The 461373-nt window shown below is 63.5% G+C and carries 375 protein-coding genes, 2 tRNA genes, 37 pseudogenes and 2 riboswitches (2 of these 416 running past the window's edge); of the genes and pseudogenes, 211 read left to right on the forward strand and 203 right to left on the reverse strand.

The features are described 5' to 3' along the window. The 5 genes from rplI to CSV86_RS22190 form a co-directional block, all read left to right on the forward strand. Positions 1-307, forward strand: partial view of a 50S ribosomal protein L9 gene (rplI, locus tag CSV86_RS22170; protein ID WP_003249568.1) — the 3' portion only. Its footprint begins 140 nt before the window's first position; only the last 307 of its 447 coding nucleotides appear in the window; its start codon lies off the left edge, out of view; it ends in the stop codon at positions 305-307. 111 nt (positions 308-418) lie between these two features. Then, the gene (gene dnaB / locus CSV86_RS22175; RefSeq protein WP_009403885.1) at positions 419-1816 is read left to right on the forward strand and encodes a replicative DNA helicase; all 1398 of its coding nucleotides are present in this window, start codon (positions 419-421) and stop codon (positions 1814-1816) included. 105 nt (positions 1817-1921) lie between these two features. After that, complete coding sequence (locus CSV86_RS22180) at positions 1922-4225, forward strand: YgiQ family radical SAM protein (protein ID WP_009403884.1); 2304 nt, start codon at positions 1922-1924, stop codon at positions 4223-4225. A gap of 216 nt (positions 4226-4441) precedes the next feature. Continuing rightward, a complete protein-coding gene (locus tag CSV86_RS22185; protein WP_009403883.1) occupies positions 4442-6907 on the forward strand; it encodes a circularly permuted type 2 ATP-grasp protein in 2466 nt (821 codons plus the stop codon). Beyond that, positions 6907-7812: a transglutaminase family protein gene (locus CSV86_RS22190; protein WP_009403882.1), complete on the forward strand. Its 906-nt coding sequence runs from the start codon at positions 6907-6909 to the stop codon at positions 7810-7812. The genes CSV86_RS22185 and CSV86_RS22190 overlap by 1 nt, the downstream gene beginning before the upstream one ends. Here the strand turns inward: CSV86_RS22190 and CSV86_RS22195 are convergent. Then, on the reverse strand, positions 7797-8384 hold the full coding sequence (locus tag CSV86_RS22195; RefSeq protein ID WP_009403880.1) for a cytokinin riboside 5'-monophosphate phosphoribohydrolase: 588 nt from the start codon (positions 8382-8384) through the stop codon (positions 7797-7799). The two genes, CSV86_RS22190 and CSV86_RS22195, sit on opposite strands and share 16 nt — an antisense overlap. Before the next feature lie 350 nt (positions 8385-8734). On the opposite strand from CSV86_RS22195, the gene azu reads away from it, so the two are divergent. Beyond that, positions 8735-9184 carry an azurin gene (azu, locus tag CSV86_RS22200; RefSeq protein WP_009398619.1) on the forward strand — a complete coding sequence of 150 codons (450 nt, stop codon included), beginning with the start codon at positions 8735-8737 and terminating at the stop codon, positions 9182-9184. A gap of 117 nt (positions 9185-9301) precedes the next feature. Here the strand turns inward: azu and nadE are convergent, their stop codons facing one another. Together nadE and pncB are read right to left on the reverse strand one after the other, a co-directional pair. Continuing rightward, entirely contained in the window at positions 9302-10129 is an 828-nt protein-coding gene (gene nadE / locus CSV86_RS22205; protein WP_009398620.1) for an NAD(+) synthase, read from the reverse strand. 3 nt (positions 10130-10132) lie between these two features. Continuing rightward, the gene (pncB, locus tag CSV86_RS22210) at positions 10133-11338 is read right to left on the reverse strand and encodes a nicotinate phosphoribosyltransferase (protein WP_009398622.1); all 1206 of its coding nucleotides are present in this window, start codon (positions 11336-11338) and stop codon (positions 10133-10135) included. A 475-nt stretch (positions 11339-11813) separates the two neighbouring features. On the opposite strand from pncB, the gene CSV86_RS22215 reads away from it, so the two are divergent. From CSV86_RS22215 to CSV86_RS22245, 7 genes and pseudogenes are all read left to right on the forward strand, one after another. Further along, entirely contained in the window at positions 11814-12950 is a 1137-nt protein-coding gene (locus tag CSV86_RS22215) for a branched-chain amino acid ABC transporter substrate-binding protein (RefSeq protein ID WP_009398624.1), read from the forward strand. Positions 12951-13113: 163 nt separating this feature from the next. Beyond that, on the forward strand, positions 13114-14028 hold the full coding sequence (locus CSV86_RS22220; RefSeq protein ID WP_009398626.1) for an ABC transporter permease subunit: 915 nt from the start codon (positions 13114-13116) through the stop codon (positions 14026-14028). A 2-nt stretch (positions 14029-14030) separates the two neighbouring features. Continuing rightward, positions 14031-15319, forward strand: a pseudogene (gene livM / locus CSV86_RS22225) (high-affinity branched-chain amino acid ABC transporter permease LivM). Further along, a complete protein-coding gene (locus CSV86_RS22230; protein WP_009398628.1) occupies positions 15316-16191 on the forward strand; it encodes an ABC transporter ATP-binding protein in 876 nt (291 codons plus the stop codon). Before livM ends, CSV86_RS22230 begins: the two are co-directional and overlap by 4 nt. Further along, positions 16188-16904: an ABC transporter ATP-binding protein gene (locus tag CSV86_RS22235; RefSeq protein WP_009398629.1), complete on the forward strand. Its 717-nt coding sequence runs from the start codon at positions 16188-16190 to the stop codon at positions 16902-16904. The genes CSV86_RS22230 and CSV86_RS22235 overlap by 4 nt, the downstream gene beginning before the upstream one ends. A 188-nt stretch (positions 16905-17092) precedes the next feature. Continuing rightward, positions 17093-17422: a hypothetical protein gene (locus tag CSV86_RS22240; protein WP_009395328.1), complete on the forward strand. Its 330-nt coding sequence runs from the start codon at positions 17093-17095 to the stop codon at positions 17420-17422. 572 nt (positions 17423-17994) lie between these two features. Beyond that, on the forward strand, positions 17995-18756 hold the full coding sequence (locus CSV86_RS22245; RefSeq protein WP_009395324.1) for an SDR family oxidoreductase: 762 nt from the start codon (positions 17995-17997) through the stop codon (positions 18754-18756). A gap of 91 nt (positions 18757-18847) precedes the next feature. Here CSV86_RS22245 and CSV86_RS22250 read toward each other — a convergent pair whose 3' ends face one another. The 3 genes from CSV86_RS22250 to CSV86_RS22260 all read right to left on the reverse strand — a co-directional run bounded on the left by CSV86_RS22250 (position 18848) and on the right by CSV86_RS22260 (position 21150). Next, complete coding sequence (locus CSV86_RS22250; RefSeq protein ID WP_009395323.1) at positions 18848-19948, reverse strand: AGE family epimerase/isomerase; 1101 nt, start codon at positions 19946-19948, stop codon at positions 18848-18850. Positions 19949-20016: 68 nt separating this feature from the next. Then, positions 20017-20649, reverse strand: a complete 633-nt coding sequence (locus CSV86_RS22255; RefSeq protein WP_009395320.1) for a TetR family transcriptional regulator — start codon at positions 20647-20649, stop codon at positions 20017-20019. A 132-nt stretch (positions 20650-20781) separates the two neighbouring features. Next, positions 20782-21150, reverse strand: coding sequence for a hypothetical protein (locus CSV86_RS22260; protein ID WP_009395319.1), 369 nt, complete (start codon positions 21148-21150; stop codon positions 20782-20784). 264 nt (positions 21151-21414) lie between these two features. Here CSV86_RS22260 and CSV86_RS22265 point away from each other — a divergent pair, with 264 nt between their 5' ends. After that, positions 21415-23484, forward strand: a complete 2070-nt coding sequence (locus CSV86_RS22265; protein WP_009395316.1) for an AsmA family protein — start codon at positions 21415-21417, stop codon at positions 23482-23484. A 90-nt stretch (positions 23485-23574) separates the two neighbouring features. On the opposite strand, the gene CSV86_RS22270 is transcribed toward CSV86_RS22265, so the two are convergent. The 3 genes from CSV86_RS22270 to osmE form a co-directional block, all read right to left on the reverse strand. After that, positions 23575-24941 (reverse strand): IS3 family transposase gene (locus CSV86_RS22270; RefSeq protein WP_085982835.1). Its coding sequence is split into 2 segments (ribosomal slippage): positions 23575-24476 and positions 24476-24941, totalling 1368 coding nucleotides; the frame shifts between segments, so codons are not numbered across the junction. A 105-nt stretch (positions 24942-25046) separates the two neighbouring features. Further along, positions 25047-25577 (reverse strand): ferritin-like domain-containing protein, encoded by a 531-nt coding sequence (locus CSV86_RS22275; RefSeq protein ID WP_009394328.1) that lies wholly within the window; start codon positions 25575-25577, stop codon positions 25047-25049. 91 nt (positions 25578-25668) lie between these two features. Beyond that, positions 25669-26007 (reverse strand): osmotically-inducible lipoprotein OsmE, encoded by a 339-nt coding sequence (osmE, locus tag CSV86_RS22280; protein ID WP_009394326.1) that lies wholly within the window; start codon positions 26005-26007, stop codon positions 25669-25671. Positions 26008-26141: 134 nt separating this feature from the next. Here osmE and CSV86_RS22285 point away from each other — a divergent pair, with 134 nt between their 5' ends. The 3 genes from CSV86_RS22285 (at position 26142) to CSV86_RS22295 (ending at position 28530) form a co-directional block, all read left to right on the forward strand. Then, positions 26142-27032, forward strand: a complete 891-nt coding sequence (locus CSV86_RS22285) for an esterase/lipase family protein (protein WP_009394324.1) — start codon at positions 26142-26144, stop codon at positions 27030-27032. Positions 27033-27111: 79 nt separating this feature from the next. Next, on the forward strand, positions 27112-27396 hold the full coding sequence (locus tag CSV86_RS22290; RefSeq protein WP_009394323.1) for a PsiF family protein: 285 nt from the start codon (positions 27112-27114) through the stop codon (positions 27394-27396). 126 nt (positions 27397-27522) lie between these two features. Continuing rightward, positions 27523-28530 (forward strand): AI-2E family transporter, encoded by a 1008-nt coding sequence (locus tag CSV86_RS22295; protein ID WP_009394322.1) that lies wholly within the window; start codon positions 27523-27525, stop codon positions 28528-28530. Positions 28531-28619: 89 nt separating this feature from the next. Here CSV86_RS22295 and CSV86_RS22300 read toward each other — a convergent pair whose 3' ends face one another. Next, positions 28620-29888 carry an Hsp70 family protein gene (locus tag CSV86_RS22300; RefSeq protein ID WP_009394321.1) on the reverse strand — a complete coding sequence of 423 codons (1269 nt, stop codon included), beginning with the start codon at positions 29886-29888 and terminating at the stop codon, positions 28620-28622. A gap of 160 nt (positions 29889-30048) precedes the next feature. Here CSV86_RS22300 and cbpA point away from each other — a divergent pair, with 160 nt between their 5' ends. Continuing rightward, complete coding sequence (gene cbpA, locus CSV86_RS22305) at positions 30049-31014, forward strand: curved DNA-binding protein (protein ID WP_009394320.1); 966 nt, start codon at positions 30049-30051, stop codon at positions 31012-31014. Between the two features lie 2 nt (positions 31015-31016). Beyond that, positions 31017-31319, forward strand: a complete 303-nt coding sequence (locus tag CSV86_RS22310; protein WP_009394319.1) for a chaperone modulator CbpM — start codon at positions 31017-31019, stop codon at positions 31317-31319. 118 nt (positions 31320-31437) lie between these two features. Here the strand turns inward: CSV86_RS22310 and CSV86_RS22315 are convergent, their stop codons facing one another. From CSV86_RS22315 to CSV86_RS22395, 17 genes and pseudogenes are all read right to left on the reverse strand, one after another. Next, a complete protein-coding gene (locus CSV86_RS22315; RefSeq protein ID WP_009394318.1) occupies positions 31438-31959 on the reverse strand; it encodes a GNAT family N-acetyltransferase in 522 nt (173 codons plus the stop codon). 34 nt (positions 31960-31993) lie between these two features. Beyond that, positions 31994-32692 carry an urea ABC transporter ATP-binding subunit UrtE gene (gene urtE, locus CSV86_RS22320; protein ID WP_009394316.1) on the reverse strand — a complete coding sequence of 233 codons (699 nt, stop codon included), beginning with the start codon at positions 32690-32692 and terminating at the stop codon, positions 31994-31996. 139 nt (positions 32693-32831) lie between these two features. Continuing rightward, positions 32832-33683 (reverse strand): urea ABC transporter ATP-binding protein UrtD, encoded by an 852-nt coding sequence (urtD, locus tag CSV86_RS22325; RefSeq protein WP_009394315.1) that lies wholly within the window; start codon positions 33681-33683, stop codon positions 32832-32834. Then, positions 33680-34759, reverse strand: coding sequence for an urea ABC transporter permease subunit UrtC (gene urtC, locus CSV86_RS22330; RefSeq protein ID WP_009394314.1), 1080 nt, complete (start codon positions 34757-34759; stop codon positions 33680-33682). The genes urtD and urtC overlap by 4 nt, the downstream gene beginning before the upstream one ends. Further along, complete coding sequence (urtB, locus tag CSV86_RS22335) at positions 34759-36258, reverse strand: urea ABC transporter permease subunit UrtB (RefSeq protein ID WP_009394313.1); 1500 nt, start codon at positions 36256-36258, stop codon at positions 34759-34761. The genes urtC and urtB overlap by 1 nt, the downstream gene beginning before the upstream one ends. Before the next feature lie 135 nt (positions 36259-36393). Further along, positions 36394-37658, reverse strand: a pseudogene (gene urtA / locus CSV86_RS22340) (urea ABC transporter substrate-binding protein). Positions 37659-37871: 213 nt separating this feature from the next. Continuing rightward, positions 37872-39283, reverse strand: a pseudogene (gene cycA / locus CSV86_RS22345) (D-serine/D-alanine/glycine transporter). 96 nt (positions 39284-39379) lie between these two features. Beyond that, positions 39380-40768 carry a PepSY-associated TM helix domain-containing protein gene (locus tag CSV86_RS22350; RefSeq protein WP_009394309.1) on the reverse strand — a complete coding sequence of 463 codons (1389 nt, stop codon included), beginning with the start codon at positions 40766-40768 and terminating at the stop codon, positions 39380-39382. A gap of 49 nt (positions 40769-40817) precedes the next feature. Next, positions 40818-42896, reverse strand: a complete 2079-nt coding sequence (locus CSV86_RS22355; protein WP_009394307.1) for a TonB-dependent copper receptor — start codon at positions 42894-42896, stop codon at positions 40818-40820. A gap of 81 nt (positions 42897-42977) precedes the next feature. After that, positions 42978-43403 carry a DUF2946 domain-containing protein gene (locus CSV86_RS22360; protein WP_009394306.1) on the reverse strand — a complete coding sequence of 142 codons (426 nt, stop codon included), beginning with the start codon at positions 43401-43403 and terminating at the stop codon, positions 42978-42980. Positions 43404-43422: 19 nt separating this feature from the next. After that, complete coding sequence (locus tag CSV86_RS22365; RefSeq protein ID WP_009394305.1) at positions 43423-43896, reverse strand: copper chaperone PCu(A)C; 474 nt, start codon at positions 43894-43896, stop codon at positions 43423-43425. A 49-nt stretch (positions 43897-43945) separates the two neighbouring features. Next, positions 43946-44332 carry a DUF2946 domain-containing protein gene (locus CSV86_RS22370; RefSeq protein ID WP_009394303.1) on the reverse strand — a complete coding sequence of 129 codons (387 nt, stop codon included), beginning with the start codon at positions 44330-44332 and terminating at the stop codon, positions 43946-43948. 197 nt (positions 44333-44529) lie between these two features. Then, on the reverse strand, positions 44530-45384 hold the full coding sequence (locus tag CSV86_RS22375) for an SPFH domain-containing protein (protein WP_009394300.1): 855 nt from the start codon (positions 45382-45384) through the stop codon (positions 44530-44532). 37 nt (positions 45385-45421) lie between these two features. Continuing rightward, complete coding sequence (locus CSV86_RS22380; protein ID WP_009394299.1) at positions 45422-45859, reverse strand: NfeD family protein; 438 nt, start codon at positions 45857-45859, stop codon at positions 45422-45424. Positions 45860-45932: 73 nt separating this feature from the next. After that, the gene (locus tag CSV86_RS22385) at positions 45933-46664 is read right to left on the reverse strand and encodes a cobalt-precorrin-6A reductase (RefSeq protein WP_009394298.1); all 732 of its coding nucleotides are present in this window, start codon (positions 46662-46664) and stop codon (positions 45933-45935) included. Continuing rightward, entirely contained in the window at positions 46661-47755 is a 1095-nt protein-coding gene (locus CSV86_RS22390) for a cobalt-precorrin-5B (C(1))-methyltransferase (RefSeq protein WP_009394297.1), read from the reverse strand. Before CSV86_RS22390 ends, CSV86_RS22385 begins: the two co-directional genes overlap by 4 nt. Continuing rightward, entirely contained in the window at positions 47748-48953 is a 1206-nt protein-coding gene (locus CSV86_RS22395) for a bifunctional cobalt-precorrin-7 (C(5))-methyltransferase/cobalt-precorrin-6B (C(15))-methyltransferase (protein ID WP_009394296.1), read from the reverse strand. Before CSV86_RS22395 ends, CSV86_RS22390 begins: the two co-directional genes overlap by 8 nt. Positions 48954-49056: 103 nt before the next feature. On the opposite strand from CSV86_RS22395, the gene cobG reads away from it, so the two are divergent. The 4 genes and pseudogenes from cobG (at position 49057) to cobJ (ending at position 53443) form a co-directional block, all read left to right on the forward strand. Continuing rightward, positions 49057-50400, forward strand: a complete 1344-nt coding sequence (gene cobG / locus CSV86_RS22400; RefSeq protein ID WP_080604698.1) for a precorrin-3B synthase — start codon at positions 49057-49059, stop codon at positions 50398-50400. Then, positions 50393-51019, forward strand: coding sequence for a precorrin-8X methylmutase (locus tag CSV86_RS22405; RefSeq protein WP_009394293.1), 627 nt, complete (start codon positions 50393-50395; stop codon positions 51017-51019). Before cobG ends, CSV86_RS22405 begins: the two co-directional genes overlap by 8 nt. Continuing rightward, positions 51016-51749 (forward strand): annotated as a pseudogene (locus CSV86_RS22410) (precorrin-2 C(20)-methyltransferase). The gene CSV86_RS22405 and the pseudogene CSV86_RS22410 overlap by 4 nt, the downstream one beginning before the upstream one ends. Further along, positions 51749-53443, forward strand: coding sequence for a precorrin-3B C(17)-methyltransferase (gene cobJ, locus CSV86_RS22415; protein ID WP_009394289.1), 1695 nt, complete (start codon positions 51749-51751; stop codon positions 53441-53443). Before CSV86_RS22410 ends, cobJ begins: the two are co-directional and overlap by 1 nt. A 98-nt stretch (positions 53444-53541) precedes the next feature. Here cobJ and CSV86_RS33535 read toward each other — a convergent pair. Next, a pseudogene (locus tag CSV86_RS33535) lies at positions 53542-53658 on the reverse strand (hydrolase); the annotation flags it as partial. A gap of 117 nt (positions 53659-53775) precedes the next feature. Between CSV86_RS33535 and CSV86_RS22420 the strand changes: the two are divergent. Both CSV86_RS22420 and CSV86_RS22425 read left to right on the forward strand, forming a co-directional pair. Continuing rightward, positions 53776-54720: a hypothetical protein gene (locus tag CSV86_RS22420; protein WP_009394288.1), complete on the forward strand. Its 945-nt coding sequence runs from the start codon at positions 53776-53778 to the stop codon at positions 54718-54720. After that, a complete protein-coding gene (locus CSV86_RS22425; RefSeq protein WP_009394286.1) occupies positions 54717-57917 on the forward strand; it encodes a T6SS effector BTH_I2691 family protein in 3201 nt (1066 codons plus the stop codon). Before CSV86_RS22420 ends, CSV86_RS22425 begins: the two co-directional genes overlap by 4 nt. Before the next feature lie 263 nt (positions 57918-58180). Here the strand turns inward: CSV86_RS22425 and CSV86_RS22430 are convergent, their stop codons facing one another. Both CSV86_RS22430 and CSV86_RS22435 read right to left on the reverse strand, forming a co-directional pair. Further along, positions 58181-59458, reverse strand: coding sequence for an ISL3 family transposase (locus CSV86_RS22430; protein ID WP_000610830.1), 1278 nt, complete (start codon positions 59456-59458; stop codon positions 58181-58183). A 12-nt stretch (positions 59459-59470) separates the two neighbouring features. After that, positions 59471-60475 (reverse strand): permease, encoded by a 1005-nt coding sequence (locus tag CSV86_RS22435; RefSeq protein WP_040363373.1) that lies wholly within the window; start codon positions 60473-60475, stop codon positions 59471-59473. A 141-nt stretch (positions 60476-60616) separates the two neighbouring features. Between CSV86_RS22435 and CSV86_RS22440 the strand changes: the two genes are divergently transcribed. Both CSV86_RS22440 and CSV86_RS33065 read left to right on the forward strand, forming a co-directional pair. Then, positions 60617-60931 (forward strand): ArsR/SmtB family transcription factor, encoded by a 315-nt coding sequence (locus CSV86_RS22440; RefSeq protein WP_000349485.1) that lies wholly within the window; start codon positions 60617-60619, stop codon positions 60929-60931. A 236-nt stretch (positions 60932-61167) separates the two neighbouring features. Then, positions 61168-61503 (forward strand): annotated as a pseudogene (locus CSV86_RS33065) (DUF6708 domain-containing protein); the annotation flags it as partial. A 235-nt stretch (positions 61504-61738) separates the two neighbouring features. On the opposite strand, the gene ycaC reads toward CSV86_RS33065, so the two are convergent. Beyond that, positions 61739-62365, reverse strand: coding sequence for an isochorismate family cysteine hydrolase YcaC (gene ycaC, locus CSV86_RS22450; RefSeq protein ID WP_009398691.1), 627 nt, complete (start codon positions 62363-62365; stop codon positions 61739-61741). Between the two features lie 282 nt (positions 62366-62647). On the opposite strand from ycaC, the gene CSV86_RS22455 reads away from it, so the two are divergent. The 5 genes from CSV86_RS22455 to CSV86_RS22475 all read left to right on the forward strand — a co-directional run bounded on the left by CSV86_RS22455 (position 62648) and on the right by CSV86_RS22475 (position 65312). Further along, positions 62648-62875, forward strand: a complete 228-nt coding sequence (locus CSV86_RS22455; protein ID WP_279896446.1) for a type II toxin-antitoxin system RelE/ParE family toxin — start codon at positions 62648-62650, stop codon at positions 62873-62875. 1 nt (position 62876) lies between these two features. After that, positions 62877-63191: a helix-turn-helix domain-containing protein gene (locus CSV86_RS22460; RefSeq protein WP_009398693.1), complete on the forward strand. Its 315-nt coding sequence runs from the start codon at positions 62877-62879 to the stop codon at positions 63189-63191. A gap of 109 nt (positions 63192-63300) precedes the next feature. Continuing rightward, positions 63301-63996: a hypothetical protein gene (locus CSV86_RS22465; protein WP_009398694.1), complete on the forward strand. Its 696-nt coding sequence runs from the start codon at positions 63301-63303 to the stop codon at positions 63994-63996. A gap of 42 nt (positions 63997-64038) precedes the next feature. Continuing rightward, entirely contained in the window at positions 64039-64680 is a 642-nt protein-coding gene (locus tag CSV86_RS22470) for a hypothetical protein (protein ID WP_009398696.1), read from the forward strand. 11 nt (positions 64681-64691) lie between these two features. Next, positions 64692-65312 (forward strand): hypothetical protein, encoded by a 621-nt coding sequence (locus CSV86_RS22475; RefSeq protein WP_009398698.1) that lies wholly within the window; start codon positions 64692-64694, stop codon positions 65310-65312. Here CSV86_RS22475 and tspR read toward each other — a convergent pair whose 3' ends face one another. From tspR to prmA, 8 genes are all read right to left on the reverse strand, one after another. Further along, positions 65313-65909 (reverse strand): type III secretion system genes modulator TspR, encoded by a 597-nt coding sequence (tspR, locus tag CSV86_RS22480; protein ID WP_009398700.1) that lies wholly within the window; start codon positions 65907-65909, stop codon positions 65313-65315. Positions 65910-65947: 38 nt separating this feature from the next. Next, entirely contained in the window at positions 65948-68725 is a 2778-nt protein-coding gene (locus CSV86_RS22485; protein WP_037060011.1) for a hybrid sensor histidine kinase/response regulator, read from the reverse strand. A 135-nt stretch (positions 68726-68860) separates the two neighbouring features. After that, positions 68861-70156 (reverse strand): phosphoribosylamine--glycine ligase, encoded by a 1296-nt coding sequence (purD, locus tag CSV86_RS22490; RefSeq protein WP_009398704.1) that lies wholly within the window; start codon positions 70154-70156, stop codon positions 68861-68863. A gap of 108 nt (positions 70157-70264) precedes the next feature. Beyond that, the gene (gene purH, locus CSV86_RS22495) at positions 70265-71866 is read right to left on the reverse strand and encodes a bifunctional phosphoribosylaminoimidazolecarboxamide formyltransferase/IMP cyclohydrolase (RefSeq protein ID WP_009398706.1); all 1602 of its coding nucleotides are present in this window, start codon (positions 71864-71866) and stop codon (positions 70265-70267) included. A gap of 78 nt (positions 71867-71944) precedes the next feature. Beyond that, a complete protein-coding gene (fis, locus tag CSV86_RS22500) occupies positions 71945-72265 on the reverse strand; it encodes a DNA-binding transcriptional regulator Fis (protein WP_003186237.1) in 321 nt (106 codons plus the stop codon). After that, positions 72262-73275 (reverse strand): tRNA dihydrouridine synthase DusB, encoded by a 1014-nt coding sequence (gene dusB / locus CSV86_RS22505; RefSeq protein ID WP_009398710.1) that lies wholly within the window; start codon positions 73273-73275, stop codon positions 72262-72264. The genes fis and dusB overlap by 4 nt, the downstream gene beginning before the upstream one ends. A gap of 175 nt (positions 73276-73450) precedes the next feature. After that, positions 73451-74728 (reverse strand): DUF3426 domain-containing protein, encoded by a 1278-nt coding sequence (locus CSV86_RS22510; RefSeq protein WP_009398712.1) that lies wholly within the window; start codon positions 74726-74728, stop codon positions 73451-73453. A gap of 40 nt (positions 74729-74768) precedes the next feature. Beyond that, on the reverse strand, positions 74769-75647 hold the full coding sequence (gene prmA, locus CSV86_RS22515) for a 50S ribosomal protein L11 methyltransferase (RefSeq protein WP_009398714.1): 879 nt from the start codon (positions 75645-75647) through the stop codon (positions 74769-74771). A 160-nt stretch (positions 75648-75807) separates the two neighbouring features. On the opposite strand from prmA, the gene CSV86_RS22520 reads away from it, so the two are divergent. Further along, complete coding sequence (locus tag CSV86_RS22520) at positions 75808-79752, forward strand: hypothetical protein (RefSeq protein ID WP_009398717.1); 3945 nt, start codon at positions 75808-75810, stop codon at positions 79750-79752. 191 nt (positions 79753-79943) lie between these two features. Here CSV86_RS22520 and accC read toward each other — a convergent pair whose 3' ends face one another. The 6 genes from accC to CSV86_RS22550 all read right to left on the reverse strand — a co-directional run bounded on the left by accC (position 79944) and on the right by CSV86_RS22550 (position 88105). Further along, entirely contained in the window at positions 79944-81287 is a 1344-nt protein-coding gene (accC, locus tag CSV86_RS22525) for an acetyl-CoA carboxylase biotin carboxylase subunit (RefSeq protein ID WP_009398719.1), read from the reverse strand. A gap of 17 nt (positions 81288-81304) precedes the next feature. Then, positions 81305-81772: an acetyl-CoA carboxylase biotin carboxyl carrier protein gene (accB, locus tag CSV86_RS22530; RefSeq protein ID WP_009398721.1), complete on the reverse strand. Its 468-nt coding sequence runs from the start codon at positions 81770-81772 to the stop codon at positions 81305-81307. Between the two features lie 84 nt (positions 81773-81856). After that, positions 81857-82306, reverse strand: coding sequence for a type II 3-dehydroquinate dehydratase (gene aroQ / locus CSV86_RS22535; protein ID WP_009398724.1), 450 nt, complete (start codon positions 82304-82306; stop codon positions 81857-81859). A gap of 176 nt (positions 82307-82482) precedes the next feature. Further along, entirely contained in the window at positions 82483-84255 is a 1773-nt protein-coding gene (locus CSV86_RS22540; protein ID WP_009398726.1) for a protein-disulfide reductase DsbD, read from the reverse strand. Between the two features lie 163 nt (positions 84256-84418). Further along, the gene (locus CSV86_RS22545) at positions 84419-86380 is read right to left on the reverse strand and encodes a methyl-accepting chemotaxis protein (RefSeq protein WP_009398728.1); all 1962 of its coding nucleotides are present in this window, start codon (positions 86378-86380) and stop codon (positions 84419-84421) included. A gap of 108 nt (positions 86381-86488) precedes the next feature. Then, the gene (locus tag CSV86_RS22550) at positions 86489-88105 is read right to left on the reverse strand and encodes a response regulator (protein ID WP_009398730.1); all 1617 of its coding nucleotides are present in this window, start codon (positions 88103-88105) and stop codon (positions 86489-86491) included. Between the two features lie 287 nt (positions 88106-88392). On the opposite strand from CSV86_RS22550, the gene CSV86_RS22555 reads away from it, so the two are divergent. The 4 genes from CSV86_RS22555 to speA all read left to right on the forward strand — a co-directional run bounded on the left by CSV86_RS22555 (position 88393) and on the right by speA (position 92619). After that, on the forward strand, positions 88393-89463 hold the full coding sequence (locus tag CSV86_RS22555) for a DUF2333 family protein (protein ID WP_009398731.1): 1071 nt from the start codon (positions 88393-88395) through the stop codon (positions 89461-89463). Position 89464: 1 nt separating this feature from the next. Continuing rightward, the gene (locus tag CSV86_RS22560; protein ID WP_009398732.1) at positions 89465-90001 is read left to right on the forward strand and encodes an NUDIX hydrolase; all 537 of its coding nucleotides are present in this window, start codon (positions 89465-89467) and stop codon (positions 89999-90001) included. A gap of 196 nt (positions 90002-90197) precedes the next feature. Continuing rightward, positions 90198-90569, forward strand: coding sequence for a translation initiation factor Sui1 (locus CSV86_RS22565; RefSeq protein ID WP_009398733.1), 372 nt, complete (start codon positions 90198-90200; stop codon positions 90567-90569). A 136-nt stretch (positions 90570-90705) separates the two neighbouring features. After that, positions 90706-92619, forward strand: a complete 1914-nt coding sequence (speA, locus tag CSV86_RS22570; RefSeq protein ID WP_009398734.1) for an arginine decarboxylase — start codon at positions 90706-90708, stop codon at positions 92617-92619. Positions 92620-92821: 202 nt separating this feature from the next. Here the strand turns inward: speA and CSV86_RS22575 are convergent, their stop codons facing one another. Beyond that, positions 92822-94171: an MATE family efflux transporter gene (locus CSV86_RS22575; RefSeq protein ID WP_009398736.1), complete on the reverse strand. Its 1350-nt coding sequence runs from the start codon at positions 94169-94171 to the stop codon at positions 92822-92824. 197 nt (positions 94172-94368) lie between these two features. On the opposite strand from CSV86_RS22575, the pseudogene CSV86_RS22580 reads away from it, so the two are divergent. After that, positions 94369-99266: pseudogene (locus CSV86_RS22580) on the forward strand (alpha-2-macroglobulin family protein). 73 nt (positions 99267-99339) lie between these two features. Here the strand turns inward: CSV86_RS22580 and CSV86_RS22585 are convergent. Then, positions 99340-99633, reverse strand: a complete 294-nt coding sequence (locus tag CSV86_RS22585; protein ID WP_009398740.1) for a hypothetical protein — start codon at positions 99631-99633, stop codon at positions 99340-99342. Positions 99634-99713: 80 nt separating this feature from the next. Between CSV86_RS22585 and pbpC the strand changes: the two are divergent. The 3 genes and pseudogenes from pbpC to CSV86_RS22600 all read left to right on the forward strand — a co-directional run bounded on the left by pbpC (position 99714) and on the right by CSV86_RS22600 (position 106187). Beyond that, a pseudogene (pbpC, locus tag CSV86_RS22590) lies at positions 99714-102067 on the forward strand (peptidoglycan glycosyltransferase PbpC). A 295-nt stretch (positions 102068-102362) separates the two neighbouring features. Then, entirely contained in the window at positions 102363-104375 is a 2013-nt protein-coding gene (locus tag CSV86_RS22595) for a collagen-like triple helix repeat-containing protein (protein ID WP_205346355.1), read from the forward strand. 143 nt (positions 104376-104518) lie between these two features. Beyond that, positions 104519-106187: pseudogene (locus tag CSV86_RS22600) on the forward strand (ShlB/FhaC/HecB family hemolysin secretion/activation protein). 45 nt (positions 106188-106232) lie between these two features. On the opposite strand, the gene CSV86_RS22605 reads toward CSV86_RS22600, so the two are convergent. Beyond that, positions 106233-106649 (reverse strand): response regulator, encoded by a 417-nt coding sequence (locus CSV86_RS22605; RefSeq protein WP_009398748.1) that lies wholly within the window; start codon positions 106647-106649, stop codon positions 106233-106235. Between the two features lie 74 nt (positions 106650-106723). Continuing rightward, complete coding sequence (locus CSV86_RS22610; RefSeq protein WP_009398750.1) at positions 106724-106906, reverse strand: Flp family type IVb pilin; 183 nt, start codon at positions 106904-106906, stop codon at positions 106724-106726. Positions 106907-107224: 318 nt separating this feature from the next. On the opposite strand from CSV86_RS22610, the gene cpaB reads away from it, so the two are divergent. Continuing rightward, the gene (gene cpaB / locus CSV86_RS22615) at positions 107225-108154 is read left to right on the forward strand and encodes a Flp pilus assembly protein CpaB (protein ID WP_009398752.1); all 930 of its coding nucleotides are present in this window, start codon (positions 107225-107227) and stop codon (positions 108152-108154) included. 22 nt (positions 108155-108176) lie between these two features. Then, positions 108177-108782 (forward strand): pilus assembly protein N-terminal domain-containing protein, encoded by a 606-nt coding sequence (locus CSV86_RS22620; protein WP_170395004.1) that lies wholly within the window; start codon positions 108177-108179, stop codon positions 108780-108782. Positions 108783-108846: 64 nt separating this feature from the next. Here CSV86_RS22620 and cadR read toward each other — a convergent pair. Beyond that, positions 108847-109255, reverse strand: a pseudogene (gene cadR / locus CSV86_RS22625) (Cd(II)/Pb(II)-responsive transcriptional regulator). A gap of 95 nt (positions 109256-109350) precedes the next feature. Between cadR and CSV86_RS22630 the strand changes: the two are divergent. Genes CSV86_RS22630 through CSV86_RS22640 form a run of 3 tightly spaced genes read left to right on the forward strand, consistent with a single transcriptional unit; the run spans position 109351 to position 112074 of the window. Further along, positions 109351-110247, forward strand: a complete 897-nt coding sequence (locus CSV86_RS22630; RefSeq protein ID WP_004364974.1) for a cation efflux transmembrane domain-containing protein — start codon at positions 109351-109353, stop codon at positions 110245-110247. A 3-nt stretch (positions 110248-110250) separates the two neighbouring features. Then, positions 110251-110763, forward strand: coding sequence for a signal peptidase II (lspA, locus tag CSV86_RS22635; RefSeq protein WP_003821921.1), 513 nt, complete (start codon positions 110251-110253; stop codon positions 110761-110763). A 21-nt stretch (positions 110764-110784) separates the two neighbouring features. Further along, positions 110785-112074, forward strand: a complete 1290-nt coding sequence (locus CSV86_RS22640) for an ISL3-like element ISPpu12 family transposase (protein WP_004574636.1) — start codon at positions 110785-110787, stop codon at positions 112072-112074. 57 nt (positions 112075-112131) lie between these two features. Here CSV86_RS22640 and CSV86_RS31460 read toward each other — a convergent pair. Then, positions 112132-112263, reverse strand: a pseudogene (locus CSV86_RS31460) (helix-turn-helix domain-containing protein); the annotation flags it as partial. A gap of 315 nt (positions 112264-112578) precedes the next feature. Here CSV86_RS31460 and CSV86_RS22645 point away from each other — a divergent pair. The 9 genes and pseudogenes from CSV86_RS22645 (at position 112579) to CSV86_RS22685 (ending at position 120089) form a co-directional block, all read left to right on the forward strand. After that, positions 112579-112929, forward strand: coding sequence for a DUF2958 domain-containing protein (locus CSV86_RS22645; RefSeq protein ID WP_009405759.1), 351 nt, complete (start codon positions 112579-112581; stop codon positions 112927-112929). 344 nt (positions 112930-113273) lie between these two features. After that, positions 113274-114043 (forward strand): annotated as a pseudogene (locus tag CSV86_RS22650) (DUF2285 domain-containing protein). A 126-nt stretch (positions 114044-114169) separates the two neighbouring features. Then, the gene (locus CSV86_RS22655; RefSeq protein WP_432212813.1) at positions 114170-114439 is read left to right on the forward strand and encodes a helix-turn-helix transcriptional regulator; all 270 of its coding nucleotides are present in this window, start codon (positions 114170-114172) and stop codon (positions 114437-114439) included. A 26-nt stretch (positions 114440-114465) separates the two neighbouring features. After that, positions 114466-115308 (forward strand): replication initiator protein A, encoded by an 843-nt coding sequence (locus tag CSV86_RS22660; protein WP_009405763.1) that lies wholly within the window; start codon positions 114466-114468, stop codon positions 115306-115308. 265 nt (positions 115309-115573) lie between these two features. Next, complete coding sequence (gene parA, locus CSV86_RS22665; RefSeq protein ID WP_004350845.1) at positions 115574-116212, forward strand: ParA family partition ATPase; 639 nt, start codon at positions 115574-115576, stop codon at positions 116210-116212. Continuing rightward, positions 116209-116484 carry a hypothetical protein gene (locus tag CSV86_RS22670; RefSeq protein ID WP_009405765.1) on the forward strand — a complete coding sequence of 92 codons (276 nt, stop codon included), beginning with the start codon at positions 116209-116211 and terminating at the stop codon, positions 116482-116484. The genes parA and CSV86_RS22670 overlap by 4 nt, the downstream gene beginning before the upstream one ends. Next, positions 116481-117026, forward strand: coding sequence for a DUF2840 domain-containing protein (locus CSV86_RS22675; RefSeq protein ID WP_009405767.1), 546 nt, complete (start codon positions 116481-116483; stop codon positions 117024-117026). The genes CSV86_RS22670 and CSV86_RS22675 overlap by 4 nt, the downstream gene beginning before the upstream one ends. After that, a complete protein-coding gene (locus CSV86_RS22680) occupies positions 117023-117634 on the forward strand; it encodes a S26 family signal peptidase (RefSeq protein WP_009405769.1) in 612 nt (203 codons plus the stop codon). Before CSV86_RS22675 ends, CSV86_RS22680 begins: the two co-directional genes overlap by 4 nt. Positions 117635-118094: 460 nt before the next feature. Continuing rightward, positions 118095-120089 (forward strand): relaxase/mobilization nuclease domain-containing protein, encoded by a 1995-nt coding sequence (locus CSV86_RS22685; protein ID WP_009405771.1) that lies wholly within the window; start codon positions 118095-118097, stop codon positions 120087-120089. A gap of 83 nt (positions 120090-120172) precedes the next feature. On the opposite strand, the gene CSV86_RS22690 is transcribed toward CSV86_RS22685, so the two are convergent. The 4 genes from CSV86_RS22690 to CSV86_RS22705 form a co-directional block, all read right to left on the reverse strand. Beyond that, positions 120173-120691 carry a flavin reductase family protein gene (locus CSV86_RS22690; RefSeq protein WP_079381939.1) on the reverse strand — a complete coding sequence of 173 codons (519 nt, stop codon included), beginning with the start codon at positions 120689-120691 and terminating at the stop codon, positions 120173-120175. 3 nt (positions 120692-120694) lie between these two features. Then, positions 120695-121582, reverse strand: a complete 888-nt coding sequence (locus CSV86_RS22695) for a sugar phosphate isomerase/epimerase family protein (RefSeq protein WP_004350834.1) — start codon at positions 121580-121582, stop codon at positions 120695-120697. Further along, positions 121566-122549 (reverse strand): LLM class oxidoreductase, encoded by a 984-nt coding sequence (locus tag CSV86_RS22700; protein ID WP_004350831.1) that lies wholly within the window; start codon positions 122547-122549, stop codon positions 121566-121568. Before CSV86_RS22700 ends, CSV86_RS22695 begins: the two co-directional genes overlap by 17 nt. Positions 122550-122618: 69 nt before the next feature. Further along, positions 122619-123224 carry a TetR/AcrR family transcriptional regulator gene (locus tag CSV86_RS22705; protein WP_009405777.1) on the reverse strand — a complete coding sequence of 202 codons (606 nt, stop codon included), beginning with the start codon at positions 123222-123224 and terminating at the stop codon, positions 122619-122621. 141 nt (positions 123225-123365) lie between these two features. Between CSV86_RS22705 and CSV86_RS22710 the strand changes: the two genes are divergently transcribed. The 5 genes and pseudogenes from CSV86_RS22710 (at position 123366) to CSV86_RS22730 (ending at position 130564) form a co-directional block, all read left to right on the forward strand. Beyond that, positions 123366-124568, forward strand: coding sequence for an efflux RND transporter periplasmic adaptor subunit (locus CSV86_RS22710; RefSeq protein WP_037062053.1), 1203 nt, complete (start codon positions 123366-123368; stop codon positions 124566-124568). 19 nt (positions 124569-124587) lie between these two features. Then, positions 124588-127755, forward strand: coding sequence for an efflux RND transporter permease subunit (locus tag CSV86_RS22715; protein WP_004350825.1), 3168 nt, complete (start codon positions 124588-124590; stop codon positions 127753-127755). 64 nt (positions 127756-127819) lie between these two features. Continuing rightward, a complete protein-coding gene (locus CSV86_RS22720) occupies positions 127820-129349 on the forward strand; it encodes an efflux transporter outer membrane subunit (RefSeq protein WP_037062057.1) in 1530 nt (509 codons plus the stop codon). 14 nt (positions 129350-129363) lie between these two features. Further along, positions 129364-130307: pseudogene (locus CSV86_RS22725) on the forward strand (LysR family transcriptional regulator). Between the two features lie 2 nt (positions 130308-130309). Beyond that, positions 130310-130564 carry an EexN family lipoprotein gene (locus CSV86_RS22730; protein ID WP_024718240.1) on the forward strand — a complete coding sequence of 85 codons (255 nt, stop codon included), beginning with the start codon at positions 130310-130312 and terminating at the stop codon, positions 130562-130564. A 91-nt stretch (positions 130565-130655) separates the two neighbouring features. Here CSV86_RS22730 and CSV86_RS22735 read toward each other — a convergent pair whose 3' ends face one another. Next, on the reverse strand, positions 130656-131933 hold the full coding sequence (locus CSV86_RS22735) for an ISL3 family transposase (RefSeq protein WP_009405783.1): 1278 nt from the start codon (positions 131931-131933) through the stop codon (positions 130656-130658). 231 nt (positions 131934-132164) lie between these two features. Further along, the gene (locus CSV86_RS22740) at positions 132165-132479 is read right to left on the reverse strand and encodes an ArsR/SmtB family transcription factor (RefSeq protein ID WP_000349485.1); all 315 of its coding nucleotides are present in this window, start codon (positions 132477-132479) and stop codon (positions 132165-132167) included. A gap of 141 nt (positions 132480-132620) precedes the next feature. Here CSV86_RS22740 and CSV86_RS22745 point away from each other — a divergent pair, with 141 nt between their 5' ends. Further along, positions 132621-133625, forward strand: a complete 1005-nt coding sequence (locus CSV86_RS22745) for a permease (protein WP_040363373.1) — start codon at positions 132621-132623, stop codon at positions 133623-133625. A gap of 12 nt (positions 133626-133637) precedes the next feature. After that, positions 133638-134915 carry an ISL3 family transposase gene (locus tag CSV86_RS22750; protein ID WP_000610830.1) on the forward strand — a complete coding sequence of 426 codons (1278 nt, stop codon included), beginning with the start codon at positions 133638-133640 and terminating at the stop codon, positions 134913-134915. Positions 134916-135479: 564 nt separating this feature from the next. Here the strand turns inward: CSV86_RS22750 and CSV86_RS33070 are convergent. From CSV86_RS33070 to CSV86_RS22765, 3 genes are read right to left on the reverse strand one after another with little or no spacing between them, the layout of a single operon-like run. Then, positions 135480-137009 carry a carbohydrate porin gene (locus tag CSV86_RS33070; RefSeq protein ID WP_079281432.1) on the reverse strand — a complete coding sequence of 510 codons (1530 nt, stop codon included), beginning with the start codon at positions 137007-137009 and terminating at the stop codon, positions 135480-135482. A gap of 38 nt (positions 137010-137047) precedes the next feature. Beyond that, entirely contained in the window at positions 137048-138370 is a 1323-nt protein-coding gene (locus tag CSV86_RS22760; protein WP_009394374.1) for a spinster family MFS transporter, read from the reverse strand. Between the two features lie 3 nt (positions 138371-138373). Continuing rightward, the gene (locus tag CSV86_RS22765; RefSeq protein WP_009394376.1) at positions 138374-139675 is read right to left on the reverse strand and encodes a metallophosphoesterase family protein; all 1302 of its coding nucleotides are present in this window, start codon (positions 139673-139675) and stop codon (positions 138374-138376) included. Between the two features lie 419 nt (positions 139676-140094). Between CSV86_RS22765 and CSV86_RS33075 the strand changes: the two genes are divergently transcribed. Next, positions 140095-141156: a TetR/AcrR family transcriptional regulator gene (locus CSV86_RS33075; protein ID WP_042930316.1), complete on the forward strand. Its 1062-nt coding sequence runs from the start codon at positions 140095-140097 to the stop codon at positions 141154-141156. A 278-nt stretch (positions 141157-141434) separates the two neighbouring features. Here CSV86_RS33075 and CSV86_RS22775 read toward each other — a convergent pair whose 3' ends face one another. The 8 genes from CSV86_RS22775 to CSV86_RS22810 form a co-directional block, all read right to left on the reverse strand. Next, on the reverse strand, positions 141435-142112 hold the full coding sequence (locus CSV86_RS22775) for a methyl-accepting chemotaxis protein (protein WP_411910972.1): 678 nt from the start codon (positions 142110-142112) through the stop codon (positions 141435-141437). Continuing rightward, on the reverse strand, positions 142024-143325 hold the full coding sequence (locus tag CSV86_RS22780) for a cache domain-containing protein (protein WP_009394381.1): 1302 nt from the start codon (positions 143323-143325) through the stop codon (positions 142024-142026). Before CSV86_RS22780 ends, CSV86_RS22775 begins: the two co-directional genes overlap by 89 nt. Positions 143326-143335: 10 nt before the next feature. Continuing rightward, a complete protein-coding gene (locus CSV86_RS22785; RefSeq protein ID WP_009394383.1) occupies positions 143336-144145 on the reverse strand; it encodes an ABC transporter ATP-binding protein in 810 nt (269 codons plus the stop codon). Next, complete coding sequence (locus CSV86_RS22790) at positions 144142-144942, reverse strand: ABC transporter ATP-binding protein (RefSeq protein WP_009394385.1); 801 nt, start codon at positions 144940-144942, stop codon at positions 144142-144144. The genes CSV86_RS22785 and CSV86_RS22790 overlap by 4 nt, the downstream gene beginning before the upstream one ends. Then, the gene (locus tag CSV86_RS22795) at positions 144939-145805 is read right to left on the reverse strand and encodes a branched-chain amino acid ABC transporter permease (protein WP_009394387.1); all 867 of its coding nucleotides are present in this window, start codon (positions 145803-145805) and stop codon (positions 144939-144941) included. Before CSV86_RS22795 ends, CSV86_RS22790 begins: the two co-directional genes overlap by 4 nt. Positions 145806-145934: 129 nt before the next feature. After that, entirely contained in the window at positions 145935-146222 is a 288-nt protein-coding gene (locus CSV86_RS22800; RefSeq protein ID WP_205346356.1) for an ABC transporter permease subunit, read from the reverse strand. A 27-nt stretch (positions 146223-146249) separates the two neighbouring features. After that, positions 146250-147527 (reverse strand): ISL3 family transposase, encoded by a 1278-nt coding sequence (locus tag CSV86_RS22805; protein WP_000610830.1) that lies wholly within the window; start codon positions 147525-147527, stop codon positions 146250-146252. A 12-nt stretch (positions 147528-147539) separates the two neighbouring features. Further along, on the reverse strand, positions 147540-148544 hold the full coding sequence (locus CSV86_RS22810; RefSeq protein WP_040363373.1) for a permease: 1005 nt from the start codon (positions 148542-148544) through the stop codon (positions 147540-147542). Positions 148545-148685: 141 nt separating this feature from the next. On the opposite strand from CSV86_RS22810, the gene CSV86_RS22815 reads away from it, so the two are divergent. Then, positions 148686-149000, forward strand: coding sequence for an ArsR/SmtB family transcription factor (locus tag CSV86_RS22815; protein WP_000349485.1), 315 nt, complete (start codon positions 148686-148688; stop codon positions 148998-149000). Between the two features lie 134 nt (positions 149001-149134). Here CSV86_RS22815 and CSV86_RS22820 read toward each other — a convergent pair whose 3' ends face one another. Further along, the gene (locus CSV86_RS22820; RefSeq protein WP_170395007.1) at positions 149135-149353 is read right to left on the reverse strand and encodes a hypothetical protein; all 219 of its coding nucleotides are present in this window, start codon (positions 149351-149353) and stop codon (positions 149135-149137) included. A gap of 35 nt (positions 149354-149388) precedes the next feature. Here CSV86_RS22820 and CSV86_RS22825 point away from each other — a divergent pair, with 35 nt between their 5' ends. From CSV86_RS22825 to CSV86_RS22885, 13 genes and pseudogenes are all read left to right on the forward strand, one after another. Next, a complete protein-coding gene (locus CSV86_RS22825; RefSeq protein WP_008294936.1) occupies positions 149389-151386 on the forward strand; it encodes a conjugal transfer protein TraG in 1998 nt (665 codons plus the stop codon). Then, the gene (locus tag CSV86_RS22830) at positions 151383-151871 is read left to right on the forward strand and encodes a ribbon-helix-helix protein, CopG family (RefSeq protein ID WP_008294937.1); all 489 of its coding nucleotides are present in this window, start codon (positions 151383-151385) and stop codon (positions 151869-151871) included. Before CSV86_RS22825 ends, CSV86_RS22830 begins: the two co-directional genes overlap by 4 nt. Further along, a complete protein-coding gene (gene trbB / locus CSV86_RS22835) occupies positions 151868-152938 on the forward strand; it encodes a P-type conjugative transfer ATPase TrbB (protein WP_022960601.1) in 1071 nt (356 codons plus the stop codon). The genes CSV86_RS22830 and trbB overlap by 4 nt, the downstream gene beginning before the upstream one ends. Next, positions 152935-153321 (forward strand): TrbC/VirB2 family type IV secretion system protein, encoded by a 387-nt coding sequence (locus tag CSV86_RS22840; RefSeq protein WP_022960600.1) that lies wholly within the window; start codon positions 152935-152937, stop codon positions 153319-153321. The genes trbB and CSV86_RS22840 overlap by 4 nt, the downstream gene beginning before the upstream one ends. Next, on the forward strand, positions 153318-153587 hold the full coding sequence (locus CSV86_RS22845; RefSeq protein ID WP_003462917.1) for a VirB3 family type IV secretion system protein: 270 nt from the start codon (positions 153318-153320) through the stop codon (positions 153585-153587). The genes CSV86_RS22840 and CSV86_RS22845 overlap by 4 nt, the downstream gene beginning before the upstream one ends. 12 nt (positions 153588-153599) lie before the next feature. Continuing rightward, positions 153600-156049 (forward strand): annotated as a pseudogene (trbE, locus tag CSV86_RS22850) (conjugal transfer protein TrbE). Continuing rightward, a complete protein-coding gene (gene trbJ / locus CSV86_RS22855) occupies positions 156046-156789 on the forward strand; it encodes a P-type conjugative transfer protein TrbJ (protein ID WP_009398081.1) in 744 nt (247 codons plus the stop codon). Before trbE ends, trbJ begins: the two are co-directional and overlap by 4 nt. 12 nt (positions 156790-156801) lie before the next feature. Next, a complete protein-coding gene (locus CSV86_RS22860; protein ID WP_009398080.1) occupies positions 156802-157116 on the forward strand; it encodes a hypothetical protein in 315 nt (104 codons plus the stop codon). Continuing rightward, positions 157113-158501 carry a P-type conjugative transfer protein TrbL gene (gene trbL, locus CSV86_RS22865; RefSeq protein WP_009398079.1) on the forward strand — a complete coding sequence of 463 codons (1389 nt, stop codon included), beginning with the start codon at positions 157113-157115 and terminating at the stop codon, positions 158499-158501. The genes CSV86_RS22860 and trbL overlap by 4 nt, the downstream gene beginning before the upstream one ends. A 17-nt stretch (positions 158502-158518) precedes the next feature. Next, entirely contained in the window at positions 158519-159223 is a 705-nt protein-coding gene (gene trbF / locus CSV86_RS22870) for a conjugal transfer protein TrbF (protein WP_009398078.1), read from the forward strand. Further along, entirely contained in the window at positions 159220-160212 is a 993-nt protein-coding gene (gene trbG / locus CSV86_RS22875; RefSeq protein ID WP_009398076.1) for a P-type conjugative transfer protein TrbG, read from the forward strand. The genes trbF and trbG overlap by 4 nt, the downstream gene beginning before the upstream one ends. Before the next feature lie 2 nt (positions 160213-160214). Beyond that, on the forward strand, positions 160215-161492 hold the full coding sequence (locus CSV86_RS22880) for a TraB/TrbI/VirB10 family type IV secretion system protein (RefSeq protein ID WP_009398074.1): 1278 nt from the start codon (positions 160215-160217) through the stop codon (positions 161490-161492). Continuing rightward, positions 161489-161734: a DUF2274 domain-containing protein gene (locus CSV86_RS22885; protein ID WP_009398072.1), complete on the forward strand. Its 246-nt coding sequence runs from the start codon at positions 161489-161491 to the stop codon at positions 161732-161734. Before CSV86_RS22880 ends, CSV86_RS22885 begins: the two co-directional genes overlap by 4 nt. Positions 161735-162086: 352 nt before the next feature. On the opposite strand, the gene CSV86_RS22890 is transcribed toward CSV86_RS22885, so the two are convergent. The 5 genes from CSV86_RS22890 to CSV86_RS22905 all read right to left on the reverse strand — a co-directional run bounded on the left by CSV86_RS22890 (position 162087) and on the right by CSV86_RS22905 (position 168741). Beyond that, positions 162087-163580: a surface lipoprotein assembly modifier gene (locus CSV86_RS22890; RefSeq protein WP_009398070.1), complete on the reverse strand. Its 1494-nt coding sequence runs from the start codon at positions 163578-163580 to the stop codon at positions 162087-162089. A 78-nt stretch (positions 163581-163658) separates the two neighbouring features. Beyond that, a complete protein-coding gene (locus CSV86_RS22895) occupies positions 163659-164483 on the reverse strand; it encodes a Slam-dependent surface lipoprotein (RefSeq protein WP_009398065.1) in 825 nt (274 codons plus the stop codon). 57 nt (positions 164484-164540) lie between these two features. Then, entirely contained in the window at positions 164541-166568 is a 2028-nt protein-coding gene (locus tag CSV86_RS32130) for a TonB-dependent receptor domain-containing protein (protein WP_311985882.1), read from the reverse strand. A gap of 86 nt (positions 166569-166654) precedes the next feature. Beyond that, complete coding sequence (locus CSV86_RS32135; protein ID WP_240160540.1) at positions 166655-167653, reverse strand: TonB-dependent receptor plug domain-containing protein; 999 nt, start codon at positions 167651-167653, stop codon at positions 166655-166657. Between the two features lie 206 nt (positions 167654-167859). After that, positions 167860-168741, reverse strand: coding sequence for a helix-turn-helix transcriptional regulator (locus CSV86_RS22905; protein WP_009398063.1), 882 nt, complete (start codon positions 168739-168741; stop codon positions 167860-167862). A 239-nt stretch (positions 168742-168980) separates the two neighbouring features. Here CSV86_RS22905 and CSV86_RS22910 point away from each other — a divergent pair, with 239 nt between their 5' ends. The 17 genes from CSV86_RS22910 to CSV86_RS22975 all read left to right on the forward strand — a co-directional run bounded on the left by CSV86_RS22910 (position 168981) and on the right by CSV86_RS22975 (position 188695). Next, a complete protein-coding gene (locus CSV86_RS22910) occupies positions 168981-170030 on the forward strand; it encodes a class I SAM-dependent methyltransferase (protein WP_009398062.1) in 1050 nt (349 codons plus the stop codon). Between the two features lie 4 nt (positions 170031-170034). After that, a complete protein-coding gene (locus tag CSV86_RS22915) occupies positions 170035-171315 on the forward strand; it encodes an MFS transporter (RefSeq protein WP_009398061.1) in 1281 nt (426 codons plus the stop codon). Continuing rightward, the gene (locus tag CSV86_RS32140; RefSeq protein ID WP_240160541.1) at positions 171312-171929 is read left to right on the forward strand and encodes a hypothetical protein; all 618 of its coding nucleotides are present in this window, start codon (positions 171312-171314) and stop codon (positions 171927-171929) included. Before CSV86_RS22915 ends, CSV86_RS32140 begins: the two co-directional genes overlap by 4 nt. After that, the gene (locus CSV86_RS22920; RefSeq protein WP_240160542.1) at positions 171926-173683 is read left to right on the forward strand and encodes a thiamine pyrophosphate-binding protein; all 1758 of its coding nucleotides are present in this window, start codon (positions 171926-171928) and stop codon (positions 173681-173683) included. Before CSV86_RS32140 ends, CSV86_RS22920 begins: the two co-directional genes overlap by 4 nt. Continuing rightward, entirely contained in the window at positions 173683-176202 is a 2520-nt protein-coding gene (pigE, locus tag CSV86_RS22925; RefSeq protein WP_009398057.1) for a prodigiosin MAP biosynthesis aminotransferase PigE, read from the forward strand. The genes CSV86_RS22920 and pigE overlap by 1 nt, the downstream gene beginning before the upstream one ends. A 226-nt stretch (positions 176203-176428) precedes the next feature. Continuing rightward, positions 176429-177601 carry a molybdopterin-synthase adenylyltransferase MoeB gene (gene moeB / locus CSV86_RS22930; RefSeq protein ID WP_009398055.1) on the forward strand — a complete coding sequence of 391 codons (1173 nt, stop codon included), beginning with the start codon at positions 176429-176431 and terminating at the stop codon, positions 177599-177601. 10 nt (positions 177602-177611) lie between these two features. After that, the gene (locus CSV86_RS22935) at positions 177612-178022 is read left to right on the forward strand and encodes a M67 family metallopeptidase (protein ID WP_009398054.1); all 411 of its coding nucleotides are present in this window, start codon (positions 177612-177614) and stop codon (positions 178020-178022) included. 23 nt (positions 178023-178045) lie between these two features. Then, the gene (locus tag CSV86_RS22940) at positions 178046-178318 is read left to right on the forward strand and encodes a MoaD/ThiS family protein (RefSeq protein ID WP_009398053.1); all 273 of its coding nucleotides are present in this window, start codon (positions 178046-178048) and stop codon (positions 178316-178318) included. A gap of 84 nt (positions 178319-178402) precedes the next feature. After that, complete coding sequence (locus tag CSV86_RS32145; protein ID WP_240160543.1) at positions 178403-179368, forward strand: CoA transferase; 966 nt, start codon at positions 178403-178405, stop codon at positions 179366-179368. Then, a complete protein-coding gene (locus CSV86_RS32150; RefSeq protein ID WP_240160544.1) occupies positions 179344-180192 on the forward strand; it encodes a CoA transferase in 849 nt (282 codons plus the stop codon). The genes CSV86_RS32145 and CSV86_RS32150 overlap by 25 nt, the downstream gene beginning before the upstream one ends. After that, positions 180189-181838: a class I adenylate-forming enzyme family protein gene (locus CSV86_RS22950; RefSeq protein WP_009398050.1), complete on the forward strand. Its 1650-nt coding sequence runs from the start codon at positions 180189-180191 to the stop codon at positions 181836-181838. Before CSV86_RS32150 ends, CSV86_RS22950 begins: the two co-directional genes overlap by 4 nt. 3 nt (positions 181839-181841) lie before the next feature. After that, positions 181842-183005, forward strand: coding sequence for an acyl-CoA dehydrogenase family protein (locus tag CSV86_RS22955; RefSeq protein ID WP_009398048.1), 1164 nt, complete (start codon positions 181842-181844; stop codon positions 183003-183005). Further along, on the forward strand, positions 183002-184180 hold the full coding sequence (locus CSV86_RS22960; protein ID WP_009398047.1) for an MFS transporter: 1179 nt from the start codon (positions 183002-183004) through the stop codon (positions 184178-184180). Before CSV86_RS22955 ends, CSV86_RS22960 begins: the two co-directional genes overlap by 4 nt. Next, the gene (locus CSV86_RS32155) at positions 184164-184610 is read left to right on the forward strand and encodes a hypothetical protein (RefSeq protein ID WP_240160545.1); all 447 of its coding nucleotides are present in this window, start codon (positions 184164-184166) and stop codon (positions 184608-184610) included. The genes CSV86_RS22960 and CSV86_RS32155 overlap by 17 nt, the downstream gene beginning before the upstream one ends. A 59-nt stretch (positions 184611-184669) precedes the next feature. Continuing rightward, positions 184670-185194 carry a hypothetical protein gene (locus tag CSV86_RS32160; protein WP_240160546.1) on the forward strand — a complete coding sequence of 175 codons (525 nt, stop codon included), beginning with the start codon at positions 184670-184672 and terminating at the stop codon, positions 185192-185194. Positions 185195-186116: 922 nt separating this feature from the next. After that, positions 186117-187130: an extracellular solute-binding protein gene (locus CSV86_RS22970; protein WP_009399557.1), complete on the forward strand. Its 1014-nt coding sequence runs from the start codon at positions 186117-186119 to the stop codon at positions 187128-187130. Continuing rightward, a complete protein-coding gene (locus CSV86_RS22975) occupies positions 187130-188695 on the forward strand; it encodes an ABC transporter permease (RefSeq protein ID WP_009399556.1) in 1566 nt (521 codons plus the stop codon). Before CSV86_RS22970 ends, CSV86_RS22975 begins: the two co-directional genes overlap by 1 nt. Here CSV86_RS22975 and CSV86_RS33850 read toward each other — a convergent pair whose 3' ends face one another. The 13 genes and pseudogenes from CSV86_RS33850 to CSV86_RS23035 form a co-directional block, all read right to left on the reverse strand. Then, positions 188696-189580 carry a methyl-accepting chemotaxis protein gene (locus tag CSV86_RS33850; protein ID WP_446532481.1) on the reverse strand — a complete coding sequence of 295 codons (885 nt, stop codon included), beginning with the start codon at positions 189578-189580 and terminating at the stop codon, positions 188696-188698. A 21-nt stretch (positions 189581-189601) separates the two neighbouring features. Continuing rightward, positions 189602-190294 (reverse strand): annotated as a pseudogene (locus tag CSV86_RS33855) (methyl-accepting chemotaxis protein); the annotation flags it as partial. 477 nt (positions 190295-190771) lie between these two features. Further along, complete coding sequence (locus CSV86_RS22985; protein WP_009399554.1) at positions 190772-192064, reverse strand: adenylosuccinate synthase; 1293 nt, start codon at positions 192062-192064, stop codon at positions 190772-190774. A gap of 56 nt (positions 192065-192120) precedes the next feature. After that, complete coding sequence (locus CSV86_RS22990) at positions 192121-193308, reverse strand: ATP phosphoribosyltransferase regulatory subunit (RefSeq protein ID WP_009399553.1); 1188 nt, start codon at positions 193306-193308, stop codon at positions 192121-192123. A 278-nt stretch (positions 193309-193586) separates the two neighbouring features. Beyond that, the gene (gene hflC, locus CSV86_RS22995; protein WP_009399552.1) at positions 193587-194456 is read right to left on the reverse strand and encodes a protease modulator HflC; all 870 of its coding nucleotides are present in this window, start codon (positions 194454-194456) and stop codon (positions 193587-193589) included. Further along, positions 194456-195631 (reverse strand): FtsH protease activity modulator HflK, encoded by a 1176-nt coding sequence (hflK, locus tag CSV86_RS23000; protein ID WP_009399551.1) that lies wholly within the window; start codon positions 195629-195631, stop codon positions 194456-194458. The genes hflC and hflK overlap by 1 nt, the downstream gene beginning before the upstream one ends. A gap of 97 nt (positions 195632-195728) precedes the next feature. Then, a complete protein-coding gene (gene hflX, locus CSV86_RS23005) occupies positions 195729-197030 on the reverse strand; it encodes a ribosome rescue GTPase HflX (RefSeq protein ID WP_009399550.1) in 1302 nt (433 codons plus the stop codon). A gap of 12 nt (positions 197031-197042) precedes the next feature. Beyond that, complete coding sequence (hfq, locus tag CSV86_RS23010) at positions 197043-197303, reverse strand: RNA chaperone Hfq (RefSeq protein ID WP_009399549.1); 261 nt, start codon at positions 197301-197303, stop codon at positions 197043-197045. Positions 197304-197395: 92 nt separating this feature from the next. Beyond that, entirely contained in the window at positions 197396-198370 is a 975-nt protein-coding gene (gene miaA, locus CSV86_RS23015; protein ID WP_037060280.1) for a tRNA (adenosine(37)-N6)-dimethylallyltransferase MiaA, read from the reverse strand. A 4-nt stretch (positions 198371-198374) separates the two neighbouring features. Continuing rightward, positions 198375-200257: pseudogene (gene mutL, locus CSV86_RS23020) on the reverse strand (DNA mismatch repair endonuclease MutL). Continuing rightward, positions 200254-201698: pseudogene (locus CSV86_RS23025) on the reverse strand (N-acetylmuramoyl-L-alanine amidase). The pseudogenes mutL and CSV86_RS23025 overlap by 4 nt, the downstream one beginning before the upstream one ends. A gap of 2 nt (positions 201699-201700) precedes the next feature. After that, positions 201701-202171, reverse strand: a complete 471-nt coding sequence (gene tsaE / locus CSV86_RS23030; protein ID WP_009399545.1) for a tRNA (adenosine(37)-N6)-threonylcarbamoyltransferase complex ATPase subunit type 1 TsaE — start codon at positions 202169-202171, stop codon at positions 201701-201703. After that, positions 202159-203018, reverse strand: a pseudogene (locus CSV86_RS23035) (NAD(P)H-hydrate dehydratase). Before CSV86_RS23035 ends, tsaE begins: the two are co-directional and overlap by 13 nt. Positions 203019-203082: 64 nt before the next feature. Here CSV86_RS23035 and queG point away from each other — a divergent pair. Continuing rightward, on the forward strand, positions 203083-204162 hold the full coding sequence (gene queG / locus CSV86_RS23040) for a tRNA epoxyqueuosine(34) reductase QueG (RefSeq protein WP_009399543.1): 1080 nt from the start codon (positions 203083-203085) through the stop codon (positions 204160-204162). Here the strand turns inward: queG and CSV86_RS23045 are convergent. Continuing rightward, positions 204144-204755 (reverse strand): trimeric intracellular cation channel family protein, encoded by a 612-nt coding sequence (locus tag CSV86_RS23045; protein ID WP_009399542.1) that lies wholly within the window; start codon positions 204753-204755, stop codon positions 204144-204146. The genes queG and CSV86_RS23045 overlap by 19 nt on opposite strands. A 156-nt stretch (positions 204756-204911) precedes the next feature. Further along, positions 204912-205454, reverse strand: coding sequence for an oligoribonuclease (gene orn / locus CSV86_RS23050; protein ID WP_009399541.1), 543 nt, complete (start codon positions 205452-205454; stop codon positions 204912-204914). 96 nt (positions 205455-205550) lie between these two features. Between orn and rsgA the strand changes: the two genes are divergently transcribed. Together rsgA and CSV86_RS23060 are read left to right on the forward strand one after the other, a co-directional pair. Then, positions 205551-206582 (forward strand): small ribosomal subunit biogenesis GTPase RsgA, encoded by a 1032-nt coding sequence (gene rsgA / locus CSV86_RS23055; RefSeq protein ID WP_009399540.1) that lies wholly within the window; start codon positions 205551-205553, stop codon positions 206580-206582. Between the two features lie 139 nt (positions 206583-206721). Then, entirely contained in the window at positions 206722-207192 is a 471-nt protein-coding gene (locus CSV86_RS23060; RefSeq protein ID WP_009399539.1) for a toll/interleukin-1 receptor domain-containing protein, read from the forward strand. A gap of 214 nt (positions 207193-207406) precedes the next feature. On the opposite strand, the gene motB is transcribed toward CSV86_RS23060, so the two are convergent. Continuing rightward, entirely contained in the window at positions 207407-208426 is a 1020-nt protein-coding gene (motB, locus tag CSV86_RS23065; protein ID WP_009399538.1) for a flagellar motor protein MotB, read from the reverse strand. A gap of 3 nt (positions 208427-208429) precedes the next feature. Continuing rightward, positions 208430-209281, reverse strand: coding sequence for a flagellar motor stator protein MotA (motA, locus tag CSV86_RS23070; protein WP_009399537.1), 852 nt, complete (start codon positions 209279-209281; stop codon positions 208430-208432). Positions 209282-209412: 131 nt separating this feature from the next. Here motA and CSV86_RS23075 point away from each other — a divergent pair, with 131 nt between their 5' ends. From CSV86_RS23075 to asd, 3 genes and pseudogenes are all read left to right on the forward strand, one after another. Continuing rightward, on the forward strand, positions 209413-210951 hold the full coding sequence (locus tag CSV86_RS23075; RefSeq protein WP_009399536.1) for an HDOD domain-containing protein: 1539 nt from the start codon (positions 209413-209415) through the stop codon (positions 210949-210951). 46 nt (positions 210952-210997) lie between these two features. Continuing rightward, positions 210998-211807, forward strand: a complete 810-nt coding sequence (locus tag CSV86_RS23080; protein ID WP_009399535.1) for a rhodanese-like domain-containing protein — start codon at positions 210998-211000, stop codon at positions 211805-211807. Between the two features lie 3 nt (positions 211808-211810). Next, positions 211811-212685, forward strand: a pseudogene (gene asd / locus CSV86_RS23085) (archaetidylserine decarboxylase). Between the two features lie 76 nt (positions 212686-212761). On the opposite strand, the gene serB reads toward asd, so the two are convergent. After that, the gene (gene serB / locus CSV86_RS23090) at positions 212762-213973 is read right to left on the reverse strand and encodes a phosphoserine phosphatase SerB (RefSeq protein ID WP_009399533.1); all 1212 of its coding nucleotides are present in this window, start codon (positions 213971-213973) and stop codon (positions 212762-212764) included. Between the two features lie 135 nt (positions 213974-214108). Between serB and CSV86_RS23095 the strand changes: the two genes are divergently transcribed. Further along, entirely contained in the window at positions 214109-215617 is a 1509-nt protein-coding gene (locus CSV86_RS23095) for a HAMP domain-containing protein (protein WP_009399532.1), read from the forward strand. Positions 215618-215642: 25 nt separating this feature from the next. Here CSV86_RS23095 and CSV86_RS23100 read toward each other — a convergent pair whose 3' ends face one another. Further along, a complete protein-coding gene (locus CSV86_RS23100) occupies positions 215643-216983 on the reverse strand; it encodes an aryl-sulfate sulfotransferase (RefSeq protein WP_009399531.1) in 1341 nt (446 codons plus the stop codon). A gap of 66 nt (positions 216984-217049) precedes the next feature. Further along, entirely contained in the window at positions 217050-219422 is a 2373-nt protein-coding gene (locus CSV86_RS23105) for a TonB-dependent receptor (protein WP_009399530.1), read from the reverse strand. Between the two features lie 153 nt (positions 219423-219575). On the opposite strand from CSV86_RS23105, the gene CSV86_RS23110 reads away from it, so the two are divergent. After that, positions 219576-220520: a LysR family transcriptional regulator gene (locus tag CSV86_RS23110; RefSeq protein ID WP_009399529.1), complete on the forward strand. Its 945-nt coding sequence runs from the start codon at positions 219576-219578 to the stop codon at positions 220518-220520. Between the two features lie 142 nt (positions 220521-220662). Beyond that, positions 220663-222279 carry an alkaline phosphatase family protein gene (locus CSV86_RS23115; RefSeq protein WP_037060275.1) on the forward strand — a complete coding sequence of 539 codons (1617 nt, stop codon included), beginning with the start codon at positions 220663-220665 and terminating at the stop codon, positions 222277-222279. A 292-nt stretch (positions 222280-222571) separates the two neighbouring features. Here CSV86_RS23115 and CSV86_RS23120 read toward each other — a convergent pair whose 3' ends face one another. Both CSV86_RS23120 and CSV86_RS23125 read right to left on the reverse strand, forming a co-directional pair. Beyond that, positions 222572-223477, reverse strand: a complete 906-nt coding sequence (locus CSV86_RS23120; RefSeq protein WP_009399527.1) for a TauD/TfdA dioxygenase family protein — start codon at positions 223475-223477, stop codon at positions 222572-222574. Positions 223478-223685: 208 nt separating this feature from the next. Continuing rightward, complete coding sequence (locus tag CSV86_RS23125; protein ID WP_009399526.1) at positions 223686-224708, reverse strand: ABC transporter substrate-binding protein; 1023 nt, start codon at positions 224706-224708, stop codon at positions 223686-223688. Positions 224709-225060: 352 nt separating this feature from the next. Between CSV86_RS23125 and CSV86_RS23130 the strand changes: the two genes are divergently transcribed. Genes CSV86_RS23130 through CSV86_RS23140 form a run of 3 tightly spaced genes read left to right on the forward strand, consistent with a single transcriptional unit; the run spans position 225061 to position 229093 of the window. After that, positions 225061-226656: an ABC transporter permease gene (locus tag CSV86_RS23130; protein ID WP_009399525.1), complete on the forward strand. Its 1596-nt coding sequence runs from the start codon at positions 225061-225063 to the stop codon at positions 226654-226656. Next, positions 226653-227468, forward strand: a complete 816-nt coding sequence (locus CSV86_RS23135) for an ABC transporter ATP-binding protein (RefSeq protein ID WP_009399524.1) — start codon at positions 226653-226655, stop codon at positions 227466-227468. The genes CSV86_RS23130 and CSV86_RS23135 overlap by 4 nt, the downstream gene beginning before the upstream one ends. Positions 227469-227482: 14 nt before the next feature. Next, complete coding sequence (locus tag CSV86_RS23140) at positions 227483-229093, forward strand: arylsulfatase (protein WP_009399523.1); 1611 nt, start codon at positions 227483-227485, stop codon at positions 229091-229093. A 25-nt stretch (positions 229094-229118) separates the two neighbouring features. Here CSV86_RS23140 and CSV86_RS23145 read toward each other — a convergent pair whose 3' ends face one another. The 9 genes and pseudogenes from CSV86_RS23145 to CSV86_RS23185 form a co-directional block, all read right to left on the reverse strand. Next, positions 229119-229832 carry a PqiC family protein gene (locus CSV86_RS23145; protein ID WP_009399522.1) on the reverse strand — a complete coding sequence of 238 codons (714 nt, stop codon included), beginning with the start codon at positions 229830-229832 and terminating at the stop codon, positions 229119-229121. 171 nt (positions 229833-230003) lie between these two features. Beyond that, complete coding sequence (gene parC / locus CSV86_RS23150) at positions 230004-232262, reverse strand: DNA topoisomerase IV subunit A (protein WP_009399521.1); 2259 nt, start codon at positions 232260-232262, stop codon at positions 230004-230006. Between the two features lie 10 nt (positions 232263-232272). Further along, positions 232273-232791, reverse strand: a complete 519-nt coding sequence (locus tag CSV86_RS23155) for a retropepsin-like aspartic protease family protein (RefSeq protein ID WP_009399520.1) — start codon at positions 232789-232791, stop codon at positions 232273-232275. Beyond that, a pseudogene (locus tag CSV86_RS23160) lies at positions 232788-233773 on the reverse strand (esterase-like activity of phytase family protein). The gene CSV86_RS23155 and the pseudogene CSV86_RS23160 overlap by 4 nt, the downstream one beginning before the upstream one ends. Next, complete coding sequence (parE, locus tag CSV86_RS23165; RefSeq protein ID WP_009399518.1) at positions 233770-235674, reverse strand: DNA topoisomerase IV subunit B; 1905 nt, start codon at positions 235672-235674, stop codon at positions 233770-233772. The pseudogene CSV86_RS23160 and the gene parE overlap by 4 nt, the downstream one beginning before the upstream one ends. Positions 235675-235710: 36 nt before the next feature. Continuing rightward, positions 235711-236319, reverse strand: a complete 609-nt coding sequence (locus CSV86_RS23170; RefSeq protein WP_009399517.1) for a YqiA/YcfP family alpha/beta fold hydrolase — start codon at positions 236317-236319, stop codon at positions 235711-235713. A gap of 104 nt (positions 236320-236423) precedes the next feature. Further along, on the reverse strand, positions 236424-237236 hold the full coding sequence (gene cpdA, locus CSV86_RS23175) for a 3',5'-cyclic-AMP phosphodiesterase (protein ID WP_009399516.1): 813 nt from the start codon (positions 237234-237236) through the stop codon (positions 236424-236426). An 84-nt stretch (positions 237237-237320) separates the two neighbouring features. Continuing rightward, positions 237321-237773, reverse strand: a complete 453-nt coding sequence (locus tag CSV86_RS23180) for a DUF1249 domain-containing protein (RefSeq protein WP_009399515.1) — start codon at positions 237771-237773, stop codon at positions 237321-237323. Next, complete coding sequence (locus tag CSV86_RS23185; RefSeq protein ID WP_009399514.1) at positions 237764-238381, reverse strand: NUDIX domain-containing protein; 618 nt, start codon at positions 238379-238381, stop codon at positions 237764-237766. Before CSV86_RS23185 ends, CSV86_RS23180 begins: the two co-directional genes overlap by 10 nt. Positions 238382-238594: 213 nt before the next feature. Between CSV86_RS23185 and CSV86_RS23190 the strand changes: the two genes are divergently transcribed. Continuing rightward, positions 238595-239335 carry an RsiV family protein gene (locus CSV86_RS23190; RefSeq protein WP_009399513.1) on the forward strand — a complete coding sequence of 247 codons (741 nt, stop codon included), beginning with the start codon at positions 238595-238597 and terminating at the stop codon, positions 239333-239335. Here the strand turns inward: CSV86_RS23190 and cytX are convergent. Both cytX and thiC read right to left on the reverse strand, forming a co-directional pair. Continuing rightward, entirely contained in the window at positions 239304-240587 is a 1284-nt protein-coding gene (gene cytX / locus CSV86_RS23195) for a putative hydroxymethylpyrimidine transporter CytX (RefSeq protein ID WP_009399512.1), read from the reverse strand. The two genes, CSV86_RS23190 and cytX, sit on opposite strands and share 32 nt — an antisense overlap. A gap of 93 nt (positions 240588-240680) precedes the next feature. Continuing rightward, on the reverse strand, positions 240681-242570 hold the full coding sequence (gene thiC, locus CSV86_RS23200) for a phosphomethylpyrimidine synthase ThiC (RefSeq protein WP_009399511.1): 1890 nt from the start codon (positions 242568-242570) through the stop codon (positions 240681-240683). Positions 242571-242721: 151 nt separating this feature from the next. Next, a riboswitch (TPP riboswitch) is annotated at positions 242722-242826 on the reverse strand. A 143-nt stretch (positions 242827-242969) separates the two neighbouring features. On the opposite strand from thiC, the gene CSV86_RS23205 reads away from it, so the two are divergent. Beyond that, positions 242970-244403 carry a TolC family outer membrane protein gene (locus CSV86_RS23205; RefSeq protein WP_009399510.1) on the forward strand — a complete coding sequence of 478 codons (1434 nt, stop codon included), beginning with the start codon at positions 242970-242972 and terminating at the stop codon, positions 244401-244403. A 46-nt stretch (positions 244404-244449) separates the two neighbouring features. Here the strand turns inward: CSV86_RS23205 and waaA are convergent, their stop codons facing one another. Together waaA and CSV86_RS23215 are read right to left on the reverse strand one after the other, a co-directional pair. Further along, entirely contained in the window at positions 244450-245766 is a 1317-nt protein-coding gene (gene waaA / locus CSV86_RS23210) for a lipid IV(A) 3-deoxy-D-manno-octulosonic acid transferase (RefSeq protein WP_009399508.1), read from the reverse strand. Between the two features lie 125 nt (positions 245767-245891). Then, on the reverse strand, positions 245892-246782 hold the full coding sequence (locus CSV86_RS23215) for a LysR family transcriptional regulator (RefSeq protein ID WP_085982843.1): 891 nt from the start codon (positions 246780-246782) through the stop codon (positions 245892-245894). Between the two features lie 91 nt (positions 246783-246873). Between CSV86_RS23215 and CSV86_RS23220 the strand changes: the two genes are divergently transcribed. From CSV86_RS23220 to CSV86_RS23235, 4 genes are all read left to right on the forward strand, one after another. Next, positions 246874-247206 (forward strand): DMT family transporter, encoded by a 333-nt coding sequence (locus CSV86_RS23220; RefSeq protein WP_009399408.1) that lies wholly within the window; start codon positions 246874-246876, stop codon positions 247204-247206. 62 nt (positions 247207-247268) lie between these two features. Next, positions 247269-248444, forward strand: a complete 1176-nt coding sequence (locus CSV86_RS23225; RefSeq protein WP_009399405.1) for an NAD(P)/FAD-dependent oxidoreductase — start codon at positions 247269-247271, stop codon at positions 248442-248444. Beyond that, complete coding sequence (locus tag CSV86_RS23230) at positions 248441-249253, forward strand: aldo/keto reductase (protein ID WP_009399403.1); 813 nt, start codon at positions 248441-248443, stop codon at positions 249251-249253. Before CSV86_RS23225 ends, CSV86_RS23230 begins: the two co-directional genes overlap by 4 nt. A gap of 40 nt (positions 249254-249293) precedes the next feature. Further along, entirely contained in the window at positions 249294-250253 is a 960-nt protein-coding gene (locus CSV86_RS23235; RefSeq protein ID WP_009399401.1) for a hypothetical protein, read from the forward strand. Between the two features lie 64 nt (positions 250254-250317). Here the strand turns inward: CSV86_RS23235 and hldE are convergent, their stop codons facing one another. Both hldE and msbA read right to left on the reverse strand, forming a co-directional pair. Continuing rightward, on the reverse strand, positions 250318-251739 hold the full coding sequence (hldE, locus tag CSV86_RS23240) for a bifunctional D-glycero-beta-D-manno-heptose-7-phosphate kinase/D-glycero-beta-D-manno-heptose 1-phosphate adenylyltransferase HldE (protein ID WP_009399399.1): 1422 nt from the start codon (positions 251737-251739) through the stop codon (positions 250318-250320). Between the two features lie 130 nt (positions 251740-251869). Beyond that, a complete protein-coding gene (msbA, locus tag CSV86_RS23245) occupies positions 251870-253675 on the reverse strand; it encodes a lipid A export permease/ATP-binding protein MsbA (protein ID WP_009399397.1) in 1806 nt (601 codons plus the stop codon). Positions 253676-253830: 155 nt separating this feature from the next. Between msbA and CSV86_RS23250 the strand changes: the two genes are divergently transcribed. Both CSV86_RS23250 and CSV86_RS23255 read left to right on the forward strand, forming a co-directional pair. Next, entirely contained in the window at positions 253831-255675 is a 1845-nt protein-coding gene (locus CSV86_RS23250) for an O-antigen ligase family protein (protein ID WP_009399396.1), read from the forward strand. A gap of 11 nt (positions 255676-255686) precedes the next feature. Continuing rightward, entirely contained in the window at positions 255687-256895 is a 1209-nt protein-coding gene (locus tag CSV86_RS23255; RefSeq protein ID WP_009399395.1) for an acyltransferase family protein, read from the forward strand. A gap of 6 nt (positions 256896-256901) precedes the next feature. On the opposite strand, the gene CSV86_RS23260 is transcribed toward CSV86_RS23255, so the two are convergent. The 9 genes from CSV86_RS23260 to putP all read right to left on the reverse strand — a co-directional run bounded on the left by CSV86_RS23260 (position 256902) and on the right by putP (position 267422). Then, positions 256902-257516 carry a CatB-related O-acetyltransferase gene (locus tag CSV86_RS23260; protein ID WP_009399393.1) on the reverse strand — a complete coding sequence of 205 codons (615 nt, stop codon included), beginning with the start codon at positions 257514-257516 and terminating at the stop codon, positions 256902-256904. Positions 257517-257522: 6 nt separating this feature from the next. Then, positions 257523-258407: a glycosyltransferase gene (locus CSV86_RS23265; protein WP_009399392.1), complete on the reverse strand. Its 885-nt coding sequence runs from the start codon at positions 258405-258407 to the stop codon at positions 257523-257525. Beyond that, the gene (locus CSV86_RS23270; RefSeq protein WP_009399391.1) at positions 258404-259558 is read right to left on the reverse strand and encodes a glycosyltransferase; all 1155 of its coding nucleotides are present in this window, start codon (positions 259556-259558) and stop codon (positions 258404-258406) included. The genes CSV86_RS23265 and CSV86_RS23270 overlap by 4 nt, the downstream gene beginning before the upstream one ends. Then, positions 259555-261021, reverse strand: coding sequence for a PIG-L family deacetylase (locus tag CSV86_RS23275; RefSeq protein WP_009399387.1), 1467 nt, complete (start codon positions 261019-261021; stop codon positions 259555-259557). The genes CSV86_RS23270 and CSV86_RS23275 overlap by 4 nt, the downstream gene beginning before the upstream one ends. Continuing rightward, positions 260988-261884: an antimicrobial resistance protein Mig-14 gene (locus CSV86_RS23280; RefSeq protein ID WP_009399385.1), complete on the reverse strand. Its 897-nt coding sequence runs from the start codon at positions 261882-261884 to the stop codon at positions 260988-260990. Before CSV86_RS23280 ends, CSV86_RS23275 begins: the two co-directional genes overlap by 34 nt. After that, on the reverse strand, positions 261884-263014 hold the full coding sequence (locus CSV86_RS23285) for a glycosyltransferase (protein WP_009399383.1): 1131 nt from the start codon (positions 263012-263014) through the stop codon (positions 261884-261886). Before CSV86_RS23285 ends, CSV86_RS23280 begins: the two co-directional genes overlap by 1 nt. Next, a complete protein-coding gene (locus CSV86_RS23290; RefSeq protein ID WP_009399381.1) occupies positions 262998-264755 on the reverse strand; it encodes a carbamoyltransferase family protein in 1758 nt (585 codons plus the stop codon). Before CSV86_RS23290 ends, CSV86_RS23285 begins: the two co-directional genes overlap by 17 nt. Positions 264756-264976: 221 nt before the next feature. After that, positions 264977-265813, reverse strand: a complete 837-nt coding sequence (locus tag CSV86_RS23295) for a 23S rRNA (adenine(2030)-N(6))-methyltransferase RlmJ (RefSeq protein ID WP_009399377.1) — start codon at positions 265811-265813, stop codon at positions 264977-264979. A gap of 124 nt (positions 265814-265937) precedes the next feature. Further along, positions 265938-267422 (reverse strand): sodium/proline symporter PutP, encoded by a 1485-nt coding sequence (gene putP, locus CSV86_RS23300; RefSeq protein WP_009399376.1) that lies wholly within the window; start codon positions 267420-267422, stop codon positions 265938-265940. Between the two features lie 354 nt (positions 267423-267776). Between putP and putA the strand changes: the two are divergent. Beyond that, positions 267777-271729, forward strand: a pseudogene (gene putA, locus CSV86_RS23305) (trifunctional transcriptional regulator/proline dehydrogenase/L-glutamate gamma-semialdehyde dehydrogenase). Between the two features lie 106 nt (positions 271730-271835). Here putA and CSV86_RS23310 read toward each other — a convergent pair. Next, positions 271836-272435, reverse strand: coding sequence for a hypothetical protein (locus CSV86_RS23310; protein WP_009399369.1), 600 nt, complete (start codon positions 272433-272435; stop codon positions 271836-271838). A 262-nt stretch (positions 272436-272697) separates the two neighbouring features. Here CSV86_RS23310 and CSV86_RS23315 point away from each other — a divergent pair, with 262 nt between their 5' ends. The 7 genes and pseudogenes from CSV86_RS23315 (at position 272698) to yccS (ending at position 283869) form a co-directional block, all read left to right on the forward strand. Continuing rightward, complete coding sequence (locus tag CSV86_RS23315; protein WP_009399368.1) at positions 272698-274500, forward strand: acyl-CoA dehydrogenase; 1803 nt, start codon at positions 272698-272700, stop codon at positions 274498-274500. 33 nt (positions 274501-274533) lie between these two features. Continuing rightward, positions 274534-275976: a TldD/PmbA family protein gene (locus CSV86_RS23320; RefSeq protein WP_009399366.1), complete on the forward strand. Its 1443-nt coding sequence runs from the start codon at positions 274534-274536 to the stop codon at positions 275974-275976. Beyond that, on the forward strand, positions 275976-277307 hold the full coding sequence (locus tag CSV86_RS23325) for a TldD/PmbA family protein (RefSeq protein WP_009399364.1): 1332 nt from the start codon (positions 275976-275978) through the stop codon (positions 277305-277307). Before CSV86_RS23320 ends, CSV86_RS23325 begins: the two co-directional genes overlap by 1 nt. Positions 277308-277434: 127 nt before the next feature. Further along, positions 277435-278862, forward strand: a complete 1428-nt coding sequence (gene mdtD / locus CSV86_RS23330; protein WP_009399361.1) for a multidrug transporter subunit MdtD — start codon at positions 277435-277437, stop codon at positions 278860-278862. 105 nt (positions 278863-278967) lie between these two features. Continuing rightward, positions 278968-280304: pseudogene (dbpA, locus tag CSV86_RS23335) on the forward strand (ATP-dependent RNA helicase DbpA). A 96-nt stretch (positions 280305-280400) separates the two neighbouring features. Next, on the forward strand, positions 280401-281579 hold the full coding sequence (locus CSV86_RS23340) for a BaiN/RdsA family NAD(P)/FAD-dependent oxidoreductase (protein WP_009399357.1): 1179 nt from the start codon (positions 280401-280403) through the stop codon (positions 281577-281579). A gap of 109 nt (positions 281580-281688) precedes the next feature. After that, the gene (yccS, locus tag CSV86_RS23345) at positions 281689-283869 is read left to right on the forward strand and encodes a YccS family putative transporter (RefSeq protein ID WP_009399355.1); all 2181 of its coding nucleotides are present in this window, start codon (positions 281689-281691) and stop codon (positions 283867-283869) included. On the opposite strand, the gene CSV86_RS23350 is transcribed toward yccS, so the two are convergent. Beyond that, entirely contained in the window at positions 283850-284596 is a 747-nt protein-coding gene (locus tag CSV86_RS23350) for a substrate-binding periplasmic protein (protein WP_037060238.1), read from the reverse strand. The two genes, yccS and CSV86_RS23350, sit on opposite strands and share 20 nt — an antisense overlap. Before the next feature lie 206 nt (positions 284597-284802). On the opposite strand from CSV86_RS23350, the gene CSV86_RS23355 reads away from it, so the two are divergent. Then, complete coding sequence (locus tag CSV86_RS23355) at positions 284803-285255, forward strand: GNAT family N-acetyltransferase (protein ID WP_009399351.1); 453 nt, start codon at positions 284803-284805, stop codon at positions 285253-285255. Positions 285256-285392: 137 nt separating this feature from the next. Here the strand turns inward: CSV86_RS23355 and CSV86_RS23360 are convergent. From CSV86_RS23360 to tkt, 9 genes and pseudogenes are all read right to left on the reverse strand, one after another. Then, positions 285393-285688 (reverse strand): annotated as a pseudogene (locus tag CSV86_RS23360) (winged helix-turn-helix domain-containing protein). A 17-nt stretch (positions 285689-285705) separates the two neighbouring features. Beyond that, positions 285706-286206 carry a M48 metallopeptidase family protein gene (locus CSV86_RS23365; protein ID WP_009399347.1) on the reverse strand — a complete coding sequence of 167 codons (501 nt, stop codon included), beginning with the start codon at positions 286204-286206 and terminating at the stop codon, positions 285706-285708. Between the two features lie 41 nt (positions 286207-286247). Next, positions 286248-288368, reverse strand: a complete 2121-nt coding sequence (locus CSV86_RS23370) for a putative bifunctional diguanylate cyclase/phosphodiesterase (RefSeq protein WP_037060230.1) — start codon at positions 288366-288368, stop codon at positions 286248-286250. A gap of 206 nt (positions 288369-288574) precedes the next feature. Beyond that, on the reverse strand, positions 288575-289639 hold the full coding sequence (fba, locus tag CSV86_RS23375; RefSeq protein ID WP_009399343.1) for a class II fructose-bisphosphate aldolase: 1065 nt from the start codon (positions 289637-289639) through the stop codon (positions 288575-288577). Between the two features lie 104 nt (positions 289640-289743). Beyond that, complete coding sequence (locus CSV86_RS23380; RefSeq protein ID WP_009399342.1) at positions 289744-290061, reverse strand: MliC family protein; 318 nt, start codon at positions 290059-290061, stop codon at positions 289744-289746. Between the two features lie 50 nt (positions 290062-290111). Further along, positions 290112-290330 (reverse strand): hypothetical protein, encoded by a 219-nt coding sequence (locus tag CSV86_RS23385; RefSeq protein WP_009399340.1) that lies wholly within the window; start codon positions 290328-290330, stop codon positions 290112-290114. 32 nt (positions 290331-290362) lie between these two features. Beyond that, positions 290363-291526, reverse strand: coding sequence for a phosphoglycerate kinase (locus CSV86_RS23390; RefSeq protein WP_009399338.1), 1164 nt, complete (start codon positions 291524-291526; stop codon positions 290363-290365). A 12-nt stretch (positions 291527-291538) separates the two neighbouring features. Continuing rightward, positions 291539-292609 (reverse strand): erythrose-4-phosphate dehydrogenase, encoded by a 1071-nt coding sequence (epd, locus tag CSV86_RS23395; RefSeq protein WP_009399337.1) that lies wholly within the window; start codon positions 292607-292609, stop codon positions 291539-291541. Positions 292610-292757: 148 nt separating this feature from the next. Next, a complete protein-coding gene (gene tkt / locus CSV86_RS23400; protein ID WP_009399336.1) occupies positions 292758-294755 on the reverse strand; it encodes a transketolase in 1998 nt (665 codons plus the stop codon). A 259-nt stretch (positions 294756-295014) separates the two neighbouring features. Here tkt and CSV86_RS23405 point away from each other — a divergent pair, with 259 nt between their 5' ends. The 4 genes from CSV86_RS23405 to CSV86_RS23420 all read left to right on the forward strand — a co-directional run bounded on the left by CSV86_RS23405 (position 295015) and on the right by CSV86_RS23420 (position 299495). Beyond that, positions 295015-296010, forward strand: a complete 996-nt coding sequence (locus CSV86_RS23405; protein ID WP_009399335.1) for an ArsR/SmtB family transcription factor — start codon at positions 295015-295017, stop codon at positions 296008-296010. 18 nt (positions 296011-296028) lie between these two features. Then, positions 296029-297219 carry a methionine adenosyltransferase gene (gene metK / locus CSV86_RS23410; RefSeq protein WP_009399333.1) on the forward strand — a complete coding sequence of 397 codons (1191 nt, stop codon included), beginning with the start codon at positions 296029-296031 and terminating at the stop codon, positions 297217-297219. A gap of 150 nt (positions 297220-297369) precedes the next feature. Then, positions 297370-299043, forward strand: a complete 1674-nt coding sequence (gene ligB / locus CSV86_RS23415; RefSeq protein ID WP_009399326.1) for an NAD-dependent DNA ligase LigB — start codon at positions 297370-297372, stop codon at positions 299041-299043. A gap of 56 nt (positions 299044-299099) precedes the next feature. Beyond that, complete coding sequence (locus tag CSV86_RS23420) at positions 299100-299495, forward strand: DUF1090 domain-containing protein (protein WP_009399324.1); 396 nt, start codon at positions 299100-299102, stop codon at positions 299493-299495. 126 nt (positions 299496-299621) lie between these two features. Here CSV86_RS23420 and CSV86_RS23425 read toward each other — a convergent pair whose 3' ends face one another. Further along, entirely contained in the window at positions 299622-300071 is a 450-nt protein-coding gene (locus CSV86_RS23425; RefSeq protein WP_037060289.1) for a c-type cytochrome, read from the reverse strand. 125 nt (positions 300072-300196) lie between these two features. Here CSV86_RS23425 and mltA point away from each other — a divergent pair, with 125 nt between their 5' ends. Beyond that, a complete protein-coding gene (mltA, locus tag CSV86_RS23430; RefSeq protein WP_009399320.1) occupies positions 300197-301354 on the forward strand; it encodes a murein transglycosylase A in 1158 nt (385 codons plus the stop codon). A 106-nt stretch (positions 301355-301460) separates the two neighbouring features. Here the strand turns inward: mltA and CSV86_RS23435 are convergent, their stop codons facing one another. Continuing rightward, positions 301461-301844, reverse strand: coding sequence for an MAPEG family protein (locus tag CSV86_RS23435; protein WP_009399318.1), 384 nt, complete (start codon positions 301842-301844; stop codon positions 301461-301463). A gap of 35 nt (positions 301845-301879) precedes the next feature. After that, complete coding sequence (locus CSV86_RS23440) at positions 301880-302713, reverse strand: EamA family transporter (protein ID WP_009399316.1); 834 nt, start codon at positions 302711-302713, stop codon at positions 301880-301882. Positions 302714-302907: 194 nt separating this feature from the next. On the opposite strand from CSV86_RS23440, the gene CSV86_RS23445 reads away from it, so the two are divergent. Further along, positions 302908-304149 (forward strand): cation:proton antiporter, encoded by a 1242-nt coding sequence (locus CSV86_RS23445; RefSeq protein ID WP_009399314.1) that lies wholly within the window; start codon positions 302908-302910, stop codon positions 304147-304149. A gap of 111 nt (positions 304150-304260) precedes the next feature. On the opposite strand, the gene CSV86_RS23450 is transcribed toward CSV86_RS23445, so the two are convergent. After that, entirely contained in the window at positions 304261-304662 is a 402-nt protein-coding gene (locus CSV86_RS23450) for an acyl-CoA thioesterase (RefSeq protein WP_009399312.1), read from the reverse strand. A gap of 219 nt (positions 304663-304881) precedes the next feature. Further along, positions 304882-304985: riboswitch (S-adenosyl-L-homocysteine riboswitch) on the forward strand. 21 nt (positions 304986-305006) lie between these two features. On the opposite strand from CSV86_RS23450, the gene ahcY reads away from it, so the two are divergent. The 4 genes from ahcY to rhlE2 all read left to right on the forward strand — a co-directional run bounded on the left by ahcY (position 305007) and on the right by rhlE2 (position 310306). Then, positions 305007-306416: an adenosylhomocysteinase gene (gene ahcY, locus CSV86_RS23455; protein ID WP_009399309.1), complete on the forward strand. Its 1410-nt coding sequence runs from the start codon at positions 305007-305009 to the stop codon at positions 306414-306416. 108 nt (positions 306417-306524) lie between these two features. Then, positions 306525-307370, forward strand: coding sequence for a methylenetetrahydrofolate reductase [NAD(P)H] (metF, locus tag CSV86_RS23460; RefSeq protein ID WP_009399307.1), 846 nt, complete (start codon positions 306525-306527; stop codon positions 307368-307370). Between the two features lie 70 nt (positions 307371-307440). After that, positions 307441-308226, forward strand: a complete 786-nt coding sequence (locus tag CSV86_RS23465) for a substrate-binding periplasmic protein (protein ID WP_009399305.1) — start codon at positions 307441-307443, stop codon at positions 308224-308226. A gap of 187 nt (positions 308227-308413) precedes the next feature. Next, on the forward strand, positions 308414-310306 hold the full coding sequence (gene rhlE2, locus CSV86_RS23470) for an RNA helicase RhlE2 (RefSeq protein ID WP_037060209.1): 1893 nt from the start codon (positions 308414-308416) through the stop codon (positions 310304-310306). Positions 310307-310475: 169 nt separating this feature from the next. Here the strand turns inward: rhlE2 and CSV86_RS23475 are convergent, their stop codons facing one another. The 3 genes from CSV86_RS23475 to CSV86_RS23485 form a co-directional block, all read right to left on the reverse strand. Next, complete coding sequence (locus tag CSV86_RS23475; protein ID WP_170395011.1) at positions 310476-311054, reverse strand: YceI family protein; 579 nt, start codon at positions 311052-311054, stop codon at positions 310476-310478. Between the two features lie 31 nt (positions 311055-311085). Continuing rightward, a complete protein-coding gene (locus tag CSV86_RS23480) occupies positions 311086-311637 on the reverse strand; it encodes a cytochrome b (protein WP_037059831.1) in 552 nt (183 codons plus the stop codon). Between the two features lie 285 nt (positions 311638-311922). Then, complete coding sequence (locus tag CSV86_RS23485) at positions 311923-313716, reverse strand: flavin monoamine oxidase family protein (protein WP_009397814.1); 1794 nt, start codon at positions 313714-313716, stop codon at positions 311923-311925. Positions 313717-313941: 225 nt separating this feature from the next. Here CSV86_RS23485 and CSV86_RS23490 point away from each other — a divergent pair, with 225 nt between their 5' ends. The 3 genes and pseudogenes from CSV86_RS23490 to CSV86_RS23500 all read left to right on the forward strand — a co-directional run bounded on the left by CSV86_RS23490 (position 313942) and on the right by CSV86_RS23500 (position 316894). Next, entirely contained in the window at positions 313942-314478 is a 537-nt protein-coding gene (locus CSV86_RS23490) for a hypothetical protein (protein WP_009397813.1), read from the forward strand. A gap of 159 nt (positions 314479-314637) precedes the next feature. Next, positions 314638-316043, forward strand: a pseudogene (locus CSV86_RS23495) (adenosylmethionine--8-amino-7-oxononanoate transaminase). A 131-nt stretch (positions 316044-316174) separates the two neighbouring features. Then, complete coding sequence (locus CSV86_RS23500) at positions 316175-316894, forward strand: 16S rRNA (uracil(1498)-N(3))-methyltransferase (protein WP_009397807.1); 720 nt, start codon at positions 316175-316177, stop codon at positions 316892-316894. On the opposite strand, the pseudogene CSV86_RS23505 reads toward CSV86_RS23500, so the two are convergent. The 6 genes and pseudogenes from CSV86_RS23505 to CSV86_RS23530 form a co-directional block, all read right to left on the reverse strand. Then, positions 316891-317348: pseudogene (locus CSV86_RS23505) on the reverse strand (chemotaxis protein CheW). The gene CSV86_RS23500 and the pseudogene CSV86_RS23505 overlap by 4 nt on opposite strands. Beyond that, positions 317341-322590 (reverse strand): hybrid sensor histidine kinase/response regulator, encoded by a 5250-nt coding sequence (locus tag CSV86_RS23510; protein ID WP_009397802.1) that lies wholly within the window; start codon positions 322588-322590, stop codon positions 317341-317343. Before CSV86_RS23510 ends, CSV86_RS23505 begins: the two are co-directional and overlap by 8 nt. 116 nt (positions 322591-322706) lie before the next feature. Continuing rightward, positions 322707-324755 carry a methyl-accepting chemotaxis protein gene (locus CSV86_RS23515; RefSeq protein WP_009397800.1) on the reverse strand — a complete coding sequence of 683 codons (2049 nt, stop codon included), beginning with the start codon at positions 324753-324755 and terminating at the stop codon, positions 322707-322709. Between the two features lie 18 nt (positions 324756-324773). Next, positions 324774-324898, reverse strand: a pseudogene (locus CSV86_RS23520) (chemotaxis protein CheW); the annotation flags it as partial. A gap of 30 nt (positions 324899-324928) precedes the next feature. Beyond that, complete coding sequence (locus tag CSV86_RS23525; RefSeq protein ID WP_000610830.1) at positions 324929-326206, reverse strand: ISL3 family transposase; 1278 nt, start codon at positions 326204-326206, stop codon at positions 324929-324931. A 12-nt stretch (positions 326207-326218) separates the two neighbouring features. Further along, entirely contained in the window at positions 326219-327223 is a 1005-nt protein-coding gene (locus tag CSV86_RS23530) for a permease (RefSeq protein ID WP_040363373.1), read from the reverse strand. A gap of 141 nt (positions 327224-327364) precedes the next feature. On the opposite strand from CSV86_RS23530, the gene CSV86_RS23535 reads away from it, so the two are divergent. Continuing rightward, positions 327365-327679, forward strand: a complete 315-nt coding sequence (locus CSV86_RS23535) for an ArsR/SmtB family transcription factor (protein WP_000349485.1) — start codon at positions 327365-327367, stop codon at positions 327677-327679. Positions 327680-327813: 134 nt separating this feature from the next. On the opposite strand, the gene CSV86_RS23540 is transcribed toward CSV86_RS23535, so the two are convergent. Genes CSV86_RS23540 through pilG form a run of 3 tightly spaced genes read right to left on the reverse strand, consistent with a single transcriptional unit; the run spans position 327814 to position 329138 of the window. Beyond that, positions 327814-328305, reverse strand: a complete 492-nt coding sequence (locus CSV86_RS23540; RefSeq protein WP_170395138.1) for a chemotaxis protein CheW — start codon at positions 328303-328305, stop codon at positions 327814-327816. A gap of 11 nt (positions 328306-328316) precedes the next feature. After that, entirely contained in the window at positions 328317-328682 is a 366-nt protein-coding gene (pilH, locus tag CSV86_RS23545; RefSeq protein WP_009397798.1) for a twitching motility response regulator PilH, read from the reverse strand. Between the two features lie 45 nt (positions 328683-328727). Continuing rightward, complete coding sequence (pilG, locus tag CSV86_RS23550) at positions 328728-329138, reverse strand: twitching motility response regulator PilG (protein WP_009397797.1); 411 nt, start codon at positions 329136-329138, stop codon at positions 328728-328730. 204 nt (positions 329139-329342) lie between these two features. Between pilG and gshB the strand changes: the two are divergent. The 14 genes and pseudogenes from gshB (at position 329343) to CSV86_RS23620 (ending at position 343349) form a co-directional block, all read left to right on the forward strand. Next, positions 329343-330295, forward strand: a pseudogene (gshB, locus tag CSV86_RS23555) (glutathione synthase). A gap of 100 nt (positions 330296-330395) precedes the next feature. Beyond that, positions 330396-331297: pseudogene (locus tag CSV86_RS23560) on the forward strand (TonB family protein). 48 nt (positions 331298-331345) lie between these two features. Continuing rightward, positions 331346-331915 (forward strand): YqgE/AlgH family protein, encoded by a 570-nt coding sequence (locus tag CSV86_RS23565; RefSeq protein ID WP_009397794.1) that lies wholly within the window; start codon positions 331346-331348, stop codon positions 331913-331915. Beyond that, complete coding sequence (gene ruvX / locus CSV86_RS23570; protein ID WP_009397793.1) at positions 331915-332349, forward strand: Holliday junction resolvase RuvX; 435 nt, start codon at positions 331915-331917, stop codon at positions 332347-332349. The genes CSV86_RS23565 and ruvX overlap by 1 nt, the downstream gene beginning before the upstream one ends. Positions 332350-332393: 44 nt before the next feature. Further along, a complete protein-coding gene (gene pyrR, locus CSV86_RS23575; protein WP_009397791.1) occupies positions 332394-332912 on the forward strand; it encodes a bifunctional pyr operon transcriptional regulator/uracil phosphoribosyltransferase PyrR in 519 nt (172 codons plus the stop codon). A gap of 12 nt (positions 332913-332924) precedes the next feature. Continuing rightward, on the forward strand, positions 332925-333929 hold the full coding sequence (locus CSV86_RS23580) for an aspartate carbamoyltransferase catalytic subunit (protein WP_009397789.1): 1005 nt from the start codon (positions 332925-332927) through the stop codon (positions 333927-333929). Further along, entirely contained in the window at positions 333926-335197 is a 1272-nt protein-coding gene (locus CSV86_RS23585) for a dihydroorotase (protein WP_009397787.1), read from the forward strand. The genes CSV86_RS23580 and CSV86_RS23585 overlap by 4 nt, the downstream gene beginning before the upstream one ends. Before the next feature lie 377 nt (positions 335198-335574). Next, positions 335575-336105, forward strand: a complete 531-nt coding sequence (gene hslV / locus CSV86_RS23590) for an ATP-dependent protease subunit HslV (protein ID WP_009397786.1) — start codon at positions 335575-335577, stop codon at positions 336103-336105. A gap of 76 nt (positions 336106-336181) precedes the next feature. Continuing rightward, complete coding sequence (gene hslU, locus CSV86_RS23595) at positions 336182-337519, forward strand: ATP-dependent protease ATPase subunit HslU (protein ID WP_009397785.1); 1338 nt, start codon at positions 336182-336184, stop codon at positions 337517-337519. 75 nt (positions 337520-337594) lie between these two features. Next, positions 337595-337972 carry a gamma-butyrobetaine hydroxylase family protein gene (locus tag CSV86_RS23600; protein ID WP_009397784.1) on the forward strand — a complete coding sequence of 126 codons (378 nt, stop codon included), beginning with the start codon at positions 337595-337597 and terminating at the stop codon, positions 337970-337972. A 354-nt stretch (positions 337973-338326) separates the two neighbouring features. Next, on the forward strand, positions 338327-340006 hold the full coding sequence (phaC, locus tag CSV86_RS23605) for a class II poly(R)-hydroxyalkanoic acid synthase (protein ID WP_009397783.1): 1680 nt from the start codon (positions 338327-338329) through the stop codon (positions 340004-340006). A gap of 58 nt (positions 340007-340064) precedes the next feature. After that, a complete protein-coding gene (phaZ, locus tag CSV86_RS23610) occupies positions 340065-340916 on the forward strand; it encodes a poly(3-hydroxyalkanoate) depolymerase (protein WP_009397782.1) in 852 nt (283 codons plus the stop codon). 123 nt (positions 340917-341039) lie between these two features. Beyond that, on the forward strand, positions 341040-342722 hold the full coding sequence (gene phaC / locus CSV86_RS23615) for a class II poly(R)-hydroxyalkanoic acid synthase (RefSeq protein WP_009397781.1): 1683 nt from the start codon (positions 341040-341042) through the stop codon (positions 342720-342722). Between the two features lie 12 nt (positions 342723-342734). Next, positions 342735-343349, forward strand: a complete 615-nt coding sequence (locus CSV86_RS23620) for a TetR/AcrR family transcriptional regulator (protein ID WP_009397780.1) — start codon at positions 342735-342737, stop codon at positions 343347-343349. 288 nt (positions 343350-343637) lie between these two features. Here CSV86_RS23620 and CSV86_RS23625 read toward each other — a convergent pair whose 3' ends face one another. The 3 genes from CSV86_RS23625 to CSV86_RS23635 form a co-directional block, all read right to left on the reverse strand. Next, positions 343638-344468 (reverse strand): phasin family protein, encoded by an 831-nt coding sequence (locus CSV86_RS23625; RefSeq protein ID WP_009397777.1) that lies wholly within the window; start codon positions 344466-344468, stop codon positions 343638-343640. 10 nt (positions 344469-344478) lie between these two features. Further along, positions 344479-344898, reverse strand: a complete 420-nt coding sequence (locus CSV86_RS23630) for a phasin family protein (protein ID WP_009397775.1) — start codon at positions 344896-344898, stop codon at positions 344479-344481. Positions 344899-345031: 133 nt separating this feature from the next. After that, positions 345032-345307 carry a polyhydroxyalkanoic acid system family protein gene (locus CSV86_RS23635; RefSeq protein WP_009397773.1) on the reverse strand — a complete coding sequence of 92 codons (276 nt, stop codon included), beginning with the start codon at positions 345305-345307 and terminating at the stop codon, positions 345032-345034. 126 nt (positions 345308-345433) lie between these two features. Here CSV86_RS23635 and ubiE point away from each other — a divergent pair, with 126 nt between their 5' ends. The 11 genes and pseudogenes from ubiE (at position 345434) to CSV86_RS33545 (ending at position 353475) form a co-directional block, all read left to right on the forward strand. Continuing rightward, on the forward strand, positions 345434-346204 hold the full coding sequence (gene ubiE, locus CSV86_RS23640; RefSeq protein ID WP_009397771.1) for a bifunctional demethylmenaquinone methyltransferase/2-methoxy-6-polyprenyl-1,4-benzoquinol methylase UbiE: 771 nt from the start codon (positions 345434-345436) through the stop codon (positions 346202-346204). Further along, positions 346204-346826 (forward strand): annotated as a pseudogene (locus CSV86_RS23645) (ubiquinone biosynthesis accessory factor UbiJ). Before ubiE ends, CSV86_RS23645 begins: the two are co-directional and overlap by 1 nt. Then, positions 346823-348427 carry a ubiquinone biosynthesis regulatory protein kinase UbiB gene (ubiB, locus tag CSV86_RS23650; RefSeq protein WP_009397767.1) on the forward strand — a complete coding sequence of 535 codons (1605 nt, stop codon included), beginning with the start codon at positions 346823-346825 and terminating at the stop codon, positions 348425-348427. Before CSV86_RS23645 ends, ubiB begins: the two are co-directional and overlap by 4 nt. A 73-nt stretch (positions 348428-348500) precedes the next feature. After that, on the forward strand, positions 348501-348893 hold the full coding sequence (hisI, locus tag CSV86_RS23655; RefSeq protein WP_009397765.1) for a phosphoribosyl-AMP cyclohydrolase: 393 nt from the start codon (positions 348501-348503) through the stop codon (positions 348891-348893). Positions 348894-348895: 2 nt separating this feature from the next. Then, positions 348896-349231 carry a phosphoribosyl-ATP diphosphatase gene (locus CSV86_RS23660; protein ID WP_009397764.1) on the forward strand — a complete coding sequence of 112 codons (336 nt, stop codon included), beginning with the start codon at positions 348896-348898 and terminating at the stop codon, positions 349229-349231. Positions 349232-349256: 25 nt separating this feature from the next. Further along, complete coding sequence (locus tag CSV86_RS23665) at positions 349257-349529, forward strand: twin-arginine translocase TatA/TatE family subunit (protein ID WP_009397756.1); 273 nt, start codon at positions 349257-349259, stop codon at positions 349527-349529. A 4-nt stretch (positions 349530-349533) separates the two neighbouring features. Next, a complete protein-coding gene (tatB, locus tag CSV86_RS23670; protein ID WP_009397755.1) occupies positions 349534-349929 on the forward strand; it encodes a Sec-independent protein translocase protein TatB in 396 nt (131 codons plus the stop codon). Next, complete coding sequence (gene tatC, locus CSV86_RS23675; protein WP_009397754.1) at positions 349926-350717, forward strand: twin-arginine translocase subunit TatC; 792 nt, start codon at positions 349926-349928, stop codon at positions 350715-350717. The genes tatB and tatC overlap by 4 nt, the downstream gene beginning before the upstream one ends. Next, positions 350714-351421 (forward strand): 16S rRNA (uracil(1498)-N(3))-methyltransferase, encoded by a 708-nt coding sequence (locus tag CSV86_RS23680; protein ID WP_009397753.1) that lies wholly within the window; start codon positions 350714-350716, stop codon positions 351419-351421. The genes tatC and CSV86_RS23680 overlap by 4 nt, the downstream gene beginning before the upstream one ends. A gap of 149 nt (positions 351422-351570) precedes the next feature. After that, positions 351571-352620 (forward strand): annotated as a pseudogene (locus CSV86_RS33540) (methyl-accepting chemotaxis protein); the annotation flags it as partial. A gap of 141 nt (positions 352621-352761) precedes the next feature. Continuing rightward, complete coding sequence (locus tag CSV86_RS33545; RefSeq protein ID WP_376699772.1) at positions 352762-353475, forward strand: methyl-accepting chemotaxis protein; 714 nt, start codon at positions 352762-352764, stop codon at positions 353473-353475. A 207-nt stretch (positions 353476-353682) separates the two neighbouring features. On the opposite strand, the gene CSV86_RS23690 is transcribed toward CSV86_RS33545, so the two are convergent. The 17 genes and pseudogenes from CSV86_RS23690 to hutC form a co-directional block, all read right to left on the reverse strand. After that, complete coding sequence (locus CSV86_RS23690) at positions 353683-354417, reverse strand: amino acid ABC transporter ATP-binding protein (RefSeq protein ID WP_009397751.1); 735 nt, start codon at positions 354415-354417, stop codon at positions 353683-353685. After that, positions 354410-355372, reverse strand: a complete 963-nt coding sequence (locus tag CSV86_RS23695; protein ID WP_009397750.1) for an amino acid ABC transporter permease — start codon at positions 355370-355372, stop codon at positions 354410-354412. Before CSV86_RS23695 ends, CSV86_RS23690 begins: the two co-directional genes overlap by 8 nt. Before the next feature lie 77 nt (positions 355373-355449). Then, complete coding sequence (locus tag CSV86_RS23700) at positions 355450-356250, reverse strand: transporter substrate-binding domain-containing protein (protein ID WP_009397749.1); 801 nt, start codon at positions 356248-356250, stop codon at positions 355450-355452. 188 nt (positions 356251-356438) lie between these two features. After that, complete coding sequence (gene mdoH, locus CSV86_RS23705) at positions 356439-359012, reverse strand: glucans biosynthesis glucosyltransferase MdoH (protein ID WP_009397748.1); 2574 nt, start codon at positions 359010-359012, stop codon at positions 356439-356441. Continuing rightward, positions 359005-360747, reverse strand: a complete 1743-nt coding sequence (locus tag CSV86_RS23710) for a glucan biosynthesis protein G (RefSeq protein ID WP_311985864.1) — start codon at positions 360745-360747, stop codon at positions 359005-359007. Before CSV86_RS23710 ends, mdoH begins: the two co-directional genes overlap by 8 nt. Before the next feature lie 265 nt (positions 360748-361012). Further along, positions 361013-361450: a D-aminoacyl-tRNA deacylase gene (gene dtd / locus CSV86_RS23715; RefSeq protein ID WP_009397746.1), complete on the reverse strand. Its 438-nt coding sequence runs from the start codon at positions 361448-361450 to the stop codon at positions 361013-361015. Further along, complete coding sequence (pip, locus tag CSV86_RS23720; RefSeq protein WP_009397744.1) at positions 361447-362418, reverse strand: prolyl aminopeptidase; 972 nt, start codon at positions 362416-362418, stop codon at positions 361447-361449. The genes dtd and pip overlap by 4 nt, the downstream gene beginning before the upstream one ends. A gap of 297 nt (positions 362419-362715) precedes the next feature. Then, positions 362716-363516 carry an N-formylglutamate deformylase gene (hutG, locus tag CSV86_RS23725; protein WP_009397742.1) on the reverse strand — a complete coding sequence of 267 codons (801 nt, stop codon included), beginning with the start codon at positions 363514-363516 and terminating at the stop codon, positions 362716-362718. 9 nt (positions 363517-363525) lie between these two features. Further along, a complete protein-coding gene (gene hutI, locus CSV86_RS23730) occupies positions 363526-364731 on the reverse strand; it encodes an imidazolonepropionase (protein ID WP_009397740.1) in 1206 nt (401 codons plus the stop codon). Positions 364732-364746: 15 nt separating this feature from the next. Next, positions 364747-366282: a histidine ammonia-lyase gene (gene hutH / locus CSV86_RS23735; RefSeq protein WP_009397738.1), complete on the reverse strand. Its 1536-nt coding sequence runs from the start codon at positions 366280-366282 to the stop codon at positions 364747-364749. A 21-nt stretch (positions 366283-366303) separates the two neighbouring features. Beyond that, on the reverse strand, positions 366304-367827 hold the full coding sequence (gene hutH, locus CSV86_RS23740) for a histidine ammonia-lyase (RefSeq protein WP_009397737.1): 1524 nt from the start codon (positions 367825-367827) through the stop codon (positions 366304-366306). Between the two features lie 8 nt (positions 367828-367835). Beyond that, positions 367836-368666 (reverse strand): quaternary amine ABC transporter ATP-binding protein, encoded by an 831-nt coding sequence (locus tag CSV86_RS23745; RefSeq protein WP_009397736.1) that lies wholly within the window; start codon positions 368664-368666, stop codon positions 367836-367838. Beyond that, a complete protein-coding gene (locus tag CSV86_RS23750; protein WP_009397735.1) occupies positions 368663-369514 on the reverse strand; it encodes an ABC transporter permease in 852 nt (283 codons plus the stop codon). Before CSV86_RS23750 ends, CSV86_RS23745 begins: the two co-directional genes overlap by 4 nt. 30 nt (positions 369515-369544) lie before the next feature. Beyond that, entirely contained in the window at positions 369545-370513 is a 969-nt protein-coding gene (locus CSV86_RS23755) for an ABC transporter substrate-binding protein (RefSeq protein WP_009397734.1), read from the reverse strand. 116 nt (positions 370514-370629) lie between these two features. Continuing rightward, on the reverse strand, positions 370630-372309 hold the full coding sequence (gene hutU, locus CSV86_RS23760) for a urocanate hydratase (RefSeq protein ID WP_009397732.1): 1680 nt from the start codon (positions 372307-372309) through the stop codon (positions 370630-370632). A 320-nt stretch (positions 372310-372629) separates the two neighbouring features. Beyond that, a pseudogene (locus CSV86_RS23765) lies at positions 372630-373207 on the reverse strand (HutD/Ves family protein). Continuing rightward, positions 373204-373914 (reverse strand): histidine utilization transcriptional repressor HutC, encoded by a 711-nt coding sequence (gene hutC, locus CSV86_RS23770; protein ID WP_167654034.1) that lies wholly within the window; start codon positions 373912-373914, stop codon positions 373204-373206. Before hutC ends, CSV86_RS23765 begins: the two are co-directional and overlap by 4 nt. Before the next feature lie 142 nt (positions 373915-374056). Here hutC and CSV86_RS23775 point away from each other — a divergent pair, with 142 nt between their 5' ends. Both CSV86_RS23775 and CSV86_RS23780 read left to right on the forward strand, forming a co-directional pair. Further along, positions 374057-375421 (forward strand): formimidoylglutamate deiminase, encoded by a 1365-nt coding sequence (locus tag CSV86_RS23775; protein ID WP_009397726.1) that lies wholly within the window; start codon positions 374057-374059, stop codon positions 375419-375421. Between the two features lie 425 nt (positions 375422-375846). Next, entirely contained in the window at positions 375847-376812 is a 966-nt protein-coding gene (locus CSV86_RS23780; RefSeq protein ID WP_009397694.1) for an IS110 family RNA-guided transposase, read from the forward strand. A 310-nt stretch (positions 376813-377122) separates the two neighbouring features. On the opposite strand, the gene CSV86_RS23785 is transcribed toward CSV86_RS23780, so the two are convergent. The 5 genes from CSV86_RS23785 to CSV86_RS23805 all read right to left on the reverse strand — a co-directional run bounded on the left by CSV86_RS23785 (position 377123) and on the right by CSV86_RS23805 (position 382348). Further along, complete coding sequence (locus CSV86_RS23785; protein WP_009396125.1) at positions 377123-377686, reverse strand: lipocalin family protein; 564 nt, start codon at positions 377684-377686, stop codon at positions 377123-377125. Beyond that, positions 377686-377940 carry an outer membrane protein assembly factor BamE domain-containing protein gene (gene bamE / locus CSV86_RS23790; protein WP_009396124.1) on the reverse strand — a complete coding sequence of 85 codons (255 nt, stop codon included), beginning with the start codon at positions 377938-377940 and terminating at the stop codon, positions 377686-377688. The genes CSV86_RS23785 and bamE overlap by 1 nt, the downstream gene beginning before the upstream one ends. Before the next feature lie 199 nt (positions 377941-378139). Next, on the reverse strand, positions 378140-378736 hold the full coding sequence (locus CSV86_RS23795) for a DUF924 family protein (protein WP_009396123.1): 597 nt from the start codon (positions 378734-378736) through the stop codon (positions 378140-378142). Positions 378737-378742: 6 nt separating this feature from the next. Continuing rightward, positions 378743-379753 (reverse strand): class 1 fructose-bisphosphatase, encoded by a 1011-nt coding sequence (locus CSV86_RS23800; protein ID WP_009396122.1) that lies wholly within the window; start codon positions 379751-379753, stop codon positions 378743-378745. 144 nt (positions 379754-379897) lie between these two features. Next, positions 379898-382348: a glycogen/starch/alpha-glucan phosphorylase gene (locus tag CSV86_RS23805; protein ID WP_009396121.1), complete on the reverse strand. Its 2451-nt coding sequence runs from the start codon at positions 382346-382348 to the stop codon at positions 379898-379900. A 210-nt stretch (positions 382349-382558) separates the two neighbouring features. Between CSV86_RS23805 and CSV86_RS23810 the strand changes: the two genes are divergently transcribed. Then, positions 382559-382963 carry a YkgJ family cysteine cluster protein gene (locus tag CSV86_RS23810; RefSeq protein WP_009396120.1) on the forward strand — a complete coding sequence of 135 codons (405 nt, stop codon included), beginning with the start codon at positions 382559-382561 and terminating at the stop codon, positions 382961-382963. Positions 382964-383120: 157 nt separating this feature from the next. On the opposite strand, the gene typA is transcribed toward CSV86_RS23810, so the two are convergent. Together typA and thiI are read right to left on the reverse strand one after the other, a co-directional pair. Continuing rightward, positions 383121-384944: a translational GTPase TypA gene (gene typA / locus CSV86_RS23815; RefSeq protein ID WP_009396119.1), complete on the reverse strand. Its 1824-nt coding sequence runs from the start codon at positions 384942-384944 to the stop codon at positions 383121-383123. A gap of 115 nt (positions 384945-385059) precedes the next feature. Further along, positions 385060-386514: a tRNA uracil 4-sulfurtransferase ThiI gene (gene thiI / locus CSV86_RS23820; RefSeq protein WP_009396118.1), complete on the reverse strand. Its 1455-nt coding sequence runs from the start codon at positions 386512-386514 to the stop codon at positions 385060-385062. A 330-nt stretch (positions 386515-386844) separates the two neighbouring features. On the opposite strand from thiI, the gene glnA reads away from it, so the two are divergent. From glnA to ntrC, 5 genes are all read left to right on the forward strand, one after another. Then, positions 386845-388251: a type I glutamate--ammonia ligase gene (gene glnA, locus CSV86_RS23825; RefSeq protein ID WP_009396117.1), complete on the forward strand. Its 1407-nt coding sequence runs from the start codon at positions 386845-386847 to the stop codon at positions 388249-388251. Between the two features lie 144 nt (positions 388252-388395). After that, entirely contained in the window at positions 388396-388839 is a 444-nt protein-coding gene (locus CSV86_RS23830) for a cupin domain-containing protein (protein ID WP_009396116.1), read from the forward strand. A 330-nt stretch (positions 388840-389169) separates the two neighbouring features. Further along, entirely contained in the window at positions 389170-389646 is a 477-nt protein-coding gene (aroQ, locus tag CSV86_RS23835) for a gamma subclass chorismate mutase AroQ (protein WP_311985865.1), read from the forward strand. Between the two features lie 258 nt (positions 389647-389904). Continuing rightward, positions 389905-390990 carry a nitrogen regulation protein NR(II) gene (gene glnL, locus CSV86_RS23840; RefSeq protein ID WP_009396106.1) on the forward strand — a complete coding sequence of 362 codons (1086 nt, stop codon included), beginning with the start codon at positions 389905-389907 and terminating at the stop codon, positions 390988-390990. Next, on the forward strand, positions 390987-392423 hold the full coding sequence (ntrC, locus tag CSV86_RS23845) for a nitrogen regulation protein NR(I) (RefSeq protein ID WP_009396104.1): 1437 nt from the start codon (positions 390987-390989) through the stop codon (positions 392421-392423). Before glnL ends, ntrC begins: the two co-directional genes overlap by 4 nt. Before the next feature lie 295 nt (positions 392424-392718). Here ntrC and CSV86_RS23850 read toward each other — a convergent pair whose 3' ends face one another. After that, the gene (locus tag CSV86_RS23850) at positions 392719-393159 is read right to left on the reverse strand and encodes a hypothetical protein (RefSeq protein WP_009396102.1); all 441 of its coding nucleotides are present in this window, start codon (positions 393157-393159) and stop codon (positions 392719-392721) included. On the opposite strand from CSV86_RS23850, the gene trmL reads away from it, so the two are divergent. Then, positions 393158-393613, forward strand: a complete 456-nt coding sequence (gene trmL, locus CSV86_RS23855) for a tRNA (uridine(34)/cytosine(34)/5-carboxymethylaminomethyluridine(34)-2'-O)-methyltransferase TrmL (protein WP_009396100.1) — start codon at positions 393158-393160, stop codon at positions 393611-393613. The two genes, CSV86_RS23850 and trmL, sit on opposite strands and share 2 nt — an antisense overlap. Before the next feature lie 145 nt (positions 393614-393758). Here the strand turns inward: trmL and secB are convergent, their stop codons facing one another. The 3 genes from secB to CSV86_RS23870 are packed head-to-tail and all read right to left on the reverse strand — an operon-like array spanning position 393759 to position 394951. After that, a complete protein-coding gene (gene secB / locus CSV86_RS23860) occupies positions 393759-394238 on the reverse strand; it encodes a protein-export chaperone SecB (protein WP_009396097.1) in 480 nt (159 codons plus the stop codon). 40 nt (positions 394239-394278) lie between these two features. After that, on the reverse strand, positions 394279-394533 hold the full coding sequence (gene grxC / locus CSV86_RS23865; protein WP_009396096.1) for a glutaredoxin 3: 255 nt from the start codon (positions 394531-394533) through the stop codon (positions 394279-394281). 1 nt (position 394534) lies between these two features. Continuing rightward, complete coding sequence (locus CSV86_RS23870) at positions 394535-394951, reverse strand: rhodanese-like domain-containing protein (RefSeq protein WP_009396095.1); 417 nt, start codon at positions 394949-394951, stop codon at positions 394535-394537. Positions 394952-395165: 214 nt separating this feature from the next. Here CSV86_RS23870 and gpmI point away from each other — a divergent pair, with 214 nt between their 5' ends. The 4 genes and pseudogenes from gpmI to CSV86_RS23890 all read left to right on the forward strand — a co-directional run bounded on the left by gpmI (position 395166) and on the right by CSV86_RS23890 (position 400364). Further along, positions 395166-396701 carry a 2,3-bisphosphoglycerate-independent phosphoglycerate mutase gene (gpmI, locus tag CSV86_RS23875; protein WP_009396094.1) on the forward strand — a complete coding sequence of 512 codons (1536 nt, stop codon included), beginning with the start codon at positions 395166-395168 and terminating at the stop codon, positions 396699-396701. 180 nt (positions 396702-396881) lie between these two features. Then, complete coding sequence (locus CSV86_RS23880) at positions 396882-398189, forward strand: murein hydrolase activator EnvC family protein (protein WP_009396092.1); 1308 nt, start codon at positions 396882-396884, stop codon at positions 398187-398189. 83 nt (positions 398190-398272) lie between these two features. After that, positions 398273-399597 (forward strand): annotated as a pseudogene (locus tag CSV86_RS23885) (S41 family peptidase). Further along, entirely contained in the window at positions 399597-400364 is a 768-nt protein-coding gene (locus CSV86_RS23890) for a divergent polysaccharide deacetylase family protein (RefSeq protein ID WP_009396087.1), read from the forward strand. Before CSV86_RS23885 ends, CSV86_RS23890 begins: the two are co-directional and overlap by 1 nt. Here the strand turns inward: CSV86_RS23890 and CSV86_RS23895 are convergent. From CSV86_RS23895 to CSV86_RS23925, 7 genes are all read right to left on the reverse strand, one after another. Beyond that, a complete protein-coding gene (locus tag CSV86_RS23895) occupies positions 400355-401083 on the reverse strand; it encodes a substrate-binding periplasmic protein (protein WP_009396085.1) in 729 nt (242 codons plus the stop codon). The genes CSV86_RS23890 and CSV86_RS23895 overlap by 10 nt on opposite strands. Positions 401084-401204: 121 nt before the next feature. Further along, complete coding sequence (hisF, locus tag CSV86_RS23900) at positions 401205-401975, reverse strand: imidazole glycerol phosphate synthase subunit HisF (protein ID WP_009396083.1); 771 nt, start codon at positions 401973-401975, stop codon at positions 401205-401207. Between the two features lie 10 nt (positions 401976-401985). Beyond that, positions 401986-402723, reverse strand: a complete 738-nt coding sequence (gene hisA / locus CSV86_RS23905; protein ID WP_009396081.1) for a 1-(5-phosphoribosyl)-5-[(5-phosphoribosylamino)methylideneamino]imidazole-4-carboxamide isomerase — start codon at positions 402721-402723, stop codon at positions 401986-401988. Positions 402724-402764: 41 nt separating this feature from the next. Continuing rightward, positions 402765-403025 (reverse strand): DUF2164 domain-containing protein, encoded by a 261-nt coding sequence (locus CSV86_RS23910; RefSeq protein ID WP_009396079.1) that lies wholly within the window; start codon positions 403023-403025, stop codon positions 402765-402767. After that, positions 403025-403663 carry an imidazole glycerol phosphate synthase subunit HisH gene (gene hisH / locus CSV86_RS23915; RefSeq protein WP_009396077.1) on the reverse strand — a complete coding sequence of 213 codons (639 nt, stop codon included), beginning with the start codon at positions 403661-403663 and terminating at the stop codon, positions 403025-403027. The genes CSV86_RS23910 and hisH overlap by 1 nt, the downstream gene beginning before the upstream one ends. Next, positions 403663-404256 (reverse strand): imidazoleglycerol-phosphate dehydratase HisB, encoded by a 594-nt coding sequence (gene hisB / locus CSV86_RS23920; protein ID WP_009396076.1) that lies wholly within the window; start codon positions 404254-404256, stop codon positions 403663-403665. The genes hisH and hisB overlap by 1 nt, the downstream gene beginning before the upstream one ends. Before the next feature lie 219 nt (positions 404257-404475). After that, a complete protein-coding gene (locus CSV86_RS23925; RefSeq protein ID WP_009396075.1) occupies positions 404476-406134 on the reverse strand; it encodes an OFA family MFS transporter in 1659 nt (552 codons plus the stop codon). A gap of 332 nt (positions 406135-406466) precedes the next feature. Between CSV86_RS23925 and CSV86_RS23930 the strand changes: the two genes are divergently transcribed. The 6 genes from CSV86_RS23930 to CSV86_RS23955 all read left to right on the forward strand — a co-directional run bounded on the left by CSV86_RS23930 (position 406467) and on the right by CSV86_RS23955 (position 411991). Next, positions 406467-408704, forward strand: coding sequence for an AsmA family protein (locus tag CSV86_RS23930; protein WP_009396074.1), 2238 nt, complete (start codon positions 406467-406469; stop codon positions 408702-408704). Further along, entirely contained in the window at positions 408701-409768 is a 1068-nt protein-coding gene (mutY, locus tag CSV86_RS23935) for an A/G-specific adenine glycosylase (protein WP_009396073.1), read from the forward strand. Before CSV86_RS23930 ends, mutY begins: the two co-directional genes overlap by 4 nt. Beyond that, complete coding sequence (locus CSV86_RS23940) at positions 409765-410037, forward strand: oxidative damage protection protein (protein ID WP_009396072.1); 273 nt, start codon at positions 409765-409767, stop codon at positions 410035-410037. Before mutY ends, CSV86_RS23940 begins: the two co-directional genes overlap by 4 nt. A 91-nt stretch (positions 410038-410128) precedes the next feature. Next, positions 410129-410204 (forward strand) — tRNA-Phe (locus CSV86_RS23945). A 306-nt stretch (positions 410205-410510) separates the two neighbouring features. Next, positions 410511-411422 carry a polyphosphate kinase 2 gene (ppk2, locus tag CSV86_RS23950; RefSeq protein WP_170395141.1) on the forward strand — a complete coding sequence of 304 codons (912 nt, stop codon included), beginning with the start codon at positions 410511-410513 and terminating at the stop codon, positions 411420-411422. Positions 411423-411556: 134 nt separating this feature from the next. Further along, a complete protein-coding gene (locus CSV86_RS23955) occupies positions 411557-411991 on the forward strand; it encodes a hypothetical protein (RefSeq protein WP_170395015.1) in 435 nt (144 codons plus the stop codon). A gap of 84 nt (positions 411992-412075) precedes the next feature. Here the strand turns inward: CSV86_RS23955 and gabP are convergent, their stop codons facing one another. After that, on the reverse strand, positions 412076-413470 hold the full coding sequence (gene gabP, locus CSV86_RS23960; protein WP_009396069.1) for a GABA permease: 1395 nt from the start codon (positions 413468-413470) through the stop codon (positions 412076-412078). Positions 413471-414075: 605 nt separating this feature from the next. Between gabP and CSV86_RS23965 the strand changes: the two genes are divergently transcribed. From CSV86_RS23965 to CSV86_RS24035, 15 genes and pseudogenes are all read left to right on the forward strand, one after another. After that, positions 414076-414849, forward strand: a complete 774-nt coding sequence (locus CSV86_RS23965) for an ABC transporter ATP-binding protein (RefSeq protein ID WP_009396068.1) — start codon at positions 414076-414078, stop codon at positions 414847-414849. 13 nt (positions 414850-414862) lie between these two features. Next, positions 414863-415615, forward strand: a complete 753-nt coding sequence (locus CSV86_RS23970; RefSeq protein WP_009396066.1) for an ABC transporter substrate-binding protein — start codon at positions 414863-414865, stop codon at positions 415613-415615. A 55-nt stretch (positions 415616-415670) separates the two neighbouring features. Beyond that, entirely contained in the window at positions 415671-416366 is a 696-nt protein-coding gene (locus CSV86_RS23975) for an ABC transporter permease (protein WP_009396064.1), read from the forward strand. Next, entirely contained in the window at positions 416363-417052 is a 690-nt protein-coding gene (locus tag CSV86_RS23980; protein WP_009396062.1) for an ABC transporter permease, read from the forward strand. The genes CSV86_RS23975 and CSV86_RS23980 overlap by 4 nt, the downstream gene beginning before the upstream one ends. Before the next feature lie 100 nt (positions 417053-417152). Beyond that, positions 417153-418396: pseudogene (locus tag CSV86_RS23985) on the forward strand (methyltransferase). Positions 418397-418981: 585 nt separating this feature from the next. Then, positions 418982-419057, forward strand: a tRNA-Thr gene (locus tag CSV86_RS23990). A gap of 163 nt (positions 419058-419220) precedes the next feature. Continuing rightward, the gene (locus CSV86_RS23995; RefSeq protein WP_009396060.1) at positions 419221-420540 is read left to right on the forward strand and encodes a tyrosine-type recombinase/integrase; all 1320 of its coding nucleotides are present in this window, start codon (positions 419221-419223) and stop codon (positions 420538-420540) included. Between the two features lie 927 nt (positions 420541-421467). Beyond that, positions 421468-422448: an integrase domain-containing protein gene (locus tag CSV86_RS24000; RefSeq protein ID WP_037059072.1), complete on the forward strand. Its 981-nt coding sequence runs from the start codon at positions 421468-421470 to the stop codon at positions 422446-422448. After that, complete coding sequence (locus tag CSV86_RS24005) at positions 422445-422711, forward strand: hypothetical protein (protein ID WP_009396058.1); 267 nt, start codon at positions 422445-422447, stop codon at positions 422709-422711. Before CSV86_RS24000 ends, CSV86_RS24005 begins: the two co-directional genes overlap by 4 nt. Positions 422712-423084: 373 nt before the next feature. Continuing rightward, positions 423085-424293, forward strand: coding sequence for an N-6 DNA methylase (locus tag CSV86_RS24010; protein ID WP_158487702.1), 1209 nt, complete (start codon positions 423085-423087; stop codon positions 424291-424293). Between the two features lie 9 nt (positions 424294-424302). Further along, positions 424303-425391, forward strand: a complete 1089-nt coding sequence (locus tag CSV86_RS24015) for an ORC-CDC6 family AAA ATPase (protein ID WP_170395017.1) — start codon at positions 424303-424305, stop codon at positions 425389-425391. A 979-nt stretch (positions 425392-426370) separates the two neighbouring features. Continuing rightward, the gene (locus CSV86_RS24020) at positions 426371-426901 is read left to right on the forward strand and encodes a hypothetical protein (protein WP_170395019.1); all 531 of its coding nucleotides are present in this window, start codon (positions 426371-426373) and stop codon (positions 426899-426901) included. Between the two features lie 574 nt (positions 426902-427475). Then, the gene (locus CSV86_RS24025) at positions 427476-427955 is read left to right on the forward strand and encodes a hypothetical protein (protein WP_100228088.1); all 480 of its coding nucleotides are present in this window, start codon (positions 427476-427478) and stop codon (positions 427953-427955) included. Positions 427956-428115: 160 nt separating this feature from the next. Continuing rightward, the gene (locus CSV86_RS24030; protein ID WP_009396056.1) at positions 428116-428805 is read left to right on the forward strand and encodes a DUF421 domain-containing protein; all 690 of its coding nucleotides are present in this window, start codon (positions 428116-428118) and stop codon (positions 428803-428805) included. An 89-nt stretch (positions 428806-428894) separates the two neighbouring features. Then, positions 428895-429215: a helix-turn-helix domain-containing protein gene (locus CSV86_RS24035; protein WP_009396055.1), complete on the forward strand. Its 321-nt coding sequence runs from the start codon at positions 428895-428897 to the stop codon at positions 429213-429215. On the opposite strand, the gene CSV86_RS24040 is transcribed toward CSV86_RS24035, so the two are convergent. Then, on the reverse strand, positions 429212-429559 hold the full coding sequence (locus tag CSV86_RS24040; RefSeq protein ID WP_009396054.1) for a type II toxin-antitoxin system RelE/ParE family toxin: 348 nt from the start codon (positions 429557-429559) through the stop codon (positions 429212-429214). The two genes, CSV86_RS24035 and CSV86_RS24040, sit on opposite strands and share 4 nt — an antisense overlap. Positions 429560-429770: 211 nt before the next feature. On the opposite strand from CSV86_RS24040, the gene CSV86_RS24045 reads away from it, so the two are divergent. Then, positions 429771-430814, forward strand: a complete 1044-nt coding sequence (locus CSV86_RS24045) for a DNA topoisomerase IB (RefSeq protein WP_037059068.1) — start codon at positions 429771-429773, stop codon at positions 430812-430814. A 19-nt stretch (positions 430815-430833) separates the two neighbouring features. Here the strand turns inward: CSV86_RS24045 and CSV86_RS24050 are convergent, their stop codons facing one another. Next, positions 430834-431148, reverse strand: coding sequence for a DUF3077 domain-containing protein (locus CSV86_RS24050; protein ID WP_009396051.1), 315 nt, complete (start codon positions 431146-431148; stop codon positions 430834-430836). Positions 431149-431698: 550 nt separating this feature from the next. On the opposite strand from CSV86_RS24050, the pseudogene CSV86_RS24055 reads away from it, so the two are divergent. Next, positions 431699-431896 (forward strand): annotated as a pseudogene (locus CSV86_RS24055) (DUF4172 domain-containing protein); the annotation flags it as partial. Positions 431897-432018: 122 nt separating this feature from the next. After that, positions 432019-432471 carry a DUF2846 domain-containing protein gene (locus CSV86_RS24060; RefSeq protein ID WP_009396046.1) on the forward strand — a complete coding sequence of 151 codons (453 nt, stop codon included), beginning with the start codon at positions 432019-432021 and terminating at the stop codon, positions 432469-432471. A gap of 104 nt (positions 432472-432575) precedes the next feature. Here CSV86_RS24060 and CSV86_RS24065 read toward each other — a convergent pair whose 3' ends face one another. The 6 genes from CSV86_RS24065 to CSV86_RS24090 all read right to left on the reverse strand — a co-directional run bounded on the left by CSV86_RS24065 (position 432576) and on the right by CSV86_RS24090 (position 438063). Next, a complete protein-coding gene (locus tag CSV86_RS24065) occupies positions 432576-432980 on the reverse strand; it encodes a type II toxin-antitoxin system HicB family antitoxin (RefSeq protein ID WP_009396044.1) in 405 nt (134 codons plus the stop codon). A gap of 13 nt (positions 432981-432993) precedes the next feature. Then, positions 432994-433128 carry a type II toxin-antitoxin system HicA family toxin gene (locus tag CSV86_RS24070; RefSeq protein ID WP_311985866.1) on the reverse strand — a complete coding sequence of 45 codons (135 nt, stop codon included), beginning with the start codon at positions 433126-433128 and terminating at the stop codon, positions 432994-432996. A gap of 419 nt (positions 433129-433547) precedes the next feature. Further along, positions 433548-434837 (reverse strand): hypothetical protein, encoded by a 1290-nt coding sequence (locus CSV86_RS24075; protein WP_009396040.1) that lies wholly within the window; start codon positions 434835-434837, stop codon positions 433548-433550. Between the two features lie 19 nt (positions 434838-434856). Then, entirely contained in the window at positions 434857-435246 is a 390-nt protein-coding gene (locus CSV86_RS24080) for a nuclear transport factor 2 family protein (protein ID WP_009396038.1), read from the reverse strand. 66 nt (positions 435247-435312) lie between these two features. Further along, positions 435313-436614 (reverse strand): NAD(P)/FAD-dependent oxidoreductase, encoded by a 1302-nt coding sequence (locus CSV86_RS24085; protein ID WP_009396036.1) that lies wholly within the window; start codon positions 436612-436614, stop codon positions 435313-435315. 33 nt (positions 436615-436647) lie between these two features. Then, positions 436648-438063 carry an APC family permease gene (locus CSV86_RS24090; RefSeq protein ID WP_009396034.1) on the reverse strand — a complete coding sequence of 472 codons (1416 nt, stop codon included), beginning with the start codon at positions 438061-438063 and terminating at the stop codon, positions 436648-436650. Positions 438064-438290: 227 nt separating this feature from the next. Between CSV86_RS24090 and feaR the strand changes: the two genes are divergently transcribed. Then, positions 438291-439229 carry a transcriptional regulator FeaR gene (gene feaR, locus CSV86_RS24095; protein ID WP_009396032.1) on the forward strand — a complete coding sequence of 313 codons (939 nt, stop codon included), beginning with the start codon at positions 438291-438293 and terminating at the stop codon, positions 439227-439229. 229 nt (positions 439230-439458) lie between these two features. On the opposite strand, the gene CSV86_RS24100 is transcribed toward feaR, so the two are convergent. From CSV86_RS24100 to CSV86_RS24115, 4 genes and pseudogenes are all read right to left on the reverse strand, one after another. Next, a complete protein-coding gene (locus CSV86_RS24100; RefSeq protein WP_009396030.1) occupies positions 439459-440742 on the reverse strand; it encodes an OprD family porin in 1284 nt (427 codons plus the stop codon). A 390-nt stretch (positions 440743-441132) separates the two neighbouring features. Then, a complete protein-coding gene (locus CSV86_RS24105; protein ID WP_037059064.1) occupies positions 441133-441333 on the reverse strand; it encodes a hypothetical protein in 201 nt (66 codons plus the stop codon). Between the two features lie 197 nt (positions 441334-441530). Next, positions 441531-442640, reverse strand: coding sequence for an agmatine deiminase (aguA, locus tag CSV86_RS24110; RefSeq protein WP_009396026.1), 1110 nt, complete (start codon positions 442638-442640; stop codon positions 441531-441533). A 142-nt stretch (positions 442641-442782) separates the two neighbouring features. Continuing rightward, a pseudogene (locus CSV86_RS24115) lies at positions 442783-445682 on the reverse strand (aminotransferase). A 213-nt stretch (positions 445683-445895) separates the two neighbouring features. Between CSV86_RS24115 and rfbB the strand changes: the two are divergent. The 7 genes and pseudogenes from rfbB (at position 445896) to CSV86_RS24150 (ending at position 452955) form a co-directional block, all read left to right on the forward strand. Further along, on the forward strand, positions 445896-446978 hold the full coding sequence (rfbB, locus tag CSV86_RS24120; RefSeq protein ID WP_009396022.1) for a dTDP-glucose 4,6-dehydratase: 1083 nt from the start codon (positions 445896-445898) through the stop codon (positions 446976-446978). Further along, positions 446975-447849 (forward strand): annotated as a pseudogene (rfbA, locus tag CSV86_RS24125) (glucose-1-phosphate thymidylyltransferase RfbA). Before rfbB ends, rfbA begins: the two are co-directional and overlap by 4 nt. Beyond that, positions 447846-448391, forward strand: coding sequence for a dTDP-4-dehydrorhamnose 3,5-epimerase (gene rfbC, locus CSV86_RS24130; protein WP_009396018.1), 546 nt, complete (start codon positions 447846-447848; stop codon positions 448389-448391). The pseudogene rfbA and the gene rfbC overlap by 4 nt, the downstream one beginning before the upstream one ends. Beyond that, positions 448388-449248 (forward strand): dTDP-4-dehydrorhamnose reductase, encoded by an 861-nt coding sequence (gene rfbD / locus CSV86_RS24135; RefSeq protein WP_009396016.1) that lies wholly within the window; start codon positions 448388-448390, stop codon positions 449246-449248. The genes rfbC and rfbD overlap by 4 nt, the downstream gene beginning before the upstream one ends. 37 nt (positions 449249-449285) lie before the next feature. Next, positions 449286-451100, forward strand: coding sequence for a sensor histidine kinase (locus tag CSV86_RS24140; protein ID WP_009396015.1), 1815 nt, complete (start codon positions 449286-449288; stop codon positions 451098-451100). After that, positions 451097-452500 carry a sigma-54-dependent transcriptional regulator gene (locus CSV86_RS24145; protein ID WP_009396014.1) on the forward strand — a complete coding sequence of 468 codons (1404 nt, stop codon included), beginning with the start codon at positions 451097-451099 and terminating at the stop codon, positions 452498-452500. The genes CSV86_RS24140 and CSV86_RS24145 overlap by 4 nt, the downstream gene beginning before the upstream one ends. Then, the gene (locus CSV86_RS24150) at positions 452500-452955 is read left to right on the forward strand and encodes a YiiD C-terminal domain-containing protein (protein ID WP_009396013.1); all 456 of its coding nucleotides are present in this window, start codon (positions 452500-452502) and stop codon (positions 452953-452955) included. The genes CSV86_RS24145 and CSV86_RS24150 overlap by 1 nt, the downstream gene beginning before the upstream one ends. Here the strand turns inward: CSV86_RS24150 and cysQ are convergent. Together cysQ and nudE are read right to left on the reverse strand one after the other, a co-directional pair. Beyond that, positions 452944-453770 (reverse strand): annotated as a pseudogene (gene cysQ / locus CSV86_RS24155) (3'(2'),5'-bisphosphate nucleotidase CysQ). The gene CSV86_RS24150 and the pseudogene cysQ sit on opposite strands and share 12 nt — an antisense overlap. Then, positions 453767-454333 carry an ADP compounds hydrolase NudE gene (gene nudE, locus CSV86_RS24160; RefSeq protein WP_009396011.1) on the reverse strand — a complete coding sequence of 189 codons (567 nt, stop codon included), beginning with the start codon at positions 454331-454333 and terminating at the stop codon, positions 453767-453769. The pseudogene cysQ and the gene nudE overlap by 4 nt, the downstream one beginning before the upstream one ends. Before the next feature lie 73 nt (positions 454334-454406). On the opposite strand from nudE, the gene yrfG reads away from it, so the two are divergent. Continuing rightward, complete coding sequence (gene yrfG, locus CSV86_RS24165) at positions 454407-455069, forward strand: GMP/IMP nucleotidase (RefSeq protein WP_009396010.1); 663 nt, start codon at positions 454407-454409, stop codon at positions 455067-455069. A gap of 119 nt (positions 455070-455188) precedes the next feature. On the opposite strand, the gene lysM is transcribed toward yrfG, so the two are convergent. Then, entirely contained in the window at positions 455189-455629 is a 441-nt protein-coding gene (lysM, locus tag CSV86_RS24170; RefSeq protein WP_009396009.1) for a peptidoglycan-binding protein LysM, read from the reverse strand. Between the two features lie 82 nt (positions 455630-455711). On the opposite strand from lysM, the gene CSV86_RS24175 reads away from it, so the two are divergent. The 3 genes from CSV86_RS24175 (at position 455712) to CSV86_RS24185 (ending at position 459867) form a co-directional block, all read left to right on the forward strand. Further along, on the forward strand, positions 455712-456599 hold the full coding sequence (locus tag CSV86_RS24175) for a LysR family transcriptional regulator (RefSeq protein WP_009396008.1): 888 nt from the start codon (positions 455712-455714) through the stop codon (positions 456597-456599). Positions 456600-456697: 98 nt separating this feature from the next. Next, a complete protein-coding gene (gene fdhD / locus CSV86_RS24180) occupies positions 456698-457534 on the forward strand; it encodes a formate dehydrogenase accessory sulfurtransferase FdhD (protein WP_009396007.1) in 837 nt (278 codons plus the stop codon). Beyond that, positions 457531-459867 carry an FdhF/YdeP family oxidoreductase gene (locus CSV86_RS24185; protein ID WP_009396006.1) on the forward strand — a complete coding sequence of 779 codons (2337 nt, stop codon included), beginning with the start codon at positions 457531-457533 and terminating at the stop codon, positions 459865-459867. Before fdhD ends, CSV86_RS24185 begins: the two co-directional genes overlap by 4 nt. Before the next feature lie 99 nt (positions 459868-459966). Here CSV86_RS24185 and tauD read toward each other — a convergent pair whose 3' ends face one another. Beyond that, positions 459967-460800, reverse strand: a complete 834-nt coding sequence (gene tauD, locus CSV86_RS24190) for a taurine dioxygenase (protein ID WP_009396005.1) — start codon at positions 460798-460800, stop codon at positions 459967-459969. Positions 460801-460824: 24 nt separating this feature from the next. Further along, positions 460825-461373, reverse strand: partial view of a taurine ABC transporter permease TauC gene (gene tauC, locus CSV86_RS24195; protein ID WP_009396004.1) — the 3' portion only. 282 nt of this gene lie beyond the right edge of the window; only the last 549 of its 831 coding nucleotides appear in the window; its start codon lies off the right edge, out of view; its stop codon occupies positions 460825-460827.

Here is a 461373-nt window from a genome sequence, read left to right on the forward strand (position 1 = left end):
CGAAGAGCGTCGTGCCGAGCTGGAAAAAGCTGCTGCCGACAAGAAAGCTTCGGCTGAAAGCCGCGCTGCCCAACTGGCTGAACTGGAAGTCACCATCACCGCTACCGCTGGTGATGAAGGCAAACTGTTCGGTTCGATCGGCACCCACGACATCGCTGACGCACTGACCGCCTCCGGCGTTGAAGTTGCCAAGGCTGAAGTTCGTCTGCCGAACGGCACCATCCGTCAGGTTGGCGAATACGACGTAGCCGTGCACCTGCACAGCGACGTCGAAGCCACCGTACGCGTGGTCGTCGTAGCAGCCTAAGCTGTATCGATCGGCTGGTTCCTTTGGAAACAGCCGGTTAACATCGGGCACGATCCTGCATCGCAGGTCGTGCCCTTTGTCTTTTTCACCCTCCAGATTTCCCAGGTGGCCATGAACGAGATAACCGCCCCCGAGCAATATGATCTGCAAACTGCCGCGCTGAAGGTGCCGCCACATTCCATCGAGGCCGAACAGGCCGTGCTCGGTGGCCTGATGCTGGACAACAACGCCTGGGAGCGTGTGCTCGATCAAGTCTCCGACGGCGACTTCTACCGGCATGACCACCGCCTGATCTTCCGCGCCATCCACAAGCTGGTTGACCTGAACATCCCGTTCGACGTGGTCACCCTGCACGAACAGCTGGACAAGGAAGGCCTGAGCTCGCAGATCGGCGGCCTCGGCTACCTCGGCGAGCTGGCGAAGAACACCCCGTCGGTGGCCAACATCAAGGCCTATGCGCAGATCATTCGCGAGCGCGCGACCTTGCGCCAGCTGATCAGCATCAGCAACGACATCGCCGACAGCGCCTTCAACCCGCAGGGCCGCAATGCCGAGGAGATCCTCGACGAAGCCGAGCGGCAGATCTTCCAGATCGCCGAGGCTCGCCCGAAGACCGGCGGCCCGGTAGGCGTCAATGAACTGCTGACCAAGGCCATCGACCGCATCGACACGCTGTTCAACTCCGACAGTGAGATCACCGGCCTGTCCACCGGCTATACCGACCTCGACGAGAAGACCAGCGGCCTGCAGCCGGCCGACCTGATCATCGTCGCCGGCCGTCCATCCATGGGCAAGACCACATTCGCCATGAACCTGGTGGAAAACGCTGTGTTGCGCAGCGACAAGGCGGTGCTGGTGTACTCCCTCGAGATGCCAGGCGAATCGCTGATCATGCGTATGCTTTCGTCCCTCGGTCGCATCGACCAGACCAAGGTGCGCTCCGGCCAGCTGGACGACGATGACTGGCCGCGCCTGACCTCGGCGGTCAACCTGCTCAACGACCGCAAGCTGTTCATCGACGATACCGCCGGCATCAGCCCGTCGGAAATGCGTGCACGGACCCGTCGCCTGGTCCGCGAGCATGGCGATATCGCCATGATCATGATCGACTACCTCCAGCTGATGCAGATCCCCGGTTCCAGCGGCGACAACCGGACCAACGAGATCTCCGAGATCTCCCGGTCCCTCAAGGCCCTGGCCAAGGAATTCAACTGCCCGGTCATCGCCCTGTCGCAGCTCAACCGCTCCCTGGAGCAGCGTCCGAACAAGCGCCCGGTGAACTCCGACTTGCGGGAATCGGGAGCGATCGAGCAGGACGCCGACGTGATCATGTTCGTGTACCGCGACGAGGTGTATCACCCCGAGACCGAGCACAAGGGCATTGCCGAGATCATCATCGGCAAGCAGCGGAACGGCCCGATCGGCTTTATCCGCCTGGCCTTCATCGGCAAGTACACGCGCTTCGAGAACCTTGCCCCGGGCAGCTACAACTTCGACGACGACGAGTAATGCCCGCGCCCGACCAATTCCGACCTTCGCCGTCGGAATTGGTTAAATTTTGTGCTATATTCCGCGCCCGCGATTTTCCTGCACTCAAAAAAACCGGTCACTGACATGCAAGCAGCCAAACCACTCTTCGACTATCCCAAGTACTGGGCCGAATGCTTCGGACCAGCGCCGTTCCTGCCGATGAGCAGGGAGGAGATGGATCAGCTCGGCTGGGATTCCTGCGACATCATCATCGTGACCGGCGACGCCTACGTCGACCATCCGTCGTTCGGCATGGCCATCATCGGCCGCCTGTTGGAGGCCCAGGGCTTCCGCGTCGGGATCATCGCCCAGCCGAACTGGCAGTCGAAGGACGACTTCATGAAGCTCGGCGAGCCCAACCTGTTCTTCGGCGTCGCCGCCGGCAACATGGACTCGATGATCAACCGCTACACCGCCGACAAGAAGATCCGCTCCGATGACGCCTATACCCCGGGTGGCCTGGCCGGCAAGCGCCCGGACCGTGCGAGCCTGGTCTACAGCCAGCGCTGCAAGGAAGCCTACAAGCACGTGCCGATCGTTCTCGGCGGCATCGAGGCGTCGTTGCGCCGCATCGCGCACTACGACTACTGGCAGGACAAGGTCCGCCACTCGATCCTGATCGACGCCTGCGCCGACATCCTCCTGTACGGCAACGCCGAACGCGCCGTGGTCGACATAGCCCAGCGCCTTGCCGCCGGCGAACGCATCGAGGACATCACCGATATCCGCGGTACCGCCTTCGTCCGCCGCGATACCCCGCAGGGCTGGTACGAGATCGACTCGACCCGCATCGACCGTCCGGGCAAGGTCGACAAGATCATCAACCCCTATGTCAACACCCAGGACACCCAGGCCTGCGCCATCGAGCAGCAGAAGGGCGAGGTGGAAGATCCGAACGAGCCGAAGGTCGTGCAACTGCTCGACAGCCCGCGGATGACCCGGGAAAAGACCGTGATCCGCCTGCCGTCGTTCGAGAAGGTGCGCAATGACGCGGTGCTCTACGCCCACGCCAACCGCGTGCTGCACCTGGAAACCAACCCTGGTAACGCCCGGGCCATGGTGCAGAAGCACGGTGAAGTGGATGTCTGGTTCAACCCGCCGCCCATTCCGATGACTACCGAGGAAATGGACTACGTATTCGGCATGCCCTACGCGCGGATCCCGCATCCGGCCTACGGCAAGGAGCGCATCCCTGCGTACGAAATGATCCGTTTCTCGGTGAACATCATGCGCGGCTGCTTTGGTGGCTGCACCTTCTGCTCCATCACCGAGCATGAAGGGCGGATCATCCAGAACCGTTCCCACGAGTCGATTATTCGCGAGATCGAGGAGATCCGCGACAAGGTCCCCGGCTTCACCGGCGTTATTTCCGACCTCGGCGGCCCGACCGCGAACATGTACCGGATCGCCTGCAAGAGCACCGAGATCGAGACCCACTGCCGCAAGCCGTCCTGCGTGTTCCCGGGGATCTGCCCGAACCTGAACACCGACCACTCTTCGCTGATCAAGCTGTACCGCAGCGCCCGGGCCCTGCCGGGGGTGAAGAAGATCCTGATCGCTTCCGGCCTGCGCTACGACCTTGCCGTGGAGTCGCCCGAGTACGTGCGCGAGCTGGTGACCCACCACGTTGGTGGCTACCTGAAGATTGCCCCGGAGCACACCGAGGAAGGCCCGCTGAACCAGATGATGAAGCCTGGTATCGGCACCTACGACCGCTTCAAGCGCATGTTCGAGAAATATTCGAAGGAAGCGGGCAAGGAGCAGTACCTGATTCCGTACTTCATCGCCGCTCACCCGGGCACCACCGACGAAGACATGATGAACCTGGCCCTGTGGCTCAAGGGCAACGGCTTCCGCGCCGACCAGGTGCAGGCGTTCTATCCGTCGCCGATGGCCTCGGCCACCGCCATGTACCACTCGGGCAAGAACCCGCTGCGCAAGGTCACCTACAAGAGCGAAGGGGTGACCATCGTCAAGAGCGAGGAGCAGCGCCGCCTGCACAAGGCTTTCCTGCGCTACCACGATCCGAAGGGCTGGCCGATGCTGCGCGAGGCCCTTGAGCGCATGGGCCGTGCCGACCTGATTGGCCCGGGCAAGCATCAGCTGATTCCGGCGCACCAGCCGGCGACCGACAGCTACCAGAGCGCCCGACGCAAGAACTCCACCCCTGCGGGCAGCCACAAGGTGGCCAAGGAACAGAAGATCCTTACCCAGCACACCGGCCTGCCGCCGCGCGCCAGCAATGGTGCCAAGCCCTGGGACAAGCGCGAGGAGGCCAAGGCTGCCGCGTTCGCCCGCAACCAGGAGGCGGCCAAGGCGCGCAAGGACGCGGCCAAGGGCGGCAAGGGCAAGGGCAAGACCAAGCGCCAGCCGGTCCTGCCGCGCTAAGCCCCATGACGGGGCTTGCGCCCCGTCATGAAGCCCCTTGTTGCACCTCCTCGGTGCGAGGCGCCAAGGGCTTCATCGCTGGCAGCGTGCACCGCAAAACCTGTGGGAGCTGGCTTGCCAGCGATGAGGCCAGACCTGGCGCCATCATTTCCTACCAGAAAGCCACTGGCATAACTCTTGCCGCATCCCGCCCACCACTCCCCTGTGAGCGCCCCGATGCCCGACCTGCTGGATGCCCTGACCCCAAGCCCCGCGACCTGGCATGAAATGCTCGCCGTCGATGGCAGCGTGCGTCCGCACTGGCAGGAACTGCTGGCCCACCTGCAACGCAGTGGTCCGCAGCAACTGACCCAGCGCCAGGCCCTGCTTAACCGGCAACTGCGGGAAAACGGCGTCACCTACAACATCTACGCCGATCCCGACGGTGCCGATCGCCCTTGGGAACTGGACCTGCTGCCCCAGGTCATCCCCGCCGCCGAATGGGACGTGCTGGCCCGCGGCATTGCCCAGCGGGCGCAGGTGCTCAATGGCGTGCTGGCGGATATCTACGGGCCGCAGCAACTGATCGCCGAGGGGCTGCTGCCGGCCGAGCTGGTCTTCGGCCACAACAACTTCCTGTGGCCTTGCCAAGGCATCGAAGTGCCGCAACAGACCTGGCTGCATGTCTACGCCGCCGATCTGGCCCGCAGCCCGGACGGCCGCTGGTGGGTCACCGCCGACCGTACCCAGGCCCCCTCCGGTGCGGGATACGCCCTGGAAAACCGCACCGTGGTCTCCCGCGCCTTCCCCGAGCTGTATCGCGATCTGCACGTGCAACACCTGGCCGGCTTCTTCCGTACCCTCCAGCAGAGCCTGGCACGCCTGGCGCCCAGCGGTCGGGAAACGCCGCTGGTGGTGCTGCTGACCCCCGGGCGCTTCAACGAAAGCTGGTTCGAACACCTGTTCCTTGCCCGTCAGCTGGACTACCCGCTGGTGGAGGGCTGCGACCTGACCGTGCGCGACGGCACGGTCTACCTGAAGACCTTGAGCGGCCTGCGCCGGGTCCACGCGATCCTGCGTCGGCTCGACGACGATTTCTGCGACCCCCTGGAATTGCGCACCGACTCGGCGCTGGGCGTCCCCGGCCTGCTGGACGCCGTGCGCCAGGGACGGGTCCTGGTAGCCAACGCCCTGGGCAGCGGCGTGCTGGAATCTCCCGGTCTGCCGGGCTTCCTGCCGGCGATCAATGAGCGGTTGCTGGGTGAGCCATTGATCCTGCCGTCCATCGCCAGTTGGTGGTGCGGCGAACCGGCCGCCCTGGAGCAGGCGCTGGAAAAGATGCCCGATCTGCTGTTCAAGCCCGCCTTTCCCTCGCAAAGCTTCCAGCCCTTGCTGGGGCGCGACCTCGACGACGCCCAGCGCCAGGCATTGGCCAAGCGCCTGCGCGCGCGGCCCTATGCCTATGTTGCCCAGGAACTGGCGCAGCTGTCCCAGGCTCCGGTCTGGCAGGGTGCAAGGCTGGAAGACCGGCCCGTGGGCATGCGCGTCTACGCCGTGGCCGACGCCGACGGCTGGCGGGTCCTGCCGGGCGGGCTGACACGGGTGGCGGCGCAGGCCGATGCCGAGGTGGTGTCGATGCAGCGCGGCGGTGCCAGCAAGGACACCTGGGTCCTGGGCGAGCGCCCGGCCCGGGGCGAACAATGGCAGGTCAGCCGCAGCCTGGGCGTCGCCGACCTGGTCCGCGCCGACCCCTACCTGCCATCGCGGGTGGTGGAAAACCTGTTCTGGTTCGGCCGTTATTGCGAGCGTTGCGATACCAGCGCGCGCCTGCTGCGGATCCTGCTGGGGCGTTACCTGGATGGCGACTCGCCGCAAGCGCTGGAAGCGGCGGTGCAACTGGCCGAAGAGCTGGAGCTGCTGCCGAAGCAGGGCACCCTCGACACCCGTCTTCGCACTGCACTGCTGGACCCCAACTGGGGCTTCAGCCTGCGGGCCAATCTGCAGCGTCTGCAATGGGCGGCCGCGCAGGTGCGCGGCACGCTGTCGCGGGAAAACTGGCAGGCGCTGAGCGAACTGCAACGAGAGGCGCAGCGCCTTGACGATCTCTCGGCCGATTTCACCGAACTGCTGGACTTTCTCAACCGCCTGATCCTGTCCATGGCGGCATTGTCCGGCTTCGCCATGGACGACATGACCCGCGACGAAGGCTGGCGCTTCCTGCTTACCGGGCGCCGCATCGAGCGCCTGCACGCGTTGAGCAGCAGCCTTGCAGGCTTCCTGCGCGGGCCGGCGCCCAGCGACCAGGCTGGTCTGGAGTGGTTGCTGGAACTGGCCAACAGCAGCATCACTTACCGTTCGCGCTATCTGGCGGTGGCGCAGCTGGTTCCGGCGCTGGACCTGCTTCTGTTGGACGAGCAGAACCCCCATGGCGTGCTGTTCCAGTTGCGTTCGCTGCTGCGGTCGCTGGAACGCCTGCGCAGCCCGGCAGAGGCCGAGTTGGGCGAGCTGGCCGAGCGCCTGAAGCATTTCGATCTGCGCAGCCTGGAGGCGTCGTTGTTCGGGGAAGCCAGCCTGACTGCGGTACTGGAAGGGCTGGCGGCGATGCTCGAACGGATCGCGGCAGGCGCCGAAGCGGCGGCCGAGCGCCTGGCCCTGCGCCATTTCGCCCATGTCGATGTCAGCCAGCAGACGGTGTCCGCCTGATGAGTGCGCATTACCAGATTCTTCACGATACCCATTACCGCTATGCCAGCCCGGTCTCCCTGGCCCAGCAATTGGTGCACCTCTGGCCGAGGGACTGTGCCTGGCAACGTTGCCAGGAACGTGTTCTGGAGGTGACCCCGGTGCCGACACGGCGCCGCGACGAGCTGGATGTGTTCGGCAATCCGCTGACCCGACTCGGCCTGGAGTACCAGCATGACGAGTTGCAGGTCAGTACGCGCGTGCGCATCGAAGTGCTACCGCGCAAGCTGCCATCGCTGTGCGCTTCACCCGCCTGGGAGCAGGCCCGGGATGCCCTGGCCTATTCGCGCAGGGCGCTGTCGCCGGCGTTTCTCGAGGCCAGCCGCTATCGCTTCGAGTCACCGTTCGTGCGCCTGAAAAGGCGCTTCGTGGAATTCTCCGAACCCTGCTTCGGCGCCGGCGTACCGCTGCTGGAAGCGGTACGGGCGCTGATGGAAAAGATCCACCGGGAGTTCACCTTCGATGCCGGCGCAACCCAGGTCGCCACGCCGTTGGTGGAGGTGCTGGCGCGGCGTCGCGGGGTCTGCCAGGACTTCGCCCACCTGATGCTTGCCTGCCTGCGCTCGCGGGGGCTGGCGGCGCGCTACGTCAGTGGTTACCTGCTGACCCGGCCGCCGCCCGGGCAGGCCCGGCTGATCGGTGCCGACGCTTCCCATGCCTGGGTCTCGGTGTACTGCCCGACCCATGGCTGGGTGGATTTCGATCCCACCAACAACCTGCTGCCGGCGCTGGAGCACATCACTCTTGGCTGGGGCCGGGACTTTGCCGATGTCTCGCCGTTGCGCGGAGTGATTCTCGGCGGCGGCAGCCATGATCCCGAGGTCCGGGTGACGGTGCTGCCAGTGGAGGATCAGCTCGGCGGCTGATCGACCCACTTCGGCTGCACCACCGGCTCCCAGGCGTCCAACGCATCGAGCAGGGCGTCCGGTGCCTCGTTCATCTGCAGCATCGAGCGGTGCTGCGGGCGCACGAAGCCCTGTTCGACGACATGATCGAGGAAGCCGCTGAGCTTCTCGTAGAACCCGTTGACTTCGAGCAGGCCCAACGGTTTGCCGTGGTAGCCGAGCTGGCCCCAGGTCCAGACTTCGAACAGCTCCTCGAAGGTGCCGAGCCCGCCAGGTAGGGCGATGAAGGCGTCGCTCAGCTCGGCCATGCGCGCCTTGCGCGCGTGCATGCCGTCGACCACCTCCAGGCGCGTGAGGCCAGGGTGGGCGATTTCGGCGCGTTGCAGGCTCACCGGGATGATCCCGATCACCTCGCCTCCGGCGGCCATGGCGGCATCGGCAACGATCCCCATCAGGCCCACCGCACCACCACCGTAGACCAGCGTCAGGCCGCGCCCGGCGATCGCCTGGCCGAGGGCGATGGCGGCTTCACGATAGACCGGGCTGGCCCCGGTGCTGGCGCCACAGAAAACACAAACGGAACGTAGGGACATGACTTTCTCCGGGTCGAAAACGGCCACAGGGTACGGTCATGCAGCGGCGGTTCCAAGCCTTGCAGCTACTCCGGACGGGAGAATTCGCAGGCGGTGCCGGCAGCGCCGCAGGCGTAGGCGGCCAGAAGACTTTGCATGAAATTACCGAGGGACATGGCGGACTACTCCTAAATGAGAGGTTGTCCCATCCTCGGTCATAGGGGCATGATGGCGCACGTTGATTGTCTTGATGGACACCATAGAGAATTTCACTGCCGATTCAGGGTCTTAACCCTTGACCCATGTCACCGGTCCGTTGCGCTGGATGGGGCAGTCTGATTTCAATAAAAAACCTGCCATGGAGATTCACGATGTTTGCCAAGTTCGTTGCGGTATCCCTGCTGACCCTCGCCGCCAGTGCCCAGGTAATGGCCGCTGATTGCAAGGTCACCGTCGATTCCACCGACCAGATGTCCTATAACACCAAGGAAATCACCATCGACAAGAGCTGCAAGCAGTTCACCGTCGAGCTGACCCACTCCGGCAACCTGCCGAAGAACGTCATGGGCCACAACCTGGTAATCAGCAAGACTGCCGATGCCCAGGCCATCGCCACTGCCAGCATGGGCAAGGGCCTGGACGGCGGTTACCTGGATGAAAGCGATGCGCGCATCGTTGCCCACACCAAGCTGATCGGCGCCGGTGAAACCAGCTCCGTGACCTTCGATGTGTCCAAGCTGGAAGCGGGCCAGGACTATCAGTTCTTCTGCACCTTCCCAGGCCATATCGCCATGATGAAGGGCGCTGTTGTACTGAAGTAATCCTTCAGGGGCCTCCAGGGCCCCATCGCTGGCAAGCCAGCTCCCACAAGGTCCGCGTGCACCGCTGAACCTGTGGGAGCTGGCTTGTCGGACCGCCGCACCGCAGCGATGCTCTCTTCAGGGCGCGAACGGCATTTCCCGCTTGTGCTGCGTCTTCTCGTACGTCCGCTTGATGATTTCGAACGCTTCCTCGCTTACCGGCTCGCCGTGCAGGAAGGCGTCGATCTGCGCATAGGTGACGCCGTGCGCAGCCTCGTCCGGCTTGCCCGGCTCAAGATCTTCCAGGTCCGCGGTCGGGACCTTCTCCACCAGTGATTCCGGCGCGCCAAAGCTGCGCGCGATGGAGCGCACCTGGTTCTTTACCAGGCCGCTGAGCGGCGCCAGGTCGCAGGAGCCATCGCCGAACTTGGTAAAGAAGCCCATCACTGCCTCGGCGGCATGGTCGGTACCGATCACCAGGCCACCACGGGCACCGGCGATGGTGTACTGGGCGACCATGCGCATCCGCGCCTTGGTATTGCCCACCACGAAGTCCACCATGGCCGGCTTGCCACCTTCCAGCGCCTTGACCTCCGCCGCCAGGGCACGCACCGCCGGGGCGATATCCACCGTGTGCAGTTCGTCGGGCTTGATGAAGTCGAGGCAGGCCTGGGCGTCGTGCTCGTCGTGCTGCACATGGTAGGGCAGGCGCACGGCGATGAAGCGGTAGGCCGGGTCGCCGGTCTGTTCGCGCAGTTCATTGACCGCACGCTGGGCGAGCAGGGCGGCAGTGAGCGAATCGACGCCACCGCTGATGCCCAGCACCAGGACTTTCAGCCCGGCGTTCTTCAGGCATTGCTGGATGAAGGCGACGCGCCGGGCGACTTCGGCGTCGAGTGCGGCGCGGTCGGCGAATGGTGGCTGGACCTTGAGCTGCTGCGCGATTTCTCGCTGGACGGCTTGCATGGGTTACTCCTCGCTGGGAACTTGGAAAACGTGACGCAGGTAGGAAACGAAATTGGCGTCGCGGCACTGGGTCTTGGCGGCTTCGTCGGAAATCTTCGCGACGGGCTGGCCGTTGCAGTCGGTCATCTTCAGCACGATGCTCATCGGTGCGACGCCGGGGATATCACAGGTCAGGTTGGTGCCGATGCCGAAGCTGACATTTATTCGTCCACGCAATGCCCGGAAGATTTCCAGGGAGCGGGGCAAGTTCAGACCATCGGAAAACACCAGGGTCTTGGTCATCGGATCGATCCCGAGCTTGCGATAGTGGGCGATGGCCTTTTCCGCCCAGAGCACCGGGTCGCCGGAGTCGTGGCGCAGGCCGTCGAACAGCTTGGCGAAGTACAGGTCGAAATCGCGCAGGAAGGCATCCATGGTGATGCAGTCGGTCAGCGCGATGCCGAGCAGGCCACGGTACTCGCGGACCCAGCAGTCGAGGGCGGCGATCTGGCTGTCGATCAGGCGCGGGCCGAGTTGCTGGTGGGCCATGATCCATTCATGGGCCATGGTGCCCAGCGGCTTGATATCCAGTTTCCATGCCAGGTGAACGTTGCTGGTACCGACGAAGCGTGCCGGAAACGCGTCCTTGAGCACCTTGACCACTTCCTCCTGCACGCCGAAGGAGAAGCGCCGCCGGGTGCCGAAGTCGGCGACCTGCAGTTCGGCCAGTTCGTCCTCGTCGGCATTGGCCCGCAGCCAGTCGAACTTGCGCAGCAACTGCTCGCGGGCCTCGCCCAGCCGGACCTGTGGATAACGGTTGCGGTTGCGCACCTCGCTGATGATCGCCAGCAACGGCACCTCGAAGAGGATCACATGCAGCCATGGGCCCTTGAGGCGCAGGAAGAACTGGTCGTTTTCGACGCCCATCTTCAGGTAGCGCAGGTTGAAGCGGAACAGGCCCAGAAAACGCAGGAAATCCGGCTTCATGAAGCTGATCTGTTCGAGAAAGCCGAGCTGCGCGTCGCTGATGCTCAGGTCGCTGAGGCGCGCGACCTGTCCGCGTATCTGCCCCAGATAAGGGCGCAGGTCCTCGCCGTTGCGGCAGCGGAACTCCCATTCCACGTCGACGTTGGGGTAGTTGTGCAGCACTGCCTGCATCATGGTCAGCTTGTAGAAATCGGTGTCCAGCAGGCTTTGCACGATACGGTCGGCGAAAGCGCTATCGCTCATGGTTTGCTCCAGTTCCGGCAGGTGCCATCAAGGCTGTCCATTGTGCCAGTGAATCGGGTCGGGCGTGGCTGCGGATTCGCGGGTCGTTCGGTAGCACACTACCTATAGCAGCGTTTTTCCCGGGGCGGTCTAGCCTCTTATGGTGCTTGCTGTAGCAGTTGCGCACCACGAATGTGCAGTTCCGTTACGCAGGCTGTTACAGGGCGGTTGCACGTAAACACGCACAGGGGTTGCAATGATGGCATCAAGTGGTTGCGCCTTACTTGTCCGGAAGGTAGCTCTTTGTGTCTGGCAAGCGGTTGCACGACCCGGAAAGAAGGCACGCGATCGCGAGCCGGAAAACCGCACTGCGCGTTTTATTCGAATAAAAAACCGATGGCACGGCCCTTGCTCTACGCAAATTGCTGAAACAAGTTGCTGAAGTCTGCTTTGAAAAGAGTCACGCCAATCAAAAAAACATCAGGAGCACCACCACATGTCGCAGACGTTTTACAAGAAAGGCTTTCTTGCCCTCGCCGTGGCCGCGGCGCTGGGCGTTTCTTCGTATGTCCAGGCCGATCTGAAGATTGGTGTCGCAGGTCCCATGACCGGTGCCAACGCAGCCTTCGGCGAGCAGTACATGAAAGGTGCCCAGGCTGCGGCCGATGCAATCAATGCCAAGGGCGGCGTCAACGGCGAGAAGATCGTCCTGGTCAAGGGCGACGATGCTTGCGAACCCAAGCAGGCCGTGGCCGTGGCCAACCGTCTGGTAGACCAGGACAAGGTAGCTGGCGTAGTGGGTCACTTCTGCTCGTCCTCGACCATCCCGGCTTCGGAGGTCTACGACGAAGCGGGCGTGATCGCCATCACCCCGGGCTCCACCAACCCGCAGGTCACCGAGCGCGGCCTGGGTGCCATGTTCCGCATGTGCGGCCGTGACGACCAGCAGGGTATCGTTGCTGGTGACTACATCATCGATGTGCTCAAGGGCAAGAAAGTGGTGGTCCTGCACGACAAGGACACCTACGGCCAGGGCCTCGCCGATGCCACCAAGGCACAGCTGGAGAAACGCGGCGTCAAGCCCGTGCTGTACGAAGGCCTGACCCGTGGCGAGAAAGACTTCAGCGCCGTGGTCACCAAGATCCGCGCCGCCGGTGCCGATGTCGTCTACTTCGGTGGCCTGCACCCTGAAGCCGGCCCGCTGGTTCGCCAACTGCGTGAGCAGGGTCTGAAAGACGTGGCGTTCATGTCCGACGACGGCATCGTCACCGACGAACTGGTCGCCACCGCCGGCGGCGCGCAGTACACCAACGGCGTGTACATGACCTTCGGCGCCGACCCGCGCCTGCTGCCCGACAGCAAGGAAGTGGTGGAGCAGTTCCGCAAGGGTGGCACCGAGCCGGAAGGCTACACGCTGTACGCCTATGCCTCGATCCAGGCCCTGGCCGCCGGCTTCGAGGGCGCCAAGTCGAACAAGGGCGAAGACGCCGCCAAATGGCTCAAGGCCAACCCGGTGAAAACCGTGATGGGCGAGAAGAAGTGGGACAGCAAGGGCGACCTGACCGTCTCCGACTACGTGGTCTACCAGTGGGACGCCAACGGCAAATACCACCAGCTGGAAAAACAAAAATAACAATGGCAACCGGCCCGGGCGCCTCCTGCCCGGGCCGCTGCCCGGTTCAGCGCCGTACCTGTCTTTTCTCGTAGATCTGCACAAACCTGCGCTGCGAGGGCCGCTTCGCCCGGGGCCCGCCGTAGTCGGCGCTTGTGCAATCTCAAATACGTGAGATTGCGTTATGGATGGAATTTTCCTGCAGCAACTGATCAATGGACTGACCCTCGGGTCCGTCTATGGTCTGATCGCCATCGGCTACACAATGGTCTATGGCATCATCGGCATGATCAACTTCGCGCACGGCGAGGTGTATATGATTTCCGCCTACCTGGCGGCGATCAGCCTGGCATTGCTGGCCTATTTCGGTATCGAGTCCTTCCCGCTGCTGATGCTGGGAACGCTGTTGTTCACCATCGTCGTCACCGGGGTCTACGGCTTTACCATCGAACGCATCGCCTACAAACCCCTGCGCAACTCCACCCGGCTGGCGCCGCTGATCAGCGCCATCGGTATCTCGCTGATCCTGCAGAACTACGCGCAGATCAGCCAGGGCGCCCGCCAGCAAGGCGTGCCGACCCTGCTCGAAGGTGCCTGGCGTTTCGACGTCGGTACCGGCTTCGTGCAACTGACCTACACCAAGATCTTCATCCTCATCGCCGCGTTCGCCGGCATGGCCCTGCTCACCTATGTGATCAAGTACACCAAGCTCGGCCGCATGTGCCGTGCCACCCAGCAGGATCGCAAGATGGCCTCGATCCTGGGGATCAACACCGACCGGGTGATTTCCTACGTATTCGTCATCGGTGCGGTGATGGCTGCCCTGGCCGGGGTGCTGATCACCATGAACTACGGCACCTTCGACTTCTATGCCGGCTTCATCATCGGCATCAAGGCGTTCACCGCCGCGGTACTCGGCGGTATCGGCTCGCTGCCAGGCGCCATGCTCGGCGGCATCGTGCTGGGCATCTCGGAATCGCTGTTCGCCGGCCTGGTCAACTCCGACTACAAGGACGTGTTCAGCTTCTCCCTGCTGGTGCTGATCCTGATCTTCCGTCCCCAGGGCCTGCTGGGTCGCCCGCTCGTGGCTAAGGTGTGAACATGTCCACTGCCAAGACTGCTTCTTCCGGTTTCGATATCAAACGCACCTTGATCGACACCATCGTTGCCGGCCTGCTTGCCCTGATCGTCTTCGGTCCGGTGGTGGGCGTGGTCCTCGATGGCTACAGCTTCAACGCCGAGCCGAGCCGCGTGGCCTGGCTGGTAGGTGGAGTGATGGCTGGTCGCCTGCTGATCAGCCTGTTCCTCCAGACCGACGCCGGCAAGCGCATGGCCCATGGCTTCGAAAGCGGTGGCTCGGGGTGCATGTGCTGGCGCCGGACTACAAGTCGCGCCTGCGCTACATCATCCCGGCGTTGATCGTCATCGCCATCGTCTTCCCGATCTTCGCCAACAAGTACCTGCTGACCGTGGTCATCCTCGGCCTGATCTACGTGCTGCTGGGGCTCGGGTTGAACATCGTGGTGGGCCTCGCCGGCCTGCTCGACCTGGGTTACGTGGCGTTCTATGCCATCGGCGCCTACGGCCTGGCCCTCGGCTATCAATACCTCGGCCTGGGCTTCTGGAGCGTGCTGCCGCTGGCGGCCATCGCTGCGGCACTGGCGGGCTGCATCTTGGGCTTCCCGGTGCTACGGATGCACGGTGACTACCTGGCGATCGTGACCCTGGGCTTCGGCGAGATCATCCGGCTGGTGCTGAACAACTGGCTGTCGTTCACCGGCGGCCCGAACGGCATGCCGGTGCCTTCGCCGACCTTCCTCGGCCTGGAGTTCGGGCGCCGGGCCAAGGATGGCGGAGTACCGATCCACGAGTTCCTCGGTATCGAATACAACGCCAACCTCAAGTTCATCTTCATCTACGCCGTGCTGTTCATGGTCGTGCTGGCCGTGCTGTACATCAAGCACCGCCTGACGCGCATGCCGGTCGGCCGTGCCTGGGAAGCCCTGCGCGAAGACGAAATCGCCTGCCGTTCCATGGGCCTGAACCATGTGCTGGTCAAGCTCTCGGCCTTCACCCTCGGCGCCTCCACCGCCGGGCTGGCTGGGGTGTTCTTCGCCAGTTACCAGGGCTTCGTCAACCCGTCCTCGTTCACCTTCTTCGAGTCGGCGCTGATCCTCGCGATCGTGGTGCTCGGCGGCATGGGCTCGACGGTCGGCGTGGTGATCGCCGCCTTCGTCCTGACCGTGGCCCCGGAACTGCTGCGCAGTTTCTCCGAATACCGGGTGCTGCTGTTCGGCGTACTGATGGTGCTGATGATGATCTGGCGACCGCGCGGACTGATCCGCATCAGCCGCACCGGTGTGGTCCCGCGTAAAGGAGTGGCGCCATGAGCGACGACGTGATTCTCTCGGTCGATAACCTGATGATGCAGTTCGGCGGGATCAAGGCGCTGAGCGATGTCAGCCTGAAGGTCAAGCGCAACGATATCTTCGCCCTGATCGGCCCCAACGGCGCGGGCAAGACCACCGTGTTCAACTGCCTGACCGGGTTCTACAAGGCCAGTGGCGGCAGGATCGAACTGAACGTGCGCGGCTCGCACACCAACGTGATCCAGTTGCTTGGCGAGCGTTTCCAGTTGGGCGACTTCGTCTCGCCGAGCCGCTTCCTCACCCGGCTGCGCTACAAGATGTTCGGCGGAACCCACCTGGTCAACCGCGCCGGCCTGGCGCGGACCTTCCAGAACATTCGCCTGTTCCGGGAAATGTCGGTGGTGGAAAACCTGCTGGTGGCGCAGCACATGTGGGTCAACCGCAACCTGCTGGCCGGCGTGCTCAACACCAAGGCCTATCGCAAGGCGGAAAGCGACGCCCTCGACCATGCCTTCTACTGGCTGGAAGTGGTGGACCTGGTGGATTGCGCCAACCGGCTCGCCGGCGAACTGTCCTACGGCCAGCAGCGCCGCCTGGAAATCGCCCGGGCCATGTGCACGCGGCCGAAGATCATCTGCCTGGACGAACCGGCTGCCGGCCTCAACCCGCAGGAAACCGAGGCCCTGAGCCGGATGATCCGGGTGTTGCGCGACGAACATGACATCACCGTGGTGCTGATCGAACACGACATGGGCATGGTCATGAGCATTTCCGACCATATCGTCGTGCTCGACCACGGCAACGTCATCGCCGAAGGCAAGCCGCAGGACATCCGCAACAACCCGACCGTGATCGCCGCCTACCTGGGTGCTGACGAAGAGGAGCTGGTATGAGTGCACCCATTCTCGAACTGCAGGACCTGGACGTGTTCTACGGGCCGATCCAGGCGCTGAAAAAGGTCTCGCTGCACATCGACGAAGGCGAGACGGTCAGCCTGATCGGTTCCAACGGCGCCGGCAAATCGACCCTGCTGATGTCGATCTTCGGCCAACCGCGGGCGGCGGCCGGCAAGATCCTCTATCGCGGTACCGACATCACCCACAAGTCTTCGCACTACATCGCGTCCAACGGCATCGCCCAGTCGCCGGAAGGACGGCGGGTGTTCCCCGACATGACCGTCGAGGAAAACCTGATGATGGGCACCATCCCCATCGGCGACAAGCATGCCGACGAAGACATGCAGCGCATGTACGAACTGTTCCCGCGGCTCAAGGAGCGGCGCAACCAGAGGGCCATGACCATGTCCGGCGGCGAGCAGCAAATGCTCGCCATCGCCCGGGCGCTGATGAGCCGGCCGAAGCTCTTGTTGCTGGACGAACCATCGCTGGGGCTGGCGCCGATCGTGGTCAAGCAGATCTTCTCGACCCTGCGCGAGCTGGCGAAGAGCGGCATGACCATCTTCCTTGTCGAGCAGAACGCCAACCATGCGCTGAAGCTGTCGGACCGGGCCTATGTGATGGTCAACGGGCAGATCCGCCTGAGCGGCACGGGACAAGAGTTGCTGGTCAACGAGGAGGTGAGGAACGCCTATCTCGGCGGGCACTGATAGTGCTGTGTCGTTCTTGATGGCCCCATCGCCGGCAACGCCGGCTCCCACAGGTTGGACTGCACCGCAAACCTCGTGGGAGCCGGCGTTGCCGGCGATGGGGCCTTCAGGTTATGCAAGGAACTCAAGGCAAACCCGGACAGTCGTACCCCGTGTACCGTTTCGACGCTGCACAAGGAACCCATGCGATGTCCCACCGTTCCCCGATTTTCCCCGCGATCCTCGCCTGCGGCCTGCTGTTCGGCAGCCTGGCGGCGCAGGCCGAGGAAGCGGCCAAGGTCCAGATCGATTCTTCCGCTTCGTCTTCCGACAACCTCGCCGCGATCCACCGCGAATCCGGCATGACCCATTCACTGCACGACTCCGGGGTCAGCGTGGCCGACCTGAAGAAGATGCGCGACACCCTCAACCAGAACGCCAGTGACCTGCAGGACCTGCGCCGCACCGTGGACGAGCAGACCCGGCAGATCGGCGAGCTGCAACGGCGCCTGGAAGACACCAACCGCAAGGTGCAATAGGGTTTCCAAGGAATGTGGAAAAGTCCCTCTGACAGAGGGTGGCGATACGCCATAACTGCGCGGCAAACCCTTGTTTTCACTGCAATTGAAGTTGTCCACGATTCGTGTGGAAGTGCTTGTGGGTAACTTGGTGATGATCGTCTGGAGGCCTTGTAAAACGAGGCCTGTGCGGCATTGCTCGTTTTTTGTACAGTTGCGCGACAAGACCTTGAACAGGCTTTTGTCAAGGCGTTTTCAGAAGATTGAAGGAGCATTTCGCTATTATCCAAAGCCTGTGGATAACTCTGTGAACAAGCCTTGGAAAGACCCATCCGGGTCCCAGCGCTGAAGGGTTTTGCCCACAGCAGCAGCGTTTCCCATGCGCGCTGATGATGCAGTGCTGCACAGTTGCCCCCAATCTGTGTGGAAGGCCCTGTGGATAAGGTGCGCATAGCCGCGCCGGACCCTTCTGGCATAAGGTTTTGCGGGCGTTGTTCAGTTTTTGAGCAGTGGCAGGATCACTTGCTCCATGGCCATTGGCCGGGCATGCTGCATGGCCTGCCGTCCTCTTGCCGTGATCCAAGGAGATACCCATGACTTCCACCGTATTCATCACCGGTGCCACTTCCGGCTTCGGCGAAGCCTGCGCCCGCCGTTTTGCCGAGGCCGGCTGGTCGCTGGTGCTGACCGGTCGCCGCCAGGAGCGTCTCGACGCGCTGTGCGCAGAGCTCTCGAAAAAGACCCAGGTGCATGGCCTGGTCGTGGATGTGCGTGACCGCAAGGCCATGGAAGAGGCGATTGCCGGCCTGCCACCGGCCTTCGCCAAGCTGCGCGGACTTATCAACAACGCCGGCCTGGCCCTCGGCGCCGACCCTGCGCCGCAGTGCAACCTGGACGACTGGGAAACCATGGTCGACACCAACATCAAGGGCCTGATGTACAGCACCCGCCTGCTGCTGCCGCGGCTGATCGCCCATGGCCGTGGCGCGACCATCCTCAACGTCGGTTCGGTGGCGGGCAATTACCCGTATCCGGGCAGCCATGTGTATGGCGGGACCAAGGCCTTCGTCGGGCAGTTCTCGTTGAGCCTGCGCTGCGACCTGCGCGGCACCGGGGTGCGAGTGACCAATATCGAGCCGGGACTGTGCGAGAGCGAATTCTCGCTGGTGCGCTTCGGTGGCGACCAGAGCCGTTACGACGCCACCTACGCCGGCGCCGAAGCGATCCAGCCGCAGGACATTGCCGAAACCATCTTCTGGATTCTCAACCAGCCGGCGCATATCAACATCAACAACCTCGAGCTGATGCCAGTGAGCCAGGACTGGGCCGGGTTCTCGATTACCCGCAAGGACTGAGTTGCCCTTGAGGGCCTGATCGCTGGCAAGCCAGCTCCCACAGGTACGGTGCATGCAGAACCCTGTGGGAGCTGGCTTGCCAGCGATAGCGTCAGATCAGGCGCTGCAAGCCTTGCAGACAGGTCACCAGGTGATAGGGCGTAGTCGAAGGCATATCACTTCTGCTCACTACACCTTGAGCATCCCGACACTCATACCACCCCCCCTCATGCAGGAACCGCTGGCGCAGTACCTCAAGCTGCCCCACCAGCTTCTCCCCGCCATCCGCCCGCAAGGTCAGCGCCCGCATGTACTCGGCCTGGGCCCAGATGCGCTGGGTGGCATCATGCACCTCGCCATCGGCATCAAGCATCGCCAGTACCGCACCGTCCTTCACCCCGCGCTCCTCGGCAAAGGCAAAGGCCCGCTCCAGCGAAGCATGCAGCTCCGTGCCCTTGAGCAAAGGTGAAGTTTCCAGCAACCAGTACCACTCGAACTGGTGCCCCGGTTCGAACCAGTTATCCACAGCCCCGCGCGGTTTTTCCAGCATCACCCCGTGCGACGGGTCGATGAACTGCGCCTGCATGCCATCGGCCAGGGCCAGCAGCGCGGCCTGCACTTGCGCATCCTCACGCACGGCCAGGGTGGCAAGGAACGCCTCGGCCAGATGCATCAACGGGTTCTGCAACGGGCCGCTGCCCAGGCCAGACCAGTCTTCGCCGAGGCTTGCCTCATACAACCCGTCGTTATTGGTGAAGCGCTCGGTCACGACACTGAGGGCGGCGTTCAGGGTCGATTCCGCCAGGCTGTCACGGCTTTTGTCCCAGTAGTGGGCACAGGCGAAGACGATGAACGCGTGGGTGTACAGGTCCTTGCGCCGGTCCAGCGGCTTGCCCTGGGCATCGACGCTATAGAACCAGCCGCCATGCTCGGCGTCGTGGAAATGCCGGTTCAGCGAACGGAACAGCGCCGCAGCGCGTTCACTGGCGCCGGGCTGGTCGATACGGCTGCTGAACAGGTACAGCTGGCGGGCGCAGGCCATGGCCCGATAGCGCTGCACCGGCATCGGCCGGTGTGCGGGGTCGAGCGCCTCGAAGGGCAGGGCCATGTCCGGGTTCCAGCCCGGGCCTTCCCAAAGCGGCACGATGTGCCGGTCGAAGTGTTGCTGGGCTTCAGCGAGCAGGGAAGACAGGGCGGGGGAAAGTTCGGACATGGAAAAGGCTCGTCGCCGTCATTGCGTTGGCGCGCATGGTAGCAGGAAATTTCCCCGTGGCGCCGGGGTCAGGCCGGGTTGCCCAGGCCTTGCCAGTGCCGTGCGCCAACGAAGATGAAGCGCAATTGCTGGACGATCTTGGCCTCTGCGCTGAGCTGGCCCTCATCCAGGACCGCAGGTGGATCGATCAGCTCCGGCAGGGTGGCGAACACGGTTTTCACCACCAGGTCAGCCATGACGGCCAGGGCCGGCGCATCCAGGTGCTGCCAGCGCTGCATGCTGCCGAGGTCGGCGGCGAGGTCGGAGGCGATGCCTTCGCGCAGGCGGGCAATGGCCTGGCGTACGGGCTGCGAACCGCCGTACTGCTCACGGGCGAGAAACAGGAATTGCGCCCGGTTGGCCGCGACCACGTCGAGAAAGATGCGCACCGAGGCATCGGTGATGCCGCCCAGTTCGATTTCGTTGTAGCGAACGCGGCGGATGGTCTGGCGGAAGGTTTCGTTGACCTCGCGGACCAGTGCCAGGCCCAGTTGGTCCATATCCTCGAAGTGCCGGTAGAAGCCGGTGGGCACGATGCCGGCGGTGCGGGCCACTTCGCGCAGGCTGAGGCTGCCGAAACCACGGCCGCTCTCCATCAACTGGCGGGCTGCGTCCAGCAGTGCGTGGCGGGTCTGTTGCTTCTGTTCGGCGCGCGGCAGCATGGCGGGTTCGTTCGTGTGAAACGGGCCCTGCACTCTAAAGGCCGGGGCCGGAAAAACAAAGCCCGGTCAGTTGACCGGGCCTCGGAGGGGAGAGGACTGCGCGCGGGTAGCTGTTGTTTTCGCGCATAGGCATCAGCTCACCCGGTTGTTGCGTTCGATCACTCGGTCGGAACCGCCTTCGGCAACGCGGTTGGCACGTTCGATGGCACGGTCGGAACCGCCTTCGGCGACACGGTTGGCGCGGTCGATCACACGGTCACCACCACCTTCGGCAACCCGGTTGGCACGTTCGATGGCGCGGTCGGAGCCGCCTTCGGCAACCCGGTTGGCACGTTCGATCACACGGTCCGAACCGCCTTCAGCCAAGGTGTTCAACGGCTGGGAAACAGTGGCCGAACTGGAACGGGCTTCGGCGGACAGGTGTTGATCGGCGGCCGGTACGGCGAAGGCACTGGTGGCCAGGACAGAGAGAGCAAGGCTGAGCAGCAATTGGCGTTTCATGGTTCGGATCTCCTTGGGGAGGGCAACTAAGTGGGTACGGGGCCAATGCTACTCTTGGAAATTGGATAGAAAAGTTCATAAAGATAATGGTAACAATCAACGGCATTGATATATTCCCCCGGCCGCTCTAGCCCGCGCCTTTCCCGAGTGTGTTAGTAGGAATTGACCAGGCCATTCGGGCGAAACCCCTCGCCGTTTCGTCAGTCCCAAGTACAAGTGCGTGGTTCACGCACCCCTGCCTTGCTGTCACAGGAGAACCGTGCAATGACGCGCCCCGCCAAAATCGCCACCTGGATCCTGGCCAGCCTTGCGCTGATCCTGGTGCTGCTGGTGATCTTCATCGCCACTTTCAACTGGAACCGGGTCAAGCCGTTTCTCAACGAAAAGGTCTCGGAGGCCTTGCACAGGCCCTTCGCTATCAATGGCGATCTCTCCGTGCACTGGCGCCGCCAGCCCGAGGAGGGCGGCTGGCGGGCCTGGGTGCCGTGGCCGCAATTCACTGCCCAGGACCTGACCCTGGGCAACCCGGAGTGGCTCAAGGAGCCGCAGATGGTCGGTCTGCAGCAGGTGGATTTCCGTCTCTCGCCGCTACCGCTGCTGGCGCAGCGCATCGTCATTCCGCGCATCGACCTCAAGCTGCCCACCGCCAGCCTCAAGCGCCTGGCTGATGGCCGGGCCAACTGGACCTTCGATTTCGGGCCCAAGGATGAAAACGCCGAGCCATCCAGTTGGGTGCTGGATATCGGTGCCATCGGTTTCGACAAGGGCCAGGTGGCCTTCGATGACGCCACCTTGAAGACCAATGTCCAGGTGCAGGTCGATCCCTTGGGCAAGCCGATCCCGTTCGGCGACATCGTCGGCAAAAGCGCCGCCGAGAAGACCGCCAAGGAGCACGGCAATGCCCAGGACTACGCCTTCGGTTTCAAGGCCAAGGGCACCTACAAGGGCGAGGCGTTGACCGGCGAAGGCAAGATCGGCGGCCTGCTGGCCCTGCAGGATGCGACCCAGCCGTTCCCGGTGCAGGTGGACGTCAGCATCGGCAAAACCCGCGCTATCGTGGCCGGTACCCTGACCGATCCACGTAATCTCGGGGCGCTCGATCTCCGCCTGAAGCTCTCCGGCGCCAGCCTCGCCAATCTCTATCCGTTGACCGGCGTGACCCTGCCGGACACCCCGCCGTACCAGACCGACGGGCACCTGATTGCCAAGCTGCACGAGCCGGGCGGAGCGCTGTTCCGCTATGAAGGCTTCAATGGCAAGATCGGCGACAGCGACATCCATGGTGATCTGGCCTTCGTTTCCAGCCAGCCGCGGCCCAAGCTCAGTGGCAAGCTGGTGTCGAATCAACTGCTGTTCAAGGATCTCGCGCCGTTGATCGGTGCCGATTCCAACGCCCAGCAGAAAGCCCGTGGCGGCGCGGCGAAGCAGCCGGGTGACAAGGTGCTGCCGGTCGAGGAATTCCGCACCGAGCGCTGGCGGACGATGGATGCCGACGTGGCCTTCACCGGCAAGCGCATCGTGCAGACCGAGGAACTGCCGTTCACCGACCTCGACACCCATGTAATCCTCGACGACGGCCTGTTGCGCCTGGAGCCGCTGTCGTTCGGTGTTGCCGGTGGCAAGCTGGCGATGCAGGTGCGCCTCGACGGACGCACCACGCCCATGCAGGGCCGGGCGAAATTGACCGCGCGGGATCTCAAGCTCAAGCAACTGTTCCCGACCTTCGAACCCATGAAGACCAGCTTCGGTGCATTGAATGGCGATGCCGATATCAGTGGTCGCGGCAATTCGGTGGCAGCCCTGCTGGGTACCGCAAACGGCGATCTGAAACTGCTGATCAACGACGGTGCGGTGAGCCGCAGCCTGATGGAGATTGCCGGCCTTAACGTTGGCAACTACGTGGTTGGCAAGCTGTTCGGTGATAACGAAGTCAAGATCAATTGCGCCGCTACCGATGTGGGGATCAAGAACGGCCTGGCGACTACCCGGCTGTTCGTATTCGACACCGAGAACGCGGTGATCTACGTCACCGGCACGGCCAACTTCGCCACCGAGCAACTGGACCTGAAGATCAATCCGGAATCCAAGGGCCTGCGCCTGTTTTCGCTGCGTTCGCCGTTGTACGTACGCGGTTCGTTCGCCAATCCGTCGGCAGGCGTACAGGCCGTGCCGCTGGCCTTGCGCGGGGCAGGAATGGTGGCGCTGGGCGTGGCGGCGGGTCCGGCGGCCGGGTTGCTGGCGCTGATCGCTCCGAGCAGTGGCGATGAGCCGAACCGTTGCACGCCGTTGCTGGAGCAGATGCGGGCCGGGAAAGCGCCCAAGACGGTGAAGTAACCGAGGGCCCTATCGCTGGCAAGCCAGCTCCCACAGGTCCGGTGTATGCAGTTGAGCTGCGCCCCGGATGTTGGACACTTTTGTCTAAAGCTATGCGGCTTGTGCTCTGTACGCTACAGGGCTCAGGCCGCCGAGCTTCATCTTGATACGTTCGTGGTTGTAGTAGCGGATGTAATCATCAATCCCAGCGCGTAATTGCTCGATGCTCTCAAATTTCTCGCGGTAGAAATACTCCGACTTCAGCGTGCCGAAAAAGCTTTCCATCGCCGCATTGTCCAGGCAGTTGCCCTTGCGCGACATGCTCTGTTCCAAGCCCGCTTCTTTCAAGCGCTGGCGGTAATCCGGATAGCGATAATGCCATCCCTGATCTGAGTGCAGCATCGGCTTACTGTCAGCCGGCAGCTTCTCCAGCGCTCGTTCAAGCATCGTTCCCACCAGGGTGTAACGCGGCCGAGTATCCGTTTGATAGGCCACGATCTCCCCGTTGTACAAGTCCAGAACTGGCGACAGATAAAGCTTTTCTCCAGCCACCTTGAACTCGGTAACGTCTGTCACCCATTTCTGATTCGGCTGATCAGCAGCGAACTCCCGGTTCATGGTGTTCGGCGATGCTTCGTCCATCAGCCCTCTGTACGACTTGTATTTCTTCGGTCGTACCGTGCACTTGAGGTCCAACTCGCCCATGAGGCGGCGCACTTTCTTGCCGTTGATCACGTGCCCTTTCTGGCGCAGCGCAGCGGTCATGCGACGATAACCATACCGGCCCCTGTGGTGCTCCTGAATGCCCCGCATCGCCTGTTTCAGTGGAGCGTACTTATCCTCGGCGCCCTCGTCCCCGAAGTAGGTGTAGTAAGTGCTACGAGGCAAACCAGCAGCGATCAGCAGGTATTTCAGCCTGAACTGTCGGCGCAGCGCGGTAATCAGCTGGGCTTTTTCCTTGCTGCCCGGATCTGCCTGAGCTTCGCCTCCTCTAACTCCTCGAGCTTTTTTAGGTAGGCGTTCTCCGCTTCAAGCATGCGAACTTTCTCTAGTAACTCTTTGGGCGAGAGGTCCTCGTTACGCACGGCTGCAGGCTTGGAGGACTTGGCGGAAGGCTTAGGCATGGTGCGGGTTGAACTCTTTTCTACAGAAAGCTGGTTTGCGAGCCCGTCACTGTAATACTGGCGCAGCCATCTGCCCAGCTGACTAGAGTTACCTAGGTTGAACAACGCTGCGGCGGCGCGCTGAGAAAGACGGTCATTTAGCATGCGGTGAAGCACCGTAATCTTGAATTCGGCGCTGTGGCGCTGATGGCGACGCTCAAGGCTGGACCTGCCGTGTTGCTGATAGGCCACGACCCAACGGCGAAGCAAGGTGGGATCTATCTGGAACTGGTTCGCCACATGACGGAAACCTCGGCCTCGCTTGAGGAAGGCTTCGATGGCGGACAACTTGAACTGCTTTGAATACTTGGTCATGCAAAACACCCCGGTGTTGGATTTTTTGTCCAACATCCGGGGCGCAGCTCAAGTACCTGTGGGAGCTGGCTTGCCAGCGATGAGGCCCTCAAGGGCAATAGAGAATCAGAGGCCTTGCAGCAGGTCCGCCATGTCATCCGCATGCTCTTCTTCCTGAGCCAGGATGTCCTCGAAGATGCGCCGCGTAGTCGGATCGCTGTCGCCAATGAAGCGCACGATCTCACGGTAGCTGTCGATGGCGATCCGCTCGGCCACCAGGTCCTCCAACACCATTTCCTTCAGGGTGGTTCCCGCCACGTACTGGGCATGGGAATTCTTGCTCAGGTTGTCCGGGTTCAGGTCCGGCTCGCCGCCCAGTTGCACGATGCGCTCGGCCAGCTTGTCGGCATGCTCCTGCTCCTGGTTGGCATGCTCCAGGAACTCCGCCGCCGCGACGCTCGCCTTGATCCCGCTGGCCATGTAGTAGTGGCGCTTGTAGCGCAAGGTGCAGACCCACTCGGTGGCCAGCGCTTCGTTCAGCAGGCGCAGGATGGTCTGGCGGTCGGCGGTGTAGCCCTCGGTCACGGCGCCTTGCTCCACATGCTGGCGGGCGCGTTCGCGAAGGGTTTGGACATCGGTCAGTTCTACGGTGCTCATGATTTTCTCCAGGCTGGAAAACGGGCGCGCCGCGCTCTGGGGGCGCGGTCGCTACATCAGGTACGAGTACGGCGAAGCGGCAAAAGTTTTATCAGCCGCGGCCTTCGCGTCGGTCTTGTTCGCGTTGTTCGCAGGTTTTGAAGCCCTTGTCGTCGACATGCCCGGTGGCGTCGAAGCGCACGTAGTAGGGCTGTTGATGGCCTTCCTTGTTGAGGATGTAGTTATTGCAGGTACCGCCGTTGGGCAGGTCGATGACCGTGGACGGGCTGCCGCCGATAGCGATGACCTTCTGCATGGTCATGCCGTTTTCCACTTGCTTGACCAGCGGCTGGTCACGGTAGGTGACGTGATCCACCGGATTTTCCGGATTGCTGCTGCAACCGATCAGGGTGGCGCTTGCCAGAAGTGCTGCCAGGGCGTGCTTGTACATGGTCGTGCATCCTCGTGGTGGGCCGTCGTGGGCCGATATCGGTTTGGAACCGCAAGCGGCGACGGGAGTTCGATTGCGATTGCCATCGTTTCGCCTGTAGGGTTGGCCGATCACTTCACGAACCGGGAGCCGTCATGTCGCAAGCGCTCGCCACGCGTTATCCCCTGGTGCTGGTGCCGGGCATGCTCGGCTTCGTTCGCCTGCTGCTGTATCCGTACTGGTTCGGCATCGTCAGGGCCTTGCGCCGCGGTGGGGCGCAGGTTTACCCGGTCCAGGTGTCGCCGCTGCACAGCACCGAGGTGCGCGGCGAGCAGTTGCTGCGAATCATCGAGGACCTGCGCCAGCGTACCGGGGTGGACAAGGTCAATCTGCTCGGCCACAGCCAGGGCGCCCTGACTGCTCGCTATGTCGCGGCGAAACGCCCGGAGTGGGTGGCCTCGGTGACCTCCATCGCCGGGCCCAACCATGGCTCGGAACTGGCCGACCATATCGAGCGCGAGTACCCGGGCGATTCGCCGCGAGGACGCGTGCTCAAGGCCGTGCTGCATGGCCTGGCCTGCTTGATGGGCGTCCTGGAAACCGGCTGGAAGGGCCCCAGGTTGCCCATCGACGTGCATGCCTCGCACCTGTCCCTGACGTCCAGCGGCGTCGCCCGTTTCAACCAGCTTTATCCACAGGGCTTGCCGGATACCTGGGGCGGAGAAGGCGCGGCCGAGGTCAATGGTGTGCGCTATTACTCCTGGTCCGGGGTACTCAAGCCAGGCATCACCGATCGCGGGTTGAACCGCCTGGATGGCAGCAACCGTTTCTGCCGCCTGTTCTCACGCACTTTCGTACGTGAGCGAGGGCAGTGCGACGGCATGGTCGGGCGCTTCAGTTCACATCTGGGGCAGGTGATCGGCGACGACTATCCCCTCGACCACCTGGACATCGTCAACCAGTCCCTCGGTGCGGTGGGCAAGGGCGCACAGCCGGTGAAGCTGTTCCTTGAGCACGCCGCGCGGCTCAAGGCGGCGGGCTGCTAGGCCTGGCGAGAGATGTAAAAAATCTTGTCTAAACTCCACTGACGGCCGCGCCTCCATCGCGGCGATCAGGAGAGTCACCATGAAGATGTTGCGTGTGCCGTTGCTGTTGCTGGGCCTGCTCATGGCGTCACAGGGCTTCGCCGCTACCGCCCAACAGGAAAAGATGAAGACCTGCAACGCCGACGCGACCGCCAAGGCGCTCAAGGGCGATGAACGCAAGGCGTTCATGAGCGACTGCCTCAAGGCCAAGGCCCCTGCGACCCAGCAGGAAAAGATGAAGACCTGCAACGCTGACGCCACCGCCAAGGCGCTCAAGGGCGATGAGCGCAAGACCTACATGAGCGACTGCCTGAAAAAGAAATGACCTGACCCGCCCGCGCGCCATTGCTCTGGAGCAATGGCGCGCTGCTCGCCGTCGCCCACCCCCTATGCCTGTTCACAGAAGGCTGGCAGACTGCCGCCTTTGTCGTCTTCGGCTGTCTGAGGTTGTATGACTTTTACCCAGCGTCAGGTCGTGCTGGCCAGTTGGATCATCATATTCACCGGCTTGCTGCTGGTATTGCCACTCAAGTTATTGCCGAGCCTGCTGGCCGGATTGCTGGTGTTCGAGCTGGTCAACATGCTCACGCCCAAGCTCCAGCACGTGATCGCCGGGCCGCGTGCGCGCTGGCTGGCGGTGGCCCTGCTTGGCACCTTGGTAGTCAGCACCCTTACGCTGATCTTCGCCGGGGCCATCAGCTTCCTTTTGCACGAGGCGGAAAACCCCGGGGCCTCCCTGGACCGCTTCATGCTCCTGGTAGACCAGGCTCGCGGCCAGTTGCCGCCGTTCATCGACGCCTATCTGCCGGCGAGCGCCGCAGAGTTCAAGGTCGCCATCGGCGACTGGCTCAAGACTCACCTGGGCGAACTGCAACTGGTGGGCAAGGGGGCGGCGCATATGTTCGTCACCCTGCTGATCGGCATGATTCTCGGCGCCATCGTTGCCTTGCAGCGGATTCCCGATATCTCCCGGCGCAAACCGCTGGCGGCGGCGCTGTTCGAGCGCCTGGCGCTGCTGGTGCAGGCGTTTCGCAACATCGTCTTCGCGCAGATCAAGATTTCCCTGCTCAACACGGCATTCACCGGGGTGTTCCTTGCCGTGGTGCTGCCACTGTTCGGCGTGCATCTGCCGCTGACCAAGACCCTGATCGTGCTGACCTTTCTGCTTGGCCTGCTGCCGGTGATCGGCAACCTGATGTCCAACACCCTGATCACCATCGTCGGCCTGTCGCTGTCGGTATGGGTGGCGGTGGCGGCGCTGGGCTACCTGATCGTCATCCACAAGGTCGAGTACTTCCTCAACGCGCGGATCGTCGGCGGGCAGATCAGTGCCAAGTCGTGGGAGCTGCTGCTGGCGATGCTGGTGTTCGAGGCGGCGTTCGGGCTGCCCGGGGTGGTGGCGGGGCCGATCTACTATGCCTACCTGAAGAGTGAGTTGAAGCGGGTGGAGCTGGTCTGAAGCCTTGTGCTGACTGACCCGGCCCTATCGCTGGCAAGCCAGCTCCCACAGCCTGTGGGAGCTGGCTTGCCAGCGATGAGGCCCTCGAGTCAGGCGCCGTAGCGCTTGCGCGCCTCGATCGCCAGCCCGCTGCCGATGCTGCCGAAGATGTTGCCTTCCACATGCCGCGCGTTCGGCAGCATCGCCGCCACGCTCTGGCGCAGTGCCGGGATGCCGCTGGAACCGCCGGTGAAGAACACCGTGTCCACCTGGCCCACGCTCACGCCGGCCTTGAGCAGCAGCTCGTCGACGCTGCCGCGTACGCGCTCCAGCAGGTTGTCGATCGATGCTTCGAACAGTGCCCGGGTCAGGTCCACGTGCAGGTCCTTCTCGATCCGGCTCAGGTCCACCAAGCGATTGTCGGCATGGGTCAGCTCGATCTTGGTCGCTTCCACTTCCATTGCCAGCCAGTGCCCGGCGCGCTGGTCGATCAGCTTGAACAGGCGATCGATGCCCAGGGTGTCCTCGATGTCATAGCGCATGCTGCCCAAGGCCAGTTGCGATTTCTGCGAGTACACCGAGTTGATGGTGTGCCAGGTGGCCAGGTTGAGGTGGTAGCTGGTGGGCATCAGCGCCTGGCTTTTCATCCGGCTGCCATAGCCGAACAGCGGCATCACGCCTTGCAGGCTGAGCTGCTTGTCGAAGTCGGTACCGCCGATGTGCACGCCGCCGGTGGCGAGGATGTCGTCGTGGCGATCGTCGAGCATATGACGCTCGGGGGCCAGGCGAATCAAGGAAAAGTCCGAGGTACCACCGCCGATGTCGACGATCAGCACCAGTTCCTCGCGCTCGATCCCCGACTCGTAGTCGTAGGCCGCCGCGATGGGCTCGTACTGGAAGGACACGTCCTTGAAGCCGATCTTGCGTGCCACTTCGGCCAGGGTGTCCTCGGCCTCCTGGTCTGCAGCCTGGTCGTCATCGACGAAATGTACCGGACGGCCCAGCACCACCTGCTCGAACGCGCGGCCGGCATTGGCTTCGGCGCGCTTTTTCAGCTCGCCGATGAACATCCCCAGCAGGTCCTTGAACGGCAGGGCAGTGCCCAGCACGCTGGTGTCATGCTTGATCAGCTTTGAACCGAGCAGGCTCTTCAGCGATCGCATAAGACGACCCTCGTAGCCTTCCAGGTATTCGTGCAGGGCCAGGCGACCATAGACCGGGCGGCGTTCCTCGATATTGAAGAACACCACCGAAGGCAGGGTGATCTTGCCGTCCTCGAGAACGATCAGCGTCTCTTCGCCGGGACGATGCCAGCCGACGGTGGAGTTTGACGTGCCGAAGTCGATACCACAGGCACGGGCCGGGGATGCGTGATTCATGGAAACGGTTCCGGGGGAAAAACGGCCGCGCAGTGTATGCCAGTTGCGCACAGAATCAAGACCGATTATCTGCCGCGCGACAACACCCCGGGCACCTTGAAAGGCTATGCTTGACCCCAATCTTCAGAGGCAGTGCATTTAACCGACGGTGATTCCTTCGATGGATTTCAAAGACTATTACAAGATACTGGGCGTCGAGCCGACGGCGGACGACAAGGCGATCAAGACCGCCTACCGCAAGCTGGCCCGCAAGTATCACCCGGACGTCAGCAAAGAGCGTGACGCCGAAGAGAAGTTCAAGGAGGCCAACGAGGCCTACGAAGTGCTCGGCAGCCCGGACAAGCGCGCCGAATACGATGAGATCCGCAAGTACGGCGGCCAGCATGGCCGGCCGTTCCAGGCCCCGCCCGGCTGGGAAAGCCGTGGCGGCGCCGGTGGCGGTGGCTTCGGTGGTGGCGATTTCTCGGATTTCTTCAGCTCGATCTTCGGATCGGCCGGTCGTGGCAACGGCAATCCGTTCGGCCGTGGTCAACAGCAGCGCAGCAGCGGTCGGCGAGGTCAGGACGTGGAAATGGAACTTGCAGTGTTCCTTGAGGAAACCCTGGCCAACGAATCGAAGAAGATCAGCTTCCAGGTGCCCCAGTACAACGCCATGGGCCAGCGCACCGGCGACACCACCAAGACCCTCAACGTCAAGATCCCCGCCGGGGTGACCGACGGCGAGCGCATCCGCCTCAAGGGCCAGGGCGCGCCGGGTGTTGGAGGCGGGGCGAATGGCGACCTGTACCTGGTCATCCGCTTCGCACCTCACCCGCTGTTCGATGTCGAAGGTCATGACCTGATCATCACCGTGCCCCTGGCGCCGTGGGAAGCGGCTCTGGGCACCAAGGTGGAAATGCCGACCCTCACCGGCAAGGTCAACCTCACCATCCGCCCGGACAGCCAAAGCGGCCAGCGCCTGCGGATCAAGGGCATGGGCCTGGCCAACAAGCAGGGCCAGCGCGGCGACCTTTACGCGCAGCTCAAGGTGGTGATGCCGGCGCAATCGGATGCCGCCACCCGTGAACTGTGGAACAAACTGTCGGAGAAGGCCGGGTTCAACCCGCGAACTCAATGGAGTAAGTGACCATGAGTAGCACCCTGATCGTTCAGCTGGACATGCGTACCTTTTGCCAGGAGGCCGACCTTACGGCCGATTGCGTGATGCAAATCGTCGAACACGGCATCGTTGAACCATCGGGGCGAACGCCTGAGGAATGGCTGTTCGACGACCGCTCGCCGGTTCTGGCCAAGCGCGCCGCGCGGTTGCACGCGGAGCTGGAACTGGAATGGGAAGGCGTTGCGCTGGCGCTGGAGCTGCTGGAGGAAGTGCAGCAACTGCGCAGCGAGAACGTCATGTTGCGCCAGCGTCTGGGGCGGTTCGTGCAGTGATCTTTCGGGCCTCATCGCTGGCAAGCCAGCTCCCACAGGTTCAGCGGTGCACGCGGTCCCTGTGGGAGCTGGCTTGTCGGATCGCCGCACCGCAGCGATGAGGCCCTGAAGAACACCATCAATTGGGCGGCAAAGCCCCCGGATTCAACACCAACTGCATAAAGGTCAGATCCAGCCACCGCCCGAACTTCACCCCCACCTGCGGCATCTCGCCGGTCACCCGGAATCCCAGCCGCTCATGCAGCCGGATCGAAGCAGCATTGCCGCTCTCGATCGCCGCCACCATCACATGCTTGCCACACTGGCGCGCCCGCTCGATCAGGGCTTCCATCAACGTCGGCCCCAATCCGTGCCCACGCTGGTCGGCGCGGATATACACCGAATGTTCCACGGTATGCCGGAACCCTTCGAAAGGCCGCCAATCGCCGAACGAGGCGTAGCCAGCAACTTCTCCCGCGTCGTCCACGGCGACGATGACCGGGTATCCCTGCGCCTGTCGCCCGTCGAACCAGGCCTGCCGGTTCGCCAGGTCCACCGGCTGTTCGTTCCAGATCGCCGTGGTGTTGAGCACGGCGTCGTTGTAGATGGCGCGGATACCCGGCAAATCGGCGGGGCTGGCGTCGCGGAAGGTGTGAGGCATGGCAGTTGTCCACAGGGTAGGGCAGGGCGCCAGATTAAATGGTTACCAGCCCGCGCACACCTTCGGCTTCCATGTTTTCGCCACGGCCCTGCTGGACGATCTCGCCCCGCGACATCACCAGGTACTGGTCGGCCAGCTCGGCGGCGAAGTCGTAGAACTGCTCCACCAGCAGGATCGCCATGTCGCCGCGGGCCGCCAGTTTGCTGATCACCGCGCCGATTTCCTTGATCACCGAGGGCTGGATGCCTTCGGTGGGTTCGTCGAGGATCAACAGCCGCGGACGACTGGCCAGCGCCCGGCCGATGGCCAACTGTTGCTGCTGGCCGCCGGAGAGGTCGCCGCCGCGCCGGTGTTTCATCTGCAGCAGCACCGGGAACAGCTCATAAATGAACTCGGGCACTTTCTTCGCCTCGCTGGCGCCGAAGCGCGACAGGCCCATCAGCAGGTTTTCCTCGACGGTGAGGCGCGGGAAGATCTCGCGGCCCTGGGGCACGTAGGCGATCCCGGCCTGGACCCGCTGGTGCGGCTTGAGCTGGGTGATAGCCTGGCCTTCCCAGCTGACGCTGCCGTCGCGGGCCGGCACCAGGCCCATCAGGCAGCGCAGCAGGGTGGTCTTGCCCACGCCGTTGCGCCCGAGCAGGCAGGTGACTTCACCGACCTTGGCCTCGAACGACAGGCCGCGCAGGATATGGCTGCCGCCGTAGTACTGGTGCAGGGAATCGATTTTCAGCATGTGTTATTCCTTGGGAACTGTGTGGAACCCATCGCTGCGGTTCGGCGGTCCGACAAGCCAGCTCCCACAGGTCCGGTGCATGCAGGACCCTGTGGGAGCTGGCTTGCCAGCGATTGGGGGCAACTCGGTCCAAAGCCGGTCACCGCCCTAGATAAACCTCGATCACCCGATCATCCGCCTGCACCTGTGCCAGCGACCCTTCCGCCAGCACACTGCCCTGGTGCAGCACGGTGACGTGGTCGGCGATGCTGCCGACGAAGCCCATGTCGTGCTCCACCACCATCAGCGAGTGCTTGCCGGCAAGGCTCTTGAACAGTTCGGCGGTGAACTCGGTCTCGGCGTCGGTCATGCCGGCCACCGGCTCATCGAGCAGCAGCAATTGCGGGTCCTGCATCAGCAGCATGCCGATCTCGAGGAACTGCTTCTGCCCGTGGGACAGCAGCCCCGCCGGGCGATTGCGCGAAGGCTCCAGGCGAATGGTGGCCAGCACCTCGTCGATCCGCGTGCGCTGCTCGCCGCTGAGCCGCGCGCCGAGGCAGGCCCATACCGACTTGTCGGTCTTCTGTGCCAGCTCCAGGTTCTCGAACACCGTCAGCGCCTCGAATACCGTGGGCTTCTGGAACTTGCGGCCGATCCCGGCCTGGGCGATCTGCACTTCGCTCATGCGGGTCAGGTCGAGGGTGTCGCCGAACCAGGCCTTGCCGCTGGTGGGGCGGGTCTTGCCGGTGATCACGTCCATCATGGTGGTCTTGCCGGCGCCATTGGGGCCGATGATGCAGCGCAGCTCACCGACGCCGATGTACAGGTTGAGGCCGTTGATGGCCTTGAAACCGTCGAAGCTGACGTTGATGTCTTCCAGGGTCAGTACCGTGCCATGGCGGGCATCGAGGCCCGGCGAAACCACCTGGCCAAGGCCGATGGCGTCGCGGCCGCTGCCTTCGTCAATGATCGGCTCCAGCATGAATTCGGGATGGATCGACGGGAATCTCATTGTTCGCCCCTTTTCTTCAACAGGCCGACCACGCCCTTGGGCAGGTACAGGGTGACCAGGATGAACAGCGCACCCAGGAAGAACAGCCAGAATTCCGGAAACGCCACGGTGAACCAGCTCTTCATGCCATTGACCAGGCCGGCGCCGAGCAGCGGGCCGATCAGGGTGCCGCGTCCGCCGAGCGCGACCCATACGGCCGCTTCGATGGAGTTGGTCGGCGACATTTCGCTCGGGTTGATGATGCCCACCTGCGGCACGTACAACGCACCGGCCAGGCCGCAAAGCACGGCGCTCAGCACCCAGATGAACAGCTTGAAGCCGCGCGGATCGTAGCCGCAGAACATCAGGCGGTTTTCGGCGTCGCGCAGGGCGGTCAGCACCCGCCCGAACTTGCTCCGGGCCAGGCGCCAGCCCAGGTAGAGGCTGGCGACCAGCAGCGCCACGGTAAGCAGGAACAGCACCGCCCGGGTGCCCTGCGCGGTGATATCGAAGCCGAGCAGGGTACGGAAGTTGGTGAAACCGTTGTTGCCGCCGAAGCCGGTCTCGTTGCGGAAGAACAGGAGCATCCCGGCGAAGGTCAGGGCCTGGGTCATGATCGAGAAGTACACGCCCTTGATCCGCGAGCGGAAGGCGAAGTAGCCGAACACCAGGGCCAGCAGCCCGGGTGCCAGCACCACCAGGCACATGGCCCAGGCGAAGTGCTGGGTGCCGGCCCAGTACCAGGGCAGCTCGCTCCACGACAGGAAGCTCATGAACGCCGGCAGCCCGTCGCCGGCGGCTTCGCGCATCAGGTACATGCCCATGGCGTAGCCGCCGAGGGCGAAGAACAGGCCGTGGCCGAGGGACAGCAGCCCGGCGTAGCCCCAGACCAGGTCCAGGGCCAGGGCGACGATGGCGTAGCAGAGGATCTTGCCCACGAGGGTCAAGGTGTAGGCCGAGACCTGCAGGGCGTGGCCGTCCGGCAGCAGCGAAAGCAGCGGCAACGCGACCAGTACCAGCAGGACGACGGCGCCGATGGCCAGGGACAGTTTCGGTCCGGCTTTTTGCGTGGCGGTGACAAGCAGAGGCTGGTTCATCAGTCGATTACCCGTCCCTTGAGGGCGAACAGGCCTTGCGGGCGTTTCTGAATGAACAGAATGATCAGCGCAAGGATGAGGATCTTGCCGAGCACCGCACCGATCTGCGGTTCCAGCAGCTTGTTGGCGATGCCCAGGCCGAACGCGGCCCAGAGGCTGCCGGCCAGTTGCCCGACGCCGCCGAGTACCACCACCAGGAAGGAGTCGATGATGTAGCTCTGGCCGAGGTCAGGGCCGACGTTGCCGATCTGGCTCAGGGCCACGCCACCCAGGCCGGCGATGCCCGAGCCGAGGCCGAAGGCGAGCATATCGACGCGCCCGGTCGGTACGCCGCAGCAGGCTGCCATGTTGCGGTTCTGGGTCACGGCACGCACGTTGAGGCCCAGGCGCGTGCGGTTGAGCAGCAACCAGGTCAGCAGCACCACGAACAGGGCGAAGCCGATGATGACGATGCGGCTCCACGGCAGGACCAGGTTCGGCAGCACCTGAATGCCGCCGGACAGCCAGGCCGGGTTGGCGACTTCCACGTTCTGCGCGCCGAAGACCAGGCGGATGGCCTGGATCAGGATCAGGCTGATGCCCCAGGTCGCCAGCAGGGTTTCCAGTGGACGGCCATACAGATGGCGGATCACCGTGCGTTCCAGGGCCATGCCGACCCCGGCGCTGACGGCGAAGGCCACCGGCAGCGCCAGCAGCGGATAGAACTCCAGCGCGCCGGGGGCATAGCGCTGGACCATGATCTGCACCACATAGGTGGTGTAGGCACCGAGCATCAGCATCTCGCCGTGGGCCATGTTGATCACGCCGAGCAGGCCGAAGGTGATCGCCAGGCCAAGGGCCGCGAGGAGCAGGATCGAACCAAGGGACAGCCCGCTGAAGGCCTGGCCGAGGATCTCGCCGACCAGCAGCTTGCGCTTGACCTGGGCCAGGCTGGTTTCCGCGGCGGTGCGCACTCCGGCGTCACTTTCCACGGCCGGGTCGAGCAGGGCTTCGAGGCGGGTGCGGGCCATGGGGTCGCCGGTCTCGCCGAGCAGGCGCACGGCGGCGAGGCGCACCGAAGGCTCGGCGGCGGCCAGTTGCAGGTTGGCCAGGGCCAGGCCGAGAGCGGCGTGGACGCTGTCGTCCTTTTCCGTGGCGTACTGGCGGTCGAGGAAGGCGACCTGGGCCGGTTGCGCGGTTTTTTGCAGCTGCTGCGCGGCCTGCAGGCGGGTAGCCGGGTCGCCGCTGAGCAACTGATGGCTGGCCAGGGCGTTGTCCACCAGGCCGCGCAGGCGATTGTTCAGGCGCAGCTTGCGGTTGTCGTCGGGGCTGATGCGGCCTTGCTGCAGGGAGGTGAGCAGGGCCAGCCGGGCAGGATCGGGTTGCGCTGCCCATTCCTGGAGCAGGCGGGCCTGGTCGTTGGGCTTGGCGGCGGCGAAGTATTCGGCTTCGCTGGCGTGCGCGGCCAAGGGCAGCAGCAGGCACAGGGAAAGCAGGAGTCGGTAGAGGGCCTTGGGCATGGAGCGGGGTCCCTTTTTTGGTAGGGGGAGGTGCGGTGTTCTTCCGGGCCTCATCGCTGGCAAGCCAGCTCCCACAGGTCCGGTGCATGCAGGACCTTGTGGGAGCTGGCTTGCCAGCGATTGGACCTCAGGGGATCAGTTGCCCTTCACGGCATAATCCGGCCGCTTGTCATTGCCCTGGATGAACGGACTCCACGGCTGCGCCCGCAGTGGCTGCTCGGTCTCCCAGACCACGTTGAACTGCCCGTCATCCTGGATTTCGCCGATCATCACCGGCTTGTGCAGGTGGTGGTTGGTCTTGTCCATGGTCAGGGTGAAGCCGGACGGCGCCTTGAAGGTCTGCCCGGCGAGGGCTTCGCGGACCTTGTCGACATCGGTGCTGCCGGCCTTCTCCACGGCCTGCGCCCACATGTGGATGCCGACGTAGGTAGCTTCCATCGGGTCGTTTGTCACCGCCTTGTCGGCGCCCGGCAGGTTCTTCGCCTTGGCGTAGGCCTTCCAGTCGGAAACGAATTGGGTATTGACCGGGTTGTCCACCGACTCGAAGTAGTTCCAGGCGGCAAGGTGACCCACCAGCGGCTTGGTATCGATGCCGCGCAGCTCCTCTTCACCCACCGAGAAGGCCACGACCGGTACGTCGGTGGCCTTCAGGCCATGGTTGGCCAGTTCCTTGTAGAACGGCACGTTGGAGTCGCCGTTGACCGTGGAGATGACCGCAGTCTTGCCGCCGGCGGAGAATTTCTTGATGTTGGCGACGATGGTCTGGTAGTCGCTGTGGCCGAACGGGGTGTAGACCTCTTCGATGTCCTTGTCCGCCACGCCCTTGGAATGCAGGAAGGCGCGCAGGATCTTGTTGGTGGTGCGCGGATAGACGTAGTCGGTACCGAGCAGGAAGTAGCGCTTGGCCGCGCCGCCTTCCTCGCTCATCAGGTACTCAACGGCCGGGATCGCCTGCTGGTTCGGCGCCGCACCGGTGTAGAACACGTTCGGCGACATTTCCTCGCCTTCATACTGCACCGGGTAGAACAGCAGGCCGTTGAGCTCCTCGAACACCGGCAGCACCGACTTGCGCGACACCGAGGTCCAGCAGCCGAACACCACCGCGACCTTGTCCTGGGTCAGCAGCTGGCGACTTTTCTCGGCGAACAGCGGCCAGTTCGACGCCGGGTCCACCACCACCGGCTCCAGCAGTTTGCCGTTCACCCCGCCCTGGCGTTGATCTGCTCGATGGTCATCAGCGCCATGTCCTTGAGCGAGGTCTCGGAAATCGCCATGGTCCCGGACAGGGAATGCAGGATGCCGACCTTGATGGTCTCGGCGGCCTGGATGCTCCAGCTCAGGCCCATCGCGGCGATGGATGCGCTGAGGGTAAAGGCCTTGATCAGACTGCGACGCTTCATGGGTGCTCTCTCCGTTGAGTTCGTATTGGCGGTAAGGCAAATGGCGACTGCGCGGATAGAGCGATAGCAAAGGCTATGCCGGATTGTGTACAGGCTCTGGAACAAGGGTTTCGGCGGATTGTGCGCTGGCGGTGCACCGCCCTGGAGCCCAAGGCGGTGGCACGGTGCAGGCTGTTGCGCCCAGATGGTGCGCAATAGCCAGCAAGGGAAGGATCAACCCCGGGGAGCGTCGATCTGGCCGCGCGGGTGGCGGCGGCTGCGGACGAACTGATAGGTCACGGTGAGGATCAGGAACCAGATCGGGGTGACCATCAGTGCCTGGCGGGTGTCGGTCTCGAAGCTCAGCAGCACCAGGATGAAGGCGAAGAACACCAGGCATGCCCAGCACATGAAGCGGCCGCCGGGCATCTTGTATTTCGATGCCGCGTGCAGTGCTGCGCGCTGTTTGCGGTAGGTCAGCCAGGACAGCAGGATCAGCGACCAGACGAACATGAACAGCACCGCCGATACGGTGGTGACCAGGGTGAAGGCTTCGACCAGGTCGGGGATCAGGTACATCAACGCCGCGCCCAGCAGCAGGCAGGTGCAGGAGAAGTACAGGCCGTTGGCCGGCACGTCACGGTTCGACAGCTTCTCGAAGGCTTTCGGTGCATCGCCTTCCTGGGCCAGGCCGAAGAGCATGCGGCTGGTGGAGAACACGCCGCTGTTGGCCGAGGACGCGGCCGAGGTCAGCACCACGAAGTTGATCACCGCCGCCGCGGCCGGCAGCCCGGCCAGGACGAACAGCTCGACGAACGGGCTCTTGTTCGGCACCACGTCGCGCCACGGAGTGACGGCCATGATGGCGATCAGGGCGAACACGTAGAACATGATGATGCGCAGCGGGATCGAGTTGATCGCCCGGGCAGGGTGCGCTCCGGGTCCTTGGCTTCGGCGGCGGTGGTGCCGACCAGCTCGATGCCGACGAAGGCGAACACGGCGATCTGGAAGCCGGCGAAGAAGCCCATCAGGCCGTGGGGGAACATGCCCTGGTCGTTCCACAGGTTGCCCAGGCTGGCGGTATCGCCATTGGGCGACTGGAAGCCGCTGACCACCATATACAGGCCGGTGCCGATCAGGCCGAGAATGGCAACGATCTTGATCATCGCGAACCAGAACTCGATCTCGCCGAACAGCTTCACGGTGATCAGGTTCAGCGACAGCAGCACGCCGACGCAGAGGATCGCCGGTATCCACTGCGGCAGGTCGGGAAACCAGAACTGCGAGTAGGAGGCGATGGCGATCACATCGGCGATGCCGGTGATGACCCAGCAGAACCAGTAGGTCCAGCCGGTGAAATACCCGGCCCAGGGGCCCAGCAGGTCGGCGGAGAAGTCGATGAAGGATTTGTAGTTGAGGTTCGACAGCAGCAGCTCGCCCATTGCCCGCATGACGAAGAACAGCATGAAGCCGATGATCATGTAGACGAAGATGATCGAAGGTCCGGCCAGACTGATGGTCTTGCCCGAGCCCATGAACAGACCGGTCCCGATGGCACCGCCGATGGCAATCAACTGGATGTGTCGATTGGTCAGGTTGCGTTGCAGGTGATGTTCCTGCGCGTCCTTTGTAATGTCTTGATTCATTGCGTGCATTCCATAAATCGCAGTCTTCTTGTATGTGAAGCGGCGGCTAGGCTAACACGCTAGCCTGCGGGGCAGCCGCGACAAGATGACTCGACTTTAGGCGGACGCCTTGTGGGAGCTGGCCCTGGCCACCAGCAGGCGCTTGCCGAACACCCGGTCCAGTCCCCACACCACCAGCATCGACAGCCCCACCAGCGGGAACGCTACGCCCAGCACGATCATCACCACCGTCGCCACCTTCCAGCGCGGCAGGTCATGACGCAGCGGCGGAACACCGAGGCCGCCTTCGGGCCGACGCTTCCACCACATGACCAGCCCGCTCACCGAGCCGAGCAGGACCATCACGCAGATCAGCAGGATCAGCATCTGGTTGAGCCAACCGAACATCTTCCCTTCATGCAGCATCACCCCCAGCTCCGTGGCCCGGGCGACGGTGCTGTAGTCCTGCCAGCGCACATCCACCAGGACCTTGCCGGTGTACTGGTCGATATGCAGGGTGGCATCGTTGCGCGGGTCGTCGGCGAACACGGCAATGGTGAACACGCCGCTGCCGGTGCTTGGCAGGGTGATGCTGTAGCCCGGCTCGACGCCGCGTTCAGTGGCGATGTCCTCGACCTTCTGCAGGCTGACCTCGGGCGCCGCCGGGCCGCTGTCCAGGTGCATATGACCCTGGTGTTCGGCATGGGCGCCACCAGACTGCGGCATCGGCGTGTTTTCCACCGCCCAGGGCACGGTCTGCCGCGCAGCGGTATTGAGCGTGCGGGCTTCCTGGTCGGATTTCGGTACGTCATTCCACATCGCCGCCGGAAAGCGGTTCCACAGGTCGGCGTACTGCTTGCCCCAGAACCCGGTCCAGGTCATGCCGCTGAGCAGCATCAGCAACAGGACCAGCGAGCCCCAGAAACCGCTGACCGCATGCAGGTCGCGCCACAGCAGCCGTCCACGGGCATTCATCCGCGGCCAGAAGACCCCGGCGAAGCGTCCGCCACGTGGCCACCATAGGTAAAGGCCGGACACCACCAGGACGATGCCCCAGCCGGCCGCCAGTTCCACTACCCGGTCGCCGACGGTGCCGACCATCAGTTCGCCGTGCAGGGCCCGGGCCACGGCCTGCAGGTTGCTTTTGGCGTCCTGCTCGCCAAGTACCCGGCCGTTGTACGGATCGACGAACACGTTGAGTTCCTGCCCTTCGCGCTTGACCACGAACTGCGCGCTGCGGTCGGCCGCGGGTGCCGGCAGGTACTGGCTGACCTGGCCGCCCGGGTAGGCCGCCTGCACCTGCTGCAGCAGGTGATCGGCCGGATGCCGGTGATGGCCGGCCTCGACCACCATCAGCGAGCGGTACATCAGCGGATCAAGTTGTGGCTTGAACAGGTAGATGATCCCGGTGACCGCCAGCAGGATCATCACTGGCGCAACGAACAGGCCGGCATAGAAGTGCCAGCGCCACGCCAGGTTGTAGAAGGAAAACGATGGCTTGCTCATGGAACGCTCCCGAATGAGGGGCGCGGCACGCGGCCGCGCCCGGGCTGGATCAGAAACTCAGGTCGACCTTGGTCCAGAAGGTGCGTCCCGGCTCGTTCACCGTTTCCGTGCCGGAGTAGCCGAAGCCGGCGTTGCCCGCCAGGTTCAGGTGCTCGGCATAGGCTTTGTCGAACAGGTTGTCGACACCGGCACTGAGCTTGAGGTTCTTGCTCACGCGGTAGGCACCGTTGAGCGAGAACACGCCAAAGCCGCCGGACTTGTCGAAGTCCTTGCCGACGATGTTGCCCTGGTTCTCCGACACCCGGTTCTGTGCCGACACCAGGCGCCACAGGGCTCCGGCGCTCCAGGCGCTTTCGCTGTAGGTCAGGCCGAGGCGGCTTTCCAGGGGCGGCATCTGCGGCAGGGCCGAGCCGTCGCTGCTGTTCTTGCCCCAGGCGTAGGCGAGGGTGGCGTCGGCCTTCCAGTTGGAAGTCAGCTGGTAAGCCACGCCCATCTCGCCGCCCATGATCCGCGCGTCGATATTGTCGGCACGCGAGACATTGGCGCCGCCGCTGTAGTCGTAGAGGATGTAATCGCGAACCTGGCCGATGTAGCCGGAGGCCCAGGCTTCGAGGACCTCGGTCTTGTACTGGATGCCGAAGTCTAGCTGGGTGGTTTTCTCCGGCTTGATTGCATCGAAGGCATTGACCGAACCCGTCGGGCCGTAGGTCGGCGAGAACAGCTCCCAGTAGTCCGGGAAGCGCTGGGCATGCCCCAGGCCGACATAGGTGGTGGCGGGAATATCGACCAGGTCATGTTCGTAGCGCAGGAATCCGCTGGGCAGGGTATCGGCGCGGGTATCGCCGGCGGTCGGGTTGGGCATGCTCATCATTCCCGAGCCGGTGCGCTGGCGGAAGTCCTTCGCCGAGGCGCGGTCCAGGCGGGCACCGCTGACCAGGCGATCCTGGCTATTCAGCTCCCAGGTCAGCTCGCCGAACACGCCGTAGTTGTGGAAATCGGCGTCCTTGGTCCAGGGCAGGTTGCCGTAGGTGTTGACCCCCATGCTGCTGCGCTGGCGGTGCTCGTTGGTCTGCGCGTCGATGCCGCTGACCAGGGTCACGTCCTCCCAGCGCCAGGTGCCCTTGATCCGTGCGCCCAGGGTGCGGCGGTCGACGTTGGCCGCCATCGGGCCGGCCATCATCCCGGTGCCGGACGGCGTGCGCAGGCTGTAGTTGTCCATCACATGGTCGGCGTAGTTGTAGTAGACCTGGGCCTCGATCTTGTCGAAGACCTCGCCGATGTTCGACTTCTCGAAGCGCAGGCCGAGGCTCTCCCGTTTGAACTGCGAGCCATCCATGCCGCGTCCGGCGTAGCGGGCCTCACCATCGCCGCGGCCGGCGGTGAGTTCGAGCAGGGTGTCGCTGTCCGGGGTCCAGCCGATGGCGACATCGCCGTTCCACTTGTCCCACTTCGACGGCACGGTGTCGCCATGACCGTCCTCGTAGTCGTCGGAGCGCGACTGGTTGCCGACGAAGCGTACATAGCCTTCCTGGCCGCCTGCAGCCGCATCCAGCACCTTGTCGAAGCGCCCGTTGGAGCCGGCCAGCAGGCTGGCGTTGACCCGGGTGCCGAGTTCACCGAACTTTTCCGGCTCTCGCTCGAAGAGGATGGTCCCGGCCGATGCGCCCGGGCCCCACTGCACCGTTTGCGGCCCCTTGATCACGGTCAGGCGATCGTAGGTTTCCGGGGAGATATAGGAGGTCGGCGCGTCCATGCGATTCGGGCAGGCACCGAGCATCACGCCGCCGTTGGTGAGGATGTTCAGGCGCGAGCCGAACATGCCGCGCAGCACCGGGTCGCCGTTGGTGCCGCCGGAGCGGATCGCCGAGAAGCCGGGGATGGTCTTGAGGTAATCGGCGCCATCGCTGGCCGGTACCGGCTGGCGCGGGTCCTTTGGGTTGGTGACGATGGTCAGCGGCGAGCTGGGCGCCACGGCGGTGATGACGGTGGGGCCGAGTTCGGCCGGCTCGTGGTCATGGCCCTCATGGCCGGTTTCCGCAGCCAGGGCGACCGGGGCGAGCAGGCTGCCGCAGAGCAGCGCGATGGTCCCGCGCAGGGACAAACGATAGACAGGGGTGGAGCTGGACATAGGTTTTCCAACATCGATCGGTCATGAAGGTGCACACGGGCACGGCAGGCTGCCGTCCGCGAAGCACGTTGTTGTCGGTGGTCAGGCGATCGATGTGGCGGGTGGCGCGCGGCTGCGGGCGCCGGGGAAGAAAGCCGGGCGCGGGTGGCCCTGGCGCGGCTGGACGACCAGGCGATTGCCGGTCGCGAGGGGTTCGCTGTTGAGCAGGCTGAGCTGTTGCGGCAGGGCCGGGCAGTGGAAGAACAGGCTGCAATAGCCGCATTTCTCCCACATCACGTGCAACGAGGCATCGCCGCCGTGGTGGTTGTCGCCGTGGTGCCCGCCATCCATGTGCATGCCCGTGCCCATATCCATTTCCATGGGCATGGACGTGCCGTGCTGCATCGGCATCGACTGGGAAACCAGCGGACCGACGAAGATCATCAGCATGGCGAACAGGCTCAGCCAGCCCGCGCGCCTGTTTCCAGGGCGCAGTGGCCGGTGCTGTTCGCTACGGGCGAGGCTCATGGCGAGCGGTAATCAGCGATCAGTGCTGGTGCGCGGAGGTCCCTTCCGGTGGCTGTTTCTGCACCGCAACTTCCACGGTGATGTCGCCGGCCTTCTCGAAGTGCAGGGTCAGCGGGAAGCGCTTGCCGTCGGTCAGCAGGCTGCGAACCTTGGGCTGCATGATCATGACGTGATAGGCGCTGGGGCTGAAGGTCACCTGGCCGTGGGCCGGCACGGCGACGTTCGGTACCTGCTGCATGCGCATCACATCGCCGTTCATCACGTGCTCATGCAGTTCGGAACGGTCGCTCACCGGCGTATCGACGCTGAGCAGGCGGTCGGCCTCGGCACCCTTGTTGTCGATGACGAAATAGGCCGCGACATTGGGCGCGTTCGGCGGCAGCGCCAGGGACCACGGATGGGCGATATGCAGGTTGCCGACGTTGTATTCGTGGGCGCTGACAAAACCTGCGGGCAGCAACAGGGCGGCCAGCAGCAGGGCGTTCTTGAACATGGGACATCTCCGGTCGATTCAGATTGTGCGCGTAAAGAGCGTAGGTGAATCAGACCGAAGGAGAGGCGCGGGGATTGAGCGACGGCCAGCGTTCGCGGGGCGTTGGCTGGGCCGGAGGGCGTGAATCGAGGGCGCTGGCCACGGCATGTTCGGGTAGCGTCAGCTGGGCTGGGGTACCGGGCAGGGCCAGGGCCGGGGCGGCGCCGGAGCAGCACCAGCAATGCTGCATGGCGGCGTGGTCATCGTTGCTCTGGCTGGGGTCGAGCTGGCCGATGGACACGGCGACCAGCTTGGTGCCACCGGTGGAACAGAAGGCGCCCCACAACAATTGCTCGGCGGGTGCCCTGGCGGCGGAGGCGGACAACGGCATGGCCAGCAGATTGAACAGCACTGCGAAGCAGGCGATCCAGGCATGGGCAAGCCGGTGTGCGGGCATGGGGTTGATCCGGTTGGATTTGGATGATGGCTATTTAGCCAGAAGATCCGGGGGAAGTAAAAAACGGGGTGCGATGAAGTGCCGCACTTTGGTGTGGATCTTGAGGGCCCTATCGCTGGCAAGCCAGCTCCCACAGGTCTTGCATGCACCACAAAACCCTGTGGGAGCTGGCTTGCCAGCGATGAGGCCATTGAGGCTCAGGACTTGGTCCGGCCGAGCATCCCTCGCACAGCCTCCTGCAGATCCGCCGGCAGCACCACCATCTTGGCGTTGTCGCTTGCCGCCAGGTTCTCCATGGCATTGATGTAGCGCTCGCCCAGCAGGTACATGGCCGGGGTCACATCCGAGCCGACGGCATTCTTCACCAGGGTGATGGCCTGGGCCGAAGCCTCCGCCAGGTTGACCTGGGCCGCGGCATCGAGCTTGGCCGACTCCTGGCGGGCCTGGGCTTCGAGGATCGCCGCCTGCTTGGCACCTTCGGCACGGGTCACGTCGGCCTTTCGTTCACGTTCGGCGGCCGCCTGGCGTTCCATCGCTGCCTGCATGCTTGGCGACGGCTTGATGTCCTGGATTTCCACCGAGCGCACGGTGATGCCCCAGTCTTCTGTCTGCTCCGACATCGCTTCGCGCAGCCGCGCCTTGATCTGCTCGCGGCTGGACAGCGCTTCGTCCAGGTCCATGGCCCCGACGATGGCCCGCAGCGAGGTCATGGTCAGGCTGGTGACGGCATAGGCGTAGTTCACCACGCCGTAGGAGGCTTTCTGTGGATCGACCACCTTGGCGAAGCACAGTGCGTTGGCGACGATCACCGCGTTGTCGCGGGTGATGATTTCCTGCTGCTGCACGTCGAGGATGATGTCCTTGGTCGGCAGGCGGTAGGCGACCACGTCCATGTACGGAACGAGGATGTTCAGGCCGGGCTTGAGGGTGGTGTGGTAGCGCCCCAGGCGCTCGACGATCCATTCCTCGCCCTGTGGCACGATGCGCACGCCCTTGAACACCGTGACGAGCACGAACAGGGCGATGGTTGCGGTGATGATCAGGCTGGTCATGTCGATTCTTGCTCCTTGATGATGTCCTTGAACCCTGTCAGGCCCTGGCGACCCGCACGGTATTGCCCTCGATGGCGACGATGCGCACCCGCTCGCCGGCAGCGATGTCGCTGCTGGCGACGCATGTCCATTCCTCGTTGCCCAGGATCGGTTTCTGGAAGCGCACGCGGCCCTTGTGGAACTCGGATACCGCCGTGGTCAGCAGGCCGACTTCGCCGAGCACTTCGTCGGCGGTCCAGCGCCTGTCGGCCCGGCGCGGCTTGAACACCTTGAACCAGAGGCCCACGGTCAGCGACGAGAGCACCACCCAGATCACCAGTTCGCTGGCCAGCGACAGCCCCGGCACCAGGCCGGCGATCACCCCGACGGCCACCGCGCCGATGCCGAACCAGATGATAAAGAAGGTAGGCAGCACCAGTTCCAGCAGGATCAGGCCGAAGCCCAGTACCAGCCAGATCCACCATTGCAATTCCATAGTCTGCAGCCTTGCGTTGTGAGGGGATGCCGCATTGGAAACGCTTGCCCGGGTATTGGCAATAGCCGGGCGATTACAGCAAGTGTTCTGTGCCGAGCGCCGCCAGCAGGCTGGCGGGATCGGAAAAGTGCCGGTCGACCACGGGCAGTGCCGGGCGGGCCAGGATCAGCACCGGGACCCCGCGTTCCCGGGCCACCTGCAACTTCGGCTCGGTGGCGCCGCTGCCGCTGTTCTTGCTGATCAGCACGTCGATCCGACGGCGCTCGAACAGCGCTCGCTCGTCCTCCAGGTGGAACGGCCCGCGGGCGCCGATCACCTCGCAGCGTTCGTTGCCGGGGCAGGCGTCCAGGGCACGCAGGGTCCAGAACTGCTCCGGCGGGATTTCGTCCAGGTGTTGCAGTGGCTCGCGACCGAGGGTGAACAGCGGACGTTGGAACGGGCGCAGGGCGTCGATCAGTCCGGCCCAGTCGTGCACTTCGCGCCAGTCGTCGCCCGGCTGCGCCTCCCAGGCCGGACGGCGCAGGGCCCAGCAGGGAATCCCGGCGAGGGCTGCCGCCCGGGCGGCATTGGTGCTGATCTGCGCGGCGTAGGGATGGGTTGCGTCGACCAGCAGATCGATGCCCTCGTTGCGCAGGTAATCCGCCAGCCCCTCGGCTCCACCAAAACCACCCACCCGTACCTGGCAGGCCAGATCGTCCGGTACCCGGCCGACCCCGGCCAGGCTGTAGACATGCCGTGGCCCCAGGCGGCGGGCGATCCGCAGCGCCTCGGCCACGCCGCCCAGCAACAGCAAGCGCCGGCTCATTGCACGCCCGCCTTGCCGACGATGCCGCCCTGGCGGTCGATGGCGAAGACTTCCACCTGCACCTGCGCCGGCACCACGCTGCGGGCGAAGGCCAGGGCATGGGCGCAGACCGCATCGCCCAGTGCTATTCCGGCGGCATGGGCCAGGGCCAGGGCCTGCTGGCTGGTGTTGGCCTGGATGATGGCAGCCTGCAGGTGGTCATCGGCGCCCACCGCAGCGGCCCATCCGGCCAGTTGCGGCAGGTCGATGCTGGAATGGCGGCTGTGCAGGTCCATGTGCCCGGCGGCCAGCTTGCTGATCTTGCCGAAGCCGCCGCACAGGCTGAGCCGCGCAACCGGCACCTTGCGCAGGTGCTTGAGCACCGCGCCGACGAAGTCGCCCATCTCGATCAGGGCGATTTCCGGCAGGTTGTAGACCCGGCGCATGGTGTCTTCGCTGGCGTTGCCGGTGCAGGCGGCGATGTGTTCGTAGCCGTTGGTCTTGGCCACATCGATGCCCTGGTGGATCGAGGCGATATAGGCCGAGCAGGAGAAGGGCCGGACGATGCCGCTGGTGCCGAGGATCGATAGCCCGCCGAGAATGCCCAGGCGCGGGTTCATGGTTTTCAGGGCCAGGCTTTCGCCGTCCTGCACGTTCACCGTCACCTCGAACCCACCGGCGTAGCCACATTCATCGGCAAGCTGCTGCAGATGCGCGCTCATCATGCTGCGCGGCACCGGATTGATCGCCGGCTCGCCCACCGCCAGCACCAGGCCGGGACGGGTCACGGTGCCCACGCCCTTGCCGGCGACGAAGCGTACGCCAGGCTGGTCGAGCAGGCGCACGCGGCTGTAGAGCAGGGCGCCGTGGGTAACGTCCGGGTCATCGCCGGCATCCTTCAAGGTCCCCGCTTCGGCGCCATCGTCATGCAGGCGGCAGAACTCCAGGCGCATCTGCACCTGCTTGCCCTTGGGCAAGGTGATCTGCACGGCATCGTGGGCCTGTCCGGTCAGCAGCAGGCGCGCGGCGGCAAGGCTGGTGGCGGTTGCGCAGCTGCCGGTGGTCAGGCCGCTGCGCAGCGGTGCCGGTTGTTCGGCGCTTTCTTCACGCATCCTTGATGGCTTCGAGCAGGGTGATCGGCAGGGCCTGGCGCCAGGTATCGAAGGCGCCGAGGGGCTGGGCCTGGGCTACGTGGATGCGGGTCAGCTCGCCGCCGTGGCGCTCGCGCCAGTCCATCAGGCGTACCTCGCTTTGCAGGGTCACGGCGTTGGCCACCAGGCGACCGCCCGGGCGCAGTTGCTCCCAGCAATGTTCCAGCACGCCGGGAAGGGTGACGCCGCCGCCGATGAAGATCGCGTCCGGCTGTTCCAGCCCCTGCAGCGCCTGCGGCGCGCGGCCGCGGACCAGTTGCAGGCCAGGAACGCCGAGGGCGTCGCGGTTGAGTTCGATCAGTTGCTGGCGGCCCTCGTCGGCTTCGACGGCCAATGCCCGGCACGCTGGATGGGTGCGCATCCACTCGATGCCGATGGAGCCGCTGCCGGCACCGACATCCCAGAGCAGTTCGCCCGGACGCGGGGCGAGGCGGGCCAGGGTGATGGCACGGACATCGCGCTTGGTAATCTGGCCATCATGGCGGAAGGCGCTGTCCGGCAGCCCGGCCAGTGGCGACAGGCGAGGCGCGCTGGCATCGGCCAGGCATTCGATGGCGAGCAGGTTGAGGTCGGCGGCCGGCCCGTGGTTCCAGTCGTTGGCACTGCCATGCAACTGGCGTTCGGCGGGGCCGCCCAGGTGTTCCAGCACCGTCAGCCGGCTCGGGCCGAAACCCCGTTCGCGCAGCAAGGCGGCAATGGCGGCGGGGCTGCTGCCATCGTTGCACAGCACCAGCAGGCGCTGGCCGCTGTAGAGATGGGCGGCGAGCCGGGCGAGAGGACGGGCCACCACCGAGACGATCACCACCTCCTGCAACGGCCAGCCAAGCCGGGCGGCGGCGATGGAACAGGAGGAAGGCGCGCTTATCACGTCCAGCTCTTCGGCCGGCACCTGCCGCGCCAGGCTGGCGCCGACACCGTAGAACATCGGGTCGCCACTGGCCAGTACGCACACCGGCTCGCCGCGCAGGGCCAGGACGGGCGTCAGGGAAAACGGACTGGGCCACGGCAGGCGCTCGGCTTTCAGGCAGTGCGGCAGCAATTCCAGCTGGCGCGCACTGCCGAACACCTTCACGGCGCCCAGCAGCGCCCGCCGGGCCTGCTTGCCGAGGCCGCCGAAGCCGTCTTCGCCAATTCCTACTACGGTTAACCAGGGCGCCATGCCGATCCTCGTTTGCGGGGCAATCCGACCGGCAGGCTTGGCCCGCCGCCGGGCAAAGCAGGCATAATACCGCGCCTTCCGGCACCCGGCGCCTTTTCCACGATTGACGGACCACCCCTTGAACCCATCCAGCCCAACCCCAGCCCTTCGCCCCTCGGCCTGCCCGGGGTTGTGGCGCATCGTCCAGGCGCTCGATGGCGGAATCTCGCGGATCAAGCTCGATGCCGGGCACCTCGAGGCCGACCAGGCCGAGGCCGTCGCCGCGGCTGCCGGGCATTTCGCCGGCGGGGTGATCGAGGTGACCAACCGCAGCAACCTGCAGATTCGCGGCGTAGGTGACGATCATCAGGGCCTGGTCGCCCGCTTGCTGGACGCCGGCCTCGGCCCGCGGGACGCGGCCGGCGACGATGTACGCAACCTGATGCTCAGCCCCGCCGCCGGCCTGGATCCGGCAATGCTGCTGGACACCCGGCCGCTGGGGGCGCGGATCCTCGATCTGCTGCAGACCACGCCGCGTTTCCATGAGCTGTCGGCCAAGTTCGCCGTGCAGCTCGACGGCGGCGAGAACCTGGCGATGCTCTGGCATCCCCACGACCTCTGGCTATCGCCGCTGCTCCTGGACGACCAGCTGTGGCTGGCCTTCGGCCTCGCTGGCTGTCCCGGGCATGACGCACCGCTGGCGGCGGTACCCCTGGACGATGGCCTTGCGCTGGTGCGGGCGGTGCTGGAGCGTTTTCTCGACCTGGCCGACGCCGGGCAGTCGCGAATGCGCCAGCTCCTTTCGAGCCTGGGCGTGGAGCCATTCCTCGATGGCCTGGCGCTGGACCTGCGCCGCGATAGCGCCGTGACCAGCTGGCGCCGCCAAGGGCTTGACCGTGCCCTGCACCTGGGAATTTATCCGCAGCGACAGCCCGGGCGTGTCGCCGTCGGTGCCTTGGCGCCACTCGGACGCCTGGACGCCGTACAACTGCGTGGGATCGCCGCGCTGGCCCGCGAGCTGGGCGACGGCAGCCTGCGCATGACCCCCTGGCAAAGCGTGCTGCTGCCCAATGTGTCAGCGGCGCAGGCCGAGCGGGTGCTGGCAGGCCTGGCTTGCCTCGGGCTGATCATAGATCCCGCCGCGCCGTTGGCCGGTGTGGTCGCCTGCACCGGCTCGGCCGGCTGCGCCAAGGGCCTGGCCGATACCAAGGCGGATGCCGTGCTGCTTGCCCACGCGCTGTATCGGCGCGGCCCGGTGGGTGGCGTCCACCTGAGCGGCTGCAAACGTTCCTGCGCCATGGCCCACACTGCGCCGAGCACCTTGCTGGCGGTCGGTCCCGGGCGCTACGACCTGTATTTTCACGACCCGGCCCAGCCGGGCCCCGGCACCCTTGCCGGGCGCAACCTGACATTGGAAGAAGCGGGCGCCACCCTGGACGCCCGCCACGGAGCAACCCTCGATGATTGATTACATCCGCGACGGCCAGGAGATCTATCGCAACTCCTTCGCCATCATTCGCCAGGAGGCCCGCCTGGAGCGGATTCCGGCCGACCTGGAAAAGCTCGCGGTGCGGGTGATCCATGCCTGCGGCATGGTCGAGGTGGTGGACGCGCTGCGCTTCTCCGAAGGCGCCGGCAAGGCCGGACGCGAAGCCCTGGCCAAGGGCGCGCCGATTCTTTGCGACGCACGGATGGTCGCCGAAGGCATCACCCGCGCGCGCCTGCCGGCCAATAACGAAGTGATCTGCACCCTGCGCGACGAAAGCGTGCCGGACCTCGCCCGGGAGCTGGGCAACACCCGTTCCGCCGTGGCCCTCGAACTGTGGCGGCCACACCTGGAAGGCAGCGTGGTGGTGATCGGCAACGCTCCGACAGCACTGTTCTACCTGCTGGAAATGATCGATGCCGGCGCGCCGAAACCGGCGCTCATCCTTGGCTTCCCGGTGGGCTTCGTTGGCGCCGCCGAATCCAAGGCGATGCTTGCGGCGGACAGCCGCGGCGTGCCGTTCGTGATCGTCGACGGTCGTCTGGGTGGCAGCGCCATGGCCGCCGCCGCAGTCAACGCCCTCGCCACGGAGGTGGAATGATGCAGGCCCGCGGACGTTTGCTCGGCCTGGGCGTCGGCCCGGCGATCCCGAACTCATCACCCTCAAGGCCTTGCGCTTGCTGCGCGAGGCGCCGGTGGTGGCTTACTTCGTCGCCAAGGGCAAGCGCGGCAATGCCTTCGGCATCATCGAGCAGCACCTGCAAAGCCAGCAGACCCTGCTGCCGCTGGTCTACCCGGTGACCACCGAAGCCCTGCCGGCGCCGTTGTCCTATGAGCAGGTGATCAGCGATTTCTACGACGAAGCCAGCGTGACCGTGGCCGAACACCTGGATGCCGGGCGCGACGTGGCGGTGATCTGCGAGGGCGATCCGTTCTTCTACGGCTCCTACATGTACCTGCACGACCGACTCGCCGAGCGCTACCAGGCCGAGGTGATCCCCGGCGTGTGCTCGATGCTCGGTGGCGCCTCGGTGCTCGGCGCGCCGCTGGTGTATCGCAACCAGAGCCTCTCGGTGCTTTCCGGCGTGCTGCCGCACGACGAACTCAAGCGGCGCCTGGCCGATGCCGATGCGGCGGTGATCATGAAGCTGGGACGCAATTTCCCCAAGGTCCGCGCGGTGCTTGCCGAGCTGGGGCTGGACCGGCGCGCGCTGTACGTCGAGCGGGCGACCATGGCCAACCAGAAGATCGTCGCGCTGGATGAAGTCGATCCGCAGTCTTCGCCCTACTTCTCGCTGATCATCGTTCCCGGCGAAAGGTGGCAAGGCTGATGACCCGACGCGCACCCGCCATTGTCGTGCTCGGCAAGGGCAGCCTGGACACCGCCCGGAAGATCCAGCGCTTCTATCCCGACGCCCTGATCCATGGCCTGGCCGGCCGGGTCGAGGAAGTCGACCGCAGTTACCAGGAGTTCGGCACCACCCTGCGCCAGCTCTACCAACAGGACACGCCGATCATTGCCTTGTGCGCTGCTGGCATCGTCATCCGCAGCCTCGCCAGCGTATTGCTGGAGAAAGGCGCCGAGCCGCCGGTGCTGGCGGTGGCCGAGGATGGCAGCGCGGTGGTGCCGCTGCTCGGCGGGCTGGGCGGAGTGAACGTGATGGCGCGGGAGATCGCGGCCGGGCTGGGCGTCGCTGCGGCGATCACCACCAGCGGCGAGCTGCGTTTTGGCACTTGCCTGCTCAATCCACCGAGCGGTTATGCGCTGGCGGACCTGGAGCTGGGCAAGCGCTTTGTCTCCGACCTGCTGGCCGGGGAAAGCGTGCGGATCGAAGGCGCCGCACCTTGGCTGGACGAGGCCCGTCTGCCGCAGAGCGACGCGGCGCAGTTAACCATCCATGTGGGATGTGGCGAACGTGAGGCAGCGGCCAATGAACTGCTGATCCACCCGCGCTGCGTGCTGGTCGCAGTATCGGCGGTGGTGCCGGAACTGGCGGCCGCGGTGCGGGCTGCCTTGCACCAGGCGAAGATCGCCGAAGCGTCGTTGGCTTGCCTGCTGGCCAACGAGGAGGAGATGGCCGACGCGGCGTTGCACGCTGCGGCTGCCGAACTGGGCGTGCCGTTGCGTTTCGCTGCCGGGGCTTCGACCAGCGACCTGGCCGCCCGGGCCTTGCCGCAATTGCTAGCGCCACAGGCGATCGGCGATGGCCTGGCGCTTGCCGTGGCGGCCGAGCCCATCGACCCGGCAAGTATCGGCCGCGCCCGTGGCCGGGTGGCGGTGATCGGCCTCGGCCCTGGCGCTGCCGAACTGATGGCGCCGGCGGTCAAGGCCGAGCTGGCCCGGGCCAACGATGTGCTGGGCTATGAAACCTATGTGCGCATGGCCGGGCCGTTCCGTGAAGACCAGGTGCTGCACTGCACCGACAACCGCGAAGAACTGCTGCGTGCCCGCCATGCCTTCGAACTGGCGGCGCAAGGGCGGTCGGTGATCGTGGTGTCGTCCGGCGACCCGGGCGTGTTCGCCATGGCCGCGGCGGTGCTGGAAGCGCTGGAAGCGTCGGACGATCCGGCCTGGCACCGGGTAGAGCTGGAGATGCTGCCGGGGATCTCGGCATCGCTGGCGACCGCAGCCCAGGCCGGAGCGCCGCTGGGGCATGACTTCTGCGTGATCTCGCTGTCGGACAACCTCAAGCCCTGGTCGATCATCGAGAAACGCCTCGACCTTGCCGCCCAGGCCGACCTCGCGATGGCCTTCTACAACCCGATCTCCCGTTCCCGTCCGTGGCAGTTGGGGCAGGCGCTGGATATCGTCCGTCGGCATCGCGACCCCGCCACGCCGGTGGTGCTCGGCCGCGATATCGCCCGGCCGGGACAGTCGCTGAAGGTGGTGTCCCTGGGCGAGCTTGTGCCGGAGATGGTGGACATGCGCACGATGGTGCTGGTGGGGTCTTCGACGACCCGGACTTTTGCCCGGGCTGACGGTGGCGAGTGGGTGTATACGCCGCGGTGGTATCCACAGGATTGATGTCGCCTGCTCCGGCCTCATCGCTGGCAAGCCAGCTCCCACAGGAACCGCATGCACCGTGGAACTTGTGGGAGCTGGCTTGCCAGCGATGAGGTCAGTAGCAACAACAGGGTCGGGAAGGCCACGCACACATCGGTTACCACGCCGGCGATGATCAGTTCTGGACGTGGGATGTAGGGGTGTCCGGGAACAAATTCGAGGCGTGGCTTCTGCGGAAAAGTCCACCAGCAAATGCTCAGCAGTTTCACACCTTGCCCTGGGACTTTTCCTATATCCGTCACTGTTGACCAGCATTCAGGATCCCAACGGAATTTCTTCCTCAGGAGATCCGCATGGCCAGCGGCATCGAACTCGTCGCCAATTTTGCCGAGCAGTACCGTACCCAGGACGACTACCTTTACTTGCTGGTGGACGGACAGGCTGAGTGCGCACTGGATCATCTCAGTGTCCCGTCCCTGATCGAGTCGCTGGGTGCCGACGCTGTCACGCGCGTTCTGCGCCCCGACCTGGCCCATAGCCCGGACTACTGTCCCGCGCTTGTCCAACTGGCGAAACCCGGTGAGGCGGCGGCACGGCGCTATCTTGAACTCAGCGCCGACTATGCCGAGTGGGATCTCGTTTACCGCAAGCGTTACATCTGTGGCTGGCTGCTCAGCCCCCAGCCTCTCGACGTCATCGCAAAGCATATCGCGACCCGCTGCGACACTACCGCTGGCGACGATCAAGACCCCTCACCCTGGTTCGAACCGCTGAGACTGGAACTGCTGTTTGCGGCCATGAACACCCGGGCCGGTGAGCTGCTGAGCCCGGTGGGATTCTGGCTGCTCCCGCTCAGTTGGGGTGGTTTTACCCCACTCGCCGGGAGAGCCTGTTGCGGCGAACCGGAGCTCTCGCCAACGGCCAGGCAAAGCCAGCAACTGGCTCCGGTGGTCAACAGGTTCCTCGCCGTCTGGCGTCATGCCCTGCGCAAGCCTCCACGCTTTGCCCCCTGGCTCTGGAAAGGCCCCTCCCTCCTGCCACCCCAGGCTGCCATTCATGGCTTTCGCCTGATCCGCGACGCCCGCCGGCTTGGCCTTGAAGCCAGCAGCGATCTCATCTCCCTCAGCCTGCACCGGGTGTTCTTCCACCCGAATCTGCCCCAGCACCCGGACATCCAGCACGACATCGCCCAGGCGCGAGCCGGGACCCTGGGCCTGCAAAGTCATTTTGCAAGCTACAGCGAGGCCACCTGGCGGCGCATCGTCTATGACCTGCCCCGTGCGGAGGACTACACATGAGTTTCGATCTTCAATTCAATTTCGGCCTCGATCTCGATGCATCGACCCGGGAAGCCGATCCCTTGTCCAGCGGGGGCTGCCGCCTCTGCGAGCGGCAGGGCCTGCCAATCCTGCCCCTGCGTGCGGCCTATGCTCCGGAACCTTGGCATACCCAGGCACTGCCGCTGACCCGCGGTTCCGAGGTCAAGGCCGTACGCATGCATATCGGCCAGCCTCGTACCCTGCGTCGCGGTTTTCTCTATGTGCTGCTCGACCGACGGGAGTGGCAGGCCTACCAGATCACCCCGGAGGGCATGCTGCGTCAATTCCCTCCGTACGAGATCCCCCGGGAGGAGCCAGCCCCGATTCCGTTGCGCTGCATCCGGGCCGACCACGATATGCCCGCCGCCTTCATCAATATCGACACCGACAAGTTTTCCACCGCCTGGCTCGCCATCGCCAACGATCCCTGGCCCGAGACGGTGCTGGATGCCTACTTGCGCGATGGTGCGGCCGGCGGCAGGAAGTTCGGCGAGCGCTTCTACAAGCTCGACCTCAAGACCGCACGGGACGACCCTGCCAGCGTCGGTTTCGCCATGACCGAGCTCAACCTGCAGACCGAGAAGATCCTCGAATACGCCCAGTCGATAGCCGGGGACTTTCGCAGCGTGCACGGCTTTTACGGACGCAACCAACGGCTGCGGGCCTTCAGGGGCTATATCCGTACGCTGATCCAGCGGGAGAAACTGCCCAACGGCGTGCTGGCCCTGGTCCTGCCCGATCCTGTCGGCATGGTGCAGGAGCTCAATGCCCAGCGCCTGGCCCGCTGCCAGGCCATGCAGGAGTGGCGCGCCGAGCCGCAGCGCAACCTGGAGTTCTTCACCTCCCAGGCGTTGCTCGGGATCCGTGACGTACAGCTCGAAAGGGCTGAAGAGCGGGCCATCGAGGAGGCAACGGCAGCCGTCGAGGCACGTAACCAATATAACGCCTCGCCCCAGTCCTACAGGTCACCCTTGCCGAGCCTCGATCTCGAGCAGGAAAAGCAACGCCGGATCGCCGAAGCGCAGACCGATGCAGGCGAGCGGCTCGGGGACCGCTACGACGAACCGGCCCGTAAGCACTTCCAGGACCACTACCAGAAGACCCTGGCGGACTGGCAACGAATCATCGACGACGTCGGCCGGCCCTATGCCGAGCATCACGATGGCGCCGCCTTCCAACTGGCTGCGCTCAACGACTACAGCATTTCTACCCAGGAATCGACCAAGGCCTTTACCCGCATGTTGGCCATGTGTCAGGTCGGCGGCCCGACCGATCTGGTCGAAGATGGCAGGATCGGCCCCACCCAGCGCCTGTGGAAGAACCAGCTGGAGAACCGCGACAGCCTTTACTACCAGGCGCTGCTTGCCAAGGACACGGTGCTGCTCGAGCAACTGACCGATGATTTGCTCAAGGACGAGCGGACCCGCATCTACCACAGCATCAAGAGCTACATCGACACCCCGCAGGGCAGGCAGCTCATGGTCGAGCCCGTGCAGAACGCCATCGGCGACTTGCTCGCGGCCGGTGCCACGGCCAGCTATGCCCTCGGCAAGCAACTGTCGAAGGAGGCCAGGGCACTGGTGGGGCACTTGCATCGGGAGGCCTTGCTGCGTTTCAACGGTGTGCAGGTCACGCAATTGACCATTTCGCTCAAGGTGGGCGAATACCTCAGCTTGCTCAATGAGGTGTTGTACGAAGGAACCGAGCGTGTCATCGCGCAGCTCGACCGGCAATTCCGCAAGCCGGCCGAGCGCAAGGTGCGGGCGATGCTGCTGAAAGGGCAGTTCACGCCGGCACTGGCGAACAGCCATTCCAGGCTGATCGATATCAAGGTCTGGACGCTGGAGAGCGCAGAGTCGCTGCAATCGCGGCTGGATACGTTGCGGGTCGGCCTGGGTGATGGCATCGACGACGCCCTTCGCCACGTCAGCATTGGCAGCACCGCGCTCACGGGAACGATGGATGACCTGGCGCGCAACCTGACCGTCAACGCCGAGGTCGCCCGCCTGCTGGCGCGGGATTCGATGCGCAGCCTGCGCACCGCCGCGCAAGCCACCGGCAACGGCAAGGTGAATCTGGCCCTGGCCCTGGGCAGCCTGTGGTTCCAGCAGGATGCCCTGCTCAGAAGTTACGAAGGCCTGCTCAAGTCGGTGGGCGATGGGGATGCCGAGGCCGCGGCGGCGGTGATGTCGGCTTCGGTCGGAGTGATGGGGGCCGGGGTGGAGGTTGTCGGGGCGACGGTTCATATCCTGCGGCCTGACCTGACCACCCGGGTGATTGGAGTGACAGGGGCTGTGGAACAGCTCGCGATGGGCGCGCGGATCGTGCAGTACGGCGGGGCGTTGGTGGCGATGGCGAGTGCGGTGGAGGGGGTGCAGTATGCGTTGGCGGCTGGGCGGGCAGGGAAGGTTGGTGATCAAGAGGCAAGTGAGGTTTATAGCGGCGCCGCCGTTTCAGCAGGACTTTCAGCCGTACTTGGGATTGGAGGATCCCTGGCTCCGGCTTCACTGGCGTTAGCGCCGCTTGGGTTCGCCGTGCTGTTAGGTCTTGTTGCTTACGGGTTGGCCGTCTTGGCGAAAAAATTGGAGTCAGACCCTGTAGAACTGTGGGCTCGATGTTCCCTCTGGGGGCTTCCAGAGGCACAACGTCGCTGGGCGAAACCAGAGGATATGGACATAGCGACCGCCGCACTTAATGCGGCCTTGTTGGGTATGACCGCAGATGCGGCGATTAACATCAATACAGAGCAGACTGGCGGAGTTCCTGTCGGAGATGCGGTTCCTGCAGGCATCTTCCTGGATTACAAGGTTGTTCTGCCTGGCTACAAAGCTAATGCGTCGAATTACGAGTGGACGTTACAGGTGTTTCGAATTGGAGCCCACTCGGGGGAGATCATCGCACGCGGCCGAGAAGGAGGAGTGAGTGAGCCCTTGCCGGCTCCGGCTTCGAAGAATCCTGACTATCACCCAGAAACTTCGGCGCCGGTCATTCGATACGATGCGGAAGCGGAAACCCTAGAAATCAAAGGCTCCATCAGCTTTTTCGGATCTCTCAGTATTCATGCTCTTGAGCTTGAGGTGTCTTACTGGCCCGACAAGAGTGATGAAGCAGGTGTTGCTCGACTGATTGTAAAGGAAGACAAGATCAGCAAATGGCGGGGATGGAGCTTCGTATGACAGAGCCCAGACTCATCCCTCCATGCCCTGGGTGGCAGGAGGATCTACCCGGCCCTCACGACGTACCGGTCTTGGCCCCGGCGCTAGGGCTTGATACCCCGAATCATCAAGATGAGGTTTTTCTGGAGTTGCCACGCTCGGCGGCTCTTGTTAGGGGAGTGGTGATCTGGTTCGTGCCGGTCACCATTGTTGCCCTTATCTTTTTGGGTATACGGATTTAATGGTTGATGGGGCACCTTTACCCCACCAACCTGATACCATTATCAGATGGTTGATAGATCGACTCCGTAGTTGAGTTCCTCTGCGAAGTCCGGCAGTCCGTAACCGATGGTTTTCTTGTAGAAAGGAGAGACCTTCGCAGTCGGTGCCTTCTTCTTGTGCTTCGTGGTGTAGAGCATTCGTGCCCGCATCACCTCGAAGGAGTAACCGCGCCCTTCACGGTTCTTGTCCTTGGCCAGTCGGTTGATGGACTCCGTGTAAGCGTTGGTGACGGGCATGTCCGTCTCGAAGTAGGTCATGGTCTCTTCGCGCCAGTTTCCCACTGCCCTGACCAGATCGCTCCAGACTTCCTTTTGGCCCTTCGGGATGGTGGCTATCCACTCGTCCAGGGCGGCTTCTGCCTGGAGCCGTGTGGTGGCGTCCCAGATGCCGTAGAAGCGCTCCTTGTGCTCGTAGGCGGCCAGCAGTTGCGGGAACGCGCCTGTCCAGGTCTCCATGATGAGGCGCTCCCGGTCTGAGACTTCGTGAGCGCGTTTCAGCAGGATTTTCCGGTCTCCCTTGAGAGTCCGGCTCTGGGACGGTTTCAGCTCCTTTCTGAGGCCCTTGCGCACTCTCTCTAGGGCATCGTTGGCCATGCGCACCACATGGAACTTATCGACCACGATACGGGCCTGGGGCAGCACAGCCTTGACCGCTGCCCGGTAGGGGTTCCACATGTCCATGCTGACGATCTCGACCTTCTGCCGGTCTTTCAGCTTCATCAGGTAGTTGGTCACCACGTCCTGGCGGCGGGTGGCCAGCAGGTCGAGCAGGGTTCGCTCCTCAATGTTGGTCAGAATGCAGCGGTAGCGCTTGTTCAGGTATAGCTCGTCAATGCCCAGGATGCGGGGCGTCTCGAAGCGGTGCCAGCGCCCCAGGAACTCGGCGCGGGCGTTGAAGATGTCGCGCACCGTCTTCTCGTCCAGGCCGGTCTGTGCCGCCACAAAGGTGTAGGGGTGGTTGAAGGATTCCTTCTCCACGTACTCATGCAGCCGCAGTGTCATACGGAATCCGTCCACCATCTCCGGTAGCTGGGGCCTGAATGTTGTCTTGCAGGCCCGGCAGGTGTATCGGCGGCGGACCACCCAGAGAGTGACCCGCTTGCCGTGGATGGGCAGATCACGATAGGGAACGTCACGCTTGCCGAACCGCACGAACTCACCCTGCACGCCGCACCCCTCGCAGGCTACTGGTGTAGGTGCTTCAAGCCGAAAATGTATGTCTTCATTCTGCTCATCAGAATCCACCAACTGGTACCCAGGAAGGCTTAACGAATTAATCATCTCCCGCCTTGATCAGAAAAACAGGTAGGTGGCGTAACCGGCAATCATCGCCATAGCAAAAATGACTGCTAAAAACGCCGCTAAAAGCTTCAGCGTGAACAAAGAGCGCAACAGAATGAGCTCAGTCAGGCTGGCTCCGGCACTGCCGATGATCAACGCTAGCACCGTCCCGGCACCCACGCCTTTGGCCATCAGAGCCGCTGCCAGAGGTATGACGGCTTCAGCGCGAATATACAACGGCACGCCGATGACAGCGGCAACTGGAATGGCAAAGGGATTATCTGGGCCTGCATACTGCTCCAATAAGTCAGTGGGCATGAAACCATAGATCACGCTGCCAATCGCAATACCGATGAGCAGGTAAGGCAACACATCGATAAAGTCCGACCAAGCTTCCCGCCACACACCACTGTACTTCCCTTCTTTCTTAACCGTGACAGTGGGTTGACTGTCACAGCATTCGCTAGACGTAGAGACTGTTGTCTTCCTATCAGCCCCGCAAGAAGCCGTCTTCGGAGTGGTGTCGCAGCTGTTGGTGCCGCAACTCGATGCGGTCGATGTAGCACTGCACGGGCTTGCTGATGAACTACATCCACTGCTCTCTTGTGTCGCCGTCCGGCGCACATAACGCTCGAAGCCAAGCGTGTGAAGCAGCCATCCGGCACCTACCGCGACCACCAAAGCGGCGAGCACATAGATAGCAGTAAGTGTCCATCCAAACGTGGCAACCAGCAGGCCGACGACGATAGGATTCAGCAACGGAGATGAGAAAAGAAACACCATCATCGGCCCAAAACCGGCCCGTGCCCGAATCAACCCTTTCAACATGGGGATAGTCGAGCAACTACAGAAGGGCGTTATAGCTCCTAAACCAGCAGCAAGAAAATAGCCTCGCTTCCCACTGGAAGTCAGTAACGCTTCCACCTTGGATGGTGGGATGTGACGTTGAAGAACTCCGACCAGCAAGCTAATGCCAATGAATAAAACCGATAGCTCGATAGCGAGAAAGGCGAACATGCCTAGAGCGTCTTGGAGTTGAGATGACATTCAATATTACTCCTATATTTCTAGTATTGTCGAAATGATGTACGCAGCCTACTTGCGTTTATCCGACCTGTCAACTATAATTCTAGAAACATCGAATTATTGGGGCGTGCTATGGATCACGAAAAGGTTGCAGCCAGCTTAGCTGAGCTAGGGAATAGTCACCGACTGTCCGTGTTCCGCTTTCTGGTCAAAGCTGGCCATGATGGGGCTTCGGTCGGAGATATCCAGAAGGGGCTGGGTATTCCTGCTTCGACGCTATCACATCACCTTGCGCGCATGGCCAAGGTAGGGCTGATCCGGCAGGAGAAACATAGCCGCACGATTGTCTGTATACCCGAGTATGGGCACCTAGAGAATTTGATCGGTTTCTTACAAGAGGAATGTTGTGCAGGTGTCCGGATTGCGCATGAACCAGAACCGCTTTGACGCTTGCCCAGCTCTCGCTGTCCTCCCTAGTCAGCATCGCTATGAAGACTCAGGCGAAGGTGGAAACAGAAAATTGGCAGTAGAGTAGGCTGAAGAGGATCAATCAGATAATCCGCTGAGAAAGATTTTCTTCTTTACATCTTTGGCATTTTATCAACCAGAAATTCCGGATACCCATCTTTTTCACGTGGCCATTTCTGACAATTGATCGGGCGCGTAGCGCCGAGATATGGGTAATGTTTGTATCAATATTGTTCATCGGTACTTGGTCAACCTTGTATTTCTGGAAGTCTGATGTCGCTCCACCCCGTGACTTGCCTCTTCGCTTCAACCGAGCCCGCCAACGCCTCTACGCCTACAACTTCAAATACCGCTGGTGGAATCCCTTCGAACGCTGGCAAGTAACCCCAGTAGCCTACGACTGGTCCCAAGTCCGCGCCGAACGCTGGAGCAGGCGTCATGCCACCGCCCAAGGCGGCATCATCTTCCAGTGGGGCGTCGAGCTTTCCATCGTCAAGCCCGGCACCAACGAAGTAATCGACCGCTTCCCCCTTACCGCCATGGGCGCCGACGCCCATGCCTGGGCCTACGTCTGCACCTTCATGCAACAAGGCCCCGAGGCGCTGCCGCCCCCGGCCCGCCTTGGGATCACAACGATGTGCTGTGGTGCAACATCGCCATGCGGCTGGCACCAAAGGTCGAGTGGCCTGCCGATATGGATCTGGAATCGAGAACAGCTCCTTGACCGTAATTGCTCTAAAAACGAAGAAGCCCGCTCTGACCGAGCGGGCTTTCTTCATTCAGCGATCACTTGGCAGTCAATGCCGCGTAGCTGTTCATCAGGTTGCGGTAGTTGGGAATCCGCTGCGACAGCAGGTTGCCCAGCCCTTCGATGTCGTTGCGCCAGTCGCGGTGCAGCTCACAGGCCACCGAGAACCAGTTCATCATCTGCGCACCGGCCTGGGTCATGCGGTTCCATGCGGCTTGTTGCACGGTGGTGTTGAAGGTGCCGGAAGCGTCGGTCACCACGAACACGTCGAAGCCTTCGGCCAGCGCCGACAGGGTCGGGAAAGCCACGCACACATCGGTTACCACGCCGGCAATGATCAGCTGCTTGCGGCCGGTGGCCTTGATCGCCTTGACGAAGTCTTCGTTGTCCCAGGCGTTGATCTGGCCTGGGCGCGGGATGTACGGGGCGTCCGGGAACATTTCTTTCAGCTCTGGCACCAGCGGACCGTTCGGGCCCTGCTCGAAACTGGTGGTGAGGATGGTCGGCAGCTCGAAGAATTTCGCCAGGTCGGCCAGCGCCAGCACGTTGTTCTTGAACTCGTTCGGCGAGAAGTCCTGCACCAGGGAAATCAGGCCGGTCTGGTGGTCAACCAGCAGGACTACGGCGTCGTCTTTGTTCAGGCGGTTGTAGGTGGCGTTGGTCATGGTGGAAATCCTTTTGTTTGAGAAGTGTGTTTTGGGTGGTTGCCGCTAGGTGTGGCCAGATTAGGGGTTTCTCGAAAAGGGATAAATCACGTGGAAACGGTATGACTGTCTGCTTACGGTGGACAATTAAGAGTGCCGGTCAGACGCATCTTGAAACGAACGACCGGGCCAGCCATACTCCCGCAAAGTACGGGACTCCCGTACTCTCCGGCGATGCGAACAGTCATAGAAACACCCACGTTTCAGAAAAATGCCGCCAAGCTGTGGTCTGACGATGAGCGGGTGGCATTCATCGACTGGATAGCACTGAATCCATTAGCTGGTGATGTCGTTCCCGGAGCAGATGGCGCACGCAAGGTTCGCTGGTCCAGGAACGGTTCCGGCAAGTCTGGCGGTACCCGAGTGATCTATTTCAACCTGACTGATGATGAAATCGTTTTGCTGGTCACCCTCTATGCAAAGGCTGAGCGTTCCAACATGAGCCCCGCTGAAATCGGCAAGGTGGTGTGATATGCGTGACATTGATATCGAGGCGGTTGCCAAGGCCATCGAGGCCGATGCTGGCGAGCTCATTCCAGACCTTCGCCAAGCCCTTCAGGAAGCCAAGGCCGGAGCAGGGCGAGTCACGACTCCCGAACAGATGCTGGTGCGTCAGGCGCGAGAGCGTTCTGGCTTGACGCAGGCTATGTTCGCCAAGCGCATCGCTACGCCGGTAGCGACGCTCCGTGACTGGGAGCAAGGGCGCCATGTTCCGCCAGGTGGAGTGCTTTGCTTGATGCGTCTTATCGTCAGGCATCCCGAGCTGTCGCACGAGCTGGCTCATTGACCCGGCGACCAGGCCTTTAGGGGAAAGACTTCGTTCCTGACCCCCCGCCCGTTGCAACGTACCTTGGCCTTCCCTCCACCTGGAGGGCACAGCCAAGAAGGACTTTGCAATGACCCAAGACACCAACCAACCCCTCGACCTCAGCTCCGCCGCCGTGGTGGAAAGTTCCCTGCTGGCCTTCGGCGCCGGCATGACCGCGCAGAACCGCCAGGACGTGAAGAACAGCTACCTGTTCGCCTCCCTGGTCGCCAATAAACGACATAACCAGCTCACCCTGAGCGAAGCCTGGTTCGATTATTTCCTCGAAGCCATGACCGACTGCGGCTGGGCCGTGGCCCGGCGCACCCACGAAAAGGCCAGTGATACCGCTCAGTCCTTAAAGCTCTCCAACGTGGCGGTCCAGGCCGTGCAAGTGGCGGCTTCCAGCCTGCTGGGCGGCGGGCCGGTGGTCCAGGCCCTGGGGCTTTTCGCGGAGAAGGCCATCGACGGGCTGGGCAAGAACGAAGAGGCGCTGACCCTGTTCAAGCGCAGCCTGTACCGTCAATCCAACGTGATGGTCGGTGTGGCCTCGTGCATCGAGACCAAGGATGGCGAGGTAGTCATGGCCCTGGGTGCGATCCAGCGCACCGTACGCAAGGAAGACCTCGATACCGTGCTGTTCGACTGGGACAGCAACACCTCGGCAACCTACCGCAGCACGGCGGCCCTGTCGTTCAACACCCAGATCTACGCCAAGGCACGGGACCTGGTGGAGCAGCGTCTGGGTGAGCGGGCGGTGTCGCGGATCATGGACTACGACATCTAACCCGGCCGGCTTGCCCCCGGCGATTTTATGGAGTGAACGGACATGGATGTCGACGGCTATACGATGTGGATCACCGGGGGCAGCCTGGTTTTGGTCGCCCCGCAGGTCAGCGAGCTGGAGTGCAACCATGCGCTCGGCTCATTGCGTCACGCGCAACTGCTTGCCGACGGGGTCATGGCATCGCGTTTCGACCAGTATCGGCGCTGGTACCGCGCCTATCGCAATGCTTTCGGGCGACGCGGCTGGCGGGTTACGCACAGTTGCCAGAGCGTGGAAACTGCCGGCGGCCGCACCCTGCTGTCGCCGACCCAACCCTTGTTGCTGTGGCTGGGCAGCCAGCATGGCGAATTGGGCGAGTTGCTGGAACTTGGCATCGATTCGCTGCTGCTGAACCCGCCGGGGCTGGCACAGCTTTCGTGCAGCGCCTTGCAGGCGCGCGGCGGTATCACACGGATGGTGCTGGAACTGGGCGTGCTACGTCCCGGTTCGCAGCTCAGCCTATGCAGCATCGCCCTGGAAACCAGTGCGACCCTCGACCAGCAGTGGCTGAAGGCGCCGCTGGCCGGTGCGACCCTGCGCGGCGACCTTTATTTCCAAAGCCTGCTGGCCGAGCCTGCACCCGAGATGCGCGACAGCGAGCGCGACGGCTATGCCCGGCTGTCGGCCGGCCATACCCTTCATTGAGGAAACCAAGCATGACAGAACAACTTCGGGCGGCCGTGGTCGGCAATGCCCTGATGTCCTTTTTCCCGGATATCGACAAAGACATGCGTGAACGTGTGCAGACCGCCATGCTATTCGCCCAGCGGGCAACCCGGGAGGTGGTCGGCAGCGGGCAGGTCAGCGACGGCTATGACTACTATCGCCAGCAACTGAAATTCCTGGGTTGGGACGCGACCTCGCCGCGCGAGCCGTTCGACCCCGACCTGGAGCGGCGCTCGGTACACGAGGCCATGCTCGGACGCATCGGCGCTGCCGCTGGCCCCGAGTACTCCGAGATCACCCGCTGGTCCATCGATGCTCTGGGGCTGGTCCAGCCGGCGCTTTTCCGCTTCGAACAGCGCTCGCTTGAGGTGACCTCGTTCCAGTTGCTGCCGTGCCGGGTGAACCGGCCGGGATACGTCGACATGGTCCTGTACCACGAGGACCTCAACCGTGAGGAACTGGGCAACGGCTTTCTCTATCGCGAGCGCACCAGCCGCCGGGTACGTGCCGAACTGGTACGGTTCAATGCCAGGCTCTTCGAGCAGCAGTTCGGCGACAAGGTCCGGCAACGCCTGCTCAAGACCTTGCAGGAAGAGATCTACGAACTGTGATCAGGACACCAGGTAACCCTTGATCCCGGTGAAGATGATCTGGGCCGCAAGGGCGCAGACGAACAGGCCCATCAACCGGCTGACGATCTGCAGGCCCTGGTCGCCGAGGATCTTCTCGATGCGGTTGGAGAGGTACAGCACCAGGCCGACGGTGGCACTGGCCAGGGCGATACTGACGATGGCCAGCGCCTTGTCATCCCAGTGCGGCTGGCTAACCCCCATTACCAGCAGGGCCCCGATGGTACCCGGGCCGACCGTGAGGGGAATGGTCAGCGGCACGATGGTCACATCCTGCTGCACGTTGTCGGTCTGCACCGCCGACTTGCCCTGGGCCATGCCCAGCGCCGAAATGAACAGTACGCTGCCGGCGCCGATGCGGAAGGCGTCCGGGGTGATGCCGAACACGCCGAAGATCACTCGCCCGAACAGGTACAGCAACACGCTGGCGATCAGCACGCCCATCGCCACTTTCCAGGCCAGGTGCTTGCGCTCCTTGCTGGAATACCCGCGGGTCAGGCTGATGAAGCAGGACAGCACGAAGAACGGGCTGTAGAGCACGAGCATCTTCAGATAAACGCTGAACAACTCATGGAGCATGGTCGGGGCTCGCGAAAGGGCAGAGGCGGGCAAGTGTATCAGTGTGACAGCGGCGCATCCGCCGGTGGGTGTGTCTGTTCGCGACGGGCCACCCAGTATTCGATCTGCTCGCGCAATTGCGACAGTTCCACCGGCTTGGACATGTGCCCGTCCATTCCCGCCTGGCGTGCACGCTCCTTGTGTTCGGCGAGGATGTGGGCGGTCAGTGCTACCACCGGCGTGTGCGGCCGCCCGCTCGCCGCCTCCCAGGCACGCAGTTGCTGGGTTGCCGAGAAACCGTCGAGTATCGGCATCTCGCAATCCATCAGCACCAGGTCGTATTGGCGGGCTTTCATCGCTTTCAGCGCTTCCTCGCCGTTGCTGGCGGTGTCCGGTTCGATGCTGAGCTTGCCGAGCATGCCGCGGATGACCTTGGTGGAGATGCTGTTGTCCTCGGCAACAAGGATGCGGAAATCCGCTGGCAATTCGATCGGCATCGGCTTGGGCGGCGGCGCCAGGCTCGGCGGCGGGGCCAGGCTGCGCTGGGCCAGTTCTTCGGCCAGGGTGGTCTTGAGGGTGTAGCCGGCCACCGGCTTGGCGAGGATCCGCTTGACCCCGGCATTGCGCGCGATGATCTTGCTCGGCGCGTTGCTAATGCCGGTGAGCATCACCAGCAGGATGTCGTGGTTGAGACTCGGGTCTTCCTTGATCTTCGCTGCCAGTTGCATGCCGGTCATGCCCGGCATGTTCTGGTCGAGCAGGACCGCGTCGAAGTAGTCGCGCAGGTGCGCCTTGGTGCGCAGCAGGGCCAGGGCTTCCTTGCCCGAGGGCACGGCACTGACGTTCATGCCCCAGGCGCCGCATTGCTGGACCAGGACCTTGCGGCAGGTGTCGTTGTCGTCCACTACCAGCACCCGCGCGCCACGCAGCGAGGCGTCCAGGTCGGTGGCCGGCTGTTCCAGGCGCTGGGCGTCGAGGGGCAGGGTCAGCCACAGGGTGTTGCCCTGGTTGTGGCTGGTCTTGATGCCGAATTCGCCATGCATCAGGTTGACCAGTTGCTTGGCGATGACCAGGCCGAGATGACCGCCCAGCTTGTTGCTGGAAAGGAAATGCTTGCTGTGCAGCTCGGCCTGTAGCAAGGCATCGCGCTCGGCGGCCTGCATGGCTTCGCCGTTGTCCTGTACGGCAATGCGCAGGCGCGGGCTGTCGCCGCGCTGGTCGAGGGCCACCACCAGAAGGATCTCGCCGTGGTCGGTCTTCTTCAGGGCGTTGTCCAGCAGGCTGAGCATGGCCTGGCGCAGGCGCGTCGGGTCGCCGCTGATGACCCGCGGCACCTGGGGCTGGGTGAAGCTGATCAGCTCGATGTTCTGCTGCTCGGCCTTGGCCCGGAAGATGCCCAGGCAGTCTTCGATCAGCGCATTGAGATCGAACTGCACGTCGTCCAGCTCGATCTGCCCGGACTCCAGCTTGGAGATGTCGAGGATCTCGTTGATCAGCGTCAGCAACTCGTTGCCGGCGCTGTGGATGGTTTGCACGTAGTCGCGCTGCTTGACCGACAACGGCGTGCCCAGGAGCAGTTCGGTCATGCCCAGCACGCCGTTCATCGGGGTACGGATTTCATGGCTGATCTTGGCCAGGAACTCGGCCTTGGCGTTGATCTCGGCGTTGCTCGCCGCCTGTTCGCGACTCGCGCTGACCCGTTGCTCGTTGATGCTGCGCAGGCGCTCGCTGACCGACAGGTTGAGCAGCAGGCCGCTGACCACGTTCAGGCCCAGGAGAATGAACATCAACCATTGGGTCGGTGTGCGGGTGAGGCCGAGCAGGGCCGGCAGCACCACCAGGCAGCCAAGATTGAAGATCAGCATGGCCAGGGCGAACAGCCGTGCCGGGGCGAAGCCCTTGTACCAATGCCACGCGGCGATGACCAGCATGCTCAGGCAGCCAAGGGCGACCAGGACATAGGTCATCAGGTTCAGCGGCAGGGTATCGACGAACAGCAGCAACAGGCCGCAGAACACCACCAGCAACATCTGGCCGTGCAGCAGGCGATTGACCGGTGACGGCCCCAGCGGGGCGAAGAAGCGCTGGGTAAAGGCCAGGCCGCAGAGGGTGGCGAGCATCACCGTAAGGTAGGCCGCCGGGGTCCGCGCGCTGTGCCAGAGACTCCACGGGCCGCTCAGGTTGAGCAGGATCAGGGCGCTGAGCAGCATCAGCAGATGGTAGCCGGCCAGCCACAGGCTGGTGGCCGAGCGCGAATAGGCAAAGCGGGCCAGGTTGTGCAGGACCAGCATGCCCAGGCAGCCGATCAGCAGGCCGAACAGTAGCGGCCGGCGCTGGTCGGCGGCGGCTTCGACGGCAGGCAGCAGGGTGATGCCAGGGCGCAACTGGTGTTCGGAAACCAGTCGCAGGTAGACGTCCAGGGCCACCGGGCTGGCGGGCAGGGACAGCAGGTGGTCGCTGCTGCCCAGGGTCAGCAGGCCGCTGTCGCTGCGCCGGCCGTCATGGCTTTGCTGGAGCAGGTTGTTGCCGTCCAGGACATAAAGATCCAGACGGGAAAGATCGGGGGCGAAGATGCGAATGACCTGTTCCTGCTGCCCGGGGGGCAGGCGCAGGTGCAGCCACAGGGCCTGGTTGGGCGCGGCGGCGTTGAGCTGGGCGGGTTCGATGGGGCTGAACTGGTTGCGGTAGCGCTCGGAGCGGATATCGCCAAGTTGCAGGTTGCCTTGGGTATCGAGCAGAACGGCCCAGCCGCTGCCGGAATCGGCGGACGCCGGTGGCAGGCAGAGCAGGGTCAGCAAGCTGACGACGATTCCAATGGCAGTCCTGAGCCAACGCACGAAATATCCCTTCCTAGCGTGATGCCGGTGCACAACTATGCGCGGCGTGCCAAGTCCAAGGCAAGGCCCCTGGCGGGGCCCTGCCGACCGGCCGCAAGGCGCGCCAGAGAGGCGCTGCGCCTGCGTGCCGACGGATTACTCCTGATGCTCGCCCCGCTCGCGGGCAATGGCACGGTAGCCAATGTCCTTGCGGTAGAAAGCGCCTTCCCAGTCGAGTTCCGCAGCCAGGCGATAAGCCTGCTGCTGGGCGGCCTCGACGGTATCACCCAGGGCGGTAGCGCAGAGCACGCGGCCGCCGCTGGTGACGACCTGGCCGTCCTTCAGTGCGGTACCGGCATGGAACACCTTGCCTTGCAGCGCGGCAGCGGCACCCAGGCCCTTGATCGGCGCGCCCTTGGCGTAATCACCAGGATAGCCGCCGGCCGCCAGGACGATGCCCAGGCTCGGACGCGGATCCCAGACCGCTTCGACCTTGTCCAGGGCCTTGGCCAGCGCGGCCTCGACCAGCAGCACCAGGCTCGACTCCAGGCGCAGCATCACCGGTTGGGTTTCCGGGTCGCCGAAGCGGCAGTTGAACTCGATGACCTTCGGGTTGCCGGCTTTGTCGATCATCAGGCCTGCATAAAGGAAGCCAGTGTAGACGTTGCCTTCGGCAGCCATGCCGCGCACGGTCGGGTAGATCACCTGGTCCATGACGCGCTGGTGCACCTCGGCGGTGACCACCGGCGCAGGGGAGTAGGCACCCATGCCGCCGGTGTTCGGGCCGGTATCGGCGTCGCCGACACGTTTGTGGTCCTGGCTGGTGGCCATTGGCAGCACGTTGGCGCCGTCGACCATGACGATGAAGCTGGCTTCCTCGCCGTCGAGGAATTCCTCGATGACCACGCGCGAGCCGGCTTCACCGAAGGCATTGCCGGCGAGCATGTCGCGCACGGCGTCTTCGGCTTCGGCCAGGGTCATGGCGACGATCACGCCCTTGCCGGCGGCCAGGCCGTCGGCCTTGATCACAATCGGTGCGCCTTTTTCGCGCAGGTAGGCCAGGGCCGGCTCGATCTCGGTGAAGTTCTGGTAGTCGGCGGTCGGAATCCTGTGGCGGGCCAGGAAGTCCTTGGTGAAGGCCTTCGAGCCTTCCAGCTGGGCGGCGCCGGCGGTCGGGCCGAAGCAGTCCAGGCCACGCTTGCGGAACAGATCGACGACACCGGCGACCAGTGGTGCCTCGGGGCCGACGATGGTCAGCGCGACGTTCTTCTCGGCGAAGTCGGCCAGTTGCTCCAGGGCCAGCACGTCGATAGCGACGTTCTCGCACTTGGCTTCGGTGGCGGTGCCGGCGTTGCCGGGGGCGACGAAGACTTTCTCGACCCGTTGGTCCTGGGCGACTTTCCAGGCCAGGGCGTGCTCACGGCCGCCGCTGCCGATGATCAAAACGTTCATGTGCAAACCTCGATGACGCTAATGCTGTTGGCTTTCATGGGAAAGGCCGGAGGGCAGGGTGTCTGCTCCGGCCTCATCGCTGGCAAGCCAGCTCCCACAGGGGGCGAATCAATGGCGGAAATGGCGCATTCCGGTGAAGACCATGGCGATGCCGGCTTCGTCGGCTGCTGCGATCACTTCGGCGTCGCGCATCGAGCCGCCTGGCTGGATCACGGCGGTAATGCCCACTTTCGCGGCATTGTCGATGCCGTCACGGAACGGGAAGAACGCATCCGAGGCCATGACCGCACCCTGCACCTGCAGGCCGGCGTGCTCGGCCTTGATCGCGGCGATGCGGGCGGAGTTGACGCGGCTCATCTGGCCGGCGCCGACGCCGATGGTCTGGCGGTTCTTGGCGTAGACGATGGCGTTGGACTTGACGAACTTGGCCACTTTCCAGGCGAAGATCAGGTCGTTGATTTCCTGCTCGCTCGGGGCGCGGCGGGTCACGACCTTGAGGTCGCCCTCGGTGATCATGCCGATATCGCGGCTCTGTACCAGCAGGCCGCCGGTGACGCGCTTGTAGTCCCAGGCAGCGGCACGTTCGGCCGACCATTCGCCGCAGGCCAGCAGGCGCACGTTGGCCTTGGCCGCGACCACGGCACGGGCTTCCTCGCTGACGCTCGGAGCGATGATGACCTCGACGAACTGGCGCTCGACGATGGCGCGGGCGGTTTCGCCGTCCAGCTCGCGGTTGAAGGCGATGATGCCGCCGAAGGCCGATTCGGTGTCGGTGGCGTAGGCCAGTTCGTAAGCCTGGCGGATGCCGCCTTCAGGGCTGACCGCAACGCCGCACGGGTTGGCGTGCTTGACGATGACGCAGGCCGGCTTGACGAAGCTCTTCACGCATTCCAGCGCAGCGTCGGTGTCGGCCACGTTGTTGTACGACAGTTCCTTGCCTTGCAGTTGCACGGCGGTGGCAATGCCGGCTTCCGACGGCTTGGCCTCGACATAGAACGCCGCGCTCTGGTGCGGGTTCTCGCCGTAGCGCATTTCCTGGGCCTTGATGAACTGGCTGTTGAAGGTGCGCGGGAACTCGCTGCGGCCTTCGGTACTCAGGGTTTCGGCGGCCTGGTTCACGGTGCCCATGTAGTTGGCGATCATGCCGTCGTAGGCTGCGGTGTGCTCGAATGCCTTGAGCATCAGGTCGAAGCGCTGGGCGTAGGTCAGGCCACCGGCCTTGAGGTTTTCCAGGACGCTGGCGTAGTCGCTGGCGTTGACCACGATGGCCACGTCCTTGTGGTTCTTCGCAGCGGAACGGACCATGGTCGGGCCGCCGATGTCGATGTTCTCGATGGCGGTCGGCAGGTCGCAGCCCGGCTTGGAGATGGTGGCTTCGAACGGGTACAGGTTGACGGCGACCAGGTCGATCGGCTTGATCCCGTGTTCCTGCATGATGGCGTCGTCGGTGCCGCGACGGCCGAGGATGCCACCGTGGATTTTCGGGTGCAGGGTCTTGACCCGGCCGTCCATCATTTCCGCGAAGCCGGTGTAGTCGGCGACTTCGACCGCGGCGATGCCGTTGTCCTGGAGCAGCTTGAAGGTGCCGCCGGTAGACAGGATCTCGACGCCCAGGCCTTGCAGCTCACGGGCGAATTCGATGATCCCGGTCTTGTCGGAAACGCTGATCAAGGCACGGCGGATCGGCAGGCGGGTAGTCTGGTCGGTCATTTCAGATTCCATAACGCGGTGGAGTCAGCAAAAAAGGCGACCTCACGAGGAGTCGCCTTTTCTGGTTGGGGTTCATGCTTACAACAGGTCGTACTGCTTGAGTTTCTTGCGCAAGGTGCCGCGGTTCAGTCCAAGCAGCTCGCTGGCCTTGGTCTGGTTGCCCTTGACGTAGTTCATCACGCTTTCGAGCAGGGGCGCCTCGACTTCCGAGAGCACCAGGTTGTACACGTCCGTGACGGCCGCGCCCTCGAGGTGGGCGAAGTAGTTGTGCAGCGCCTTCTCCACGCTTCCGCGAAGGGTCTGGCCCTCTTCGCTCGGGGTATTGAGGTGCTGTTTCAGGTTGACGTTGTCGCTCACGGGCGTTGTTCCACTCACTAAAGTCTCGGTCATCATCGTCATGCGGCCACCCCTTGTCCGTCCTCTGTCTCAAGGCTCTGTTCGCGTTCGCGGAAGAACTGGCGAACGTCGGCGCATTGCGCGTGCGTGTCTTCCAAACGATTGAACCGGGCACGGAATTCACGGGCTCCCGGTAACGTTGCCAGGTACCAGCCAACGTGCTTGCGGGCGATTCGCACGCCCATTACATCGCCGTAGAAGGCATGCAGCGCTGCCAGGTGTTGCAGCAGAATCCCTTCCACTTCGCCCAGCTGTGGCGCCGGCAAGGTTTCGCCGGTGCGCAGGTAATGCTCGATCTCGCGAAAGATCCAAGGTCGCCCCTGGGCGGCCCGACCGATCAGCAGGCCGTCGGCGCCGGTGCTGTCGAGTACCTGGCGGGCCTTCTGCGGCGAAGTGATGTCACCGTTGGCGAACACCGGGATCGACACCGCTTGCTTGATCATCGCGATGGTTTCGTACTCGGCTTCGCCGGTGTACAGGTCAGCGCGGGTCCGGCCATGCACGGCCAGGGCCTGGATCCCGGCCTGCTCGGCGATCTTCGCCACGGTCAGGCCGTTCTTGTTGTCCCGGTCCCAGCCGGTACGGATCTTCAGGGTCACCGGCACCTCCACCGCGGCGACCACCGCGTGGAGGATTTCACTGACCAGCGCTTCATCTTTCAATAAAGCAGAGCCTGCGGCCTTGTTGCAGACTTTTTTTGCCGGGCAGCCCATGTTGATGTCGATGATCTGGGCGCCCAGCTCGACGTTGGCACGTGCCGCCGCCGCGAGCATCTGCGCGTCGCCGCCGGCGATCTGTACCGAGCGTGGCTCGGGATCGCCTGCGTGGATCATGCGCAGGCGCGACTTGCGACTGTTCCACAGGCTCATGTCGCTGCTGACCATCTCGGACACCACCAGGCCAGCGCCCATTCGTCGGCAAAGCTGGCGAAAAGGCTGGTCCGTGACGCCGGCCATGGGGGCCAGGATCAGGTTGTTCTGCAGTTCGTAAGGGCCGATGCGTACCGCCGACATAGGAGTTCCCTGTTGTGGGGCCGGATCATTAGAGTTCGAAAAAGGGTGGGCATGATACCCGCTCTCGATGACCGGATAAAGATGAATCTGGATAAAATCTGAACAGTTACGACGCGAGGACGGGACGCGGGCAACCCGCCGCCGACGCCACAACACTGGCGCCGAAGGCCGGGAATCACTCGGGAGAGCGGAAGCTCAGGCTGTAGTTGACCGCTTTCGGGCCCGGATCGAGGATGTCCAGGGCGATGTGGATCGGCGTCTGGCTGGGCATCTCGTCCTTGCCCGCCAGCTCGCCGCCGAGATACTCGGCGGGCTTGAAGCGCCGGCTGGCGATCAACTGGCCGTTGAGGTCGGCGAAGCGCAGCTCCAGCAGAGGGAAAGGCTGGGAGAACGGCGCACGATTGTAGATGATCGCGTCCACTACCAATGCGCCCTTGAAGTCCGGATGGCTGCGTACCACCAGGTTGCTGCTCTTGATCCGGGCGATATCCACCTTGGACGGCACCTCGCATCCAAGGCTCGGGCACAGCTGCTGGAACCACGGACGGTATTGGTCCTGACGGGCCAACTCGTCGAAGTGATACCAGATGTACTGGCCCGCCAGGCCTGCGGCAGCCAGCAGGATCAACAGGCTCCACAGCAGTTTGCGGCCCAGGGTGCCCTGCGGTTTCTGCCAGTCGAGCTGGATCGGGTCGTCGACCAGATCGACCAGGGATTCCTTGCGTGGCGTACTGCCAGCCGGGGGCAGGGCGCCCAGTTCCGGCTCGCGACGGTCGCTGCTGTCCTGGCCTGCCTCTTCCGGCTCGTCGTCGCGGGCCGACAGGCCGGCGCCGCTGTCGAGAGGCTCGTCGCGCTCTTCTTCGATCGCCAGCGAGCGCACCGGCGGGGTGTCATCGGGCCCCGGCAGGTCCAGGGACAATGAAGGTTCGGTGCGGGCCTGCCGCTCCTCGACATCGTCACCCTCCGCTTCCAGCGGCGGTTCGTCGAGCGTCGGCGCCAGGGGATCGTGCTCCTCGGTGGTGGACAGGCCATCTTCCAGGCGCTCGTCGGGGTCGGCTTCGTCGCGCTTGGCGCTGAGGCTGTCGTCACGACGCGGGGAGGCATTGAACGACAGGCTCGGCTGGATCTCGCGCTGTTCCAGGCGGGCCAGTTCGCTGTCCAGGTCGAGCTGGTCCAGGTCGACCTCGCCCCAGGCCGGCAGCGCCGGGCCTTTTTCAGCGGGCACCGGATCGCTCGCGGGTGTCTCGATGGGCGGCGCGGCCGGTGCTGCCCCGGCAGGCGGCATCAGCACCGATTGCAGCGACGCGTTCTGCTCCAGCAATTGCTTGGCGGCATTGAAGACCTGCAGGCAGTTGCCGCAGCGCACGACCCCGCGGGCCACGCTCAACTGGTTGTGGCTGACGCGAAAGCTGGTCTGGCAATGCGGGCACTGGGTGACGAAACTGTCGGTCATGCGGAGATCCGGGGTGGGCTGAGGTGAAGTCTAGGTGCTGTTAGCGGCGGCGACCACTGATGCGAACCCAGCCATCGCGCACGACGATCGGGTCCAGATCGAAGTCCGCCGCGTAGGCCGCAGCCACTTCCTCGCCCTGCTCGGCAAGGATGCCCGAGAGCGCCAGCAGGCCGCCCGGGCGGACCAGGCCGCTGAGTTGCGGCGCCAGCGAGACCAGCGGGCCGGCGAGGATATTGGCGACCAGCACGTCGGCCTGCATCGCCGGCATCTGCTCCGGCAGGTACAGGTCGAAGTCAGCCTCGGCGATACCATTGCGCCCGGCGTTGTCGCGTGAGGCTTCGAGGGCCTGGACATCGATGTCGGTACCGGTGGCTCGGCGCGCGCCCAGCAGCAGGGCGGCGATGGCGAGGATGCCCGAGCCGCAGCCGAAGTCCAGCAGATTGACGCCCTTCAGGTCCTGGGCGTCCAGCCATTCCAGGCACAGGGCGGTGGTCGGGTGGGTGCCGGTGCCGAAGGCCAGGCCCGGGTCGAGCAGCAGGTTGACGGCGTCCGGCTCCGGCGCCGCGTGCCAGCTCGGCACGATCCACAGGCGCTGGCCGAAGCGCATGGGCTGGAAGTTGTCCATCCAGCTGCGCTCCCAATCCTGGTCGGCGATCACTTCTGCATGGTGCTCGGGCAGCTCGGCGCCGGTCAGCAGTTGCAGGTGCGCGAACACCGCCTCGGGCTCGGCATCGGCCTCGAACAGGGCCAGCAGGTGGGTATTGGACCACAACGGCGTGGTGTTCAGGTCCGGCTCGAAGATCGGCTGGTCTTCGGCGTCCATGAAGGTCACGGAAACCGCGCCCACTTCCAACAGGGCGTCTTCATAGGTTTCGGCCTGTTCCGGAGTGATGGCCAGACGAACTTGTAACCAGGGCATGGGGGTACCTTCACCAGGGGATTCAGCGCAGTGCTGCGAAAGCCCGCCAGTTTACGCCAGGCGCACGGCAAAGTGGATAACAACCCGGCTAACTATCTATCACCCCGTCGTGCCAAGGCTCGTGCAACCTGAGCTGCCTCATTCAACAAGGAGTCAGATGATGAGCATGAAGCTGGAGGATGGCGCGGCACGCTTGTCGCTGCTGCAACTGACACGCTGGGAGCTATGGATCGACGGTTTTTTTGACCGGCGGCCGTATTTCGCAGACTTCGCCCTTGAGCGGCTGATGGTTCACCTGCGTACCTATTACCCGGAAGGCGATATCGCGCCCGGCTTCCCCCAGGCGCTGCTGCGAGCATTGTTGCAGCGCCTGATCGACGGGCATTTGCCGGATTTCGACGCCGACCTGCACGGTCCCTTGCGCTGGCTCGCGCAAGCGGACCCGGAGGACACGCAGGAGGACTGGAACGAGCGCCAGCAGACCGTGGCGCAGATCATCGAAGGTGCGGCGACCGGTGTGCTGGAGGATTATTGCCAGGCATTGCGCCGGCAATGGACGCAGCGCCCCGCCGGCCTGGACGGTGCCAGTGCGGTGGGCGAGCGTTTCCTGGATCGACTGGAAGCGCATTGCTCGGCGCTGAAGACGCTGTTCTGTGCCGAAACCCTCAAGCGCTTCGATGGCGACAGCCTGCTGCAGTACATCCAGGACCTGGACGCCCGCTGGCGCTCGCTGTTCGACGGTACTGGCAGCGTGCCTGAGGCCGAGCGGCAGCAGATCGATGCGCTGGTGCGTGTAGCGCTTGGCGATTGGTTCGGCGCCCTGAGCGCTGAAGAGTTGGAAGTGCTGCGCCATTTCCAGCGCCACCATGGCCTGCTGCGCGAGCAGCTCAGGTTGTTGCTGTACGGAGTGGACTCCCTGGAAGCCCATGCCCGCCTGGCGATCATCGACTACTGCCGGCTTGCCCACGGCCTGGATATCGACCCCGACGAAATGCAGGTCCGCACCAGCGTGGAGCACCCCCGGTACCCGGTGGCACGCACCCTGCGTCTCGCCGCACTGGTGGCGGAAGGTCCCTTCGCCGCCAGCCCGGACAAGATCCGCACCCTGCTGCGCGATCCCGGCGCGCTCAACCAGGTACTGCCAGCCGGTTTCCTCGACGAGTTGCTGCTGAATGTCGATCCGCGCGCCGGTTATCACCAGGCACTGGCCGAGCGTTATGCCAATCCGGACGTGTTCTCGGCCCTGCTCGACCTGAACGACATGCGTCTCCAGCAGAGCGCTTTCATCGCGCGGTGCAAGGGCCACCTGGGGGCCGACAGCTATGCGCGGGTGCTGCGGGTGCGTGCCGGAAACGGTGTGGGGCGGGACGAGCCCGGTGACAAGGTTACCGGGGTCTCCCAGTTTCCCGATGAGCCGCTGGCACAACTGATGCTGTTCTATCACCAGGACGACGCTGGCCAGTTGTCCGGGCTGGTGTTGTATGCGCCCGGCAAGCCCGATGGCCAGGAATGGATAGAACTGGCCTCGCTGCGTGCCCTTGCCGTGGAGTTGGGGCAATGGCTGGCTGATGAGGCCGGAACCCGTTACCTGCTGGACCGGATCAACGTACGCGGGCAGCGCAAGGCCGAGCAGTTCTACGCCGGGGTGCGTGAGCGGCCGGATGCCTGGGACCTGACCCGCGACCATCGTGGCCCGCAGCATGGCTATGCCCAATGCTGCCGTTACCTGATCGAGCTGGGGCGGGACAACCATCTGGAGCAGGTCGCCTGGTACGAGGCGCCGCGTTGGTTCGCCGAGCTGACGCTGAAAGAGCGCCAAGTCATCGCCGGGCTCAACGAGGACCTGCGCCTGCTCGACCTGGCGATGCAGCAGCAGGTCTCCGAGCAGGAAAGCCTGCTGGCGTTTTCCCGGCGCACGGTCAAGGCGGCGATCGCCGATTACCTCCGTCAATGTGGGGTCACCGGTGAGGTCGACCCGGAAACCATCCTCTTCGATTTCTTCCCGGGGCTCATCGCCTCGGGAAAGACCACACGCACCCTGCTCGATCTGGCCATTTATGGCTATGACGACAATTGGGGCCTGGACAATCCGCGGATGCCGGTGCGCTCGTCCGTCGGCCAGGACCTGGGCAGGGTGCGCGCCGCCGAGCTGGTGGCTTATGTGCGCAGCGCCTATATCGGCCAGGCTTATGCGGACTCGATTCGTGCGCGGTTCCTCGACCCTGCCGATCCTGAATATGCCAAGAGGCGGGCCCTGCATTTCGCCCTGGCGCAGACCACCTTGCGGCGCGATGTGCATGCCACCCATGGCAAGCGAATGATCAATGACGGCGAGCGTGACTGGTTGCTCGAGGTCGTCGAGCAACTGGGCGAGGTGCGCGAGCCACAGGGCGAGTCGGCGGACAATATTGCCGGCAGCGGGCTGTTCCGCTTCACGCTCAACGGGCGCAGGAGCACCGGGTTGTATGTGTTCCGGCGTATCGTCGGTGGCGTGGCCCAGGACTGGCTGTATACGCCGCAGGCCCCCGACGGCCTGACCTTGCGCAAGTACCGGGGTTTCGTTGGTGCCGGCCGCGGTGCTTTGCACGACTGGTACCTGCAGCATGTGCGGTTCGTCGACCGGCCAGAGGTTTCCGAATGGCTGATGCAGCTGGCGAAGGGCGAGCGGACCCGCGACACCCTGCGCGAAGGCAACCGGATCGTCGACTTCAAGGCCGAGTACGACGCGTTCCTGGAGAGTCATGCCAGCGATATCGAGGCGGTGACCCGCAGTCGCCACGAGGTGATCGTCGAACAGGTGACCAAGGGCCTGTTATACGCGGCCTTTCCCCTGAGCCTGGCGTTTCCGCCGCTGGGCTTCGCCCTCGATGCCGTATTCATCGCCATCGGCAGCTACAAGGCGATCGCCAGTGATATCGCCGATGACGATTCGGCGGCACTGAATCACTGGGTGGGGGTGGCGATCGCCTTGTGGGGCATTGCCTTGCCGGGGGCCTGGGGAGCGCTGACCCATGCCTCGCGGGCGGGTCTGCGCAAGGCCAGCGAGGCTAGCCGCTGGACTCAGCTGACCGACCAGGCCCGGCCGGGTATCCGCCAGGGCGAGCGGGCGGCGGTCAGCGTCATGGACGAGCAACGAGCCTTGAGGAAGGTCCCGGACAACCTGCGCAGCATGGAGCGGGGCGGCATCTGGCGCGGGGTCTACAGCCGGGTCGGCGAAGACGGACGGGAAGCGTTCTACGTCAATGACCGCGGACGCTACTTCCAGGTGATCCACGACCCCGACCTGGATACCCTGCGTTTGCTCGATCCCCGCTACCCGCGGGCCCAGTACCGCGTGCCGATCCGCCTCGGGCCGGGCAACCGCTGGCAGTTCAACGAGCGGGTCGGACTGCGCGGCGGGGCGCCGAGCCAGTATCTCGGGCGAGTCTGGGACGTGGCGGATGCCTTTGCCGCGCGGACCAATCCACTGCCGCAACGTGGCGTCTTGCAGGGCGAGGGGCTGATCGCGCGGTTCAATCCGACGGGCAGCGACAATTACCTGTACTCGCTGAATATCGAGTCCTGCGTCGCGGTCTGCCTGTACAACCCGGCGACCCGAGGCGGGGCACTCATCCATGTCGACCACAATATTGGCCGGCTGGTTGAGGACGCACTGGATTCCGCCTTGCACGGCATTCGTCGTGGCGGGGAAGAAGGGCGGATCAGTGCGGTGCTGGTGGGCGGTGACTGGTTGTCCACGGCGTCGGATATCGGCGGACCGCTGCGTTCGGCCCTGGCGCGCCGGGGGATCCAGCCGCAGTGGGATCATTGGTCGTACTCGTCGTGCCTGGGCAATATCTACGGCGTACGGTTCGACCTGGCGGACGGCGCGACCAGCGTGTTTACCTCGACCCGGTCCAGTGTGCAGAAGGTGCTCGATCCGATCCTGCTGGAGGCTTCGCTGGGCGGCAGCAGCGATATCGCCGTGCGTGCCCGGCGCTTCATGCAGCGGTTCCGCCAGGAGGTGCTGGTGCAGCGGCGTGACGGGCAGGTCACCACCCTGGCCGGCCGGCCGGCGACAGCGCAGCAGATCGAGGCGCAGGCATTGCAATTAACCAACCTCTAGCAAGCGGCGCTGATCCCTGTGGGAGCTGGCTTGCCAGCGATGAGGCCGGCTTGGGCAGTGATGTTGTCTGGTCTGGCCTATCGCTGGCAAGCCAGCTCCCACAGGGTCCGTGTTGTTCTCCAGAACAACAAAAAAGCCCCGAACCTGGGTTCGGGGCTTTTCGCATTCACCGTGAAGCAAAACCGTCCGGATTACTCCGAGGCCAGCTTGTGCTCCAGGTAGTGAATGTTGACGCCGCCCTTGCAGAAGGCTTCGTCACGGACCAGCTCGCGGTGCAGCGGGATGTTGGTCTTGATCCCGTCGACGACGATTTCATCCAGGGCATTGCGCATGCGTGCCATGGCTTCGTCGCGGTCCTTGCCGTAGGTGATCAGCTTGCCGATCAGCGAGTCGTAGTTCGGTGGAACCGCGTAGCCGCTGTACAGGTGCGAATCGACGCGAACGCCGTTGCCGCCCGGCGCGTGGAAGTGCTTGACCGTGCCAGGGCTCGGAATGAACTTCTTCGGGTCCTCGGCGTTGATCCGGCACTCCAGGGAGTGACCGCGGATCACCACGTCGTCCTGGGTGAACGACAGCTTGTTGCCTGCGGCGATGCTGAGCATCTCCTTGACGATGTCGATACCGGTGACCATTTCCGAAACCGGGTGCTCTACCTGCACGCGAGTGTTCATCTCGATGAAGTAGAAACGACCGTTCTCGTAGAGGAACTCGAAGGTACCGGCGCCACGGTAGCCGATTTCGACGCACGCCTGGACGCAACGGGCGAAGACTTCCTGGCGGGCCTTCTCATCGATGCCCGGGGCCGGGGCTTCTTCCAGCACTTTCTGGTGACGGCGCTGCAGCGAGCAGTCACGGTCGCCCAGGTGCACGGCGTTGCCCTGGCCATCAGAGAGCACCTGGACTTCCACGTGGCGTGGGTTGGTCAGGAACTTCTCCAGGTACACCATCGGGTTGCCGAACGCAGCACCGGCTTCGGTACGGGTCAGCTTGGCCGAGGAAATCAGGTCCTCTTCCTTGTGCACCACGCGCATGCCGCGACCACCGCCGCCACCGGCGGCCTTGATGATCACCGGGTAGCCCACCTCGCGGGCGATGGCCAGCGCGGTTTCCTCGTCTTCCGGCAGCGGGCCGTCGGAGCCCGGTACGGTTGGTACGCCGGCCTTGATCATGGCGTCCTTGGCCGACACCTTGTCGCCCATCAGGCGGATGGTGTCGGCGTTCGGGCCGATGAAGGCGAAGCCGGATTTCTCGACCTGCTCGGCGAAGTCGGCGTTTTCCGCGAGGAAGCCATAGCCAGGATGAATGGCCGTGGCGCCGGTGACTTCGGCAGCGGCGATGATCGCCGGGATATGCAGATAGGAATCCTTCGACGAGGCCGGGCCGATGCACACGGACTCGTCAGCCAGGCCCAGGTGCATCAGCTCGCGGTCGGCCGTGGAGTGTACGGCGACGGTCTTGATACCCAGTTCCTTGCAGGCACGCAGGATACGCAGGGCAATTTCGCCGCGGTTGGCGATCAGAACTTTTTCCAACATCGCAGGCTCTCCGCGGTTCAAACGATGGTGAACAGCGGCTGGTCGAACTCAACCGGCTGACCGTCTTCCACCAGGATGGCGTCGATGACGCCGCCGATATCGGCTTCGATGTGGTTCATCATCTTCATGGCTTCGACGATGCACAGGGTGTCGCCCTTCTTCACCGCCTGGCCGACTTCGACGAAGGCTGGCGAGGTTGGCGAAGCCTTGCGGTAGAAGGTACCGACCATTGGCGAACGGATCACGGTGCCTTTGAGCGCAGGAGCAGCAGCGGCAGCCGGAGCAGCGGCAGCAGCAGCGGCTGGAGCCGGTGCGGCAGCTGGAGCGACGGCGGCGGCAACCGGGGCCGGCGCGTAGTACTGCTGGGCTGGAGTCTTGCTGTGGCGGCTGATGCGCACCGACTCTTCGCCTTCCTTGATCTCCAGCTCGTCGATGCCGGACTCTTCCAGCAGTTCGATCAGTTTCTTGACTTTACGAATATCCATTAATCATCAACTCCCAATATTTGGTCAGGGTCGTATGAACGTGATTCAAACGTTCCGGTAAGCCCGGCGATGGCCGGGCTCGCGTTATTCGGATTTGGCGGCCAGGTGTTCCAGGGCGGACTCCAGGGCCAGGCGATAACCGCTGGCGCCCAGGCCGCAGATCACTCCTACCGCGACATCGGAAAAGTAGGAGTGGTGACGGAACGGCTCGCGCTTGTGCACGTTGGACAGGTGCACTTCGATGAATGGGATGCTCACCGCCAGCAATGCGTCACGTAATGCGACGCTGGTATGGGTGAAAGCCGCCGGATTGATCAGGATGAAGTCCACGCCTTCGTTACGCGCGGCGTGGATCCGGTCGATCAGTTCGTACTCGGCATTGCTTTGCAGGTACTGCAGATGGTGGCCGGCGGCGCGGGCACGCTGCTCCAGGTCCTGGTTGATCTGCGCCAGGGTCACGGCGCCGTAGACGCCGGGCTCGCGCGTGCCGAGCAAGTTCAGGTTGGGGCCGTGCAGCACCAGTAGGGTCGCCATCTGCGCATCCTTTGATTTTTGTAGGACATGAATACAAGCGCGGCGACTATGCCGCAAAGAGCGGAGCACTGTCCAGTTAACTGCAATAGCCAGCACGATGTCCGAGGTTCGCGCGAAATATGTGACTATTTTGTTAATCCCGGTCATTGGCCGCATGTTTGCGCGGCCCCGAGAAGTTATAGGCGCAGATCGCCACGGATGCGCTGCAGATGTTCGGCGAATTCGCCAGCGTTGGTCTCGCCTACCACGCGTGCGGCGGTGTTTTCGCTGCCGTTCGAGGCAAAGAACAGCAGCGCCGGCGGGCCGAACAGCTGGTAGCGGTCCAGCAGGGCACGCTGTTCGGCGCTGCTGCGGGTGATATCGAAGCGTACCAGCCGGTATTCCCCGAGCAATGGCAGCACGTTCGGTGCATTAAGCACCTCGCGTTCGATCACCTTGCAACTGATGCACCAGTCGGCATACCAGTCGAGCACCAGCGGTTGGCCGGCAGCCTTGGCTTCGGCGAGGACGCGGTCGAGTTCGGCAGGGCTGTCGATGGTTTGCCAGGTGTCGCTCTTCACCTGGCTGGCGACTCCGGCGTTGCCTGCGGCGGGCAGGGGACGCAGCGGATCGCTTTGCCCGCTCAGCGCGCCATACCAGCAGGCCACGGCGTAGACCAGCAGGAACAGGCCGAGCAACTGGGCCAGGCGCTGGCGCGGCGCCTTGTAACCGAATTCCAGGGCGCCGAGGAACAGCGCCACCCCGGCGGCCAGCAAGCCGACCAGCAGCAGGGTGACCTGCCCCGGCAGCACCCGGCTGAGCAGGCCGATGGCCAGGCCCAGCAGCAGTACGCCGATGGCGTTCTTCACCGTTACCAGCCATGGCCCGCTTTTCGGCAGCCAGGCTGCGCCGCCCGTTGCCACCAGCAGCAACGGCGCGCCCATGCCCAGGCCCAGGGCGAACAGCTTCAACGCGCCGCCCAGGGCATCGCCGCTGGCGCTGATATACAGCAGGGCCCCGGCCAGCGGCGCGGATACGCAAGGCGAAACCAGTAGGCTGGACACCACGCCAAGGATCGCGGCGCCGAGCAGCGAACCGCCCTTGGTGTTACCGGCGACGCGGTCCAGGCGGTCGTTTAGGGCGCGCGGCAGTTTCAGTTCGAACAGGCCGAACATGGCCAGGGCGAAGATGGCGAAGAACATCGCGAACGGCACCAGCACCCAGGCAGATTGCAGGCGTGCCTGCAGGTTCAGGCTGGCGCCGAACAGGCCCATCAATGCACCGAGCAGGGCGAAGCACGCGGCCATCGGCAGCACGTAGGCCAGCGACAGGGCCAGGCCGCGCAGGCCACCGACCTGGCCACGCAGGACCACCCCGGAGAGGATCGGCAGCATCGGCAGTACGCAGGGGGTGAAGGTCAGGCCGACCCCGGCAAGGAAGAACAGCAGCAGGCTGTTCCAGGTCCAGGCTTGCTTGGTGGTCGCTGCCGGTGGGGTTGCGGTTTCGCTGCCGGCAATGCTCAGCCGTTCGGTTTCCGGTGGGTAGCAAAGGCCCTTGTCGGCGCAGCCCTGGTAGGTCACCACCAGGGTGAAGGGGCGTTGATCGTCGGTGCGTGGCAGGTCGATATCGAGGATGCCGTGGTACACCTCGACATCACCGAAGAACTCGTCGTGCTTGGCTTCGCCGGGCGGCAACTGCGGTGCGCCCAGGGCGATATCGGCCGGCTCGGTGCGGAACTGGAAGCGGTGGCGGTAGAGGTAATAGCCTTCGGCGGGGACGAAGCGCAGCTTGATGGTCTTGCTGTCGCCGTCGATCAGGTTGAGCTTGAAGGCTTCGCGCACCGGCAGGAAATCGGCGCTGTTGTTCAGGGACGGTGCGCCGAGGGTGGCGCTGGGGCGGCTGTCGAACAGGCCGGCGCCCATGGCGGGCAGGGCAAGGGCCAGCAGCAGGAGGCAAAGCAGACGACGCATGGTGGGCTCGCGGGGTGGGGCGGAAATTCCCGCATCATAGCCGACTCGGGGATTTGCTGCGTTGCTGATGGCCTCATCGCTGGCAAGCCAGCTCCCACAGGGTTCTGCAGCGACTCGGACCCTGTGGGAGCTGGCTTGCCAGCGATGAGGCCGGAAAGAGCACCTACAGACGGAAAGCCCGAACCGCTGTATTCAGTTCCCCACCCAAGCGCAACAACTGCTCGCCCTGGTCGCGCCCTTCGCCGATGCGCTGCAGGTTGTCCTCGCCCAGGCCATGAATCCGTTCGCTGTGGTCGCGAATCTCGCTGACTGCGCCGCTCTGCTGCGCCGTGACATCGGCGATGCGCTCCGCCGTGTCGGCGATGGTCTGGATCGCCATGACGATTTCATCCAGCGCACCATCCGCTGCCTGGGCCTGGCTGGCCGTGGCTTCGGCGTGCTCCAGCTGGGCGCGCATGCCTTCCACCGACTCCTGGGCGGCTTGTTGCAGGCGGCTGATCAGGGTCTGGATCTCGCCCGTGGCGCCGGTGGTGCGTTGCGCCAGGGAGCGCACTTCCTCGGCCACCACGGCGAAGCCGCGGCCCATTTCCCCGGCTCGCGCGGCCTCGATCGCCGCGTTGAGGGCCAGCAGGTTGGTCTGCTCGGCAATCGCGCGGATCACCGTCAGTACCCCGCCAATGGTCGCCGACTCCCGGGCCAGTTCCTCGACCACCTGGGCGTTGCCCTGTACCTCGTCCACCAGCTTGCGCAGCCCGGTCAGGCTTTGGCCGATCACCGCCTGGCCTTGTTGCACCGCTTCACCGGCCTGGCGGCTGGCGTCGGCGGCCTGGCTGGCGTCGCCGGCGACCTGGACGATGGTGGCCTCCAGTTCGCCAAGGGCATCGCGGATCTGCGCGGTATCCCCGGCCTGGCGCTCGGCGCCATCGTGCAGGGCACTGCTCATGCCGGCCAGGGCGTGGCTGCTGCCGGCAACCTGCTCGGCGTTGTGGCGGATGGTCCCGACCAGTTCCACCAGGTAATCGCGCAGGCGGTTGAGCGAGTTTTGGATATCGTGCATTTCGCGGTTGCTCGGTGGCAGGTCGATCGCGCTGCTGAAGTCACCGCCCGCCCAGGCCGACAGCGCCGGGTCGAGGGCCGTAAGGACCCGCGCCAGACGTCGTTGCAGGCGATCGATCAGCAGCGCGATCAGCAGGATCAAGGCAATCATTACCCCCTGCATCAGGCGCACCTCGCTCTGGATCTGGCCATGCTGGCTGCGCACGCCGGGCTCAAGGTCGGCGATGGCCTGCTGTACGGCGGCAATGCGCGAACTGGTGGTCGCCGCCAGTTCGCCACGACGCTGGATCAGTTCACGGGTGCGTTGCAGCTCGGCCGGGTAGCGGCCGATCAGGCTGTTAAGTTCGCGGCGCAGGCCGATGGCGGTGTCTTCGGCCTCGCTCTTGGTTTGGCTTTCCAGGCCCATCATCGCGGCGAAATCGTCGGAGCCGGAGGCGCTGGCCTGTTTGACCCCCAGCAACGGCAGGGCATCGAGGATCCTGGCCTGTTCGGCCATGAGGTTCAGCTCGCGCTCGACTTCCTCGGCCAGTTCCGCACGACCGCTGCTGACCAGCTTGTCGCGGGCCAGGGACAACCGGCTCAGGTGCAGCCCGGCTTCGAACAGCGGGGTGGTGTAGCGCGCCCCTTCCGGGTTGTTGCCGCTCTGCGCGTAGCGCAGCCATTGCTCCAGGTTGGCGCCCAGCTCGCGCTCGGCCTGTAGCAGCAGGGCCTGCGGGTCGCCCGCCAGTTTGCCGGCGGCCAGCAACTCGTTGCTGGTGAAGGAGGCCAGGCTGTCCAGGCTCGGGCGTACGCGCTGGGCCAGGTCTTCCGGCATGTGCTTGAGCTCTTCCTGAAGAGCCTGGGTGGCCTGCAGCGCGGTAGCGTGCTGCAGTGCATCGCCACTGCCGAGGTAGGTCTGGATGTTGCGTGCCACCTGGTTCTGGAATTGCTGGGACAGGCCCAGGTAGCGCTCCATCAACAGGTAGGGGCGCTCCAGAGCCTGTTGCGACCACCAGAGGGTGGCGCCGAGGGCCAGGCAGACCAGGACCAGTAACAGGGTATTGAGATTGGTGAGCAGCTTCAGGCGCATGTGCTTGACTACCGACGGCTGGAAGGCAAGGCACTGAAGTTATTGCGATTTTATGACGCGGTTATGACGACGCGGTCGGTCAGGTCAAAAAAAAGTGGCCATTTGACTTCACGGCTCGACCCGCACCACCCGATTGCGTCCGGCACCTTTTGCGCGGTACAGCGCTTCGTCGGCAGCGGTGGCCATGCTCAGGGCGTCGAGCGCCTCGCTAAGGGCCACGACCCCGGCGCTGAAGGTGCAGAACAGGTCCTGCGGCTGGGCCGGATAGTGGATTTCGGCAAAGCGCTTGCGGATCTCGTCGAGGACCTTGTGCGCGGCGTCCAGATCGGTGTTGGGCATGACGATGGCGAACTCCTCGCCGCCGTAGCGCCCGATGAAGTCGGTCTTGCGCAGGCGCTGCTTGAGAAACAGCGCCAGGCTCTTGATCACCCGGTCGCCCATGGGGTGGCCGTGGCTGTCGTTGACCTTCTTGAAATGGTCGATATCGAGCATGGCGAAGCTCAGCGGCCGGTTCTCGCGGCGGGCGCGAAAGCTGCAATCCTCGAGCAACTGAAGGATATGGGTGTGGTTGTACAGCCCTGTCAGGCTGTCGCGGACCATCCGTGCCTTGAGGTTGCGCGCCCTGGCGGCGCGATTGCGCACGGTGGTGATGAGGTGGCGCGAGCGGATCGGCTTGGTCAGGAAGTCGTCGCCGCCTTCGCTCATGGCGTCCAGTTGCTTGTCCAGGTCGTCCTCGGCGGACAGGTAGATGATCGGCACGCTGACATAGCGGTCGTTGTGGCGGATCACCTTGGCCAGTTCGGTGCCGGTGCAGGCCGGCATGTACATGTCGAGGATGATCAGGTCGGGCTGGAAATCCGCCAGCTCGACCATGGTCTGGATCGGGTCGGTAAGGGTGCGGGTGACGATCCCGGCATTGTTCAGCAGGCGCTCGGTGTGCAGTGCCTGGGCCCGGGAGTCGTCGATGATCAGTACGCGAAAGGGCTCGTACTGGGTGACGCTGGTCAGCAGTTCGACCTTTTCCAGCAGGCTCGAGGCTTCCAGGGTTCCGGTGAGGAATTCCTGGCCGCCGGCGCGCACGGCGGCCAGGCGGGTCGGGGTGTCGGTTTCATGGAGGCTGAAGAACAGCAGCGGTACCCGCTGCTCCAGGCCCTGTTGCGCCTGTCCGGCGAGCAGCAGGCCCTGGCCCTGGCCGCCAAAGTCCACGTCCATGACGATGGCCGACGGCAGGCGCTCGCCCATCGAGGCGCGGAAGGCATCGGCGGTGTGCAGCGCTTCGACGCCCAGCCCGAAGAACTCCAGTTGCTTGGCCAGGCGTTCGGCGCGGTCGTGGTCCTGGAGCATGATGTAGACCGGTTTGCGCAACGGCGGCAGGGTGGTCTGTTCCAGGCGGTCGCCCTGGCGCAGGCCGGTGCGCGACAGGCGCTGCATCAAGCGGTTGAGTTCGCTGATCAGGTTGCTGCTCAGGCGCGCGCTGTTGGCCTCGACCGCGTCCAGGGTCTGGCCGATGGCTTCGGCCAGTTGTGTGTGTTCCGGTTGCTCGAAGCGCTCGGCGTAGCGCTGCAGGCGCAGGTTGGCCTCGCACAGTTCGCCCAGGTCGCCGGTGGACCACTCGCTACGCTGCAGGCGTTGCCAGATTTCCAGGATCTGCCGGGCCTGATGGATGACCCGCTGGGCAAAGTGTTGCTTCAGTCGCTCACGATTGGGGTCTTCTGGCTCGGTCATGTCCTGACTACTTCTTATTAAAAGGTGAGGCAGTTCGAGTGATGGCTCTATGCTAGCACCACTTTCGAAGCAATCGAGTGCCCTGCATCAATTTTTTGACGCCGGAGATTCATTCAGTTCGTGACCCTATGGTCGCTTATGCGATCCTGCGCCCTTGCTTTATAGTGGCCGACACCCGGACCGCCCCTGGCAGCAGTGCATCCGCCGAGTTTCGCGATGCGCTGGCACCAATGCCCGGCCGCTGCGGTCGAACCCTGCACATGCCCTGACTGAATAAGGACAACGCCATGCTGGACTGGAAAAACCGTAAAGGTGGCGCCGAGGCGCGCGAGGAACGCAGCGCCAGGCGCGAATCGGCGAGCGGCAGTTACTTCCGTGGCCTGCTCAGCCGTTCGCTGGGCGCGCTGGTCGGCCTTTACCTGGTGGTCACCATCGCCCTGGGCTGGTACTGGAGCGAGGAGCCGGACCTGTTCCCGGTCCAGCAGAACGCCCAGTCTGCCGCCGAGCGCAACGGCCAGCAGATGGTGGTCGGCTACACCACTATCGAAACCCTCAAGACCGTCGCCGGTACCCTGCTCAACAAGCCGGGTGGCTACATTTCCAACGACCGTTTCCCGCCGGGCCTGTGGATGGACAACATGCCGAGCTGGGAATACGGCGTGCTGGTCCAGGTCCGTGACCTGTCCCGCGCCTTGCGCAAGGACTTCGCCCGTTCCCAGTCTCAGTCCACCGAGGATGCCGACCTGGCCAAGGCCGAGCCGCGCTTCAACTTCGACAACAAGAGCTGGATCCTGCCATCGAGCGAATCCGAGTTCGAGGAAGGCATCAAGTCGCTCAACCGCTACCAGACCCGCCTGGCCGCCGGCGACTCGGGCGCCATTTTCTACACCCGTGCCGACAACCTGAACAACTGGCTGGGCGACGTCGCCACCCGCCTGGGTTCGTTGTCGCAGCGGCTGTCGGCCAGCGTCGGCCGGGTCAAGCTGAACAGCAACCTGAAGACCGAAGTGGTGGTGCCGGGCCAGGCGCCGCAGGTCGATGAGGAGCTTGTGGAAACCCCATGGCTGCAGATCGACAACGTCTTCTATGAAGCCCGTGGCCAGGCCTGGGCCCTGTCGCACCTGCTGCGCGCCATCGAGGTGGACTTCGCCGACGTGCTGGCGAAAAAGAACGCCACCGTCAGCGTGCGCCAGATCATTCGCGAACTGGAAGCCTCCCAGGAGCCACTGTGGAGCCCGATGGTGCTGAACGGCAGCGGCTTCGGCATGTGGGCCAACCACTCGCTGGTCATGGCCAACTACATCTCCCGGGCCAACGCGGCGGTCATCGACCTGCGCCAGCTGCTGTCGCAGGGCTGATATGACCATCAGCGCGAAGGAGGCGGCGCATCGCGCGGCCTCCGACCGGGAACAGGTCGCCTGGGTCGATGCCGACGACACCCTGCTCGGCGCCTTGCCGCGCGCCGAGCTACGCGAGCGCGGCCTGATCGGGCGCTGCACCTTCATCCTCCTGTTCAACAGCGCCGGGCAGTTGTGCATCCACAAGCGCACCCTGAGCAAGGCGCTGTATCCCGGCTACTGGGACGTGGCCGCGGGTGGCATGGTCGCGGCCGGAGAAGCGTACGCCGAATCGGCGGCGCGGGAGCTCGCGGAGGAGTTGGGCGTCAGCGGCGTTGCACTGCGTGCGCACGACCGTTTCTTTTTCGATGTACCGGGCAACCGCCTATGGTGCGCGGTGTTCTCGGCGGTGTGGGACGGCCCCTTGCAGCTGCAGCCCGAAGAGGTCAGCGAAGCCCGTTTCGTCAATCCGGAAGTGGTCTGGGAAGAGTCCCTGAGGCTGCCGTATTGTCCTGACTCCCTGGCCGCGCTCGCCAGGGCGCTCGACCGCCAATCCTGACGTCGCGAAATTTGTCCAAATTGGCGCAGTTCTGTACTTAGCAAGCGGCACATTTGCCGTTACACTGCGCGGCCTTTTTACCCTGCCGGGGGCGTCCTTCCCGGCAGGTGCGCTGCCCCTGCCAGAGTGGGGCTTCGCGGTCGTGGCCCGCCCGGGTCGGCGACCAGTTTTTTGTCCTCAAACGTGAGGATCAAAAGTGGCCAAGAAAGCCTCGTCATTCTCCGCCCTCGGCGGCCTGGTGTTTTCCACCGATGCAGGTCGGCACTGTCCGGACTGCAGCCAACCCATCGATGCCTGCACCTGCAAGCAGACGGTCATCCCCGAAGGTGATGGCATCGCCCGCGTGCGCCGTGAAAGCAAAGGTCGCGGCGGCAAGACGGTGACCACCATCAGCGGCGTCCCGCTACCCCTGGAACAGCTCAAGGAACTGGCCAGCACCCTGAAACGGCGCTGCGGTACCGGCGGCGCGCTGAAAGACGGCGTCATCGAGATCCAGGGCGACCATGTCGAGCTGCTGCTCGGCGAACTGGTCAAGCAGGGCTTCAAGGCGAAGAAATCCGGCGGCTGATCGCCTGCACCCAGCGTCTAAACTCGTTGCCTTGGGAAGGGTCCAAACCCGAACAGGGAAAATCGTCATTTTCATTTTCTACACTGCGCCATCCCGCATGGCCGGTGTTATCCGACTTTCTTTATAGGGGACTTCGATGTCCGTACGACGCACACGCAAAGACGATGGCAGCCAATGGACCGTGGCCGACAGCCGCAGTGTTTACGGGATTCGCCATTGGGGCGCGGGTTATTTCGCGATCAATGAAGCCGGGCGTGTCGAAGTACGCCCGAACGGTCCGGGCAGCGCGCCGATCGACCTGTACGAGCAGGTCGACGAACTGCGCAAGAGCGGCCTGTCGCTGCCGCTGCTGGTGCGCTTCCCCGACATCCTGCAGGACCGCGTGCGCCAGTTGACCGGTGCCTTCGATGCCAACATTGCGCGCCTGGAATACCAGAACCAGTACACCGCGCTGTACCCGATCAAGGTCAACCAGCAGGAAGCGGTGGTCGAGAACATCATCGCCACGCAGAACGTCTCCATCGGCCTGGAAGCCGGCTCCAAGCCGGAACTGCTGGCGGTGCTGGCGCTGGCGCCGAAAGGCGGCACCATCGTCTGCAACGGCTACAAGGACCGCGAGTTCATCCGCTTGGCGCTGATGGGCCAGAAGCTTGGCCACAATGTCTTCATCGTCATCGAAAAAGAGTCGGAAGTGGCCCTGGTGATCGAGGAAGCCGCCGAACTCAAGGTCAAGCCGCAGGTTGGCCTGCGCGTGCGCCTGTCGTCGCTGGCGTCGAGCAAGTGGGCGGATACCGGTGGCGAGAAATCCAAGTTCGGCCTGTCGGCGGCGCAACTGATCTCGGTGGTCCAGCGCTTCCGTGATGCCGGTCTCGACCAGGGCATCCGCCTGCTGCACTTCCACATGGGCTCGCAGATCGCCAACCTGGCCGACTACCAGCACGGCTTCAAGGAAGCCATCCGCTACTACGGCGAGCTGCGCGCCCTTGGCCTGCCGGTGGACCACATCGATGTCGGTGGCGGCCTGGGCGTGGACTACGACGGTACCCACTCGCGCAATGCCAGCTCGATCAACTACGACATGGACGACTACGCCGGTGTCGTGGTCGGCATGCTCAAGGAGTTCTGCGACGCCCAGGGCCTGCCGCACCCGCACATCTTCTCGGAAAGCGGCCGCTCGCTCACGGCGCATCATGCCGTGCTGGTGATCCAGGTCACCGACGTCGAGAAGCACAACGACGAAGTGCCGACCATCGAGAACAAGGAAGCCTTGCCGGAGACCGTGCAATGGCTGGTCGATCTGCTCGGTCCGACCGATATCGAGATGGTCACCGAAACCTACTGGCGCGCCACCCACTACATGAGCGACGTGGCCGCCCAGTATGCCGACGGCAAGATCAGCCTGTCCGAGAAGGCCCTGGCCGAGCAGTGCTATTTCGCCGTGTGCCGGCGCCTGCACAACTCGCTCAAGGCCCGCCAGCGCTCGCACCGCCAGGTGCTGGACGAGCTCAACGACAAGCTGGCCGACAAGTACATCTGCAACTTCTCGGTGTTCCAGAGCCTGCCGGACACCTGGGCGATCGGCCAGGTGTTGCCGATCATCCCGCTGCACCGCCTCGACGAAGAGCCACTGCGCCGCGCGGTACTGCAGGACCTGACCTGCGACTCCGACGGCAAGATCAACCAGTACGTGGATGAGCAAAGCATCGAGACCAGCATGCCGGTGCACGCGGTCAACGAAGGCGAGGACTACCTGCTGGGCGTGTTCCTGGTCGGCGCCTACCAGGAGATCCTCGGCGACATGCACAACCTGTTCGGTGACACCGACTCGGTGAACATCTACCAGAACCCGAACGGCAGCGTGTACCACGCCGGCATCGAGACCCACGACACCATCGAGGACATGCTGCGCTACGTGCACCTGTCGCCGGAGGAGTTGATGACTCACTACCGTGACAAGGTAGCCAGCGCCCGGCTCAGCGAACGTGAGCGCACGCAGTTCCTCGATGCCTTGCGGTTGGGGCTGACGCGGTCTTCCTACCTGTCGTCGTAAGGCTTTGCCGATGTAGAAAAGGCCCGCTCCCGGGATTCCGGGGGCGGGCCTTTTTCGTGGGCTGATCAGGGATCGGCATTGCTCCTGCCGGCCTCATCGCTGGCAAGCCAGCTCCCACAGGGTTTTGCCAGCCACAAAAACCGACTCGACGCGGGACATTGTGGGAGCTGGCTTGCCAGCGATGAGGCCATCAGCAGCACACTCAATTCCCGCCCTGCGCAAACCACCCATCCCGCCGCTGCAACCGCCACCCCATCACCCCGAGCGTTACTCCGCGCACCGCCATGAACAACAGGAATGCCAGCCACAACCCATGGTTCCCCAGGTCCCGCGCCATCCAGGCGAAGGGCAGGGCAATCACCACGCTGAGCAACATCGCATCGCGCATTTCCCGCGCCCGCGTGGCGCCGATGAACAAGCCGTCGAGCACATAGCTCCACACCGCGATCAACGGCAGTAGCGCCAGGTACGGCAGGTACTCGAACGCCGTCTCGCGCACGCTGGGGATATCGGTTTGCAGCGCGATGAACAGGTGCCCGCCGAACAGAAACAACAGCGCAAATCCAAGGCTGGCAATCAGCGACCAGCCACTGGCCACGGTCAGCGAGCGCCGCAGCGCGTCTCGGTTTCCCGCGCCGATGGCGTGTCCGCATAGTGCTTCCACTGCGTGGGCCAGGCCATCCAGCGCATAGGCCGTCACCAGCAAGCCGTTGAGCAGCAGTGCATTGGCCGCCACCGTGGCTTCACCCAGCCGCGCGCCCTGCACCGTGATCAGGAAGAACACACCCTGCAAGGCCAGGCTGCGGATAAAGATGTCGCGGTTGACGCTGAGCATCGGCCGCCAGTTCTGCCAGCGCGCCAGCAGCGGCCACACCACCCGCCCCGGATGGGCGCGCAGCGAAGGCCGTGTCAGCGCCAGGCCGAGCAAGGCCGCGGCCCATTCCGAGATCACCGAGGCGCGCGCCGAGCCGACCACGCCCCAGTCCAGTCCGAGGACGAACCACAGGTTGAGGACGATGTTCAGCAGGTTGGTGGTCAGCAGGATCAGTAGTGGTGCCCGGGCGTTCTGCGTGCCGAGGAACCAGCCGACCAGGGCGTAAGTCGCCAGTGCGGCAGGCAGGCCGAGCAGGCGGGTGGTGAAAAAGTCCCGCGTGCCCTGTGCCAGTTCCGCGCCTGGTTGCATCAGGCCAAGGGCCAGGTGGCTGAGGGGGATCGCCAGCAGGCCAAGGGCGAGGGCGAAGAACAGGGCCAGACCCAGGCCCTGCACCAGCACCTGGCGCAGGCCGTCGCCGTCCGAGCGGCCGGCAGCCTGGGCGGCGAAGCCGGTAGATCCCATGCGCAGGAAGCCAAGTACCCCCACCAGCAGGGTGTACAGGCTGGCGCCGACCGCCACCGAGCCGAGCTGGTGGGCATGGGGCAGGTGGCCGATGACCGTGCTGTCGACCAGGGCCACCAGCGGCACCGAGATGTTCGACAGGATCATCGGCGCGGCCAGGGCCCAGACCTTGTGGTGGGTGGGGCGGTGGCGCCAGTCGGTCAACAGAAGAGACATTCGCGAGGTCCTTGTGAGTATCGGGACCGCGAGGCAGCCGCAAAAGGACCACCGCGCAACCCAAGCCGACCATTCTACCCAGCTGACGGCACTTTGCTCGGTGAACCCTGTCTCACCTCGGCAGCGTTCCCCGGTGAAACCGTGGACCTTGATATATAGTTTCCCGTCTGCCCCTGTTGCCCCGAGAGCTTTCTCCCATGCTGAACAAAGGATTGTGGCTGGCCTGCGCGCTGGCGTTGCTGAGTGCCTGCGACTCGTCTTCCCCCGACAAACCTGCTCCCGCGCCTGCCGAAAAAGCCGCCGGCCCGGCAGCCAGTGCGCCGAAGGTCGATGAGGCGACCCTGGCCCAGCGCTACGCCGGCCGCGAGCTGAACGTGGTGGACGTCTCGGAGGTCCAGGTCGATGGCGCCAGCGCCCTGTCGGTCACCTTCTCCGCACCGCTCGAAGCCGACCAGCGCTTCGCCGAACGCCTGCACCTGGTGGACACCACCAAGGGCAAGGTCGATGGCGCCTGGGAACTGTCCGAAAACCGCATGGAGTTGCGCCTGCGCCACCTCGAGCCGCAGCGCAAGCTGGTCTTGACCATCGACGCCGGCCTGCGCAGCATCAATGGCAACCAGTTGGCCAACGAATACATCAGTCGCCTGGAAACCCGCGACATGCAGCCGAGCATCGGCTTCGCCAGCCGTGGCTCGCTGCTGCCGACCCGCCTGGCCGAGGGCTTGCCGGTGATCGCGCTGAACGTGAACAAGGTCGAGGTAGAGTTCTTCCGTATCAAGCCCGAGTCGCTGCCGAGTTTCCTCGGCGCCTGGGGCCGCAACAGCTCGTTGCAGAGCTATGAAGCCAACGACCTGCTGCCCATGGCCGACCTGGTCTATGCCGGCCGCTTCGACCTCAACCCGCCGGCCAATACCCGCGAGACCCTGCTGCTGCCCATGGCCGGGATCAAGCCATTGCAGGAAGCCGGGGTGTACCTGGCGGTGATGCGCGAGGCCGGCACCTACAACTACTCGCAGCCGGCAACCTTGTTCACCCTCAGCGATATCGGCCTCTCGGTGCACCGCTACAGCAACCGCCTGGATGTCTTCACCCAGGCCCTGGAAGGCGGCAAGGCGCTGGGTTCGATCGACCTCGACCTGCTCGACCACGATGGCAAGGTGCTCGCCCAGGGCAAGACCGACAGTGACGGCCACGCGCAACTGCCGCTGCCGCCCAAGGCCGATCTGCTGCTGGCGCGCCAAGGCGCCAACACCACGCTGCTGCGCCTGAACAGCGCCGCCCTCGACCTCTCCGAATTCACCGTCACCGGCCCTCAGGCCAACCCGCTGCAGTTCTTCGTGTTCGGCCCGCGTGACCTGTATCGTCCAGGCGAAACCGTCCTGCTCAACGGTCTGTTGCGCGACCAGGATGGCAAGCCGGTGAAGAGCCAGCCGATCAATGTGGAAGTGCGTCGCCCGGATGAGCAGGTCAGCCGCAAGTTCGTCTGGGAGGCGGATGCCAACGGCTTTTACCAGTACCAGTTGCAACTGGCCGGCGAAGCGCCGACCGGGCGCTGGCAATTGCTGTTCGATCTCGGTGGCAACCGTCAGCAGGTCTATGAAGTGCTGGTGGAAGACTTCCTGCCCGAGCGCCTGGCCCTGGAACTGAAGGGCAGCGACACCCCGTTGAGCCCGGATGCAACCGCAGAGATCCGCGTCAATGGCCGTTACCTCTACGGCGCTCCGGCGGCGGGCAATCGCCTTAGCGGCCAGGTCTACGTTCGGCCGCTGCGCGAGGCGGTACCGGCGCTGCCCGGCTACCAGTTCGGCTCGGTCACCGAAGAAGACCTGAGCCACGATCTGGAGCTGGAAGAGTCCACCCTCGACGCCGACGGCGAAGCCACCATCGCTATCGCCAGCGAATGGGCCGAGGCCCGTTCGCCGCTGCAACTCACCGTGCAGGCCAGCCTGCAGGAATCCGGTGGCCGTCCGATCACCCGACGCCTGGAGCAGCCAATCTGGCCGGCGGACCGCTTGCCGGGCCTGCGCGGCCTGTTCGATGGCGAGGAAACCGACGGCGATGCACCGGTGGAAGTCGAACTGCTGGTGGCCGACCGCGACGGCAACAAGCTGGCCGCCGACAACCTGCGCGTGCGTCTGGTCCGCGAGCGCCGCGACTACTACTGGAACTATTCACAGAGCGATGGCTGGAGCTACAACTTCAACGAAAAATACCTCACCGAAAGCGAGCAGAGCGTCAGCGTGCCGAAGGGCAGCACCACCAAGCTCAGTTTCCCGGTGGAGTGGGGCCCGTACCGGGTCGAAGTGGAAGACCCGGAAACCGGCGTCACCAGCAGCCTGCGCTTCTGGGCCGGATACCGCGCCCAGGACAACGCCGACGGTGGCGCGGTGCGTCCCGACCAGGTGCGCCTGGCCCTGGACAAGCCGGCCTACAACGACGGCGACACTGCCAGCGTCACCGTCACCCCGCCAGCGGCCGGCAAGGGCTACCTGATGGTGGAAGGTGGCGACGGTCCGCTGTGGTGGCAGGAAATCGACGTGCCTGCAGAGGGCAAGGCCTTCGACATCAAGCTCGACCCGAAATGGGCCCGGCATGACCTCTATGTCAGCGCCCTGGTGATCCGCCCCGGCGAGCGCAAGGCCAATGTCACGCCCAAGCGTGCCGTGGGCGTACTGCACCTGCCGCTGGACCGCGCGCAACGCAAGCTGGCCGTGACCCTCGAAGCTCCCGAGAAGATGCGTCCCAAGCATCCGCTGACCGTGAACATCCAGGCGCGCAATGCCGACGGCAGCGTGCCGAAGCAGGTTCAGGTTTTGCTGGCGGCGGTGGATGTGGGCATCCTCAATATCACCAGCTACGTCACCCCGGATCCATTCACCGGTATGTTCGGGCGCAAGGCCTATGGCGCCGACCAACTGGATATCTACGGCCAGTTGATCGAGGCCGGCCAGGGTCGCCTGGCCAGCCTGGCCTTCGGCGGTGACGCCGGCATGGCCAAGGGCGGCAAGCGCCCGGACACCAGCGTGACCATCGTCGCCCTGCAGAGCGCCCCGGTGAGCCTGGACGCCGATGGCAAGGGCCAGGCCACGGTGGACATCCCCGATTTCAACGGCGAACTGCGCCTGATGGCCCAGGCCTGGAGCGAGGACCGCTTCGGCGTGGCGGAAGCCAAGACAGTGGTTGCCGCACCGCTGATCGCGGAGCTGTCGGCGCCACGCTTCCTCGCCGGCGGCGACCGCACCAGCCTGGCCCTTGACCTGTCCAACCTGTCCGGTCAGGACCAGACCCTCGCCGTGGCCCTGGCCACCGAAGGCCAGCTGGACCTGCTCGGCTCGTCGCATCAGTCGCTCAAGCTCAAGCAGGGCCAGCGCGTCACCTTGAAGATCCCGGTGCAGGCCACCGGCGGCTATGGCCAAGGCCGGGTCACCGTGCGCGTCGATGGCCTGGTGCTGCCGGCGAAACCGATACCGGCTTCTCCCGCGACTGGACCCTGGGCATCCGCCCGGCCTACCCGGCGCAGCTCAAGCATTACCGCGTGGCGCTGAACGGCGGCGAGCCCTGGACCCTACCCGAGCAGGACCTGGCGACCTTCGAACCGGCCGGCCTTGAGGGCACCCTGGCGCTGTCCAGCCGTCCGCCGCTGAACCTTGCGGAGCAGATCCGCGCACTGAAGGCCTACCCCTATGGCTGCGCCGAGCAGACCACCAGCGGCCTGTACCCGTCGCTCTACGCCGATGCCGCGACTCTCAAACGCCTGGGCATCACCGGCGAGCCGGCGGACGAGCGCAAGCGCAAGATCGAAATCGGCATCGAGCACTTGCTGGGCATGCAGCGCTACAACGGCAGCTTCGGCCTGTGGAGCTCCGACGGCGAGGAAGAATACTGGCTGACCGCCTATGTCACCGACTTCCTCCTGCGCGCCCGCGACCAAGGCTTCGCCGTGCCGCCCGAGGCGCTGAAGAAAGCCAGCGAGCGCCTGCTGCGCTATGTGCAGGAGCGCAACCTGATCGAGGTCAACTACAGCGAGAATGCCGAGCACAGCCGCTTCGCCGTGCAGGCCTACGCAGCGCTGGTGCTGTCGCGCAGCAAGCAGGCGCCGCTGGGTGCCTTGCGTAGCCTGTTCGAGCGCCGTGCCGATGCCCGTTCCGGCCTGCCGCTGGTACAACTGGCGATCGCCCTCGACACCATGGGCGACAAGCCGCGGGCCGAGCAGGCGTTGCTTGCCGGACTTGCCGCAGGTCGCGGTAAGGGCTGGCTGGCCGACTACGGCAGCTCGCTGCGTGATCAGGCGCTGATCATCGCCCTGCTCGACGAATACAAGCTGGCGAGCAAGGACATCCCGGACCGCTTGTTCAAGCTGTCCGATCAATTGGCTGGCAGCCAGTGGCTCTCGACCCAGGAACGCAATGCCCTGTTCCTTGCCGGTCGTGGCCTGGCGCAGCAGCCGGAAGGCAAGTGGAGCGCGCAACTGGACAGCGCCGGGCAGACCCGCGAACTGGGCCCGGAACAATCCGGCCTGCACCTGCAGGGGCCGCTGCTGGCCTCGCCGTTGAGCGTGCGCAATGATGGCGACCAGACCCTGTACCAGCGCCTGACCCTGTCCGGTTACCCACGCCAGGCACCGCCGGCCAGCGGCAACAACATGAGCATCCGCCGCGAGTACCTGGGCATGAATGGCCAGGCGCTGGACCTGAAGTCACTGGAGAGTGGCGACCTGGTGCTGGTGCACCTGGCGATCCAGGCCAAGGAGCGGGTTCCCGATGCACTGGTGGTTGACCTGCTGCCGGCGGGCCTCGAGCTGGAGAACCAGAACCTGGCGCAAAGCGCCGCCAGCCTGGACAACGCCAGCAGCGCGGTGAAGCAGTGGCGCGAGGCGATGGAGAACGCCAATGTGGTGCACCAGGAGTATCGCGATGACCGCTATGTCGCCGCGCTGAACCTGGATGGCTACGGCACCACCCACCTGCTGTACCTGGCGCGGGCGGTGACCCCGGGCAGCTACCGGATTCCGCCGGCGCAGGTGGAGTCGATGTACCGGCCGGACTGGCAGGCGGTGGGGGAGAGTGCCGGGGAGATGATCATCAAGGGCCGCTGAGGCTGTCAGGACCTCATCGCTGGCAAGCCAGCTCCCACAAATCCTGTGGGAGCTGGCTTGCCAGCGATGCCTTTCAATGCACCACCCAACTCAACACCCACAACCCCAGCAGTGCCCAGATGATCCCGGCAATCACCGATGCCCGCATGAACGCTCGCACCGCCGAATACAGCAGGATCAAGCCGATGATCAGGATCAGGATGCTGATCAGCGACGTATCCATGCCCAGGGTGCTCGCCAGCCCGTCGATGAACTTCGTCCCGGCATTGGCCAGCATGGCGAACAATCCGCTGAGCAGGTCCACCACGAACTTGATCGCTGCGCCCAGCGCTTCTCCTAGCCCTTCGAAAAAACCTTCTACCCGCATGGTCGTGTCCTGATGATCGTCACAGCATTCGCGCTGCATTCCAGCCTTTGGCCATTATCGGGCCGCCTCGGTTCCCGTCCATGTTCAGCTTAGCCCTGCCACGCGGGCGCAAGTCCCGGCTGGCGAGTATCGCAGCCTTGTCCGCGGTCGGCCTGATCGCGTTGTTGTGGCTGGCCGACCGCCTCTGGCCGCTGCCGCTGCCGGCCGATGACCTGGCTCGCGTGGTGCTGGCCGAGGACGGCACGCCCTTGTGGCGCTTCGCCGATACCGATGGTGTGTGGCGCTATCCCGTGTCGGTGGATGAAGTCTCGCCGCTTTACCTGCAAGCCCTGCTGACCTACGAGGACCGCTGGTTCTACAGCCATCCCGGGGTCAACCCGCTGGCCCTCGGTCGCGCCGCCTGGCAGAACCTCAGCGGTGGCCGCGTGCTGTCCGGGGGCAGCACCCTGTCGATGCAGGTGGCACGCCTGCTCGACCCTCATGCGCGCACCCTGCCCGGCAAGTTGCGCCAGCTTTGGCGCACCGTGCAACTGGAGTGGCACCTGTCCAAGCGCGAGATCCTCGAGATCTACCTCAACCGCGCGCCCTTCGGTGGCACCTTGCAAGGCGTGGCGGCGGCGAGCTGGGCTTACCTTGGCAAGTCGCCGCAACAACTGACCCCTGCCGAGGCCGCGCTGCTGGCGGTGTTGCCCCAGGCTCCCAGCCGCCTGCGCCCGGATCGTCATCCGCAGCGTGCGACGGCGGCCCGGGACAAGGTCCTGCAACGCCTGGGCGACTATCAGGTGTGGCCACAGCAACGGATCCGTGAAGCCATGGAAGAACCGCTGCTCCTCGCTCCGCGCCAGGAGCCGGCGCTGGCCCCGTTGCTGGCCCGGCGCCTGAATCGCCCCGACAGTCCGCCGCTGATCCGCACTACCCTGGATGCCTCGCTGCAGCGCCGCCTCGAGGACCTGCTCGGCGGCTGGCGCGCGCGCCTGCCCGAGCGCACCTCGGCGGCGATCCTGGTGGTGGAATCCGAAACCATGGCGGTGCGTGCCTACCTCGGCTCGATCGACCTCAACGACGAGCGCCGCTTCGGCCATGTCGATATGGTCAGTGCCTGGCGCTCGCCTGGCTCGACCCTCAAGCCGTTCCTCTATGGCATGGCCATGGACGATGGTCTGATCCATTCCGAATCGCTGCTGCAGGACGTACCGCGGCGCTACGGTGACTACCGCCCCGGCAACTTCTCCATGGGGTTCAGCGGGCCGGTGGCGGCCAGTTCGGCCTTGTCGCTGTCGCTCAATCTGCCCGCGGTGCAATTGCTTGAAGCCTACGGCCCCAAGCGCTTCGCCGCGCAACTGCGTGCCGGCGGCATTGCGATCAGCCTGCCGGCACTGGCCGAGCCCAACCTGTCGTTGATCCTTGGCGGCGGCGGCAGTCGCCTCGAAGACCTGGTCGCCGGCTACAGCGCCTTCGCCCGCGACGGCATGAGCGCCAGCCTGCGCCTGCAACCGGATGCACCGCTGGTGCAGCGGCGCATGCTTTCCCCGGCGCGGCATGGATCGTCCGGCGCATCCTCAGCGGCCAGGCACGACCGGACCGCGATCCCCATGCGGAACTGGTGCAGCGGCCGCAACTGGCCTGGAAAACCGGTACCAGCTACGGCTTCCGTGACGCCTGGTCGATCGGCGTCGGCCCGCGTTACCTGATCGGCGTATGGATCGGCCGTCCCGACGGCACGCCGGTACCGGGCCAGTTCGGCCTGGCCTCGGCGGCGCCGTTGATGCTGCAGGTGCATGATGTATTGAGCAACCGCGACAGCCAGCGCGGCATTCGCCCGCCGGTTCCGCCGGTACCTGCCAGCGTTGGTGTTGCGGCGATCTGCTGGCCGCTGGGTCAGCCGCTGGCACGCAGCGATGGCAACTGTCGGCGCCAGCGTTTTGCCTGGACCCTTGACGGCACCACGCCGCCGACCCTGCTGGCACAGGACCAGCCGCTGGGCGTGGGGTTGCTGGAGCGGGTCTGGGTCAACGACCAGGGCCTGCGTGTCGATGCCACCTGTGCTGGTGCCCGATCACGGGATATCGCCCTCTGGCCGGCGCCACTGGAGCCCTGGCTGAGCCGCGCCGAGCGGCGCGACGCCCGGCTGCCGGCCATTGACCCGGACTGCCCGCCGCAGGTACCGGCCAGTGCGCCGCCGTTGTCGATCGTCGGGGTGCGCCAGGGCGATCAGCTAAGGCGCCCGGCGACCAGTCAAGAGACCCTGCAACTGGAGCTGTCGGCCCTCGGTGGGGATGGGCAGCGCTGGTGGTTCCTTAATGGCACTCCGCTCGGTGAAACCGCTCGCCAGGAAACGCTGAAAACGCGCTTCGACGAGCCCGGGCATTACGAGTTGAGCGTACTCGACGCTAGTGGCCAAACGGCCCGATTGACATTCCAGGTCAGCGACTGAGCGCCGTAGAGCGCCCGTGTAAAAGGAACGCGAGGACACGGCTGCCTGACGCCAGATACCCGTCAAATGGTTATAGCGCGAAAGTCGAAATGCCATCAACGAGGCCAGGCTCAATTTTCAACTCATTGAAAAATATGGGTTTTTTTTGCCATCACCGACGTATATATCCGGTTAATACCAAGTTCAGAGTTGTGACACCACGCCCGCCGGACTGAGATAGCTGCACCAACGCGGATGTTCCGTACTGGAGTTTCCGCATACATAAAGCAGCGGCAGCGAAAGCAATGGAGTCGCCATGAACACTCAAGCGTGGATGAAAGCAAGTTCGGCACTGGCACTGGTGATGGCTGTAAGCCTCGCGGCGGGATGCAGCAGCGGTGGTGGCGGTTCTCATAGCGTGGTTGACGAGTCTTCACCGACCGCGGCCGATGCAGCGACCGGCGACGCCGGCTCGGGCACCACCGACAGCGGTACCGGCGGTACTGCGGGCAGTGGTGGTGGCAGCGCCGGAACCGGAAGCGGCGGTTCGGGTGGCGGTGGCAGCGGTGAAGGAACGGTGATCGGTGGCATCGGTGGCACGGGCGGCACCGACGGAGCAGGGGGCACGGTCGGTACAGGCGGTACAGGCGGTACAGGCGGTACAGGCGGTACAGGCGGCAATGGTTCTACTGGTGGAACCGGCACCACCACCAGCAATCCGCTGATTACCGCCCAGGTGGTAGATCAGGCAGGCTCTGCAGTTTCGGCACTGGGCAATGCCGTGGGCGGCGTCGGTGGGAGCGTCAATGGCCTGCCGGTACTGGGCGATAGCGCCGGTGGCCTGGTCGGCAGTGTGGGGGCTACCGTCTCCACCATTGGTGGTGGCGTCAGTTCGGGCCTGGGCCAACTCGGTACCGGCAACAACGCGATCGGCAATACGCTCGGCAGCGTTGGCGCCGGTGTTGCGCAACTCGGCAGCGGCGTGCAGGGCCTGGCCAACAGCGGTGCGATCGAACAAGTACCCGTGGTCAACAGTGTCGTGGGTTCCTTGGGCACCACCGTGGTCGCCTTAGGCGACACTATCAGCGGTGCTACCTCTTCCGGCCCGCTGAACAATGTTACCCAGCAGTTGAATACCGGCGCTGTGCAACTTGTGGCGCTGGTGGAAAACACTGCAGGGACCTTGGGCGAAGCCACCGGCCTCGGTGCGCCGCTCAACTCGGTGCTGAAAACCGTAGGTACTGCCGTCACCTCTGTCGGCCAGCAGGTCGCTGGTGCGGGTGGCAATCCGGTGACCGACCTGGCTGGCGGCTTGGCCGGAACCGTGGGCAATATCGCCGGCAAGGCGGGTGATCTGGTAGGCGGCGGTAATGCCAATGGCGGCGGTGCACCAGGTACTGGCGGGGTTCTGGAAACCGTGGGCGGGGTGGTCGCCGGTGTCGGCGGTGGCCTGACCGTACATGACCCGGATGGCGTGGTCGGTACCACCGCCTTGAACCTGTTAGGTGTGGGCAACCTGCTGGCTTCGGCCGGGCCTGTGGTCGGCGGTACTGGTTCCGTCAACAACGGACCTGCCCCTTATTTCACTGCTACGGTTACCAGCACCGTGGGCGGCGTCGTGCAGCCGGTGGTGGACACTGCGCTGGGTGTGACGCAGCAGGTGGGCGCTGCAACCGGGCTTGGTACCGTGGTCAGCGGTGTGACCAATAACCTCGGCGGTGCGCTTACCAGCCTTGGTGCGCAAACCAACCCTGGCCCGACCAACCCGGTCGGCGAACGCCTCGCCATCAGTGTGGGTGGCCTGGGTGACACCGTCACCAGCGTGGGCACGGTGCTGAACGGCCCGGGCACCGGGAATGGCGGCCTTGGCGGTGCCTTGGGCGGTGTGACCGGTGCCTTGGGCGGCACCACCGGCGGTACTGGCGGTCTTGGCGCCGTGACGGGCACCGTAGGCGGTGTGGTGAACAGCGTGACCGGCACCTTGGGCGGTGCTACCGGCGGTACTGGCGGTCTTGGCGCCGTGACGGGCACCGTAGGCGGTGTGGTGAACAGCGTGACCGGCACCTTGGGCGGTGCTACCGGCGGTACTGGCGGTCTTGGCGCCGTAACGGGCACCGTAGGCGGTGTGGTGAACAGCGTGACCGGCACCTTGGGCGGTGCGACCGGCGGCACTGGCGGTCTTGGCGCCGTTACTGGGACGGTTGGCGGCGTGGTCAATACCGTGACGGGTGCGCTCGGTGGTGCAACCGCGGGCGCCGGTGCTGGCGTAGCGGTCTCGGGCGGCGCCGGTACCACCGCCACTGGTACCGGAGGTTTGGGGGAGTGCTGAACGGCGTGACAGGTGGTTTATTAGGGGGGCGAAGTAAAAAGCCATCATCCTGGTTAGACGATCTTACGGGCAACACCTACGCTTGAGTCTGACGAGGGAACCGTCTTGGTTCCCTCGTACTTTTCAGGATGATGGAGTGTCCTATGCGGTCGATGGCAATCGCGTTAGTGAGTCTTTCCTGGGTAAGTGCGCTACAGGCCGAGCCACTTCCCACTTTTCTGAACAGCAACGAAACCGAACGCAACCTGCCGGCACCCAATCTGCCGGCAGATGCGTTTCGGCCGTCCACACCGCAGCTTCAAATGCCGACCCCCGCAGCCAGTCAGCCTCAGGCGCTGATGATGAACACCCGGGTCCTGATCCGCAAAGTGCGTATCGAGGGGGGAGCGTCTACCCGCTAAGCGAACTTAGTGACAATTACAAGGATCTGTTGAACCGCGAGGTCACCGTCGCCGATCTGATCGAGGCCACCCGGCGTCTGACCCAGCGATACCAGCAGGATGGTTATCTGCTGTCCTACGCCTTTTTGCCGGTGCAGGATTTTGCCGAAGGTCGCCTGCGTGTGGTTTTGGTCGAGGGTTATATTCGCGATCACGAGATGCAGGGTGATATCGGTCGGGTCTCGGTCTACTTGGAAAAGCTCGTTGCCAAGCTCAAGGCCGAGCGCCCGCTGACCCGAAAAACCTTCGACCGCTACACCACCCTGATGAGCCGGGTGCCCGGTATCACCCTGCAGGCGCGAGTGCCCCACCTTCGACCACCGATGGGGCCAGCAAACTGTTCGTGCAGGCCGCGCGCAAGCCTTTCACGACCACTATGAGCCTCAGTGATAGCAGCCGCGACGATCTTCAGGTACTGCTGGGTGCCAGCAGCAACGCGCAAACGGCGCTCGCAGAGCAACTGAGCGTCAGTGTATTGGCGCCACCCGGACAGGACAAGGAGCACTATTTCCGTGCTGACTATTCGCAATACCTTAACAGCGAAGGCACGCAACTGGCGCTGTCGGCCTCGCGCTATCGTAGCGATCCCAGCGCGGTGATCCGCCTGGACAACGGCGTCGATCTCAAGCAGCACCGGGAAAACGACCGTTATTCGATAGGTCTCAACCACCCCCTGATCGCGTCGCCCAACGAGTGGCTAGGTGTGTCGGCGCGTTTTTACGCGGTGGACGACACCACGGATTACCGGGTGCTGCGCGGCTCGCAGAAGGTCAGTATCGAGACCGATATCCGTGCGTTGGCCTTCGAGGGGGACTGGCGCAAGGCCACGGACCGGCAACTGCGCATCCTCAGCGCCGGGGTGTACCAAGGCTTCGACCGCTTTGGTGCCAACACCGACGCCGACTATGACCTGGATTTCTTCCGCCTGCGCCTTTCCGGCGTCCAGAGCGACCGCTTCGCCGACAACTGGCAGGGGGTGGTTTCTGCGGCTTTGTACTGGACCGACGACAGTCTGCCCGACAGCGAGCGCGCGGTGTTTGGGGGGCAGAACTTCGGTCGGGGGTACCCGGTCGACCAGGCCTCCGGCGACAAGGGCTGGGGGGCGGCCTACGAACTCAACTACAGCTTTCGACGTGAAGGTGAGTGGGTAAAGTTGCTTCAGCCCTATGTAGTGCTGGACGCGGCGAAGACCTGGTTCAATGAATTGCAGGTTCAGGACTCGAAGATGTCCTCGGCAGCGCTTGGCCTGCGTTTTGGCGATGCGCGCTATTACAACATCTCGCTGGAGGTGGCCAAGCCGATGTCCGATATCGCGCTGGACAGCTTCAACCGGCGGCCGCGGTTCACCGTGAGTTTCAGTTATCAGTTGTGAGGTATCGCCACGCTCCTACGGATCCGGTCGGCGGCGGTGAGCGGGTCAGTGCACCGCCCGCTTGCCTTGGGAGACATCCAGCGGAAACAGATTGCCCAGCGTCTCCAGCAAACGGATGTGGTAGATGGGCTTGCGAAAGAGGTCCAGCACATCCAGTTTCCTTAGCTCGCCGACCACGTCGGGGTCGGCATGCCCGGTGGTGACGATCACCGGCAGGTGCTGGCGCGCGGTGTGTTCGCGCAGGCGTTTGATCAGGGAAATACCGGATTCTTCCGGCATGTTCAGGTCGGTGATGACCAGGGCGATATCCGGGTGTCGGGTCAACTGCTGGAGCGCAACCTTCACCGAGGTGGCGACATGACAACGAAAGCCTTGGTTTTCCAGTAGTTCCGCCAGTTCCAGCAACGCTTCCTCTTCATCGTCCACCAAAAGCAACTGTTCACGTGGCTGCGAAGCTGGCATGGCGCGGTCCTGTCAGGCAGTTGCAGTGAGCCGGCGGGGAACGGCGTGCTCGCCCCGCCGGACGATCATCGACATCAGCTTGGCAGGGCGCCCTGGATACTGGTGAAGATGGAGGTGACTCCCTCGGAAATGGTCGGTACGAACGCCACCAGCGCCACCGCGACCATGGCCGCGACCAATGCGTACTCGATACCCGATGCGCCGTCCGTGCGCTGGCAGAACGTCCGAATGGATTGAATGATCTTTCTTACCGACATGATGTAGCTCCTTGCGCCAGAAGGCCGTAACACGGGGGCATACATGATTCCCCTTCGCCATCAGAGCATCGTCAAGAGATAACACCTGAGCAAATGTAAGAAAGCATTAACCCGAAAGTGATAGCGCAAAGCCGACGTCAATAAGCCGTTGTTTTCAGAACGTGATGCACGTCACAAGGAAAATTTTGCCGTGCCGTAATGGCGTTTTGTCCTAGCTGGACTACCGTGAAATAGCAAAATAATTACTTCCAAAAGCGTGCGGGTGAGCCTGTTAAACAAGAAGTCACGGGCTGCGGTACAAGGCAGGGAGGGCCAGCCATGAGCAGTCGCATCACCTTGATTCTTGCCGGACTGTTTCTCTTGGGGGCGATCATTGCCGGGTACTGGGGCATGGTCCTGAGCAAACATCCGGAACCTTCCGCACCCGTCGCCCAACCGGCAGCCCAGCCGGTCACCCAGGTGGTCAACAACGCCCAGGACGAGTTGCGCAAACCCGTGGTGGTGCTGCGCCGCGACGTCGCCGCCAACCAGCCGCTGAACACCGATGACCTCGCCGTCGAGCGCCTGCTGGTGGCGCCTGCCGGTAGTTTCCAGACCCTTGAACAGGTTGCCGGGCGCAGCCCCCGGCGCGACCTGCCGGCCGGTACCTGGCTGGAGGAAAGCAGCTTCGAGGCCGGCGGCCCGCTGGCGCGGATGATCGAACCCGGCGAGCGCGCCCTGACCGTGGCAGTCGATGAGGTCAGCGGAGCCGCCGGTTATCTACGCCCCGGCGACTACGTGGATGTGCTGGTGTTCCTGCGTGAAGAAACGGACAACCCCCTGGCCAGCGCGCAGGTAGTTGTGCCGGCCTTGCGGGTCCTGAGTGTCGGCCAGCAGATCGGCGTGGCCAGGGACGGGCGTTCCGCCGAGCCGGTCGATCCCGATCCCAAGGCCCGTGAGGAAAAACGCCGGACTCCGGCGCGCACCGTGGTGCTGGCCGTGCCCGAAGTGCTCGCCAGCCGCCTGACCCTGGCCGCCCAGGGCGGCAAGCTGGGGCTGACAGTACGTAGCGCCGAAGAAAAGTCGCTCGCGGATTTCTGGGCCGATCCGAAAACCGCGGTGCGTGCCGCAGACGATGCCAATCGCCAGCTCTACCGTTTCAACCAGTTGGCAATGACCGCGCCGGCGCCCGTGCCGGTGGCCGCCTCGGCGCCCAGGCGCGGGATCGAGATCATTCGCGGCGCGCAAACGTCCGAGTCACTTCACTGAATTGAGCAAGGATGCACCCTCGATGAACCATCGTTCCTCGCCCATCCGTTCCGTAACCCTGGTCGCCGCGCTGCTGGCCTTGCTGCCGCTGTCCCAGGCGCTGGCAGCGAGCAGCGGTTGTGCGGCGCTGCCGCGGGTACCGGCGACCCTCGAGATCGACCAGGGCCTGCAGCAGGAACTACGCCTGCCGGTGGGCATCAGCCGCGCCGCGGTGGGCGATCCGAAGGTGGCCGACGTGCATGGGCTGGGCAACGATGCCGTGCTGCTCACCGCCATGGGGCCCGGGGCCACCAGCCTGAGCCTGTGGACCGCCTGTTCGAGCACGCCGCGCCAGACCATGGTTTTCGTGCGTGGGCGGGCCTCGGCGGACATGCTCGCCACTCCTGTGCCGGAACCTGACCTGCCGATGCAGATCCAGGCCGATATCCGCTTCGTCGAAGTCAGCCGCACCAAGCTCAAGGAAGCCGGGGCGCGGCTCTTCTACAAGGGCTCCAACAACTCGCTCATCGGTTCCCCGGGCAGCGTGCCGGGCACCGTGGTCTCGCCTGGCAACGTACCGGTGAATACTCCGCTGATCCCGCTTGATAACGGCGCCTTCAATATTGGGGTAAGCGGATTAAATGGTTGATCTTACCTTTGCATGAGAGTGAGACAGACCGGCATCTCATCGGATTATCTGGTTGATGCTTCACCTACTGCTGGTGCATGTTTCCTTCGCTAATTCCCAGCAAGAACCCCACACGCCTCAACTTCCCGGTCATCGTTGCAACTCGCTCTCAGTGAAACGAGTTGTTTCTCAAGCGCTTGCAGAGCGGTTATCTGCGACCGCACATGAGAGATGTGATCATCGAGCAAGGCGTTGACGGCGGTACAAGGCTGATGAGGGTCGTCCTCATAGCTCTGTAGTTCGTGAATCTCAGCCAGTGACAGGCCCAGGATTCTGCAGCGACGGATGAAGGCCAGCCCCTCACCATGCTTCTCGGTATAGACACGGTAACCGTTGTCCTGCCGATCAGGCGGCGGCAACAAGCCCTGCTGTTCATAGAAGCGGATCGTCTGTGTTTCGACCCCTACCAACTGCGCCAACTGACCAATGCGCATCAGCCTCCTCCCCAACGGATTCTTTACTCTATTGACCTTATAGTAGCTTTATAGTTTTAAATGGTACCACAACATTGTTCAAGTGGAGTCGTATCATGAGCAAATCCTGTGGTGGCGCCTGTGGCGGTGATGCAACGTCCGCAGCGGATACCGATATACAGGCCTCCTCCGAGGCGCCAGGGAGATGGGTCAGTGTTTATGCCGTGCCGAAGATGGACTGTCCATCAGAAGAACGAATGATTCGCCTAGCCCTGAACGGCTTTGAGGAGATTCGGGCGCTGTCCTTCGACTTGTCGAACCGCCGGCTGAAGGTCGTGCATGACGGCGAGGTCGAGCCCGTCACCTCGAAACTGAAGACCTTGGGGCTAGGCGCCTCGCTTCAGGAAACCGTCGCTGCAAATCCGGAGACCATCAAGGCCGCCGAGTTTTCGGCAGCTTCTGCTAAGCAAGAATCCGGGACCCTGCGCTGGTTGCTCGGCATCAATGCACTTCTGTTCGTGGTGGAAATGACTGCCGGTCTGATCGCCCGGTCCACCGGCCTGATTGGAGAATCCCTGGACAATTTTGCCGATGCGGCGGTGTACGGGCTTGCCCTTTATGCGGTTGGACATAGCGTGAAAATGCAGGTACGTGCCGCGCATCTTGCTGGTGTACTGCAACTGATCTTGGCTGTGGGCGTGCTCGTAGAGGTGGTGAGACGCTTTGTATTCGGTAGTGAGCCTGAATCGCTGGTGATGATGGCTATCGCATTCGTCGCATTGATTGCCAATACCAGTTGTCTGCTGCTCATATCCAAACATCGGGAAGGCGGGGCGCACATGAAGGCAAGCTGGATATTCTCGGCCAACGACGTGGTGATCAACCTGGGGGTCATCACCGCCGGCGCCCTGGTCGCGTGGACCGGTTCCAATTATCCGGATCTGATTATCGGCACCATCGCGGGGGGCATTGTACTTAACGGTGCCAGACGCATTTTGGCGTTGAAGGGTTAAATAATGCTCATTATTGGCAAAAAGCTCTCGCCGTATGCCCTATTGTCCATATCGGGCCTGCTGGCAGCGTCTGATCAGGCTGTAAAGTGGCTGGTGCAGCAATCAATGGCCTATGGCGAGTATGTTTCGGTGACCCCGTTCTTTAACTGGGTGCACCTATGGAACACCGGTGCCGCATTCAGTCTTTTTGCGAATGGTGGAGGCTGGCAGCGCTACTTTTTTATCGGAATCGCGGTAGTGGTCTCGATTTTTCTGATCAAGCTGATCCTTGAAAATCGTCATAAAGGAGAAGCCATCGCTTACAGTCTTATCCTCGGTGGCGCCATGGGCAACCTGATTGACCGGGTCTTTCGCGGCTATGTTGTGGATTCCTTTGATTTCTATTGGCGAGACTGGCATTGGCCGGCCTTCAACCTGGCTGATATTGCAATTGTCCTCGGTGCCTTACTTTTCGTTTCCAGCAGCTTGTTGGGTAAAAAAGCAAACACCAATGCCGAGTCGGATGGATCTGACTGACACCTACGCCTATACAACACCATGACCGAACTTCCCGACAACATCCTTCACCTGCCGCAATACCAAGTACTGGGCTGCAAATCAACCGACGACGAAATGCACTTCCAGGTGGACGTGCCCGATCCCATCGCCTGCGAGGAATGCGGCGTGCAGGGTGAGTTCGTACGGTTCGGCAAGCGTGACGTTCCCTATCGTGATCTGCCCATCCACGGCAAGCGGGTCACTCTCTGGGTGGTCCGCCGCCGATACACCTGCCGGGCCTGCAAGACAACATTCAGGCCCCAGCTACCGGAGATGGTGGACGGATTCCGTATGACACTGCGGCTGCATGAGTACGTGGAGAAGGAATCCTTCAACCACCCCTACACCTTTGTGGCGGCACAGACCGGCCTGGACGAGAAGACGGTGCGCGACATCTTCAACGCCCGCGCCGAGTTCCTGGGGCGCTGGCACCGCTTCGAGACGCCCCGCATCCTGGGCATTGACGAGCTATACCTGAACAAGCGCTACCGCTGCATTCTGACCAACATTGAGGAGCGAACCCTGCTCGACCTGCTGGCCACCCGCCGCCAGGACGTGGTGACCAACTACCTGATGAAGCTGAAAGACCGGCAGAAGGTCGAGATCGTCAGCATGGACATGTGGAACCCCTACCGGGCAGCGGTCAAGGCTGTGCTGCCCCAGGCCCGTATCGTGGTCGATAAGTTCCATGTGGTGCGCATGGCCAACGATGCCCTAGAGAGAGTGCGCAAGGGCCTCAGAAAGGAGCTGAAACCGTCCCAGAGCCGGACTCTCAAGGGAGACCGGAAAATCCTGCTGAAACGCGCTCACGAAGTCTCAGACCGGGAGCGCCTCATCATGGAGACCTGGACAGGCGCGTTCCCGCAACTGCTGGCCGCCTACGAGCACAAGGAGCGCTTCTACGGCATCTGGGACGCCACCACACGGCTCCAGGCAGAAGCCGCCCTGGACGAGTGGATAGCCACCATCCCGAAGGGCCAAAAGGAAGTCTGGAGCGATCTGGTCAGGGCAGTGGGAAACTGGCGCGAAGAGACCATGACCTACTTCGAGACGGACATGCCCGTCACCAACGCTTACACGGAGTCCATCAACCGACTGGCCAAGGACAAGAACCGTGAAGGGCGCGGTTACTCCTTCGAGGTGATGCGGGCACGAATGCTCTACACCACGAAGCACAAGAAGAAGGCACCGACTGCGAAGGTCTCTCCTTTCTACAAGAAAACCATCGGTTACGGACTGCCGGACTTCGCAGAGGAACTCAACTACGGAGTCGATCTATCAACCATCTGAGGGTGGTATCAGATTGATGGGGTGAAGGTGCCCCATCAACCATTAAATCCGTATACCCGGACTTTTCAGGTCGCGCTCCAGCGTACTCATATAGGTGCGGCTCGACACGTCGGAGAACGCTTCCTGGCTCAAGCCGCGCGCCTTCCTGACCGTCTTCAACGCCTTCGCCAATGAGTACTTTGCCGCCACCTATGGTTTCCTCTCAAAACCAAGATGACAACCCATTGAGTCCTATAGGGCTACAATCTATAGTGTTCATTCATGGCTGAGAGGCCGCTTTCGTGCTTTTACGGAAATCCGCATCTGCGGATTCCGACAGAACCGGGGAATCGCATCCGTGTCTTTCCGGCTTCCGACAATTCCGCTTCGGTGCTTCCGTTCTTCTGCGGATGCGATGGCTTGCACATCCGTGCTTCCACACGAATGCACAGATACGGTTCGACGGTTCTGTGCTTTGGCACAAGAGCGCATCCGCGCATCGTCGGTTTCGTGCGGAGGCTTCCCATGACCCTGCCGCTTGTCACCGCCGATGAACGCGCCCGACTGCTGGCCCACGGCGCGGCACTCGCCGCTGGTCAGCGGCTCGACCCGCTGCCCGTGGTGCGCCTGTTCACGCCGGACGCGCATGTAACCTGGCTGCTGGTGTCGCTCGATCCTGCGGATGGCGACACGGCCTACGGCCTGATCGACCTTGGTATCGGCCTGCCTTCGCTGGGGACGGTCAAGCTGTCCGACTTAGCCGGCATCGTCGGCCCGCGCAAGCTGCCGGTGCGACGGGATCGGTATTTCCAGGCGGCGCATCTGTTATCGGAATACGTCCGGCTGGCGCAGGAGAACGGCGCGATCACGGACTGATGAAAACCAGCGTGGCCCGGCCAGCCGGGACGCATCGTGACTATTTCAATCTTGGTCAAGACCGTGAAGGTCTGAATCCGCATGCTTGCACCGAAGTGGTGCGATCCTGTTGAAAACAGTCCTGATCTTGGGCGCGGGCTGCGGCACGGTGTTCGGTGCTGCGCGTCATTTTCCTAAAGGCGTAGCCGTCGCATTCAGACGATTTCCGCAACACGCAGGAGCCAAATGGTCTTGACACCGACAGTTACAGCCTAACCAATTTTGATGACGACCTGATGGCATTTCGATAGCTCCCGCATCGCGGAAATCGTGGCGACGCATCCCAAACAGAGGGAGGTTTCGCCATGACTGATCGCAGCGCCGAACACTGGTATCCGACAGCGGCCTATCTCTACGTTCTGCACCTTGACGGCCCTGCGCTGGCGTGGGAATACCTGCGCCGAAATCCCGACTACCGCCGCGACTGGCTGCGCCGTCGCCGCTGGCCGGACGCGGCGCAGGCGTGGGGCCTGCGCCTGCTGGAAGACCCGGCCCTGGATGCCCGTGACGCGCATCCGGCCTGGTTCCCCGATCACGATGCCGTGGTGCAGCTCTACCCCGATGCCGACCCGCCGCCCGAAGCTCATGCCTTCGAGTTCTGGCGCGTCCCTGGCCGCAGCAACTGATCCACGACGGCAAGCGCCTGGTGCTGGTGTCGCATTGGCCCGGCTGCTGCCTGCGGCTCGCGCTCGCGCCGGGCCTGGAGGACGGCATGGCCTACCTCTACGCCACCCGCGCCTGCGCCACACCGTGCGCGCGCTATCGCACGCTCGCGGCCGGGCTGGATGCCCTGGCCGTGGCCACGGTCGCCGCGCCTGCGGCGGCGGCCCGTTCCCGGCCCACGCCGGCGGCGCTGCTGGAACTGCATACGCTCCAGGCGCTCGACGCGACCCTGGCGGGCGCGTCCTTGCGCGAAATGGCCGAAGGTCTGTTCGGTGCCGATGCCGTCGCCGCCGACTGGCACACTGACAGCGCCTTGCGCGCCCGCGTGCGCAGGCTGGTGCGCCGTGGCGAGGCGCTGATGCGCGGCGGCTATCGCCGCCTGGCACAGCTTCCGCCGCTGCGGTTGCAGTAGGGGGGACGTTTCGCGTCCCCCGCAGATCGTCCCTTCGCGGGGTGCCGCGCTTTCTTGAAAGTGCCTCTATCCGGCCGCGTGGTGCGGCCGGGCTTGATGGAGGTTCATCCCATGCGACCCGCTCCCTTGCGGCCTGCCGCCGCTGCTGTCGCTGCGCCTGCGCAGCCCCAACGCTACCTGACCAACGACGAAGCCGCCGAGTACCTGCGCCTCAGTCCCCGCACGCTGGAGAAACAGCGCGTGGTCGGCGGCGGCCCGAAGTTCCGTAAGTTCGGCCGCCGCGTCATGTACGCGGTGTCCGACCTCGATGCCTGGGCCGACCAGCGCAGCTACGAGGCGACGTCCGACCCGGAATATGCCGAACGCCACGCGGGCGACTACCGTGATGGCCGCTGATCGCTGGCGCGTGGGTGGCCGTCGCCATGTCCAGCCCGCCAGGGCAAGCCTTGCAGCGCGAACAGCTCGACCTGTTCCGCGCGCTGCCGGGCGACATGGCACCACGCGACAGCCAGGACTTGATGGCCTTTCCGTTCTTCTCGCTGGCGAAGTCGCGGCGCACCGTGCCGATCGACTTCCGCGCCGGCAGCATCACCATCCGCGTGGAAGGAACGGCCGAGCATGGCATCGCAACGATATGGGATGCCGACGTGCTGATATGGGCCGCCTCGCAGATCGTGGAGGCGCGCGACGCAGGCTTGCGCCCGTCGCGCTGGATACGCGCCACACCCTACGAGATCCTGCGGTTCATCGGGCGCGGCACATCGCTCAACGACTACCTGCGGCTGAAAGCCGCGCTCGACCGGCTGCAATCGACCACGGTGGCCACGTCCATCCGCGAAACCACCGGGCGACGCCTGCACCGCTTTTCGTGGGTAAACGAATGGCGCGAGCTGGCCGACCCCAGCGGCACGCCGCTGGGCATCGAACTGATCCTGCCGGACTGGTTCTATGCGGGCGTGCTGGACGCCGCCCTGGTGCTGACCATCGACCCGGCCTATTTCCGCTTGAAGGGTGGCATCGAACGCTGGCTGTACCGCCTGGTGCGCAAGCACGGCGGGCGGCAGGAACACGGCTGGCAATTCGACTTCAAGCACCTGCACCGCAAGTCGGGCAGCGCGGCGCGCTTCTCCGACTTCGCCTACGACCTGCGCGCCCTGGTGGCGCGACAGTCGCTGCCCGGCTATGTCCTGGGCATCGAGCGAATGCCGGACGACGGACAAGAACTGCTGACCTTCCGGCCCGTGCTGCATACGGCACGGGGATAAGTGCGGGAAAAGGTGTGGACGGCCTCGTGCTATCAGGAGTACCGGGTATCGTGCTATCGGGAGTACGCCTATCGTGCTATCAGGAGTACGAAAACACCGGAAAGCCAATAACGGCGCGCGTTTGCGGCCCCTCTAACTTCCCTAACAAGAAATACATAACTTTTAGTAGAAGCGCGCCGTTTCGGTGGACAACCGAGAAACGGCACGGCGAACAGCGTTTTGCACCGCAGGCAAAGCCTGGCTTTCCAGTGTGGAGGGCCACGCCATGATCGTCGCGCTGCTCAACCAGAAAGGCGGCGTCGGCAAGACCACGCTCGCCACCCACATCGCCGGCGAACTGGCGCTGCGCGGCCAGCATGTCGTGCTGCTCGATGCCGACCCGCAAGGCTCATCGCTAGACTGGACGCAGCGCAGAAGCCAGCAAGGCTTGCCACGGCTGTTCAGCGCCGTGGGCCTTGCCCGCGAGACGCTGCATCAGGAAGCGCCAGAACTCGCCAGGCGGGCCGATCACGTCATCATCGACGGGCCACCGCGCATTGCCGCTTTGGCGCGCTCCGCGCTGCTGGCGGCCGAGCGCGTGCTGATCCCCGTGCAGCCCAGCCCCTACGACCTCTGGGCCAGCGCCGAGATGGTGGCGCTGATCCGCGAGGCGCAGGTGTTCCGGCCTGCTCTGCGCGCGGCCTTCGTCATCAACCGGCGCGTCAGCACCACCATCATCGGGCGCGAGGCACGGCAATCGCTGGCAGAACAGCCGCTGCCCGCGCTGCGCTCGGAAGTGCGTCAGCGCATCGTGTTCGCTGACAGCGTTGCCGCTGGCCGGCTCGCACGCGAGACAGCGACCGACAGCGCCGCCGCCCGCGAAATCACCGCCCTGGTGGACGAACTGCTGCGGTGGCCGACATGACAGCGCAGCAACCACCCCACAGCAAAGGCACGGGCAAGCGCGTCGGCATCGGCGCACGTCCGCCCGCGAATCCGCACGCCGAGGCGTGGATTCGTCAGGGCGATGCCGACGCGCTGGGCAAAGGCGACCTCTACACGGCCCGCCTCACGCTCGACATCACGCCCGCCATGCGGGCGCGCATCAAGGTGTCGGCCTTCACGCAAGGCGTGACCGTGGCCGACCTCCTGCGCGGCCTGCTGGAGCGGGAGTTTCCGTCGGAGAACACACCATGACCGCATCCGCTTTGCCTGCCGCGAACGCGGCACCGGTTACGCCGTTGCCTGCGCTTTCGACACTCGCCGGACAGGCCGGCAACGTGCCGCTGACGCGCGTTTCGCTGGCCTACATCGAGGCCCGTTTTAAGCTCTACCTGCGCTTCGGAGAACCGGCGCGCACACTCCAGCTCGACCGTTGGCGGCGCTGCGCAGTGTTCCTGCCGGGCACGATGCTATGCCGCATCCGCTGGGAGGCAAACGACTACGGCACGATCCGCTGGCAGCTCATGATGATGCAAGCCGCCACGCCGCTCGATGCCGTACAGCGCATCCCAGGTGTGCAGCCAGGCGCGCGCCTGCTGCTGCACGCAGAAGGCGATGCCAACGTGCGCGCCGTGCTGGAACGCATCGACGCTATCGAAGCGCTGGGCATCGCCGCCATCGACGTGTCGCCCGCGTACTGGCGTACGCTGGGCAACCGTCTGGCGGCTCGCCTTGCGCTGCCCGAATACACTGCCGAGCGGCACGCCGCTTGGTTGGCCGGGAAGGTGCTGCCATGACGGCCCCGACCAACACGGGCAGCACGTCGGCCGTTGCGCCGCGTCCCCGCTTGCACCCACGTTCACGTATGCGCGCTCGCGTCGTCGTGGCGACACTGGCCGCCATCGGCCTCGCGGCGCTGGCCTGGGCGGCTTTCGTATCGCCGCTGCCGCGCCTGGCCTACAACCCGTCCGACAGTGTGGCGGTTGGCTGGTATCGCATCGAACCGTTCGACCCGCGCACCGCCTCGCTGCCACGTCCGCTGTCAGTGGACAGCATCGTGCTGGTGCCGCTGCCCAACAGGGCCGCCATGCTGGCCGCGCAGCGCGGCTATCTGCCAACGCGCGTGCCGCTGCTCAAACGTGTGGGCGCGGTCGCGCCACAACACGTTTGCATCGTCGCCGGCCAGGTTCGCATCGACGGCGTGCCTGCGGCCGCCGCGCTGCCTGCCGACCGGCTGGGCCGACCGCTGCCATCCTTGCAGCTTTGCCGCCGTCTCGAACCGGGCGAACTGTTCCTGTTGAGCGTGACCAATCCGGCATCGTTCGACAGCCGGTATTTCGGCCCGGTCAGCGCATCCACCGTGATCGGCGTTGCGCATCCGGTGTGGCTGGAGTCCCGCCCATGATGGCCGCCGACTCGCTGCACGTTGCCGTGCATCTTGTCGTGCCATCGGGCATGTCGTTCTCGCTGCTGTTGCCGTGTCGTCGCGCCTGCCGTACCGGTGCATCCGCACCGCACGTCGCGCTGCCTTCGACGCAGCCTTCCAACGTGCAGGCGTCTTGCTTCGAACGCGCCCGGCCTGCTGTCTTCATGGCGTCAGTCCGCGCGTTCGCCGGCGCGCTGGCTGCTCCCGCAGCAGCGCCGCCGGGCCGACGATGCCCGGAGCGACAGCGAAGGGCAAAGGCGGAAGGCAAGACAAAAGGACGCGGCACCAGGCCGCGTAGAAAGCCTGTCTGCACATGGGGGTGGCGCGGCACGGAGCGGCTTCGCCACCGTGCCGCTTGGGGCGCGAGGCCCGCGCCAATGCAGGCATGTCCCCGTGCTTCGCACGACAGGACACGCCAGAGCTTGCAGGGAGCGCAGCCATGACCGCCCGCCGCGACGACGATTTCCGGGTGCGTCCGAGCGCCCCGAAGAACCGGGGCAAAGGCCAGGGCCAGAGCTTCGTTTCCAAGGTACTCAAGCAGGCGGGCAAGGCCAGCGGCGGCAAGTCCTCGATGCGCCATTCCGCAGCCGGCGGCAGCGGCGCACGCGCCGGCCAGCGGCCCGGCTCGCGCCTGGGGCGCGGCCATACGGCGGCGCGCTTCGCCGGGGCGAAGCTGACGTCCATGTCGCGGCGCGTGACCATCAAGACCCTACTGGTCAATCAACGCAACGCCAGCCCGCAGTCGCTCGCCAAGCACCTGCGCTACATCGAGCGCGACGGCGCCGGCCGCGATGGCGAACCGGGCCGGGCCTACGGGCCGCAGATTGACGATGCCGACCTCGATGCCTTCAAGGAGCGGGCCAACGACGACCGGCACCATTTCCGCTTCATCGTCTCGCCCGAGGACGGGGCCGAGCTGGACGACCTGCGCACCTACACCCGGCATCTTGTGAACCGCATGGAAGCCGATCTGGGGACGCGGCTGGATTGGGTGGCAGTCGATCACTGGAACACCGACAACCCGCACACCCACCTGATCGTGCGCGGGCGCGACGACACCGGCAAAGACCTCATCATCGCGGGCGACTACATCGCCCACGGCTTCCGCCATCGCGCCGCCGAACTGGCGACGGAATGGCTGGGGCCGCGCACCGAACTGGAGATCCAGCAGACCTTGCAGCGCGAGGTGGAACAGGAGCGGTGGACGAGCCTCGACCGCACATTGCAGCGTGAGGCCGGCGAGGATGGCCGGGTGCAGATCGAGCGCTTCAATGAGCCCCGCCTGCAACGCCAGCGGCTGCTGCTGATCGGCCGACTCCAACGCTTGCAGCGCCTGGGCCTGGCTGACGAGACGCAGCCCGGCACCTGGGCCGTGCATGCCGACGCGGAGAAGACCTTGCGCGCCTTGGGCGAGCGTGGTGACATCATCCGCACCATGCAGCGCGCCATGAGCGGCCAGCCGCGCGAGCAGGCGGTGTTTGAGCCCGGCGACGACGGCCGCACCATCGTCGGCCGCGTGGCCGGCAAGGGGCTGGCCGACGAGCTGCACGACCGCGGCTATCTGGTCATCGACGGCGTGGACGGCAAGGCCCACTACGTCGCTTTGAACGCCCGCGACGAGCTGGCGAACTATCCCACCGGAGCCGTGGTGGAGGTACGCGGTTCCAACGAGGTGCGGGCGGCCGACAAGAACATCGCCGCGCTGGCGAGCGATGGCCTGTACCGCGCCGATCATCACCTGGCGATCGAGCAAGGCCGAGCCAAGCCCGGCCGCGACCCGCAGGAGGTCGTCGCGGCCCATGTCCGCCGACTGGAAGCCCTGCGCCGGGCCGGCATCGTGGAACGTGTGGCTGATGGACTATGGAAGGTGCCGGACGACCTGGCCGAACGTGGCCGCCAGAACGACGCACAGCGCCTGGGCGGCGTGGCGGTGGAGCTGAAATCGCACTTGCCCATCGAGCGGCAGGCCCGCGTGATCGGCGCGACCTGGCTGGACCAGCAGTTGATCGGTGGCGGCAAGGGGCTGGGCGATCTGGGCTTTGGCGGCGAGACGAAGGAAGCCTTGCAGCAGCGCGCCGACTTCCTTGAAGAACAGGGGCTGGCCCAGCGGCGTGGGCAGCGGGTGATCCTCGCCCGGAACCTGCTGGGGACGCTGCGGAATCGGGAACTGGCAAAGGCCGCCAAGGATATTGCCGCCGAAATCGGCCTAGCGCATCGGCCCGTCACCGACGGGCAGCGAGTGGCTGGCATCTACCGGCGCAGCCTCATGCTCGCCAGCGGGCACTACGCGATGCTAGACGACGGCATGGGGTTCAGTCTGGTGCCGTGGAAGCCGGTGATTGAACAGCGACTGGGGCAGCGACTTGCCGCGACGGTGCGCGGTGGCGGCGTGGCGTGGGAAATCGGACGGCAGCGGGGAATGGGCATTGGCTAATGCTCGAAGAGTCTCAGCCACATAACCCGGCAGGCTGTCTAGAGATATGCCGAGGCAGTTGTGAAATTCTTCGCTGCATATCTTCAACGGGTTGGATCTATGGCCCGGAAGCGGCCATCCAGATAGACGAGTGGATCGGCATAGGCAGATGTGAGCACACGCTCGACACTGGCCAGCATTACCGAGTGGGTGCCGACTGCATGGTGTTCAATCAGCTCACAGAACAGCGAAGCCTGCGCCCCTTGCAGATAGGGCAACCCATTGACTTCATCAAATCGCCAGGCTTCATGATCGAAACGGTCGGTCCCCGTGGCGCTACGGCAGTGCACCGCAAGTACCTCCTGTTCTGCGCGGAGTACATTGATGCAGAATCGTCGAGAAGCCAGCAGCGGCCCATGGATACGGGTTTGCTGACCAATGCACACTAGAACCGTGGGCGGCTCCAGTGAGACTGATGTGAATGAACTGGCGATCATTACGTGTCCGTGGCCATCGGGAGCGATCGACGTGATTAGCGTCACCGTGGAGGCCACGCCGCGCATCGCCTGCCTCAATTGGGCAGCAATCAAAGGGTGTTGGGACATGTAGATGTGCTCAATCATAGGTTACGGGTGTGTTTCACGCTTGGCCCAACCAGGGTGCTTTGTCAGCAAACCCAACATCTCGTCCATCGCGTCATAGGAGCGTTTGAGCGTGCTGTATGGATTCCCCCCGACCAATGTGCCGTCATAGCCGACGGGGCCGGTATAACCGAACGACTTGGCAAGTCCAAGAAGTGCGAAGTTGTCGAGTTCTCCTGCATCGAGCGCCTCGAAAGTGGCAATACGACTCCAGCCAAGTGGGCTGCGGGTTGCGCCGCTGAGAGTCAATTCCCGCATGAAGGGTGTTGACGCCATTAACGCTGGCGTCGGGTCTACTGCCTGATAGCCCTCCGTCGGGCTGCCTGCATTGGTTTCGTAGCCATACCAGTGATAGCTTGGAAACACGATGCCGAGATTCGGATGGTTCACGACCGAGCAGATCTGTGCCGCAATGGAGTAATGATCCATCCAGAAGCCCAGATGAAAATACAGCAGGATGTCAATTCCGCGCCGTGCGCAAATCTCAAGTGCCCGACCAAGGAAGTCCTGCAATACCTTGTCGTCCGGTGCCTTTCGATGATTTGAACCGTGGCCTGCCGTCCTGATTCCAAGATTGACAGCCTTCACGCCTTCCATCTCCTCAAGCATCCGCAAGAGTCCTGCGTTGATGGGATGCTGTGGGCCCTGATCCAGGTCGATCACCACATACACGCTAAAGACCTCCAAACCGAAACGATCTTTCACGGTGGATAGACGCTTTGCGGTTTCCCATCGGCTCCCTGACCAGACGGCATAGGTCAGGCCGTCATAACCGATGTCAGCCAGCATTTCGCATTGGACATCGAAGGCATAGGTACCAGCCGAAGAAGTAAAAGCGAGATCCCAGGCAAAAATTTTATGACCGTGCAGCATCCTGCGCCTCCTCCAAATGGGCAGTAGCGTGCGCCGGAAAGTGCGGTACGACATGCTCGCCAAGTTCCTGAACAATCTCATGCGCCGGACGTGTCGCGTATTTCAGGTTGAGGCCAATATGATTAACCCCAATATCGCGCAAGCGGCTGAAGTAGTCAGTAAAGAATCGGTGACCAGCCCGAAACCCGAGGAAGATGGGCGATGGGGGTTCATCGGGATTCTCCGACAGGTCAATATAGAAGGATTGCGTGAAGGGTTTGAATCTTGGTGTCAGCGACCGCCAATTCTTGATTGTCATGGCTTGCTGCGCGATATTTTGGGGATAGTAAAGCCAGCCATCCCCATGCTCGGCAATCCATTCGACCGACTGGCGTGAATGACCAGTCACCATCACGGGAATGTCTCTCAACGCCGGTTTCGGCAGCGTATCTGCACCCGACAAGTTCACTCGGGGCGTGGAGATTTCCGGGAAGTCCTCACGCCAGGCTTGACGCAACACAGTCAATGCTTCTTGGAACAACGTGGCTCGCGCATCCATTGTCTGACCGAAGGCCGGGAACTCTGTTGGCCGATCACCCGTGGCGATACCTAGCACCAGGCGCTGATTTGACAAGCGGTCGATCGAGGCTGCTGCTTTGGCCACAAGCAAGGGATGACGCAGAGTGGTGATGACGCTGCCAGTTGCGAGCGCGATGCGCGACGTCTGTGCCGTGACGTAGCCCATGAATGACCACAGGTCATGGATGTGACCCACGTCGCCAAAAGACGGGACATTGAGAAATACATCCCTGAAGTAAAGGGCTGCAAAGTTATGAGCTTCAGCCAATTGTGCCGTGCGAATCTGCTGTGCCACGTCCATCTCAGGAATGGCGCCAGGGTAGGACTCGATGGCGAAGAAAAGACCCAGCGTCAGGCTTCCTTCCTGATACATGGTCGAGTATCCACGATGATTTTTGAAAGGGTTCATGGTCAAAATCCAAATAGGTGAATGGTCAGGGTCAAAGAGTCCGGCCTGCCGGTCGGCACCTTTGGGTTGTTACGGCTGCGCGGGAGAGGTGTCCCGCCGCAAGCCCGCCACCAGTACAAGAAATCCCTGCACGGCTTTTTCGGAAGCGGCGCGTGGGTCGTCTGCGCTGGCGATCCACAGCGATGCGCCCAGCAGCGCCCCGCTTATCAGGCGGGCCGTCGCCAGGGGATCGACGGGGCGTATGACTGCCTCCTCGATCAACTTCTGGAGGCTGCGGCGCATGTTCACGATGCACAGGTTCTGGCTGGGCCACTGGGAGGGATCGCCCAGAACCGCTGGCCCGTCCAGCAGGACGATCCGCTGGACTTCGGGCTCGACGGCCATCTTGATGTAGCCAATGCACCCCTGAACGAAGCCGTCCCAGGTGGACTCCGCCTCCTCGACGATGACGGCCAGTCGGCCCGATATCTCTGCATCAATCTGGGCGATGACCGCCTCCAGCAGCCCTTTCTTTCCACCGAAGTGGTGATAGAGCGCTCCGCGCGTCAGTCCGGCTTGGGCCGTCAGCTCATCCATTGAACTGTCCGCATACCCCACGGTTGCGAACGCAGCGCGGGCGGCACTGATGAGCTTGGCCCGCGTTTCCTCAATCATCTCTGCACGCTTTTGTGCCATTAGGTCGTCCTCCGATTTTTCACATACGAAGTGTATGTAAATGATTGACATACGTTGCGTATGAGTGGATGATAAATGGCATACGTTACGTATGTAAAATTTTATCAACCGGGTTTCGCCATCCCTTCGAGACTGAAAACAATGAGCACATTGCCTTACCTTGCGGTCCTGCCTTCCTGGCGCCGCGCCTTGCCGTTAGCTGCGGCGAGCTTGCTGGCGCTGTCCCTGGCTGGCTGCAATAGCGACGCCGCCGACGCGGTCGCCGCCCCTCCACCCACGGTCAGCGTGGCACCTGTGTCGGTGCGCAAGATCGTCCTATGGGATGAGTTCAATGGCCGCGTCGAGGCGGTGGAAAGCGTTGCGCTGCGGCCACGTGTGAGTGGCTACATCGACAGGGTCAATTACGAAGAGGGCCAGATCGTCAAACGTGGCGACGTGCTGTTCGAGATTGACGCTCGCAGTTACCGTGCTGCTCTGGCTCGCGCGGAAGCAGACTTGGCCCGCGCCCGCACGCAGGCCGCACTGGCACGTAGCGAAGCGGCCCGTGCTCAAAAGCTGGCTTCGTTGCAAGCAGCCTCCACCGAGGAGTTGGAGCAGCGCCACGCCGCCGCCGATCAGGCCCAAGCCAACGTGCAGTTCGCCCAAGCCGCAGTCGAGACCGCCAAGTTGGATCTGTCGTTCACCCAGGTACGTTCGCCCATCACAGGCCGCGCCGGACGTGCACTGGTCACGGCAGGCAACTTGGTGAGTGCTGACGGCCAGGCCAGCATCCTGACCACCGTAGTCTCGCTGAACCCGGTGCACGTGCATTTTGATGGCGACGAGCGTACCTATCTGCGCTACGCCCACATGGCTCGCAACGGAGAGCGCCCCGACCAGCGCAGCGAAAGTATCCCGGTGCAGGTGGGCCTGGTCGGCGAGAACGGCTATCCACACGCCGGAAACGTGGACTTCGTGGACAACCGTGTCGATGCGGCCACCGGCACCATCCGCGCACGCGCCACCCTGGTCAATCCCGACGGCCTGCTTACGCCGGGCCTCTATGCCCGAGTGCGCCTGCCGGGTAGCGGCAGTTTCGAGGCCATGCTGATCGACGACAAGGCCATCCTGACCGACCAGAGCCGCAAGTACGTGTATGTGATCGATGAGAACAACACCGCCCAGCGCCGCGACATCACGCTGGGACGCAAGGCCGAAGGCCTGCGCATCGTCGAGGAAGGTCTAAATCCCGGCGACCGCGTGATCGTCAACGGCATCCAGAAGGTTTCTGTCGGCATGCCAGTGACGGCCCAGGACATTGAAATGGCGCCTGCAGGCCGACAAAACGCCCAGGCGAGCGAATGAGCGCGGAGAGCCAGCCATCATGAACTTTGCCCGCTTTTTCGTGGACAGGCCGATTTTTGCGGCCGTGCTGTCCATCATCATTTTCGTGGTTGGGTTGATCGCGATCCCGCTCTTGCCCGTCAGCGAGTACCCGGAAGTCGTGCCACCCACCGTACAGGTTCGCGCCACGTATCCTGGCGCAAATCCGCGCGAAATCGCCGACACGGTAGCCGCACCACTGGAGGCATCCATCACCGGCGTGGAAAACATGCTCTACATGAAGTCCGTGGCCGGTAGTGATGGCGTGTTGGTGCTGACCGTCACCTTCCGTCCTGGCACCGATCCCGACGACGCCCAGGTCAAGGTACAGAACCGTGTCGCCCAGGCAGAGCCGCGTCTTCCCGAAGCGGTGCGCCAGCAAGGTGTGGTGACCGTCAAACAGTTCCCCAACGAAACGCTGGTCGTGCAGTTGCGCTCGCCGGGCGATCGCTATGACGCGCTGTACCTGCGCAACTATGCCGTGCTCCATGTACGCGACGAGTTGGCACGCATCCAGGGGGTGGGCGATGCCACGATCAACGGCTCTGGCGACTACGCCATGCGCTTATGGCTGGACCCCGACAAAATTGCGGCGCTGGGTATGACCGCCGGCGATGTGGTCGAAGCCGTGCGCGAACAGAACGTCCAGGTCTCGGCCGGTCAACTAGGTGCGCCGCCCAACCCCTCGGGAAGCGACTTCCTCCTGTCCATCAATGCGCAGGGCCGGCTGGTGACGGAAGAAGAGTTCGGCGACGTCATCGTCAAGACCGGATCGCAGGGTCAGGTCACCCGGCTGCGAGATGTGGCGCGCGTGGAAATGGACGCATCCAGCTACTCGCTGATGTCGTTGCTCAACAACAAGCCTGCTGTCGCGATCTCTGTCTTTGAAGCCCCGGGCGCCAATGCCATCGAAATCTCGGATCAAGTCCGCGCGAAGATGGACGAGTTGGCCAAGCGCTTTCCCGAGGGAGTGGAATGGTCGGTGGAGTATGACTCAACTGTCTTCGTGCGTCAGTCGATCAAGGCGGTCGTCAACACTCTGCTGGAAGCCATCGGACTGGTGGTGCTGGTGGTGATCTTGTTCCTTCAGACTTGGCGTGCCTCCATCATCCCACTGCTAGCCGTGCCGGTGTCGGTGGTAGGCACCTTCGCCGTGCTGCTGATGCTGGGCTTTTCCATCAATACGCTCACGCTTTTTGGACTCGTGCTTGCCATCGGGATCGTGGTGGACGACGCGATCGTGGTGGTGGAAAACGTCGAGCGCAACATCGCCGAAGGGCTGGCGCCGCTGGCTGCGGCCCATCAGGCCATGCGCGAAGTCAGTGGCCCCATCGTCGCCATCTCGCTGGTGCTGTGCTCGGTATTCGTGCCTATGGCATTCCTGTCCGGCGTGACAGGGCAGTTCTACAAACAGTTCGCCGTCACCATTGCGATCTCCACGGTAATTTCGGCCATCAACTCGCTGACGCTGTCGCCTGCGCTGGCCGCGCGCCTGCTTCGCCCGCATGGTGCCGCGCCAGACCTGCCCACGCGGGTGCTGGATCGCAGTCTGGGCTGGATATTCCGGCCGTTCAACCGTTTCTTCCTGCGCAGCGCGGATGGCTATGGAAACAGCGTGTCGCGCATCCTCGGGCGGCGTGGTGCGGTGTTTCTCGTCTACATCGCGCTACTGGTGGCGACGGGAGCTGTGTTCAAGGCCGTCCCTGGCGGATTCATCCCCATGCAGGACAAGCTGTATCTCCTCGGTGTCATCCAGCTACCCGAGGGTGCATCCCTGGAGCGCACGGAAGCGCTGGTCCGCCGTGTGAGCGACATCGCGCTCAAGACCGATGGCGTCTACAACGCCGTGCAGTTCCCGGGCATGAACGGCTTGCAGTTGACCAACACGTCCAATAGCGGCCTAGTGTATTTCATACTCAAGCCCATCAATGAGCGCAAGCACACTGCAACCGAGATTGCGGAACAGTTGAACGAGCGCTTCGCTCAGGAGCAGGACGGTCTGGCCTTTGCCATCATGCCGCCCCCTGTCATGGGGCTGGGCGCGGGTTCCGGGTTCTCTCTTTACGTGCAGGATCGCAACCGTGAGGGCTATGCCGCATTGCAGACGGCGACCACCGAGCTGGCGACGGCCATCTCGCAAGAACCGGGATTCCAATATCCGATCAGTTCCTATCAGGCCAATGTGCCGCAGCTTGACGCCGTAGTGGACCGCACCAAGGCGAAGGCACAGGGCGTGGCCGTGACCGATCTTTTCGATACGCTGCAAGTGTACCTGGGTTCGGCGTATGTCAACGACTTCACGCGCTTTGGCCGCACCTTCCGGGTGATGGCTCAGGCGGACGCACCGTTCCGCAGTTCTGTCGAGGACGTGGTCAAACTGCGCACCCGCAACGCCAATGGCGACATGGTGCCCATCGGCAGCATGGTGGACGTGCGCAAGACATTCGGCCCCGATCCCGTCATCCGCTTCAACGGCTATCCATCTGCCGACCTGATTGGTGAGTCAGATCCGCGTCTGGTGTCGTCATCGCAGGCATTGCAGCAAGTGCAATCCATTGCAGACAAGGTGCTGCCGCCAGGCATGCAACTGGAGTGGACCGACCTCAGCTACCAGCAGGTCACGCAAAGCAATACCGCGCTGGTGGTGTTCCCGCTGGCGGTACTGTTGGTCTTCCTGGTGCTGGCGGCACTGTACGAAAGCTGGACGTTGCCGCTGGCCGTCATCCTGATCGTGCCCATGAGCCTGTTGTCGGCCATGACGGGCGTGTGGCTCGCGGGTGGTGACAGCAACATTTTCGTGCAGATTGGCTTGATAGTGCTGATTGGTCTGGCCTCCAAGAATGCCATTCTGATCGTGGAGTTCGCCCGTGAACTTGAGCGCAAGGGGCACAGCATCCTCGATGCCGCGCTGGAGGCATCACGCCTTCGTCTGCGCCCGATCATCATGACTTCCATCGCCTTCATCGCTGGCGTGGTGCCGCTGATGGTCGGTTCCGGCGCAGGCGCGGAGATTCGCCAGGTTATGGGAGTGACTGTGTTCGCCGGCATGCTCGGCGTGACCTTGTTCGGTTTATTCCTGACTCCTGTTTTCTACGTCGCGTTACGCAGGCTCGCGACGCGCAAGCCACGTCGCCAGGCAAATGTCGCCATGGAGGCCACCCATGACTGACTCCACAAGGACTGATTCCGTCATGCTTCAAACGCCATCCCGCATCCGACCATGCCTACGTCGGATGCCACATCTGGTACTGCTCCCTTTGGTGGCGTTGACGCTGGCAGCTTGCGCAGTAGGGCCGAATTACAAGGCACCTGCCGCGCCCCAGGCAGTGACGTATGCCCGCCAAGACCCCGTTGCCGTGTCCCAGCTTGTACCGGAGGCCGATGCGCAATTCTGGCGGGAACTGGATGACCCGGTGCTGCACTCTTTGGTGGAGAATGCTCTTCACGCCAATCACGACATCCGCATAGCACTGTCGCGCTACGAGCAAGCCAGCGCACTGTCGCGCGAACGTCGCCAAGACTACTATCCGACGCTGGGCGCGTCCGGTGAAATCAGTACCCAGCGCGCCAGTGCTGCACAAGCACCGGATGCGTCCCGCTCCGACCGGGATAACGATCTGCATTCGGCTGGCCTATCCGTGATCTGGGAATTGGACTTCTTTGGCCGAGTGCGGCGCAGCGTGGAATCGCAGCGCGCCGAGACCGAGGCCAGCGCAGCCGACCTGGCGGGCGTACAAGTGGCTATGGTGGCCGAGTTGACCGACGCCTATTTCCGCTTGCGCGGCTTGCAAGTGCAATTACAGGTCGCGCGGGACAACGAAATCAACCAAGCCGATACGCTGCGGCTGACCGAGGTCTTGTTCGAGAACGGCCGGGGCACGTCGTTCGATGCCGACCGCGCCCGCACGCAATTGGCGCTGACACGCTCGCGCATTCCGCCGCTTGAAGCTGAGGCTGCTGTGGCCGCCCACCGCATTGCCGTGCTCACTGGCCGCACGCCTGCGGCGATGGCCGAAGTGCTGGATCACCCCGCAGCCTTGCCTGAGCTGCCCGCCCAGATCAACGCCGGTGCACCGGGCGATCTACTGCGTCGCCGTCCCGATGTGGCTGCGGCAGAACGTAGGCTGGCTGCGGCCACTGCGCGTATCGGCGTAGCCATGGCAGACCTGTTCCCTCGCTTTACGTTGGGAGGGCTGATCGGCACGCAGGCGTTGGGCTTTGGTTCGTTGTTCGAGCGTGATAGTGAAACGCGAATGATCTCGCTCGGTGTGGGTGGTTCCTTCCTAGACGTGGGCCGGGTGCGGTCGCGCATCGCGGCGGCCAATTCAGCCACTGCCGAAAACTTGGCGGTATACGAGCGCACGGTGCTGCGCGCCATGGAAGAAACCGAGAACGCGCTGGTACGCCTATCGCGCGCGCAGACCGAGAACGCCATGCTGGTACAGGCGACCGAGGCCAGCCGCCGGGCAGCCAAGACGGCTCGCCTGCAATTTGAGGGCGGCGCCATCCATGTTTTGGATGTGCTGGAGGCCGAACGTTCACGCTTGGAGTCCGAAGACTTGCTGGCACAAAGCGCCACCCGCAGGGCGACGGCGTTGGTGGCGGTCTACAAGACGCTGGCCGGCGGCTGGTCACACGCCTTGCCCGGACCGCAGGGCGAGGCAGTCGCGCAGCGCCACAAAAGCGGCGACAGGCCTGAACTGGATGAACTCGGTGAGATGAGCGGCTACAACGCTGCGACTCTCAAACGGCCTTTGTACTGACAACAGGAGGCGAAATGGAGATTCGACACTTACGCTGCTTTCTCGCTGTCGCCGAAGAACTACATTTCGCCCGCGCGGCGGAGAGGCTGCACATCGAGCAGTCACCGCTGTCGCGCACTATCAAGGAGCTGGAGGAGAGCCTGGGCGAACAGTTGTTCATTCGTACCAGCCGCAGCACGCGGCTGACACGGGCGGGCAAGCTGTTTCTGGAGCATGTGCCGCGCATCTTCACCGCCTTGCACCAGCGCGCGATAGCGTGAATGCAGCCACCAACGGCTTCCACGGTCAGTTGCGTATCGCACTGTCCGACGGCATCACGCCCTCGCGCCTGCCGTCCTTGCTGGCGCTGTGTCGGCAGGAAGAACCCGAAGTCGAGATTCGCCTGTTCGAGGTACCCTTGTCGCAGCAGATCAAGGGACTGCATGACGACCTTTACGACGTGGGCTTTGCCCAGTCCGATGAAGTTGGAGAAGGCATCACTGCCGAAGCCGTTTGGAGCGATGCGCTGATGGTGGCGGTTCCTGCACGTCATCCGCTTTTGAAGCACAAGCGCATCCCGCTGGAAGAAGTGCTGCGCTATCCGCTGGTGTTGTGCGATCCGCACGTATGCGAAGGCCATGCTCGCCAAGTCGAGCGCGTACTGCGCCGGATAGATATGGAGCCGCTGATTGCCGAACGTGTGGCTTCGTGCGATTTGATGATGGCGTTAGTGTCGGCGGGCTTTGCGCTGGGCCTAGCCGGAGCGCCGCATATCGCAGGCAGCCGTGAGCCTGGGATTGTGGCTCGGCCGCTGGCGGGTCGCTCACCCATGCTGACCACTTATGTGCTGCACCGGGAAGGTGGATCCTCGGACGTGCTGTCACGCTTTATCGAGCGTGTGCAGGCCATCGAATCGCCGGACGGCATCAGAGCCACGCCCCCCCTTGAACCCGATTCCCAAGAGGAAGTCGAGTCATGACCATGAAGCAGATCGCCCCATTCCTGTTGGTCGCCGCGCTGTCCGCTTGCGGCCAGTCCGAAACACCGAAACAGGCAACCAATGTACCGACCGTGGAAGAGCTGGTCGCAGATCCTGCGCGCCTGAGGGAGCTGCGCCGCCAGTGCAAGACCGAACGCCCGACGATGGGAGACGTGCTGTGCAACCGGGTGGCCGAGGCGACGAACAAGCGCTTCTTTGGCTATGGAAACACGCCCTACACGCCGCCGAAGTTCTGATTGTTGGCTTTCTGCCGCGAATCTTGATTTTTCGGGTATACGGATTTAATGGTTGATGGGGCATCTTCACCCCACCAACCTGATGCCACCCTCAGATGGTTGATAGATCGACCCCGTAGTTGAGTTCCTCTGCGAAGTCTAGCATTCCGTAACCGATGGTTTTCTTGTAGAACGGAGAGATCTTCGCAGTCGGGGCCTTCTTCTTGTGCTTCGTGGTGTAGAGCATTCGTGCCCGCATCACCTCGAACGAGTAACCGCGCCCTTCTCGGTTCTTGTCCTTGGCCAGTCGGTTGATGGATTCTGTGTAAGCGTTGGTGACGGGTATGTCCGCCTCGAAGTAGGTCATGAGCTCTTCGCGCCAGTTCCCCACCGCCCTGACCAGGTCGCTCCAGACTTCCTTCTGGCCCTCCGGGATGGCGGCTATCCAGTCATCCAGGGCGGCTTCTGCCTCGGGCCGTGTGGTGGCGTCCCAGATGCCGTAGAAGCGTTCTTTGTGTTCGTAAGCGGCCAGCAGTTGCGGGAATGCACCCGTCCATGTTTCCATGATTAACCACTCCCGGTCTGAGACTTCGTGAGCGCGTTTCAGCAGGATTTTCCGGTCTCCCTTGAGGGTTCGGCTTTGGGCGGGTTTTAGATCCGTCCTGAGTCCCTTGCGCACCTTCTCCAGGGCATCGTTGGCCATGCGCACCACATGGAACTTATCGACCACAATGCGGGCCTGTGGCAGTGCTGTCTTGACCGCTGTCCGGTAGGGGTTCCACATGTCCATGCTGACGATCTCGACCTTCTGCCGGTCTTTGAGCTTCATCAGGTAGTTGGTCACCACGTCCTGCCGGCGGGTGGCCAGCAGGTCGAGCAGGGTTCGCTCCTCGATGTTGGTCAGGATGCAGCGGTAGCGCTTGTTCAAGTACAGCTCGTCGATGCCCAGAATGCTGGGCGTCTCGAAGCGGTGCCAGCGCCCCAGGAACTCGGCGCGGGCGTTAAAGATGTCGCGTACCGTCTTCTCGTCCAGGCCGGTCTGTGCCGCCACGAAGGTGTAGGGGTGGTTGAAGGATTCCTTCTCCACGTATTCATGCAGCCGCAGCGTCATGCGGAAGCCGTCCACCATTTCCGGCAGCTGGGGCCTGAAGGTGGTCTTGCAGGCACGGCAGATGTACCGGCGGCGGACTACCCAGAGGGTGACCCGTTTGCCGTGAATGGGTAGATCACGATAGGGAACATCACGCTTGCCGAACCGCACGAACTCGCCCTGCACACCGCATTCCTCGCAGGCTATTGGTGTAGGTGCTTCAAGCTGAAAATGTATGTCGTCATTCTGCTCCTCAGAATCCACCAACTGGTACCCAGGAAGGCTTAACGAATTAATCATCTCCCGCCTTGATCAGAAAAACAGGTAGGTGGCGTATGGGCATATAGAAAACTTGGGGTATCCGGAATTTCTGGTTGATAAAATGCCAAAGATGTAAAGAAGAAAATCTTTCTCAGCGGATTATCTGATTGATCCTCTTCAGCCTACTCTACTGCCAATTTTCTGTTTCCACCTTCGCCTGAGTCTTCATAGCGATGCTGACTAGGGAGGACAGCGAGAGCTGGGCAAGCGTCAAAGCGGTTCTGGTTCATGCGCAATCCGGACACCTGCACAACATTCCTCTTGTAAGAAACCGATCAAATTCTCTAGGTGCCCATACTCGGGTATACAGACAATCGTGCGGCTATGTTTCTCCTGCCGGATCAGCCCTACCTTGGCCATGCGCGCAAGGTGATGTGATAGCGTCGAAGCAGGAATACCCAGCCCCTTCTGGATATCTCCGACCGAAGCCCCATCATGGCCAGCTTTGACCAGAAAGCGGAACACGGACAGTCGGTGACTATTCCCTAGCTCAGCTAAGCTGGCTGCAACCTTTTCGTGATCCATAGCACGCCCCAATAATTCGATGTTTCTAGAATTATAGTTGACAGGTCGGATAAACGCAAGTAGGCTGCGTACATCATTTCGACAATACTAGAAATATAGGAGTAATATTGAATGTCATCTCAACTCCAAGACGCTCTAGGCATGTTCGCCTTTCTCGCTATCGAGCTATCGGTTTTATTCATTGGCATTAGCTTGCTGGTCGGAGTTCTTCAACGTCACATCCCACCATCCAAGGTGGAAGCGTTACTGACTTCCAGTGGGAAGCGAGGCTATTTTCTTGCTGCTGGTTTAGGAGCTATAACGCCCTTCTGTAGTTGCTCGACTATCCCCATGTTGAAAGGGTTGATTCGGGCACGGGCCGGTTTTGGGCCGATGATGGTGTTTCTTTTCTCATCTCCGTTGCTGAATCCTATCGTCGTCGGCCTGCTGGTTGCCACGTTTGGATGGACACTTACTGCTATCTATGTGCTCGCCGCTTTGGTGGTCGCGGTAGGTGCCGGATGGCTGCTTCACACGCTTGGCTTCGAGCGTTATGTGCGCCGGACGGCGACACAAGAGAGCAGTGGATGTAGTTCATCAGCAAGCCCGTGCAGTGCTACATCGACCGCATCGAGTTGCGGCACCAACAGCTGCGACACCACTCCGAAGACGGCTTCTTGCGGGGCTGATAGGAAGACAACAGTCTCTACGTCTAGCGAATGCTGTGACAGTCAACCCACTGTCACGGTTAAGAAAGAAGGGAAGTACAGTGGTGTGTGGCGGGAAGCTTGGTCGGACTTTATCGATGTGTTGCCTTACCTGCTCATCGGTATTGCGATTGGCAGCGTGATCTATGGTTTCATGCCCACTGACTTATTGGAGCAGTATGCAGGCCCAGATAATCCCTTTGCCATTCCAGTTGCCGCTGTCATCGGCGTGCCGTTGTATATTCGCGCTGAAGCCGTCATACCTCTGGCAGCGGCTCTGATGGCCAAAGGCGTGGGTGCCGGGACGGTGCTAGCGTTGATCATCGGCAGTGCCGGAGCCAGCCTGACTGAGCTCATTCTGTTGCGCTCTTTGTTCACGCTGAAGCTTTTAGCGGCGTTTTTAGCAGTCATTTTTGCTATGGCGATGATTGCCGGTTACGCCACCTACCTGTTTTTCTGATCAAGGCGGGAGATGATTAATTCGTTAAGCCTTCCTGGGTACCAGTTGGTGGATTCTGATGAGCAGAATGAAGACATACATTTTCGGCTTGAAGCACCTACACCAGTAGCCTGCGAGGGGTGCGGCGTGCAGGGTGAGTTCGTGCGGTTCGGCAAGCGTGACGTTCCCTATCGTGATCTGCCCATCCACGGCAAGCGGGTCACTCTCTGGGTGGTCCGCCGCCGATACACCTGCCGGGCCTGCAAGACAACATTCAGGCCCCAGCTACCGGAGATGGTGGACGGATTCCGTATGACACTGCGGCTGCATGAGTACGTGGAGAAGGAATCCTTCAACCACCCCTACACCTTTGTGGCGGCACAGACCGGCCTGGACGAGAAGACGGTGCGCGACATCTTCAACGCCCGCGCCGAGTTCCTGGGGCGCTGGCACCGCTTCGAGACGCCCCGCATCCTGGGCATTGACGAGCTATACCTGAACAAGCGCTACCGCTGCATTCTGACCAACATTGAGGAGCGAACCCTGCTCGACCTGCTGGCCACCCGCCGCCAGGACGTGGTGACCAACTACCTGATGAAGCTGAAAGACCGGCAGAAGGTCGAGATCGTCAGCATGGACATGTGGAACCCCTACCGGGCAGCGGTCAAGGCTGTGCTGCCCCAGGCCCGTATCGTGGTCGATAAGTTCCATGTGGTGCGCATGGCCAACGATGCCCTAGAGAGAGTGCGCAAGGGCCTCAGAAAGGAGCTGAAACCGTCCCAGAGCCGGACTCTCAAGGGAGACCGGAAAATCCTGCTGAAACGCGCTCACGAAGTCTCAGACCGGGAGCGCCTCATCATGGAGACCTGGACAGGCGCGTTCCCGCAACTGCTGGCCGCCTACGAGCACAAGGAGCGCTTCTACGGCATCTGGGACGCCACCACACGGCTCCAGGCAGAAGCCGCCCTGGACGAGTGGATAGCCACCATCCCGAAGGGCCAAAAGGAAGTCTGGAGCGATCTGGTCAGGGCAGTGGGAAACTGGCGCGAAGAGACCATGACCTACTTCGAGACGGACATGCCCGTCACCAACGCTTACACGGAGTCCATCAACCGACTGGCCAAGGACAAGAACCGTGAAGGGCGCGGTTACTCCTTCGAGGTGATGCGGGCACGAATGCTCTACACCACGAAGCACAAGAAGAAGGCACCGACTGCGAAGGTCTCTCCTTTCTACAAGAAAACCATCGGTTACGGACTGCCGGACTTCGCAGAGGAACTCAACTACGGAGTCGATCTATCAACCATCTGATAATGGTATCAGGTTGGTGGGGTAAAGGTGCCCCATCAACCATTAAATCCGTATACCCCAGTAAACAAGCGCTTCGTCCTTGATGCCGACAGGGACCGCCTGAAAAACGCACCAGGCTTCGATAAGGACAACTGGCCAAACATGAGCGATCCGATTTGGGGCAAAGGTATCCACGACTACTACGGAGCCACATGGGAAAACGATCCCCGGCTGTGATGTGCCAACCGGCTTGGCCGGGTTGCCGGCCAAGCCCGTCCTGACCAACAGGACCAAACAAGCGGCGTTGGGTCGATTGCAGTTCTTTGCAACAGGTAGCAATTGGCCGGTTGCCGCTCAGGACTGGACTTTTTCGAGTGTAGTTTCAGCCGCTGAATGCTCCGACTAAATTCGCATCTCAAAGCAGGCGTTAACAAGTCAGGGATTCGGTTGAGCACCGAAGCCTGCCCCAGAACGGAGCAGGCCACATTGATTGTAGGACGCGTATGGTGGGTATTGTTCTCAGATGCTCTTGCCGAGATCTCACTGCGGGGCGAATCCCCCATAATTTATGTTGCAACGAACCCCTTAAAAGAACACATTAAGATTCGCTAGCAGATTAAGGGCTGACCCAGTATCGCTTTGGTATGCAATAGTTGTAGGGTGATTCACGTAGGCCAGGCCGATGCCAGCATATACGCCATTTGTGATCCTAGCACTGTATGAAAGCGTTGCGGCCTTACTGTCACGATGCACCATGCTTCCCTTATCCGCTGCATTGTCGACTGCATATTGGCTCCACACAGTATCTGTCAGCACGAGTGAAGCAAGGTCGTACGGGCGGGATTTGATTAACCCCTTGCCATAAATACGAGCTTCATAATATTGACTGACTACGTTTGATTCCGGCGGCGCATACATGACGGAACCACCGACGTAGATCCCTCTACCTGGTGAGCTGCCGGGCTGCATTTGCCATATTTGGCGGTCACCCAGAAGATAATACCAACTATTATGATCAGTACGAGTTCCAGGATGGCTATAGCTATTACTGCTGCTATCGTTATAGGCTCCGCCCGCCCGCACCCAAGTGTAGGGCGTTCCGTCTTTGGGAGTTTGCTTGTAACCGACTTCGCCGATTGACAGTGTTCCAGCGTTAGGTGTATTCCACTTAAAGCCTCGCTGATTGTATTTTATCTCAGCCTGCAACCCGTCTGGATTGACCGAGCGTTGAACTCCACCTTTGACGTAGAACTTGTCAGTAACGTTTACGGTCAGGTTGGCACCTGGAGTGGGGGTCTCGTTGTTTGACATGCCGCCCTGGATCGGAATGCTACCGGATGGGCCAAACACACTGGACGCAAGGCTCCCGCCGACGCTGTAGTTGACGAACTCCCACGAATTGGCGAGGTAGCCTAGCTTGAGTTCAAACCTCTTGTTGAGCAACGTTTGGTAGTAAGATGCTTCGGAAATTCCAAACTTATTGGGCCCCATGGGCTGCCAGGATACCCAGTTCAGCATGCCTGCTACGTAAATCTGCCCGTCGGGTATGCCGTATCGCGAGAGATCATAGGTAAGCCCCGCGTAAAGGGTGTCGTAGTAAGTGAATTTCTGCCCATTGTATGATTGTTTTCCGTTCGTCTCTCGCGCTGAGTTAGCGAGGGTATTGCCCGCTGTATTGATGATGTTCATACCAAAGTAACCAATACCCATATCGGCAAGTGCCTTACGAAGCCCAAACGCTTGTGGATCGACTGTGTCAGTGGGCCCAGGCAATCCAATATTGAAGCCTTTGGGTTGAAGTTTAGCAAACAGTGCGTCGTAATCCGTAGTCGATGGTACGGGTGGGGGGACTGTGGCCTGTGTAGCTGCATTAACGACGCTATCAGAACTTGCGGACGCCAATTTCAGATCTTCCGCATGCGCATTAGGCAATAACACTCCTAGGCTTGAGGCGATGAGCATTTTTTTAAACTCAACCAAACCAAACGAAGCATGCGAAGCGTTAGTTATGCCATTCTGCATTATTGCATTTTTGCTGCGCACGAAAAAACTAATGGTAGACTTCATAGGGCAACCAATGCTTAGGGTGTAGAAGTAGGCGAGAGCGAGTGTCACCTGCTCTCTAGGCTTAGCGTGTTTGGGCGGAAAAGGATCTAGTTTTTGTCTGCGCTCTCAATATCAGCGATGAGAGTGCGTGCGCCACTTATCATGACACATGCTCCGATAAGGTATGCGGATGCAACTAGGGCCATAGCGCCGCGTAATGCATCTGCTCCCAGGAAGTGGGTAAACATGTCGCTAACAATACCGGTCAATGATGGGCCGACTCCCATACCGATTAGGTTCGTAAAGAGCAAGAATAGAGCAGCACCGGTTGCACGAAGCTTTGAGCCAGAGAGTGACTGAACCAAAGCGTATGCAGGAGGTGTAGCAAGCCCTGCTGCAAAGGTCATGGGAGCCACCAACAACAATGCGTTCGCCAGGTTGGACTGGAGCAGGAAGGCGACGGTGAACGGAAGCGCGACGACATAGGAAGCTGCGGGCAGCCACAGGCTCCAACGAGGATCGCGCTTGGCCAAGGTATCGGCCAATATGCCACCGACCAACATCGCAGCCACCGTGGACACCCCCATCGTAAGCCCGTAGCCTGAACCGACTTGGGAGGCTGTGATATTGAAGTGGCGCATTAGATAAGCCGGGGTCCAGCTCATCATGGCAAATGAGCCAATAGTGCAAATCGACAAGCCGACACACAGCATTTTGAAGGCTCTTCGCTTCAGCAGAATTTTGGATGAGGTCAGAATTCCTCGCTCATCAGCAACAGGATTTGCGACCTTTGGTTCACGCACGGTACCCCACAGCAAAAGCGCTAGCAGCGGGCCTGGTACGGCGCCTGCAAAGAATGCTGCACGCCATCCCCAGTGGTCGACTATCCAGCCGCCCACTGAGCTAGCGGCCATGAACCCGAGCCCACCCACCACCACAACAATTGAGATTGCGGTCCCGCGCCAGCGCTTTTCGAAGGTTTCTGATACCAGTGCATGCATCGTAGGATTGCCCCCAGCTTCGCCGAGACCCACCCCAAGCCTAGCGAGCAGTAGCATGGGGAAGCTGGTGGCGGCACCGCATAAGGCCGTCATCAATGACCAGAATGCAAGGGAGATGCTAAGCGTTTTTACTCGGCGGCCACTATCCGAGAATCGTGCTATCGGAACGGCCATAACTGAGTAAACAACGGCGAACCCAAGCCCTGACAACAGGCCAATTTCCCCGTCGCTCACATGCAAATCAGCTTTGATGGATTGGGCCACAATCGCTACCACAAATCTGTCGTAGTAGCAGAGCAGTGATATGCTTGAAACCAACGCAAGAATGTAGATTGCCTTGATCCTCCCGCGACGTTTCAGGCTTGCGAGGGAAGCTTCGGGATTTGAGCTGGCTGCGTTAGCAGACGTGTGAGCGACAGAGGGAACCATGAGTTAGACCTCAGCAGTCAAGCAGGAGGAGGTTGGAGTCGGTGTATTGATACGTGCCAAAGTAAAGCGGTCGTGGAAACCGTCCAGCGCTAGCTCAAAGTCATCCAGGGCAGCAAATGCCTCCGGCGACAAGTCCGGGTGCTCAGAGGCGTACCACGATGCGTAATGAGGCAGCTCTGTCGAATAGGCTTTGAAGTAAGTCGAGTAGGCGCGGAGTCGAAGCCGAGGTTGATCAGCAGCCAGGTCGAACTCCATCATCCGAATCCATCCATCACCAATGCCGTCCAGAATGCTTGGGGTGGGTCTCGGCGAATGAGCATCCGGCACAGAGCCCGTGACCGATTGCTTGCGGGTCTGATAGTTGGTTAAAAACTGGTAGACGGGATGCCCAAATTGATTGCTATCTATGCGATGACGGCAACCGTGGAAGTGACCATTCAGAACCGCGAAGATTTGGTCGTGACGGGAAACGAAGCGGTCCCACAGCCGCTGAGGATTGTGGCGGTCAGGGTCAAGTCGGGACAAATCGAGGCAGTCCAACGATTCACGGTTCCCTTCACCATCAATGAACTCATGGATGGATATGATCGTTGGTAGGCCTTTATATTTGGCCAGGACCGATTCAGCCCACTCAATTACGTCGGTGTGAGGTGACATTTCCAGGCCCAGGTGCAGGAAACGGTAGCCGCCCCCGTTGAAAACCTGAGCACTGTTTGCACCTCCGCGGTACGACGACACGTACCATGGCTTGTCTCTGAAAAACGGCGTATCAGCGCCGAAGGTGGCAATCCAATTCGTGAGTTGCCCGATATGAAGGCCGCCGACCCCGTAGACCTTGGAGTCGCCAAGGTGGGCATCTGGTCGTGGGGGGTGGTTCGCGTCCGTCCAGAGGTGGTCATGATCGTGGTTGCCAGGCACCACCGAGAATGGCAGTTGCCCATCAAGGATTTTGTAGGCCATTTTTACCGCTGGAATCTCGATGTCGAGAACATACTCAGGCGATGCGGGGATGAGCCCTTCAATGAGGGGGTTGGCCACTGCTTTGTCACCACGGGCGGCATGTTCGTCATCGATGTCCTGGCTGATTGGGTGCTGCCACATGTCTCCAAGACCGGTTGCGAACGCGATGCTGCCGCCGTTCTTCACCGAATTTCGGGAGATGTGTTGCATCATGTCCCAGAGCATCTCGCGGGTATTGAGCGGGAAACCCAGCTCGCGCTGATGACGGTGGTTTGAGTAATTTTGGGTATCGGGTACAACAGCCACTGTGAATTGGGTGTTTTTACGAGGTGCAATCTTGCTCATCTAGAATCGCCTTCTTTGGTACGGCGGCCATCAAGCGTGGGAGCGCTCTGATGACCTCAACTGTGGTTCAAATGTCGTTTAGAACGGTTGTACAGTAGCGTCGAATTGTGACGTTTTTGTGAGAAAGCAGTACGGCTTGCAGAAAATCCTCGAATTTACGATAGGTGCGAGGGTGATTAACGGTCTCTTCTGGGTGAGCCTCACTGACTAGCAGCGATTGTTTCTGTCTCTCTAGAGATCATGAAACAACTGTACAGTGTTGACTTGCCGGTTTTCAGTTTGGATAGGGGGTAGTGGTGGAAAGTGTCGCGCAGGCGGATCGCCTCAAAGCAGTTGCATTGGAGTTCGCGTGCAAGCATGGGTTAAGCGCCCTGAGTGCCCGCTCGCTAGCTGGAGAGGTGGGTGGGAGCCCCTCTGCAGTGAACTACTACTTCGGGGGGCGTGAGCGCCTTTTGAGTAGCGTGTATCACGACGCCATGGAGTGGTCGCAGACAATCAGGAGCGGGGCCATTTCCAAGTGCGTCGACGCTGCCCCGACCTGGGCAGATCTTCCCCATGTATTCTCCAGTGTTGTACAGGCCCGATTGGAAGAAGAGCGTGGCCTATCGATGCTTCTGCAAGAGCTGGAGCAAGAAGCGGTAACAGGGCGTGAACCCTCGTTGCGAGAATTGGCAGCGGAAGAGGTTGATCGTGAGTGGCGGTTCTGGATGGATTTAGCGGCTCGCTTCGGGTCTAGCCTAGAAGAGGCCACCGTTTGGACCGAGCTGGCGCTGGGCTTGACCGGATTACTACTGTGTGAGCCGAGCCCTGCGGTGCGCTCCTCCTGGATTACCGGCCCTGCTGTTCGGCTGCATCAACGTATGGGAGGACAGCAAATTATCAGGCTTGAGCGCCGTGACGAATTAGTCGAGGCGGATGACAGTGCAGCGGTCACGAATGAGACGGCCAAAGCAATCCTTGAAGCTGCGCTCACGGTTGTCGCAACGAAAGGGGCTGACCATCTTGTCCAACGAGAAGTGGCGACAATGGCGGGCGTTTCACTCGCAGCTGTGACGTACTTTTTTCGGACCAAACAGGATCTGATCTATGCGACTTTCAAGGAGCTGCGCCAGAGGCTTCGCGAGCGTGTTCGGGCATTTGAGAGCTATTCAAAGGGGAGCACGGGAGATGGCCCTGCGCTAATCAGTGATCGAGAGACCCTCACCGGGTTAGGGTCGCTTAATGCATTGCTGCGTGCGGCTGCTCGCGACAGCTCTCTGGCTCCTATTGCTAGCGAAATCAGGCAGCTAAGAGGCGTTGGTTCGTTCGTCATGTTATCGAGGAAAGGACTGTCTGCCGACTGGCTGGACTCTTACCTCTGGGCCATGCTGATTTCGGGTCGGTTTAGACAAGTTTTGCTACGCGACCCGACAGAACAGATCGGGGCTGTTGAGCAAACCGTTGCCACAACCCTGCAGATTGTTTTCAACCACCAGAAATGATCGCTGACCAACTGCCCAGTCGAACCACTTCGACGATTCTGAATACGTGTTTAGACCGGCACCGTGCTTAGCGTCGTAGCAAAGCGAAACGCTCAGGTGACCAATGGCCGCTTCTTGCTGATTGCTGCCTTTGGCCACTGGCGGCTACGGGGCGAAAGCGGTCCGACGTGACTGACTTCCTCAGGACGTGATGCTGCCATTGGGCTCAACAGCAATCTTTGGCTTGCCCGCGAATGATGCGACGCGGTGTAATCACACTGCCATAAGCCCTCGCCCCCCTAACGCTTGATGCAAAAGCTTGCCACCATTTGGCGCAATTCACCCGATCTAGCATCCATCATTTTGCAAACGTCCAAATTCTGCTGTTGCCCCACTTGGACATGCTGATTCAGCGTAGCAATTTCGCCCACTTCGCGACTGATCGACTCGACCACCGCGCGTTGCTGATCCGTGGCGGCAGCTACGGACTGGTTCATTTCATCGATATCGGCCAAACGATCGATTACTGCATCAATACCCCTGCAGGCCTGAGCAATGACGTTGACGCTGTGCTCGGTGTGCCGATGGCTGGCAACCATTGAGGCAATCGACGCTTGGGCGCCGACTTGAAGAGATTCAATCATTTCATGGATCTCCTGGGCCGACCCCTGGCTGCGATGTGCCAATTGCCGCACCTCGTCCGCCACTACCGCAACCCCCCGGCCAGACTCCCCTGCTCGCGCAGCCTCAATGGCTGCGTTGAGTGCCAGCAAATTGGTCTGTTGGGCAATGCTGTGAATCACTTCGAGGATGCGGCCGATGGCCTCGGTCTGGCCGCCTAGTTGCTCCATGCTCGCGCGGGCAGTTTCGACTTGGGCCGCAAGCGCATCAAGTGCCATGGAGCCCTCGCGGAGAACAAGTTGCCCGTGCTCGGCCTGGCTGCGGGCTGCGGGCTGCGGCACTTTGCACTGAAGCATTGGCGGCGTTACCGGCGATTTCCTGTACAACGGCACCCAACTGCTCGATGGCAGCGGTAACGGTGTCGCTGCGCTGCACCAGCTCGCTTGATTGGCGCAGGGTAGCTTGGCTGGCCTGGACCAGGCTGCGCGCACCTTCATCGACGCCGACACTGCCATTGGCGACCAGCCCGATGGTGCGCTGCATGCGTTCGACGAAAAGGTTGAAGGCCTGAGCCAGCTGGGCCAGCTCATCTCGGCCAGTGGCAGGCAGGCGCTGGGTAAGGTCGCCTTCACCGGCAGCGATGTCCTGCATGGCGACCATCATGCGCAGCAGCGCCTTTAGCAGCAAACGCAGCAGCACACCGAGGGCCAGCATCACCAGCAGCACTGACACCAGCATGGCGATCAACGCCGAACCGCTGAAGTCGTGCAACTGCTGGTAAGCAAGGTCACGATCCACTGAGAGCCCGACATACCAGTCGGCACCCGGCAACTCCGGTACCGGGACGAAGGTATCAATGCGGACCAGGCCATTGACCTCGTGCTCTTGCAGATCACGACTGACTTGCAGGGGTTGCGCCGAGTCCAGTTCGTTGAGACGACGGTTGATCAGGTCAGTCTGGGGATGCACCAGAATTTTCCCGGCACCATTGACCAGATAGGCATAGCCTTTGCCCTGCAGGTCGACGCTGCCGATGATCTGGACCAAGGTATCGATTGGTATTCCCGCACCCACCACGCCAAGCGACACGCCGGCACGCACCACCGGGGCAGCGGCGGCCATGATCATTTCCTGGGTAGCGGCATTGACATAGGGCTCGGTGAGGACGCTGTCGTTGCGCGCCTGCACACGCTGGTACCAGTCACGCTGGCGGGCATCATAGCCGACGGGCATATCCTGCTGCGGGCGAATGCTGAAACTGCCATCGGCGCGCGCCAGATACACCATGTTGAAGGTTTTTCTCAGCACATCCTGGCCAAGGGCCTGCTCGACGGCGACCTCACTGGTATCGGTGGCCAAGCGTTGTGCCAGGCTTTCGACCAGTAGCACTCGTCCGCCAAGCCAGTTGTGAACGCTGTCGGCGGCTAGGCCACCAACCTCGCGCAGCTGGCTTTGCAGCTCTCGAGCCAACAGGCGCTTCTGCAAGATGTAGTTGTACAGGGTGAACGAAGCGAAGGCGCTGACCACGACCAGGGCAGCGGCCAACAAAATCTTGTAGCTGAACTTCATCATCAAGGCCCTAAAAAGGGCCGCGCAGTAAACCCTGCGCGGCCAAACACGCTCTACATTCGCGGCCCCAGGAGCGCGAGGACGCGAATGTCGGCAGAGTCTCAGGCGACCCGCTCCCCAGATACAGTTCGCTGACTTGCGGGTCGTGCATCAGTTCCCGAGCATTGCCGGTCAACGCCACACTGCCCATCGACAGCACATAGGCGCGGTCGGAGATGCGCAGCGCCTCCATCGCGTTCTGCTCCACCATCAGGATGGTCACGCCTTCCTGATCGCGGACCTGCTGGATGGCTTCGAACACTTCCAGCAGCACTTTGGGCGACAGGCCCGCCGAGGGTTCGTCGAGCAGCAGTAGGCTGGGCCTGGGCATTAGCGCCCTGGCCAGGGCGAGGATCTGCCGCTCACCACCGGACATGGACGCCGCAGGTGCGTTGAACTTCTTTGCCAGGATTGGGTAGGCCGCGCACAGTTCATCGATACGTAGCTGGTTGTCTTGGGGGCGCTGGTAGTGCCCGCCCACGTGGAGGTTTTCGCGGATGCTGAGGCTGGCGAACACGTTGTCTGTCTGCGGCACAAAGCCAAGCCGGCAGCGGCGGATCTTCTCATGCACCGGTACCCGCGACACGTCCTGTCCCTGCAGCAGGACCTGCCCCTTGCGCGGCAGTAGGTAACCAGCGATGGTCTTGAGCAAGGTGCTCTTGCCGCAACCATTGGGGCCCAGCAAGGTAACGATTTCCTTCTGTTCGGCATGCAATGTCATGCCGCGCAGGATGTCCACCTCGGCGGTGTAACCGGCGAAGACGTCCCTCACTTCAATCATGGCGCGTTCTCCTCGAGGGCTTGCGGGCTGTGACGGCCACCCAGGTATGCCTGAATCACCCGCGCGTTGGAGGCCAGTTTGTCCGGCCTGCAACTGGCGACAATCTCGCCGCGGTCCAGGACCACGCAGCGGCTGCAGACATCGCGGATGAAGTGCATGTCATGCTCGACGATCACCAGCGTCATGCCTTGGGCATTGAGGCGCTTGAGCGCTTCTACCAGGTCACGGCGCAGATTGGGGTGCACTCCGGCGGTAGGCTCATCGAGCAGCACCAACTCGGGCTCGCCCATCAAAGCGCAAACAATGCCCAGCAGTTTCTTCTGCCCACCCGACAGCGCCGAAGCCGGCAGGTCGCGCACAGGGCTGAGCAGCAACTCATCGATCAGCCGCTCGGCCTTGGCCCGCGCCTGTTCCTCGGCCCGGCGCAGCGCCGGAAGGCCGAGCAGAGTGGCGAGCACTCCGTGCTGACGAGTGCAGGCTGCCATCGCCACTTCGATGACCGACATCTTGGTGGGCATGGAAGGCAGCTGGAAAGTCCGGGCAATGCCGTGGCGGACAATACGGTGAGCCTGCAAGCGCTCGATACGCCGCGCTCCCAGCGCAATGGCGCCGCCATCCACCGCTTCAAAACCGGTGATGCAGTTGAGCAAGGTGCTTTTACCGGAGCCGTTGGGCCCGAGCAGGCCGACGATTTCGCCGCGCTGCACGTTGAAGCTCACGTCACGCAGCACCTGGTTGCCGCCAAAGGCCTTAGCTACCGATTGCACGCTGAGCAGGTATTCGCGGGACGTACTCATGCAATCTTCCTTACTTTTTCAGGGATCAGGCCTTCACTGCGCCACATCAGGCAGGCCAGCAGGATCGCGCCGATCAGGCCCAGGCGCAGAGCGCCGGCAAGGTCGGAGTCAAAGCCCAGGTAGTCCTTGGCGAACGGCACCAGGCTGTAGGCGGCCTGTACCAGGAACACCCCCAGCAAAACGCCACGCAGGTTGCCCAGGCCACCGATCATCAACATGGTCCAGAGCAGGAACGTCTCGGAGGCGAGTAGGTAGTCGGGGCCGACATAACTCATGAAGTGGGCGTACAGCGAACCGGCGATGGCGGTTAGCGCAGCGCTGGCCATGATCGCCCGCGACTTCAGTGAGGTCAGGTCATACCCCATGCAGGCGGCCAGTTGGGGTTCTTCGCGCATCAGCCGCAGGGCACGGCCGAAACGGCCATCGGCAAGGCGCTGGCAGAGCAGCGTGGCGATCCCCAGCAGCGCCAGCATCATCAACAGAAATGCCACGCCGTCGAACAGCGTAGGGATCGCGCCGATGCCTTGCGCACCACCGGTAAGCCAGCCCTCGTTGGTCGCCACCACGCGCAGGATTTCGGCAATTGCCAGGGTGGCGATACCCCAGTAGTCCGAAGCCAGCTTGCGCCCTAGGCGGGCCACGCACCCGCCCAAACCCATGGCAAGAAGAACACCAAAGGCCATGCCGAGCCATGGCGAATAGCCAGCCTGGACCGCGATGCCGGTGCCGTAGGCGCCCAGGCCGGCGAAGGCGATGTGGCCGAAATTGAGCAGGCCGCCATAGCCGGCCTGCAGGTTGAGCCCCAGAGCCATCAGGCCATAGAGGCTGGCGAAGGTCAGCGCGGAAACCAGGAAATCAAACACGGCGCACCTCCCGGTCGAACAGGCCGTAGGGCTTGAACAGCAATGCCAGTAGCAGGATCAGGAAGGCCGCGCCGCTGATGTAGGAGACCGGCAAGAAAGCCATTTCCCGGCCCACCAGCCAACCGAAATTCAGGTTGGTGAGGTTTCGGTGAAGGCAATCAACAAGGCTCCGGCGACCGCACCCATAGGGTTGCCAAGGCCGCCGAGGATGGCCGCAGCGAACACCGACAGGAGCAGATCGTGCCCCAAGTTGATGTAGGCACCGGTGGACAATGACAGCAGGCCGCCGCCCAGGCCGGCGATGGCGCCACTGGCGAAGGTCACCATCAGGATGATTCGGGCAGTATGCAGGCCGCTGGCGTTGGCCAGTGCCGGGTTGCCGGCCAGGGTATACGGATTTAATGGTTGATGGGGCACCTTTACCCCACCAACCTGATACCATTATCAGATGGTTGATAGATCGACTCCGTAGTTGAGTTCCTCTGCGAAGTCCGGCAGTCCGTAACCGATGGTTTTCTTGTAGAAAGGAGAGACCTTCGCAGTCGGTGCCTTCTTCTTGTGCTTCGTGGTGTAGAGCATTCGTGCCCGCATCACCTCGAAGGAGTAACCGCGCCCTTCACGGTTCTTGTCCTTGGCCAGTCGGTTGATGGACTCCGTGTAAGCGTTGGTGACGGGCATGTCCGTCTCGAAGTAGGTCATGGTCTCTTCGCGCCAGTTTCCCACTGCCCTGACCAGATCGCTCCAGACTTCCTTTTGGCCCTTCGGGATGGTGGCTATCCACTCGTCCAGGGCGGCTTCTGCCTGGAGCCGTGTGGTGGCGTCCCAGATGCCGTAGAAGCGCTCCTTGTGCTCGTAGGCGGCCAGCAGTTGCGGGAACGCGCCTGTCCAGGTCTCCATGATGAGGCGCTCCCGGTCTGAGACTTCGTGAGCGCGTTTCAGCAGGATTTTCCGGTCTCCCTTGAGAGTCCGGCTCTGGGACGGTTTCAGCTCCTTTCTGAGGCCCTTGCGCACTCTCTCTAGGGCATCGTTGGCCATGCGCACCACATGGAACTTATCGACCACGATACGGGCCTGGGGCAGCACAGCCTTGACCGCTGCCCGGTAGGGGTTCCACATGTCCATGCTGACGATCTCGACCTTCTGCCGGTCTTTCAGCTTCATCAGGTAGTTGGTCACCACGTCCTGGCGGCGGGTGGCCAGCAGGTCGAGCAGGGTTCGCTCCTCAATGTTGGTCAGAATGCAGCGGTAGCGCTTGTTCAGGTATAGCTCGTCAATGCCCAGGATGCGGGGCGTCTCGAAGCGGTGCCAGCGCCCCAGGAACTCGGCGCGGGCGTTGAAGATGTCGCGCACCGTCTTCTCGTCCAGGCCGGTCTGTGCCGCCACAAAGGTGTAGGGGTGGTTGAAGGATTCCTTCTCCACGTACTCATGCAGCCGCAGTGTCATACGGAATCCGTCCACCATCTCCGGTAGCTGGGGCCTGAATGTTGTCTTGCAGGCCCGGCAGGTGTATCGGCGGCGGACCACCCAGAGAGTGACCCGCTTGCCGTGGATGGGCAGATCACGATAGGGAACGTCACGCTTGCCGAACCGCACGAACTCACCCTGCACGCCGCACCCCTCGCAGGCTACTGGTGTAGGTGCTTCAAGCCGAAAATGTATGTCTTCATTCTGCTCATCAGAATCCACCAACTGGTACCCAGGAAGGCTTAACGAATTAATCATCTCCCGCCTTGATCAGAAAAACAGGTAGGTGGCGTAACCGGCAATCATCGCCATAGCAAAAATGACTGCTAAAAACGCCGCTAAAAGCTTCAGCGTGAACAAAGAGCGCAACAGAATGAGCTCAGTCAGGCTGGCTCCGGCACTGCCGATGATCAACGCTAGCACCGTCCCGGCACCCACGCCTTTGGCCATCAGAGCCGCTGCCAGAGGTATGACGGCTTCAGCGCGAATATACAACGGCACGCCGATGACAGCGGCAACTGGAATGGCAAAGGGATTATCTGGGCCTGCATACTGCTCCAATAAGTCAGTGGGCATGAAACCATAGATCACGCTGCCAATCGCAATACCGATGAGCAGGTAAGGCAACACATCGATAAAGTCCGACCAAGCTTCCCGCCACACACCACTGTACTTCCCTTCTTTCTTAACCGTGACAGTGGGTTGACTGTCACAGCATTCGCTAGACGTAGAGACTGTTGTCTTCCTATCAGCCCCGCAAGAAGCCGTCTTCGGAGTGGTGTCGCAGCTGTTGGTGCCGCAACTCGATGCGGTCGATGTAGCACTGCACGGGCTTGCTGATGAACTACATCCACTGCTCTCTTGTGTCGCCGTCCGGCGCACATAACGCTCGAAGCCAAGCGTGTGAAGCAGCCATCCGGCACCTACCGCGACCACCAAAGCGGCGAGCACATAGATAGCAGTAAGTGTCCATCCAAACGTGGCAACCAGCAGGCCGACGACGATAGGATTCAGCAACGGAGATGAGAAAAGAAACACCATCATCGGCCCAAAACCGGCCCGTGCCCGAATCAACCCTTTCAACATGGGGATAGTCGAGCAACTACAGAAGGGCGTTATAGCTCCTAAACCAGCAGCAAGAAAATAGCCTCGCTTCCCACTGGAAGTCAGTAACGCTTCCACCTTGGATGGTGGGATGTGACGTTGAAGAACTCCGACCAGCAAGCTAATGCCAATGAATAAAACCGATAGCTCGATAGCGAGAAAGGCGAACATGCCTAGAGCGTCTTGGAGTTGAGATGACATTCAATATTACTCCTATATTTCTAGTATTGTCGAAATGATGTACGCAGCCTACTTGCGTTTATCCGACCTGTCAACTATAATTCTAGAAACATCGAATTATTGGGGCGTGCTATGGATCACGAAAAGGTTGCAGCCAGCTTAGCTGAGCTAGGGAATAGTCACCGACTGTCCGTGTTCCGCTTTCTGGTCAAAGCTGGCCATGATGGGGCTTCGGTCGGAGATATCCAGAAGGGGCTGGGTATTCCTGCTTCGACGCTATCACATCACCTTGCGCGCATGGCCAAGGTAGGGCTGATCCGGCAGGAGAAACATAGCCGCACGATTGTCTGTATACCCGAGTATGGGCACCTAGAGAATTTGATCGGTTTCTTACAAGAGGAATGTTGTGCAGGTGTCCGGATTGCGCATGAACCAGAACCGCTTTGACGCTTGCCCAGCTCTCGCTGTCCTCCCTAGTCAGCATCGCTATGAAGACTCAGGCGAAGGTGGAAACAGAAAATTGGCAGTAGAGTAGGCTGAAGAGGATCAATCAGATAATCCGCTGAGAAAGATTTTCTTCTTTACATCTTTGGCATTTTATCAACCAGAAATTCCGGATACCCGATTTTTTCTTTCTCGACACGCCGCCGCGCGCTCACGCCTGCGGCGTTTTTACTGGTTTCGCCTCTGCATGACACCATGCTTTTTGCATCACCTTGCTGCCGATAACGGTCTTTGACCGGCACTGAACCGGCACCGATCCTGACGCCTGCGGCACGCCTTTGTGCCGCGTTTTCCACGGGGAATCAGCGCAGGAGAAATCGGAGGCCAGGGTATGCAAGCTCAGGGCGTGTTGTTCGGGCAGATCGCCGCCGTCTTCGGCATCGTGATCGCCGGTGTGTGGGGTGCCACGCAATGGACCGCCGCCGCCTTGGGCTACCAGCTACGCCTGGGCGCGCCCTGGTTCGACTTCCACGGCACGCCGGTCTATTACCCGTGGAAGCTGTTCGAGTGGTGGTTCTTCTTCGACGCCTACGCGCCGCAGGTGTTCGACACCGGCGGCATGATCGCGGCGAGCAGCGGCCTGCTGGCCGTGGTGGTCGCCATCGCCATGTCGGTGTGGCGCTCGCGCCAGGCGCGCAAAGTGACGACCTATGGCTCGGCCCGCTGGGCCGATGTCGCCGACATTCGCAAGGCCGGGCTGACGCAGCCCGCCGGCGTCTTTCTCGGCCAGCATGACGGCCACTACCTGCGGCACGAAGGGCCGGAACACGTCCTGACCTTTGCGCCCACGCGCTCGGGCAAGGGTGTGGGCCTGGTGGTGCCGACGCTGCTGTCCTGGCCGGCATCCGCCGTCATCCACGACATCAAGGGCGAGAACTGGCAGATCACCGCTGGCTGGCGCAGTCGATTTAGCCACTGCCTGCTGTTCAACCCGACCGATGCCAGTTCGGCGGCCTACAACCCGTTGCTGGAAGTGAGGCGCGGCGCGCACGAGGTGCGCGACGTGCAGAACATCGCCGATATCCTGGTCGATCCCGAAGGGGCGCTGGAGAAGCGCAACCACTGGGAGAAGACCAGTCATGCGCTGCTGGTCGGCGCGATCCTGCATGTGCTCTACGCGGGAGAGGACAAGACGCTGCGCGGCGTGGCGAACTTCCTCAGTGACCCGGCTTGCCCGTTCGAGCTGACGCTGCATCGGATGATGACCACGCGGCATCTTGGAGATGTACCGCATCCCGTTGTCGCGTCCGCCGCCCGCGAAGTGCTCAACAAGTCGGACAACGAGCGTTCCGGCGTGTTGAGCACCGCCATGTCGTTCCTCGGCCTGTACCGTGATCCGACCGTGGCCGCAGTCACGTCGCGCTGCGACTGGCGCATCGCCGATCTGATCGCGTCTGCATCCCCTGTGTCGTTGTATCTGGTGGTGCCGCCTTCGGACATCAGCCGCACCAAGCCGCTGATCCGGTTGATCCTCAACCAGATCGGGCGACGGCTCACCGAGTCGCTCGATGGCAGCGACGGCATTGAGCGCCGCCACAAGCTGTTGCTGATGCTCGACGAGTTCTCGGCTCTGGGGCGCCTGGACTTCTTCGAGACGGCGCTGGCCTTCATGGCCGGCTACGGCATCCGCAGTTTCCTGATCGCGCAGTCGCTCAACCAGATCGACAAGGCGTATGGGCAGAACCATTCGATTCTGGACAACTGCCATGTGCGCGTGACCTTCGCCACGAATGACGAACGCACGGCGAAACGGATCTCCGAAACGCTGGGCACGGCTACCGAACTGCGTGCGCAGCGGAACTACGCAGGCCATCGACTTGCGCCGTGGCTCGGCCACCTGATGGTGTCCCGCCAAGAGACGGCGCGGCCGCTACTGACGCCCGGCGAAGTCATGCAGCTTGCGCCAGACGAATCAGTGGTGATGGTGTCCAGCGTCGCGCCGATCAAGGCCAAGAAGTTGCGCTACTACGCTGATGCCAATTTCAAGCAGCGGGTACTGCCGCCGCCTGCGCTAACGGCAGGCCGCTATGCCGATGTGCCGCCTGCACGTCCCGATGACTGGAGCGGTTTGGCGATCCCGGCCGTGCCTGCGGCACAGGCCACGGCATCTGCCGATGACCTGGGTGGCTCCGACGACGGCGGCCCCCGCCGTCAGCCCGAGCTGTCCGAAACCGTCGCCTACGACCCCGAACCCGATTACACGCCCAGCGACTTGGCGCTGCTCGATGACGACGACATGCCCCCGCTGCTTCCCGGCCAGTTCGACCCCGCCCTGCAACGCACGGCGCGGCTGGCATCTCTCGACCCCAACGACGGAATCGACATATGAGCCAATACCGATTGAACCTGTTCATCCAGCACGAGCACGCCAAGCGTCTGGACGAGCTGGCCGCGAAGAAAGGCGTGTCAAAGTCCAGCATCGTCGCCGCTGCCTTGGCGTCCTGGCTGTCACCCGATGCCGGCGACCAGCGTGAGGCCGCCATCGCCAAACGACTGGATCGCCTGTCGCGGCAGGCCGAGCGCCTGGAGCGTGACCAGAACATCCAGATCGAGACGCTGGCGCTATTCGTCCGCTACTACCTGACCGTCAGCACGCCGGTGCCGGAGGCCCATCAGGATGCGGCTCGCGCGCAGGGCAAGGCGCGCTTCGAGCAGTTCGTCGAACAGTTAGGCCGCCACCTGCTGCGTGGCCGCAGCCTGGTACGGGACGTGGTGGAAGAACTGCATCCCCAGGATCGTGAGTTCGAGATGCGCATGGATGACGCGGCCGCGATGGCCGCCGCCCATGAACGCACTGCGGAGCGTGCGTCATGAGTGCCGTTCCTCAAATCCCGCCCGAACCGCGCTCATCCGCTGCAGCATCCCAGGATCGCCGCATCCAGATGCTGCGCACGGCGATGGGGCCGGTGATCGCCGCTGCGCTGGAAGACCCGGACGTGGTGGAAGTGATGCTCAACCCCGACCGGACATTGTGGGTGGATCGGCTGTCGTCTGGCCGTGCGCCGCTCGGCGTCGAACTGCCCGAAGCCGATGGCGAACGCATCATCCGCCTGGTCGCCGCCCATGTCGGTGCGGAGGTGCATCGCGGCCAACCGCTCTTGACCGCCGAACTGCCTGAAACCGGCGAACGCTTCGAGGGCATCCTGCCGCCCGCCGCACCCGGCCCGGCCTTTGCGCTGCGCAAGCGTGCCGTGAGCATCATCGGTCTGGATCGCTATGTGGCTGATGGCATCCTGACCACTGGGCAGGCCGAGTTTCTGCGTCATGCCGTGCGCGAGCGGCACAACATCCTGATCGCCGGAGGCACCAGCACCGGCAAGACCACGCTGGCCAATGCCTTGCTGGCCGAGATCGCCGCCACCGGCGACCGCGTGCTGGTGCTCGAAGACACCATCGAACTGCAATGCGCGGCCCGCGACCATGTGCCGCTGCGCACCCGCGCCGGCGTCGTGTCCATGACCGAGCTGGTGCGGGCCACGATGCGCCTGCGGCCCGACCGCGTGATCGTCGGCGAAGTGCGCGGCGGCGAAGCGCTGGATCTGGTGAAGGTCTGGGGCACCGGCCACCCCGGCGGCATCGCCACCATTCATGCCGGCTCCGCGTTGGGCGCGCTGCTGCGCCTGGAGCAACTGATCCTCGAAGTGGCGGTGAATCCGCCCCGCGCCCTGATCGCCGAGGCGGTCAATGTCGTGATCCACATCGCAGGCCGCGGCCGCAAGCGCCACGTCGAAACCATTTCCCGCGTCGTCGGTTTCGACGGCGCGGGCTACCGCCTGGCGGATGCGCTGGAAGCGACGCTTCCCGAGCTGCCGCCGGTTCCTCTTACAGCCGCTGCCGCTACGCCTTCCTCGATCCCTGAACAACCTGGAGAACTGCCATGACGCACGTTGATGCTTTCCGTCTTTCTGTAAACCCGCTTTCCCCGCTGCCCATGCTGGCGCGTTTGCATCGCCTGGCCCGACCCGCAGGACAAGGGTTGCTGCTCGCGGTGTTGATGCTGTTGCTGGCGGGCACGGCGCAGGCCGCCGGTTCCTCAATGCCGTGGGAAGGCCCGCTGCAATCCATTCTCGAATCCATCCAGGGGCCGGTAGCCCGCATCGTCGCGGTGATCATCATCATCGCCACCGGCCTGGCGTTGGCCTTCGGCGATACCAGTGGCGGCTTTCGCAAGCTGATCCAGATCGTCTTCGGCCTGTCCATCGCCTTCGCGGCTTCGAGCTTCTTCCTGTCGTTCTTCAGCTTCTCCGGCGGGGCCGTCGTATGAGCACGGCCACCGATCTTCCGGGCTTTGAAGTGCCGCTGCATCGCTCGCTGACCGAGCCGATCCTGCTGGGCGGTGCGCCGCGCACCGTGGCGATTGCCAACGGCACGCTGGCCGCCGCCGTCGGGCTGGGCCTGCAACTGTGGATTCCCGGCGTGGTGCTCTGGATCGCCGGCCATTCGCTGGCGGTCTGGGGCGCGCGCGTCGATCCGCAGTTCATGCAGGTCTTCGCCCGGCACATCAAGCACAAGCCGCTGCTGGACGCATAGGGGAGTGCCGACATGCTGAACCTTGCCGAATACCGCCAGCGGCCCGCACTGCTGGCCGACTGGCTGCCCTGGGCCGGGCTGATCGGGCCGGGCGTCGTCTTGAACAAGGATGGCTCGTTCCAGCGCACGGCACATTTTCGCGGGCCGGATCTGAACAGCGCCACGCAAGGCGAGCTGATCGCCACGTCGGCACGCTTGAACAACGCACTGCGCCGCCTGGGGTCGGGCTGGGCCTTGTTCATCGAAGCCGAGCGCTGCGCAGCGGCGGGCTATCCACGTTCCGATTTCCCCGAGCCGTTGTCCTGGCTGGTGGAGGAAGAACGCCGTGCAGCCTTCGAGGAATCCGGCCACCACTACGAGAGCGCCTATCACCTGACGCTGGCCTACCTGCCACCAGAAGAATCCCGCGCCCGTGCCGCCAAGATGCTCTATGAGAATGCGCCGGGCGATGGCGTGGACTGGCAGGGTCGGCTGGAAGCCTTCGTGGCGGAAACGGATCGCGTGTTCGACCTGCTCGACGGCGTGATGCCGGAGATTGCCTGGCTCGATGACAGCCAGACACTGACTTACCTGCACGCCACGGTGTCCACGCGGCGCTACCGCGTCGGCGTACCCGAGGTGCCATTCCACATCGACGCATTGCTGGCCGACTCCGCGCTGGTCGGTGGTCTGGCACCCATGCTGGGCGATCAGCACCTGCGCGTGGTGTCGGTGCGAGGCTTTCCGACCTCGACTTGGCCGGGGATTTTGGACGACCTCAACCGCTTGGGCTTCGGCTATCGTTGGGCAACCCGGTTCCTTTGCCTCGACAAAGCCGAAGCGGAAAAAGAGCTTGGACGCCTGCGTCGCCAGTGGTTCGCCAAGCGCAAGAATGTCGTCGCGCTGTTGCGTGAAACGATCTTCCAGCAGGAAAGCCCGCTGGTCGATACCGACGCCAACAACAAGGCCGCCGATGCAGACGCCGCCTTGCAAGAACTGGGCAGCGATCAGGTGGCCTTCGGCTACCTGACGGCTACCGTGACAGTGCTCGACACCGACCCTGCCGTGGCCGACGAGAAGCTGCGCATGGTAGAGCGCGTCATTCAGGGGCGCGGCTTCGTCACCATCCCGAAACCTTGAACGCGGTGGATGCCTGGCTGTCGTCCATTCCCGGTAACGCCTACGCGAATGTGCGCCAGCCCATCGTCTCGACGCTGAACCTGACGCACATGATGCCGCTGTCCGCCGTGTGGGCCGGGCCGGAGAAGAACGCGCATCTGGATGGCCCGCCGCTGATCGTCACCCGCACCGATGGCGCGACGCCGTTCCGGCTGGTGACGCACATCGGCGATGTGGGCCACACGCTGGTCGCCGGGCCAACCGGCATGGGCAAGTCGGTGCTGCTCGCCACGCTGGCAATGCAGTTTCGCCGCTATCCCGGCTCGCGCATCTTCGCCTTCGACATGGGCCGCTCGATGCGCGCCACCATCCTCGGGCTGGGCGGCGAGCATTACGACCTCGGCAATGACGGGGCGATTGCTTTTCAGCCATTGGCCCGCATCGACCAGGAGGGCTACCGCACCTGGGCCGCCGAATGGGTGGAAGGCCGCCTGTTGCATGAAGGTGTCGTCATTGGCCCGGACGAGAAGGCTGCGATCTGGTCGGCACTAGGCAGCTTGGCCGGTGCGCCAGCGGAGCAACGCACGCTGACGGGCCTGTCGGTACTGCTGCAATCAAACGCACTGCGCCAGGCGCTCGCACCCTATGTGCTGGGTGGTGCCCACGGCAAGCTGCTGGACGCCGATGCCGACCGACTGGGCTCCGGCAGCGTGCAGGGCTTCGAGATGGAAGAGCTGATGCACAGCAAGGCGGCGGTGCTGGCCGTGCTGGGCTACCTGTTCGCCCGCTTCGATGAACGCTTCGACGGCGCACCCACGCTGCTGATACTCGATGAAGCCTGGCTGTTCCTCGATGACCCGGTGTTTGCCGCCCGCATCCGGCAATGGTTGAAGACGCTGCGAAAGAAGAACGTGAGCGTCATCTTTGCCACCCAGTCGCTGGCCGACATCAAGGATTCGAGCATTGCCCCGGCAGTGATCGAAAGCTGCGCCAGTCGGATTTTTCTCCCTAACCCGCAGGCCACCGAGCCGCAGATTCGCACGATCTACGAAGGCTTTGGGCTGAACGCGCGCCAGATCGAGATCGTGGCGACCGCGCAGCCCAAGCGTGACTACTACTACCAATCGCGCCTGGGCAATCGCCTGTTCGACCTCGACCTGGGGCCAGCCACGCTGGCCTTTGCCGGGGCTTCCATCCCGCAAGACCAACGCGACATGGATCGCGTGCTGCTGGACGCCGGCACACCGGGATTTGCCGGCGCGTGGCTGCGCCATCGCGGCCTCGATTGGGCCGCCGACCTGCTGCCGTCCTCACCGGCAGCAGCGTCCTTCCTCGCTTCTCAACGACCGGAGGTTTCACCATGAAGACCCAGCCCCGTTTGCTGTCCGCCTCGCTCGCCGCCGTGCTGTCGGTGTCGCTGCTGGCCGTTCAGCCCGCATCCGCGCTGACAGTGTTCGACCCGTCGAACTTCGTGCAGAACACGCTGACCGCCGTGCGCACGCTGGAGCAGATCAACAACCAGATCAACCAGCTTCAGAACGAAGCCCAGATGCTGATGAACCAGGCGCGTAATCTGGCGAATCTGGACTTCAACATCGTCAATCGCTTGCGCTCGACGCTCGCCACGACCGAGCGCTTGATCGCCGAGGCGCGCGGTCTGGCCTATGACGTGCAGAGCATGGATGCCACCTTCGCCCGGCTGTACCCGGAGCAGTACGCCGCGACCGTGAGCGGCGACCAGATGCTACGCGACGCGCAGGAGCGCTGGAAGAACACCTTGAATGGTCTGCATACCGCGATGCGGATGCAGGCCCAGGTGTCGCAGAACCTGGCCCAAGACGAAAGCGCACTGTCCGATCTGGTCAGCCAGAGTCAGTCAGCAACCGGCGCGCTGCAAGCCATGCAGGCGACCAACCAGCTTCTGGCCCTGCAGACCAAGCAGTCGATCCAGGCGCAGCAGCTCCAGATCACGCAGGAACGCGCCGCCGCGCTGGAACTGGCACGCCAAGCAGCGGCTGTCGAACGTGGCCGGGAAGTAACGCGCCGTTTCCTGGGTGATGGCACGCCCTACACGCCGCAGCGCGTGGATTTCTACGGCAACTGACGGGAGACGGCCATGCGATGCGCTTTCTTGCTGCTGCCCGTGCTGCTGGTCGCTTGCGGCCAGCAGCCGACCGAAGACCTAGCCGCTGCCCTGGCCGCCGATCCTGTGCGGTTCAAGGCATTGCATGCGCAGTGTGCCGCCGACAGGACGGCCGCAGACGAGGACGCCTGCCTGGCCGCGGCCGATGCTTTCCGGCTGCGCTTCTTCGCCGGTGAAACCGGGCCTGACGAGTTCCGCACGCTGGCCGATCTGCCGCCGATCCAGCCGAGCTTCGACACGCCCTCCAGTAACCAGGACGCCATGCCCTTCGAGGGGGACGTGCCATGAACGACGTGACAGTGATCGACCGATTTCTCGCTACCTTCTCGCGCTACATCGACTCGGGCTTCGGGCTGCTGCAGGGCGAAGTGGCATTCCTGACCGCCACGCTGATCGTCATCGACATGACGATTGCCGGGCTGTACTGGGCGATGAGCCACGCCACCGGCCAGGGCGATGACGTGATCGCCAAGTTGCTGCGCAAGGTGCTCTACGTCGGTGCCTTCGCGTACATCATCAACAACTTCAACTGGCTGGCCAGCATCGTCTTCCGCTCGTTCGCGGGCCTGGGCCTGACAGCCAGCGGCTCGACGATGAGCATGGGCGAATTCCTACAACCGGGGCGACTGGCGAAGACCGGCATCGACGCGGCGGCGCCGATCCTTGAGCAGATCAGCGACATGGCGGGCTTTCCCGAAGTGTTCGTCAACATGATGCCCATCGTGGTCATGTTCCTGGCTTGGACGGTGGTGATCCTGTGCTTCTTCGTGCTGGCGATTCAGCTCTTCATCACGCTGACCGAGTTCAAGCTGACCACGCTCGCGGGCTTCGTGTTGGTGCCGTTTGCGCTGTGGAACAAGACCAGCTTTCTCGCCGAAAAGGTGCTGGGCAACGTGGTGTCATCGGGCATCAAGGTGTTGGTGCTGGCCGTCATCGTCGGCATTGGATCGGGCCTGTTCGCCGAGTTCCAGGTGCAACCAGCCGAGCCGTCCATCGACCATGCCGTGGTCATCATGCTGGCCTCATTGACGCTGCTGGCATTGGGGATCTTCGGCCCTGGTATTGCCACCGGGCTGGTATCCGGCGCACCGCAGCTTGGTGCCGGCGCGATGGCTGGTGCCGCCGTTGGTACCGCAGGTGCGGCGGTTGCCGTAGGTGCCGCCGCCACCGGCGTGGGCGGTGCGGTGATGGCCGGGGCGCGCATGGCACCGGCTGCCGCCAAGCTCGCCGGGGCTGGCGCACGGGCCACGACCTCGGCGGCTGGCAGCGCGAAGTCGGCCTTTCAGGCCGGTTCTGCCGCTGCGGGCGGCGGGGCCAAGGGTGCAGTGGCAGGGCTGGGCAGTGTTGCCAAGGGCGGCGCACAGACGGCAGGCCAACGCGCCGGTGCTGGCATCAAGGCAGCGGCAGCCAAGGCGGCCGCGCCATTCAAAGCAGGCTGGCAAGGCTCTGGTGCCGATGGCGGCTCAGGCGGCGGCACTGCTGGGCCAGCCGCCGCAGGCGATGCCGCTGGCAACACGGCCAACGCGCAGAAGCAGGAACAACCCGGCTGGGCCAAGCGCCTGCAACGCCGCCAACAACTCACCCAGGCCACCACCACTGCCGCGCACACGCTGCGCGGTGGTGACGGCGGCGGTTCGGGCCAAGGCCCGAGCCTGCGGGATTCCGATAGCTGACTTTCAAGGAGAACTCCATGCGATTCAAACGACCGCAGGTGCGTTATGCCGATACGCCACAGCCTGCCACCCCGTATCAAGCCGCCGCCCAGGTGTGGGACGAGCGCATCGGCTCGGCCCGCGTGCAGGCCAAGAACTGGCGGCTGATGGCCTTCGGCTGCCTGGTGCTCGCGCTACTGATGGCCGGCGGCCTGGTGTGGCGCTCGGCCCAGTCCATCGTTACGCCCTATGTCATCGAGGTCGATCAGTCCGGCCAGGTGCGCACCGTGGGCGAAGCGGCCACGCCGTACCGGCCCTCCGATGCGCAGACCGCGCACCACATCGCGCGCTTCGTGACGCTGGTGCGCTCGCTGTCCATCGACCCCATCGTCGTGCGCCAGAACTGGCTGGATGCCTACGACTACACCACCGACCGGGGCGCGGCGGTGCTCAACGACTACGCCCGCACCAATGACCCGTTCGCCCGCATCGGCAAGGAGTCGGTGACGGTGCAGATCACCAGCGTGGTTCGCGCCAGTGATGCGTCGTTCAACGTGCGCTGGACGGAACGCCGCTACGTCAATGGCGCGGCTGCCGGGCTGGAGCGATGGACGGCGGTGGTGTCCATCGTGCAGCAGACCCCGCGCACCGAAGAACGCCTGCGCCGCAACCCGCTGGGCATCTACGTCAATGGCCTGTCGTGGAGCCGTGAACTGGATTCGTCTGAAGGAGTGAAGCCATGAATGTGCCTTTCCGTTTTTACGCTTTGCCGCTTGTCGTGCTGGCCTTGGCCGGCTGCGCCACGCAGGGCAAACCCCCGCCAGTGATTTCCTTGGATGAGCCGGTACAGGCGGAGCCTTTGCCGGAAATGCCTGTGCCGATCGAGGTGGTCACTATTGCAGAGCCACTGCCATTGCCTGAGCAGTTGAAGCCAGTGCCGGAGGAAAAGGATGCGAAGCCTGCGCCTGAACCGGCTGATGAGACGGTACGTGTCTCGAAAGCCAATGCCGAGGCACGGGTGGCTCCGACGCGCGAAGGCTATGTCAATGCGATCCAGGTCTGGCCGTATAGCGATGGCGCGCTGTACCAGGTCTATGCGTCAGTAGGTCGCGTGACGGTGATCGCGCTCCAGCCTGGCGAGGAACTGGTGACGGTCGCTGCGGGCGATACCGTGCGCTGGATCGTCGGTGACACCTCCAGCGGCAGCGGGGCCGATCTGCGCGTCAATGTGCTGGTCAAGCCTATCCGTTCCAGCTTGAAGACCAATCTGGTCATTACCACCAGCCGCAGGACGTACCTGCTGGAACTGACTTCGACCGACAAGGCATGGATGGCGTCGGTGTCCTGGGACTACCCGAAAGACCGAATGCTGGCCTTGCGGCGCCAAGCCCAAGCCGCCAACGCTGCCGCGCCGGTCGATGCAGGCTTGTCGCTGGATAACATCCGCTTTCGCTATGCAATCAGCGGCAGCAATCCATCGTGGAAACCGCTGCGCGCTTTTGATGATGGCGAGAAGGTCTATATCCAGTTCCCGGCAGGCATCGCCCAGGGCGAGCTGCCGCCGCTGTTCGTCATCGGCGCACAGGGCGACGGGCAACTGGTGAACTATCGCTTCCGCTCGCCGTACTACATCGTGGATCGCCTGTTCGGTGCAGCAGAACTGCGCCTGGGGGCCGACAAGGGCGATATGGTGCGCATCGAGCGCGCGGATGGCATCGTCGGGAGGAACTGAGCATGAGCCAGGACGACACTCCCGACCTTGCCACGCCGCAGGCGGACAAGATGGCACCCGAGGCGGTGGCGCTGCGCGCCCAACCGCGCCCGGTCACGCGTCTGAACCGACGCACGCTGGCCATCCTCGCTGGCGGCCTGTCGGTTGGCGTGATGGGCGCGCTGATCTGGTCACTGCAACCGCAGCAACGCGGCGCGGGCGAATCCACCGAACTGTACAACGTGGATCGTGTATCGCGCTCGGAAGGCCTCGACCAACTTCCTGCCGACTATTCCAAGTTGCCAGCGCTGCCGCCCGACGTGCCGGAGCTGGGGCCACCGCTACCGGGTGATCTGGGGCCGGCCATCGTCAATTCGCAGCAGCCGGTCGCCGCCACCTATGCCGCGCCCGGCTACGACCCCAACGATGCGCTGCACAAGGAAGCAGAAGCGGCGGCAGCTTCAACGGTGTTCTTCCGCACCGGCTCCCCGCAGGCCGCGCCCGTGGCGCAGTCGCAAGTCGCTGCCGCGCCGGGCTTCGCCGCCAATGCCGCTTTCGATCCACTGGCCGCTGGCCCGGCCTCGACGGCGGCCCAGCCTGCTGATCCGACTGCCGTGCAGAACCGGCAAGACCAGAAAGAGGCGTTCCTGACAGGCGGTTCTACGGAAACCCGTAACTCCGGCAACCTGCAAATGCCCACCTCGCCGTATCAGGTGATGGCCGGAACGGTCATTGCCGGGGCACTGGTCACGGGCATCAAGTCCGACTTGCCGGGCGACGTGATCGCCACGGTGACGGAACCGATCTACGACACGGCCACTGGCAAGTTCCTGCTGATCCCGCAGGGATCTCGCATACTGGGCAAGTACAACAGCCAGGTCAGCTACGGCCAGAGCCGCGTGCAGGTGGTGTGGAATCGCATCATCCTGCCCGACACGTCATCACTCACGCTCGACAACCTGATCGGCACCGACCCGGCAGGCTATGCCGGTCTGGAGGACAACGTGGACTGGCATTGGGATCGGATCTTTGCAGGTGCCGTGCTGACCACGCTGCTGGGTGTCGGTGCCGAACTGGCTGCACCTGAGAACCGCCAGGACGGCGATCGCGTCATCATCGCCGGGCGCGACAGCCTGCAGGACACCGTGAACCAGGTCGGCCAGGAAGTGACCCGGCGCAATCTCAACATCCAACCCACGCTGACCAGCCGCCCCGGCTTGCCGGTGCGCATCATCGTCAACCGCGATCTGGTGCTACGGCCTTATCAGCCGCTGTTCTTCAACAAGGGGACTTCTCGATGAGCACGACCAAGAAACTGCGGCTGGGGCCGCTACCCAAGACCGAAAGCGTCAAGCTGACCTTCGCTTGCCCGGCCAGCTTGAAAGCCGATCTCGACCGCTACGCCGCGCTGCATGCGCAGGCGTATGGCGAGGCGGTCGATGCCTCGACGCTGATCCCGCACATGCTGGAGGCGTTCATGGCGGGGGATCGGGGATTCAGGAAAGGAAACGGCAGCAAGGCCGTGCCACCGAAGCCAAGCTGAAGATGCACTGGAACCAGACTGACCATCCCTCGAACGCGCAGCCCAACGCTGCGCGTTCTTCGTTCTGGATAGGCTGCGAGGGAATCGGCTAAGATGACTGAACAAGCCTGCCAGCCATTGGCAATCTCCATCGCTGCAACGCGACTCGACTCTCTTTCTCCAGGCTCTTATGTGGCTCCCAGCCCACAATGCCGCATCCTCTGCGAACGGCATGAAACAGAGCTAACCTATTGCCCCGTATATGGTTTCAAGCTTCGCGTGATTTCAACAAAATGCTTGACGCCAGCAATTTTTTATGCCTGGGATTCGGCAAATCCAGCCAATTGGGGCCGCTTCGCGACCCTGCCCCACTCTAGAAAGTCTTTTCGAACTTCAACGCCACCTCGGTCTGCCGGTACGAATAAGCCCAGTCGATGCTGCTGTCGGTCACCGTGCGCTTGGCATACAGGCTCGGCACGATGCCGGCGAAGGCCAGGCGCGGCACGCTCAGGTTGGCGATGTAGATCTGCTGGCGATCCTTGCGCAGGCCACCGAGAAAAACGTCCGGCGCGTCATAACGGGTGGTGCGATACAGACCGATCAGGCTCAGGTTCACCCCCGCATTGAAACCGTGATACGCCCCGAGGCTGCCCATGTACTCGCGATTGCTCGCGGTATCGGCTTCCTGGCTGCGCCGGGTGTAGGTCACGCCGCCAAATATCAGGGTCTGTGGATCAAGCAGATACGACAGCGACGTACCCACCTGACGCTCGTCGTAATCATCGAAATAGTCACGCTGATAGCCCTGGAAACGGAAATGCTTGTGCTGCGCCTGCAAGCCGACCTGCAAGCGATTGCTCAGGTTGTGCTTCCATTCCCCGCGCACGCCGCTGGCCTGGTACTTGGTGTGGTGGTCGCTGTAGTAGTTCTCGAACAGCGGGGTCAGCGACACATCGTCGAGCGCACTCTGGAAGCTGTAGCCGGCGTACAGCACGCTGGTGTTGTCGTCGTACCAGGTCTCGACGTCATCCTCCTCGCTGTGCCGGCTGTAGTCGTTGCCATAGCTGAGGCCACGCACCAGCACGTTGTGATTGCCGGCGATCTGGAAACGCCGCTCGGCCGCGACATCGTAGACCAGGCTTGAAGCGCTGATCTTCTTCGGCATCTGCCGCGTGTAGTCGAAGCAATCGAAGAACACCGAACACACCTGGGTCACCGTGGTCATGCCGTTGGCCTGGTTGATATTGCTGTTGTAGCCGAAGCCCAGGGATGCCGAGCCATGCCACTGGCGGCGCACATCGATTGCGTGGTGGTACTCGTCCAGCACGCTCAGCACCTGCTCGGGCACATCAGTGGCGGCGACCTCGCGGAACAGCGTTTCGGCCTCGCGGGTCTGGTTGTCCTCGAACAGGGTCCGCGCCAGCTCCAGGCGCGCTCGCACGAAACCCGGTTGCAACCTGTCGGCCCGACGCAGATGAGCAATCGCCTGCGTGTAGCGGCGCTCGCTGCGGTCGATCAGGCCCTCGGCCATTTCCACCAGCGCCGGCTCATGCCCGGGCAACCGCTGGTAGCGCTCGACGAACTGCCGCACCTTGCCCCACTGCCGCAGGTTGATGGACACATAGATCGCCGGCCCGAGGTCTTCGAGGGTGTTCTGCACGTTGTACGTCTGCCCCTGGATGGTGATCAGCCCGTCGTTGTTCTCGGCCGGGTCCGGCGCGCCCAGGTTGGCCCGCTCGCGCGCTTCGGCGCCGCGCTCGATCCTGTTCAGGAGCAGGCGGGTGTCGTCATCGTCGGCCAGCAACACGTTGGGCAACAGGGTCGAGCAACACAGCATGGCGATGCGCACCCGCAGGAACGGCAGCATGGTGATCGGTCCGGGACAGAAAGGTACTGGAGGTCGGAAGGGGGAGCAGATGCTCCCTCCTCCAGTGACACACGGGTGTTATTGCTTGGCGCCGCCGAAGGCGACCTTGGTGGTGCTGGTGGTGTAGATACCTGCCAGGGCCTCGGCGTTGGCGCCGTAGAACTGCCCCTTGATGTTGGTGCCGCGAGCGAAGGAACCGTTCGAGGCGATGGTGGTGCCAGCGAAGCTCAGCCCGCCAACCGAACCGGCCAAGGTGCCGCTGCCGGCACCATAGTTGGCGGTCAGCACACCCGAAGTGACGCCCGCGGCAGTGCCCGGGTTGTACTGGTTGACACCGACGACGTTGTACTTGGCATTGACCAGGGTCGGCATGCTGGTGGTCGGGTTTTCGCCGACGAACCAGACGGTGCGGTTGGCACTGGACAGGTTCAGGTCGGTGCTGTTGGTTGGCTGGGTGCCGGTTTTGGCCGGTGCCCATTCACCAAAGTACACCTCGGCGCCCGAGACCTTGGCAATTACCTCGCCACCGAATTGTGGATAGCCCGGCGAAGGCGCGGCGATCTGGCGATAGGCATGGATCTCGGTGTTGTAGGTAGCCAGGTTCTTCCAGGTTTCCGACGTGGTGACGCCATTGAGCGGGTTGACGATATGTGCCGAGGTGGTGCCATAACCGCTCAGCACCGCGCTGGTCTGGGCGATCGGGCCAGCCTTGAAACTGACGACTGCTGCCGAATTGGCAATGCCACCCGTGGTCGTCGGCATGGCGATTCCCGCAGTCCCTACCGCCATCATGTTCGAGGCAGCAGCCTGGACATAGGCGGAAGAGGAACCGCCGCTGACGGTGGCGGCAAATGCACCGGAAGTAACCAGCGACAACGCTGTCAATGCAAAGAGTTTCTTCACAACAAGCTCCTTATCATGAGTTGGAAACAACACTGTTTTTACGAAAACAGCAAAAAACTAGAAACGCGCAGTCAGTCCCAGCTTCAGCGTGCGGCCAGGTGCAGGCATTACTGTTCGGGACAACGGATCGAGGTAGTAGCGGTTGGTGATGTTGTTCACGCCAAGATCGACATCGACATGGTCGTTGACATGCAACGTCGCATAACTGTCGAACACCCAGATGGGATGCCACTCATAGGGCTGATTCACCCCCTGGACAAAGAGCAGGCCCTGGTCGATCCACTTCTGCTCTTCCTTGTTCCTGGCGCTGCTGTGGTAGACCATGCGCCCTCCGAGCTCGAGCTTTTCATCGAACAGCCGCATACCACCGTCAAGGTTGATGGAATATTGAGGCTGGAGGCTGGTGCGGGAAAACGTGGTCGGGAAACCGCCGGTGACGCACTCGTCGACAGCTTTCCCGTAATACGGATCCAGCGTGTTGGCCATGTCCTTGTCACAGAGTTTCTGATCGAGACGATAGCTGACGCCGAAGTTCGAGTAATAACGACCGGTATCGAACCTGGCCTGAAGTTCGATACCTGAAAGCATTTTCTTGTCGTATTGAATAATGTTGTAGGCGAAGTCCCTGTCTATGTAATCGTGGATCTCGTTCTTGTAGTAGTTGATCCGAAAGTCTGCATTGCGCCACTCCGGAACCCGGGAGTGCAGATCATGCACATAACCGAACTCCCAGTTATACGCGCGCTCCGGTCGCGGTGAACTTTGGATCATCCCGATTCCCGTAGCAGAAAAGGTCTGTGCCTCTTCATAAATGGTGGGAAAGCGTACGAACTCGGTGTACCGGGCGTAGACACGGGCATTATCCGTGACGCGCAAGGTAACGCCGGCCATCGGAGCCCATGCGCTGTCCTTGCTTTTCCTGGGCTTGGCCCATCGTTCAGCGTCGGTCGGCTGTTGGTAGATCGGCAGCGCTACGGTCTGGCCAATCAGGTAGCGCGGAGCGGTCGTGCCGGTACCCTGAGCATTGGCCACCTGCTCGCTCATGTTGATGGTGCCGTTGGTGAACGGGTTCTGCGAACTCAACAGGCGCTGGCCATTGGTAGCAATGTCCACGCTTTCCGAGGTGTAGCGAATACCGTTGACCAGCCCTTCTTGCAGATAGTCATTAATGAGGAACTCTGTCGTCTCCTCATCCAGGCCCCAGCTTTCAACCAACTCCCGCGCGCCAGCGATGTAGGCCTGGTTCTCAGCATCGGTCAGCATTCGCGAATAACTGTAGCGCTTGGCAACCACAGCGGCCTTGGCATCCCAGCCCGTTGCCTGCTCCTTCCTGTACTCATCCAGCGTCGTATCGAACGAGCTGTAGTCGCTGTAGCGAGCTCCCGCGTTGAACGTCAGCCAAGAGGTTGCCGCCCACTCGTTGTTGAAGGTGAAGTTGTACTGCTCACGGCGCCCGCCGCGAGGCCCCAGGTAGTTGGAGGCGAAAACGTAGGTACTGCCGATATCGTCGCTGGCGTTGTCGGTCTGCTTGAGCTTTTCCTTGCTGAAGTCCCCGGACAGGGTCAGCGCCCAGACATCGCTCAGCTCCATGCGGTTGGACAGGTTCAGCCCCCAGCGATCGTGGTCGGTCATCTGCAGGGCGCGGGAGAACAGGTTGAAGCGGCCATCGGTGTTGGGCAGCTTGTCCGGCATGGCCGTGTTGCCATTGCACTGGCCGACGTTGTACTTGCAGCGGACATAGTTGTCCCATGCCTTGTCGCTCAAGGTGGCGTCTGCAATGGAGAAGACCTGCTCGCCATTCTGGTAGCGCTTGGCGTCACTGCGGGTCATCCAGAACCCGGCCTGCATATCGACCCAGCGGTTGTCCTGCGGATTCCAGTTGTAGGTCAGCGACAGCGTGTCCTGGTCGACCTCGCTGTAGGGCAGCTGAAAGCCGATATTGCTGCCAGCGGCCACCAGCTTGGTGGTTTCGTTGATCAGGTACGGCATGGTTTCGCCGAACTCGAGATCACTGTGCATGTAGCTCAGCTTCAGGCTCTGGTCGTCCGCCAGATAGAAGGTGCCCTTGAGCAGCGTGGTGCGCATCTCGTTGGAGGTGCCGGATACCTCGGCCCCCGGCTTGTAGAAACTGGCCAGGTAGTTGCCGCTGGTGTCGCCAATGGTCGGCGAATTCACTTCCGCCGCCTGGGCCTTGTCGTACCAGCTCTCGGTCTCGTAGCGCTCGCTGCCCTGCTTGCCGCTGTAGTAGTTGCCTTTCTTGCGGTAGCTGTAGGCGGCCAGCAGATCGAAGTTCTCCTGGCGGGTCGCCGCCGCGATACGGAAGGCGTTGTCCTCGAAGTCGAAATCGTTGGAACGGGAAGACTCGTGGGGGGTGTACATCGCTCCGCCACCGTTGGCGAAATAGACGTACTGGCCCGAGACGTAGGCCCCTCGATGTCCCGGTAATCCCGCCCCAGGTTGTTCATCCCGTCTTCATTGGGCGCCACCGCGTTGCTGGCGGTCTCGGTCTTGATCTCCAGGCCGTAGCTCTCGCCCGGCCTGACGATATCCTCCGCGTCCAGGGTGCGGATCTCCACCGAGCCGCCGATGCCGCTCTTGACTCCCGGGGTCATGGACGGCCCCTTCTCCACCGAAATGCTGCCGATCATGTTGGGATCGACATAGTTGCGGTTGGAAACCCCGGCCGACCCGAGCCAGACCGAAGTGGCCTGCTCGGTGCCGTCGACGGTCACCGGTATCCGCCCTTCGCCCTGGATACCGCGGATATTGGGATCGAGCGCGCCGCTGTTGCGTGCTTCGCCGCTGTAGACGCCATTCATGCCCTTGAACAGGTCGGCTGCGTTGGCGCCTTTGTAGCGTTCGATATCGTCCTTGCCGGCGTAGACGTTGGACACATCCTTGCGATAGACGTCGCTGCGTCCCTTGTCGTCCTTCTCTTCCCACTCTTCTGCCGTGATCTCCTGGGCCTGGAGTTCCTGCGGCTGGTTGCCCGTTTTTTCCTCATAACCCGCCGGCAGTTCGATCTCCAGCGGTTCCATGTTCGGCGTTGAAGACTGCCGCGCCGGGCTTTCGTCTTCGGCCAGGGCGGTGGAGCTGAACAGCGCCAGCAGAATCGACCAGGCCAGCGGCTTGAGGCGCATCGGCTTGGGAGGGGTGATGAAGAAGGACATGGCGAGACTCGTGTTTATCGATGCATGGCAGTTTCATGACCGCTCTGCGGCGGCGGAGTGATACTACCGATAAACGCAAATGAATCTCGTTTAGATTAATATGCAGAAGGGTGAAAAATGTATGCGGTGAGGAGAACACCACAAACCCTGTGGGAGCTGGCTTTCCAGCTCCCACAGGGTTTTGTGTTGCAGCGCAGGAAGTGCGCTCAGCGTTTCCTGCCAAAGATCGACTTCGGCGCCCGCCCGAAATACCGGGTAAAGGCCACGGTGAAGTTGTTCGGGTATTTGTACCCCACCTGCCACGCTGCCTGGGCGACCTGCTGGCCGGATTCGAGCAGGGTCATGGCCTTGCGCATGCGCAAATCCAGCAGCATCCGCGCCGGAGTCGTGTCGTACAGATAGCGGAAACCTTCCTTGAGCTTGTGCTCGTTCATGCCGACGCAGGTGGCGAGGTATTCCACGGTCAGCGGCGTATGCAACTGCTCGCAAAGAATGTTGCGCGCGCGCTCGATCCGTTCGATCTCGCTGGTACTCAAAGGCGATGCGCTGCCGTCCTGGGGCGCCAGCAAGTTGAACTGCTCGGACAGCAGGCTGAGGGTATGAATATGCAGGTCGAGTCGATTCGACGGATTCAGCCCCCCCGGTTGCAGATAGCGTAACAGTGCCGCCGCATGGGCCTGGGCCGCTTTCGAGCTGGCGCGAAAATCGATGCGTTGCAAGCGCCCGCTGCCCAGCACCTGGGCTGCGCGCGCCTCGCCGACGTACTTGCACAGGGTCGCCTGGTCGATCACCACCCGCAGTTGCGACGCTGTCTCGTTGGCCTGGTAACGCCGCTCGCCAGGCGTCGCGCGAAACGCGGTGATGGTGGTCTGCCCGGCCTCGAAGGCGAGGCTGCAGCCGTCCTTGCCAAGGAAGCCCGATTTCCCCTGCAAGCCGATGGTCACCACCATCACATGCCCGTCATGGGGCCCACAGGTTTCTTCGATCAGCGTGCGCGTCGGGTGATAGTGCAGACGCCCCAGCGACAACCCTTGCTCCAGTTGCAACAGCTCGGAGTAGCAATTGCCGACATCCTCGGCCAGTTGCATACGCAAACGCCCGTCGGCCTGTACCGACCGTTGCCGGGGTGATCGAGGCCGATACGGCAGCTCCCTTTCATTGTGCTCATGACGACATCCCTGCGTGCGCGCGCCGTGCTTCGCATAGGAATGGCTCCGGCTCGCATACTTAACATAAATGATTCTCATTTAATATATATCACTCTTTTCAGTGATTCGGCCACGGCTTGTTTCGTTAGGAACAAGGCAGCCAAGTACAGGGAGTTACCGTGCCTCATCGTGAAAATCTCCAGAACCTGACCAGCATCCACCCCCTGCAAGCCTGCTGGGACCTGCAATTGGCCGGGCTCGGCGCCGATGCCCTGCAGGTCGCCCTCGAATGTGCACTGTTCGATCATCTCGGCACGCCCGCCAGTGCTGCCGCCCTCGCCAGGGTACTGCGACTGGATCCCGCCAGCACGGGCTACCTGCTGGAGCTGCTGTGGAGCCTCGGCCTGCTCGAACGCGATCAGCAGCGGCCACCGCACTACCGCAACCTTCCCCTGGCTGACCTTTATCTGCGCGCCGAGGCCCGCGCCTATTGCGGCGACGCCCTGCTGTTCCGCCACAAGGTACTGCGCCAGACCGGCACCCAGCTCGGCGACTACTTGCGCAACGGCGTACCGCGCACGCCCCTGGCCAGCGCCTCGATCGCCGCCGCATGGGCCAACGCCGCGCGCCTGCAGATCGCCCAGGAGCAACGTGCCGTGACCCGTGAAGTCGCCTGCGCCCTGCTCGACCGCTTGCCCGAGGCGCCTCATCTGAGGCGCATCCTCGATCTCGGCGGCGGCCCCGGCCTGGTCGCCATTGCCCTGGCCGAACATCTGCCCGCCATCGAAGGCGCCATCTTCGAATACCCGCTGGCCGCCGAAGTAGCCCGGGAAAACATCGCCGCAGCCGGGCTCGGCAAACGCCTGCACGCCATCGGTGGCGATCTTGACCACGACGATATCGGCAGCGGCTACGACCTGATCTGGTGCTCCTCCGTTTTGCATTTCGTCCACGACCTGCCCGCCACCCTGCAGCGCCTGTACACCGCCCTGCGCCCGGGCGGCGTGCTGCTGGTGTGCCAGGCCGAAGTGCCGGAAGAGCGCGAGGCCGCCGCCCGGGTCGTGCCTTATTACCTGCACATGCGCCTGCAAGGCCGCCACGTGCTGGCCCAGGGCGAACTCGCCGGCAGGCTCGAAGCCCTCGGTTTCCGCACCGTGGAGCAGATCAACGGACTGCATTTTCCGGTTACCCCGGTCAACGCCGTCATCGCCCGCAAACCCAAGGGATGACTCGATGGAGCGCACGCGGATCGCCGGCCTGCAAATGCTGTTCGGCTGGCTCAACCTGGTGCTGGCGGTGCCCAGCATCTACCTGATGTTCGGCATGCCGCTGGTGATGCGCCAATACGGCTGGAGCGGCACCGAGATCGGACTGTTCCAGCTCGCCGGGTTGCCGGCGGTGTTCAAGTTCCTGCTCGCCGTGCCGGTGCAGCGGATACGCCTGGGCCGTGCTCACCTTGTGTCCTGGATGCTGCTGCTGAGCGCCGCGCTGCTGCTCCTGTACTGGTTGATCGGCCGGCAAAACCTGATCGAACAGCGTCTGCTGCTGTTCGCCATGACCTTCGCCATCAGCATCGTCGCCACCTGGATGGACATCCCGCTCAATGCCCTCGCGGTGCAGTGGCTGCCGCGCAGCCAGCAACTGCGCGCCGGCAGCATCCGCTCGGCGGCGCTGTTCCTCGGTGCCATCGTCGGCGGCGGGGCGATGCTGCTGATCCAGGCGCGCCTGGGTTGGCAGGCGCCGTTCCTGATCATGGGTGCCGGCCTGCTGCTCGGCGTATTGCCGCTTCTCGCCCTGCGCCGCACGGCCCGGCCGATCGAGACCGAACACACCGCACCAGGCGGGTTCGTTGCCGACTGGACGAGCTTCTTCAACCAGCCCGGCGCCCGGCAATGGACCGGGCTGCTGCTCACCGCCTTCCCGTTCATCGGCGCAGCCTGGCTGTACCTCAAGCCGCTGCTGCTCGACCAGGGCATGCCGATGCAGGACGTGGCGTGGATCGTCGGTATCGCCGGCGGCGTCACCGGCGTGGTGTCCAGCCTGATTGGCGGGCGCCTGATCGGCGTGCTCGGCACCGCCCGGGCGATCCTGGCCTACCTGCTCGCCGCCCTGCTTGCGTTGCTCCTGCTCACCCTCAGCGTGTGGCTGCAACTGGGCACCACCTGGCTGGTCGCCAGCGCCCTGTGCCTGGCCGCGAGCATGGGCGCAGTCTCGGCGCTGATGTTCGGCCTGACCCTGTTCTTCAGCCGGCGCCAGCGCACCGCCAGCGACTACGGCCTGCAATCGAGTCTATTCGTCGTCACCCGCCTCGCCGCCCCGGTGGCGGCCGGGTTGCTGCTCGATCGTCTCGGCCAGGCCGGCATGCTCGCCTGCCTCAGCACCGGCCTGTTGCTGGCCCTGCTGTTGGCCTGGCGAGTGCGCCACAGCATCGCCGGCAGCGCTGAAGCCCTGCTGAACCACGAACGTCACGCCGCTGCCGGGGTGACCCCCATCACTACCGAGGGCAAAGCATGAAGCCTCGTACCGTCGGCATCTGCCTGGTCAGCCGCGACAGCACGCTGCAGGAGGATGTGCAAGCCGTGCTCGACCGGCTCAATCACTGGCTGGGCCATGAAACCGCGATCGCCAGCCTGCACTGGCCGGACAGCGACTCGCGCTGCCTGTACCGCCAGGTTGCCGGACAGGCCGAGGCCTATGTGCGCGAGCATGCCGGCAATCACCACCTGTACCTGGACATGCGCTGTTTCGACGACGCGGCAGCTGCCCGTGAAGCACTGGCCAGCGCCGACAGCGAAAGCGACTACGTGCTGTTCGACACCCGCCACCTGGCCGATCAACCCGAGAGCGACCCGCTGGTGGAACTGCTCGCCGCGCAACCCGAAGCCAAGCGCTCGCCCAGTTCCGCCCTGCTGCTCTGCAACGAAGAACACCTGCAGCACTGGCTCGGCCGCCTCGGCGGCAACCGCCTGGTACGGGTGCCCCACGAGCGCCAGCCACTGCGCCGCGCCGACCTGCTGCGGCTGTTCATCGATCATCTGGAACACGCCTACTTCAACCGCCTGCTGGCCCGCACCACCCTGCAATCCAGCGAACCGGTGGCCCTGGCCCGGATATCGAGCAGCGCATGAACGCGCGCTGGGGCGAGCAGTGGGACTGCCACTTCTTCACCGGTTCCATGGTCGCCGGCTTCCTCGACTCCATGGGCGACCTGCTGCGCGACAGCGGCCGCGGCTTCCACACCGCCAGCAACGAGCACGCCCTGGCGGTCAGCGCCCTGGCCGGCTGGCAGCTGTATCGCCGGGCCTATGTGATCGTGATGACCTCGGGCATGCTCGACGAACTGCGCGGCACCCTGGCCAACCTCAAGCGCGCCGGCGCGCCGGGCCTGGTGATCTGCGCCGACTCGCCGGAGTCGGTGTGGTTCGCCTTCCAGGGCAGCCTCGACTGCGATAACGACGGCCATCAGGTGATCGCCGCACGCGGGCTCTGGCAGCACTTCATCCGTCGCCCGGAAGACGCCCGCGCCAGCGTCGAATCGGCCTTTGCCGCGCTGGACCAACGTCCGGCACCCACCTTCCTGTTCGCTACCCAGGCGGTGCTCGAGTCACGGGTGCAAGATCAAACGCCAGGCTCGGTGGCGCCTGCCCCGGCCACCGCCAGCGACCTCGACGACCGCCAGCGCGCCGCCCTCGACACCGTGGTGCAGGTGCTCAACAGCGAGCCTTCGCGGATCCTCTGGCAATGCGGCCGCCTCAGCGAGGAAGAACGCCAGCGCGTGCTGGCCCTGGCCCGCCGCAGCGGCATCGCCCTGGCCGACAGCATCATCGCCCCGGGCAGCGTTTGCGCCTACCAGGACCAGGAGCCGGTACTCAACTACCTCGGCCCGCTGTCCATGTACGGCTTCAGCCGGCGCATCCATGCCTTCCTCGAACAGCCGCAGGACGATGAAGGCAAGCCCTGGCTGTTCTTCGTCAAGAGCAAGATCGACCAGTCGGCCACGCCCTACTCCGAGGGCCGCCTCAAGCGCCTGTTCCATATCGTCCAGGTCAATCGCCAGCGCGCGCATATCGCGCCGTTCACCGAGGTGGCGGTAGAGCTTCCCTTGGGCAAGGTGCTCGACTACCTGGAGCCGCGCCTGGACGTGCCGCCCGCTTTGCTGCACGCCCGCCGCGAACGCCTGCAACGCCTGCAGCGTACCCGCGAGGCGCTGCCCAGCGACCAGATCGAAACCCTGCCGATGACCCCGAACTTCTTCTTCCATCGCCTCGGCCAGTTGCTTGGCGAACTGATCGAGCGCGATGGTTATCGCTACACCGGGGTCTACGATGTCGGCCGTTGCAGCATTTCGGCGATGCGCAACCTGCCACGCACCGATGCCGGGTTCTCCGGCTGGTATGGCCGGGCACTGATGGGCGATGCGCTGATGTCGCTGCCCTACATCGCCTTGAACAACTGCCGCCATGTGCTGGCGTTTATCGGCGACGGCGCCCGGGCACTGGTCCCGGATATCGAGCAGCGCCTGGCCATGAGCCTGGCCAGCGCCCAGGACGCCGCCTCCCGCAACGTCACCGTGCTCTACCTCTCCAACGGCGTGCTGTCGATGATCCAGACCTACCTGGACAAGCGCTACGCCTGCCACGGCGCAGCCCAGGTCAATGTGCCGCTGAACGACCGGCCGCAGCATGCCGAGCAACGCTTCGGGCCGATCAGCATCTGCCGCGCGCGCCTGCTCGCCTTCTGCCCCGACACCCTGCGCCAGGCCCTTACCGCCCCTGGCCGCCTCAACTTCTTCGACGTCTGGCTGGGCCACAACTCGGAAGGCGATGGCTTGAGCCTCGTTTCCGAAACGGCCTGGAGCCGCCTCAACGCAGAGAACCACTGATGAAATTCGGATTCATTGCCCACCCCACCTCCATCGGCCTGCTGCACCAGGTCAAATTGATCGACCTGCTCGACCGCACCCTGGAAGAACAGGCCTGGGGCTACGACCGCGAACGCTGGCGCCAGCGCAACCTGGTGCCCTTCGTCGATTTCGGGCGCATCGTCAGCGCCAGCGGCGCGGAGTGCTCGGGTGTCCTGCAATTCATGCCACTGACCGCCGAACAGATGCTGCGCCAGCCACGGGCCATCGCCGAACGCGTGCTCCAGGGTGTCAACGCGCTCAAGGCCGAAGGCGCCGAACTGGTCGGCCTAGGAGGCTTCACCGCCATCGTCGGCAACCGCGGGCTGGCGACCATGGAACAGGCCGAGGTCGCCGTGACCACCGGCAATTCCCTCACCGCCTTCGCCGCCTACGCCAACCTGCTGGACAGCCTCAGCCTGCTTGGCGTGGCGCCGGGGAATGCCGAAGTCGCCGTGCTCGGCTACCCCGGTTCGATCGCCCTGGCCGTCGCCCGCCTGCTCGCCGAACAGGGCTGCCGCCTGCGCCTGGTCCATCGCGGCAACCAGCGCCAGGCCGAGGCGCAGCTGGAATACCTGCCGACGCAGTACCACCGCCAGGTCAGCCTGCACGACACCATCGAGGACTGTTACGCCAGCGTGCGTTTCTATGTCGCCGCCACTTCCAGCGGCGGCCTGATCGACCCGCGCCGCCTGCTGCCCGGCAGCGTGGTCATCGATGCGGCGCTGCCCAAGGATGTGATGGAGGTACCGCATACCCGCCGCGACATCCTGCTGGTGGACGGCGGCCTGGTCTCGGCCAGCCCGGCGGTGCACCTGGGCCTGCGCACCATGGGCCTGGAGCCCAAGCGCAGCATGAACGGCTGCCTCGCCGAAACCATGATCCTGGCCCTGGAGGGCCGCGCCGAACCCTTCTCCATCGGCCGCGAGTTGCCGGCGGACAAGGTCCTCGAAATCGGCGCCATCGCTGCTCGCCACGGCTTCACCCCTTCGCCCATGGCCAGCGCCGGCGAAACCCTCGGTGCCGATGATTTCGGCCGCCTGCACCGGCACCACCACGGCCAGCGCCCGGTGCAGGCCAGCGATGCGAGAAAGGCCCCGCAGGACCTGCGCCGCGAAGTGCTCAACAGCTTCGGCGAGCACATCAACCCGGTGCTGCGCGAGTTCTACCGGTTCAACCATATCGAGCGGGTCTTCAGCCATGGCGAAGGCTGCTGGCTGACCGACCTCGACGGGCGCCGCTACCTGGACTTCGTCGCCGGCTACGGCTGCCTCAACACCGGGCACAACCACCCGGCGATCAGCCAGGCCCTGCAACGCTACTTGCAAGAGCAGTTCCCGACCTTCATCCAGTACCTCTCCGCACCGCTGCACGCCAGCCTGCTGGCCAAGCGCCTGGCGGACCTGGCGCCGGGTGGATTGTCGCGGGTGTTTTTCAGCAACTCCGGGACCGAGGCGGTGGAAGCGGCGCTCAAGCTGGCCCTGGCCGCCAGCGACAAGACGACCGTGCTGTACTGCGACAACGGTTACCACGGCAAGACCCTCGGCGCCCTTTCGGTGACCGGCCGGGCCAAGCACCGCAAGCCGTTCGAACCGCTGCTGCCGCGCTGCGACAGCCTGCCTTTCGGCGACCTCGATGCGCTGCGCCAGCGTCTGGAGAAGAACGATGTGGCAGCGCTGATCATCGAGCCGATCCAGGGCGAAGGCGGGGTGATCCTGCCGCCGCCGGGCTACCTCGCCGGAGTCCGGGCCCTGTGCGACGAATTCGATTGCCTGTGGATCCTCGACGAGATCCAGACCGGCCTGGGACGCACCGGCAAGTTGTTCGCCTGCGAATGGGACGACACCGCGCCGGACATCATGGTGCTGTCCAAGTCGCTCTCCGGCGGACTGGTGCCGATTGGCGCGACGCTGTCCAAGGAGGCGGTGTGGCACCGTGCCTATGGCGATATCGACAGCTTCGCCCTGCACACCTCGACCTTCGGCGGTGGCAACTTCGCGGCGGCGGCGGCCCTCGCGGCACTGGACGTGCTGGAGCAGGACGGCCTGATGGACAACGCCGCGCGGGTCGGTGCGCACCTGCAGGAGGGCCTCCAGGCAATTGCCGGGCGCTACCCGTTCATCAAGGCAGTGCGCGGGCGCGGGCTGATGCTGGCGATCGAGTTCAGCAACAGCATGGCCGGGGGCATCGAGGCGCTGGTGCGAGATATGGCCGGGCGCATTCCGGGACAGGCGGCGGCGACCTATCGAATGTTGTCGGGCAAGGCGCGGCGGCATCTGGAAGCGGCCATGGAAGAGCTGGAGCAGAGCCTGGAGGACATGTTCGTGCTGCGGCTGATGACCAAGCTGTCGGAGGAGCACGGGATCCTGACGTTCGTGACGGCCAACAACAACAGGGTGATGCGCATCCAGCCGCCGCTGGTATTGGGGATCGAGGAGGCTGATCGATTCCTCGGGGCGTTTGCGGCGGTCTGCGAGGATCTGGCCACTTTTGAATCCTGATTGACAGTTCCGGCCTCATCGCTGGCAAGCCAGCTCCCACAGGGATCGCGTGTACCGCTGAATCTGTGGGAGCTGGCTTGCCAGCGATGAGGCCGGTACAGCCACAACACTTCTCATACCTTTTCCACGCTTTCCCATACGAATCCCCTGCCCCACCCCATTGAATCCTCGCCTGTCACATTTGAAAATAATTCCAGTTCGTATCTACTGAATGGAAGAAAGCGATATGACCTTACCGCCGCTGGTTGAACCCGGTGCCGAGCTGAGTCGCGAGGAAGTGAACCGCTACAGCCGTCACCTGCTGATCCCGAACATGGGCGTAACCGGACAACGCCGCCTGAAGAACGCCAGGGTGCTGGTGATCGGCGCTGGCGGCCTGGGCTCGCCGACCCTGCTCTACCTCGCCGCCGCCGGCGTCGGCACCCTTGGGGTGATCGACTTCGACCGGGTCGACGAGTCCAATCTGCAACGCCAGGTGATCCACACCGTCGACAGCGTCGGCGAACTCAAGGTGGAAAGCGCCCGCCAGGCCATCGCCCGGCTAAACCCGCTGGTCAAGGTGATCACCCATAGCGACCGCCTGGAACCCGGAATCGCCGTGGAGCTGTTCTCGCGCTACGACCTGATCCTCGACGGCACCGACAACTTCGCCACCCGCTACCTGGTCAACGACGCCTGCATCCTTGCCAACAAGCCCTATGTCTGGGGCTCGATCTTCCGCTTCGAAGGCCAGGCCTCGGTGTTCTGGGAAAACGCTCCGGACGGACGCGGCCTCAACTACCGCGACCTGTATCCCGAGCCACCACCGCCGGAGCTGGCCCCGTCCTGCGCCGAAGGCGGCGTGCTGGGCGTGCTCTGCGCCGCCATCGCGTCGATCATGGCCACCGAGGCGATCAAGCTGCTGGTCGGTATCGGCGATCCGCTTCTTGGCCGCCTGATGGTCTACGACGCCCTGGACATGAATTACCGCGAGCTGCCGATCCGCCGCCTGCCGAAACGCGCGGCGATCACTGCGCTGTCCGACTACCAGAGCTTTTGCGGCCTCAACCGTCCTTCGCTGGCCGACCACAGCAGCGTGCCGCTGATCAGCGCGCTGCAACTGAAGTCGCTCAGGGACGGCGGCAAAGCCCCGGTGATCATCGATGTCCGCGAGCAGACCGAATGGGACATCGTGCGCATCGAAGGCGCGCTGCTGATGCCCAGGTCCGCCGATGTCGCGCAGCAGATTCTCGAACGCTTCGGCCACGACACCGAACTGGTCATCACCTGCAAGTCGGGCATGCGCTCCCAGGCCGTGTCCAGCGACCTGCGCAAGCTCGGCCTGGACAAGGTGCGCAACCTCGACGGCGGCGTGCTGGCCTGGGTCCGCGACGTCGAACCGGCGTTGCCGACCTACTGAGGACGCGGCCATGACCCTGCGCATCACCCGCGCGGCGCTGGAGCAGATCCAGCGCCAGGCCGCCCGGGAGCATCCCCTCGAAGCCTGCGGCGTGATCGCCGCGCCCTGTGCGCAGAAGCTCGCCAGCCGGGTGATCCCGATGCGCAACCAGGCTGCGTCGCCAATCTGGTTCAGCTTCGATCCGCGCGAGCAATTGGAAGTGTGGAACGAACTGGACGAGCGCGACGAGGAGTGCCGCGTGCTCTACCACTCGCACACCACGAGCGAGGCCTGGCCCAGTCGCGAGGACATCGCCCACGCCCAGGATCCGCAGGTGCATTACCTGATCCTGTCGACCTGGGCCGAGGCCAGGCACCGGGCCCGCAGCTTCCGCATCGTCGAAGGCCGGGTGTTCGAAGAACAGCTGTCCATCCAGGAATGAGACATCAACCAAAGGAGATTCACATGTCGGTTTCAGTCATGGTTCCAACCCTGCTGCTTCCACTCACCGACGGGCAGAAGAAAGTCGAGGCCCAGGGCGAGACGGTGCGCCACATCATCGACCACCTCGACAGCCGCTACCCGGGGATCAAGGCGCGACTGGTGCACCAGGACGAGGTGCACCGCTTCGTCAATATCTACGTCAACGACGATGACATCCGCTTCGCCGCCGGCCTCGCTACCAGCGTTGCTCCCGGCGCGAAGCTGACCGTACTGCCGGCCGTCGCTGGCGGCTGAGTCCCGCTAGGCCGTGTCGCCGGCTCGCCTGCGACACGGTAGCACCGGTTTTCCGATTCACTGTTCCACCCAAGGTGCTTCCCCATGTCCCGACTCCTGGATGACGCCGGCCTGAGCTGGCGCAGCGGCCCCTGCCTGCCCGCGTGGCAGAGCCTGAGCGCCGCCCTGCAACGCCAGGGCGACTGCCTCGGCCTGCGCCATGCCGACGGCGCGCCCGATGGTCCGGCGCTGCAACTCATGCACCCCGATCTGCAACCGCTCCAGACCCGCTTCACCGGCTTGCCGGCGCTGCCCCTGGAGCTGTCCACCGAATTCACGCTCCAGGCCGCCTGCGGTCTCATGTCGGTGCACGGCCGCGCCAGTGGCAGGCTCCAGGCCCTGGGCGTGAACTATCTCGCCACCCTCAACGCCGCCCTCGCCTGGCAAGGCAGCCTCGCCGCTGCCGTCGGCCAATTGCGCGGCGGGCGCTTCCATGAGGTGGCCCTGCAACCCGCCGCCGGCGCGCTGCTGAGCATTGGCCAGTACCTGGCCGGGGCCACTGCGCCAGAAGATCCCGAACACCTGCTGCCCGGGGCTGACGATGCCCTGGCCCGGCCGCCATTCCTCTCTGCCGATGGCGTGTTGTTCGAGCTGGAAACCCTCGACAGTCACCCGTGGCGACAATTCTGGAATGCACTCGGGGTCAGCGACGCGATTGCCGGAAAGGCCTGGCAACGCTTCCTGCTGCGCTATGCCCGCGCCGTCGCCCCCATGCCTGCCGAGTGCCTCGACGCCCTGGCCGGCCTGCCGCTGGCGCGGATCCAGGCCATTGCCGCCGAGTGCGGCGTGGCCCTGGTGCCGGTGCGGGATGCGGCGCAGCGGCAAGGCGACAGCAACTACACGGCCAGCGCTGCCAGCCCGTGGCAAATCCGCCGTGGCGTCGCCGCCCCTGCGCCGCACCGTGCAGCGCCCGTGCGCCTGCCGCTGGAAGGCATCCGCGTGCTGGAATCCTGCCGTCGCATCCAGGGCCCCTGGCCGGGCACCTGTTGTCGTTGCTCGGTGCCGAAGTGATCCGCCTCGAGCCCCCGGGCGGCGACCCGCTGCGGAATATGCCGCCCTGCGCCGACGGCTGCTCGGTGCGCTTCGATGCACTCAATCACCTGAAGGACGTGCGCGAGGTGGATATCAAGTCTGCCGCCGGTCGCGCCGAGATCCACGCGGCGTGCCGCGACGCCGATGTGTTCCTGCACAACTGGGCGCCAGGCAAGGCCGCAGAGCTGCACCTGGATGCCGCCGACCTGCACGCCACCCAGCCCTCGCTGATCCATGCCTATGCCGGCGGCTGGGGCGATGCCCGGGTCGCTGCGCCGGGGACCGATTTCACCGTGCAGGCCTGGTCCGGTGTCGCCTCGCGCATTGCCGCCGCGTCCGGTACTCGCGGCGGCACCCTGTTCACCGCCCTCGACGTACTCGGCGGCGTGGTCAGCACCCAGGGCATCTGCGCCGCCCTGCTCGACCGCGAGCTGCACGGCCACGGCGCGGCAGTGCACAGCTCGCTGCTGGGCGCCGCCGACCTGCTTCTCGACCGCCGTTGCGACGAACCTTCGCCGTCCCTGCTGCAAGGCCTGTTCAGCACCGCCGACGGCGTCCTCGCCCTCGACTGCCAGACCCGCCAGCAGCACCAGGCCCTGATGCGCCTGCTCGGCGGCGAAGCCGACGCGACCAGCCTCGCCCGACAACCCAGCGCGCACTGGCTGGACGCCTGTCACGCAGCCGGCATTCCCGCCAGCACCGCCCATGCAGACCTCGCCCTGCTCGCCGCCGATCCGCGCCTGGCCCCGAGCCTGTCCCAACGCGCCTACCGCGCTGTTCAATCTCCGTGGAGTTTCCTATGAATACTGCCGGCATCATTGACCTCGTCCCACTACACATCCGTCGTCGCTGGAGCGAAGACGGCAGCTATCCCAACCAGGATGTGTTCAGCCTGTTCCGCCAGCGCGCCGCCGAATCCCCGGACAAGGCCGCGGTGCTGTCGCCGGAAGGCAACATCAGCTTCGCCGGACTGCTCGACGCCGCCCTGCGCATGGCCGCCAGCCTGCGCCAGGCCGGCATCGTCGCCGGCGATGTGGTGGCCTACCAATTGAGCAATACCTGGCGCTGCTGCGCCATCGACCTGGCAGTGGCAGCCCTCGGCGCCATCGTCGCGCCCTTCCCGCCGGGTCGCGGCAAGCTGGATATCCAGTCGCTGGTGCGGCGCTGCGATGCCCGGGCGGTGATCGTGCCGCAGGAGTACGCCGGCATCGACCTGTGCGAGGTGATCGAATCGCTGCGCCCGACCCTGCTGTCGCTGCGCATCCTCATCGTCGACGGCGAGCCCCGCGCCGGCTGGTCGACCCTCGACGGCCTGCTAGACGCTGCCCCCATCGATTCCGCCAGCCTGCCGCAGGTGTGCCCGGATTCGCCGGTACGTCTGCTGGTGTCCTCGGGTACCGAGTCCGAACCCAAGCTGGTGGCTTACTCGCATAACGCCCTGGTTGGCGGCCGCGGCCGCTTCCTGCAACGCATCAGCAACGACGGCGCCGAATTCCGCGGCCTGTACCTGGTGCCGCTGGGCTCGTCGTTCGGCTCCACGGCCACCTTCGGCGTGCTGTGCTGGCTCGGCGGCTCGCTGGTGGTGCTGCCGCGCTTCGACGTGGGCGAGGCGATCAAGGCCATCGAGACCCTGCGCCCGAGCTTCATCCTCGGCGTGCCGACCATGCTCCAGCGCATCGCCGCCGATCCGGCCCTGGCCGATGTCGACAAGTCCAGCCTGCGCGGCCTGATCTGCGGCGGTTCGCTGATCGACGAAGCCACCGTGCTGCGCTGCACCGAGCACTTCGGTTGCGGCTTCATCAGCCTCTACGGTTCGGCCGACGGGGTGAACTGCCACAACACACTGGACGATCCGCTCGACGTGGTGCTCAACAGCGTTGGCAAGCCGAACCCGGCGGTATGCGAAATCCGCATCGTCGACGACCTGGGCCGCGAGCTGCCCCATGGCGATGTCGGCGAGATCACCGCACGCGGGCCGTTGAGCCCGATGCAGTATGTCAACGCACCGGAGCTGGACGAGCGCTACCGCGACGGCGAAGGCTGGGTGAAGACCGGCGACCTCGGTTTCATCGACCCGCAGGGCTACCTGGTGCTGGCCGGACGCAAGAAGGACATCATCATTCGCGGCGGCGCCAATATCAGCCCGGTGCAGATCGAAGGCCTGATGATGGGCCACCCGGACGTGGTCACCGTGGCCTGCGTGCCGGTGCCGGATGCCGACCTCGGCCAGCGCGTATGCCTGTGCGTGACCCTGCGCGAAGGCGCGGCGAAGCTCGCCCTGGCGGATATCACCGCGTTCCTGCGCGAGCAGGGCCTGGAGGTCAACAAGCTGCCGGAGTACCTGCGCTATTACCGTCACCTGCCGCTGACCCCGGCGGGCAAGATCGACAAGCGCGCCCTCGCCGCCGATGCCGCCGGGCTCGGTGAAACCGTACGCCAGGTGGGCTGAGCCATGAGCAACGCATCTCCTGAGGCAATCGACCTGGCATGGCGCGTTCGCGTCTTCGTCGACGACCACATCCTGCCCCATGAACTGGCGCTGGGCGCCTATGACCAGGCGGCCGCCGTGCTGGCCGCCGGGTTGCAGGCAAAGGCCCGGGCGGCCGGGCTGTTCGGCAGTTTCTATCCCGGCAGCCCGATCACCCGCCTGAGCGATTACCTGGCGGTGGCCGCCGAGGAAGGCCGCAGCGAATTCGCCCCGGCGATCCTCGGCTGCGACGCCACCCTCGACACCTGGATGCTGGATCGCCATGCCAGTCCGGAGCAGCGCGAGGCATTCCTGTTGCCGCTGCTGCGTGGCGAGTCGGTGCCCTGCTACGCCATGTCCGAGCCGGACAGCATCGGCTCGATCCCGGCGACCCTGCAGTGTCGTGCCTACTGGCAGGGCGATCACTGGTGCCTGAACGGGCGCAAGTGGTTTATCTGCCGCGCCGCCCGGGCCGACTTCGCCACGGTGATCACCCGCACCGGCGACGGCGCGATCGGTGAAGCGCTGTCGATGCTGCTGGTGCCCACCGACAGCCCAGGCTTGCGCTTCATTCGGCCACTGGCCCTGCTGGGGCGCCAACAGGGCCAGGGCGAACTGCATTTCGACAATGTGCGGGTCGAGGCCTCGCAGGTGCTCGGCGAGCCCGGTCAGGGCATCGCCTTGATGCAGCGCCGTCTCGGCCTTGGCCGCCTGCTGCGGGCTGCGCACTGGCTAGGGCTGGCGCAGCGCTGCTTCGATGATCTGTGCGCGCGGGTGCATTCGCCTCGCGGCCAGCTGGCGCGGCTGGCCGACAAGCAACTGGTGCGCGGGCGGGTCTATCAGGTGTATCGCGATATCGCCGCCGCCCGTGGCCTGCTGCGGAATGCGGCGGAGAAGTTCGACCTGGGCCTGCCCAACGCCATCGAGGTCAACCTGGCCAAGCTGGCGGCCTCGGACGCGCTGTCCGGCGCGGTGGATTCGGCGATGCAGATCATGGGTGCCGAGGGCCTGAGCGAGCTGTCGCCGCTGTCGGGCATCTACCGGCATGCGCGCACCACGCACATTCTCGACGGCACCGACGATGCGCTGATCAGCACCCTGGGTCGCGATCTGCTGGCCGCCACGGCACCGGGCAAGGTGAACCCATGAAAAAGCACGCCGCCCTGGCCGCCCTGCTGACCTGCGCCATGGGCCTGCCGATGATGATCTTCTACGCCCTCGGCGTGCTCGGCCCGCAACTGATCGCCGACCTCGGCATCGACCGCGAACACCTTGGCTGGCTGACCACCAGCGCCTTTGGCCTGGCGGCGCTGCTGTCGCCCTGGGCCGGGGCGCTGGTGGCGCGGATCGGCTCGCGCAACGGGCTCCTCGCGCTGTTTTTGCTGGTGGCGCTGTCGTTCAGCTTGATGGCGGTGCTGCCCGGCTTCGTCGGGGTGGTGATCGCCCTGTCGTTCTGCGGCGTGGCCCAGGCCCTGGCCAATCCGGCGACCAACCAGGCCATCGCGCAAACGGCCGATGCACCGAAGGCAGCGTTGGTGGGGTTGAAGCAGGCGGGCGTGCAACTGTCGGCGTTGATTGCCGGGTTGGCGCTGCCTGCCTTGAGCGCGTGGCTGGGCTGGCGTCTGGCGCTGGCCTGCTGGGTGCCGGTGGCGCTAGTGCTGGCGCTGTGGGTGCCGGGGCGGGTCGCCGCGCCAGCGGCAGGCACCCGTGCGCCGCTGCGCGTGATCTCGGCCAATGGCTGGCTGCGGCGGCTGATGGCAATCCAGGCTTGCGCCGGGTTGTGCCTGTCGTCGTTCATCACCTTCTTCGGCGTGTATGCCAGCAGCCTTGGGGCCAGCCCTTCCAGAATCGGCTTGATGGTCAGTTGCTTCGGCCTGATGGGCATCGCTTCGCGCCTGGTGCTGACCCCGCTGGGTGCGCGCCTGAAAGATGAAACCGTGCTGCTTGGCGGGCTGTTCCTGTTTGCCCTCGGGACCCTGCTGGTGATGCAGCAGGCGTCGGGCAGCAACCACTTGCCGTTGTGGCTGGGGGTGACCGGCATGGGCCTGAGCCTGGTGGCGAGCAACGCCGTGGCCATGAGCATGCTGCTGCGCGATGCGCGGTTCGGTGGTGTTGCCGGCAGTGCGGGCATGCTGTCGCTGGGCTTCTTCGGCGGTATAGCCGTGGGGCCGCCATTGTTCGGCGTGCTGCTGCGCCAGCCCGGCGGATTCGCAGTGGCCTGGACACTGCTGCTGGTCGCCCTGTTGGTCGGCGCCGTGCTGTGCCGCAACCTGTATCGCACCCGTCGTACCGAGGAGGGCCGTTCCCATGCCGGCACAGCGTAAGCGCAAGGCGGTGGTCGACGCTCTGTTCAAGCAGCTCGACAGCATTTCCCGGCAGTGCGGCGAACAGTTCCCGCTCTACCGCCTGCCCCGCGAACGCAAATGGAAACTCTCGCGGCGCGGCTCGTGGCTGGGTGGTTTCTGGGCCGGGCTGTGGTGGCGGCGGGCGGCGTACACCGAGCTCAGCGAAGATCTGGACCAGGCCACGTTCTGGAGTCGCCAACTGGTAGCGCAGCTGGACGAGCCGAGCCTGAACCGCAGTTTCGTGTTCTGGTACGGCGCCGCCTTTGGCGGGCGCCTGGCCCAGGATCAACCGGCACGGGAGCTGGCCTTGCGTGCTGCCGACACCCTGGCCCGGGATTACCGCCCGGATATCGGCGGCTGGCCGCTGGGCCCCGGCATGGGGGTGGCGACGGCGGGGATGCGACCCTGAATATCGATGCGCTGGCGCCAACGTTGGCGCTAATGCATCTGCAGGCGGACAAGCGCGAGATGGCACGCAGTCATCTGGAGCTGTGTCTTCGCACCTTGCGCGGGGAAGGCGGGGCGTGGGCGAGCCATGCGCGGTTCGATGAAGACGGTCGCGTCAGCCGTGGTCCGGCTGGCCAATGGGCACGAGGGCAGGCCTGGGCAATGCTCGGGCTGGCTGAAGCGGTGAAGCTGTATGGCGGCGTCTATGCGGCGCCGGCCCGTGAGGCGTGTGCCTATTGGCTGGAACGCTGGGGCAAGGACACGGGCGATGCCGATCCCTGTGCCATGGCCATCGCCTCGCTGGCGTTGCTGCGCCTATGGCAATGCCTGCCGGGGATGAATGAATGGCGGGACCTCGCGTTCAAACAGCTTGAAGGGTTGATGTCGCTGGAGGTGCAGCAGGGGTGCTTTGTCGGGCATTACTACCGGACCGGGGCGGATCAGGAGCAAATGGTGGAATCGGCTTGTGCGACGTTCTTCCTGGTGGAGGCGTTGTTGACCCAGGACCAGGTGATGGCGGCGCAGGGCGGGATCGCCGGGTGGTAACACTCCCAAGACACCACAAAACCCTGTGGGAGCTGACCTCCCAGCGATGAGGCCGGCAAAGGCAATGAGGTTGGCAGACCTGGCCAAATCGCTGGCAAGCCAGCTCCCACAGGGTATTGCGCACGCCTATATCACCTTGGATTGCCTCTACAGAATTTCGGCCAACCACTGAAACCAAGCCTGACCTGGACATTGTGGGAGCTGGCTTGCCAGCGATGAGGCCGGCAAGGGCAATGAGATTGGCAGACCTGGCCAAATCGCTGGCAAGCCAGCTCCCATAGGGTATTGGGCATGCCTATATCACCTTGGATTGCCTCTACAGAATTTCGGCCAGCCACTGAAACCAAGCCTGACCTGGACATTGTGGGAGCTGGCTTGCCAGCGATGAGGCCGGCAAGGGCAATGAGGTTGGCAGACCTGGCCAAATCGCTGGCAAGCCAGCTCCCACAGGGTATTGGGCACGCCTATATCACCTTGGATTGCCTCTACAGAATTTCGGCCAACCACTGAAACCAAGCCTGACCTGGACATTGTGGGAGCTGGCTTGCCAGCGATGAGGCCCCTAAGGGCAAGGAGGTTGGCAGACCTGGCCAAATCGCTGGCAAGCCAGCTCCCACAGGGTATTGGGCACGCCTATATCACCTTGGATTGCCTCTACAGAATTTCAGCCAACCACTGAAACCAAGCCTGACGTGGACATTGTGGGAGCTGGCTTGCCAGCGATGAGGCCGGCCAGGGCTATGAGGTTGGCAGACCTGGCCAAATCGCTGGCAAGCCAGCTCCCACAAGGGCCAGCAGTGTGCTTTCGATAAAGCGGAAATCCGATAGTCAGCTCATGAAATTCCCGCCATGCAGCCACTTGAGAAACGATTTCGTTTACCATTGTTTCCAAATATGTAGCCGCAAGCGAGGATTGACCCGCATGACGATTCGCAGTAACCCGATTTTGCGCGGCCTGGCCGTTTCCCTTCTCGGCCTGGTGCTCGCCGCACCCGCCGCGATGGCCGCTGATCCGGTGACCCTGACGCTCTACAACGGCCAGCACAAGGAAATCGGCGAAGCCATCGCCAAGGCCTACGAGGCCAAGACCGGCATCCATATCAAAATCCGCAAGGGCAGCAGCAACCAGCTGGCCAGCCAGATCATCGAGGAAGGCGAGCGTTCTCCAGCCGATGTGATCTACACCGAGGAATCCCCGCCGCTGAACAACCTCGGCGAGCTGGGCCTGCTGGCAACCATCGATCAATCGACCCTGGACGTCCTGCCCAAGGAATTCGTCGCCGCCAACGGTACCTGGATGGGCGTAACCGCACGCACCCGGGTCGTGGCCTTCAATCCCAAGGAAATCGACGAGAAGGACCTGCCGCAATCGGTGATGGACTTCGCCGATCCGGAGTGGGACGGCAAGATCGGCTTCGTGCCAACCAGCGGTGCCTTCCAGGAGCAGGCCGTGGCCATCCTGAAAATGCACGGCCGCGAAGCCGCCGAGGAATGGCTGACCGGCCTCAAGGCCTTCGGCAAGACCTACACCAACAACATGGTCGCCCTGAAGGCAGTGGAAAACGGTGAAGTGGCTGCGGTGCTGGTCAACAACTACTACTGGTATGCGCTGAAGAAGGAGCGCGGCCAGCTGGATTCCAAACTGTATTACCTGGCGGACGGCGATGTCGGTGGCCTGATGACCATTTCCGGCGCCGCCGCGGTCAAGGCCAGCAAGCATCCGAAGGAAGCCCAGGCCCTGCTCGCCTGGATGGCCAGTGAAGAAGGCCAGCGCGTCATCACCCAGACCACCGCCGAGTACCCGCTGCACAAGGGCATGGTCTCCGACCAGGGCCTGAAGCCGTTCGAAGACCTGCGTCCGCCGAAGATCACCCCGGCCGACCTGGGTAATGCCGAGGAAGCGCTGGAACTCGAACGCGAAGTCGGCCTGCTCTGATGAGCGCCGCGCTTCCCGTGGAGCTGAACAGCGGCTTCGTGCCGCGGCGCAAGCGCCCGTCGGTGTGGGTGGTGCTGCCGGTCCTGCTGCTGGTGGGGCTGAGCCTGCTGCCGCTGCTGTACGTAGCGATGAAGACCTGGGAAGCCGGCTGGCACGAGGCCCTGCGCCTGATCTGGCGGCCCTTCGTCTGGGGCCTGATGCGCAATACCTTGCTGCTGATGGTCGGGGTGACCGTCACCTGTGCGGTGGTCGGCCTGTCCCTGGCCTGGCTGCTGGAACGCAGCGACCTGCCCGGGCGGCGCCTGTGGGGCGTGGTGTTGTGCCTGCCGTTCGCCGTGCCGTCCTTCGTCAGTGGCTTTACTTGGGTGTCCCTGAGCCCGAAATTCGAAGGGCTGTGGGGCGCGATCCTGGTGATGAGCCTGTCCAAGTATCCCCTGGTGTTCCTGCCGGTGGCAGCGACCCTGCGCAACCTCGACACCTCGCTGGAAGAGTCGGCACGGACCATGGGCTGCAACCGCCGGGAGGTGTTCCGCCGGGTCACCCTGCCGCTGCTGTGGCCGTCGATCCTTGGCGGCTGCCTGCTGATCGCCCTGCACATGCTGGTGGAGTTCGGCGCCCTGTCGATCCTCAACCTGCAGACCTTCACCACGGCGATCTACCAGCAATTCGAGCTGGAGTTCAGCAATGCCAATGCGGCAATGCTGTCCGCCGCGCTGCTGCTGATGTGCCTGCTGATGTTGTGGCTGGAACTGCGGGTGCGCGGCAAGGCGCGGCATGTGCGGATCGGCCAGGGCGTGGCCCGGCGCGGTGCGCCGATCCGCCTGCGCGGCTGGATGCCGCTGGGCCAGGCTTATTGCCTGGGCCTGGCGATCCTCGGCAGCGGCATTCCACTGGGGATGCTGGCCTACTGGTTGAGCGTGGGTTCGTCGGCGGCCTTCCCGGTGGCGGACATCAGCCGCGCGCTGCTGTCGTCGCTGTCGATCTCCTTGGGTGGTGCCGGCGTGAGCCTGCTGCTGGCCCTGCCGGTCAGCTTCCTGGTGGTGCGCTACAAGGGCCGACTGGCGATCTGGGCCGAGCGCCTGCCGTACCTGTTGCACGCCCTGCCGGGGCTGGTGATTGCCCTGACCCTGGTGTATTTCGCCCTGCACTATGTGCCGGCGCTGTACCAGACTACAGGGCTGTTGCTGCTGGCCTATGCCTTGCTGTTCCTGCCGCTGGCCCAGGCGCCGGTGCGCACGGCGTTGACCAAGGCCGCACCACAGCTGGAAGAGGCGGCACGCACACTCGGCGCGACGCCGTTCATGGCGTTTTGCCGGATCACACTGCCGATCATCTTCCCGGCCCTGGCCGCCGCCTTCGCCCTGGTGTTCCTCGACGCCATGAAGGAACTCACCGCGACCCTGCTGCTCAGCCCAACCGGCATGACCACCCTGGCCACCGAGGTGTGGGCGCATACCGCCAACGTCGAGTTCGCCGCGGCGGCGCCCTATGCGGCGCTGCTGATCCTGGTGTCCGGTTTGCCGGTGTACCTGCTGACCACCCGGATGTACCTGAACCGCGCCTGATCAGGCGCGGAACTGGCCCAGGCTGGCCTTGAGCTGGGCCGCCAGTTCATCGAGCACCTTGCTGCTGGCGGTGGTCTGCATGACCACCTGGGCAGCGCGTTCGGCCTGGGCATGGATGTTTTCCACCCTTCCCCTTACCGCCTGCGCGCCCTGGGCCTGTTGCTCGGCAGCGCGGGTGGCCAGGCCGATGGCCGCATGCACCTGCTCTACCGAGGCCTGCACCGACTGTTGCAGACGGGCGTTGTCGCGCAGCACCAGCAAACCTTCGCTGGCCTGGCGCCCGGCCTGGCTGATCGCCGCCACGGCTTCCTTGGCGCCTTGCTGCAGCGCGCCGATATGGGCCTGGATATCGCCCGTCGAGCTTTGCGTCTTGCTCGCCAGTGCCCGCACTTCGTCGGCTACCACGGCAAAGCCGCGCCCGGTTTCCCCGGCCCGCGCCGCCTCGATCGCCGCGTTGAGCGCCAGCAGGTTGGTCTGCTCGGCGATGCCATGGATCACGGTCAGCACCACTTCGATCTGCTCGCTCTGCTCGGCCAGGCGCTCGATCACCTTGGAGCCGGTATCCACCTGGCCGGCCAGCGCCTCGATCAACGTGGCGACCTGGGCCGAGCTGCGGCTGTTCTCGTCGGTGGCCTGGCGGATATCCACTACCTGCTGCAAGGCCTCCTGCATGGCACGGCTTTCCGCCTGGGCCTCATCGGCCATGCTCGACAGGGCACGCAGGCTTTCCGCCACCTCGTCACGCTGCAATGCGGCAGCAGAGTCGGCGCCGGCGCTGCGCTGGGCCATGCTGCTGATCTCCACACCGGTGCGCTGCGCCACTTCGCCGGCCTCGCGAACAATAGGTTGCAACTTGTCGACGAAGCGGTTGACCGCCGCGGCCATGTCGCCGATCTCGTCGCGGCTGTCGATGGCTACGCGCTTGGTCAGATCGCCGTCGCCGGCAGCCAGGTCATCGAGCGCGGCGATCAGCAGGCGCAGCTTGTTGACCACGCGCCGACCCAGAACGATCGCTACCACCAGCAGCACACCGCAACCGACCAGCGCCAGGCCCGCACCGATGCGCCAGCGCAGGGTGGTTGCGGCATCCTGCACGCTTTGCGAGGTATTGGCCTTCATTTGCAGGGCGCTGCCCTGGGCGGTCTGCAGGCGGCTTTGCAGGGCCTTGGTGCTGTCGGCAGCGGCGCTGGTCAGGCTGTCGGCCACCAGCTGGTCGCCGCTGGCGATCAGGGCGGAGAAGCGCTTGTCCAGGGCTTGCAGTTCGGCGTCCACCGAGGCGGTGGAGATCCCCATCAGGACTTTGCCGATCTCGGCGCCATTGGGGTTGATCGAGGCCTCGACGAAGTACACCGACGGGTCGTTGCGCGCGGCATCCAGCACCTTGTCGAGGGCGCGCTCGCCCTTACCCTTGTCGAGCAGGGCCTGGTTGATCGGGTTCTGGCGGTTCAGGTAGCGCGTAAGGTGCTCGCCCTGTGCGTCGTCATAGACGACGAAAAGCACGTTGGGATTGCGCTGGGCACGACGGGCGAACTCCGACAGGGTCGGCACGTCCACGTCCCAGATGGCCCGGGGTGCCACCGAGGCGAGCAGTTCGGCCATGTCGTTGGCCGAGTCGCGCAGGTTCTTCTCCAGGGTGGCGCGCAGTTGCGCCTGCTCTTCCTCCAGGCGCGACGATAAACCGGCGGTAAGACGCTGGCGGGTACTTTCGGAAAGGCTGCTCAGCCCCGAGCTGACCTCCTTGGCCGCCTGGTCGAGTTCCGTTGCCAGTTTCTGGCTGTCGGCGCCCAGGCGATCGCCCAGATCGGCCTCCAGTGCCGTAACCGTGCTGCGGGTCAACACCACAGCGACGACCACCTGCACCAAAAGAGCGATACCAAGCGCCACAAAGACAGGCCGCAAGAGGCGGCTTCGTAACAATGAGATAACGGCAGACACAATAAATCCCTCTGCTATTTGGAGCCATTACAGTGATGGCAATCCTGAAGGCAATTTCACAGCAAGGCTTGTGCCGCAGCAGAGGGTCAAAAACGCCAAAGGCCCCTAAAAAGGGGCCTTTGGCTTTATCGCAAGGCTAAATCAGGCGAAAGGATGACGCAGGACAATAGTCTCGTTGCGGTCAGGACCGGTCGAGATGATGTCGATCGGCGCACCGACCAGCTCTTCCACACGCTTGATGTAGGCACGGGCGTTGGCTGGCAGCTCGTCCAGGGTCTTGGCGCCCACGGTCGATTCGCTCCAGCCCGGCATTTCTTCGTACACCGGCTCCAGGCCGATGTAGCTGTCGGCGTCGGTCGGGGCGTCGATGACGGCACCGTTTTCGTTCTTGTAGCCCACGCAGATGCGGATGGTTTCCAGGCCGTCCAGCACGTCCAGCTTGGTCAGGCACAGGCCCGAGATGCTGTTGACGTCGATGGCGCGACGCAGGATGACGGCGTCGAACCAGCCGCAACGACGGGCACGGCCGGTAGTGGCACCGAACTCGTGGCCGCGCTTGGCCAGGTAGGCACCGACGTCATCGAACAGTTCGGTCGGGAACGGGCCGGAACCGACGCGGGTGGTGTAGGCCTTGGTGATGCCGAGGATGTAGTCGATGTACATCGGGCCAACGCCGGAACCGGTGGCGATGCCGCCAGCGGTGGTATTGGAGCTGGTGACGTACGGGTAGGTACCGTGGTCGATGTCCAGCAGCGAGCCTTGGGCGCCTTCGAACATGATGTCCTTGCCGGCGCGGCGCAGGGCATGCAGTTCGGCGGTGACGTCGAGCATCATCGGCTTCAGTTGCTCGGCGTAGGCCATGCACTGGTCCAGGGTTTCCTGGAAGTCGATGGCCGGCTCCTTGTAGTAATTGACCAGCTGGAAGTTGTGGTAGTCCAGCAGCTCGCCCAGCTTGGCGGCGAAACGCTCGCGGTGGAACAGGTCGCCGACACGCAGGCCACGACGGGCCACCTTGTCTTCGTAGGCCGGGCCGATGCCACGACCGGTGGTGCCGATCTTCTGCTCGCCACGGGCCTTCTCGCGTGCCTGGTCGAGAGCCACGTGGTAGGACAGGATCAGCGGGCAGGCCGGGCTGATACGCAGGCGATCGCGAACCGGGACGCCTTTTTCTTCCAGCTTGGTGATTTCACGCAGCAGGGCGTCGGGAGCGACGACCACGCCGTTGCCGATCAGGCACTGCACGCCTTCGCGCAGGACGCCCGAAGGAATCAGGTGCAGCACGGTTTTCTCACCGTCGATCACCAAGGTGTGACCTGCGTTGTGGCCACCCTGGTAGCGCACTACGGCGGCGGCATGTTCGGTCAGCAGATCGACGATCTTGCCTTTGCCCTCATCACCCCATTGGGTGCCCAGGACTACGACATTCTTACCCATAACACTTGTCCTCATTCGCGCAAACTTGGCGCCGGCGAGAGGGCCGGCGGCTAATCTCAGATGGCCAGTGGCAGAACCTGCCAGAGCCCGTTTTGCAGAATCAATTGCCGGTCGCAGTCCGCCTCGATGGCGGCAGCCAGCGGCTGGCCAGGCAATGCCTGCACAACCCGCTGACCGTCACTGCGCAACTGGCAGACCAACTGCCACAGAGCCGCATCCACACTGTCGGGCATCCAGATCCCGCCAGTGGGCAACACGACCTCTGCCCGCCCCAGTGTTACCAGGGTCTTCAAATCCGTGGAGAAACCGGTGGCCGGACGTGCCCGGCCGAAGTCAGCTCCGATATCGTCGTAGCGACCGCCCTGGGCGATCGACTGGCCGACACCCGGGACGAACGCGGCGAACACCACACCGGTGTGGTAGTGGTAGCCGCGCAGCTCGCCCAGGTCGAAATACAACGGCAGATCCGGATAACGCGCGGTCAGCCGGTCGGCGATGCTCATCAGGTCATCCAGCGCTGCCAGCACCGCGGCAGGGGCACGGCCCAGGCGCACGCGGGCGGCCTCCAGCACTTCGCGGCCGCCGCACAGCTCGGCCAGGGCGCGGAGCATGCCGGCCAGGTCGGCCGGCAGGTTGGCGGTCAGGGCGATGACTTCGTCGATGGCCTTGCGTTGCAGGGCATCGAACAGCTGTTGCTCGACCGCGCCGGACAGGCCGGCGGCACGGGCCAGGCCGCGGTAGATACCGACATGGCCGAGGTCCATGTGCACATCCGGAACATCGGCCAGTTGCAGCATGGCCAGCATCAGGCTGATCACTTCCACGTCGCTGACCGGGCTGGCGTCGCCGTACAGCTCGGCACCGAGCTGGATCGGGCTGCGCGAGGTCGACAGGGCCCGTGGCTGAGCGTGCAGGACGCTGCCGGCGTAGCACAGGCGGCTCGGGCCTTCGCGGCGCAGGGTATGCGCATCGATGCGCGCGACCTGCGGCGTGATGTCGGCACGGAAGCCCATCTGCCGGCCGGATTGTGGATCGACCACCTTGAAGGTCCGCAGGTCCAGGTCCTGACCGGCACCGGTGAGCAGCGATTCCAGGTACTCGATATGGGGAGTCACGACAAACTCGTAACCCCAGCTCTGGAACAGATCCAACACCTGACGACGCGCGATCTCGATGCGCGTCGCTTCAGGTGGCAGTACTTCTTCGATGCCATCTGGCAGCAGCCAGCGGTCTACCGTTGCCATTACGCCATTTCCCCTGTGGTCCGGGCGGCCAGCCCGCGGGCGCGGCCGTGAGTGAAGCAGGTTCCGGCAAATCACGCGCGCAGCGCCGATTCCAGCGTTGCCGCAGTGCCGAGACCCTCGTGAATCATTGGTCGCGCCCCGGATCGCGGGCCTGTTCTGGCATTCGATCTCGCAGACGCAAAAAAGCCGGGAATTTCCCGGCTGCCGCATCATACACCCGTTGTCTTGCAGAAATCACCCCGCCCGACGCATTAGCCGCCCAGCGGGGTGATTCGACTTCAAGGTTTCGCTTTGTTCATGAAGCGGAAGAACTCGCTGCTCGGGTCGAGGACCAGAACATCGTCCTTGCTGCTGAAGCTCTCGCGGTAGGCATTCAGGCTACGGTAGAACGCGTAGAACTCCTGGTCCTGGCCGTAGGCCTTGGCGTAGATCGCCGCCGCCTGGGCATCACCGTCACCGCGGGTCTCTTCCGACTCGCGATAGGCTTCCGCCAGCAGTACCCGGCGCTGACGATCGGCGTCGGCACGGATGCCTTCGGCCAGCTCGTTACCCTTGGCGCGGTGCTCGCGGGCTTCACGCTCACGCTCGGTGCTCATCCGTTCGAACACACTGCGGTTCACTTCCTTCGGCAGGTCGATGGCCTTGACGCGAACGTCCACCACCTCGATGCCCAGCTCCTTCTCCGCCATGCGGTTCAGGGAAGCGGTGATATCGGCCATCAGCGCATCGCGCTCACCGGAAACCACTTCATGCAGGGTGCGCTTGCCGAACTGGTCGCGCAGGCCGCTTTCCAGACGACGGGACAGGCGCTCGTCGGCGATCTGCTTCATGCCGGAGGTCGCGGTGTAGAAGCGCTCGGCGTCCTTGACCCGCCATTTGGCGTAGGCATCGACCATCACCGCTTTCTTCTCCAGGGTCAGGAACCGCTGGGTCGGAGCGTCGAGGGTCATCAGACGGGCGTCGAACTTGCGCACCTGGTTGACGTACGGGATCTTCAGTTGCAGGCCGGGCTGGACATCCGCCTGGACCACCTTGCCGAAGCGCAGGAGCACCGCGCGTTCGGTCTGGGCCACGATGTAGAAGCTGTTCCAGGCCACGATGGCCAGGACCACGCCGACAATCAGGGCGATCAGCGATTTATTGCTCATCAGCGGCTCTCCCTGGTGCGCACTTGCTGTTGCTGTTGCAGGTCCACGGCACGGGCGGCGTCGTTGACCGAAGTCGCAGGCGCGCTGCTTACCGGCGCACTGGCACTGCGGCTACCACCGACCATCTTGTCCAGCGGCAGGTAGAGCAGGTTGTTCTGCCCGTCCTTGCCGGTGACGAGCACCTTGCTGGTGTTGCTGTAGACCTCTTGCATGGTCTCCAGGTACAGACGCTCGCGGGTGACCTCCGGTGCCTTGCGGTACTCGGCGACCAGCTTGGTGAAGCGGTCGGCCTCACCCTTGGCACGGGAGATGACTTCATCGCGGTAGCCGTTGGCGTCCTCGATGATGCGCTGCGCCTGACCACGGGCTTCCGGCACCACGCCATTGGCGTAGGACTCGGCCTGGTTGCGGGCACGCTGCTCGTCTTCACGGGCACGGATCACGTCGTCGAAGGCTTCCTGCACTTCACGCGGGGCTGCCGCGCTCTGCACGTTGACCTGGGTGACGGTGATGCCGGTACGGTAAGTGTCAAGGAAACGTTGCAGACGCTCCTTGATCTCCACGGCCATCTGCTCGCGGCCTTCGGTCAGCACCTTGTCCATCGCGGTCGAGCCGACCACGTGACGCAGGGCGCTGTCGGTCGCGTGCTGCAGGCTGACTTCAGGCTGGTCGACGTTCAGGACGAAGTCCTGCAGGTTGCTGATCTTGTACTGCACGGTCAGCGGCACCTCGACGATGTTCTCGTCCTCGGTCAGCATCTGGCCCTGCTTGGTGTACGCACGCTCGCGCGTGACGTTTTCCATGTACTTGCGGTCCATCGGCGGGAAGTAGATGTTCAGGCCCGGCCCTACGGTTTCGTAGTACTTGCCGAAGCGCAGCACCACCGCCTGCTCCTGCTCGTCCACGACGTAGACCGCGCTGTACAGCCAGATGGCCGCCAGTACGGCAAGGCCGACGCCGAGCAGGCCGAAGCCGCCACCTTTGGGAAGGCTGTCGCCACCACCACGTTTCTTGCCGCTGCCAAACATGCCGTTCAGGCTGTCCTGCAGCTTGCGGAAGGCCTCGTCGAGATCCGGAGGGCCTTTCTTGTCGCCGCCGCCGCCACCACTACCGCCGCGACGCCCACCCCAGGGATCCTGATTGTTCGAGTTGCCACCCGGCTCATTCCAAGCCATAGCGCTCTCCATCTGATAAAGCAAAGACGCGCCAAACGGCGCGCCGTCCAATGCTACAGAATGCCTGTGACGGCTGCCTGACCGCGTCGCCAGGCATTTATTGCAAAGTATGTTGTTCGATGAACTCGACCGGCTCCAGCCCTTCGCGCGTCACCAGGCGGTTGAAGTCGGCCCGCGGCAAACGCACGGCCAACAGGCTGCTGCCCTCCTCGTCGTGTTCTTCGTTCTGCACGGCCCCCGCCGCAAAGAATTGCGCACGCAAACGCGCGTAGCGCTGTTCCAGGCGAAGGGTGCCGATGAACAGGTCATCCCCCAGCAATTCGGCAATCGCCTGCCCCACCAACTCCAGACCGCGACCCTCGCGGGCCGAGACCCACACCCTTTCAGGCTTGCCGTCGGCATTGCGCTGGATATGTGGCTCAATGCCTTCAAGCAGGTCGAGTTTGTTATACACCTCGAGGATCGGCAAGCCTTCGGCACCGATCTCGCCGAGCACCGCCATCACCTGCTCGATCTGCGCCATGCGTTCGGGCTCGTGGGCATCGATCACATGCAGCAGCAGGTCGGAGTTGCTCGACTCTTCGAGCGTAGCCCGAAAAGCCTCGACCAGCTTGTGCGGCAGGTGACGAATGAAGCCCACGGTGTCCGCCAGCACGATCGGCCCGATGTCGCCCAGTTCGAGACGGCGCAAGGTCGGGTCGAGGGTGGCGAAGAGCTGGTCGGCGGCATAGACCTCGGACGAGGTCAGGGCATTGAACAGGGTCGATTTGCCGGCGTTGGTATAGCCCACCAGTGAAACCGAAGGTACGTCGGCCCGCTTGCGCCCGCGCCGCGCCTGTTCGCGCTGGCTGCGCACCTTCTCCAGGCGCGCCTTGATCTGGCGCAGGCGCACCCGCAGCAGGCGGCGGTCGGTTTCCAGCTGGGTTTCACCCGGACCGCGCAGACCGATACCGCCTTTCTGCCGTTCAAGGTGGGTCCAGCCGCGAACCAGGCGCGTGCTCATGTGTTCGAGCTGCGCCAGCTCGACCTGCAGCTTGCCTTCGTGGGTACGGGCACGCTGGGCGAAAATGTCGAGGATCAGCCCGGTACGGTCCAGCACGCGACACTCGAAGACACGCTCGAGGTTACGTTCCTGGCTGGGCGTAAGGGTGTGGTTGAAGATGACCAGGTCGGCCTCTTCGGCCTTGACCAGGTCGCGCAGTTCCTCGACCTTGCCGCTGCCGATCAGGAACTTGGCAGTTGGCTGGTGTCGCGCCACATTGGCAAGCGCAACGATATCGGCGCCGGCCGACAAGGCCAGCTCCTGGAACTCCTGCGGGTCTTCGCGCGCCTCAGGGCTCTGACCTTCCAGATGAACGAGAACGGCCCGTTCACCACCACCGTGGCGCTCAAAGAACAAAGCAGGCTCCTATCAGGCGTTACCTGGCTCAGCGTCGCCGTGATCGGCATCAGCTGCGCTAGGCAGACGAATCGGACGGACCGGAACGACGGTCGAGATTGCGTGTTTGTACACCATCTGGCTGACGGTGTTCTTCAGCAGGATAACGAATTGGTCGAAGGACTCGATGGTGCCTTGCAGCTTGATGCCGTTGACCAGATAGATCGAAACCCCGACTTTTTCCTTTCTCAAAGTATTCAAGTAAGGGTCTTGTAGCGAATGCCCTTTTGACATATGCCGCACTCCTGTAAGGATCAATAGTAAAAAAACAAGAAAACTGATGGCTCAAGCCGCCCCCCCCAAGGATAGACGGCAATTTGCGGGATTCAGCCCAATATGGAGGCGCTCCCGAGGTATTTCAAGGTGCGAGACAGATTGTCGCAAGCCAGGCTGTCCAACCAATGAAGGTCGGCCCAACTGCGCAACCAGGTAAATTGCCGCTTCGCCAACTGGCGGGTGGCAATGATGCCGCGCTCCTGCATTTCAACTGAAGTCAGCTTGCCATCAAGGTGATCCCAGACCTGGCGATAACCAACTGCCCGTATAGACGGCAGTCCCGCGTGCAAGTCACTTCTCGCACGCAGCAATCGGACCTCGTCAATGAAGCCCTGTTCCAGCATTTGCGTGAATCTTGCTGCAATTCGCTCATGCAGAACCTGTCGGTCCTGCGGGGCGATGGCCAGGCTGGCGACAGTATAGGGCAATTGCCCCTGCCCAGAAGGGTCAGTGCTATTACTTTGCTCAGCTTGACGCAAACGATGTGACGTCATCGTTGAACCGCTCACCCGATACACTTCGAGCGCACGGATCAGGCGCTGCGGATCATTCGGATGGATACGCGCCGCCGAGACCGGATCAACCGCTGCCAGTTCGTCATGCAGCGCCTGCCAGCCCTGCCGCTGCGCCTGGGCTTCCAGGTCGGCGCGCACCTGCGGGTCGGCCGCCGGCATATCCGCCAGGCCTTCCAGCAGGGCCTTGTAATAAAGCATGGTGCCGCCCACCAGCAGCGGAATCTTGCCCCTCGCGGTGATATCGGCCATGGCGTCGAGGGCATCGCGGCGGAAATCCGCAGCGGAATAGCTTTCTGCCGGGTCGAGGATGTCGATCAGACGATGGGGATGGGCCGCGAGAATGTCCTTCGACGGCTTGGCCGTGCCGATATCCATGCCGCGATAGATCAACGCCGAGTCGACGCTGATCAGTTCGCAGGGCAGCACCTTGGTCAGTTCGATGGCCAGGTCGGTCTTGCCCGCCGCGGTCGGGCCCATCAGGAATATCGCAGGAGGTTTCGACAACGCCATGCTTTCAACGACCGCGCAGGAACAGTTTGTCGAGGTCGTCCAGGCCCATCTGGGTCCAGGTCGGGCGACCATGGTTGCATTGGCCGCTGCGCTCGGTGTTTTCCATGTCGCGCAGCAGGCCGTTCATTTCCGGGATGGCCAGGCGCCGGTTGGCCCGCACCGCGCCGTGGCAGGCCATGGTGCCAAGCAACTCGTTCAAGTGCGCCTGGATCCGGTCGCTGGTGCCATATTCCATCAGGTCGGCGAGAACGTCCTGCACCAGGCGATTGGCCTCGGCCTGCTTGAGCAGCGCCGGGATCTGCCGGATCGCCAGGCTTTCCGGGCCCAGGCGCTGCAGTTCGAAGCCCAGGCGCTGGAACCACTGCGCATGCTCTTCGGCGCAATCCGCCTCGCGCTGGCTCAGGGCCAGGGACTCCGGCACCAGCAGCGGCTGGCCGCTCAGGCCTTCGCTGGCCATGGCGATCTTCAGGCGCTCGTACATGATCCGCTCATGGGCCGCGTGCATGTCCACCAGCACCAGGCCATGGGCGTTTTCGGCCAGGATATAGATGCCTTTCAGTTGCGCCAGGGCGTAGCCCAGCGGGGAATGTCGCGCTCGCTTTCCGGCAGCGGCGCCGGTTGCGCGTTGGCCAGCGGCGAATAGAACTCGCGATAGACCTCGCGCGCCTCTTCGACCGGCACGCTGGCAGTCGGCCGCGGCGTGTAGTTGTATTGGTAACCGCTGCCGGCAGGGCTCGCCGAGGGCGCCGCGAGCGGCTGCTCCAGCACGGCAGCGGAAAGCCGCATCTCGCCCTGTGGCCCGAACTCCCCGGCCTGCAAGCCGGTAGCCCGGATGATCTCCTCGGTCGCCGCCGGTGCCGCCACCTGGTCGTCCGGCCGCACATCGGCCAATGCCCGGTGCAGCGTGCCGTAGAGGAAGTCATGGACCATGCGTCCGTCGCGGAAGCGCACCTCATGCTTGGTCGGATGAACGTTGACATCGACGCCGGTCGGATCGAGTTCGAGGAACAGCACGAAGGTCGGGTGCCGACCATTGAACAGCACATCGCGGTACGCCTGGCGCACCGCGTGGGCGACCAGCTTGTCGCGTACCGCGCGGCCGTTCACGAAGAAATATTGCAGGTCCGCCTGGCTGCGCGAAAAGGTCGGCAACCCGACCCAGCCCCACAGGCGCAGGCCATTGCGTTCGATCTCGATCGGCAGCGCCTGCTCCAGGAACCCCGGCCCGCAGATCGCCCCGACACGCCGCGCCCGGGACAATTCGTCCGGCGCCTCGTGCAGGCTGAGAATGCTCTTGCCGTTATGACGCAGGTGGAACCCGACATCGAAGCGCGCCAGCGCCAGGCGCCGGATCACTTCCTGAAGATGGTCGAATTCGGTCTTCTCGGTCTTGAGGAACTTGCGTCGCGCCGGCGTATTGAAGAACAGGTCGCGCACTTCCACCGACGTGCCTACCGGATGGGCCGCAGGCTGCACCCGGGGCGCCATGTCGCGGCCTTCGGTTTCCACCTGCCAGGCCTGCTGGGCGTCGCGGGTGCGCGACGTCAGGGTCAGGCGCGCCACGGAACTGATCGACGCCAGGGCCTCGCCACGGAAGCCAAGGCTCATCACCCGCTCCAGGTCCTCGAGATCACGGATCTTGCTGGTGGCGTGACGCGCCAGTGCCAGCGGCAGGTCGTCGGAGGCGATACCGCTGCCGTCGTCGCGTACCTTGAGCAGCTTGACGCCGCCCTGCTCCACCTCGACATCGATGCGCCGGGCGCCGGAGTCGAGGCTGTTTTCCAGCAGTTCCTTGATCACCGAAGCCGGCCGCTCGACCACCTCGCCCGCGGCGATCTGGTTGGCAAGGCGCGGGCTGAGCAGTTCTATTCGCGAAGCGGAACTCATGGCTGGCCCGCCAGGGTAGTGGCGGGAATGTCGAGGTTCTGGCCGACCTTCAGCTCATCGCTCTTGAGGCTGTTGCTGCTGCGCAGGCTGGCGACGCTGACCTGGTAGCGCACGGCGATCATCGCCAGGGTCTCGCCCGGACGTACCGTGTGCTCGCGCGGCCCCTGGGCGATCTTGCCGTTGTCACGCAACCAGGCGATGTAGGTGCCTGGCGGCGGGTTCTGCTGGAAGAACTGCTTCACACCGCTGTGGATCGAGCGCGCCAGCGACTGCTGGTGGCTCGGCGTGGCCAGCTTGGCTGCTTCGGCGGCGTTGGAAATGAAGCCGGTTTCCACCAGGATCGACGGGATATCCGGCGACTTCAGCACCATGAATCCGGCCTGCTCGACCCGGCGCTTGTGCAGCGAGGTCACCCGGCCGATATTGCCCAGTACCTTCTGCCCCACGTTCAGGCTGGAGCTGAGGGACGCGGTCATCGACAGGTCGAGAAGCACGCCTGCGAGCATGCGGTCCTTGTCGTCGAGGCTGACGTTGCCGGCACCACCGATCAGGTCGGAGCGGTTCTCGCTGTCCGCCAGCCAGCGCGCGGTCTCGGACGTTGCGCCGCGATCGGACAGGGCGAATACCGACGCACCGAAGGCGGCCTTGGATGGTGCCGCATCGGCATGGATCGAGATGAACAGGTCGGCGCCCTTCTTGCGGGCGATCTCGGTGCGCTTGCGCAACGGGATGAAGTAGTCGCCGGTGCGGGTCAGTTCGGCGCGGAAGCCCTTCTCGGTATTGATCTGGCGCTGCAGTTCCTTGGCGATCTGCAGCACGATGTCTTTTTCGTGCTGGCCGCGGGAGCCCGAGGCACCCGGGTCTTCACCGCCGTGACCGGCGTCGATGGCGATGACGATATCGCGCTTGCCGTTCGGCACGGGCGGCAGCTTGATCGCAGGCTGCGCCGGGGTGACCGGCACCGCAGGCGGTGTAGCGGCGGTGGCCGCTGGTGTCGGCGGCGTTGCCGGCGCCGACGCGGCAATGGCGTCGGCTTCCTGGTCGTACAGGTCGACCACCAGGCGGTTGCCATACTGCGCATTGGGCGCGAGCGTGAAGCTCTTCGGGGTGACCGCCTTGTTCAGGTCGATGACCACGCGCAGGTCGGTAGGCGTGCGCTGGGCCGAACGCACGGAAGTGATGGGGTATTGGAAGTGGACGCGGTCAGCGGTGCGGCCAGGGTGGCGCCGTTGATATCGATGACCAGGCGATCCGGCGCGGTCAGGGTGAAGACGCTGTGTTCCACCGGACCGGACAGGTCGAAGACCAGCCGGGTGTTATCCGGCGCCCGCCACAGACGCATGCTCTTGACCTGCGAGGCCGCGAACGCCTCGGCGGTCACTGCCGTAAGCAGCAGTCCTACGACGGCAACCAGTGCGCGAAAGCGCATACCTTTCCCCATTTCTATTTGAATTCCACGGCCAGAGCGGCACACCAGGCTTCACCGCGAGCACCTTGCGGCGACAGGCTCAAGCACCGGCCGCCCGCCTGGGGGCTTATGGTAATGGTCAGGTCCGGCTTTGGCAAAATGCCCTCACCCTTGCCAGGCCACTCGAACAGGCACAGCGCGTCGCCTTCGAAATAGTCGCGAATCCCCATGAATTCCAGCTCTTCCGGATCGACCAGACGATAAAGGTCGAAGTGAAAAGCTCGGACTTCGCCAATCTCGTAGGGTTCCACAACTGTAAATGTAGGACTTTTCACCGCACCGGTATGTCCGAGGCCGCGAATGATGCCCCGGGACAGGGTGGTCTTGCCTGCGCCGAGGTGACCTTCGAGAAAGATCACGCCATGACCTTGGGTCACCTGGGCGATACGCGCGCCGAAGTCGACCATGGCCTGCTCATCGGCCAGAAAAAGGGTTATGCCTGACACGCTGAATGCTCCTCCAACAACTGACGAATAGATGGCACCAGGTCGTGGGCCGCCAGCCCGCGCCCCTGGTCGCCAAGGCGCTCCCCGGCGCAAGCGTGCAACCAGACACCGAGGCAGGCGGCATCCCAGGCGCTCATTTCCTGGGCCAGCAATGCGCCGAGCACACCGCTCAGCACATCGCCCAGCCCCGCCCCTGCCATTGCCGGATGCCCGCGCTTGCACACGGCCAATTGGCCGTGGGGCTCGGCGATCAGGGTGCCGGCGCCCTTGAGCACGCACACCGCCGCATATTTGCGCGCCAGCTTGCGCGCCGCGCCGGGGCGGTCGGCCTGCACCGCCTCGGTGGAAATGCCCAGCAGGCGCGCGGCCTCGCCGGGATGCGGCGTGATGATGCTTCCGCGAACCAGGGCCATCGGCGACGAGGCCAGCAGGTTCAGGGCATCGGCATCCCAGATCTGCGGCAGGCTCGAACTGGCTGCTGCCGACAGCAGGCTCCGCCCCCAGGCCGCCTGGCCGAGCCCGGGGCCGACCACCAGTACCGAAGCGCGCTCGATCGGTGCCATCAACTGGTTCGCGGAATGCACGCCGAGGCTCATGACTTCGGGCAAACGGGCCAGGGCGGCCGGCACGTGTTCAGGACGGCTGGCCACGGAAACCAGCCCGGCACCGCAGCGCAACGCCGCTTCGGCGCCCAGCAGCACGGCGCCACCGGTGCCGCGATCACCGCCAATCAGCAGAACATGGCCGAATTGCCCCTTGTGGGCATTGAAAGGGCGCGCAGGCAGGCACGCCAGGACGTCTCGCGTCAGTACAAGCGGCTCGTGCGGGGGTGTTTGGTCTGAGGCATGCGTCGTAGGGCTCCGATGTCTGGCAGAATTATACGCACCTGTCCTTTTATTGCCCTATTTCGCATGTCTGTCTCCTTCCTTGACCTCCCCGCCCTCGCCCGTTCGATCAAGGATTGGGGGCGTGAACTGGGCTTCGCCCACGTCGGCATCGCCAGCGTGGACCTGGCCGAGCACGAACAGCACCTCGAGCGCTGGCTGGCGGCCGGTTATCACGGCGAGATGGACTACATGGGCGCCCACGGCAGCAAGCGCTCCCATCCCGACGAACTGGTACCCGGCACCGTGCGGGTAGTCTCGCTACGCATGGACTACCTGCCCGGCGACACGCAGATGGCCCAGCGCCTGGCCCAGCCGGAACGGGCCTACATTTCCCGCTACGCCCTGGGCCGCGACTACCACAAGCTGGTGCGCAAGCGCGTGCAGCAACTGGCCGAGCGCATCCAGACGGCAATCGGCCCGTTCGGTTTCCGTGCCTTCGTCGACAGCGCGCCGGTACTGGAAAAGGCCATCGCCGAGCAGGCCGGCCTGGGCTGGATCGGCAAGAACACCCTGCTGCTCAACCGCAAGGCAGGCAGTTACTTCTTCCTCGCCGAGCTGTTCGTCGACCTCCCGCTGCCGGTGGACGAAGCCCAGGCCACCGAGCACTGCGGACGTTGCAGCGCCTGCCTGGACATCTGCCCGACCAACGCCTTCGTCGGCCCCTACGTGCTGGATGCGCGGCGCTGCATTTCCTACCTGACCATCGAGCTGAAAAACGCCATCCCCGAAGAACTGCGGTCGATGATCGGCAACCGTGTATTCGGTTGCGATGACTGCCAGATCGTTTGCCCCTGGAACCGCTTCGCCAAGGACACCGTGGAAAACGACTTCAAGCCGCGCCACGGCCTGGACAACGCCGGCCTGGCCGAGCTGTTCATGTGGGATGAGGAACGCTTCCTCGCCAGTACCGAGGGCTCGCCGCTCAGGCGCGCCGGCTACGAGCGCTGGCTACGCAACCTGGCGGTGGGCCTGGGCAATGCACCCTCGACCATACCGGTGCTGGAAGCCCTGAATGCACGCCGCGAGCATCCCTCGGAGCTGGTCCGCGAGCACGTGGAATGGGCGCTCAGGCAGCATGCCGAGCGTCAATGCTCGTCGTTGTAGTGGAACTTGGGCATTTCCCAGTGGAAGCGGATCGCCAGCAGGCGCAGGAGGAAGCCGCCGAAAAGGGTAATCAGGATCGATTGTTCGGCGGGCAGTTTCAGCCAGATGCAGCCCATGTAGCACCAGGCGGCAGCGAAGGAAACGCTGGCGTATAGCTCACGGCGGAACACCAGAGGGATGTCGTTGCAGAAAATGTCGCGCAGGATGCCGCCGAATACCCCGGTGACCACGCCACTGATGGACGCCACCAGCATGCCGTGCCCCAGCTCCAGGGCGGTCATGCAACCGATCAGGGTGAACGCCACCAGGCCCAGGGCGTCGAGTACCAGGAACAGCGAACGCAGATGGCGCATCAGCGGCGCGATGAAGATGGTCAGCAACGCGGCGACGCTGGTCAGCACCAGGTATTCCGGATGCTTGACCCACGTCAGCGGATAGTGGCCCAGCAACACATCGCGAACCGAACCACCGCCCAGCGCGGTAACGCAGGCAATCAGCACCACCCCGAACCAGTCCATACCGCGGCGGCCGGCGGACAGCGCGCCGGTCATGGCTTCGGCGGTGATCGCAATGAGGTAGAGCATCAGCAGCATGGTGCGGGTCCTGGCAGAAAGGCGCGAAGTCTAACCAGTTGCTGCTGGCACCAAAAGAGGGCACAAGACTTCTGTTGTTGCTGATGGCCTCATCGCTGGCAAGCCAGCTCCCACAGACACTGTGGGCTTGCCAGCGATGAGGCCGGATGCCACTACTCAGAACTTGATGAAGTGCTTGCGGTAGTGCTGCAGCTCCGCAATCGACTCGCGAATATCATCCAGCGCCAGGTGGGTGCTGCCCTTCTTGAAGCCGTCCTTCACTTCCGGCGCCCAGCGGCCAGCCAGCTCCTTCAGGGTCGAGACATCCAGGTTGCGGTAGTGGAAGTAGTTTTCCAGCCCGCGCATATGGCGATACAGGAAGCGCCGGTCCTGGCAGATGCTGTTGCCGCAGATTGGCGACTTGCCCTTCGGCACCCATTGTTCGAGGAAGGCGATGGTCCGGGCCTCGGCCTCGGCCATGTCGATCGTGCTCTCGCGCACGCGCTGGGTCAGGCCGGAAGCGCCGTGGGTCCGGGTATTCCAGTCGTCCATGCGGGCCAGGACTTCGTCGCTGTGGTGGATGGCAATCACCGGGCCTTCGGCCAGGGTGTTGAGATCACTGTCGGTAACGATGGTCGCCATCTCGATGATGACGTCATGATCCGGGTCAAGACCGGTCATTTCCAGGTCGATCCAGATCAGGTTCTGTGGGTTTTGCATAAGTCGGGCTCCTCGGTAGCTGCGCAGTTTAGCCTAGTGGAGCGTGCTAAACTCGACGCCGTTTCAACATCCCCGCTTTAAATCGACGAGACCTTCATGGCCAAACGCCAGCTCAACCGTCGCCAGAATTGGCGCATCGAAAAAATCCAGGAAGAACGTGCCGCCCGCGCGGCCAAACGTGAGGAGCGCGCCCTGGAGGTGCTCGAAGGCGGGGATCTAGGGCCTGAACAGACGGGGCTGGTGATCGCCCACTTCGGTGTGCAGGTGGAGGTCGAGGCCGACGACGGCGCGGAGGCCGGCCAGGTCTTCCGCTGCCACCTGCGCGCCAACCTGCCAGCGCTGGTAACCGGCGATCGCGTGGTCTGGCGCGCCGGCAACCAGGGTATCGGGGTGATCGTCGCGCAACTGCCGCGCAGCACCGAGCTGTGCCGCCCCGATAGCCGCGGCCAGCTCAAGCCGGTGGCGGCCAACGTCGATCTGATCGTTATCGTCTTCGCTCCGGCGCCGGAACCCCACGCCAACCTGATCGACCGCTACCTGGTCGCCGCCGAGCATGCCGGCATTCGGCCCCTGTTGCTGCTCAACAAGGCCGACCTGATCGATGAGCAGAATGCGCCGGCGCTCAACGCCCTGCTGGCCGTGTATCGCCAGTTGGGCTATCCGCTGCTGGAGGTTTCGGCCCATCACGGCAACGGCATGCAGCAATTGCAGACGATGCTCGATGGTCATATCAGCGTGTTCGTCGGCCAGTCTGGGGTCGGCAAGTCGTCCCTGGTCAACAGCTTGCTGCCGGACGTGCAAACCCGGGTGGGCGAGCTCTCGGAATGGTCGGGCCAGGGCCAGCACACAACTACCACCGCGCGCCTGTACCACTTCCCCGGTGGTGGCGAATTGATCGACTCCCCCGGCATCCGTGAATTTGGCCTGGTGCACGTCAGCCGTGACGATGTCGAAGCAGGCTTCATCGAGTTCGCCGACCTGCTTGGCACCTGCCGCTTCCGCGACTGCAAGCACGACCGCGAACCCGGCTGCGCCCTGCTCAAGGCCCTGGAAGACGGGCGCATCCAGCAGCAGCGAATGAACAGTTACCGCTCGATCATCGCCAGCCTGCCCCAGGACACGTACTGATCGAACAAACGACTCGTAGGCTTTATCTGTAGGACCGTTCATACGGAAACGTAGGACGGTTCTTTGTTTCAAGCCGTCTATTGCCGGGCTGAATGAATTCACTGATCGTCGCCGCTTTCACCAGAAAGGACGCCTCGTGATGCCTGTATTCATCAGCTACCGCCACCCGGATCGCCTCGACGCGTTCGTGATCAACGAACGGCTCAAGCTCGAAGGCATCAACACCTGCCTCGAATTGTTCGACCCGCAGGCCCGGCAGACCACCGATGACATCTGCACCTTGTTCAACACCAACATCAATGCCTGCACTCATATGATCACGGTCCTCGGCCAGGGCGGTACGGATGAGTGGTGGATCCCGTTCAGCCTCGGCAGCGCCACCCAGTTGAATCGGCGGCTGGCCTTTTACCAATGCGAAGGCAGCCTGCCCGGCTATCTGGAACGCTGGCCGATCCTGACGCGGCGCGAACATATCGACCTGTTCGTCAGCGCCTACCACGACGAGCAGACGTTCCGCCGGGCCATCAGCAAGGATGCGGCCGAGACCAATCGCAACAATGCCGAGTTTTTCCATACCGACCTCAAGGCCCGCCTGCGCCGCGGTTTCTAAGGCAAACCGTGGCCGCTGCAAGAACTGGGCAACGATGGTGTCTGGACGGACCAATCGCTGGCAAGCCAGCTCCCACAAGGTCGGTGTCGAACACAAAATCTGCGGCTGGCTCGGAACCTGTGGGAGCTGGCTTGCCAGCGATGAGGCCATCAGCCACTGCACCATGGAAAAGCCCGCCGGGATCGCTCCGGGCGGGCTTTTCTTTACGGCGCGCTTACTGCTGCTTGCCGGGCTCATCCATCTTCAAGGTACCGTCCTCGAAAATGTTCAGCTTCTGCCGCAGTTCCTGTGGCTGCATCGGTTCCGGTTCAGCTGGCGCAGCAGTGCCCGGCGCCGCCGGCGTACCGTCCGGATTGGTCGCGGGGGCCTGCTGGCCGTCGGGCGCCGACTGTTCGCCCTCGATGGCGCGCTGGGCCTTCTTGGTCAGCACGACAATATCGATACGGCGGTTCACCGGGTTCAGCGGATGCTCGCGGTCGAACAGCGAAGACGAGGCATACCCCACCACCCGCGCCACCTGGCCGTCCGGGTAACCACCGGCGACCAGTGCGCGGCGGGCGGCATTGGCGCGGTTGGCCGAGAGTTCCCAGTTGCCGAACTCGCCGCTGCCGGAATAGGGCTTGGCATCGGTGTGGCCGCTGACACTGATCTTGTTCGGTACCGTCTTGATGGTGTCGGCCATGGCCAGCAGGATGTCCTCGAAATACGGTTTCAGCCGCGCACTGCCCAGGTCGAACATCGGCCGGTTCTCGGCATCGACGATCTGGATGCGCAAGCCGTCCTGGGTAATCTCGAAGAGAATCTGATCCTTGAACTTCTGCAATTCCGGGCTTTGCTCGACCTTGTTCTGCAGTTCCTGCAGGACCAGTTCGAGACGCTCGCGCTCCACCTGCTCGGCGAGGGTCTCGGCCTGTTCGGGGCTGACGATGCTGCTTTCAGGCGTCGTCTCGGCTTTTTGTTCCGGATTGATGGTCTTTTCCGGGGCCAGCTCGGGCGAGCCGCCCAGGTCGATGATGTAAGGCGTACCGCTCTCGGAGAACCCGATCGGATCCTTGAAGTAGCCGGCGATGGCTATCTTCTGTTCAGGCGTGGCCGTGGACAGCAGCCAGAGCACCAGGAAGAACGCCATCATCGCCGTGGCGAAGTCGGCGAAGGCGATCTTCCACGCACCGCCGTGATGGCCGCCGCCGAAGCGCTTGACGCGCTTGATGATAATCGGCTGATTATTTTCCATGGATCAACGACCGCGGACCGCTTGTTCCAGCTCGACGAAGCTCGGGCGGTGCTTCGGATAGAGCACCTTGCGTCCGAACTCCACCGCCAGCGAAGGCGGCATGCCCGAGGCCGAAGCCACCAGGGAAGCCTTGATCGCTTCGTAGGTGTTCAACTCTTCCTTGGCATCGTGGGCCAGGGAGTTGGCCAGCGGGCCGAAGAAGCCGTAGGCCGCGAGAATACCGAAGAAGGTACCGACCAGCGCCGCACCTACGTGCAGGCCGATGGATTTCTGGTCGCCGTCACCAAGGGACGCCATGGTCACCACGATACCCAGTACCGCCGCCACGATACCGAAGCCGGGCATGCCGTCGGCGATGCCGGTCACGGCATGGGACGGGTGCTCCAGTTCTTCCTTCAGGCTCAGCAGTTCCATGTCGAACAGGCCTTCCAGCTCATGGGGTGCCATGTTGCCGGTGGACATGATGCGCAGGTAATCGCAGATGAACGCGGTCATGCGTTCGTCCTTCAGCACCGCCGGGTACTTGGCGAAGATCGGGCTGGCCGCGGCGTCCTCGATGTCGCCCTCGATCGCCATCATGCCTTCGCGGCGGCTCTTGTTGAGGATCTCGTAGACCAGGCCGAGCACTTCTATATAGAAGGCGTGGGAAAAGCGGCTGCTGAACATGCTCAGCGACTTTTTCACCACGTGCATGGTCATATAGCCAGGGTTGGCCTGCAGGAACGCACCGAAGGCAGCACCGCCGATGATCAGCACCTCGAAGGGCTGGATCAGGGCTGCGATCTTGCCGTGGGAGAGCACATATCCGCCTAGCACGCTCGCGAATACGACAATGATGCCGATAATTTTAGCCATAGATAGAAAGCACTTACTGTCGGGGTCTTGGGTGAGGACGGAAGTTAGTAAATCTCTTCTTCTACTTATCGGCAGTTCTGCGCCAGACTATAGCCAGTCAAGGCGAAAAGCCAGCTTGGCCCACTTCCAGCATGCTTAGTGAAACCATCGTGCCAACTACGAATCCGAAGACCCTCGACGCCTGGATCAAACTACTGGACGGTACCCATCTACCGGTCCCTTTCCACAGCCATGACCGGGTGAAAACCGCCGTAGCGGACAGCCGCCGTTCGCTGCGCGATATTGCCGAAGTCATGCAGGATAGCCCGGCCCTGGTCCTTGGGGTGATGCGCGAGGCCAACCGGCACACCCACGCCACCATCGCCGAGCCGGCGGAGAACCTCGAGGTGGCCCTCAACCGCCTTGGCCTGGCCCGGGTCGATGCGTTGATGCAGCGCCTGACCGTCGCTCCCGTCGAGGAGATTCCCCTGGCCTTGCGCCAATTGCAGATGATCAGCCAGCACGCCAGCCAGCAGGCCAGTGGCCTGTTCGCCAGCCGTCTGGCGCGGCTCTGGCAGGACATCCACTGGGGCAGCCTGCTGTTTCTCTCGCCGTTGTGGCCGCTGGCCCTGACCCACCCGCAGTTGCTGGAAGAATGGGAAGTGCGCGTGGTCCATCGCGGCGAGTCGGCGCCGAAAGTCGAACGCGAGCTGTTCGGCGTGCGCCTGCTCGGCCTGTGCCAGGCACTCGCCGAATTCTGGCGCCTGCCCACCTGGGTCACCCAGGGCTATCGCCTGTTGCAGCAAGAGCGCCGCTCGCTGGCCAGGGTCATGCACATCGCCCGGGATCATAAAAGCCCGCTGCGCCAGCAACAGAAACTGGACGCCGACCCGGAGCTGCGCCGCTGGCTGAACCATCCGGCCAATACGGTGATGCTGGCCAACGGCGTGGCCCTGGCAGCCCAGCACGCCTGGACCGGCGTACATATCCAGCGCTGGCAGCAGTTGATCAGCCTGTACCTGCAAGCACCCGTGGAAGATGTCCAGGCGCAGAACCACCAGCAGGCCGCCGCCAGCGCGCGCAAGCACGCCCTGGAAGGCGTGTTCCATCCCGCGCAGATGCTGCTCTGGCCAGCCAATGCGCGCTACATTCCCCGTGGCATGCAGCAGGCCACGACCCCGGATACCAAGGCCCTCGGCGATTGGCGCAAATACTGCGCCGAGCTGCTGACCGAACCGAGCCCGTTTTCCAACGCCATGCACCTGACCGGCTACGCCCGCGAAGCACTGCAGGCCTGCGGGATGAAGCGGGTGCTGCTGTTGATGAGCGACAAGACGCAAAGTTACCTGCGCGTGCATCAACTGGCCGGGCTGCCACAACAGGCGGCCAACCTCACCGTGGCGGTGGAACAGAGCAAATTGCTGCAACGCTTGCTGACCCGCTCGGCACAGTTGCGCCTGACGCCGCAGAACCATGCGCAATTCTCCGCGCTGCTCCCGGGCAGCCTGCGCGCGCTGTTCCGCGGCGAACACCTGTTGCTGCGTTCGCTGTCGAACAACGGCAGGGTCATCATGGTGCTGATAGCCGACCAGGGCGGCGGCCCGTTCTCGGAAGTCAGCGTCGAGGCCTTCGCCAAAACCGCGCAATGCCTGGAGCGCGCCCTCGCCACCTTCAGCAACCGCAGCGCCTGACCCTGCGCTACAATCGCCACCCTCTGTTCCGCTCTGGAGTTCCTGGATGACTGACTTTTCCGGCTTGCCCCTGGTGATCGAACCGGCAGACCTGCAGCCGCGCCTCGCTTCGCCGGAGTTGATCCTGGTCGACCTGACCAGCGCCAACCGCTACGGCAGCGGCCATCTTCCCGGTGCCCGTTTCGTCGATCCCAAGCGCACGCAATTGGGTCAGCCACCGGCACCCGGCCTGGCTCCGGCCAAGGCCGAGCTGGAAAAGCTCTTTGCCGAGCTGGGCCATCGCGCCGACGCTACCTACGTGGTCTACGACGATGAAGGCGGCGGCTGGGCCGGGCGCTTCATCTGGCTGCTGGATGTGATCGGCCACAAGCGCTACCACTACCTCAATGGTGGCGTGCAGGCCTGGCCGGCCAATCTGCTCAGCACCGATGTTCCGGCCCCTGGCACCGCGCCCGTCAGCCTGGAACTGCACGACGAGCCCACCGCCACCCGCGAATACCTGCAAAGCCGCCTGGGCGCCGCCGACTTGGCGATCTGGGACGCACGCAGCCCCGGCGAATACCGCGGCGAGAAAGTCCTCGCCGCCAAGGGCGGGCACATCCCCGGCGCGGTCAACTTCGAGTGGACCGCCGGCATGGACCTGAACGACGCCCTGCGCATCCGCAAGGACATGCCGCAGATCCTCGAACAGCTGGGTATCAGCAAGGACAAGGAAGTGGTCACCCACTGCCAGACTCACCACCGCTCGGGCTTCACCTACCTGGTGGCCAAGCACCTGGGCTACCCGAGGGTCAAGGCGTATGCCGGATCCTGGGGCGAATGGGGCAATCACCCGGACACGCCCGTCGAAGTTTAAGGAATCCCAATGAAATCCCGTTTGTTCATCATCAGCCAGTACCTGCTGCCCCACCACCTGCTCTCGCGCCTGGCCGGCTGCGTCGCCGAGTGCCGCGTGCGCTGGTTCAAGAACGCCTTCACCGCCTGGTTCGCCAAGCGCTACCAGGTGGACATGTCCCAGGCCCTGGTGGAAGACCTCACCGCCTACGAGCACTTCAATGACTTCTTCACCCGCGCCCTGAAGCCAGGCGCGCGCCCGCTGGACCAAACCCCGGGGCAATCCTCTGCCCCGCCGACGGCGCCATCAGCCAGCTGGGTCCGATCGAGCACGGCCGCATCTTCCAGGCCAAGGGCCACAGCTACAGCGCCCAGGAACTGCTCGGCGGCGACCCGGCCAATGCCGCGCCGTTCATGGGTGGCGAGTTCGCCACCGTGTACCTGTCGCCGAAGGACTATCATCGCGTGCACATGCCGCTGGCCGGCACCCTGCGCGAGATGATCTACGTACCCGGCCGCCTGTTCTCGGTGAACCAGACCACGGCGGAAAACGTCCCGGAACTGTTCGCCCGCAACGAGCGCGTGGTCTGCCTGTTCGATACCGAGCGCGGTCCGATGGCCGTGGTATTGGTGGGTGCGATGATCGTCGCCTCGATCGAGACGGTCTGGGCCGGCCTGGTCACCCCGCCGAAACGCGAGCTGAAAACCTTCCGCTACGACGAAGCCTCCCGCGCCCCGATCCATCTGGAAAAAGGTGCCGAACTGGGCCGTTTCAAGCTGGGTTCGACCGCCATCGTGCTGTTCGGCCCTGATCAGGTGAAGTGGGCCGAAGGCCTTGGCGCCGGCTCGCCGGTGAGCATGGGCCAGGGCCTGGCCCTGCCGGTGGCTTCGCAAGCCTGAGACGCGTAACGCAAACCGCCCCCGATCAAGGGGGCGGTTGCTTTTAGGCTCTGTACGAAAAATCTTGAGACAAAGGTCAAGCGCCTTCGCGGTCGCGCATGCCCAGCAGGTAGAGCACGCCGTCGAGGCCGAGGGTGGAGATCGCCTGCCTGGCCGACTGGCGCACCAGCGGCTTGGCCCGGAACGCAACGCCCAGGCCGGCGATCGCCAGCATCGGCAGGTCGTTGGCGCCGTCGCCGACAGCGATGGTCTGTTCCATCTGCAGGCCTTCCTTGCGTGCCAGCTCGACCAGCAGATCGGCCTTGCGCTGGGCATCGACGATCGGCTCGATGGCAACGCCAGTGACCTTGCCGTCCACCACTTCCAGTTCGTTGGCGAACACGTAGTCGATGCCCAGCTTGGCTTGCAGTTGCTTGGCGAAATAGGTGAAGCCGCCGGAGAGGATGGCGGTCTTGTAGCCGAGGCGCTTGAGTTCGGCGAACAGGGTTTCGGCACCCTCGGTCAGGCGCAGCGAGGCGCCGATGTCGTCGAGGACCTTGACGTCCAGGCCCTTGAGCAACGCCAGGCGCTCCTTGAAGCTGGCGCGGAAGTCCAGTTCGCCGCGCATGGCGCGCTCGGTGATCTCCGACACCTGCTCGCCTACACCGGCCGCCTTGGCCAGTTCGTCGATCACCTCGGCCTCGATCAGCGTCGAGTCCATGTCGAACACCGCCAGGCGGCGGTTGCGGCGGAACAGCGAATCCTGCTGGAAGGCGATATCGACGTTGAGTTCCTGGGCCACGCTGAGGAACTCGGCACGCAGCGCCTGCGGATCGGCCGGCTCGCCACGCACGGAAAACTCGATGCAGCCCTTGCCCTGCTCCGCTGGCGTATCCAGCGCCACCCGGCCGGACAGGCGATCGATATGGTCGATGTTCAGGCCGTACCTGGCGGTGATCGAGCTGACACGCTGCAACTGCTCGGCGGTGACCTTGCGGGTCAGCAGGGTCACGATGTGCCGAGGCTTGCCCTGGTTGGCCACCCAATTGCAGTAATCGTCTTCCGACACCGGGGTGAAGCGCACCTGCTGGTTCAGTTCGTAACCGGTGAACAGCAGGTCCTTGAGCACCGAGGAAGCCTGCCCGGTGCCGGGAATCTCGACGAGAATGCCGAACGACAGGGTGTCGTGGATCACCGCCTGGCCAATATCGAGGATGTTCACACCGCCACGGGCCAGAACGCCGGTAATGGCTGCGGTCAGGCCCGGACGGTCCTCACCGGTGATGTTGATCAAGACGATTTCGCGCAAGACGGGCTCCAGGACATGCAAAAAATGCGCATTCTACCGCCTTTTGCGGACCATCGGGCGCAGTCGATGCTTTGCCGTCTCAAGGCCGCTCGCTATACTGCGCAGCAATTTCTCCGTCATAAAGAGCCGCGCTCAGTGAACCGGCCCACGCCCGTCAAAACCGACAATTTCTTCCTGCTGATCTTCCGTGCCTTGCGTCAGCGTCGCGTGCCACTGGCATTGCGCATCGCCTGCCACAACATTTTCCTGGTTGCCCTGGCGCTGGTGATCTACGCCTGCGTGATGGGTTTGCAGTTCAAGGAAGCCATGCACGAGCAGGCCGATGCCCTGGGGCAGAGCCTGACCACCCAGACCGCGACCTCGGCCACCGAGCTGCTGGTGTCCAACGACATCCTCAGCCTCAACGTGCTGCTCGGCAACCTGGTGAAGAACCCGCTGGTGGCCCACGCCGCCATCTACAGCGTGGACAACCGCATCCTCGCCGAAGCCGGCCAGCGGCCGAAGAACAGCCTGCTGGGCGAGGCCGAAGGCCTGTACCAGACCAAGATCACATTCCAGGACGTCACTGCCGGGCAGTTGCGCATCAGCCTGGACATGAGCCAGTTCCAGCAGCCGATGACCATCAGCATGCAGAGCATGGGCATCCTTGCCGGTATCCTGCTGGCACTGGCATTGACCATGAGCCTGCGCCTGGGTCGCTTCATCTCCACGCCTCTGCTGCAACTGCGGGTGTGGCTGCGGGACCTGGACGAATACACGCCGGCCACCGAGCGCCAGGACGAAATCGGCGACCTTGCCCGCCAGTTGCATTCACGTTTCGCCCCGCCGCCGAAGCCGGTCGAGCCGGAGCCTGAAATCGAGGACGATTTCGAAGAGGAAGCCGAGCCGTTCGAGGTACGCGACCTGCGTGATCCGCACTTCGATGAAGCGCCCGCCGTGGTGCGTACGCCCAAGCGCGTGGTGGAAGCTGAAGAAGACGAGGACGACGACGCCTTTGCCGACCTGCGTGACGATGTCGCCCCGTCTCCCGGCCCGCTCGCCAACAAGTCCGCCGCCGCGCGCGAACCCGGCAAAAGCGCCGTGCTCGCCGTGCAGCTGGGCTCGCAGGAGCAACTCCGCCGCCTGCCCCGCGCACGCCTGACCGAGCTGCTGGAGCGCTACCGCGACTGCCTGGACCAGGCCGCCTCGCTGTACGAAGGCGAGGTGCAGACCCTCAACGATGGCAGCACCCTGTTGCTGTTCCACAGCCAGGACAGCGGCGACGACTACCTGACCAATGCCATCTGCTGCGGCGAGCTGCTCCGCGCCCTCGGCCATGCCTTGCAGGTGGAGGTGGCCGACAGCGGCATCACCCTGCAACTGCAACTGGGCCTCGCCCTGGGCGAAGACCTGCATGGCCTGAGCCAGATCGACCTGCTGCTGACCGAAAAGGCCCAGGATGCCCTGGCCCTTTCGCAGCACAGCCGCAACCTGCTGCTGGTGGAACGCAGGATCAGCGATGACGCGCTGATTCGCCAGCGTGCGCGGATTCGTCCGATTGCCAGTCCCGAGGGCGCCTGCTGCGTAGAGCGCTTGATGGAGCCTTATCCATCGATGCTGGAACGGCAACTGGCGCGCATGCATGAGCGCCAGGTGAAGAACTGATAGCTGCAATGCGGCCAGTGCGGGATCAAATCCCCGTACTGGCCTGTTGCAGCCCCGACTCCGGCACGCTCACCGCGGTTTCCAACCGCGGCGTACCTTCGGGCACCCAGTCGTAGTTCACCGGCAAGGCGCGGTACACCCAGTTGCTGATGGCCTCGCTGCCCGGTGCGTTGCCCAGGTAGGGGCTGACGTATTCCCAGACGATTTCGCCGCTGGCAGTGACCTGGAAGAAGCGCCCGTTCATGCCCTCGTCGATCAGCGTGTTGCCGTTGGGCAAACGCCGGGCGCTGCTGATGAACGAGCTGTAGAAGGCCCAGCCCGGCTGCCGGGAATTGGCGGCGCTGTATTGCCAGACGATTTCATTCTTGATCGGGTCGATCTCCAGCACCCGGGAGCCGGCGATCAGCCCCAGGGGCACCGAGGGGTACCCGGCGCTGCCCTGGTTGTCGAACACCAGCAGGTGGCCGGCCCCTGGCAAGCCGGCGGGAATGATGTGGGCGTCATGCTGGCCGACGAACTGGTCCACCGGGCGCGGCACCTTGGCTGCGGTCCTGGGGTTGATCGGCGCCAGGTTCGGCCCAAGGCGCCAGACCACCTTGCCGCTGTGCTTGTCGAGGATGGCGATGAAATTGGCGTTGCGCGAATCGATCAGCAGGTTGTCCGGGGCGAAGCGTTTGTCACCACCGTCGAACCAGCGGTTGGGCCCCACTACGCTGAGGTTGTTGATGTGCAGGTAGTCCGGGTTGTCGGTGCCGTACACCAGCTTCAGTTGCGCCGGGGTAAAGCCGAACTCCCCGAGGTGCTCGGAGGCCAGCCACTGCCATTTGACCTGGCCGTCGGGGCTCACTTCATAGATTGCATCATCGATCACCTGGGGCACCTTGAACCCCGCCACCTTGTGCACCTTGTTGGCCAGTACCAGGGTGTTGCCGTTGCTCAGGCGACGCTGGTCGTGGTGCTGCTGGGCAGCGCCACCCGGGGCCTGGTCGCCCCACTGCCAGAGCACCTTGCCGTTCCAGTCCAGCTCGCCGACGCTCTGGTTGCCCAGGCCGTTGCCGGCCGAGCCCAGAGGCCCGGGCTCCTTGTCCTTGAGTTGCAGTAGCACCCGGCCGCGCTCGCCGCCCACCAGTTGCGGATCGATGATCGCCGAGGGGAAGCCGGCTTGCGGCCACTGCTTCACCTCGTTGCCGTTCATGTCGATCAGGTGGGTCTTTTTATCGGCGCCGCTGAAGATCACGTACTGGTTATAGGCCTTGGCCGGATCGTAGCGGGTCACGCCGGTGGGATAGACGCTGGGGGCGGCCTGCACCGCCGAAGCCAGCAGGGTGACGGTGATCAGCAAGGGCAAAGCGGATTTGACGCGCATGACGAGTACTCCTGTTCAGGTCGAAAGGCGCCGGCAGACCCGGCGCGAGGGGCGTGAAGCCGGGTTTCAGAAGTCGTAGCGGCCCGTTACGCCAAGCGTGCGCGGGGTGCCCGGCAGGCCTTCGTAACCGCCGTTGCCGGCGGTCCAGAGGGTGGTGTAGTAGGTCTTGTCGAAGGCGTTCTTCAGCCACAGCGAGACATCCCACTGGCCCTGTTCGTAGTTGCCGCGCAGGCCGGTGGAAAGGTTGACCACGGCGTAGCTGGGGATCTGCCCGTAGGCGGAATCTTCCACGGTACCCACGGCCTTGGAACGGAAGGCGTAGCTGGCGGTGACGTACTCTTCCAGGCCGTTGTCCAGGTTCCATTTGTATTCGCCGTTGGCGTTGCCGATCCATTTCGAGGCGCCGACCACCTGGTGGCCGCTGAGGTCGCAGGAGGCCGGTGCCCCCGGACGCAGGCTGACTTCCGGCGGGCACGGCGCATCCTTGTAGGACAGGTAGCGCACGTCGTTATACGAGCCGTTGATGTTCAGGGTCAGGCCACGGATCGGCACCAGGGTGCTTTCCACTTCCACCCCGCGCGAGCGCACCGAACCGGCGTTGGTCAGGTACTGCACGCGGTTGGCGTTGTCGTAGGCATTGGTCTGGTAGCCGTTGACCTGGGTCCAGAACAGGTTGGCGTTGAGTTGCAGGCGGCGATCCCAGAGGGTGCTCTTGAACCCCAGCTCGGCGTTGTTGGCGCGCTCGGTGCCGATCAGCAGCGAGTCGGCGCCGGCGGTCGGCGCCGAGCCCACGACCAGGTTGACCCCGCCGGACTTCTCGCCGTGGGACAGGGTGGCGTAGCCCAGCAGGTCATCGGTGAAGCGGTAGCTGAGGTTGAGCAGGCCCGAAGGGCTGGTGCTGTACTGGTTGAGGTCGCCGGAATCATAGGCCCCGGCACGACCGCGACGGGCGTTGGCGGCGGCACCGGCCACCGCCGCGCCCCCCAGCGGCGCGTTGCGGCTGACCCAGGCGCTTTTTTCCTCGTAGGTGCCGCGCAGCCCGGCGGTGAAATCCAGGCGCTCGGTCAGGTGCCAGGTGCCCTGGCCGAACAGGGCGAAGCTGTTGGTCTGGATATGCCCGTTGCCGATGCTGGTGACGTTGCTCAGGGCCCCGGCCGGGGTACCGTTCCAGATATCCGCCTGGGGCCCGTAATAGGCGAAGGACTTGTTGTCCAGGTCGGAGCCGAAGTAGTAGGCCCCCAGCACGTAGTCGAAGGAGCCGCCAGTGGGCGAAGCCAGGCGGAATTCCTGCGACCACTGTTTGTCTTCCACCGAAACCCCGGCGTTGTAGGTAGCCGGCACATTGAGGCCGTCGTCGTTGCGCGGGGTGAAGTTCCACCAGCGGTAGGAACTGACCGAGGTCAGGGTGAAATCGCTGGGCAAGGTCCAGTTGGCCTCCAGGGACGTGCCGCCCTGGAACACCGTGACATGCTGGTCGTTGTCCAGGTTGACCTTGCGGTGCGAGCCGTTGACCAGTGTCGCACCGGCCGCCGCCGCGCGGGATTCGTAGACGTTGGTGCCGTTGATGGTCGGGCCGGTGCTGTACAGCACCCGGGTGCCGGCACTGGAGTCCTCTTCGTTGTAGTCACCGATCCAGCGCAGGTTGAAGCTTTCATTGGGCTTGTACAGCAGTTGCCCGCGAAAGCCCTGGCGCGATCCGCCATTCAGGTCGTGGCCGTCGAACTCGTTCTTAATGTCGCCGTCACTGCGGGTGCGGTAGGCGGAAATACGCCCGGCCAGCTCATCACTCAGCGGTCCGGAAAGAGTGCCCTTGGTCTGGAAGTAGCCATCCTCGCCGAGGGAGGCCTCGATGCTGCGTTCCGGGGTGAAGCTCGGCGCGCGGGTACTGATGTTGATCACCCCGGCGGTGGTGTTCTTGCCGAACAGGGTGCCCTGGGGGCCGCGCAGCACTTCAAGTTGCTCGATGTCCATCAGGTCGAACACCGCCATGCCCGGCCGCCCCAGGTAGACGTTGTCGAGGTACAGCCCGACGCTGCCTTCCAGGCCATCGCTGGCCGGGTTGTTGCCCAGGCCGCGGATCGACACGCTGGATTGGCGCGCATGCATGTAGGCGACGTTGACGCTGGGCACCAACTGCTGCAGATCCTGAATGCGATACACCCGCTGGCTTTCCAGTGCCTGGCCGCCCACCACGCTCATGGGCGTGGGCACGTTCTGCGAGCTTTCCTCGCGGCGCCGCGCGGTCACGGTCACGGTCTGCAACTGGCCATCGTCGGCCTTGGCCTTGCTGGCGCTGCTCTTGACCGGCGCGTTATCCGGCGCCTGGGCGTCTTCGGCCCAGGTCGGCGTCCAGCTTGCGCTGCCGGCCAACAACAGCGCCAGGGGCAGGCGTTTGAGCCGCCGGGGCGAGAGAGGTGAAGCGAGTGACAACGGGCTCATGAGCGGCTCCTGGCGGGAAAATATACGGGCTCGTATATTCCACAAAGTTATTTATTTATGTTTTTACAAATATTTACTGCATAAGAGATTGCCTTTATAAGGAGTCGACCTAATGCATAGCCAATGCATTTCCCCGATATTTTTTTGTGAAAAATGCATATCGACCTGCGCCAGCTCCGACACTTCATCGCCATCGCCGAACAGCGCAGCTTTGTTGCGGCTGCAGCGGCGGTAAACCTCTCGCAATCGGCCTTCAGCCGCAGCATCCAGGCCCTGGAACACAGCGTCGGTTGCCAGTTGGTGGACCGCGGACGCAAGGACCTGGCGCCAACCAAGCAGGGCCAGTTGCTGCTGGAGCACGCGCGCCGGCTGGTCAGCGGCGCCCAGCAGATGGCCAACGAGATCAGCCAGTTCAATGGCCTGGAGGCGGGGGAACTGCGTTTCGGCTGCGGCCCGGCGCCGGCCTCGGGATTGATCCCCCGGGCCATCGGCAGCTTTATCGGGCGCTACCCCAAGGCCCGGGTGCAGTTCCAGGTGGATGACTGGCAAAGCCTGAGCAAGCGCCTGCTCAGTGAAGAGTTCGAGTTCTTCGTTGCCGACACCCGCCACTTCGAGGCCGACCCGGACTACCTGACCCAGCGCCTGCGCCCGCGCAAATGGCATTTCTGCTGCCGCGCCGGGCATCCGCTGGCCCAGCGCGACAGCGTCAGCGCCAGCGAACTGATGAGCTACCCGCTGGCGGTGACCATCCGCCCGCCGAACCTGCGCAAAGTCATCGTCGACCTGAGCGGCAAGCCGGACTTCACGCCCAATGTGGAGTGCGAGAACAGCTACAGCTTGCTGGGAGTGGTACTGCGCTCGGACGCCATCGGCATCGCCGGTTCCTACAGCGACGCGTTGCACAACGCCAAGGGCGAACTGGTGTGCCTGAAGGTCGATGGCCTGGCCGACGACCTGGAAGAGCTCTACACCCGCTACGGCATCGTCAGCCGCGCCGGCTACCGGCTGTCGCCCCTGGCAGCGGCAATGATCGACGAGATCAAGCGCACCGACGAGCAGGACGAGGAAGTACGCAGCCTGGACAACCTCGCGGTCTGAGCCGGCTTGCCAGCGCCGGCAGAAGCCGCGGAGCCACGGCCCCGCATTGCATGAAACGCATCATGGCTATTCGGCAAATGCGCTTGCCGGAAGCCCCCGCCGAAGGCGAAAAACCTCGCCTGTCTTTCCTTCGGTGAATCTCATGTCAAATAGCCTTCCACCCGTGCGCAACGTGCTCTACATCATGTGCGACCAACTGCGCCGGGATTACCTGTCGTGCTACGGCCACCCGCACCTGCATACGCCGAACATCGATCGCCTGGCCGCGGCCGGGGTGCGCTTCAGCCGCGCCTATACCCAGGGCACCATCTGCGGCCCGTCGCGCATGTCGGCCTACACCGGGCGTTACGTCAGCAGCCATCAGGTGGCCTGGAACGCCGTGCCCCTGCCCCTGGAAGAACTGACCCTGGGCGACTACCTGCGGCCCCACGGCATCCGCACCGCGCTGGTGGGCAAGACCCACGCCACACCCAACCTCGACGCCCTGCAACGCCTGGCCATCGATCCCGACAGCGCCCAGGCCGAGGCGCTCAACGAGGTCGGCTTCGAACCCTACCTGCGTCACGACGGCATCTACCCCGACGACCCGATCTTCGACGACAAGCGCGATGCCGCGCCCTACACCCATTACCTGCGCGGGCTCGGCTACGACGGGGTCAACCCCTGGCACGACTGGGCCAACGCCGGGGCCGGCGAGCAGGGGCAGATCCTCAGCGGCTGGAAGATGCGCAACGCCCACCTGCCGGCCCGGGTCGCCGAAGAACACTCGGAAACCGTCTACACCACCGACCGCGCCATCGCCTTCATCAACGAGCAGGGCGAGCAACCCTGGTGCCTGCACCTGTCCTACATCAAGCCGCACTGGCCCTACATCGCGCCAGCGCCCTACCACGCCCTGTATGGCCCCGACCAGGTCATCCCGGCGGTGCGCGCCGCACCCGGGCAGCTTAGCGACCACCCGGTCTACCACGCCTTCCGCCAGCATGAAGAGAGCCTGAATTTTTCCCGGGATGAAGTGCGCCTGAACGTGGTGCCGACCTACATGGGCCTGATCAAGCAAGTGGACGATCAACTGGGCCGGCTGCTGGACTTGCTGCAGAGCAACGGCCGTTGGGACGACACCCTGATCGTCTTCACCAGCGACCACGGTGACTTCCTCGGCGACCACTACCTGGGAGAGAAGGAGTTCCTGCTGGAGCCGGCGGTGGGCGTGCCACTGATCGTCCGCGACCCGCGGGCGGCAGCGGACAACAGCCGTGGCAGCGTGGACGAGCGCCTGGTAGAAACCATCGACGCCCTGCCGACGTTCCTCGATGCCCTGGGCCTGCCGGGCGCCGACCACCGTCTGGAGGGCCGCTCGCTGATCCCGCTGCTGCACGGCGCGACACCGGACTGGCGCCGCTACGCCATCAGCGAATACGACTATGCCTTCCAGGCCCCGGCCCGGGAGCGCCTGGGCCAGCCCATCGACCGTTGCCGCATGACCATGGTGCGCAGCGAGCGCTGGAAGTACCTGGCCTATGACGGCTTGCGTCCACAGCTGTTCGACCTGGACAACGATCCCCATGAACTCCATGACCTGGGAGCCAACCCGGCCTATGCCGCCGTGCGTGAAGAGCACCTGGGGTATCTGCTGGAGTGGCTGCGCGGCCTGAAGCGCCGCACCACCATCAGCCATGAAGAGATCGACCTGCGCGGCCAGCGTTTCCGCTATGGCGAACCGGAAAGCGAAAAGCTGGTGCAGATCGGCGTGTGGTAAGCCGAACCGCCCTGTGGGGGTTCACCCGCGATTGCGGTGGTGACTTCATCATAGCAATCGCGGGTAAACCCACAGTGACCGTGTCGGGCACAAAACCTGCGGCTGGCCGAGGAACCTGTGGGAGCTGGCTTGCCAGCGATAGCAATAGTGGCCACACCACCGCAATCGCGGGTAAACCCCCACAGGGTACGCGTCGTGCCTTGAAACTGTTCTCTGCTCGACAGCGCAGCCTGAAGGCCGGGCGGCCCCCCCACAAGCTCCTCACAAATCAAAGAGTCAAAGGGCTTCCGGGTCAAAGGCCCTTGATGGTCTGGCTGCGCTGGCCGTGGACACCCACCGGGACGTCGCCCTTGAGGGTCACGCGGCGTACGATACGGTCCTGGGTGCCATAGTCGTCCACGGCGTAATGCTGGGTCGAGCGGTTGTCCCAGATCGCCACGTCACCGGCGCTCCAGCGCCAGCGCACGGTGTTTTCCAGGCGGGTCACATGGCTTTGCAGCAGGTTGAACAGGTGCGCCGAATCGGCCTGGGAATAGCCCTTGATGCGCTTGACGAAATGCCCCAGCACCAGGCTCTTTTCGCCACTCTCCGGGTGCACCCGGACGATCGGGTGCTCGGTCTCGTACACCGTGGAGGTGAAGACCTTGCGGTAGCGCTCCAGCTTCTGCGCCGAAACGTCGGGCTTGGCCCCGGCGTAGTCGTACTCGTTGCTGTGCACCGCCCAGAGTCGATCCGCCAGCTCGCGCAGTTCTGCCGGGAGTTCGTTGTACGCCGTGGCGGTGTTGGCCCACACGGTGTCGCCACCGGAGGCCGGGGCCACCACCGAACGCAGGATCGAGGCTTTCGGGTAGGCATCGACGAAGGTCACGTCGGTGTGCCAGGAGTTGGCCCGCTGGCCTTCGGCACCGTCCAGCTCCAGCAGGTAGCGGGTGCCGTCACGCACCGGCACGGTGGGGTGGGCCACCGGCTCGCCCAGTAGTTGCGAGAAGGCTTCCTGGCTCTGGTCGTCGAGATGACCCTGGCCACGGAAGAAGATCACCTTGTACTGCACCAGCGCCTGCTGGATGGCGTCCACGGTGGCGGCGTCCAGTTCGCCGGACAGTTGCACGCCACGGATCTCGGCGCCGATGCGACCGGCCACCGGGTGGATATCAAGGGCATGGACAGCGGGTTCAACGGCTAGGACGGCATTGCTCATCAGATACACCCTCATCGACTGCTTACGGTTGGAACCGCCGCGAAACAACGCTCTATCCATATTCACTTTGCGTCTAATGGAAAGTTCGATGCTTCGCCTGCGGAATAAGAGTTTCCATTTAAGGCTTCAGCCCTGACTCGCCGCAAATACCTTCGGACTATTTTTCAGATGCCGGGAAAGCATGTCGAAACAGGCGTTCGGCCGGTGCTCAAAGACCGGCAGCCGCCAACTGCGGCGCCACCCAGGCATCGACCTTGAACGGCTTGCGGATCAAGCGTTCCTTGGCCGCCAGGTCCACCGAGTCCTGCAATTTGCCGAGGAACACCGGGTCGAGGGTCGAGGGGAAGATCTCGCTCAGGCGCTGGTCCTTGAGGTCTTCCTGCAGGATCACCGGCGGGTAGCTGGCCAGGCCCGACACCAGCTGGATATAGGCTTCCTTGTTGCTGTCCTGGGTCAGCCACGCTACGGCCTGCTGCTGTGCCTTGAGCAGTTTCGCCACGGCTTCGGGGTGCTCGTCGACAAACTTGCCGGCGCCCACCAGCACGCTCTGCACACTGCCGGCACCGCCCAGGTCCTTGGTGCTCAGGGGCAGTTCGGCCAGCCCCTTGCTGCGCAGGGCCGAAAGTCCGGTGCTGCCCCAGGAGGCGTCGATCTGCTTGGCCGCCAGGGCCGCAATCGCCGCGTTGAAGTCGAGGTTGACCACTTTCAGGTCCTTCTCGCTGAGGCCGCGGCTGGCCAGGGCCGCGTCGAACGACAGTTGCGTAGCGGTACCACGGAACACCGCCACGCGCTTGCCCTTGAGGTCTTCCAGGGTCTTGATCCCGGAGCCCGGCACCACGCCCAGGTAATGCTTGATGCCGCGGGCCGAGGCGCTAAGCAAGCGCGTATCCAGGCCATTGGACTTGCCGATGATGGCCGCCAGGTCGCCGAGATAGGCCAGGTCCACCTGGCCGTTGGCGAAGGCCTCGTTGATCACCGGGCCTGCGCCCTTGAAGAAATTCCACTGGATCTTGATGCCCTGGTCGGCGAAGGCCTTTTCGTAGATCTGTTGCTGGCGCAGCACATCCACCACCCCGCCACCGCTGTGCTGGGTCCCGGCGCTGAGGTCGGGCACGGCGATGCGGATTTCCTTGAGTTCGGCAGCCTGGGCCAGCAGCGGCAGGCAACCCAGGAGCCCGGCCAAGGCCGGCGCGGCGAACAGGCTGATTACGCGTTTGAAGGGAAGGTTCATGGGTGCGGCTCCTGAAGACCAAGGCTGTGAGGAGCAGAAGGTAGGCACGAAATCGACAAACATTTAAATACTATAAGTTCACATTTTAATAACCATATTGAATAAACCAGCTATCACGGACGCCTCCGAGGATATGCAGGAGACACATGAAAAATATTCTTCAAATGCATTGGATGCGTGTCGGTAAAGAAGCCTTAAATGGCTTTTCTTATCTCTTAATAGTATCGATAAGAACTTTACTAGAAGCATAACGAATAAACCGTAGGCGCCGCCCTGCCGGCCAGGAGGCCCGCAGGCCCAGCGCCTACGCCATCGTTCCATGCCATGCAGAACCCGACGACGGAGGTCATCCATGGCCCGTGTTTCCCTGCTCAGCCTGCCCTTGGCGGCACCGTCCAACGGACGCCCGGGCTGGCCCGCCATCCATCAGCGCCTGCTGCCCTGGCTGCTGCCCCTGAGCCTGTTCGTTTTGTGGTGGCTGGCCAGCCGCAACCTGTGGATGAGCGAGCAGATCCTGCCGGCCCCGGCGCTGGTCTGGAGCAGCGCCCTGGAGCTGGGCCGGGGCGATCTGTGGAGTCATTTGGCGATCAGCCTGCAGCGCCTGGCCTGGGGCGTCCTTGCGGGCATTGCCGCCGGCGCCCTGCTGGGTGGGGCGCTGGGCTTCAGCCGGCGCCTGGAGCGACTGGTTTACCCCACCTTCGCCGCCTTGGCGCAGATTCCGACCCTGGCCTGGATTCCGCTGTTCATGGTGTTTTTCGGCATCGACGAAATGCTCAAGCTGGTCGTGCTGGTCAAAGCCGTGGTGGTTCCCGTGACCGTGCACACCCTGGTGGGCGTGCGCGACGCCCAGCCCAGGCTGCGGGAAGCTGCCGCAGTGCTGCGCCTGCCTCCCGCGCTGCTGATCCGGCGCCTGGTGCTGCCCGCCGCGCTGCCGGCGTTCATGGCCGGCGTGCGCCTGGCCCTGGCCACCGGCTGGACCTCGCTGCTGGCGGTGGAACTGCTCGCCTCCAGCGAAGGCATCGGCTACCTGATGGTCTGGGCACGCCAGTTGTTCATGCTGGACATCGTGTTCGTGTGCATCCTGGTGATCGGCGTACTCGGCGTGGGCATGGACCGCGGTATCGGCTGGCTCGACCGCACACTGGTGCACTGGCCGCACCCGGCCACCGCCGCCCTGGGCCGTGGTCCGCGCTATCAGGGCTGGCAGCGCCTGCAACCCTGGCTGCTGCCCCTGGCCTTGCTGGCCCTGTGGCAGCTGGCAAGCGCAGGGCAGTGGGTGGACGCCAATATTCTGGTCAGTCCGCTGCTGGTACTAAGCACCACTGTCGACGGCCTGCGCGACGGCAGCCTGCTGAGGGGCATGGGGCTGAGCCTGGGGCGCGCCCTTGGCGGCCTTGCCCTCGGCGGCGGGCTGGGCCTGGCCCTGGGCTTGCTGCTGGGAATGTCGCGCCTCGCTGAACGGCTGCTGGGACCGACCCTGGCCGCCCTCCGCCAGATCGCCATTTTCGCCTGGGTACCGCTGCTCACCGCCTGGTTCGGCCTGGGGGAACTGGCCAAGTGGGTGTTCGTCGCCATGGCCGCGTTCTTCCCGCTGTTCATCGCCACCCAGCGCAGCGTCGCCCAGCTCTCGCCGCAACTGGCCGAAGCCGCCCAGGTGCTGCGCCTGAACCTCTGGCAACGGCTGCGCCGGCTGGTGTTGCCCGGTGCGGCGCCGGGCATCTTCGCCGGCCTGCGCATCAGCCTGATCTACGCCTGGATGGGCACCATCGGCGCGGAATACTTCATGCCCTCCAATGGCGGCATAGGCAGTCAGATGATCAGTGCCCAGCAACTGCTGCGCATGGACCTGATCATGGCCGGCATGCTCCTGGTGGGCTTGACCGGGGCCCTGCTCAATCGCCTGGGCCTACAACTCGAAACCCGCGCTACCCGCTGGAGACACGCATGAACGCACCCCTGGTCAGTTTCAATCACGTGGGCAAGACCTTCGCCGTCGCCGGTGGCGAGGTGGAGGCGATCCGCGAATTCAACCTGGACATCGCCGAGGGCGAATTCGTCGCCATCGTCGGCTCCAGCGGCTGTGGCAAGTCCACCCTGCTGCGCCTGCTGATCGGCCTGGACACCGAGTTCCGCGGCGAAATCCGGGTCGACGGCCAACGGGTCAGCGGCATCGGCAGTGAACGCGGCATCGTGTTCCAGGAGCATCGCCTGTTCCCCTGGCTGACCGTGGCCGAGAACATCGGCCTGGGCCTGGTCAACGAGCCGTTGAGCGCCGCCGAACACCAGCGGCGGATCGGCGATTTCATCGAGCTGGTTGGGCTCAAGGACTTTGCCCGGGCCTATCCCCATCAGCTTTCCGGCGGTATGGCGCAGCGGGTGGCGATTGCCCGCGGGCTGGTGGCCAGCCCGCGCATCCTGCTGCTGGACGAGCCCTTCGGCGCGCTCGACGCCCTGACCCGCCAGCAGATGCAGGACGAACTGCTGGCAATTCGCGAGCGGGCCAGAATCACCACGGTGCTGGTGACCCACGATGTCGAGGAAGCGATTTTCCTGGCCGATCGGGTGGTGGTGATGGAGCCGCGCCCGGGACGGATCAAGCACGTGGTTCAGGTGAACCTGCCACACCCGCGCCAGCGCAGCGGTTTCGACTTTCACCAACTGCGCGAAGAACTGCTCCACGAACTGACCAGCGACGATCACTACCAGGCCCCGCCGCCGGTGCAGATCCGCGACCTGCCCTTGACCTTCATTGCCTGCTGAACAGGAGTGCCGCGATGACGCAACGCCCCAACTTTCTGGTGATCCTGGCCGACGACCTGGGTTTCTCCGACCTCGGCGCCTTCGGTGGCGAGATCGCCACGCCGAACCTCGATGCCCTGGCCTTCAATGGCCTGCGCCTGACCGATTTCCATACGGCCCCGACTTGCTCGCCGACCCGCTCCATGCTGCTCACCGGCACCGACCACCACATTGCAGGGATCGGCACCATGGCCGAAGCCCTGACCCCGGAACTGATCGGCAAGCCGGGCTACGAGGGCTACCTCAACGACCGCGTGGTGGCCCTGCCAGAGCTATTGCGCGAAGCCGGCTACCAGACCCTGATGAGCGGCAAATGGCACCTGGGCCTGACCGCCGAGCGCGCGCCCCATGCCCGGGGTTTCGAGCGTTCGTTCTCGCTGCTGCCAGGGGCGGCCAACCACTACGGCTTCGAGCCGACCTACGACGAACACACGCCCGGGCTGCTGAAATCGACCCCGGCGCTGTACATCGAGGACGACCGTTTCATCGATGAACTGCCGGCGGATTTCTATTCCTCCGATGCATTCGGCGACAAGCTCCTGCAGTACCTGAAAGAGCGCGACCAGAGCCGGCCGTTCTTCGCCTACCTGCCGTTCTCGGCACCTCATTGGCCGCTGCAGGCACCCGAGGAGATTGTCGCCAAATACCGCGGCCGCTATGACGCCGGCCCCGAGGTGCTGCGCCGCGAGCGCCTGGAAAAACTCAAGGCCCTGGGCCTGATCGATAGCGAAGTCGAGCCCCATCCGCTGCTCAACCTCAACGCCGAGTGGGATGCTCTCAGCGATGAGCAACGGCAGCTGTCGGCGCGGGCCATGGAGGTGTATGCGGCGATGGTCGAGCGCATGGACTGGAACATCGGCCGGGTGGTGGACTACCTGCGCCAGCAGGGCCAACTGGACAACACCCTGATCCTGTTCATGTCAGACAACGGCGCCGAGGGCGCGCTGCTGGAAGCCTTCCCCAAGTTCGGCCCGGAGCTTTTGACCTACCTCAACCAGCACTACGACAACCGCCTGGAGAACATCGGCCGGGCCAACTCCTACGTCTGGTACGGCCCGGCCTGGGCCCAGGCGGCCACCGCGCCGTCGCGGCTGTTCAAGGCGTTCACCACCCAGGGCGGGATTCGCGTGCCGGCGCTGCTGCATTACCCGCAACTGCCGCTCAAGGGGCAGATCAGCCACGGTTTCGGCACGGTGATGGACATCACCCCGACCCTGCTCGACCTTGCCGGCGTGCGCCACCCCGGCAAGCGCTGGCACGGGCGCGATGTCGCACCGCTGCGGGGCAAGTCCTGGCTGGGCTTTCTCTCGGGCGAAACCGCCCAGGTGCATGATCAGCACACCGTGACGGGCTGGGAGCTGTTCGGCCGCAGGGCGATTCGCCAGGGCCAATGGAAGGCGGTGTACATCCCGGGGCCGGTGGGCCCGGCAACCTGGCAGTTGTACGACCTGGGCCGGGATCCGGGAGAGATTCACGACCTCGCCCGGGAGCAGCCGGACAAGCTGCGCACCCTGCTGCAAGAGTGGCAACGCTATGTGGATGAAACCGGAGTGATCCTCAGCGAATCGCCGTTCCAGCCAGACTGAGCCGGCGAACGCTGATCGTCGTGGCTCAGAAGCGGAACACTTCCATATCGGTACGAATCGGCGAAGCCATGGGAATCTTTGGCTTCTCCGGCTCCTTGCGTACCTGAACAGGTGCCGCCGGTTTCTTCGCCGGCGCCTCTTCCGCCAGCGCCGGCTGGTTGGCCAATGGCTTGAGCGCAGTGCTCAGTTGCTCGGCCAGCTTCTGCAGCAACTGGCCCTGGGCCTGGACCTGCGCCGCCGAACTGCCCGCGTGCGGCTGTTCGAGGTGCACGATGCGGTTGTCCCGCACTTGGCCACGACGGTCCAGCAAGCGCCATTGCGCATCGAGGACCGCCGGTTGGTTCGCCCCGGAATCCAGGCGGGTGATCGACAGCAATACCTGTACATCCGGGTTGAAGCCGGTGCTGGCCGGGGCCAGGACCACACGCTGGCTGTCCAGGCGCCAGGCCAGCTGGCGAACCAGCAACTGATCGATATCCGCCGACAGGCTGCCTGCCCAGCGACCGTCCGTCGCCGCAGTCAGGCTGCCGTCGCTCTGACGTTGCAGCAGGGTCTCGCGTTGCAGGTAATCGGCGACCGATACCGGCCCCAGCACCACCGACATGCCGGCCGCCTGCTTAGGCTGGCCCGGCTCGCCGCTGTCGAGCTGATACAGCGCAACCGGCTGGTGCATGCTGCACCCTGCCAGGCCGAGCACGCCGGTCAGCAGAAGAACAAATGGAAGGCGCAGAAAAGTCATCATCCCATCCAGGCGGCCACCACACGGCACCGCAGTGATACTCATGATTTCAGTCGGGCACCCGGCCACGCCGGCGCCACAGGGGGGCTATCATCCGCGAAAACACGCTCTGACTCCAGTATTTACGCCCGGAACGTGTAGGAAATTACCGTATCCGGGCGTGTTTTCGTACTACTCGGGAGTCTCGACCAGCAACGCATCGACCCGCTGGAAGCCACGCGGCAGCTTGTTGCCCCGACGGCCGCGTTCACCCTTGTAGTGCTCCAGGTCCTCGCCCTTGAGTGACAGGGTACGCTTGCCGGCCTGCAATACAAGGGTCGCCCCGTCGGAGAGTACTGCCATGTCGGTGACATATTCTTCACGAGTGGCCACCCGATCACCGGGTATGCCGATGATCTTGTTGCCCTTGCCCTTGCCCAGTTGCGGCAGGTCGCTGATCTTGAACACCAGCAGGCGGCCTTCGGTGGTCACCGCGGCCAGCCAGTTCTGCTCGCGGTCGGAAACCGGCCGCGGCGCCAGCACCTTGGCGCCGTTGGGCAGGCTGAGCAGGGCTTTGCCGGCCGTCACCTTGGCCTGCAAATCCTCGCCCTTGACCACGAAACCGTAGCCTGCGTCGGAAGCGACCACGTACAGCGCCTCGTCGTCCGGCATCAGCACGCATTCAAAAACCGCGCCAGGTGGCGGTTTCAGATGACCGGTAAGCGGCTCGCCGTGGCCCCGTGCCCCTGGCAGCTTGTGAGCAGGAAGCGAATAGCTGCGCCCGGTGGAATCGATGAACACGGCGAACTGGTTGGATCGCCCTGCCGCTGCCACCTTGAAGCCATCACCCGCCTTGTAGGCCAGGCCGGTGGCATCGATATCGTGCCCCTTGGCACAGCGCACCCAGCCTTTTTCCGACAGAACGACAGTGACCGGCTCGGTCGGCATCAGCTCGTTTTCCGACAGGGCCTTGGCCTCGGCACGGGCGACGATCGGCGAACGACGGTCATCGCCGTAGGTTTCCGCATCCTTGATCAGCTCGCTACGCACCAGCTTGCGCAGCTTGCTGTCGCTGCCCAGCAGGGCCAGCAACCTGGCCTGCTCTTTCAGCAGTTCTTCCTGCTCGCTGCGGATCTTCATCTCTTCCAGTCGCGCCAACTGGCGCAGACGGGTTTCGAGGATGTAGTCAGCCTGGGTCTCGGTCAGCTCGAAGCGGGCGATCAGCGCCTGCTTGGGCTGGTCTTCGGTGCGGATGATGTGGATCACTTCGTCCAGGTTGAGGAAGGCGACCAGCAAGCCGTCCAACAGGTGCAGGCGGCGCTCGACCTTGTCGAGACGGAACTTCAGCCTCCGACGAACGGTAGCGATGCGGAACTCCAGCCACTCCAGCAGCAGGGCCCGCAGGTTCTTCAATTGCGGCCGGCCATCGAGGCCAATGATGTTGACGTTGACTCGGTAGCTCGACTCCAGGTCGGTGGTAGCGAACAGGTGCTGCATCAGTTCGTCCAGATCGACCCGGTTGGAACGGGCGATGATGACGATGCGGCACGGGTTCTCGTGGTCGGACTCGTCACGCAGGTCGGCGACCATCGGCAGTTTCTTGGCCTGCATCTGTGCGGCGATCTGCTCCAGCACCTTGGCCCCGGAGACCTGGTGCGGCAGCGCGGTAACGACGATATCGCCGTCCTCGATGCGATAGACGGCACGCATGCGGATCGAGCCGCGACCGCTTTCGTAGATCTTCAGCAGTTCGGCGCGCGGGGTGATGATTTCCGCTTCGGTCGGATAGTCCGGGCCCTGGATGTGCTCGCACAGCTGCTCGATGGTGGCTTTAGGCTCGTCGAGCAGGCGCACGCAGGCGCTGGCGACTTCCCGCAGGTTGTGCGGCGGTACGTCGGTGGCCATGCCCACGGCGATACCGGTGGTGCCATTGAGGAGGATATTCGGCAATCGTGCGGGCAACACGGCTGGTTCTTCGAGGGTACCGTCGAAGTTCGGCACCCAGTCAGCCGTGCCCTGGCCCAGCTCGCTGAGCAGCACTTCGGAATAGCGCGATAGGCGCGCCTCGGTGTAGCGCATGGCCGCGAAGGACTTCGGGTCGTCCGGCGCACCCCAGTTACCCTGGCCATCGACCAGGGTGTAGCGATAGCTGAAGGGCTGTGCCATCAGCACCATGGCTTCATAGCAGGCCGAGTCGCCGTGGGGGTGGAATTTACCGAGCACGTCACCGACGGTACGCGCCGACTTCTTGTGCTTGGAGTCGGCATCCAGGCCCAGTTCGCTCATGGCATAGACGATGCGCCGCTGCACCGGCTTCAGGCCGTCGCCGATATGCGGCAGGGCCCGGTCCATGATCACGTACATGGAATAGTTGAGGTAGGCCTGTTCGGTGAAGTCGGCCAGTGACCGGCGCTCTACGCCATCGAGGCTCAGATCAAGGGAGTCGCTCATGCGGGCCTCATCAGTTCAAGGTCTGGCGCAGCAGCAAGGTGCCGCCGCGCTGGGTGAATTCAAGTTGTTTCAGGGCACTCATGCCCAGCAATACCTGGCTGTCATCGAGGCCGGGGACCACCAGGGCGCGGACATCGCGCAGCAGGATATCGCCCAGTTGCACGCTGTCCAGCCGCGTGCGGTAGCCCTCGGTGCGGCCATTGGCGGTGCTCAAGGTTACCGATGCTCCGCGCTGCAGGCCGAAGTCCCGCGCCAGGGCCTCGGGAATCGCGACATCGGTGGCCCCGGTATCCAGCAGGAAATGCACGGCCTGACCGTTGATCAGGCCGTCGGCGACGAAATGCCCCTGGCCATTGCTGGCCAGGCGCACCTCGACGAAACCGTCACCATGTTGCGAGGTGATCTGGCTGTTGGGATTGACCTGCCGGTCTTCCCACGCGCCGAAAAAGCGCGTGGCAAGGAACAGGCCAGCCGCCCAGGCCAGAACCATGAACACCCGCCCGATGCGCTGGCCAGGGGTCTGGCTCATTTCTTCGCGCTCCAGCCGCCTTTCGGCGCGGCGAAACGCCAGACGATCGGGCGGTCCTCGCCATCGGCGCGGGTGCCGTTGTTGTTGTCGATACCGATCCAGGCACCTTCGGCGTCGATCACCAGGGCCTCGGCCAGGCCGTAGGGCTGGCTGTATTGCCGCTGTTCGGTCAAGGCTTCGCCGGCAAATGACCAGCAGCGCTCCACCTGCCCGCCCTGGGCGTCACGACGGCAGATGCGGTAGGCGTTGCGTTCCAGGGTGAACAGCTTGCCCTCGAACAGTGCCAGGTCGGAAAAGTCCCGCGACACCTCGCGGGCCTTGGGAAACTGGTCCGGCTGCATCTCGGTGCCGGCCTCGCTAAGCAGGACGCAAGCGTCGCCACAGGTCCAGGTGCTCTGCTTGCGGTTGACCAGCAACAGGCCGCGGCGCTCGCGCTCGGCAGCTAGCCACAGGCGGTCGCCGGCCGGGCTGACGGCAAGGCCTTCGAACAAGGCGTTGAAGTGCAGGAGCATGCCGCTGGCCCGGGCCTGACGGATCATCGCCGGATCGATCTTCAGCCAGTTCGGCTCGCCTTGCACCGGCACCTCTAGCACCGCAGCGTAGGCTTCGCTGACGATGTAGCGGTTGCCGGCCGCATCACAGCTGATGCCCTCGAAGTCCAGTTCGCCGCCACGCACCAGCGAAGCCGCCCATTGCCGCGAACGCAACCCAGCGGGAAGCCGGGATCCGGCACGGCTGGCGCCGCCAGCGGCTCGCCCAGCGCCTGCCATACATGGCTGGTGGTATCGAGCCTGTAGACCAGGTCGTCATCGCGGTCGGAAATGGTCCACAAGGTCCCGTTGCACTGCGCCAGCCCCGAGAGGTTGCCGCCGCGCATGCCTTCGACCGGATGCTCGCCGAGCAGGGTCAGCTCCGGCCACGGGTCGGCCATGGCCGGCGCTGCGGACAGGGCCAGCAGCGCCACGAGCAAGCCACGGATCAAGCCATGACCTCGGCCAGGTTGCCGTTGCTTTCAAGCCAGGACTTGCGATCGCCCGCGCGCTTCTTGGCCAGGAGCATGTCCATGATTTCGCGGGTCTGCTCGAAGTCGTCGAGGGTCAGCTGGACCAGGCGCCGGGTGTTCGGGTCCATGGTGGTTTCGCGCAGTTGCGGCGGGTTCATCTCGCCGAGGCCCTTGAATCGGGTGACCTGCGGCTTGCCACGCTTCTTCTCGGCCACCAGGCGGTCGAGGATGCCGTCACGCTCGGCTTCATCCAGGGCGTAGTAGATTTCCTTGCCCAGGTCGATGCGGTACAGCGGCGGCATCGCCACATAAACGTGCCCGGCCTCGACCAGCGGACGGAAATGCTGGACGAACAGGGCGCAGAGCAAGGTGGCGATGTGCAGGCCGTCGGAGTCGGCGTCGGCGAGGATGCAGATCTTGCCGTAGCGCAGCTGGCTCAGGTCGGTGGCACCCGGGTCGACGCCGATGGCCACGGCGATGTTGTGCACTTCCTGGCTGGCGAGGACTTCGCCGCCATCCACTTCCCAGGTGTTGAGGATCTTGCCGCGCAGCGGCAGGATCGCTTGGTATTCCTTGTCCCGCGCCTGCTTGGCCGAACCACCGGCAGAGTCGCCCTCGACCAGGAACAGCTCGGCGCGCATCGGGTCCTGGCCCGCGCAATCCGCCAGCTTGCCTGGCAGCGCCGGGCCCTGGGTGACGCGCTTGCGCTCGACCTTCTTGCTTGCCTTGAGGCGACGGCCGGCGTTGCTGATGGCCAGCTCGGCCAGTTGCATGCCCAGCTCGGGATGGGCGTTGAGCCACAGGCTGAACGCGTCTTTCACCACACCGGAGACGAAGGCGGCGGCTTCGCGGGAGGACAGGCGTTCCTTGGTCTGCCCGGAGAATTGCGGCTCCTGCATCTTCATCGAAAGGACGAAGGTGATGCGCTCCCAGACGTCTTCCGGCGCCAGCTTGACGCCACGGGGCAACAGGTTGCGGAACTCGCAGAACTCGCGCATCGCGTCCAGCAGGCCCTGGCGCAGGCCGTTGACGTGGGTACCGCCCTGGGCGGTAGGAATCAGGTTGACGTAGCTTTCCTGGATGCTGTCGCCACCCTCGGGCAGCCACAGCAGGGCCCAGTCCACGGCCTCCTTGTTACCGGCCAGGCTGCCGCAGAACGGCTCGTCCGGCAGGCGCTGGAATTCGCTGACCGAGTCGACCAGGTAGGAGCGCAGGCCGTCTTCGTAATGCCATTCGACTTTCTCGCCGGTGCTCTTGTCCTCGAAGGTGACCGACAGGCCCGGGCACAGTACGGCCTTGGCCTTGAGCACGTGCTTGAGGCGGCTGACGGAGAACTTCGCGGAATCGAAATACTTCGGATCCGGGGAGAAATACACGCTGGTCCCGGTGTTGCGCTTGCCGACGCTGCCGATGACTTCCAGCTCGCTGGCCTTGAAGCCGTCGGCGAAGGTCATCTGGTACTCGTTGCCATCACGCTTGACCCGCACCCGGACCTGGGTCGACAGGGCGTTGACCACCGAGATGCCGACGCCGTGCAGACCGCCGGAAAACTGGTAGTTCTTGTTGGAGAACTTGCCGCCGGCGTGCAGCTTGGTGAGGATCAACTCGACCCCGGATACGCCCTCTTCGGGGTGGATATCCACCGGCATGCCGCGACCGTCGTCGCTGACTTCAAGGGAATGGTCGGCGTGAAGGATCACCTGGACCGAACGGGCATGGCCGGCCAGGGCTTCGTCGACACTGTTGTCGATGACTTCCTGGGCCAGGTGGTTGGGGCGGCTGGTGTCGGTGTACATGCCCGGACGCTTGCGTACCGGGTCAAGCCCCGAGAGGACTTCGATGGCGTCTGCGTTATAGGCGCTAGCGCTGGGATTGGCCATGGGTTCTCGTCGTCGTTCGTGGGTGAAAATAAGCAATCAAAATACAGAAAAATCCAGGTCCTGATACGCCTTCGCATCAATGCCTGCGTAGGACAACAGCGCTGGCAGATGCAGGGCGAAGCGCTGGAAGCTGTGGTCTCCACCGGCTTCGATACGCAGGGCACAGGCCCGGTAGAAACGTTCGGCGCGGCGATAATCAAGGGTTTCGTCGCCGGTCTGCAGCCATACCTGGTAACGCGCGGCATCCTGCGGCGGCGGTACTTCCAGCGCCGCCAGGGCCTCGACGTGATCGTGGGTCAGTTCCCAGGTCTCGCCGGTGTAGTGGTTGGTCTGGGTGCCCAGGTAGCCGTCGAACAACTGGTGCGGATTGACCGCCGGGTTGATCAGCAGCGCCTTCAACCCATGCCGTTCGGCCAGGTGAGTCGCATAGTAGCCGCCGAGGGAACTACCGACCAGCAACGGCCGGCCCAGTTCGGCAATGTCGGCTTCGAGCTGGGCGATGGCCTGGCGCGGATGGTGATGCAGCGCCGGTATCCGCAGTTGCCCGGCAAGCCCAATGCGCTGCATGACCGCCAGCAACTGGCTGGCCTTCATCGAGCCAGGCGAGCTGTTCAAACCATGGATATAAAGGATCGAGCCCGACATTCCGCCCCCGGATTTCCTGAAATGCCCGCGAGTGACGGGCACAAAGACGCGCAGTTTAGCCTGATAAGAGGGAAATGATTCAGCTTTAGAGATTACGCGGTGCTTCAGTAGCCGTTACCGTAGTCCAGGTCGAAGGCGAAATCGCCAAGGCGCGAGACGCCGGTTTCCAGGCGACCATCGTCATGCAGGGCCAGCCAGCGGTAGCCGGGCGTACGCTGTTCATCGACCTTGAAATCCTCGCTGCGCGGCTCGAACTGGATGCAGGTGGACGGCGAGGCCAATAGCCGGCGCCCGTCGAGATGCTGGTCCCACTCCTGGTGAATGTGCCCCCAAAGCAGCGCCCGCACCTGTGGATAAGGTGCGATGGCGGCGAACAGTGCCTCGGGATTGCGCAAGCCGATGGGCGCCATCCAGGCGCAGTCGATGGAGATGGGCTGATGATGCAGGCACACCAGGCAGTGACGGCCATCGGCGCTGCCCAGGGCCTGGTCGAGCAGTTGCAGTTGATCGGCTTCCAGACGCCCCGGCACGCTGCCGGGAATCGACGAGTCGAGCATGATCACGCGCCACTTGCCGATATCGGTGACCGCCTCCAGCAGATCGGTGCCTGCCGCCACCCGCTCCATCGGCAGTGGCTCGTCGTGGTTGCCGGCCAGCCAGCGTGTCGGTGCTCCGAGCACCGCGGTCATCTCGCGAAACTGCCGGTAGGACGCCTCGCTGCCATCCTGGGACAGATCACCGGTGGCCAGCACCAGGTCGATACGCGGCTGTTCGGTGAGCACCTGGTCGATGACCCGTTGCAGGCTGTCACGGGTATTCATGCCCAGCAGGGAACCCTCGCCATCGGCGAACAGATGACTGTCAGAAAGCTGCACCAGCCGGACCGGGGCACTGGATGAGAGGGTTGCGTGCGGCAAGGGACCGTCTCCTTGGGGGAATCTGCACGATTATGGTGGGGAAGGATCGGAGGATCAAACCGCCACCAAGACCCCCGTCACATTTCAGCGAACCGCTTCGAGTTCGTGACCGCAGGCCAGGCAGTGGCTCAGCCACTCGCCGAGGAACAGGTTGAGCTGGGCCTTTTCGTCCGGCTGATGCATCGCCGCATTGGGGTAGGGATAGACACTGCGGAACCGTCGGGCGTGCTCGGCGCTGACCACCTCGGCCATGCGGGCGTCGTGATAGACCTGCACTTCCAGTTGCGGTACCGGCAGCCACGGCAGGCTGTGCTCCTGGCGCACGCGCAGGGTGGTGGTGTAGGGGCAGGCCTGCAGCACTTCCAGGGTCAGCACGCCAAGCATCTGGTCGCCCTGGGTCATGCCGATGCGCCGTGACTCCAGGGAGGTGCGCATCGCCGGGAGCAAACGCATCAGGCGTGCATAGTTCGCCTCGCAGGCAGCCTGCAAGCCAACCAAATCGACCCGATAGCGTTCACGCACAAGATTCACGACCACATCCCCCTGACTTCATCGCGGTTCAAGGCCAGCCACTGCAAGGCGATGATCGACGCCGCATTGGCAATCAGCCCGTCGCGCACGGCTTGCAAGGCATCTTCGAATGCCCAGACCCGCACGCGGATATCCTCGCCCTCTTCTTCCAGGCCATGCAGCCCGCCAGCCCCCTCGCTGCTGCAACGACCGAGGTACAAATGGACCAACTCGTCGCTGCCACCGGGTGACGGGAAATACCGGGTCATCGGCCACAGCGCGGAGAAGGTCAGCCCAGCTTCCTCCTGCGCCTCGCGGTGCGCAACTTCTTCCGGCTGTTCGTCCTTGTCGATCAGACCGGCGACCAGTTCCACCAGCCAGGGATTGGCGGTCTTGCCCAGGGCGCCGACGCGGAACTGCTCGATCAGCACCACTTCGTCGCGCTGCGGATCATAGGGCAGGACGCACACCGCATCGTGGCGCACGAACAGTTCCCGGCTGATCTCCCGGCCCATGCCACCGGCGAACAGCTCATGCCGCAGGCGTACCCGGTCGAGGCGATAGAAACCCTGGAAGCAGGTGTCGCGCTGGACGATTTCGACGGCGGCTGGAACGGTGCTGGAGTTGTCTGTCATGGAAATCCTCGATGCCTCTATCTACAACGTCACATTCAACTTCGGGCTTGTGGCTTCGCGCCATCCTACCCCGCGTACCCTCGGCTTTCACCCTCTTTCAAGTCAACCCAAGGACTGCGAGGATAGGCACCGTCTGTCTAATCAAGGTTAGCGGCGAACCGACTGCCATGCCGGCGGTCCAAGGCCGATTACCGTCGTTCCAGAAGGATCATCATGACGCTTGCGAAACTGACTACCGTGGCCGTACTGGCCCTGGCCCTGGGGGCCTGCCAGAGCGTTTTCCAGCCCAACATGCGCAAGCCGCTGGAGGTCAAGCGCGAAGCCTGGGAGCACATCAAGCCCGGTTGCAGCGCCAGCGATTGCCCGCTGGTGAACATCGACACCCTGCACTTCCCGGCCCAGCCGCAACTGGACGCGGTGATCGAGCGTCGCCTGCTGCAGTTCGCCGCCGCCGGCGGGCCGCTGCCGACCTCGCTCAAGGCCTATGAAGAGAGTTTCCTGCGTTCGGCGCAGAGCCGTAACAGCAGCTATCTGCAAGCCAAGGTACGCGAGCAGCATGACGGACTGGTGATCATCGAGCTGTCCAGCTACCTGGATACCGGCGGCGCCCACGGCAACCCCGGCCGCGCCTTCATCAACTGGTCGCGCCAGCAGGAAAAGGTCCTGACCCTGCAGGACATGCTGGTTCCGGGCCAGGAAGAGACGTTCTGGAAAACCGCGCAAGAGGCCCATCGCGGCTGGCTGATCTCGACCAGGATGGACCAGGACCCGGAATTCGTGAAGAACTGGCCGTTCCAGAAAACCCCGAACATCGCCCTGACCTACGGCGCGGTGGTGCTCAAGTACGACGTGTACACCATTGCGCCCTACGCCATGGGCCACGTCGAACTGAAGATCCCCTACCCGCGCCTCAATGGTGTGATCAAGCCGGAACTGTTCCCCGGCCGCGGCTGAAGCTGAACAGCCCGTGCAGCACCCCTGCCAGCAGCAAGGCCGGCAGGGTCGCACCGACCTCGGGCATATGGTTCGCCAGCAGATGGTAGGTTGCCACGCCGCCGGCCCATGCCAGCACGGCGCCGAAATGCAGCGAACCGACCTGCGCCGGCAGGCGACGCCGGCGCAGCACGAAGTGGTCGACCAGCACCACGCCGAACAGCGGCGCAAACACCGAGCCGATCAGCAGCAGGAAGTTCTGGTACTGCGCCAGCGGCGCGAAACAGGCGATCAGGGTGCAGACCACGCCGATCGCCAACGCCAGGTGCTCAACCTTCAGGCGTAGCAGCAGGCCGCTGGACACCGCCGCCGAATGGATATCGGCGAAGGCGTTTTCCGACTCGTCGAGCAGGATCAGCAGCAGCGGAATACCCAGGCCCGCACCCGCCAACGCCAGCAGCAAGGCGTTGACTTCACCGCTCGGGGCGAACGCCAGGGTGTACGCCACGCCCAGGCTCATCAGCCAGAAGTTACCGATGAAGAAGCCCAGCGCGGTACCGCCGAAAACCCGGCTGGCGCGCTTGCCGAAGCGCGAGTAGTCGGCTATCAGAGGCAGCCACGACAGCGGCATGGCAATGGCGATGTCGAAGCCCACCGCCAGCGACAGGGTGCCGTCGCCCGCCTTCGTCCACAGAGCGGACAGGTCGGCCTTGGCGAACAGGTTCCAGGTCAGCCACAGGCAGGCGCCAAGCAGCAGCCAGATCCCCCATTTGCGCAGGATGCGGCGCACGAAGGTCAGCGGACCACTGACCGCCAGCAAGGTAGCGAGACCGCCGAAGAACAGGGTCCACAGCAGCGGGCTGTTCCAGACGCTGCCTTCGCCGAATGACTGCGCGCCAAGCAGGCTGGCGGCGTCGCGCATGACGATGATCTCGAAGGATCCCCAGCCGATCAGTTGCAGCAGGTTGAGCACCGCCGGCAGCGCCGCGCCGTGCCGGCCCAGGCTCAGGCGCAGGGCGGCCATGGCCGAAAGGCCGGTGTCGCTGCCGATCACCCCAACCGCGGCCAGCAGCAGAACGCCGACCAGGGTGCCCAGGGCGATGGCCAGGATCGACCCGGCCAGCCCCAGGCCCGGCGCCAGCAGCGCGCCGGTCTGCAGGACCATCAGGCCGATGCCGAGAGAGAACCACAGGGAGAACAGGTCACGGGCGCCGAAGATGCGCTGGTGGCCGGGGACGGGGGAATCGGGGGAGTAGTTGCTGGGTAGGGACACGATAGGGTCTCGGCGGGCGTTTTTTTGTTGGTTTCGAGGGCCTCATCGCTGGCTTGCCAGCGATCGGGGCCGCCTCGGCGGCCCCGGTTCACCTCAGACTTTCTTGTACAACTGGCTGCCTTCCTGGCGGAACCGCTCGGCCTGCTCGCGCATGCCGTCCTCGACCGCCACGTCCACCGCGTCGATGCGCTGGTTGGCGGCGTATTCGCGTACTTCCTGGGTGATCTTCATCGAGCAGAACTTCGGCCCGCACATGGAGCAGAAGTGCGCGACCTTGGCCGAGTCCTTCGGCAGGGTCTCGTCGTGGAACGAGCGCGCGGTGTCCGGGTCCAGGCCCAGGTTGAACTGGTCTTCCCAGCGGAATTCGAAACGTGCCTTGCTCAACGCGTTGTCACGGATCTGCGCCCCCGGATGCCCTTTCGCCAGGTCCGCCGCATGGGCGGCGATCTTGTAGGTGATGATCCCGGTCTTGACGTCATCCTTGTTCGGCAGGCCGAGGTGTTCCTTCGGCGTGACGTAGCAGAGCATGGCGCAGCCGAACCAACCGATCATCGCGGCACCGATGCCGGAGGTGATGTGGTCGTAGCCTGGCGCGATGTCGGTGGTCAGCGGGCCGAGGGTGTAGAACGGCGCCTCGTCGCAGCATTCCAGCTGCTTGTCCATGTTTTCCTTGATCAGTTGCATCGGCACGTGGCCGGGCCCTTCGATCATGCACTGCACGTCATGCTTCCAGGCGATCTTGGTCAGTTCGCCAAGGGTTTCCAGCTCGCCGAACTGCGCTTCGTCGTTGGCGTCGGCAATCGAGCCGGGACGCAGGCCGTCGCCCAGCGAGAAGCTGACGTCGTAGGCCTTCATGATTTCGCAGATTTCTTCGAAGTGGGTATAGAGGAAGTTCTCCTTGTGATGCGCCAGGCACCACTTGGCCATGATCGAACCGCCGCGGCTGACGATGCCGGTCACCCGCTTGGCCGTCAGCGGCACGTAGCGCAGCAGCACGCCGGCGTGGATGGTGAAGTAGTCCACGCCTTGCTCGGCCTGTTCGATCAGGGTGTCGCGGAACAATTCCCAGGTCAGGTCCTCGGCCACGCCATTGACCTTTTCCAGGGCCTGGTAGATCGGTACGGTGCCGATCGGCACCGGCGAGTTGCGGATGATCCACTCGCGGGTTTCATGGATGTGCTTGCCGGTGGACAGATCCATGACCGTGTCCGAGCCCCAGCGGATGCCCCAGGTCAACTTGGCCACTTCTTCCTCGATGGAAGAGCCCAGGGCGCTGTTGCCGATGTTGCCGTTGATCTTCACCAGGAAGTTGCGGCCGATGATCATCGGCTCCAGCTCCACGTGGTTGATGTTGGCCGGAATGATCGCGCGGCCGCGAGCGATTTCCTCGCGGACGAACTCGGGAGTGATCTCCTTCGGAATGCTCGCGCCGAAGCTGTGCCCGGCGTGCTGCTGATCGAGCAGGCCGGCTGCACGGGCTTCCTGCAGCTTCATGTTTTCGCGCAGCGCAACGTATTCCATCTCGGCGGTGATGATGCCCTTGCGCGCATAGTGCATCTGGCTGACGTTGGCCCCGGCCTTGGCCCGGCGCGGGTTGCGCACGTGGGCGAAGCGCAGCTTGGTCAGCTCGGGGTCGTTCAGGCGCTGCTGGCCGAAGTCGGAGGACAGGCCGTCGAGCCGTTCGGTGTCGCCGCGGTCGTCGATCCAGGCCGAACGTACGTCGCCCAGGCCCTTGCGCACATCGATCACCACATCAGGGTCGGTGTACGGGCCGGAGGTGTCGTACACCAGCACCGGGGCGTTGGGCTCGCCGCCGAAGTCGGTGGGGGTATCGTCAAGGCTGATTTCCCGCATCGGCACGCGGATGTCCGGACGCGAGCCCTCGACATACACCTTGCGCGAACGGGTGAAGGGTTGCACGGACTGCTGATCGACCTGGGCGGACTCGCTCAGGTTGGACGGGTATTTTTCTTGTTTGCTCATCACAGGCTCTCCAGACGGGTTGGATGTCGGAGTGAACCTGATGGGGGGCACGGAGAATGCACCTGGGGCGGTGCTGTGCAGAATGCGGGGTGTCTGGCGGCCTGCTGCGGCTGACTCGACATTCCCGGACCCGGCACAAGAGGGCTCGCGGGAAGCGAGCAATCTTGTTCCCTACGCAGGCGCTAACCTGATCAGGTTCAACGGGATCCGGAATTTCCGATCTCAGCCTCAACGCAAGGCACCCCGACAAGAACTCGCGCAGTCTAGACCGGCGCGAGCACAAACGCCAACACTCTGGACACCAGCGTGACAAATGGCGCAATTGCCAGATTGTTGCAAACTGCCAGCGCAACTACACTCGCAAGTTCAGAATTACCTTCTTCGTTCAAGGACCGCCCTATGCTGCGCAAACTTTCACTGGCGCTTGCCGTGTCTTGTGCTTCCAACGGATTGGCCTGGGCAGCAGACTTGCCGCTGTCGAGCAAAACCGACCTGGTCAGCGTTTACAACGAGGCCGTCAGCAACAACGCCGACCTCGCCGCCGCCCGTGCCGACTATGGCGCCCGTCGCGAAGTGGTGCCCCAGGCCCGTGCCGGCCTGCTGCCGAACCTGTCTGCCGGCGCCGAGATGATGAATACCCGGACCAGCATCGATCAGCCATCGATCACTGCCAGCCGCAGCGGCAACACCTGGAGCGCGACCCTGGCCCAGCCGATCTTCCGCGCCGACCGCTGGTTCCAGTTGCAGGCAGCCGAAGCGGTCAACGAGCAGGCGGCCCTGGAGCTGTCGGCCACCGAGCAGAACCTTATCCTGCAAAGCGCCGAGAATTACTTTGCGGTGCTGCGCGCCCAGGACAACCTGGCCTCGACCAAGGCCGAGGAAGCAGCCTTCAAGCGCCAGCTCGACCAGTCCAACGAGCGCTTCGACGTGGGCCTTTCGGACAAGACCGACGTACTGCAATCCCAGGCCAGCTACGACACCGCGCGGGCCAACCGGATCATCGCCGAGCGCCGCGTGGCCGACGCCTTCGAAGCCCTCGTGACCCTGACCAACCGCGACTACAACTCTATCCAGGGCATCGTCCATACACTTCCGGTGCAGGTGCCGATCCCCAACGATGCCAAGGCCTGGGTGGACACCGCGACCCAGCAGAACCTCAACCTGCAAGCGACCAACCACGCCGTTCAAGCCGCCGAGGAAACCCTGCGCCAGCGCAAGGCCGGGCATGCCCCGACCGTCGATGCGGTAGCGCGCTACGAAAAGGGTGACAACGACAGCCTCGGCTTCAGCAACCCGAACTACACCGGGCAGCGCTATGGCGGCGACGTGGAGCAGACCAGCATCGGCCTGCAGTTGAATATCCCGATCTACAGCGGCGGCCTGACCAGCTCGCAGGTGCGCGAGGCCTACCAGCGCTTGAGCCAGACCGAGCAGCAGCGCGAAAGCCTGCGCCGCCAAGTGGTGGAGAACACCCGCAACCTGCACCGCGCGGTAAACACCGATGTGGAACAGGTTCAGGCGCGCAAGCAGTCGATCATTTCCAACCAGAGCGCGCTGGAAGCCACGGAAATCGGGTACCAGGTGGGCACGCGCAACATCGTCGACGTACTCGACGCACAGCGCCAGCTGTACACCTCGGTGCGCGACTACAACAACACCCGCTACGACTACATCCTCGACAACCTGCGCCTGAAGCAGGCCGCCGGAACCTTGAGCCCGCAGGACCTGCAAGACCTGGGGCGCTACCTGAAGCCGGACTACAACCCGGACAAGGACTTCCTGCCGCCCGACCTGGCGGCGGCGGCCAAGGCCAATTTCGACAGCCGTCCTTGAGGCCCAGTGGGACCGCTTTGCGGTCCTTCGCGGGCAAGCCACGCTCCTACAGAGAATCGCGTACTTCTGTAGGAGCGTGGCTTGCCCGCGAAGGGCTGCAAAGCAGCCCCAGACCATCGAGCAAACGCTGCAAAGCCCCCTGATTGGCCCGCATCACAGCCACGCCCGCCTCGCCCATCTTCCGCGCATCCCGCGGCAACTCGATCAGCCTTCTCACCTCGGTCGCCAGGCCCTCGGCGTCATCGACCTGCTCCAACGCTCCCGCCTCGCGCAACATCGCGCTGATTTCCAGGAAGTTGAACACATGGGGCCCCATGATCACTGGTAAGGCTAGTGCCGCCGGCTCCAGCGGGTTGTGCCCACCGGTCGGCACCAGGCTGCCGCCGACGAAGGCGATATCGGCCAGGGCATACAGGAACAGCAATTCGCCCATGGTGTCGCCGAGCAGCACCCGGGTCTGCCCGTCCACCGCGGCGCCGGTGGAACGACGCACCGTGGCGAAGTGTTCGGCACACAATTGATGGACCGCGTTGAAACGCTCGGGATGCCGCGGCACCAGGATCAACAGCGCGTCGGCATGGGCGTCCAGCAATTGCTTGTGCGCAGCCAGGATCAGCGCGTCCTCGCCGTCGTGGGTGCTGGCGGCAATCCACACGGGACGCTGGGTCGCTCCCCACTGCCCGCGCAGCTCACGGGCGCGCGGCAGCAGGTGCTCGTCGATCTTCAGATCGAACTTGATCGAGCCGGTCACCTGCACCGTCGCCGGACGCGCGCCCAACTGGCGAAAGCGCTCGGCCTCGGCCTCGGTCTGCACGGCGAACAGGCTCATTTCCTCCAGCATCGGCCGGGTCAGCCCGGAAAAACGCGCGTAGCCCCGGGCCGAACGCTCGGATAGCCGGGCGTTGGCCAGGGCTATCGGAATCCCGCGCTTGGCGCATTGGTGGATATGGTTGGGCCACAACTCGGTTTCCATGATGATGCCCAACTGCGGTCGCGCCTTGTCGAGGAAACGCGCCGCCGCCCAGGGCAGGTCATACGGCAGGTAGCAGTGCTGGATGCGCGGTTCGCCGGCGAACATCGCGCGGATCCGTTCCGAGCCGGTGGGGGTCATGCAGGTTACCGTGATCGGCAACTGTGGATAACGCTCCAGCAGCCCACGGATCATCGGCGCCGCGGCGATGCTTTCGCCCACCGACACGGCGTGGACCCAGATACCGCCGGGCTTGAGCGGCGGCAGGCCGATGGCGAAGCGCTCGCCAATACGCTGGCGATAGGCCGGCGCCTTGCGCCCACGCAGGAACAGGCGCAGCGCAACCAGCGGCAGGCCCAGGTGAAACAGCAGGGTATAGAGAGTTCTGTTCATGGCGCGGGAGTTTACAAGGAAGCATCAGCCAGTGCCTCTTTGTTGCCCTTGAGGGCCTCATCGCTGGCAAGCCAGCTCCCACAGGGCCTGTGGGAGCTGGCTTGCCAGCGATGAGGCCCGAAAGCTCACCCCATTTCCCGCAGATGCACAGCAAACCTTTCCGCCAACCACTGCGCCGCCGGCCCCAGCGGCTCGTCCCGGCGCCAGGCCAGTTCCACCACCAGCGCCGGCGGACGCCACTCGCAATCCAGCTCGACCATCTGCTGTTGATAAGCCGGGTACTGCACCACATGCCTCGGCAACCAGGCCCATCCCAGGCCGCGCTGCAACAGTTCGGCCATCACATAGAAACTGTCCGCGCGCCAGACCAGCGGGCTGGCCGGCTCGCCCCCGGCATAGCCGCTGTCCCGCGGGTTGACCAGCAACTGCCGGTGCCGCGCCAGATGCTCGCAACTGACCCGCCCCACCGTCGCCAGCGGATGCCCCACGGGACACACCGTGACCATCTCGATACTGCCCAGCACACGACGCTCCAGCGCATCGGGCACCCGCTCGTGATGGAACATCAAGCCCAGGTCCGCGCGCCGTTCGACCAGTTGCCGCGCCACATCGCCCTGGGCGCTGCTGGCCAGTTGTACTTCCAGCAGCGGGAACTGCAGCGACAACTCGTCCAGGCTCTCGATCACCGGTGGATAAGGCATCGCCTCGTCCTGGGCCAGGCGCAGGCGCGGTTCCTGCCCGCGCATCAACGCCGAGGCCCGCCCTTCAAGGCGCTCGCACTGGCGCAGCAACTCCTTGGCATCCTCTAGCAGCGCCGCTCCCGCTTCGGTCAACTGTGGCTGACGCCCGCTGCTGCGCTCGAACAGGGTCAGCCCGAGGTCGGTCTCGAGCAGTGCGATGGCGTTGCTCACCGCCGACTGCGCCCGCCCCGCCGCCCGCGCCACGGCGGAAAACGAACGCTGCTCGGCCACTTCGACGAACAGGCGGACCTGCTCCAGACTCCATTGCGCTTGAATCATGCAACCTATCTCCACGGCAGATAGGAAATGACTTTACCGCATCTGGCCAGGTTCTAGAATGCGCGAGCCATCAGAGGAGTGCCCAGTCATGAATGCCTACACCTATCTCGCCATCGCCATCTGCGCCGAAGTCATCGCCACCGCTTCGATGAAAGCGGTCAAGGGCCTGAGCACCCCGTTGCCGTTGCTGCTGATGGTGTGCGGTTACGGCGTGGCGTTCTGGATGTTGACCCTCGTAGTGCGCAGCATTCCGGTGGGCATCGCCTACGCCATCTGGTCGGGCCTGGGCATCGTTCTGATCAGCATCGTCGCCCTGGTGATATACGGCCAGAAACTGGACCTGCCGGCCGTGCTGGGCATGGGCCTGATCGTCAGCGGCGTGGTGGTGATCCAGCTGTTCTCGAAAACCGCCGGGCATTGATGCCGGAAAAGCGCCCAACAGGCTTATACTTCCCCGCCTGTCCAGCTTGTTGAGGTAACTGCATGTCATCGGTCATTTCCACCGACGTCCTGATCGTCGGCGCGGGGGTTGCGGGTCTTTGGCTCAACGCCCGGCTGCGGCGCTTGGGCTACTCGACGGTGCTGGTGGAGCGCGCCAGCGTCGGTGGCGGGCAGACCCTCAAGTCCCAGGGCATCATCCATGGCGGCGCCAAGTACGCCTTGCATGGCGCCCTGACCGGCGCTTCGGAAGCCATCGCCGACATGCCCCGGCGCTGGCGCGAGGCGTTGGCCGGCAATGGCGAGCTGGACCTGTCCGGTGTGCGCCTGCTGTCGGACGCCCATTACCTGTGGTCCCCCGGCACCCTGGCCGGCAACCTCACCAGCTTCTTCGCCAGCAAGGCGGTACGTGGCCGGGTCGACCAGGTCAAGGGCGACCAGTTGCCGCCAGCCCTGCAGGATCGCGGCTTCAAGGGCAAGGTCTATCGCCTGGCGGAACTGGTGGTGGACGTGCCTAGCCTGCTGCAGCGCCTGGCGGAACTGGCCGGCGACAGCCTGCTCGCCGGCGAGCACATCGAGCCCCTGCGCGAAGGCAACGAACTGATCGGCCTGCGTGTCGATGAGCGGGAAATCCGCGCCAGGCGCATCGTCCTCAGTGCCGGCGCCGGCACTGCCGAACTGCTCGCCGACCTCGGTCTGAGCCAGCCGGCGATGCAGCGCAGGCCGCTGCATATGGTGATCGCCAAGGGCCCGAGCCTTAAGCCGCTGTACGCCCACTGCCTGGGCGGTGGCCCCAAGCCGCGCATTACCGTGACCACCCACCCGGCAGCCGACGGCCAGTGGGTCTGGTACCTCGGCGGCGACCTCGCCGAAGCCGATGGCGTGGCCCGCGAGCCGGAGGCGCAGATCGCCGCGGCAAGGAAGGAAGTCGGCAGCCTGCTGCCGTGGGTCGACATGAGCCAGGTCCGCTGGGCCACCCTGCGGGTCGATCGTGCCGAGCCGGCGCAATCCGGCCTGGTCCGTCCGGACAACGCCTTCCTCGCCGACCAGCACAATCTGCTGGTCGGCTGGCCGACCAAGCTGGCCCTCGCCCCGGATTTCGCCGACCGCGTGTTGCACGCCCTCGACCGCGACGGCATCAAGCCCGGCGGCTTCCCCGCCCTGCCCGACCTGCCCAGGCCACCCCTGGCCCAACCTGAATGGGATCGCCTGCTGCCATGACCCTGCCCACCCTGCATGACCTGCATCGCCCGCTGGGCAGTACCGGCCTTTCGGTTTCACCGCTGGGCCTGGGCACCGTCAAGCTGGGTCGCGACCAAGGGGTCAAGTACCCCAACGGTTTCACCATCCCCGACGATGAAAGCGCCCGCCTGCTGCTCGCCCAGGCCCGCGACCTGGGCATCAACCTGATCGACACGGCGCCTGCCTACGGTCGCAGTGAAGAGCGTCTCGGCCCCCTGCTGCGTGGCCAGCGCGATCAATGGGTGATCGTCAGCAAGGTGGGTGAAGAGTTCGAGGACGGCCAGTCCCGCTTCGATTTCAGCGCGGACCACACCCGCCGCTCCATCGAGCGCAGCCTGAAACGCCTTGAAACAGACTCCATCGACCTGGTCCTGGTCCACTCCAACGGCGACGACCTGCGCATCCTCGAACAGGAGGAGGTCTACCAGACCCTTGCCCTGCTCAAGCAGGAAGGCAAGATCCGCGGCTTCGGCTTTTCCGGAAAAACCGTGGAAGGCGGGCTGAAAGCCCTGGAACAGGGCGATTGCGCGATGGTCACCTACAATCTCAACGAACAGGCCGAGCGCCCGGTGCTCGACTATGCCGCGGCCCATGGCAAGGCGATCCTGGTGAAGAAGGCCCTGGCCAGCGGGCATGTCTGCCTGAGTCCGGGAGTCGATCCGGTGCGTGCCAGCTTCGAACTGCTGTTTGCCCACCCAGGCGTCGGCAGTGCTATTGTCGGAACCATCAATCCCGTGCACCTGGCCCACAACGTGGCGACCGTCGCCCAGGTGCTGCGCCAGCACTGAGCCGCCGCCGCGGCCGACCCCAACGCAAGAAGGAGCCGACATGCCGCGAACGTTGATCCGCAAGAACCCGAGCAACTTCAAGACCCTGCCGCTGCACGTCGAAGCCGGCGCGGACGGGCTGAGCTACCAGAGCATCGGCCGGCCGCTCAACTTTGCCCAGACCCTGCAACGACGCAAGGCGATCCAGTTGCCGGATCACGAACGCTTCGCCGTCGAACTGGCCAACCTCGGCGTCTCGGTACGCCTGACCCTGTGCTGGCAGCACCGCGACTACTGGGTGCTGGTGCGCCAGCGCCGGCAGGACCGCGGCGATGTGGTGCTCAAGCTGATCTCGGGCTATGTCCCGGCGCAGGAGCTCAACCTGCCGCTGCATACCGCCGTCCAGGAAGTTGCCGAGGAATGCCTGCTGGAAACCCCGGAAGGCTGGCTCGGCGGACGCTTCAACGACACCTGGCTGCCGGCGCCCTACGCCGCCGCCCTGCATTATCGCGAGGCACTGTCGTTCAACCTCTCCCCGCACACCGGCGCGGCGCGGCCGGTACGCTGCGGTAGCCAGCAACTGATCGAACGGCCGCGGGCCTACGTGCATCTGCCGACGGCATCGCTGCAACTGATCTACGACCTGCGCCTGCAGGTGCCGAAGGAAGCCAAGTCGCTGAGTCTGTTCCATGTCGACGAGCGCCTGGAGGGCGACCAGCTTGTCGCCCGCCTGGATCGCGCGCGCCCCGACCTGTACCTGATGCCGCTGGAAGACGGCAAGCCATTGCCCGAGTTGTACACCCTGAAAAAGGACAGGCTGGTACCGGCCAGCACCCGCGGTCTTTACCTGGCCGAAAGTTTTGCCCAGCAGGAAGGCTGGGTGGTGAAGGACGAGCGGATTCGCTGGAAGGACTGGCTGCGCCAGCAAGGGCTGGCGCCGAACAGGCCCAGCGGCTTGCAGCGGATTACCGGAAAGGCGAAGGCGTTGTTGCAGATGGCGCGGGGCGGGTTGAGCAAATAGACGACACAGCTCCCACAGGGTCCGCGTAAACCAGAAGGGCCTGCAATGCAGGCCCTTCTTCATTTCAGTTCTTGCGGATCTTCTCGACGATCGCAGTGGTCGAGCTGTTTTCCACCAGGCCCAGCACCTTCACCGTGCCGCCGTAGGCCTTGACGATATCCGCGCCGACCACCTGGTCGATGCCATAGTCACCACCCTTGACCAGCACGTCCGGCTTGACCTGGCTCAGCAGGTTCTCCGGCGTGCCTTCGGCAAAGCTGATCACCCAGTCGACCGCACCCAGCCCCGCCAGCACCGCCATGCGCCGATCGACGCTGTTGATCGGACGCCCCGGCCCTTTCAGCCGGCTCACCGACGCATCGTCGTTGACCGCGACGATCAATCGGTCACCCTGGGCCCGCGCCTGCTCCAGGTAGGTCACGTGACCGGCATGGAGAATGTCGAAGCAGCCATTGGTGAAGACGATCTTCTCGTTGTGCGCGCGGGCATCGTCGATGGCCAGCAGCAATTGCTCCAGGCCCAGCACGCCGCGCTCGGAGCCTTCCTCGCGCTGGATCGCCCGACGCAGTTCCGGCGCGCTGATCGCCGCGGTACCCAGCTTGCCGACCACGATGCCGGCAGCCAGGTTGGCCAGGCCCACGGCATTGGGCAGGTCTTCGCCTGCGGCGATCGCCGCGGCCAGGGTGGAGATCACCGTGTCGCCGGCACCGGTGACATCGAAGACTTCACGGGCCCGGGCCGGCAGGTGCAGAGCCGGATGATCCGGACGCAGCAAGGTCATGCCGTGTTCGCCGCGGGTGACCAGCAAGGCCCCCAGTTCCAGCTCGCGCATCAGTTCGCCACCCTTGGCCACCAGCTCGGCCTCGTCGGCACAGCGACCGACGATGGTTTCGAATTCGCTGAGATTCGGGGTGATCAGGCTGGCGCCACGGTAGATGGAGAAGTCCTTGCCCTTGGGGTCGGCCAGTACCGGGATGCCGCGCTCGCGGGCCGCCTGGATCAGGCTCTGGTGGTTCCTCAGTGCGCCCTTGCCGTAGTCGGACAGCACCAGCACCCTGACCCCTTCCAGCAAGGCCTCGACCTCCGAGCCCAGGGACAGCGGGTCGGTGGCGAAGGGTTCTTCGAAATCGATACGCAGCAGTTGCTGGTGCCGGCTCATGACCCGCAGCTTGACGATGGTCGGTTGGTGGGCGATGCGCTGGAACACCGAACGCACGCCAGCCGCCTGCAGGCTGTTGGCCAGGCTGTCGGCCGCCTCGTCCTGGCCGGTGACGCCAACCAGTGCGGCAGGTGCGCCCAGTGCCGCGATGTTCAAGGCGACGTTGGCCGCGCCGCCGGGACGATCCTCGATCTGCTCGACCTTGACCACCGGCACCGGCGCTTCAGGCGAGATCCTCGAAGTACCGCCATGCCAGTAGCGGTCGAGCATGACATCGCCGACCACCAGAACCGGGGCTTGATCGAAACGCGGCATGGACAACTTCATGGATAACCCATCAGACAGAATGAACAGGGGCGGGATATTAGCACAGGGTTGGCGACAGCTCGCCTGTGCCCGCTAGCGGGCGCCCCGTTAACGCCAAGGCGCCGGGCCTGGATGGCCCGGCGCACTTGTTTCAGGTGATGTCGACCTTGCCCGGCTCGTCGAGGCCCATGGCGTGCAGGCGGGCATAGTAGCCGTTGGCAGCGAGCAGTTGCTCATGGGTACCGCGCTCGACGATCCGGCCCTGGTCCATGACCAGGATCAGGTCGGCCTTCTCGATGGTCGACAGCCGGTGGGCGATGACCAGGGTGGTACGCCCTTCCATGACATGGTCCAGCGCCGCCTGGATATGCCGCTCGGATTCGGTATCCAGGGCCGAGGTCGCCTCGTCGAGGATCAGCAGCGGCGCGTTCTTCAGCAACGCCCGGGCGATCGCCAGGCGCTGGCGCTGGCCACCGGACAGCAGCACGCCGTTCTCGCCGACCTGGGTATCGAAGCCCTGCGGCAACTGATCGACGAAGTCCTTGGCATAGGCCGCAGCTGCCGCCGCCTCGACATCGGCGCGCGGTGCACCGGCCAGGTCACCGTAGGCGATGTTGTTGGCCACGGTGTCGCTGAACAGGGTCACGTGCTGGGTCACCTGGGCGATGTGCCGGCGCAGGTTGAGCAGACGGTAGTCCTCGACCTCGATGCCGTCGAGCAGGATCTCGCCATGGCTGTGGTGGTAGAAGCGCGGGATCAGGCTGGCCAGGGTCGACTTGCCGCTGCCCGAGCGACCGACCAGGGCGATCATCTGGCCCGGCTCGGCCGAGAAGCTGATGTCGTCCAGCACCAGGCGATCGGTGCCGGGGTAGGTGAAGCTGAGGTTGCGCACGTCGAGACGACCGCTGACGCTCTCGCGCTCGACGGTGCCCTTGTCCAGTTCCGGCTCGACATCCAACTGCTCGAAGATGCTTTCCGCGCCGGCGACGCCCTTCTGGATGGTCGAGCTGACTTCCGACAACTGCCGAATGGGCTTGGGCAGCAGGCCGGCCAGGGTGATGTAGGCGACCATGTCACCGGCCGAGGCGTCACCGCGCAGGTACAGCACCAGGAACATCAGGATGGCCATGGCGGTATAGATCACCAGTTGCAGCAATGGCGTGTAGATCGCACCGGTGCGGGTCATGCGCAGTTGCTTGTCGGTATTGCTCTGGCTGGCGTCGAGGAAACGCTTCTGCTCGTAGACCTCGCCACCGAAGCTGCGCACCACGCGATAACCCTGGATGGTTTCCGAGGCCACATGGGTGACATCGCCCATCGCGACCTGAATCTTCTTGCTCTGCTTGCGGAATTTCTTGCTGGCCCGGCTGACCATGAAGGCGATCAGCGGCAGGATGGCGATCATCACCAGGGTCAGCCGCCAGTTCATCAGCAGCAGCGAGCCGAACAGGAAGATCACGGTCATGCCTTCGCGGATCACCACCTTGATCGCATCGGTGGCAGCACCGGTGACCATGGTCACGTTGAAGGTGATGCGCGAGATCAAGTGTCCGGAGTTGTGCTTGTCGAAGTACCGATTGGGCAGGGTCAGCAGGTTGTTGAACAACTGGACGCGCAGGTCATGCACCAGGCCCAGGGAAACCTTGGCCAGGAAATAGTTGCCAAGGTAGGAGCCAAGGCCCTGCCAGGCCGCGATCAGGATGATCAGCAGCGGCACCGCCTGCAGCAATTGTAGGTCGCGCAGGTAGGGAACACTGGGGAAGAGCACGGCTTCGGGGTTGGACAGGCCATCGACGAAGTACTTGAGGATGTAGCCCAGCATCGGTTGGGTCGAGGCAAAGATCAGGAAGCCGACGATACTCAGCAGGAACAGCCCGATATAGGGCCGGACGTAGCCAAGCAGGCGAAAGTAGATCTTTATGCTCGAGGGGCTGGCGGAGCCACTGGAATCGGTCATATCACGGAGGGAAGTGGAAATTGGGAGGCCGACTTTAACACAGCTTCATGACTGGGTAATTCGGGGCCTGCAGGCCAATCGCTATGTTTCGCAGCGCTCTGGCCATGGCTGGGTTAAGATTGCGTCCTTTCTCACTACGACAACCCGCCCAACGTATGTACCCAAGCATCCAGAACAGCGCCAATCGTGTTTTTGACGCCATAACCCTGTGGCTATTGCCGGTCGGTTATTTCCTTTTGCTGAGTGCGTTGTTCTTCCTGCCGGATCGCAGCCTCCACCACAAGCTCTACTACGCCCTGTTCAGCATCCCGACGCTGATCGCCCTGTGCCTGCGGCCGGCCATCCTGAAGGAACTGATGCGCGAGCCGATCGTGCAGCTCTTTACCCTGTTCGTCCTGTTCGCCCTGCTGAGCATCCTGTGGAGCGCCTCCGACTCGGGCACCAGCGGGCTCATCAAGCGCCCGCTGCATATCTTCATGCTGTTTGCCGGCACCTGCCTGCTGGTACAGCATCGCCCCGAGATGGTCAAGCCGATCTTCTTCGGCGCAGCATTGCTGGCAGTGGCCGGCTCGCTCGACGATATCCATGCCTTTGCCCTGACCTATACCCAAGGTGAACGCCTGGTAGGCTCCGGTGCCATGGATAACCCGCTACTCAGCTCCCATCTGTTCGGGTTCTTCTGCACCTTCTGGCTCTGGGCCGCGCTCTACGGCAAGACCCTGCGCACCCTCGGCCTGTGCCTGGTCGGCCTGGTGATCATGTTCACCGCCGTTTTGGCGACCGGCTCCAGAACCCCGCTGGTCGCGCTGGCCATGGTGGTGGCCTGGATGACCCTGCTGCGCGCAGGGTGGCGCTCGCTCCTGCTGCTGCTGGTCATCCCGGTGGTCGGTATCATCCTGCTCATCGTCGCGCCGGAGATGATCACCGGACGCGGTGATTCGTACCGTTTCGAAATCTGGCGCTACACCCTCGACCAGATCCTCCGGCATCCATGGATCGGCAGTGGTTACGACGCCCCGCTGAGCATCGACCTCGGGATCGGCTACGTACTGAGCGAACCGCACAACTTCGCCCTTGGCGTCCTGTACAACCTGGGCATCATAGGCTTCCTACCATGGGCCGGCATGATCGTCGTCGGCCTGTACAGCGGCTGGCGCAATCGCGGCCAGCAACTTTTCGTCCTGGCCTCGACACTCCTTGTCTTCGGTATCGGTGCAGGCCTGACCGAGGGCGGTGGCATCATGTCCCGGCCCAAGGAGCACTGGTTCCTGCTGTGGATCCCGCTCGCACTGATCGCTGCCCTTAGCATCGCCCAGCGCGCCGGGCGCCTGCCGCGGGTGGAAATGCGCAGGCTGTCGCGCAAGGACAACGAGCGCTTGCTCGGCGGGGCGACCATCATCGAAGAGGATGGCCTGGGTCCGAAGGTACTGCGCCTGCAGGACGGAAGTTTCCTCAAGCTGTTCCGCCGCCGACGCTGGTTCACTTCGGGCGGCCTGAATCCATACTCGCAACGTTTCGTCAGCAACAGCCAGCGCCTTGGCGCGCTGGGTTTCGTCACACCCCGGCCCCTGGATCTGCATATCACCGCGGACGGCAGCCAAGGGGTGCGCTACCAGCCTCTGCCGGGCCATACCGTGCGCCAGGCGTTCGACAGCGCAAGCTCGGCAGATGAACGCAAGCGCCTGGGCTATCGTCTAGGGCAGTTTGTCGCGCAACTGCACGGGCAAGGGGTGTATTTCCGCTCTCTGCACCTGGGCAATGTGCTGTTGCTGGACGACGATCGCTTTGGCCTGATCGACCTGGCCGACATGCGCATCCTGCCTTCGCCGCTGTCTCACGAACTGCGCCAGCGCAACCTGCGTCACATGCAGCGCTACCCCGAGGACCGGGCGTGGTTGTTCGAGGAGAATGTCGAAGCCCTCCTTGAAGGCTATGCCGAAGGCGCGTCCAGCCGCGACGTACATCTGATTCGAAAACAACTTCATCTAACAGATCAGTAAGCACCTCCTTAATGATGGCTACTCCCCTCCTACTGTCGATTGCCGTATACCTCCTGGCCTTGGGAAGCGCGGCGCTCTTGCTCAAAATCCCGGCGATAGCCGACAACCTGGGGCAACTGGAGGGGCGTGCAACGACCATCGACGGCCTGCGTGGCTATCTGGCTCTGGGCGTATTCATCCACCACGCCGCCATCGCCTGGCATTTCCACCAGAGCGGCCAGATCGGCATGCCCCCGGAGCGTTTATTCGCCCAGATCGGCCAGGTGGGGGTTGCCCTGTTCTTCATGATCACCGGATTCCTGTTCTGGGACCGGCTGATCAAGCAGAAGCGCCAACATGACTGGGGCGTCTTCGCGATCTCGCGGATTTTCCGTCTCTATCCGCTCTATCTGCCACTGCTCGCAGCGCTTCTCGCTACCGTTTTCTACCTCAGCGACTGGAACCTGCGAGAAAGCCCGGCCCAACTGCTCAAGCATGTGTCGCTATGGCTCATCTTCGATAGACCGGACCTCAACCTGGTCCAAGGCACCGGAAACCTGATCTCCAACGTCACCTGGACCCTGAGCTACGAGGTGTATTTCTATCTGGCCCTGCCTCTGCTCGGCATGGTCTTCCTGTACCGCGGCTCGCTTCTGAAAACCGTCGCCTGCCTGGTCGGCCTGTACCTGTTGGCGCAGGTCGTGGGCTGGGAACATTCGCTGAAGAAGAAATACCTGCTGAGCTTCGCCGGCGGTATCGCGGCGGCCTACTGGGTGCGCAGCCCGGCCCTGATGGCCTGGGGCCGCAGCCGGCTGGCGGCGATCATCGCAGTGCTGCTGCTGATAGTGGTGCTGACCCTGCTGCGCAAAACCTTCGCGGTGTTCCCGCTGCTGTTGCTGAGCGTGGTGTTCTTCGTGGTCGTTTCCGGCAACGACCTGTTCGGCGCACTGCGTCTGCCCAGCGCACGCTGGCTCGGTGAAGTCAGCTACAGCACCTACCTGCTGCACGGGTTCCTGCTGTGGTGGCTGGCTTACCACTACTATCCACAGATGGGCTTTGCCATGGACCAGCCATTGCCGTTCATCGCCCTGATCGCCCTGTGCACGCCTTTGCTGGTAGTGGTGAGCAGCGCGACTTTCCTGCTCTTCGAAAAGCCGGGTATCGCCAAGGGCAAGGCCCTGGCCGCCAGGCTCAGGCGCAAACGGGAGGCACTGCAGGCCAATCCCGTCGAAAAGGCCTGAGCCGGATCAACGCTGGCGCGCGTATTCGAGGAAGGCCTGGATGTCATCGCTGCAAAGCTTGTCCAGGACTTGGCGAATCTCCGCCTCGGGCCAATCCCACCAGGCGGCCTGTAGCAGCTCGGCACGAACTTCCGGCGCAAAGCGCCAGTTGATCACCCTGGCCGGATTCCCACCGACGATCGCATAGGGCGGCACGTCGCGGGTGACCAAGGCCCCGGCGGCCACGATGGCACCATGGCCGACCGTTACACCCGAAAGGATGCTGCTGTTGGAACACAGCCAGACATCGTTGCCGATCACCACATCGCCGCGGGTGCCGTTGTAATCCTTGATATGCGCCGCTTCATCGAACATCGCCGGGAAGGGATAGGTCGTCACCCAGTCGGCCCGGTGATGCCCGCCCAGGAAAATCTCCACGCCCTCGGCAATCGAGCAGTAGGCGCCGATCCTGAGCGTCGAGCCCTCCTGCCAGTCATGCACCTCGGGCAGCCCGTAGCTGCCGATACCGAACTCGTACTGCGGGTAACGCGCCTTGAAACGCGCCCGGCCGCGCTCGCTGCGGGGCAGCTTGCGGATCTCGCGCTTGGCGCGCTTTTCCAGAAACCGTGCGATCCAGCCCATCGACGGTCAGCTCCGTTCCAGTGGTGAAAAGAACAAGCGCCCCAGGCCACGCCAGGTCTTGCGGGTAAATGCCCGCAGCGGAATCTGCGCCAACAGCTCGCGGGCCAGCTTGCGATCACGGTTCGCCACTTTGAGGAACATCGAGTTCAAGGCCTTGAACTTGACCTCCTCGTAGGCCGGATGATCGCTGAAATGCGCATAGATGCGCAGGATGCTCTCGATCATGAAGCGGTGATTCTTGTACGAGTTGGTCGCGTGCTTGCGGTACTGCGCCATGACCACGGGCAGGCCGTCGATGACATAGCCGGCATGGGTGATCTTCAGCTCGATATAGAGGTCTTCGAGGCGAATGCTCGGGTCGAAGCCACCGACCTTTTCCAGCGCCTCGCGGCGGAACAGCAAGGTGGGTGCCGGCGGGTAAGGTTTGCGCTCAAGGAACATGTCCTCGAAATCGGAGCGCCTGAACGGGGTATCACGGCGCTGGCGCTTCTCGGGAAAGAGGTCGCCATTGGAGTCGATCAGCTCGATATTGCCTGCACAAATACCCACTTCAGGCTTGTCGACCATATGCGCGACCTGGATGGCGATGCGGTCCGGCATCATGATGTCGTCCGAACCGAAGGTGGCGATCAGCTCACCATGGGAACGTGCGATACCGTCGTTCAGCGTACGGGTCAGCCCCTGGTTCTTCTGGACCTTGAAATCGAAACCATGCACGGCCTGCAGGCGCTGGATGCGCTCGACGCTGTCGTCGGTGGAACCATCGTCGATCACCAGCAGCTCGATGTGCGGGTAGGTCTGGTCGAGCACGCTCTGGATGCTCTTTTCAATGTACGGTCCGTGGTTGTACGAAGCGATGATCACGCTTACCAGGGGTTGCTTGTCGGTCATGCCGGTTCCTTGTTCGCCTGGGCCAGGCCGGACTCGATCAGGTCCAGGTACTGCTGGCGGAAGACATTGATGTCATGGTTGCCCTGCAGGTACTGGTAGGTCTGCTCGCCCTTGGCGCGCAGGGCCTGCTCGTCCAGGGCCAGGTACCTGTCCAGCGCTGCGGTCAGTTGCGCTACGTTGCCCGGCTCCACGGCCAGCCCGCCGGCACCCTGGATCAGCGGCAGCATCGCCGGCACGCTGGAGGCGATCACCGGCAGCCGTCCGCTCATGCCTTCGAGCAGGGCCAGGCCCAGGCCTTCGGCCATCGACGGCATGGCCCAGATATCGAAGGCGCGTACATATTGCAGGGCGTTTTCCTTGAAACCCAGCAGGTGGGCGCGGCCACCCAGGCCCAGTTGCTCGATCTCTGCCTGAAGGTTCTGCTGTTCACGGCCAGCGCCGATGATCGCCAGTTGCGCCTCTGGATACTTGTCCTTGAGGGCCGCGAACGCCTTGAGCAGGTGGGTGTGCCCCTTGACCCGCACCAGGCGGCCCAGCGCGCCGACCAGCCGCGCATCCGCCGACAGCCCCAGCAGCTCGCGGGCTTTCTCGCGGGAATGCTGCAGCGCTTCGGCCTGGGGGATATCGATGGCGTTGGTGATGGCGTGGGTGTTCCGCTCGGTAAAGCCGCACTTGCAATCGACCAGGTACTGCTTCACCGCAGGCGACACCCCGACGAACTGCCAGTGACGGTCCACCAGGCGCTGGGTCTGGCGACGCCGGTAGAAACGGTCGTATTCGCCGAAGCCATGGGAAATGCCGATGCACAGCGGGATCTTCAGCCAGCGGTTGAGCTGCAGCATCATGTTGACCGGCTTGAAGCGGTTACAGATCACCACGTCGAAGCCTTCCTTGCGGCAAAAGCGGTAGAGCTTCCACAAGGCAAGCAAGCGCATGCCCTTGAGGGCCTTGTCGCTGAAGTCGAAATACACCGAATGATCGGAACGGCTCACCGGCTCGCCCGGACCCGGCTTGCCCTTGAGGAAAGCCATGGTGGTTTCGAAGCGCTCGGGCGGCAGCGCCTTGACGATCTGCTCGGCGAGATCGGCAAAATCATGACGTTTGATGTTGTAGTCAGGCTGCAATTGCAGAACCTTGAAACGTCGTGTCATAGGGCTTCCTGATGATCCTGTGTGGTGCCGGGGCGTTTCACGACCCAGAGGAGCTCGTGACGCCGCACCGCCTTGCGGAAAAATTCGTTCTCGCCGAACGGCGACGCCTTGCGTCCCGCCAGTACTCGCTGAATCAGCCGGCGCACGCGGCGCTTGAAAGGCGGGCGTGGTTGCAGGTCGTGCATCATACCGAGCGCCATGGCCTTGTCGCACTGGCGCCCGGCATCCAGGCCCAGGCTGCAGGGCAGCCACTGCTCGTCGCCTTCGGTGACCGGTGGCAGCGCTACGCCAGTCCCGGTGTCGCCCATGGGCCAACGGTCGTTGTCGTGCAGGTGATTGGCGTAGCCAAGCAGGGTCCCGGGCTGCCAGTCGAGACCTTGCAAAGCCTGTACCAGTGCCTGATGGGCGCACAGATGGTCGGGATGCGGGTCGAGCACCGGATGCGGCAGTACGATCACTTCCGGGCGGGCGGTCTCGATCAGTGCGCGCAGGTCGGCGAGCAGGTTGTTCCAGCTTGGTACTCCGTCGTCCCCGGGCAAGGCCAGGCTGTTGAGCCGACGGAACGGCCGAGTATCAGTGGTATCGGCTTCACGGGAGCCAAGGGGCTCGCCAGGCGAAGCCTGCATCGCCGGCAATTGCAGGCAGAAGTAGCCCAACTGCACACAGTGCGCCTCGGGAACACCCGCCCAGCGCGGTACCGCGATACTGTCCCAGGCCCGCAGCCGCCCCTTGAGCCGGGCCGCCTCGACAGGGTTCAGCCCCATGCGCTGATAATGATCGGCCTCGATTTCACCGGCCGTCAGGGTGACGATCCACGCCTCCTCGGCCTGGCTGTACAGGCCGTAGGCAGCCAGTTCGGCATCGTCGGCATGTGGCGCGATGACCATGACGCGCTGCCGGCGGTAGTCCGGATGGCGGATAACCCACAGCTTCGGTTGCCCGAGCAGCCGGCAGAACTGCCCGCGCAAGGCCAGCCGGCCTTGTGCAAGTGCGCTGCCCATCCCGCCAAGATTGACGTAGCGCAGCCCCTTGGCACCCCGCTCGAAACCCTGCACGTCCTGTTCCCCGTCGCCAGCGATGATCACGCCGGGATCGAGGAAACGGCCCAGCCAGCCGCTTTTCAGTTGCACCTGGAGAATCAGGGTTTCATGACCATCGAGGGCCAAGGGCTGCTCGGGTTGCAGGCGGCCGTCACGCAGTTGCACCGGGTGTTCGCACTCATCCGGGAAGCGATAGCGATAATCCTGCGCCGGCGAATAGAACAGGTGATCGGCGAACCACGCCTCATGGGCCACCCAGCCAAGCACTGCCAGCAACAGCGGCAGCCACCAGGCCACAAGCACGCCGACAACCACCAGCAACAGCAGGCCAAGGAGCAGCGCCATGCGCTTGTTACGGCGATGGCGCTTGAGCAATTGCTGCTTGCGGTTCAAACCTGGAATACCGGCACGGGGTTGCACCATCGGTCCTTGTACTCGCGATCGGAACGCCCGAAGGAGAAGCGCAGCGCCTTGCTGCGGGCGCGGGCATCTTCCCAGGCGCTCTGGGTGTTGAGGAAGCTGAGCACACTGCCGGGGCTGAATTCGCGGGTCTGCGGGTCGACGCCACCGTTGACGTACTCGACGCTGATCCACTCCGGCGCCTCGACCCGGTACACCAGCTGGATGGCAATGGCAGCGTCATTGAGGAACACCACCGAGCCGATCAGCAGCGAACGCAGGCGCTCGACGGCCTCGGCCATGCGTTCGGCGCCGGTGGCCGGGAAACCCCAGCGACGCTGAAACAGATCGCAGTACATCGCCGCGATCTCTGCACTGTCGAAGTCCTGAATCGGCTTCACCACCCCGCCCGCCTCTTCCAGCAGGCGCAGTTCGCGGCGCTGGTTGTAGCGGAACTTCTTCGATAGATCTTCTGGCTCGCGGGCCATCGCCAGCGACTCGGCCTGCGGCTTGAGCAGGCTGAAACGGCCCTGGTTCAGTGCGGACAGGTAGCGCGCAGAATGGCGCAGCGGGGCCTGCGCCCCGGCGGCAGCGGGCAGGATGATTTCGGCATTGCCCAGGTCGAACAGGCCTTTTTTGCCCTGGCGCTTGAGCACGTCCTTGGACAGGGCCAGGTAACGCCCCCAGGTGGGAATCGCCGCCTGGATTTCACCTGCCTGCTCCCAGCCCAGGTAGCGCACCGGGATGTCGGCCATTTCGGCAAGCTGCGCGACCACCAGCGGATGGGTGGCGACGCTGCCGCCGAAGCGGTTCCAGGCCTGTGCATACGTCTCGGCGTCAACGACGCGCCAGCCGCGTTCGCGCCAGCCTTGCAGTCGATTGAGCATCAGGCCTCCGCAGTCAGGGCGACGACAGTCGGAAGCTGCCAGAACACCTGGCGTACCGCCTCGTCGGAGAAGCGCGCACGCAGGCGTTCCAGCATGCGCTGGCGGCATTCCTCGAGCTGCGCTTCGTCCATTGCGGCCAGTACCTGCAGGGACCTGGCCAGCGCGGCGGCGTCACCCAGCGGGAACAGCACGCCAACCCCTTCCACCACTTCGGTGGCACCGCCACAAGCGCTGGCCGCTACCGGCACCCCGGCGACCATGGCTTCCAGCAGGACCATGCCGAATGGTTCATGGTCGGAACTGAGGGCGAAGGCGTCGAACGCCGTGAAATAGCGCCTGGCATCAGCAACCTGCCCCACGAAATCAACTTGGGCGGTAATACCCAGTTCGGCGGCAAGCGCCTTGAGCGATGCCTCCAGCCGACCCTTGCCGAGGATCGCCAAGCGCGCACCGGCTGGCAGCGTCGGCAAGGCCTGGGCGAAACCACGCAGCAGGGTGGCCTGGTCCTTGTCAGGGTGCAGGCGGCCGACGTTGCCGACGATCCAGGCCCCGGCGTCCAGCTTAAGCGCGGCACGGGCTTCGCCAGCCGGCACCAGGCGTGCTTGCAACGCCTCGATATCGACCCGGTTGTACAGGGTCTGGATACGCTCGGCAGGCCAGGCCTTCAGGCTCCGGCGCATATCGTCGCGTACCGCATCGGACACCCCGAGCAGGCTCAGGCGCTTGCTGAAGAAATTGGCGAAGAACTGGCGACTGCCGCGCTTGTAGTCGCCGAAGGCGTGATGCACGCCAATTACCGGCAGACGCGTAGCCAGCAAGGTGATGTAGATGGGCTTGAAGCGATGGGCGATGCAGAAGCTGAAATCCCGCGCTGCGGCAATCTTGCGCAGCGCCCGGATAGCCCCCAGCTTCAGGCCACGAATGGCGCTGGAGCTGAATTCGAGGAACAGCACCTCGTCGCTGGCGCAACCTTCGGCCACACGAGGATCGGCCTTGCCGGTGAGGAATACCGTGGTGACCTTGTAGCCGCTGCCGACGAACAGGCTGGCGTACTGACGGGCACAATCGAGGAAAGGCCCGTCATAGCCATGGCAGAACTGCAGGACGCGCTTGTCAGTCGAGCGAGTCATAGGCTTTCGCGCCGTCCTTCACTACCAGGATGTCTTCCATGATCAGGTATTGAAGATCGGAGCCGAAGAACATGTTCAGCGCGTCGGTCGGCGAGCAGATCATCGGCTCGCCACGGCGGTTGAGCGAGGTGTTCAGCGACACGCCGTTGCCGGTCAGGTTTTCCAGGGCCTTCATCATGTCGTAGTAGCGCGGGTTGTACTCGCGCTTGAGCACCTGGGCGCGGGAAGTCCCGTCCTCATGGACCACTTCCGGCACGCGGGTCTTCCATTCCTCGGCGACTTCGAAGGTGAAGGTCATGAACGGCGCCGGGTGATCGACCTTGATCATCTGCGGGCCGACGGTGTCCAGCATGGACGGGCAGAACGGCCTCCAGCGCTCGCGGAACTTGATCTGCTCGTTGATCCGGTTGGCCACGCCCGGCACGCTCGGGCAGCCGATGATCGAGCGACCGCCAAGGGCACGCGGGCCGAACTCCATGCGGCCCTGGAACCAGGCCACCGGGTTGCCGTCGACCATGATCTGCGCGATGCGCTCGGGCATGTCGTCGATCTTGCGCCACTTCGGCGCGCTCGGGTGACGGGCGCAGGCGGCGATCACGTCCTCGTTGGAGTACGCGGGGCCGAGGTAGACATGTTCCATCTTCTCGACCGGCACGCCGCGGGCATGGGAAACATAAGCCGCGGCGCCGACTGCGGTACCGGCGTCGCCGGAGGCGGGCTGCACGAACAGTTCGGTCACGTCCGGACGGGCGATGATCTTCTGGTTCAGCTTGACGTTCAGCGCGCAGCCGCCGGCGAAGGCCAGCTTGCCGGTTTCCTTGAGGATGTCGCCCAGGTAGTGGTCGATCATCTGCAGGGCCAGTTTCTCGAACAGCGCCTGCATGCTGGCGGCGTAGTGGATGTACGGCTCGTCGGCGATGTCGCCTTCGCGCTTCGGACCCAGCCACTCGATCAGCTTCGGCGAGAAGTAGAAGCCCTTGCCCTTCTCTTTATAGCGGCGCAGGCCGATGACGTTGGCGTACTCGGTGTTGATCACCAGTTCGCCGTTTTCGAAGCTGGCCAGGCGCGAGAAGTCGTACTTGCTGGCGTCGCCGTAGGGCGCCATCCCCATGACCTTGAACTCGCCATCGAGCATCTCGAAGCCGAGGAACTCGGTGATCGCGCCGTACAGGCCGCCCAGGGAGTCCGGATCGAAGAACTCCTTGATCTTGTGGATCTTGCCGTTCTCGCCATAGCCGAAGAAGGTCGTGGCGTATTCGCCCTTGCCGTCGATGCCGAGGATCGCGGTCTTTTCCTTGAAACCGGAGCAGTGATAGGCGCTGGATGCGTGGGCCAGGTGGTGCTCGACCGGTTCGATCTTGATTTTCTTCGGATCGAAGCCCAGTTGCTCCAGACACCAGACGATCTTCTTGCGGTAGCGCTTGTAGCGGCGGTTGCCCATCAGGATCGCGTCAAGGGCGCGGTCCGGGGCGTACCAGTAGCGCTTGGCATAGTGCCAGCGAGCCTCGCCGAACAGGCTGATCGGGGCGAACGGAATCGCCACCACATCGACGTCGGACGGCTTGATGCCGGCCTGTTCCAGGCAGAACTTCGCCGACTCGTAGGGCATGCGGTTCTTTGCATGTTTATCGCGCACGAAGCGCTCTTCTTCGGCGGCGGCGATCAGCTTGCCGTCGATGTACAGGGCCGCGGAAGGATCATGGCTAAGGGCGCCGGACAGGCCAAGAATCGTCAATGCCAAGGGTCTAGCCTCTTCATTCGGTAAAAATGCGCCCCGGCCTCGTGGGCGGGCGGCGGCGAAAGAGCGGGATTATAACGCAAAGCGGGTGGGCAGTAGGAGGTGCTGACCTCAAGGGCCTCATCGCTGGCAAGCCAGCTCCCACAGGGACCGCATGCACCGCGAACCCTGTGGGAGCTGGCTTGCCAGCGATGGCGCCCTCAAGATCAACACAAGAACCAGGATTACTCGGCGATCAACCAATCCATCCGCCAGTTCCCGCCCGTCTGCCCCAGGCATTCAGCCAGCCAAGGCAGGAACTCGCGCAGCTCTTCCTCCAGCCCCCACGGCGGGTTGGCAATCGCCAGGCCGGAGCCATTCAGGTTCTGCGGCGTGTCCTGTGGGTGCACATACAGCTCCACCCGCAACAGCTTCGGCGCGCCGGTACTGGTCAGGTCCTGGTAGAAGCGCACCAGCTGTTTCTGCTCCTTGATCGGATACCAGATCGCCGCGACGGTCTGGCGCATGCGACCGATCGCCTCCTTCATCGCGGTAGAGCAGCGCTTGAGCTCGTCCGGCTGCTCGAACGGCGGGTCGATCAGCATCACTGCGCGCTTTTCCTGCACCGGCAGCAGCGCCCGCGGCACATGCCAGCCCTCGCCGAGGTGCACGGCGACCCGCGGGTCCTTTTTCATGTTGTCCTTGAGCAGGCGCCCGTCCTCCGGGTGCTTCTCGTTGAGCAGCACGCGGTCCTGCTGGCGCGCCATGCGCCGTGCCAGTTCCGGCGAACCGGGGTAGTAGCGCAGCTCGCCATCGGCATTCAGGCGCTTGACGATGCGCAGGTAGTCCGCCGTGATCGCCGGCAGGTCTTCACGCCCCCAGAGCCGGCCGATGCCCTCGATCCACTCGCCGGTACGGGTCGCCTGGTCGCCCTGCAGGTCGTACAGGCCAAGGCCGGCGTGGGTATCGATATAGGCGAACGGCTGCTCCTTGCGCGACATCAGGGCGATGAGGCGGGTGAGCACGATGTGCTTGAAGACGTCGGCGTGGTTGCCGGCGTGAAAGGCGTGACGATAGTTCATGGCGACTCCTGAGGGACCGGGAAGTTTACCCTGTCACGCCGCAGTCGTCAGGTTGCACCCGCTGAAACGACGGCGGCCCGCCTCTCTCGAAGAGGCGGGCCGCCGGCTCAAGCGCGATCAGCGATCACTTGTTGGCGTAATAGTCCGCGTCGGCCTTCTCGAAGCGCGCCACCATGGTGGACGACGCCCGGCCCATGCTGCTCACCAGCACGATGGCGAGGGTGGCGAAGATGAAGCCCGGGATGATCTCGTACAGGCTGGTGCCCGAATAGTTCTTCCACAGGATCACGGTCAGCGCGCCAACCACGATACCGGCCAGTGCGCCATTGCGGGTCATGCCTTTCCACAGCACGGAAAGCAGCACTACCGGACCGAAGGCGGCGCCGAAACCGGCCCAGGCGTAGGCCACCAGTCCCAGCACGCGGTTGTCCGGATTGGCAGCCAGGGCGATGGCGATCAGCGCAACGGCCAGGACCATCAGGCGACCAATCCAGACCAGTTCCCCCTGCGAAGCTTTCGGACGCAGGAAGGTCTTGTAGAAGTCTTCGGTCAGGGCACTGGAGCAGACCAGCAGTTGGCAGCTCAAGGTACTCATGACCGCTGCCAGGATGGCCGACAGCAAGACACCGGCGACCCATGGGTTGAACAGGATCTTGGCCAACTCGATGAACACGCGCTCGTGGTTCTCGGTGACAGGGCCGGCCACTTCCGGATGCGCCGAGAAATAGGCGATACCGAAGAAGCCCACGGCACAGGTACCGGCCAGGCACAGGATCATCCAGGTCATGGAGATGCGACGGGCGTTAGCGATCGACTTCACCGAGTCAGCCGCCATGAAACGCGCCAGGATGTGCGGCTGGCCGAAGTAGCCCAGGCCCCAGCCCATCAGCGAGATGATGCCGATGAAGCTGGCATTGCGGAACATGTCGAAGTTGGCCGGATTCTGCGCCTCGATGGCGAGGAAGGTGGTGTCCACGCCGCCGGTGGCGAGCAGCACGAAGATCGGCGTCAGCAGCAGGGCGAAGATCATCAGGCCGGCCTGCACGGTATCCGTCCAGCTGACCGCAAGGAAGCCGCCGACGAAGGTGTAGGCGATGGTCGCTGCGGCACCGGCCCACAGGGCGGTTTCGTAGGACATGCCGAAGGTGCTTTCGAACAGGCGGGCACCGGCGACGATGCCGGACGCGCAGTAGATGGTGAAGAACACCAGGATCACCACTGCGGAGATGATCCGCAGCAGACCGCTCTGGTCTTCGAAACGACTGGCGAAATAGTCCGGCAGGGTCAGCGCATCGCCGTTGTGCTCGGTCTGCACGCGCAGGCGGCCGGCGACGAACAGCCAGTTCAGGTAGGCACCCACGGTCAGGCCGATGGCGATCCAGGCTTCCGAAAGGCCCGACATGTAGATGGCGCCCGGCAGGCCCATCAGCAGCCAGCCGCTCATGTCCGAGGCGCCGGCGGAAAGTGCGGTCACCACGCTGCCGAGGCTACGGCCGCCGAGAATGTAGTCGGAAAGGTTCTTGGTGGAGCGATAGGCCATGAAGCCGATCAGCACCATTGCCGCGATGTAGATCACGAAGGTAATCGTGATGGGATTGCTTGCTGTCATGTATTGCGCCCTGGCGTTTGTTTTTATGTAGCAACAACCCTCGTGGGGTTGCACCCAGGCGGCGAACCCTATGTCACAACGTAAATTCGGTGCAACCTTTTTTACAAAGCTAGTTGCACCCTGTATGAAATTTCCCACTAAAGCGCCTTCTTGCTCCTTTTCGGCGCAAAAAACACCTTTTTCATAAGTAAACGCACCACTAAAAGCCGTTTCTGTCGTGGGGTTTTCGGCGGCCGGATGAGTTGCGCCACCGTCCGCAAAAATTTGGGTTGCACTAGGTTGCACCCGGAAACGTGCCCGGCTAATCTTGGCGCCAGCTTAGCCACGGCCCAGTGGCAATAACGAGGATAAGAAATGGCGACGACCACCCTTGGGGTCAAACTCGACGACCCTACCCGTGAGCGACTGAAGGCCGCTGCGCAGTCCATCGACCGCACGCCGCACTGGCTCATCAAGCAAGCGATCTTCAACTACCTGGAGAAGCTGGAGGGTGGCGCCACCCTGACCGAGCTCAACGGTCAGGCCGGACATATCGGTGACGACGCGGGCGAAGTACAGCCCGACCACAGCCATCAGTGCTTCCTCGAATTCGCCGAAAGCATCCTGCCCCAATCGGTGCTGCGCGCGGCCATTACCGCCGCCTACCGCCGCCCTGAGCAGGAAGTGGTGCCGATGTTGCTGGAGCAGGCACGCCTGCCGGCCGCCCAGGCCGAAGCCACCAACAAGCTGGCCGCCGGCATCGCGGAAAAATTGCGTAATCAGAAAAGCGCCGGCGGTCGTGCCGGTATCGTCCAGGGCCTGCTGCAGGAATTCTCCCTGTCATCCCAGGAAGGCGTGGCCCTGATGTGCCTGGCCGAGGCCCTGCTGCGCATCCCCGACAAAGGCACCCGCGACGCCCTGATCCGCGACAAGATCAGCACCGGCAACTGGCAGCCGCACCTGGGCAACAGCCCGTCGCTGTTCGTCAACGCCGCTACCTGGGGCCTGCTGCTGACCGGCAAGCTGGTCAGCACCCATAACGAATCCGGCCTCACTTCGTCCCTCAGCCGTATCATCGGCAAGAGCGGCGAACCGATGATCCGCAAGGGCGTCGATATGGCCATGCGCCTGATGGGCGAGCAGTTCGTTACCGGCGAGACCATCGCCGAAGCCCTGGCCAACGCGAGCAAGTTCGAATCCAAGGGTTTCCGCTATTCCTACGACATGCTCGGCGAAGCCGCATTGACCGAGCACGACGCGCAGAAGTACCTGGCTTCCTACGAGCAGGCCATCCACTCAATCGGCAAGGCCTCCCATGGTCGCGGCATCTATGAAGGCCCGGGCATCTCGATCAAGCTCTCGGCACTGCACCCGCGCTACAGCCGCGCTCAGTACGAGCGGGTGATGGAAGAGCTGTACCCGCGCCTGCTGTCCCTGACCCTGCTGGCCAAGCAATACGACATCGGCCTGAACATCGACGCCGAGGAAGCCGACCGCCTGGAGCTGTCGCTGGACCTGCTCGAGCGCCTGTGCTTCGAACCGCAACTCACCGGCTGGAACGGCATCGGCTTCGTCATCCAGGCCTACCAGAAGCGCTGCCCGTATGTGATCGACTACGTCATCGACCTGGCCCGCCGCAGCCGCCATCGCCTGATGATCCGCCTGGTGAAGGGCGCCTACTGGGACAGCGAGATCAAGCGCGCCCAGATCGAGGGCCTGGAAGGCTATCCGGTGTACACCCGCAAGGTGTACACCGACGTATCCTACATCGCCTGCGCGCGCAAGCTGCTGTCGGTACCGGAAGCCATCTACCCGCAGTTCGCGACCCACAACGCCCATACCCTGTCGGCCATCTACCATATCGCCGGTCAGAACTACTACCCGGGCCAGTATGAATTCCAGTGCCTGCACGGCATGGGTGAGCCGCTGTACGAACAGGTCGTAGGCAAGGTCGCCGATGGCAAGCTGAACCGTCCGTGCCGGGTGTATGCCCCGGTCGGTACCCATGAAACGCTGCTGGCCTACCTGGTCCGCCGCCTTCTGGAAAACGGTGCCAACACTTCCTTCGTCAACCGTATCGCCGACCACTCGATTTCCATCCAGGAACTGGTCGCCGACCCGGTCGCCACCATCGAGCGCATGGCCACCCAGGAAGGCAACGTCGGCCTGCCCCACCCGCGCATTCCGCTGCCCCGTGACCTGTACGGCAGCGAGCGGGCCAACTCGGCCGGTATCGACATGGCCAACGAGCATCGCCTGGCCTCGCTGTCCTGCGCGCTTCTCGCCACTGCGCACTCGCCCTGGAAAGCAGAACCGCTGCTGGGCTGCGCGGCCAGCCAGGAAGCTGCGGTACCGGTGCTCAATCCGGCGGACCATCGCGATGTGGTCGGCCATGTCCAGGAAGCCACGGTCGCCGACGTCGACAACGCCATCCAGTGCGCGCTGAATGCCGCACCGATCTGGCAGGCCACGCCACCGGCCGAGCGCGCCGCGATCCTCGAACGCGCCGCCGACCTGATGGAAGCCGAGATCCAGCCGCTGATGGGCCTGCTGGTCCGTGAAGCGGGCAAGACCTACGCCAACGCCATTGCCGAAGTCCGTGAGGCGGTCGACTTCCTGCGCTACTACGCGGTGCAGGCACGCAACGACTTCAGCAACGACGCCCACCGCCCATTGGGCCCGGTGGTGTGCATCAGCCCATGGAACTTCCCGCTGGCGATCTTCAGCGGCCAGGTGGCTGCCGCACTCGCGGCTGGCAACCCGGTGCTGGCCAAGCCCGCCGAACAGACTCCGCTGGTCGCAGCCCAGGCCGTGCGCCTGCTGCTCGAGGCCGGTATTCCGGAAGGCGTCGTACAACTGCTTCCGGGCCGCGGCGAAACCGTCGGCGCCCGCCTGGTCGGCGACGATCGAGTGAAAGGCGTGATGTTCACCGGCTCCACCGAAGTCGCCCGCCTGCTGCAACGCAATATCGCCGGGCGTCTGGATAACCAGGGGCGTCCGATCCCGCTGATCGCCGAGACCGGCGGCCAGAACGCCATGATCGTCGACTCCTCGGCGCTGACCGAGCAGGTGGTGATCGACGTGGTCTCCTCGGCCTTCGACAGTGCCGGCCAGCGTTGCTCGGCCCTGCGCGTGCTGTGCCTGCAGGAAGATTCCGCCGACCGCGTGATCGAAATGCTCAAGGGCGCCATGGCCGAAAGCCGCCTGGGCAACCCGGAGCGCCTGTCGGTGGACATCGGCCCGGTAATCGACGCCGAAGCCAAGGCCGGCATCGAGAAGCACATCCAGGGCATGCGCGAGAAAGGCCGTCCGGTGTATCAGGTGGCCATCGCCGACAGCGCCGAATGCAAGCGCGGCACCTTCGTCATGCCGACCCTGATCGAGCTGGAAAACCTCGACGATCTCAAGCGCGAGATCTTCGGCCCGGTGCTCCACGTACTGCGCTACAACCGCAAGGACCTGGACCAGTTGATCGAGCAGATCAACGCCACCGGCTACGGCCTGACCCTCGGCGTGCACACCCGCATCGACGAGACCATCGCCAAGGTCATCGACAACGTCCATGCCGGTAACGTCTACGTCAACCGCAACATCGTCGGTGCCGTGGTCGGTGTACAGCCGTTCGGCGGCGAGGGCTTGTCCGGTACCGGTCCGAAGGCCGGCGGCCCGTTGTACCTGTACCGCCTGCTGTCGACCCGTCCGGCGGATGCCATCGAGCAGTCGTTCCAGCGTGGCGATGCCGGCAACAAACCTGACAGCCAGCTGCGCGACGTCCTGCTGAAGCCGTTCGAAGCCTTCAAGGCCTGGGCCTCCAGCGCCCAGCACAGCGAACTGGTGCAAACCTGCGAGCAATTCGCCCGCCAGTCCCAGAGCGGCATCACCCGCCTGCTGGCCGGCCCGACCGGCGAACGCAACAGCTACAGCATCCTGCCGCGCGAGCACGTACTGTGCCTGGCCGACAACGAAGCCGACCTGCTGACCCAACTGGCGGCGGTGCTGGCCGTGGGCAGTTCGGCCGTGGTGCTGGAGGGCGAGCCGGGCAAATCGGTGCGTTCGCGCCTGCCGAAGGAAGTCCAGGCGCGGATCAAGCTGGTCGGCGACTGGAACAAGGAAGACGTGCAATTCGACGCCGTCCTGCACCACGGCGACTCCGACCAGTTGCGCGGCATCTGCGAGCAGATCGCCAAGCGTCCGGGCGCGATCGTTGGGGTGCATGGCCTGTCGTCGGGTGAAACTGCGGTAGCGCTGGAGCGCCTGGTGATCGAGCGGGCACTAAGCGTAAACACCGCTGCGGCGGGGGTAATGCGAGCCTGATGACTATCGGCTGATAGTCGAAAGAAAAAAAGCGGGGCGGGTTTTGCGGACTTCTGAAGGAGGTTCGCGGAGCCCGCCCCGTTTTGTTTGGCCGATCAAGCGCCGAACAATGCTGCCACCTCAGTAAGCGAGGGAAAACAACAACGCAACCGATATGAAGTACACCATCCAGATGGCAATGCCCAATCCGATCCAACAGTTGTTGGCTGCGCTGAAATGCGCGTTTGACTCTCCTTCCGGATCATCCTCAACGACGTTCACTACTCGCTGGATCTGACAAAGGACCCAAAGGACGGCTAATAACTGCAATACCGTCAGGACCAGGGTTAGCAAGTGCAGATTCGCAATAGTCTTCAACTGTTCCGTAGGTTCGGGGTTCACGAATGATGCGCCTACACTGACAACCAGAATGAGCCACATGCTCGAACTCAGGAATTTAGGCGACCACTCGTATTTGCAACCTGACTGCATGAGCCTGTTATCGATACGGCGGAGTAACGGCCACACAAAAATCACCGGAATGATGCTGCGAAGCAACGGAATCAAACGCTCTCCCGTGGCATCCCTGTAGGTTGCCCAATTTCGATAGAACCAATACAAGATGTAGAGCCCCGTGGTCAGCATCGTCATATAGATCAGCTTGTTGACCGACACTACATAGAACATTGCCTTGCGCGGTTCTTCTTCAGCGGTGACAGAGGTAACGGTCTCACTGGACATAAAAGCTCCTTTGAATTAAAGGCAGCAATCAGACACCCATCATCAAACGATTGATGTCAGGAAAATCCCGACATTCGATCGGAAACTTCGAATAGCTCAAACACGCAAATGCCCTTGGCAGCGCTCCTACAGGCCCCGTACAAAACCCACATCTGCGTTTCAATCCATGCTTCTACCCCACCATCACCCAAACCTATTTCCCTGTGCATCCCCCTCCCCGCCCTCCTAGACTCGCCCCACCCCCGACTCAAGGACCGCCGCCATGACCGAGACCCTGCTCAGCGCCCGCAACCTGGCGTTCGAACTCTATGAAGTGCTGGATGCCGAGGCCCTGACCCGCCGCGAGCGCTTTGCCGAACACAGCCGCGAGACCTTCGACGCCGCGCTGACCACGGCACGCACCATCGCCGAGAAGTACTTCGCCCCGCATAACCGCAAGGGCGACGAGAACGAGCCGCGCTACGAGAACGGCGAGGCGGTGCTGATCCCGGAGGTGAAACCGGCGGTGGATGCCTTCCTCGAAGCCGGCTTCCTGAATGCCAACCGCGACTTCGAGGCGGGTGGCATGCAGTTGCCGACCCTGCTGTCCCAGGCCTGCTTCGCCCATTTCCAGGCCGCCAACGCCGGAACCACGGCCTATCCCTTCCTGACCATGGGCGCCGCCAACCTGATCGAGAGCTTCGGCACCGAGGAACAGAAGCGCCTGTTCCTGCAGCCGATGATCGAGGGCCGCTTCTTCGGCACCATGGCCCTCACAGAACCCCATGCCGGCTCGTCCCTGGCGGACATTCGCACCCGCGCCGAACCCGCCGCCGATGGCAGCTACCGCCTGCGCGGGAACAAGATCTTCATCTCCGGCGGCGACCATCCACTGTCGGAAAACATCGTGCATATGGTCCTGGCCAAGCTGCCGGATGCGCCGCCTGGCGTGAAGGGCATTTCCCTGTTCATCGTGCCCAAGTTCCTGGTCAACGCCGACGGCAGCCTCGGCCCGCGCAATGATGTGACGCTGGCCGGGCTGTTCCACAAGATGGGCTGGCGCGGCACCACCTCGACCGCGCTGAACTTCGGCGATAACGGCCAATGCGTCGGCTATCTGGTGGGCAAGCCGCACCAGGGCCTGGCCTGCATGTTCCAGATGATGAACGAGGCACGCATCGGTGTCGGCATGGGCGCGGTGATGCTGGGTTACGCCGGCTACCTGTACTCGCTCGACTACGCGCGCCAGCGGCCGCAGGGTCGCCCGCTCGATAACAAGGACCCGTCCACCCCCGCGGTGCCGATCATTGCCCACGCGGATGTGAAGCGCATGCTCCTGGCGCAGAAAGCCTATGTGGAAGGCGCCTTCGACCTGGGCCTATACGCCGCACGGCTGTTCGACGACACGCAAACCGCCGGAACGCCCGAGGCCCGCCAGCAGGCCCACGAACTGCTCGACCTGCTGACGCCCATCGTCAAGTCCTGGCCTTCGGAGTTCTGCCTGAAGGCCAACGAACTGGCGATCCAGATCCTCGGCGGCCATGGCTATACCCGTGAATATCCGGTGGAGCAGTACTACCGCGACAACCGCCTGAACCCGATCCATGAAGGTACCCACGGTATCCAGTCGCTCGACCTGCTCGGGCGCAAGCTGGCGCAGAACGGCGGCGCCGGCCTGAAGCAACTGGTGCGCCTGATTGCCGGGACCTGCGAGCGCGCCCACCAGCACCCGCAACTGGACGCCCTGCGCCAGCCGCTGGAGCAACTGCTGAACCGGCTGCAAGGCGTGACCCTGGGCCTGCTCGGCGACATGGCGACGGGCAAGGTCAACCTGGCTTTGGCCAACTCGGCGCTGTACATGAAAGCCTTCGGGCATTGCGTGATCGGCTGGCGCTGGCTGGAACAAGCGATTCGCGCCGAACAGGGCCTGGCCACGGCCAGCGAGGCGGACCACGACTTCTATAAAGGCAAGTTGCAGGCAGCGCGATTCTTCCTCACTTGGGAAGTACCTCCCTGCCATAATGACCTTGCTTTGCTCGAAGCACGTGACGACACCTGCCCGGGCATGCAGGAAGGGTGGTTCTGAAGGAGAGCCGCCTGCACTTCAGGAGCTCTGCGCATGTTCGATTCCACCACGCTGTTGCGTCAGCGCTTCGCCGCGCTGCGCAGCGGCGGAGAGTTTTTCTCCCTGCGCCATGTGCGCCAGTCCGACCAGCACCTGTCCGTGCGCAAGAATGTCGCCGAACCGCCCAGCCTGGGGCGTGACGAAGGCGCCATGCTTACGGTGCGGGTCAGCGGCGTGGAAGCCTATGCGGCCACCGCCGACCTGTCGCAAAGCGGCCTGCAACAGGCGCTGGACCGCGCCGAAGCGCTGGCCCGGCAAATCGCCGCCCACGCCCTGCTGGACCTGCGCGACCAGCCCGTCGCCACGGCCCGCGCCGATTACCTCTCGCCGGACATGGACAGCGCCTTCCCGTCCCTTGCCGAGTGCTTCGAGCTGCTCAACCAGGAATCAGCGTCGGTGCCGGCGGACGAACGCCTGGTGAACTGGCAGGTCAGCCTCGGCCTGAGCACGGTCGAGCAGATCTACCTCAACAGTGCGGGCGCCGAATTGCGCCACGCCCAGCGCCTGGTCTTCCCGGGTTTCGGGGTTACCGCCTTCGACGGTAGCGACAGCCAGACCCGCACCCTGGGCCGGGACAACTTCGGCCAGCAGGGCGGCTTCGACGTGATCCAGCGTTGCGGCTTGCCGGGGGCCGGCAAACGCATCGCCGACGAGGCCCTGCAACTGCTGCTGGCGCCCAATACCCCGAGCGGCCAGCGCGACCTGCTGCTGATGCCGGACCAGATGATGCTGCAGATCCACGAATCCATCGGCCACCCGCTGGAACTGGACCGCATCCTCGGCGATGAGCGCAACTACGCCGGCACCAGCTTCGTCAAGGCCAGCGACTTCGGCCACCTGCAATACGGCTCGAAGCTGCTCAACGTGACCTTCGACCCGGAGATCCGCGAAGAACTGGCCAGCTACAGCCATGACGACGACGGCACCCCGGCGACCAGGCAGTTCCTGATCCGCGATGGCCTGCTGGTACGGCCCTTGGGCGGCGCACTGTCGCAGTTCCGCTCGGGCCTCGACGGCGTCGCCAACAGCCGTGCGTGCAGCTGGAACCGGGCGCCCATCGACCGCATGGCCAACCTCAATGTCGAGCCCGGGGACAAGTCCCTGGAGCAACTGATTGGCGGGATCGAGAAAGGCATCCTGATGCGCACCAACCGCTCCTGGTCCATCGACGATGCGCGCAATAAGTTCCAGTTCGGCTGCGAATGGGGCCAGCTGATCGAGAACGGCGAGCTCAAGGGCGTAGTGAAGAACCCCAACTACCGGGGTATTTCCTCGAACTTCTGGCGCAACCTCAGCGCGGTCGGTGATGCCAGCACCTTCCAGGTCCTCGGTACGCCGAACTGCGGCAAGGGCGAGCCGAACCAGGTGGTGCGGGTCGGCCATGCCTCGCCGGCCTGCGTGTTCAGCCAGATCGACGTATTCGGAGGAGACGCCTGATGGCTGACCATTTCCTGCACGGTTTCAACAGCCTGGTCGACTGGCTGCGCGCCAACGTGCGGCCCCCCGAGCAGTTCACCCTGAGCTATGCCGGCGAGCGTTCGCAGTTCATACGCCTCAACCACGCCAAGGTGCGGCAGGCGGGCGACGTCCAGCAGTCCTCGGCGAGCCTGAAACTCATCGCCGAGGGCCGCCAGGCTGATCTGCGCCTGACCCTCAGCGGCGACCACAAGATCGACTGCCAGCGCCTGGCCGAAGCCCTGGAGCAACTGCGCCAGACGCTGCCGCTGATCCCGCAGGATCCCTACCTGCAACTCAATGAACAGGCCTGGGACAGCCGGCACCAGCAACAGGCGCCGCTGCCGGACAACGCCGAGGTACTGGCCCGGATCGAGGCCGGCGCCGGCGATCTGGATCTGGTCGGGATCCTCGCCGCCGGGCCGATCTGCCGGGGGTTCGCCAGTTCCCATGGGGCATTCGGCTGGCACCAGGCCAATAGCTTCAACTTCGACTGGAGCCTGTTCCACGCCAATGGCCAGGCGGTTAAGGCCAACTACGCGGGCCAGGTCTGGGACCCGCAGGGACTGGACCGGCGCCTGGCCCGCGCCCGCGAGCAACTGGAATACCTGGGACGGCCGCTGAAAACCCTCGCCCCCGGCCAATACCGCGCCTATTTCGCCCCGTCGGCCATGGAAGAGATCGTCGACCTGCTCGGTTGGGGCGGTTTTTCGGCGCAGGCGGTGGCCAACAAGAACTGCCCGCTGCAGCGTCTCTATGCCGGCGAAGCCACCCTCAGCCCGCTGGTCAGCATTGCCGAGCAGGTCAGTGGCTCGATCAGCCCGGCGTTTTCCGGTGAGGGTTATCCGCGCAGCGACCTGCGCCTGATCGACCAGGGCCGGGCGCTGGAGCAACTGACCAGTGCCCGCAGCGCCGCCGAATTCCAGCGGCAGGCCAATGGCGCCGAGGCCTGGGAATCGCCCAGCGCACTGAGCATGGCGGCGGGCGACCTGGCCCAGGCTGATGTACTGAAGGCGCTGGGCACCGGGCTGTACATCAACAACCTCTGGTACCTGAACTACTCCGACCAGCCGGCGGCACGCATTACCGGGCTGACCCGCTTCGCCTGCTTCTGGGTGGAGAACGGCGAGATCCAGGCACCGGTCAGCACCATGCGCTTCGATGACAGCGTCTACAGTCTCCTGGGCTCGCAACTGGAAGCGCTGACCCTGGAACGGGAGATGCTGCTGTCGGCCAGCACCTACGGGCAGCGGCAGACCGGATCGAGTCATTTGCCGGGGGCGCTGGTCAAACGGCTTACCCTAACGCTCTGAAAGCACCACCGTCCCAGTGGGAGCTGGCTTGCCAGCGATTTGGCCAGACCTGACAACATCATTGCCAGTGCCGACCCTATCGCTGGCAAGCCAGCTCCCACAGGGACCGCGCATGCAAGGACATTCCATGCCAGACCGTATCGCCCTCGACCCGACCACCGCCCGCTGGATCCCCTGGGTCGTGGCCATCGCCTTCTTCATGCAGTCACTCGACGGCACCATCCTCAACACCGCGCTGCCGGCCATGGCCCGGGACCTGGCGGAGGACCCGCTGCGCATGCAGTCGGTGATCATCGCCTACATGCTCACCGTGGCCCTGCTGATTCCCGCCTCGGGCTGGATCGCCGACCGCTTCGGCACCAAGCACATCTTCTTTGGCGCCATCCTGCTGTTCAGCATCGGCTCCTTGCTCTGCGCCGCAGCCAATACCCTGGGCATGCTGGTCGCTGCGCGGATCATCCAAGGCCTGGGCGGTGCACTGATGCTGCCGGTGGGCCGGCTGGTGGTGCTGCGCGCCTACCCGCGCTCGGAACTGGTACGGATCATGAGCTTCATCACCATTCCCGGCCTGCTCGGCCCGTTGATCGGCCCGACCATGGGCGGCTGGCTGGTGGAGATTCTCAGCTGGCACTGGATCTTCCTGCTCAACCTGCCGGTAGGTGTGCTCGGCTGCTATGCGGTATGGAAGTACATCCCGGACCTGCGCGGCTCTTCGCGCACGCGCTTCGACGGCATCGGCTTCGTCCTGTTCGGCGCGGCGATGGTGCTGATCACCATCGCCATGGAGGGCCTGGGCGAACTGCACCTGCCACACCTGCGGGTGATGTTGCTGCTGTTCGCCGGCATGGCCTGCCTGGCCGCCTACTGGCTGCGCGCCGGAAGCATCGAGGCGCCACTGTTCTCGCCCAGCCTGTTCCGCGTGCGCACCTTCTCGGTGGGTATCCTCGGCAACCTGTTCGCCCGCCTTGGCAGCGGCGCCTTGCCCTTCCTCGTGCCACTGCTGTTGCAGGTGGCCCTGGGGTACTCGCCGGCCGAGGCCGGGATGAGCATGATTCCCCTGGCCGCCGCCGCGATGCTCGCCAAGTCCATCGCCCGGCCGCTGATCGAGCGCTTTGGCTACCGCACCATTCTCACCGGCAACACCCTGCTGCTGGGGATCATGCTCGCCAGCCTTGGCCTGGTGAACGAGAACACCCCGCACGCGGTGTTGCTGGTGCAATTGGGGATTCTCGGGGCGATCAACTCGATGCAGTTCACCGCGATGAACACCGTGACCCTGATCGACCTCGACGACGCCAGCGCCAGCAGCGGCAACAGCCTGTTGTCGGTGGTCGCGCAACTGTCCCTGAGCCTTGGCGTGGCCTGTGCCGGCGCCCTGCTCGGCGGTTTCACCGCAGCGGGCAGCGCCGAAGGCGTGGAAACCACCCTCGGCGCGTTCCAGCTGACCTTCGTCACCATCGGCCTGATGGCCATGCTCGCGGCGGCGATCTTCCTGCAACTGGCGAAGACCGATGGAAGGCGTGCACCTCGTCAGGAGGCCGACATCGAGCCTTAGGGCGAATGGCCATGAGACTGGTACACTGCGCGACATTTTGTTTTGCAGGCCCGCCTCGTGACCACCAACGCCACCGCTTTCGCCACCTTGCCGCTGTCCGCCGCCATGCTGGCCAACCTGGACGCCCTCGGCTACGCCCAGATGACCCCGATCCAGGCCCAGAGCCTGCCGGTCATCCTCAAGGGCCAGGACCTGATCGCCCAGGCCAAGACCGGCAGCGGCAAGACCGCCGCCTTCGGCATCGGCCTGCTCAACCCGATCAACCCGCGCTACTTCGGTTGCCAGGCACTGGTGCTGTGCCCGACCCGCGAGCTGGCCGACCAGGTCGCCAAGGAACTGCGCCGCCTGGCCCGCGCCGAGGACAACATCAAGATCCTCACCCTGTGCGGTGGCGTGTCCCTAGGCCCGCAGATCGCGTCGCTGGAGCACGGTGCGCATATCATCGTCGGCACCCCGGGCCGGGTGCAGCAGCATTTGAGCAAGGGCACCCTGGTGCTGGACGGGCTCAATACCCTGGTGCTCGATGAAGCCGACCGCATGCTCGACATGGGCTTTATCGATGCCATCAGCGATATCGTCGGGCAGACCCCGAAGCGCCGGCAGACCCTGCTGTTCTCCGCCACCTACCCGGCCGGCATCAAGCAACTGGCCTCGTCGATCATGCGCGATCCGCAGCAGGTCAAGGTCGAGGCGCTGCATGACGACAGCCAGATCGAGCAGCACTTCTACGAGATCGCCCCCGAAGAGCGCCTCAGCGCCGTGACCCGCGTGCTCGGCCATTTCCGCCCACAGTCCTGCGTGGCCTTCTGCTTTACCAAGCAGCAATGCCAGGAACTGGTGGACCACCTGAAAGCCAAGGGCATCGCCGCCGAGGCGCTGCATGGCGACCTGGAACAGCGTGATCGCGACCAGGTCCTGACCGTGTTCGCCAACCGCAGCCTATCCGTGCTGGTCGCCACCGATGTGGCCGCCCGTGGCCTGGATATCGATGCCCTGGACATGGTGATCAACGTCGAGCTGGCGCGGGATGCCGAGATCCATGTACACCGCGTCGGGCGTACCGGCCGGGCTGGCGAGAAGGGCCTGGCGGTGAGCCTGGTGGCCCCGGCCGAAGGCCATCGCGCCAAGGCCATCGAAGACCTGCAGAAGAAACCGCTGCGCTGGGAACAGCTGGACAGCCTGAAGAGCAAGGCCGGCGAACCGCTGGTGCCGGTGATGTCGACGCTGTGCATCGCAGCCGGGCGCAAGGACAAGCTGCGTCCAGGGATATCCTCGGCGCACTGACCGGCGATGCCGGGATCGATGGCAAGAAGGTCGGCAAGATCGCCATCTTCGACTTCCAGGCCTTCGTCGCCGTGGAGCGGGCCCTGGCCAGGCAGGCCATGCAACGGCTCAACAGCGGCAAGATCAAGGGGCGCTCGCTCAAGGTCCGGATCATCTGATTTCTTGAGGGCCTCATCGCTGGCAAGCCAGCTCCCACAACCCTGTGGGAGCTGGCTTGCCAGCGATGAGGCCCTCACAGTCACTAGAGAATATTCATGCACTCCACCGATGTGATCATCATCGGCGCCGGCGCCGCCGGCCTGATGTGCGCCCTGACCGCCGCGAACCGTGGCCGTCGGGTCGTGCTGCTGGACCACGCCAACAAACCGGGCAAGAAAATCCTGATGTCCGGCGGCGGCCGCTGCAATTTCACCAACATGTACACCGAGCCGGGCAATTTCCTCTCGCAGAATCCGCATTTCTGCAAATCCGCCCTGGCCCGCTATACCCAGTGGGATTTCATCGAGATGGTCGCCAGGCACGGCGTGCCCTATCACGAGAAGAAGCTTGGCCAGCTGTTTTGCGATAACAAGTCCAGCGACATCCTGCAGATGCTCCTCGACGAGTGCGCCACTGCCAGCGCCGACCTGCGCATGGACACCCGCATCGAGCAGATCGAAAAAACCGACTACGGCTACCAGTTGGCTACCAGCGCCGGCCCGTTCCAGTGCCAGTCGCTGGTGATCGCCACCGGCGGCCTGTCGATCCCGACCCTCGGCGCCACCGGTTTCGGCTACCAGGTTGCCCGCCAGTTCGGCCACAGCGTACTTGCCACCCGCGCCGGCCTGGTGCCCTTCACCATCACCGACCAGCTCAAGGCTCTGTGTACCGAGCTGTCCGGCACCTCGGTGGACTGCATCGCCAGCTGCAACGGCACCAGTTTCCGCGAGAACCTGCTGTTCACCCACCGCGGCCTGAGCGGCCCGGCGATCCTGCAGATTTCCTCGTTCTGGGAGGCCGGCGACACCGTTGAAATCAACCTGCTGCCGGACCACGACGCCCTGGTCTGGCTGCAACAGCAACAGGCCGAACGCCCCAACAGCGAACTGAAGACCCTGCTTGGTGAGATCTTCACCAAGAAGATGGCCAACCTGCTGGCGGAAACCTGGTTCGTGTCCAAGCCGATGAAGCAGTACACCCCGGCCGAACTGGGCCAGGTCGCCGACAAGCTGGGCAACTGGCAGTTGGTACCGGCCGGTACCGAAGGCTATCGCACCGCCGAAGTGACCCTGGGCGGGGTCGATACCCGCGAGGTGTCCTCGAAGACCATGGAGTCGCTGAAAAGCCCGGGCCTGTACTTCATCGGCGAGGTGCTGGACGTCAGCGGGCACCTGGGCGGCTTCAATTTCCAGTGGGCCTGGGCCTCTGCTTACGCGGCGGCGCAGTTCGTCTAGAATCAGCGGCAATCACGGAACGCATCTTGCTGTACGTGACCTGCGCGACAACTTTGCGTCGCGCTGACCGCTCAATCCAGAACCCCGCCCGGCAGGCCCGTCGTCGATCATGTCTTCCTCTTCGTTGCGTCAATCGTTGCGTCGTTTGTGGGCGCTGGACAAGTTCAGCTACAGCATCCGGGTATTGATCGCCCTGACCGGCAGCATGGCGCTGTGCTGGTACCAGGACCAGATGAACCTGCTGATCCCGCTGTTCCTCGGCATCATCGCCAGCGCCCTGGCGGAAACCGACGATAGCTGGCAGGGCCGCCTCAATGCCCTGGCGGTGACCCTGGTGTGCTTTACCATCGCCGCGCTGTCGGTGGAACTGCTGTTCCCCTACCCGTGGATCTTCGTGATCTCCATGGCCCTGGCAGCCTTCAGCCTGACCATGCTCGGCGCCCTGGGCGAACGCTACGGGGCGATTGCCCAGGCCACGCTGATCCTCTCGGTCTACACCATGATCGGCGTCGACCAGCGCGGTGGCGAAGTCGCCGACTTCTGGCACGAACCGCTGCTGCTGGTGGCCGGCGCAGCCTGGTACGGGCTGCTCTCGGTGCTGTGGCAGGCCCTGTTCTCCAACCAGCCGGTACAGCAGAGCCTGGCCCGGCTGTTCCGTGAACTGGGCACCTACCTGAAACTCAAGGCCACCCTGTTCGAGCCGATCCGCGGCCTGGACGTCGAGGCCCGCCGCCTGGAACTGGCGCAGCAAAATGGCAAGGTGGTGGCGGCGCTGAACAGCGCCAAGGAAATCATCCTGCACCGGGTCGGCAATGGCCGGCCCAGCTCGAAGGTCAGCCGCTACCTGAAGCTGTACTTCCTCGCCCAGGACATCCACGAGCGGGCCAGTTCGTCGCACTACCCGTACAACGCCCTGACCGAAGCCTTTTTCCACAGCGACGTGCTGTTCCGCTGCCAGCGCCTGCTGCGCCAGCAGGGCAGCGCCTGCCAGCAGTTATCGACCTCGATCCAGTTGCGCCAGCCCTTCGTGTTCAACAGCAACTTCGCCGAAGCCCTGGAAGACCTGCATGCCTCGCTGGAACACCTGCGCATCCAGAGCAACCCGGCCTGGCGCGGCCTGCTCCGCTCGCTGCGGGCATTGGCGGCCAACCTGGCGACCCTGGACCGCCTGCTCAGCGATGCCAGCAATCCGGACAACCTGGCCGACAACACCGACTCCAGCCTGCTCGACCGCTCGCCACGCAACCTCAAGGACGTCTGGACCCGCCTGCGCCTGCAACTGACGCCCACCTCGCTGATCTTCCGCCATGCCCTGCGCCTGCCCCTGGCGCTGTCGATCGGCTACGGCATGGTGCACCTGATCCACCCGACGCAGGGCTACTGGATCATCCTCACCACCCTGTTCGTTTGCCAGCCCAACTACGGGGCGACACGGCGCAAACTGGTGCAGAGGATCATCGGTACGGCCATCGGCCTGACGGTAGGCTGGGCGCTGTTCGATCTGTTCCCCAGCGCGGTGATCCAGTCGTTGTTCGCGGTGGCGGCTGGGGTGGTGTTCTTCGTCAACCGGACCACCCGCTATACCCTCGCGACAGCGGCGATCACCCTGATGGTGCTGTTCTGCTTCAACCAGATCGGCGACGGCTACGGCCTGTTCCTGCCGCGCCTGTTCGATACCCTGGTGGGCAGCCTGATCGCGATCCTCGCGGTATTCCTGTTCCTCCCGGACTGGCAGGGCCGGCGCCTGAACAAGGTGCTGGCCAATACCCTGACCTGCAACAGCCTGTACCTGCGCCAGATCATGCAGCAATACGCCCGGGGCAAGCAGGACGACCTCGCCTACCGCCTGGCCCGGCGCAACGCGCACAACGCCGATGCGGCGCTATCGACCACGCTGTCGAACATGCTCATGGAGCCCGGCCACTTCAGGAAGGAGGCCGATACCGGTTTCCGCTTCCTGGTGCTCTCCCATACCCTGCTCAGCTACCTCTCCGCCCTTGGCGCACACCGCGAAAGCACCCTGCCCGCCGAGGCCCACGCGCAGTTGATCGATGGCGCAGCGGCGAAGCTGGCGGCGAGCCTCGACGAGATCGCCACGGGCCTGGCTGGCAAGCAACCCGTGGCGATCCATAGCGATGCCGAGGAAGCCCTGGCCACCGAGCTGGAACAAATGCCCGAGGAAATGGACGAAAACCTGCGTACGGTCCAGACCCAACTGGCGCTCATCGCCCGTCACCTCGGCCCCCTGCGCACCCTGGCCGCTCACCTGATCAAGGGGACTCCGGCCTGAAGGCAAAGTGCTCGAGGATCTTCGCGTAGCTGCCATCGGCCTTCATCGCGGCGATGGCCTTGTCGAAAGCGGCAACGATCTGCTCGTGCCGCGGATGCTTGAGGCTGACCAGGATATGCAGGCTGTTCTCGCTGATCGGCTTGCCGAAGAATTCCACCAGGTCCTTGGCGTTGCTGCGCTCCTGCTGCAGGAACCAGCTGGCGACATATTCGTCCTCAACCGCCAGCGACACCCGTCCTGCCGCCAGCATGCCGATGGCCACGGGGAAACTGCGCACCGGCACCTTCTGCAAACGCAGGTCGTTATCGAAATCGCTGGAATAGGCGTAGTCGCGGACCACGGCGATGGAATGCGGGTAGAGATCGGACAGATGCTCGTAGTGAATTGCGTCGGTCTTGCGCTTGAGCAGGCGGATGCGGTTGGCCAGGTAGCCCTCGGAAAACTGGCCGATGCGCGTTCGCGAGTCGTTGTACCAGGCGTTGATAAGCACGTCGTAGCGCCCGTCGCCAATCCCCACCAGGGCCCGTGCCCAGGGCACCTGCTCGAAATCGCTGGCATAGCCGGCGCGTTCCAGCGCCGCCTTGACCAGCGCCGTGGCCAGCCCGCCCTGCTCCATGCTGGCATCGGTGAAGGGTGGCCAGGCGTCGGCGACGAGGCGGAGTTTTTCGGCGTGAACCGGGGTAACTGACAACATTCCAAGCAAACACAAGACTCGGAGCAAGGGCATGCTCAAATCCTATAGCGGAGGGCTCCGCGTTGTGGTTTGACCGCTGGGAAGTGCAATGTCGCTAACTTACACAAACATCCATCCGGGTGGGAGAAGCAAATAATAGCCATGTGCCTCTATTCCTGCCGGTCTTGCGCACACTTTTACCTTCGACCGGATAGCGCAACGGGCTATCCTCGGACGCGTACCCACTGAGAGATGCCTACATGTCCATCGACTGGCTTTGCAAACATCACACCGACCTTGGCAAGGAACAGCTCTACGCCGTGCTTCGGTTGCGCAACGAAGTGTTCGTGCTGGAACAGAAATGCCCATACCAGGACCTGGACGGGCAGGATCTGTCCGGAGACACCTGCCATTTGATGGCATGGCAGGATGATCAGCTGGTAGCGTATTTGCGCCTGCTCGACCCGACCTCCCAGGGTGGCGACGTGGTGATCGGCCGTGTGGTGATCGCCGAAGCCGGGCGTGGCCAGGGGCTGGGGCATGAGCTGATGGTGCGGGCGCTTAAGGAAGCCCAGGAAAACTGGCCGGATGTGCCGGTCTACCTCTCGGCCCAGGCACATTTGCAGGGGTATTACCGCAAGCATGGGTTCGAGGTGGTGGGAGAGGCCTATCTGGAAGACGGGATTCCGCACATCGGTATGCGCAGAACCTAGAGGGCTTTCACAAAACCCTGTGGGAGCTGGCTTGCCAGCGATGAGGCCGGCACTGGCAAGGATGTTGTCAGATCTGACCAAATCGCTGGCAAGCCAGCTCTCACAGGGGTTATCCACAGGGCAGGGAAAGGGTGGAATCAGGGATAACCCAACACCTCCCGAATCACCCGCAGGTTCTGGACGATCCAGCCCTTGTCGATCGCCCCCAATCGCGGATCCGGTAATTCCCGGCATGATTGCGCGCCCCCACTTCCTGCTCGAATTCGCAGACGATATCCAGGTCTGCCAGCGCCGCAATGGTGTCCTGTGCGGTGCGCCGGGGCATGCCGGTGGCGGCCATCAGCGCGGGGACGCTGGCGGCGGTCTGGCTGTCGATCAGCCAGGCGACGTACAGCCGACGGTAGAAACTGCTCTTGGTCTTGCTCACTTCCATGCAAAGGCTTCCTTGACTCACTGATTGCCCGGCAGGTCGCGCCAGGTCAGGTAGACACGCAGGTCGAACTCCAGTTGATGGTAGCCGGGCTGCATGTATTCACAGAGCTGGTAGAAGGCCTTGTTGTGCTCGGCCTCCTTGAGGTGCGCCAGTTCGTGCACCACGATCATCCGCAGGAACTCCGGCGCCGCGTCGCGAAACAGCGAGGCGATGCGGATTTCCTTCTTTGCCTTGAGCTTGCCACCCTGCACCCGCGACACCGCGGTGTGCAGGCCAAGGGCGCGGTGGGTCAGGTCGAGGCGGTTGTCGAACAGCACCTTGTCCAGGTTCGGCGCATTGCGCAGGTGCTCCTGCTTGAGTGCCTGGGCATAGCCGTACAGCGCCTTGTCGCTCTGCACCTCATGCCGGCCGGGGTAGCGCTTTTGCAGGTAATCGCCCAGCTGATCGCGGGCGATCAACTGGCGCACCTGGTCTTGCAGGGCGGGCGGGTAGGCTTGCAGGTACTTGAGGACGGTCATGGCTGCGGCGAACGACGGAACGAAGGCGGCAGTGTACCCAACTACAACGACTGCCAGTCAAAAAACACCGGGAAGCGCCCCGCTTCCTCGGCGGTGACCGGGCGGGCCACAAGGAACCCCTGCACATACTGGCAGCCGTGCTCACGCAGCCAGTGCGCCTGCTCCAGGGTTTCCACGCCTTCGGCGATCACGCCGATGTTGTATTGCCGGCAAAGCTCGATGACGCAGCGCACCAGCGCCATGTTGGCTTCGGATTCGGGCAACAGCGCCACCAGGTGGCGATCGAGCTTGAGCGTGTCGATGGGCAGGTCGCGCAACAGGCGCAGCGAGCAGTTGCCGGCACCGAAGTCATCCAGCGCGACACGCACGCCCAGCTCACGCAATCGATGCAACTGGCGCAGGGCCAGGTCGATATCGTCGGTCAGCGAGGTTTCGGCGATTTCCACTTCAAGCTGACGGGGCGCCAGGCCCACGGCGGCGATAACCTGAGCCAGCTCCTCGACCAGGTTGGGCATGCCGAACTGCACCTTGCTGAGGCTGATGCCCAGGGTCAGTTCGTCGGGGAAATGCCCGCACCACAAGCGCCGCTGTTCGGCGCCCTGGCAGTAGATCCAGCTGGACAGGCGGTTGATCAGGCGCGCTTCTTCCAGCAGCGGCAGGAACAACCCCGGCGGTACGTCGCCGACACTCGGGTGGCGCCAGCGCAGCAGCGCCTCGAAGCCACGCAGGCGACCATCGGCAAAGGCCACCTGGGGCTGGAACACCAAGGTGAAATCCTGGTTGTCGACAGCCGCGCGCACGCTGTCTTCGAGCATCAGCCGCGAGCGCGCGCGGCCGTTGAGGTCATCGTCGTAATAGCGGTATTGCTGGCGGCCGGCCTGCTTCGCCGCGTACATCGCCGTGTCGGCGGCACGCAACAGGTTGTCCAGGTTGGCGCCGCAATCGGGGTAGACGGCAATGCCGATGCTGACCCCGAGGATCACCTCCAGCCCGTCGATGTGCTGGCGGATGGACATGCGCTCGATGCACTTCTCGGCGAAGCGTGCCGCCTGCTCCGGGTAGTCGAGGTCGTCGAGCAGCGCGGTGAACTCGTCGCCTCCCATGCGCGCCACTATGCCGTGACCGCCCAGGCAGTCCTTCAGTTGCTCGGCGACCCAGTGCAGCACCTGGTCGCCGGTTTCATGGCCAAGGGAATCGTTGACCCGTTTGAAGCCGTCGAGGTCCAGATACATCAGCGCATGATGCTTTTCCGAATGTTCGCTGCGCACCAGCGCGCTTTCCGCCGCCTGGTAGAAGCCGCGGCGGTTAAGCAGACCGGTCAGCGGATCGGTGACCGCCTGCTGTTCGAGCTGCTGGTGCAGGCTGCGTACCACCGACATGTCCAGGACGGTGACCACCATGGCCCGCTGCTCCCCCGGCAACGCCGCGCACGACAGCGCCACCGACAGGGCCTGGCCATTGCTGGTGCGCAGTACCGCGTCGTGCAATCGATAGATGTCGCGCTCCAGATAGGCCAGGTAGAAGGCCGAGTCCCGCCATTGGTTCGCCGTCGGCGAAAGCACGAAATCCAGCAGGCACGCTCCCTCCAGTTGGTCAACGGAAGCCATCAGCAGGCGGGAAATGGCCGGGTTGGCAAAGCGGATGGTGCCGTTCTCGGCCACCACGAGAATGCCTTCGGCAGCGTTTTCCAGGACCGAGGCATTGAAGGCACGGGCCACTTCCAGATCGCGGGTCAGGCGCTGCAAGGCGCGGCGGTTGCGCTGCTGTTCGAGCAGGGCCTGCACCTTGGGCTTGAGAATCTGCGGATCGAAGGGCTTGAACAGATAATCCACGGCACCGCTGGCGTAGCCCTTGAGCACCGCAGCCTGGCTCTGTTCGTTGGCCGTGAGGAAGATGATCGGCGTCAGGCGGGTACGCTGGCTACCGCGCATCAGGCGCGCGACCTCGAAGCCGTCCATGCCCGGCATCTGCACATCGAGCAAGACCAGATCGACTTCATGTTCGAGCAAGGTACTCAGCGCCTCGATGCCCGAGCACGCCGTCAATACTTGCCAATCCTGACGGGCCAGCAAGGCACGCATGCTGGTCAGGTTTTCCGGGTAGTCATCAACCACCAACAGTGTTGACGCTTCCTCTTGTGCAGGGGTTTGAGCGCATTCCATGCTGCTTCTCTATGTGGCAACGAGCGTCAGTCTTTCAATTGAAATTCTGCCGCTTTCCACTCTAGACCCGAGTGTTACAAATCTAAAGCTGGCACAAAGCCAATAGATCGTTCGCCGACTAACGGTCTTTTCGAGCAACTCCCGTAGGAGCGTTGAATAAAAAAAGGGACTGCACAGGCAGTCCCTTTTCATCACGCAAGCCGAACTCAGTTGACCTTGGCGGCCAGCTCGCCCTTGGCGTAGCGCAGGTACATTTCGTCCAGCGAGACCGGTTTGATCTTCGAGGCGTTACCGGCGGTGCCGAAGGCCTCATAACGCGCGATGCAGATGTCACGCATGGCTTCGACGGTCTTGGCGAAGTATTTACGCGGGTCGAACTCGGACTTGTTCTGCTCCAGGAAGCGACGGATCGCACCCGTGGAGGCCAGGCGCAGGTCGGTGTCGATGTTGACCTTGCGCACGCCGTGCTTGATGCCTTCGACGATTTCCTCGACCGGTACGCCGTAGGTTTCCTTGATGTCGCCACCGAACTCGTTGATGATCGCCAGCCAGTCCTGTGGCACCGAGGACGAACCGTGCATGACCAGGTGGGTGTTCGGGATGCGCTGGTGAATCGCCTTGATACGGTCGATCGCCAGGATGTCGCCGGTCGGCGGCTTGGTGAACTTGTAGGCACCGTGGCTGGTGCCGATGGCGATGGCCAGGGCGTCGACCTGGGTTTTCTTGACGAAGTCGGCAGCTTCTTCAGGGTCGGTCAGCATCTGGCTGTGATCCAGGATGCCTTCGGCGCCGACGCCGTCTTCTTCACCGGCCTGGCCGGTTTCCAGGCTGCCCAGGCAACCCAGCTCACCTTCCACGGAAACGCCGCAGGCGTGGGCAAAAGCCACGGTCTGCTGGGTTACGCGGACGTTGTATTCGTAGTCGGACGGGGTCTTGCCGTCTTCACGCAGCGAGCCGTCCATCATCACCGAGCTGAAGCCCAGCTGGATCGAACGCTGGCACACGTCAGGGCTGGTGCCGTGATCCTGGTGCATGCACACCGGGATGTGCGGGAATTCTTCGATGGCGGCCAGGATCAGGTGGCGCAGGAACGGCGCGCCGGCGTATTTGCGGGCACCGGCCGAAGCCTGGACGATCACCGGGGAGTCGGTCTTGTCGGCCGCTTCCATGATGGCGCGCATCTGCTCGAGGTTGTTGACGTTGAAAGCCGGAACGCCGTAACCGAATTCGGCGGCGTGGTCCAGCATCTGGCGCATGCTAATGAGTGCCATTGTGTATCTCTCTCCCGACAAGCGTCGTTATTTCGTGCAAGCCTGCCGCAGCGGCGGTTGCTGTTCAAGTAGTGTGGGCCGGCACGCAAGGCCGACCCGGCCAGTCACGGTGCCTTGCAGCCCCGCCCTATCAAATCGTCGGTCGCGACCCAGTACACCAGGCCCTCGTCGCCCTTGGTGTGGAAGGCCAGCACGCCGTCGCTGTACAGCGCCCCGGAAGCCGCCGGCTCGGGCTTGAGCCGGTAGACCTGGTCGCCGCCGCCAAGACGTACGTCCATATCGTCGCCCACTGCACGCCAAAGCACCTGGGCCTTGCTGTCGCAGATCCAGGTGGTCCAGTTGTCGGCCACCGGGGGAGCGGACCTGAAGCTTGCGCATCCCGCGAGTAACGCCAAGGCCATCACGGCCGGAACGCCTTTCATTCCATTCCTCCAGCAGACCACAAAGCAAGCGACAGGTTGACCTCAGCCGATCAAGGGCAGCCCTTGGCCTGGCGCTGATGTTCTTCGTCGTATTTTTCCAGGCCGTCCGGACCGACGCGCTTGCTGATCACCGGTACGGTTTCGGCCTGCCATTCGGACTGGTAGCAGCCGCCCTTGACGGCGGCAGGCTTATCGGAAGCGGACTCGGGCGCGCTGGAGCAGGCGCCCAGCGCGGCGGTCATGACCATCAGGGACAGTCGCTTGATCATCGGTTCGCTCCCTTTGCCAGTGCCCCGGCGACTCAGGCCTTGGCCCGCTGTTCCAGCACGTCCACGGCCGGCAGGACCTTGCCCTCGACGAATTCGAGGAACGCGCCGCCACCGGTAGAAATGTAGGAGATATCAGCGGCCACGCCATATTTGTCGATGGCTGCCAGGGTGTCGCCACCGCCGGCGATGGAGAACGCGGCGCTGTCGGCGATGGCCTTGGCCAGGGTCCGGGTACCGTTGCCGAACTGGTCGAATTCGAACACACCGACCGGGCCGTTCCACAGGATGGTCTTCGACGACTTCAACAGCTCGGCGAACTGCGCGGCAGTCTGCGGGCCGATGTCGAGGATCATGTCATCGTCGGCCACGTCGGCAACCGCTTTGACGGTGGCTTCGGCGTCTTCGGCGAAGGCCTTGGCGACTACCACGTCAACCGGCAGCGGCACGTTGACCTTGGCGGCGATGGCCTTGGCGGTCTCGACCAGGTCGGCTTCGTACAGCGACTTGCCGACCTTGTGGCCAGCAGCGGCGAGGAAGGTGTTGGCGATGCCGCCACCGACGATCAGCAGGTCGCAGACCTGGCTCAGGCTGTTCAGCACGTCCAGCTTGGTGGAAACCTTGGAACCGGCAACGATGGCGGCCATCGGCTTGGCCGGGGCCTTCAGGGCCTTGCCCAGGGCGTCCAGCTCGGCAGCCAGCAGCGGGCCGGCAGCAGCGACCTTGGCGAATTTCGCCACGCCATGGGTCGAACCCTCGGCGCGGTGCGCGGTGCCGAAGGCGTCCATGACGAACACGTCGCACAGTGCGGCGTATTTCTGCGCCAGTTCGTCGGCGTTCTTCTTCTCGCCCTTGTTGAAGCGCACGTTCTCGAACAGCACGACGTCGCCAGACTTGACCTCGACGCCGTCCAGGTAGTCGGCAACCAGCGGCACTTCACGGCCCAGCGCCTTGCTCAGGTAGTCGGCGACCGGCTTCAGGCTGTTCTCGGCGGAGAATTCACCCTCGGTCGGACGGCCCAGGTGCGAGCAGATCATCACCGCCGCGCCCTTCTCCAGGGCCAGCCTGATGGTCGGCAGCGAAGCGAGGATGCGCGCGTCGCTGGCAACCACACCGTCCTTAACAGGGACGTTGAGGTCTTCGCGGATCAGTACGCGCTTACCTTGCAGGTCGAGGTCGGTCATCTTCAAAACGGTCATGAATGCAGTCCTTCAGGGCTGTTTGCTGGTGGTGCGTTGGCGGTTGTCCACGACGCGCAGAAAATGATCGGCAACGTCGAGCATACGGTTGGCGAACCCCCATTCGTTGTCGAACCAGGCCAGCAGGTTCACCAGACGGGGGCCGGAAACACGGGTCTGACTGGCATCGACGATGGCCGAATGCGGGTCATGGTTGAAATCACAACTGGCGTGGGGCAGCTCGGTGTAGGCCAGGAGCCCCCGCAGCGGCCCGTCCAGGGCGGCTTCGCGAAGCGCCTGGTTGACCTCGGCAGCCGTGGTATCGCGCCTGGTCTGCAGGGTGATGTCCAGGCATGACACGTTCACCGTCGGTACACGCACGGCTTTGGCCTGAATTCGCCCGACAAGTTCCGGAAGCAGGCGCTCGATGCCGCGGGCAAGGCCGGTGGACACCGGAATCACCGACTGGAAGGCCGAACGGGTGCGGCGCAGGTCCTCGTGGTGATAGGCATCGATCACCGGTTGGTCGTTCATCGCCGAGTGGATGGTGGTGATCGACACGTAGTCGATGCCGAACGCCTGGTCCAGTACCCGCAGCAGCGGCACGCCGCAGTTGGTGGTGCAGGACGCGTTGGAAACCAGGGTCTCGCTGCCATCCAGGCAATCCTGGTTGATGCCGTAGACCACCGTAGCGTCGACATCGGCTTCGCTGGCCATGGGTTGCGAGAACAGTACCCGCGGCGCGCCGGCGTCGAGGAAGCGCTGGCCATCGGCACGGGTGTTGTAGGCCCCGGAACATTCCAGCACCAGGTCGACGTCGAGCGCCGCCCAGTCGATGCCCTCGGGAGTGGCACTGCGCAGGACCTTCACGCAGTCGCCATTGATGTGCAGGCAGTCGCCATCGACCCTCACCTCGCCGGGGAAGCGGCCATGGGTGGAGTCGAAGCGCGTCAGGTATTCGAGGCTGGCCTGGTCGGCCAGATCGTTCAGCGCGACGATCTCGAAGCCCGCCTTCGCCCCGCGCTCGACGAGTGCGCGCAAGACGCAACGGCCGATACGGCCATAACCATTGAGTGCAACTCTGTAGGGACGCGGTTGGGGCATTGGGGGCTCACGGAACGGATTATCGGCGCAAGCCGCAGGACTGGCGTCGCCTCAATCGCGGGCAAGCCCGCTCCCACAGGGTTTTGCGGCCACCGTGGGAGCGGGCTTGCCCGCGATTGCGGGCGACAGCGCCCGCGGATGTATTACATCAGTCTTCCAGCAGCTCTTCGGCAGTGCCCAGGATGTTTTCCAGGGTGAAGCCGAACTCCTCGAACAGTGCGCCGGCCGGAGCCGATTCACCGTAGGTGGTCATGCCGATGATGCGACCTTCCAGGCCGACGTACTTGTACCAGAAGTCGGCATGGGCGGCCTCGATGGCGATACGCGCACCCACCTGCACCGGCAGAACCGATTGCTTGTAGGCGGCGTCCTGGGCATCGAACACGCTGGTGCTCGGCATCGACACGACGCGGACCTTGCGGCCCTGCTCGCTCAGCTTGTCGAACGCCTGGACGGCCAGGCCCACTTCGGAACCGGTGGCGATCAGGATCAGCTCGGGCTCGCCGGCGCAGTCCTTGAGGACGTAGCCACCACGGGCGATATCGGCGATCTGCTGGGCGTCGCGGTCCTGGTGCTGCAGGTTCTGACGCGAGAAGACCAGCGCCGAAGGACCGTCCTTGCGCTCCAGGGCATGCTTCCAGGACACCGCCGATTCGACGGCGTCGGCCGGACGCCAGGTGTCGAGGTTCGGCGTGCCGCGCAGGCTGCTCAGTTGCTCGACCGGCTGGTGGGTCGGGCCGTCCTCGCCAAGGCCGATGGAGTCGTGGGTGTAGACATGAATGACGCGCTGCTTCATCAGGGCCGACATGCGTACCGCATTACGGGCGTATTCCATGAACATCAGGAAGGTCGCGCCGTACGGAACCAGGCCGCCGTGCAGGGCGACGCCGTTCATGATCGCGGTCATGCCGAACTCGCGCACGCCGTAGAACATGTAGTTGCCGTTGGCGTCCTCGGCGCTGACGCCCTTGCAGCCTTTCCACAGGGTCAGGTTGGAACCGGCCAGGTCGGCGGAGCCGCCCAGCAGTTCAGGCAGCAGCGGGCCGAAGGCGTTCAGGGTGTTCTGGCTGGCCTTGCGGCTGGCGATGGTCTCGCCCTTGGCCGCGACTTCGGCGATGTAGGCAGCGGCTTTCTCGGCGAAGTCGGCAGGCAGGTCGCCGTTCAGGCGGCGCTTGAGCTCGCTGGCCAGCTCAGGGAAGGCCGCGGCGTAGGCGTCGAAACGCTGGTTCCATTCGGCTTCGGCCTTGGCACCGGCTTCGCGGGCGTTCCACTCGGCATAGATGTCGGCCGGGATTTCGAACGGACCGTGGTTCCAGTTCAGCTCCTTGCGGGCCAGGGCGATTTCGTCGTTGCCCAGCGGTGCGCCGTGGCAGTCTTCCTTGCCCTGCTTGTTCGGCGAGCCGAAGCCGATGATGGTCTTGCAGCAGATCAGGGTCGGCTGCTCGCTCTTGCGGGCGGTCTCGATGGCGGTCTTGATCTCGTCGGCATCATGGCCGTTGACGTTGCGGATCACCTGCCAGTTGTAGGCTTCGAAACGCTTCGGCGTGTCGTCGGTGAACCAGCCTTCGACTTCGCCGTCGATGGAGATGCCGTTGTCGTCGTAGAAGGCGATCAGCTTGCCCAGGCCCAGGGTGCCGGCCAGGGAAGCGACTTCATGGGAAATGCCTTCCATCATGCAGCCATCGCCGAGGAACACATAGGTGTTGTGGTCGACGACCTTGTGGCCTTCACGGTTGAACTGGGCACCCAGGACCTTTTCCGCGATGGCGAAGCCGACGGCGTTGGCCAGGCCTTGGCCCAGCGGGCCGGTGGTGGTCTCGACGCCCGGGGTGTAACCGAACTCCGGGTGTCCCGGGGTGCGGCTGTGCAACTGGCGGAAGCCTTTGAGGTCATCGATCGACAGGTCGTAGCCGGTCAGGTGCAACAGCGAATAGATCAGCATCGAGCCGTGGCCGTTGGACAGGACGAAACGGTCGCGGTCGGCGAAGGACGGGTTGGCCGGGTTGTGCTTCAGAAAATCACGCCACAGCACCTCGGCGATATCCGCCATGCCCATGGGGGCACCGGGGTGGCCGCTGTTGGCTTTTTGCACGGCATCCATGCTCAGTGCACGAATGGCGTTGGCACGCTCACGACGGCTCGGCATCGCTTGTCTCCTGGAACTTGAAAAGGAACTGACGGAAAAAAGGCGGCTATTTTCGCCCAGGCATACCTCCCGGGGCAATCACGGATGGTCGAACTGGAACGATTTTCCTGCGATCGACGGCCGATTCCCTGGTTTGACCGACGAAACAGCCGAAAACAGCAGCCCGGTCGGGGCTTTTCCCTCCGCTCATCGCGCAATATCAAAACTTTTTGATATTGAACTTGCGACGCCCGCTGGCCCTGACTAGACTGCCGCCCCTATGAATAGCCCCGTAACCGTTCCCGATCAGCAGCAAAGCGAACGCCTGGCCGCCCTGTGCAAGGCCGGCGGCGATTCCCTGCGCCTGAACGTGTTGCGCGCCCTGGCCAACGATTCCTTCGGCGTGCTGGAGCTGGCGCAGATCTTCGCCATCGGCCAGTCCGGCATGAGCCACCATTTGAAGGTACTGGCCCAGGCCGAACTGGTGGCGACCCGCCGAGAAGGCAACGCGATCTTCTACCGCCGCGCCCTGCCCGACAGCCTCGGCCTCGGCGGCAAGCTGCACGCCGCGCTGCTCGAGGAAGTCGACGGCCTGCCGCTGTCCGGCGAGATGCAGGCGCGGATCCACCAGGTCCAACAACGCCGCGCGGCCACCCGCCAGGACTTCTTCCTGCGCGTCGAAGAGAAATTCCGCGCCCAGCAGGACCTGATCGCCGGCCTGGCCCAGTACCGTGAAAGCCTCCTGGCCCTGCTCGACAAACTGAGCTTCGAGCCTGGTGCCACGGCCCTGGAAGTCGGCCCGGGCGACGGCGAGTTCCTGCCCGAGCTGGCCCGGCGCTTCGCCCGGGTCACCGCGCTGGACAACAGCCCGACCATGCTCGAACTGGCGCGCCAGGTGTGCCAGCGCGAGCGCCTGGCTAATGTAAACCTGCAATTGGCCGATGCCCTTGGCAATACCGAAGGCCAGGCCGATTGCGTCGTGCTGAACATGGTCCTGCACCACTTCAGCGATCCGGCCGCTGCCCTCGGGCAACTGGCCGAACGCGTCAAACCAGGCGGCAGCCTGTTGCTTACCGAGTTGTGCAGCCACGACCAGGGGTGGGCCCGCGAAGCCTGCGGCGACCTCTGGCTGGGCTTTGAACAGGACGACCTGCTTCGTTGGGCGTGCGCTGCGGGACTGGTTCCCGGAGACAGCCTCTATGTAGGCCTACGTAATGGTTTCCAGCTCCAGGTCCGCCATTTCCAGCGACCGGCTGGCAACACTCACCATCAGTAAATTCAGGAACCCGTCGAGATGAGCGAATACTCCCTTTTCACCTCCGAGTCCGTATCTGAAGGGCATCCGGACAAAATCGCCGACCAGATTTCGGACGCGGTGCTGGACGCCATCATCGCGCAAGACAAATACGCCCGCGTAGCCTGCGAAACCCTGGTGAAGACCGGTGTCGCAATCATCGCCGGCGAAGTCACCACCTCGGCATGGGTCGATCTGGAAGACATCGTCCGCAACGTCATCACCGACATCGGCTACAACAGCTCCGACGTCGGCTTCGACGGCGCCACCTGCGCAGTCATGAACATCATCGGCAAGCAGTCCGTGGACATCGCCCAAGGCGTCGACCGCAGCAAGCCGGAAGACCAGGGCGCCGGCGACCAGGGCCTGATGTTCGGCTACGCCAGCAACGAAACCGACGTACTGATGCCGGCGCCGATCTGCTTCTCCCACCGTCTGGTCGAGCGCCAGGCCGAAGCACGCAAGTCCGGCCTGCTGCCGTGGCTGCGTCCGGATGCCAAGTCCCAGGTCACCTGCCGCTACGAAGGCGGCAAGGTCGTGGGTATCGACGCGGTGGTGCTGTCCACCCAGCACAATCCTGAAGTCTCGCAGAAAGACCTGCAGGAAGCGGTGATGGAACTGATCGTCAAGCACACCCTGCCAGCAGAACTGCTGCACAAGGGCACCCAGTTCCACATCAACCCGACCGGCCAGTTCATCATCGGCGGCCCGGTGGGCGACTGCGGCCTGACCGGGCGCAAGATCATCGTCGACAGCTATGGCGGCATGGCCCGTCACGGTGGCGGCGCGTTCTCCGGCAAGGACCCGTCCAAGGTTGACCGTTCGGCGGCCTACGCCGGTCGCTATGTGGCCAAGAACATCGTCGCCGCCGGCCTGGCCGAGCGTTGCGAAATCCAGGTCTCCTACGCCATCGGCGTGGCCCAGCCGACCTCGATCTCGCTGAACACCTTCGGCACCGGCAAGATCTCCGACGAGAAGATCGTCCAGCTGGTGCGCGAGTGCTTCGACCTGCGTCCTTACGCCATCACCACCATGCTCGACCTGCTCCACCCGATGTACCAGGAAACCGCGGCCTACGGTCACTTCGGCCGCACTCCGCAGCAGAAGACCGTCGGCGACGACACCTTCACCACCTTCACCTGGGAGCGTACCGACCGCGTTGACGCGCTGCGCGCCGCCGCCGGCCTGTAATACCCGGCAATCGCTTCAGGAAAGCCCGGCCAATGCTCTGGCCGGGGCTTTTTGCTTTCTGCGAAACACGGGCTGACAAAACCGGGCGGGCCATCTCGCACCGAGCTTTCTAGGCTGGCGTGACCTTTCCGAAGAGCAAGGACGCTCCGCATGTCAAGAATCACTGCCCTGCTGATGCTGTGCTTCAGCCCTTTCGTGTTTGCCGGCCACTGCCCCGACTGGTCGGAGTCCATCGCCGCCTCGCGCATCGACCAGTTGCAGGCGCGCATCAGCGAATGGGATGCCGCCTACCATGGCGCTGGCGAATCGAAAGTCAGCGACGAAATCTACGATCAATACGCGGCGCGCTTGCAACGCCTGCGCGCATGTTTCCCGGGAAGCGGAGTGACGCCAGGCAACCCGCTGGCCTCCGCCACCGGGCCGCTGCGTCACCCGGTGCCGCACACCGGGCTCGACAAGCTTGCCGATGAACAGGCGGTCAGCGCCTGGCTGAAAGGCCGTGAAGAGCTATGGGTCCAGCCCAAGGTGGATGGTGTGGCGGTAACCCTGGTCTATCGTCGCGGCCGGCTGTTGCAGATCATCAGCCGCGGCGACGGCATCCACGGGCATGACTGGAGCCGGCATATCCCGGCGCTGCCCGCCGGCCTGCGCGAACTGGCCAGCCCACGCGACCTGACGCTGCAAGGCGAACTGTTCTGGCGCATGGACGGGCATATCCAGGCCCGGGCCGGCAGCCTCAACCTGCGCGGCCGGGTCGCCGGGCTGATGGCCCGGCAGCAGATCAGCAGCGAAGACGCTGCCGGGCTCGACCTGTTCATCTGGGCCTGGCCCAACGGCCCGCAGGATCCGCGCCAACGCTTCGCCCTGCTCGCCAGCTTCGGCCTGCCCAACAGCGAGCGCTTCAGCCAGCCGGTAAAAGACCTCGACGAAGCCGCACGCTGGCGCCAGCACTGGTATCGCTCGCCGCTGCCCTTCGCCAGCGACGGCGTGGTCCTGCAGCAGCGTCGACAACCACCAGGCGCTCGCTGGCAAGCGGGTTCCTCGCACTGGAGCGCAGCGTGGAAATATCCTTTCGCCCAGGCACTGGCCGAGGTTCGCGCGGTGGAGTTCCGCATAGGAAGAACCGGGCGTATCACCCCGGTGCTCCAGCTGGAACCGGTACGCCTGGACGATCGCCTGGTCCGCCAGGTCAGTACCGGTTCGCTGCAACGCTGGAAAGAGCTGGATATCCAGGCGGGAGACCAGATTGTCCTGAGCCTGGCCGGGCTGACGATTCCGCAGGTCGATCGCGTCGCACAACGCGGCCCGCGCCTCGCCCCGGCGCAACCGCCGAAGGACGGCGAGTATCATGCCCTGAGCTGCTGGCAGCCGACGACGGGGTGTGAAGAGCAGTTCCTCGAACGCCTGCAATGGCTGGCCGGCAAACGTGGTCTGAACCTGGCAGGCGTCGGTCCCGGGACCTGGCGCAAACTGATGGAAGCCGGGCGATTGAGCGGCCTGGCGGACTGGATCATGCTGCAGCCAGAAGACCTGCGCCGTATAGACGGCATCGCCGGGCGCCGCAGCGAGCAACTGCATCGCACTTTCCGACAAGGTCGCGAGAAGTCCTTCCAGCAGTGGATACGCGCCTTGGGCGTACCCGCGCCCCGCGAGCTGGACCTGGGTGAGTCATGGGCGCAACTGACCGCGCGGGATGCAGTGCAATGGCAACGGGAAGCAGGCGTGGGGCCGACACGGGCCGCGCAACTGGTTGCGTTTTTCCAGCATCCGCAGGTCAGGCAGCTTGCTGCCAATCTGGGTGAAGAAGCGATCCAGGGTTTCTAAATCCCGTCGATCAGGGCAGCATCTCACTTTCTGCTTGCCCGACCACGGAGCTATTAATGAAACCGATTTCCCCACTGGCCCTCTTCACCCTGTGTGCCGTGCTGGCCGCGCCGGCCCTGGCGATCGAGGAACAGCCGGGCCTGACCGGCTGCGCCGCCAAACAGCAGAACATCAGCACCCAGATCGAACAGGCCCGCCTGCACGGCAACACCGAGCAGCAGGCGGGCCTGGAACGCGCCTTGAGCGAAGTGCAGGCCAACTGCACCGACGCCGGGCTGCGCAAGGAGCGCGAACAGAAAGTGCTGGATGCCCGCCATGAAGTCGCGCAGCGCAAGAAGGACCTGGACAAGGCCATGAAGAAAGGCGACGCGGAGAAGATCAACAAGCGCAAGGACAAGCTGGCCGAGGCGAACAAGGAGCTGCAGGCGGCGGTGGAAGAATTGGAGAAATAGGTTGGCCTTTAGGGCCCTATCGCTGGCAAGCCAGCTCCCACAGGTTCGGCGGTGCACGCGGTCCTGTGGGAGCTGGCTTGTCGGATCGCCGCACCGCAGCGATGAGGCACTCAGAAACACCAAATATCAATGATTCCTGAACTCGGTATGACAGGCTTTGCAAGCCGCCTCCACCTTGTCCATCGGACCTTGCACCGCAGCAGCCCGCAAAGGCTGGGCCCTGGTCGCTTCGACCAACTCCCCCGTCGCCGCTTCCAACTGCCGGGCCAGGACCTGGAAGCGCGCCTGTTTCTCCCAGACATCTGCCCGAGCGCTGGTATCATCCGCCTCCTTGACCTGTGGGAAATGTTTCCACGGTTCGTGGGATAACGCATCGAGCTTGACCGCCCCGTCCGCGAACTTCTGCCCGTCGAACGCCAGGCGCCCGCGCAGCATGCCCCCCATGTCCTCACTGGTCTTGAGCATCTGCTTGAAAATGGCCTTGCGCTGGCCCAGCGGCGAGTCCGGATCGACGCCGCCACAGGCGGTCAGGGTGAGACAGGCCAGCAGTACGACGGAACAACGTTTGAGCATCATGGTCATCGGCTCACGGGAAAAAGGCGGCCAGTATCCTCGCCTGACCGGTAAAGACCAATACCCCTAACAAAACCAAGGTTGTTCGCAAACGTCCATCAACGCGGCAACCGCCAAGGAAATACTGCATGACACTGCCCCTGCGCCGCCTAGGCTGGACCCTCTCCCTTTGCGCCCTGCTCGCCGGCTGCAACGGCGGCGCCCCGGAAAAGTCCAGGCCGCATCCAATCGCCACCTATACCCATGCCACCTGGAAAGACCTGCCGACCGTCAGCGACAGCGACCTGGTGGCCGGCTTCGAGGCCTGGCGCAGCGCCTGCGAGCGTCTCAAGCGCGATGCGGTCTGGGCCGAGACCTGCGGCGCCGCTGCGAGCGTACCGGCCGATGCCCGGCAGATCGGCGAATTCCTCGGCGCACGGCTTGAGGTGTATAGCCTGCGCAACGCCGAAAACAACGCAACCGGCCTGATCACCGGTTACTACGAACCGGTCTATCCAGGCAGCACCAGCCGGACCGAGCAGGCCCATGTACCGGTCTACGGCATCCCCGAGGACCTGGTGGTGGTGGATCTGGACAGCATCTACCCGGAACTCAAAGGCAAGCGCCTGCGCGGCCGCCTCGAAGGACGCGTGCTCAAGCCCTACGACACCGCCGAAGTGATCCAGCGCCAGGGCGCCAAGGCACCGGTGGTGGCCTGGTTGACCGACCCGATGGACCTGCAATTCCTGCAGATCCAGGGCTCGGGCCGGGTTCAACTGGAGGATGGCCGCCAACTGCGTCTTGGCTACGCCGACCAGAACGGACATCCGTATCGGCCAATCGGGCGCTGGCTGGTGGAACAAGGCCAATTGAAAAAGGAAGAAGTCACCATGGGCGCCATCCATGCCTGGGCCCAGGCCAATCCGGCGCGGGTTCCGGAACTGCTGGCGAGCAATCCGAGCTATGTATTCTTCGGCACCCGCCCGGACAGCAACGAAGGACCGCGTGGTTCGCTCAACGTGCCACTGACTGCGGGCTACAGCGTGGCGATCGATCGCAAGGTGATTCCCTTGGGCAGCCTGCTATGGCTGTCCACCACCCGTCCGGATGGCAGCCCGGTGGTGCGCCCCGTAGCGGCGCAGGATACCGGCGGAGCGATTACCGGGGAGGTCCGGGCGGACCTGTTCTGGGGTACGGGTGAAGCGGCGGGCACGCTGGCCGGGGATATGAAACAGGCGGGGCAGATTTGGTTGCTGTGGCCGAAGGGTGCGGCGTTGCCTGCTGTGCCTCAGACCGAAGCCAAGTAAGTGGTGGTGGTTGAGGGCCTCATCGCTGGCAAGCCAGCTCCCACAGGGTTCTATGGTGTACACAGACCTTGTGGGAGCTGGCTTGCCAGCGATGAGGCCCTCAAGATCACACAGAGGCTATGAAGAACCCTACAATCAGGCCAATCCCCACGAACCACACCAGCGAGCGCAGCGCCGCCCAGTCCGCCAGATAGCAAATGATGTAGAGCAACCGGCTGGTGATGAACAACACCGCCAGCACGTCCTGGGTCACCTGTTCGGCGTTGCCGACGATATCGGCGATCAGCACTGCGGCGATGAACGCCGGCAGCACCTCGAAACTGTTCATCTGCGCCGCGTTGGCGCGTGCGGGCAGCCCTTCCAGCCCGGAGAGGAAAGTCCGTGGATCATGGTTGTGGCGCAGATTGAAGCCACTGCTGAACTTGGCGATGCTGGTACAGACGTAAGGCAGCATCAGGGCGATCAGTACGCACCAGAAAGCGACGGTCATGGTTCAGGTCCTTGTCAGAATCGAAAAAAGTGCGCTCAGAGCTTCATCACCAGCATGCCGACCAGCACCAGCGCACAGGCTAAGAGCCTGGGCCCGCCAAAAGGTTCTTTGAGGTAGCGCATGCCCATCAGCACCACGAGGATCACGCTGATCTCGCGCAATGCCGCCGCCTCCGCCACCGAGCCCAGATGCATGGCCCACAGCACCAGAGCGTAGCTGAGCAATACGCAGACCCCGACCGCCAGCCCCAGCTTCCATTGCGTGCGCCAGAACTGCACGAACGGCGCGCGCCGGGCGACGCCGGCAATCAGCGGAAACGGCAGGGAGGAGGCCAGCGTCAACCACACCAGGTAATCCAGTGGCTGCGCCCAGCGCCGGATAGCCTGGCCGTCGAGCCAGGTGTAGCTGCCGATGCACAGGCCGATCAGCGCCACCACCGGCAACATGCTCCATGGCAGGCGCTCGCCGCCGCCTCCGCGCCAGAGCAGGCAGGCCATGCCACAGGGAATCAGGAGGATGCCGATGACCTGCCGGTTGCTGAGGTCCTCGCCGCCGAAGAGCAGGGTCAAACCCAGCACCACCAGGGGCGACAGCCCGCGCATCAAGGGGTAGACCAAACCGAGATCGCCCACCCGGTAGGCCTGGATCAGCAGAAAGCGATAGATCAGTTCGCACAACGCCGAGGCCAGCAACCACGGCCAGATGTCCAGCGGCGGTGGCTGGACGAAACCCACCATGAGCAGGGCAAACACCAGTGCCACGCTGTCCATGCTGGCGATCACCAGCAAGCGCTCGCCACTGAACTTGACCAGGGTATTCCAGGTTGCATGCAGCAGTGCCGCGACGAGCACCAGGGAAGTCGCTACCACGTCTCGATTCCTTCGCCTTTCACGGACCGGGTCCATTCATCGGACTGCGGAGTTTCAACCAGCCGCAACAAAACAGCCAGCACGTTGTCAATCGCGGCATTGAAAAAAACTGTGTCTTGAGGCGATCAAAAAGCCATCAAACCTGTGCCCGATGCAAACGGGCACCGATATCGGAAGCTGTTACAGGAATCAGGATGCTCGAATTAGTTGCCGCGTTTATCTGCCTCACCACCCTCCTTACCTATGTGAACTACCGCTTCATCGGCCTGCCGCCGGCCATCGGCGTGATGGTCACCGCCCTGCTGTTCTCCCTGATCCTCCAGGGCCTGAGCCTGATCGGCTTCCCCGGCCTGGAAGAGCGGGTCGAAGGCCTGATGAACCAGATCGATTTCAATGACCTGCTGATGCACTGGATGCTGTCGTTCCTGCTGTTCGCCGGCGCCCTGCACGTCAACCTCGCCGACCTGCGCAGCTATCGCTGGCCGATCGGCCTGCTGGCCACACTCGGCGTGCTGATCGCCACCGTGGTGATCGGCTACCTGGCCCATTGGGTATTCGCGATGTTCGGCTGGAACGTCAGCCTGATCTACTGCCTGCTGTTCGGCGCGCTGATTTCGCCGACCGACCCGATCGCGGTGCTCGGTGCACTGCGTACCGCCAATGCCTCGAAACCCTTGAAAACCACCATCGTCGGCGAGTCGCTGTTCAACGATGGCACGGCGGTGGTGGTGTTCACCGTATTGCTGGGCATCATCCAGCTCGGCGAAACCCCGAGCGTCTCCGACACCGCCGTCCTGTTCGCCCGCGAGGCGGTCGGTGGGGTGATCTTCGGCGCAGTCATCGGCTACGCCACCTACCGCATGATCAAAAGCATCGAGCAGTACCAGGTGGAAGTGATGCTGACCCTGGCCCTGGTCATCGGTGGCTCGGCGATGTGCTACGAACTGCACGTGTCGGCGCCGATCGCCATGGTCGTAGCCGGCCTGATCATCGGCAACCTGGGGCGCAACCTGGCGATGAACGACATGACCCGTCGCTACATGGACGGTTTCTGGGAGCTGATCGACGACATGCTCAACGCCCTGCTGTTCGCCCTGATCGGCCTGGAGCTGTTGCTGCTGCCGTTCAACTGGCTGCACCTGGCGGCGGGCGGCGTGCTGGCGGTAGCGGTGCTGGCTTCGCGGCTGCTGACCGTGGCGCCAGCCATCGTCCTGCTGCGGCGCTGGCGCAGCGTGCCGAAAGGCACAATCCGGGTGCTGACCTGGGGTGGCTTGCGCGGGGGCGTGTCGGTGGCCCTGGCGCTGTCGCTGCCGGTGGGCGAGGAACGGGACCTGTTGCTGTCGATCACCTATATCGTGGTGCTGTCGTCGATCCTGGTGCAGGGGTTGACGGTGGGCCGGGTCGTGAAGGGTGTCAGCGAGCAATCTGCATCCTGATAGACCGCTATCGCTGCGGTGCGGCGGTCCGACAAGCCAGCTCCCACGGGGTCCGAGTCGCTGCAGAACCCTGTGGGAGCTGGCTTGCCAGCGATAAGGCCCTCACATCAGTCACTCAACGGCGCTGTCCGGAAACTGGTCCTGGATGTACTTGATCTCGGTCCGCCCATGGGGCGCCGGCAAGCCGTCCTCGCCCAGGTTGACGAAAACCATCTTGTCCACGGTGAGGATCGCCTTGCGGGTGATCTTGTTGCGCACCTCGCACTTCAAGGTGATGGAAGTGCGCCCGAACTCGGTGGCGGTAATGCCCAGCTCGATGATGTCTCCCTGGCGCGAGGCGCTGACGAAGTTGATCTCGGAGATGTACTTGGTCACCACACGCTGGTTGCCCAGCTGGACGATCGCGTAGATCGCCGCCTCTTCGTCGATCCAGCGCAGCAGGCTGCCGCCGAACAGGGTGCCATTGGGGTTGAGGTCTTCGGGTTTTACCCACTTGCGGGTGTGGAAATTCATGCGTGCTCCTAAAACGGCCTGGCATGTCAAGAATGGGCCTTGGCGGCCCCTCCCCTACATCCTAGACCCATTTGCCTGCCGCTTGGCCATGACCTTTGTAGGCCAATTGTCCGTCACCGGTCGCACGCGCCGCTTTTGTCCTTGGGCCGACACGAAACCCCGGCTATAATCCCCGCGTTTTATCCGGTGGCGATCCTCTGCGGTCGTCGCTCCCGCCACCCGACCGAGGGGCGCTGCAGCAGGTTCGCTCCTGTCAGGCTCGGTCGGGGCGTTGTCCGCAGGCAGCCTTGCGGACTCTCAACGCACAACGGCGCCCATTCGCACACTACGAATGGAGGCTCTCGATGAGCGCTGTAAACACGCCTGCAGGTTTTAACGATTACAAGGTCGCCGACATTTCCCTGGCGGCCTGGGGCCGTCGCGAAGTCATCATCGCCGAATCGGAAATGCCCGCGCTGATGGGCCTGCGCCGCAAGTACCAGGAAGAGCAACCGCTCAAGGGCGCGAAAATCCTCGGCTGCATCCACATGACCATCCAGACCGCCGTGCTGATCGAAACCCTGGTTGCCCTGGGTGCCGAAGTGCGCTGGTCGTCCTGCAACATCTTCTCCACCCAGGACCAGGCCGCTGCCGCCATTGCCGCCGCCGGTATCCCGGTATTCGCCTGGAAAGGTGAAACCGAGCAGGAGTACGAGTGGTGCATCGAGCAGACCATCCTCAAGGACGGTCAGCCATGGGACGCCAACATGATCCTCGACGACGGCGGCGACCTGACCGAGATCCTGCACAAGAAATACCCGGCGATGCTGGACCGGATCCACGGCATCACCGAAGAGACCACCACCGGCGTGCACCGCCTGCTGGACATGCTGGCCAAGGGCGAGCTGAAGGTCCCGGCGATCAACGTCAACGACTCGGTCACCAAGAGCAAGAACGACAACAAGTACGGCTGCCGTCATAGCCTGAACGATGCCATCAAGCGCGGCACCGACCACTTGCTGTCCGGCAAGCAGGCCCTGGTGATCGGCTACGGCGACGTGGGCAAGGGCTCGGCCCAGTCGCTGCGCCAGGAAGGCATGATCGTCAAGGTCACCGAAGTCGACCCGATCTGCGCCATGCAGGCCTGCATGGACGGTTTCGAAGTGGTCTCGCCGTTCAAGAACGGTATCAACGACGGCACCGAAGCCAGCATCGACGCCGCCCTGCTGGGCAAGATCGACCTGATCGTGACCACCACCGGCAACGTCAACGTCTGCGATGCCAACATGCTCAAAGCGCTGAAGAAACGCGCCGTGGTCTGCAACATCGGTCACTTCGACAACGAGATCGACACTGCCTTCATGCGCAAGAACTGGGCATGGGAAGAGGTCAAGCCGCAGGTCCACAAGATCCACCGTACCGGTCACGGTGACTTCGATCCGCAGAACGATGACTACCTGATCCTGCTGGCTGAAGGCCGCCTGGTGAACCTGGGCAACGCCACCGGTCACCCTAGCCGGATCATGGACGGTTCCTTCGCCAACCAGGTGCTGGCACAGATCTTCCTGTTCGCGCAGAAGTTCGCCGACCTGAGCGCCGAGAAGAAGGCCGAGCGCCTGACCGTCGAAGTACTGCCGAAGAAACTCGACGAAGAAGTGGCCCTGGAAATGGTGCGCGGCTTCGGCGGCGTGATCACCCAGCTGACCCCGAAACAGGCCGAGTACATCGGCGTGGCCGTCGAAGGTCCGTTCAAGCCTCACGCCTACCGCTACTAACAGCAGCTGCAAGCGGCGGGCAGCAAGGTCAGGCAGAAGCGGTTCGCGCCGCTCCTGCCTTGTTCTTGCCGCCTGCCGCTTGAGGCTTGCGGCTGAAAGGAACGTCAAATGACTCAGGAACGCCGTTACAGCTTCGAGTTCTTCCCGACCAAGACCGACGCTGGACATGAAAAACTGCTCGCCACCGCTCGTACGCTGGCCAGCTACAACCCGGACTTCTTCTCCTGCACCTACGGGGCCGGCGGTTCGACACGCGACCGCACCCTGAACACCGTGCTGCAACTGGAAAGCGAAGTGAAGGTCCCTGCCGCACCGCACCTGTCCTGTGTCGGCGACAGCAAGGCAGAACTGCGCGCCCTGCTGGCGCAGTACAAGGCAGCCGGGATCAAGCGCATCGTCGCCCTGCGTGGCGACCTGCCGTCCGGCATGGGCATGGCCAGCGGTGAGTTGCGCTACGCCAACGAGCTGGTGGAGTTCATCCGCGAAGAAACCGCCGACCAGTTCCATATCGAAATTGCCGCCTATCCGGAGATGCACCCGCAGGCCCGCAACTTCGAGGACGATCTGGCGAACTTCGTGCGCAAGGCCAAGGCCGGTGCCGACAGCGCCATCACCCAGTACTTCTTCAACGCCGAGAGCTACTTCTACTTCGTCGAGCGCGTGCAGAAGCTGGGAGTGAACATTCCCGTAGTACCGGGCATCATGCCGATCACCAACTACAGCAAGCTGGCGCGCTTCTCCGACGCCTGCGGCGCCGAGATCCCGCGCTGGATCCGCAAGCAACTGGAAGCCTACGGCGACGACGTCAAGAGCATCCAGGCCTTCGGCGAAGAGGTCATCACCCAGATGTGCGAGCAACTGCTGCAAGGCGGCGCACCGGGCCTGCACTTCTACACCCTTAACCAGGCCGAACCGAGCCTGGCGATCTGGAACAACCTCAAGCTGCCGCGTTGATCCAGATGGCGATGGTGCCCCTGCGTTGTGGCACCATCGCCTTCTTTTCGCCCCACCGATCCGCCCGCCTATGCCCAGATTCGTCCGCCTGCTGACCGCCCTGCTGCTGAGCTGCATGAGCCTGCTGGCTCGTGCCGAACAGTTGCGCATCGTCACCGACCCCTGGGCGCCCTACGTCTACGAGGAAAACGGCGAGACCAAGGGCATCGACTACGAAGTTACCGCCGAGGTATTCCGGCGCCTGGGAGTGGATGTGCGCTGGGAGTTCATGCCATGGAAGCGCTGCATGCTGATGGTCGACCAGGGCCTGGCCGACGGCGTGATCGACATTTTCCAGAATGAACTGCGCCGCAGCCAGTTGTACTACCCCAGCGAGCCGCTGTCGGTCGTCGAGTTCGTGCTGTTCCAGGCCAATGACCGGCCACACGCCGTCACCTCGCTGGAAGATCTTCAGGACCTGACCGTCGGCACCTCCGCTGGCTACGACTATGGCGCCGAATTCCTGCAGTCGCCGCTGTTTCGGCGCGAAGCGGCACCGACCCAGGAAGCCAACTTCGGCAAGCTGCTGCGCGGCCGCATCGACCTGCTGATCACCGACCGCCGCGTCGGTCGCTACATGCTCGCGCAATTGGGCCTGCAGGACCGGATCAGCGAGCTGCCGCTGGTCGTCAGCCGGCAGAAACAGTACCTGGCGGTGCGTCGCAACGCCGGCATGGACCTGCTGACCCAGCGCTTCGCCGCCGAGTTGAGGCGTTTCAAGCAAGAACCGGCCTATGCCGAACTGCAGGCGCGCTATGGTCATGTAATAACGGCAAATACAGAAACCGTTGAGCAGCAGGAACGCAGCACTCCCTGATTGCTCTGTTATACTCGGGCCTTTCCGCCAGGCTTACGCCCGGACGCCGGCCCTGTAGAACGCATCCCGACCCCCGGATGCACAGGCAGACCAGCAGGACCGGACGCGACAGCATCGCCCTCGATGCCCTTCGCGCCAGGCAAGATTTCTCCATCAGGGCACAGCCCCCACTAGAACAGGATTTCTCATGTCCTTTGCATCCCTCGGTCTCTCCGAGGCTCTAGTCCGCGCTATCGAGGCGGCGGGCTACACCCAGCCTACTCCGGTGCAACAGCGGGCCATTCCCGCCGTGTTGCAAGGTCGCGACCTGATGGTCGCGGCACAGACAGGTACTGGTAAAACCGGCGGCTTCGCCCTGCCGATCCTGGAACGCCTGTTCCCCGGTGGTCATCCGGACAAGTCCCAGCGCCATGGCCCGCGCCAGCCACGGGTACTGGTCCTGACGCCAACCCGCGAACTGGCCGCCCAGGTCCACGACAGCTTCAAGATCTACGCCCGCGACCTGAAATTCGTCAGCGCCTGCATCTTCGGTGGCGTCGGCATGAATCCGCAGGTGCAGGCCATGGCCCGTGGCGTCGATGTCCTCGTCGCCTGCCCGGGTCGCCTGCTCGACCTGGCCGGCCAGGGCAGTGTCGATCTCAGCCATGTCGAGATCCTGGTCCTGGACGAAGCCGACCGCATGCTCGATATGGGCTTCATCCACGATGTGAAGAAGGTCCTCGCCCGCCTCCCGGCCAAGCGCCAGAACCTGCTGTTCTCGGCGACCTTCTCCAAGGACATCACCGATCTTGCCGACAAGCTGCTGCATAACCCGGAACGCATCGAAGTCACGCCGCCGAACACCACGGTCGAGCGTATCGAACAGCGCGTGTTCCGCCTGCCGGCCAGCCACAAGCGCGCCCTGCTGGCGCACCTGATCACCGCCGGCGCGTGGGAACAGGTGCTGGTCTTCACCCGCACCAAGCACGGCGCCAACCGCCTGGCCGAATACCTGGAAAAGCACGGCCTGACCGCTGCCGCGATCCACGGCAACAAGAGCCAGAACGCTCGCACCAAGGCCCTGGCCGACTTCAAGTCGGGCGCCGTGCGGATCATGGTCGCCACCGATATCGCCGCCCGCGGCCTGGATATCGACCAGTTGCCTCACGTGGTCAACTTCGAACTGCCCAACGTCGAGGAAGACTACGTCCACCGTATCGGCCGTACCGGTCGTGCGGGCCGCTCCGGCGAGGCCATCTCGCTGGTTGCGCCGGATGAGGAGAAACTGCTCAAGAGCATTGAGCGCGTCACTCGCCAGAAGATCCCGGATGGCGACCTGATGGGCTTCGACTTCGCCGCGGTCGAGGCCGAGAAGCCGGAAGTGCGCGAACCGCGTCCGCAGAACAACCCGCGCCGTGGCCAGCGTGCCGACGGCAGCAATGCCGGTGGCCGCAAGGACAAGGGCAAGGACAAGGGCAAAGAGAAAGACAGCAACAAGGACGCCCGGCAGTCCGCTGACAAACCTGCGGAGAAGGCTGCCGGTGGCCGCCAGGAACCGCGCAAGCAACGGGACCGCAAGCCGCGCCAGCAGCAGAACGCCGCGCAAGGCGCGCCGGTCGTTCCAGCCGATCGTGATCCGGAAGAGTTCCTGGACGACGACGTGGACAACTTCGGCAACCGCGCCGACTACGTCAGCCCGTACCAGAACAAGGGCGGCCAGGGCCGCAATCGTCGTCCGGGTGGTCAGGGCGGTGCCGGCAACGGTGGCGGCCAGGCTCGTGGTGGTCAGCCGCGCAGCAATGGCGGTGGCGGTGCCAATGGCGAGAAGCGTGGTGGTTCGCGCAATGGTGGCGGTGCCGGCGGTCGTGATGGCCGGGCGCGTCGCGATGGCGGCAGCAACAACCGCAACCGCCGCCCGGCCCGCGACGACCGGCAGGAGCCGGCAGTGCGCAGCCCGCGTGAAGGCCAGCCGCAGCAGAACCAGCCGAAGATCATGCACAAGGAATCGAAGATCGATCGTTTCCCGTCCATGGAACAGCTGGAGCAACTGCCAAGCCGTCCTCGGGGTGAAAAACCGGCGCTGCTGACCCGCAATCGCTGAGTTTTTTATTGCCTGTCCTGGCCTCATCGCTGGCAAGCTCCCACAGGTTCAGCGGTGCACGCGATCCTTGTGGGAGCTGGCTTGCCAGCGATGAGGCCCTCAGGAACACAGCAAAACCCCAAACAAAAACGCCGCCCCTGAGGGCGGCGTTTTTGTTTGGGGGCAGAAATTACTTCTGTTTGACGCCTTCCAGCGAGATATCCAGGTCCAGGGTCTGGGAAGACGGGCCTGGGCCCTTGATGCCGAAATCGTTCAGGTTCAGCGTGGTGGTGGCATTGAAGCCGGCACGCTCGCCGCCCCATGGATCCTTGCCTTCACCGTTGAAGGTGGCCTTGAAGGTGACCGGCTTGGTCACGCCGTGCAGGGTCAGGTCGCCGGTGACGTCAGCGGTTTTCTCGCCGGTGGATTTCACTGCGGTGGAAACGAACTTGGCGTCCGGGTATTTCTTCACGTCCAGGAAGTCGGCACTGGCGATGTGCTTGTCACGCTCGGCGTGGTTGGACCAGACGCTGGCGGTCTTCAGGTCGACGCTGATCTTGCTCGCTTCAGGCTTGGCGGCATCCCAGGAGAAGGAGCCGTCGAAGTCCTTGAAGGTACCGTGGATGAAGCTGTAGCCCAGGTGGCTGATCTTCCAGTCGACGAAAGCGTGCTGGCCTTCCTTGTCGATCTTGTAGTCGGCGGCCATGGCCTGACCAGCCGAGAGCAGAGCGGTACCCAGTGCCAGAGCGGCAAAAGTCTTTTTCAACATACTTTCGATTCCTTTGAGTTGAGGTTGAACATCAAGCCTTGCGGCCCAGCATGCGCGTCAGGGTCGCATCACGGTCGATAACATGGTGTTTGACAGCGGCCAGCCCGTGCAGGACGGCGAATACCACCAGTCCCCAGGCCAGATAGAGGTGAACCACGCCAGCGATATCGGCCTGATCGGGCAGGCCGGAAACCAGTGCTGGCACCTCGAACAGGCCGAATACCGGAATCCCCGCGCCATCGGCGGTGGAGATCAGGTAACCGGCGATCAAGACAGCGAACAGCCCGACATACAGCAGCAGATGTCCGGCCTTGGCGGCGACGCGGGTCAGCGCGCCGTGGCTGGCCGGAGCCGGTGGCGGCGGGCTGACGAAGCGCCAAACCACGCGCAGCAGCATCAGCGCCAGCACGGTCAGGCCAATACCCTTGTGCAACTCCGGCGCGGTGTGGCGCCAGCTGCTGTAGTAATCCAGGCCGACCATCCAGAGCCCCAGGCCGAACAGCCCGAACACCGCCAGCGCAATGCCCCAATGCAGGAACATGCTGACCAGACCATAGCGAGAAGATGAATTGCGAAGCTGCATTTGCCGGGATCCCCGTAAGAATTGCTGCCAAGACTAACCGGTTATTTATCGATATGAAGCGGAAAATTTCGCTGTCAACTATCGGAAAAATAGATGCTTAGTCTGGGCAAAGGGCGTTAAGGAAACATTAAGGCCGGGGGGAAGACTGTAGACGGGGTTTGGGGGAATGCGAAGGGCTTGGGAAATGAGGCGTTGTTGAGGGCCTCATCGCTGGCAAGCCAGCTCCCACAGGGTCCGAGTCGCTGAAGAACCCTGTGGGAGCTGGCTTGCCAGCGATAGCAGACTTCAGCCCGCCTTGGCCTGACTGTCAGCCGCCGGTTTCTTGGCCGGCGCTGCTTTCGCTTCAGTCTTTTTGGCCGGCGCATGAGTGGCAGCGGGCTTCTTCGCCGGAGCCGGCTTGCTCTCGGCCTTCTTCACCGGAGCAGCCTTGGCCGGTGCCGGTTTGGCAGCCGGAGCGACCTTGGCCGGTTCTTCCTTCACCACCGGAGCCGGAGCGACTGGAGCAGCCGGGGCAGGTGCTGCCGGAGCCGGAGCCGGAGCTACGGCAGTCTCGGCGGCCTTGGCCGTTTCAGCCGCTGGCTTCTCGTCCCCGCCACCAAACAGCCGCGAGAAGAAACCGCCCTTCTCTTCCTTGCCCTTGCCCACCGCCGCAACCGCAGCGCCCGCCGCAGCGGCAGCTGCTACCGGCTTGGCATCGAACGACTTGCCTGCCGCCAGGTCCTGCACCTGGCCCGCCGCGCGCTGGCCGCTGCGCAGCGCGCCTTCCAGGGTGCCCGGGTACAGGGCGTCGGTGTGCTCGCCGGCAAAGGCGATGCGCTGCACCGGTTTCTCCCACAGGCGCCAGTATTTGCTGATCTGCCCTGGCCCGAAGGCGAGGTAGGAGCCACCCGTCCCGGCATCGGTGCTGTAGCGACGGATCTCATAGCCGCTGAACGCCCCGCGCGCCTGTGGATAGAAGGCGTGCAGGCGGATCAGCACCTGGTCGACCATCTGCTTGTCACCAAACGCCTGCATCACCCGGGCGTTATCCCCGGACAGGTTGACCACCACGTTGGCCCCGCCTTTCAGCGCCGGTTCGATCCACAGCATGCCAAGGCCGGCGTTGCTGTAGATCTCGCCGGACATGCGCGCGCGGCTTTCCCAGACCGGCGTCTTGAACTTCAGCATCAACTGGTCGCGCCAGCCGTAGTTGGTGCCCTTGAGCGCCGCCAGGTGCTGGTTGTCCAGGCCCGGGGTAAGCTGGATCTTGGCCAGCGCGCGCAGCGGCACCGCCAGCACGAGATAGTCGGCCTGATAACCGACGGCGCCGACCTTGACCGTAACGCCGTCCTTGTCCTGGCTGATCGCGGTGACCGGCGAACTGGTCTTGATGGTCTTCAGTTGCTTGACGAACGCCTGGGCCAGGACCGGGCTGCCGCCTGGCAGACGGGCGGCACGCAGGTCGCGGTCGTTGACGCCGCGGTAGACGCGGCTCTGCTGGGCGAAATACAGCAGCGACAGCCGCGAAGGCTCGTCGTAGCGGGTACGGATCTGCTGGTTGACCAGTTGTCGCGCGGTCGCGGGCAGTTGCAGCTTGTCCAGCCAGGCGGAGACGTTCATCTGGTCGAGGGCGAACAGGGTGCTGTTGGCCGCCGGGTTTTCCGGATCGCTGATGGATGCCGCCAGGTCGTCGAGGGTCTTCTCGTAGCGTTTCAGCGCCTCGGCGGTGGCCGGCTGCTTGGTCGCCAGGTCGGCGGCGCTGAAGTACTCGCCGTCGATCAGGTAGCTCGGGGTCCGCACGAATTCCGGCGCCGGCAGGGTGGTGAGCTTGAAGCTGTCCAGATAGTGGTTGAGCACCGGCTGGGCCTTGGTATTGCCGATCCACTCGCTGGTCGCCAGGCCCGAGCGCCCGCCGATGCCCGGCTTGGCTTCCAGCAAGGTCACCTGCCAGCCCTTGTTCTGCAGCTCATAGGCCGCAGTAAGCCCCGCCAGTCCACCGCCGACCACGATGGCCGTCGGGGCCTTGGCCGCCGCCATCGCCCCCGCGCTGAACAACCCGATAAACACCAGCGCGCAGCCGCGCAGCCAACCAGCAGACATTCGTCGAACTCCGGATCAAAGGCAGGATCGGGGAAATTATCCCCGGAAAAGAGTGGCTCGAAGGATACGTCAGGCCCAGCGGAGCCGCCAGCGGGGGCGGATGAAACAGCGGGAGTACCTGATATTTTTGTCAGTAGACGAGTGCCGGCAGCAGCGTGAGGATATTCACGAACAGCGGATGTAGTTATCGAGTGCAGTTACCAGTGATTTTTCAGGAGATGAATCATGTATCTGATCGGCAACGTTCATATTGAAACCTTCGACCGTGTAGAGGCCCAGAGCTTCAACTTCGGTGAAAAATATGATGTGTTCGAGTGCGGAGTGGTTGTCACAATGATCGAGCGCCCGAACAGGGCCGGTTTCACACCGAGCGGAATATACAGCGGTTATGTCGGCAAAGACGGCAATGCGCTGTGCCTGGGTGATTATTCCGAAATGAAAATTCACTTCAAGAATGAGAAGAACAAGCCCGTATTGATCGAGAATCTGAAATTCCAGTGGGTTGCATATGAAGACTTTACCGATGCGGATAAGGCCCTCAATACCTCGGACAAAGCCGCAAATCTGGTCACCTTCGAAGAGCCGATCCGCATGGAGATTCGTCGGGAAGGCAAAGCCTTTGCCTGGAACCAGTTCGTTCCCCCTTCAACCGAGCTGACCACCGTCGATCTGAAGAATGTCATCCTGGATGAGCTGCTCTTCACCACATCCAGAAAAGGCAGGGTGTACTTCGATAATTTCAACTGGACGATTGTCCCCTGATCGTTCCGCTTCGGTTCGGAAGCCTGTTACCTGAGCGCCCCACGTGCCGCCCAGTTGCGTCCAGGTGCAGGCAACCGACACGCCAACATTGTCCTCCCCCCATCCTTTGCTTAGGCTTGTCCGGGTTTCCCCACCCCGCAACGCCAGGAGTACAAGCCGATGGGCCTCAATCAACAGTGGATGGACCGCGACCTCAAGGTCCTGTGGCATCCCTGCACCCAGATGAAAGACCACGAGCAGTTGCCGCTGATCCCGATCAAGCGCGGCGAGGGCGTGTGGCTGGAGGACTTCGAGGGCAAGCGCTACCTGGACGCGGTGAGCTCCTGGTGGGTAAATGTGTTCGGCCACGCCAATCCGCGCATCAACCAGCGCATCAAGGACCAGGTAGACCAGCTGGAGCACGTGATTCTCGCCGGTTTCAGCCACCAGCCGGTGATCGAGCTGTCCGAGCGCCTGGTGAAGATCACCCCGGACGGCCTGAACCGGGTGTTCTACGCCGATAACGGCTCGTCCTGCATCGAAGTGGCGCTGAAGATGAGCTTCCACTACTGGCTGAACAAGGGCCGGCCGGAGAAGAAGCGCTTCGTCACCCTGAGCAACAGTTACCATGGCGAGACCATCGCGGCGATGTCGGTGGGCGATGTGCCGCTGTTCACCGAAACCTACAAGGCCCTGCTGCTGGACACCTTCAAGGTGCCGAGCCCGGACTGCTACCTGCGCCCCGAAGGCGTGAGCTGGGAAGAGCACTCGCGGACGATGTTCGCGGCCATGGAACAGACCCTGGCCGAACACCACGACAGCATCGCCGCCGTCATTGTCGAGCCGCTGATCCAGGGCGCCGGCGGCATGCGCATGTACCACCCGGTGTACCTCAAGCTGCTGCGCGAGGCCTGCGACCGCTACGAGGTGCACCTGATCCACGACGAGATCGCCGTGGGCTTCGGCCGCACCGGGACGATGTTCGCCTGCGAGCAGGCGGGGATCCGGCCGGACTTCCTGTGCCTGTCCAAGGCCCTCACCGGTGGCTACCTGCCGCTGGCCGCCTGCCTGACCACCGACGAGGTGTATGGCGCTTTCTACGATGACTACCCGACCCTGCGCGCCTTCCTGCATTCCCACAGCTACACCGGCAACCCGCTGGCCTGTGCCGCGGCGCTGGCGACCCTGGATATCTTCGAGCAGGACAAGGTGATCGAGGCCAACAAGGCCCTGAGCCAGCGCATGGCGACGGCGACGGCCCATCTGGTGGACCATCCGCACGTCGCCGAGGTGCGCCAGACCGGCATGGCCCTGGCCATCGAGATGGTCCAGGACAAGGCGAGCAAGACCGCTTACCCATGGCAGGAGCGTCGCGGCCTGAAGGTCTTCGAGCATGCCCTGACCCGCGGCGCGCTGTTGCGTCCGCTGGGCAGCGTGGTGTATTTCCTGCCGCCTTATGTGATTACCCCGAGCAGGTCGACTTCCTCGCGCAAGTGGCCAGCGAAGGGATCGATATCGCGACCCGGGACAAGGTCAGTGTGGCGGTACCGGCGGATTTCCATCCGGGTTTCCGGGATCCTGGCTGACAGCCCTGTATTGACATTGAGGGCCCTATCGCTGGCAAGCCAGCTCCCACAGGGATCGCGTAACCTGTGGGAGCTGGCTTGCCAGCGATGAGGCCCTCGAAAACACCCCAATATTCCATGTCGAGCCCCCAATGAGACTCTCCCGCTTTTTCATCGACGCCCCGCTGGGCCTCGGCGAGCACGATCTACCTGAAGCCCAGGCCCATTACATCAGCCGCGTCCTGCGCATGAGCGCCGGCGATGCGGTGCAATTGTTCGACGGCAGCGGCCAGGAATACCTCGGCCAGTTGCTCGAAGTCGGCAAGAAAACCGTGCGCGTCAGCCTGGCCGAAGCCCTGCCCGGCCAGGCTGAATCGCCGCTGCACATCCACCTCGGCCAGGGCCTGTCCCGTGGCGAGCGGATGGATTGGGCAATCCAGAAAGCCACCGAGCTGGGCGTGAACGTGATCACGCCGATCGTCAGCGACCGCTGCGAAGTGCGGCTCAAGGACGAGCGCGCCGACAAGCGCCTGGCCCACTGGCGCCAGGTGGCGATCAGCGCCTGTGAACAATGCGGCCGCTCGACGGTTCCACGGATCAACCCTCCGCTGACCCTGGCCGAATGGCTGGCCGCCAGCGACGAAGCGCTGAAACTGGTCTTGCACCCGGTGGCCGAGCCGCTGGTCAGCCATGCCCGTCCGGCCAGCCTGGCGTTCCTGATCGGTCCGGAAGGCGGCCTGTCGGACGCCGAAGTGGAACAGGCCAGGGCCAGTGGCTTCCAGTCCGCCCGCCTCGGCCCGCGGGTGCTGCGTACGGAAACCGCGCCGGTGGTGGCGCTTGCGGTGGCCCAGCAGCTGTGGGGTGATTTCTAGCTTTCGGGCAGCAGCTTCTCCAGCGCCACGAGGTCCGGCACCCGGGCCACCTGCTCGCCCACCTGCACCGCCGCCAGTTCCAGGTCGGCCAGCGGCACATCGACGTAGTTGAGTTGGCTATCGAGCTTGCAGGAACGCGGAATGCCCTGCACCAGCAGGGCAAAAAAGCTCCGCGAGGTACCGCCCAGGGCGTTGAGCACAACGATCCGTGCCCGCTCGCCCACCTGGGTCTGCCCGCCGCATGCGGCCTCGAAGCTCAGCAGCGGCAGGCGCTGGCTGCGCCAGTCGATCCAGCCCAGCAACCAGGCAGGCTGATCGGGCGCGGGGTACAGGCCTGGTAACCGATCAGTTCGGCCACCGCCACGTTGGGCAGCACCAGGCTGCGGTCACTCAGCGGCAGCAGGAGCCCGGTGAGGCTGCTGCGACGCCCGCTGCGGGTTCCTTGCTCAAGCATTGACATGACTCCAGCGGGCGATGCTCTGCAACAGCACCGACTCCTGATAGGGCTTGCCCAGATAGTCGTTGACCCCGATGGCCATGGCGCGGTCGCGGTGCTTCTGCCCGGTGCGCGAGGTGATCATGATGATCGGCAGGTCCTTCAGCCGCGGATCCTGGCGCACCCGGGTCGCTACCTCGAAGCCGTCCATGCGCGGCATTTCGATATCCAGCAGCAACACGTCGGGCCGGTGCCCGGCCAGCACGGCCATGGCATCGACCCCGTCCTTGGCGGTCAGGACGTTCATGCCGTGGCGTTCCAGCAAACGACCGGTGACCTTGCGCACCGTGACCGAATCGTCCACCACCAGCACCAGCAAAGGCCGCGCCGGACCGCCAGGCGGGCTTGCCGCGATCTCCCGCGATGCACGCCCGGCCTGTTGCGCCAGACGCAGATGCAAGCCGCGCAATTGCGCCAGCAGGTCGAGAATCAGCACCACCCGACCGTCGCCCAACAGGGTCGCCCCGGCCAGCCCCTGCACGGCGGCGAACTGCGGCCCCAGGCTCTTGACCACGATTTCCCGGCTGGCCGAGAGACTGTCCACCTGCACCGCGAACTGCTGGTCGTGGGCATGCACCAGCACCACCGGCAGCGGCAGGCTCTGGCCCAGCAGCCGCGGCTGGCGCTCGCCCTGCAGCAACTCGCCGAGATAGCGCAGCTCATAACCGCGCCCGGCATATTCGTAGCGCGGCGGATCGAGGTGATAGCAGGCCTCCAGTTCCGCCGGCGGCACCCGTACCACGCCGTCGATGGCATTGAGCGGCACGGCGTACTGTTCCTCGCCGCAATGCACCATCAAGGCACGGTTGACCGAAACGGTGAACGGCAGGCGAATCAGGAAGCGCGCGCCCTTGCCCTGCACCGAACTGATCACCATCGAGCCGCCCAGTTGCTTGACCTCTTCATGCACCACGTCCATCCCCAGCCCGCGCCCGGAAATCTGGGTGATCTTCTCGGCGGTGGAAAAGCCCGGCTGGAGAATGAACTGCATGACCTCGTGATCGCTGAGCTCGCTGCGCGGGTCAAGCAGCCCGCGCTTGATCGCCTTGCTGCGCACCGCCTCCAGCGGCACACCGGCGCCGTCGTCGAACATCTCGATAACGATGTCGGCGCCTTCGTGCAGCAGGTTCAGGGCGATCATGCCCTGCTCCGGCTTGCCCGCCGCCAGGCGCACCTCGCGGCTTTCCAGGCCATGGTCGACGGCATTGCGCAGCATGTGCTCCAGCGGCGCCACCATGCGCTCCAGCACGCTACGGTCCATTTCGCCTTCGGCGTTGCCCACCACCAATTCGACCTGCTTGCCCAGCTCGCTGGCGGTCTGCCGCACCACGCGCTGCAAACGCGGCACCAGGCGCTCGAACGGCACCATGCGGGTGCGCATCAAGCCTTCCTGCAAGTCGCTGTTGACCCGCGCCTGCTGCGACAGCAGGCCCTGGGCCATCTGGGTGCGGGCGGCCAGGGTTTCCTTGAGGTCGAGCAGGTCGGAAGCCGATTCGGTCAGCGCCCGGGACAGCTGCTGCAACTGGGAATGGCGATCCATCTCCAGCGGGTCGAAGTCCTCGTAGGCATCGGCGTCGGCCTGCAAGCGGCTGAGGCCGCCCTGGGTCTCGGTATCGAGGCGCCGCAACTGGTCGCGCATGCGCTCGAGGGTGGTTTCCATCTCGTTGAGGGCCACCTGCGCATCGTTGATCTGCTGCTCCAGGCGCCCGCGCAGGATCGAGGTTTCCGCCGCCTGGTTACCGAGGTCATCGAGCAGCTCGGCATTGACCTTGACCATATCCAGCGCCGCGCGCTCCGGGGCCGGCGCCGGGGTTTCCGGTGGCACTTCGGCGGGCACCGCAGCCGCGCTGTCGCTGAGGGCGGCGCTGCTGAAGTTGCGGATGTAGTCGATCAGCGCCGTGGCCGCGTGCAGCGGTTGTTGCAGGCGCACGGCATCGAGCATCTGGGCGAGGCGGTCGTGGCAGTTCTGCAGCAGGCTGAACAGCGCCGGGCTGGCCTGCAACTGGCCGGCGGCGAGGTGCTCGTAGAGGAATTCCAGCTCGTGGGCCAGGTCGCCGATCGGGGCGATTTCCACCATGCGCGCACCGCCCTTGAGGGTGTGCAGGTCGCGCAGCAGGTTTTCCACCTCCACCGTATTGCGCGGTTCGGCCTGCCAGCGAGTGAGCGCCGCAGCAGCGCTTTCGACGATGTCCACGCCCTCTTCGAGGAAGATTTCCAGCAGTTCCTTGTCGCCTTCCTGGGCCGGATGCTCGGCCCTGGCCGGGCTACCCGGCGGCTGGGCGTGGTGGCGAAACTCCCGCAGCGAGGCAAGGTTCTCCACCACCGATTCCAGCGCCTGGCCCTGGCTCAGTTGCGCCAGCAACCTGGCCAGCAAGGCATGGCTGGCGCGCAACAGGCTGGCCAGTTCCGGCGACGGGCTGTAGCGGCGGTCCACCAGCCCTTCGTAAAGCAGCTCCAGCTCATGGGCGAGTACATCCAGCGCACCGATCCCGGCCATGCGCGCGCCGCCCTTGAGGGTATGCAGGTCGCGCTGCAACGAGGACAGCGCCGAGACGTTGTCGGGATCGTCGAGCCAGCGCCCGAGCGCCTGGTCGGCGCTGTCCAGCACATCGATGGCTTCTTCGAGGAAGATCGCCACCATTTCCTCGTCCGCTTCCTGCCCGGCGAGTTGTCGGGTGACGTCGTCCAGTTCGGCAATGCTCGAGGTGCCGTCGCCCTGGCGGCGCACCAGGCCCATGGCGCCCGGGTCGAGCCCCTGTTCGAGCAGCCCGCGCAGGGCCAGCAAGCGCTCCGGACAGGGTTCGACATCCTGCCCTGCGGCGATCTGGTCGAGCATGTTGATCAAGGCTTCATGGGCCTGCTGCGCTTCGTCGAAGAACCGCGCATCGGCAGCCAGGCTGCTTTCCTCCACGGCGCCGTAAAGATCGAGGAGTGCCTCGCACAGCTCATCCACCTGCCACAGGTTGGCGAGGTGAGCGCTCTGGCCCAGGGTAGTCAGCTCATCGAGCAGCGAATTCAGCTCGTGACGCTCGCCCGGGTGCTCCTGCCAGCGCAGCAGCAGGGATTCGGCATCGAGCAGGATGTCCATGCCCTGTTCGAGGAAGCTGGCGATCAGTTGCGGATCGCGCTTGATGCGCGGGCTCTGGTCCGGGGAATCGAGAAGCGCCTGCAGGCGCGCGGCGACCACCTGGTCGACCTGCTCGATCAGGATGTCCGCGCCCTTGATCGGCGCCAGCGGGGTAGTCCCAAGTTGCTCCAGGCCGCGGCGCAACAGCGGTTCGGCAGTCTGCAGCAGGTAGATTTCATCGAGATCGAAGCCCACCTGGTGAGCCTTGAACTCGCGGGCAAGCATATCCAGCGCAGCGGCCAGCTCGGCGATCGGCGTCACCCCGGCCATGGCCGCGCTGCCCTTGAGGGTATGCAGGGCGCGTTGCAGGTCATCGCTGACCGGGGCCGGCAGGTAGACCTCGGCATGGGCGAGGAAGGCATCGAGCGCAGCCAAGTGAGTCTGCGCCTCGTTGCGGAAGATCTCCAGCAATTGCGTGTCGAGGGGCTCGGCGTGCTCGCCATCGGCGTCGGCGTCGTTCATCGCCAGCGCGTGCAGATGGCTGGCCAGGTGTTCGACGTGGGCATGGGCATGCACCTCGCCGGTGGCGAACTCGTCGACCAGCGGGGTCATCAGGGTCATCGCCTGGCCGATCGCCTTGAGTACTTCGGCGCCGCTGCCAACGCGGCCTTCGAGCATACGGTTGAGCAAGTGCTCGCCGGCCCAGGCCAGTTCGGCCAGGACCGTGGCGCGGACCATCCGACCGCTGCCTTTGAGGGTATGGAATCCCCGGCGCAGCTCGATCAGGGCCTCGCGCGGATGGCCTTCGCCGCGCCAGCGCAGCCAGTCCTCGTCCATCTGGCCGAGGACTTCCTCGGCTTCTTCGAGAAAGACTTCGCGCAGTTCATCGTCCACCGGCTTCGGCGCAGCGATAGTGATCGGTGCCGGGTGCAGTGGCCGCGCCAGCACCGGAAAGCCCAGCGCACCGAGTGCACGCCGGGCACGGGCCAGCAGCGGCTCGACATCGGCCTGGAGATCGATGCTCAGGGACTGCAACGCATACTCCAGGCTGCCGACCACCTCGGCGAGGTGCTCCAGCGCGGCGCTGTCGGGCAGGCTCTCGGCCTGCAGGACATGGGCGTGAAGGTAGTCGGTACAGCGCTGCACCACGGCGGCCGGATGCGGCAGCATCAGCATGGCCAGGGCGCCACGGATCTGTCCGAGCAGGTCGGGTAGCGGTTGCAGGCGCACCCGATCCCAGCCGGCTTCGAGGCAATCGGCAATCAGGTCGCGGGCCTGCAGCAGCACGCCGTGGGCCTCGTCCAGGACCAGTTGGCGGATCTCGTTGATATCGGTGCCGGTAGGCGGGGTCTGGCTGCTGGTTTCGATGGCGCCGACCATGCCGCTGAGGGTTGCCTCGGCGTACTGCAAGGCGGCGGACACGTCGATCAGCAACGCCTCCTGGGGCGCTTCCTTGAGCATCGACTGCAACACCGCGACCTGGTCAAGAATCACCCGGCGCGGCTGGTTGAAGCCGAGCACGGCGAGGGTATCGGCGATTTGTCGCAACGGCGCCAGCAATGGCTCCAGGCTTTGGCCCTCACCACGCGCGTATTGCTCGACGCGCTCCTTGATTCGCAGCAGGTCCTCGCTCAGCGCCGCCACTACCGAGCGCATACCGTCACGGTCGGGCAGGCGGCCTTGCAAGGCATCCAGCGACAGTTCGAAGTTTTCCCCGCTACCCGGAGCGTTAACTCCCAGTGCACTCTCGCCCAGGGCCTCGACGCCGCGGGCGGCACGCAACTGATTGAGTAATGGCAGGGCCAGCAACGGCAGGTCGCGCCGGGCAATCCGCAGGCGCTCCAGATACAGCGGCAGCTGGCTCAGTGCGCGGAACAGCGCCCCTTGGGCATTGGCCTGGCCGTCAGCCAGAGCGCGGGCCATGGCTTCCATTTCCTGGGCCAGCAGGGCCGCCCCCTTGAACTCAAGGAGTACCAGGCAACCGTGCACCCGGTGCAACGCCTCGACACAGACGCCCAGCGCCTCGCCTTCGCCATTGGCGAACTGCTCGAGTGCCTGCCGCGCCTGGGCAAGGCTTTCTTCGATCGCCTCCCTGACCCAGGCCAGGGCGACGAAATCATGCCGGTCAGCCATGTCTACTTCCAACGCATAACTCATTGATTGTGCGCTGACCCTGTGGGAGCTGGCTTGCCAGCGATTGCAATAGTGAATTCACTGCCGCTATCGCTGGCAAGCCAGCTCCCACAGGGTCAGCGGGACTCTGGATTCGGCGGCAGGGTAAAGCCCGAAACCGACCGCCGCATCTCGCTGGCCATGCGCGCCAGGTTGCCGATGCTTTCGGCAGTGGCAGTGGAGCCGGACGAGGTCTGCGAGGTGATCTGCTGGATGATCGCCATGGTATGGGAGATCTGCCCGGCCGACGAAGTCTGCAACTGGGCCGCGTCGGAAATGCTCAGGATCAGCTCGGCCAGCGTCTGCGACACCCCTTCGATCTCGGCCAGGGCCACGCCGGCGTCCTGTGCCAGGCGCGCGCCGCGCACCACCTCGGCGGTAGTCTGCTCCATGGAAATGACCGCTTCGTTGGTATCGACCTGGATCGCCCGCACCAGCGCCTCGATCTGCCGGGTCGCCGAGGACGAACGCTCTGCCAGGCGCTGCACTTCGTCGGCGACCACGGCAAAGCCGCGCCCGGCCTCGCCGGCCATGGAGGCCTGGATGGCCGCGTTGAGCGCCAGGATATTGGTCTGGTCGGCAATGTCGTCGATCAGGTTGACGATATCGCCGATCTCCTGGGAAGACTCGCCCAGGCGCTTGATCCGCTTGGCGGTGTCCTGGATCTGCTCGCGAATGTTGTCCATCCCATGGATGGTGTTGTGCACCACCTCGTTGCCCTTGTTGGCGATGGCCACCGAACGTTCGGCCACCTTGGCCGATTCGTAGGCGTGGCCGGATACCCGGTCGATGGACTCGGCCATGTCGCCCACCGCCATGGAGGCATCGGCGATCTGCTGGGCCTGATGCTCGGACGCCTTGGCCAACAAGTGCGCGGTGTTCTGCGTGTCTTCCACGGCGGCGGCGACCTGCTCGGCGCTGAGGTTGATGGTCGCCACCAAGTCGCGTAGCTGGTCGATGGAATAGTTGATCGAGTCGGCGATGGCCCCGGTGAAATCCTCGGTAACCGACGCGGTGACGGTCAGGTCGCCATCGGCCAGATCTTCGATTTCGTCGAGCAGGCGCATGATCGCCTGCTGGTTGCGCTCGTTCTTCTCGGCCGTTTCACTGAGCTGGCGGTGGGTTTCACGGACCATCACCGAACCGATCAGGATGATCGATGCCAGCGCCAGCAGGCCCAGCACATAGCCGCCGACGGTGTCTAGGGTGCGTCCACCGGCGAGGTTCTCGAAGCCGGTGGCCAGGCGCGAGGCTTCATCGAGCAAGGTCTGGGACAGGCTGAAAATGTTCCCGGCGGCCTCGCGCACGCGAAACAGCTCGGGCGAGGTTTCCAGGATCTCGTCCACGGAGCCGGCGACGAACTGGAACAACTCGGCGATTTCACCGAGACGGGCGCGGGCGTCCGGGTCTTGCACACGGGTAACCTGGATCGCCGGGTTGCCGCCGAGCATGCCCTCCAGGACCTGGCCGAAGCGATTGGCGTCACGACCGAAGGCATCGGCGGCCTGCACCGAGGCGTCGTCGCCGGCCAGGACGGTATTCACCGAACCGAGGATGCGCTCGGCCAGCAATGCCTGGCGCTGGGCCACCGCTACCTGGGCGGCCGGAGCGCCGCTTTGCAGGAGGATTTCCACCACCTTCTCGTACTCGACCTGCAACTGCGGCACGGTCTCGGCCAGGGTGGCGGCGACCTGGTGCAGGGACAGCACGGTCTGTTCACTGGCAAGGATCACGTCGGTGTTCTTGCGCAACGTCTCCCAGTCGCGCTGCACGGCCTCCATCTCGCTGCGCACCGCCGCTGGCGCCGAGGGCAGGCCGGTGGCGGGGTCGCCTTTCTTCAGGTAGCTCCAGCGCTGTTCGAAATCGTTGCGCGCCTCGCTCAGCAGACGGAACGCCACGGTCTTGCCGGACGCCGCTTCGGTGGCGTTCTTGGCGATGCGCTGCGACAGCACGCGCAGTTCGCCGGCGTGCCCGATGTACTGCTTGTCGTGGTTGGCCTGGGTGTTGAGGTAGGCGAAGTTGGCGAACAGCAGGATGATCGACAGGATCAGCACGACGAACAACGCCGCGATCTGCGCGCTGCTGCGCGATCCTTTGAGCGAATTGACGGGCTTGGACTGGCTCACGGTTCTGGCGTTCCTCTACTACAGCGCGACATCGAGAAAGCCCGGGACTGGGCCAGGGCGAACGGGCTGAAAATCCCCCAGCAGTGCTCGCGCTGGAAGTGCCCCTGGATAAAGGGGGTATACGGATTTAATGGTTGATGGGGCACCTTTACCCCACCAACCTGATACCATTATCAGATGGTTGATAGATCGACTCCGTAGTTGAGTTCCTCTGCGAAGTCCGGCAGTCCGTAACCGATGGTTTTCTTGTAGAAAGGAGAGACCTTCGCAGTCGGTGCCTTCTTCTTGTGCTTCGTGGTGTAGAGCATTCGTGCCCGCATCACCTCGAAGGAGTAACCGCGCCCTTCACGGTTCTTGTCCTTGGCCAGTCGGTTGATGGACTCCGTGTAAGCGTTGGTGACGGGCATGTCCGTCTCGAAGTAGGTCATGGTCTCTTCGCGCCAGTTTCCCACTGCCCTGACCAGATCGCTCCAGACTTCCTTTTGGCCCTTCGGGATGGTGGCTATCCACTCGTCCAGGGCGGCTTCTGCCTGGAGCCGTGTGGTGGCGTCCCAGATGCCGTAGAAGCGCTCCTTGTGCTCGTAGGCGGCCAGCAGTTGCGGGAACGCGCCTGTCCAGGTCTCCATGATGAGGCGCTCCCGGTCTGAGACTTCGTGAGCGCGTTTCAGCAGGATTTTCCGGTCTCCCTTGAGAGTCCGGCTCTGGGACGGTTTCAGCTCCTTTCTGAGGCCCTTGCGCACTCTCTCTAGGGCATCGTTGGCCATGCGCACCACATGGAACTTATCGACCACGATACGGGCCTGGGGCAGCACAGCCTTGACCGCTGCCCGGTAGGGGTTCCACATGTCCATGCTGACGATCTCGACCTTCTGCCGGTCTTTCAGCTTCATCAGGTAGTTGGTCACCACGTCCTGGCGGCGGGTGGCCAGCAGGTCGAGCAGGGTTCGCTCCTCAATGTTGGTCAGAATGCAGCGGTAGCGCTTGTTCAGGTATAGCTCGTCAATGCCCAGGATGCGGGGCGTCTCGAAGCGGTGCCAGCGCCCCAGGAACTCGGCGCGGGCGTTGAAGATGTCGCGCACCGTCTTCTCGTCCAGGCCGGTCTGTGCCGCCACAAAGGTGTAGGGGTGGTTGAAGGATTCCTTCTCCACGTACTCATGCAGCCGCAGTGTCATACGGAATCCGTCCACCATCTCCGGTAGCTGGGGCCTGAATGTTGTCTTGCAGGCCCGGCAGGTGTATCGGCGGCGGACCACCCAGAGAGTGACCCGCTTGCCGTGGATGGGCAGATCACGATAGGGAACGTCACGCTTGCCGAACCGCACGAACTCACCCTGCACGCCGCACCCCTCGCAGGCTACTGGTGTAGGTGCTTCAAGCCGAAAATGTATGTCTTCATTCTGCTCATCAGAATCCACCAACTGGTACCCAGGAAGGCTTAACGAATTAATCATCTCCCGCCTTGATCAGAAAAACAGGTAGGTGGCGTAACCGGCAATCATCGCCATAGCAAAAATGACTGCTAAAAACGCCGCTAAAAGCTTCAGCGTGAACAAAGAGCGCAACAGAATGAGCTCAGTCAGGCTGGCTCCGGCACTGCCGATGATCAACGCTAGCACCGTCCCGGCACCCACGCCTTTGGCCATCAGAGCCGCTGCCAGAGGTATGACGGCTTCAGCGCGAATATACAACGGCACGCCGATGACAGCGGCAACTGGAATGGCAAAGGGATTATCTGGGCCTGCATACTGCTCCAATAAGTCAGTGGGCATGAAACCATAGATCACGCTGCCAATCGCAATACCGATGAGCAGGTAAGGCAACACATCGATAAAGTCCGACCAAGCTTCCCGCCACACACCACTGTACTTCCCTTCTTTCTTAACCGTGACAGTGGGTTGACTGTCACAGCATTCGCTAGACGTAGAGACTGTTGTCTTCCTATCAGCCCCGCAAGAAGCCGTCTTCGGAGTGGTGTCGCAGCTGTTGGTGCCGCAACTCGATGCGGTCGATGTAGCACTGCACGGGCTTGCTGATGAACTACATCCACTGCTCTCTTGTGTCGCCGTCCGGCGCACATAACGCTCGAAGCCAAGCGTGTGAAGCAGCCATCCGGCACCTACCGCGACCACCAAAGCGGCGAGCACATAGATAGCAGTAAGTGTCCATCCAAACGTGGCAACCAGCAGGCCGACGACGATAGGATTCAGCAACGGAGATGAGAAAAGAAACACCATCATCGGCCCAAAACCGGCCCGTGCCCGAATCAACCCTTTCAACATGGGGATAGTCGAGCAACTACAGAAGGGCGTTATAGCTCCTAAACCAGCAGCAAGAAAATAGCCTCGCTTCCCACTGGAAGTCAGTAACGCTTCCACCTTGGATGGTGGGATGTGACGTTGAAGAACTCCGACCAGCAAGCTAATGCCAATGAATAAAACCGATAGCTCGATAGCGAGAAAGGCGAACATGCCTAGAGCGTCTTGGAGTTGAGATGACATTCAATATTACTCCTATATTTCTAGTATTGTCGAAATGATGTACGCAGCCTACTTGCGTTTATCCGACCTGTCAACTATAATTCTAGAAACATCGAATTATTGGGGCGTGCTATGGATCACGAAAAGGTTGCAGCCAGCTTAGCTGAGCTAGGGAATAGTCACCGACTGTCCGTGTTCCGCTTTCTGGTCAAAGCTGGCCATGATGGGGCTTCGGTCGGAGATATCCAGAAGGGGCTGGGTATTCCTGCTTCGACGCTATCACATCACCTTGCGCGCATGGCCAAGGTAGGGCTGATCCGGCAGGAGAAACATAGCCGCACGATTGTCTGTATACCCGAGTATGGGCACCTAGAGAATTTGATCGGTTTCTTACAAGAGGAATGTTGTGCAGGTGTCCGGATTGCGCATGAACCAGAACCGCTTTGACGCTTGCCCAGCTCTCGCTGTCCTCCCTAGTCAGCATCGCTATGAAGACTCAGGCGAAGGTGGAAACAGAAAATTGGCAGTAGAGTAGGCTGAAGAGGATCAATCAGATAATCCGCTGAGAAAGATTTTCTTCTTTACATCTTTGGCATTTTATCAACCAGAAATTCCGGATACCCGATAAAGGGAGCCGCGCTGCCCAGCAAGGGTGACGGCGGCGCCAGATCGAGACCGTCGAGGGCGAAATGCTGAAGACCAAGCACTTCGTCCACCTGCAGGCCGGCGAGCAGTTCATCGTGGTCCACCACCAATACCCGGCGCTGCTTGCGGCCCTGGTGCGCCTCCAGGCCGAGGAAACCGCCGAGGTCGGTGACTGGCAGCAACTGGCCACGCAGGTTGGTGACCCCGGCCACCCATGGCTTGACCCCGGGAATCCGGCTCAGGCGCGGGGCAGTCAGCACTTCGGCCACTTCGCCCATGGGGGCGACGAAACAATGCTCGCCCAGACGAAAGCCGATACCGCTCCAGGTCTGCAGGCGGGTTTCCTGCAACGGCAGGTCGGCGGCCAGCAGGCGGCAGCGCCGGTCGATGTCCAGCAGCAGCTCGAAGGCGGTCAGCGATTCGCCCATGGTGATGCGGTTCAACCCTTCAGGACGCTGTCGAGCACCCTGGCCAGGTCGTCTTCTTCCACCGGCTTGACCAGGTAGGCCTTGGCGCCCTGGCGCGTGCCCCAGACCTTGTCGGTTTCCTGGTCCTTGGTGGTGACGATGATCACCGGGATGTCCTTGGTCGCCGGGTCGTTGCTCAACCTGCGGGTAGCCTGGAAGCCGTTCATGGTGGGCATGACGACATCCATCAGCACTGCATCGGGCTTTTCCTGGGCCGCCAGGGCCACGCCATCGGCGCCATTGGCCGCCTTGAGCACCTGGTGCCCTTGCTTCTCGAGCATCTGGGTGAATCTGTGGGTCTCGGTCGGCGAGTCGTCGACGATAAGAATTCGGGCCATGCTGTTCCTCGTATAAGGAAAGACGCCAGCGCTTGCGGGCCGGCGTCAGGGTGCGTGTTGTTCTTCCGCCGTGAAGCCCGGCACATGGGCGCGGATGGCTTCCAGCAGTTCTTCCTTGCCGAACGGTTTGGTCAGGAACTGATCGCAGCCGACGATCCGTCCGCGGGCCTTGTCGAACAGGCCGTCGCGGGACGACAGCATAATCACCGGAATGTCCTTGAAGGCGCTGTTGTGCTTGACCAGGGCGCAGGTCTGGTACCCGTCCAGGCGCGGCATCAGGACGTCGACGAAGATGATGCCGGGGCGATGATCGACGATCTTGGCCAGGGCATCGAAACCGTCGATGGCCGTGATCACCTCGCATCCCGCTTCGGCGAGCAGCATCTCGGCGGTGCGGCGAATCGTCTTGGAATCGTCGATCACCATCACTTTCAATGCCGTGTCGGGCTGAACCATATTCGCTCTACCATTGCTGTCGGATAGCGCCTTGCCGGCCACATGCCCGCATTTTTAGCATACTCAAGGGTGCATACCATCGAGCCACGCCGGGCCCGGGCTGCGCTGCGTTTTTCCCTTGACCGCCAGCGTCCCGGGCGCCACCCTGAGCCACTTTTCCTTGCAACCACCGCGGCCCCGGGCCGCCGAGAGGATTTACCCCCCATGAGCGTTCGCCTCGGCATTGTCATGGACCCCATCGCGTCCATCTCCTACAAGAAGGACAGCTCGCTGGCCATGCTGCTGGCCGCACAGGAGCGCGGCTGGGAGCTGTTCTATATGGAACAGAAGGACCTTTACCTGGGCGCTGGCCAGGCCCGCGCGCAGATGCGTGGATTGAAGGTGTTCGCCAACCCCGAGCGCTGGTTCGAACTGGAAGCCGAGCAAGACGCACCGCTGGCCGACCTCGACGTGATCCTGATGCGCAAGGATCCGCCCTTCGACATGGAGTTCGTCTACAGCACCTACCTGCTGGAGCAGGCCGAGGCCGAAGGCGTGCTGGTGGTCAACCGCCCGCAAAGCCTGCGCGACTGCAACGAGAAGCTGTTCGCCACCCGTTTCCCGCAGTGCATGGCACCGACCCTGGTCAGCCGCCGCGCGGATATCCTGCGTGAGTTCGCCGCGACCCATGGCGACGTGATCCTCAAGCCGCTCGACGGCATGGGCGGCGCCTCGGTGTTCCGTCACCGTCCGGGCGACCCGAACCTGTCGGTGATCCTCGAGACCCTGACCCAGCACGGCGCCCAGCAGATCATGGCGCAGGCCTTCCTGCCGGCGATCACCGACGGTGACAAGCGCATCCTGATGATCGACGGCGAGCCGGTGCCCTACTGCCTGGCGCGGATTCCGGCCAGTGGCGAGACCCGCGGCAACCTGGCGGCCGGCGGCCGTGGCGAAGCCCGCCCGCTGACCGACCGCGACCGCTGGATCGCCGCCCAGGTCGGCCCGACCCTGCGGGAAAGGGCCTGCTGTTCGTCGGCCTCGACGTGATCGGCGACTACCTCACCGAGATCAACGTCACCAGCCCGACCTGCATCCGCGAGATCGACGCGGCGTACAACACCAATATCGGTGGGCAGTTGATGGACGCCATCGATCGCCAGCTCAAGGCACGCTGACCGACGACAAGAGGAAAGCCTGCGCAGTGGGTTATGATGCCGGTCCCTTTTCGACCTGGCTTCCCCGCTTCGCCGGCCTTCCCCGGCTGCTGGACTACCGATGACGCTTCCCGCCGATATCCCCGCAGACTTCGTCCCGCCCCGCGTCCGCCCGGCGGACCGCCTCGGCTTTACCCTGTTCGTGGCGGCGCTGCTGCACCTGGCGCTGATTCTCGGGGTGAGCTTCAGCTTCGCCAAACCGGAGGAAATCCGTCGTTCCATGGACATCACCCTGGCGATGTTCAAGAGCGAGGTGAAGCCGCACAAGGCCGATTTCCTTGCCCAGGAAAACCAGCAGGGCAGTGGCACCCTGGACAAGGCGGCGGTACCGAAGACCACCGAAGTAGCGCCGTTCCAGGACAGCAAGGTCAACAAGGTCACGCCACCCCGGTAGCGCGCAAGGAAGAGGTGCCGCCACCGCCGGCCAAGGCGGCGGTCACCACTGTCGCTCCCAAGCCGCAGAAAGTGCAGAACGCGCCGAAGGAAGCCAAGCCACAGCCGGCTCCCAAGGCCGAAACCCCGGATTTCGACAGTTCGCAACTGTCCAGCCAGATCGCCAGCCTCGAAGCGGAACTGGCCAACGAGCAACAGCTGTACGCCAAGCGCCCGCGCATCCACCGCATCAGTGCCGCCTCGACCGCACGGGACAAGGGCGCCTGGTATAAGGACGAATGGCGCAAGAAGATCGAGCGCATCGGCAACCTGAATTATCCCGACGAGGCCCGCCGCCAGCAGATCTATGGCAGCCTGCGGCTGATGGTGTCGATCAATCGCGACGGCTCGCTCTATGAAGTGCTGGTGCTCGAGTCGTCCGGGCAACCGCTGCTGGACCAGGCAGCGCAGCGCATCGTGCGCCTGGCGGCGCCTTTCGCACCGCTCACGGGCGACCTTGCCGACGTCGACCGCCTGGAAATCGTTCGCACCTGGCGCTTTGCCCGCGGCGACCGCCTCTCCAGCAATTAACGACGCTGCAGCTTGTCAGCCCGGTCCCTCGCCGCCACACTAGCCGGTATGAAAAATTTCAGCCCGAGTTACCTCAAGCATCAGTTCCTGATCGCCATGCCCCACATGGCGGACCCGAATTTTGCCCAGACCCTGACCTACATCGTCGAACACAACGAGAACGGGGCAATGGGCCTGGTGATCAATCGCCCGCAGGAGCTGAACCTGGCCGATATCCTCGAACAACTGCGTCCCGAGGAAGAACCCTCGCCGCTCAGTGTCAACGTGCCGATCTATATCGGCGGGCCGGTGCAGACCGACCGGGGCTTCGTCCTGCACACCAACGACCGCACCTACCAGGCCACCATCCAGCTCGACGGCCTGGCCTTGTCCACCTCCCAGGACGTGCTGTTCGCCATCGCCGAGGGCAACGGTCCGCGGCAGAGCCTGATCACCCTGGGCTACGCCGGCTGGGAAGCCGGGCAACTGGAGGCGGAGCTGGCCGACAACGCCTGGCTCAACTGCCCGTTCGACGCGGAAATCCTCTTCGCTACCGACACCGAGCTGCGCCTGAACGCCGCCGCCACACGCCTGGGCATCAACCTGAGCCTGCTGACCAGCCAGGCGGGGCACGCCTGATGGCCGAGCTTCGTCTGCTGCTGGGTTTCGACTACGGCAGCAAGCAGATCGGCGTCGCCGTGGGCCAGGTCATCACCGGCCAGGCCCGCGAGCTGTGCACGCTGAAGGCGCAGAACGGCGTACCGGACTGGAACCAGGTGGAAAAGCTGATCAAGGAATGGAAGCCCGACGCCATTGTCGTTGGCCTGCCGCTGAACATGGATGGCACTCCCAGCGAGATGAGCGAGCGTGCCGAGAAGTTCGCCCGGCGCCTGAATGGCCGCTTCAACCTGCCGGTCCACACCCACGACGAACGCCTGACCACCTTCGAAGCCAAGGGCGAGCGCATGGCCCGCGGCGGCCAGCGTGGCAGCTATCGCGACAACCCGGTCGATGCCATCGCCGCCGCCCTGCTGCTGCAAGGCTGGCTGGAGGCCAACGCCGCACAGTCGTAACTCCCCGATCATCGGTTATGAACCGGCCCTTTCCAGGAGCAAGCATGAGCCTACCCAATCCCGCCGAACTGATCCGGCAGATGGCCGTCGACCTACGCGCCCATCTGAGCCGCCGCGCCATCACCGAGCCACGCTACATCGGCATCCGTACCGGTGGCGTCTGGGTGGCCCAGGCCCTGCTGGACGAGCTGGGCAGCCAGGAGCCCCTCGGCACCCTGGACGTATCCTTCTACCGTGACGACTTCAGCCAGAACGGCCTGCACCCGCAGGTGCGCCCGTCGGAGCTGCCGTTCGAGATCGAAGGCCAGCACCTGGTGCTGGTGGACGACGTGCTGATGAGCGGTCGCACCATCCGCGCTGCCCTCAACGAGCTGTTCGATTACGGCCGCCCGGCCAGCGTGACCCTGGTCTGCCTGCTCGACCTCGATGCTGGCGAGCTGCCGATCCGCCCGAACGTGGTTGGCGCGACCCTGTCGCTGGCCGCTCACGAACGGGTAAAATTGACCGGCCCCGCGCCGCTCGCCCTCGAGCGCCAGGACCTCGCCCCCGCTTCCGCCCTTTAAGAGTCCCCCGCGATGACGCCAATCGACGCCAAGCGCCCGCTGCAGCTCAATGACCAGGGCCAGCTGCGCCACTTCCTCTCGCTCGACGGCCTGCCCCGCGAGCTGCTCACCGAAATCCTTGATACCGCCGACTCCTTCCTCGAAGTCGGCGCCCGGGCGGTGAAAAAAGTCCCGTTGCTGCGCGGCAAGACCGTGTGCAACGTGTTCTTCGAGAACTCCACCCGTACCCGCACCACCTTCGAACTGGCCGCCCAGCGGCTGTCGGCGGACGTGATCACCTTGAACGTGTCGACCTCCTCGACCAGCAAGGGCGAGACGCTGTTCGACACCCTGCGCAACCTCGAGGCCATGGCCGCCGACATGTTCGTGGTGCGCCATGCCGACTCCGGTGCCGCGCACTTCATCGCCGAGCACGTGTGCCCTGAGGTGGCGATCATCAACGGCGGCGACGGCCGTCACGCCCACCCGACCCAGGGCATGCTCGACATGCTGACCATTCGTCGGCACAAGGGCGGCTTCGAAAACCTCTCCGTAGCCATCGTCGGCGACATCCTGCACTCGCGGGTAGCGCGCTCGAACATGCTGGCACTGAAGGCCCTGGGGTGCCCGGACATCCGCGTGATCGGGCCGAAAACCCTGCTGCCGATCGGTATCGAGCAGTACGGCGTGAAGGTCTACACCGACCTCGCCCAGGGCCTGAAGGATGTCGATGTCGTCATCATGCTGCGCCTGCAACGCGAGCGCATGGCCGGCGGCCTGCTGCCGAGCGAAGGCGAGTTCTATCGCCTGTTCGGCCTGACCACCGCGCGCCTGGCCGGCGCCAAGCCGGATGCCATCGTCATGCACCCGGGGCCGATCAACCGTGGCGTCGAGATCGAGTCGGCGGTGGCCGACGGTGCCCATTCGGTGATTCTCAACCAGGTCACCTACGGTATCGCCGTGCGCATGGCGGTGCTGTCCATGGCCATGAGCGGGCAGAACGCCCAACGTCAATTCGAGCAGGAGAACGCCCAGTGACCCTCAGTATCCTCGGCGCCCGGGTCATCGACCCCAACAGCGGCCTGGACCAGGTCACCGACCTGCACGTCGAAGGCGGCAGGATCGTCGCCATCGGCGCCGCCCCGGCCGGATTCAAGGCCACGCGCAGCATCGACGCCGCCGGCTTGGTGGCCGCGCCGGGCCTGGTCGACCTCAGCGTGGCCCTGCGCGAGCCGGGCTACAGCCGCAAGGGCACCATCGCCAGCGAAACCCGCGCCGCCGCTGCCGGTGGCGTGACCAGCCTGTGCTGCCCGCCCCGCACCAAGCCTGTGCTGGACACCTCGGCCGTGGCCGAACTGGTCATCGACCGCGCTCGTGCGGCCGGGCATGCCAAGGTGTTTCCGATCGGCGCCCTGAGCAAGGGCCTGGAAGGCGAGCAACTGGCCGAACTGGTGGCCCTGCGCGATGCGGGCTGTGTGGCCTTCGGCAATGGCCTGGAAAGCTTCGGCAACACCCGCACCCTGTGCCGGGCGCTGGAGTACGCGGCGACCTTCGACCTGACCGTGATCTTCCACTCCCAGGATCGCGACCTGGCCGCCGGCGGCCTGGCCCACGAAGGTGCCATGGCCAGCTTCCTCGGCCTGCCGGGCATCCCGGAAACCGCGGAAACAGTGGCCCTGGCCCGGGACCTGCTGCTGGTGGAACAAACCGGCGTACGGGCGCACTTCAGCCAGTTGACCAGCGCCCGCGGCGCGCAACTGATCGCCCAGGCCCAGGCCCGCGGCCTGCCGGTGACCGCAGACGTTGCCCTGTACCAGCTGATTCTTACCGATGAAGCGCTGGTGGACTTCTCCAGCCTATACCACGTGCAACCGCCGCTGCGCACCCGCGCCGACCGCGACGGCCTGCGCGAAGCGGTGAAGTCTGGGGTGATCCAGGCGATTTCCAGTCATCACCAGCCGCATGAGCGGGATGCCAAGCTGGCCCCGTTCGGCGCCACCGAGCCGGGCATCAGCAGCGTGGAACTGCTGCTGCCACTGGCGATGACCCTGGTTGCCGATGGCCTGCTGGACCTGCCGACCCTGCTCAAGCGTTTGTCGGCCGGCCCCGCTGCGGCGCTGCGCCTGCCGGCAGGCGAGCTGAAGTCCGGCGCCGCCGCCGACCTGGTGCTGTTCGACCCGCAAGCCTCCACCGTGGCGGGCGAGCAATGGCGCTCGAAGGGCGACAACTGCCCGTTCATCGGCCACTGCCTGCCGGGTGCCGTACGGTACACCGTGGTGGATGGGCATATCAGCCACGAAGGCTGAGACGCTAAAAGCATCGCTGGCAAGCCAGCTCCCACAGGTTCACTGCAAGGCTCAGGCCCGAGGTGATCCCTGTGGCAGGTTAACTGCAAGCTCAGGCCTGAGGTGGTCCCTGTGGCAGGTTTACTGCAAGTCTCAGGCCTGAGATGGTCTCTGTGGCAGGTTCACTGCAAGGCTCAAGCCTGAGGTGATCCCTGTGGCAGGTTCACTGCAAGGCTCAGGCCTGAGGTGGTCCCTGTGGGAGCTGGCTTGCCAGCGATTGAGGGCACTGCGGTCTCCGACCAAGGTCGCACCACCCGTCCCCCAAGGTTGAAATCCTTCCCTGCACCCCCATATGAGTCTGCACAGGCATTTTCGCCCCGCTGCGTGGAGACTCTCCCTTGACCACCATCGTTTCAGTTCGTCGCCACGGCAAAGTCGTCATGGGCGGCGACGGCCAGGTTTCCCTCGGCAACACCGTGATGAAAGGCAACGCCAAGAAGGTCCGTCGCCTGTACCACGGCCAGGTCATCGCCGGTTTCGCCGGTGCCACCGCCGACGCCTTCACCCTCTTCGAGCGCTTCGAAGGCCAACTGGAAAAACACCAGGGCCATCTGATCCGCGCCGCCGTCGAGCTGGCCAAGGAATGGCGTACCGACCGTTCCTTGAGCCGCCTGGAAGCCATGCTCGCGGTCGCCAACAAGGACGCCTCGCTGATCATCACCGGCAACGGTGACGTGGTCGAACCCGAGGACGGCCTGATCGCCATGGGTTCCGGGGGCGCCTACGCCCAGGCCGCCGCACGCGCCCTGCTGAAAAAGACCGACCTGTCGGCCCGGGAAATCGCCGAGACCGCCCTGAACATCGCCGGCGACATCTGCGTGTTCACCAACCACAACCTGACCATCGAGGAGCAGGACCTGGCCGAGTGATTCAGCTGTTCTGGCGCCCGGATACACCGCCGGGCTTTTCCACGCTGACACCACCGCCACGGGACCACCACATACCATGTCCATGACCCCCCGCGAGATCGTCCACGAACTCAACCGCCACATCATCGGCCAGGACGACGCCAAGCGCGCCGTCGCCATTGCCCTGCGCAACCGCTGGCGGCGCATGCAGCTCCCTGCCGAGCTGCGTGCCGAAGTCACCCCGAAGAACATCCTGATGATCGGCCCGACCGGCGTCGGCAAGACCGAGATCGCCCGCCGCCTGGCCAAGCTGGCCAATGCGCCGTTCATCAAGGTCGAAGCGACCAAGTTCACCGAAGTCGGCTATGTCGGCCGTGACGTCGAATCGATCATCCGCGACCTCGCCGATGCGGCGATCAAGATGCTCCGCGAGCAGGAAATGATCCGCGTGCGCCACCGCGCCGAAGACGCCGCCGAGGACCGTATCCTCGACGCCCTGCTGCCACCGGCCCGCGCCGGCTTCAACGAGGACGCCGCGCCAAGCGCCGACTCCAACACCCGCCAGCTGTTCCGCAAGCGCCTGCGCGAAGGCCAGCTGGACGACAAGGAAATCGAGATCGAAGTGGCCGAAGCCATGGGCGTCGATATCTCCGCGCCGCCGGGCATGGAAGAGATGACCAACCAGTTGCAGAGCCTGTTCGCCAACATGGGCAAGGGCAAGCGCAAGAGCCGCAAGCTCAAGGTCAAGGAAGCGCTCAAGCTGGTGCGTGACGAAGAAGCCGGACGCCTGGTCAACGAGGAAGAACTCAAGGCCAAGGCCCTGGAAGCGGTCGAGCAGCATGGCATCGTGTTCATCGACGAGATCGACAAGGTCGCCAAGCGCGGCAACGTCGGCGGTGCCGATGTCTCGCGCGAAGGCGTGCAGCGCGACCTGCTGCCGCTGATCGAAGGCTGCACCGTCAACACCAAGCTGGGCATGGTCAAGACCGACCACATCCTGTTCATCGCTTCCGGCGCGTTCCACCTGAGCAAGCCGAGCGACCTGGTTCCCGAGCTGCAAGGCCGCCTGCCGATCCGCGTCGAACTCAAGGCCCTGAGCCCGGAAGACTTCGAGCGCATCCTCAGCGAGCCGCACGCTTCGCTGACCCTGCAATACAGCGAGCTGCTCAAGACCGAAGGCCTGCATATCGAGTTCGCCCCGGAAGGCATCAAGCGCCTCGCCGAGATCGCCTGGCAGGTCAACGAGAAGACCGAGAACATCGGTGCCCGTCGCCTGCACACCCTGCTCGAACGCCTGCTCGAAGAAGTGTCGTTCAGCGCCGGCGACCTGGCCGCTGCCCACAGTGAGGCGCCGATCCGCATCGACGCCGAATACGTGAACAGCCATCTCGGTGAACTGGCACAGAACGAAGACCTGTCGCGCTACATTCTGTAAGCCTCGATACGCTACAAGCTGGACGTCGCCGATGTCCAGCTTGTAGCGTGCGGCCCTGTAGCCAAGGAGCCCGACATGTCCCGCCTGCCCACCGCAATCAACCTGCACAAAGCCTCGAAGACCCTGAGCCTGACCTACGGCCCGGGCGAGGTCTATCACCTGCCCGCCGAGTTCCTGCGCGTGCACTCCCCTTCCGCCGAGGTCCAGGGCCACGGCAATCCCATCCTGCAGTTCGGCAAGCTTGGCGTCGGCCTGGACAAGATCGAGCCCGCCGGCCAATACGCACTGAAATTGACCTTCGACGACGGCCACGACAGCGGACTGTTCACCTGGGAGTACCTCGAACAGCTGTGCCTGCGCCAGGACGAACTCTGGGCCGAATACCTCAAGGATCTCGCCGCTGCCGGCAAATCCCGCGACCCGTCCGAGTCTGTCATCAAGCTGATGCTCTAGCTCGGCACTCTGCTGTTTAGAGCGCATTTTCTAAACCGATCTGCTTGAATGCCTGCGGCACCGGCCATCATCTGGCCGGCTTGCGCATTGATGGAAAGTCGGGTAACCAATGGACCTGGCAGGTTCCCTGCATCCTCTGCACGGAGAAAGGGAACGGGCCGGGATGCCGAGAAAGCGAGCGAAAGCAGGCAGTCTTCTCGATGCGGACATTACCCCGCAACGCTCAACGCCCCTCTCGGCCGGCCGCAGGATCGCAACTCGTTATCATTGGTCACCCGAGCAGCAGTACCGGCATTGGTCTGGTAGTCGCCAGTCGCCGAGCGGTACTCGTCTCAGGACAACGGAGCGTCGTAGATGAGCAACAAGAGTAACGATGACCTGCAGCGCCAAGCCTCGGAAAACACGCTGGGTCTGAACCCGGTCATAGGCTTGCGCCGCAAGGATCTGCTGACTTCTGCCCGCATGGTGCTGCGCCAGGCCATCCGGCAACCGCTGCACAGCGCCAAGCATGTCGCGCACTTCGGCATGGAGCTCAAGGACGTGATCTTCGGCAAATCCAGCCTGCAGCCGGAAAGCGACGACCGTCGCTTCAACGATCCGGCCTGGAGCCAGAACCCCCTTTATCGCCGCTACCTGCAGACCTACCTGGCCTGGCGCAAGGAGCTGCATGACTGGGTCGGCGCCAGCAACCTGTCCGACACCGATATCAGCCGCGCCCACTTCGTCATCAACCTGATGACCGAAGCCATGGCCCCGACCAACACCATGGCCAACCCGGCGGCGGTCAAGCGCTTCTTCGAAACCGGTGGCAAGAGCCTGCTCGACGGCCTGGCCAACCTGGCCAAGGACATGGTCAACAACGGCGGCATGCCCAGCCAGGTGAACATGGAGGCCTTCGAGGTCGGCAAGAACCTCGGCACCAGCGAAGGCGCCGTGGTGTACCGCAACGATGTACTTGAACTCATCCAGTACGGCCCGATCACCGAGCAGGTCCACGAGCGTCCGCTGCTGGTGGTGCCGCCGCAGATCAACAAGTTCTACGTCTTCGACCTCAGCCCGGAAAAAAGCCTGGCGCGCTTCTGCCTGCGTTCCACGGTGCAGACCTTCATCATCAGCTGGCGCAACCCGACCAAGGCCCAGCGCGAGTGGGGCCTGTCGACCTATATCGACGCGCTCAAGGAAGCGGTCGACGTGGTGCTGGAAATCACCGGCAGCGACGACCTGAACATGCTCGGCGCCTGCTCCGGCGGCATCACCTGCACCGCGCTGGTCGGCCATTACGCCGCGCTGGGCGAGCGCAAGGTCAATGCCCTTACCCTGCTGGTCAGCGTGCTCGACACCACATTGGATACCCAGGTAGCGCTGTTCGTCGACGAGCAGACCCTCGAAGCGGCCAAGCGCCACTCCTACCAGGCCGGGGTGCTGGAAGGCCGCGACATGGCCAAGGTCTTCGCCTGGATGCGGCCCAACGACCTGATCTGGAACTACTGGGTCAACAATTACCTGCTGGGCAACGAGCCGCCGGTGTTCGACATCCTGTTCTGGAACAACGACACCACGCGCCTGCCGGCTGCCTTCCACGGCGACCTGATCGAGATGTTCAAGAACAACCCGCTGACCCGCCCCAATGCCCTCGAGGTATGCGGAACGCCCATCGACCTCAAGCAGGTCAGCACCGATATTTTCTGCGTCGCCGGAACCGCCGATCACATCACGCCGTGGCAGTCCTGCTACAGGTCGGCGCAATTGTTCGGCGGCAATGTCGAATTCGTGTTGTCCAACAGCGGACACATCCAGAGCATTCTCAACCCGCCGGGCAACCCCAAGGCACGCTACATGACCAGCAAGGAGATGCCTGCCGACCCCAACGCCTGGCAGGAAAACTCCAACAAGCACACCGATTCCTGGTGGCTGTACTGGCAGAACTGGCTGGGCGAGCGCTCCGGCGAACTGAAACCGGCGCCGACCGTGCTCGGCAACAAGGCCTATCCGGCGGGCGAGGCGTCGCCGGGCACCTACGTCCACGAGCGTTGAAACCGCCGCGCCGCCGGCCTGAAACCGGCGGCGCCTTATTCGCACACAGGGTCCGCGCATGCCGCAACCGTACGTTTTCCGAACCGTCGACCTGGATGGCCAGACCATCCGCACCGCGGTTCGCCCCGGCAAGCCGCACTTGACGCCGCTGCTCATCTTCAACGGCATCGGCGCCAACCTCGAGCTGGTATTTCCCTTTATCCAGGCCCTGGACCCGGACCTCGAAGTCATTGCCTTCGACGTGCCCGGGGTCGGGGGTTCGTCCACGCCCAGGCATCCCTATCGCTTCCCCGGCCTGGCCAAGCTGGCCGCGCGCATGCTCGACTACCTCGACTACGGCCAGGTCAACGCCATCGGCGTGTCGTGGGGTGGCGCCCTGGCCCAGCAGTTCGCCCACGACTATCCGGAGCGCTGCAAGAAGCTGGTACTGGCTGCCACGGCCGCTGGCGCAGTGATGGTGCCGGGCAAGCCCAAGGTGCTGTGGATGATGGCGAGCCCGCGGCGCTACGTGCAGCCTTCCCACGTGATCCGCATCGCCCCGCTGATCTACGGCGGCGCCTTCCGCCGCGATCCGGACCTGGCGCTGCACCATGCGTCCAAGGTGCGCTCGGGCGGCAAGCTCGGCTACTACTGGCAGCTGTTCGCCGGCCTCGGCTGGACCAGCGCCCACTGGCTGCACAAGATCCAGCAACCGACCCTGGTGCTGGCCGGCGACGACGACCCGCTGATCCCGCTGATCAATATGCGTTTCCTGGCTTGGCGAATCCCCAATGCCCAGCTACACATAATCGACGATGGACATTTGTTTCTGATTACCCGTGCCGAGGCGGTGGCGCCAATCATCATGAAGTTCCTCCAGGAGGAACGCCAACGCGCCGTCATGCACCCCCGGCCCGCCCCGAGCGCCTGAACCGCCCCTCATCGCCCGCACTTTCGACAGGAACGTCGAAGCATGCGGGCGCGCTGGTCGAGGTGGAGTCGCTCATGAATCCTGGTTCAGTTTGTCGATGGCCCGACGACGGAGTGTTGCCCGATGAAAGACAAGCCCGTGAAGGCGGTAGCGCCTACCCCCTCCACCTATATCAATGTGCAGAGCGCCATCACAGGACTGCGCGGGCGCGACCTGGTCTCGACCCTGCGCAACGTCGGTCGCCATGGGCTGCGCCATCCGCTCTACACCGCACGTCACCTGCTCGAACTGGGCGGCCAACTGGGCCGCGTGCTGCTGGGCGATACCCTGCACCAGCCCGGTTCGCGGGACAATCGGTTCAAGGACCCGGCCTGGAGCCTCAACCCCTTCTATCGCCGAGGCCTGCAGGCCTACCTGGCCTGGCAGAAACAGACCCGCCAGTGGATCGATGAAAGCAGCCTGGACGAGGACGACCGCGCCCGCGCGCACTTCCTCTTCACCCTGCTCAACGATGCCGTATCGCCGAGCAATACCCTGCTCAACCCCGAGGCGGTCAAGGAAGTCTTCAATTCCGGCGGGCTGAGCCTGGTACGCGGCCTCGGCCACCTGCTGGACGATCTGCGCCATAACAATGGCATGCCGCGCCAGGTGGCGAAGGACGCCTTCGAGGTCGGTCGCAACCTCGCCACCACCCCGGGCGCGGTGGTGTTTCGCAACGAGCTGCTGGAGCTGATCCAGTACAGGTCGATGAGCGAAAAGCAGTACGCCCGGCCGCTGCTGATCGTGCCGCCGCAGATCAACAAGTTCTATGTGTTCGACCTCGGCCCCGGCAACAGCTACGTGCAGTACATGCTCAAGAACAACCTCCAGGTGTTCATGATCAGTTGGCGCAATCCAGACCCGCGTCATCGCGAATGGGGCCTGTCGAGTTATGTGGCGGCGCTGGAGGAAGCCTTGAACGTCTGTCGCTCCATCACCGGCAGCCGCGACGTCAACCTGATGGGCGCCTGTGCCGGCGGCCTGACCATGGCGGCGTTGCAGGGTCACTTGCAGGCCAAGCGGCAACTGCGCCGGGTACACAGCGCCACGTACCTGGTCAGCCTGCTGGACAGCCAGATGGAAAGCGCCGCCAGCCTGTTCGCCGACGAGCAGACCCTCGAGGCGGCCAAGCGCCGCTCTTACCAGCAAGGCGTGCTCGACGGTGGCGAGATGAGCCGGGTGTTCGCCTGGATGCGCCCCAACGACCTGGTGTGGAACTATTTCGTCAACAACTACCTGCTCGGCAAGACCCCGCCGCCGTTCGACATCCTCTATTGGAACAACGACACCACGCGCCTGCCCGCCGCCTTGCATGGCGACCTGCTGGACTTCTTCAAATACAACCCGCTGGCCCATCCCGCCGGGCTGGAGGTATGCGGCACGCCGATCGACCTGGGCAAGATCGGCGTCGACAGCTTTCATGTCGCCGGGCACAACGACCACATCACTCCGTGGGACGCGGTGTACCGCTCGGCCCTGCTGCTCGGCGGCGAGCGACGCTTCGTGCTGTCCAACAGCGGCCATGTGCAGAGCATCATCAACCCGCCGGGCAATCCCAAGGCGCACTATGTGCTCAACGCCAAGCTCAGCAGCGACCCGAGGGCCTGGTACTACGATGCCGAAAAGACCGAGGGCAGTTGGTGGCCGCTGTGGCTGGAGTGGATCCAGGGGCGTTCCGGCGCCCTGCGTGAAACCGGCACAAGCCTGGGCAGCGCCAGCTACCCGGCGATGGACCCTGCACCGGGCCAGTACGTGCTGGTGCGCTGAGCAGAGGACCGGATGAAGACCCGCGACCGCATCCTTGAATGTGCCCTGCTGCTGTTCAACGAGCAGGGCGAACCTAACGTCTCGACCCTTGAGATCGCCAACGAACTGGGGATCAGCCCTGGCAACCTGTATTACCACTTCCACGGCAAGGAGCCGCTGGTGCTCGGCCTGTTCGAGCGTTTCGAGGAGGAACTGACGCCGCTGCTTGATCCGCCGCTGGAAGTGCGCCTGGATGCCGAGGATTACTGGCTGTTCCTGCACCTGATCGTCGAGCGCATGGCGCAGTACCGGTTCCTGTTCCAGGACCTGTCGAACCTGACCGGGCGCTTGCCCAAGCTGGCGCGGGGCATCAGGAACCTGCTCAACGGACTGAAACGCACCCTGGCCACGCTGCTGGCCAATCTCAAGGCGCAGGGGCAGGTGATCAGCGACACCCGGGCGCTGGGGCAACTGGTGGAACAGATCACCCTGACCTTGCTGTTTTCCCTGGATTACCAGCGGGTACTGGCCAAGGAAGCGGAGGTGGGTGTGGTGGTGTACCAGGTGATGATGCTGGTGGCACCGCACCTGGAATTGCCGTCGCGGCATGCGGCGGAGCAGTTGGCTTTGAGGTATCTGGAAGGCTGATGGCCCTATCGCTGGCAAGCCAGCTCCCACAGGTTCGCGCCGTTGCCGGCGGCATCTGCAAGGCTTGAGGCCCATCGCTGGCAAGCCAGCTCCCACAGGTTCGCGCCGTTGCCGGCGGCATCTGCAAGGCTTGAGGCCCATCGCTGGCAAGCCAGCTCCCACAGGGTCACCACTGCCCTTGAGAGCGGCACTGTACCTGTGGGAGCTGGCTTGCCAGCGATGAGGCCCGAAAGGACAAAACAAAACGCCCGGCACTGAGCCGGGCGTTTTGTTTGCAGCCGCCTGTGATCAGGTCTGGCTGGTGGGCGTGGCCGGTGCCGATGGCGCCGGAGCGCTGTTGGCGGCCGGTGCGGCGCTGGCTGCTGGAGCCGCGCTGGCAGCCGGAGCCGCTGGCTTGGCCGCAGGCTTCGGTGCCGCAGCTTTCTTCACCGCCGGCTTCTTCGCCGCAGCCGGCTTGGCTGCCGGTTTGGCGGCTGCGGGTTTCGCTGCTGGCTTGGCCGCAGGCTTGGCAGCCGGTTTCGCAGCAGCGGTTTTCGCCGCTGCAGGTTTGGCTGCCGGCTTGGCCGCCGCAGGTTTCGCCGCGGCAGCCTTGGCTGCAGGTTTGGCCGCCGCGGTTTTCGCCGCAGGCTTGGCCGCTGCCTTGGGTGCCGCCTTGGCCAGCGGCTTCGCAGCAGTCGCCTTGGCCGCCGCAGGCTTGGCCGTGGAAACCGGCGTCACCGATTTGCCGGTCAGCTTCTCGATCTGCTTGGTCAGCGTATCGACCTTGCTGTGCAGTGCCTTGACCTCGTTGCGGCTCGGTACGCCGAGACGCGAGATAGCACTGTTCAGGCGCTTGTCGAACGCTTCCTCCAGTTCACTCCACTTGCCCAGCGCGCGGTCCTTCACATCACCGACACGGGAGGTCGCCGACTTTGCGGTCTCCTTGGCCGTGTCGACGCTGCTCTTGGCCTGCTTCTCAGCTTTCTCGCCATCCTTGACCAGATCGTCGAAGAGCTTGGTGCCGTCCTTGTCGATCTTCGAATAAATACCCAGGCCCGCCAGCCAGATCTTGCGGGAGTACTTCTCGATTCCCCCGATCCAGGAGCTGCCTTCTTTCTCAGTAGTCTTCTTGCCAGCCATCCCGCTCTCCTTATTGTTTGCCCGCGACACGTTCGAGCAATGCCGTCAGCTCATCGAGCTTGGCGGAAAGTGTCTCCACGTCATGTTTAGACGGAATGCCGATGCGATTCAAGGCGCTGGCGACCCGTGTGTCGAAAGCCTTTTCTATTTTGTCGAGCTGAACTTCGACTTTTCCCTTGACGCTGCGCAGCTCCTGCCTGGCCGAATCGATCTCGCCGTTGGCCGCGTCGAGCTCGCGATCGATGCGTTTCTTGCCGCGTTTTTCCACGGCTTCGCCGGCCTTGATCAGGTCCTTCACGTAATCAGCACTCTCCTGGCCGACCCGGGTGTAGGCGCCCAGGCCCGCCAGCCAGATCTTGCGCGCATAGCCGCGCACTTCACCCAGGCTGCCCTGGACATCGTCTTTTTTCTTCAGGATCACTTTGGCCATGTTCTGCACCTCGCACTCATTGAAAGGAATGGAAGAACTACCCACGGATCGGGGATTGCAGAGCACGTTACGGAGAAAAATTAGAATCGACACCCTAAAGACCGGGACGCATTGCACGCCCCGGTCGCAGGATTCAGGCCAGCGCCTTGTCCAGCGCCCGCTCGATCTCGGCCTTGATAGTGCCGCCCATGATCGACAGCATCATGCCCAGCTTGAGTTCCACGCGGATGCTGTCGTCGCCGATCTCCACGCTGCCATTGGCGCCGCTGCGCTTGACCTCGACCCGGTCACCCTTCCATTGGGCCTTCAGGTCGTACTCGCGGGAGAGCTTTTCGACCAGGGCTTCGGCCTTCTGACGGGCGGCGTCGCGGCCGAGGCTGTGTTTACGTTCAACGCTGATCTGGGTCATTCATGAGGTCCTGGCTGCAAGGGCATACTGGCGCATTATGCCCCCGCCTACAGCCGCGACAACCCCGCCAAGACAAATGCAGTTCCACGCCCTAGAATGGCGAGTAATTTTTCCCGGTGAAGCGATATGAACGAGCAGCGCAAAGGCGATAACGCCGAACCCACCACTCATTTCGGTTACCAGAGCGTCCCTGAAAGCCAGAAAGCCGACAAGGTCGCCGAGGTCTTTCATTCGGTAGCCGCCAAATACGACCTGATGAACGACGTGCTTTCCGGCGGCATGCACCGCCTGTGGAAACGCTTCGCCATCGAGCTGTCCGGTGTGCGCAGCGGCAACCGGGTCCTGGACATCGCCGGCGGTACCGGCGACCTGACCCGCAAGTTCTCCCACCTGGTCGGCCCTACCGGCCAGGTCGTGCTGGCCGATATCAACGCCTCGATGCTCAAGGTCGGCCGTGACCGCCTGCTCGACCTGGGCGTGGCCGGCAACGTCGAGTTCGTCCAGGCCGATGCGGAAAAACTGCCGTTCCCCGACAACCACTTCGACTGCGTGACCATCGCCTTCGGCCTGCGCAACGTGACGCACAAGGACGACGCCCTGCGCTCCATGCTGCGTGTACTCAAGCCCGGCGGTCGCCTGCTGGTGCTGGAGTTCTCCAAGCCGACCAGCAAGCTGATGTCCAAGGTCTACGACGCCTACTCCTTCGCCTTCATGCCGCTGGCCGGCAAGCTGATCACCAACGATTCGGAAAGCTACCGCTACCTGGCCGAGTCGATCCGCATGCACCCCGACCAGGAAACCCTCAAGGCCATGATGGTCGACGCCGGCTTCGACCGCGTCACCTACCACAACATGACCAACGGCATCGTCGCCCTGCATCGCGGTATCAAGCCCTGATGCTGGTCGCCGGCCTTCTCGCCAGCGTCGAACACGGCATCAACCGTGTCCTGCGCCTGGACAGCACCGCGCTGCCGCGCCTGGCCCCCTCGATGGCAAGGTGATTGCCATCGACTGCCGCCAGCCGGCCCTGCAACTGTTCATCCTGCCCAGCGACGAAGGCCTGCTCCTGGCCAGCCAGTGGGCCAATGCCCCCGACTGCACCCTGCGCGCCCCGGCCAGCAGCCTGGTACAACTGGCCCTGAGCCAAGACAAGACCGCCGTATTGCACAGCCCGCAGGTCGAACTGGACGGCGACAGCACCGTATTGCTCGACCTGGTCGGCGTACTCCAGGACCTGGAGCTGGACTGGGAGTACGAAGTCTCCCGCTGGCTCGGCCCGGTCGCCACCCAATTGCTCGGCAGCCACCTGCGCAGCCGCGCGCGCTGGACCCGCAGCAGCCTATCGAACCTGGGCCGCACCGCCTCGGAGTACCTGGCCGAGGAATCGCGCACCCTGGTCGGCCAGCGCGAAGCCGAAGCCCGCTTCGCCGAACTCGATACCCTCAAGCTCGACATTGAACGCCTCGAGGCGCGCATCGAGCGCCTTGCCCGATCCCTTGAATCCAGCGATAACGCATGAAGCTGCTCGCCGTACGCCGTCTGTTGCGCATCCAGCGCGTCGTCATCCGCTACCGTCTCGATGACCTGCTGTTCGACCTGCCCCTGCCCTGGTGGCTGGCCTCGCTACGCCTGCTCATGCCGTGGCGCTGGCTGCCGCGCCGCAAGTCCGAACTGAGCCGTGGTGCGCGCCTGCGCCTGGCCCTGCAGGACCTCGGCCCGATCTTCATCAAGTTCGGCCAGTTGCTTTCCACCCGCCGCGACCTTTTGCCGGCGGACATCGCTGACGAACTGATGCTGCTGCAGGACCGCGTCCCGCCTTTTGACCCGCAAAAAGCCGTGGCGCTGATCGAGGAGCAACTGGGCGCCAAGGTCAGCGAAGTCTTTTCGCGCTTCGACGTCGAGCCGCTGGCCTCGGCTTCGGTGGCCCAAGTCCATGCCGCGCGCCTGAAGAGCGGCGAGGAAGTGGTGGTCAAGGTGGTGCGTCCCGGCCTCAAGCCGGTGATCGCCCAGGACCTGGCCTGGCTGTTCCTGATCGCCCGAGGCGCCGAGCGGGTATCGGCGGACGCGCGCCTGCTGCACCCGGTGGACGTGGTCAGCGACTACGAGAAGACCATCTACGACGAACTCGACCTGCTCCGCGAGGCGGCCAATGCCAGCCAGTTGCGGCGCAATTTCGAGGGCTCGGACATGATGTACGTGCCGCAGGTCTATTGGGACTGGTGCCGGCCGAAAGTGCTGGTGATGGAGCGCATCTACGGAATCCAGGTCACCGACCTGGAAAGCCTGGCCGACCAGCGCACCGACATGAAGATGCTTGCCGAGCGTGGCGTGGAGATCTTCTTCACCCAGGTATTCCGCGACAGCTTCTTCCACGCCGACATGCATCCCGGCAACATCTTCGTCAGCACAGTGAAGCCGTGGAGCCCGCAGTACATCGCCATCGACTGCGGCATCGTCGGCAGCCTGACCCCGGAAGACCAGGACTACCTGGCCCGCAACCTGTTTGCGTTCTTCAAGCGCGACTACCGCCGCGTCGCGCAGTTGCACATCGATTCCGGCTGGGTGCCGGCGCAGACCAAGCTCAACGAATTCGAAGCGGCGATCCGCACCGTGTGCGAGCCGATCTTCGAGAAGCCGCTCAAGGATATTTCCTTCGGCCAGGTGCTGATGCGCCTGTTCCAGACGGCGCGGCGCTTCAACATGGAAGTGCAGCCGCAACTGGTGCTGCTGCAGAAGACCCTGCTGAACATCGAAGGCCTGGGCCGCCAGCTTTACCCGGACCTGGACCTATGGACCACCGCCCAGCCGTTCCTGGAGCGCTGGATGCGCGAGCGGGTGAGCCCGAAGACCCTGCTGCAGAACCTGCACAGCCAGGTCGAGCAGGTGCCGCACTTGGCCAACATGACCCGCGACCTGCTCGAACGCATGTCGCAGCCGCACCTCAATGACCCGCCCGCCCCGTGGAAGCAGCAGGACCACTGGGCCCTGCGCCTGGTCGGGGCGGCCCTGCTCGCAGGCGGCGCAGTCGTCGCCAGCACGGCCGGCAACCTGGTCGCCACCAGCGTCTGGCCGGCCTGGCTGATGCTCGCCGCAGGGCTCTACCTGGTGGTGCGCCGATAGCCACGACGGCTCGCGGCTGGCACACTAGCCGCCGGCATCGGCGCGGGGCCGTGGCCTGACTTGGGAGTCGAACATGAAAGACTGGCTGGACGAGATCAAGTGGGACAGCAACGGCCTGGTACCGGCCATCGCCCAGGACCACAAGACCGGGCGCGTATTGATGATGGCCTGGATGAACCGCGAATCCCTGGCCCTGACCGCCGCCGAGCAGCGCGCCATCTACTGGTCGCGCTCGCGTGGCAAACTGTGGCGCAAGGGCGAGGAGTCCGGCCACGTGCAGAAGCTGCATGAACTGCGCCTGGACTGCGACGCCGACGTGATCATCCTGATGGTCGAGCAACTGGGCCACATCGCCTGCCACACCGGGCGCGAAAGCTGCTTCTACCGCGTCTTCGAAGACGGCCAGTGGAAAATCGTCGATCCGGTCCTGAAGGACCCGGACGCCATCTACAACGCAGGACACTGAACATGAGCGACACCCTGAGCCGCCTGGCCGAAGTACTGGAAGCGCGCAAGGGCGCGGCCCCCGACAGCTCCTACGTGGCCAGCCTGTACCACAAGGGCCTGAACAAGATCCTGGAGAAGGTCGGCGAGGAATCGGTGGAAACCATCATCGCCGCCAAGGACGCCGCCGTCAGCGGCGACTGCAGCGATGTGATCTATGAGACTGCCGACCTGTGGTTCCATAGCCTGGTCATGCTCAGTGCCCTGGGCCAGCACCCGCAGGCCGTGCTGGCCGAGCTGGAACGCCGCTTCGGCCTGTCCGGCCATGACGAAAAAGCCGCTCGCCAGCCATCGGCCTGACTGACATTCATTCGAGGAGAGCACCATGGGTATTTTTGACTGGAAACACTGGATCGTCCTGCTGGTCGTGGTCGTGCTGGTCTTCGGCACCAAGAAGCTCAAGAACTTCGGCAGCGACCTGGGCGAGTCCATCAAGGGCTTCCGCAAGGCCATGAACGAAGACGACAAGCCGGCCGACCCGAACGTCCAGGCCGCGCAACCCTCCCAGCCTGTACCACCGCAGGGCACCCCGCTGAACCAGCCGCAGACCATCGACGGCCAGGCGCAGAAGGTCCAGGAACCTGCAAGGAAAGAGTGATCCCATGTTCGGCATCAGCTTCAGCGAGTTGCTGCTCGTCGGCCTGGTCGCCCTGGTGGTGCTCGGCCCCGAGCGCCTGCCCGGCGCGGCGCGTACCGCCGGCCTGTGGATCGGGCGCCTCAAGCGCAGCTTCAATTCCATCAAGCAGGAAGTGGAGCGCGAGATCGGTGCCGACGAGATCCGTCGGCAGTTGCACAACGAGCACATCCTCTCGATGGAGCAGGAAGCCCGGCGCATTCTCAATCCGCAGAGCGTGACGCCGGATCCGGCCGCCACGCCGGGCAGCCAGCCGGCCCCGGTGACTGAAGCCGCGCCCGTGCAACCCGTGACGCCTGCGCCTGAACCGGCCACCGTCACCCCGCCGTCCACCGAACCGACCCAACCGCCGCGAGCCCCATGAGCGAGATTCCGGAACACGACCAGCCCATGCCGCTGGTGTCGCACCTCACCGAACTGCGGACCCGCCTGCTGCGCTGCGTGGCGGCGGTCTTCCTGATCTTCGCCGGGCTGTTCTCCTTCGCCCAGCAGATCTACACCCTGGTCTCGGCGCCGCTGCGCGCGCACCTGCCGGCCAACGCGACGATGATCGCCACCGACGTCGCCTCGCCGTTCCTCACGCCGTTCAAGCTGACCATGATCGTTTCGCTGTTCCTGGCGATCCCGTTCATCCTGTTCCAGATCTGGGGGTTCATCGCACCGGGGCTGTACCGCCATGAAAAGCGCGTGGCGATCCCGCTGCTGGTTTCCAGCATCCTGCTGTTCTACGCCGGCATGGCCTTCGCCTACTTCCTGGTGTTCCCGCTGATCTTCGGCTTCTTCGCCAGCGCCACCCCCGAAGGCGTGTCGATGATGACCGACATCGCCAGTTACCTCGATTTCGTCATGACCCTGTTCTTCGCCTTCGGCGTGGCCTTCGAGATTCCGGTGGCGGTGGTGCTGCTGGTCTGGATCGGCGTGGTAGATGTGCAGTACCTGCGCAAGATCCGTCCGTACGTGATCATCGGCTGCTTCGTGGTCGGCATGATCCTGACCCCGCCGGACATCTTCTCGCAGACCTTGCTGGCCGTGCCGATGTGGATGCTGTTCGAGATCGGCGTGCTGTTCGGCGGCCTGGTGCGCAAGCGCCGCCAGGAAGAAGAAGCCAGCGACGATACCCCGGACGACCAGCCGCCAGCGACCCAGCCGTGAACCTGCTGCTGCTCGAGGAGGCCGATTTCATTGCGGCCGACCGCGCGGTCCTGAGCGACCGCCGTTTCATCCATATGCAGGAGATCCATCGCGTCGCGGTGGGCGACAGCCTGCGCGTCGGCCGGATCGGCGGGCTGATGGGCCAGGCGCGGGTCGAGCGCCTGGAAGGCCATGAAGCGGAACTGTCCCTGAGCTTCGACCAGGCGCCACCGGCCAAGCTGCCGCTGACCCTGGTACTGGCCCTGCCGCGCCCGAAGATGCTGCGCCGGGTGTTCCAGACCATCGCCACCATGGGCGTGGCGAAACTGGTGCTGGTCAACAGCTACCGGGTGGAAAAGAGCTTCTGGCAGACGCCCTTCCTCGAACCCGAAACCATCCGCGAAAACCTCATCCTCGGCCTGGAGCAGGCCCGCGATACGGTGCTGCCCGAGGTCGTGATCGAGAAGCGCTTCAAGCCTTTCGTCGAGGACCGCCTGCCGGCCATCACAGCCGGCACCCTGGGCCTGGTCGGTCATCCCGGCAACCATCCGCCCTGCCCGCGCGGGGTCGAGGGGCCGGTGACCCTGGCCATCGGCCCGGAAGGCGGCTGGATTCCCTACGAGGTCGATCTGCTGGGCAAGGCCGGGCTGGCCCCGGTGCAACTGGGCGAACGCATCCTGCGCGTGGAAACTGCGGTCACCGCCCTGCTGGCGCGTCTGTTCTAACAACGCTCATACGACTAACGGCTACCTCTTCGGCCCCCGTTTGGGCGCTTTTGCCTCCTTCAGTTTTGCCATCCCGGGCCGATTCAGACGAACAAGCAAAATAAATCTGCCTCGCCTGACAGAACCGGAGTTACCGCATGTACCGTTGGATGGCCCAGCACCTGGGGAATGTGAGCGTCAATCGCAAATTGGGGATCGGCTTCAGCATCGTGCTGCTGCTGACCCTCGCCATTACCTTCACCGGTTGGCAGGGCCTGAGTGGCGTGATCGGCCGGGGCGACAAGCTCGGCGAGATCTCCGAGGTGTACCAGGGCACCCAGGCCCTACGGATTGCCAGGCAGACCTACGAACACAACCGTGACGCGGCTTCCACCGCCCAGGTGGAAAAGGCCATGACGACGCTCGGCGCGACCCTGGAGCGGGTGAGCAAGGGCGTCAAGGAGCCCGAGGACAGCCAGCGCCTGGCCCAGCAAAGCCAGGCATTGCGCGGCTACGAGAGTGCCTTCGCCGACCTCAAGCGCGCCGCCGATGCCCGCGAAGCCGCCCGCGCCATTCTCGGCAGCAGCGCCGACAAGGCCGCCGCGCTGCTCGACCAAGTGCAGCAGGGCCTGCTGCAGAACGGCGACATCGTCATCTTCAACAACGCCGTGGAAACCGCGAAGCTGTTGCAGCAGGCGCGCTTCCAGGTGCGTGGCTACACCTACAGCGGCAAGGAAGAATTCCAGGCCACCGCACTGACCGCTATCGACGAGGCCCTGGCGCTGATAAAAGCGCTGCCCGGCAAGGTACCTGCGGACCATCAGGCCAACCTGGGCAGGGCTGCCGAGGCGCTGGGCGCCTACCGGGGCGCTGTGGTCCAGATCGGCAACGCCCAGCAGGCCAGCGACAAATCCCTGGCCGAAATGGGCAAGCTGGGCAATCGCCTGCTCGACCTGAGCATGGAACTGACCCAATCCCAGACCCGGATTCGCGACAACGAGACGCAGCACGCCAAGTCCATGCTCGGCCTGGCCACGCTGCTGGCCCTGGCCTTCGGTATCCTCGCCTCCTGGGCCATCACCCGGCAGATCGTCGTGCCGCTACGGCAAACCCTGAGCGCCGTGGACCGTATCGCCAGCGGCGACCTCAGCCATGACCTCACCGACCAGCGCCGCGACGAGCTGGGCCAGTTGCAGCGCAGCATGCAACGCATGACGCTGAACCTGCGCGAGCTGATCGGCGGCATCGGCGACGGCGTCACCCAGATCGCCAGCGCTGCCGAAGAACTGTCGGCGGTCACCGAGCAGACCAGTGCCGGGGTCAACAACCAGAAGGTCGAGACCGATCAGGTTGCCACTGCCATGAACGAAATGGCGGCCACCGTGCATGAAGTCGCGCGCAATGCCGAAGAGGCTTCCGAGGCGGCGAAGATGGCCGACAACCAGGCCCGCGAGGGCGACCGCGTGGTGGCCGAGGCCATCGTCCAGATCGAGCGCCTGGCCAAGGAAGTGGACAACTCCAGCGCCGCGATGAATGACCTGAAGACGGAAAGCGCGAAAATCGGCAGCGTACTGGACGTGATCAAGTCGGTGGCCGAGCAGACCAACCTGCTGGCCCTCAATGCCGCCATCGAAGCGGCCCGGGCCGGCGAGGCCGGACGCGGCTTCGCCGTGGTCGCCGATGAAGTGCGCAGCCTGGCGCAGCGCACCCAGCAGTCCACCGAGGAAATCGAGGAACTGATCGCCGGGTTGCAGAACGGCACCCAGCAGGTAGCGACGGTGATGGACAACAGCCGCAGCCTGACCGACAGCAGTGTGCAACTGACCCGCAGCGCCGGGGTTTCGCTGGAAACCATTACCAAGACCGTGTCGTCGATCCAGGCGATGAACCAGCAGATTGCGGCGGCGGCAGAGCAGCAGAGTGCGGTGGCGGAAGAGATCAACCGCAGCGTGATGAACGTGCGGGATGTATCGGATCAGACGGCGGCGGCGAGCGAGGAAACGGCGGCATCCAGCGTGGAGCTGGCGCGGTTGGGGACGCATTTGCAGTCGCTGGTATCGCGGTTCCGCCTGTAATCCATCGGTGTGGCTGATGGCCCTATCGCTGGCAAGCCAGCTCCCACAGGGTCCGCGGTGCACGCGATACCTGTGGGAGCTGAAGGCCCTCAGGTGGTTGGGGGCAGTGAAGAACTGCTACCCACAGGGTCACCACTGCTCTCCAGAGCAACGAAGCACCTGTGGGAGCTGGCTTGCCAGCGATAGGGCCCGGAAGAGCGAAGTAGCTTAGAGAACCTGGCGCAGGAAAGCCTGGGCCCGCAGGTCCTTGGGAGCAGTGAAGAACTGCTCCGGCGGCGAATCCTCCAGCAGCTTGCCGTGATCGAAGAACAGCACACGGTCTGCCACTTCCCGGGCAAAGCCCATTTCATGGGTCACGCAGACCATGGTCATGCCTTCCTGGGCCAGGGTCTTCATCACGTCCAGTACCTCGCCGACCATTTCCGGGTCGAGCGCCGAGGTCGGCTCGTCGAACAGCATGACCTTCGGGTCCATCGCCAGCGCCCGGGCGATCGCCACCCGCTGCTGCTGGCCGCCCGAGAGCCGCGAGGGGTATTCGTTGGCCTTCTGCCCGATCCCCACCTTCTCCAGCAAGGCTTTCGCCTTGGCTTCGCGCTCGGCCTTGCCGCGCTTGCGCACGACCTTCTGTGCCAGACACAGGTTCTCCAGCACGGTCATGTGCGGGAACAGGTTGAAGTGCTGGAACACCATGCCGACTTCACGGCGGTAGGCATTGATATCGGTCTTCGGGTCGGCCAGTTGCAGCCCGTCGATGGCGACGCTGCCGGAGTCGAAGGACTCCAGGCCGTTAAGGCAGCGCAGGAAGGTGGATTTGCCCGAACCCGACGGGCCGAGCACCACCAGCACTTCGCCCCGGGCGACCTGGGTGGTGACGTTATCCACGGCGCGCACCACCATGCCGCGCGTATCGAAGACTTTGGTCAGATCACGGACTTCAATCACTTTGCGCAAGCCTCCGCTCGAGCCGGCTGGCGAAGTGCGACAGCGGCAGGTTGATCAGCAAGTACAGCCCGGCGACGCAGAACCAGATCTCGAAGGTGGAGAACGAGGTAGTGATCGCTTCGCGGCCGCTCTTGGTCAGTTCGGTGATGGCGATCACCGACACCAGCGAGGTGTCCTTGACCAGGCTGATGAATTGCCCGGCCAGCGGCGGCAACACGCGCTTGAATGCCTGCGGCAGGATCACGTGGCGCATCGACTGCGAAGCGTTCAGGCCCAGTGAACGTGCCGCCTCGCCCTGCCCCTTGGCGATGGACTGCACGCCGGCCCGGACGATCTCGGCCACATAGGCGCCGGTGAACAGCGCCAGCGCCGCCACCCCGGCGAACTCCCGGGACAGGTTGAGCACGGTGCCGATGAAGAAGTAGAAGATGAAGATCTGCACCAGCAGCGGCGTACCGCGAACCAGCTCGACATAGACGGTGGACAGGTCGCGCAGGGTCGGGTTGCTCGACAGCCGGCACAGCCCGGCGAACAAGCCGATCACCAGCCCGGCGATGCCTGACGCCACGGAGATCCAGACGGTGGTCCACAGGCCCCAGGCCAGCGGGCCGGCGGCCCAATGGTGGGTCAGGCCGATCAGATCGCCTTCGGCCACATCATCGCCCTGGGACAGCTGCACGCTGGCCTGGTCGACTTCCAGCACCTGGTCGTTGCCGTCTTCGTCACGCAGGGTCACCACGGCGCTGTCGCCCTTGCGCACGATCTCCTGCACCGTGCCGTAGCCGGCAGCGCGATGGGCTTCTTCGGCCTGGTAGGCGAAGTACTGCGGTACACGGTTCCAGCGCCACTCGTAGGAAATCATCGAGGTAGCGAAATACAGACTCAGCGCCAGTCCGACCAGGACCAGCGCGGTCAGCCCGTGCCAGGGCCACTGGGCTTTCTTGTGTTTGATCACGTTGAGGGTTCCGTAAATGCGAACGCGCAGGACAAGCCTGCGCGTCGGGTTTCAAGCCTGGGCGTGGAGCCTGGGCCTTATTCCATGTCCTTCAGCCATTCGGTCTTCTTGAACCACTTGTCGTGGATCCGGTCGTAGGTGCCGTCGTGCTTGATCTGGTGCAGGAAGTTGTCGATGAAGTTGAGGCTGTCGTAGTCGCCCTTCTTCAGGCCGAAGGCCAGCGGCTCGTAGGTGAACGGCTCGTCCAGGTAGACCAGCTTGCCGTTGCCGACCTTGGTCAGGGCGACGACGTTGTAAGGCGCATCGTAGACGAAGGCGTCGGCCTTGCCGTTGACCACGTCCAGCACGCCTTCCTGCTCGTTGTCGTAGCCGTGGTACTGGGCCTTGCCGATCAGTTTCCTGGCGATCATTTCGCCGGTGGTGCCCAGCTTGGAGGTCAGGCGGTATTCGGCGCTGTTCAGGTCCTTGTACGACTTGATCTTGCCTTCCAGTTCCTTGCGGATCAGCAGGGTCTGGCCGACGACGATGAAGGGCTCGCTGAAGTTCAGCTTGAGGTTGCGCTCCTGGGTCAGGGTCATGCCGCTGCCGATCATGTCGAACTTGTTGGTCATCAGGGCCGGGATGATGCCGTCGTAGGCAGTGGACACCAGCTCCAGCTTGACGCCCATGGACTTGGCCATGGCCTTGAGGATGTCCACTTCGAAGCCGATGATCTCGCCGCGCTTGTTGGTCATCTCGAAGGGCATGTAGGTCGGGTCCATGCCGACGCGCAGGGTGCCGCGCTTGACCGCGTCATCGATCGCACCGGCGTGTGCCGAGCCCACCGCCAAGGCGGCCGCGACGCCGGCCAGCAGCATCGACAGATACTTTTTGAACATCACCACTTCCCCAAAACAGGAAACCGCTCGAATTTTATTGTGCGCGCGAAAAGTCCTACAGACGACGCGCCATAGTCGGGGTGGGATGCTAACGCATGAGCGGCACGGGACCTAGCGTCCGTGAAGACTTTGTTACTCATTGATACCAGAAAACGCAAACGGGGCGACGAATGTCGCCCCGTTGCGGGTCAGGCGTTGGCCAGGGCCGGCTGCGGCGCCGGCTCGGGATGCAGCGGCAGCAGCGGCGAGTGCGGATCGCTGGCGATCGACTTGCGCCATGGGTCCAGCCAGGCCGCGTTCTGCTCGGCCCAGACCTGCTCGTGCAGGCGCGCCAAGGCCACCGGATCGCTGAGCAGGGCCAGGCGGGTATTGCCGTCCAGCCCGGACGGGCCGACCTGCAGGGCCTTGGCGATACGCTCGGCGCGCAGCGCCTCGATCGGTTCGACGGTGCGATGGCGGGCAGTCGCCAGGGCACAGGCCAGGGCGTTCTGCTTCGGATCGACCACGGCGCGGACGAAACCGTCCTTCAGTGCGTGCCAGCGGTTCTCGTGGGTGTACTGGTCGGTCGCCAGCAGTTCCTGGGGCGTCGAGTACTCCTCGGGAATCAGGAACAGCTTCTCGTCCTTGGCGCGCAGCCCCAGATTGACCCGGCTGGAGATCACCGAGACCGGGATCGACAGGGTCAGCGAACCGACGATAGGCACCAGCCACCACAGGAAGCTCGGGTTAAGCCAGGCCACCAGCAGGGCCCAGGCCACGCCCAGCAGGGTCTGCGGGCCATGCCTGCGCACCGCTTCGCTCCACGGCGTGGAATCGTCGTCACGCTGCGGCGAGTTCCAGGTCGCGGCCCAGCCGAGGAACGCGGCGAGCACGAAACGGGTGTGGAAGATCATCCGCACCGGCGCCAGCAGCATGGAGAACAGCATCTCCAGGAGCATCGACAGGGTGACCTTGATGCGCCCGCCGAACTCGGTCGCGCCCTTGGCCCAGATCAGGATGACGCTGAGCAGCTTGGGCAGGAACAGCAGCACGATGGTGGTGGAGAACAGCGCGATGGCCTTCTCCGGATGCCATTGCGGCCACAGCGGGTACAACTGGCGTGGTTCGAGGAAGTACTGCGGCTCCATCAGGGTGTTGGTCGCCAACAGTGCCGTCGACAGCACCAGGAAGAAGAACCACAGCGGCGCCGACAGGTAGGACATCACCCCGGTAAGGAACACCGCGCGGTGCACCGGGTGCATGCCCTTGACCAGGAACAGGCGGAAGTTCATCAGGTTGCCGTGGCACCAGCGACGGTCACGCTTGAGCTCGTCGAGCAGGTTCGGCGGCAGTTCCTCGTAGCTGCCCGGCAGGTCGTAGGCGATCCACACGCCCCAGCCGGCACGGCGCATCAGCGCGGCTTCGACGAAGTCGTGGGAGAGAATCGCACCGGCGAAGGCGCCCTTGCCCGGCAACGGCGCCAGGGCGCAGTGCTCGATGAAGGGCTTCATGCGGATGATCGCGTTGTGCCCCCAATAGTGCGACTCGCCCAGTTGCCAGAAGTGCAGGCCGGCGGTGAACAGCGGGCCGTACACGCGGGTAGCGAACTGCTGCATGCGCGCATACAGGGTGTCCATGCCCGAAGCCTTCGGCGCGGTCTGGATGATCCCGGCGTCCGGGTTGGCCTCCATCAGGCGCACCAGGCTGGTCAGGCATTCGCCGCTCATCACGCTGTCCGCGTCGAGTACCACCATGTAGCGGTAGTCGCTGCCCCAGCGACGGCAGAAGTCGTCGAGGTTGCCGCTCTTGCGCTTCACGCGGCGACGGCGGCGGCGGTAGAAGATCCGCCCGAAACCGTTGGTTTCGCGGCAGACATCCAGCCACGCCTGTTGCTCGGCCACGGCGATGTCGGTGTCGTTGGTGTCGCTGAGAACGAAGAAGTCGAAACGGTCCAGGTCACCGGTGGCGGCGACGGACTCGAAGGTGGCGCGCAGGCCGGCGAACACCCGTGGTACGTCTTCGTTGCAGATCGGCATGACCAGCGCGGTGCGCGCGCCCTTCTCGATCGGCTCGTTGCCGGCGCTGCTTCCGGAAATGCGGTACTTGTCGCGCCCGGTGAGCAGTTCGAGGAAGCCCATCAGCGCGGTCCAGAAACCGGCCGAGACCCAGCAGAACAAGATGCCGAAGAGGATCAGGATGCTGGTCTGCAGGGCATACGGCCAGACCTGCGTTGCAGTCTGCAACAGCGGCTGGTGCATGACCTCTTCGAGATCGACGAAGGACCAGCCCTGGTACGGCAGGATGCCTTTCATGTACCAGCCGGCGACCAGCGTCTGGCCGATCATCAGCGCCAGCAGGATATAGCGGCGCATGGAGCCGACCCAGCGCCAGCGCGCCGCCGGCAGCTCGCGTTTTTCCGGGGCCGGGGCGTTGGTGCGCCCGGTCAGCCGGCGCCAGCCGCGCACGAGGATGTTGGTCCGCCACGGCTCGGGCACCACCCGGGTGCGCCGGATCGGCGGGGTCGCCTTGAGGCAGACCCGGCCGTTGGCGTCGAGGCCGAGCATCTCGACCTCTTCCATATCGGTAGCCGTGAGCAGGTTCAGCCGGCTGCCTACCGAACCCTGGGTGGGTTCGGCATTGGCAGGGGCCGGGTGCGCCGACAGGCGCTGGTGCAACTCGCTGAACGAGTTGCAGCTGGCGAGTTCCGCCCGCTGCTCGTCGCTCAGTGGAAGGTGGGCCAGATACTCGACGAGTGGTTCCGGCCGTGCTGAAGAGTTACTCATCGGCAGGCAACTGATAGCTCCAGGTCTCGGTCAGCACCTGTTCGGTGGTGGCCGGGGCCTCGGTGGTGGGCGCCGCTTCAGCGGCAGGCTGCTCGGCAGGTTGCTCGGCCTTGGCGGTTTTCGCCGCAGCCTTGTCATGCTTGGCAGGTTTTTCCTGTTTCTTCGGCTCTTCCTGCTTTTCAGGCTTGGCCGGCTCGACCGGTACATCACGAACCAGGGCGGCGCGCATTTCCACGGCCTTGCCCGGATCCTTGACCTTCATCCGCAGGGTCAGGCGCCAGCCCTTGATTTCAGGGTTGTAGCGCAGGTTGTTTTCCACCAGCTCGGCGTTGTCGTCGAGACTGACCTGGCTGCGCACCGCGGTGTCTTCCGGGAGCTTGGCGAGGGCGGGGCCTTCGAAATCGACCAGGAAGGCCACACTGCCGTCAGGCTGGCGAATCAGGTTGGACTGCTTGACGTCGCCGGTGGAACGCATGGTCTGCTTGACCCAGCCAAGGTCGGGCGAGTGGAACTCCGACTCGTCCATGGTCCAGTGCAGGCGGTATTCGTATTCGATCGGGGTACCCGGCTCCGGCAGTTTTTCCGGGCTCCAGAAGGCCACGATGTTGTCGTTGGTCTCGTCGGCGGTCGGGATCTCGACCAGGTCGACGGTGCCCTTGCCCCAGTCGCCCTTCGGCTCGATCCAGGTGCTTGGACGCTTCTGGTAGTTGTCATCCAGGTCTTCGAAGAAGCTGAAAGCGCGATTGCGCTGCAGCAAACCGAAGCCACGCGGGTTTTCCACGCTGAAGTTGCTGACGGCCAGGTGTTTCGGGTTGTTCAGCGGACGCCACAGCCATTCGCCGTTGCCGGCATGGATCGACAGGCCTTCGGAATCGTGCAGCGAAGGACGGTAGTTCGGCACGCGGGACGGCTGGTTGCTGCCGAACAGGTACATGCTGGTCAGCGGCGCGATGCCCAGGCGGCTGACGTGGTCACGCAGGAAGACTTTCGACTGCACATCGACGATGGTGTCGGATCCCGGACGCAGGATCAGCTTGTAGGCGCCGGTGGAGCGCGGCGAATCCAGCAGGGCGTAGATCACCAGGTGCTTGTCGTTGGGGTTCGGGCGCTCGACCCAGAACTCGGTGAAGCGCGGGAATTCTTCGCCGGACGGCAGCGCGGTGTCGATCGCCAGGCCGCGGGCCGAGAGGCCGTACACCTGGCCCTTGCCGACCACGCGGAAGTAGCTGGCGCCGAGCAGGGTCATGATCTCGTCCTGCTTGTCCGCCTTGTTGATCGGGTAAAGAACGCGGAAACCGGCGTAGCCCAGCTTCTCGGTGGCCTTGGCATCGAACTGCAGGTCGCCGAAGTCGAAGCGGCTCGGGTCGTACTTGATTTCTTCGACAGTGGTGGCGGTGACTTCGTTGATTTTCACCGGTGTGTCGAAGTGCATGCCCTGGTGGTAGAAGGACAGCTCGAACGGCGTCTTCTCCCCGGCCCACTCGGCCTTGTCGGCGCGGAAACGGATCTTCTGGTAGTCAGCGAACTTCATGTCGCGGAACACGGCCGGCAGATTGCTTTTCGGTGCTTCGTACTTTTGTCCGGCCAGGTCCTTCGCCTTGGCCGCGACATCGTCAAGGTTGAACGCCCAGAGCTGGCCGGAGCCGAGCAGGCACATCAGTGCCGAACCCGCGATCAGGGCCTTGCGCAGCCGGCTGGCAGGCGTTCTTGGAGCATCAAAGGGACTTACAATCACGAGCAACCCTCGCCGAATACTGATCTAAAGAACCAACGGCCAGCGACACATGCCGGGTTGGCGAGCACTGTTCGGACTCCGAAAGGGCTCAATGATTCCCCAAACGGTTCCGTACAGTTCTCGAGTCAAGGTTAAACAGGCCGTCGAATGCCGGCCCTGTGTAGCGCGCGATTATCTAGCAGGCGGCGTTACAACGCATCAGGGCCAGCCAACTATTTTTGCTGCCAAACCCCTTGTTTTCCTGCAAACAGGGGGAATTTTGTCTTCATATTTGTAACATAAATGTTACGGGGCCATCATTGACCAGATGAACCTGCATGTCGGCACCGAATCGACCGCTGCCGACAGTGCCGTGCTTGAGCCTCGCCTGGGCCAGAAGGTAGTCGAACAGCTCGGCGCCGAGGGTCGGTGGCGCGGCGGTGGAGAAGCTTGGACGCAGGCCGCTGCGGGTATCGGCGGCGAGGGTGAACTGTGACACCAGCAGCAGGCCGCCGTCGATGTCCTTGAGGGAAAGGTTCATCTTGCCCTGCGGGTCGCTGAAGACCCGATAGTTGAGCAGCTTGTGCAGGAGCTTGTCGGCATGCTCCGGGGTGTCGCCGGGTTCCACCGCGACCAGCACCAGCAGGCCCTGGTCGATCGACCCGACGATTTCCCCTTCTACCTCCACCCGGGCGCCACGCACCCGTTGCAACAGGCCCTTCACGCTTCTTCCAGAGGCAGGTCGAGCAGGCGCCGGGCCATCTGGTCGGCGGCGCGCACCAGGGCGTCGGTGATGCCCGGCTCGGAAGCGGCATGACCGGCATCACGGATCACCTTCAGCTCGCTGTTCGGCCAGGCCTGGTGCAGTTCCCAGGCGTTGTCCAGCGGGCAGATCACGTCGTAGCGGCCGTGCACGATCACTGCCGGCAGGTGAGCGATCTTCGGCATGTCGCGGATCAGCTGGTTTTCTTCGAGGAAGGCGTTGTTGACGAAGTAATGGCATTCGATACGGGCGATGGACAGCGCGCGCTGCGGCTCGGAGAAACGGTCGACCACCAGCGGGTTCGGACGCAGCGTCGCGGTGCGGCCCTCCCAGGTGGACCAGGCCTTGGCCGCATGCATCTGGGCGATCTGGTCATTGCCGGTAAGGCGCTTGTGGAAGGCCTGGACCAGGTTGTCGCGCTCTTCCAGGGGGATCGGCGCGATGTAGTCCTGCCAGTAGTCCGGGAACAGGCGGCTGGCGCCAGCCTGGTAGAACCATTCGATTTCCTGTGGGCGACACAGGAAGATGCCGCGCAGGATCAGGCCATGGACGCGCTCGGGGTGGGTCTGGGCGTAGGCCAGGGCCAGGGTCGAGCCCCAGGAGCCGCCGAACAGCACCCACTTCTCGATGCCAAGGTGCTTGCGGATGCGTTCGAGGTCTTCGACCAGGTGCCAGGTGGTGTTGTTTTCCAGGCTGGCGTGGGGCGTGGAGCGGCCGCAGCCCCGCTGGTCGAAGGTGATGATGCGGTAGACGGTGGGATCGAAGTAGCAACGGCTCTGCGCATCGCAGCCGGCGCCGGGGCCACCGTGGATGAACACCACCGGCAGACCTTCCGGTGAACCACTTTCATCGACGTACAGCACATGCGGTGCTTCGACTGCCAGATCGTGCCGGGCGTAGGGTTTGATCTGTGGGTACAAGGTCTGCATTACGCACTCCGTGTGGGAATTGTTCGGCCGTTCGGCATCATAAACCCGAAATGCGCTTTGAGCATGCCCCGTTGGGTCAAGTGTTGTTCAGGTAATCATATGCTGCGCTCCGGGGCCTCATCGCTGGCAAGCCAGCTCCCACAGGGTTTTGCGGCGCTGCGGACACCGTGAAGCATGCCCCGGTGGTCAAGTGTTCTTCAGGTAATCATGTGTATCACTGGCAAAGCCACCCACAGGTTCACCACCTTCCTTGAAAGCGGCGCCGTACCTGTGGGAGCTGGCTTGCCAGCGATTGCGTCAGTTGTATCGCCGCTGAGCCCAGCCCAGAACCTCTTCCAGCAATCCGCGCAACACCCCCTGCGTCGGCTCCGCCAGATCCTCCCGATAGGTAAATGGCTCAACCTCCTCCATATATGTGCTCTGCGCCAGCTCCAGTTGCACTGCATGGATATCCTGCGCCGGATCGCCGTAATGCCGGGTGATATGCCCGCCCTTGAAGCGCCCGTTCAGCACATGGGTATAGCCCAGCGCCCCGGCACACACTGCCTTCAACCGCTCGGCCAGTTCAGCATCGCAGCTCGCGCCGTTGAACGTGCCCAGGTTGAAGTCCGGCAGTTTCCCGTCGAACAGATGCGGCACATGGGACCTGATCGAATGCGCATCCCACAGCAGCGCATAACCAAACTCCGCCTTCAACCGCGCCAGTTCGTTGCGCAAGGTGTCGTGATAGGGCCGCCAGATGCTTTCCAGATAACCCGCCCGCTCGGCCGCCGACGGCACCTTGCCGTGCTCGAACAGCGGCTCGCCGTCGAACAGCGTCGCTGGGAACAACCCGGTAGTCGCGCCGACATACAGCGGCTGGTCATCCTCGGGCCGGTTCAGGTCGATGACGAAGCGCGAATACTCCGCCGCCACCACGCTGGCGCCCATGCCGCGGACGAAGTCGTACAGCCGCGGGATGTGCCAGTCGGTATCCGGCAGGCTTCGCGCCGCCGGGACCAACCCGTCGCGTACCGCCGGGGTCAGCTTCAGGCCGGCGTGGGGCATGCTGACCAGCAGCGGCAGCCTGCCCTGGTGAAAACTCAGAACCTTGTCCATCGTCGTGCCTCAATCAGTCAGTTCGACGCCGTGGCGCACCACGCGCTTGTCCAGTTCACCGCCGAGCCAGTAGGCCAGGTCGGCTGGACGCTCGATATCCCAGGCAACGAAGTCGGCGACCTTGCCCACTTCCAGCGTGCCATGGCTGTCGCCCAGCCCCAGCGCCGTGGCGGCATGGGTGGTCACGCCAGCCAGCGCCTCTTCCGGGGTCATGCGGAAAAGGGTGCAGGCCATGTTCAACATCAGCCGCAGCGACAGCGCCGGCGAGGTGCCGGGGTTGAGGTCGCTGGCGATGGCGATCTTCACCCCGTGCTTGCGCAGGGCATCCATCGGCGGCAGCTGGGTTTCCCGCAGGTAATAGAAGGCACCGGGCAGCAAAACGGCGACGGTGCCGGCGGCGGCCATGGCGATGCAGTCGTCCTCGGTCATGAACTCCAGGTGATCGGCGGACAGCCCGTGATACCGCGCCGCCAGGCTGGAACCCGCCAGGGACGACAACTGTTCGGCATGCAGCTTGACCGGCAGGCCCAGTTCCTGCGCCTTGATGAACACCCGCTCGACCTGCTCCGGCGAGAACGCCAGGTATTCACAGAAGGCGTCCACCGCATCCACCAGACCCTCGGCGGCCAGGGCCGGAAGCATCACTTCGCAGATGTGGGCGATGTAGTCGTCGCTGCGGTCCTTGTATTCCGGCGGCAACGCGTGGGCCGCCAGGCAGGTGGCGCGCACGGTCAGCGGCAGGGTTTCGCCGAGGCGGCGGGCGACCTTGAGCATCTTGCGCTCGTTTTCCAGGTCGAGGCCGTAGCCGGACTTGATCTCCAGCGTCGTCACCCCGTCACGCATCAGCGCCCGCACCCGGCGCAGGGCGCTGGCATACAGTTCGTCTTCGCTGGCGGCGCGGGTTGCACGCACGGTGCTGGCGATACCGCCGCCCTGGGCGGCGATCTCGGCGTAGCTGACGCCCTGCAGGCGTTGTTCGAATTCGCCGCTGCGGTTACCACCGAACACCGTGTGGGTGTGGCAGTCGACCAACCCGGGCGTGACCCAGGCGCCGCCCAGGTCCACCGGGCTTGCCTCGCCAATGTCCGGTAGCGAGCCGCGCGGCCCGATCCAGTCGATACGCCCGCCGGAAGTGACGATAGCCGCATCCTCGATGATCGAGTAGCTGCCGTTGGCCATGCTCGCCACATGGCAGTGCTGCCAGAGGGTCTTCATTGCTCGTGCTCCCGCTCAGTCCAGGCTCGGCAGCACGCCGCCCGGCAGCAGGCCGGTCAGGCGAGCTTCGGCCAGCAGTTCGACGGCAATCTCGATATCCGGGGCGAAGAAGCGGTCCTTGTCGTAGTGCGGTACGCGATCGCGCAGGGTCTTGCGCGCCTGCTCCAGCTTGACCGAGGTCTTCAGCCCGGTGCGCAGGTCCAGGCCCTGGCAGGCGCCGAGCCATTCGATGGCGAGGATGCCGCGGGTGTTCTCGGCCATCTCCCACAGGCGCTTGCCGGCCGCAGGGGCCATGGACACGTGGTCTTCCTGGTTGGCCGAAGTGGGCAGGCTGTCGACGCTGTGCGGGTGGGACAGCGCCTTGTTCTCACTGGCCAGGGCGGCAGCAGTGACCTGGGCAATCATGAAACCGGAGTTGACCCCGCCGTTTTCCACCAGGAACGGCGGCAGCTGCGACATGTGCTTGTCCATCATCAGCGAGATGCGCCGCTCGCTCAGCGAGCCGATCTCGGCGATGGCCAGGGCCAGGTTGTCGGCGGCCATGGCCACCGGCTCGGCGTGGAAGTTGCCACCGGAAACCACATCGCCCTGCTCGGCGAACACCAACGGATTGTCGGAAACGGCGTTGGCTTCGATGGCCAGCACTTCGGCGGCCTGGCGCAACTGGGTCAGGCAGGCGCCCATGACCTGCGGCTGGCAGCGCAGGGAGTACGGATCCTGGACCTTGCCGCAGTGTTCATGGGAAGCGGACACCTCGCTGCCTTCGCCGAGCAGGTCGCGGTAGCAGGCCGCCGCGTCGATCTGCCCGCGCTGGCCACGGGCGGCATGGATGCGGGCATCGAACGGCGAGCGCGAGCCGAGCACCGCTTCGACGGTCAGGCCGCCGCAGGCGATGGCAGCGGCGAACAGGTCCTCGGCTTCGAACAGGCCGCGCAAGGCATAGGCGGTCGAGGCCTGGGTGCCGTTGAGCAGCGCCAGCCCTTCTTTCGCCGCCAGGGTCAGCGGCTTGAGGCCGGCGATAGCCAGCGCATCCACGGCCGACAGCCATTCGCCCTTGTGCCGGGCCTTGCCTTCACCCAGCAACACCAACGACATATGCGCCAGCGGCGCCAGGTCGCCGGACGCACCCACCGAGCCTTTCAGCGGGATATGCGGGTAGACCTCGGCATTGACCAGGGCGATCAGCGCATCGATCACCACCCGGCGGATCCCCGAGAAGCCGCGGCTCAGGCTGTTGATCTTGAGCACCATGATCAGCCGGACCATGGCGTCGTCCAGCGGCGCGCCGATGCCCGCGGCGTGGGACAGGACCAGCGAGCGCTGGAGGTTTTCCAGGTCGTGGCTGGCGATGCGGGTCGAAGCCAGCAGGCCGAAACCGGTATTGATGCCATAGGCGGTGCGATCCTCGGCGAGGATCCGCTCGACACAGGCGACGCTGGCCTCGATCTGCGCCGCAGCGCTGGCCACCAGGCTCAGGCGCGCGGGGGTTTTGTAGATGCCGCGCAGTTCGGCGAGGCTGACCTGGCCGGGAATCAAGTTGAAGACTTGCATGTTCAGGCTCCTTGTATGAGGTCAGAGCAGGGTCGGCAGCACGTGCCGAGGGCCCTGCGGCTGTTTGAGCAATGCGGCCGCACGGGCGATGTCCGGCGCCAGCCAGCGGTCCTGCTGGTAGGCCGGGACCTGTTCGCGCAGCAGTTGCCAGGCGCGTTGGGTACCGGCGCCAAAGCGCTGCTCCTTGAGAAATTCGAAGGCCTGGGCCGCCAGCAGGTACTCGATGGCGAGGATCTGCGTGCAGTTTTCCAGGGCTTTGTGCAGCTTGAGCGCGGCACTGGTGCCGAGGCTCAGATGGTCTTCCTGCAGGCCGGAGGTGACGTAGTTATCCACAACTGCCGGCTGGGCCAGCTGGCGGTTTTCCGCGCACAGCGAAGCGGCGACGTACTGGACGATCATCATCCCGGAATTGACTCCCGGTTCACTGACCAGGAACGCCGGCAGCCCGCTGACATGCGGGTTGACCAGGCGATCGAGGCGGCGCTCGGCGATCGAGCCGGTCTCGGCCACGGCAATCGCCAGCAGGTCGGCGGCCATCGCCACCGACTGGCCGTGGGGGTTGGCCTGGGATATCACCCGGAAATTGTCCGGAGTACCCAGCAGCAAGGGGTTGTCGGTGGTCGAGTTGAGTTCGGTTTCGATCTGCCGTGCGGCGTGGGCAAGCTGGTCGCGGGCAGCGCCGTGAACCTGGGGAATGGAACGGATGCTCAGGGCGTCCTGGGTGCGGATGCCCTTGCTGCTGGCGATCACTTCGCTGCCGTCGAGCAAGGCCCGCAGGTTGGCACCGACCTGCTGCATGCCCGGATGCGGCTTGAGCGCGATGATGTCGGCATCGAACGCGGCGATCTGCCCGCGCAGCGCCTCGAAGCTCATGGCCGAGACGATATCGGCCCATTGCAGCAGGTGGCTGGCATCGGCCAAAGCCAGGCAGCTCAAGCCAGTCATGCACGGCGTGCCGTTGACCAGGCACAGGCCGTCCTTCGCGCCAAGCACCACCGGTTTCAGGCCTTCCTCGGCCAACGCTTCGGCCGCCTCGACGATCTGCCCGCGATAACTGACCTTGCCCACACCCAGCAGGCAGATGCCGACATGGGCCATATGGGTCAGGTAACCCACGGAGCCCTGGGACGGCACCTGCGGGGTGATGCCGCGCTCCAGCAAGGCCAGGAGCATTTCCACTACCGGCCGCTGGATCCCGGACTTGCCGTGGCTGTAGTTGACGATGGCGGCGCAGATGATCGCCCGGGTCTGCTCGTCGGCGAGCACCGGCCCGACCCCGCAGGCATGGCTGAGCAAGGTGTTGCTCGACAGCCGGCGCAGTTGCTCGCCTTCCAGGGCGACGTTGCACAACGCGCCCAGGCCGGTATTGACGCCGTAGGCGCGCTCGCCGCTGTCGACGATGCGCCGGACGATGGCCTGGGCATTCTCGATCCGTGCCCAGGCACTATCGGCCAGGGCCAGGCGGGCACCGTGGCGGGCCACGGCGACGATGTCCTGCCAGCGCAGCGGGGCGTCGGCGATCACCACAGGTTCGGATTGCTGCATGACGGTCCTCATACGGTGGCGGCGCGGCGCTGGACGAAGCGATCGACGTATTCGTCGGCCGGCGAATGGAGGATCTCCCGCGGCGTGCCGACCTGGATCAGGCGGCCGTCCTTGAGGATCGCGATGCGGTTGCCGATGCGCACGGCTTCATCGAGGTCGTGGGTGATGAAGACGATGGTCTTGTTCAGGGTCTTTTGCAGCTCCAGCAACTGGTCCTGCATTTCTGCGCGGATCAGCGGGTCGAGGGCGCTGAAGGCTTCGTCCATGAGGATGATGTCGGTATCCGCCGCCAGGGCCCGGGCCAGGCCCACGCGCTGGCGCATACCGCCGGACAACTGGTGTGGCCAGGACTTCTCGTAGCCCTTCAGGCCCACGGTGGTGATCCAGTGCTGGGCGCGCTCGGCGCACAGTTGCTTGCTCTCGCCACGCACCTTGAGCCCGTAGGCGACGTTTTCCAGCACGGTCTTGTGCGGCAGCAGGCCGAAGCTCTGGAACACCATGCTGATCTTGCGCCGGCGGAATTGGCGCAAGGCTTCCATGTCGTAGCCCATGATGTCCTCGCCATCCACCAGGATCGCCCCGCTGGTGGGGTCGATCAGGCGGTTGAAGTGGCGCACCAGGGTTGATTTGCCCGAGCCGGACAGGCCCATGATGACGAAGATCTCGCCAGCACCGATGGACAGCGACAGGTCGTTGACCCCGACCACGCAGCCGGTCTTGGCCAGCACCTGCTCCTTGCTGTGGGATTCGCGGATCAGTTGCAGCGCTTCGTCCGCGCGCTGGCCGAAGATCTTGAACACGTTCTTCACTTCGATCTTGTTCATCGCCGCCGTACTCATTTGCTCACCTCATGCCGCGCCCGGCCGTAGGCCTGGGTAATGCGGTCGATCACCACCGCGAGAATCACGATTGCCAGCCCGGCTTCCAGGCCACGACCGACGTTCAGGGTCTGGATGCCCACCAGCACGTCCTCGCCCAAGCCACGGGCACCGATCATCGAAGCGATCACCACCATCGACAGGGCCATCATGGTGGTCTGGTTGATCCCGGCCATGATGCTCGGCAGTGCCAGCGGCAGCTGCACGCCGAACAACTGCTGCCAGCGGTTGGCACCGAAGGCGTTGATCGCTTCCATGACCTCGCCATCGACCTGGCGAATGCCCAGGTCGGTCAGGCGGATCAGCGGTGGCGCCGCGTAGATCACCGTAGCGAAGATCGCCGGCACCTTGCCCAGGCCGAACAGCATCAGTACCGGGATCAGGTACACGAAGCTGGGCATCGTCTGCATGATGTCGAGCAGCGGCATGAGGATCGAACGCAGGCGGTCGCTGCGCGCCGACAGGATGCCCAGGGGAATGCCGATCAGTACCGAGATCAGCGTCGCCACCAGCATCAGCGCCAGGGTCTGCATGAGCTTGTCCCACAGCCCCACGGCACCTACCAGGAACAGCAGGCCGACGATCACCAGGGTCGGCAGCGCACGGCGGGTGGCGTGCCAGGCGATACCGGCGACGATCGCCAGCATCAGCCACCAGGGCGTAGCCCGCAGCAGGCCTTCGAGATTGACGATGGCCCACAGCAGGGTGTCGGAGATCTGCCGGAATACATCACCGTAGTTGGTCACCAGCGCATCGACCCAGCCGTTGACCCAGTCGGCGATGGAGAAGGTAAGTTTTTCGGGGAACATAGGGTTCACTCATCAGGTGGTCGGGTTTGCTCAGAGCGCTGCGTCGATCTTCTTCGCCGCGTCCTCGCTGACCCATGCATGCCAGACTTCAGGATGTTCCTTGAGGAAGGCCTTGGCCAGCTTCGGCGACTCGATGCGCTCCTTGCTCATGCGCGCCAGGTTCTGGTTGAGCAGGTCGAGGGGCAGGTTGACCTTCTCCAGCACCGCGACCAGTTCCGGAGCGCCTTCATGGAAGGCTTTCGACAGGCCGACCTTGATGCTCACGCTCTTGTCGACGCCGGGCTTTTCGTCCAGCTTGACCAGGTCGACCTGGCCCATCAGCGGAGTCGGGGTCCAGTAGTAGAAGAGGATCGGCTCGCCGCGCTTGTAGCTCGACAGCACCGCCGCATCCAGTGCCGGGCCGGTGCCCGGACGGAAATTGGTATAGCTGCTTTCCAGGCCGTAGTCCTTGAGCATTTCGGTATTGTCCAGCTCGCAGGTCCAACCGGCCGGGCAATTGTAGAAGCGCCCCTTGGAAGGCTCCTCCGGGTCCTTGAACAGCGCTGCGTACTGGCCGAGGTCGGCGATGGCCTTGAGGTTCGGCGCCTTGGCCTCCAGCTTGCGCTTGGCGTCGCCTTCGATCACATAACGCGGCACGTACCAGCCTTCGATCGCCCCCACCACCGGAGCGCCGACGCCGACCACCTTGCCGGCGGCCTCGGCCTTCTTCCAGACCTCGCTGCGGCCCACCCACTCTTCGGCGAAGACCTGGATGTCATTGGTGCCCAGGGCGTTTTCCATGGTGATGGAGTTGCCTGGCAGGCTGTCGGTTTCGCAGCCGTAGCCGTTCTTCAGGACGAACTGCATGACATCGGTCAGCAGCATGCCGCTTTCCCAGTTCAGCCCGGCGAACTTCACCGGTTTGCCGGATTCGCACCAGCCGGCGGCCTGGCTCACGCCGGACAGGCTCAACAGGCCAAGGGCACACAGCGACGCAAGCAGGGTCTTGTTGGTTTTCATTGCATGACGCTCCCAATCAGGAAAGTGGATATCGGCAGTTCATAGGCCTTCCGGTCGTCCCTTCCATGAAACGCCGCTGTTGCCGGGGCCGTGCATGGCGGCCCCGGCAACGCGGTTCAGCCGGTGATCATCGGCAGGTTCAGGCCCTGCTCTTTGGCACACTCGATTGCAATGTCGTAACCGGCATCGGCGTGGCGCATCACGCCGGTGCCCGGGTCGTTGGTCAGCACGCGGGCGATACGCTCGGCCGCTTCATCGGTACCGTCGCAGACGATGACCATGCCCGAGTGCTGGGAGAAGCCCATGCCCACGCCACCGCCGTGGTGCAGCGAGACCCAGGTGGCACCGCTGGCGGTGTTCAGCAGGGCGTTGAGCAGCGGCCAGTCGGACACGGCATCGGAACCGTCCTTCATGGCTTCGGTTTCACGGTTCGGGCTGGAAACCGAGCCGGAGTCCAGGTGATCGCGTCCGATAACGATAGGCGCCGACAGCTCGCCACGCCGGACCATTTCGTTGAACGCCAGGCCGAGCCTGGCGCGCTGGCCGAGGCCGACCCAGCAGATCCGCGCCGGCAGGCCCTGGAAACTGATGCGCTCGCGGGCCATGTCCAGCCAGTTGTGCAGGTGGGCGTCGTCGGGGATCAGTTCCTTGACCTTGGCGTCGGTCTTGTAGATATCCTCGGCGTTGCCGGACAGCGCGGCCCAGCGGAACGGGCCGATGCCGCGGCAGAACAGCGGGCGGATATAGGCCGGGACGAAACCGGGGAAGTCGAAGGCATTGGCCACGCCCTCTTCCTTGGCCATCTGGCGGATGTTGTTGCCGTAGTCGAAGGTCGGGATACCCTGTTTCTGGAACTCGAGCATGGCCTGGACGTGCACGGCCATGGATTGCTTGGCGGCCTTGACCACGGCGGCAGGCTCGGTTTTCGCGCGGTCGCGGTACTGCTCCCAGGTCCAGCCGGCAGGCAGGTAGCCGTTGAGCGGATCATGGGCGCTGGTCTGGTCGGTGACCATGTCCGGGCGCACGCCGCGCTTGATCAGCTCCGGGAGGATTTCCGCCGCGTTGCCCAGCAGGGCGATGGAGATGGCCTTGCCTTCGGCGGTGTACTTGGCGATGCGCGCCAGGGCGTCATCGAGGTCCTTGGCCTGTTCGTCGACGTAGCGGCTGGACAGGCGGAAGTCGATGCGGCTCTGCTGGCATTCGATGTTCAGCGAACAGGCACCGGCCAGGGTCGCGGCCAGTGGCTGGGCGCCGCCCATGCCGCCGAGGCCGGCGGTCAGTACCCATTTGCCCTTGAGGTTGCCGTTGTAGTGCTGGCGACCGGCTTCGACGAAGGTTTCGTAGGTGCCCTGGACGATGCCCTGGCTGCCGATGTAGATCCAGCTGCCGGCGGTCATCTGGCCATACATGGCCAGGCCCTTGGCATCCAGTTCGTTGAAGTGTTCCCAGTTGGCCCAGTGCGGCACCAGGTTGGAGTTGGCGATCAGTACACGAGGGGCGTTGGCGTGGGTCTTGAACACGCCGACCGGCTTGCCGGACTGCACCAGCAGGGTCTCGTCGTCATTCAGGTTGGTCAGGCTCTCGACGATCTTGTCGTAGCACGCCCAGTTGCGCGCCGCACGGCCAATACCGCCGTACACCACCAGTTCCTTGGGGTTCTCCGCCACTTCCGGGTCGAGGTTGTTCATCAGCATCCGCAGCGGCGCTTCGGTCAGCCAGCTCTTGGCGGTCAGCCTGGTGCCGCGCGGGGCGCGGATTTCGACGTCACGGAATTTGTTCAGGTTGTTGTCAGTCACGAAAGGGCTCCTCGAGCGATCTATCCAGTCCAAACCCAGGCAGTGGGCCAGCGGTGATACCGGTTTGCTAACGGCGTCGAGGGGATGGCCTGTCCACTCATACGCACACATCTTTACTTGTACATACAAGCATATGCAATTGAATTGCCAATCCCGGGAAACGCTTCATGAAAAAATTCCGCACAGGGCTACAGCCCTTGTGCGACAAGGCCGGGAAATCTTGCAGAGGGAGAGGGAAAACGCTGGAGGGCGGTGCGAGAAGCAAGGTGGCGTTGCGCCACCTTGGGGCATTCAGTAACAAAATGTGCGGCGCTGGTGCGTTACCCGGAAACAGCGATCAGTTCGATCAGGCAGCAGCGCCCGGTGATATCCAGCTCGCGCAGTTGCTGGTTGTCCTTGAGATAGAGGCAGTCGTACAGGCCGAGGGCCTGACCGGGTTGACCACTGATCCCGACCTGCAGCGCCGGCTGGGCGCTGAACAGCAGCACGGTGCTGGCCGAGGTGAATACACGGGCATAGCCGCTGAACCACTGCACCCGCGCGCGGTAACGCTGCGGTGCGTAGATCAGGTTGAAATCGCGGATCGGCCCGCCCAGCAGGCGGCAACTGACCTGGCTGGCACCACTGAACCCGTAGGCGTCGAACGGCAGCAGCACGCGGCTCGGCTGGCCGTCGACTTCCAGGACCATGCCATCGCCTTGCAGCACGGTGATGATCCGCTGGTAACCGGCGAAGCTGGAGAAATCCCCGACTCACCGATATCGGCGATCGACAGGCGCCAGCCGAACCCATCCAGGCCCTGGCCGGCGTCGCGGGTGATTTCTTCGGTACTGCCGCCACCGTTCTTCCACGGCATGCGCGGATAATCGGCGGCGCGTAACAGGGTCAACTCGGTCATTTGCTGAAGCGTCCTTCGAGGCGATGGCGGGAGCCGGGGTGGATCAGGCGCGCGGCAGTCACCGGCTGGCGGCCCGACCAGGTGCGCCGGCGGATCAGCAGGCACGGCTCGCTGTGTTCGATCTGCAGCAGGCTGCATTCATAGGCATCGGCGAGAATCGCCTCGACCACGTGCTCGCCCTCGGTCAGCGGCGCAACCTGGGACAGATAGGCGTAGGGGGTCTGCCGGGTGAAGTCCTGCTTGAGGTAGTCCGGGGCGATCTGCGCATTGACGTAGCGGTCTTCGATCTGCACCGGCACGCCGTTTTCGTAATGCACGATCAACGAGTGGAAAACCCGCTGCCCCTCGCGCATGTCCAGGGCCAGGGCACGCTCGGAACCGGCGGCTTCCTCGGCCAGGGTCACCACCTTGCAACTGTGCTGGTGGCCGCGGGCGGAGATTTCGTCGGCGATGTTGTGCACATCGAACAATGCCGAATGGGTCTTGGGTTCCGCCACGAAGGTTCCGACGCCCTGCATGCGCACCAGCAGCCCTTCGGCGGTGAGTTCGCGCAGGGCACGGTTGATGGTCATGCGGCTGAAGCCCAGCTCGGCAACCAGTTCGCTTTCCGAAGGCACCCGATGATGCGGCGGCCAGGTGCCGCTCTCGATCTGCTGGACGATCATCTGCTTGACCCGGGCATACAGCGGCGCCGGCCCCTCGCCCATCTGGGCAACCAGCGTGGAGACAGGAGGTTTCGGCACTGGAAAAGTCCTTGTTCTATTGAATGAACGGTAGCTTGCCGGAGTTTACCGGGCAGGCAAACGTCTGTATATGTATATACAAATAACAGAACGGAGTGCCGTGTCGATGTCCGTGTACTTTGCCGAACGTGCGTTGCTGCCCAGCGGCTGGGCGAAACAGGTCCGAATCGAGGTTGACGCGAACGGCGTACTGACGTCGATCCAGGCCGGCGCTTCACCGGACGGCGCGGAAAAGCTCGGCGGCCCGCTCCTGCCTGGAATGCCCAACCTGCATTCGCACGCCTTCCAGCGCGCGATGGCCGGGCTGGCGGAAGTGGCGGGCAACCCGAACGACAGCTTCTGGACCTGGCGCGAACTGATGTACCGGCTGGTGGGCAAGATCAGCCCGGAACAGCTCGAGATCATCGCGCGCCAGCTGTACATCGAGATGCTCAAGGCCGGGTATACCTCGGTGGCGGAATTCCACTATGTGCATCACGACCCCCTGGGCAAGGCCTACGCCGATCCGCTGGAACTGTCGCGGCGAATCAGTGCAGCAGCGAGCCACAGCGGGATCGGCCTGACCCTGCTGCCGGTGCTCTACAGCCACTCCGGCTTCGGCGGCCAGGCGCCGAACGACGGGCAGCGGCGCTTTATCAACAGCACCGACCAATACCTTGAACTGCAATCGCGCCTGAAACCCGTGCTGGCCGCACAACCGGCCCAGGCATTGGGCCTGTGTTTCCACTCGCTGCGGGCGGTGACGCCAGAGCAGATCGCCACCGTCCTGGCCGCCAGCGACAAGGCCTGCCCGGTGCATATCCATATCGCCGAGCAGCAGAAGGAAGTCGACGACTGCCTGGCCTGGAGCGGCCGGCGACCATTGCAGTGGCTGTATGAGAACGTCGAGGTAGATGAGCGCTGGTGCCTGGTGCATGCCACCCACGCCGAGGCGGACGAAGTGGCGGCGATGGCCCGGAGCCGGGCGATTGCCGGCCTGTGCCTGACCACCGAGGCGAACCTCGGCGACGGGATCTTCCCGGCCGTGGATTTCCTCGCCCAGGGCGGACGCCTGGGCATTGGGTCGGACAGCCATGTATCGCTGAGCGTGGTCGAAGAATTGCGCTGGCTGGAGTATGGCCAGCGTCTGCGGGATCAGCGGCGCAACCGCCTGTATGGCGCGGCGCAGCCGATGGTCGGGCGGACCTTGTTCGATGCAGCGCTCGATGGCGGCGCCCAGGCGCTGGGGCAGCCGGTCGGCGAACTGGCGGTGGGCAAGCGGGCCGACTGGATCGTGCTGGACGGGCGGGATCCGTACCTGGCGGTGGCCGATGGCGACAGTATCTTGAACCGCTGGTTGTTCGCCGGTGGGGATCGGCAGGTTCGGGATGTGATGGTGAACGGGGTTTGGGTGGTGCAGCAGGGGCGGCATGCTGGTGAAGAGGACAGTGCCGAGGCGTTTGGCCGGGTACTGAGGGAATTGCTCGGTTGAACCTAAGGGCCCTATCGCTGGCAAGCCAGCTCCCACAAAGACCGCGTGCACTGCGAATTCAGGTTTGAATATCAGGGCCTCATCTCTGGCAAGCCAACTCTCATAGAACAAAACATAACTCTTTGATTTGCAGGGACCTTGTGGGAGCGGGTTCACCCGCGATTGCTATTGTGAATTCACTACCGCAATCGCGGCGGTTCGGCGTTCCGATGAACCCGCTTGTATGGTAGGACTTGAAGGGAGGAGGAGGGACATAACTCGCTTCTGACTGTCGCGAGCAGTACAGACCGTGGGAGAAATCACCCCTCCTCCTTTCAGCACCCCAAGCGCCGATAAGGAATGCCTCGTTTGCAAGCGACGATAGATGCAAGCCTGCGCCAGGGTGCGCCCTTCAAGTCCCGTCACGCTACAGAGAGCAGTTAGCAATGGCAATGCCCGTCGTTCCCGTCGAAGCCGGTGTGGATGTCGCCAAAGACGAATTGGTGATTCAAAGCGGCCCAGACACCAAGCCTTTCGCCATCCCCAACACTCCAAAATCGATCAAGACCTGGCTCAAGACAGTACCCAGAAGGTCTGCCCTCGCCATCGAGGCAACCAGCTCCTATCACATGGAGCTTGCCGAGCAGGCTCATGGTGCGGGCTTGAGCGTCTATGTGGTCGATGGTCTCAGGCTGAGCCGCTACCGTGACAGCCTCGGTGTACGAGCGAAGACTGACGCCAATGACGCCACCTTGCTCGCCCGTTTTCTGAACAGGGAACGCGCGTCACTGAAGATGTGGGTGCCGGCACCGCCTGGCCACCGCGAGCTCCAGATGCTGCTGCGACGCCGCGCCAAAATTGTGGAAATGCGCGGCATGATGCGCATGAGTTTGTCGGGAGAAAAGTTGTTCGAGAAAGAACTGGAGGTCATCGAAAAGACGTGCAAACGCCTTGAGCGATTGTTCGAAATGCGTTTGCGCGAAATCGTCAAGGAAACGGGACTTAGGGATCAGTTACGCCGCCTTCAACAGCTGCCTGGTGTCGGTTTCCTCACGGCAGTTGGTTTGACGATGTCGTTCATTCGCGGTGAATTTGCCAACAGCGATGCGTTTGTCGCGTACTTGGGAATGGACGTGATAACGGCTCAGTCCGGGAAGTGGGTCGGCCGAGGGAGATTAAGCAAGCGCGGGGACTCGGAGGTTCGCAGGCTACTGCACAACGCGGCGATGAGCGGCAGTCGAACCCAGACCTGGAAGCAGTTTTACGCACACCATCTGGAGCGAGGCAAGAAGACCACTCAGGCGCTGGTAATCCTTTCACGGAAGATGGCACGGCTGGCCTATGGCTTGATGAAGAGCCAAACGGACTGGAAACCGCAGGTCTATACCGGAGGTGCAAAACCAGTTGGCTGACTGGAGCTGCTGCGCAGCTCACAGCGATTAGACCTCTGAAACAGCCTTACACCTGGGAGCGTCCTCACAGGTGCGACAACCCACGCCTGTAGAAAATGGAGAGGGCAGAAAAGGCCGTCGGCGAAAAAGTTGCCTCCGGCCATAGAATCTCCCACAGGGTACGCGTCGTGCTTTGGAACTGTTCTCTGCGCGACAGCGCAGCCTGAAAGGCTGGGCGGACTCCCACAAATCAGCACAAATCTTGAGGTCTGTGCAGTACCTGTGGGAGCTGGCTTGCCAGCGATAGGGCCCGAAAGAACACCACAAAATCTCAGGGCTTGCGCGCGATGTCCCGGTCCGACACCCGCCATACCAGGCGGGTGGTGTCGTACCCCTGCTGCCGCGCCTTGGCCAGCAGGCTCTCGCGCTCTACCGCCGGCAAGGTCGGCGTACGCGACAACAGCCACAGGTACTTGCGATCCGGATTGCCCACCAGCGCCGTCTGGTAGTCGCTGCTGACATACAGCACCCAGTAGTTGCCCTTCGGCGCCCCGGGCAACTTCATGAACCAGTTATCGAACTGCACCCACAGCTTGTCGGTCTTGCCCGGCTCCTGTGGCGTGGCGCTGCCGCTGGCTTCCTGCCACTTGCCGTCCAGGGTCAGGCAACGATTGAGCACACCCACGCTGCCATCGGCACGCAGGTTGTAATGCGCTTCGGATTGCGCGCAGTCGCGCTGGAAGAACATCGGCAGCCGGGCCAGCTCGTACCACTTGCCCTGATACCGTTTCAAATCGACGTTTTCCACCGTCTTCGGCGGCATGGGCCCGACCTGCGGCGTGGCGCAACCCGCCAGCGCCAGGGCGGTACAGCATGCCAGCAAAGCGCGACGCATCATTTCAGGCCCTGCCCCGCGTACATCAGCACCTTGTCGCCAGCGTACTGGACACTGATGAAGGTCTTTTCATCCCCCCAGGTACAGCTGGACACACCCAGGGCGCCGGAACATTCGGTCGGGCTTCCCAGCAGTTGCTCGACCTCCGCCTTGGTCATACCGGTCTTGAGCTTGGAATAGTTCTCCTGGTTGAGCTTGCTGCAGGCAGCCAGCAACACGCACAGGGACAAGAGGGCGAGGGAACGCACGGACATGAGGGGTACTCCTGGGAATGAGGTGACAGGGGCCAGACCACTGCCGACAGCTTAGAAGGCAAAACCTCACTCCGGTTCCCGAAGGCGTGCGCTTTCGGTAAGCCGCAGGATCGATGGGCCTTGCAGAAGTTGACGGGCGCTAGATAGCAAAACGCCGGCTATGCCGGCGTTTTGCTTTGGGGAACCGCAGGAAACGGGGTCAGAACCGGGAGCCAGGTTCCAGGAGGAAATCCATTTCTTCGCTGGTACTGGGTCGCCCGAGCACCAGGTTGCGGTGCGGGAAGCGCCCGAAACGGGCGATCACGCGCTGATGCTGCTCGGCATAGTCGAGGAATCCCTCGAACAGGCGGCGATCCGCCGCCGGCTGTGCTGCCAGCAGGGTCTGGTAGCGCTCGACGCAGATGTTCTGCCAGTCCAGCACTTCGGCATGCTCCAGCACCAGCAGGATGAACACCCGCTGCAATGGCAGCAGCTGGTAGTCCCAGGCCCGGTCCAGGCCCTGCATCACCAGGACCTGGGCGCGCCGGTCGCCATCGAAGGCGCGCGGCGTGTCGCGGTAGATCATCCGCGGCAACTGGTCCAGCAACAGCACCAGCCCGAGCCAGCCCTGCGGGCTTTCCAGCCACTCCTCCAGGCCTCCGGCCAGCGCCTGCTCGACCAGCGGGCCGAAGCGCTCCTGCGCCTCGGCGTCATGCTGCTTGCCGAACCACAGCGTGCTCTTCTCGTCAGCGACGTCCTGCGGGCTGGTGCCCCATCCGAACCACCATTCCAGCAGCGGCTGCCAAGGTGCGAGCATGGCGGGTTACTCCTGGTGATAACCGGTGACGCGCTGGACTTCCTCTTTCGAACCGAGGAATACCGCAACGCGCTGGTGCAGGCTGTCCGGCTGGATGTCGAGGATACGCTGCTTGCCATCGGTGGACGCACCGCCGGCCTGCTCGATGATGAACGACATCGGGTTGGCTTCGTACATCAAACGCAGCTTGCCCGGCTTGGACGGCTCGCGCGCGTCACGCGGGTACATGAACAGGCCGCCACGGGTCAGGATGCGATGCACGTCGGCCACCATCGAGGCGATCCAGCGCATGTTGTAGTTCTTCTTCAGCGGGCCGGTCTCGCCTGCCAGCAGCTCGCCAACATAGCGGGTCACCGGTTCTTCCCAGTGACGCTGGTTGGACATGTTGATGGCGAATTCGGCGGTGCTTTCCGGAACCTTGATGTTCTCGTGGGTCAGGACGAAGCTGCCCAGCTCGCGATCCAGGGTGAAGCCCTTGACGCCGTTGCCCAGGGTCAGGATCAGCATGGTCTGCGGGCCGTAGATGGCATAGCCGGCGGCAACCTGCTTGGTGCCCGGCTGGAGGAAGGCCTTTTCGTTGAGGCTTTCGTTCTGGCTCAGGTACTCGTTAGGGCAGCGCAGTACCGAGAAGATGGTGCCGACCGAGACGTTGACGTCGATGTTCGACGAGCCGTCCAGCGGGTCGAAGACCAGCAGGTAGGCGCCTTTCGGATATTTGCCCGGAATCTGGTAGGCATTGTCCATTTCTTCCGAGGCCATGCCGGCCAGGTGGCCGCCCCACTCGTTGGCTTCAAGCAGGATGTCGTTGGAAATCACGTCCAGTTTCTTCTGGACTTCGCCCTGCACGTTTTCGGTGCCCATGCTGCCCAGCACACCGCCGAGGGCGCCCTTGGAGACGTTGTGGCTGATTTCCTTGCATGCACGCGCCACCACTTCGATCAGGAAGCGCAGATCGGCAGGGGTGCTGTTGCTACGGGTCTGCTCAATCAGATAGCGACTCAGGGTAACGCGGGACATGTATGGCTCCGGAGGAATGAGGGAGTAAGAAAAACCCACGCAGTTTACAGGGAGAGGCAGGCGCGGGCGAGCAGTAGGACAGCCCTGCCCGATCAGACGGCACATCCGGGATCTGGTTCCCGCCGTTCGCCGCGCCTTCCCCGGTCATTCCAGCGCCGTCCAGATTTCCCGGGCATATTCGCCGATGGTGCGGTCCGAAGAGAACCAGCCCATGCGTGCGGTATTGAGCACCGCCGAGCGCCACCAGCGATCAGGCTCGTGCCAGAGCTCGTCAACCCGTCGCTGGGCCTCCCAATAGGCGTCGAAATCGGCGCAAAGCAGGAAGCGGTCGTAGGACACCAGCGAATCCACCAGCCCGACGTATCGCGCCGGATCGTCAGGCGAGAACACACCGCCACGGATCGCCTGGAGCACGTCGTTGAGCCGGTGCGAGGCCCCGATGATCGGACTGGCATCGAAATCGCCGTTGCGCTTGCGGCCTTCGACCTGCTGGGCGGTGAGGCCGAAGATGAACATGTGCTCGGCCCCGACCTGTTCGCACATTTCCACGTTGGCGCCATCGAGGGTGCCGATGGTCAGTGCGCCGTTGAGGCCGAACTTCATGTTGCTGGTGCCCGAGGCCTCGTAGCCGGCGGTGGAGATCTGCTCGGAAAGGTCTGCCGCCGGGATGATGCTTTCCGCCAGGCTGACGTTGTAGTTGGGCAGGAACACCACCTTGAGCAGGCCGCGTACCGTCGGGTCGTTGTTGACGACCTGGGCGATATCGTTGGCCAGCTTGATGATCAGCTTGGCCTGGTGATAGCTGGCTGCGGCCTTGCCGGCGAAGATCTTCACCCGCGGCACCCAGTCGGTGCCCGGCTCGGCACGGATCGCCTGGTACAGGGCGACGGTGTGCATCAGGTTGAGCAACTGGCGCTTGTACTCGTGGATACGCTTGACCTGAACGTCGAACATCGCCTCCGGATTGACGGTGATGCCCAGGCGCTCCTGGATGATCGCCGCCAGTGCACGCTTGCTGTGCAGGCGCTGCTCGGCGAACTTCTTGCGGAAGCCGGGCTTGTCGGCGAAGGGTTCCAGGTCTCGCAGCCTGGTTTCCGGGCTGTCCAGCAGGTCCTCGCCGAGGGCGTTGACCAGCATGGCGGTGAGCTGCGGATTGGACTGGTACAGCCAGCGGCGGAAGGTAATGCCGTTGGTCTTGTTATTGATCCGCTCCGGGTAGAGCTTGTGCAGCTCGGAAAACACCGTGCTGCGCATCAGCTTGGTGTGCAATGCCGAGACGCCGTTGACGCTGTGCGAACCGAGGAACGCCAGGTTGCCCATGCGCACCCGGCGGCCGTTGTCTTCCTCGATCAGCGACACCGCGCGCAGCACGTCGAAGTCGTGGATGCCCTTGGCCCGCAGCGAGTCGATGTGATACGCGTTGATCAGGTAGATGATCTGCATGTGCCGCGGCAGCATGCGCTCCATCAGGTTCACCGCCCAGGTCTCCAGCGCTTCCGGGAGCAGGGTGTGGTTGGTGTAGGCCAGGGTATTGACGGTCAGTTGCCAGGCGGTGTCCCACGGCACTTCATGCTGGTCGACCAGCAGGCGCATCAGTTCGGCCACGGCGATCGACGGATGGGTGTCGTTGAGCTGGATGGCTGCCTGGTCAGGCAGGTTGAGCAGGGTGTCATGCATGTTCAGGTGGCGGCGCAGCAAGTCCTGCAGCGAGGCCGAAACGAAGAAGTATTCCTGGCGCAGGCGCAACTCCTGCCCGGCCTCGGTGCTGTCGGCCGGGTAAAGCACCCGGGAAATGCTCTCGGCCCGGGCCACTTCCGCCACCGCGCCCAGGTGGTCGCCCGCATTGAAGCGTTCCAGGTGCAGCTCCTCCAGCGCCCTCGCCCGCCACAGGCGCAGGGTATTGACGCTCGCGCCACGCCAGCCCACCACTGGCGTGTCATAGGCCACCGCACGTACGGTTTCCGCCGGCCACCACACCTGGCGCGGCTCGCCATCGCCGCCGTGCACGGTCTCCACTCGCCCGCCGAAGCTGATCGGATAGATCACCTCGGCCCGCTCGAACTCCCAGGGGTTGCCGAAATCCAGCCAGTTCTCGGTCTGCTCCTGCTGCCAGCCATCCACCACCGCCTGGCGGAACAGCCCGTGTTCGTAGCGGATGCCATAGCCGTGGGCGGCGATACCGAGGGTCGACATGGACTCCATGAAACACGCGGCCAGGCGCCCGAGGCCGCCATTGCCCAGCGCCGCGTCGGGCTCCAGCAGGCGGATGCGCTCCAGGTCCACGTCGAGCCCCTGCAGGGCTTCGCGGGCCACCTCCAGCAGGCCGAGGTTGCTCAGGCTGTCGTAGAGCAGCCGGCCGATCAGGAATTCCAGGGAAAGGTAATAGACCCGCTTCTGGCTACTGCGGTAGATCTGCCGCGTGTGGTCCATCCAGTGATCGACCATGTGGTCCCTGGCGGCCAGGGCGATGGCTTCGAACCAGTCATGGTCGAAGGCGTGTTCCGGGTCCTTGCCGACCGCATAGGTCAGTTTTTCCAGTACAGCGGTGCGAAACGCGGCCACCTCTGCGTCACGAGCGTTCGATTCCTGAGACATGCGGGGTCCTCGAGCGGGTTTGACGATTGCCGATGGTGATCTGACAGCCTAGACGCTTCGACACAGAGCGTCGGCGCGGGTTCGCCAGGGCTCGTTGCAAACCTCTGCAAAAGCGGGACCGATTGCCAGGGTTTTCGCAAATGGTTGTTCACATTTTGATCAACTCCGGTATGATCGCGCGCCTTCCCATACCTATATGCCTGACCCCTGATGAAACCGACCCTGATTGCCGCCGCCGAGCTCGACCGTCTCGAAACGTGGCAGAAATACGCCAGCCACATGTGCGGCGGCTGCATGTCCACCTGTTGCACCTTGCCGGTGGAAGTGAAGTTGAAAGACCTGATCCGTATTGGCGTGGTGGACGAATTCGAAGTCGGCGAGCCGCCGAAGAATATCGCCAAGCGGTTGCAGAAGGATGGCATCGTCGAGCGCTTCAACCAGAAGTCCGGGATCTTCACCCTGACCCGCATGAGCAACGACGACTGCCTCTATCTGGACCGCAAGACCCGCCTGTGCACCATTTACGACAAGCGTCCGGACACCTGCCGCAATCACCCACGGGTCGGGCCGCGGCCGGGGTACTGTGCCTACAAGCCGAAGCCGGCGAGCCGCTAAAAGCATCGCTGGCAAGCCAGCTCCCACAGGTACGGCGCATGCAGACCCTGTGGGAGCTGGCTTGCCAGCGATGAGGCCCTGAAAAACACTACAAGAACATCAGGCAAAAAAAAGCCCCCGGCCTTGCGACCGGGGGCTTTTTCATTTCAAGCCGGGCTTAGTTGGCCTTGGCTTTCTTGGCAGCGCGGGTACGCTCGCCTTCGTCGAGGATCTTCTTGCGCAGACGGATCGACTTAGGAGTAACTTCGCACAGCTCGTCGTCTTGGATGAATTCCAGGGCCTGTTCCAGGGTGAAACGAACCGGCGGAACCAGGGCGATGGTCTCATCCTTGCCCGAAGCACGCATGTTGTCGAGCTTCTTGCCTTTGGTAGGGTTCACACCCAGGTCGTTGTCACGGCTGTTCAGACCAACGATCTGACCGTTGTAGATTTCCTGGCCGTGCTCGACGAACAGCTTGCCGCGCGCCTGCAGGGTTTCCAGGGAGTAGGTCAGGGCCTTGCCGGTCTCGACCGAAACCAGTACGCCGTTCAGGCGGCCGGACATGTGGCCGGATTTCATGGTGTCGTAGCGGTCGAAGATCGAGGTCAGGATGCCTGCACCGTTGGTCAGGGTCAGGAACTGGTTACGGAAACCGATCAGACCACGAGCTGGAATGTTGTATTCCAGACGTACACGGCCCTTGCCATCCGGCGCCATGTTGGTCAGGTCGCCCTTGCGCAGGCCCATTTCTTCCATGACCTTGCCCTGGGATTCTTCAGGGATGTCGATGGTGACGTTCTCGAACGGCTCGTGCTTGACGCCGTTGACTTCGCGGATGATTACCTCGGGACGACCAACAGCCATCTCGAAGCCTTCGCGACGCATGGTTTCGATCAGGACCGACAGGTGCAGTTCACCACGGCCGGAAACCTTGAACTTGTCGGCCGAGTCGCCTTCTTCAACGCGCAGTGCAACGTTGTACAGCAGTTCCTTGTCCAGACGCTCCTTGATGTTGCGGGAGGTCACGAACTTGCCTTCCTTGCCGCAGAACGGCGAGTCGTTCACCTGGAAGGTCATGGAAACGGTCGGCTCGTCGACGGTCAGCGGCTTCATCGCTTCGACTGCGTCCGGGGAGCACAGGGTGTCGGAGATGAACAGCTCGTCGAAACCGCTGATGCAGACGATGTCGCCAGCCTGGGCTTCTTCGACGTCAACGCGGTGCAGGCCGTGGTGGCCCATCAGCTTCAGGATACGACCGTTGCGGCGCTTGCCGTCGGTGTCGATGGCGACAACCGGGGTGTTCGGCTTGACGCGGCCACGGGCGATACGGCCAACGCCGATAACACCGAGGAAGCTGTTGTAGTCCAGAGCGGAGATCTGCATCTGGAACGGACCATCACGGTCAACGGCAGGCGCTGGTACGTTGTCGACGATCGACTGGTACAGCGGGGTCATGTCTTCGGCCATTTCGGTGTGGTCCAGGCCGGCGATGCCGTTCAGGGCCGAGGCGTAGACGACCTTGAAGTCCAGCTGTTCGTCGGTGGCGCCGAGGTTGTCGAACAGGTCGAAGATCTGGTCCAGGACCCAGTCAGGACGCGCGCCCGGACGGTCGACCTTGTTGATCACGACGATCGGCTTCAGACCGGCTTCGAAAGCCTTCTTGGTCACGAAACGGGTTTGCGGCATAGGGCCGTCCTGGGCGTCGACCAGCAGCAGCACGGAGTCGACCATCGACATTACGCGCTCTACTTCACCACCGAAGTCGGCGTGGCCGGGGGTGTCGACGATGTTGATGTGGTAGCCATTCCAGTTGATGGCGGTGTTCTTCGCCAGAATGGTAATACCGCGCTCTTTTTCCTGGTCATTGGAGTCCATGACGCGCTCGTCGTTGAGCTCGTTACGCTCCAGGGTGCCGGATTGGCGCAGGAGTTTGTCGACCAGGGTGGTTTTACCATGGTCAACGTGGGCGATGATGGCGATGTTGCGCAGATTCTCAATCACTGTGTGTATCTCGATCTCAGGTATTCGGTGCCGCCGCCAGGGCAGCGGGTTTCAGTAAACGGAGCAGGAAATCCGGTCGGGAGGACGATGGCGGGAACGATCGCCATCGTGCTTCCTAGGCGGGGCGATAAACGCGCACATTGGCGTGTCCCTCACTGAGCAGGTGATGAGCATGCAGGCGGCTCATGACACCTTTATCGCAATAGAGCAAATATTGGCGGTTGCCATCCAGGTGCTTGAAGCGGCTGTTCAGGGCATAGAACGGCACGGCCTGGACTTCGATGCCGTCGAGTTGCAGGGGCGCGTCTTCCTGGGCATCGGGGTGGCGGATATCGATGACGATCTGGCCCGGCAGGGCTTCGGCAAGCTCTTCGACCTGCACGTCCTGGCCCAGTTCATCGATCACGTTGTCGATGGAGATGTAGCGGGCACGCTCCAGGGCGCGCTCCAGCACCTGCATGTCGAACTGCTTCTCTTCGTGATCGACGCGATGGCGCTTGGCGCAGGTGGTCGGGTTCACCGAGATCACACCGCAATATTCCGGCATATGCTTGGCGAACTCGGCGGTACCGATCTGGTAGGCCTGGTCGATGATGTCCTGCTTGTGGCTGGCCAGCAGCGGACGCAGCACCAGCTTGTCGGTGGCCGAGTCGATCACCGCGAGGTTCGGCAGGGTCTGGCTGGACACCTGGGAAATCGCCTCGCCGGTCACCAGCGCATCGATCTCCAGGCGGTCGGCAACGCGGGCGGCAGCGCGCAGCATCATGCGCTTGAGGGTCACGCCCATATAGCTGTTGTCGACCTTGCCGAGGATCTCGCCAACCACTTCCTCGAACGGCACGCTGACGAACAGCACGCGCTGGCTGCTGCCGTATTTCTTCCACAGGTAGTGGGCGACTTCCATCACCCCCAGCTCGTGGGCACGGCCACCCAGGTTGAAGAAGCAGAAGTGGGTCATCAGGCCGCGGCGCATCATCTGGAAGGCCGCGACGGTAGAGTCGAACCCGCCGGACATCAGTACCAGGGTCTGCTCCAGCGCGCCCAGCGGGTAGCCGCCGATACCCTTGTGCTGGTTGTGGATCACGTAGAGGCGTTTGTCGCGGATCTCGATGCGCACTTCCACTTCGGGATTGCGCAGGTCGATGCCGGCAGCACCGCACTGCTGGCGCAACTGGCTGCCCACGTAGCGATCGACGTCCATCGAGGTGAAATCATGGTGGCCGCCGCGCTTGCAGCGCACGGCGAAGCGCTTGCCGGCCAGCAGGTAGCCGAAGTGGGTCTTGCACTTGGCGACGATATCGTCGAAGTCGCCCAGCGGGTATTCGTCCACCTGGAGGAAATGCGCGATGCCCGGCATGCAGGTCAGGCGCTCGGTGATCTCGCGCAGCACTTTCTCGTCCTCGACGCGGGTAACCACTTCGAGGTTGTCCCAGACACCATCGACCTTGACCTCGGGGTCGAGCTCACGCAGCACGGCGCGGATATTGCGGCCGAGCTGACGGATGAACCGCTTGCGCACCGGGCGGCTCTTGATGGTGATTTCTGGAAAGACTTTGACGATCAGTTTCATGGAAAACAGCGCGCGAGCGGCCAGCCGAAAAAGGGGGGCGCGGATTATAGCGGAAATTGCTCAAGGTTTGACCAACTTTTGTCCGATGACCTTAATGCGCACCAAATTGGTTCAACTGCGTAATTCGCCGCATCTAAAGAGTGCAGAAAAAAACCACATTTCTTACAGAATCGGCTTAAACGCGAGAAAAGGGGGCATAAATCCCGTTTTCGGGCACTGGCATGCAATTTGCTCCCTTGTGAGGCAGGTTGCCTTGGTCGAGTATTCCGGCCCGGCATCACCCAAATTCAAGGGCTGCACAGGCAAGCTCTACCCCACCCGGAGGACACCATGTCGAAGTCGGTTCAACTCATCAAAGATCATGACGTTAAATGGATTGATCTGCGCTTCACTGACACCCGCGGCACCCAGCACCACGTCACCATGCCAGCCCGTGACGCGCTGGAAGACGACTTCTTCGAAGTCGGCAAGATGTTCGACGGTTCCTCCATCGCTGGCTGGAAAGGCATCGAAGCCTCCGACATGATCCTGATGCCGGTCGACGAAACCGCCGTCCTGGACCCGTTCACCGAAGAGCCGACCCTGATCCTGGTCTGCGACATCATCGAACCTTCGAGCATGCAAGGCTACGATCGCGACCCACGTGCGATCGCCAAGCGCGCCGAAGAGTACCTGAAGAGCACCGGCATCGGTGACACCGCCTTCGCAGGCCCGGAGCCTGAGTTCTTCATCTTCGACGAAGTGAAGTTCAAGTCCGACATCTCCGGCTCGATGTTCAAGATCTTCTCCGAGCAAGGCTCCTGGATGTCCGACCAGGACGTCGAAGGCGGCAACAAGGGCCACCGTCCAGGCGTCAAGGGCGGCTACTTCCCTGTTCCACCGTTCGACCACGACCACGAAATCCGTACCGCCATGTGCAACGCACTGGAAGAGATGGGCCAGACCGTCGAAGTCCACCACCACGAAGTGGCGACTGCCGGCCAGAACGAAATCGGCGTCAAGTTCAACACCCTGGTGAAGAAGGCCGACGAAGTCCAGACCCTGAAGTACGTCGTGCACAACGTTGCCGATGCCTACGGCCGCACCGCGACCTTCATGCCGAAGCCGCTGTACGGTGACAACGGCTCGGGCATGCACGTGCACATGTCGATCTGGAAAGAAGGCAAGAACACCTTCTCCGGCGAAGGCTATGCCGGCCTGTCCGACACCGCCCTGTACTTCATCGGCGGCATCATCAAGCACGGCAAGGCGCTGAACGGCTTCACCAACCCTTCGACCAACTCCTACAAGCGTCTGGTCCCAGGCTTCGAAGCCCCGGTCATGCTGGCCTACTCGGCTCGCAACCGTTCCGCCTCGATCCGCATTCCTTACGTCGGCAGCCCGAAAGCCCGCCGTATCGAAGCCCGCTTCCCGGATCCGGCTGCCAACCCGTACCTGGCCTTCGCTGCCCTGCTGATGGCCGGCCTGGACGGCATCCAGAACAAGATCCACCCAGGCGACGCAGCGGACAAGAACCTGTACGACCTGCCACCAGAAGAAGCCAAGGAAATCCCGCAAGTCTGCGGCAGCCTGAAAGAGGCCCTGGAAGAACTGGACAAAGGCCGTGCGTTCCTGACCAAGGGCGGCGTGTTCTCCGACGACTTCATCGATGCCTACATCGCTCTGAAATCCGAGGAAGAAATCAAGGTCCGTACCTTCGTACACCCACTGGAATACGACCTGTACTACAGCTGCTAATCCAGTGACGCACGCGCAAGCGGCGTAAGTGTGAAAAGGCCTCCTTCGGGAGGCCTTTTTCTTACAGGCTTCAGCTCCAGAGCTGATAGTCCAGCGTTTCCCTCTCCACCATGCTGGTCCGCTCCCACTCAGCGAGACCCTGCCATGATCAAACGTCTCTTCCTTGTCGGTTCACTGGCCCTGATCGGCGCCTGCTCCAGTGCTCCCGCCACCAAGCCCGTCGATGCACAGCTCCTGCTGCGCACCAGCACCGCCTGGGACGGCTCGCCGTATCCCGACTACCCCGCAGGCAGCCCCGAACTCAGCCTGCTGAAGATCCGTATCGCTCCCGATACCTCCCTGGACTGGCATAGTCATCCTGCACCCAATGCTGGCTACCTGCTGGCGGGCGAGTTGCGCGTCGAAACCCGCGACGGTCGCGAAAAGCGCCTGCGCGCTGGCGAGGCCCTCGCGGAAGTTACCGGCGTAGTCCACCGCGGCCACGCCGGCAGCCGCGGCGCAGAGCTGGTCGTTTTCTATGCGGGCAGCCCGGGCCTGCCTCTTTCCGTGATCGCGGCGCAAGAGGAGCAGGCATTACCTGCACGTTGATCCCAGGCCAGCAACAAGCTTCAAGCGACAAGAAAAAGCAGTCGGCAGCACAGCTTTTTCTTGCGACTTGCAGCTTGAAACTTGGAATTAAGAAAAGGCCTCCCACGGGAGGCCTTTTTCGTACAAGCATCGGCGCTTCCACTGATGTGAAGTCTCTTCCCCCTCGCCCATGCTGGCCCGCTCACTCAAGCGAGGCTGCCCTATGCGATTTATCCTGTTACTCCCCTTGTCGCCCTGATCGGATACAGCGCCCCATCAGTCGCTGGCGAACTGCTCTTTGACGACCTGACCCTCCACGAGGTCGCGCCTCCAGTCGACATACCACCGGAAGTGACCAGACTTATGCGCGTGATCGAGCAGCGAAACGACACCGCTCGCTTGGTGGCGATTTACAAATCGAAGGCTCGCTTGCCCCTCGAGGACCTCAAGCGTGAACAGGAAGTCATCGCCAGTGCCGTCGAGGCGGGCAAGCGTCATGGCTTGAGCGAGGACCGCGTGCGCACCTTCTTTGCCGATCAGATAAAAGCCAGCAAATTTGTCCAGTCCGCCGTCATGACCAACGGGCTATTCGAGAAGCTACCTGACCTCGCCCCCGGAGAAGATCTCGCTTCACTGCGTATCGTTCTCGACCAGATGCAGGAAGAGCTGCTGTCCAGCCTCGCTGCCTTCGATAACGCCAACTACCGGGAGCGATGCCGCATCCTGGTTGGCACCGCACTGGAAAGCAAGAAAAGACAAAAGGGATATCCGCTGATGATGATGGCCGCAACGGCCCAAGCCACCCTCAGCCTGTGCAAAAGCGATTGAGTCCAGGCCAATGCTCTATATTGGTGCGCATAATCATGCGCACCTTCAAACTCCATCCCATTTTGGGTCACAAAATCTCCACTAGCAGGGCTTTGTAGACTTTTTTCGGGCAAACCCAAGGCGTATTACCGGGATTTCCGCTTCTTTTCGGAGCCTTGGTTTGCTTTTTGCATTTTCATCGGATCAGCGAATGACCAGCGTTCGCGCCCCTGGCCGGAGCCGGGTCCGACATGTGCCAAAAGAGGTCAAAGACGCCACATGACCATCAGCGATGCACTGCACCGATTACTACTGGACAACCTGACCACCGCTACCATCCTGCTCAACGCCGAACTGCGCCTTGAGTACATGAACCCGGCGGCGGAGATGCTGCTGGCGATCAGCGGCCAGCGTAGCCATGGCCAGTTCATCAGCGAACTCTTCACCGAGTCCAGCGAGGCCCTGAACTCGCTGCGCCAGGCGGTGGAGCACGCGCACCCCTTCACCAAGCGCGAGGCCCAGCTCACCTCGTTGACCGGGCAAAGCCTGACCGTCGACTACGCCGTTACGCCGATCCTCAGCAACGGGCGCACCCTGCTGCTGCTCGAAGTGCATCCCCGCGACCGTCTGCTGCGCATCACCAAGGAAGAGGCCCAGCTGTCCAAGCAGGAAACCACCAAGATGCTGGTGCGCGGCATGGCCCACGAGATCAAGAACCCGCTCGGCGGAATCCGCGGTGCCGCCCAGTTGCTGGCCCGCGAACTACCCGACGAAGGGCTCAAGGACTACACCAACGTCATCATCGAAGAGGCCGACCGCCTGCGTAACCTGGTAGACCGCATGCTCGGCTCGAACAAGCTGCCGATGCTGGCCCTGACCAACATCCACGAAGTGCTGGAACGGGTATGCAGCCTGGTCGAGGCGGAAAGCCAGGGTGGCATCACTTTGGTGCGCGACTACGACCCGAGCCTGCCGGACGTGCTGATTGACCGCGAACAGATGATCCAGGCGGTACTCAACATCGTCCGCAACGCCATGCAGGCCATCAGCGCGCAGAACGAACTGCGCCTGGGGCGCATCACCCTGCGCAGCCGGGCCATGCGCCAGTTCACCATCGGCCATGTGCGCCATCGCCTGGTGGCCAAGGTCGAGATCATCGACAACGGCCCCGGCATTCCTGCGGAACTGCAGGACACCCTCTTCTATCCCATGGTCAGCGGCCGCCCGGACGGTACCGGGCTGGGCCTGGCCATCACCCAGAACATCATCAGCCAGCACCAGGGCCTGATCGAGTGTGACAGCCACCCGGGCCACACCACCTTCTCGATCTTCCTGCCACTGGAACAAGGAGCCGCTTCCTCATGAGCCGTAGTGAAACTGTCTGGATCGTCGATGACGACCGCTCTATCCGCTGGGTCCTGGAAAAAGCCTTGCAACAGGAAGGCATGAATACCCAGAGCTTCGACAGTGCCGATGGCGTCATGAGCCGCCTGGCCCGCCAGCAGCCGGACGTAATCATTTCCGACATCCGCATGCCGGGCGCCAGTGGCCTCGACCTGCTGGCACAGATCCGCGAGCAGCACCCGCGCCTGCCGGTGATCATCATGACCGCACATTCCGACCTGGACAGCGCGGTGGCTTCCTACCAGGGCGGCGCGTTCGAGTACCTGCCCAAGCCCTTCGACGTGGACGAAGCAGTGTCGCTGGTCAAGCGCGCCAACCAGCATGCCCAGGAACAACAGGGCATGGACGTCGCCCCGGCCCTGACCCGTACCCCGGAAATCATCGGCGAAGCGCCGGCGATGCAGGAGGTGTTCCGTGCCATCGGGCGCCTGAGCCATTCCAACATCACCGTGTTGATCAACGGCGAATCCGGGACCGGCAAGGAGCTGGTGGCCCATGCCCTGCATCGCCACAGCCCACGCGCGAGCGCGCCGTTCATCGCCCTGAACATGGCCGCGATTCCCAAGGACCTGATGGAATCCGAGCTGTTCGGCCACGAGAAAGGCGCCTTCACCGGCGCTGCCAACCTGCGCCGTGGCCGCTTCGAGCAGGCCGACGGCGGCACCCTGTTCCTCGACGAGATCGGCGACATGCCGGCCGACACCCAGACCCGCCTGCTGCGCGTCCTTGCCGACGGCGAGTTCTACCGGGTCGGCGGGCACACGCCGGTCAAGGTCGATGTGCGCATCATTGCAGCGACCCACCAGAACCTGGAAACGTTGGTACAGGCCGGCAAGTTCCGGGAAGACCTGTTCCACCGCCTCAACGTGATCCGCATCCATATTCCGCGCCTGGCCGATCGTCGCGAGGACATCCCGGCCCTGGCCCGTCACTTCCTCGGGCGCGCCGCCCAGGAACTGGCAGTGGAACCCAAGCTGCTCAAGCCGGAAACCGAGGAATTCATCCGCAACCTTCCCTGGCCGGGCAACGTGCGCCAGCTGGAGAATACCTGCCGCTGGATCACGGTCATGGCCTCCGGCCGCGAAGTCCATGTCGGTGACCTGCCGCCGGAGCTGCTGAGCCTGCCACAGGACGCCGCCCCGGTAACCAACTGGGAACAGGCGCTGCGCCAGTGGGCGGACCAGGCGCTGTCGCGAGGCCAGTCGAGCCTGCTCGACAGCGCCGTGCCGAGCTTCGAGCGAATCATGATCGAGACTGCTCTCAAGCACACCGCCGGCCGCCGCCGGGATGCCGCCGTACTGCTGGGCTGGGGCCGCAATACCCTGACCCGGAAGATCAAGGAACTGGGCATGAAGGTGGACGGTGCCGACGATGGGGACGACGAAGAGTCCTGAACCGACGCAGCGAAATGATCGCGGGGCCGCCGCCTGACACGGAACATCGTGCCAGGCGCCGGCCCCGCGGTCGTTTCAGCCGGGGCACGGCGCGAATGCCCCATTCATGAACCGAAATTGCGCCGCGCGCACCGCCTGAAGGCAAAAATCATCAGCAATCTGCTGAAAATCCCCTTTAATCTGCCCGAAACCCTTGATCCAAGGCGGTTTTGAAAAGTTGGCACAGCGCCTGCATTAGTACAGACATCTCCTGTTTTGGGGGCCTTGGTACAGGCAGGCCGGGGATTCCCCTCTTTTATTCGTGCAGTCTCACCTGCACACGCCAGCGGTCCTCCACTGACTCTCCCGCCCAGCGGGCCTGCAGTGGACGGGCCGCCACCAGGCTCAGCAACAGACCCTGATCGGTCTTGCGCAGCCGCCAGCTCACCGGCTTGTCGCCGAAGCTCAGCTGGCCCTTCCCCGCCTTCCCCTCCGCATCGAACAGCAGTGCCACGGTACCGTCGACGGTTTCGCCGTGCAGCCTGGGTTCCTCGTTGAACCAAAGGTCCAATCCGCCAGTAACCACTTCCACCTGTTCCAGCACCCGGGGCTCGGGCGCGGTCAGGCGGCCGATCATCAGGCCCACCAGCATGCCGAACAGGGCGAGGGAAAACAGGACCCGCGGCCAGGATTTCGAACGCGGGTCCGGCTCGTCGGGGGTAGAATGCGCGTCATCTTTATGCTCGGAGCCGTGCATGTTTCACGTGATCCTTTTTCAACCGGAAATTCCACCCAATACCGGCAACATTATCAGGCTCTGCGCCAACAGCGGCTGCGACCTGCACCTGATCGAGCCGATCGGCTTCGAACTGGACGACAAGCGCCTGCGCCGGGCCGGCCTGGACTACCACGAGTACGCCACCCTGAAGCGCCATGTCGACCTCGCCTCGTGCCTGGAAAGCCTGGGCCAGCCGCGCTTGTTTGCCTTCACCACCAAGGGCTCGCAGCCCTTCCATGAAGTGGCGTTCGAGCCGGGCGATGCGTTTCTGTTCGGGCCGGAGAGCCGTGGTTTGCCGGCAGAGGTACTGGATGCGCTCGAGAGCGGCCAGCGCCTGCGCCTGCCGATGCGCCCGGGCTGCCGCAGCCTGAACCTGTCCAACACCGTCGCCGTGGCCGTCTACGAGGCCTGGCGCCAGCAAGGTTTCGCCTGAAAGAGCATCGCTGGCAAGCCAGCTCCCACAGGGTTACGCGATCCCTGTGGGAGCTGGCTTGCCAGCGATGAGGCCCTCAACCCCACCACAAATCCCACCTGCATAAAAAAACGCCCCGAAGGGCGCTTTCTCGAACCACCATCGCTTACTGCAGCGAAGGCGCTTCGCCGGCTTCCTGCATGCGCTGCATTTCCTGCGCGTACAGGGCGTCGAAGTTGACCGGAGACAGCATCAGCGCCGGGAACGAACCGCGGGTGACCAGGCTGTCCAGCGCTTCGCGAGCGTACGGGAACAGGATGTTCGGGCAGAACGCGCCCAGGGTGTGGCTCATCGAGGCCGCATCCAGGTTCTTGATCAGGAAGATACCGGCCTGCTGGACTTCAGCGATGAAGGCCACTTCGTCACCGTTCTTCACGGTCACCGACAGAGTCAGGACGACCTCGTGGAAGTCGCCTTCCAGGCCTTTCTGCTTGGTGTTCAGGTCAAGGGAAACGCTCGGTTCCCACTGCTGACGGAAGATCGCCGGGCTTTTCGGCGCTTCGAACGACAGGTCACGCACGTAGATGCGCTGCAGGGAGAATTGCGGTGCGCTGTCTTCGGCAGCGCCGTTGTTTTGCTCGGTCATGACAGATCCTTCTTTGCAGGGTCTTTAGAGGGTTTGGGATTCACGCCTGGAGCAGGGCGTCGAGCTTGCCGGCGCGCTCCAGTGCATAAAGATCGTCGCAACCGCCGACGTGGGTTTCGCCGATCCAGATCTGCGGCACCGAGGTGCGCCCGGCCTTCCGGGTCATCTCTGCGCGAACCTGGGGCTTGCCGTCGACCTTGATCTCTTCGAAGGCAATGTTCTTGCTCGCCAGCAGTTGCTTGGCACGCATGCAGTACGGGCAGTAGTCGCTGGAATAGACGATGACCGGCTTCATGTCACTTCACCAGCGGCAGGTTGTCGGCTTTCCAGCTGGACACACCGCCGGACAGCTTGGCGGCGGTGAAGCCGGCCTTGAGCAGGTCGCGGCAGATGGTGCCGGAATGCTGGCCCATGTTGTCGACGATGATCAGGGTCTTGCTGCCTTTGTGCTTTTCCAGCTCGCCGATGCGGGCTGCGAACTTGTCCTGCGGGATGTTGATCGCGCCAACGATGTGGCCTGCCGAGTAGTCCTTGCTGGGACGGATATCGATCACCACGGCCTTGTCGCCGTTGACCAGTGCGGTCAGCTCGCCGTTGCTCAGGCTGCGGCCGCCTTTGCGGGCCTCGTAGACGATCAGCAGAACCAGCAGAACCAGGAAAAGTGCAACCAGCAGGTAGTGATTTGTCGCGAATTCAATCAGATGAGCAACCATCGGAGGGTGTTCCAGGTCATTAAAAATGGCGGCCAGTATACACAGCAGCAATGGGCCGCCAAAGCCTGCTGCGTGGGGTAAACGACAGTAATTCTCATCATGACAATACTGTCTGTCGGGACGACCGTCGCTCAAGGGACGCGGAATTCGTCAAGACTGGCCAATTTGCCCTAAAATGCGCACCTTTCTCATCTACAACCGTGAGTAGATTTTGATGACGAGCACGCCCAAGCCTTTGGTCCTGATCATCCTGGATGGTTTCGGTCACAGCGAAAGCCCCGAGTACAACGCCATCTTCGCCGCCAACACGCCGGTCTACGATCGCCTGCGCGCTACCCGGCCGCATGGCCTGATCTCCGGCTCCGGCATGGACGTCGGGCTGCCCGACGGGCAGATGGGCAACTCGGAAGTCGGCCACATGAACCTCGGCGCCGGCCGGGTCGTGTACCAGGACTTCACCCGCGTGACCAAGGCCATTCGCGACGGCGAGTTCTTCGAGAACCCGGTGCTGACCGGTGCCGTCGACAAAGCCGTGGGTGCCGGCAAGGCCGTGCACATCCTTGGCCTGCTCTCCGACGGTGGCGTGCACAGCCATCAGGATCACCTGGTGGCGATGGCCGAACTGGCCGCGCAGCGGGGTGCCGAGCGCATCTACCTGCACGCCTTCCTCGACGGCCGCGACACCCCGCCACGCAGCGCGCAATCGTCCATCGAACTGCTCGACGCCACCTTCGCCAAACTGGGCAAGGGCCGCATCGCCAGTATCATCGGCCGCTACTACGCAATGGACCGCGACAACCGCTGGGACCGCGTCAGCGCCGCCTACAACCTGATCGTCGACAGCGTTGCCGACTACAGCGCCGACAGTGCCCTGGCCGGCCTCGAAGCCGCCTACGCCCGCGACGAGAGCGACGAATTCGTCAAGCCCACGCGCATCGGCGAAGCCGTGAAGGTCGAGGACGGCGACGCCGTGATCTTCATGAACTTCCGCGCCGACCGCGCCCGCGAGCTGTCCCGCGTGTTCGTCGAGCCGGACTTCAACGAATTCCCCCGTGCACGCCTGCCGAAGCTGGCGGCCTACATCGGCCTGACCCAGTACTCGGCGAAAATCCCGGCCCCGGCGGCCTTCGCCCCGGCCAGCCTGCACAACGTGCTTGGCGAGTACCTGGCCAACAACGGCAAGACCCAGCTGCGCATCGCCGAAACCGAGAAGTACGCACACGTCACCTTCTTCTTCTCGGGCGGTCGCGAAGAGCCGTTCCCCGGCGAAGAACGCATCCTGATCCCGTCGCCGAAGGTCGCCACCTATGACCTGCAACCGGAAATGAGCGCGCCGGAAGTCACCGACCGCATCGTCGAGGCCATCGAGCAACAGCGCTACGACGTGATCGTGGTCAACTACGCCAACGGCGACATGGTCGGCCATACCGGCGTGTTCTCGGCTGCGGTAAAGGCCGTCGAGGCCCTGGACACCTGTATCGGTCGCATCACCGAGGCGCTGGACAAGGTCGGTGGCGAAGCGCTGATCACCGCCGACCACGGCAACGTCGAGCAGATGGAAGACGAATCCACCGGCCAGGCGCACACGGCGCACACCACCGAGCCGGTGCCCTTCATCTATTACGGCAAGCGTGACCTGAAGGTCCGCGAGGGCGGCGTGCTGGCGGACGTGGCGCCGACCATGCTGACCCTGATGGGCATGGAGATTCCGGCGGAGATGACTGGCACCTCGATCCTCGTCAAAGCCTGATTTCGCCCAGGAGGGCCTCATCGCTGGCAAGCCAGCTCCCACCCTTGTGGGAGCTGGCTTGCCAGCGATGAGGCCCGCAAGATCCCCGGAATTCCAGACAAACGCCCCCAAGGGGCGTTTTTTTTGCCGCCAGCGGCGGGCATACTAGGCCGGTCTCCATCCCCTGGTTATCGCCATTCCATGCTTCGCGCCCTGATCCTCCTAGCCCTGACCTGCCTGCTCGGCCCGGCTTTCGCCGACGAGCGCGCGCAAACCCAGCAGCAACTGGACGCCACACGCCAGGACATCGCCGAGCTGAAAAAGAAGCTCGGTGCGCTGCAGGAAGAAAAATCCGGTGTGCAGAAAGACCTGCGCAGCACCGAAACCGATATCGGCAAGCTGGAGAAGCAGGTAGAGGAGCTACAGAAAGAACTAAAAAAGACCGAGGGCGAACTGGAGCGCCTCGACACTGAAAAGAAGACTCTCCAGTCCGCCCGCACCGAACAGCAACGCCTGATCGCCATCCAGGCCCGCTCCGCCTATCAGAACAACGGTCGTGAGGAATACCTCAAGCTGCTGCTCAACCAGCAGAACCCGGAAAAGTTCGCCCGCACGCTCACCTATTACGATTACCTGAGCAAAGCTCGCCTGGAACAATTGCGCAGCTTCAACGAGACCCTGCGCCAGTTGGCTAACGTCGAGAAAGACATTGCCCAGCAGCAGGCCCAACTGCTGGTCCAGCAAGGCACCCTCGACGCCCAGCGCCAGGATCTGGAAAAGACCCGCGCCGAACGCCAGGAAATCCTCGCCAGGCTCAACAGCAACCTGAAGACCAACGACCAGAAGCTGGCTGCCCGCGAGCAGGAGCAGGCCGAGCTGGGCAAGGTGCTCAAGACTATCGAGGAAACCCTGGCACGCCAGGCTCGCGAGGCCGAGGAAGCGCGCCAGCGCGCCCTTGCCGAGCAGGAAGCCGAGAAGAAACGCCAGCGCGAGGCCGCCCTCGCCGCCCGCGAATCGTCGCGCAACACCCAGGACGACGAGCCGAAAAGGCCGCTGCGCACGCCCGGCCCGCTGGTGTCCAGCGACGGAGCGGTCTACGGCGGCGCATTTTCTGCAGCAAGGGGCAAACTTCCGTGGCCGGTCAATGGTCGATTGTTGGCGCGCTTCGGTGAAAGCCGCGGGGACGATGCCCGGGCCAAATGGGACGGGGTGATGATCAGCGCTTCGGCCGGCAGCCAGGTTCATGCGGTACACGGTGGCCGCGTGGTATTCGCCGACTGGTTGCGCGGGGCCGGACTTCTGGTCATTCTCGACCATGGTAACGGTTACCTCAGCCTCTACGGTCATAACCAGACCCTGCTCAAGGGCGCTGGTGACATCGTCAAGGCCGGCGAAGCGATCTCCACCGTTGGCAACAGCGGTGGCCAGAGTACGCCGGCGTTGTACTTCGCCATCCGCCAGCAGGGCCAGCCGACCGACCCGACGCAGTGGTGCCGCGGTCAAGGATAGGTTTACCTTTTTTCACGCGCCTGCCGCACAGCGCGGCGCGAGGCTCCTTTCGGGGCTCACACAGGATCAGGAGTTCGTTCGACATGCTGCATTCGCCTCGCCTTACCTCGCTGGCCCTGGCCGTCGCACTGGTCAGCGGCGCGTCACCGGCTTTCGCCGCCGAGCCGGCCAAGCTCGCGCCGGCGCTGGCGCCGACCACGGTCACCGGCAAGGCTCCGCTGCCGCTGGACGAGCTGCGCACCTTCGCCGAAGTCCTGGATCGGGTGAAAGCCGCCTACGTCGAGCCCGTGGATGACAAGACCCTGCTGGAAAACGCCATCAAGGGCATGCTCAGCAACCTCGACCCGCACTCCGCCTACCTCGGCCCGGAAGACTTCCAGGAACTGCAGGAAAGCACCAGCGGCGAATTCGGCGGCCTGGGTATCGAAGTCGGCCAGGAAGACGGCTTCGTCAAGGTCGTCTCGCCGATCGACGACACCCCGGCCTCCCGCGCCGGCATCGAGGCCGGCGACCTGATCGTCAAGATCAACGGCCAGCCGACCCGTGGCCAGACCATGACCGAAGCCGTGGACAAGATGCGCGGCAAGATCGGCGAGAAGATCACCCTGACCCTGGTCCGCGACGGCGGCAACCCGTTCGACGTGACCCTGGCCCGCGCCGTGATCCAGGTGAAGAGCGTGAAGAGCCAGTTGCTGGAATCCGGCTATGGCTACATCCGCATCACCCAGTTCCAGGTCAAGACCGGCGAGGAAGTCGGCAAGGCACTGGCCAAACTGCGCAAGGACAACAACGGCAAGCTGCGCGGCATCGTCCTGGACCTGCGCAACAACCCGGGCGGCGTGCTGCAATCGGCGGTGGAAGTGGCCGACCACTTCCTGACCAAGGGCCTGATCGTCTACACCAAGGGCCGCATCGCCAACTCCGAGCTGCGCTTCTCCGCCGACCCGGCCGATGCCAGCGAAGGCGTACCGCTGGTGGTGCTGATCAACGGCGGCAGCGCCTCGGCCTCGGAGATTGTCGCCGGCGCCCTGCAGGACCAGAAACGTGGCGTGCTGATGGGTACCGACAGCTTCGGCAAGGGCTCGGTGCAGACCGTGCTGCCGCTGAACAACGACCGCGCCCTGAAGATCACCACTGCGCTGTACTACACCCCAACGGCCGCTCGATCCAGGCCCAGGGCATCGTCCCGGACATCGAGGTGCGCCAGGCCAAGGTCACCAGCGAGCAGGACACCGAGAACTTCAAGGAAGCCGACCTGCAAGGCCACCTCGGCAATGGCAACGGCGGCGCCGACCGGCCGTCCGGCAGCAAGGCAGCGGGCAAGAAGGAACGTCCGCAAGACGGTGACTTCCAGCTCAGCCAGGCCCTCAGCCTGCTCAAGGGACTGAGCATCACCCGCGACAAGTGATGCAGGCGTTCTGTCTCGCCCTTCTCTGCCTGCTGGCCGGCGTCGCCCATGGTGCGCCGGCCCAGCAGCAGCGGGCCTACCTCAGCGTGATCATCGACGACCTCGGGCAGAATCCGGCCCGGGACTCACGCACCCTCGCCCTGCCCGGCCCGGTGACCATGGCGATCATGCCGGACACGCCCCACGCTACCGACTTCGCGCGCCAGGCGCACAAGGCCGGGCGCACGGTGATCCTGCACATGCCCATGGACCCGGCCACCGGCCCCTACGCCTGGCACCCCGGCACTCCGCTGCCGGAACTGGAACAGCGCCTGAACGCCGCGCTGGCGAAGGTTCCGTACGCTGCCGGGGTCAACAACCACATGGGCAGCCGCATGACCGCGCAGCCTGAGGCCATGGCCTGGCTGATGGGCGAGTTGCAGCGGCGTGAGCTGTTCTTCGTCGACAGCCGCACCAGCGCCGCTACCGTAGCGGCGGCCAAGGCCCAGGCGCTGGGTCTGGCGAGCCTGTCGCGGGATGTCTTCCTCGATGACGTGCGGACCCCCGAGGCCATTGCCGGGCAACTGCGCATTGCCGTGGAGCTGGCCCACAGGCAGGGCACCGCGGTGGTGATCGGCCACCCTTATCCACAGACCCTGGACGTGCTGGAGCGCGAACTGCCCAAGCTCAAGGCCCAGGGCATCGAACTGATCGGCCTGCGGCAGATGATCGGCGAACGTAGCAACCGCGCCATGCCCGCCCATGGCAAGGGCGGGATCTACAGGTAACGGGCGTAGGTGGCGTCGAGGAAGCCATCCTGGCGCATCTGTTCCAGGGCGTCCTGCAGGCGCTTCACCACCTCCTCCGGCACGCTCGGGTTGAGCGCCAGATACAGCTCGGTGCCATTGAAGCGCAACACCGTCCTGAAGTCGGTCATGCCTATCTGCCGGGCCAGGTAGCGGCCAGCCGGGTCGCCGGTGGCCCAGAGGTCGATCTCGCCGTTGGAGAGCTTCTTCGCATTGTCCTGGTCACGCAGCACCAATACCGGCTTCAACCCCTGCTGCTGCAGGTTCTCGGCGATGGCATCACCCTTGTAGGCACCGATGCGCAGGCCCTTGGCCTGTTGCAGGTTATCCAGCCGGATCCGGCTGCTGGCGGGGGCCAGCAACACCCAGTCATCCGGGCCCAGCGGGCCGACCCACTTGAACAGCTTCTCGCGCTCGGGCGAACGGGCAAGGACGAACACGCCATGGTTCGGCGTGTCCCGGGCCTGCTGGTAGACCCGGGTCCAGGGAAAGCGCAGGGTCATGCTGTAGGGGATGTCGGCGCGGCGGAACATCTCCCGCACCAGGTCGGCGGCGATGCCCTGGATATCCGCCTCGTGGGCGAAGCTCTTGCCGTCGCGGGACATGTTGTAGGGCGGGAAGTTTTCGGTCAGCAGGACCAGCGGCTCGCTGGCGTGGGCGGCGGTGGTCAGGGTGAGGAGGAAGAGGAGTCTGGTCAGCATCGGGAGGGATCTGGTTTGTTGGGGGATGCTGATGGCCTCATCGCTGCGGTGCGGCGGTCCGACAAGCCAGCTCCCACAGGTTCGTGTGGGAGCTGGCTTGCCAGCGATGAGGCCCTGAAGGTCAGCGCACGACGATCCCGCGCTGCGCCATATAGGCCTTGGCCTCCGGCACGGTGTACTCGCCGAAGTGGAAGATGCTCGCCGCCAGCACGGCACTGGCGTGCCCTTCCAGGATCCCGTCGGCCAGATGCTGCAGGTTGCCCACGCCACCGGACGCGATCACCGGAATGCCCAGTGCGTCGCTGATCGCCCGGGTCACACCCAGGTCGAAACCGCTCTTCATGCCGTCCTGGTCCATGCTGGTCAGGAGGATCTCGCCAGCACCCAGGCCTTCCATCTTCTTCGCCCACTCCACCGCATCCAGGCCGGTCGGCTTGCGCCCGCCGTGGGTGAAGATCTCCCAGCGCGGTTCTTCGCCCGGGCCGGAGACCTTCTTGGCGTCGATGGCCACAACGATGCACTGCGAGCCGAAATGCGCCGCCGCTTCGCCGACGAACTCCGGATTGAACACCGCCGCGGTGTTGATCGACACCTTGTCGGCCCCGGCATTGAGCAGGTTGCGGATGTCCTGCACGGTGCGCACGCCACCGCCCACGGTCAGCGGGATGAACACCTGGCTGGCCATGCGCTCGACGGTGTGCAGCGTGGTGTCACGGCCATCGACGCTGGCGGTGATGTCGAGGAAGGTGATCTCGTCGGCACCCTGCTCGTCGTAGCGACGGGCAATTTCCACCGGGTCGCCGGCGTCACGGATGTTCTCGAACTTGACGCCCTTGACGACCCGGCCGTTGTCCACGTCCAGGCAAGGGATGATGCGTTTGGCCAGGGCCATGGCGTTCTCCTCAGCCTTGGTAGCTGTCGCAGAAGGCCTGGGCCTCGGCGACGTCAAGGGTGCCTTCGTAGATGGCACGACCGGTGATGGCGCCGATGATGCCCGGTGTCCTGGCGTCCAGCAGGGCCTTGATGTCGCCCAGGTTGTGGATGCCGCCGGAGGCGATCACCGGGATCTTCGTGGCTTCGGCCAGGGCCTTGGTGAAGGGCACGTTGCAGCCCTGCATCATGCCGTCCTTGGCGATGTCGGTGTAGACGATCGCCGAGACGCCGTCGGCCTCGAAGCGCCTGGCCAGATCGATGACCTGCACCGAGCTGACCTCGGCCCAGCCGTCGGTGGCGACGAAGCCGTCTTTCGCGTCCAGGCCAACGATGACCTTGCCCGGGAAGGCCTTGCACGCCTCGGCGACGAATTCAGGCTGCTTGACCGCCTTGGTGCCGATGATCACGTAGCTGACGCCGGCCTTTACGTAGTGTTCGATGGTTTCCAGCGAGCGGATGCCGCCGCCGATCTGGATCGGCAGCTCCGGGTAGCGCCTGGCGATGGCGGTGACCACCTCGCCGTTGACCGGCTGGCCTTCGAAGGCGCCGTTCAGATCGACCAGATGCAGACGACGGCAGCCACCTTCAACCCATTTGGCGGCCATGCTCACCGGGTCGTCGGAGAATACGGTGGAATCTTCCATGCGGCCCTGGCGCAGACGTACGCAGGCACCGTCCTTGAGATCGATAGCGGGGATAATCAGCATCTGGAAAACCTGTCTAATCGGTAAACGGTGAGCCCGGGAAGTCAGTTCTTCTCGAGCGCCCACAGGTCGACTTCAATGCTCTCGAAGCGCTCCTTGAGCTGCGTCTGAACATCGAAGATCGCCCGGTTGTAGTAGTGCGGCGCAATATCCCTGGCGAACAGCTCGAGCACCTCGGCCACTTCGAACGAGCCCAGTTGCAGCTCGAAACGGTCTTCGAGGAAGCGCTTGAGGGTGTCCAGCGCCTCGCGCTCCTGTTCGGGCGCGAGGGTGATGGCCGGGGTCTTGCTGCGCGAGCGGTTCATTACCAGCGGCCATCCCAGGCGGCGAAGTTCTGCAACAGTTGCAGGCCGTGGGTGTGGCTCTTTTCCGGGTGGAACTGGGTGGCGAAGCGCGAGCCTTCGGCCAGTACCGCAGCGAAATCGACGCCATAGTGACCGCGACCGACCACCTGGGACGGCTTGCCGGACTCGATGTAGTAGCTGTGCACGAAGTAGAAGCGCGCGCGGTCCGGGATATCGTGCCAGAGCGGGTGATCGATCACCTGGCTGACCTCGTTCCAGCCCATGTGCGGCACCTTCAGGTGCTCGCCGTCTTCATGCAGGTCCTTGCCGAACAGACGCACCTGGCCGGGGAACATGCCGATGCAGTCGACACCGTCGTTCTCCTCGCTGTGGTCCAGCAGGGCCTGCATGCCGACGCAGATACCGAGGAACGGGCGGTCCTGGCTGACTTGCTTGACCAGGCTGTCGAAGCCCAGGCGGCGGATCTCGGCCATGCAGTCGCGAATCGCGCCGACACCAGGGAAGACCACCCGGTCGGCTTCACGGATTACCGCAGCATCGCTGGTGATCAGCACCTTGCCGGCGCCGACGTGCTCCAGGGCCTTGGCCACCGAGTGCAGGTTGCCCATGCCATAGTCGATAACGGCGACGGTCTGCATTACAGGCATCCCTTGGTGGAAGGCATCTGCCCGGCCATCCGCTCGTCCAGCTCGACAGCCATGCGCAGCGCGCGACCGAAGGCCTTGAACACGGTCTCGATCTGGTGGTGGGTGTTATGCCCGCGCAGGTTGTCGATATGCAGCGTGACGTTGGCGTGGTTGACGAAGCCCTGGAAGAACTCCTGGAACAGGTCCACATCGAAACCGCCCACGGTGGCGCGGGTGTAGGGCACGTGCATCTGCAGGCCGGGACGGCCGGAGAAATCGATCACCACCCGCGACAGCGCTTCGTCCAGCGGCACGTAGGCGTGGCCGTAGCGACGGATGCCTTTCTTGTCGCCGATGGCCTGGCTGAACGCCTGGCCCAGGGTGATACCGACGTCTTCGACGGTATGGTGGTCGTCGATATGCAGGTCGCCCTTGCACTCGATGTCCAGATCGATCAATCCATGACGGGAAATCTGATCCAGCATGTGCTCCAGGAAAGGCACGCCGATATCGAATCGGGCCTTGCCAGTGCCATCCAGGTTGATCGAGGCTTTGATCTGGGTTTCCAGAGTATTGCGCTCGACGGACGCCTTACGTTCGACCATCACCAGCTCCGCAAATCATTGGGCGAAAAAGGCGGTCATTATAGGCGCAGAACGTCGCATCTTGAAACGAAGATGACGTGTGGTGTTGGGGTTTTGCGCCCGATTTTCGGGCTGATGGGGAATTCGGGGGCCCAATCGCTGGCAAGCCAGCTCCCACAGGGACCCTGTGGGAGCTGGCTTGCCAGCGATTGGGCCGCAAGAGCGACCCAAATGCCCGAATCAGTGGAACAGAACGGCAGTCTTCTGCAGCGTCGCCCACACACCCCAGGCCAGCGGAATGCCCACGGCCAGCCAGGCCGCGATCACCAGCGGCAGGGTGCCGTCGGCAGCTTTCCACTCCAGCGCGGTGGTGTTGTCGGCGCCCTTGTCATGCCCCAGCGCCTGCTCGGCGGCCAGTTGTTCTTCGGTCATGAAGTACTTGTCGGCCACCGGACGCACCATCGCGTTGCAGATAAAGCCCAGCACCAGCAGGCCGGCGAGGATGTACAAGGTAATGTCGTAGGCCGCAGCCCGCTCCACGCCGATGCTCAGCTGGTACTCGCGCAGGTAGTTGACCAGCACCGGGCCGAGCACGCCCGCCGCGGCCCAGGCCGTCAGCAGGCGACCGTGAATCGCACCGACCATCTGCGTGCCGAACAGATCCGCCAGGTAGGCCGGCACGGTGGCGAAACCACCGCCGTACATCGACAGGATGATGCAGAACGCCGCCACGAACAGGGCGATGTTGCCCAGGTGGCCCATGTTCGGCACCAGCGCATACAGGGCGAAGCCCAGTGCGAAGAAGGCGAAGTAGGTGTTCTTGCGCCCGATATAGTCGGAGAACGACGCCCAGAAGAAGCGCCCGCCGATGTTGAACAGGCTGAGCAGGCCGGTGAAGCCGGCGGCGATCGCGGCGATCTGCGCCAGTTGCCCGGCGTCCAGTTCGCTGAAAGTCAGGTTGTTGCCCAGCAGCTTGCCGGCGAACACTTCCTGCAGCAGTGGCGACGCCATGCCGAGGATGCCGATACCGGCGGACACGTTCAGGCACAGTACCAGCCAGATCAGGGCGAACTGCGGGGTCTTCCAGGCCACGCTGACATGCACGTGACGGTGGGTGATCATCGAGTTGCTGGCCTTCTTCGCCGGAGCGGTCCAGCCTTCGGGCTTCCAGCCGGTCGGCGGAACGCGGTACGACAATGCGCCGCCGATCATGAAGATGAAGTAGATCACCGCCATCACCACGAAGCTCTGCCACACGCCGACGCCTTCAGGGCTGGCGAAGTGGTTCATCAGCGCCGCCGCCAGCGGAGCACCGACCATCGCACCACCACCGAAGCCCATGATCGCCATGCCGGTGGCCATGCCGCGCTTGTCCGGGAACCACTTGATCAGGGTCGATACCGGCGAGATATAGCCCAGGCCCAGGCCGATACCACCGATCACCCCCGAGCCCAGCCACATCAGCCAGATCTGGTGGGTGTACACGCCCAGCGCGGAAATCAGCAGGCCGCCGCACCAGCACAGCGCCGAGACCACACCGGCCTTGCGCGGCCCGGCATGTTCCAGCCAGCCGCCCCAGATAGCCGCCGAGCAGCCGAGGAAGATGAAGAACAGGGTGTAGATCCAGCCGAGCATGGAGATCGGCCAGTCGCAGGTCGAAGAGACCATCTGGGCGAAGAAGCCCATGTCCGGGGCGCAGGCCACCGGTGCGGTAATGCCGATCGCCTTCGACAGCGGCAGCCAGAACACCGAGAAGCCGTAGGCCATGCCGATGCACAGGTGGATGGCGAGTGCGGCCGGGGGTACCAGCCAGCGGTTGAAACCGGGTCGAGCGACGATGCGCTCCTTGGACAGGAAACCAGGCGCACTGGCGACGGCTCCCGCGGTGATGGTGCTCATTATTGTTTCCCTCGTAGATAGGTAGCCCCCGCAGGCCGAAACCGACGACCCCCGACTTTGGCGCACGCAGGCAACGAGTCGTTTTTCGGGCAGCCGGCCCTGTCGCGACAATCCGTCGCAGCAAGACCCGGGAACGGCTGCAAGAGTAGCATTTAGCTAGCTAACAAAAACCAATCTGACATCATGGTTTTTGTTGTAACTGAGACTTTTTTCCGTGGAACCGCAGGGCGCGGGAATGTCAAACCGGCCATTCACGGCAATCGCAGTGGCGAAGGCCGCAAGGCTATACTCTGCGGCTGACTTTTCAGACATCGACTTCAAAGGACCCGCCCATGAAAGCGTTCGGCAAAATCCTGGGGCTGGTGGTTCTCGGGCTGTTGCTGATCGTGGTGGCCGGCGGCTTCGCCCTGACCCACCTCTTCGATCCCAACGACTATAAAGACGAGATCCGCCAACTGGCTCGCGACAAGGCTCACGTCGAGCTGACCCTGAACGGCGATATCGGCTGGAGCCTGTTCCCCTGGCTAGGCCTGGAGTTGCACGAGGCGAGCATTGCCACGCTGAACAAGCCGGCCGAGCCGATCGCCGATCTGCAGATGCTCGGCCTGTCGGTGCGCGTGCTGCCGCTGCTGCGCCGTGAGGTGCAGATGAGCGATGTGCGGGTCGAGGGGCTGAACCTGAACCTGGTCCGTGACGAAAGCGGCCACGGCAACTGGGAAGACATCGGCAAGCCATTGCCGGCCAAGGCCCCGGCCGGCAGCACCGGCGAAACTGCGCCGGCCACCACTGCGTCGGCCGAGGGCGAAAGCAAGCCGGCCGCCAGCGAGCGCCCGCTCAAGCTGGATATCGACAGTCTCACCGTCAACAACGCCCGGGTGCAGTACAACGACGTGCGTAGCGGCCAGAGCTTCAGTGCCGAGAGCATCCAGTTGAGCACCGAAGCCGTGCACGACGGCGTGAATATCCCGCTGAAACTCACCGCTTTCCTCAGCTCCGGCCAACCCGTGCTGCGCGCGCGCATCGAGCTGGCCGGCGAAGCCCGCTTCGACCGCGCACTGCGTCGCTATCAACTGGAAGACATGAAGCTGCACGGCGAACTCTCCGGCGAGCCGCTGCAACAGAAAAGCATGACGTTCTCGGCCCAGGGCCAATTGCTCGCCGACCTGGCGGCCAATGTCGCCGAATGGAACGGCCTGAAGCTTTCGGCCAACCAGTTGCGTGCCCTCGGCGAGCTGCACGTGCGTGACCTGAGCAGCGAGCCGAAGGTCAGCGGCGGCATCTCCATTGCCCAGTTCGACCTGCGCAAGTTCCTCGACAGCGTTGGCGTCGTTCTGCCGCCGATGAAAGACCAGACGACCCTCACCGGCGTCGAACTGGTCGGCCGCATCGAAGGCACGAAGAACAGCCTTGCCCTGGAAGACCTGGCGCTGAAGCTGGACGACAGCACCTTCACCGGTCGCCTCGCGGTGGAAGACTTCGCCAAACAGGCGCTGCGCATCCAGTTGAAGAACGACAAGTTCGATGCCGACCGCTACCTGCTGGCCAAAAGCGACGACGCGGAGAACGCCAATGCTGCGCGCAAGGCCGAGGTTCAGAGCACGGAAGCCAGCGCCGTCGCCGGGCCGGGCACCTCGCCGCTGCCCGACGCACCGACCCAGGTCGCCTGGAGCAACGACAAGCTGCTGCCGGTGGACCGCCTGCGCGCCCTCGACCTGCAAGCCGACCTGAGTTTCGGCGTGCTCACCCTGGACCAGTTGCCGATCCAGAATGCCGAGCTCAAGGCCAGCGGCCAGGGTGGCCTGATTACCCTGCAAGTCCTGCGTGGCGGCCTTTACAACGGCACTTTCGATACCCATGGCACCCTCGACGTACGTCCGGCAGTGCCGCAGCTCGGCCTCACCGCGAAGATCAACCGGGTGCCGGTCGAGCATTTCATCAAGCACGACGGCAACACCCCGCCGGTGAAGGGCCTGCTCACCCTGGACAGCGACCTTACCGCCACCGGCAACAGCCAGAAAGCCCTGGTCGATACCCTCAACGGCAAGGCCAGCTTCGTTATCAACAACGGCGTGCTGGTCAACGCCAACCTCGAACAGCAACTGTGCCAGGGCATCGCCACCCTCAACCGCAAGACCCTGAGCGGCGAGCCACGGGGCAAGGACACGCCGTTCGAAGAACTGAAAGGCAGCCTGGTGCTGAGCAACGGCGTGGCCAGCAACCCCGACCTGAGGGCGCGCATCCCTGGCCTGACCGTCAACGGCAATGGCGACATCGACCTGCGCGTGCTGGGCATGGACTACCGCGTCGGCGTCATCGTCGAAGGCGACACCCGCGAAATGCCGGACCCGGCCTGCCAGGTCAACCAGCGCTACGTCGGCCTGGAGTTCCCGCTGCGCTGCCGCGGGCCGCTGGAACTGGGCGCACGCGCCTGCCGCATCGACAAGGACGGCGTCGGCAAGCTGGCCGGCCAGGCGCTGGGCAACCGCATCAACGAAAAACTCGAAGAGAAGCTGGGCGACAAGGTGAGTCCCGAGCTGAAGGACGCACTGAAGGGCCTGTTCAAACGATGACCCCCGAGCAGTTTTCCACCGCGGTACTCGACTGGTTCGACCGCCACGGCCGCCACGACCTGCCCTGGCAACAGGGCATCACGCCCTACCGGGTGTGGGTCTCCGAGATCATGCTGCAGCAGACCCAGGTCAGCACCGTGCTCAATTACTTCGGCCGCTTCATGGACGCCCTGCCGGATGTCCAGGCCCTGGCCGCGGCACCTGAAGACGAAGTGCTGCACCTGTGGACCGGGCTCGGCTACTACACCCGCGCGCGCAATCTGCAAAAGGCCGCCAGGATCGTCGTCGAACAGTACGGTGGCGAATTCCCCCGCGACGTCGAAAAGCTCACCGATCTGCCCGGTATCGGCCTGTCCACCGCCGGCGCTATCGCCAGCATCAGCATGGGCCTGCGCGCGCCGATCCTCGACGGCAACGTCAAGCGCGTCCTGGCGCGCTATACCGCGCAGGAAGGCTATCCCGGCGAGCCCAAGGTGGCGAAGGCGCTGTGGGCAAGCGCCGAGCGCTTCACACCGCACCAGCGGGTCAACGACTACACCCAGGCGATGATGGACCTCGGCGCCACCCTCTGCACCCGCAGCAAGCCCAGTTGCCTGCTGTGTCCGCTGAAGCGTGGTTGCGAGGCCCACATGCTCGGCCAGGAGACTCGCTACCCGCTGCCCAAGCCGCGCAAGGCCCTGCCACAGAAACGCACGCTGATGCCGCTGCTGGCCAATGACGAAGGCGCCATCCTGCTTTACCGGCGCCCTTCCAGCGGCCTCTGGGGCGGGTTGTGGAGCCTGCCGGAACTGGACGACCTGGACGACCTGGAACACCTCGCCGACCAGCACCGCCTGAACATCGAAACCCGCCGCGAACTGACGGGCCTGACCCACACCTTCAGCCATTTCCAGCTGGCCATCGAGCCGTGGCTGGTGCGCGTCGGCCAGCACGGCGACCACGTGGCCGAGGCCGACTGGCTCTGGTATAACCTCGCCACCCCGCCGCGCCTGGGGCTCGCCGCCCCGGTGAAGAAGCTGCTCAAACGCGCGGCCGACGAATTGATTGCAGGAGACTCGCGATGACCCGCACCGTTATGTGCCGCAAGTACAAAGAACAACTGCCTGGCCTTGAGCGTCCGCCGTATCCGGGGCCAAAGGGCCTCGATATCTACGAGCACATCTCGCAGAAGGCCTGGGCCGACTGGCAGAAGGAGCAGACCATGCTCATCAACGAGAAGCGCCTGAACATGATGAACGCCGAAGACCGCAAGTTCATCCAGGGCGAAATGGACAAGTTCTTCTCCGGCGAGGAATTCGAAAAGGCCGAAGGCTACGTTCCACCTGCCCAATGACCCCCGAAAACCGTAAGCGTCGGTATTAATTAAAAAAATTTTGAAATTGTTGTTGACGCAATCCTGAAAAACGCTTTTAATGCGCCCCGTTGCCCAGATAGCTCAGTCGGTAGAGCAGAGGATTGAAAATCCTCGTGTCGGCGGTTCGACTCCGTCTCTGGGCACCAAGACAACGCAAAGCCCCTGAATCGAAAGATTCAGGGGCTTTTTTGTTTTGCCCGGGAAAACCCACTCACGGACCCGCTCCCACAAGGGCCGCGCGTATTGACCACCATCAATACGCCATCACTCGATCTGTGTAAGTTGTGGAGCTGGACATTCGAAGGAACAGAAGGCCCTCCCCATGAGTGAAGAAACCCCGTCCTGCCGCTCCCAGAGCCCGGGGTAATCCCGCATCACGTTACGCCTCCGCCAGCCGCTACCCGCCCCACCGTCGCCCACGCAAGCCCGCGCCGATCGTCGAGGCCGGTGCAATCGCCGACAGCCCCACCGCCCTCGAAATCGCCCACGCGCCCCATGGCACCAGCGAAGACAGCTCGTCGGCCAAGCTGCCGCACAACTACCCCTACAGCACCCGCATGCGCCGCGCCGAGTACGACAAGGCCAAGCACGCGCTGCAGATCGAGCTGCTGAAGGTGCAGAACTGGGTGAAGGAAACCGGCCAGCGCGTGGTCATCCTCTTCGAGGGCCGCGACGCGGCAGGCAAGGGCGGCACCATCAAGCGCTTCATGGAGCACCTCAACCCGCGTGGCGCGCGGATCGTCGCCCTGGAAAAGCCCTCGGAGCAGGAAAAGGGCCAGTGGTACTTCCAGCGCTATATCCAGCACCTGCCGACGGCGGGCGAAATGGTCTTCTTCGACCGCTCCTGGTACAACCGCGCCGGCGTCGAGCGGGTCATGGATTTCTGCTCGCCGCTGCAATACCTGGAATTCATGCGCCAGGCCCCGGAGCTGGAGCGCATGCTGTGCAACAGCGGGATCCTGCTGTTCAAGTACTGGTTCTCGGTGAACAGAGAGGAACAACTGCGTCGCTTCATCTCGCGCCGCGACGACCCGCTCAAGCACTGGAAACTCTCGCCCATCGACATCAAGTCGCTGGACAAGTGGGGCGAGTACACCGCGGCCAAGGAAGCCATGTTCTTCCACACCGACACTGCCGATGCGCCGTGGACGGTGATCAAGTCGGACGACAAGAAGCGCGCACGGATCAACTGCATTCGCCACTTCCTCAACGCCCTCGATTACCCGGGCAAGGATTTCCGTGTCGCCCACGAACCCGACCCGCTGCTGGTGGGCCGCGCTTCGCGGGAAATCGAGGAAGACCTGCGTGACGAGGACGAAGTGGAACTGCGGGGCCGGGTCAGCGCCCTGACGCTGCCACGCTGAAAGGACCTCACGCCGGTTCGGCCGGGTGACTGCCTGTCGCCCGTCGAGCTGGCGCCGCTCTCCACGGCTTGGGTTTCCGGGTCAACTGCGCTTCAATACGCGTCTTTGACTGACTTCGCACCAAGGAACCCCCGATGGCCTCGAACACCAAGCAACAGAAACGCGCCAAGCGCGCCGCCGCCAAGGCCCGCGAAAACCGCATGGTGCGCAGCGGCCAGGCGGTCAAGAGCAGCGGCGAGGCTTCCAGCGCCAGCGTCCAGCAGGTGTTCGACAAGGCCATGAACTCGGGCAGCTACAACACGATGTTCGAGAAAATGAAGACGGCCCAGGAAACCAGCCTGGAAGCGATGATCGCCGTGTTCATGGTCGATCCGCTGCTGCCCCTTGTGCTCAAGGGCCACAGCGAAGACCACGCCACCGACTACATTTGCATGGTCTTCTGCGCGTACCGCAAATGGCTGGACGGCACCGAGGAAGCCGAGGCGATGGCCTGGCTGGAAAGCGAGGAGTTCCAGGACGCCTATGTGGCCGCCTCGGAGATGGTGTCCAAGCAGAAGAAATTCGCCTGACTCCCCTGCCTTGGCAGACGACAAAAAAACCCTGTGGGAGCTGGCTTGCCAGCTCCCACAGGGTCGGTGAGATGCTCTGGATGCTCAGTTATCCATCACCAGGCTTCCACCCTTCTCCGCCTTGCGCTTGCGCGCCACCAGCAGCCCGGCAGCCACCACGGCAATGCTCAGCAGCCCGGTGGAGATCACCTCGGCGCGATGGTCAGGACGAATCAGCATCAGGGTCAACACGCCGACGATGAAGAAGATGGTCACCCAGGTCAGCACCGGGAAGGCCCACATCTTGAAGGCGATCTTCTCGCCCCGCGCCATGCGCTGACGACGCATGCGCAGTTGCGAAACGGCGATCACCAGGTACACCAGCAGGGCGATCGCCCCCGAGCTGGCCAGCAGGAACTCGAACACCTGGGCCGGCGCCACATAGTTGGCGAACACGGTCAGGAACGCTGCCGCGGTAGACAGCAGCACCGCCCAGTGCGGCGTGCCGCTGGCGTTGGTGCGCTGGGCGACCGCCGGGGCGTCACCGCGCTTGCTCAGCGAGAACAGCATGCGCGACGAGGTGTACAGCGCCGAGTTGAGGCAACTGGTTACGGCGATCAGCACGACGATATCGACGATCAGCTTGGCGTGAGGGATGCCCATCAATTGCAGCACGGTCTGGTACGAACCGACTTCCGCCAGCTCGCCGGCATTCCATGGCACCAGCGCAACGACGATGAAGATCGACACGAGGTAGAACAGGAAGATCCGCCAGATCACCGAGTTGGTCGCCTTGCTGATCTGCTTGCCCGGATCCTTCGATTCGGCGGCAGCGATGGTGACGATCTCGGTACCCATGAAGGAGAACATGGTGGTCAGCATGGCACCGAGCACCGCGCCGAGGCCGTTGGGCATGAAGCCCTGGGTGTCGAACAGATGGCTGACACCGCTGACCTGGCTGTTCGGCATGAACCCGAAGATGGCGGCCAGGCCAAGAATGATGAAGCCGATGATCGCCACGACCTTCAGCAGGGCGAACCAGAACTCGAACTCACCGTAGTTCTTTACGCTGAACAGGTTGGTCGCGGTCAGCAGCAGGGTGATGACCAGGGTGAAGACCCAGATCGCCACGTCGGGGAACCAGGCGTTGAGGATGGTCGCGGCGGCGTTGGCCTCCAGCGGGATGACCAGCACCCAGAACCACCAGTACAGCCAGCCGATGGTGAAACCGGCCCAGTGCCCGATGGCACGGTCGGCGTAGGTGGAGAAGGAACCGGTGTCCGGCGAGGCCACGGCCATTTCGCCGAGCATGCGCATCACCAGTACCACCAGCGTACCCGCAGCGGCGTAGGCCAGCAGCACGGCCGGGCCGGCGGCGGCGATGGCATGGCCGGACCCGACGAACAGACCGGCGCCGATCACGCCTGCGATGGACAGCATGGTCACATGCCGTTGCTTGAGCCCCTGAGCGAGGTCATTGGAATTGTGCTTACCGCTCATAAAACTACCTATGCAAAGAATGGGAGATCGTCCCGCGATTGGAGCCGCATGCCCTTTTGAGGCACCCGCGTCCCGTGACAGGTGGATGGCAATAAGCGGGCCAGATCGATGACCGCTCATGTGCGCAACACCTTGAAACCACGACAGACGGGGCCTGCGGCGCTTTCCGCCAGCCATTGGCCGAAAGGTCGCCAAACTTGCCAGACTTTGCCGGATTACTGAAATACCCACTTACAATTAGAAATGGGTGCTCCATAACCGGAACCGGGTAACACCTTGTGCAACTTTATGAAGCACAAAGGTGCAACCCACTCCTTCGCCGCGATGCTTCGAAGGCGCCACCGAAATGCACCGCGACCAAATACGCCTTTCCTCCAGCGGTCAAAACTGGCACCATCGCGCCTTTTTTCATCCTGGCTCCGGCCCGTAGAACGGAACCGGCGGACCGCGACGCGACATTCCACTGCAACGATGCGACACCCGCCCTTGCCCCGGCCGCCCACCCTGCTCGCCCTTCTTGGCTGCGATCCGAGCGCTATGCTAGCGTTGCGCCTCGCCAGGACGGCCGCCAACAGCAGAACGCACAGAACATATGAGGACCGCACATGGCCCAGGCCACGCCCGCGCTGGAAATCCGCAACCTGCACAAGCGCTACGGCGAGCAGGAAATTCTCAAGGGCATCTCCCTTACCGCCCGTGACGGCGATGTGATTTCCATCCTCGGCTCCTCCGGTTCCGGCAAATCGACCCTGCTGCGTTGCATCAACCTCCTGGAAAACCCGCACCAGGGCGAAATCCTCGTCGCCGGCGAAACCCTCAAGCTCAAGGCGGCGCGCAACGGCGAGCTGATCGCCGCCGACAACAGGCAGATCAACCGCCTGCGCAGCGAGATCGGCTTCGTCTTCCAGAACTTCAACCTCTGGCCGCACATGAGCATCCTCGACAACATCATCGAGGCGCCGCGCCGCGTCCTGGGGCAGAGCAAGGCCGAAGCCATCGAGCACGCCGAAGCGCTGCTGGACAAGGTCGGCATCCATAACAAGCGCCACAGCTACCCCACCGAGCTTTCCGGCGGGCAACAGCAGCGCGCCGCCATCGCCCGGACCCTGGCGATGAAACCCAAGGTCATCCTGTTCGATGAACCGACCTCCGCGCTGGATCCGGAAATGGTCCAGGAAGTCCTCAGCGTCATCCGCGCCCTGGCCGAAGAAGGCCGGACCATGCTGCTGGTGACCCACGAAATGAACTTCGCCCGGCAAGTCTCGAGCGAAGTCGTGTTCCTTCATCAAGGCCTCATCGAAGAGCAAGGATCGCCGCAGCAGGTTTTCGAAAACCCGACCTCGGCGCGTTGTAAGCAATTCATGTCCAGCAACCGCTAACGGAGCAACACGCATGCAGAACTACAAGAAGTACCTCCTGGCCGCTGCCGCCACGCTGGTGTTCTCGGCCAATGCCATGGCCGCGGAAAAACTGCGGATGGGTATCGAAGCCGCTTACCCTCCATTCAACAGCAAGGACGCCAGCGGCCAGGTGGTCGGCTTCGACAAGGACATCGGCGACGCCCTGTGCGCCAAGATGAAGGTCGAGTGCGACGTGGTCACTTCCGACTGGGACGGCATCATCCCGGCCCTGAATGCCAAGAAGTTCGACTTCATCGTCTCCTCGCTGTCGATCACCGACGAGCGCAAGCAGGCCGTCGATTTCACCGACCGCTACTACTCCAACAAGCTGCAGTTCATCGCGCCGAAGAACGTTGACTTCAAGACCGACAAGGCCTCGCTCAAGGGCAAGGTCATCGGCACCCAGCGCGCCACCCTGTCCGCCACCTGGCTGGAAGACACCTACGGCAGCGATGTGGATGTGAAGCTGTACGACACCCAGGAAAACGCCTACCTCGACCTGACCTCCGGCCGCGTCGACGCGCTGCTGGCGGACAAGTACGTGAACTATGACTGGCTGAAATCCGAGGCCGGCAAGAACTACGAGTTCAAGGGCGAGCCCGTGGTGGAAAGCGACCAGATCGGCATCGCCGTACGCAAGGGTGATCCGCTGAAGGACAAGCTGAACGCCGCGCTGAAGGAAATCATCGCCGACGGCACCTACAAGAAGATCAACGACAAGTACTTCCCGTTCGATATCTATTGATCCGCCCCGACCGGCATCGCCTTGCGCGGTGCCGGTCTCTTGAACCTGCCTGCCCATGAATATTGATCTACACGGATTCGGTCCGGCGCTGGCCGCTGGCACGCTGATGACCGTCAAGCTGGCGCTCGCGGCACTTTGCCTGGGCCTGGTGCTCGGCCTGCTAGGCGCCCTGGCCAAGACTTCGCCGTTCAAAGCGCTGCGCTGGATCGGCGGCACCTACTCGACCATCGTTCGCGGCGTGCCGGAACTGCTCTGGGTACTCTTCATCTATTTCGGTTCGGTCACCCTGATGAGCAAGCTGGGCGACCTGATCGGCGTTCCCGGCCTGGAACTCAGCGCCTTCGCCGCCGGCGTCATCGCCCTCGGCCTGTGCTTCGGCGCCTATGCCACGGAAGTGTTCCGCGGCGCGCTGCTCGCCATTCCCAAAGGGCACCGTGAAGCCGGCATGGCCCTGGGCCTGTCCAAGGGCCGGATCTTCTCGCGGCTGGTCCTCCCACAGATGTGGCGTATCGCCCTGCCCGGCCTGGGCAACCTGTTCATGATCCTGATGAAGGACACCGCGCTGGTGTCGGTGATCGGCCTGGAAGAAATCATGCGCCAGGCGCAGAACGGCGTGACCACCACCAAGGAGCCCTTCACCTTCTACGCGGTTGCCGCCTTTATCTACCTGGGGCTGACCATCGTTGCAATGACCGGCATGCACTTCCTGGAAAAACGTGCCGGGCGCGGCTTTGCGAGGGCCAACTCATGAATTGGGACGTCATCATCAAATGGCTGCCGCGTCTGGCCCAGGGCGCCACGCTGACCCTGGAACTGCTGGCCATCGCGGTCATCCTCGGCCTGATCGTCGCCATCCCGCTGGGTATCGCCCGCTCCTCACAGCGCTGGTACGTGCGGGCGCTGCCGTATGGCTACATCTTCTTCTTCCGCGGTACGCCATTGCTGGTGCAGCTGTTCCTGGTCTACTACGGCCTGGCGCAGTTCGACGCGGTGCGCAGCAGCTCGCTGTGGCCCTACCTGCGTGACCCGTTCTGGTGTACCGCGCTGACCATGACCTTGCACACCGCCGCCTACATCGCCGAGATTCTGCGCGGCTCGCTGCAGGCCATCCCGCGGGGCGAGATCGAAGCGGCGCGGGCGCTGGGCATGTCCCGGGCCACCGCGATGATCCACATCCTCCTGCCGCGCGCCGCGCGCATCGGCCTGCCGGCGTACAGCAACGAAGTGATCCTGATGCTCAAGGCCAGCGCCCTGGCCAGCACCGTCACCCTGCTGGACATCACCGGCATGGCCCGCACGATCATCGCCCGGACCTACATGCCGGTGGAGATCTTCTTCGCGGCAGGCGTGTTCTACCTGGTGATCTCGTTCGTCCTGGTGCAGGCGTTCAAGCTGCTGGAGCGCTGGCTGCGCGTGGATGCCGCGCACGGTCGCTGATATCAAGGCCCCCGCTCCCCCAATTGTGGGAGCGGGTTTGAACCGCGATTGGCCGTGCCTGCCCACCACACCTCTTCAAAAACACCCTGGCCTCTGTCCCATGCTCTACCTGGAAAACACCCAACTCCTCCCCCGCTTCCAGGCCCTGGACCAATTCCTCCGGGAACACCGCGATCTCTGGCACCCGCGCCCCTTCACCAGCCTGCAACTGCCCTGGGAGATCGATCACCCAGGCCTGTCCGACTGGCTGCGCAACCAATCCCTGGACCACGCCGAATCCGCCCACAACGACCCTTGCAGCGTCCCGGCCCGGCACCTTATCCACAACTGGCCGCCCGCGCCCGCGAGCTGGCGGCACTGGATGACTTATCCACAGTTCCCTTGCCCCCAGCCAACCCGCGCCTGAACGTCGACGTCCCCGGTCGCAAATGGCAGCAGATCGAAGCCTTTGCCGCCCACCTCGACTTTGCCCGGCGTGCTGGGCACTGGCTGGACTGGTGTTCCGGCAAAGGCCACCTCGGCCGCCGCCTGCTGGGCACCGGGCAAAAGCTGACCTGCCTCGAATACGATCCGGCCCTGGTTGCCGCCGGAGAGCACCTCAGCCAGCACCACCACCTCGCGGTCGAGCACCGTTTGCAGGACGTAATGGCTCCCAGCACCGCCGAGCACATCACCGCCGCCCACACACCGGTAGCCTTGCACGCGTGCGGCGACCTCCACGTTCGCCTGATCCAGCTCGCCGCCGCCAAGGGCTGCCCACAACTGGCCATCGCCCCCTGCTGCTACAACCGCACCGCGGGCCCGCACTACCAAGCGTTATCCACAGCCGCTCGCGCTTCGACCTTGCAACTGGACCTCGACGACCTCGGCCTGCCGCTCAGCGAGACCGTCACTGCGGGCAACCGCGTCCGCCGCCAGCGAGATCAATCGATGGCCTGGCGCCTCGGCTTCGACCTGCTGCAACGGCAACTGCGCAACAGAGACGACTACCTCCCCACACCCTCGCTGCCCAGTGCCTGGCTGCAAAAGCCCTTCGCCGAGTACTGCCAGCACCTCGCCGCGCTCAAGGGCATTTCCATAAAAGAGGGGACCGACTGGCCCGCACTCGAAGCTGCCGGCTGGCAACGCCTGGCCCAGGTCCGCAACCTGGAGCTGGTGCGCAACCTCTTCCGCCGCCCGCTGGAACTATGGCTGGTGCTCGATCGTGCGCTCTACCTGCACGAACAGGGCTACAACGTCCGGCTCGGCACCTTCTGCGCACACTCGCTCACCCCCCGCAACCTCATGCTGCTGGCCGAACAACCTGTGGATAAGTCTGTGAGCAACTTCACGGTTTCCGCTTGATAGCGCGCCGGGTTTAAGCGCAAACCCGAACTGCACGATTTTTCCGACCCGGCCAAACGCCTGAGAAAACAGCCGTTTGCGCCGGCGTCAATGCGGCGGGGTAGCGCAGCTGCATGGAAAGCCAGGAGTTGATGTGGTTTGTGCATAAGCGTTAAAGCGAATTAGGCGGTGGTTATTCAGATCGGGTTGGGCGGGAGGTCACCCAGCGCAGGCTGCGGTGTCGCGCAAAGCACAGTTCCAAGCCCGACGCGGACACTGTGGGAGCAACTGTCTTGCTCAATGTCCAAAAGCTGGCGCGTTCCCTGAGGGGGCTGGCTTGCCAGCGACTGCAATGCCGAATCCCCCACCAAGACCCCGCCAAACCAGCGACCCGCTTGACCCGAGCCCAACCTTCGCAACCACCACAAACCAGGTAGGAGCGAGGCTTGCCCGCGAAGGACCGCAAAGCGGTCCCCAAACCCAACACCCCCCGCACTGGAAACACCCACCCCAAAACGCCAAAAGCCCCGATCTACGGGGCTTCTGCCAGGATTTCGAGGAAGTGGTTTACAGAACCAAACCGATCGCTATAATAGCGCGCCTACTGCCGGTATAGCTCAGATGGTAGAGCAACTGACTTGTAATCAGTAGGTCCCGGGTTCGATTCCTGGTGCCGGCACCATTCAAGGTTCCATAGAAAGCTTTCAAAATCTCTGGAACCCCCGAAAAACCCGCCTTCTGGCGGGTTTTTTCGTTTTGGCGTTCCGTCGGATTCCGAGGGTAGCCAGCGCTAATAAGGGTAGTTTTAAGGATAGAGGTCCGTTTCGATATCGGAGACTACCCTTATGGCCCGCACCACTGCACCGCTTACAGACACCGCCTGTCGCACGGCAAAGCCCAGAGAGCGCGAGTACAAGCTCTTCGACGGCGACGGTCTTTACCTGCTTGTGCAACCCAGCGGCCGCAAGGGCTGGCGGCTCAGGTACGTTAAACCCGATGGCCGCGAAGGCCTGACCGCCCTTGGCAGCTACCCGGTGGTCGGGCTGGGCGACGCACGCCGCAAGCGCTTCGAGATCAAGCAGCAGCTCGCCAACGGCATAGATCCCATCCAGTACAAGCAACAAACCAAGACCCAAGCCGTGATCAACGGCCGCACCTTCGAAAGCGTTGCGCTCGACTGGCATGCGAGCATGGTGCCGAAGTGGGCACCCGGCTACGCCAAGACTGTACTCAGCCGGCTGAGGACTCACGTGTTCCCTTTGATCGGTGCCAGAGCAATCGTTGAGCTGGACACCCACGACCTCATGCAGCCACTAGAAGCCGTGACGAAGCGCGGCACCATCGACGTGGCACTCAGGATCAAGAACTACCTGCAAAGCATCATGCGCGAGGCCAAACGGCTGCGGCTGATCACGGCGAATCCGGCTCACGACCTCGATGGCTCGATCAAGACACCACGGGTAACTCACCGACCCGCACTACCCCTATCGCGACTCCCGGAGCTACTGGCTTGCATTGCGGACTACAGAGGTCGCCCGCTCACACGCCTTACAGTGATGCTGTCGTTGCATGTATTCGTACGCTCCAGTGAACTGCGCTTCGCCCGTTGGAATGAGTTCGACCTCAAGCGCGGCATTTGGGAGATCCCCGACACCCGCCCGGCGCTGGACGGAGTGCCCTTCTCCACAAGGGGTACGAAGATGGCCGGGGACATTCACGTTGTACCCTTATCGCCGCAGGCAGTGGCGTTGCTTGAGCAGATCTACGCGATCACCGGCAAGTTCGAGCTGGTGTTCGCGGGGGATGCCAAGCCGTGGAAACCGATGTCCGAGAACACGGTGAATGCTGCGCTCAGGACGATGGGCTACGACACCAAGGTGGATATCTGCGGACATGGGTTCCGAGCCATGGCGTGCAGTGCGTTGGTCGAGTCCGGCCTATGGTCGGAGACGGCTATAGAACGACAGATGAGCCACAAGGAACGCAACAACGTGCGGGCCGCTTATACCCACAAGGCCGAGTTCCTCGAGGAGCGCCGGATGATCATGACCTGGTGGAGCCGGTTTCTGGAGGCGAACCGCGAGGACCATGTGACGCCGCATGAGTTTGCCAAGCAGACGGGCGAGAACGTCACTCGCCTTCGCAGTGCCAAGAGGACCGAGTAACCCGCCGCACCACCATCTCAACTAGCTGTGAAGTTACCCACAGCACCGCATGAAGCTCCTCCGCGCGGGTCCTTTCAAACGGGGCTGCAAAGCCGCCCCGTTTGAAAGGACCATACCTAAGAAAAAAACTGCTGGCACAGCTTACGTCTGTGGAAAACCACTGATGTCCACTGGGGGATAGTTTTATCCACAGGCGCTAAATCCCTGAAATCGCTTTGCTTGACGAACATTGTCCACAGGCGTAGACCGGGAGTTGCAAACGCTGTCGATGACAGCACCCCAGGTGACCCGAACCTTAAAGGTCACGCCGCTCCCGCGGTGGTTCAGCCCAAGTACGATTCGCATCCGGCAGCTCGTACGGTCACTACCCATGTGATGGATGCTCTTACACATATAGCGCTCGTGCGCCAGATACACCGTACCTCGCTGCCCTGCAGCAACCTATCCGCTTGGCCGAATACTGCGCCAACCTGTGCCCGTCTCTTTCTTCTGGAAAGAGACGGGCACTTCTACCACTGCTGCAGCCCTGATCGCATATGGCTTTGCGGCAATCCCCCTCGTGACAATCGGCGTGACAAACGCCGATGTCACCAGCAACAGCGCTGTAGATGATGGTGCCGCAGACCAAGGAATGGACTGCACCTGACTGACAGTCAGGCATGCCCCGGTCATCGCATTGCTGCGTTCACCCGGCTCAGGATCTTCAGGCGCTGGTTTAGTCAGCCAGCACTGCCTCCACCCGCCCACCGGTAACGGTGCTCAGGAGGCCAGATCATGAGATGCCTTTGCTCCCGGTTGTAAGGAGCCGCCAGTCCCGCGTAGAGGACATTCCCCACAGGTCGCAGGGGCCTTGATCCCTGATAACACTCAGCATTCTTGGCGGGATGACGTGGGGCGAGGATCGGAGAACGAGATGAGGTGACTGATATGGCATTGGTGGGTAGACGCAATGGTCGTAATTTCGGCTACGGCAGGCAATTGAGTTACGCAGGACCTCAGGCGCTGAAAGACATGTTCGGTGGCGGTCATTACGGCACGGTCAAGGCGCACTGTGATCGGTGGCAGGCATTCGTGAAATGGTGCCGCTCAGAACAGGGGCCGGGTATCAATGATGCGCGGCAGATTGATCGGAAGGTGTTGGCGGACTATGCGGCGTATCTACGCGACGTGGTTAGGCGCGGTGACCTTGCTGTCAGCACCGCACAAAATCGGCTATCCAGTGTTAACAGGACCATGGCGGCGCTTCGCGGTGATCAGTACGTGAAGTTGCCAAGTCCGAGCAAGGCGCTGTGTATGCAGCGCACCGGGGTTCGACAGTCGATGCCGCAGGGTCAAGACCTCGATCAGGTTAAACTGATCGCCGATGCGCTTTGCCGCCATCATCAGCTACGAGCCGCTGCGATTGTTATGTTAGCGCGAGCCACCGGCATGCGCTTGCGTGAGGCCATCTTGGCTGACCTGCCACGGCTAAGCCGCGAGGCTAACGACCTAGGCAGGATTAACATTCAGGATGGCACCAAAGGCGGTCGCGCTGGAGCCTCGGCGCCGCGTTGGATTCCGGTAGACGGCCATGTTCGAGATGCACTTAAGTTTGCACGGCAGATTTCGCCTGCGGGTAGCCGTAACTTGATTGCGCCACACGAAACCTACCTGTGTCTCCTGCAACAAGTCATTCGTCCTTCGCGGGACATCATGCATACACACGATCTCAAAGGCTTCCACGAGCTACGAGCGGCTTACGCATGTGGGCGCTATGAGCAAATTACACAACAGCGGGCGCCTATCAATGGCGGCCACTTTTGCCGGGTAGATAGGAACCTTGATCGTGAGGCCCGGAGGCAGGTCAGCTATGAGCTGGGCCACGCTCGGATTGACGTGATTGCCGCATACATTGGAGGACAGTCATGAGTAAGAAATTTGACATGGAGCTGTTCTTAGCTGGCGTGCTGACCGGCTCGCACGCAACCCGGCAACGACATTTGCGACAGGCGAAAATCATCCAGACAGAAATCGCAGATCGCTGGCTACTAAAAACGCCCTGGGCTTGGCAGAGAAAGCATGTGACTTGGTTTCTTGAGCACCAAACGGCCAAGCATAGTGAAGCGACGCGATATTACTATTTACTGACCCTACGCTTGTTAGCCCGTCGGCTAGAAAAAATTGGGAGATGAAACTTTGAGGTATATGACCTCGGCAATAAACACAGGAGAACCGACTTCCGTTAGCACCTAAAATAAGTGAAACCTAACGAACACAAGGCCAAACTACTGTTAAAATAAAAGTGCACGGTAACTGAATGAATCGAAACAGTTTACATTCTAAGTGATAGAGCAGAGCCGTGAAGTCGCCACATGCCAATCCAAGCGCTCGATAGCTGTCTGAGCGGGGAGATTATCTATCCAAACATGGCAGTCTCAACACCGGCCCATGACGGCGATTCGCCACCATCCGTCGCATCAAGAATCAAAATACGTCAAGAAGGCGTTCTCAGACAGCGCTAAACACTGTAAAGTCGCTCTCCGAGCGCCCAACGAAGCAGTATCCATGGAATCAAAAACCTCTGACCATCTCGGACGCTACTACACACGAGATACAGTCGCCTCGCTTCTGATCAGCTCAATGAAGCTTGCTACGCCTGGGACAGTCATCGATCTGGGCGCAGGTGACGGAGCATTGGTCACTGAAGCCGCAAATCAGTGGGCGGCGGAGCGTTACCTTACGGTTGATATTGACGAAGATGCTAACAGTGGCAAGCTCCCGACCCTTCGAGGACCATCTTTTGTTCATTTCACTGGTGATGCACTTGATCTTAGCTTAGGAGATCGCATAGGGCTGGGATGGTCACAAGCTTGTGCAGCGGTGTGCAACCCTCCATACATTCGACCAGTGTGGAAAGAGCATTTTGGCAACATTCTCGAAGAGGTTGGCCTTAGCCACGTACTGCCTGAAGCCAAGAGCGCTCCCGCCGGACTGTTATTTGTCGCCCAAAACCTACGCTTACTGAAGTCCGGAGGTAAGCTTGGCCTTATTCTTCCCGACGGACTAATTACAGGCGAAAGATTTCATAGTTTTCGGCAAGCCCTGATAGAAAATCACTCAATTGAACAAGTCATTGAGCTACCCCGAAATATTTTTAGAAAAACAGAAGCTCAAACTCACATTGTCGTATTGTCAAAAAATGGCGAACAGAAACCAACCATAAGCAGCAGGAAGCTGGAGATCAACGGCGCTCTATCCTCCGAAATATATATTCCATCCGAGGAAGCGATCAACCGGATTGACTATAGCCACCACATCAAGCGACATGTAAAAAAATCCTGTAAAACTTCACCCGTGAAATTAAGGGACTTAGTCGCTTCGGTGGGAAGAGGAACTCACAGTTCTAGCTCCAGAAAGCTCGTCAGCACACCAATCTTCCACATTAGCGACTTGGAAGATTATCAAACCAGTATTCCTGAAAGCTTTATTGTGTCCAAATCTGACGCGGAGGCATTGGGTGGTGCCTACGCGAGTCAAGGCGACATACTCGTCGCCCGAGTAGGACGCAATCTTAGTAGAAAGATTGCACTTGTACAAAAAGGGGCAGTCCTCACGACTGACTGTTTTTTCATCATCAGACCAAAAGATAAGTCTGAAGAGATTTTTGATTTTTTGACAAGTGAATCAGGCCGCGCTCATCTTGACAAAATAAACCAAGGTGTAGGTGCCCGCTTTATCACCGCAGCCCGACTTCTAGACTTGGAACTGGATTAAGTATTACGGATGACTACTAATAATCTTGAAAGTGTACTACAGCAACGGGCAGACTATATTCCCATTGAAGACCTGTTGAAAGAAACCTCTCAAACAGGAGACCTTTTCCAGTCTGTACATAAAGAGCTAACCAATCGTGCGCTTCGCACGATTGTTGGCCCGCGCGGATGCGGAAAAACGCACATGATGCGTTATGCTTGGCTTAGCTGTCGAGACAATAGCAAAAACCCATTCGCGGTATACGTTACTTTCAATAGATACTTCAGGCTAGAGCCTTTACTATCTAGTCACTCCAATGCATTACACCAGTTTCATTCATGGGTACTCGGGAGAATAGTTTTAGCACTATTCGATAGCTTGAAAGAATGGAATACCCCAGAAAAAACGTATACCACCTTATCCAGTGAAGCGCCTGTAGATGCTATAAAAAGCTATGTAAACAGGATTGAAAGGAACTTACCACTAGATCAGAAAAGTTCAGAAGTTGCTGACAGCCTAACAATCGAAACAGTGCAGCACCTGATATCAAGTGCTCGAAAACTTTTGGGAAGAAAATATACTGTACTTCTCATGGATGACGCTGCCCTGACGTTGGCACCAGATTTTTTGATTGAATTTCTAGACATTGTAAGATCATTAAAATCCATTGACCTCGCCCCGAAAGCTTCCGTTTATCCTGGGACGACTGAAGTTAGTCATAAATTTCACGAAGGCCAAGACTCTATCTCCATACCAGTTTGGCTTTGTGTAGAAGACCCAAACTACAATGCGATAATGGATGATATCGCTAAAGCTCGTGCCCCAGACTTCCAAAATATTCATACATCTCATATTGAGATGCTGCGCTTCGCCGCGTTTGGAGTGCCACGCGCCTATCTGACGATGCTGGAGGAGTACCGCCGGGGAGGATTTCGGTCCAGTCAGCAGGCAGTAAATCAAATCATTCAAGACCATCTAGATGCGCGTAACGCTGAATTTAGATCGCTTGGAAAAAAAGTCCCTAAACTAGAATCGTTAGTTATCGCTGGCGAGCAGGTTTTAAATGGGATCGTAGCAGAAATCAAATCATTCAATTCAACTCTTGAAGAAAAAGACTAAAGCAGTTGACGTATGGCGTTTCAGAAACAGAAATGACTGCCATTGTCGAGCGTATGTTTAACCTACTCGTAGAAGCAGGTTTGATTTTTGACAATGGAACCGTCAAACACGGAACTCCTACAAGAATCTATCACAGACTTATCCCCCATACAGCCCACTTACTATCTGTACGAGCATTAGGAGGTAGCGGCGCTGGGGTACAATTAATCAGACGGTTGAGGCCATTGGACTAAAATCGACTAAACATCCCATACGGAAAAGTTTGAAGAAAGTTGCTAGTGACGTTGACCTAGACGGATTGACGCTGTCACTACCAAAATGTAGCTCATGCCATACCCGCCGTTTAACCGATAATCAACGTTTCTGCCATGTTTGTGGGCAGCAACTAGTCGACGCCTCGACCTTTTCGCTCTGTCTCGAAACGCCTATCGCTGAGGTTCCTGGACTAACCACTTGGCAACGGGACCAAATCGCTCAACACTTACCTTTACTTAAGACGCTGCGTGATTTCCTTGCTAAGCAAGACCCCGCTGCGGACTTGCTGACAGTAAGAGGCTTTGGTCGTCGCCGGACGGCAAAAATTGTAGATGTTCTCAATGGCTTTGCTGACGACTTTCTATCCTAATCATGACAATAAAAGTTACGGAAAACGATTTTGCAAACCTGGTAGCCGTTCGGCCACTAATCGGCGCCATCCAGACAGGTTCGCTCTTTGATGATACTCATGATGACTCTGACATCTCCCCTATAGACCAGTTTATTGAAAACACCTTGCGGCTTAATCGGATGTGGTGACACGCCCGGCGCATGAGGTGATAGAAACCGAACTCGGAATTTTATTGGTACTAGGATATGTCTCCGCAGTTGAGAGCTTTATGCGAGCACTTCTGCGCCGAGTGGTTTTATCGACCCTTACTGCCAAAGAGCTTGTGAGAAAGCCGTCCTATCTTACGGCGCAGCAAAACATCAAAAGCTAGAGATGCTTCCCGAAGCGCTTCTGGAAGAATCTGTATTTTCCGGAAAAAAAGGAATAATAGATGGTCTTAAAAAGTTTCTAACTTTTGATTTAAAAGACAAAGCCTTAATTGAACTCTTGAACAGCTACAACTCAGTCTGTGAGATACGCCACTGCTGCGTGCATCGTTTTGGAAAACTGGGCACAAAAAACGCCATCGAGCTTGGGCTTTCCAATCACAAACAATTTATTGAAAAGCCTCTAAAAATAAAGGCAAGTGACGCTGCCAGTATTGCCGATTTATTAATCACATTGGTCAAATCACTGAACAATGAAATATTTCGCTTCATATTAGAGCGCAGTGCTACTGGCGCCGAACTTGATACCGGTCGGGGCAAAGGTATAGGATGGACCTGGAATAAGGCAAAAGACCGAAAAACCTACAACCTCTACTATAAAATTTTTGCCTCTCAGCTAGATGCTACGCCCACTGTCGAAGCAGGCGAATTATACGACCGATTCCGCAGTATATTTTCCAAGGTTAAGAATAGATAGCTTCAGCCTTGACCATGCGGAAGGTTCTACTGATTAAAGGATACGGGTAGGGATAGTCGAAAAAACATACGATAATTAAGAGGTTTTTAATCAACTAGTTACGTAATTTTTTCGACTCCTGGTGCCGCACCATACAGAACGAAGCCCTTGCAGCAATGCAGGGGCTTTGTTGTTTCTGGGGTTTGGAAACTTCCTGGAAGCGACCACATCGCTGCGATAAGGCCAACACAGCCTCATCTTCATCGACAGATCAAACATCCTGCCCTCGCGCCTGCCCGTTACAATTTCACATCAGCGCGACGTTGACGGGCTCTTACACCTACCTATAATGCACCCCAACACACCCGCCAAGCCTAGGTTGACCCAGTCAGCAAGCTCAAATCGTGCGGTTTTTTTTGCTTGGAGAAAACTACATGAGGCCCTTCGACAAGCCGGCCCTCAGCGTAGAACAGCAATTGGAACTGCTAAAGCAACGAGGCCTGCACGTCGCCAATGATGATCGGGCTAGGCGCTTTGCTGCATGCATTGCCGACACCGGTGAGCCTCGGTCCAGCCCCTCAAGCCAGCAGTGCCGATGATGGAAAGCGCCCCTAAAGAGGACAGATTTCATCACGTCGTGGTCGCTGCGACAAAGAATTCTCTTGAGCAATTTCCAGAAGATGCAGCCTCCCAGTTCGCCTATGCGTTTTGGTATGAAAACGATGCCATGTGCGAGTCCGTCGAAAAAAGGCTGAACACGCCCGGTCTGCCCCCAGTCCGGAAACGCCGGCTTATGTATCTGGTTGACCGACTACGCCGCTTCCCCTGCCTGACACCTGAACAAGCTTCCAGAATGAAGGACTTCGTTTCCCGCTGGAGCAACCTCTCACAAGACGTCAGCCGCAAGGTTTCCAAAAGAGCCGCCACCACCAACCCTTATGACAAGCTCGCGGCTACCTGGGGACTGGAAGAGAATGTAAGTCATGTCATGAACATGGTTCTTGAGCTTCAAACCCGGCACTTTGTCGATGAGCATAATTTACCGAGCGGGTACTCGAAGCTGGAAAAGCATTAGTCCTACTTGCCTGGGCAAGCCTGCCCAGCAACAAGGTGTCTGCACCTATCTGAATAGCCAGTGTCTGCCCCTCGACAGCCCATCCCTTAGGCTCTTCCACTTGAACTAATCGACCACGCCCAGGGCTAACTCAGTATCGACAGTCTCTCAGCCCAGAAAAATGACCGCTTTCGACTGGCCCCGCATGCTCCTCGACGATCACCCCCTGGCTTTCCTCGGCGAAGTCATGGTCCGCACCCTGCTGGCCTACACAGTGGTGTTCATCTTCCTCAAGGTCGCCGGCCGCCGTGGCGTGAAGCAGCTTTCCTTATTCGAACTGGTGGTGATCCTGACCCTGGGCTCTGCAGCCGGCGACGTGACCTTCTATCACGACGTGCCGATCCTGCCGGTGCTGATGGTGTTCGTCGCCATGGGCATCGCCTACCGACTCACTACCCGCCTGTTGAGTCGCTATCACCGCCTGCAACGCTGGCTGGAGGGAGAGCCTTTCATCCTGATCCGGGATGGACGCTTCGAACTGGAGACGTTGAACAAGGGCAATATCGCCCACGACGAATTCCTCATGGAACTGCGCCAGGGCGGCGTGGAACACCTGGGCCAGGTGCGCCTGGGCATCGTCGAGATCAACGGCGGCGTCAGCCTGTATTTCTATGACAAGGACGAAACCCGCCCCGGCTTGCCTGTTCTGCCGCCGAGCTTGAAGGCCGTGCATCGCCAGCCCAAGCACGACGGCTTGCATGCCTGCTTCCATTGCGGGGAATTGGCAACGCTGCAAGCAGGCCAGAACCTCCCATGCCCTCGCTGCTCAGACCAGTGCTGGGTGCAGGCGTTGAGCAACGCTAGAGCCTGAAGAAGCCCAAACGTCAGAGCGCTTTGACAACCTGCTCCTTGGCGGATAACCTTTTATCTTAAATTTTAGATAATTCAGGTGGCCGCCCAATGGCACTTCAATTCCACGAAAGCCCTTTCCACGTCACTCACGACGAAAAAACGGCCAGCAAAATGGCCTTGAAGATGGACCTGTCGATCTTCATCACAGACTGCATCAAAAAAATGGGCCTCAAGCAGAGTGAGGCCGCAACCAGGCTAAACGTAACCCAGTCTCGTGTATCCGAACTGGCCAATGGCAAGATCGAGAAATTCACGCTGGACGCCATGATGGACATGCTCGACAAGCTCGGATTCCGAACCAGCTTCAACGGCCCTGATGACGCGGGGTCCTCCCCTCGAATCATCATCGCCCAAGCCCAGAACAGCTAAACCTTGAAGCCCATGTTTCTGAGCTCCTGCTTGAGCTCCTTCATCCGATACTCAGCAACCTGCATTGCATGACGATCGGACCGGTTCGTGGTCTTCACGAACGAATGCAGCACAACCACCATTTCAGCGTACTTCGCAACGTACACGCACCTGTGTGCGGGGCTGCCATTGATGATTAGCTCAATTACCCCTGCGCCTAATGAGGCCAAGGACTTGATCGGCAGCTCGGGGTCCTGCCCATACTGAATGCGCCGCAGATCCTTGCCGAACTCGTCCTGTATGTCTTCGGGGAGGTCCTTGTACTCACGCTCGGCAGCAGCGCTTACAAAAGCAAACTTTCTCAAAGTGACGCCTCGGGGCAGTTGCTGGGGTGCGGCTCCATTATTGAAAACCTGCCGAACAGCCTAGGTCAGGCCATGTCTGCCATACCCGCCAAATCGTCACGAGATGTCACCTGGCTCAACGACAGAAAATCCCGGAACTTAATCCCCCTCCAACCGGGCTAACTGAATACCGACACCGCGATTGTCCCGGACCTGCAAGCGAGCCCCCAAAGTGAGCGAATCCCCCCTCCTCCCCGCCGGCCTTCACTACGTCGATGACACCACCCCCGGCCTTACCCGCCGAATGCTCCGTGGCAAGTTCGCCTGCTTCACCCCTGCCGGCGAGCGCGTGCGTGCGGCTGAGGAGATCGCCCGGATCAACGCGCTGGCCATCCCGCCGGCCTACACCAACGTCTGGATCTGCCCCGACCCCGACGGCCATCTGCAGGCGACCGGCCGCGACGCCCGGGGTCGCAAGCAGTATCGCTACCACCCGCGCTGGCGCGAGATCCGCGATGCCGACAAGTACGGCAGCCTGCTGGCCTTCGGCAAGGCCTTGCCCAAGCTGCGCGCTACCCTGCAACGCCACCTGGCCCGCCCAGAGCACAGCCGCGAGAAGGTGATGGCGACCGTGATCCATCTGCTCGACGAAACCCTGATCCGCATCGGCAACGCCCGCTACGCCGAGCAGAATCGTTCCTACGGCCTGACCACCCTGCGTAACCGCCATGTCGAGGTGAGCGGCAGTACCATTCGTTTCCATTTCCGTGGCAAGAGCGGCATCGAGCATGAGGTGAGCGTCAACGACCGACGCCTGGCGCGCATCATCAAGAGCTGCCTGGAGCTTCCCGGCCAGCAGCTGTTCCAGTACCTGGACGACAACGGCGAGCGCCATAGCGTGACGTCGAGCGATATCAATCGTTATTTGCAGGAGTTGACCGGTGCCGAGTTCACCGCCAAGCATTATCGCACCTGGGCCGGCAGCGCCCTGGCCCTGACCCTGTTGCGCGAGCTGGAGTGGCAGCCGGAAAGTGCTGCGAAGAAGCACGTGGTGGCAATCATCAAGGAAGTGGCGGCGGAACTGCGCAACACCCCGGCCGTGTGCCGCAAGTGCTATATCCACCCGGCGGTGATCGAGGCCTTCCACGCAGGCGAACTGGCGAACCTGCGCATGGCCGCGCCCCGCAAGGGCCTGCGTGCCGAAGAAAGCCTGCTGATGCGCTTCCTGGAAAAGCTGACCGCCAGGGAAGCTTCAGAAAAGCCCACCGAGGGGTGAGCCTTCCCGTATCGCGCGGCTAGGCGCTAACCCTCAGCCGCCCCATTTCGATCCCGTCGATCACCGCATCCACCAGGCCCTTGGCCATTTCCGCCGAGTACAGCGACGAGAAGAGCAGCCCGTTCTTGGGCACGTCTTCGGCGAATTCGGTGAGTTGCTGGAGGGTGTCGTAGATCCCTTTCATCAACAGGGATGCATGGACCAGGGCATCTTCCGTGTCGATTTCCGCACGGACGGTGAACATCGGGGTATGACCGGCCTTGCAGTGCCCGAAGGCGACCATGGCGGTTTTGCCGAAGATGGCGTGGGGTGGGTCTGGAACGATCTTGTTCATGGTGAAGCTCCTTTTTTGTCAATTAAGCAGCCACCGCCTGCGACCAAACAGGGTTGGTGACGACTGTACGCAGGTTGGTCGACTGGGACAAAAAGGCAAAACCCAGCAGGCACGAATGCCTCCCGCGCACAGCCGCCATAGCACGAACCTACAAGCGCAGAACGCCCGTACCCGTGAATGAACAGCTTTTGCATTTTTGTCAGCCGGGCGACCAAACCCGATCGCCAAACCGCAGCGACCGCGAGAGCCTACATTTCATACCGGGATCAGGCAAGGGCAGCCAACGCATACCCTGTGGGAGCGGGTTTACCCGCGATTGCTATGGTGAACTCACTACCGCAATCGCGGGTGAACCCGCTCCCACAGGGTATGCGTCGTGCCTTGGAGCTGTTGTTCGCGTGACAGCGCAGCCTGAAAGGCTGGGCGTCCCACATTGCTCGCATCGGCACTTGCCACCCTCTGTGAGCCGAATAGACAGTTTATTCGGCTCACCAAGTGAGCCGATTAGCCCTCCTATTCGGCTCAGAGGCAGAGATGGCCCCTACCTGGGATCAACCGCCTGCTGGACGGCGGCCCGAAGGGCTTCGAGGACGGGATCAGCGCAGCGCAGTATCAGGCCGTGGCCAAGGTCAGCAAGGCGACCGCTACGCGCCATCTCGCCGATCTGCTGGAGAAGGGAGTACTGGAGAAGCTGGCGGGCGGCGGGCGAAGCACGCGCTATCAGATCACCAGCCACACCAGAAATTGACGCCGCTCACACACCCTCGAAAAACCCGAAATAGAGAAAGAATATCCAATCGATGGCATGGCACAATGCCACCTCGCTATTCATCGTTCCTGCTTTTCATCCCTCGCAAAAAAGGATTTTCAATGCGTAACAGCATCAAGCTGCTGAGCACCGCCCTGGGCTTCGCCATCCTCACCGGTTGCGCCTCGGTCCCAATGGGTTCTTCCGAAGCAGACGCTCAACTCAAGACCTTCACTGCCCCACCTGCAGATCAGTCCGGCCTGTACATCTACCGTGACAGCTTCGTCGGCCAGGCACTGAAGAAGTCGGTGAGCATCGACGGTCAGATCATCGGCGAAACTGCCAAGGGCGTGTACTTCCACCGCTTCCTGGCGCCAGGCAAGCACGTGATCGGTACCGAGTCCGAGTTCAGCGACAACACCCTGACCCTGGTCACCGAGCCAGGCAAGAACTACTACCTGCGCCAATACATCAAGATGGGCGCCTTCGTTGGCGGCGCTAACCTGGAGCAGATCTCCGAAGAACAAGCTCAGCGCGACCTGAAGGGTTGCTGCAAGTTGGCCGCTTCGAAGTAAGTTCTTTGCGTCAGGCGTGCGGAAGGAGCCATTCGGTTCCTTCCGTAGTGCTTATCCTCCCGGCGTAATCGCCCCGCCGCAGCACTCCCATACCTGGCAACAAATCAGCTACCGGAAAGTACCCTTAAAGCAGCAGAGGCTAGAAAACCCGAGCGGCTTCTCTGCTCAGGGTGGTTTCTCACATAGTCGTCGATACGATTCAGCAGGTGCTCAGGCAGGGTGGCATTAAAGCGGATGGATTTTCCAAGGTAGGGGGTGATATCGAAGTCCACCACCGCCCATACACCGCCTACGTAGTCAGGATCCGCCAACCAGGTGTCGATGGTGCTGCCTTGAGGCAGAGGATCACCATCGGCAACCAGTGCTTCGAAATGTAGGGACAGTGCCTCTTGAACGTTGTCCATCGCTTCTTCGACGGTTTCACCGCCGCTAAAGCAGCCGGGAACATCGGGAATGGTTACGCCGTAGTCGGAATCAGGGTCTCTGTGGATGACGATGGGAAATTTCATGGGGTTCTCCTGGTTACTTGAGGCGGGCGCTCCTGAGAATGCTGCTCAGGGTGCCGACGGGGAGCTGGATCTTGGGATGCGGGACCGCCACCCGCCCCGGCTTCACCGGATGCTTGAAGTGATGATGGCTACCTCTGATGCCTACCAACGCCCATCCATCAGCCTCCAGTAATGCATGACTTCCCTGCTACGCATGGCCTTCAGTGCCTCTCTCAAGTGTGTACCGTACACACCAAATTTCAGAAGGCAAGAAATTTAATACACACCATGCACATCATTCGATCAGCCCTAGGCAAAAGTCTTGTGCATCATTTCCTTCTATCAGTCATCAAGACGGCTCAATTGGAGGTGAGATATTTCCTGACTTTTATGGCCTACGAATCCGTCTCTGGACCGCCTTGAGCCGAAGACGAAAACGCGAGCTGACTCAAACCCTGTGGGAGCGGGTCACCCGCGATTGCGGTAGTGAGTCCACCATAGCAATCGCGGGTAAACCCCACACACAGGGGTTTACCGCCATTCACCGAATAGGTGATCAGCAGGCCCACCAGTTACGTGGTACTGGACTCAGAACCCAAAAACCAATAACACCTGCCCATACACATTCCCCCGCGCCGTCCCCAACTGGCTCCCACCTGCCTCCGCGCTCCGCGACGGCTTGTAGTACCCCACCAACGGCAACACGCTCCAGTGCTCATCAACCGCCCATTCGGCGTACACATCCAGCTCCCGCGCATCGCGGTTACCGAGGCTGCGATCAATCGTGTCGAAGTCATAGAACAGCGCCCCGACGTTGACGCTGTCACTCACCGCCGCCTTCACCCCGACATGCTGCACTCGGGTATTGCTGCTGAACGGCCCGGCATAGTTGGAGGCCACCTCGCCCTGGAACCAGGTCCCCAACGCCCGGCCATTACCGTAGAACAACGGGTCATAGCCCTCCGAGAACCGGCTGTAGCGATAGTTGACCACCGGCTTGCCCGGCAACTGCGAGAAGGTCCAGCCCGTCTCCAGGTACCACGCACTTTCCTGCCCGCCAGACTTGCGCTCCCAGGCATGTTCACCCGCCAGGAACAGATCGCTGACCCCGGCATTGCCCTGCCCCCGAACGCTGTAGAGCTTCATGCCCTTGCGCTCGGGATAGAGAATGTCGGCCAGCTCCTGATCGGTATCACTGACCTTGATCGCCGTCACGCCCAGCGTACCCGCCTCGGCCAGATGCTCCAGCGTCGCCACGGACAATTCAGGACTCGCCTGCGCCGGGTTGTCGGACTTGAGCCACATCAGGTCACCACGCCAGCCCTCTTTCCCACCCCAGCGCACAATGGCCGTCTGGTCGAAGGCCTTGCGCCCGGTGAGGTAGTAGGCGCCGCCGCGATTGACCTCGCCATCGAGCAACCCCTTGCCGATATTCAGCGCGTCGCCAGAGATCAGGAAGCCATCCCCGACCACCACGTTCTGCCGGCCCCCGGAAAACTCCAACGACTCGCCGCGCCACCCGAGGTAGGCGTTCTCGATCTTGGTGGTGCGCTCGTCACCGACCGTCCAGCCCGCCGCATCGCCGTCGCCGAAGCTGGCACTGCTGACCCAGTCGAGCCCACCGAAGACCTCGCCCGCGGCGATCCCACGTCGCTTGAACTCAAGCCCGTATTGCAGCGTGGCCTCCTGCCAATCGACACTGCCGGCCTCGCGCACACCGGTTTGTGCATAACTTTCCCGGCTGTGGAAAACCCCGACAGCGCCCTGCACCTTGGCGGACAGTTCGGTATCGACGTCCTCGTACAGTGTCACCGCACCCGCCATGGGCGACAGCGCCAGCAGCAGCGGCAGGGATGCTTGTAGTTGTTGTTTGCGCATCGTCAGTCCCCAGGAAAAGTCAGGCAGGAATTTCGCCTTCGGCGTACATGTCGGCGACCACACGCCACTCGCCCTCGATCAGGCGCCAGACGAACAGGCTCTTCATCGAAAACGCCTCGCCTTCCAGCGGCAGCACGCGCCAGGTCACCCAGGTGTAGGCGGCGCTTTCGCCCAGCCCGGTGACACGGTCGATACGGATCGAGGCACCACGCGAGTCATTGACCAGCGCAGCCAGCAGTTCTTCCAGTTGCGCGGTGCCGTGGTACAGCGCATCGCTGCCGGCGCCGGTGATTTCGGTGTGCTCCGTGTACAGCTCGCGGACGATGGCATTGCCGTCGCGGCGTTCCCACAGGTGTTGCAGCAGGTCGAGACGGGCTTGCAGGGCATTTCTCAAGGCGACAGCAGGCATATTCGAATCCTCTCGGTCGAAGTGGGGGGCTCCCGTGTGGGAGCGGTCGGAAGAAAACGTCGGGGGTCAGCGACGGCCGTTGCGGTAGCCGGCGAGCTGGTGGCTCACCTTGCCAAAGGTGCAGATCAGGTTGCGCAGGCTGTCCTTGCCGGGAATGCGCGTACGCGGGATCGCGCTCATCACGTCCCAATGCCGCGAGCCGCTGGTCATGCCGTCTGCCACCACCTGGCTGATGACATGGCTCGGAGTCACGCCAAAGCCCGAGTAGCCTTGGACGAAGTAGGCGTTGGGGCGTCCGGGCAGGGTGCCGATCTGCGGAAACAGGTTGGCCGTGCACTCCATCGGCCCGCCCCAGGCCAGGTCGATGCGGACCGGTTCCAGGTAGGGGAACACCTTGAGCATCAACTGGCGGTTCCACTCCTTGAGGTCGTTGGGGATGTACTCCAGCAGCCGCGTGGCCGAGCCGAACAGCAGGCGGTTCTCGTTGGTTACCCGGTAATACTCGATGACCGGCCGGATATCGCTGAACGCCCCGCGGATCGGGCTGATCTGCTGGATCAGCGCCTCCGGCAGCGGCTCGGTGACCAACTGGAAGGCATAGGTGTTGATCATGCTTTTGTGCAGCTCCGGCTCCAGGCGATCGAGGAAGGCGCCGCAGGACCAGAGGATCTTCCTTGCCCGAACCGAGCCCTTGGCCGTACGGATATGGATGCTGTCGCCGTAGGTGACTTCAAGCACCGGGGTGTTCTCGTAGATCCGTCCGCCCAGCCCCACCAGCGCCTTGGCCGAGCCCAGCAGCATGTTCAGCGAATGCAGGTGGCCGTTGCCCATGTGCTTGAGGGCACAGGTGTAGGCATCCGAGCCGACGATGCTGCGCACTTCGCTGCCTTCCAGGTAGGCAATGTCATGTTGGGGGCTGAGTTGCTTGAACTCCTTTTCCCAGGCTTGCAACAGCTTCCCCTGACGCTTGTTGAAGCCGAGGTAGCCGTAGCCGTGGCGGAAGTCGGCATCGATGCCGTACTTGGCAATGCGTGACTGGATAATGCTCGAACCCAGGTCGCTGATCTCGAACACCGCCTGCAAGCCCTCGTCGCCGACGCTCTTGCGGATCTTCTCCAGATCGTGGCCGATGCCGGCCATGATGTGTCCGCCGTTGCGCCCCGAGCCGCCGAAGCCCAGATAACGCGCCTCCAGCACGACGATATCGGTGACACCCCGCTCGGCCAGTTCCAGGGCGGTGTTGATGCCGGAAAAGCCGCCGCCGATCACTACGACTTCGGCGTCCAGATCCTGCTCCAGATCGGGAAACTTCAGGTCGTACTTGCGGGTTGCGGTGTAGTAGGTGGTAGGAGTTTCGACGGACAGCATGGGTTCACCTTGTTCTTGTCATGCAGCAAAAGGTTATCGGGACATCGCACCCTGGCCGGCCTGGCGATCCTGCAGGCGGCGAATGGCGTAGAGCACCAGCGAGAGCAGCAGCACACCGATGCCGGTGGCAACTTCCTTGAGCCCGCCATAGCCGGCCAGCTCGGCAGAGGCCGTGCCGACCACCACCACGACGCCGGTGAACAGGCTGAGCACCCAGGCCAGCGGGATCCAGCCACGGCCCAGGCGCACGGGCCGCGGCAGGTCCGGAGAATCGCGGCGCAGCAGGATGAAGCCGGAAAGCGCAAAGAAGATCGCCACCAGGTAGCCGATATTGGCCGTGACCAGCATGGCCAGCGGTGACGACAGCAGGAAGATCATCGCCAGGTTGAGCACCACCGCCACGCTCATGCAGCGCCCCGGCACCTGGTGCTTGTTGAGGGTACCGAGCTGACGGATGGTCAGGCCTTCCAGGGCCATGCCGTAGAGGGCGCGGGAGCCGTCGGCCAGGGCCGCATTGAGGCCCATGAATAGGCCGACCAGCAGGGCGACGATGAAGAAGTCGCTGAAGCCGCTGCCGACCACGGCATTGAAGGCATCGATGTAGAAACCGCTGGGGTTGGCCAGGGCGGTTTCCCGATCCACCAGCCCGCCGAGGCCGAAAGCGACGGCGGCGAACACCAGCACGGTATAAGTGCCGGAAGTCAGCAGGGCCAGGCGCATATCGCGCTGGCTGCGGTACTCGGGGCCGAAGGCCGCGCACATCTCGGTGCCATAGGCGCTCCAGCTGACCAGGAACAGCCAGACCAGCGCAGTGCGCCAGAAGCCCCAGTCCAGCACCAGCGGCTCGTCCAGCGCGTGGCGGAAACGCTCGAAGCTCCAGCCGTCGCCGAACACCGGCGACACCGCCAGCACCAGGATCGGCACCAGCAACAGCGCGCCCATGTACCTGGAGACAGAGGCCGCCATATGTACGCCGAGGCGGTTGAATTGCCAGAACACCAGCAGCAGGCCGGCGCCGATCAGTTGCGCCAGGCCGACGCTGAGCGGGCCGAAGCTGTAGCTCCAGGTCTGGCTGGCGAACCACTGCGCCTGGATCAGCGCACCGGCACTGACGCTGACGATCGACAGCACCGCCGACCAGCCCAGCCAGTAGCCGAAAGAGGCCAGCGGGCCGACCAGGGTGCAGCGCCGGCGCCAGCCTTCGGTGGCGATCATGGCTATGCCGCCGGGTTTGTCCGGGAACATCGCCGTGACTTCGAGGAAGATCCAGTTCTGGCAGGCGCCGATGGCTGCCGAGCCGACCCACAGCGCCAGGGCGCCCAGCGGGCCGAGAACGCCGAGGGCGAAGCCGAACGACGCGAAAATGGAGCCGGACACCGCCATCGACAGGGCGAAGGCGTCGGTCCAGCGCAAGGTTTGCTGCAGATGCTGGCTGTTGTTGTTATTCATGACCGATTACGCAGTGACGGAAGATGAGCCCCGATTAAAGGCCCTTCGCCGCGTTGCCACCACTGCTCACAGCGCCAGACGCTTGGCTTGCAGTGCCAGCGGTCGTGGCGCGCGGCAGCCGGCTTGCCAAAACAATTAACATGTTAGTAAATGTGAAAAAGCTTCGGCGCCAGCCCGGACGGCGCACCACAAGAAAAACACCGGTTGCAGCCGGCCCGAGGTGAAACATGAATCTGCAGCACGCCAATCTGTTCCAGGGGCGCGAGGGTTTCGAGGTCTGGCACGGTGATCTTGCCAGCAGCTGCGGGACCTTCCATGTCGAACCACCCGCCGCCCCCATCAACCGCTTCCGCGGCGCGGTGACTGCGCTGGACAGCCAGCGCAGTCACATCGAAGGTGCGCGCATCACCAGCAACTGCTCCCACGTGCACCGCTCGCTGCGGGATATCCGCGGCGACGACAAGGACTTCTTCTACCTGGTGATGCAACTGAGCGGCGAGGCACTGATCCGCCACAGCGACCAGGAAACCCGCCTGGGCCGCGGCGACCTGGTGCTGCTGGACGTGGCGCGCCCCAGCGACTTCTACTTTCGCGGGCTGAGCGACCAGGTCTCGGTGATTCTGCCGCGCGACGAGGTATTGCAGCGCTTCAGGGAACCACGCCTGCGCCTGAACCAGCGCATCGACGCCAGGTCGGCAATCGGTGGCATGAGCGCGATGCTGATGAACCAACTGATGGACAACCGCGACCTGGCCAGCAGCGAGGCAGAGGCCGTGCTGGACGCCATCCTCGCCCTGCTGCGTCCGGTGCTGGCGCCGCGCCAGGACGAACCGCTCATTGCACCGCCACCGGCATTGATGACCAAGGCCAAGGCCGTGATCGAACGGCACCTGGCCGATGAAAGCCTCAGCCCGGAGCGCATCGCCACGGCGGCGGGAACCTCGGTACGCAATCTGCACCGGCTATTCGCCCAGCATGAGACCAGCGTCGGCCGCTACATCCTCGAACGACGGCTGAGCCGCTGCGCGCAGGCGATCCTGCAGAGCGAGGTGAAGATCACCCATATCGCGCTGAGCTGGGGATTCAAGGACCTGAGTCACTTTTCCCGAGCGTTCAAGAGTGCGTTCGGGGTGTCGCCGAGTGAGTATCGGGGGCGGCGGGGGTAGCGGCATCCAGTGACGGGCAGCTATCCACCGAAGGACTGGATGAGCTCTTGTTGGCCTAATCGCTGGCAAGTCGGGGCGCCGAAACGCAGCTCCCACAGGTCCAGCGGTGCACGCCACCCTGTGGGAGCTGGCTTGCCAGCGATCAGGCCCTTCCAGACAACGTAAATCTCTCTGTCCAAAACAAAAAAGGGGCCGCATCAGCGGCCCCTTTCCTACCCAAAAACCAGAATCAGAAGATGCTGATCGGGTACTCGACGAAGATACGGACTTCGTTGCCGTCTTCCATGTACTTGCCGTAGTCGCGCAGGCTGTCCGAGGTACGTACCCACGAACCACGCAGTTTCACGCTCAGGTCCTTGGCAGGGCCTTCCTGTACTACGTATTTGACCTGGTTGAAGATCTCGCGCTCGGTGCCTTCGCCAAAGCCGTGGGTGTTGATGTTGTCACCACGCACGTAGGCGATGTTGTAGGTCAGGCCCGGTACGCCGACGGCGCTGAAGTCGAAGCCGTAGGCGATCTGCCAGGAACGCTCGTCTTCGGCGTTGAAGTCGGACCAGTAGGAGTTGGCCAGGTAGATGGTCGAGCCACCGTCACCCACGCCATAGTCATTCTGGTACCAGCCGTACTGGTAGCCGGTGCTGCCGGTGCTGCGCTGGTGCGCCAAGGTCACCGAGTGAGGGCCGAAGGCGTAGGTGGCCGCCAGGCTCCAGATGGTGTTGTCGTCACCGGTCAGGCTGGCCTTCTGCACGTACTTCTTGTCGATGTCAGACTTGTAGCCGTTGAAGTCCAGGGTCAGCGACTGGTCCTTAGCGATGGCGTGAACGTAGTTCAGGCCCAGGTAGTGCTTCTTCAGCACGTCTTCGACATCGGAGGTGTACAGCGAGGCGGTCAGGTTCGGCAGGAACTTGTAGCTACCGCCGAACACGTTGATCGACTTCAGGCCGCTGTCACGCTGCTCGGTGGACTTGCGCGCTTCGCGGGTATAGCGACCGGCGTTCAGCTCCAGGCCTTCGATTTCCTTGGAGTTGATCGAGGTACCGGTGTAGCTCTCTGGCAGCAGACGGGCATCGTCGTATTGCAGGACCGGCAGCGATGGCATCTGGTCGCCGTACTTCAGCACGGTGTTGGACACGCGGAACTTGACCGCTGCGCCGCCACGGGCGATGTCGTGCTGGGCGTTGCCGCTGTCGCCACGTTTGAAGAAGTCGATACCGCCGCCGCCGTTGCGACCGCTACCGCCGTCCAGGCGCACGGCGTACAGGCCGAAGGCATCGACGCCAACGCCGACGGTGCCCTTGGTGAAGCCGGAGGAGAACCTGCCGATGAAGCCTTGGCCCCACTGCATTTGGTCAGCGCTACCGTGCTTCTTGTCACGGTTCATGTAGGCATTGCGCAGCAACAGGGTAGCGCTGCTGTCTTCGACGAAGCCCTTGGAAGCTTCCTGATCGTTGGCCATTGCTTGGGTAGCGGCCATGAGCCCCAGTGCGAGCAGACTGATCCGGGTTTTCAACATCTTGTTTTCCTTATTACGTGATTTGGTACGCACTGCAGCCAAACGCCAGAACCACGCCCCCTGCGTGGGTTGACGCTCACGGACTGAAAATGAAAGGCCCGCGTGCGAGTGATCGCAGCGGGCCTTTTATTATTAGTGTTTTGGCCGAACGGCCTGCAGGCGCAGGGGCCGAATCCTAGCCGCGGGCGGAATGCCATGTCAAAAGTTCGTGAAAAGCTGATGACAAAATTCATGTTTTCCGTCGTTTTTCTCGGAAATTCCGTAATAACAGACGCGGAATGCGCCACAGGGCCCGTCAGAAATCGCCGTTCCGGATTGGCTCAGGACGCCCATGAAAAAGGGCGATGCCTCCCCGGCATCGCCCTTTCGTCCTGCTGCAAACCGCGCCCTTCAACCGTGCCAGATACCCGCCAGCGCATCGAGCTCCGCTTCGCTGATCAGGCCGGCGGGATAACGCTCCGCCAGCAGCCGCCGTGGATCGGTCTTCCTGACCCGGATTGGTCCATTGTGTTTCAACCACTGCGCCAGTACCTGGAGCGCTTCATGGTTCATGACTGTCGGGTGCGAAGCCAACTCACGTGCAGTATTCATTTCACACGTACTCCCCAGAGCGTGAGTTGAGCAAACTACTCAAGATTTATGACAAATCCGTGGGTCACCACGGGCCGTCCATCTTGTTACCGCTTTCCAGCTTTCGAATTAATACAAAAGCTATGCCACGCACCAAAGCCGCTTGTCGCCCAGGCATAAAAAAACCCGTCGTAAGACGGGTTTTTTCTAACGTCGAATCAGCGACGTGCCGGTGCCGGCTGTTGCTGGGTCAGGCAGTGGATGTTGCCACCGCCCAGCAGCAGTTCACGGCCGGGCACCATGACGATCTCGTGTTCCGGGAACAGACGCGCCAGGATCGTCCTGGCCTCGGCATCGGCCGGGTCGTCGAAACTCGGGGCAATGATGCCGCCATTGACGATCAGGAAATTCACGTAGGAACCGGCCAGCCGCGAGGAAGGGCTGCGCTCCTGGCTACCCGCAACCATGTCTACGCCATCGCACTCATCCTGAGTGGCGTACATCGGCCCCGGAATAGGCATCTTGTGCACCACGAACGAACGCCCCTTGGCATCGCGCTGGCTTTCCAGCACCGCCATGGCCGCACGGCAACGGCTGTAGTTGGGGTCATTGGAATCATCGGTCCAGGCCAGTAACACTTCGCCCGGGCTGACGTAACAGCAGAAGTTATCGACGTGGCCATCGGTTTCATCGTTGTACAGGCCATCCGGCAGCCAGACGATGGTGTCCACCGCGAGGTTGTCGCGCAGGATGGTTTCGATCTGCTCGCGGTTCAGGTGCGGGTTGCGGTTGGCATTGAGCAGGCACTCCTCGGTAGTGATCAAGGTGCCTTCGCCATCGACGTGAATCGAGCCGCCTTCGAGCACGAAGCCCTCGGTGACATAACGCGCGGTGCGCTCCAGCCCCATGATCTTGCCGGCTACCTGCTCGTCGCGGTTCCAGGGCGCATAGAGGCCGCCGTTGAAGCCGCCCCAGGCGTTGAAGCCCCAGTCCACGCCACGCACTTCGCCGCTGCCGTTGATAACGAAGGTCGGGCCGGTGTCACGCACCCAGGCATCGTCGTTGCTCAGTTCGACCACACGAATATTCGGCTCGTCGCCCAGGCGCGACACGGCGTTCTCATACTGCGCAGCGGACACGCCGACGGTCACCGGCTCGAAGCGGGCGATGGCCTTGGCCACGGCAGTGTGGGCAGCCTGGGCCGGCTTGCCACCCAGGCGCCAGTTATCCGGACGCTCGGGCCAGATCATCCAGACCTGGGTTTGCGGTGCCCATTCGGCAGGCATATGGAAGCCATCGTCACGGGGGGTAGAGGTCAAGGTCTTCATGGGGCGCACCTGGGTGGATGATCGAGTGAGCGAATTTATATCCGATAAATATCGATAATGAAAGCTATTAAGCAAAAACGGAGCGCATAAAAAAGCCGGATAACCCGATAAGAATCGGCTTTATCCGGCTGCGATTCACGATCTAGAGGTCTTCTGACAACACCCGGGCAATGCTGTCCACGAAGAAATCGACGCTTTGACGAGTGGTGCACATCGGCGGCTTGATCTTGAGGATATTCAGGTAATCCCCGTGGGCTGCATGAAGATCCCCAGGTCACGCAGGCGATTGCACAGGGTCATGGTCTCCTCGGTAGCCGGTTCCAGGGTGTCGCGGCTGCGTACCAGTTCCAGGCCGAGATAGAAACCGGAACCATGCACTGCGCCTGCCAGCGGATATTCATCGACCAGTTGCTGCAGCCGCGCCTTGAAGTATCCGCCCACGTCACGGGCGTTTTCCCACAGCCCCTCCTCGGCCATCACATCCAGCACTGCCATGCCGATGCGGCAGCTCACCGGGCTGCCGCCGGCGGAGGAGAAGAAGTAGCCCTCGGCTTCCAGCGCTTCGGCGATGGCCCGGGTGGTGATCACCGCACCCAGCGGATGACCGTTGCCCATGCCCTTGGCCATGGTGATGATGTCCGGCACCACGCCCTGCTCCTCGAAGCCCCAGAAATACTCGCCCATGCGCCCGTAGCCGACCTGCACTTCGTCGGCGATGCATACCCCGCCGCGCTCGCGCACCCGGGCATAGACCTGTTGCAGGTAGCCCGGCGGCAACGCGATCCCGCCCGCATTGCCATACACCGGCTCGCAGATGAAGCCGGCCAGCTGGCGACCGGTGGCGTCCACTTCGGCCAGGGTCGCCTCGACGTCGCGCACATAGTCGGCGGTGCTGTCGCTGCCTCGGTATTTGCCACGGTAGGTGTTCGGCGCGGTGACCGGGTGCACCCACTGCGGCCGGGTGGTGAGGGCCTGCGGGTTGTCGGCGATGGACGTCGAGATGGCATCGGTAGCCACCGACCAGCCGTGGTACGCCTCGAGCACACTGAGCATGTCGCGCCCGCCGCTGGCGGCCCAGGCCAGGCGGATCGCCAGGTCGTTGGCTTCGGTGCCGCTGTTGACCAGGAACACCCGGTCCATGCCCTTGGGCGCCAGGGCCAGCAAGCGTTCGGAGAACTCGGCAATGGCTGCGTAGTGGAAGCGCGAGTTGGTATTGAGCAGCGACCATTGCCGGGCCGCTTCGCTGACCATGCGCGGATGACCGTGGCCAAGTACCGCAACGTTGTTGAGCATGTCCAGGTAAGACCGGCCCTGAAGGTCGATCAGGTAGTTGCGCCAGCCGCGCTCGATCTGCGGTGGCTGCTGGTAATAATGCTTCTGCGAGCGGGCGAAGCTGGCGTCGCGGCGCGCCAGCAGGGCCTGCGGATCGCCAGGCAGCGTAGCATCGCAGTCGAAACCGAGCAGCGCCGCCGGCGAGGGGCAGAGCGCTTGCCAGGCCCCGGCCCGGGACGGCACGACAAACGCCGGCGGACGCAGGCCGGGAACCCGGCACAGTTGCACGGTGAGCGTACCCTCGACCCGGCCCAGCGACTGCCCGGCTTCGACCACCTGTCCATCGCTCAGCCCATCGCCACAGCCCCACAGCCACAAGCCGGCCTGCGCGCCTTGCAGGCAGCCGGCATTCGGCCCTCCGACCTGCCAGGTTCCGGCGAACGGGGCCCGCACCTCGGCACCCGGCTCCAGGAGCAACTCCACCTGCAACGCGAAGGTTTCCGGCTCGCGCGGGGTGTCGATATGGGTGCGGGACAAGCGGTACTGACCATACAACGACGAGGCCGGTGCCGGCTGTTGCAGCAGCAATTGCCGGTCGATACCCGGTGTTTCCCAGTTGCCGGCGCTGTAATGCTCGCTGAGCACGCCAAGGTCGAGGCGAGTCACCGCCTGGCCGACCAGGCCAGGCAGCAGCGGCGTGCAGCCATCCAGGTCGAGCCCCTCCGGCTCCAGGCCCACGCTCTGCAGGATCGCCGCCTCCATCAGCTCGAAGGGTACGCTGTCGGCGACGTCGAAGATTTCCCACTCATGGGCCAGGTTGTCGCGGATATAAGCATTGCCCGGCTCCACGCCCAGTTGCTGCTCGCTGCTCAGTACCAGCACGGCGGCACGGGCGACCACCAGCGGCCAAAGCGCCTTGAGCTCGGCCTCGGTCAATGGGTTGATGGCGTGGTAGGCGGCCACCGCCGGAAGGATGCGCAGCGGGTCGCCCTCGGCATGATGCAGCAGCGCCGCGCAGGTCACCGACAGGTCGGCGATGCGCCAGGTATGCAGCAGATCGCCGAAGTCGATCACGCCTTGCAGTTGCCATTGCCGCTCGGCATCACGCTGCCAGACCACATTGTCGTCGGTGATATCCAGGTGCACGGCCTGCGACGGCAAGTAGTCCCGGACCTGCCCCAGCAACTCGTGCGCGCGGGCCGACGCGGCCTGCAGGCGCGCCTTGCGCGGCCCCTCGGCCAGTACCGGCAACAGGTGACCGACCAAGGCCTGGGCATGCCGTGGGTCCCATTGCAGGGTGCGGTCCAGGCCCGGGTGGCTGAAACCGGCCAGGGCCTGGCCGACCCGGGCGCACAGCGCACCCAGTTCTGCGACCAGGCGCGGGTCGATGTGCTTGAGGCGGGTCAAGGTCTGGCCGTCGATGTAGTCCAGCAACCGGGCACGCACCTTCTGGCCGTCGATATCCAGCGACAACAACGGCTCGCCGGACACCGCCGCACGCACCCCGGGCACCGGCACGCCACGCTCGCGCAGATAGCCCAGGGCCGCGTGCTGGGCCTCCAGCTCCTGCGCCGAGTATTCGCCATGGCAAACCTTGAGCACATAGCGCCCCTGCTCGCTATCGACCCGGAAGTTCAGGTCCTGCTGGCTGCCCAGCGCCTGCAACCCACCGTCCAGCCCATAGTGCTGGTTGAGCAAGGCGCGGGCCTGGCGTTCGCTGAGGGTCGGGCAAGGTTGGCTGGCGCGTTGGACAAGCGTGCTGAGGGGCATGGCGGAGACCTCGGTTTTTTTGCGGCTTATATCGCCATTTGCACTGACATTACGCAAGGGGGGTGGTTAAAATTCCGCACAATTCAGCGCCGCTCGTTGAATAAAACGTGACAAAACGGTTATCCAGCGCAATGTGCTTGCACGGATCGGTATCTGCACACAAGCTATGCGCCTTTTTGCTCAATGTCAGTTATGGAAGAAAGGCAGCCCGACATGCGAATTCTCATCACCGGTGGAGCCGGTTTCATCGGTTCGGCACTGGTGCGCCACCTGATCAACAACACCAATCACGAAGTGCTCAACCTGGATAAGTTGACCTACGCGGGCAACCTGGAGTCGTTGACCAGCATCGCCACCAATACCCGCTACGAATTCGTCCAGGCGGATATCGTTGACCAGGCGACCGTCAGCGCGGTCCTGGAGCGCTTCCAGCCTCATGCGATCATGCACCTGGCGGCCGAGTCGCATGTCGACCGTTCCATCGACGGCCCTTCGGACTTCATCCAGACCAATATCGTTGGCACCTACAGCCTGCTGGAGGCCGCTCGTGGCTATTGGTCGAAACTGCCGGCCGGCGAACGCGAAGCCTTCCGTTTCCACCACATCTCCACCGATGAGGTCTATGGCGACCTGCACGGCGTCGATGACCTATTCACCGAGACCACACCCTATGCGCCAAGCTCACCGTATTCGGCGAGCAAGGCCGCGTCCGATCATTTGGTCCGCGCCTGGCACCGCACCTATGGCCTGCCGGTTTTGCTGACTAACTGCTCGAACAACTACGGGCCGTTCCACTTCCCGGAAAAGCTCATTCCGCTGGTCATCCTCAACGCTCTGGCGGGCAAGCCGCTGCCGGTCTATGGCAATGGCCTGCAGGTACGCGACTGGCTGTTCGTCGAGGATCACGCCCGCGCCCTGTTCAAGGTAGTGACCGAGGGTGTGGTCGGCGAGACCTACAACATCGGCGGACACAACGAACAAAAGAACATCGATGTGGTGCGCGGCATCTGCGCCCTGCTCGAAGAACTGGCGCCACAGCGCCCGCAGGGCGTGGCCAGCTACGCCGACCTGATCACCTACGTTCAGGACCGTCCCGGCCACGACCAGCGCTACGCGATCGACGCCAGCAAGATCGAACGCGAACTGGGCTGGGTTCCCGAAGAAACCTTCGAGACCGGCCTGCGCAAGACCGTCCAGTGGTATCTGGATAACCTGGAATGGTGCCGCCATGTGCAGGACGGCAGCTACCAGGGACAACGCATGGGCACCACCGACTTCAAGGATTTGATTGCATGACCAAAGGTATCGTCCTGGCGGGTGGCTCCGGCACCCGCCTGCACCCCATTACTCTCGGCGTTTCCAAGCAACTGCTGCCGATCTACGACAAACCGATGATCTACTACCCGATCTCGGTACTGATGCTCGCCGGCATCCGCGAGATCCTGCTGATTTCCACTCCGCAGGACCTGCCGCAGTACCGCCAATTGCTGGGCGACGGCAGCCAGTTCGGTGTCGAGATCAGCTATGCCGAGCAGCCGTCTCCGGACGGCCTCGCCCAGGCCTTCCTGATCGGTGAAGAGTTTATCGGCAACGACTCGGTCTGCCTTGTGCTGGGCGACAACATCTTCCACGGCCAGGGCTTCACCCCCAACTGCTCAAGGCGGCCAGCCATGCCAACGGTGCTACGGTTTTCGGCTACTGGGTCAAGGATCCGGAGCGTTTCGGCGTGGTGGAATACGATGCCGAAGGCCGCGCCCTGTCGATCGAAGAAAAACCCAAGCAGCCAAAGTCCAGTTACGCGGTCACAGGCCTGTATTTCTACGACAACGACGTGGTCGAGATCGCCAAGGCGGTCAAGCCCTCGCCGCGCGGCGAGCTGGAAATCACCGACGTCAACAATGCCTATCTGAAGCGCGGCGACCTGCGTGTCGAGCGCCTCGGCCGTGGTTTTGCCTGGCTTGACACCGGCACCCACGACAGCCTGCTGGAAGCCTCGCAGTACGTGCAGACCATTGAGCATCGCCAAGGCCTGAAAGTAGCCTGCCTGGAAGAGATTGCCTTCCAGCACGGCTGGATCAGCTCGGAGCAACTGTCCGCCCGGGCAGAAGCCTTGAGCAAGACCGGCTATGGTCAATATCTGCTTGGGTTGATGAGCAAGACACGATGAAAGTCACCACCAGTACGCTGCCAGAAGTTCTGATCATCGAACCGAAGGTTTTCGGTGATGCGCGAGGTTTTTTCTACGAAAGCTTTAACGAGCGGGAATTCGCTGCACAGACCGGCGTCAGCGCTCATTTCGTCCAGGATAATCACTCGCGCTCGCAAAAAGGCGTGCTGCGTGGTCTGCATTACCAGATTGAAAATGCTCAAGGCAAAGTGGTGCGGGTCACGGCGGGCGAGGTGCTTGATGTGGCCGTGGACCTGCGCCGCAGCTCACCGAATTTTGGCCGCTGGACCAGTATTCGCCTTTCGGCGCAGAACAACCGACAGCTATGGATTCCGCCAGGATTCGGCCACGGTTTCGTGGTGCTCAGCGACGTTGCGGAGTTCCTCTACAAAACCACCGACTACTACAACCCCGAAGCCGAGCGCTGCGTGCGCTGGGACGATCCGACCCTCGCCATTGACTGGCAGATCGAGGGCGCGCCGCTGCTCTCGGCCAAGGACCAGAATGGCAAGCTGCTGGAAGAAGCGGACCTGTTCCCATGAGGATCCTTATCAGCGGTCGCAACGGCCAGCTCGCCCAGGCACTGCAACAGGCGCTGGGCGACCTCGGCGAACTGCACGTGTTCGGCCGCGACCAGCTCGACCTGGCCTATCCCGAGCGCATTGCCGAAAAGGTCCGCGCCATCGGCCCCGACCTGATCATCAACGCGGCCGCGCATACGGCGGTGGACCAGGCCGAAAGCGAGCCGCAAGCGGCCTTCGCAATCAATGCCACGGCCCCGGGCATCTTCGCCGAAGAAGCCGCGCGCCTGGGCGTCCCGCTGATCCACTACTCCACCGACTATGTCTTCGACGGCAGCAAGCAAGGCCGCTACACCGAGGACGATGCGACCAATCCCCTGGGCGTCTATGGCCAGAGCAAACTGGCGGGCGAACAGGCGATTGCCGCGGTCGGCGGGCAGCACCTGATCCTGCGCACCAGTTGGGTCTACTCGACCCATGGGCGCAACTTCCTGCTGACCATGCAGCGCCTGCTGCAAGAGAAGCCGGAACTGCGCGTGGTCGCCGACCAGATCGGCGCGCCGACCTGGGCCGGGACCATCGCTGCAAGCACCCGTCGGCTCATCCAGCGCTGGCAGGCCGGCCAGGCCGGCGCCTGGGGCCTGTACCACCTGACCGCGCAGGGTGAAACCTCGTGGTTCGGCTTCGCCCAGGCCATCGGCGAACAGCTCAAGGCCCAGGGCAGGCCCTGTGCCAACCTGGTGCCGATCCCGTCCAGCGAGTACCCGACACCCGCCCGCCGGCCGTTGAACTCGCGCCTCGATTGCAGCCGCCTGCAACGCGAGTGGAACGTCAGCCAGCCCGACTGGCACCAGGCGCTGATCGACTGCCTGAAGTAGCGCATAATGCGCCAGATCCTTCTGGCGCATTTTCGCGATGACCATGACCCCCAGCCTTCCCCGCCGCCCCCGCTGGCGCAGCCTCGCCCTTCTGGCCCTGTGCCTGGCGCCGTTGCTCTGGCCGCTGAACCGCCTCGCCGAGCACTACTACCAGGACGAACTGGCCAGCCAGAACCGCCAGACCCTCGACCTGTACGTCGCCAACCTGCTCGGCACCCTGCGCCGCTTCGAAGCCCTGCCGCAGATCCTCGGCGACCTGCCGACCCTGCGCGCCGTGCTGGCCGACCCGCTGCGCCTGGAATTCCAGACCAACGCCAACCGCAGGCTCAAGGAAATCAGCACACAGACCGGCGCCGAAGTCATCTACCTGATGGACGCCAAGGGCAACACCCTGGTCGCGTCCAACTGGGACAAGAAGGACAGCTTCATCGGCCGCAACTTCTCATTCCGCCCGTACTTCAGCGACGCCACCGCCGGGCGCCTGGGGCGCTTCTTCGGCCAAGGCACCACCTCGGCCAAGCGCGGCTATTTCTTCGGCGCACCGGTCTGGGACAACGGCCAGGTAATCGGCGTCCTGGTGGTCAAGGTAGATCTCGACCATACCGAAACCCTTTGGGGCAAAAGCCCGGAACAACTGCTGCTGACCGACAGCAACGGCGTCGTGGTGCTGACCTCGCGTCCTGAATGGCGCTTCCGTGCCACCCGGCCGCTCAGTGATGAGGAGCGCCAGTCGATCACCGCGATCCAGCCCTACCCGACCCAGGAACCGCAGCCGCTCAACCTCGACCGCAAGGCCTGGCTGGTGCAGACCCGCTCGATTCCGGAGACCGGCTGGGAAGTGAACATCCTTGCCCCGCGAGTGCTGGTAGACCGCTCGGTAAGCACCGTCATGGCCGTCGGCGGCGCCACCCTGCTGGTGGTGATGCTGCTGGTCGGCCTGGTGATGCAGCGTCGTCGCCACTACATGGACCGCATCGACTTCGAAGCCCATGCCCGCCACGACTCGGAAAAACGCGTGGCCGAACGTACCGCCGACCTCGAAGGCCTCAATCGGCGCTTGAAGACCGAGGTACTGGAGCGCGAGCAGGCCCAGCAGGAGGCGGCCCGCGCCCAGGACGAGCTGGTCCAGGCCGGCAAGCTGTCGGTGCTCGGGACCATGTCGGCGAGCATCAGCCACGAGCTTAACCAACCACTGGCGGCAATCCGCAGCTACGCGGAAAACGCCGAGATCCTGCTCGACCACCAGCGCATCGACGACGCACGCGGCAACCTCAAGCTGATCAACGAACTGACCGGGCGCATGGCCTCGATCATTGCTCACCTGCGCGCCTTTGCCCGCCGCGACCGCCATGCGCCAGAGAGCGTGGCGCTGCAACCGGCGCTGGACGATGCCCTGGCCCTGCTGGCCAAGCGTCGCCGGGCCATGGCCGTGGAGCTGATCCGCGATTTGCCGGAAGCCACCCTGTGGGTCCAGGCCGGCGAGACGCGCTTGCGCCAGGTACTCGGCAACCTGCTGGCCAATGCCCTCGATGCCCTGACCGAAAAGGCCAACCCGCGCAAGCTCTGGCTAAGTGCCGAACGCCGCGATGATTACGTCTACCTGACGATCCGCGACAACGGTCCCGGCTTTACCAGCCAGGCCATGGCCCACGCCCGCGAGCCGTTCTTCACCACCAAGACCCGCACCCAGGGCCTTGGCCTGGGCCTGGCGATCTGCGACACGCTGATGCGCGCGCTGGGCGGCGAGCTGCTGCTGGCCAACCACCCGGAGGGCGGTGCGCTGCTGACCCTGCAACTGCGCGTGGCCAAGCCCGGCGCCAATCTTCAGACTTCGGAGGACTCCTTGGCATGACTGAGCCCCTGATCGACAGCCGCACCCAGGTGATCCTGGTCGACGACGACCCGCACCTGCGCCAGGCCCTCAGCCAGACCCTCGACCTCGCCGGCCTGCGCGTCCTGCCGCTGAGCGATGCCCAGGGCCTGGCCGGGCGCATCGAGGCCGACTGGCCAGGCGTGGTGGTCAGCGATATCCGCATGCCCGGCATCGACGGCCTGCAATTGCTCGAGCAACTGCACGGCCAGGACCCCGACCTGCCGGTGCTGCTGATCACCGGCCACGGCGACGTGCCGCTGGCGGTCCAGGCCATGCGTGCCGGGGCCTACGATTTCCTGGAAAAGCCGTTCGCCAGCGATGCCCTGCTCGACAGCGTGCGCCGTGCCCTTTCGTTGCGCCGCCTGGTGCTGGACAACCGCAGCCTGCGCCTGGCCCTGAGCGACCGCCAGGAATTGAGCGGTCGCCTGGTCGGCCATTCGCCGTCGATCCAGCGCCTGCGCGAGCAGATCGGCGCCCTCGCCGGCACCCGCGCCGACGTGCTGATCCTCGGCGAAACCGGTGCCGGCAAGGAAGTCGTAGCCCGTGCCCTGCACGACCTGTCCAGCCGTCGAGACGGTCCATTCGTAGCGATCAACGCCGGCGCGCTGGCCGAGTCGGTGGTGGAAAGCGAGCTGTTCGGCCACGAGCCCGGCGCCTTTACCGGCGCGCAGAAAAGGCGCATCGGCAAGTTCGAATTCGCTAATGGCGGCACCTTGTTCCTCGACGAAATCGAAAGCATGAGCCTGGACGTGCAGGTCAAGCTGCTGCGCATGCTCCAGGAGCGGGTGCTGGAGCGCCTCGGCGGCAACCAGCAGATCCCCCTGGACATCCGGGTGATCGCGGCAACCAAGGAAGACCTGCGCCAGGCCGCCGACCAGGGCCGCTTCCGCGCCGACCTGTATTACCGCCTGAACGTCGCGCCCCTGCGCATTCCGCCACTGCGCGACCGCGGCGACGACATCCTCGTGCTGTTCCAGCATTTCGCCGATGCCGCCAGCGCGCGTCACGGCCTGCCGGCCCACGAGCTGCAACCGGCGCAGCGGGCCATGCTGCTGCGCCACGACTGGCCGGGCAACGTGCGCGAACTGCAGAACGCCGCCGAACGCTTCGCCCTCGGCCTGGAACTGGCCCTCGACGGCCAGGCCGAAAGCAGCAGCGCCTCGCAGGACTTGCCGCCGGCCCAGGGCAACCTGAGCGAGCAGGTCGAGCACTTCGAGCGCTCGCTGATCGCCGCCGAACTGACCCGCCCCCACGGTTCCATGCGCAGCCTCGCCGAAGCCCTTGGCATTCCGCGCAAGACCCTGCACGACAAGTTGCGCAAGCATGGCCTGAGCTTCGCCGACAGCCATGTCGCCGATGCCCCCGAGGACACCCGCTGATGAGCAGCGACAGCCACTACCTGGAAAACATCCTGCACCACGACATCCCGCTGACCCGCGAGATGGGCATGGGCGTACTGGACTGGCAGGCACACTGCCTTCGCCTGCGTCTGCCGCTGGAGCCCAACGTCAACCACAAGAGCACCATGTTCGGCGGCAGCCTGTATTGCGGCGCGGTGCTGGCGGGCTGGGGCTGGCTGCACCTGCGCCTGCGCGAAGCGGGGGTCGATGACGGGCATATCGTCATCCAGGAAGGGACGATCAGTTATCCGCTGCCCGTGACAGGCGCGGCCATCGCAGTGTGCGAGGCGCCGGAAGAGAAGGTCTGGGAGCGCTTCATCAAGACCTATGAACGCCATGGCCGGGCACGCTTGAGCCTGCATACCCGGGTGTTCAACGAAAACGCCGAAGCGCCCGCCGTGGAGTTCGACGGGCAGTACGTGCTACATCGCTGAGGCCAGTGCCAGCAGCTTGCCGCGCCACGGGGCGGCGGCTGGCAGGCCGAGGAAGAACGGATTGAGCAACGACTCGCGAGGCGGATAGACGAACGCCTCGCCATCCAGCCCCAGCACTTCGCCGCCCGCCCTTCCAGCACGCCCTGGGCGGCGGCGGTATCCCACTGCGAGGTCGGCGCCAGGCGCGGGTAGCAATCCGCGGCGCCTTCGGCCAGCAAGCAGAACTTCAGGGAGCTGCCGATATTCGCCAGCTCCAGCTCGCCCAGCGCTTCGCCCAGGCCGGCCAGCAGGCGCTCCTGCTGCGGGCTGGAATGGCGGCGACTGGCAACCACGGTAAATGCCTCGCCCGCCGGCGGCGCCAGGCGTACCTGGATCGCCTCCACTGAACCATCGGCCTCGGCACGCCAGGCGCCGATGCCCTGGCCGCCGTAGTAGCAGCGGCCATTGACCGGCATCGCCACCACTCCGAACACCACCCGGCCCTGTTCGACCAGGGCGATATTCACGGTGAATTCCTCGGTGCCGGCGATGAATTCCTTGGTGCCATCCAGTGGGTCCACCAGCCACCAGCGCTGCCAGGCCTGGCGCTGTTGCAGCGGGATGTCGCAATCCTCTTCCGATAGCACCGAGATCTCCGGTGCCAGCGCCTGCAAACCTTCGGCGATGACCTTGTGCGCAGCCAGGTCGGCGGCGGTTACCGGGGAGTCGTCGGCCTTGGCAACCACCGCGACGTCAGCGCGCCAGAACGGCAGGATGGCCTCACCTGCGCGGCGGGCCAGGTCCACCACCTGAGGCATAAGGTCGACAGGGTTCATACCGGGAAGACTCCACGCTGGGTCAGCAGATCACGCACCAGGTACAGCGCCGCCAGCGCCCGGCCTTCGGAGAACTGCGGATGCTGGGCCAATGCCGACAGCTCGCGCAGGCTGACGCGATCGACGCGCATCGGCTCCGGTTCGTCGCCCGGCAGGCTTTCCTCGTAGAGGTCGGTGGCCAGTACCACCTGGATCTTCTGGCTCATGTAGCCAGGAGACAGCGACAACTCGGTGATGTGCTCCAGTTGCCGGGCGCCATAGCCGGCCTCTTCCTTCAGCTCGCGGTTGGCCGCCGCCAGAACGTCCTCGCCCGGCTCGATCAGGCCCTTGGGCAGGGACAGCTCATATTCATCGGTACCGCCGCAATACTCCTCGACCAGCACCGCGTGCTCGCTGTCGAGCATCGCCACGATCATCACTGCGCCATAGCCGTTGCCGCGCCCGACCAGGCGTTCATAGGTGCGCTCGGTGCCATTGGCAAAGCGCAACTGCACGGCTTCGACACGGAACAGGCGGCTGCTGGCGACGATCTCGCTGGAGAGGACAGTGGGTTTCTGGCGCATGAGGGGGCGGCTCCTTGGCGGTAACGGGGTACTATACCGCCCACCACGGCCTGACCGAACGAGAATCTTGCACATGCTTCCCCTCGCCTGGCGCGATATAGACACCGTCCTGCTGGACATGGACGGCACCCTGCTCGACCTGCACTACGACAACCACTTCTGGCTGGAGCTATTGCCCCAGCGCTATGCCGAGCACCACGGGATCAGCCGGGCCATGGCCGAGCTGGAAATCCAGCCGTTGTTCGAGCGGCATGCCGGGTCGCTGAACTGGTATTGCCTGGATTTCTGGACCCGGGAACTGAACCTGCCGATTCGCGAACTCAAGCAGCAGAGCGCCGACCTGATCGCCTTGCGACCGGATGCCGATACGTTTCTGGCCGCGCTGCGTGAAGCCGGCAAACGGGTGATCCTGATCACCAACGCCCACCGCGATTCCCTGTCGCTGAAGCTGGAGCGGGTAGCGCTGGCGCCGTATTTCGAACGGATGATCAGCTCGCACGACTATGGTTTCCCCAAGGAGAACCAGCAGTTCTGGAGCGCCTTGCGCGCCGACACCGGCTTCGATCCGTCGCGCAGCCTGTTCATCGACGACACCCTGGCGATCCTGCGCAGCGCCCGCGCCTTCGGCGTCGCCCACCTGCTCGCCGTACGCCAGCCGGACAGCCGCAAGCCTGCGCGCGATACCGAGGAATTCGCGGCGCAGGAAGACTACCGGGTATTACTGGAAGGGCTGTGAAAGCTGACCCGGCCTCATCGCTGGCAAGCCAGCTCCCACAGGGATTGCATGCACCACGGACTCTGTGGGAGCTGGCTTGCCAGCGATGAGGCCCTCAGACACAACAGAAGGCTCGGGGATTACTCCGGAATACGCAGCACCTGCCCCGGATAGATCTTGTCCGGATGGCTCAGCAGCGGTTTGTTGGCCTCGAAGATCTTCTGGTACTTGTTCGAATTGCCATACACCCGCTTGGAAATTGCACTCAGGGTATCCCGCTTCTCCACCGTGACGAACCTCGCCGCCTGGGCCACCGGCCCGGCCACGGTGATCTGGTCATCCACCGATGCCACACCCTGGATATTGCCCAGGGCCAGAAGAATCTTCTCCTTCTCTTCCTGACTGCTCACCTCGCCCGTAACTGTCACCGTATCACCGCTCACCGTAGCCTGCACATCGGGGTTGCCGAGCCCTACCTTGGCCACATGCTCCTTGAGCTGCTCACCGGCATTGGCATTGCCGGGCGTCAGCAGATCGATGAGTTCTTCCCCCGCTTCTTTCACGAAACTGAACAGACTCATAGCGCTCTCCCTGATAAAGGAATCTCGGAGCCCAAAGTCTAGGACAGGTTAGAATGCCCCGCCCGCCAGCCCCGAGACGACGATGGACATCAAACAGCTGAAATTCCTCATCGCCCTGGATGAAACCCGCCATTTCGGCCAGGCCGCCGCGCTGTGCCACGTGACCCAGCCGACCCTGTCGATGCGCCTGCGCAACCTGGAGCGCGAGCTGGGGCTGGAGCTGGTCAACCGTGGCCAGCGCTTCGAGGGCTTTACCGCCCAGGGCGAACGGGTGCTGGCCTGGGCCCGCTCGGTGCTCGCCGCCTACGACGGGCTGCAGGCCGAGGCCGCCGCCTGTCGCGGGCACCTGGCCGGCACCCTGCGCCTGGGCATGGTACCGCTGTCCAGCTTCGATCCGCTGCCGCTGCTGCAACGCCTGCACCGCCAACACCCGGACCTGGCCTTCGAACTCAGCGCCCTCAGTTCCGAGCAGATCCTCGAACAGCTCACCAGCAACCGCCTCGACCTCGGCCTGTCGTACCTGGAGCGCCTCGACCAGGAGCGTTTCGAAGCCCTGCCGCTGGGGGAGTCGCCCATGGGCCTGCTCTACGACCCGGCGCATTTCCAGTTCGACGATGCACCGCTGCACTGGGAAGCCCTGGCCGGACTGCCCCTGGGCCTGCTTACCGCCGGCATGCATTTCCGCCAGTCGGTGGACCACAATTTCCATAGCCGCGGCATCACCCCGCGCCTGCTGTTGCAGACCGACGCTGTCCATCAGTTGGTCCAGGCCGTGCACGGCGGCCTGTGCTGCGCGGTGATGCCGCTGGGCAGCGGCCTCGAAGCGGTGACCGGAGGCTTGCGCCTGCACCCCATCGAACAGGCCGCCACCCTCGCCCCGCTGGGCCTGATCATGCGCCGTACCGCGCCACGCTCGGCGCTGGCCGAAGCCTGCCTCAGCGAATACCGCAAGCTGCTCGACGAAGCATGATCGACGGCCTCTATCGGCACATCGGCACAAGCGATTAGACGATACCCGAGCGCAGGCCTAGGCTTAAAGCCTGATCAGCCTTGCCGGTATTCCAACAAATGAGCAGCAAACCCCCGGTTTGCGCGGCCTCCACCAGCCTGGAAGCCCCTGCCGCCAGCGTGCGTTACGAGTACAGCCAGCTCGAAGACCAATCTCCCGCCAGTGCCGACCTCGCCGAGGAAGTGGCCCTGGCCATCGCCTACAACGGCATCAGCCAGGCGGTGATGCTGGTCAGCCCCACCGATCTCGATGATTTCGTGGTCGGGTTCAGTATTGGCAGCGGCATCGTCGACAGCGCCGACGAGATCTACGACATCAAGCTCGCCGGCAGCGGTTCGGCGCTGCACGCCCAAGTGGAAATCGCCAGCCGCGCGTTCTGGAACCTCAAGACCCAACGCCGCCAGCTGGCCGGTACCAGCGGCTGCGGCCTGTGCGGCGTGGAAGCCGTGGAACAGGCCCTGCCCGACCTCAAGGTGCTGCCCGGCGCAGCGCTGCCGCCACCTGAATGGCTGGTCGGCCTGCGCCAGCGTATCGCTGCCTTCCAACCCCTTGGCCAACACTGCGGCGCGGTCCACGCGGCGGCATTCATGGACGCCAGCGGCGAACTGCTCCTTGGCCGCGAGGATATCGGCCGGCACAACGCCCTCGACAAACTGATCGGCGCCCTGGTCCGCCAGCGCATCGACACCCAGGGCGGCCTGGCCGTGGTCACCAGCCGCTGCAGCCTGGAACTGATCCAGAAAGTCCTGCGCGCCGGCATCCAGACCCTGGTCAGCCTGTCGTCGCCCACCGGCCTGGCCCTGCAATGGGCCCGGCGCCATAACCTGAACCTCATCCACCTGCCGCAGCACAGTGCACCAAGGGTCTACAGCCCTGCACGGGAGAACAGATCGTGAGCCTGCATCATCAAGCCGACCAGAAACCCGTTCCGCGCTACAAACCCTACAACGGCGCTGCCGGAGGCTGGGGCGCACTACGCAGCGTGGTACAGGCGTGGGTCGGTAGCGACAACGCCCTGAAGAACATCCGCGCCCTGCTCAAGACCAACCAGAACGGCGGTTTCGACTGCCCGGGCTGTGCCTGGGGCGACTCGCCGGAACACGGCATGGTCAAGTTCTGCGAGAACGGCGCCAAGGCGGTGAACTGGGAAGCGACCAAGCGCCGCGTCGACCCGACCTTCTTCGCCCGCCACAGCGTCACCTCGCTGCTCGCGCAGAGTGACTACTGGCTCGAATACCAGGGCCGCCTGACCGACCCGATGGTCTACGACCCGGTGGGCGACCGTTACCGGCCGATCGCCTGGGACGACGCCTTCGCCCTGATCGCCCGCCACCTGCACGCGCTGGAAAGCCCGGACCAGGCCGAGTTCTACACCTCGGGCCGGGCCAGCAACGAAGCGGCCTATCTCTACCAACTGTTCGTCCGCGCCTACGGCACCAACAACTTCCCGGACTGCTCGAACATGTGCCACGAGGCCAGCGGCGTGGCCCTCAGCCAGAGCGTCGGGGTCGGCAAGGGCACGGTCACCTTCGATGACTTCGAGCACGCCGATGCGATCTTCGTCTGGGGCCAGAACCCGGGCACCAATCACCCGCGCATGCTCGAACCATTGCGCGAGGCCGTGCAGCGCGGCGCCCAGGTGGTGTGCATCAACCCGCTCAAGGAGCGCGGCCTGGAGCGCTTCCAGCACCCGCAGCACCCGATCGAGATGCTCACCAACGGCGACAAGCCGACCAACACCGCCTTCTTCCGCCCGGCCCTGGGTGGCGACATGGCGATGATGCGCGGCATGGCCAAGTTCCTCCTGCAGTGGGAGCGCGAGGCGCTGGCCAAGGGTGAAGAGCCGATCTTCGACCACGCGTTCATCGCCGAGCACACCGCCACCGTCGACGACTACCTGGCGGTGGTCGATGCCACCTCTTGGGAACAGATCCAGACCCAATCCGGCCTGCACCTGGGCGAGATCGAACTGGCCGCGCGGATGTACGTGAAGGCCAGCAAAGTCATCATGTGCTGGGCCATGGGCATCACCCAGCACCGCCACTCGGTGCCGACCATCCAGGAAATCGCCAACCTCATGCTGCTGCGCGGCAACCTCGGCCAGCCGGGCGCCGGCCTGTGTCCGGTGCGCGGCCACAGCAACGTGCAGGGCGACCGTACCATGGGCATCAACGAACGCCCGCCGGTGGCGCTGCTGGATTCGCTGGAGCGTCGTTTCGGCTTCCCGGTGCCGCGGCACAACGGCCACAACACGGTCGAGGCGATCCACGCCATGCTCGCTGGCCGGGCCAAGGTGTTCATCGGGCTGGGCGGCAACTTCGCCCAGGCCACTCCCGACACCGAGCGCACCGCCCAGGCCCTGCGCAACTGCGACCTGACCGTGCATATCAGCACCAAGCTCAACCGCAGCCACCTGGTCCACGGCAAGGAAGCGTTGATCCTGCCCTGCCTTGGCCGTACCGATATCGACCAGCAAGGCGAAGGCCCGCAGGCCGTGACCGTGGAAGACTCGTTCAGCATGGTCCACGCCTCCAATGGCCAGCTCAAGCCGCTGTCGTCGCAGATGCGCTCGGAACCTGCGGTGATCGCCGGTATCGCGGCGGCGACCGTGGGCAACCATCCGGTGGACTGGAACTGGCTGATCGCCGACTACGACCGCATTCGCGACCTGATCGCCGAAACCATCCCCGGCTTCGACCGCTTCAACGAACGGCTCAAGCACCCGGGTGGTTTCTACCTCGGCAACAACGCCGGCCAGCGCATCTGGAAAACTGCCAGCGGCAAGGCCAACTTCAAGGCCAACCGCCTGCCGGACGACCTGATTCACGAAGGCGTGCGGGCCAGCGGCAAACTGCCGGACCTGATCATGCAATCGATGCGCTCGCACGATCAGTACAACACCACCATCTATGGGCTGGACGACCGTTATCGCGGGGTGCGCGGGCAGCGCAACGTGCTGTTCGCCAACGAGGCGGACATCCTTCGCCTGGGCTTCAACCCGGGTGACAAGGTAGACATCGTGTCGCTGTGGGGGGATGGCCTGGAGCGTCGGGTCACCGGCTTCACCTTGCTGGCGTTCGACATCCCGGCGGGGCAGGCGGCGGCCTACTATCCGGAGGTGAACCCGCTAGTGCCGCTGGAGAGCGTGGGGGATGGCAGCCATACCCCGACCTCGAAGTTCGTCGCGATCCAGCTGAAGCCGGCCACTGTCGAGGCGCGCATTATCTAGGTTGTTGCTGATGGCCCTATCGCTGGCAAGCCAGCTCCCACAGGGTCTTGTGGGAGCTGGCTTGCCAGCGATAGGGCCCTCAAATCCACCACAAAACTGTCAGAAGGGCACATCCCCGAGGATGGTCGCCCGATGCATCACCCGCCGCTGTGGCCGGTAATCATCCACCGCGTAATGCTGGGTCACGCGGTTGTCCCAGAACGCCACGTCACCCACCTGCCAGCGCCAGCGGATGGTGAATTCCGGGCGGGTGGCGTGGGCGAACAGCAGCTTCAGGATCGCCTCGCTTTCCTGCTCGCTCAGCTCATTGATCCGGGTGGTGAACCCGTCACTGACGAACAGCGACTTGCGCCCGCTCACCGGATGCGTGCGGATCACCGGATGGGAAATTGGCGGGTTGGCCTTGCGCGTGGCTTCCCAGCGCGCCAGGTCCTCCGGCGTGCTGCCGAAGCGCGCCAGGGGGAACGACTTGGTGAAATCATGGGTCGCCGTCAGCCCGTCCAGCAGGCGCTTCAACGGCTCGGACAGCGCCTCGTACGCCGCGATCCCGCTGGCCCACAAGGTATCCCCGCCAAACGCCGGCACCTGCTTTGCCGCCAGCACCGCGCCCAGCGCCGGGGTCGGCAGGAAGGTGACGTCGGTGTGCCAGATGGCGTTGTCGCGCACATCGGTGACCGCAGTATCGAGTACCAGCACCTGCGGGGTTTCCGGAATGTTCGGGTAGATCGGGTGAATATGCAGGTCGCCAAAGCGCGCCGCGAAATTGGCCTGCTGCTGCGGGGTGATCGATTGCTCGCGGAAGAACAGCACCTGGTGCGCGAGCAGGGCTTGCTCGATGGCATCGCGGGTGGTGGCGTCGATCTCGCGGCTGAGGTCCACGCCGCTGATGTGTGCGCCGAGCGCCGGGCTCAGCGGGGTAATGATCAGGCTCATGTCTGTCTCACTGATGAATTCGTTTCAATGGCTCTGGCCGTGCCACGGCACCAGCTTGCGTTGCAGGGCGCGCAGGCCCATTTCCAGGGCGAAGGCGATCAGGGCGATGACCAGGATGCCCAGCACCACCACATCGGTGACCAGGAACTGCGCCGCCGACTGGACCATGAAACCCAGGCCGCTGGTGGCCGCGATCAGCTCGGCGGCGACCAGGGTCGACCAGCCCACGCCCAGCCCGATGCGCACACCGGTAAGGATGTCGGGCAATGCGCTGGGCAGGATCACGTGGCGGATCAACTGCGCCTTGCTCGCCCCCAGCGACTGCGCGGCACGCAGTTTCGCCGGATCGACGGTGCGCACGCCGGTGGCGGTGGCAATGGCGATCGGGGCGAAGATCGCCAGGTAGATCAGCAGCACCTTGGACAGCTCGCCGATACCGCACCAGATCACGATCAGCGGCAGATAGGCCAGCGGCGGGATCGGCCGGTAGAACTCGATCAGCGGATCGAGCACGCCACGGGCGATACGGTTGCGGCCGATGGCAATGCCGATCGGGATAGCCGTGAGGATCGC

The sequence above is a fragment of the Pseudomonas bharatica CSV86 genome, assembly GCF_000319305.2.
Lineage (GTDB): Bacteria > Pseudomonadota > Gammaproteobacteria > Pseudomonadales > Pseudomonadaceae > Aquipseudomonas > Aquipseudomonas bharatica.

Excerpts from the sequence above, each read along its gene's own strand:
- dnaB (WP_009403885.1), top strand. The coding sequence starts at position 419 with ATGAACGAGATAACCGCCCCCGAGCAATATGATCTGCAAACTGCCGCG.
- CSV86_RS22180 (WP_009403884.1), top strand. The coding sequence starts at position 1,922 with ATGCAAGCAGCCAAACCACTCTTCGACTATCCCAAGTACTGGGCCGAA.
- CSV86_RS22185 (WP_009403883.1), top strand. The coding sequence starts at position 4,442 with ATGCCCGACCTGCTGGATGCCCTGACCCCAAGCCCCGCGACCTGGCAT.
- CSV86_RS22190 (WP_009403882.1), top strand. The coding sequence starts at position 6,907 with ATGAGTGCGCATTACCAGATTCTTCACGATACCCATTACCGCTATGCC.
- CSV86_RS22195 (WP_009403880.1), bottom strand. The coding sequence starts at position 8,384 with ATGTCCCTACGTTCCGTTTGTGTTTTCTGTGGCGCCAGCACCGGGGCC.
- azu (WP_009398619.1), top strand. The coding sequence starts at position 8,735 with ATGTTTGCCAAGTTCGTTGCGGTATCCCTGCTGACCCTCGCCGCCAGT.
- nadE (WP_009398620.1), bottom strand. The coding sequence starts at position 10,129 with ATGCAAGCCGTCCAGCGAGAAATCGCGCAGCAGCTCAAGGTCCAGCCA.
- pncB (WP_009398622.1), bottom strand. The coding sequence starts at position 11,338 with ATGAGCGATAGCGCTTTCGCCGACCGTATCGTGCAAAGCCTGCTGGAC.
- CSV86_RS22215 (WP_009398624.1), top strand. The coding sequence starts at position 11,814 with ATGTCGCAGACGTTTTACAAGAAAGGCTTTCTTGCCCTCGCCGTGGCC.
- CSV86_RS22220 (WP_009398626.1), top strand. The coding sequence starts at position 13,114 with ATGGATGGAATTTTCCTGCAGCAACTGATCAATGGACTGACCCTCGGG.
- CSV86_RS22230 (WP_009398628.1), top strand. The coding sequence starts at position 15,316 with ATGAGCGACGACGTGATTCTCTCGGTCGATAACCTGATGATGCAGTTC.
- CSV86_RS22235 (WP_009398629.1), top strand. The coding sequence starts at position 16,188 with ATGAGTGCACCCATTCTCGAACTGCAGGACCTGGACGTGTTCTACGGG.
- CSV86_RS22240 (WP_009395328.1), top strand. The coding sequence starts at position 17,093 with ATGTCCCACCGTTCCCCGATTTTCCCCGCGATCCTCGCCTGCGGCCTG.
- CSV86_RS22245 (WP_009395324.1), top strand. The coding sequence starts at position 17,995 with ATGACTTCCACCGTATTCATCACCGGTGCCACTTCCGGCTTCGGCGAA.
- CSV86_RS22250 (WP_009395323.1), bottom strand. The coding sequence starts at position 19,948 with ATGTCCGAACTTTCCCCCGCCCTGTCTTCCCTGCTCGCTGAAGCCCAG.
- CSV86_RS22255 (WP_009395320.1), bottom strand. The coding sequence starts at position 20,649 with ATGCTGCCGCGCGCCGAACAGAAGCAACAGACCCGCCACGCACTGCTG.
- CSV86_RS22260 (WP_009395319.1), bottom strand. The coding sequence starts at position 21,150 with ATGAAACGCCAATTGCTGCTCAGCCTTGCTCTCTCTGTCCTGGCCACC.
- CSV86_RS22265 (WP_009395316.1), top strand. The coding sequence starts at position 21,415 with ATGACGCGCCCCGCCAAAATCGCCACCTGGATCCTGGCCAGCCTTGCG.
- CSV86_RS22275 (WP_009394328.1), bottom strand. The coding sequence starts at position 25,577 with ATGAGCACCGTAGAACTGACCGATGTCCAAACCCTTCGCGAACGCGCC.
- osmE (WP_009394326.1), bottom strand. The coding sequence starts at position 26,007 with ATGTACAAGCACGCCCTGGCAGCACTTCTGGCAAGCGCCACCCTGATC.
- CSV86_RS22285 (WP_009394324.1), top strand. The coding sequence starts at position 26,142 with ATGTCGCAAGCGCTCGCCACGCGTTATCCCCTGGTGCTGGTGCCGGGC.
- CSV86_RS22290 (WP_009394323.1), top strand. The coding sequence starts at position 27,112 with ATGAAGATGTTGCGTGTGCCGTTGCTGTTGCTGGGCCTGCTCATGGCG.
- CSV86_RS22295 (WP_009394322.1), top strand. The coding sequence starts at position 27,523 with ATGACTTTTACCCAGCGTCAGGTCGTGCTGGCCAGTTGGATCATCATA.
- CSV86_RS22300 (WP_009394321.1), bottom strand. The coding sequence starts at position 29,888 with ATGAATCACGCATCCCCGGCCCGTGCCTGTGGTATCGACTTCGGCACG.
- cbpA (WP_009394320.1), top strand. The coding sequence starts at position 30,049 with ATGGATTTCAAAGACTATTACAAGATACTGGGCGTCGAGCCGACGGCG.
- CSV86_RS22310 (WP_009394319.1), top strand. The coding sequence starts at position 31,017 with ATGAGTAGCACCCTGATCGTTCAGCTGGACATGCGTACCTTTTGCCAG.
- CSV86_RS22315 (WP_009394318.1), bottom strand. The coding sequence starts at position 31,959 with ATGCCTCACACCTTCCGCGACGCCAGCCCCGCCGATTTGCCGGGTATC.
- urtE (WP_009394316.1), bottom strand. The coding sequence starts at position 32,692 with ATGCTGAAAATCGATTCCCTGCACCAGTACTACGGCGGCAGCCATATC.
- urtD (WP_009394315.1), bottom strand. The coding sequence starts at position 33,683 with ATGAGATTCCCGTCGATCCATCCCGAATTCATGCTGGAGCCGATCATT.
- urtC (WP_009394314.1), bottom strand. The coding sequence starts at position 34,759 with ATGAACCAGCCTCTGCTTGTCACCGCCACGCAAAAAGCCGGACCGAAA.
- urtB (WP_009394313.1), bottom strand. The coding sequence starts at position 36,258 with ATGCCCAAGGCCCTCTACCGACTCCTGCTTTCCCTGTGCCTGCTGCTG.
- CSV86_RS22350 (WP_009394309.1), bottom strand. The coding sequence starts at position 40,768 with ATGAGCAAGCCATCGTTTTCCTTCTACAACCTGGCGTGGCGCTGGCAC.
- CSV86_RS22355 (WP_009394307.1), bottom strand. The coding sequence starts at position 42,896 with ATGTCCAGCTCCACCCCTGTCTATCGTTTGTCCCTGCGCGGGACCATC.
- CSV86_RS22360 (WP_009394306.1), bottom strand. The coding sequence starts at position 43,403 with ATGAGCCTCGCCCGTAGCGAACAGCACCGGCCACTGCGCCCTGGAAAC.
- CSV86_RS22365 (WP_009394305.1), bottom strand. The coding sequence starts at position 43,896 with ATGTTCAAGAACGCCCTGCTGCTGGCCGCCCTGTTGCTGCCCGCAGGT.
- CSV86_RS22370 (WP_009394303.1), bottom strand. The coding sequence starts at position 44,332 with ATGCCCGCACACCGGCTTGCCCATGCCTGGATCGCCTGCTTCGCAGTG.
- CSV86_RS22375 (WP_009394300.1), bottom strand. The coding sequence starts at position 45,384 with ATGACCAGCCTGATCATCACCGCAACCATCGCCCTGTTCGTGCTCGTC.
- CSV86_RS22380 (WP_009394299.1), bottom strand. The coding sequence starts at position 45,859 with ATGGAATTGCAATGGTGGATCTGGCTGGTACTGGGCTTCGGCCTGATC.
- CSV86_RS22385 (WP_009394298.1), bottom strand. The coding sequence starts at position 46,664 with ATGAGCCGGCGCTTGCTGTTGCTGGGCGGCGTGGCCGAGGCGCTGCGG.
- CSV86_RS22390 (WP_009394297.1), bottom strand. The coding sequence starts at position 47,755 with ATGCGTGAAGAAAGCGCCGAACAACCGGCACCGCTGCGCAGCGGCCTG.
- CSV86_RS22395 (WP_009394296.1), bottom strand. The coding sequence starts at position 48,953 with ATGGCGCCCTGGTTAACCGTAGTAGGAATTGGCGAAGACGGCTTCGGC.
- CSV86_RS22405 (WP_009394293.1), top strand. The coding sequence starts at position 50,393 with ATGATTGATTACATCCGCGACGGCCAGGAGATCTATCGCAACTCCTTC.
- cobJ (WP_009394289.1), top strand. The coding sequence starts at position 51,749 with ATGACCCGACGCGCACCCGCCATTGTCGTGCTCGGCAAGGGCAGCCTG.
- CSV86_RS22420 (WP_009394288.1), top strand. The coding sequence starts at position 53,776 with ATGGCCAGCGGCATCGAACTCGTCGCCAATTTTGCCGAGCAGTACCGT.
- CSV86_RS22425 (WP_009394286.1), top strand. The coding sequence starts at position 54,717 with ATGAGTTTCGATCTTCAATTCAATTTCGGCCTCGATCTCGATGCATCG.
- CSV86_RS22430 (WP_000610830.1), bottom strand. The coding sequence starts at position 59,458 with ATGATTAATTCGTTAAGCCTTCCTGGGTACCAGTTGGTGGATTCTGAT.
- CSV86_RS22435 (WP_040363373.1), bottom strand. The coding sequence starts at position 60,475 with ATGTTCGCCTTTCTCGCTATCGAGCTATCGGTTTTATTCATTGGCATT.
- CSV86_RS22440 (WP_000349485.1), top strand. The coding sequence starts at position 60,617 with ATGGATCACGAAAAGGTTGCAGCCAGCTTAGCTGAGCTAGGGAATAGT.
- ycaC (WP_009398691.1), bottom strand. The coding sequence starts at position 62,365 with ATGACCAACGCCACCTACAACCGCCTGAACAAAGACGACGCCGTAGTC.
- CSV86_RS22460 (WP_009398693.1), top strand. The coding sequence starts at position 62,877 with ATGCGTGACATTGATATCGAGGCGGTTGCCAAGGCCATCGAGGCCGAT.
- CSV86_RS22465 (WP_009398694.1), top strand. The coding sequence starts at position 63,301 with ATGACCCAAGACACCAACCAACCCCTCGACCTCAGCTCCGCCGCCGTG.
- CSV86_RS22470 (WP_009398696.1), top strand. The coding sequence starts at position 64,039 with ATGGATGTCGACGGCTATACGATGTGGATCACCGGGGGCAGCCTGGTT.
- CSV86_RS22475 (WP_009398698.1), top strand. The coding sequence starts at position 64,692 with ATGACAGAACAACTTCGGGCGGCCGTGGTCGGCAATGCCCTGATGTCC.
- tspR (WP_009398700.1), bottom strand. The coding sequence starts at position 65,909 with ATGCTCCATGAGTTGTTCAGCGTTTATCTGAAGATGCTCGTGCTCTAC.
- purD (WP_009398704.1), bottom strand. The coding sequence starts at position 70,156 with ATGAACGTTTTGATCATCGGCAGCGGCGGCCGTGAGCACGCCCTGGCC.
- purH (WP_009398706.1), bottom strand. The coding sequence starts at position 71,866 with ATGACCGACCAGACTACCCGCCTGCCGATCCGCCGTGCCTTGATCAGC.
- fis (WP_003186237.1), bottom strand. The coding sequence starts at position 72,265 with ATGACGATGATGACCGAGACTTTAGTGAGTGGAACAACGCCCGTGAGC.
- dusB (WP_009398710.1), bottom strand. The coding sequence starts at position 73,275 with ATGTCGGCGGTACGCATCGGCCCTTACGAACTGCAGAACAACCTGATC.
- CSV86_RS22510 (WP_009398712.1), bottom strand. The coding sequence starts at position 74,728 with ATGACCGACAGTTTCGTCACCCAGTGCCCGCATTGCCAGACCAGCTTT.
- prmA (WP_009398714.1), bottom strand. The coding sequence starts at position 75,647 with ATGCCCTGGTTACAAGTTCGTCTGGCCATCACTCCGGAACAGGCCGAA.
- CSV86_RS22520 (WP_009398717.1), top strand. The coding sequence starts at position 75,808 with ATGAGCATGAAGCTGGAGGATGGCGCGGCACGCTTGTCGCTGCTGCAA.
- accC (WP_009398719.1), bottom strand. The coding sequence starts at position 81,287 with ATGTTGGAAAAAGTTCTGATCGCCAACCGCGGCGAAATTGCCCTGCGT.
- accB (WP_009398721.1), bottom strand. The coding sequence starts at position 81,772 with ATGGATATTCGTAAAGTCAAGAAACTGATCGAACTGCTGGAAGAGTCC.
- aroQ (WP_009398724.1), bottom strand. The coding sequence starts at position 82,306 with ATGGCGACCCTACTGGTGCTGCACGGCCCCAACCTGAACTTGCTCGGC.
- CSV86_RS22540 (WP_009398726.1), bottom strand. The coding sequence starts at position 84,255 with ATGCGTCGTCTGCTTTGCCTCCTGCTGCTGGCCCTTGCCCTGCCCGCC.
- CSV86_RS22545 (WP_009398728.1), bottom strand. The coding sequence starts at position 86,380 with ATGCGCCTGAAGCTGCTCACCAATCTCAATACCCTGTTACTGGTCCTG.
- CSV86_RS22550 (WP_009398730.1), bottom strand. The coding sequence starts at position 88,105 with ATGACCGAGCCAGAAGACCCCAATCGTGAGCGACTGAAGCAACACTTT.
- CSV86_RS22555 (WP_009398731.1), top strand. The coding sequence starts at position 88,393 with ATGCTGGACTGGAAAAACCGTAAAGGTGGCGCCGAGGCGCGCGAGGAA.
- CSV86_RS22560 (WP_009398732.1), top strand. The coding sequence starts at position 89,465 with ATGACCATCAGCGCGAAGGAGGCGGCGCATCGCGCGGCCTCCGACCGG.
- speA (WP_009398734.1), top strand. The coding sequence starts at position 90,706 with ATGTCCGTACGACGCACACGCAAAGACGATGGCAGCCAATGGACCGTG.
- CSV86_RS22575 (WP_009398736.1), bottom strand. The coding sequence starts at position 94,171 with ATGTCTCTTCTGTTGACCGACTGGCGCCACCGCCCCACCCACCACAAG.
- CSV86_RS22585 (WP_009398740.1), bottom strand. The coding sequence starts at position 99,633 with ATGCGGGTAGAAGGTTTTTTCGAAGGGCTAGGAGAAGCGCTGGGCGCA.
- CSV86_RS22595 (WP_205346355.1), top strand. The coding sequence starts at position 102,363 with ATGAACACTCAAGCGTGGATGAAAGCAAGTTCGGCACTGGCACTGGTG.
- CSV86_RS22605 (WP_009398748.1), bottom strand. The coding sequence starts at position 106,649 with ATGCCAGCTTCGCAGCCACGTGAACAGTTGCTTTTGGTGGACGATGAA.
- CSV86_RS22610 (WP_009398750.1), bottom strand. The coding sequence starts at position 106,906 with ATGTCGGTAAGAAAGATCATTCAATCCATTCGGACGTTCTGCCAGCGC.
- cpaB (WP_009398752.1), top strand. The coding sequence starts at position 107,225 with ATGAGCAGTCGCATCACCTTGATTCTTGCCGGACTGTTTCTCTTGGGG.
- CSV86_RS22620 (WP_170395004.1), top strand. The coding sequence starts at position 108,177 with ATGAACCATCGTTCCTCGCCCATCCGTTCCGTAACCCTGGTCGCCGCG.
- CSV86_RS22630 (WP_004364974.1), top strand. The coding sequence starts at position 109,351 with ATGAGCAAATCCTGTGGTGGCGCCTGTGGCGGTGATGCAACGTCCGCA.
- lspA (WP_003821921.1), top strand. The coding sequence starts at position 110,251 with ATGCTCATTATTGGCAAAAAGCTCTCGCCGTATGCCCTATTGTCCATA.
- CSV86_RS22640 (WP_004574636.1), top strand. The coding sequence starts at position 110,785 with ATGACCGAACTTCCCGACAACATCCTTCACCTGCCGCAATACCAAGTA.
- CSV86_RS22645 (WP_009405759.1), top strand. The coding sequence starts at position 112,579 with ATGACCCTGCCGCTTGTCACCGCCGATGAACGCGCCCGACTGCTGGCC.
- CSV86_RS22660 (WP_009405763.1), top strand. The coding sequence starts at position 114,466 with ATGTCCAGCCCGCCAGGGCAAGCCTTGCAGCGCGAACAGCTCGACCTG.
- parA (WP_004350845.1), top strand. The coding sequence starts at position 115,574 with ATGATCGTCGCGCTGCTCAACCAGAAAGGCGGCGTCGGCAAGACCACG.
- CSV86_RS22670 (WP_009405765.1), top strand. The coding sequence starts at position 116,209 with ATGACAGCGCAGCAACCACCCCACAGCAAAGGCACGGGCAAGCGCGTC.
- CSV86_RS22675 (WP_009405767.1), top strand. The coding sequence starts at position 116,481 with ATGACCGCATCCGCTTTGCCTGCCGCGAACGCGGCACCGGTTACGCCG.
- CSV86_RS22680 (WP_009405769.1), top strand. The coding sequence starts at position 117,023 with ATGACGGCCCCGACCAACACGGGCAGCACGTCGGCCGTTGCGCCGCGT.
- CSV86_RS22685 (WP_009405771.1), top strand. The coding sequence starts at position 118,095 with ATGACCGCCCGCCGCGACGACGATTTCCGGGTGCGTCCGAGCGCCCCG.
- CSV86_RS22690 (WP_079381939.1), bottom strand. The coding sequence starts at position 120,691 with ATGATTGAGCACATCTACATGTCCCAACACCCTTTGATTGCTGCCCAA.
- CSV86_RS22695 (WP_004350834.1), bottom strand. The coding sequence starts at position 121,582 with ATGCTGCACGGTCATAAAATTTTTGCCTGGGATCTCGCTTTTACTTCT.
- CSV86_RS22700 (WP_004350831.1), bottom strand. The coding sequence starts at position 122,549 with ATGAACCCTTTCAAAAATCATCGTGGATACTCGACCATGTATCAGGAA.
- CSV86_RS22705 (WP_009405777.1), bottom strand. The coding sequence starts at position 123,224 with ATGGCACAAAAGCGTGCAGAGATGATTGAGGAAACGCGGGCCAAGCTC.
- CSV86_RS22710 (WP_037062053.1), top strand. The coding sequence starts at position 123,366 with ATGAGCACATTGCCTTACCTTGCGGTCCTGCCTTCCTGGCGCCGCGCC.
- CSV86_RS22715 (WP_004350825.1), top strand. The coding sequence starts at position 124,588 with ATGAACTTTGCCCGCTTTTTCGTGGACAGGCCGATTTTTGCGGCCGTG.
- CSV86_RS22720 (WP_037062057.1), top strand. The coding sequence starts at position 127,820 with ATGCCACATCTGGTACTGCTCCCTTTGGTGGCGTTGACGCTGGCAGCT.
- CSV86_RS22730 (WP_024718240.1), top strand. The coding sequence starts at position 130,310 with ATGAAGCAGATCGCCCCATTCCTGTTGGTCGCCGCGCTGTCCGCTTGC.
- CSV86_RS22735 (WP_009405783.1), bottom strand. The coding sequence starts at position 131,933 with ATGATTAATTCGTTAAGCCTTCCTGGGTACCAGTTGGTGGATTCTGAG.
- CSV86_RS22740 (WP_000349485.1), bottom strand. The coding sequence starts at position 132,479 with ATGGATCACGAAAAGGTTGCAGCCAGCTTAGCTGAGCTAGGGAATAGT.
- CSV86_RS22745 (WP_040363373.1), top strand. The coding sequence starts at position 132,621 with ATGTTCGCCTTTCTCGCTATCGAGCTATCGGTTTTATTCATTGGCATT.
- CSV86_RS22750 (WP_000610830.1), top strand. The coding sequence starts at position 133,638 with ATGATTAATTCGTTAAGCCTTCCTGGGTACCAGTTGGTGGATTCTGAT.
- CSV86_RS22760 (WP_009394374.1), bottom strand. The coding sequence starts at position 138,370 with ATGGTTCCCTCTGTCGCTCACACGTCTGCTAACGCAGCCAGCTCAAAT.
- CSV86_RS22765 (WP_009394376.1), bottom strand. The coding sequence starts at position 139,675 with ATGAGCAAGATTGCACCTCGTAAAAACACCCAATTCACAGTGGCTGTT.
- CSV86_RS22775 (WP_411910972.1), bottom strand. The coding sequence starts at position 142,112 with ATGCTTCAGTGCAAAGTGCCGCAGCCCGCAGCCCGCAGCCAGGCCGAG.
- CSV86_RS22780 (WP_009394381.1), bottom strand. The coding sequence starts at position 143,325 with ATGAAGTTCAGCTACAAGATTTTGTTGGCCGCTGCCCTGGTCGTGGTC.
- CSV86_RS22785 (WP_009394383.1), bottom strand. The coding sequence starts at position 144,145 with ATGATTGAAGTGAGGGACGTCTTCGCCGGTTACACCGCCGAGGTGGAC.
- CSV86_RS22790 (WP_009394385.1), bottom strand. The coding sequence starts at position 144,942 with ATGAGTACGTCCCGCGAATACCTGCTCAGCGTGCAATCGGTAGCTAAG.
- CSV86_RS22805 (WP_000610830.1), bottom strand. The coding sequence starts at position 147,527 with ATGATTAATTCGTTAAGCCTTCCTGGGTACCAGTTGGTGGATTCTGAT.
- CSV86_RS22810 (WP_040363373.1), bottom strand. The coding sequence starts at position 148,544 with ATGTTCGCCTTTCTCGCTATCGAGCTATCGGTTTTATTCATTGGCATT.
- CSV86_RS22815 (WP_000349485.1), top strand. The coding sequence starts at position 148,686 with ATGGATCACGAAAAGGTTGCAGCCAGCTTAGCTGAGCTAGGGAATAGT.
- CSV86_RS22825 (WP_008294936.1), top strand. The coding sequence starts at position 149,389 with ATGCAAGCTCAGGGCGTGTTGTTCGGGCAGATCGCCGCCGTCTTCGGC.
- CSV86_RS22830 (WP_008294937.1), top strand. The coding sequence starts at position 151,383 with ATGAGCCAATACCGATTGAACCTGTTCATCCAGCACGAGCACGCCAAG.
- trbB (WP_022960601.1), top strand. The coding sequence starts at position 151,868 with ATGAGTGCCGTTCCTCAAATCCCGCCCGAACCGCGCTCATCCGCTGCA.
- CSV86_RS22840 (WP_022960600.1), top strand. The coding sequence starts at position 152,935 with ATGACGCACGTTGATGCTTTCCGTCTTTCTGTAAACCCGCTTTCCCCG.
- CSV86_RS22845 (WP_003462917.1), top strand. The coding sequence starts at position 153,318 with ATGAGCACGGCCACCGATCTTCCGGGCTTTGAAGTGCCGCTGCATCGC.
- trbJ (WP_009398081.1), top strand. The coding sequence starts at position 156,046 with ATGAAGACCCAGCCCCGTTTGCTGTCCGCCTCGCTCGCCGCCGTGCTG.
- CSV86_RS22860 (WP_009398080.1), top strand. The coding sequence starts at position 156,802 with ATGCGATGCGCTTTCTTGCTGCTGCCCGTGCTGCTGGTCGCTTGCGGC.
- trbL (WP_009398079.1), top strand. The coding sequence starts at position 157,113 with ATGAACGACGTGACAGTGATCGACCGATTTCTCGCTACCTTCTCGCGC.
- trbF (WP_009398078.1), top strand. The coding sequence starts at position 158,519 with ATGCGATTCAAACGACCGCAGGTGCGTTATGCCGATACGCCACAGCCT.
- trbG (WP_009398076.1), top strand. The coding sequence starts at position 159,220 with ATGAATGTGCCTTTCCGTTTTTACGCTTTGCCGCTTGTCGTGCTGGCC.
- CSV86_RS22880 (WP_009398074.1), top strand. The coding sequence starts at position 160,215 with ATGAGCCAGGACGACACTCCCGACCTTGCCACGCCGCAGGCGGACAAG.
- CSV86_RS22885 (WP_009398072.1), top strand. The coding sequence starts at position 161,489 with ATGAGCACGACCAAGAAACTGCGGCTGGGGCCGCTACCCAAGACCGAA.
- CSV86_RS22890 (WP_009398070.1), bottom strand. The coding sequence starts at position 163,580 with ATGCTGCCGTTCCTGCGGGTGCGCATCGCCATGCTGTGTTGCTCGACC.
- CSV86_RS32130 (WP_311985882.1), bottom strand. The coding sequence starts at position 166,568 with ATGCGCACCACGCTGCTCAAGGGCACCTTCTATCTGGCGGACGACCAG.
- CSV86_RS32135 (WP_240160540.1), bottom strand. The coding sequence starts at position 167,653 with ATGTCCTTCTTCATCACCCCTCCCAAGCCGATGCGCCTCAAGCCGCTG.
- CSV86_RS22905 (WP_009398063.1), bottom strand. The coding sequence starts at position 168,741 with ATGCAACTGGCCGAGGATGTCGGCAATTGCTACTCCGAGCTGTTGCAA.
- CSV86_RS22915 (WP_009398061.1), top strand. The coding sequence starts at position 170,035 with ATGGAGCGCACGCGGATCGCCGGCCTGCAAATGCTGTTCGGCTGGCTC.
- CSV86_RS32140 (WP_240160541.1), top strand. The coding sequence starts at position 171,312 with ATGAAGCCTCGTACCGTCGGCATCTGCCTGGTCAGCCGCGACAGCACG.
- CSV86_RS22920 (WP_240160542.1), top strand. The coding sequence starts at position 171,926 with ATGAACGCGCGCTGGGGCGAGCAGTGGGACTGCCACTTCTTCACCGGT.
- pigE (WP_009398057.1), top strand. The coding sequence starts at position 173,683 with ATGAAATTCGGATTCATTGCCCACCCCACCTCCATCGGCCTGCTGCAC.
- moeB (WP_009398055.1), top strand. The coding sequence starts at position 176,429 with ATGACCTTACCGCCGCTGGTTGAACCCGGTGCCGAGCTGAGTCGCGAG.
- CSV86_RS22935 (WP_009398054.1), top strand. The coding sequence starts at position 177,612 with ATGACCCTGCGCATCACCCGCGCGGCGCTGGAGCAGATCCAGCGCCAG.
- CSV86_RS22940 (WP_009398053.1), top strand. The coding sequence starts at position 178,046 with ATGTCGGTTTCAGTCATGGTTCCAACCCTGCTGCTTCCACTCACCGAC.
- CSV86_RS32145 (WP_240160543.1), top strand. The coding sequence starts at position 178,403 with ATGTCCCGACTCCTGGATGACGCCGGCCTGAGCTGGCGCAGCGGCCCC.
- CSV86_RS22950 (WP_009398050.1), top strand. The coding sequence starts at position 180,189 with ATGAATACTGCCGGCATCATTGACCTCGTCCCACTACACATCCGTCGT.
- CSV86_RS22955 (WP_009398048.1), top strand. The coding sequence starts at position 181,842 with ATGAGCAACGCATCTCCTGAGGCAATCGACCTGGCATGGCGCGTTCGC.
- CSV86_RS22960 (WP_009398047.1), top strand. The coding sequence starts at position 183,002 with ATGAAAAAGCACGCCGCCCTGGCCGCCCTGCTGACCTGCGCCATGGGC.
- CSV86_RS32155 (WP_240160545.1), top strand. The coding sequence starts at position 184,164 with ATGCCGGCACAGCGTAAGCGCAAGGCGGTGGTCGACGCTCTGTTCAAG.
- CSV86_RS32160 (WP_240160546.1), top strand. The coding sequence starts at position 184,670 with ATGGCACGCAGTCATCTGGAGCTGTGTCTTCGCACCTTGCGCGGGGAA.
- CSV86_RS22970 (WP_009399557.1), top strand. The coding sequence starts at position 186,117 with ATGACGATTCGCAGTAACCCGATTTTGCGCGGCCTGGCCGTTTCCCTT.
- CSV86_RS22975 (WP_009399556.1), top strand. The coding sequence starts at position 187,130 with ATGAGCGCCGCGCTTCCCGTGGAGCTGAACAGCGGCTTCGTGCCGCGG.
- CSV86_RS33850 (WP_446532481.1), bottom strand. The coding sequence starts at position 189,580 with ATGGCCGCGGCGGTCAACCGCTTCGTCGACAAGTTGCAACCTATTGTT.
- CSV86_RS22985 (WP_009399554.1), bottom strand. The coding sequence starts at position 192,064 with ATGGGTAAGAATGTCGTAGTCCTGGGCACCCAATGGGGTGATGAGGGC.
- CSV86_RS22990 (WP_009399553.1), bottom strand. The coding sequence starts at position 193,308 with ATGGCAACGGTAGACCGCTGGCTGCTGCCAGATGGCATCGAAGAAGTA.
- hflC (WP_009399552.1), bottom strand. The coding sequence starts at position 194,456 with ATGAGCAATAAATCGCTGATCGCCCTGATTGTCGGCGTGGTCCTGGCC.
- hflK (WP_009399551.1), bottom strand. The coding sequence starts at position 195,631 with ATGGCTTGGAATGAGCCGGGTGGCAACTCGAACAATCAGGATCCCTGG.
- hfq (WP_009399549.1), bottom strand. The coding sequence starts at position 197,303 with ATGTCAAAAGGGCATTCGCTACAAGACCCTTACTTGAATACTTTGAGA.
- miaA (WP_037060280.1), bottom strand. The coding sequence starts at position 198,370 with ATGGCGTTGTCGAAACCTCCTGCGATATTCCTGATGGGCCCGACCGCG.
- queG (WP_009399543.1), top strand. The coding sequence starts at position 203,083 with ATGTCTGTCTCCTTCCTTGACCTCCCCGCCCTCGCCCGTTCGATCAAG.
- CSV86_RS23045 (WP_009399542.1), bottom strand. The coding sequence starts at position 204,755 with ATGCTGCTGATGCTCTACCTCATTGCGATCACCGCCGAAGCCATGACC.
- orn (WP_009399541.1), bottom strand. The coding sequence starts at position 205,454 with ATGCAAAACCCACAGAACCTGATCTGGATCGACCTGGAAATGACCGGT.
- rsgA (WP_009399540.1), top strand. The coding sequence starts at position 205,551 with ATGGCCAAACGCCAGCTCAACCGTCGCCAGAATTGGCGCATCGAAAAA.
- CSV86_RS23060 (WP_009399539.1), top strand. The coding sequence starts at position 206,722 with ATGCCTGTATTCATCAGCTACCGCCACCCGGATCGCCTCGACGCGTTC.
- motB (WP_009399538.1), bottom strand. The coding sequence starts at position 208,426 with ATGGAAAATAATCAGCCGATTATCATCAAGCGCGTCAAGCGCTTCGGC.
- motA (WP_009399537.1), bottom strand. The coding sequence starts at position 209,281 with ATGGCTAAAATTATCGGCATCATTGTCGTATTCGCGAGCGTGCTAGGC.
- CSV86_RS23075 (WP_009399536.1), top strand. The coding sequence starts at position 209,413 with ATGCTTAGTGAAACCATCGTGCCAACTACGAATCCGAAGACCCTCGAC.
- CSV86_RS23080 (WP_009399535.1), top strand. The coding sequence starts at position 210,998 with ATGACTGACTTTTCCGGCTTGCCCCTGGTGATCGAACCGGCAGACCTG.
- CSV86_RS23100 (WP_009399531.1), bottom strand. The coding sequence starts at position 216,983 with ATGCGCGTCAAATCCGCTTTGCCCTTGCTGATCACCGTCACCCTGCTG.
- CSV86_RS23105 (WP_009399530.1), bottom strand. The coding sequence starts at position 219,422 with ATGAGCCCGTTGTCACTCGCTTCACCTCTCTCGCCCCGGCGGCTCAAA.
- CSV86_RS23110 (WP_009399529.1), top strand. The coding sequence starts at position 219,576 with ATGCATATCGACCTGCGCCAGCTCCGACACTTCATCGCCATCGCCGAA.
- CSV86_RS23115 (WP_037060275.1), top strand. The coding sequence starts at position 220,663 with ATGTCAAATAGCCTTCCACCCGTGCGCAACGTGCTCTACATCATGTGC.
- CSV86_RS23120 (WP_009399527.1), bottom strand. The coding sequence starts at position 223,477 with ATGAGCAATGCCGTCCTAGCCGTTGAACCCGCTGTCCATGCCCTTGAT.
- CSV86_RS23125 (WP_009399526.1), bottom strand. The coding sequence starts at position 224,708 with ATGAACCTTCCCTTCAAACGCGTAATCAGCCTGTTCGCCGCGCCGGCC.
- CSV86_RS23130 (WP_009399525.1), top strand. The coding sequence starts at position 225,061 with ATGGCCCGTGTTTCCCTGCTCAGCCTGCCCTTGGCGGCACCGTCCAAC.
- CSV86_RS23135 (WP_009399524.1), top strand. The coding sequence starts at position 226,653 with ATGAACGCACCCCTGGTCAGTTTCAATCACGTGGGCAAGACCTTCGCC.
- CSV86_RS23140 (WP_009399523.1), top strand. The coding sequence starts at position 227,483 with ATGACGCAACGCCCCAACTTTCTGGTGATCCTGGCCGACGACCTGGGT.
- CSV86_RS23145 (WP_009399522.1), bottom strand. The coding sequence starts at position 229,832 with ATGACTTTTCTGCGCCTTCCATTTGTTCTTCTGCTGACCGGCGTGCTC.
- parC (WP_009399521.1), bottom strand. The coding sequence starts at position 232,262 with ATGAGCGACTCCCTTGATCTGAGCCTCGATGGCGTAGAGCGCCGGTCA.
- CSV86_RS23155 (WP_009399520.1), bottom strand. The coding sequence starts at position 232,791 with ATGAGCCAGACCCCTGGCCAGCGCATCGGGCGGGTGTTCATGGTTCTG.
- parE (WP_009399518.1), bottom strand. The coding sequence starts at position 235,674 with ATGGCCAATCCCAGCGCTAGCGCCTATAACGCAGACGCCATCGAAGTC.
- CSV86_RS23170 (WP_009399517.1), bottom strand. The coding sequence starts at position 236,319 with ATGTCGGGCTCGATCCTTTATATCCATGGTTTGAACAGCTCGCCTGGC.
- CSV86_RS23185 (WP_009399514.1), bottom strand. The coding sequence starts at position 238,381 with ATGACAGACAACTCCAGCACCGTTCCAGCCGCCGTCGAAATCGTCCAG.
- CSV86_RS23190 (WP_009399513.1), top strand. The coding sequence starts at position 238,595 with ATGACGCTTGCGAAACTGACTACCGTGGCCGTACTGGCCCTGGCCCTG.
- thiC (WP_009399511.1), bottom strand. The coding sequence starts at position 242,570 with ATGAGCAAACAAGAAAAATACCCGTCCAACCTGAGCGAGTCCGCCCAG.
- CSV86_RS23205 (WP_009399510.1), top strand. The coding sequence starts at position 242,970 with ATGCTGCGCAAACTTTCACTGGCGCTTGCCGTGTCTTGTGCTTCCAAC.
- waaA (WP_009399508.1), bottom strand. The coding sequence starts at position 245,766 with ATGAACAGAACTCTCTATACCCTGCTGTTTCACCTGGGCCTGCCGCTG.
- CSV86_RS23220 (WP_009399408.1), top strand. The coding sequence starts at position 246,874 with ATGAATGCCTACACCTATCTCGCCATCGCCATCTGCGCCGAAGTCATC.
- CSV86_RS23225 (WP_009399405.1), top strand. The coding sequence starts at position 247,269 with ATGTCATCGGTCATTTCCACCGACGTCCTGATCGTCGGCGCGGGGGTT.
- CSV86_RS23230 (WP_009399403.1), top strand. The coding sequence starts at position 248,441 with ATGACCCTGCCCACCCTGCATGACCTGCATCGCCCGCTGGGCAGTACC.
- CSV86_RS23235 (WP_009399401.1), top strand. The coding sequence starts at position 249,294 with ATGCCGCGAACGTTGATCCGCAAGAACCCGAGCAACTTCAAGACCCTG.
- hldE (WP_009399399.1), bottom strand. The coding sequence starts at position 251,739 with ATGAAGTTGTCCATGCCGCGTTTCGATCAAGCCCCGGTTCTGGTGGTC.
- msbA (WP_009399397.1), bottom strand. The coding sequence starts at position 253,675 with ATGACCGATTCCAGTGGCTCCGCCAGCCCCTCGAGCATAAAGATCTAC.
- CSV86_RS23250 (WP_009399396.1), top strand. The coding sequence starts at position 253,831 with ATGTACCCAAGCATCCAGAACAGCGCCAATCGTGTTTTTGACGCCATA.
- CSV86_RS23255 (WP_009399395.1), top strand. The coding sequence starts at position 255,687 with ATGATGGCTACTCCCCTCCTACTGTCGATTGCCGTATACCTCCTGGCC.
- CSV86_RS23260 (WP_009399393.1), bottom strand. The coding sequence starts at position 257,516 with ATGGGCTGGATCGCACGGTTTCTGGAAAAGCGCGCCAAGCGCGAGATC.
- CSV86_RS23265 (WP_009399392.1), bottom strand. The coding sequence starts at position 258,407 with ATGACCGACAAGCAACCCCTGGTAAGCGTGATCATCGCTTCGTACAAC.
- CSV86_RS23270 (WP_009399391.1), bottom strand. The coding sequence starts at position 259,558 with ATGACACGACGTTTCAAGGTTCTGCAATTGCAGCCTGACTACAACATC.
- CSV86_RS23275 (WP_009399387.1), bottom strand. The coding sequence starts at position 261,021 with ATGGTGCAACCCCGTGCCGGTATTCCAGGTTTGAACCGCAAGCAGCAA.
- CSV86_RS23280 (WP_009399385.1), bottom strand. The coding sequence starts at position 261,884 with ATGCTCAATCGACTGCAAGGCTGGCGCGAACGCGGCTGGCGCGTCGTT.
- CSV86_RS23285 (WP_009399383.1), bottom strand. The coding sequence starts at position 263,014 with ATGACTCGCTCGACTGACAAGCGCGTCCTGCAGTTCTGCCATGGCTAT.
- CSV86_RS23295 (WP_009399377.1), bottom strand. The coding sequence starts at position 265,813 with ATGAACTATCGTCACGCCTTTCACGCCGGCAACCACGCCGACGTCTTC.
- putP (WP_009399376.1), bottom strand. The coding sequence starts at position 267,422 with ATGACAGCAAGCAATCCCATCACGATTACCTTCGTGATCTACATCGCG.
- CSV86_RS23310 (WP_009399369.1), bottom strand. The coding sequence starts at position 272,435 with ATGTCCAGTGAGACCGTTACCTCTGTCACCGCTGAAGAAGAACCGCGC.
- CSV86_RS23315 (WP_009399368.1), top strand. The coding sequence starts at position 272,698 with ATGACCGAGACCCTGCTCAGCGCCCGCAACCTGGCGTTCGAACTCTAT.
- CSV86_RS23320 (WP_009399366.1), top strand. The coding sequence starts at position 274,534 with ATGTTCGATTCCACCACGCTGTTGCGTCAGCGCTTCGCCGCGCTGCGC.
- CSV86_RS23325 (WP_009399364.1), top strand. The coding sequence starts at position 275,976 with ATGGCTGACCATTTCCTGCACGGTTTCAACAGCCTGGTCGACTGGCTG.
- mdtD (WP_009399361.1), top strand. The coding sequence starts at position 277,435 with ATGCCAGACCGTATCGCCCTCGACCCGACCACCGCCCGCTGGATCCCC.
- CSV86_RS23340 (WP_009399357.1), top strand. The coding sequence starts at position 280,401 with ATGCACTCCACCGATGTGATCATCATCGGCGCCGGCGCCGCCGGCCTG.
- yccS (WP_009399355.1), top strand. The coding sequence starts at position 281,689 with ATGTCTTCCTCTTCGTTGCGTCAATCGTTGCGTCGTTTGTGGGCGCTG.
- CSV86_RS23350 (WP_037060238.1), bottom strand. The coding sequence starts at position 284,596 with ATGCCCTTGCTCCGAGTCTTGTGTTTGCTTGGAATGTTGTCAGTTACC.
- CSV86_RS23355 (WP_009399351.1), top strand. The coding sequence starts at position 284,803 with ATGTCCATCGACTGGCTTTGCAAACATCACACCGACCTTGGCAAGGAA.
- CSV86_RS23365 (WP_009399347.1), bottom strand. The coding sequence starts at position 286,206 with ATGACCGTCCTCAAGTACCTGCAAGCCTACCCGCCCGCCCTGCAAGAC.
- CSV86_RS23370 (WP_037060230.1), bottom strand. The coding sequence starts at position 288,368 with ATGGAATGCGCTCAAACCCCTGCACAAGAGGAAGCGTCAACACTGTTG.
- fba (WP_009399343.1), bottom strand. The coding sequence starts at position 289,639 with ATGGCACTCATTAGCATGCGCCAGATGCTGGACCACGCCGCCGAATTC.
- CSV86_RS23380 (WP_009399342.1), bottom strand. The coding sequence starts at position 290,061 with ATGAAAGGCGTTCCGGCCGTGATGGCCTTGGCGTTACTCGCGGGATGC.
- CSV86_RS23385 (WP_009399340.1), bottom strand. The coding sequence starts at position 290,330 with ATGATCAAGCGACTGTCCCTGATGGTCATGACCGCCGCGCTGGGCGCC.
- CSV86_RS23390 (WP_009399338.1), bottom strand. The coding sequence starts at position 291,526 with ATGACCGTTTTGAAGATGACCGACCTCGACCTGCAAGGTAAGCGCGTA.
- epd (WP_009399337.1), bottom strand. The coding sequence starts at position 292,609 with ATGCCCCAACCGCGTCCCTACAGAGTTGCACTCAATGGTTATGGCCGT.
- tkt (WP_009399336.1), bottom strand. The coding sequence starts at position 294,755 with ATGCCGAGCCGTCGTGAGCGTGCCAACGCCATTCGTGCACTGAGCATG.
- CSV86_RS23405 (WP_009399335.1), top strand. The coding sequence starts at position 295,015 with ATGAATAGCCCCGTAACCGTTCCCGATCAGCAGCAAAGCGAACGCCTG.
- metK (WP_009399333.1), top strand. The coding sequence starts at position 296,029 with ATGAGCGAATACTCCCTTTTCACCTCCGAGTCCGTATCTGAAGGGCAT.
- ligB (WP_009399326.1), top strand. The coding sequence starts at position 297,370 with ATGTCAAGAATCACTGCCCTGCTGATGCTGTGCTTCAGCCCTTTCGTG.
- CSV86_RS23420 (WP_009399324.1), top strand. The coding sequence starts at position 299,100 with ATGAAACCGATTTCCCCACTGGCCCTCTTCACCCTGTGTGCCGTGCTG.
- CSV86_RS23425 (WP_037060289.1), bottom strand. The coding sequence starts at position 300,071 with ATGATGCTCAAACGTTGTTCCGTCGTACTGCTGGCCTGTCTCACCCTG.
- mltA (WP_009399320.1), top strand. The coding sequence starts at position 300,197 with ATGACACTGCCCCTGCGCCGCCTAGGCTGGACCCTCTCCCTTTGCGCC.
- CSV86_RS23435 (WP_009399318.1), bottom strand. The coding sequence starts at position 301,844 with ATGACCGTCGCTTTCTGGTGCGTACTGATCGCCCTGATGCTGCCTTAC.
- CSV86_RS23445 (WP_009399314.1), top strand. The coding sequence starts at position 302,908 with ATGCTCGAATTAGTTGCCGCGTTTATCTGCCTCACCACCCTCCTTACC.
- CSV86_RS23450 (WP_009399312.1), bottom strand. The coding sequence starts at position 304,662 with ATGAATTTCCACACCCGCAAGTGGGTAAAACCCGAAGACCTCAACCCC.
- ahcY (WP_009399309.1), top strand. The coding sequence starts at position 305,007 with ATGAGCGCTGTAAACACGCCTGCAGGTTTTAACGATTACAAGGTCGCC.
- metF (WP_009399307.1), top strand. The coding sequence starts at position 306,525 with ATGACTCAGGAACGCCGTTACAGCTTCGAGTTCTTCCCGACCAAGACC.
- CSV86_RS23465 (WP_009399305.1), top strand. The coding sequence starts at position 307,441 with ATGCCCAGATTCGTCCGCCTGCTGACCGCCCTGCTGCTGAGCTGCATG.
- rhlE2 (WP_037060209.1), top strand. The coding sequence starts at position 308,414 with ATGTCCTTTGCATCCCTCGGTCTCTCCGAGGCTCTAGTCCGCGCTATC.
- CSV86_RS23475 (WP_170395011.1), bottom strand. The coding sequence starts at position 311,054 with ATGTTGAAAAAGACTTTTGCCGCTCTGGCACTGGGTACCGCTCTGCTC.
- CSV86_RS23480 (WP_037059831.1), bottom strand. The coding sequence starts at position 311,637 with ATGCAGCTTCGCAATTCATCTTCTCGCTATGGTCTGGTCAGCATGTTC.
- CSV86_RS23485 (WP_009397814.1), bottom strand. The coding sequence starts at position 313,716 with ATGTCTGCTGGTTGGCTGCGCGGCTGCGCGCTGGTGTTTATCGGGTTG.
- CSV86_RS23490 (WP_009397813.1), top strand. The coding sequence starts at position 313,942 with ATGTATCTGATCGGCAACGTTCATATTGAAACCTTCGACCGTGTAGAG.
- CSV86_RS23500 (WP_009397807.1), top strand. The coding sequence starts at position 316,175 with ATGAGACTCTCCCGCTTTTTCATCGACGCCCCGCTGGGCCTCGGCGAG.
- CSV86_RS23510 (WP_009397802.1), bottom strand. The coding sequence starts at position 322,590 with ATGGCTGACCGGCATGATTTCGTCGCCCTGGCCTGGGTCAGGGAGGCG.
- CSV86_RS23525 (WP_000610830.1), bottom strand. The coding sequence starts at position 326,206 with ATGATTAATTCGTTAAGCCTTCCTGGGTACCAGTTGGTGGATTCTGAT.
- CSV86_RS23530 (WP_040363373.1), bottom strand. The coding sequence starts at position 327,223 with ATGTTCGCCTTTCTCGCTATCGAGCTATCGGTTTTATTCATTGGCATT.
- CSV86_RS23535 (WP_000349485.1), top strand. The coding sequence starts at position 327,365 with ATGGATCACGAAAAGGTTGCAGCCAGCTTAGCTGAGCTAGGGAATAGT.
- CSV86_RS23540 (WP_170395138.1), bottom strand. The coding sequence starts at position 328,305 with ATGGGCGAATCGCTGACCGCCTTCGAGCTGCTGCTGGACATCGACCGG.
- pilH (WP_009397798.1), bottom strand. The coding sequence starts at position 328,682 with ATGGCCCGAATTCTTATCGTCGACGACTCGCCGACCGAGACCCACAGA.
- pilG (WP_009397797.1), bottom strand. The coding sequence starts at position 329,138 with ATGGTTCAGCCCGACACGGCATTGAAAGTGATGGTGATCGACGATTCC.
- CSV86_RS23565 (WP_009397794.1), top strand. The coding sequence starts at position 331,346 with ATGAAAAATTTCAGCCCGAGTTACCTCAAGCATCAGTTCCTGATCGCC.
- ruvX (WP_009397793.1), top strand. The coding sequence starts at position 331,915 with ATGGCCGAGCTTCGTCTGCTGCTGGGTTTCGACTACGGCAGCAAGCAG.
- pyrR (WP_009397791.1), top strand. The coding sequence starts at position 332,394 with ATGAGCCTACCCAATCCCGCCGAACTGATCCGGCAGATGGCCGTCGAC.
- CSV86_RS23580 (WP_009397789.1), top strand. The coding sequence starts at position 332,925 with ATGACGCCAATCGACGCCAAGCGCCCGCTGCAGCTCAATGACCAGGGC.
- hslU (WP_009397785.1), top strand. The coding sequence starts at position 336,182 with ATGTCCATGACCCCCCGCGAGATCGTCCACGAACTCAACCGCCACATC.
- CSV86_RS23600 (WP_009397784.1), top strand. The coding sequence starts at position 337,595 with ATGTCCCGCCTGCCCACCGCAATCAACCTGCACAAAGCCTCGAAGACC.
- phaC (WP_009397783.1), top strand. The coding sequence starts at position 338,327 with ATGAGCAACAAGAGTAACGATGACCTGCAGCGCCAAGCCTCGGAAAAC.
- phaZ (WP_009397782.1), top strand. The coding sequence starts at position 340,065 with ATGCCGCAACCGTACGTTTTCCGAACCGTCGACCTGGATGGCCAGACC.
- phaC (WP_009397781.1), top strand. The coding sequence starts at position 341,040 with ATGAAAGACAAGCCCGTGAAGGCGGTAGCGCCTACCCCCTCCACCTAT.
- CSV86_RS23620 (WP_009397780.1), top strand. The coding sequence starts at position 342,735 with ATGAAGACCCGCGACCGCATCCTTGAATGTGCCCTGCTGCTGTTCAAC.
- CSV86_RS23625 (WP_009397777.1), bottom strand. The coding sequence starts at position 344,468 with ATGGCTGGCAAGAAGACTACTGAGAAAGAAGGCAGCTCCTGGATCGGG.
- CSV86_RS23630 (WP_009397775.1), bottom strand. The coding sequence starts at position 344,898 with ATGGCCAAAGTGATCCTGAAGAAAAAAGACGATGTCCAGGGCAGCCTG.
- CSV86_RS23635 (WP_009397773.1), bottom strand. The coding sequence starts at position 345,307 with ATGACCCAGATCAGCGTTGAACGTAAACACAGCCTCGGCCGCGACGCC.
- ubiE (WP_009397771.1), top strand. The coding sequence starts at position 345,434 with ATGAACGAGCAGCGCAAAGGCGATAACGCCGAACCCACCACTCATTTC.
- ubiB (WP_009397767.1), top strand. The coding sequence starts at position 346,823 with ATGAAGCTGCTCGCCGTACGCCGTCTGTTGCGCATCCAGCGCGTCGTC.
- hisI (WP_009397765.1), top strand. The coding sequence starts at position 348,501 with ATGAAAGACTGGCTGGACGAGATCAAGTGGGACAGCAACGGCCTGGTA.
- CSV86_RS23660 (WP_009397764.1), top strand. The coding sequence starts at position 348,896 with ATGAGCGACACCCTGAGCCGCCTGGCCGAAGTACTGGAAGCGCGCAAG.
- CSV86_RS23665 (WP_009397756.1), top strand. The coding sequence starts at position 349,257 with ATGGGTATTTTTGACTGGAAACACTGGATCGTCCTGCTGGTCGTGGTC.
- tatB (WP_009397755.1), top strand. The coding sequence starts at position 349,534 with ATGTTCGGCATCAGCTTCAGCGAGTTGCTGCTCGTCGGCCTGGTCGCC.
- tatC (WP_009397754.1), top strand. The coding sequence starts at position 349,926 with ATGAGCGAGATTCCGGAACACGACCAGCCCATGCCGCTGGTGTCGCAC.
- CSV86_RS33545 (WP_376699772.1), top strand. The coding sequence starts at position 352,762 with ATGAACGAAATGGCGGCCACCGTGCATGAAGTCGCGCGCAATGCCGAA.
- CSV86_RS23700 (WP_009397749.1), bottom strand. The coding sequence starts at position 356,250 with ATGTTCAAAAAGTATCTGTCGATGCTGCTGGCCGGCGTCGCGGCCGCC.
- mdoH (WP_009397748.1), bottom strand. The coding sequence starts at position 359,012 with ATGAGTAACTCTTCAGCACGGCCGGAACCACTCGTCGAGTATCTGGCC.
- pip (WP_009397744.1), bottom strand. The coding sequence starts at position 362,418 with ATGCAGACCTTGTACCCACAGATCAAACCCTACGCCCGGCACGATCTG.
- hutG (WP_009397742.1), bottom strand. The coding sequence starts at position 363,516 with ATGGACAAGGTTCTGAGTTTTCACCAGGGCAGGCTGCCGCTGCTGGTC.
- hutI (WP_009397740.1), bottom strand. The coding sequence starts at position 364,731 with ATGAAGACCCTCTGGCAGCACTGCCATGTGGCGAGCATGGCCAACGGC.
- hutH (WP_009397738.1), bottom strand. The coding sequence starts at position 366,282 with ATGCAAGTCTTCAACTTGATTCCCGGCCAGGTCAGCCTCGCCGAACTG.
- hutH (WP_009397737.1), bottom strand. The coding sequence starts at position 367,827 with ATGCAGCAATCCGAACCTGTGGTGATCGCCGACGCCCCGCTGCGCTGG.
- CSV86_RS23745 (WP_009397736.1), bottom strand. The coding sequence starts at position 368,666 with ATGAGTACGGCGGCGATGAACAAGATCGAAGTGAAGAACGTGTTCAAG.
- CSV86_RS23750 (WP_009397735.1), bottom strand. The coding sequence starts at position 369,514 with ATGTTCCCCGAAAAACTTACCTTCTCCATCGCCGACTGGGTCAACGGC.
- CSV86_RS23755 (WP_009397734.1), bottom strand. The coding sequence starts at position 370,513 with ATGAAAACCAACAAGACCCTGCTTGCGTCGCTGTGTGCCCTTGGCCTG.
- hutC (WP_167654034.1), bottom strand. The coding sequence starts at position 373,914 with ATGGGCGAGGGGCCGGCGCCGCTGTATGCCCGGGTCAAGCAGATGATC.
- CSV86_RS23775 (WP_009397726.1), top strand. The coding sequence starts at position 374,057 with ATGTCCGTGTACTTTGCCGAACGTGCGTTGCTGCCCAGCGGCTGGGCG.
- CSV86_RS23780 (WP_009397694.1), top strand. The coding sequence starts at position 375,847 with ATGGCAATGCCCGTCGTTCCCGTCGAAGCCGGTGTGGATGTCGCCAAA.
- CSV86_RS23785 (WP_009396125.1), bottom strand. The coding sequence starts at position 377,686 with ATGCGTCGCGCTTTGCTGGCATGCTGTACCGCCCTGGCGCTGGCGGGT.
- bamE (WP_009396124.1), bottom strand. The coding sequence starts at position 377,940 with ATGTCCGTGCGTTCCCTCGCCCTCTTGTCCCTGTGCGTGTTGCTGGCT.
- CSV86_RS23795 (WP_009396123.1), bottom strand. The coding sequence starts at position 378,736 with ATGCTCGCACCTTGGCAGCCGCTGCTGGAATGGTGGTTCGGATGGGGC.
- CSV86_RS23800 (WP_009396122.1), bottom strand. The coding sequence starts at position 379,753 with ATGTCCCGCGTTACCCTGAGTCGCTATCTGATTGAGCAGACCCGTAGC.
- CSV86_RS23805 (WP_009396121.1), bottom strand. The coding sequence starts at position 382,348 with ATGTCTCAGGAATCGAACGCTCGTGACGCAGAGGTGGCCGCGTTTCGC.
- CSV86_RS23810 (WP_009396120.1), top strand. The coding sequence starts at position 382,559 with ATGAAACCGACCCTGATTGCCGCCGCCGAGCTCGACCGTCTCGAAACG.
- thiI (WP_009396118.1), bottom strand. The coding sequence starts at position 386,514 with ATGAAACTGATCGTCAAAGTCTTTCCAGAAATCACCATCAAGAGCCGC.
- glnA (WP_009396117.1), top strand. The coding sequence starts at position 386,845 with ATGTCGAAGTCGGTTCAACTCATCAAAGATCATGACGTTAAATGGATT.
- CSV86_RS23830 (WP_009396116.1), top strand. The coding sequence starts at position 388,396 with ATGATCAAACGTCTCTTCCTTGTCGGTTCACTGGCCCTGATCGGCGCC.
- glnL (WP_009396106.1), top strand. The coding sequence starts at position 389,905 with ATGACCATCAGCGATGCACTGCACCGATTACTACTGGACAACCTGACC.
- ntrC (WP_009396104.1), top strand. The coding sequence starts at position 390,987 with ATGAGCCGTAGTGAAACTGTCTGGATCGTCGATGACGACCGCTCTATC.
- trmL (WP_009396100.1), top strand. The coding sequence starts at position 393,158 with ATGTTTCACGTGATCCTTTTTCAACCGGAAATTCCACCCAATACCGGC.
- CSV86_RS23850 (WP_009396102.1), bottom strand. The coding sequence starts at position 393,159 with ATGCACGGCTCCGAGCATAAAGATGACGCGCATTCTACCCCCGACGAG.
- secB (WP_009396097.1), bottom strand. The coding sequence starts at position 394,238 with ATGACCGAGCAAAACAACGGCGCTGCCGAAGACAGCGCACCGCAATTC.
- grxC (WP_009396096.1), bottom strand. The coding sequence starts at position 394,533 with ATGAAGCCGGTCATCGTCTATTCCAGCGACTACTGCCCGTACTGCATG.
- CSV86_RS23870 (WP_009396095.1), bottom strand. The coding sequence starts at position 394,951 with ATGGTTGCTCATCTGATTGAATTCGCGACAAATCACTACCTGCTGGTT.
- gpmI (WP_009396094.1), top strand. The coding sequence starts at position 395,166 with ATGACGAGCACGCCCAAGCCTTTGGTCCTGATCATCCTGGATGGTTTC.
- CSV86_RS23880 (WP_009396092.1), top strand. The coding sequence starts at position 396,882 with ATGCTTCGCGCCCTGATCCTCCTAGCCCTGACCTGCCTGCTCGGCCCG.
- CSV86_RS23890 (WP_009396087.1), top strand. The coding sequence starts at position 399,597 with ATGCAGGCGTTCTGTCTCGCCCTTCTCTGCCTGCTGGCCGGCGTCGCC.
- CSV86_RS23895 (WP_009396085.1), bottom strand. The coding sequence starts at position 401,083 with ATGCTGACCAGACTCCTCTTCCTCCTCACCCTGACCACCGCCGCCCAC.
- hisF (WP_009396083.1), bottom strand. The coding sequence starts at position 401,975 with ATGGCCCTGGCCAAACGCATCATCCCTTGCCTGGACGTGGACAACGGC.
- hisA (WP_009396081.1), bottom strand. The coding sequence starts at position 402,723 with ATGCTGATTATCCCCGCTATCGATCTCAAGGACGGTGCCTGCGTACGT.
- CSV86_RS23910 (WP_009396079.1), bottom strand. The coding sequence starts at position 403,025 with ATGAACCGCTCGCGCAGCAAGACCCCGGCCATCACCCTCGCGCCCGAA.
- hisH (WP_009396077.1), bottom strand. The coding sequence starts at position 403,663 with ATGCAGACCGTCGCCGTTATCGACTATGGCATGGGCAACCTGCACTCG.
- hisB (WP_009396076.1), bottom strand. The coding sequence starts at position 404,256 with ATGGTCGAACGTAAGGCGTCCGTCGAGCGCAATACTCTGGAAACCCAG.
- CSV86_RS23925 (WP_009396075.1), bottom strand. The coding sequence starts at position 406,134 with ATGAGCACCATCACCGCGGGAGCCGTCGCCAGTGCGCCTGGTTTCCTG.
- CSV86_RS23930 (WP_009396074.1), top strand. The coding sequence starts at position 406,467 with ATGAAAGCGTTCGGCAAAATCCTGGGGCTGGTGGTTCTCGGGCTGTTG.
- mutY (WP_009396073.1), top strand. The coding sequence starts at position 408,701 with ATGACCCCCGAGCAGTTTTCCACCGCGGTACTCGACTGGTTCGACCGC.
- CSV86_RS23940 (WP_009396072.1), top strand. The coding sequence starts at position 409,765 with ATGACCCGCACCGTTATGTGCCGCAAGTACAAAGAACAACTGCCTGGC.
- CSV86_RS23955 (WP_170395015.1), top strand. The coding sequence starts at position 411,557 with ATGGCCTCGAACACCAAGCAACAGAAACGCGCCAAGCGCGCCGCCGCC.
- gabP (WP_009396069.1), bottom strand. The coding sequence starts at position 413,470 with ATGAGCGGTAAGCACAATTCCAATGACCTCGCTCAGGGGCTCAAGCAA.
- CSV86_RS23965 (WP_009396068.1), top strand. The coding sequence starts at position 414,076 with ATGGCCCAGGCCACGCCCGCGCTGGAAATCCGCAACCTGCACAAGCGC.
- CSV86_RS23970 (WP_009396066.1), top strand. The coding sequence starts at position 414,863 with ATGCAGAACTACAAGAAGTACCTCCTGGCCGCTGCCGCCACGCTGGTG.
- CSV86_RS23975 (WP_009396064.1), top strand. The coding sequence starts at position 415,671 with ATGAATATTGATCTACACGGATTCGGTCCGGCGCTGGCCGCTGGCACG.
- CSV86_RS23980 (WP_009396062.1), top strand. The coding sequence starts at position 416,363 with ATGAATTGGGACGTCATCATCAAATGGCTGCCGCGTCTGGCCCAGGGC.
- CSV86_RS23995 (WP_009396060.1), top strand. The coding sequence starts at position 419,221 with ATGGCCCGCACCACTGCACCGCTTACAGACACCGCCTGTCGCACGGCA.
- CSV86_RS24000 (WP_037059072.1), top strand. The coding sequence starts at position 421,468 with ATGGCATTGGTGGGTAGACGCAATGGTCGTAATTTCGGCTACGGCAGG.
- CSV86_RS24005 (WP_009396058.1), top strand. The coding sequence starts at position 422,445 with ATGAGTAAGAAATTTGACATGGAGCTGTTCTTAGCTGGCGTGCTGACC.
- CSV86_RS24010 (WP_158487702.1), top strand. The coding sequence starts at position 423,085 with ATGGAATCAAAAACCTCTGACCATCTCGGACGCTACTACACACGAGAT.
- CSV86_RS24015 (WP_170395017.1), top strand. The coding sequence starts at position 424,303 with ATGACTACTAATAATCTTGAAAGTGTACTACAGCAACGGGCAGACTAT.
- CSV86_RS24020 (WP_170395019.1), top strand. The coding sequence starts at position 426,371 with ATGCTTCCCGAAGCGCTTCTGGAAGAATCTGTATTTTCCGGAAAAAAA.
- CSV86_RS24025 (WP_100228088.1), top strand. The coding sequence starts at position 427,476 with ATGATGGAAAGCGCCCCTAAAGAGGACAGATTTCATCACGTCGTGGTC.
- CSV86_RS24030 (WP_009396056.1), top strand. The coding sequence starts at position 428,116 with ATGACCGCTTTCGACTGGCCCCGCATGCTCCTCGACGATCACCCCCTG.
- CSV86_RS24035 (WP_009396055.1), top strand. The coding sequence starts at position 428,895 with ATGGCACTTCAATTCCACGAAAGCCCTTTCCACGTCACTCACGACGAA.
- CSV86_RS24050 (WP_009396051.1), bottom strand. The coding sequence starts at position 431,148 with ATGAACAAGATCGTTCCAGACCCACCCCACGCCATCTTCGGCAAAACC.
- CSV86_RS24060 (WP_009396046.1), top strand. The coding sequence starts at position 432,019 with ATGCGTAACAGCATCAAGCTGCTGAGCACCGCCCTGGGCTTCGCCATC.
- CSV86_RS24065 (WP_009396044.1), bottom strand. The coding sequence starts at position 432,980 with ATGAAATTTCCCATCGTCATCCACAGAGACCCTGATTCCGACTACGGC.
- CSV86_RS24075 (WP_009396040.1), bottom strand. The coding sequence starts at position 434,837 with ATGCGCAAACAACAACTACAAGCATCCCTGCCGCTGCTGCTGGCGCTG.
- CSV86_RS24080 (WP_009396038.1), bottom strand. The coding sequence starts at position 435,246 with ATGCCTGCTGTCGCCTTGAGAAATGCCCTGCAAGCCCGTCTCGACCTG.
- CSV86_RS24085 (WP_009396036.1), bottom strand. The coding sequence starts at position 436,614 with ATGCTGTCCGTCGAAACTCCTACCACCTACTACACCGCAACCCGCAAG.
- CSV86_RS24090 (WP_009396034.1), bottom strand. The coding sequence starts at position 438,063 with ATGAATAACAACAACAGCCAGCATCTGCAGCAAACCTTGCGCTGGACC.
- feaR (WP_009396032.1), top strand. The coding sequence starts at position 438,291 with ATGAATCTGCAGCACGCCAATCTGTTCCAGGGGCGCGAGGGTTTCGAG.
- CSV86_RS24100 (WP_009396030.1), bottom strand. The coding sequence starts at position 440,742 with ATGTTGAAAACCCGGATCAGTCTGCTCGCACTGGGGCTCATGGCCGCT.
- CSV86_RS24105 (WP_037059064.1), bottom strand. The coding sequence starts at position 441,333 with ATGAATACTGCACGTGAGTTGGCTTCGCACCCGACAGTCATGAACCAT.
- aguA (WP_009396026.1), bottom strand. The coding sequence starts at position 442,640 with ATGAAGACCTTGACCTCTACCCCCCGTGACGATGGCTTCCATATGCCT.
- rfbB (WP_009396022.1), top strand. The coding sequence starts at position 445,896 with ATGCGAATTCTCATCACCGGTGGAGCCGGTTTCATCGGTTCGGCACTG.
- rfbC (WP_009396018.1), top strand. The coding sequence starts at position 447,846 with ATGAAAGTCACCACCAGTACGCTGCCAGAAGTTCTGATCATCGAACCG.
- rfbD (WP_009396016.1), top strand. The coding sequence starts at position 448,388 with ATGAGGATCCTTATCAGCGGTCGCAACGGCCAGCTCGCCCAGGCACTG.
- CSV86_RS24140 (WP_009396015.1), top strand. The coding sequence starts at position 449,286 with ATGACCATGACCCCCAGCCTTCCCCGCCGCCCCCGCTGGCGCAGCCTC.
- CSV86_RS24145 (WP_009396014.1), top strand. The coding sequence starts at position 451,097 with ATGACTGAGCCCCTGATCGACAGCCGCACCCAGGTGATCCTGGTCGAC.
- CSV86_RS24150 (WP_009396013.1), top strand. The coding sequence starts at position 452,500 with ATGAGCAGCGACAGCCACTACCTGGAAAACATCCTGCACCACGACATC.
- nudE (WP_009396011.1), bottom strand. The coding sequence starts at position 454,333 with ATGCGCCAGAAACCCACTGTCCTCTCCAGCGAGATCGTCGCCAGCAGC.
- yrfG (WP_009396010.1), top strand. The coding sequence starts at position 454,407 with ATGCTTCCCCTCGCCTGGCGCGATATAGACACCGTCCTGCTGGACATG.
- lysM (WP_009396009.1), bottom strand. The coding sequence starts at position 455,629 with ATGAGTCTGTTCAGTTTCGTGAAAGAAGCGGGGGAAGAACTCATCGAT.
- CSV86_RS24175 (WP_009396008.1), top strand. The coding sequence starts at position 455,712 with ATGGACATCAAACAGCTGAAATTCCTCATCGCCCTGGATGAAACCCGC.
- fdhD (WP_009396007.1), top strand. The coding sequence starts at position 456,698 with ATGAGCAGCAAACCCCCGGTTTGCGCGGCCTCCACCAGCCTGGAAGCC.
- tauD (WP_009396005.1), bottom strand. The coding sequence starts at position 460,800 with ATGAGCCTGATCATTACCCCGCTGAGCCCGGCGCTCGGCGCACACATC.